Origin of the sequence: Microcoleus sp. FACHB-831, from assembly GCF_014695585.1 — a bacterium.
Classification (GTDB): domain Bacteria; phylum Cyanobacteriota; class Cyanobacteriia; order Cyanobacteriales; family FACHB-T130; genus FACHB-831.
In genome coordinates this window covers 1-376,594 of the sequence record NZ_JACJON010000068.1, presented here as the reverse complement: position 1 = coordinate 376,594, position 376,594 = coordinate 1, and the positions used below count along the sequence as shown (strand labels likewise).

General features: G+C 45.0%; 300 protein-coding genes and 3 pseudogenes. 171 read left to right on the top strand and 132 right to left on the bottom strand.

Going from position 1 to position 376,594, the window contains the following annotated elements:
* From H6F77_RS21945 to H6F77_RS21930, 4 genes are all read right to left on the bottom strand, one after another.
* Positions 1 to 473 (bottom strand): two-partner secretion domain-containing protein (locus H6F77_RS21945; RefSeq protein ID WP_190491031.1); only part of this gene is annotated, 473 nt, incomplete at its 3' end.
* Positions 474 to 1,413: 940 nt separating this feature from the next.
* Positions 1,414 to 1,878: a regulatory protein RecX gene (locus H6F77_RS21940; RefSeq protein WP_190491030.1), complete on the bottom strand. Its 465-nt coding sequence runs from the start codon at positions 1,876 to 1,878 to the stop codon at positions 1,414 to 1,416.
* Positions 1,879 to 2,281: 403 nt separating this feature from the next.
* Positions 2,282 to 5,635, bottom strand: a complete 3,354-nt coding sequence (locus H6F77_RS21935) for a WD40 domain-containing protein (RefSeq protein ID WP_190491029.1) — start codon at positions 5,633 to 5,635, stop codon at positions 2,282 to 2,284.
* Positions 5,636 to 5,717: 82 nt separating this feature from the next.
* The gene (locus tag H6F77_RS21930; protein ID WP_190491028.1) at positions 5,718 to 7,052 is read right to left on the bottom strand and encodes an AAA-like domain-containing protein; all 1,335 of its coding nucleotides are present in this window, start codon (positions 7,050 to 7,052) and stop codon (positions 5,718 to 5,720) included.
* A gap of 311 nt (positions 7,053 to 7,363) precedes the next feature.
* Here H6F77_RS21930 and H6F77_RS21925 point away from each other — a divergent pair, with 311 nt between their 5' ends.
* Positions 7,364 to 7,774, top strand: coding sequence for a hypothetical protein (locus H6F77_RS21925; RefSeq protein WP_242022385.1), 411 nt, complete (start codon positions 7,364 to 7,366; stop codon positions 7,772 to 7,774).
* A 162-nt stretch (positions 7,775 to 7,936) separates the two neighbouring features.
* Here H6F77_RS21925 and H6F77_RS21920 read toward each other — a convergent pair whose 3' ends face one another.
* Entirely contained in the window at positions 7,937 to 8,185 is a 249-nt protein-coding gene (locus H6F77_RS21920) for a hypothetical protein (RefSeq protein ID WP_190491027.1), read from the bottom strand.
* 229 nt (positions 8,186 to 8,414) lie between these two features.
* Here H6F77_RS21920 and H6F77_RS21915 point away from each other — a divergent pair, with 229 nt between their 5' ends.
* Positions 8,415 to 10,229, top strand: a complete 1,815-nt coding sequence (locus H6F77_RS21915; protein ID WP_190491026.1) for an AAA-like domain-containing protein — start codon at positions 8,415 to 8,417, stop codon at positions 10,227 to 10,229.
* Between the two features lie 60 nt (positions 10,230 to 10,289).
* Positions 10,290 to 11,774, top strand: coding sequence for an AAA-like domain-containing protein (locus H6F77_RS21910; RefSeq protein ID WP_190491025.1), 1,485 nt, complete (start codon positions 10,290 to 10,292; stop codon positions 11,772 to 11,774).
* Positions 11,775 to 11,855: 81 nt separating this feature from the next.
* On the opposite strand, the gene H6F77_RS21905 is transcribed toward H6F77_RS21910, so the two are convergent.
* The gene (locus H6F77_RS21905; protein ID WP_190491024.1) at positions 11,856 to 13,493 is read right to left on the bottom strand and encodes a lipoxygenase family protein; all 1,638 of its coding nucleotides are present in this window, start codon (positions 13,491 to 13,493) and stop codon (positions 11,856 to 11,858) included.
* Between the two features lie 215 nt (positions 13,494 to 13,708).
* Between H6F77_RS21905 and H6F77_RS28520 the strand changes: the two genes are divergently transcribed.
* Both H6F77_RS28520 and H6F77_RS21900 read left to right on the top strand, forming a co-directional pair.
* On the top strand, positions 13,709 to 13,837 hold the full coding sequence (locus H6F77_RS28520) for a hypothetical protein (protein WP_255515831.1): 129 nt from the start codon (positions 13,709 to 13,711) through the stop codon (positions 13,835 to 13,837).
* Positions 13,838 to 14,352: 515 nt separating this feature from the next.
* Entirely contained in the window at positions 14,353 to 15,360 is a 1,008-nt protein-coding gene (locus tag H6F77_RS21900) for a quinone oxidoreductase family protein (protein WP_190491023.1), read from the top strand.
* An 82-nt stretch (positions 15,361 to 15,442) separates the two neighbouring features.
* Here H6F77_RS21900 and H6F77_RS21895 read toward each other — a convergent pair whose 3' ends face one another.
* Positions 15,443 to 15,856 (bottom strand): ArsR/SmtB family transcription factor, encoded by a 414-nt coding sequence (locus H6F77_RS21895; protein WP_242022384.1) that lies wholly within the window; start codon positions 15,854 to 15,856, stop codon positions 15,443 to 15,445.
* Between the two features lie 295 nt (positions 15,857 to 16,151).
* Between H6F77_RS21895 and trxA the strand changes: the two genes are divergently transcribed.
* Together trxA and H6F77_RS21885 are read left to right on the top strand one after the other, a co-directional pair.
* Positions 16,152 to 16,481, top strand: a complete 330-nt coding sequence (trxA, locus tag H6F77_RS21890) for a thioredoxin (protein WP_190491022.1) — start codon at positions 16,152 to 16,154, stop codon at positions 16,479 to 16,481.
* Positions 16,482 to 16,668: 187 nt separating this feature from the next.
* On the top strand, positions 16,669 to 17,775 hold the full coding sequence (locus H6F77_RS21885; RefSeq protein ID WP_190491021.1) for an alkene reductase: 1,107 nt from the start codon (positions 16,669 to 16,671) through the stop codon (positions 17,773 to 17,775).
* Between the two features lie 318 nt (positions 17,776 to 18,093).
* Here the strand turns inward: H6F77_RS21885 and H6F77_RS28515 are convergent, their stop codons facing one another.
* A complete protein-coding gene (locus H6F77_RS28515; RefSeq protein WP_255515830.1) occupies positions 18,094 to 18,225 on the bottom strand; it encodes a hypothetical protein in 132 nt (43 codons plus the stop codon).
* On the opposite strand from H6F77_RS28515, the gene H6F77_RS21880 reads away from it, so the two are divergent.
* The 8 genes from H6F77_RS21880 (at position 18,206) to H6F77_RS21845 (ending at position 29,780) form a co-directional block, all read left to right on the top strand.
* The gene (locus H6F77_RS21880; protein ID WP_190491020.1) at positions 18,206 to 18,763 is read left to right on the top strand and encodes a DUF4126 domain-containing protein; all 558 of its coding nucleotides are present in this window, start codon (positions 18,206 to 18,208) and stop codon (positions 18,761 to 18,763) included. The genes H6F77_RS28515 and H6F77_RS21880 overlap by 20 nt on opposite strands.
* Positions 18,760 to 19,548 (top strand): TspO-related membrane protein, encoded by a 789-nt coding sequence (locus tag H6F77_RS21875; RefSeq protein ID WP_190491019.1) that lies wholly within the window; start codon positions 18,760 to 18,762, stop codon positions 19,546 to 19,548. Before H6F77_RS21880 ends, H6F77_RS21875 begins: the two co-directional genes overlap by 4 nt.
* Entirely contained in the window at positions 19,545 to 20,582 is a 1,038-nt protein-coding gene (locus H6F77_RS21870; protein WP_242022381.1) for an alpha/beta hydrolase, read from the top strand. Before H6F77_RS21875 ends, H6F77_RS21870 begins: the two co-directional genes overlap by 4 nt.
* 613 nt (positions 20,583 to 21,195) lie before the next feature.
* Positions 21,196 to 24,933: an MHYT domain-containing protein gene (locus H6F77_RS21865; protein WP_190491018.1), complete on the top strand. Its 3,738-nt coding sequence runs from the start codon at positions 21,196 to 21,198 to the stop codon at positions 24,931 to 24,933.
* Between the two features lie 35 nt (positions 24,934 to 24,968).
* Positions 24,969 to 26,855: a two-component system response regulator gene (locus H6F77_RS21860; RefSeq protein WP_190491017.1), complete on the top strand. Its 1,887-nt coding sequence runs from the start codon at positions 24,969 to 24,971 to the stop codon at positions 26,853 to 26,855.
* Positions 26,856 to 27,321: 466 nt separating this feature from the next.
* Positions 27,322 to 27,876, top strand: coding sequence for a general stress protein (locus H6F77_RS21855; protein WP_190491016.1), 555 nt, complete (start codon positions 27,322 to 27,324; stop codon positions 27,874 to 27,876).
* A gap of 364 nt (positions 27,877 to 28,240) precedes the next feature.
* The gene (locus tag H6F77_RS21850) at positions 28,241 to 28,732 is read left to right on the top strand and encodes a DUF4383 domain-containing protein (protein WP_190491015.1); all 492 of its coding nucleotides are present in this window, start codon (positions 28,241 to 28,243) and stop codon (positions 28,730 to 28,732) included.
* A 415-nt stretch (positions 28,733 to 29,147) separates the two neighbouring features.
* Complete coding sequence (locus H6F77_RS21845) at positions 29,148 to 29,780, top strand: hypothetical protein (protein WP_190491014.1); 633 nt, start codon at positions 29,148 to 29,150, stop codon at positions 29,778 to 29,780.
* Between the two features lie 74 nt (positions 29,781 to 29,854).
* On the opposite strand, the gene H6F77_RS21840 is transcribed toward H6F77_RS21845, so the two are convergent.
* On the bottom strand, positions 29,855 to 30,631 hold the full coding sequence (locus H6F77_RS21840; RefSeq protein ID WP_190491013.1) for an HAD family hydrolase: 777 nt from the start codon (positions 30,629 to 30,631) through the stop codon (positions 29,855 to 29,857).
* 32 nt (positions 30,632 to 30,663) lie between these two features.
* On the opposite strand from H6F77_RS21840, the gene H6F77_RS21835 reads away from it, so the two are divergent.
* Together H6F77_RS21835 and H6F77_RS21830 are read left to right on the top strand one after the other, a co-directional pair.
* Positions 30,664 to 31,329 carry a D-Ala-D-Ala carboxypeptidase family metallohydrolase gene (locus H6F77_RS21835; protein WP_190491012.1) on the top strand — a complete coding sequence of 222 codons (666 nt, stop codon included), beginning with the start codon at positions 30,664 to 30,666 and terminating at the stop codon, positions 31,327 to 31,329.
* Positions 31,330 to 31,333: 4 nt separating this feature from the next.
* Positions 31,334 to 32,203 carry a hypothetical protein gene (locus H6F77_RS21830; protein WP_375335959.1) on the top strand — a complete coding sequence of 290 codons (870 nt, stop codon included), beginning with the start codon at positions 31,334 to 31,336 and terminating at the stop codon, positions 32,201 to 32,203.
* Between the two features lie 69 nt (positions 32,204 to 32,272).
* Here H6F77_RS21830 and H6F77_RS21825 read toward each other — a convergent pair whose 3' ends face one another.
* The 4 genes from H6F77_RS21825 to H6F77_RS21810 all read right to left on the bottom strand — a co-directional run bounded on the left by H6F77_RS21825 (position 32,273) and on the right by H6F77_RS21810 (position 36,923).
* Positions 32,273 to 32,983 carry a DevA family ABC transporter ATP-binding protein gene (locus H6F77_RS21825; protein WP_190491011.1) on the bottom strand — a complete coding sequence of 237 codons (711 nt, stop codon included), beginning with the start codon at positions 32,981 to 32,983 and terminating at the stop codon, positions 32,273 to 32,275.
* Positions 32,984 to 33,011: 28 nt separating this feature from the next.
* Complete coding sequence (gene devC, locus H6F77_RS21820; protein ID WP_190491010.1) at positions 33,012 to 34,163, bottom strand: ABC transporter permease DevC; 1,152 nt, start codon at positions 34,161 to 34,163, stop codon at positions 33,012 to 33,014.
* A gap of 103 nt (positions 34,164 to 34,266) precedes the next feature.
* Complete coding sequence (locus H6F77_RS21815) at positions 34,267 to 35,910, bottom strand: HlyD family efflux transporter periplasmic adaptor subunit (RefSeq protein ID WP_190491009.1); 1,644 nt, start codon at positions 35,908 to 35,910, stop codon at positions 34,267 to 34,269.
* A 278-nt stretch (positions 35,911 to 36,188) separates the two neighbouring features.
* On the bottom strand, positions 36,189 to 36,923 hold the full coding sequence (locus tag H6F77_RS21810) for a phycocyanobilin:ferredoxin oxidoreductase (protein ID WP_190491008.1): 735 nt from the start codon (positions 36,921 to 36,923) through the stop codon (positions 36,189 to 36,191).
* A gap of 107 nt (positions 36,924 to 37,030) precedes the next feature.
* On the opposite strand from H6F77_RS21810, the pseudogene H6F77_RS21805 reads away from it, so the two are divergent.
* Both H6F77_RS21805 and H6F77_RS21800 read left to right on the top strand, forming a co-directional pair.
* Positions 37,031 to 38,434, top strand: a pseudogene (locus tag H6F77_RS21805) (serine/threonine protein kinase).
* 70 nt (positions 38,435 to 38,504) lie between these two features.
* Positions 38,505 to 38,681: a twin-arginine translocase TatA/TatE family subunit gene (locus H6F77_RS21800; protein ID WP_190491007.1), complete on the top strand. Its 177-nt coding sequence runs from the start codon at positions 38,505 to 38,507 to the stop codon at positions 38,679 to 38,681.
* A gap of 72 nt (positions 38,682 to 38,753) precedes the next feature.
* Here H6F77_RS21800 and cphA read toward each other — a convergent pair whose 3' ends face one another.
* Together cphA and H6F77_RS21790 are read right to left on the bottom strand one after the other, a co-directional pair.
* The gene (cphA, locus tag H6F77_RS21795; protein WP_190491006.1) at positions 38,754 to 41,441 is read right to left on the bottom strand and encodes a cyanophycin synthetase; all 2,688 of its coding nucleotides are present in this window, start codon (positions 41,439 to 41,441) and stop codon (positions 38,754 to 38,756) included.
* A 129-nt stretch (positions 41,442 to 41,570) separates the two neighbouring features.
* Positions 41,571 to 42,419 (bottom strand): cyanophycinase, encoded by an 849-nt coding sequence (locus tag H6F77_RS21790; RefSeq protein WP_190491005.1) that lies wholly within the window; start codon positions 42,417 to 42,419, stop codon positions 41,571 to 41,573.
* A gap of 102 nt (positions 42,420 to 42,521) precedes the next feature.
* Here H6F77_RS21790 and H6F77_RS27615 point away from each other — a divergent pair, with 102 nt between their 5' ends.
* The 11 genes and pseudogenes from H6F77_RS27615 to H6F77_RS21740 all read left to right on the top strand — a co-directional run bounded on the left by H6F77_RS27615 (position 42,522) and on the right by H6F77_RS21740 (position 53,458).
* The gene (locus H6F77_RS27615; RefSeq protein WP_206753487.1) at positions 42,522 to 42,689 is read left to right on the top strand and encodes a hypothetical protein; all 168 of its coding nucleotides are present in this window, start codon (positions 42,522 to 42,524) and stop codon (positions 42,687 to 42,689) included.
* Positions 42,690 to 42,779: 90 nt separating this feature from the next.
* Positions 42,780 to 43,484, top strand: coding sequence for a tRNA (guanosine(37)-N1)-methyltransferase TrmD (trmD, locus tag H6F77_RS21785; protein ID WP_190491056.1), 705 nt, complete (start codon positions 42,780 to 42,782; stop codon positions 43,482 to 43,484).
* Positions 43,485 to 43,561: 77 nt separating this feature from the next.
* Positions 43,562 to 44,599, top strand: coding sequence for a DUF1517 domain-containing protein (locus H6F77_RS21780; protein WP_199321466.1), 1,038 nt, complete (start codon positions 43,562 to 43,564; stop codon positions 44,597 to 44,599).
* A gap of 78 nt (positions 44,600 to 44,677) precedes the next feature.
* Positions 44,678 to 45,145 (top strand): annotated as a pseudogene (ispF, locus tag H6F77_RS21775) (2-C-methyl-D-erythritol 2,4-cyclodiphosphate synthase); the annotation flags it as partial.
* Positions 45,146 to 45,954: 809 nt separating this feature from the next.
* On the top strand, positions 45,955 to 47,733 hold the full coding sequence (locus tag H6F77_RS21770; RefSeq protein WP_190491054.1) for an ABC transporter substrate-binding protein: 1,779 nt from the start codon (positions 45,955 to 45,957) through the stop codon (positions 47,731 to 47,733).
* A gap of 72 nt (positions 47,734 to 47,805) precedes the next feature.
* Positions 47,806 to 48,600 (top strand): nickel pincer cofactor biosynthesis protein LarB, encoded by a 795-nt coding sequence (larB, locus tag H6F77_RS21765; RefSeq protein ID WP_190491004.1) that lies wholly within the window; start codon positions 47,806 to 47,808, stop codon positions 48,598 to 48,600.
* A 278-nt stretch (positions 48,601 to 48,878) separates the two neighbouring features.
* Entirely contained in the window at positions 48,879 to 49,646 is a 768-nt protein-coding gene (locus H6F77_RS21760; RefSeq protein WP_190491003.1) for a hypothetical protein, read from the top strand.
* 90 nt (positions 49,647 to 49,736) lie between these two features.
* Entirely contained in the window at positions 49,737 to 50,534 is a 798-nt protein-coding gene (locus H6F77_RS21755) for a hypothetical protein (RefSeq protein WP_190491002.1), read from the top strand.
* 90 nt (positions 50,535 to 50,624) lie between these two features.
* Positions 50,625 to 51,419 (top strand): hypothetical protein, encoded by a 795-nt coding sequence (locus H6F77_RS21750; RefSeq protein WP_190491001.1) that lies wholly within the window; start codon positions 50,625 to 50,627, stop codon positions 51,417 to 51,419.
* Positions 51,420 to 51,509: 90 nt separating this feature from the next.
* Positions 51,510 to 52,253, top strand: coding sequence for a hypothetical protein (locus H6F77_RS21745; protein WP_190491000.1), 744 nt, complete (start codon positions 51,510 to 51,512; stop codon positions 52,251 to 52,253).
* A 113-nt stretch (positions 52,254 to 52,366) separates the two neighbouring features.
* Positions 52,367 to 53,458: a sensor histidine kinase gene (locus tag H6F77_RS21740; RefSeq protein ID WP_309228900.1), complete on the top strand. Its 1,092-nt coding sequence runs from the start codon at positions 52,367 to 52,369 to the stop codon at positions 53,456 to 53,458.
* A gap of 376 nt (positions 53,459 to 53,834) precedes the next feature.
* Here the strand turns inward: H6F77_RS21740 and H6F77_RS21735 are convergent, their stop codons facing one another.
* On the bottom strand, positions 53,835 to 55,061 hold the full coding sequence (locus tag H6F77_RS21735; RefSeq protein WP_190490999.1) for an HhoA/HhoB/HtrA family serine endopeptidase: 1,227 nt from the start codon (positions 55,059 to 55,061) through the stop codon (positions 53,835 to 53,837).
* Positions 55,062 to 55,740: 679 nt separating this feature from the next.
* Positions 55,741 to 56,640, bottom strand: a complete 900-nt coding sequence (locus H6F77_RS21730) for a prephenate/arogenate dehydrogenase (protein WP_514131597.1) — start codon at positions 56,638 to 56,640, stop codon at positions 55,741 to 55,743.
* A 623-nt stretch (positions 56,641 to 57,263) separates the two neighbouring features.
* On the opposite strand from H6F77_RS21730, the gene H6F77_RS21725 reads away from it, so the two are divergent.
* The 5 genes from H6F77_RS21725 (at position 57,264) to H6F77_RS21705 (ending at position 62,829) form a co-directional block, all read left to right on the top strand.
* Positions 57,264 to 58,838, top strand: a complete 1,575-nt coding sequence (locus H6F77_RS21725) for a pentapeptide repeat-containing protein (protein WP_190490997.1) — start codon at positions 57,264 to 57,266, stop codon at positions 58,836 to 58,838.
* A 129-nt stretch (positions 58,839 to 58,967) separates the two neighbouring features.
* Positions 58,968 to 60,611, top strand: a complete 1,644-nt coding sequence (locus tag H6F77_RS21720; protein WP_309228899.1) for an ATP-dependent DNA helicase — start codon at positions 58,968 to 58,970, stop codon at positions 60,609 to 60,611.
* 184 nt (positions 60,612 to 60,795) lie between these two features.
* Positions 60,796 to 61,008: a DUF2839 domain-containing protein gene (locus tag H6F77_RS21715; RefSeq protein ID WP_190490996.1), complete on the top strand. Its 213-nt coding sequence runs from the start codon at positions 60,796 to 60,798 to the stop codon at positions 61,006 to 61,008.
* A 451-nt stretch (positions 61,009 to 61,459) separates the two neighbouring features.
* Complete coding sequence (locus tag H6F77_RS21710) at positions 61,460 to 61,804, top strand: DUF1815 family protein (protein WP_190490995.1); 345 nt, start codon at positions 61,460 to 61,462, stop codon at positions 61,802 to 61,804.
* 146 nt (positions 61,805 to 61,950) lie between these two features.
* On the top strand, positions 61,951 to 62,829 hold the full coding sequence (locus H6F77_RS21705; protein WP_190490994.1) for an alpha/beta fold hydrolase: 879 nt from the start codon (positions 61,951 to 61,953) through the stop codon (positions 62,827 to 62,829).
* A gap of 808 nt (positions 62,830 to 63,637) precedes the next feature.
* Here the strand turns inward: H6F77_RS21705 and H6F77_RS21700 are convergent.
* Positions 63,638 to 64,708, bottom strand: a complete 1,071-nt coding sequence (locus H6F77_RS21700) for a DUF1565 domain-containing protein (RefSeq protein ID WP_190490993.1) — start codon at positions 64,706 to 64,708, stop codon at positions 63,638 to 63,640.
* 297 nt (positions 64,709 to 65,005) lie between these two features.
* Between H6F77_RS21700 and H6F77_RS21695 the strand changes: the two genes are divergently transcribed.
* Entirely contained in the window at positions 65,006 to 65,533 is a 528-nt protein-coding gene (locus tag H6F77_RS21695; RefSeq protein ID WP_190490992.1) for an alpha/beta hydrolase, read from the top strand.
* Positions 65,534 to 65,595: 62 nt separating this feature from the next.
* On the opposite strand, the gene H6F77_RS21690 is transcribed toward H6F77_RS21695, so the two are convergent.
* The 7 genes from H6F77_RS21690 to H6F77_RS21655 all read right to left on the bottom strand — a co-directional run bounded on the left by H6F77_RS21690 (position 65,596) and on the right by H6F77_RS21655 (position 74,463).
* On the bottom strand, positions 65,596 to 65,799 hold the full coding sequence (locus tag H6F77_RS21690; protein ID WP_190490991.1) for a hypothetical protein: 204 nt from the start codon (positions 65,797 to 65,799) through the stop codon (positions 65,596 to 65,598).
* Positions 65,800 to 65,991: 192 nt separating this feature from the next.
* Positions 65,992 to 66,588: a low-complexity tail membrane protein gene (locus H6F77_RS21685; RefSeq protein WP_190490990.1), complete on the bottom strand. Its 597-nt coding sequence runs from the start codon at positions 66,586 to 66,588 to the stop codon at positions 65,992 to 65,994.
* 96 nt (positions 66,589 to 66,684) lie between these two features.
* Positions 66,685 to 69,834, bottom strand: a complete 3,150-nt coding sequence (infB, locus tag H6F77_RS21680) for a translation initiation factor IF-2 (protein ID WP_190490989.1) — start codon at positions 69,832 to 69,834, stop codon at positions 66,685 to 66,687.
* A gap of 332 nt (positions 69,835 to 70,166) precedes the next feature.
* Positions 70,167 to 70,502, bottom strand: coding sequence for a YlxR family protein (locus H6F77_RS21675; protein WP_190490988.1), 336 nt, complete (start codon positions 70,500 to 70,502; stop codon positions 70,167 to 70,169).
* 101 nt (positions 70,503 to 70,603) lie between these two features.
* Entirely contained in the window at positions 70,604 to 71,878 is a 1,275-nt protein-coding gene (gene nusA / locus H6F77_RS21670) for a transcription termination factor NusA (protein ID WP_190490987.1), read from the bottom strand.
* A gap of 83 nt (positions 71,879 to 71,961) precedes the next feature.
* Positions 71,962 to 72,423 (bottom strand): ribosome maturation factor RimP, encoded by a 462-nt coding sequence (rimP, locus tag H6F77_RS21665; protein WP_190490986.1) that lies wholly within the window; start codon positions 72,421 to 72,423, stop codon positions 71,962 to 71,964.
* Between the two features lie 594 nt (positions 72,424 to 73,017).
* Entirely contained in the window at positions 73,018 to 74,463 is a 1,446-nt protein-coding gene (locus H6F77_RS21655) for a hypothetical protein (RefSeq protein WP_309228898.1), read from the bottom strand.
* A 534-nt stretch (positions 74,464 to 74,997) separates the two neighbouring features.
* On the opposite strand from H6F77_RS21655, the gene H6F77_RS21650 reads away from it, so the two are divergent.
* Positions 74,998 to 75,645: a peptidoglycan-binding domain-containing protein gene (locus H6F77_RS21650; RefSeq protein ID WP_190490984.1), complete on the top strand. Its 648-nt coding sequence runs from the start codon at positions 74,998 to 75,000 to the stop codon at positions 75,643 to 75,645.
* Positions 75,646 to 75,665: 20 nt separating this feature from the next.
* Here H6F77_RS21650 and H6F77_RS21645 read toward each other — a convergent pair whose 3' ends face one another.
* Together H6F77_RS21645 and H6F77_RS21640 are read right to left on the bottom strand one after the other, a co-directional pair.
* The gene (locus tag H6F77_RS21645) at positions 75,666 to 76,553 is read right to left on the bottom strand and encodes an SDH family Clp fold serine proteinase (protein ID WP_190490983.1); all 888 of its coding nucleotides are present in this window, start codon (positions 76,551 to 76,553) and stop codon (positions 75,666 to 75,668) included.
* Between the two features lie 237 nt (positions 76,554 to 76,790).
* Positions 76,791 to 78,182, bottom strand: a complete 1,392-nt coding sequence (locus H6F77_RS21640) for a malic enzyme-like NAD(P)-binding protein (RefSeq protein ID WP_190490982.1) — start codon at positions 78,180 to 78,182, stop codon at positions 76,791 to 76,793.
* A 140-nt stretch (positions 78,183 to 78,322) separates the two neighbouring features.
* On the opposite strand from H6F77_RS21640, the gene H6F77_RS21635 reads away from it, so the two are divergent.
* Both H6F77_RS21635 and H6F77_RS21630 read left to right on the top strand, forming a co-directional pair.
* Positions 78,323 to 78,760, top strand: a complete 438-nt coding sequence (locus H6F77_RS21635; RefSeq protein ID WP_190490981.1) for an SRPBCC domain-containing protein — start codon at positions 78,323 to 78,325, stop codon at positions 78,758 to 78,760.
* 250 nt (positions 78,761 to 79,010) lie between these two features.
* Positions 79,011 to 79,643, top strand: a complete 633-nt coding sequence (locus H6F77_RS21630) for a hypothetical protein (protein ID WP_190490980.1) — start codon at positions 79,011 to 79,013, stop codon at positions 79,641 to 79,643.
* Positions 79,644 to 79,706: 63 nt separating this feature from the next.
* Here the strand turns inward: H6F77_RS21630 and H6F77_RS21625 are convergent, their stop codons facing one another.
* The 3 genes and pseudogenes from H6F77_RS21625 to H6F77_RS21615 form a co-directional block, all read right to left on the bottom strand.
* Positions 79,707 to 80,492 (bottom strand): DUF6816 family protein, encoded by a 786-nt coding sequence (locus H6F77_RS21625; protein WP_190490979.1) that lies wholly within the window; start codon positions 80,490 to 80,492, stop codon positions 79,707 to 79,709.
* A 79-nt stretch (positions 80,493 to 80,571) separates the two neighbouring features.
* Positions 80,572 to 80,973, bottom strand: coding sequence for a ChuX/HutX family heme-like substrate-binding protein (locus H6F77_RS21620; RefSeq protein WP_190490978.1), 402 nt, complete (start codon positions 80,971 to 80,973; stop codon positions 80,572 to 80,574).
* A gap of 294 nt (positions 80,974 to 81,267) precedes the next feature.
* Positions 81,268 to 81,714: pseudogene (locus tag H6F77_RS21615) on the bottom strand (methyltransferase domain-containing protein); the annotation flags it as partial.
* Between the two features lie 234 nt (positions 81,715 to 81,948).
* Here H6F77_RS21615 and H6F77_RS21610 point away from each other — a divergent pair.
* From H6F77_RS21610 to H6F77_RS21600, 3 genes are all read left to right on the top strand, one after another.
* Positions 81,949 to 87,195 (top strand): CHAT domain-containing protein, encoded by a 5,247-nt coding sequence (locus H6F77_RS21610; RefSeq protein ID WP_190490977.1) that lies wholly within the window; start codon positions 81,949 to 81,951, stop codon positions 87,193 to 87,195.
* Positions 87,196 to 88,046: 851 nt separating this feature from the next.
* Positions 88,047 to 93,470, top strand: coding sequence for a CHAT domain-containing protein (locus tag H6F77_RS21605; protein ID WP_190490976.1), 5,424 nt, complete (start codon positions 88,047 to 88,049; stop codon positions 93,468 to 93,470).
* 343 nt (positions 93,471 to 93,813) lie between these two features.
* Complete coding sequence (locus tag H6F77_RS21600) at positions 93,814 to 97,791, top strand: CHAT domain-containing protein (RefSeq protein ID WP_309228897.1); 3,978 nt, start codon at positions 93,814 to 93,816, stop codon at positions 97,789 to 97,791.
* Between the two features lie 397 nt (positions 97,792 to 98,188).
* Here H6F77_RS21600 and H6F77_RS21595 read toward each other — a convergent pair whose 3' ends face one another.
* The 4 genes from H6F77_RS21595 to ffh all read right to left on the bottom strand — a co-directional run bounded on the left by H6F77_RS21595 (position 98,189) and on the right by ffh (position 101,748).
* Positions 98,189 to 99,145: a PhoH family protein gene (locus tag H6F77_RS21595; protein ID WP_190490975.1), complete on the bottom strand. Its 957-nt coding sequence runs from the start codon at positions 99,143 to 99,145 to the stop codon at positions 98,189 to 98,191.
* Positions 99,146 to 99,489: 344 nt separating this feature from the next.
* Positions 99,490 to 99,891, bottom strand: coding sequence for a KH domain-containing protein (locus tag H6F77_RS21590; RefSeq protein ID WP_190490974.1), 402 nt, complete (start codon positions 99,889 to 99,891; stop codon positions 99,490 to 99,492).
* Positions 99,866 to 100,114, bottom strand: coding sequence for a 30S ribosomal protein S16 (gene rpsP / locus H6F77_RS21585; RefSeq protein WP_190490973.1), 249 nt, complete (start codon positions 100,112 to 100,114; stop codon positions 99,866 to 99,868). The genes H6F77_RS21590 and rpsP overlap by 26 nt, the downstream gene beginning before the upstream one ends.
* 173 nt (positions 100,115 to 100,287) lie before the next feature.
* Entirely contained in the window at positions 100,288 to 101,748 is a 1,461-nt protein-coding gene (gene ffh / locus H6F77_RS21580; RefSeq protein ID WP_190490972.1) for a signal recognition particle protein, read from the bottom strand.
* A 451-nt stretch (positions 101,749 to 102,199) separates the two neighbouring features.
* Here ffh and H6F77_RS21575 point away from each other — a divergent pair, with 451 nt between their 5' ends.
* Positions 102,200 to 102,337, top strand: a complete 138-nt coding sequence (locus H6F77_RS21575) for a hypothetical protein (protein ID WP_190490971.1) — start codon at positions 102,200 to 102,202, stop codon at positions 102,335 to 102,337.
* A gap of 154 nt (positions 102,338 to 102,491) precedes the next feature.
* Here the strand turns inward: H6F77_RS21575 and H6F77_RS21570 are convergent, their stop codons facing one another.
* Positions 102,492 to 102,869 carry a histidine kinase gene (locus tag H6F77_RS21570; protein ID WP_190490970.1) on the bottom strand — a complete coding sequence of 126 codons (378 nt, stop codon included), beginning with the start codon at positions 102,867 to 102,869 and terminating at the stop codon, positions 102,492 to 102,494.
* A 293-nt stretch (positions 102,870 to 103,162) separates the two neighbouring features.
* On the opposite strand from H6F77_RS21570, the gene gifA reads away from it, so the two are divergent.
* Positions 103,163 to 103,363 (top strand): glutamine synthetase inactivation factor IF7A, encoded by a 201-nt coding sequence (gene gifA / locus H6F77_RS21565; RefSeq protein WP_190490969.1) that lies wholly within the window; start codon positions 103,163 to 103,165, stop codon positions 103,361 to 103,363.
* 158 nt (positions 103,364 to 103,521) lie between these two features.
* On the opposite strand, the gene H6F77_RS21560 is transcribed toward gifA, so the two are convergent.
* The 8 genes from H6F77_RS21560 to H6F77_RS21525 form a co-directional block, all read right to left on the bottom strand.
* The gene (locus H6F77_RS21560; RefSeq protein ID WP_190490968.1) at positions 103,522 to 104,577 is read right to left on the bottom strand and encodes a WD40 repeat domain-containing protein; all 1,056 of its coding nucleotides are present in this window, start codon (positions 104,575 to 104,577) and stop codon (positions 103,522 to 103,524) included.
* Positions 104,565 to 105,536 carry a CobW family GTP-binding protein gene (locus H6F77_RS21555; protein WP_190490967.1) on the bottom strand — a complete coding sequence of 324 codons (972 nt, stop codon included), beginning with the start codon at positions 105,534 to 105,536 and terminating at the stop codon, positions 104,565 to 104,567. Before H6F77_RS21555 ends, H6F77_RS21560 begins: the two co-directional genes overlap by 13 nt.
* 115 nt (positions 105,537 to 105,651) lie before the next feature.
* Positions 105,652 to 106,566, bottom strand: a complete 915-nt coding sequence (locus tag H6F77_RS21550) for an alpha/beta fold hydrolase (RefSeq protein WP_190490966.1) — start codon at positions 106,564 to 106,566, stop codon at positions 105,652 to 105,654.
* 134 nt (positions 106,567 to 106,700) lie between these two features.
* Positions 106,701 to 107,063, bottom strand: a complete 363-nt coding sequence (locus H6F77_RS21545; protein WP_190490965.1) for a hypothetical protein — start codon at positions 107,061 to 107,063, stop codon at positions 106,701 to 106,703.
* Positions 107,064 to 107,230: 167 nt separating this feature from the next.
* Positions 107,231 to 107,932 (bottom strand): SAM-dependent methyltransferase, encoded by a 702-nt coding sequence (locus tag H6F77_RS21540; RefSeq protein WP_190490964.1) that lies wholly within the window; start codon positions 107,930 to 107,932, stop codon positions 107,231 to 107,233.
* Positions 107,922 to 108,341, bottom strand: a complete 420-nt coding sequence (locus tag H6F77_RS21535) for a hypothetical protein (protein WP_190490963.1) — start codon at positions 108,339 to 108,341, stop codon at positions 107,922 to 107,924. Before H6F77_RS21535 ends, H6F77_RS21540 begins: the two co-directional genes overlap by 11 nt.
* A gap of 4 nt (positions 108,342 to 108,345) precedes the next feature.
* Positions 108,346 to 108,591, bottom strand: coding sequence for a hypothetical protein (locus H6F77_RS21530; protein WP_190490962.1), 246 nt, complete (start codon positions 108,589 to 108,591; stop codon positions 108,346 to 108,348).
* Between the two features lie 241 nt (positions 108,592 to 108,832).
* A complete protein-coding gene (locus H6F77_RS21525; RefSeq protein WP_190490961.1) occupies positions 108,833 to 109,093 on the bottom strand; it encodes a hypothetical protein in 261 nt (86 codons plus the stop codon).
* Positions 109,094 to 109,743: 650 nt separating this feature from the next.
* Between H6F77_RS21525 and H6F77_RS21520 the strand changes: the two genes are divergently transcribed.
* The gene (locus H6F77_RS21520; protein WP_190490960.1) at positions 109,744 to 110,106 is read left to right on the top strand and encodes a DUF4864 domain-containing protein; all 363 of its coding nucleotides are present in this window, start codon (positions 109,744 to 109,746) and stop codon (positions 110,104 to 110,106) included.
* Between the two features lie 102 nt (positions 110,107 to 110,208).
* Here H6F77_RS21520 and larE read toward each other — a convergent pair whose 3' ends face one another.
* The 4 genes from larE to H6F77_RS21500 all read right to left on the bottom strand — a co-directional run bounded on the left by larE (position 110,209) and on the right by H6F77_RS21500 (position 114,251).
* Entirely contained in the window at positions 110,209 to 111,027 is an 819-nt protein-coding gene (gene larE / locus H6F77_RS21515) for an ATP-dependent sacrificial sulfur transferase LarE (protein WP_190490959.1), read from the bottom strand.
* A gap of 47 nt (positions 111,028 to 111,074) precedes the next feature.
* Positions 111,075 to 112,895 carry a sensor histidine kinase gene (locus tag H6F77_RS21510; protein WP_190490958.1) on the bottom strand — a complete coding sequence of 607 codons (1,821 nt, stop codon included), beginning with the start codon at positions 112,893 to 112,895 and terminating at the stop codon, positions 111,075 to 111,077.
* 15 nt (positions 112,896 to 112,910) lie between these two features.
* Entirely contained in the window at positions 112,911 to 113,684 is a 774-nt protein-coding gene (locus tag H6F77_RS21505; RefSeq protein ID WP_190490957.1) for an ABC transporter permease, read from the bottom strand.
* 72 nt (positions 113,685 to 113,756) lie between these two features.
* Positions 113,757 to 114,251 carry a DUF427 domain-containing protein gene (locus tag H6F77_RS21500; RefSeq protein ID WP_190490956.1) on the bottom strand — a complete coding sequence of 165 codons (495 nt, stop codon included), beginning with the start codon at positions 114,249 to 114,251 and terminating at the stop codon, positions 113,757 to 113,759.
* Between the two features lie 113 nt (positions 114,252 to 114,364).
* On the opposite strand from H6F77_RS21500, the gene H6F77_RS21495 reads away from it, so the two are divergent.
* The 7 genes from H6F77_RS21495 to H6F77_RS21465 all read left to right on the top strand — a co-directional run bounded on the left by H6F77_RS21495 (position 114,365) and on the right by H6F77_RS21465 (position 120,098).
* On the top strand, positions 114,365 to 115,159 hold the full coding sequence (locus H6F77_RS21495) for an ion transporter (protein ID WP_190490955.1): 795 nt from the start codon (positions 114,365 to 114,367) through the stop codon (positions 115,157 to 115,159).
* A 172-nt stretch (positions 115,160 to 115,331) separates the two neighbouring features.
* Entirely contained in the window at positions 115,332 to 116,324 is a 993-nt protein-coding gene (locus tag H6F77_RS21490) for a TIGR04222 domain-containing membrane protein (RefSeq protein WP_190490954.1), read from the top strand.
* The gene (locus H6F77_RS21485) at positions 116,227 to 116,454 is read left to right on the top strand and encodes a hypothetical protein (RefSeq protein ID WP_190491061.1); all 228 of its coding nucleotides are present in this window, start codon (positions 116,227 to 116,229) and stop codon (positions 116,452 to 116,454) included. The genes H6F77_RS21490 and H6F77_RS21485 overlap by 98 nt, the downstream gene beginning before the upstream one ends.
* A 76-nt stretch (positions 116,455 to 116,530) precedes the next feature.
* Positions 116,531 to 117,568 (top strand): TIGR04222 domain-containing membrane protein, encoded by a 1,038-nt coding sequence (locus H6F77_RS21480; RefSeq protein ID WP_190490953.1) that lies wholly within the window; start codon positions 116,531 to 116,533, stop codon positions 117,566 to 117,568.
* 10 nt (positions 117,569 to 117,578) lie between these two features.
* Positions 117,579 to 118,412, top strand: a complete 834-nt coding sequence (locus H6F77_RS21475; protein ID WP_190491049.1) for an MbnB/TglH/ChrH family RiPP precursor modification enzyme — start codon at positions 117,579 to 117,581, stop codon at positions 118,410 to 118,412.
* Positions 118,403 to 119,005 (top strand): SCO6045 C-terminal-like domain-containing protein, encoded by a 603-nt coding sequence (locus tag H6F77_RS21470; RefSeq protein ID WP_190490952.1) that lies wholly within the window; start codon positions 118,403 to 118,405, stop codon positions 119,003 to 119,005. Before H6F77_RS21475 ends, H6F77_RS21470 begins: the two co-directional genes overlap by 10 nt.
* A gap of 223 nt (positions 119,006 to 119,228) precedes the next feature.
* The gene (locus H6F77_RS21465; protein ID WP_190490951.1) at positions 119,229 to 120,098 is read left to right on the top strand and encodes a type IV pilin-like G/H family protein; all 870 of its coding nucleotides are present in this window, start codon (positions 119,229 to 119,231) and stop codon (positions 120,096 to 120,098) included.
* Between the two features lie 146 nt (positions 120,099 to 120,244).
* On the opposite strand, the gene H6F77_RS21460 is transcribed toward H6F77_RS21465, so the two are convergent.
* From H6F77_RS21460 to H6F77_RS21435, 6 genes are all read right to left on the bottom strand, one after another.
* Entirely contained in the window at positions 120,245 to 120,424 is a 180-nt protein-coding gene (locus H6F77_RS21460; RefSeq protein ID WP_190490950.1) for a hypothetical protein, read from the bottom strand.
* A gap of 111 nt (positions 120,425 to 120,535) precedes the next feature.
* Entirely contained in the window at positions 120,536 to 124,477 is a 3,942-nt protein-coding gene (locus tag H6F77_RS21455) for an adenylate/guanylate cyclase domain-containing protein (RefSeq protein WP_190490949.1), read from the bottom strand.
* A 380-nt stretch (positions 124,478 to 124,857) separates the two neighbouring features.
* Entirely contained in the window at positions 124,858 to 126,870 is a 2,013-nt protein-coding gene (gene tkt / locus H6F77_RS21450) for a transketolase (protein WP_190490948.1), read from the bottom strand.
* A 200-nt stretch (positions 126,871 to 127,070) separates the two neighbouring features.
* Positions 127,071 to 128,321: a beta-ketoacyl-ACP synthase II gene (gene fabF, locus H6F77_RS21445; protein WP_190490947.1), complete on the bottom strand. Its 1,251-nt coding sequence runs from the start codon at positions 128,319 to 128,321 to the stop codon at positions 127,071 to 127,073.
* Positions 128,322 to 128,495: 174 nt separating this feature from the next.
* Positions 128,496 to 128,744 carry an acyl carrier protein gene (acpP, locus tag H6F77_RS21440; RefSeq protein ID WP_190490946.1) on the bottom strand — a complete coding sequence of 83 codons (249 nt, stop codon included), beginning with the start codon at positions 128,742 to 128,744 and terminating at the stop codon, positions 128,496 to 128,498.
* A gap of 69 nt (positions 128,745 to 128,813) precedes the next feature.
* Positions 128,814 to 129,005: a hypothetical protein gene (locus H6F77_RS21435; protein ID WP_190490945.1), complete on the bottom strand. Its 192-nt coding sequence runs from the start codon at positions 129,003 to 129,005 to the stop codon at positions 128,814 to 128,816.
* Here H6F77_RS21435 and H6F77_RS21430 point away from each other — a divergent pair.
* Both H6F77_RS21430 and H6F77_RS21425 read left to right on the top strand, forming a co-directional pair.
* A complete protein-coding gene (locus H6F77_RS21430) occupies positions 128,999 to 129,904 on the top strand; it encodes a CoB--CoM heterodisulfide reductase iron-sulfur subunit B family protein (protein WP_190490944.1) in 906 nt (301 codons plus the stop codon). The genes H6F77_RS21435 and H6F77_RS21430 overlap by 7 nt on opposite strands.
* Before the next feature lie 28 nt (positions 129,905 to 129,932).
* Positions 129,933 to 130,415 (top strand): SH3 domain-containing protein, encoded by a 483-nt coding sequence (locus H6F77_RS21425; protein ID WP_190490943.1) that lies wholly within the window; start codon positions 129,933 to 129,935, stop codon positions 130,413 to 130,415.
* Positions 130,416 to 130,609: 194 nt separating this feature from the next.
* Here H6F77_RS21425 and H6F77_RS21420 read toward each other — a convergent pair whose 3' ends face one another.
* Positions 130,610 to 131,212 (bottom strand): HD domain-containing protein, encoded by a 603-nt coding sequence (locus tag H6F77_RS21420; protein WP_190490942.1) that lies wholly within the window; start codon positions 131,210 to 131,212, stop codon positions 130,610 to 130,612.
* Between the two features lie 352 nt (positions 131,213 to 131,564).
* On the opposite strand from H6F77_RS21420, the gene H6F77_RS21415 reads away from it, so the two are divergent.
* Both H6F77_RS21415 and H6F77_RS21410 read left to right on the top strand, forming a co-directional pair.
* Complete coding sequence (locus H6F77_RS21415) at positions 131,565 to 132,074, top strand: hypothetical protein (protein ID WP_190490941.1); 510 nt, start codon at positions 131,565 to 131,567, stop codon at positions 132,072 to 132,074.
* Positions 132,075 to 132,142: 68 nt separating this feature from the next.
* On the top strand, positions 132,143 to 132,850 hold the full coding sequence (locus tag H6F77_RS21410) for a response regulator (protein WP_190490940.1): 708 nt from the start codon (positions 132,143 to 132,145) through the stop codon (positions 132,848 to 132,850).
* Positions 132,851 to 132,901: 51 nt separating this feature from the next.
* Here the strand turns inward: H6F77_RS21410 and H6F77_RS21405 are convergent, their stop codons facing one another.
* The gene (locus H6F77_RS21405) at positions 132,902 to 133,477 is read right to left on the bottom strand and encodes a hypothetical protein (RefSeq protein ID WP_190490939.1); all 576 of its coding nucleotides are present in this window, start codon (positions 133,475 to 133,477) and stop codon (positions 132,902 to 132,904) included.
* A gap of 90 nt (positions 133,478 to 133,567) precedes the next feature.
* Between H6F77_RS21405 and H6F77_RS21400 the strand changes: the two genes are divergently transcribed.
* The gene (locus H6F77_RS21400; RefSeq protein WP_190490938.1) at positions 133,568 to 134,368 is read left to right on the top strand and encodes an MOSC domain-containing protein; all 801 of its coding nucleotides are present in this window, start codon (positions 133,568 to 133,570) and stop codon (positions 134,366 to 134,368) included.
* A gap of 49 nt (positions 134,369 to 134,417) precedes the next feature.
* Here H6F77_RS21400 and H6F77_RS21395 read toward each other — a convergent pair whose 3' ends face one another.
* Positions 134,418 to 135,413, bottom strand: coding sequence for an IS701 family transposase (locus H6F77_RS21395; RefSeq protein ID WP_190490937.1), 996 nt, complete (start codon positions 135,411 to 135,413; stop codon positions 134,418 to 134,420).
* Between the two features lie 46 nt (positions 135,414 to 135,459).
* On the opposite strand from H6F77_RS21395, the gene H6F77_RS21390 reads away from it, so the two are divergent.
* Positions 135,460 to 135,756 (top strand): DUF3288 family protein, encoded by a 297-nt coding sequence (locus tag H6F77_RS21390; protein ID WP_190490936.1) that lies wholly within the window; start codon positions 135,460 to 135,462, stop codon positions 135,754 to 135,756.
* Between the two features lie 521 nt (positions 135,757 to 136,277).
* Here H6F77_RS21390 and H6F77_RS21385 read toward each other — a convergent pair.
* The 6 genes from H6F77_RS21385 to recN form a co-directional block, all read right to left on the bottom strand.
* Positions 136,278 to 137,999, bottom strand: coding sequence for an MlaD family protein (locus tag H6F77_RS21385; RefSeq protein ID WP_190490935.1), 1,722 nt, complete (start codon positions 137,997 to 137,999; stop codon positions 136,278 to 136,280).
* 68 nt (positions 138,000 to 138,067) lie between these two features.
* Complete coding sequence (locus H6F77_RS21380; RefSeq protein WP_190490934.1) at positions 138,068 to 138,895, bottom strand: ABC transporter ATP-binding protein; 828 nt, start codon at positions 138,893 to 138,895, stop codon at positions 138,068 to 138,070.
* Positions 138,896 to 139,292: 397 nt separating this feature from the next.
* Positions 139,293 to 140,414 (bottom strand): magnesium chelatase ATPase subunit I, encoded by a 1,122-nt coding sequence (gene bchI, locus H6F77_RS21375; RefSeq protein ID WP_190490933.1) that lies wholly within the window; start codon positions 140,412 to 140,414, stop codon positions 139,293 to 139,295.
* A 126-nt stretch (positions 140,415 to 140,540) separates the two neighbouring features.
* On the bottom strand, positions 140,541 to 142,940 hold the full coding sequence (locus tag H6F77_RS21370) for a CHASE2 domain-containing protein (RefSeq protein ID WP_190490932.1): 2,400 nt from the start codon (positions 142,938 to 142,940) through the stop codon (positions 140,541 to 140,543).
* 675 nt (positions 142,941 to 143,615) lie between these two features.
* Positions 143,616 to 146,225 carry a GAF domain-containing protein gene (locus H6F77_RS21365; RefSeq protein WP_190490931.1) on the bottom strand — a complete coding sequence of 870 codons (2,610 nt, stop codon included), beginning with the start codon at positions 146,223 to 146,225 and terminating at the stop codon, positions 143,616 to 143,618.
* A 214-nt stretch (positions 146,226 to 146,439) separates the two neighbouring features.
* The gene (gene recN, locus H6F77_RS21360; RefSeq protein WP_190490930.1) at positions 146,440 to 148,218 is read right to left on the bottom strand and encodes a DNA repair protein RecN; all 1,779 of its coding nucleotides are present in this window, start codon (positions 148,216 to 148,218) and stop codon (positions 146,440 to 146,442) included.
* A 397-nt stretch (positions 148,219 to 148,615) separates the two neighbouring features.
* On the opposite strand from recN, the gene H6F77_RS21355 reads away from it, so the two are divergent.
* The gene (locus H6F77_RS21355) at positions 148,616 to 150,649 is read left to right on the top strand and encodes an ABC1 kinase family protein (RefSeq protein ID WP_190490929.1); all 2,034 of its coding nucleotides are present in this window, start codon (positions 148,616 to 148,618) and stop codon (positions 150,647 to 150,649) included.
* A gap of 107 nt (positions 150,650 to 150,756) precedes the next feature.
* Here H6F77_RS21355 and H6F77_RS21350 read toward each other — a convergent pair whose 3' ends face one another.
* From H6F77_RS21350 to H6F77_RS21340, 3 genes are read right to left on the bottom strand one after another with little or no spacing between them, the layout of a single operon-like run.
* A complete protein-coding gene (locus tag H6F77_RS21350) occupies positions 150,757 to 151,281 on the bottom strand; it encodes a hypothetical protein (protein ID WP_190490928.1) in 525 nt (174 codons plus the stop codon).
* On the bottom strand, positions 151,278 to 151,574 hold the full coding sequence (locus H6F77_RS21345) for a hypothetical protein (protein WP_190490927.1): 297 nt from the start codon (positions 151,572 to 151,574) through the stop codon (positions 151,278 to 151,280). Before H6F77_RS21345 ends, H6F77_RS21350 begins: the two co-directional genes overlap by 4 nt.
* Positions 151,574 to 152,311: a TIGR04255 family protein gene (locus H6F77_RS21340; protein ID WP_190490926.1), complete on the bottom strand. Its 738-nt coding sequence runs from the start codon at positions 152,309 to 152,311 to the stop codon at positions 151,574 to 151,576. The genes H6F77_RS21345 and H6F77_RS21340 overlap by 1 nt, the downstream gene beginning before the upstream one ends.
* Before the next feature lie 39 nt (positions 152,312 to 152,350).
* Between H6F77_RS21340 and H6F77_RS27610 the strand changes: the two genes are divergently transcribed.
* Positions 152,351 to 152,497 carry a hypothetical protein gene (locus H6F77_RS27610; RefSeq protein WP_206753486.1) on the top strand — a complete coding sequence of 49 codons (147 nt, stop codon included), beginning with the start codon at positions 152,351 to 152,353 and terminating at the stop codon, positions 152,495 to 152,497.
* Positions 152,498 to 152,524: 27 nt separating this feature from the next.
* Here the strand turns inward: H6F77_RS27610 and H6F77_RS21335 are convergent, their stop codons facing one another.
* The gene (locus H6F77_RS21335) at positions 152,525 to 153,658 is read right to left on the bottom strand and encodes a cob(I)yrinic acid a,c-diamide adenosyltransferase (RefSeq protein ID WP_190490925.1); all 1,134 of its coding nucleotides are present in this window, start codon (positions 153,656 to 153,658) and stop codon (positions 152,525 to 152,527) included.
* Positions 153,659 to 153,781: 123 nt separating this feature from the next.
* Here H6F77_RS21335 and fraC point away from each other — a divergent pair, with 123 nt between their 5' ends.
* The 6 genes from fraC (at position 153,782) to H6F77_RS21305 (ending at position 162,093) form a co-directional block, all read left to right on the top strand.
* Positions 153,782 to 154,342: a filament integrity protein FraC gene (fraC, locus tag H6F77_RS21330; RefSeq protein WP_190490924.1), complete on the top strand. Its 561-nt coding sequence runs from the start codon at positions 153,782 to 153,784 to the stop codon at positions 154,340 to 154,342.
* Between the two features lie 188 nt (positions 154,343 to 154,530).
* Positions 154,531 to 155,514: a DUF5357 family protein gene (locus H6F77_RS21325; protein WP_190490923.1), complete on the top strand. Its 984-nt coding sequence runs from the start codon at positions 154,531 to 154,533 to the stop codon at positions 155,512 to 155,514.
* Between the two features lie 384 nt (positions 155,515 to 155,898).
* A complete protein-coding gene (locus H6F77_RS21320; RefSeq protein ID WP_190490922.1) occupies positions 155,899 to 156,780 on the top strand; it encodes a Tab2/Atab2 family RNA-binding protein in 882 nt (293 codons plus the stop codon).
* Between the two features lie 82 nt (positions 156,781 to 156,862).
* Positions 156,863 to 158,167: a TldD/PmbA family protein gene (locus H6F77_RS21315; RefSeq protein WP_190490921.1), complete on the top strand. Its 1,305-nt coding sequence runs from the start codon at positions 156,863 to 156,865 to the stop codon at positions 158,165 to 158,167.
* A gap of 200 nt (positions 158,168 to 158,367) precedes the next feature.
* The gene (locus H6F77_RS21310; protein ID WP_190490920.1) at positions 158,368 to 161,211 is read left to right on the top strand and encodes a chloride channel protein; all 2,844 of its coding nucleotides are present in this window, start codon (positions 158,368 to 158,370) and stop codon (positions 161,209 to 161,211) included.
* Positions 161,212 to 161,334: 123 nt separating this feature from the next.
* Entirely contained in the window at positions 161,335 to 162,093 is a 759-nt protein-coding gene (locus tag H6F77_RS21305) for a DUF3747 domain-containing protein (protein WP_190490919.1), read from the top strand.
* A 175-nt stretch (positions 162,094 to 162,268) separates the two neighbouring features.
* Here the strand turns inward: H6F77_RS21305 and H6F77_RS21300 are convergent, their stop codons facing one another.
* The 5 genes from H6F77_RS21300 to H6F77_RS21280 all read right to left on the bottom strand — a co-directional run bounded on the left by H6F77_RS21300 (position 162,269) and on the right by H6F77_RS21280 (position 168,276).
* Positions 162,269 to 163,291, bottom strand: coding sequence for an IS4 family transposase (locus tag H6F77_RS21300; protein WP_190491048.1), 1,023 nt, complete (start codon positions 163,289 to 163,291; stop codon positions 162,269 to 162,271).
* A 217-nt stretch (positions 163,292 to 163,508) separates the two neighbouring features.
* Positions 163,509 to 163,991, bottom strand: a complete 483-nt coding sequence (locus H6F77_RS21295; RefSeq protein WP_190490918.1) for a hypothetical protein — start codon at positions 163,989 to 163,991, stop codon at positions 163,509 to 163,511.
* 299 nt (positions 163,992 to 164,290) lie between these two features.
* Positions 164,291 to 164,509, bottom strand: a complete 219-nt coding sequence (locus tag H6F77_RS21290; protein WP_190490917.1) for a hypothetical protein — start codon at positions 164,507 to 164,509, stop codon at positions 164,291 to 164,293.
* Positions 164,510 to 164,955: 446 nt separating this feature from the next.
* Positions 164,956 to 166,530 carry a B12-binding domain-containing radical SAM protein gene (locus tag H6F77_RS21285; protein ID WP_190490916.1) on the bottom strand — a complete coding sequence of 525 codons (1,575 nt, stop codon included), beginning with the start codon at positions 166,528 to 166,530 and terminating at the stop codon, positions 164,956 to 164,958.
* Positions 166,531 to 166,695: 165 nt separating this feature from the next.
* Complete coding sequence (locus H6F77_RS21280) at positions 166,696 to 168,276, bottom strand: B12-binding domain-containing radical SAM protein (RefSeq protein WP_190490915.1); 1,581 nt, start codon at positions 168,274 to 168,276, stop codon at positions 166,696 to 166,698.
* A 349-nt stretch (positions 168,277 to 168,625) separates the two neighbouring features.
* On the opposite strand from H6F77_RS21280, the gene H6F77_RS21275 reads away from it, so the two are divergent.
* Genes H6F77_RS21275 through H6F77_RS21255 form a run of 5 tightly spaced genes read left to right on the top strand, consistent with a single transcriptional unit; the run spans position 168,626 to position 174,267 of the window.
* Positions 168,626 to 169,687: a fatty acid desaturase family protein gene (locus H6F77_RS21275; RefSeq protein WP_190490913.1), complete on the top strand. Its 1,062-nt coding sequence runs from the start codon at positions 168,626 to 168,628 to the stop codon at positions 169,685 to 169,687.
* 15 nt (positions 169,688 to 169,702) lie between these two features.
* On the top strand, positions 169,703 to 170,656 hold the full coding sequence (locus tag H6F77_RS21270; protein ID WP_190490911.1) for a class I SAM-dependent methyltransferase: 954 nt from the start codon (positions 169,703 to 169,705) through the stop codon (positions 170,654 to 170,656).
* Positions 170,656 to 171,801 (top strand): glycosyltransferase family 2 protein, encoded by a 1,146-nt coding sequence (locus tag H6F77_RS21265; RefSeq protein ID WP_190490909.1) that lies wholly within the window; start codon positions 170,656 to 170,658, stop codon positions 171,799 to 171,801. The genes H6F77_RS21270 and H6F77_RS21265 overlap by 1 nt, the downstream gene beginning before the upstream one ends.
* A gap of 37 nt (positions 171,802 to 171,838) precedes the next feature.
* Entirely contained in the window at positions 171,839 to 172,540 is a 702-nt protein-coding gene (locus H6F77_RS21260) for a class I SAM-dependent methyltransferase (RefSeq protein WP_190490907.1), read from the top strand.
* Entirely contained in the window at positions 172,537 to 174,267 is a 1,731-nt protein-coding gene (locus H6F77_RS21255) for a hypothetical protein (protein WP_190490904.1), read from the top strand. The genes H6F77_RS21260 and H6F77_RS21255 overlap by 4 nt, the downstream gene beginning before the upstream one ends.
* A 219-nt stretch (positions 174,268 to 174,486) precedes the next feature.
* Here the strand turns inward: H6F77_RS21255 and H6F77_RS21250 are convergent, their stop codons facing one another.
* Together H6F77_RS21250 and H6F77_RS21245 are read right to left on the bottom strand one after the other, a co-directional pair.
* Positions 174,487 to 176,370 (bottom strand): two-component system response regulator, encoded by a 1,884-nt coding sequence (locus H6F77_RS21250; RefSeq protein WP_190490902.1) that lies wholly within the window; start codon positions 176,368 to 176,370, stop codon positions 174,487 to 174,489.
* A 266-nt stretch (positions 176,371 to 176,636) separates the two neighbouring features.
* Positions 176,637 to 177,008, bottom strand: a complete 372-nt coding sequence (locus tag H6F77_RS21245; protein ID WP_190490900.1) for a response regulator transcription factor — start codon at positions 177,006 to 177,008, stop codon at positions 176,637 to 176,639.
* A 237-nt stretch (positions 177,009 to 177,245) separates the two neighbouring features.
* On the opposite strand from H6F77_RS21245, the gene H6F77_RS21240 reads away from it, so the two are divergent.
* From H6F77_RS21240 to H6F77_RS21225, 4 genes are all read left to right on the top strand, one after another.
* Positions 177,246 to 180,911, top strand: coding sequence for a WD40 domain-containing protein (locus H6F77_RS21240; RefSeq protein ID WP_190490898.1), 3,666 nt, complete (start codon positions 177,246 to 177,248; stop codon positions 180,909 to 180,911).
* A gap of 153 nt (positions 180,912 to 181,064) precedes the next feature.
* Complete coding sequence (locus H6F77_RS21235) at positions 181,065 to 183,728, top strand: PAS domain-containing sensor histidine kinase (RefSeq protein ID WP_190490897.1); 2,664 nt, start codon at positions 181,065 to 181,067, stop codon at positions 183,726 to 183,728.
* 22 nt (positions 183,729 to 183,750) lie between these two features.
* On the top strand, positions 183,751 to 188,820 hold the full coding sequence (locus H6F77_RS21230) for a PAS domain S-box protein (RefSeq protein ID WP_190490895.1): 5,070 nt from the start codon (positions 183,751 to 183,753) through the stop codon (positions 188,818 to 188,820).
* A gap of 25 nt (positions 188,821 to 188,845) precedes the next feature.
* Positions 188,846 to 189,304: a response regulator gene (locus H6F77_RS21225; RefSeq protein WP_190490893.1), complete on the top strand. Its 459-nt coding sequence runs from the start codon at positions 188,846 to 188,848 to the stop codon at positions 189,302 to 189,304.
* 55 nt (positions 189,305 to 189,359) lie between these two features.
* On the opposite strand, the gene metH is transcribed toward H6F77_RS21225, so the two are convergent.
* Positions 189,360 to 192,911, bottom strand: coding sequence for a methionine synthase (metH, locus tag H6F77_RS21220; RefSeq protein ID WP_190490891.1), 3,552 nt, complete (start codon positions 192,909 to 192,911; stop codon positions 189,360 to 189,362).
* A gap of 990 nt (positions 192,912 to 193,901) precedes the next feature.
* On the opposite strand from metH, the gene H6F77_RS21215 reads away from it, so the two are divergent.
* Positions 193,902 to 196,727: a diguanylate cyclase domain-containing protein gene (locus H6F77_RS21215; RefSeq protein WP_190490889.1), complete on the top strand. Its 2,826-nt coding sequence runs from the start codon at positions 193,902 to 193,904 to the stop codon at positions 196,725 to 196,727.
* A 263-nt stretch (positions 196,728 to 196,990) separates the two neighbouring features.
* On the opposite strand, the gene H6F77_RS21210 is transcribed toward H6F77_RS21215, so the two are convergent.
* The 8 genes from H6F77_RS21210 to H6F77_RS21175 form a co-directional block, all read right to left on the bottom strand.
* Complete coding sequence (locus H6F77_RS21210; RefSeq protein ID WP_190490887.1) at positions 196,991 to 197,974, bottom strand: hypothetical protein; 984 nt, start codon at positions 197,972 to 197,974, stop codon at positions 196,991 to 196,993.
* 115 nt (positions 197,975 to 198,089) lie between these two features.
* The gene (locus H6F77_RS21205; RefSeq protein ID WP_190490885.1) at positions 198,090 to 199,601 is read right to left on the bottom strand and encodes a hydroxysqualene dehydroxylase; all 1,512 of its coding nucleotides are present in this window, start codon (positions 199,599 to 199,601) and stop codon (positions 198,090 to 198,092) included.
* A gap of 196 nt (positions 199,602 to 199,797) precedes the next feature.
* Positions 199,798 to 200,370 carry a DUF1499 domain-containing protein gene (locus H6F77_RS21200; RefSeq protein WP_242022378.1) on the bottom strand — a complete coding sequence of 191 codons (573 nt, stop codon included), beginning with the start codon at positions 200,368 to 200,370 and terminating at the stop codon, positions 199,798 to 199,800.
* A gap of 31 nt (positions 200,371 to 200,401) precedes the next feature.
* Positions 200,402 to 201,346 carry an aldo/keto reductase gene (locus tag H6F77_RS21195; protein WP_190490884.1) on the bottom strand — a complete coding sequence of 315 codons (945 nt, stop codon included), beginning with the start codon at positions 201,344 to 201,346 and terminating at the stop codon, positions 200,402 to 200,404.
* 82 nt (positions 201,347 to 201,428) lie between these two features.
* A complete protein-coding gene (locus tag H6F77_RS21190; RefSeq protein WP_190490883.1) occupies positions 201,429 to 202,598 on the bottom strand; it encodes a pyridoxal phosphate-dependent aminotransferase in 1,170 nt (389 codons plus the stop codon).
* 53 nt (positions 202,599 to 202,651) lie between these two features.
* Positions 202,652 to 203,473, bottom strand: a complete 822-nt coding sequence (locus tag H6F77_RS21185) for an SDR family oxidoreductase (RefSeq protein WP_190490882.1) — start codon at positions 203,471 to 203,473, stop codon at positions 202,652 to 202,654.
* 2 nt (positions 203,474 to 203,475) lie between these two features.
* A complete protein-coding gene (locus H6F77_RS21180; protein ID WP_190490881.1) occupies positions 203,476 to 203,892 on the bottom strand; it encodes a DUF1824 family protein in 417 nt (138 codons plus the stop codon).
* Positions 203,893 to 204,022: 130 nt separating this feature from the next.
* Complete coding sequence (locus tag H6F77_RS21175; protein WP_190490880.1) at positions 204,023 to 204,508, bottom strand: glutathione peroxidase; 486 nt, start codon at positions 204,506 to 204,508, stop codon at positions 204,023 to 204,025.
* 148 nt (positions 204,509 to 204,656) lie between these two features.
* Between H6F77_RS21175 and H6F77_RS21170 the strand changes: the two genes are divergently transcribed.
* From H6F77_RS21170 to H6F77_RS21155, 4 genes are all read left to right on the top strand, one after another.
* Positions 204,657 to 206,357: a Ycf46 family AAA ATPase gene (locus tag H6F77_RS21170; protein WP_375335958.1), complete on the top strand. Its 1,701-nt coding sequence runs from the start codon at positions 204,657 to 204,659 to the stop codon at positions 206,355 to 206,357.
* Positions 206,358 to 206,474: 117 nt separating this feature from the next.
* On the top strand, positions 206,475 to 206,885 hold the full coding sequence (locus tag H6F77_RS21165) for a DUF1257 domain-containing protein (RefSeq protein WP_190490878.1): 411 nt from the start codon (positions 206,475 to 206,477) through the stop codon (positions 206,883 to 206,885).
* A 107-nt stretch (positions 206,886 to 206,992) separates the two neighbouring features.
* Complete coding sequence (locus H6F77_RS21160; RefSeq protein ID WP_190490876.1) at positions 206,993 to 207,361, top strand: DUF1257 domain-containing protein; 369 nt, start codon at positions 206,993 to 206,995, stop codon at positions 207,359 to 207,361.
* A gap of 125 nt (positions 207,362 to 207,486) precedes the next feature.
* The gene (locus H6F77_RS21155; protein ID WP_190490874.1) at positions 207,487 to 207,861 is read left to right on the top strand and encodes a DUF1257 domain-containing protein; all 375 of its coding nucleotides are present in this window, start codon (positions 207,487 to 207,489) and stop codon (positions 207,859 to 207,861) included.
* Positions 207,862 to 208,177: 316 nt separating this feature from the next.
* Here the strand turns inward: H6F77_RS21155 and H6F77_RS21150 are convergent, their stop codons facing one another.
* The gene (locus tag H6F77_RS21150; RefSeq protein WP_190490872.1) at positions 208,178 to 209,083 is read right to left on the bottom strand and encodes a DUF2382 domain-containing protein; all 906 of its coding nucleotides are present in this window, start codon (positions 209,081 to 209,083) and stop codon (positions 208,178 to 208,180) included.
* A gap of 498 nt (positions 209,084 to 209,581) precedes the next feature.
* Complete coding sequence (locus H6F77_RS21145) at positions 209,582 to 210,181, bottom strand: hypothetical protein (protein ID WP_190490870.1); 600 nt, start codon at positions 210,179 to 210,181, stop codon at positions 209,582 to 209,584.
* Positions 210,182 to 210,203: 22 nt separating this feature from the next.
* On the opposite strand from H6F77_RS21145, the gene H6F77_RS21140 reads away from it, so the two are divergent.
* From H6F77_RS21140 to H6F77_RS21115, 6 genes are all read left to right on the top strand, one after another.
* Entirely contained in the window at positions 210,204 to 210,485 is a 282-nt protein-coding gene (locus H6F77_RS21140; protein ID WP_190490868.1) for a hypothetical protein, read from the top strand.
* 392 nt (positions 210,486 to 210,877) lie between these two features.
* On the top strand, positions 210,878 to 211,762 hold the full coding sequence (locus tag H6F77_RS21135; RefSeq protein WP_375335957.1) for a mechanosensitive ion channel family protein: 885 nt from the start codon (positions 210,878 to 210,880) through the stop codon (positions 211,760 to 211,762).
* 147 nt (positions 211,763 to 211,909) lie between these two features.
* Entirely contained in the window at positions 211,910 to 213,241 is a 1,332-nt protein-coding gene (locus H6F77_RS21130; RefSeq protein WP_190490865.1) for a DUF2254 domain-containing protein, read from the top strand.
* A gap of 5 nt (positions 213,242 to 213,246) precedes the next feature.
* Positions 213,247 to 214,044: an ion transporter gene (locus H6F77_RS21125; RefSeq protein ID WP_190490863.1), complete on the top strand. Its 798-nt coding sequence runs from the start codon at positions 213,247 to 213,249 to the stop codon at positions 214,042 to 214,044.
* Positions 214,045 to 214,251: 207 nt separating this feature from the next.
* On the top strand, positions 214,252 to 214,842 hold the full coding sequence (locus H6F77_RS21120) for a DUF2238 domain-containing protein (RefSeq protein ID WP_190490861.1): 591 nt from the start codon (positions 214,252 to 214,254) through the stop codon (positions 214,840 to 214,842).
* Between the two features lie 217 nt (positions 214,843 to 215,059).
* Complete coding sequence (locus H6F77_RS21115) at positions 215,060 to 215,833, top strand: hypothetical protein (protein WP_190491045.1); 774 nt, start codon at positions 215,060 to 215,062, stop codon at positions 215,831 to 215,833.
* 231 nt (positions 215,834 to 216,064) lie between these two features.
* Here H6F77_RS21115 and H6F77_RS21110 read toward each other — a convergent pair whose 3' ends face one another.
* Complete coding sequence (locus H6F77_RS21110; protein ID WP_190490859.1) at positions 216,065 to 217,117, bottom strand: glycoside hydrolase family 10-like protein; 1,053 nt, start codon at positions 217,115 to 217,117, stop codon at positions 216,065 to 216,067.
* 98 nt (positions 217,118 to 217,215) lie between these two features.
* Here H6F77_RS21110 and H6F77_RS21105 point away from each other — a divergent pair, with 98 nt between their 5' ends.
* From H6F77_RS21105 to petJ, 3 genes are all read left to right on the top strand, one after another.
* Entirely contained in the window at positions 217,216 to 217,764 is a 549-nt protein-coding gene (locus tag H6F77_RS21105) for a sll1618 family protein (protein WP_190490857.1), read from the top strand.
* A 138-nt stretch (positions 217,765 to 217,902) separates the two neighbouring features.
* The gene (locus tag H6F77_RS21100) at positions 217,903 to 218,169 is read left to right on the top strand and encodes a hypothetical protein (protein WP_190490855.1); all 267 of its coding nucleotides are present in this window, start codon (positions 217,903 to 217,905) and stop codon (positions 218,167 to 218,169) included.
* Complete coding sequence (petJ, locus tag H6F77_RS21095; protein ID WP_190490853.1) at positions 218,166 to 218,522, top strand: cytochrome c6 PetJ; 357 nt, start codon at positions 218,166 to 218,168, stop codon at positions 218,520 to 218,522. Before H6F77_RS21100 ends, petJ begins: the two co-directional genes overlap by 4 nt.
* 84 nt (positions 218,523 to 218,606) lie before the next feature.
* On the opposite strand, the gene H6F77_RS21090 is transcribed toward petJ, so the two are convergent.
* The 3 genes from H6F77_RS21090 to H6F77_RS21080 form a co-directional block, all read right to left on the bottom strand.
* Positions 218,607 to 219,074: a VOC family protein gene (locus tag H6F77_RS21090; RefSeq protein ID WP_190490850.1), complete on the bottom strand. Its 468-nt coding sequence runs from the start codon at positions 219,072 to 219,074 to the stop codon at positions 218,607 to 218,609.
* A gap of 82 nt (positions 219,075 to 219,156) precedes the next feature.
* On the bottom strand, positions 219,157 to 220,941 hold the full coding sequence (locus H6F77_RS21085; RefSeq protein ID WP_190490849.1) for an ABC transporter ATP-binding protein: 1,785 nt from the start codon (positions 220,939 to 220,941) through the stop codon (positions 219,157 to 219,159).
* Between the two features lie 10 nt (positions 220,942 to 220,951).
* Entirely contained in the window at positions 220,952 to 222,694 is a 1,743-nt protein-coding gene (locus H6F77_RS21080; RefSeq protein ID WP_190490847.1) for an ABC transporter ATP-binding protein, read from the bottom strand.
* 83 nt (positions 222,695 to 222,777) lie between these two features.
* On the opposite strand from H6F77_RS21080, the gene H6F77_RS21075 reads away from it, so the two are divergent.
* The 4 genes from H6F77_RS21075 to H6F77_RS21060 all read left to right on the top strand — a co-directional run bounded on the left by H6F77_RS21075 (position 222,778) and on the right by H6F77_RS21060 (position 227,302).
* Positions 222,778 to 223,602, top strand: a complete 825-nt coding sequence (locus H6F77_RS21075) for an ADP-ribosylglycohydrolase family protein (protein ID WP_242022377.1) — start codon at positions 222,778 to 222,780, stop codon at positions 223,600 to 223,602.
* Positions 223,603 to 223,974: 372 nt separating this feature from the next.
* Positions 223,975 to 225,600 carry a HEAT repeat domain-containing protein gene (locus H6F77_RS21070; RefSeq protein WP_190490844.1) on the top strand — a complete coding sequence of 542 codons (1,626 nt, stop codon included), beginning with the start codon at positions 223,975 to 223,977 and terminating at the stop codon, positions 225,598 to 225,600.
* Positions 225,601 to 225,857: 257 nt separating this feature from the next.
* Positions 225,858 to 226,700, top strand: a complete 843-nt coding sequence (locus tag H6F77_RS21065) for a TIM44-like domain-containing protein (RefSeq protein WP_190490842.1) — start codon at positions 225,858 to 225,860, stop codon at positions 226,698 to 226,700.
* A gap of 77 nt (positions 226,701 to 226,777) precedes the next feature.
* Entirely contained in the window at positions 226,778 to 227,302 is a 525-nt protein-coding gene (locus tag H6F77_RS21060; RefSeq protein WP_190490839.1) for an opioid growth factor receptor-related protein, read from the top strand.
* Between the two features lie 91 nt (positions 227,303 to 227,393).
* Here H6F77_RS21060 and H6F77_RS21055 read toward each other — a convergent pair whose 3' ends face one another.
* Complete coding sequence (locus tag H6F77_RS21055) at positions 227,394 to 228,968, bottom strand: metallophosphoesterase family protein (RefSeq protein WP_190490837.1); 1,575 nt, start codon at positions 228,966 to 228,968, stop codon at positions 227,394 to 227,396.
* A gap of 412 nt (positions 228,969 to 229,380) precedes the next feature.
* On the opposite strand from H6F77_RS21055, the gene H6F77_RS21050 reads away from it, so the two are divergent.
* The 3 genes from H6F77_RS21050 (at position 229,381) to H6F77_RS21040 (ending at position 233,599) form a co-directional block, all read left to right on the top strand.
* Positions 229,381 to 231,204, top strand: a complete 1,824-nt coding sequence (locus tag H6F77_RS21050) for an HSP90 family protein (protein ID WP_190490835.1) — start codon at positions 229,381 to 229,383, stop codon at positions 231,202 to 231,204.
* Positions 231,194 to 232,327 (top strand): hypothetical protein, encoded by a 1,134-nt coding sequence (locus tag H6F77_RS21045; protein ID WP_190490833.1) that lies wholly within the window; start codon positions 231,194 to 231,196, stop codon positions 232,325 to 232,327. The genes H6F77_RS21050 and H6F77_RS21045 overlap by 11 nt, the downstream gene beginning before the upstream one ends.
* Before the next feature lie 339 nt (positions 232,328 to 232,666).
* Complete coding sequence (locus H6F77_RS21040; protein ID WP_242022376.1) at positions 232,667 to 233,599, top strand: leucine-rich repeat domain-containing protein; 933 nt, start codon at positions 232,667 to 232,669, stop codon at positions 233,597 to 233,599.
* 24 nt (positions 233,600 to 233,623) lie between these two features.
* On the opposite strand, the gene H6F77_RS21035 is transcribed toward H6F77_RS21040, so the two are convergent.
* From H6F77_RS21035 to H6F77_RS27605, 3 genes are all read right to left on the bottom strand, one after another.
* A complete protein-coding gene (locus tag H6F77_RS21035; protein WP_190490832.1) occupies positions 233,624 to 233,959 on the bottom strand; it encodes a hypothetical protein in 336 nt (111 codons plus the stop codon).
* A 199-nt stretch (positions 233,960 to 234,158) separates the two neighbouring features.
* Positions 234,159 to 234,632 carry a TspO/MBR family protein gene (locus H6F77_RS21030; protein ID WP_190490830.1) on the bottom strand — a complete coding sequence of 158 codons (474 nt, stop codon included), beginning with the start codon at positions 234,630 to 234,632 and terminating at the stop codon, positions 234,159 to 234,161.
* Positions 234,633 to 234,817: 185 nt separating this feature from the next.
* Positions 234,818 to 235,111, bottom strand: a complete 294-nt coding sequence (locus tag H6F77_RS27605; RefSeq protein ID WP_375335956.1) for a DUF6464 family protein — start codon at positions 235,109 to 235,111, stop codon at positions 234,818 to 234,820.
* A gap of 141 nt (positions 235,112 to 235,252) precedes the next feature.
* Here H6F77_RS27605 and H6F77_RS21025 point away from each other — a divergent pair, with 141 nt between their 5' ends.
* Both H6F77_RS21025 and H6F77_RS21020 read left to right on the top strand, forming a co-directional pair.
* A complete protein-coding gene (locus tag H6F77_RS21025) occupies positions 235,253 to 237,331 on the top strand; it encodes a S9 family peptidase (protein ID WP_190490828.1) in 2,079 nt (692 codons plus the stop codon).
* A gap of 89 nt (positions 237,332 to 237,420) precedes the next feature.
* Positions 237,421 to 237,633 (top strand): hypothetical protein, encoded by a 213-nt coding sequence (locus tag H6F77_RS21020; protein WP_190490826.1) that lies wholly within the window; start codon positions 237,421 to 237,423, stop codon positions 237,631 to 237,633.
* 78 nt (positions 237,634 to 237,711) lie between these two features.
* On the opposite strand, the gene H6F77_RS21015 is transcribed toward H6F77_RS21020, so the two are convergent.
* From H6F77_RS21015 to H6F77_RS20985, 7 genes are all read right to left on the bottom strand, one after another.
* Positions 237,712 to 238,893: a phosphodiester glycosidase family protein gene (locus H6F77_RS21015; protein ID WP_190490823.1), complete on the bottom strand. Its 1,182-nt coding sequence runs from the start codon at positions 238,891 to 238,893 to the stop codon at positions 237,712 to 237,714.
* Between the two features lie 231 nt (positions 238,894 to 239,124).
* Positions 239,125 to 239,667 carry a retropepsin-like aspartic protease family protein gene (locus H6F77_RS21010; protein ID WP_190490821.1) on the bottom strand — a complete coding sequence of 181 codons (543 nt, stop codon included), beginning with the start codon at positions 239,665 to 239,667 and terminating at the stop codon, positions 239,125 to 239,127.
* Between the two features lie 132 nt (positions 239,668 to 239,799).
* Positions 239,800 to 242,019, bottom strand: a complete 2,220-nt coding sequence (locus tag H6F77_RS21005; RefSeq protein WP_190490818.1) for a caspase family protein — start codon at positions 242,017 to 242,019, stop codon at positions 239,800 to 239,802.
* A 19-nt stretch (positions 242,020 to 242,038) separates the two neighbouring features.
* Positions 242,039 to 242,446 carry a hypothetical protein gene (locus tag H6F77_RS21000; protein ID WP_190490816.1) on the bottom strand — a complete coding sequence of 136 codons (408 nt, stop codon included), beginning with the start codon at positions 242,444 to 242,446 and terminating at the stop codon, positions 242,039 to 242,041.
* A gap of 128 nt (positions 242,447 to 242,574) precedes the next feature.
* Complete coding sequence (locus H6F77_RS20995) at positions 242,575 to 243,822, bottom strand: retropepsin-like aspartic protease family protein (protein ID WP_190490814.1); 1,248 nt, start codon at positions 243,820 to 243,822, stop codon at positions 242,575 to 242,577.
* 223 nt (positions 243,823 to 244,045) lie between these two features.
* The gene (locus H6F77_RS20990) at positions 244,046 to 247,186 is read right to left on the bottom strand and encodes a CHAT domain-containing tetratricopeptide repeat protein (RefSeq protein ID WP_190490813.1); all 3,141 of its coding nucleotides are present in this window, start codon (positions 247,184 to 247,186) and stop codon (positions 244,046 to 244,048) included.
* A gap of 205 nt (positions 247,187 to 247,391) precedes the next feature.
* Entirely contained in the window at positions 247,392 to 247,697 is a 306-nt protein-coding gene (locus H6F77_RS20985; protein ID WP_190490811.1) for a hypothetical protein, read from the bottom strand.
* Positions 247,698 to 248,144: 447 nt separating this feature from the next.
* Between H6F77_RS20985 and H6F77_RS20980 the strand changes: the two genes are divergently transcribed.
* The 4 genes from H6F77_RS20980 to H6F77_RS20965 are packed head-to-tail and all read left to right on the top strand — an operon-like array spanning position 248,145 to position 253,900.
* Positions 248,145 to 249,521, top strand: coding sequence for a hypothetical protein (locus H6F77_RS20980; RefSeq protein ID WP_190490809.1), 1,377 nt, complete (start codon positions 248,145 to 248,147; stop codon positions 249,519 to 249,521).
* A gap of 20 nt (positions 249,522 to 249,541) precedes the next feature.
* On the top strand, positions 249,542 to 250,738 hold the full coding sequence (locus H6F77_RS20975) for a DUF1822 family protein (protein WP_242022374.1): 1,197 nt from the start codon (positions 249,542 to 249,544) through the stop codon (positions 250,736 to 250,738).
* Positions 250,735 to 253,212 carry a CHASE2 domain-containing protein gene (locus tag H6F77_RS20970; RefSeq protein WP_190490807.1) on the top strand — a complete coding sequence of 826 codons (2,478 nt, stop codon included), beginning with the start codon at positions 250,735 to 250,737 and terminating at the stop codon, positions 253,210 to 253,212. The genes H6F77_RS20975 and H6F77_RS20970 overlap by 4 nt, the downstream gene beginning before the upstream one ends.
* Positions 253,205 to 253,900, top strand: a complete 696-nt coding sequence (locus H6F77_RS20965; RefSeq protein ID WP_190490805.1) for a hypothetical protein — start codon at positions 253,205 to 253,207, stop codon at positions 253,898 to 253,900. The genes H6F77_RS20970 and H6F77_RS20965 overlap by 8 nt, the downstream gene beginning before the upstream one ends.
* A gap of 112 nt (positions 253,901 to 254,012) precedes the next feature.
* Here H6F77_RS20965 and H6F77_RS20960 read toward each other — a convergent pair whose 3' ends face one another.
* Positions 254,013 to 254,258: a DUF8620 family protein gene (locus tag H6F77_RS20960; RefSeq protein ID WP_190491041.1), complete on the bottom strand. Its 246-nt coding sequence runs from the start codon at positions 254,256 to 254,258 to the stop codon at positions 254,013 to 254,015.
* 308 nt (positions 254,259 to 254,566) lie between these two features.
* On the opposite strand from H6F77_RS20960, the gene H6F77_RS20955 reads away from it, so the two are divergent.
* The 4 genes from H6F77_RS20955 to H6F77_RS20940 all read left to right on the top strand — a co-directional run bounded on the left by H6F77_RS20955 (position 254,567) and on the right by H6F77_RS20940 (position 257,202).
* Positions 254,567 to 255,070: a GNAT family N-acetyltransferase gene (locus H6F77_RS20955; protein ID WP_190490803.1), complete on the top strand. Its 504-nt coding sequence runs from the start codon at positions 254,567 to 254,569 to the stop codon at positions 255,068 to 255,070.
* A 24-nt stretch (positions 255,071 to 255,094) separates the two neighbouring features.
* The gene (locus H6F77_RS20950) at positions 255,095 to 255,940 is read left to right on the top strand and encodes a sulfurtransferase (RefSeq protein WP_190490801.1); all 846 of its coding nucleotides are present in this window, start codon (positions 255,095 to 255,097) and stop codon (positions 255,938 to 255,940) included.
* A 30-nt stretch (positions 255,941 to 255,970) separates the two neighbouring features.
* Positions 255,971 to 256,435, top strand: coding sequence for an ABA4-like family protein (locus H6F77_RS20945; protein ID WP_190490799.1), 465 nt, complete (start codon positions 255,971 to 255,973; stop codon positions 256,433 to 256,435).
* Positions 256,436 to 256,626: 191 nt separating this feature from the next.
* Positions 256,627 to 257,202, top strand: a complete 576-nt coding sequence (locus H6F77_RS20940) for a DUF924 family protein (RefSeq protein ID WP_190490797.1) — start codon at positions 256,627 to 256,629, stop codon at positions 257,200 to 257,202.
* Positions 257,203 to 257,300: 98 nt separating this feature from the next.
* Here H6F77_RS20940 and H6F77_RS20935 read toward each other — a convergent pair whose 3' ends face one another.
* The 4 genes from H6F77_RS20935 to H6F77_RS20920 all read right to left on the bottom strand — a co-directional run bounded on the left by H6F77_RS20935 (position 257,301) and on the right by H6F77_RS20920 (position 261,801).
* A complete protein-coding gene (locus H6F77_RS20935) occupies positions 257,301 to 258,203 on the bottom strand; it encodes a DUF1338 domain-containing protein (protein ID WP_190490795.1) in 903 nt (300 codons plus the stop codon).
* A gap of 57 nt (positions 258,204 to 258,260) precedes the next feature.
* Entirely contained in the window at positions 258,261 to 259,565 is a 1,305-nt protein-coding gene (locus H6F77_RS20930) for an acetyl ornithine aminotransferase family protein (RefSeq protein WP_190490793.1), read from the bottom strand.
* A gap of 128 nt (positions 259,566 to 259,693) precedes the next feature.
* Positions 259,694 to 260,098, bottom strand: a complete 405-nt coding sequence (locus H6F77_RS20925; protein ID WP_190490791.1) for a hypothetical protein — start codon at positions 260,096 to 260,098, stop codon at positions 259,694 to 259,696.
* 206 nt (positions 260,099 to 260,304) lie between these two features.
* Positions 260,305 to 261,801, bottom strand: coding sequence for an aldehyde dehydrogenase family protein (locus tag H6F77_RS20920; RefSeq protein ID WP_199321464.1), 1,497 nt, complete (start codon positions 261,799 to 261,801; stop codon positions 260,305 to 260,307).
* 53 nt (positions 261,802 to 261,854) lie between these two features.
* On the opposite strand from H6F77_RS20920, the gene H6F77_RS20915 reads away from it, so the two are divergent.
* The 21 genes from H6F77_RS20915 (at position 261,855) to H6F77_RS20820 (ending at position 285,301) form a co-directional block, all read left to right on the top strand.
* Positions 261,855 to 262,409: a DUF6939 family protein gene (locus tag H6F77_RS20915; protein ID WP_190490789.1), complete on the top strand. Its 555-nt coding sequence runs from the start codon at positions 261,855 to 261,857 to the stop codon at positions 262,407 to 262,409.
* Between the two features lie 328 nt (positions 262,410 to 262,737).
* Positions 262,738 to 263,301, top strand: coding sequence for a D-alanyl-D-alanine dipeptidase (gene ddpX, locus H6F77_RS20910; RefSeq protein ID WP_309228896.1), 564 nt, complete (start codon positions 262,738 to 262,740; stop codon positions 263,299 to 263,301).
* 237 nt (positions 263,302 to 263,538) lie between these two features.
* Positions 263,539 to 263,751, top strand: a complete 213-nt coding sequence (locus H6F77_RS20905; protein WP_190490785.1) for a DUF2997 domain-containing protein — start codon at positions 263,539 to 263,541, stop codon at positions 263,749 to 263,751.
* A gap of 145 nt (positions 263,752 to 263,896) precedes the next feature.
* A complete protein-coding gene (locus H6F77_RS20900) occupies positions 263,897 to 264,661 on the top strand; it encodes a helix-turn-helix domain-containing protein (protein ID WP_242022372.1) in 765 nt (254 codons plus the stop codon).
* Between the two features lie 123 nt (positions 264,662 to 264,784).
* The gene (locus tag H6F77_RS20895) at positions 264,785 to 266,347 is read left to right on the top strand and encodes an Hsp70 family protein (protein ID WP_190490784.1); all 1,563 of its coding nucleotides are present in this window, start codon (positions 264,785 to 264,787) and stop codon (positions 266,345 to 266,347) included.
* A gap of 26 nt (positions 266,348 to 266,373) precedes the next feature.
* On the top strand, positions 266,374 to 266,502 hold the full coding sequence (locus H6F77_RS28510; RefSeq protein WP_255515823.1) for a hypothetical protein: 129 nt from the start codon (positions 266,374 to 266,376) through the stop codon (positions 266,500 to 266,502).
* A 7-nt stretch (positions 266,503 to 266,509) separates the two neighbouring features.
* Positions 266,510 to 268,492, top strand: a complete 1,983-nt coding sequence (locus H6F77_RS20890; protein WP_190490782.1) for a WD40 repeat domain-containing protein — start codon at positions 266,510 to 266,512, stop codon at positions 268,490 to 268,492.
* A 147-nt stretch (positions 268,493 to 268,639) separates the two neighbouring features.
* Positions 268,640 to 269,884: a WD40 repeat domain-containing protein gene (locus H6F77_RS20885; RefSeq protein ID WP_190490780.1), complete on the top strand. Its 1,245-nt coding sequence runs from the start codon at positions 268,640 to 268,642 to the stop codon at positions 269,882 to 269,884.
* A 118-nt stretch (positions 269,885 to 270,002) separates the two neighbouring features.
* Complete coding sequence (locus tag H6F77_RS20880; RefSeq protein ID WP_309228895.1) at positions 270,003 to 271,262, top strand: WD40 repeat domain-containing protein; 1,260 nt, start codon at positions 270,003 to 270,005, stop codon at positions 271,260 to 271,262.
* 139 nt (positions 271,263 to 271,401) lie between these two features.
* Positions 271,402 to 272,589, top strand: coding sequence for a WD40 repeat domain-containing protein (locus H6F77_RS20875; protein WP_190490778.1), 1,188 nt, complete (start codon positions 271,402 to 271,404; stop codon positions 272,587 to 272,589).
* A gap of 159 nt (positions 272,590 to 272,748) precedes the next feature.
* Entirely contained in the window at positions 272,749 to 273,549 is an 801-nt protein-coding gene (locus H6F77_RS20870; protein ID WP_190490775.1) for a pentapeptide repeat-containing protein, read from the top strand.
* 201 nt (positions 273,550 to 273,750) lie between these two features.
* Complete coding sequence (locus tag H6F77_RS20865; protein WP_190490773.1) at positions 273,751 to 274,674, top strand: pentapeptide repeat-containing protein; 924 nt, start codon at positions 273,751 to 273,753, stop codon at positions 274,672 to 274,674.
* A gap of 194 nt (positions 274,675 to 274,868) precedes the next feature.
* Complete coding sequence (locus tag H6F77_RS20860; RefSeq protein ID WP_190490771.1) at positions 274,869 to 276,617, top strand: WD40 repeat domain-containing protein; 1,749 nt, start codon at positions 274,869 to 274,871, stop codon at positions 276,615 to 276,617.
* 62 nt (positions 276,618 to 276,679) lie between these two features.
* Positions 276,680 to 277,771 (top strand): pentapeptide repeat-containing protein, encoded by a 1,092-nt coding sequence (locus H6F77_RS20855; RefSeq protein ID WP_190490769.1) that lies wholly within the window; start codon positions 276,680 to 276,682, stop codon positions 277,769 to 277,771.
* 185 nt (positions 277,772 to 277,956) lie between these two features.
* On the top strand, positions 277,957 to 279,624 hold the full coding sequence (locus H6F77_RS20850) for a WD40 domain-containing protein (protein WP_190490767.1): 1,668 nt from the start codon (positions 277,957 to 277,959) through the stop codon (positions 279,622 to 279,624).
* Between the two features lie 97 nt (positions 279,625 to 279,721).
* Positions 279,722 to 280,705, top strand: coding sequence for a response regulator (locus tag H6F77_RS28750; protein ID WP_309228894.1), 984 nt, complete (start codon positions 279,722 to 279,724; stop codon positions 280,703 to 280,705).
* 179 nt (positions 280,706 to 280,884) lie between these two features.
* Entirely contained in the window at positions 280,885 to 282,102 is a 1,218-nt protein-coding gene (locus H6F77_RS20840) for a WD40 repeat domain-containing protein (RefSeq protein WP_190490763.1), read from the top strand.
* A 119-nt stretch (positions 282,103 to 282,221) separates the two neighbouring features.
* Positions 282,222 to 283,436: a WD40 repeat domain-containing protein gene (locus H6F77_RS20835; RefSeq protein ID WP_190490761.1), complete on the top strand. Its 1,215-nt coding sequence runs from the start codon at positions 282,222 to 282,224 to the stop codon at positions 283,434 to 283,436.
* Between the two features lie 81 nt (positions 283,437 to 283,517).
* Positions 283,518 to 283,658, top strand: coding sequence for a hypothetical protein (locus H6F77_RS20830; protein WP_190490759.1), 141 nt, complete (start codon positions 283,518 to 283,520; stop codon positions 283,656 to 283,658).
* Between the two features lie 129 nt (positions 283,659 to 283,787).
* A complete protein-coding gene (locus tag H6F77_RS20825; RefSeq protein ID WP_190490757.1) occupies positions 283,788 to 284,588 on the top strand; it encodes a GUN4 domain-containing protein in 801 nt (266 codons plus the stop codon).
* A 110-nt stretch (positions 284,589 to 284,698) separates the two neighbouring features.
* Positions 284,699 to 285,301 carry a hypothetical protein gene (locus H6F77_RS20820; protein WP_190490755.1) on the top strand — a complete coding sequence of 201 codons (603 nt, stop codon included), beginning with the start codon at positions 284,699 to 284,701 and terminating at the stop codon, positions 285,299 to 285,301.
* Between the two features lie 201 nt (positions 285,302 to 285,502).
* Here the strand turns inward: H6F77_RS20820 and H6F77_RS27480 are convergent, their stop codons facing one another.
* Positions 285,503 to 288,004, bottom strand: coding sequence for a WG repeat-containing protein (locus H6F77_RS27480; protein ID WP_199321463.1), 2,502 nt, complete (start codon positions 288,002 to 288,004; stop codon positions 285,503 to 285,505).
* A gap of 28 nt (positions 288,005 to 288,032) precedes the next feature.
* On the opposite strand from H6F77_RS27480, the gene menH reads away from it, so the two are divergent.
* The 5 genes from menH (at position 288,033) to H6F77_RS20775 (ending at position 295,165) form a co-directional block, all read left to right on the top strand.
* Entirely contained in the window at positions 288,033 to 288,821 is a 789-nt protein-coding gene (menH, locus tag H6F77_RS20795; RefSeq protein WP_190490753.1) for a 2-succinyl-6-hydroxy-2,4-cyclohexadiene-1-carboxylate synthase, read from the top strand.
* A gap of 263 nt (positions 288,822 to 289,084) precedes the next feature.
* The gene (locus tag H6F77_RS20790) at positions 289,085 to 290,212 is read left to right on the top strand and encodes a hypothetical protein (RefSeq protein ID WP_190490751.1); all 1,128 of its coding nucleotides are present in this window, start codon (positions 289,085 to 289,087) and stop codon (positions 290,210 to 290,212) included.
* Between the two features lie 224 nt (positions 290,213 to 290,436).
* A complete protein-coding gene (locus tag H6F77_RS20785; protein WP_199321462.1) occupies positions 290,437 to 291,123 on the top strand; it encodes an ROK family protein in 687 nt (228 codons plus the stop codon).
* Positions 291,124 to 291,328: 205 nt separating this feature from the next.
* Positions 291,329 to 293,980, top strand: coding sequence for an MBL fold metallo-hydrolase (locus tag H6F77_RS20780; protein WP_190490749.1), 2,652 nt, complete (start codon positions 291,329 to 291,331; stop codon positions 293,978 to 293,980).
* A gap of 618 nt (positions 293,981 to 294,598) precedes the next feature.
* On the top strand, positions 294,599 to 295,165 hold the full coding sequence (locus H6F77_RS20775) for a SanA/YdcF family protein (protein ID WP_242022369.1): 567 nt from the start codon (positions 294,599 to 294,601) through the stop codon (positions 295,163 to 295,165).
* A gap of 120 nt (positions 295,166 to 295,285) precedes the next feature.
* Here the strand turns inward: H6F77_RS20775 and H6F77_RS20770 are convergent, their stop codons facing one another.
* Positions 295,286 to 296,767: a CIA30 family protein gene (locus H6F77_RS20770; protein WP_190490744.1), complete on the bottom strand. Its 1,482-nt coding sequence runs from the start codon at positions 296,765 to 296,767 to the stop codon at positions 295,286 to 295,288.
* 64 nt (positions 296,768 to 296,831) lie between these two features.
* Here H6F77_RS20770 and H6F77_RS20765 point away from each other — a divergent pair, with 64 nt between their 5' ends.
* The 3 genes from H6F77_RS20765 to H6F77_RS20755 all read left to right on the top strand — a co-directional run bounded on the left by H6F77_RS20765 (position 296,832) and on the right by H6F77_RS20755 (position 299,226).
* Positions 296,832 to 297,377, top strand: a complete 546-nt coding sequence (locus H6F77_RS20765; RefSeq protein ID WP_190490742.1) for an HAD-IIIA family hydrolase — start codon at positions 296,832 to 296,834, stop codon at positions 297,375 to 297,377.
* Between the two features lie 355 nt (positions 297,378 to 297,732).
* The gene (locus H6F77_RS20760) at positions 297,733 to 298,614 is read left to right on the top strand and encodes an ion channel (protein WP_190490739.1); all 882 of its coding nucleotides are present in this window, start codon (positions 297,733 to 297,735) and stop codon (positions 298,612 to 298,614) included.
* Between the two features lie 27 nt (positions 298,615 to 298,641).
* Positions 298,642 to 299,226, top strand: a complete 585-nt coding sequence (locus tag H6F77_RS20755) for a hypothetical protein (protein WP_190490737.1) — start codon at positions 298,642 to 298,644, stop codon at positions 299,224 to 299,226.
* Between the two features lie 45 nt (positions 299,227 to 299,271).
* On the opposite strand, the gene H6F77_RS20750 is transcribed toward H6F77_RS20755, so the two are convergent.
* Both H6F77_RS20750 and H6F77_RS20745 read right to left on the bottom strand, forming a co-directional pair.
* On the bottom strand, positions 299,272 to 300,084 hold the full coding sequence (locus H6F77_RS20750; protein ID WP_190490736.1) for an Rpn family recombination-promoting nuclease/putative transposase: 813 nt from the start codon (positions 300,082 to 300,084) through the stop codon (positions 299,272 to 299,274).
* Between the two features lie 54 nt (positions 300,085 to 300,138).
* On the bottom strand, positions 300,139 to 303,201 hold the full coding sequence (locus H6F77_RS20745) for a DNA phosphorothioation-associated putative methyltransferase (protein WP_190490734.1): 3,063 nt from the start codon (positions 303,199 to 303,201) through the stop codon (positions 300,139 to 300,141).
* 27 nt (positions 303,202 to 303,228) lie between these two features.
* Between H6F77_RS20745 and H6F77_RS20740 the strand changes: the two genes are divergently transcribed.
* The 3 genes from H6F77_RS20740 to H6F77_RS20730 are packed head-to-tail and all read left to right on the top strand — an operon-like array spanning position 303,229 to position 304,705.
* A complete protein-coding gene (locus tag H6F77_RS20740; RefSeq protein ID WP_190490732.1) occupies positions 303,229 to 304,221 on the top strand; it encodes a threo-3-hydroxy-L-aspartate ammonia-lyase in 993 nt (330 codons plus the stop codon).
* A 47-nt stretch (positions 304,222 to 304,268) separates the two neighbouring features.
* Positions 304,269 to 304,484 carry a type II toxin-antitoxin system HicB family antitoxin gene (locus H6F77_RS20735; protein WP_190490730.1) on the top strand — a complete coding sequence of 72 codons (216 nt, stop codon included), beginning with the start codon at positions 304,269 to 304,271 and terminating at the stop codon, positions 304,482 to 304,484.
* Entirely contained in the window at positions 304,481 to 304,705 is a 225-nt protein-coding gene (locus tag H6F77_RS20730; protein ID WP_190490728.1) for a type II toxin-antitoxin system HicA family toxin, read from the top strand. Before H6F77_RS20735 ends, H6F77_RS20730 begins: the two co-directional genes overlap by 4 nt.
* Before the next feature lie 334 nt (positions 304,706 to 305,039).
* On the opposite strand, the gene H6F77_RS20725 is transcribed toward H6F77_RS20730, so the two are convergent.
* Complete coding sequence (locus H6F77_RS20725; protein WP_190490726.1) at positions 305,040 to 306,572, bottom strand: ABC transporter permease subunit; 1,533 nt, start codon at positions 306,570 to 306,572, stop codon at positions 305,040 to 305,042.
* Between the two features lie 165 nt (positions 306,573 to 306,737).
* Between H6F77_RS20725 and H6F77_RS20720 the strand changes: the two genes are divergently transcribed.
* Positions 306,738 to 307,508 (top strand): amino acid ABC transporter ATP-binding protein, encoded by a 771-nt coding sequence (locus H6F77_RS20720; RefSeq protein ID WP_190490724.1) that lies wholly within the window; start codon positions 306,738 to 306,740, stop codon positions 307,506 to 307,508.
* Here H6F77_RS20720 and H6F77_RS20715 read toward each other — a convergent pair.
* Positions 307,500 to 308,399 carry an alpha/beta fold hydrolase gene (locus tag H6F77_RS20715; protein ID WP_190490721.1) on the bottom strand — a complete coding sequence of 300 codons (900 nt, stop codon included), beginning with the start codon at positions 308,397 to 308,399 and terminating at the stop codon, positions 307,500 to 307,502. The two genes, H6F77_RS20720 and H6F77_RS20715, sit on opposite strands and share 9 nt — an antisense overlap.
* Positions 308,400 to 308,558: 159 nt before the next feature.
* On the opposite strand from H6F77_RS20715, the gene H6F77_RS20710 reads away from it, so the two are divergent.
* Positions 308,559 to 309,386 carry an Rpn family recombination-promoting nuclease/putative transposase gene (locus H6F77_RS20710; protein WP_190490719.1) on the top strand — a complete coding sequence of 276 codons (828 nt, stop codon included), beginning with the start codon at positions 308,559 to 308,561 and terminating at the stop codon, positions 309,384 to 309,386.
* On the opposite strand, the gene H6F77_RS20705 is transcribed toward H6F77_RS20710, so the two are convergent.
* The 3 genes from H6F77_RS20705 to H6F77_RS20695 form a co-directional block, all read right to left on the bottom strand.
* Positions 309,379 to 309,543, bottom strand: coding sequence for a hypothetical protein (locus H6F77_RS20705; protein WP_190490717.1), 165 nt, complete (start codon positions 309,541 to 309,543; stop codon positions 309,379 to 309,381). The genes H6F77_RS20710 and H6F77_RS20705 overlap by 8 nt on opposite strands.
* A gap of 244 nt (positions 309,544 to 309,787) precedes the next feature.
* Positions 309,788 to 311,044, bottom strand: coding sequence for an MFS transporter (locus H6F77_RS20700; RefSeq protein ID WP_190490715.1), 1,257 nt, complete (start codon positions 311,042 to 311,044; stop codon positions 309,788 to 309,790).
* Positions 311,045 to 311,172: 128 nt separating this feature from the next.
* Positions 311,173 to 311,727 (bottom strand): hypothetical protein, encoded by a 555-nt coding sequence (locus H6F77_RS20695; RefSeq protein ID WP_190490713.1) that lies wholly within the window; start codon positions 311,725 to 311,727, stop codon positions 311,173 to 311,175.
* Positions 311,728 to 312,035: 308 nt separating this feature from the next.
* Between H6F77_RS20695 and H6F77_RS20690 the strand changes: the two genes are divergently transcribed.
* From H6F77_RS20690 to H6F77_RS20680, 3 genes are all read left to right on the top strand, one after another.
* Positions 312,036 to 312,257: a hypothetical protein gene (locus H6F77_RS20690; protein WP_190490711.1), complete on the top strand. Its 222-nt coding sequence runs from the start codon at positions 312,036 to 312,038 to the stop codon at positions 312,255 to 312,257.
* 395 nt (positions 312,258 to 312,652) lie between these two features.
* Complete coding sequence (locus H6F77_RS20685) at positions 312,653 to 315,733, top strand: PAS domain S-box protein (protein ID WP_514131596.1); 3,081 nt, start codon at positions 312,653 to 312,655, stop codon at positions 315,731 to 315,733.
* 230 nt (positions 315,734 to 315,963) lie between these two features.
* Positions 315,964 to 317,154 carry a ferrochelatase gene (locus H6F77_RS20680; RefSeq protein ID WP_190491035.1) on the top strand — a complete coding sequence of 397 codons (1,191 nt, stop codon included), beginning with the start codon at positions 315,964 to 315,966 and terminating at the stop codon, positions 317,152 to 317,154.
* Positions 317,155 to 317,192: 38 nt separating this feature from the next.
* Here the strand turns inward: H6F77_RS20680 and H6F77_RS20675 are convergent, their stop codons facing one another.
* Positions 317,193 to 317,738 carry an NADPH-dependent FMN reductase gene (locus H6F77_RS20675; RefSeq protein ID WP_190490706.1) on the bottom strand — a complete coding sequence of 182 codons (546 nt, stop codon included), beginning with the start codon at positions 317,736 to 317,738 and terminating at the stop codon, positions 317,193 to 317,195.
* A 322-nt stretch (positions 317,739 to 318,060) separates the two neighbouring features.
* On the opposite strand from H6F77_RS20675, the gene ftsH reads away from it, so the two are divergent.
* Positions 318,061 to 320,007: an ATP-dependent zinc metalloprotease FtsH gene (gene ftsH / locus H6F77_RS20670; protein WP_190490704.1), complete on the top strand. Its 1,947-nt coding sequence runs from the start codon at positions 318,061 to 318,063 to the stop codon at positions 320,005 to 320,007.
* Between the two features lie 8 nt (positions 320,008 to 320,015).
* On the opposite strand, the gene H6F77_RS20665 is transcribed toward ftsH, so the two are convergent.
* Positions 320,016 to 320,633: a M23 family metallopeptidase gene (locus tag H6F77_RS20665; protein WP_190490702.1), complete on the bottom strand. Its 618-nt coding sequence runs from the start codon at positions 320,631 to 320,633 to the stop codon at positions 320,016 to 320,018.
* Between the two features lie 193 nt (positions 320,634 to 320,826).
* Between H6F77_RS20665 and H6F77_RS20660 the strand changes: the two genes are divergently transcribed.
* Positions 320,827 to 321,210, top strand: a complete 384-nt coding sequence (locus tag H6F77_RS20660; RefSeq protein WP_190490699.1) for a hypothetical protein — start codon at positions 320,827 to 320,829, stop codon at positions 321,208 to 321,210.
* A 797-nt stretch (positions 321,211 to 322,007) separates the two neighbouring features.
* Here the strand turns inward: H6F77_RS20660 and H6F77_RS20655 are convergent.
* A complete protein-coding gene (locus H6F77_RS20655) occupies positions 322,008 to 323,318 on the bottom strand; it encodes a glycosyltransferase family protein (protein ID WP_190490697.1) in 1,311 nt (436 codons plus the stop codon).
* Between the two features lie 459 nt (positions 323,319 to 323,777).
* On the opposite strand from H6F77_RS20655, the gene H6F77_RS20650 reads away from it, so the two are divergent.
* The 4 genes from H6F77_RS20650 to H6F77_RS20635 all read left to right on the top strand — a co-directional run bounded on the left by H6F77_RS20650 (position 323,778) and on the right by H6F77_RS20635 (position 330,000).
* Positions 323,778 to 324,098, top strand: coding sequence for a slr1957 family protein (locus H6F77_RS20650; RefSeq protein ID WP_190490695.1), 321 nt, complete (start codon positions 323,778 to 323,780; stop codon positions 324,096 to 324,098).
* 549 nt (positions 324,099 to 324,647) lie between these two features.
* Complete coding sequence (locus tag H6F77_RS20645) at positions 324,648 to 328,619, top strand: magnesium chelatase subunit H (protein ID WP_190490693.1); 3,972 nt, start codon at positions 324,648 to 324,650, stop codon at positions 328,617 to 328,619.
* Positions 328,620 to 328,705: 86 nt separating this feature from the next.
* Entirely contained in the window at positions 328,706 to 329,386 is a 681-nt protein-coding gene (locus tag H6F77_RS20640; RefSeq protein WP_190490690.1) for a Uma2 family endonuclease, read from the top strand.
* A 38-nt stretch (positions 329,387 to 329,424) separates the two neighbouring features.
* Positions 329,425 to 330,000: a Uma2 family endonuclease gene (locus tag H6F77_RS20635; RefSeq protein WP_190490688.1), complete on the top strand. Its 576-nt coding sequence runs from the start codon at positions 329,425 to 329,427 to the stop codon at positions 329,998 to 330,000.
* A 9-nt stretch (positions 330,001 to 330,009) separates the two neighbouring features.
* Here H6F77_RS20635 and H6F77_RS20630 read toward each other — a convergent pair whose 3' ends face one another.
* On the bottom strand, positions 330,010 to 331,380 hold the full coding sequence (locus H6F77_RS20630; RefSeq protein WP_190490686.1) for a helix-turn-helix domain-containing protein: 1,371 nt from the start codon (positions 331,378 to 331,380) through the stop codon (positions 330,010 to 330,012).
* 332 nt (positions 331,381 to 331,712) lie between these two features.
* Here H6F77_RS20630 and H6F77_RS20625 point away from each other — a divergent pair, with 332 nt between their 5' ends.
* The 4 genes from H6F77_RS20625 (at position 331,713) to H6F77_RS20610 (ending at position 336,782) form a co-directional block, all read left to right on the top strand.
* Positions 331,713 to 332,150, top strand: a complete 438-nt coding sequence (locus H6F77_RS20625; RefSeq protein WP_190490684.1) for a hypothetical protein — start codon at positions 331,713 to 331,715, stop codon at positions 332,148 to 332,150.
* Positions 332,151 to 332,369: 219 nt separating this feature from the next.
* Positions 332,370 to 333,182, top strand: a complete 813-nt coding sequence (locus H6F77_RS20620; protein ID WP_190490683.1) for an SDR family NAD(P)-dependent oxidoreductase — start codon at positions 332,370 to 332,372, stop codon at positions 333,180 to 333,182.
* Between the two features lie 108 nt (positions 333,183 to 333,290).
* Positions 333,291 to 335,264 (top strand): acetate--CoA ligase, encoded by a 1,974-nt coding sequence (gene acs / locus H6F77_RS20615; protein WP_190490680.1) that lies wholly within the window; start codon positions 333,291 to 333,293, stop codon positions 335,262 to 335,264.
* A gap of 129 nt (positions 335,265 to 335,393) precedes the next feature.
* Positions 335,394 to 336,782 carry an ArnT family glycosyltransferase gene (locus H6F77_RS20610; RefSeq protein ID WP_190490678.1) on the top strand — a complete coding sequence of 463 codons (1,389 nt, stop codon included), beginning with the start codon at positions 335,394 to 335,396 and terminating at the stop codon, positions 336,780 to 336,782.
* A gap of 97 nt (positions 336,783 to 336,879) precedes the next feature.
* On the opposite strand, the gene H6F77_RS20605 is transcribed toward H6F77_RS20610, so the two are convergent.
* Complete coding sequence (locus H6F77_RS20605) at positions 336,880 to 338,304, bottom strand: glycosyltransferase (RefSeq protein ID WP_190490676.1); 1,425 nt, start codon at positions 338,302 to 338,304, stop codon at positions 336,880 to 336,882.
* Positions 338,305 to 338,902: 598 nt separating this feature from the next.
* Between H6F77_RS20605 and H6F77_RS20600 the strand changes: the two genes are divergently transcribed.
* Positions 338,903 to 340,615, top strand: a complete 1,713-nt coding sequence (locus H6F77_RS20600; RefSeq protein ID WP_190490674.1) for a glycosyltransferase family protein — start codon at positions 338,903 to 338,905, stop codon at positions 340,613 to 340,615.
* A gap of 374 nt (positions 340,616 to 340,989) precedes the next feature.
* Here H6F77_RS20600 and H6F77_RS20595 read toward each other — a convergent pair whose 3' ends face one another.
* The 3 genes from H6F77_RS20595 to H6F77_RS20585 form a co-directional block, all read right to left on the bottom strand.
* Complete coding sequence (locus tag H6F77_RS20595; protein ID WP_190490672.1) at positions 340,990 to 342,894, bottom strand: S9 family peptidase; 1,905 nt, start codon at positions 342,892 to 342,894, stop codon at positions 340,990 to 340,992.
* A 39-nt stretch (positions 342,895 to 342,933) separates the two neighbouring features.
* Entirely contained in the window at positions 342,934 to 343,146 is a 213-nt protein-coding gene (locus tag H6F77_RS20590; RefSeq protein ID WP_190490670.1) for a hypothetical protein, read from the bottom strand.
* 104 nt (positions 343,147 to 343,250) lie between these two features.
* On the bottom strand, positions 343,251 to 348,008 hold the full coding sequence (locus tag H6F77_RS20585; RefSeq protein ID WP_190490668.1) for an nSTAND1 domain-containing NTPase: 4,758 nt from the start codon (positions 348,006 to 348,008) through the stop codon (positions 343,251 to 343,253).
* A 111-nt stretch (positions 348,009 to 348,119) separates the two neighbouring features.
* Here H6F77_RS20585 and H6F77_RS20580 point away from each other — a divergent pair, with 111 nt between their 5' ends.
* Both H6F77_RS20580 and H6F77_RS20575 read left to right on the top strand, forming a co-directional pair.
* Positions 348,120 to 348,440, top strand: a complete 321-nt coding sequence (locus H6F77_RS20580) for a ribbon-helix-helix domain-containing protein (protein ID WP_309228893.1) — start codon at positions 348,120 to 348,122, stop codon at positions 348,438 to 348,440.
* A gap of 111 nt (positions 348,441 to 348,551) precedes the next feature.
* Complete coding sequence (locus H6F77_RS20575; protein WP_255515821.1) at positions 348,552 to 348,764, top strand: type II toxin-antitoxin system PemK/MazF family toxin; 213 nt, start codon at positions 348,552 to 348,554, stop codon at positions 348,762 to 348,764.
* Positions 348,765 to 348,910: 146 nt separating this feature from the next.
* On the opposite strand, the gene H6F77_RS20570 is transcribed toward H6F77_RS20575, so the two are convergent.
* From H6F77_RS20570 to H6F77_RS20555, 4 genes are all read right to left on the bottom strand, one after another.
* Positions 348,911 to 350,272, bottom strand: a complete 1,362-nt coding sequence (locus tag H6F77_RS20570; protein ID WP_199321461.1) for a deoxyguanosinetriphosphate triphosphohydrolase — start codon at positions 350,270 to 350,272, stop codon at positions 348,911 to 348,913.
* Between the two features lie 93 nt (positions 350,273 to 350,365).
* A complete protein-coding gene (locus tag H6F77_RS20565) occupies positions 350,366 to 350,959 on the bottom strand; it encodes a Uma2 family endonuclease (RefSeq protein ID WP_190490667.1) in 594 nt (197 codons plus the stop codon).
* Positions 350,960 to 351,173: 214 nt separating this feature from the next.
* Complete coding sequence (locus tag H6F77_RS20560; protein ID WP_190490665.1) at positions 351,174 to 352,121, bottom strand: DUF1822 family protein; 948 nt, start codon at positions 352,119 to 352,121, stop codon at positions 351,174 to 351,176.
* On the bottom strand, positions 352,118 to 352,942 hold the full coding sequence (locus tag H6F77_RS20555; RefSeq protein ID WP_190490664.1) for a hypothetical protein: 825 nt from the start codon (positions 352,940 to 352,942) through the stop codon (positions 352,118 to 352,120). The genes H6F77_RS20560 and H6F77_RS20555 overlap by 4 nt, the downstream gene beginning before the upstream one ends.
* Before the next feature lie 107 nt (positions 352,943 to 353,049).
* On the opposite strand from H6F77_RS20555, the gene H6F77_RS20550 reads away from it, so the two are divergent.
* The 3 genes from H6F77_RS20550 to H6F77_RS20540 all read left to right on the top strand — a co-directional run bounded on the left by H6F77_RS20550 (position 353,050) and on the right by H6F77_RS20540 (position 355,366).
* Positions 353,050 to 353,730 carry an actin-binding WH2 domain-containing protein gene (locus H6F77_RS20550; RefSeq protein ID WP_190490662.1) on the top strand — a complete coding sequence of 227 codons (681 nt, stop codon included), beginning with the start codon at positions 353,050 to 353,052 and terminating at the stop codon, positions 353,728 to 353,730.
* Positions 353,731 to 353,753: 23 nt separating this feature from the next.
* Positions 353,754 to 354,470, top strand: a complete 717-nt coding sequence (locus H6F77_RS20545; RefSeq protein WP_190490661.1) for a hypothetical protein — start codon at positions 353,754 to 353,756, stop codon at positions 354,468 to 354,470.
* A gap of 161 nt (positions 354,471 to 354,631) precedes the next feature.
* Complete coding sequence (locus H6F77_RS20540; protein ID WP_190490658.1) at positions 354,632 to 355,366, top strand: tetratricopeptide repeat protein; 735 nt, start codon at positions 354,632 to 354,634, stop codon at positions 355,364 to 355,366.
* 282 nt (positions 355,367 to 355,648) lie between these two features.
* Here H6F77_RS20540 and H6F77_RS27600 read toward each other — a convergent pair whose 3' ends face one another.
* The 3 genes from H6F77_RS27600 to H6F77_RS20530 form a co-directional block, all read right to left on the bottom strand.
* Positions 355,649 to 355,996 carry a hypothetical protein gene (locus H6F77_RS27600; RefSeq protein WP_206753484.1) on the bottom strand — a complete coding sequence of 116 codons (348 nt, stop codon included), beginning with the start codon at positions 355,994 to 355,996 and terminating at the stop codon, positions 355,649 to 355,651.
* Between the two features lie 95 nt (positions 355,997 to 356,091).
* Positions 356,092 to 356,226: a hypothetical protein gene (locus H6F77_RS20535; protein ID WP_199321460.1), complete on the bottom strand. Its 135-nt coding sequence runs from the start codon at positions 356,224 to 356,226 to the stop codon at positions 356,092 to 356,094.
* Between the two features lie 12 nt (positions 356,227 to 356,238).
* The gene (locus H6F77_RS20530) at positions 356,239 to 357,294 is read right to left on the bottom strand and encodes an IS701 family transposase (protein WP_190491032.1); all 1,056 of its coding nucleotides are present in this window, start codon (positions 357,292 to 357,294) and stop codon (positions 356,239 to 356,241) included.
* Between the two features lie 246 nt (positions 357,295 to 357,540).
* Between H6F77_RS20530 and H6F77_RS20525 the strand changes: the two genes are divergently transcribed.
* On the top strand, positions 357,541 to 358,275 hold the full coding sequence (locus H6F77_RS20525; protein WP_190490653.1) for a glutathione peroxidase: 735 nt from the start codon (positions 357,541 to 357,543) through the stop codon (positions 358,273 to 358,275).
* 418 nt (positions 358,276 to 358,693) lie between these two features.
* On the opposite strand, the gene H6F77_RS20520 is transcribed toward H6F77_RS20525, so the two are convergent.
* Entirely contained in the window at positions 358,694 to 359,602 is a 909-nt protein-coding gene (locus tag H6F77_RS20520) for a LysR family transcriptional regulator (RefSeq protein ID WP_190490651.1), read from the bottom strand.
* Between the two features lie 283 nt (positions 359,603 to 359,885).
* On the opposite strand from H6F77_RS20520, the gene H6F77_RS20515 reads away from it, so the two are divergent.
* Positions 359,886 to 360,773 (top strand): aspartoacylase, encoded by an 888-nt coding sequence (locus H6F77_RS20515; protein ID WP_190490649.1) that lies wholly within the window; start codon positions 359,886 to 359,888, stop codon positions 360,771 to 360,773.
* 292 nt (positions 360,774 to 361,065) lie between these two features.
* On the opposite strand, the gene H6F77_RS20510 is transcribed toward H6F77_RS20515, so the two are convergent.
* Complete coding sequence (locus H6F77_RS20510; RefSeq protein ID WP_206753483.1) at positions 361,066 to 361,290, bottom strand: hypothetical protein; 225 nt, start codon at positions 361,288 to 361,290, stop codon at positions 361,066 to 361,068.
* Positions 361,291 to 361,667: 377 nt separating this feature from the next.
* On the opposite strand from H6F77_RS20510, the gene H6F77_RS20505 reads away from it, so the two are divergent.
* Both H6F77_RS20505 and H6F77_RS20500 read left to right on the top strand, forming a co-directional pair.
* On the top strand, positions 361,668 to 361,805 hold the full coding sequence (locus tag H6F77_RS20505) for a hypothetical protein (protein ID WP_190490645.1): 138 nt from the start codon (positions 361,668 to 361,670) through the stop codon (positions 361,803 to 361,805).
* A 269-nt stretch (positions 361,806 to 362,074) separates the two neighbouring features.
* Positions 362,075 to 363,253, top strand: coding sequence for a DUF4336 domain-containing protein (locus H6F77_RS20500; RefSeq protein ID WP_309228901.1), 1,179 nt, complete (start codon positions 362,075 to 362,077; stop codon positions 363,251 to 363,253).
* Positions 363,254 to 363,405: 152 nt separating this feature from the next.
* On the opposite strand, the gene H6F77_RS20495 is transcribed toward H6F77_RS20500, so the two are convergent.
* Complete coding sequence (locus tag H6F77_RS20495; RefSeq protein WP_190490641.1) at positions 363,406 to 364,815, bottom strand: cytochrome P450; 1,410 nt, start codon at positions 364,813 to 364,815, stop codon at positions 363,406 to 363,408.
* A 390-nt stretch (positions 364,816 to 365,205) separates the two neighbouring features.
* On the opposite strand from H6F77_RS20495, the gene H6F77_RS20490 reads away from it, so the two are divergent.
* From H6F77_RS20490 to H6F77_RS20475, 4 genes are all read left to right on the top strand, one after another.
* A complete protein-coding gene (locus tag H6F77_RS20490; RefSeq protein WP_190490639.1) occupies positions 365,206 to 366,993 on the top strand; it encodes an ABC transporter ATP-binding protein in 1,788 nt (595 codons plus the stop codon).
* A gap of 187 nt (positions 366,994 to 367,180) precedes the next feature.
* A complete protein-coding gene (locus H6F77_RS20485; RefSeq protein WP_190490637.1) occupies positions 367,181 to 367,744 on the top strand; it encodes a Uma2 family endonuclease in 564 nt (187 codons plus the stop codon).
* A 140-nt stretch (positions 367,745 to 367,884) separates the two neighbouring features.
* Positions 367,885 to 368,160, top strand: a complete 276-nt coding sequence (locus H6F77_RS20480; protein ID WP_190490635.1) for a type II toxin-antitoxin system HicA family toxin — start codon at positions 367,885 to 367,887, stop codon at positions 368,158 to 368,160.
* The gene (locus H6F77_RS20475) at positions 368,126 to 368,503 is read left to right on the top strand and encodes a type II toxin-antitoxin system HicB family antitoxin (protein WP_190490633.1); all 378 of its coding nucleotides are present in this window, start codon (positions 368,126 to 368,128) and stop codon (positions 368,501 to 368,503) included. Before H6F77_RS20480 ends, H6F77_RS20475 begins: the two co-directional genes overlap by 35 nt.
* Before the next feature lie 145 nt (positions 368,504 to 368,648).
* On the opposite strand, the gene H6F77_RS20470 is transcribed toward H6F77_RS20475, so the two are convergent.
* A complete protein-coding gene (locus H6F77_RS20470; RefSeq protein WP_190490631.1) occupies positions 368,649 to 371,342 on the bottom strand; it encodes a pentapeptide repeat-containing protein in 2,694 nt (897 codons plus the stop codon).
* Positions 371,343 to 371,697: 355 nt separating this feature from the next.
* On the opposite strand from H6F77_RS20470, the gene H6F77_RS20465 reads away from it, so the two are divergent.
* The 4 genes from H6F77_RS20465 (at position 371,698) to H6F77_RS20450 (ending at position 376,250) form a co-directional block, all read left to right on the top strand.
* Positions 371,698 to 372,972, top strand: a complete 1,275-nt coding sequence (locus tag H6F77_RS20465) for an NAD(P)/FAD-dependent oxidoreductase (protein ID WP_190490629.1) — start codon at positions 371,698 to 371,700, stop codon at positions 372,970 to 372,972.
* A gap of 97 nt (positions 372,973 to 373,069) precedes the next feature.
* A complete protein-coding gene (locus H6F77_RS20460; RefSeq protein ID WP_190490627.1) occupies positions 373,070 to 373,618 on the top strand; it encodes a DoxX family protein in 549 nt (182 codons plus the stop codon).
* A gap of 279 nt (positions 373,619 to 373,897) precedes the next feature.
* Positions 373,898 to 375,121 carry a chromate efflux transporter gene (gene chrA / locus H6F77_RS20455; protein ID WP_190490625.1) on the top strand — a complete coding sequence of 408 codons (1,224 nt, stop codon included), beginning with the start codon at positions 373,898 to 373,900 and terminating at the stop codon, positions 375,119 to 375,121.
* A gap of 574 nt (positions 375,122 to 375,695) precedes the next feature.
* Positions 375,696 to 376,250: a pentapeptide repeat-containing protein gene (locus H6F77_RS20450; protein ID WP_190490623.1), complete on the top strand. Its 555-nt coding sequence runs from the start codon at positions 375,696 to 375,698 to the stop codon at positions 376,248 to 376,250.
* Positions 376,251 to 376,594: the final 344 nt, after the last annotated feature.

Genomic DNA, 376,594 nt, shown 5'->3' with positions numbered 1-376,594 from the left:
GCGGGGTTCATTAAGTATAAGTTGGAGTTGCCACCGCTAACCTGAATCAGACCATTTATTATGGATGGGTCGCCGCCTGTAACTCTCCCCAAGATGTTGCGTATGGATGGGTTGGACAGAAAGTTGGCTATTTGATTTTGGTCTAAATTAAATTTTTGGAAGCTGTGGAAGAGGTTTGCTTTATCTGGAGAAAGCGTACCGCCGTTGATATCTATGCGTTGTCCATCCGGTGTGACGATTGTACCCGTTCCGTCTGCTGCTGGGGTGATGGTTTGAGCCATCAGGGGGTTTTGGCTGATGAACCCAGTTAAGCTTAGGGTTGCTAGGAGTAAATTCAGCTTTTTGAAGGGTATTGTAGTGCTAAAGAAGGCGCTATTTTTTTGTGATAAAGCTTTAATATTAACGGGTAGGGTTGCTAAAACCTGGGGAATACTTTGGCTTGTTTTATTAGTAGTTTGGTTGTGCTTAGGCATAATGGAATTCCTACGGTTAAATAGTTCCGTTTAGCTTCCATTGCCTCAAAACCTCACCCTTTAGTAGTTATCTCCCTGAATCCGCACAAATTGGTTTGCAACGCCGTGAAGTCAATACGCTATTAATCGCATTTCTACTTATAGGGCGAGGTAGCTTTACACCCACTTTTAACTTCTGTGAGATTACTGAAGCAGTGGAAGTTGTTATCTGTATTAATACTGACACATTAGATACAATTTGCTCGCAATGACTGCTGAACCTTTACAAAACCCTTACATTTCTGGGTGAAATTCGGCGATCGCTACCAGCTACCAACAGATTAGACACAAATAATGCCAGCAAAGAATAAAGAATTAGGTCTTTCGCAACCTTCGCCTGTCATGCTCTAAATGTACCGTTCCAGCTGAGATAAAATTGGCTCCTATAATCGCTGAACTTTTACAAAAAACTAACATTTCTGGGGACAAAATAACCACATACAGCTCCGCTATATGCTAGCAAGAAATGATCCGAGCGAAGAATAATTAAATCCTACGCTGTGATGCTCTAGATGTAGTCTTAGCCTATAGGAAAGCCTGGGGAGAAGCAGGGTGAAGATTCCAAGGCGCTAGTCTCATAAATGGCATTTTACGGGAAATTTGCATAATTTCTGAATAACATCGATATACCAATACCTCCGCGTAGTCTCACGAACTTGGGGAGGCGGCGATAGCGTCAGCGGAGCGTTAGCCGTTAGGCGAAGCGAAGCGTTAGCCGTTAGCCGTTAGCGCTGCTGCGTCAGCTAAGCGAAGCCCTTGGCGTTAGCGCAGATCGCGGCTGTAGTAAAAAAGCTCTATAACTGCTATTTATGCATTTTTCATATATATTTACAAATTATAAATAAAGTAGTTCGTCATAGAAAAATCAGGAATTAGCAATCCAAGATATTGCCAATTCCAGCTACTCCTCTTCTTCTTCTTGTTGCATTCGCCATTGGTTCATAACTGCAAAGCCATTAAATCCTCTATATTGCAAGTAATTTAACAACTTAGCTTTAGTTTTTTGGTCAATACTTTGAAAATCTTCAATTTTGTATTTACGCATTACTTTTGCCTTTAGATCGGCCAAACCATCTATTTCATCACTTTCATCTTGTGACAGCCATACTTCTTCAAATACATCAGCAGGAATTCCTTTTTCCATGCATTTTCGCTTCAGCACAGATTTACCGTATTTGCCTTGAGAAGATGCGATCAGGTTGGCAACTAATCGAGTGTCAGACTGATAGTCTTTGAGTTGAAGATCGTTGATGGCTTCAGTAATTTCGCTCTCTGAATAACCATGTTCGTTCCCTTTTTTCTTTAATTCGCTAGCGCTGTATTCTCGGCGGCTTAAAAGCCGATAAAAGTACTGGAGGCAATTCATATTTTGAATTTAAATCTACTCTTCTAGTATTACATATTTAAGTTTAAGTATAAGATTTAATATTAGTACAAATTAATTGTTTTTAGGATTGTTAGAGCGCGATAGCTATCCATTAAGGCATTTTTAAAATTGGGTTTCGTACCTTGCCGCAACCTACAATAGTGCATGATTTAATTCATATATAGTATTAATTTTGGTTTAAATAAAAACGTTAACATTACCTAATATTTAAGGTTTTGTTCTTACAGGATAAATAATAGATAGATTGTCTTTTATTGGTTGATAAGCACTATCGCAGCCAGAAATAAGGGGAAAGTGATGTAAATTTACTTGCCTAACAAAAGGCGCGATCGCTATCGTTTTTATTGGTGTAAATTTTCAAGATTGCGTTATTGTCCGCTGCTTATTTGGGGAATATACCATCACCAATAGATTCGTTGAATTTAGGCATTAAATAGTCGTGCAGATGTTCGCAAGCCCGCGTCACGAATTGCTCTAGATCAAGAGAGCGATCGCTACTCTCCTCTATAAGTTCGGGGAGATCGTCAATACGCCAGAGTTTAACAGTTCCATCCCAACTGGCGGACGCCAACATTTTTCTATCCGGGCTGAAACTTACTCCCGAAACTCTACCGTTATGCTCGTCTAAAGTTTTTAACAACTCACCGTTACGGCTCCAAAGTTTCACAGTTTTGTCAAAACTTGCTGATGCTAGCATCTTGCCATTTGCACTAAAACTCACGCCTAAAACTTTATTTTCATGCCCTTCCAAAGTTGCGATTAACATACCATCGCTTCGCCATAATTTTACAGTAGTGTCATCGCTAGCCGAAGCGAAAATCTCACCATCCGGGCTAAAAATAACGTTATTTACTTCATCTTTATGGCTTTCTAAAGTTGCGAGCAAAGTTCCATCATCGCAACTCCAGAGTTTAATACTTTTGTCCTTGCTAGCGGTAGCGATCGCCCGTCCGTCAGGGCTGAAACTTACACCATAAACCCAATCATTATGCCCCTCCAAAGTTCTGAGCAAGGAACCGTCTTGGCTCCATAGTTTGACAGTTCTATCGCGACTTGCCGATGCAATAGTTAGTCCATCGCGACTAAAAGCTACGCTATTGACTTCATCTTTATGCCCAATTAAGGTTTTTAGGATGCGACCGTTACGCCTCCAAAGTTTCACGGTTTTATCACCAGAAGCACTAGCTAAAATCTGCCCATCAGGGCTGAAATTAACAGCATAAACCCAACCTTTATGACCCTCTAAGGTTTTCAGATTCTCGCCATTACTACTCCAGAGTTTCACAGTTTTGTCGCGACTTGCTGAAGCAATAGTTAATCCATCAGGGCTAAAACTTACGCAATTCACAAAATAGTCATGGCCCTTTAAAACTTTCAGCAATCGGATGTCTGGATACCAAATTCTCACCGTGTTATCCGCACTAGCAGTTGCGATCGCTTGTCCGTTTGGGCTGAAACTCACGCCATAAACCCAACTACTATGACCCTTCAAAGTTTTTAGCAGACAACCGTCGCTACAACGCCAAAATTTTACAGTTTTATCTTCGCTGGCGCTGGCAACTATATTACCATCCGGGCTAAAAGTCACCATCCAAACTTTATCATCATGGTCTTTTAAAGTGTGAATTTCTGCACCGTCAATGCTCCACAATTTAACAGTTTTATCTTCACTTGCACTAGCAATAATTTGTCCTTTAGGGCAGAAACTTACACTTGTAACAATGCTTTTATGGCCTTTTAGAGTGTGAAGGAGTTTTACTTCTATCCCCTCACTGTTATCAATACTCCAAATTTTCACAGTTTTGTCTTCGCTGGCTGATGTTAGCATCTTACCGTCGGGGCTGAAACTAACGCTTTTAACACCGCCTTTATGTCCTTTTAAAGTTTTTATGGGTTTTGAAGATCCGCTGAGGCTCCAAAGTTTAATAGTGTTGTCCATGCTAGCAGTAGCCATTATCTGACCATCAGGGCTAAAACTGATACTATGGACGCTTTTTTTATGGTCTTGAAAACTTTGGAGTAACTGACCGTCAAGGCTCCATATTCTGACAATTTTATCTATACTAGCTGTAGCAATTGTTCGTCCGTCTGGACTGAAACATAGATTATAAACGCGATCGCTGTGCTGGAGAATATTTAACAACTTACCTTCACGGCTCCACAACATCGCAGTTCCGTCAGCAGAACCGCTCGCAATTGTTTCACCATCGGGGCTAAAACTAACAGCCCATACCCAACTATTATGCTCCTCTAAACGGTTGCGTTCTTGCACTGATGAAAGCAACCGTTGTAAGTTCAAAATTATCTTTTTCTGAAGATTTTTTAGTTCCGGATCGGCGGAAACAGACTGCAATTTTCTCGCTGCTCTGACACCATCTAATAATGCTCCAAGCTGATCGTTTGAGCGCAGACGAGCTTGAGAAGCTGAATTAAGCGCCTCGATTTCAGCGATTAATGCGTTTGTTAAGCTTAATTCTTGGCTGGCATATAAAAATTGGTAATCGCTATGGCTCAAGTTTTTGCCCTTTGCCCAGCTTATAGCATCTTGCAATACTTGCCCGCGTAATAGTCGAGATTTATCCTGATAGTTTGAATTTGACCAAGCGGTTATCGCTTCCGAGTATGGTCGCAGATTTGCTAACGCTTTAGCAACCCAATTTTGGTTAAAGACAGCTTGGTAAATGCGGTTATAAACTCTTAAAGTGCTATCTTGTTTGACGACTAAACCCGAAAGCCGCAATTGTGTTTGTTGGGTGCTGTCATCAGCGGTAATTTCTCCTTTTTGCAATATTTGCTGATAAATTCCCAGTAGAGCGATCGCTAGTTGCTCGTTTCTCAGCAAGCGATCGCGTACCGTCCTCAGATGCTTGGGATCGTCTTGGGATTCCCAATTAGAAATTACCTGCGATCGCACTAATTTATTAACCCACTCTGCTTCATCCTCGTCAGCCATCGTTGCGGGCGATTTTACAATCAAATCGCACAATTTTTGCGTGAGGAATGGTTGTCCCCCCGTCCAATCTAACACCTGTTTCAGAACAACTTGAGGATGTCTAACTTTGATAGACAATCCTTCAGCTAATGGCTGTGCTTCAGATAAATTAAACCCATGTAATTGTATCGCTCGACCTATATTAAAAGGCGTGCGATTTTTGTCGGCAATTAAATCTGAAGGCGTTGTTACTCCCAATAATGCGAAGCAGAGACGTTTATATTCTGGCTTGTCAGCGCGTTGGTTATAACAAGCTCTAATAATGGCAAAAAAATCATCTTTGAATTTTATGTTGAGGAGGCTATCAATTTCATCGAGAAAGATAACAATATTTTGAGAAAGTTCGTCTAGCAGAACCGACTCGATAAATTCATTCAACCACTGAACTGGCGATAACAACTCGCGCTCGCGCAACCATTTAAGCCAGTTGAATTTTCCTGATAAATCAAAACTATCGGTGAGACTTCTAATCAAGCCTCCATACCATTGTTCTGGAGTAATTTGCTGAGTTCCCAAGAGGGTAATATCAATGGCAGCACAGGCAATGTTATCTGCCAAAAGCCGTTGCATAGTTTGCACTCGCAAGCTAGACTTTCCCATCTGCCGGGAGTTCAGCACATAGCAAAACTCCCCCGCTTTTAAACCGGAGTAAAGCTCTTCATCAGCTTGGCGCACCACATAAGTAGTAGCATCAGGCGGTAGACTTCCCCCAACTTGATAAATCGAGTTTTGTTCTGCGTTCATGGGGTAAGTAGGTGGGTGTAGATAAAAAAAAACTAACGCCTTTACTCGCAGGATTTGGCTCTCTAGCGTTTAATTGTACCCCTTACTTAATTCCCGAGCGATCGCGGAAATATTGACGATACAAATCGCATCTTGGATTGCAATCGTTTCCTTGCAACTGCACTAACCCCATGCCGTTTAATTTATACGCTTCCTCCGATTCCAGACGCACGCTGGTAGTTGATGCAACGACCTTTTTCAGCGCTTCTAGCAGTTCCGGATGTTCTTCTAAACGCGCCCAAAGTCGCCGCAGGTGGTTTCCATAAATTCCCGCTTCTGTAGGAGCATTTTTCAAAAATTGCTCGAATGTGATGTCTTTATAACTTTTGAGATAAGAAATAGCTTGCTGCACTAAATCGGGATGCCCTCCCACCATAGCCATAAGTTGCTTTACTTCTTTAACTGACCAATTTAGCCCGTGAAGTCGTGCTAATTTTTGTACCTGTTGTTCGTTAAATTCTGGCAACTCTATGGGCAGTCCAACATTAAAAGGCGATTGATTAATATCTAAATCTATGTACACTTTTGTGGAGTGTACTAATATCAATCTTAGTTTTTTCCAAATATTACTAATTTTTCCTTTTTCATGCCAAACTCGCAATAAGCTCAAAAAACTTTCGGCAATTTCTTCATGCGGAAAAACCAGATCGATTTCATCTAAACATAAAGCTAGTGGGGTATTAGCATTAGCCAATAAATAATGCTCGAAATATGCCGTACAGTTGGCTTTGCTGCTAGAGTATCGATCATCCCAATAATCATCTAACTTATTGGGCAAGCGCAGTTCTCTAGCAACACTTACACAAAACCAGCGCAAAATATTATCGAGGTTATTGAAATCTGACTTATCGGCTAGATTAAGGTTTAAATAAACTGTTCGATAGCCCTGAAAAGTTGCTTGCTCCAGAATTTTTCCGCTAAGTAATGTTTTGCCCATTCGCTCTGGTGCTTTGATACAAATCAAGCATCCAGGCTGTTTTATTACCTCATAACAGCGTTGTTCAATTGGAGGGCGTTCGACGTAATAAAAGGGTGAATCTTCCGCTGCTGTTGATTCTTTAAATTCTAGCTTTGGCGCTTTGGTGTTAGCAGGTGCGCGATCGCGCCATCTTCTCTCTAATGCTGTCCTAAAATTCGTTTTACTAACTTCTTCTCCTAATGCTTTGGAAAGTAGCTTCCAAAACTTGTGTCCCACCGTTCGCTGTAGGTAATTAGCAGCATATTCAGTAGTCGATGCCATCTCTTCATAGGTCTGATTTTGCCAAGAACCCCGAAGAATAGTTATTTCGACATCGCTTAGGTGCTTTTTTTCACTTGCAAAAACTGCCTCATCCGCAACTTTGAGGGCTTCTTCAAAATTTATGGTTGTATCTTGCATACCTCATAATACTTTTTTAATATAAAATATAGATTATAGGTCAATAAGTAGTAATTAGTATTATACCAAAGCAGTAAGAGCTACCCTTGGATGAGAGATCGCCCCCATCCAGCCCAAAAATGGCGATAAAGCTGAAACGCTTGCAGGACAAGGCTTAGAGGCGATTTTTGTAAAATTGAAAAATTTTTTTGTTTTTCTTCCGGACGGGATAAGTCGCTAAAAGTAGTAAAAGGTTATGAGCGATCGCCGACAAGGATGAAAAAGTTCTTTTTCCTTCCGGACGGGATAAGTCGCTAAAAGTAGAACAGATAATGGGCGATCGCCCCATGCCATTTACAGTTCACCACTTGGAGGGTGCCATGTACTACCTAATCCTCAACAACCAGAACCCGGAACTCAAAGACGTGTTTCCGCAAGGGGTTCCGACCTTTGGTTCTACTCCTGATGACTTCATTGAGATTTACGACGAGTACGGCTGCGAACTTGATATCCAACGGGCTTTTCGAGTCAACATTGCAGGATTGACGACAGAACAGGAGTTAAACCTCTTCAACCTATACGCCTCAACTGGCGATGACCCCCAGTTGGTAGTCTGCGACTTTCAACTGCTGGAACAGGGATGGGTGACAATTCCTGAAGACCAGGTGGAGTCAGTAGTCTGGCGTGAAGGAGAGAAAGTCTTTTGCTTTGGGTATGACAAAACCGCAGCGATCGCTAATTAATAAGTATCAACCCTGAATTGCTCCAGTCAGGATATAAACCCTAACTTTTATTGATTAGTGCGTGCCCACAAAATCGCCCTGATTCAATCAAATTTTTGGTAAAAATGGTATGGATCGGTAATGTGTAAAAAAGCTGCCTTTCTCTGTTATTTGACCATCGGGCTATCGACTTCCCCCGCGTGAGGATGGCCCTGGTGGCGGTGGATCTTTTTTATTTTGGTAAATCAATAAAATATCGGTATTGCGTTGTGGCAAGCGGCTGTCAACAAGCAACAATTGAGATATCATCCGAGCGTTTTCTTGATTGGTCGCAGCACTTGCAGCTATCGGCTTGTTAATTGCGATCGCTGCTAACGTGGTAAACAAACACAAGCTGCTTAGAGAATTTATAGTGGAAAAACTTAATTTCATTTCAAACACCCATTAGTAGAAAGCTGTATATTTCTGACTATTCCATGCTGAAATAGCTAACAGGTTGTATGTGTATCGAGGACTCACGGCGATCGCGACAAGCATGCAGATAGCTACACATCTGTGAAAGTGCTTGCACGAACGCTACGCTGTAACCCCCGATGTAGTAAAAATAGAAAGGTTACGGGTACACCTGATTTTCGCTACCTGTGTACTTAGGCAAGAAAACATGAATCAAGTAGAGTTCACAAAGGCATTTGCAGCGCTGACTCAAAGACAGCATGAAGTGTTGCTAAAAGTTTTAGCGGGTGAAAAAGATGCTGCGATCGCCAGCTCTCTGCATATCACTAAAGAAACTGTCAGGAAACACATCGAAAATATCTGCAAAGCCTTTGCTCTTAGCAATCTGCAAGATCCAGGATTTTCGCATCGTTCTGATTTAATTTCGTTATTTGCTAAGTACAGACCGGAGTTATTCAACGGGGCAAATCAAAGCATTGCGAATCGCACTTCTGTTTTACTTAGCTACCATCGCAATGCTGACCCAGACATTAGCTTGATGACGCAGCTAGACGCAGCTTTAAAAGCAAATGGTTACGAAGTTTTTTTGGCTAGCAGCAGTCTGAGAATGGCAAAAAATGGGTTACAACAAATTTACTCTGAATTAAATAAATGCGATTGCTTGTTGCTGCTCTTATCGCCGATGTCAGCTTGTAGCGAAATGGTGACAGAAGAAGTACGAATGGCTAAAACATTGCGGGAAAATAGAACTGACCGCAAGCCTGCGATCGTACCAATACGCATTAATTGTGCTTTTAGCTTGCTAAACCACGATTTGCGCGGTTATCTTCAGGGAATAGAGGGGCAAGAGTGGCATACAGAAGACGATACAAAATCGGTTATTCAAACAGTATTAAATTTATTGGCATCAAGCCAGGAAATTGCAGTAAAACCACCTGTTAAAAGCTCACCTTTCCCAACTTTATATGCTGTTACTCCAAATTACCCACCCCAACCTGTAGCAGAACCAGAATTACCAAGGGGACAAGTAGAGTTAGCGTCGGCATTTTATGTAGAACGGTCTGGTATAGACGAGCGATGTTATGAAGCGATCGCTAAACCTGGTGCATTAATCAGAATTAAAGCACCCCGACAGATGGGAAAAACTTCCCTAATGGCGCGAATTCTTCACCGCGCATCCCAACAAAATTATTCAACAGTGCCTTTAAGCTTTCAGTTAGCAGATAGCAAAGTATTTGCAGACTTGGAGCAGTTCTTAAAGTGGTTTTGCGCCAATGTTGCTTTACAGCTAGAATTACCAGATCGTTTAGATGAATATTGGAATGTAATTTTTGGCAGTAAAGTTGCCTGTAAATCTTACTTTGAGCGGTATTTATTAGCGAATATTTCTACTCCCCTAGCCTTGGGTTTAGATGAAGTAGATGTGGTGTTTAAATATCCAGAACTGGCTGCTGATTTTTTTGGTTTGTTGCGGGCATGGCATGAGGAAGCAAAGAATCGGGATATTTGGAAAAAACTACGGTTGGTGGTGGTACACTCCACAGAAGTTTATGTGCCAATGGATGTTAATCAATCGCCGTTTAATGTGGGGCTACCGATTGAGTTACCTGAATTTAACTTAAATCAGACGCAAGAACTAGCTTTTAGACATGGATTGTCTTGGGGGGAAAAAGAAGTTAAACAATTGATGGATATGGTGGGGGGACATCCCTATTTGGTGCGGCTTGCTCTCTATAATATTGCCAGAAATGAGATGACATTGCAGGAACTTATAAAAATTGCTCCCACCGATGCAGGATTATATAGCGACCATTTGAGGCGACATTTGTGGAATTTAGAACAGCATCCCTTATTAGCAGCAGCTATTAAAAAGGTAGTGGATGCGGATAGCCCCGTACAGCTAGAGTCGATGCAGGGATTTAAGTTACATAGTATGGGTTTAGTAAACTTGCAAGGAAATCAGGTAACGCCAAGATGCAATTTATATCGTCAGTATTTCCGAGAGAGGTTATCATCTGCTTAAAAGGCGCATATTAGTTTAAGCGATCGCCACTTTTGGGCGAAGGAAAATATAGAAACATCTATGAGATCGGAACCGAGATCGTCCTATGATTATCAAGTTGGCGGTAGTCTGCCACTGGATGCCCCTACCTACGTGACAAGACAGGCGGATTCTGATTTGTATGAAGGGGCGATCGCGGGAGAGTTCTGCTACGTTCTCAACTCGCGACAGATGGGCAAGTCAAGCTTGCGCGTGCAAACAATGCGACGCTTAGAAGCTTCAGGCGTTGCTTGTGCTGTTGTTGATTTGACAGCAATTGGTAGCCGAGATATTACGCCAAATCAGTGGTATGCAGGTATTACCTACACGTTGGCTAGTAGGTTTAATTTATTAGATAAATTTGATATAAGAATTTGGTGGCGCGATCGCGCTTTTCTTTCCCCAGTGCAGTGCTTGGGTGAATTTATCCGCGAGGTGTTGTTACCCTCCGTGCCGCAAAATATAGTTATTTTTATTGACGAAATTGATAGCACCCTCAGCCTTAATTTTAAAGTAGACGATTTTTTTGCCTTAATTCGCTGCTGCTACAACAATCGTGCTGACTATTCTGAATACAATCGCCTCACTTTTGCTTTATTGGGGGTAGCAACACCAGCAGATCTGATTACAGAGACTAATTACAGCACGCCTTTTAATATTGGTAGGGCGATTGAGTTGCACGGCTTTCAATTGTCTGAAGCGCAACCGCTAGCGCTAGGATTGTCAAGAGTTGCTAGCAATCCGGAAATTGTACTTGCTTCTGTTTTGGTATGGACAGGCGGACAGCCATTTCTTACTCAAAAAGTTTGTAAATTGATTGTGACAGAGGAATATTTTATTCCGGCGGGGATAGAAGGGGAATTAGTAGAAAAATTAGTGCGATCGCGCCTTATCGAAAACTGGGAAGCAACAGATGAGCCAGAGCATCTGAGGACAATACGCGATCGCCTTAAAAGAAGCGGACAACGCACAGCCAGATTGCTAGGACTCTATCAACAAATTTTACTAAACGGAGAAATTGCTGCGGCTGACAGCCAAGAAGAAATGGAGCTAAGGCTATCGGGGTTAGTAGTTAAGCAGCAGGCTAAGTTAAAAATTTATAACCGCATATACCACGCAGTTTTTAATATTAATTGGGTTAATCAGGAATTAGCCAACTTACGCCCCTACTCTGAGGCGCTATCAGCTTGGGAAGCTTCCACCAGACAAGATCGATCTCATTTATTGCGCGGACAGGAATTACATGATGCTTTATCCTGGGCGGCGGATAAAAGTCTAAGCGCTCAAGATTTTCAATTTTTGACAGCCAGCCTGGAAGCGGAAAAACAAGAAACACAACTTAATTTAGAAGTAGTCAAAGGAGAAATGAGAATTGCTGTGCAGATGGCAGATCCAAAGTTTAATCAAATAACCTTACCACAGCAACCAACCGAACAAAACAGCCCATTGTTAGAGCCAGGTACAAGAGAGGTGTCCCAAAACAGTTTTGACTGTATTGAAAAAAGCGACAATAACAAAAGGAAATAGCTGTTAATGGGTAATTGTAGCTACCAATTTAACCCACTACCAGCGTTCCAGATGGAGATAAAAAGTTGTGGCGAAGGCTTCTTAAATGCTAATGCTGTTAGGGATAAGCCTTGGCTTGAGGTAGTTGTACTCGACTAAACGATGTCTGTTGTTTAACGAAATTTTAAGCTCGACGGCGTTTAAATCTTGGTGAAATTTCTCCACTGCCCCTTGCGCTTCTTCATCGTCAAACTGCTCGTCATAGTAACCCAGCCTGTCATAACGATAGGCTGTCAGTATGTATATGAGCGAAAGTTGATCGGCAATCCGCTTCGGGGGTGGAAGAAAAGATAGCAGGCTCTTTCGGTCGGCGATCGCTCCTTCTTCTGTAATCTGTTTATAAGCAGCTAGCGGCATATTCGGAACAAAAGCCATGTACTCGTATTGGGGGTAGTTCACAGCAGCGTGCTGGGGGCCACAAGTAAAGATAATTGTGGTGGCAATATCAACTAATTGCTGGACAGTTCCGATACGATCGGGCATACCCTTGATCCGCCCGCCTTCGTTAGAAACTAATTCCTGCGCCCACGCTTGCAACTCTGTATCGCTGCTTATATCCTCTGGGGTTTTGTAGTAAATATTTAAGTAATTTGAAACAAAACTTTTGATGGCATTCCACACCAACATCCCATCGTCTCGATATGGGTAATGAGGCAAACTTGCTACATCATCCATGCCACGATTTTTAATTTCTGTAGGCATAGCAAATTGATCGAAACTCCATTCTTTATAGGATGAAGTAACAATTTCCAGAGACTCTTGTAGGGTTCCAGCAAATAACTGATCGACATAATCGCCCCGCCCAATCAGACGCTTGCGAGCTAGATCTCCGTTAGCTAATAAGAATCGAAAGTGGGGTCTAAGCAATAAGCCAAGGGGATGGTTTTGAGCCAGTTGCCTAGCAGTAACAATCGCAAAAGGTTCCATAACTAAATGGGTTCGGCACAGATGGCTGCTTATCTCATGGTGGTTGCCATCAGCAATCTGAACGCAAATCTTGGCATAAAACCAGTCTAGAGGATTATCAAAAGGCGTGCGAATGGGGCTGTTTTTACCCGGATTGATTTGGATCGCTATAGGTACGAGTTCACCGCGATCGCTAAAACCAGAACTTCGCCAGCAGAAAAATGCCAATGGCGTAGGCAGGTACTTTCTTCCCCTTTCGTAAGTCCCCCCTTGAACAAACGAAAGCTTAGTATAATCAGCTAGATACAAATTTCCATTATCTAGTTCTTGCTGCAAATTTACAGAAGAACCAAATTTATTTTGCAGGTCTTCAATGGTAAATGCGAAGTTTTGCGGCATCTCCTTTATCTTTTGCAAAACCAGCGGATTCACCCCGCATAGCCGTTGTTCGGCGAAAGAATCGTCAGTTTCATAGGTCTTTATTACCCCAGGTCTAGGAAGGATGGGAAAATAATCTTCATAGTCTTGGAATTCATCCAATGGATCCCAAAAAGAATTAAATTTTGCCGCCAGCAAGTTAACCTGAAGATCTGCTGTAGCTGCTAGGCGCTCGGCAATATATTTAGCCGAGAAGCTCTCTTGCTGGGGTAAGTTTTTGAGCAGCGGCATAGGAGGCAAAAAGCTATGGTCAAACTCGTAGTCTTTACGGTTGCGCTGTAGCCAATTTTCGCGGGTTTGGGGGGATGGATCGTTTTGTGGAAGGCTAGGTTTCATAATTTGTGATTTACCCTTGTAAAAGATTGTTTAGTAGCAGTATCTTGGCTGCTAATTCCTTATTCAGTTGCAAAAGAAATATTCAGGAATTTTCCGCTTAATATCGTTTATTTATCTCGATTCAACATAAATAAACTTCACATTCAACACACAGCAGTTCCTCTCTAAATCCAGATGTCTTTTAAGAGGCAAGACGGGGTTATTGGGGACACGATTTGTTACAAAAATTTAAAGATGCGATCGCCAACCTGGGAACGGTTTCGTCGAGGTACAACCCCCGCCACAATATACATATAGAAATAGGGCAAGTTAGTCTCGTTATCGCTAAATTGGGAATTAGCTAGCCAGTCAGCGTGCTATCTCTGCCAACCGTCTAAAATCCAGGAGGCTGCTGTTCTACAAGAGCCGTAGAAATGTGAGTTGATTCCATGAGAAAAAGTTTTAACTTACTGATAACGCATCAGTTCATCTCTTCATCTCTATAATCGGTCTTGCTTTAGCTTGTGACCAGTCGCTTTTTTGAGTGACACCATTTTTAAAAATTTTGTGGTAATTGGGTAGAACTGCAACTAAACATAGCTCGGTATTTCCCAGGCAAATTTCTGTCACCTAGATACAGACTTAATTGTGGGCGTTGCCGACACTACAACTTTTTGTTTTAAGAAACATCAACCCCATTAGCAAAGCGTTAGACGTTAGCGCGAGGCGGGTTAGACCCACCAGCAAACTGTTAGGCGTTAGAGCGCGGAGGCAAGAGAGAAGAAGAGAGTTGAGAAATAATGTTGCTAATAACTCAAACTTGCGATCGCACGATAATTTAATCAACAATAATTTTTAATAAATTGAAGGTAAGGTAAATATGAAAGCTGTCTTTCTAGAAAAAGTAGGTGGAGTAGAAGTTTTAAACGTCTCCTCAGTCCCAACACCAACAGTGGCGGCCAAAGAAGTATTAGTAAGAATCAAATATGCTGGCGTAAACTATGCAGATATATTATCGCGTCAAGGTCTTTATAATTGGGCAGGAAAGTTGCCTTATATTTTAGGGCTAGAAAGCAGTGGAATAGTTGAAACTGTAGGTTCGGAAGTCGAAAAATTTAAGGTGGGCGATAGAGTAGTTGTAGCATCCAAAATCGGTAATTATGCAGAGTTTATTTCATGCCATGAAAACTCGTTGTTACCTGCTCCTGAAGAATTTAGTTTTGAAGAAGCGGCTTGTTTGTGCGGTAGTTGGGCTACCGCTTGGACTGCATTATTTGAAATGGCTCGCGTCAGACCTGGTGAAGTTGCTTTAATTCAATCTGGGGCTGGTAGCGTTGGCACTGCGGCGATACAACTTGCAGTATCTTTTGGTATGCAGGTATATGCAACAACTAGCACGCCCAGTAAAATGGAGCATATCAAGTCCTTTGGGGCGACTCCGCTTAGTTATCAGGACTTTGATAAAATCCTAGAAAAATCTAACAAACCAGATTTCATATTAGAAAGCGTAGGCGGCGATGTTCACGCTCGCAGCTTGAAAATATTAGCTCCACTAGGTCGGCTTGTTTTGATAGGTGCATCAAGTATAAAGGTTAATAAAGTCAATCCCTTTTCTTGGTATAACGCTTGGAGAAATCTGCCCAGGATTAAAGTCAGCGATTTGCATTCGCAAGGGTATATGACTTTACATATGGGCTTTTTATTGGAAGATCATCGCGAAAAAATAATACCTATTTGGACGCGAATGACCGACTATATGAGACAACACAACCTCAAACCAATTGTCCGCCCAGAGTGTATTTTCCCTATGTCAGAAGTCAGAAAAGCACACGAGATTATTGACAAAAGGAAAAATATTGGCAAAGTGATTTTAGATCCTTCAAGATAAAGCTTGGTTTATGGCGATCGCTCAAATGCCAGATAGCGCAAAGATTGCTAACAATCGCACCACTAAAATACATCTTTGAGAATTAGGCGCTATCAGATCTTGTTGTTATCAACTCTTTGCATATCAAACTGGCAAAGCAATCAACCAATAACTCGCGATTCAGCGAGTTGTACTTAGTTTGACCTTCTTTGCGCGTCTGGAGTAATCCCGCCTCGCACAGCGTTTTAGAATGGTGGCAAAACAAAGCTAGACTAATCCCCAACCGATTGGCGATTTCTGAACCGCTTATCTCTCCACTTTCAGCCAACAATTCCACAACCCGCAAGCGCGTTGGGTCGGACAGCGCCGCAAAGATTTTAGCTCGAAGTTCTGTGTCTGGCTGGGCAATTTTAGATACAGAGGCCAATTGTATGTTGTCGTTGATATCCATGATGTTTAGATTTTCGATGGGAATAAATGCCATAGCGCGATCGCATCCTGACTGGGTAAGTCGCAATTGATTTTAAGTTTTGAATTGGGTTAACGCTTAAAACATAAGCTATAGCGGAGTGCCTAACCCCCCTAACCCCCTTCCCTTGCCAGAAATGGGGACTTGTTCTCCCCTCTCCTTGCAGGAGAGGGGTTGGGGGTGAGGTTCGCCTTACTTCTATCTTACGGCTTGCAGCTGGTTAGTGAAATAGTTAAATAACCACTTGACAATCCCTAGTAGGCTGGTTAGTATTAACTCAAATGGTTGTTTAACTACTTAACGTCTTGCATGGGTTGCAATCAGCCTAAAGGAGGCTCAAACCATGTCGAACAACTCCACGTACATCAAACTGACCGAAGACAACTTTGAAAGCGAAGTCCTTGCCAGTTCAGCTCCGGTTCTCGTAGATTTTTGGGCGGCTTGGTGTGGTCCTTGTCGAATAGTCAACCCATTAATTGAAGCACTAGCGGCTGACTTTGAAGGGATTGCCAAGGTTGGCAAGTTGAACATTGACGACTATGGACAACTTGCTTTGCACTACAACGTCCAAGCCATTCCCACGCTTCTATTTTTCAAAGATGGTCAAGTAGTGGATCGAGTAGTTGGCGTAGTTACTAAAGAAGTGCTTGCTGACAAACTTAATACACTATAAGCCAGACCTAAACCCCCAAACTCTTTCCCTGCAAGAGAAGCGGGGGAATCATACTATCCTCTGCTGTTAGAGAGGGGTTGGGGGAGAGGTTAAGCAAATAATATTGTGGGCTTGAACTAGCGACTCGGCTTGATGATAGAGCTACATCAGCAGTGCAGACTAATTATCTTAAATGGAGATTAATCCAATGAGTACCAATGTGAATCTATTCTCACCTGTAAAGCTCGGTTCGTTAGAACTTCCCAATCGAATTGTGATGGCTCCGTTAACTCGAAACCGTGCTGCTGCGGGGAATGTCCCAACAGAGATGAATGCGACTTACTATACACAACGAGCATCAGCGGGTTTGATTATCTCTGAAGCAACTCAAGTGTCGCCTCAAGGACAGGGATATCCGAATACACCAGGGATTCATTCGCAAGAACAGGTTGCTGGATGGCGGCTGGTGACAGATGCAGTGCATGCACATGGGGGGCGGATTTTCCTGCAACTGTGGCACGTTGGGCGAATCTCTCACCCATCATTGCAACCAGGGGGAGAGTTGCCAGTTGCACCAAGCGCGATCGCTCCTGAAGGTGACGCTAGCACCCTAGAGGGGCCAAAACCCTACGTCACTCCTCGCGCCTTAGAGACAGCAGAGATTCCAGGGATTGTAGAAGATTATCGCAAAGGCGCTGAAAATGCACTGGCGGCTGGCTTTGATGGCGTTGAAATTCACAGCGCCAACGGTTATCTGCTTGACCAATTTCTTCAAAATGGCACGAACAAACGCACTGACGAATATGGCGGTTCAATTGAAAATCGCGCCCGATTGTTGATGGAAGTAACAGAAGCAGTTGTTGGAGTTTGGGGTGGAGAACGAGTAGGCGTGCGCCTTTCTCCCAGCGGTACATTTAACAGTATGTCCGACTCAAATCCTGGTGCTTTGTTCAGCTACGTGGCTGCTGCTCTCAACCGTTTTAATTTGGCTTACCTCCACTTGGTTGACCCTAGAACCGATAACCATAATACGGTAGAAAATCATACACAAGGCTTCCCTGTAGGTTACTTTCGTCCTATCTTCAACGGGACGCTGATTACAGCAGGTGGCTACGATCTCGAATTAGGAAATGCGGTTTTGGCTTCAGGCGATGCTGATTTAGTGGCTTATGGACGGCTATATATCGCTAATCCTGATTTGCCAGAGCGTTTTGCAGCAAATGCTGCATTAAACAAGCCGGATCGCGATACCTTTTATGGAGGAGATGAGAAAGGGTATATCGACTATCCAAGCCTTGAACTACAGACAGCTTGAGTTGAGAATTTGTAGCTTACAGCAACTCCGAATAAATTTTTCATCCTAGTTCTTAACGCAAAGCAGAGACGCGACAAATCCGCGTCTCTGCTTTGTGTTAAGAATAACGGGAGTTGATATAAAACTTTTAGATTTTATATTTTAGATTAGCTGACATCTTGCACCAGTCTCAACAAGAGGCTGAGCCTCTTGTTCTGGTTCCCAGGCTAAGCCTGGGAACGAGGGTATCAAAAAGTAAATAATAATGATGCAAGATTTTAGATTACGAAACTTTGAGTAAGAGCCAGCTTTGACATTTCATATATTGCAAGCATAAGGTTATTGGGGTGGGGCGATATAACCCTGCGATCGCATAGTAGCAACTTCCTGCCCTAAATCTGACTTGGAGCGGATGGCATCGAGGGCGACGCAAGCCAGAATAAAAAATAAAATGGATACTGTAATAAGCATTGCAATTGGCATCGGCTTGAGCGCGGCTTGCGGCTTTAGGATTTTTGTCCCGCCCCTCGTGATGAGTATGGCTGCGCTAATTGGACATCTGCCACTTTCACAGGATTTTCAGTGGGTTGGGACTTATCCGGCATTAATCGCGTTTAGCGTAGCAACTTTTATTGAGATTGCTGCTTACTACATTCCTTGGGTGGATAATTTACTGGATACAGTTTCCACACCGCTAGCGATCGCAGTCGGAACTTCTCTTACCGCTGCTTTATTTCCCCATAACGATCCTTTGATCCAGTGGACGGTAGCAGTAATTGCTGGTGGAGGTTCTGCGGGTATCGTTCAAGCATTAACAAGCATGGTTCGCTTGTCTTCAACAGCGTTCACCGCAGGAATCGGAAATGCTCTTGTTTCTACACTTGAATCCGCAACTTCAATTATCTTATCCCTGCTATCACTTTGGGTTCCCCTCTTGACTGTAGGATTAATCGCCACTGGTATAGTCTTGCTCTTAAACAAACAATTAAGGAAGCAAGAATTAACATGAAAACGGATAGAAAATCTTTAGGCTCAAATCTTCTTAGGCAATGGTTAACTTTAGGTGCTATCGTTGCCGCTTTTGGTGTCAACGTGTATGCAAATATTGCCCCGCCTAATGGCCTGACAATTGGCGATATTTCTAATAAATTGTTCGGTGAAGTTCAGATTATTCCAGCTAACTATGCATTTGCCATTTGGGGAATCATTTATCTGGGTTTGATCGGCTTAGGAATCTACCAAGTAATGCCCGCTCAAAGGCAAAATCCCCAATTGGAGCGCGTTGGCTATCTTTTAGTAGTGGCAAGTCTGGCTCAAATTGTTTGGGTATTTTTGTTTGAATACCAATTATTTGGGCTTTCTGTAGTGGCAATGCTGGGGATTTTGCTGCCTCTGATTGGGATTTATCTCAGGCTAGGAATTGGTAAGGAAAGAGTTTCGAGGAAAGACAAGTGGTTTGTGCATATTCCGTTAAGTATCTACTTAGCGTGGATTAGCGTAGCGACAATTGTTAATATAGCCAGTACGCTGTACTATTGGCGTTGGAATGGTTGGGGGATTAGTCCTCAAGTATGGACAATAATTATGCTGATTGTGGCGGCGGCGATCGCAGCCACGATTGTTAGAAACGGGGTTGACATTGCCTACCCCCTTGTAGTTATCTGGGCGTTTGTAGCGATCGCAGTCCGTCAAGCCAATCAACCCGCGATCGCTGGGTGGGCGATCGCATTAGCTTTAGCTCTGGGGATTTTGCTCTTAGTTAACATATGGCGCGGACAAACACAAAAGTTATGACGACAAAAATGTTCGACTATTCTGCCTTTACAGCAGCAATGATAAGAGACATCAAAGCATATGAAGATGCGCTGCCAGTAATGCATGAAAAATGTCGCTCTCAGTTTTTCCTTCACCAAGAGCCAACAAGCAAGGTTTGCCTATTTTTTCACGGATTTACTGCTACCCCAGAACAATTTGTACCTATAGGAAAAGCCTTTTTTAAAGCAGGCTATAACGTCTTAATTCCTTTATTGCCCGGACATGGTATTGCAGGCAATTGGAATGCAGATAACCCCCCTCCACTCCCCGAAAACCCAGAAGTTTATCAACAATTTGGCATTCACTGGTTGCAAAAGGCTCAAGCTTTGGGAAGAGACGCGATCGTAGGAGGACTTTCTGGTGGAAGTACGCTGGCAGGGTGGTTGGCAGTAGAACGTGCGGTACAAATTAACCGAGCGTTGTTGTTTGCCCCTTATTTAAGTGGCACCAACAAGCTAGTAGATTTGGTCGTACAAATATTTAATATCTACTTTGAGTGGAAGACAAAACCAGGGGTGACATCATTTGGCTACGATGGCTTTCTGATGCCATCATTGCGACTTTTCTTAGATATGGGGGAAGATATTATCCAACAGGTGAAAAAAAGGGAAGCAGCACCCATGTTTATTGTGTCCAGCGACAAGGATCTCGCTGTAGGCAAGGAGGAACATGAAGATTTATTTAAAGCTGCGATCGCGCATCAGCCGCAGTGTTGGTATCACTGTTTTGACCGCTCTCTAGATATTGGTCACAATATGATGACCGAAGCAGAAGGTAACGACGATGTAGACTTGGTTATCGCCATAGCTAAAGCCTATGTTGAAAGCGATTTAACTTGGGCTGAAGTTGAAAAAATTGGCGATCGCATCAAGCAGGGCTACTCTTTCAACGCTGCGGTTAATGAACTCAATCTCACTCCTCGCGTTTCTGTTGATATGCCCACAATGATGGCGCTTTTTACAAATTTTGCAAACGTCAGGGAAAGACAGGAAGTTTATAATATTGATTTGTAAGTAACTAGGCACAATTAAACATAAAACTTCTCCCCCATTACCACTGTTATTTTTTACATTCAGGAAGTGTTAAGACAAGAAACAACATCAGAACACAGCCCTCACTTGGGAAACAGAATTCATAGAAGAAATCGCGTGTCAGTCCAAGAGGGCAATTTATACCATAGCGCCTCCCTATGGAGCAGTTATAGCTCGGTTAATTTAACCTTCAGCCGCAGGAGAAAGTAATAATATAGTGCAGAATCTGGCAATGGCTCCGACGTTAGCCACGCCTTGGTTGCATCATCCGTGAAATCACCATCGCCAGCGGACAAATTTAGCCGTAAAGTGGATGATGGAGCGCTCGCGGGCGCTTACCAGAGTAATGCAAAGGATACGCCAAACTTTAAGTTACTCTCACCGAAGACGGCATCCCTATCCTTGCCATAAACCGTAAAACTTGCCTTTTATTTCCCTAATTTGAATTAGCAGGGTTATAAGACTTGCAAGCCATTAACCAGGCAAATATAAAGGATGTTGGCCGAGACTATTATCAAGTATCTTCATCTCCTAAAAAATTTACAGCGAGCGACTTTTAGCACTAGACAAAGTTACAAAAAAATATGGATAGGGAATGACTGGCACTTACAATTTAGGCTTGGTAGCACTTTCCTTTGCGATCGCCCTCATAGCCTCTTACACAGCTCTAGACTTAGCGGGGCGAGTGCAACTGGCTGTGGGATTGCGGCGCTGGCTTTGGCTCTTGGGTGGTGCGATCGCAATGGGAACAGGGATTTGGTCAATGCACTTTATTGCCATGTTGGCTTTCAAGCTGCCTCAGCCAGCCCACTATAATATGTCGAGCGCTGTGCTTTCGCTCTTGTATGGAGTGCTTACTTCGGGTATTGCTTTATACCTTCTGAGTCGAGAAGTTTCCATACAACTTTTACTCTGCGGTGGCGTTTGCATGGGAATTGCCATTGCTGGGATGCATTACACGGGCATGGCAGCCATGCAACTAATGGCAACAATAGAGTATGACTGGTGGTTAGTTAGCCTCTCAGTTGCGATCGCCATTAGTGCTTCTTTTGCTGCCCTTTGGCTTGCTTTTGGGCTAAGAGATCGATCCTTAAAAGAGCAGATTGCCCAGAAACTGGGCAGCGCCTTTATCATGGCAATTGCCATCAGCGGGATGCATTACACCGGGATGTGGGCAAGTCACTTTATTCCCCACAACGGCTTGCCCGTAGAGCCGTCTCCCACTATCTCTCGCTCCTGGCTAGCTGGTGCTATTGGGATGGCTACCCTATTCATTTTGAGTTTAGCGCTGTTGACATCCCTATTTGATAAACATCTAACTGCTCAGTTAGTGCGCGAGCAGGCTTTAGAGGAAAGCGAGAAACGCTTTCGGATGCTAATCCGCGAGATGCAGGTGGGTGTATTGTTGCTCAATGCCAATGCGGAAATTCTGATTTGGAATCAAGCGGCTATTCATCTGCTCAATCTTAAATCAGAGGAATTACTACATCAGGTGTTTGGTGCAAATTGGCTGTTGCTGCACGAAGACGGTACGCCGTTCCCAACAAAAGAGCTACCAGTGCAACAGGCGATCGCCAACCGCCAATCCATTCATAATATAGTCATAGGAATCGCTCGTTCTGAGAATGAAGAAACTGGGGAAAAATCCCCAATCCAACATCGAAAATCTAAAATCCAAAACCTAAAACGATACTGGCTGCTAGCGAATGCCGAGCCGCAAATAGCAAAAGATGGTAGCGTAGAGCGGGTCGTTTGCACCTTTAGCGACATAACTAACCAAAAGCAAGCAGAAGCCGCATTACAGGCAAGCCAAGATTTTTTGGAGCGGGTGATCGACGCAGTACCTGACCCTATTTTTGTTAAAGACAGACAACATCGTTGGACAATCGTCAACAATGCCTTTTGTCAGATGACCGGGTATCCCCGTGAAGAGTTGATTGGCAAATCTGACTATGACTTTTTCTCAAAAGCTGAAGCTGAGGTTTTCTGTAAATATAACGATCTAGTATTTACTACAGGCATTGAATACGAAAACGAAGAAACATTCACTAATGGGTTTGCCAAAAACTATACCCTATCAACAAAAAAAGTAGCCTTTAAAGATGGCGCTGGCAATCAAGTTTTAGTTGGTGTCGCCCGGAATATAACCGATCGCAAACTAGCTGAAGCCGCATTGCAAGAAAGTGCGGAACGAGAAAGAGCGATCGCCTTCGCCATCCAACGGATGCGCCAGACGTTAGAGATTGACAAAATTTTTAGTGCGACGACCGAAGAACTGCGACAAGCCATCAAGTGCGATCGCGTCCTTGTCTATCGCTTTAACCCTGACTGGAGTGGAGAGCTTGTCTCTGAGTCGGTAGCAACGGGTTGGAAGAAACTTGTGCAGCAACAAACCCATCAACCCGATCTGAAAAAGGTAGCTGTTGGCAACGCCGATTGTGCTGTCAAAACCTTGGGTCCTACTAATGACCCAATAATAATAGATACTTATTTGCAAAAAACTCAAGGCGGTGGTTATCGCGGGTCAACAAATTACCGCTGCGTTCCCGATATCTACCAGGCAGGATTTGACGATTGTTACATTGAATTTTTAGAGCAATTTCAGGCACGAGCATACATTATTGTCCCCATATTCTGTGGCAATCAACTATGGGGTCTATTGGCGACTTACCAAAATTCGGAACCCCGCCATTGGAAAGAAGCAGAAATTAGAATGTTACTTCAGATTGGGGCACACTTAGGAGTTGCCATTCAACAAGCCGAGTTATTAGCGCAAACGCAAAACCAGTCCGCCGAACTGCAAAAAGCCAAGGAAGCCGCAGATGCCGCCAATCGCGCCAAAACTGAATTCCTTGCCCATATGAGCCACGAACTGCGATCGCCACTCAACGCCATTCTCGGTTTTACCCAAGTGATGAACCGTGATAACTCCTTATCTGCTGAACATCAGCAATTTGTAGGCATCATTAGTCGTAGCGGCGAGCATTTGCTGGAATTGATTAACGACATTCTGGAAATGTCAAAAATCGAGGCGGGGCGAATCACCTTGTACGAAAATGACGTTGACCTATATCATCTGCTCGATAGTATCGAAGAGATGCTACAACTCAAAGCAACATCCAAGCGTCTTACACTTACCTTCGAGCGCGCCCCTAATGTACCCCAATATATAAAAACCGACGCAACTAAACTGCGTCAAATTTTGATTAACCTCCTCGGCAATGCCATTAAATTTACAGAAAAAGGGAGCGTTACATTGCGAGTAAGGGGGGAACAGGGAACAGAGGGCAGGGAACTGGTGGCTGGTGAAGGGATAATGTGGACTCCCGACTCCCAATCTTCATTGCCCCTAATTTCCAGTACCGAACCCGATTTCCTCAATCGCCAATGCCTAATGTTTGAAGTTGAAGATACAGGCTGCGGCATTGACATTAGGGAGTTTGATAATTTATTTGAAGCCTTCGGACAAACTGCAACAGGTTTGAAATCCGGTCAAGGAACAGGTTTAGGTTTACCCATTAGTCGCAAGTTTGTGGAATTGATGGGGGGAGCGATCGCTGTCAGTAGTAAGTTGGGTTTGGGAACTCGCTTTGTATTTAATATCTTGGTGAGTGCGGTTGACGGTACTCCGATTAAAACAAGCGCTCCTATTAGTAAAAAAATTATTGGTTTAGCACCTGACCAACCTACTTATCGCATTCTAGTCGCGGAAGATAAGCCGACTAACCGCTTCCTCTTAGTCAGGCTACTCAGCTCATTAGGCTTTGACGTGCGCGAGGCTGAGAACGGTCAAGAAGCCTTAGCCGTGTGGCAAATTTGGCAGCCGCACCTGATTTGGATGGATATGCGGATGCCCGTTATGGACGGATATGAAAGTACCAAACAGATTAGAGCTTCAGTTAATGGTGAGGCAACGGTAATTATTGCCTTGACTGCCAGCGCCTTTGAAGATGAGCGACAACTTATTTTATCAGCCGGATGTGATGACTTCATGCGTAAACCCTTTCGAGAAGAGGAGTTGCTCGCAAAAATGAGCGAATATGTAGGAGTGCGATATCTCTACGAAGAGGAAGCATTACACACAGAAAACGGGAGGGAAAACCCAGAAGACGTTACAAATAATGCCGACCTCGCGCTTCAAATTTCCCGCATGCCGAGTCAGTGGATAGAACAGCTATACCATGCAGCTGCTCAAGGCAGCGATATGCTGATTTTCGATCTAATTGAGCAAATACCCGCAGAGAATTCTTCTTTGGGTATTACTTTGAGGAACTTAGTGGATAGCTTTCAGTTTGATGAAGTCATCAACTTAGCTGAGGCATTTGTCGATTAAAAATTGGATAATTAACAAAAGGGCAATTATTCATTATGAGTGATATAAACGAACATATTGGCACGAGCGATCGCCCCAAAAGCGAGAGTGATTCTCATCATTTTGACGCCACCCAAGAAGACATTCTTATTGTTGACGATATACCAGAAAATTTGCGCCTCCTATCTACGATGCTGGTAAAACAGGGGTATAACGTCCGCAAGGCTTTAAGCGGGCATATGGCGCTAAAGGCTGTGCAAACTGTTATTCCGGATCTGATTTTGCTGGATATTATGATGCCCAGCATGACTGGGTATGAAGTTTGTGAAAAACTGAAATCCGATCCAAAAACTGCCTCTATTCCCGTAATTTTTTTGAGCGCTCTTAGCGAAAGTCTAGACAAAGTAAAAGCGTTTGGTGTCGGTGGAGCAGACTATATTACTAAGCCATTTCAACTTGAAGAAGTTTTATTGCGCGTGCAAAATCAACTGGCACTTAGAGCTGCGAAAATAAAAAACAAACAACTTAATTCCGAACTCGAAAGGCGAGTTCAAGAGCGCACTCGCGAGCTAGAAGTAGCTAATGAAGACCTGACGCGGGAGATCGGCGAACGTCGTCTTCTGGAAGACAAACTGCTGAAAATGGCATTTTCTGATGCTCTGACAGGCTTGCCAAATCGAGTTTTATTCACCCAGCGTCTAGAGGAAGTTCTCAACCGTGCCAATAAAGATTCCACCTATCAGTTTGCCGTGTTGTTTCTCGACTGCGATCGCTTTAAAATCGTCAATGATTCTCTTGGCCATTTTGTTGGCGACGAACTGCTGGTTGCCCTTGCTGGTCGTTTAGAAGCAACCCTACTCGAAGGCGATACTCTAGCGCGGATGGGGGGTGATGAATTCGCCATTCTCCTAAATAATATTGAAAATATCAACACTGCAACCCAAGTAGCCGAGCAAATACTTAAAGCACTCTCTTTTCCTTTTGAGCTTAAAAGGCAAAAAGTTTTTATAAATGCCAGCATTGGCATAACTTTGGGCAATCTTAATTACGAGCGCCCAGAACATTTATTGCGTGATGCGGATACGGCTATGTATCGCGCAAAAACTTTAGGAAAAGGTCAGTATCGCATTTTTGACCCTGCAATGCACGATGCTGCTCTCCAGGTTTTACATCTAGAGACTGACTTGCGTAAAGCCGTCAATCAGCAAGAATTTACCGTCCACTATCAGCCTATTGTTGCTCTGGACAGCGGTAGCATTGTTGGGTTTGAGGCACTGGTGCGCTGGTATCATCCCCAAAGAGGAATGGTTTCTCCAGTGTTGTTTATTCCTATAGCAGAAGAAACGGGTTTAATTAACCCTATCGGTAACTTTGTTTTACGGGAAGCTTGCCATCAACTTCGTCTATGGCATCAAGAAAAACTCACAGATTATCCTCTGACTATGAGCGTGAATATTTCTGCACGGCAGTTTGCTCAACCCAATTTAATTGAGCAAATTGACCAAATTTTAGGAGAGACTCAACTTGCTCCCCAAAGCTTAAAGTTAGAAATTACAGAAAGTGCAATTATGGATAACGCTACATCAGCTACTGCTATTCTCCAACAACTGAGAGAACGGCAAGTTCAGTTGAGTATCGATGACTTCGGGACGGGTTATTCTTCCCTAAGTTACCTACATTCTTTTCCTGTTGATAACATCAAAATTGACCGTTCGTTTGTTCAGCGCTTGGACGTAAATCCCGACAATGTGGGGCTTGTTCCAGCAATTATTAGCATTGCTAGGGCACTGGGAATGAGCGCGATCGCAGAAGGAATTGAAACAACCGAACAGTTAGGTCAACTGAGAACTTTAAACTGCGATTTTGGTCAGGGATATCTGTTTTCTAAACCTTTGCCCGCGAAACAGGCTACAGACCTAATTGCATCGGCTCCCCAGTGGTGAGATATCAAACGAGCCTCCAATTATCTTAGATTTGTTATCGGCTATGCTAACGCCATAAGCCCCTCGGGTTCGCAAGGCTGAAACGGATGAATGGTAATTAAGCCCCCAGTATATCAATTCTCTGTTGAATGCAATACATCCTTGTGAGTTTTTATTATAACCAGATAGAGCCATTTAATACTGTTTAAGCTTGTGGTGTTGAAGTTCTGCAACTACTTACGGGCAAAGCTTCCAAAACCCAAAATATAAAATGCTATAAATTGTTACTTCTCAAGATATTTTTACGTTCAAACACTGCGAAGGATGTATTGTATTCAAATGAAAAATAAGATTATGCTTGATTTGCATATAGGCTACATCTTTAGATCGATGAATATGGTAACTAAAGATACAAAAATATCAATATAAATTACAAATTAATTCTGCAATGCAATCCATTAGTCATAGATTGCATAAGGAGGAAGATATGACTGTAAGCCATCAAAAACACGCTGTTGGCGTATTTTCGATCAGGGATGAAGCGGAGCAAGCACTCATTCTATTGAAAGAGTCGGGCTTTCCAATGGACCAAGTTTCCATTATTGTCAGGGATGCAGACAAAGAACCTCAAATTGCTGGTGCCCAAGTAAGCGATCGCGTTGGCGAGCAAAATGTACAGACTGCGACAGGAGTGGTGGCAAACACTCTCGCAGGTAGTGCCTTGGGCAGCGTGTTAATTGGCTTGGGAAGTCTGGCAATTCCTGGCGTGGGAGTTGTGATAGCAGCAGGTAGCGTTGGTTTGGCATTAGCCGCTACCACTGCAAGTACTGGTATTGAGGCAGCAGCAATTGGCGGTTTGGTGAAGGCAATGTCCGATCTAGGCATTCCCGAAGAACAAGCGAGAGCTTATAGCGATCGCCTCCATCGCGATCATTATTTGGTCATAGTAGATGGTACAGACGATGAAATTGGCCGTGCTGAAGCCATATTTACCAAGCGCGGTATTGAAGATTGGGGTCTTTTTAATTCCCCTTCCGCCTAACTACACATCAGCATCTTAAGTAGCCTTGGTAGCTAGCGCGTGGGTAAGAAGCTACCAAAGCTACATACTAGATGCGATGCGATCGCGCCAAAATGATATTTGCTATTAGCAATGTTTTGTATTCTTAGTTACAAAACACTTTTATAAAGTCTTCCTAATTATATAGCTAAGCAAGCGTAACCATTACGCTTACTGATGCCTTTTGGTAGATTTAAATTGATATAGATTTAGTTGAATAGGAAGTAGGTTACTTGCAGAAAGTTTAACCGCCAGCGGCAGTGAGTACCAAAACGGTAACTCAGTTAACCAAACTTCCCGCCAAGGCCAATTATTCAGTGAATTTTTCTGGAAAGGAGGTAAGAAAATGCAAGAAAGTTATACTGTGCGAGTTTCGCGTATTATCGACAAAGAGAGAATCTTTGCCCTAGCCGTCGGTATCTTCTTCTTGTTTATAGGCATCGTGGGATTTATACCGGGCTTTATTTCAGTGCCTGCGGTTGCCTCCGATGCGCCACTTAATGTACCGAATTTAACATTTAGTGATGGATACGGCAACGTCCTGGGTTTGTTCCCAACCAATTATTTGCATAACGCCGTACATATTGTAGTGGGTGTTTTAGGAATTACTGCTGCTACCAGCTTTAGTGGTTCGCTTGTATTTAATCGCGGTTTAGCGATTGTCTATGCCGCGATCGCTATCATGGGTTTGCTGCCCTTTACAAACACAACATTTGGCTTAATGCCAATATTTGGAAACAATGTTTGGCTCAATGCCCTCACAGCAGCAGCAGCAGGTTACTATGGCTTCTTTAAATCGGCAGAATTAAAAAATATTGGTGCATCTTCCAGCGTTTAGAGAAGCACTACCGAAGAGGTTTTCTCTAGCGTTAGGGTTAACGCTCAACCTCTCTAAGCATTAAGTAGTTTAACATAATTAGCTATAGTAGCTTTATTAGCGACGTGTAGTTATGTTAGTCTACTTAATTTTTACCTCTCTATATTTATGTAGTAGCGATAACCCAAAAAATATGTTTAACTTATATATTAATTTGTAGAGTTTATTAGTCGTAGTTTTTTGCTATGATAATTTTGTTTTAAATTGGCAAAATCCAACTACGTTTTATTAAAAAAAGACGTTGTAAAATACATCGGAACTGTGGAGCGCATTGTATCGAGGTGCGTAAAAATCGCATTAAAAATATAGGCGCCTTTGAAACCTCGGTAAGTATTGTTCGATAGATATTGCTTAAAAAAAGGCGGCAGATAAGACAATGACTAAATGGACTGATATTCACTGGTACACAATATTGATACTCGCGGTGGGAATTGTCATCAGCGCTGCAATAGGAGCAATTATTCAGGCAGCTATTTCTGCTGCTCGTAATAAAAAACCAGCGATTGGCCGACGAGTGGATTTGTCTCCAACATTTGAAGACACTGTGGGTGCATCTCGCGAAAGTAATCCCCTCACCATTTCTGATGGAAACACGCAGTATAAATACAACCAACTACACATTGCCCAAATTGAATTAGCTAATCAAGGAACTCAAGACTTTGATAAATTTGAGTTGGGAATCGCTTTAGATAAGGATGATGTTGCAGTATACATAGAAGCCCAACTACCATCCCGCCACCATCACTTAGAACAGCTCACATCGCCAACATTTGACGATCCTAAATCTAATCTGGATTTTATTCTGCATCCTCTTAATAGAGGAGATGCCTATGCGTTGCGAGTGTTAATTCTGACTCCTGAAGGGAAACAAAAACCAGGAAAAATTAATTTTAGCTCGCCACTACCAGTTCGGTTCACAGATTTATCAAAGGTGGGAGAAATTGTAGAAGAAGCAGCAAGTCGTGCATCTCTAGCACTGGGGCCATTGAGTATTTCTTTTAATAAGTGAGGTTGAGCGATCGCACTTCTTAAAATTCTTTTTTTCTAAAATTAGTAGGGTGGGCAGTGCCCACCCTACTAATTTTAAGTTGCAACTGATATTAACAGCGATCGCGCTACTTCTTCAAACCCTTTACCCTCAGCAGCAGTTGTCACGTAAGCAGGCTTATGATTCAACTGATTTGCATACTCCAATACATTTGCCACGCCTACAGAAACGGGAAAATATCTGGCATCAAATAAACTCTCATCATTAGGACTATCCCCAACTGTAATAACTTCCTCTGGCGTCACATGGGGAAAATATTCAGCCAAAACTTTAAGCAAACCATTGGCCTTATCCTGTTGCTGGGGTTTGATATGGCACTGCACCGAACTGTAAGTAAAACCCCAACCCATCTCATTGCATAATTCACCCATTATTTGTAACTCAGATATCGTGATGTTGCGATTATCAAAAGTCCAATCAGTGAGGCGAAAACGATTATCGGCAGACTCTTGAATTTGAGGAAATTTAGCCTTTAGTTGGTCAAAAACATCAGCTAGTTGGTGTCGATGGACAATAAAATCGGGAATCGGCGTCAAAGCAACGGGTTCCTCGCGGTAGTAAAATAAGCCGCCATTTTCCGCGATCGCGCCCTTCACGGGCAAGTAACTCGCCAAACCGCTGACCCAACCAGCCGATCGCCCGGTAACAATCAACACAGAAAACCCATTTTCAGCTAAATCCTCCAAAGCATGGAGCAAACTTGCTGTAAACTTACCTTCAGAAGTCAGAGTGCCATCCATATCCGTCGCCACAAGACGAATATTTTTAAAGGAATTGTTTGTTAGAGCCTGATTAACGGGTACAAAAAGCATAAAGTCGTGTGTAGGGGATTCTGACATTTTCCATGCCAACACTGACACCAGACCAGCGGAACTACTACTATCTCCAAGAAGCCGAAAAATCTGCCATTCATAAGGCAATTTTGCCAGTTCTTTATCAGGCTCGCTCTTCACCTTCCCTTGCAGATGGTGAAACAGGGTTGGCCATTGTCGCCGCCAATAGCATCAACGACTTGGAAACCGAATTTACAAAACTGCCACAGCCAAATCTAGCTTATCTAGAGCGATCGCCAGCAGCGATCGCTGGTGACATCGTGGAAGACTACTCTGGTTTACCGCACCAAAGAGATGCCCTACTTGAAAAGCTGGTGATCTGGCGCTTGTTGGATACGCGAGAAGCCGCGTTAGCCAAGCTTTCCGAACAACTCGCATCCTTATTCTCTTGCGCCAATATCCCAAACATCGTGGATGCTATCGTGCGTATTGTCACAAGCTGGTATCGTCCCCCAAACGTCAATCACGCCGTCATTGGTGCCCCATATAGCCGTCATATCGTTGGGGATGCGCTAGATTTTACATGCGCGGGTCTTTCTGGCAATCGACTTTGCTGGTTCCTTGACCCTTCGTGGCTTCGGTTGCACTGGCAAATATTATTAACCTCTGCCACATTTATGCTCGTAGCTACGGAGCGCGATCGCGACACTAAAATATTTAGCACCTATAAAGTATAAAATCTTGCCTTTTGCCTTTGACTGCGTGCCTGATTTGGGCATTCTTAAATTAGATGTCGAGTTAGCCTTAGCTACTATGTCCACACCTATCATCTTTGTGAACCCTATCCTCGCTCAAGCTGGTGCCAAGAAAACTCCAGCCCCTAAGAAGACGCAAACCACCCAAAAAGCTGCTGCTTCAAAAGATGCTTCTTCAGGGCAAATCTGGATGTTTACTACGGGCGGCTTATTTTTACTCTTGGTTGGGTTAGCTGTGTATGGCTACCTCGAATTAGAGAAGCAGAAGAAAAAAGTCAAGTTTGAGCAATACAAAAGTAAAGATATCCAGAAAAAGTTAAAGCTGGCACTCGATACCATCGGCAAGATGGAAACCAATCCAGATTTAATTAACTCTCGCGAGTTTAACCTGGACTATCTAAGAATGCGAATGGATGAGGAGGTGTTTCACTTCGCCATCGTCAATCAAATTAAAGTCAAGGTGAAACAACTGATCAGCGTGGCGCTGCGTCCCAATCAAGCTGAAGCGGGAGCGGTTGGTATTGCCAGTACATCAGGGCGCCAAGTGGATGAAACGTTCGATTTAATTTATGAGACGGGAGAGGGATCTAAACGCTCTAAGCGCGTGCTTTTCCGCATTCAAGTTAAGTTAATGAAATTACCCACTCAGGCAACCAGCGTCACCATTACCCAAATTATCGACTGTATTGAAACTTTCCTCAGTCCAGCTGAAGATCACGATACCTGGCAACCTACTATTCAAGGTCGCCTTGTGAAACTCAACTGGGATCAAAAGGCGAAGCCTACGCCTTTGCTGGTGCTAGAGCAAATGAATGAAGGAGGAAACGTGACGCTCAAAACCAAGCGTACTCCTTAGCTTTAAAAAAGTTGTGAGTTGTGAGTTCTTAGCTTCAGGTTCTAAGTTTTGAGTTGAGAATTATTTCTCCTAAAGTGGCGCATCTACAGCCAAAGCTGCATTGCGGGTGAGATGACCGTCTTCCATGTGTATAATGCGATCCGCAATATCCAAGATGCGATTATCGTGAGTCACCATCAAGATGGTACACCCCTGCTCTTTTGCCAGACGTTGCATTATCTCGACTACATCGCGACCTGATTTGCTATCTAAGGCGGCAGTTGGTTCGTCTGCTAATACTAACTTAGGATGACTGACGAGGGCGCGAGCGATCGCTACCCTTTGTTTTTGTCCCCCAGATAGATTATCAGGGTAGTAATTTACTCGTTCGCCTAGTCCCACCGCTTCTAGCATGGCAATGGATCTTTTGCGGACTTCTTCATTACTTATGCCTTGGTGCAGTTCGATAGACATCTGCACGTTTTGGACTGCTGTTAAACACTTGAGTAAATTGTGAGCTTGGAAAATATAGCCAATATTGCGCCGCACCTTTACTAGCTGATTTTTTCCGCCTCCACGCAGCTCTTGGCCTAATACTTTCAGACTTCCTTCTTGAGGCGATCGCAATCCCCCCATCATCGTCAGTAATGTAGTTTTTCCTGACCCCGATGGCCCCGTCATAATCACAATTTCTCCTGGTTGGATTTCCAGGCTTACATCGAATAAAACCTGCTTTTTTAGTCCACCTTTACCAAAGTAGTGATTGAGATTATTAATTGCAACAACAGGTTCTCTATGCATATTATTAGCCTTTTTTAACAACTCAAGACTAGAATATATCTGCTGGATCTGCCGCCCGTAGTTTACGGACAGCGATCGCGCCCGAAATCATGCACATAATAATAGTCATACATAAAATCATTATCGATCTAGCCACAGTCATCGCAATTGGTAAATTCGTACCGCTTTGGATAAAAATATAAAGTCCCGATGCAATTCCCGCTCCCGGCATAAACCCTAAAAATGCCAAAATCAAAGCTTCTTGAAACACTATACCCAATAAATACATATCGGTGTAACCCATTGCTTTGAGCGTAGCGTATTCAGCCAAGTGGTCGGCTACATCCGTATAAAGTATTTGATAAACAATTACCGTACCCACTACAAACCCCATCGCCGTTCCCAATCCGAAAATAAAGCCAATTGACGTACCACTTTGCCAATAACTTTTTTCGTGGGCTATAAATTCTTCATGGGAAAAAACTGTTACATCGCTGGGCAATTGCTCTCGCATATTTTTGACAACTGCCTCTACATTTGCCCCTGCTTCTAAATTAATAATACCAATATCGATTAAACCTTTCTGCCGTCTACCTCCAAACATCCGCAAAAAGTTTAAATCGCTGGTAATAATATTACCATCGGCTCCAAAAGATGCCCCCAGAGTGAATAATCCTTCAACTCTTACCTTGCGGCTTTCTACTTCTGTTTCAACAATTTTACCTTCTTTAAAATCCTTAGCCACCGAGCCAAATTCCGCTCTAGAAGCATCATCAAATAACACAACATCGGGAAATTTAATCTTCTCTAAATTCTGCTCAACTGAAGGAAAAGTCAGAATATTATCGGCAGGATTAAACCCCAATACTAGAATTTGCCTCGTATTCTTTGTTTCAGGATTTTTCCACAAGGCAAAACCAACATACACCGGGCTAGTCGATTTAACACCCTCAAAGCTTCGCGCCTGATACAACCGCCGTTCGGGAAAGCTTTTCAGAGCAATCAACGCCGTTGACTGCGGGCTAATTATAAAAATATCCCCGTTTAAATTTTTATGCAGATTCACCGAACTGTCAAATAGGGCATCCCGGAAACCCAACTGTATAAACATTAAAATGTCAGCGAAGCCAATCCCAGCAAGCGCCACTAGCAAGCGCATTTTCTCGCGGGTAAGTTGTAACCAAGCTAAGGGGATTTTCATACCACTTTTGTATTTTGGATTGAGGCTAAATTGCCTAAAGCCACTTATAATTTTTGACTAATTGAAGTTAACAGCTCGTCATCTATGAAAAAACTACTAGCTTCTAGCTCTTGCCAAGAGAGATTTTTGCTACCACTTTTGAGTTTGTTAAACCCGTAACTATGCGGTTAGCGTCTGCATCTAGGCGGATCTTTACTTCCACAACTCTGGAATCTACATCTGCTGCTGGGTCAGTCGCCAAGATATCTTTTTTACCAATTTGCAATCCAATTTGGCTGACAGTTCCCTTGAGTTCGCCAGCAAAAGCATTAGTTTCGCTGGTAATAGTAGCTGGCTGACCTATTCGCACTTTGCCAATATCGCTTTCATAGACTTCTGCCACAACAAACATTTGGTCAGTTTGCCCTACTTCAGCAATTCCCTTGCTGCCTATAGTTTCTCCAGGACGAGTATGAATTTTCAAAATTTGCCCTGCAACGGGAGCGCGAACATAAGCCAATTCCAAGTCTGCTTGCGCTTGTTTGACTGCGGATTGAGCATTGGCTATTTCGGCATTAGCTGCTTGCACATCTACAGGACGGATTTCAGCAATCTGGTTCAGAGTTTCTTGGGCAGAGTTGATTTGCTGCCGCAAGGTGTCCACTGTTTTAGTTCTGGTTGCTGCGGCTTCTTTGATTTGCTCTTGCAGGGTGCTTATGGTTTGGTTGCGGGTAGCTATGGCTTCTTTGATTTGCTCTTGTAAAGTACCTATAGTCTGGTTGCGAGTAGCTCTGGTCTCGTTGATTTCCTGTTGTACGGTGTCTATGGTTTGGTTGCGGGTAGCTATGGCTTCGTTGATTTGTTCTTCGGTAGTAGCAACAGTCTGTATAAGGATTGATTGTGCTTCTTTCAATCTCTCTGTAGCTGTTTCCAAATCTAGACGCTTGGTGTCAAATCTAGAGGCTTCAATAGCACCTTGACTGTATAGTTGCTGATAGCGCTCGAACTCTGTTTGGGCATTACGCAAGGGGGCTTGTAAACGAGCGATTGTTGATTCTTGAGTTTTCCTTTCGCCTTGTAGTTGAGCCTTGAGTCGAGCAATCTTTGCTTGTTGAGCTTTCTTTTCGCCTATTAATTGAGCTTGTAGGCGATCTAGCTTTGCTTGTTGAGCTTTCTTTTCACCTATTAGTTGAGCTTGTAGGCGGTCGAGCTTTGCTTGTTGAGCTTTAGTTTCGCCTTCTAGTTGAGCTTGCAGACGGGCAATTGTCGCCTGTTGGGTGTTAATTTCCCCTTGCAATTGGGCTTGCAGGCGGGCGATATCGGCTCTCTGAGCGGCAATTTCTCCAGCTTTTGCACCAGCTTGGACTTTGGCTAGATCTGCTTGGGCGACTTTGACTTGTTGTTTGGCTTTTTCCAAGGCAGCTTGCAAGCGATCGCGGTTGTCTAAAACAGCTACAATTTGACCTGCCTTGACTTTATCCCCCTCGACGCTCCGCAGTTCTACTACTCTGGAAGATCCCTGAAGCGAACTTGCGCCAGCAGACAGTTGAACCACTTCTCCTTGCGGTTCTAAACGCCCCAAGGCGGTTACAGCAAGTATTGGCGGCGCTGTTGGTGCTGGTGCAGGCGGTGGAGCTGGCTTTGTTGCTACATAGATGTTGTAGCCTAATATACCAGTGCTGCCTAGTGCGGCAGCAACTGCCAGGGCGATCGCCACCCGCCCAAATGGTGTTGAAAATGGTTTTCCCTTTGACGCTTCTGCTCCCATGACCTACCAGGAATTTTTCCTTTTAGTGGATTGTGACCGATCGTTATTAATAGAACATTAAGCCGCTCGTCGGTAACAACGGCAGCCTCCGAAATTACTATAGGTTTGAGCGACTTCTTTTAGCGATCGCTGTCCGGGCCAGCAACGTCACTCACACCTTTGCCCTTAGCAATACAAACCCACAGCCAAAGGCAAAGCACAACACACAAAGGTTAGAATGCAAATTAAACGCATTCTAACTTAAATTTGGAGTGTTGCAAATTGTTTAGGGCGATGAGCTATACGAAGTCAAATAGCACTGTCGTCATATAATTTTCTGCCCATTCCGCGCCAAAAGCTTTTTCTAGCACGCGGCGGGTTTTGTCGTTTTGCTGCTGTTTGGTGCAATAGTAGCGTTGACCCTCTAGATTGCGCTCCTGTTGTTCTGGAGATAAGGGTTGAGCTGCGATCGCTCTTTGACAATGAATATCCAAAAATCCCTCAACGCGGGAGAGAAATTGGCTTTCTTCCTCTGAATTACCAGGTCGAACAAAGATACAAAATTCGGAAAATATATCTCCCCATTCAGGTAATTCGCGAGGTTGCGAAAAATTGGGGGCTGGTAGTGCTTTGAGAGCAGAGGTATAGTCTGCTGGCAAAGTGCGATCGCTGCTAACAGGAGAAAGGTCTGCGATCGCAGCGCTAATCTGTCCCCGTCCGCCGATTATATCGCAGCCAAACATTGGCAGTCCGTATTCTGGACGGGGAAACATCACGCAATGCAGAATATCCAGCATCGTCCCTACTTTCGCCAGTTCCATGTGCATTTTGCGGAATTGTGGCGTTTGGTAGCAGCGATTTTCAATAGTAAGTTTTTCTCCTTCCAGTCGTCCTTCAACATAGCCCAAATCAGCCGGGAGTTCGTATGGTGAAAGTTCCAGATGTCGGTGCCAAACGGCTTCTATACAATCAGCCAGTTGGTGAATTAGGGGGTGTTGCTGTTCGCGTAGAGAAGGCTTGGAAGTTTCTAACATTTTCTAAAATTTGCTTATTTTAAGGAGCTGCGTAGGATTAGGATATCAGCTTACCGATGCAAAAAATAAGTTATAACAGCTTGTAAAGTCGGGACAGCACAAACAGAATGAACGATCATATACTACGCGATCGCTACCAAATCCAGCAACAGCTAGGTAAAAACACTGGACGACGCACATTCTTAGCCCGTGACCTCGAAACTCAACAATTTGTGGTCGTTAAACTACTACTGTTCGGCGCTGATTTTGAATGGGAGCATCTCAAACTTTTCGGGCGAGAAGCACAAACCTTAAAAGCCTTATCCCATCCTGCAATTCCTGGCTACTTAGATTATTTTGATATAGATTTACCCAAGGGTAAAGGATTTGCTCTTATACAAACTTATGTAGAAGGAAAATCTTTGGAGAACCATCTCAAAGCTGGACGAACCTTCAGTGAAAGTGAGGTAAAACAGCTAGCCAAAGACATTTTATAAATTCTTATTTACTTGCATGGGCGTCAACCTCAAGTAATTCATCGCGATATCAAGCCCAGTAATATTTTATTAACAAATCGTTCTGGAAATAGCATTGGTCAAGTTTACTTAGTAGATTTTGGCTCTGTGCAAACTCTTGGTGCTAAACAAGGTGGAACGATTACCGTAGTGGGAACTTATGGATATATGCCACCTGAGCAATTTGGCGGACGTGCAGTTCCTGCATCGGATCTTTATAGCTTAGGAGCAACTTTAATTTACTTGACAACTGGTCTGCATCCAGCCGATTTACCCCAAAAGGATTTCCGAATTCAATTTGAACAAGCAGCTAATCTTAGTCCTGCTTTTGCCAGTTGGCTCAAGTGGATGACACAACCCAGTTTAGAGCGAAGATTGGCATCTCCCCAAGAAGCCAAGCAAGCCTTGGAAAAGCCGCAGCAAGCGCCAAAAGACAATGTGTCTCCAATCGTTGTTCGCAAACCAAATGGTAGTAAAGTTTTTCTAAAGAAGGATGCAGATTCGATAGAAATTATTATTCCTCCAAGAGGATTTAGACCTAGTGTCGTAGGTTGGGCTGGGTTGTTGTACTTGTTTGGTTCAATGTTGGTGCAGGGGACTTTATATGCTTTTTCTTATGGTATGAGTCCCGACTGGTTTGGCTTCTTTTTTTGCTTATGTGTGGTAATTTTTATAATTCACAAGATTATTTTTACTTTGTTTGGACAAATCCGGCTACGGATCGATCCGCAGCAAATGACAATAGCCTACGCTATGTTTGGATTAGAATTTAAGTTTGGTTCAGCACCCCAACATAATATCTGTAAACTTGTCCATACTAATAAATTCTATAGACTAACAAGAGGGGCGAAATCCACAAGTTCGAGCTATGTCCAAGAGGTGCCGAAACTGGTTATTTGGGCAGGTACGAAGAAGTATGAATTGTGTAGTGAGAAAGTTTTGACTACTCCAGAACTTGACTGGTTAGCTTATGAACTGAGCGATTGGTTAAACTTGCCGATTTCAAGAGAAGTGTAGCAAAGTCTCAAGCTAGACTCGCGCCTTGTGTCTATAGTTGATAAGAGAGATAATTAGCAGGTGAGCGAGTATGTTTGGTTTAGGATGGCCAGAAGTGGGGATAATAGCGATCGCTGCCCTCGTGATTTTCGGCCCCAAGAAAATTCCTGAGATGGGCAGTGCGCTGGGCAAGACTTTACGCGGCTTTAAGGAAGAATTGGGTAAGCCAAGCGAAGACGCCAATGATGAAAATCAACATGACAAGTAAACAGATTTAAACGTAAAAAACCCGTTTTCTAGGAGAAAACGGGTTTCTAAATTTATAGCAAGTTAGCTTCGATTAGAGCGTCTGCGCTACAGAAGACTTGACGCTATCTGGGTTTTTTACAGACTGTGGTTCGGTTTTTTCTTGCACTGGGCGGCGTGACTCAATTAGAGCGATCGCCCGAGTGACACTTTCAGGCAAAATCACCACCAAACTACCTTCAGGCGCTTGGTCAAGAGCAGTATTCACAGCCTCAGTCTCATTGAGTATCGCTTCATACCGACAATCGGGCTTTTCTTGATTAATTCCCTCGATGATGAACTTAGCAGCATCGCCGCTAGGACGCCCCCGCTTATCCTCATCTTCTTTGACAATAATGCGGTCGAACATAGTAGCCGAGAGTTTGCCCAAAGTGACAAAATCTTCATCGCGGCGATCGCCAGGGCCACCCACAACACCAATTTTCTCACCAGGCCAATTGCGGATAAAACCGCCCAAAGCCTCGTAACTGTGGGCATTGTGAGCATAATCAACTAAAGCGTGATATCGGCCCAAATTAAACAAATTCATCCGTCCTGGCGTCTGACTCGCTGAAGCCCGGAACGTATCCAACCCGGCGCGAATCTCCTCAATCTTCACATTTTGGCAAAACGCCGTCAGACTCGCAGCTAAGGCATTGGCAATCTGGAACGGTGCGCGACCCTCCATTGTCAGGGGCACGTTGACCGCTTGTTCGATCCGCAGCGTCCAATCACCCTTCAAGATCGATAGGTAGCCATTCTCATACACCGCAGCCAAACCACCCTTGCGAGTATGGGTTCGCACCAACTCATTTTCCGGGTTCATCGTGAAATAAGCGATCTGCGCCTTCACCGACTTAGCCATAGCCGCCACCAAAGGATCGTCAGCATTGAGGACGGCATAGCCACTCGGCATCACCGCTTCCGCTACAACACTCTTAAGACGAGCCATTTGTTCAACCGTATCGATGTCGCCAATTCCCAGGTGATCCGCAGCGACATTTAAGACAACACCGACATCAGAAGCATCAAAAGCCAAGCCAGAACGCAAAATTCCGCCCCGCGCCGTTTCCAAAACTGCCACTTCTACAGTTGGGTCTGAAAGAATCAGGTTCGCACTTTGCGGGCCAGTGTTATCCCCTGGTTCTGCCATGTAATCGCCGATGTAAGTGCCATCGGTTGTAGTGTAGCCAATGGTTTTGCCCGTTTGTTTAAAGATGTGGGCAATCAGTCGCGTTGTTGTGGTTTTGCCGTTGGTTCCGGTTATGGAAATGATGGGAACGCGGCTGGGTGTCCCTGGCGGGAATAGCATCTCCATTACTGGTGCTGCTACATTTCTTGCCAAGCCTTGGCTGGGGGCAACGTGCATCCGGAATCCGGGGGCGGCGTTTACTTCAACAATTACGCCATCTACTTCTCGCACGGGTTTGCTGATATCGAGCGTTACCACATCAATTCCAGCGATATCCAGGCCAATAATTTTGGCTACTCGTTCAAAAAGCCAGACATTTTCTGGATGCACATCATCAGTGCGATCGACGGCACTACCCCCGGTGCTGAGATTGGCAGTTGCCCGCAGATAACAAATTTGACCCAGTGGTAGAACTGTTTCGAGGGTGTATCCTAACTTTTCCAAAAGCTGCCAGGAGGTGCGGTCTAGTGCTATTTTTGTGAGGACATTGGTGTGTCCTTCGCCGCGATTTGGGTCGCTATTGGTTTGTTCGATGAGTTGAGCAATCGTAGACTTGCCATCTCCCACTACATGGGCTGGAACTCTTTCGGCAACTGCCACTAGCTTGCCATTGATGACCAGTACCCGGTGGTCGCGACCGACATAGTAGCGTTCCACGATCACAGATCGCGTTTTTGCGGCTGCACTGGCTGCATCGTAAGCCGCTTCAGCTTCTTGTAAGCTGTTTATATCAATGGTGATGCCCCTTCCGTGATTGCCGTCGAGGGGTTTAATCACTATTGGGAATCCGCCAACATCTGCTATGGCTTCTTCGAGTTGATCTAAATACTGGATGACAGTACCGCGAGGAACGGGTACTCCAGCGGCGCGAAGGATTTTTTTTGTGCCTTCTTTGTCGCAGGCTAACTCGACGCCTAAGATGCCGGAGTTGCTGGTAAGAGTGGCTTGAACCCGCTTTTGGTAAACACCATACCCTAGTTGAATCATGGCTCTTGCAGGCAAAGCCATCCAGGGTATTCCTCGTGCTTCTGCTTCTTTGACAAGAGTTTCTGTACTGGGGCCGAGGGATGCTGCTGCCCAGTATTGTTTCAAGTCTTCTAAATCTTGATCTAGGTCGGATTTGGGATAAGTGCCAGTATTGACAATGCTCTGGCACAGCCGCACCGCTGCCCTTGCTGCATAACGCCCTGCTTGTTCGTCCAGGTACTCGATGACTACTTGGTAGATACCTGGGGTAGCGGTTTCCCTCGTGCGACCGAAGCCGACGTTCATTCCCGCTAGTTCTTGCAGTTCTAGGGCTACGTGTTCGATAATGTGCCCCATCATGGTTCCTTCCTGCACCCTGCTTAAGAAACCACCCCGGCAGCCAGGGGAACAGAAGTGTTCTTCCAGACTCGGCAGGACTGAAACCAGTCCTTGGTAGAAGCCTGGTATGACGTTCGATGGTTTATCGGCCAGGTCTTCTAAATCTAGACGCATGACTACCAGTTTTTGGCGTCGAATGCTCCAGTAATTAGCACCGCGTAATGTCTGGATTTTTAAAATTTTCATGGCTTTTTTTGGGGGTGATTCAGAGGATGTAGGAAGAAGCATTTGAAGCAATTTTCTAGTTTCCAGCTTCAAAAAGCTTCAAAACTGTTCGTCACGAACAGTTTTTACCTTCATTAATTACGCTCTTCTTCAATCCGGTGGCAAGATGACCCTTTGGTGGAAATGATAGCGATCGCCATGACTGAGAAGATGCACTCGTAAATTGTAAATACTGATTGGGTCGGTGGCTCCTACAGATGCCTGGTTGGTGTAGGACATTTCTCCTGCATCAATGATAGTCACCAGTCCTTTTCCCATCACCTTTAGTTGGCCATCTTTTTCAAACATTGCACAGGTATCTTCGTCTATGCCAATGCCCAGCCTATCTGGATGAGCCGCGATCGCGCTCATTAAACGCCCCATGCGATTGCGGTTGTGAAAGTGTTGATCGACAATCACTTCTGGTATTATCCCTAGCCCCGTTGCCATATCCACTAGGGAACGATTGGGTGACTCCCCGCTACCCCCACCAGCAATCATGTGATGACCCATGACCGCCGCACCAGCACTTGTGCCTGCCAGAGTAATCTCACCAGTCTGCGCCCGCATCCTTAATTTTTCCATCAAAGGCGTATCGGCTAGCAGCCCGCACAGTCGCAGTTGATCGCCTCCTGTCAGGAATACCCCAGTGCATCCTTTAATGTAATCCTGCATTTCTGGGTCGGAACTCTGCTCTCGTTCGCGGATGTCTAGCACCTTGGCTTCAACGCATCCCATTTCTTGAAAAATACTGCGGTAACGTTCGCCCAAGACGGCTGGCTCGCGCGACGCAGATGGGATAATAGCAATACGAGACTCAAGCGAACCAGCACGACCAAAAAACGTGTGCAGGATCTCGCGTCCGTGAACTTTGTCTTCGGCTCCGCCAATAACCAGGATGGCGGTTTTTGTAGATTGGGGCATCCTCTGTACTAAGGATTGAGATTCTAACTGCATCATATTGTCATCTCTGGCATAAGGTGATCTGATAGGAATGCCAATTTATCCTGATTTTGATTTTCACTCAAGATATGGGCGTTCTTTCTCACAAGTTGTTGAGTTTTGGGCATCGGGCATGGCGATCGCATGAAAATCTCACCGATACTGCCCCAAACCCGCCCCCAACGCCCAACCCTTTACTTTTCCCTAATGATTGAGAAATCGTTCTGGGAAGCTGGCTGGTTCTTGCTCTGGGTAGTCACCACCTATGCATCATGCCAGATTATGTAAACAAATTTTATAAAATATTTAACATTATTTGACTATTTATGCTGTCTTGCCAGGAATTTTCCAGTGTTGTATTCCGAAGTTAGATCTACCGTGCAATTTGATGTCATCACGCTATTTCCAGATTTTTTTACTTCTCCTTTGAGTTCAGGGCTGTTGGGTAAGGCGCTAGCGCGTCAGATTGCCTCTGTGAATCTGGTTAATCCCCGCGACTTTACAACCGATAAACACCATAAAGTAGATGATGAACCCTATGGTGGCGGGGTGGGGATGCTGATGAAGCCAGAGCCGATTTTTGCGGCTGTGGAATCCCTCCCAGTTTTAAAGCGGCGAGAGGTTATTTTAATGACGCCGCAGGGTGAAACTATGAATCAGCCACTCTTTCGAGAATTGGCGACAAGTTTCGATCAGTTGGTAATTATCTGCGGTCATTACGAAGGCGTAGATGAGCGAGTGTTAAATTTAGTTACCCGCGAGGTATCTTTAGGAGATTTTGTTCTCACCTGTGGAGAAATTCCGGCGCTGGCGCTGATTAATGGTGTTGTGCGGTTAATTCCGGGGACGGTGGGAAAGGAAGAATCGCTCAAAGCAGAGAGTTTTGAGGCGGGGTTGTTGGACTATCCGCAGTACACCCGTCCGCCCAGCTTTAGGGGATGGAAAGTGCCTGATGTGTTGCTGTCGGGTAATCATGGAGCGATCGCGCAATGGCGGCGGGAACAACAAATACAGAGAACGCGCGATCGCCGTCTCGATCTGTATGAAGATTGGTTGAAAAATTCTGACTCCCCATCTGAATAGCTCCTTTGGAATCGGGAATACTAAGCATGAAGTATGAATAGGCAGGCTGACAGTCTATACGCGAGAGCTAAACTCAAATGCTGGGAAAATTAAACTTGAAATTCTTCTGGGCGTTTTTTATTTTTTGCTTAGTTAACCAAGTCAATATTCAACTGCCAAATAGTAACTTAGAGCAAGCATCGCTCACCACCAGCGATGCTGCCTACGCTAAGGGAAGAAGTAGCGGCGGGCGTAGCGGTGGCGGCTCGTTTAGTAGTGGTGGTTCTAAGTCGTCCGGTTCTAGTTCTGGCAGCAGTAGTGGTTCTAGGTCATCAGGTTCTAGTTCTGGCAGCAGCAGTGGTTCTAGATCAACCCCTACCTATATTTATAATTCTGGTTCTAATTCGACAACAACAATTTCCACCACAAACAATGAAGGTTCTGATTTGATTATGTGGATAATTGTTGGTTTGGTTGTAGGGTTGATATTGTGTTTTCTAATCAGCGCTACAGTTGTCGAAATGCAGGCAGATAATAGTTCGAGTGAAAGTAGCAATCGAGAAATAGAAAACGACATTGTTACTGTTAGCAAGCTGCAAGTAGCTCTGCTAGCACAAGCCAGGGAAATTCAAGCGAAGCTGACTGAAATTAGCCTCAGCGCTGATACCGACACATCGGAGGGGCTGTTTCTGCTGATGCAAGAATCGATACTAGCACTGCTGCGATCGCCTGAAAACTGGACTCATGTTTTAGCAAGCTCACAAATAGTTAAAAGTAAACATGAAGCCCAGACAATTTTTAACCAACTGTCTGTAGAAGAACGCAGCAAATTTAGTGCCGAAACCCTGGTTAATGTTAAGGGGATGGTAAGAAAAGAGCAACCAGTTATTGCCGCTCCCGATACAGATCCGGCTGCTTACATTGTGGTGACGCTGCTAGTGGGCACTGCTAACGACGATCCACTTTTTGAGGAAGTTCGCACATCATCGCAATTAAAACAAGCACTGGAGAAAATTGCTGCCATTCCAGCCAACTATCTGCTAGTTTTTGAGCTATTGTGGAGTCCCCAAGCAGAAACAGACAGCCTCACCTACGATCAGCTCCTGACTGAGTATACTGACATGGTGCAGATTTAAATGCACTAATTGGTCAAATGTCATTGGTCATTGGACAAAGGACAAAGGGACGGAAGTTGGACAAAGGACAAAAGACAGATGAACATTAGAATTGGCAACGGCTACGATATCCACCGACTGGTTGAGGGTCGTCCGTTGATTTTGGGAGGGGTGAACATTCCTCATGAACTTGGGTTGCTGGGGCATAGCGATGCTGATGTGCTGACTCACGCGATTATGGATGCTATGCTGGGCGCTCTTAGTTTAGGGGATATCGGGCATTATTTTCCGCCTACAGATCCGCAGTGGGCGGGCGCTGATAGTCTGGTGTTACTGGAGCAGGTAGACAGGCTGATTTTCGAGAAGGGTTGGCAAATTGGAAATATTGACTCGGTAGTAGTGGCGGAGCGTCCGAAGCTGAAACCGCATATAGAGAAAATGCGCGATCGCCTCGCTGATGTTCTAAAGTTAAAACCCGACCAAATCGGCATTAAAGCCACCACAAACGAAAAATTAGGCCCCGTCGGGCGCGAAGAAGGAATTGCCTCTCATGCCGTTGTTTTGCTGGTTCCTGCTTCTAAAGCAGCGTCTCAACCAGTTGAAACCCCCCAATTGGCAAACGCTCAAACAGTTGAAATTAAGGCTGCGATCGTTCCTGATATTGCAGCCTTAGACAAGGATGACCGATTGGTTATGTTAGTTAAAGTCCAAGAGAAAGCAGTAGGACAAACAGATATCTCTGATGTAATTTGCTGGCTTAAAGCTCTAAGCATAGTAGTTCCCTTCGCTATGACTGTTGACCCGGAAGGTATTCAAATATTTGAATGGGATGGTGATGCTTTGTCACCAGTTTGTTCTCTTAAAACTGCCGACGCAATCGGCCATTATTCTCCTGAATTCGGTAGCGGTCGGGTAGTTTGGCACTACCTCTGTCGCATGGTTGAGGCGTGGTTGGATGACTTAGCTTATCACTGGAAGTCGGAAGTACCGCCAGCATCAGAACAGATAGGAGAGATAGGTTTATTGCAGCGCCTCCAAGGTGGGACGACACAGGCTCAAATGGAGCTGCGCGGCGATATTGTACGTCGAGACTAACTTTTCACTGATTATTGCCAAAAATTAGCTCTATTTAGGCGAAAGAAGGTAATTTTGGCTCATAATGTAGTCGTATGGTAGCTTCTGACTAACCTGCACTAACCCCAAGCTGAAAATGTCTAGGATAGGGATGAACGAGAAACAGATAAGACAAAGACTCTCAAGTTGTTGGGAGAGGTAGTGCAATGGAAGCTAGTTGCAAGTATTTGCTGCATTGAATCGCTTCTTTCTCGGTTGGTTATAGACACAGTAAGCTTGGCGATCGCACGTTAACTCAAATGATGAAAATATTTTCTATTGTTACCTCTAATTATCGTCGGTGTTTGGCTGTGTTACTGGCTTTCACAAGCGCGATCGCTCTCACATCCTGCAACCCCACCCAATTAAAAAGCAAGGCAGCAAGTGTCTCACAAATAGTTGTTAGCATTCTGAGCGACCCCAAGACCTTTAACTATCCCCTCAATCAGGAATCTCCCAACATTTTTGGTCTTACATACGAAGGTCTAATTACAGAAAATGGGCGCGGTGAGATTGAGCCTGCACTAGCGCAATCCTGGAAAATTTCTCCTGATAAAAAAAGCATTGTTTTTACCCTTAGAGAAGGGCTTAAATGGTCAGATGGCGAACCGCTAACAGTGGACGATGTGGTTTTTACCTATAACGATATCTACCTCAACGAAGAAATTCCTACTGATGCCAGAGACATCCTTCGTATTGGGAAGAGTCGCGCCTTGCCTGGTGTGCGTAAACTCGACGAGCTGCGAGTAGAATTTACCATACCCGAGCCTTTTGCCCCCTTCCTACGCACCTCTGGTCTGCCAATATTACCTGCTCATGCACTGCAAAAAGCAGTCAAGACAAAAAATAAAGATGGTAAGCCCATATTTCTAACAACTTGGGGCATCGATACACCCCCCGAAAAAATTATCTTTAATGGCTCCTATGTATTAGAAAACTACACCACTAGCGAGCGCGTGAGCTTCCGGCGCAATCCTAATTACTGGCGCAAAGATAGCAACGGAAACCCGCAGCCTTACATCGAGCGCCTGGTTTGGCAAATTGTTGAATCTACTGATACCTCTTTCCTACAATTTCGCTCCGGGGGGCTAGATTCTCTGGGGGTTTCTCCTGACTTTTTTAGCCTGCTGAAACGCGAAGAAAAGCGGGGTAAGTTTACTGTTTACAACGGTGGCCCTGCTTCAGGCACGACGTTTATTTCCTTTAATCAAAATAAAGGCCAAAGGAACGGAAAACCCCTGGTAGACCCTATTAAATCGCGCTGGTTCAATACACCAGCATTTAGGCAAGCAGTTGCTTATGCACTTGACCGCCAGCGAATGATTAATAATATCTTTAGAGGTCTGGGCGAATTGCAAAATTCACCTCTTTCGGTGCAAAGTCCCTATTACATTTCACCCAAAGAGGGTTTAAAAGTTTATGACTACAACCCTGAAAAAGCTAAGGAATTACTCTTAGGGGCGGGATTTAAATACAATGACCAAGGACAGTTGTTCGATGACCAAGGCAACCGCGTCAGTTTTAGCCTAATCACAAATGCTGGTAACAAAATCCGCGAAGCGATGGGTTCGCAGGTTATGCAAGATTTGGGCAAAATCGGCATACAAGTGGATTTCAACCCCATTGCTTTTGGCGTTCTAGTAGATAAGCTTTCTAACTCTTTGGATTGGGAATGTTATCTGTTAGGATTTACTGGCGGCGTAGAACCGAATGATGGTGCTAATGCCTGGTCGCCTGAAGGTGGGTTGCACAGCTTCAATCAGAAGCCACAAAAAGGACAGCAACCTATAACTGGTCGAGAGGTAGCAGACTGGGAGCAGAAAATTGGGGATCTTTATATTCAAGCTGCGGGGGAGTTGGACGAAGCGAAGCGTAAGGCTATTTATGCCCAGACGCAGCAGATTACGCAAGAGTATTTACCTGCGATCTATCTGGTTAATCCACTTGCGATGTCAGCGGTGCGCGATCGCATTCAAGGCATTGAATACTCGGCACTTAACGGTGCATTATGGAACATTCACGAATTGAAATTAACTGAGTAGTCTATTGGTTATGGTTCATTGTTTATTGCTATTAACTATGAACCACGAACCATGAACAAGCAACCATAAACCATGACCGATAACCAATCTTTGCAGTCGTTACTTGAAGGTGTTGCCGCTGGTAGTATTAGCGCAGATGTAGCGTTAGAAAAGCTTAAGCATTTTGCTTATGAGCCAGTGGAAGATTTTGCTAAAATTGACCACCATCGCCGCCTGCGTACTGGATTCCCAGAGGTGATTTGGGGGCCAGGAAAGACGCCAGATCAAATTGCCCAGATTATGGAAGTGATGCGATCGCGCAACTCTGTTGTTATGGCTACGCGCATTACTCCTGATGTCTATGCCCAGCTAGAACAAAAAGTCCCTGGCATCCAATATTACTCCTCGGCTCGTATATGCGCGATCGCCCCAGGTGAAATTACACCGCAATATCCCGGAACGATTGGCATCCTTTCGGCTGGTACTGCCGATTTGCCAGTTGCAGAGGAGGCTGCTTTAGTAGCAGAACTATCCGGCTTCCGGGTACAGCGTCTGTGGGATGTTGGCGTTGCTGGTATCCACCGCTTGCTGAGTAACCGCCACGTTATAGACTCGGCTGATGTGCTGATTGTCGTCGCCGGGATGGAAGGCGCTTTACCCAGCGTTGTGGCTGGATTAGCCGATTGTCCAGTTATCGCCGTTCCCACCAGTGTCGGCTATGGCGCGAGTTTTGGTGGCCTTGCTCCTCTATTAACAATGCTTAATTCTTGCGCGGCGGGTGTCGGCGTGGTGAATATCGACAATGGTTTTGGTGCGGCGATTTTAGCTGGACAAATCTTGAGGACTGCGTACAAGCTGAATTCCTCGTTTGAGAATAAGTCAGAATAAAGGTCAAATTACTGTAAACTTTACACTAATTTTCTGACAAGATTTAGAATGCTTTAACTCATAGCTGAATAAACTGGCTACAGTAGAGGCAAAGTTAAAGTCAAATAATGCTGTGGATTGCGTTTCCGCAGCTGTACCTGCACTAGCAGATTTATATGCATCTCTAGGACAGGTGACTTTTTCTAAACTTTCTCTAGATTATTGCTTTCCTGGGTTCCGATACTAAAGCGTATCGGTTAATTCGCTGTTTTCCTAGTTTATCAGAAGGACATAAAATTATGAACAACGCCAATCAAACCAAAGAGAACCCCAGATTATTCAAGTTATTAGTGAGAATATATTTTGTAGCCATAGTACTCAGAGTATTCTTATTCTGTCTTGGGGTAAGATCGGGATTGCTTGGGTTAACCTACTGGTTGACACTATATTTTCTAGTAAATCGACAAGACATAATAAAAAATCTTGTTTTATTAATTTTAGCTTTCTTCTTATTTACTTCTCTAGTTGTTATTTGGTCATCTCTATATTTTTTAAATAAGCATCGACGGCATTTATCAAAAGCTATTCCGATATTAACGATAAATTTATTAACTCTAGGAATTATCTTGTCTATTAACGATTTTATTGTCCTACCTGATTTCTTTTTAAATCTAAAAGACCGCCAAGCAGCTGTGGAATTGCTGCTAACAAATTATTCACGAGACAATGAAGTAAGTGGAATAAAAATGGGATATTTTCCTTATTTTCGTGGGGTAGAAATAGAATTACCGCCCCAGTATAGCCATCTGTCCCAAGGATTTAATATTAACGGAGGAGTTGCTGTAAATCTTGATGAATCGGGAAAGGCGAAAATGATTATTTTTACTAATTATATTGGAAGAAGGAAGTATAGCGCTTTTATTTATACAACAGAGGCTGTTAATGAAATATGGGGACCGGAGCTTCGTGGATTGGCTGATATTTCAGAGCCCTATGTATGGATATTAGAAACAAAAAAGCTTACAAATCATTGGTTTTGGGTAGATGTAGTAAAATCTCCTATATAGCTAAATTATAAAAGCTGGTCTGCGATAAACCTACAATAATTTATCGGTGCATTTTGATGGTTTCCTAGTTTATATGAAAGGTATCAAATTATGAGCAAGGTAAATCAAACCAAAGAAAAAGCCAGATTATTCAAGTTATTACTGAGAATATATTTTGTAGCCATAGTACTCAGAGTATTCTTATTCTATCTTGGTATAAGATCGGGATTGCTTGGGTTAACCGAGCGGTTGAAAGTATATTTATTACTAAATCCAGACTACATAAAAACTCTTGTTTTATTATTCCCTAGTGTAATTTTAGCTTTCTTCTTCTTTACTTGTATAGCTAGTATTTGGTCATCTCTATATTTTTTAAATAAGCATCGCCGACATTTATCAAAAGCTATTCCGATATTAGCTATAAATTTATTAACTCTAGGAATTATCCTGTCTATTAACGATTTTATTGTCCTACCTGATTTCTTTTTAAATCTAAAAGACCGCCAAGCAGCTGTGGAATTGCTGCTAACCAATTATGCACGAGACAATGAAGTAAGTGGAAGAGGAATGGGATATGTACCATATGTAGAAATAGAATTACCACCCCAGTACAGGCATCTCTCCCAAGGATTTAATATTAAGGGAGCAATTCTTATAAATCTTGATAACCCGAGAAATACGCCAATAAGTCTTGATGGGTCGGAAAATGCGAAAGCAATTATTTTTACTAATTATATTGATATTAAAGGAAAGAAGTTTAGCGCTTTTATTTATAGAACAGACACTGTTGATAAAATACCGGAATGGCAGCTTCAGACATTGGCGGATATTGCATATGTATGGATACTAGAAACAAAAAAACTTACAAATCATTGGTTTTGGGTAGAGGTAGTAAAATCTCCTTGGTAGCAAAATTATAAAAACTATTTTTGGATAAACCTACAATAGGTTATCGGTGCATATCGATGTTTTCCTAGTTTATCAGAAGGGCATAAAATTATGAGTAACGCAAATCAAACCAAAGAGAAAGCAAGATTATTCAAGTTATTACTGAGAATATATTTTGTAGCCATAGTACTTAGAGTACTATTATTCTGTCTTGGTGTAAGATCGGGATTGCTTGGGTTAACTTGGCGGTTAATACTATATTTCATAATCAATATCAATTCACAAAATTTAATAAAAAATACTGGTTTATTATTACCTAGTATAATTCTAGCTTTCTTCTTCTTTACTTCTTTAGCTGTTATTTGGTCATCTCTATATTTTTTAAATAAGCATCGCCGACATTTATCAAAAGCTATCCCGATATTAGCTATAAATCTATTAACTCTGTGGATTATTTTGTCTCCTAACGATTTTATTGTCCTACCTGATTTCTTTTTAAATTTAAAAGACCGCCAAGCAGCTGTGGAATTGGTGCTAACAAAATATTCACGAGACAATAAAGTAAGTGGAATAAGAATGGGATATGTCCCATATGTAGAAATAGAATTACCACCCCAGTACAGTCATCTCTCCCAAGGATTTAATATTAACGGAGGAATTCTTATAAATCTTGATGAGCCAATATATTCTGATGGATCGGAAAATGCGAAAATAATTATTTTTACTAATTATATTGATATTGAAGGAAAGAAGTTTAGCGCTTTTATTTATAGAACAGACACTGTTGATAGAATACCGGAATGGCAGCTTGAGACATTGGCCGATATTACATATGTGTGGATACTAGAAACAAAAAAACTTACAAATCATTGGTTTTGGGTAGAGGTAATAAAATCTCCTATGTAGCTAAATTATAAAAGCTGTTCCGGGATAAAACTACAATAGCTTCTCGGTGCATTTTGATGTTTTCCTAGTTTATCTGAAAGGCATTAAATTATGATCAATGTAAATTCAAGCAAGGACGAATCCCGGGTATTTAAATTGCTAATGAGCATATATTTTGCAGCCATAGCGATGAGGATATTGTTTTCGTATTGGTTTGGAATGCATGGATTTCTTGCTTCAATCACAATTGTTTTATATTTCCACGCAAAAAATGGTACATATTCATTATTTTTTATTATCGCAATAGGTTTTATAGGTTTAACTTCACTAGCTGTTATTGTGTCATCTATAAGTTTGTTAGACAAGCATCACCGCAATCTAGCCAAAGCAATGCCGCTTTTGGTTATAAATTTGTTTACCCTGATAATTCTTGTGTCTCCTCATGAACTTATTGTGCTACCTGATTTTTATTTCAATCTGAAAGACCGCCAAGCAGTAATTTCAAATCGCGAACTCTGGGAAGTTAAGGGAGTAACAAAATTAGACTATAATCCTAATCATTCAACTTTACTTAGAATAAAATTGCCAGCCCACTATAGCCATCTTTCCCAAGGCTTTGATAATGATGGCTCAGTTGGATTAATAACTGATAGTTCTGGCGAATCTAAAATGTTTATTTTCACTACCAGCACGATAGGAAGAGGGTATACAGCTTTTATTTATAACATAGATGAATCTGAAGAAGTAGCCATGCACGAGCTTATTGGAGTTGATAATATTACATATGTGTCTATCTTAGAATCTAAGAAGTTTAGCAATCATTGGTTTTGGGTAGATGTAATAAAAGACATATAGCCAAGTTATAAAAGCTAATATGTGATAAAGCTAAAAGGGGTTATTCGTTATATTCGTTGAGTTCATAACAAAAAAATATCCCCGTTAGCTGGGCATAAGGAGTTGGGATTTAGGTGACTAAGGTAGGCTTGCGATCGCGGTTGTTTTTTTCCCACTTACTCGTCATGATCGTGGGAGTAGGCAGCTTTGCCATCATTAGCAAAGTCTATTCCCCCCGCTTTTTTGTACAGCACCTCGAACAACTAGAAGGAACTGGCTTCAGAATCCTCTATGCCCGCACCTACCTAGTTCGCGGGTTTGAAACAGCCTGGAATCGCAGCACTTTCTGGTCTGTCGTCGTCGGTGGAACAACAGCAACCCTATTGAGTTACTGGGTGTCTAAGCGGATTATGCAGCCCTTGACCCAGATGGAACGCAGTACCCGTAGATTGGCGGCTGGTAAACTAGATGAGCGACTACCTGCGAGTGAAATTCCAGAAATCAATCGGCTGGCAAATAGTTTCAACCGCATGGCTGCTAGTCTCGAAGGCGTAGAACAGCGGCGCAGAGAATTAATTAGCGACCTCACCCACGAACTGCGGACGCCTTTAACTATAGTTCGCGGTTACTTAGAAGAAATGGCAGATGGAAGTATCGATCCGTCTCCAGAAATTTATCAGCAATTGACGAAAGAAACAAAGCGGCTAGAGCGATTAGTCAACGATTTGCAAGAACTTTCTAAGGCTGAAGCTGGATATTTGCCCATTAATCTCCAGCCAGCAAATTTACGACCTTTGTTAGAATCCTTGGTGGAAAAATTTGCCGATCAGTTGCTCGAAGATGGCCCTGTTATAAGATTAGATTGTCCGCCACAGTTGCCTTTAGTATTAGCCGATATCGATCGGGTAGAGCAGGTTATTGTGAATCTGCTGGGGAATGCGGTGCGATATACGGCAAATGGTTCAATTATCGTGCGAGTTTGGAGCGAAGCTAATAGATTGTGGATTGCTGTCGCTGACACGGGTGGGGGAATTGCACCGGAGGATTTGCCCCATGTATTTGAGCGGTTTTTTAGAGCTGATAAATCGCGATCGCGCAATTCTGGAGGAACTGGAATCGGGTTAGCAATCTCGCGTCGATTAGTTGAACTGCAAGGCGGTAAAATTGAGGTGGAAAGTCAGCTAGGTAAGGGCAGCACTTTTCGTTTTTACCTTCCTTTAGCTTAAATTATGTTTTCCAAATAACAAAAATTTTCGTATTGGCCAGTATAGTTTTGCCGCAGCCGGGGCAGGTATCGCTGCCCAACAAAACTCAACATTGCCACAGGCTAGTCACATCGGTGTCATAAACAGCAATTACTCTAAACACAGCTGCATATAGTTTTTGTTGTCATCATGCTTTCTAGTTTTTTTGGGCTGTTTTTGGTTATGCTGCTGATGGTGTTTGGGGTTAGCGCGATCGCCTACCTATTCCCTGACAAATAAGTGTCAGTTGACCAATTAAATTTCATATTTCCTGGGATTAAAACTATTGATTCCCCTGCAATTACCCCAAAACTAAAGAAGGGTGGGCAGCGCCCACCCTTCTGAACTAACTACTGAACTAACGCACTTCAGTAGGAAAAACACCCGGACGCACTGCTAAGTTAATAGTCTGCCCGTTGCGGCGCAATTCCATCTGTAGTTCGCTGCCCACCTGGCTCTTTTCTACCATCTGTTGAACCGTGTTATTGTCGGGGACAGTTTGACCGTTAATTTTTTGGATAACGTCGCCCGCACGTACCCCTGCTCTAGCTGCTGGGGAATCTCTTACGACTTTGACGATTAATACACCTCGATCTTCATTGACACTCACACCGAGATTAGGATCGCTGTTGAGTTCTTTTCTCAGATCGGGCGTCAGCGTCACCATCTGAATCCCTAAGAAAGCATGATCCACCTTGCCTTTACTTATTAGCTGAGTGGCAATGCGTTGGGCAGTATTGATGGGAATAGAAAAGCCTAATCCTTGTGCGCCTCGAATGATGGCTGTATTGACACCAATCACTTCGCCGCGTTGATTTAGCAGCGGCCCGCCAGAGTTACCGGGATTAATCGCAGCATCAGTTTGAATAAACTGGACTCGCTTATCAGGGACGCCAACTTGATTGCTAGAACGACCTGTTGCGCTAATGATTCCGGCTGTTACTGTATTATCAAGCCCTAAAGGGTTGCCGATAGCGATCGCCCATTCTCCCGGCTTAATTTGATCCGAATTTCCTATAGCAACAACTGGTAGATTGCTAGCCTCAATTTTGACGACAGCAACATCCGTAACCGGATCGGTTCCCATCACTTTACCCTGAAAGCTGCGACCATCTTTCAGCACTACGGTTACTGTATCCGCGCCATCGACTACATGGGCATTTGTGATAATTTGACCGCTGGCGTTGATAATGAAGCCGGAACCGCTACCCCGTTCCACTCGATTTTCTGGCATCTGGGGCATTTCCGAACCAAAGAAGCGGCGGAAGGAGGGGTCATTAAACGCATCTGGGATCTCGGTTTTTACGGTTCGCGACGAGTTAATCCGCACGACCGCTGGCCCCACATTATCAACCACAGCGGTGACAAAACTGGTTTCTGCCGTTATCGGCAGTTTGGATTGAACAGATGGCTGATTAACAGGCGTCTGCGCGGTTACTTGCTGTTGTGACGCTATATAGCCACCTGCAAAGTTAGCACCTGCCCCCAGGAAGAGGAGGGATAGATAGGTGGCTGGTTTTTGCCACGAAAAACCTTGCTTGGAAGTTTTTAAGGTATTGTCTTTGTCGCGCTGTTGATTTTCCATTTGGAACACCTTTAGTAAAGAAGTTATAACCAAACGCTATGAGGGTTTAAAACTGGCTTGGACATCTCTTTATCTAATCTAGACGCCAGATATGACGCCTGTGTTGCAGGGTTGTCGCAGAGGAGTGAACATCTCCCGTCTTCTCCTCCAGAGGAAATTAAATCGTCCCTTTGGCATACTATCTGCCGACTTTCTTGCTGGTGTTTGCTATTTAAATTAGCCGCCTTCTTTTAATAAAATGTACTATAAAATTTAGGTTTTTGAGTCATCTTACCAACCTTATTTCTATATTCGTCGCCCCTGCCTCACTCTCAGCGCCTGTTTAACGTAGGAAAAAGAGCTGGATTTCTTTTTCGATGCCCCTCTATAATTCCTGACCGATATTGCCCTTTTGGACACAGAGGTTATTTTTTTTCTAAAATAGTTAAACGCAATTAGTATAAAAATAACAACTTTTATAAATCAAAATAAACGCTTTAATAGTAAACGCTGTTTATAAAGCTTTTATTGCCTACCTATTTGCTGTAATGGATGTTACGTTATTCTTAATTTTAAATAATTCCAATAATTTCGCTTTTTTGCGAATTTATATGCTACAAACGAAGGTGTTTTTGTTAAATTATATGTTTGGAATTAATAGTTTATAACTATTCACTTCAAATTTATTGGCACCTGCAAATCACCCTTTACAACTAGAGAAGTGCGATCGCGCTTCGCGGTTATTTTGCAACTGTTGTTCTAGGGCATTCCAATCTTCTTGCTCAATTTGGGCAATCAGTTCATCGAGTTGATAGCGATATCTGTGAAGCGATCGCAGCAGTTCTTGGCGATTGTACCGCGCCATCATCACGCCCAGCTCTGGATTACCACCTCCAACGCGACTGGTATCCCTAAAGCCTGAACTAGCGAGGTTTTGCGCTAACTCTAGCACGGCGGGATCTCCCTCACTCGTGCAGGCAGCAATTAACCCAGCGCTGACCATAACTGGCAGATGCGAAATCAAAGAGACGGCGCGATCGTGGTCGAGGGGGCGGCAATGATAAATTTTTGCTTGTAGCGATCGCGCGATTTGCTCAACCTGTTCGACTGCTTTTAACGGCGTTGTCTCTATCGGTGTCAGCACGTAAGGATTGCCAGCAAACAAGTTACGTTGGGCGGCTGATAATCCACTTTCGGCAGTACCAGACATTGGGTGTCCCCCGACAAAGTTATGCCATAAAGGGGCAACAGACTCCACAATCGGCGTTTTAACCGATCCCACATCGGTTATGATGGCGTCAGGAGAAAGATGAGGAATTAATTGCTTGATTGTGGGAGCGATCGCGGCAATTGGGGTGCAAATAAATACCACATCAGCAACAGCTAGAAGCTTCAGCTCAGAACTGGCATCATCTACGACGCCAGTCTCAATCGCCATATGACAAGTATCCTCTCTACGGCTGACTCCTAAGACTTGGTAGCCCTGCGATCGCAAGTCCAATCCTAGCGAACCGCCAATCAGTCCCAACCCTACAATACCTATATTCATAGTTTTAAATTTCCCACCTTTGGTTTCGCTTGTCGCAGTTGCTCGGCTCAACAGTAACCTGCCAAGTCTGCCTATAGCATACAGCCAGATTTTATTGCTAATTAGGCGCAGCGAGGCTTGATTACCAATGCTGAACCAGCATTAATAATTTTTTATATCCAAGTTCATTATTTATAGTTTGTTGCTTAAGAGGTTATTTTTCATGAGATGGGGGGACATCGGAAGATTGCAATTAGGAATGGGAAGTGGCTAATGAGTAATGGCTAGCTGGTAAAATCTACCAACTGTTTGCTTACCACCTACTGCCTACTACTCAATTTTATTCTGATAGCAACGCTCCTCGACCGCATATGCGCCACTTGGCCTAACAGCGCTAGACTAATCAACCGGATGCGATCGCACTCATCGTTCATCCTTCCTCCTAGACCCACTCCACTTAAACTCTTCCCTAACATTTACGGTGCGGCACGTTAGATTATTGCTTATATGTCTAAATGTCCCCCGAAACCGCACTTGGGAAGCTAAGAGCCTCTTTCATACATTATGCAGCGGGCGGGGGAGCTGTTTTTAGTCGCAGGCTCTTGCTTCCCCGTGTACGACCAATAACACATTAGGTTTGGCTTAATCGCCCTCGCCCCCACCATAAAATTAGAATGCTTGCCAGGGAGCTTCAAATGAACGTCGAGGAACTCTTATCAAAATATGCACTTGGAGCCAGAAACTTTGCCGCCGTCGAACTCAGCGAGGCTAACTTGAGTGGCGTCAACCTAAGTGGCATCAATTTGAGTGGAGCTAACTTAAGTGTGGCTAACCTCAGCGGTGTCAATTTGAGTGGAGCTAATTTGACTGGCGCGAAACTTAATGTCGCCAGACTCAGTGGCTCCAATCTCACCAAAGCCATCTTAAATGGAGCCAACTTAAATGTCGCCAACTTAATTCGGGCGGATATGGGGAAAGCACAACTTGTTCAGGCAGCACTAATTCGTGCAGAGCTAATTCGTGCCGAACTGAGCGGTGCTAATCTTAAGGGCGCTAACCTTAGCGGTTCTGATTTGAGAGAGGCTACCCTCCGGCAAGCCAATCTCAGCCGCGCTAGCTTGAATGAAGCTAACCTGCGGGGAGCATTCCTGACTGGGGCAAATTTAGAGCAAGCTAATTTAAATGGTACAGATCTCAGCAGAACAGATTTAACTGGTGCCAACCTTAGAGAATGCGAACTCAGGCAAGCAAATCTCAGTCGTGCCAATCTTAGCGGTGCAGACTTGAGCGGGGCAAATTTGCGTTGGGCGGACTTGAGCGGGGCAAATTTGCGCTGGGCAGACTTAAGCGAGGCGAAATTAAGTGGAGCTAATTTAATAGGAGCAGACTTAAGCAACGCTAATTTACTTAATGCGAGTTTGGTTCACGCCGATCTTACACAGGCGCGATTGATTAAGGCCGATTGGATTGGCGCTGATTTGACTGGCGCGGTTTTGACGGGTGCCAAACTTTATGCAGTGTCGCGGTTTGGTTTGAAAACCGAAGGCATGACCTGCGAGTGGATTGACCTGAGTCCGGATGGCGATCGCAGCCAGATTTATCGCCTCAGTACCGAAGACTCCCGTAAGTTTTTTAATGGTTCGCTACCCACTGTCAAGATTCTCGTTGACGCGCCGTTGGATCTAGAGGCTAATTTGGCTTTAATTGCCACTTATCATGAGATTGCCAAACAATATCCACCAATCACCCACCCACCAAGTATCGAAGTAGGCGTTAGAAGAACTGTTATTACCTTTCCGATTGGCAGCAACGATCAATTGTTTACAATTGCTTACGTGGCTATTCTTCCTTTTAGCGATGCCCTTGCCACGCACCGAAATATCATCGGTCTGGTACATACTCTACAATCGCAAAGTATAGAAGAATTGGGTCTTAAAGATCCAAAGCGGATCAAGCAATTAACAGCGGCGCTGAATCAAACAATTACTCTGGCTGGCACTCTTGACCTAAAGAAGCTTATTCCTGGACTGAAAGAAACAGCAAATTTCTTTCAATCTCCCACTCAAACAGTATTAACAAATTCCAACGATCAAAGCTTGAATGTATATCATCATGCCTCTTTTGGCAAGAGGTTGATGAATCAAGCTAATTTACTTGCTGGGCCTGCAAACATTTCACCTAAAGCACCAGAATCACCCTTACCTCCTGTAGGTATAGTCGTTGATTTCATCAAAGAATTCGATCCTGTGGATAAAGCCAGCAGCGATTAGCGATGTCTATAGTTAATAGTTGGTAGTGGTTAGTTAGTCTGGGTGTCGGTTCTTATTCTCAGTTCGCGGCATTCCAGGGTTGCTAGCCTGTAATGGCAGAAACCAACAACCAAAAACCAACAACTAGCTGTGATTGAAGTAGAAGTCCATTCGGCGCTGCTTGCCTACTTGCGATTTGTTAAGAACAATAAAGACTTAACGACCCCTAGCTCTGAAAAAGCCGTTGAGCTAGGATGCGCCGAAGAGCCAACTCTAAGGCGATCGCTGCTCAATGTCCCCATTTGGCCACATCATCTCACGATGGCGCGGCTGGTGGCGAGAGCTTTTCGGCTGGGTCGGAGTGCCCTGATACAGACTGGCATTCCCCTTGGTGATGTCCAAAGTGGGTATCGCCTCAGTTACCTACTACCAGCACTTATTTGGCCGGGGCCGATAATTTTGGTGGTATCGGAAGCCGTGCAGCAGCACTTGCAGAAAGTAGAAATTCCCCCGCTGCTACAGTGGCTGCAAAAGTATAAGGATGTCCAGACTGGCGATCGCTGGCCTAATGAAGATTTCCAGGGAGTGCTGCTGATGTCTCCTGATGTTTGGATAGCAAACAAACTGCACGGGCAAGATGGCATACCTACGAACGTCCCTACTATCATTGACGGTGCCGATGACTTAGAAGGCTTGGCGCGTGAAACGCTGACTGCCCGTTTGTCTGCGAGTGACTGGGAGGAACTGATGCGCTGTCGCTCAGACCAAGCCGACGCTATTAGAGATGCCCGCGTACAGTTGACGCACTTAGTCTTTCAGCATCCTGCTAATCCTTACGAGTGCTATTTGATCGAACCGTCAGAGCAAGACATTTTGCGTCGTCTCTACAAAGAACTAACTCTCAAAGGGTTAGAGCCAAATCTCTCCTCTGATGTGTTAGCGGATCTACCACCTGCGTGGAGAAATTTTTGGCAGCGCTGGCAAACTGATGGCAAAAGTATAATTTGGGCATCAATTGACCGCAGCGGCGGTACATTTTCGCTCTGCTGTTCTCCCGTTGAGGTGGCGACAGCTTTAAGTAAGATCTGGACGCAGCAGCCGATAGTGTTAATCGGTGGCGCACTCGATATGGAGGGTTCGGCGTCTGTTTACCAAACTGAGTTGGGATTGGCAGATTCTACTCTAATTAAGTTTTCTCCAGATCGCCGGAGCGAATTGATTCAATTGTATGTGCCCGATAAGCTGGCGATGCCGAATACACCTGAATTTCAGGAGGTGTTGATTAAACAAATCCTCACTCTGCTGAGTTTTAGCGATGACCTGAAACGCCCGGTTGTTCTGCTGATTGGGGATACGCCGCTAAAGGCTCAGGTGGGGGCGGTTTTGGCTGCCAGCTTTGGCTCTAGGGTTCAGGTCGAGAAGACAAGTTTGAGCCAGAGGGGTATTTTGGTTACTGGGTGGGAGTTTTGGCGGCAGCATCTTCTTACGATCCCGCCTCCGCAACTGTTGGCGATCGCTACTTTGCCGATTCCTTCGCTGGAAAATCCCCTGGTTGCTGCACGGGTGGCTTACTACAAGCAACGGCGTTTAGATTGGTTTCGTTTGTATCTGTTGCCTGTCGCTTTGCGGGAATTGCAGCGAGCGATCGCTCCGGTGCGAGAGTCCCAAGGTGTAGTTGCCCTTTTTGACGGACGGGTGAACCACCGCAGCTATGGTACTCTCGTACTTTCAGCTCTCAGTCCCCTAGCGCGTATTAACTATTTAGACCCCAACTGGTTGAGAGATAGAAGTTAGCTTTTTGTTCGCCATCTGGGGGTTAGGAGCGGATAGAGGAAGGCTATCATGCAAATGCAGCAATATTCTTTTTTTACTTTTTATTTGCCTAACCCCAACTTTTTTGTAATTTGATAAACAATCCGCCTGCGGTTCCACGGCAGCGCTATTATTAACCAAGTATTTACAGCCATTTGCAGAAGTTATGGGAGAATCCAAGCGTCGTAAAGAAGCTCTCAAAGAAAAATATGGACAAGATGCTTACATCTTGCCCTGGCTGCCGATTACCAAAAAGCAGGGGGAGCAGTTTGTAAAATGGAGTAACCAAGGGGCTTGGATTGGCATCGGCCTCCTAGCTGCTTGCTGGGTGACTGTACGCTTCATCGGGCCTGCGTTCGGTTGGTGGCAAGTCAATTAGAGTGGGGACAATCGCTGTTGTCAAGTCCCACCCATTATTAAATGTGGGACTCAACAGCGAGGCAAACCTCAAGTGCGACATAGTACGGGGGAAGCATAGCGATCGCAATTCATCGTTGCATCCCCATTTTTCGTAATAACGCATTATTTATAAAAGCTATTCTTATCACTCTGATTTATTATTTTTATCTTTGCTTATTCGCGCCCGGACGCCAAGTACTTCTCTAGAGAGAGCCTAACTTTCAGGGCTTATGGCTACGATTCAGGAATATAAAGCGTACTGTTGTTGTTAATACTGTACTTGCTTTAATAGTTCAGTTAATGTGGGTTAAGCAAGGATACCAAATCTTTTAGTATTCCCAATACCTAAATATAACTGGGGCTTTGCTCAAGATCAAATTCTTAAGAAATAATTAAAGGCTAAAATTAGGTGTGGTGGTTGGAGTAAAAACGTGTTTATACGACTTGCAGAGCAACACCGTCAATTTGTCCAGGATCTGGTAATGAATCTTCAAGCTCTGGCGCTCGTGCTAGAGCAGAGGGGCTACCTAGCTTCCTGTTATACCTGCGGCGGTCAAATGAACAGTGCGTCTTTTATGGTCAGCTTGGGGGACGACCATTTGATCCGGTTCTTAGTCTCTGATTACGGGATCACTTGGACGGAAATGCGAGACGATCGCGAACTTATGAAGCTAGAGGGTGCTGAAGCCATCAGCCAGTTACAAGATCTAGCGAATCTTGTCAAGTACAAAATAAAACCCTCTGAATCCCGTCTTGCGGTCACACAACCGTTATAAACCGAATAAACATGATGATGTTGCCAAGAAAAAGCTGTTTGGCTGATGCCGAACACCTTTAACACTCGGATTTAAGGCCGCAGAATGTTAACCTTAAGGTAGAAGACCGGCGTACAAACTCCGGGTATATCAACCTGCAAGCGTTTATGAACTTTCTGGATTCTGAGTGGCAACACCATTTTGTTGAGACTAATAACATTCGCTTACACTGCGTTACCCAAGGAGAGGGAGAGCTGGTTATACTCCTGCATGGGTTTCCAGAGTTTTGGTATTCCTGGCGCTATCAGATACCAGCATTGGCGAGGCATTTTAAGGTGGTAGTTCCGGATCTGCGGGGCTATAACGATTCTGATAAGCCAGCGAGTGGCTATGACCTTGATACGCTCAGTGCTGATATTCGGGGTTTGATTACAAGTCTAGGATATGTGCGGGCACATATTGTGGGTCACGACTGGGGAGGGGCGATCGCGTGGCATTTGGCGCAGAAGTTTCCTCAAGTTCTAAACCGTCTAGCAATTTTAAACGCGCCGCACCCGCAGCAGTTTTTGCAAGAAATCGCCAGTAATATGGATCAACTGCGCCGCAGTTGGTACGTGTTTGCTTTTCAGATCCCTGGACTCCCAGAGTGGCTGATACAACAGAACTTAAAAGATTTTGTCCAAAACGTGTTTCGCGGACAAGCGATTCGCAAAGGAGCGTTTACCGCCGAGGACACCGAGATGTATCAGATGGCGCTATCAAAGCCTGGGGTACTTTCGGCGGCGATTAACTATTATCGCCAATGGCTGGCTCCGGCTAATTGGATGCACAATTTGGGGCGAGCGCCTTCTCCTGTAACTGTGCCCACTTTAATACTGTGGGGTGAAGAAGATTCCCTTCTCAGTCACAAACTTACAGAAGGAATGGAACGGTTAATCTCGGCTCCGTTCAAACTAAAATTGGTACCTCACTGCGGTCACTGGATACAGCAAGAAGCGCCCCAAACTGTTAATCGAGAACTGTTGAACTTTTTACGACCCGCATAGGTAAGGCTATATAGATTGGGGCACAGGCTCCGCGTGGGAAGATTGCTCTCCCGTCGCTGCTTTGTCGTGACCTTGCTTTCGCCTACGCACGGTTGCGCGATCGCTCCTAGTTTCCCTGCTTTGCCACTGTTACTTATTGACGGTTGCCTGTAACGCTTATGTAACAAACATTCATCAATCGGAAGAAAGAACAATATAAAGAAAAAATTACGAAATTAATCTTTGATTGGAATAGGTGTCAATATTAAATTGTGGTTCAAATGGGGTCAGCCAATATAAAGACCCTAAATATACAAAACCTGAATAAATATCTCTATAGCGCCAGTCTTCACCTAGATGAGTACTGGCGCATCTTTTTTTAGCGAAAAATGTATTATGGTTGGTTCGTTGATTGCCCTAAGCAATTATCCGCTGAGATCGCCAGCACAATCGCCTTGTAGGCAAGAGCGGCGCTAGCAGCCGTTGGTATAAATACTTATAAAGGGTGTTATAAATAAAAATAAAGAAATTATTACGAAATTAACGTTTTCTGGAGATAGATGTAACAATAATGATGGTTCAAATGGGGTCAGCCAATATAAAGACCCTAAATATATAAAAAGCCGATGAATACCTGTATAGCGCCAGTCTCCCCCTAGAGGAGGCTGGCACATCTTTTTTTAGGGGCAAGCGTCTTATTTCAATCCGTGATACGGATTTGGGAACTAGCTCAAATTCAAGATATAGAGGTTCTCAAAAAAATTGCCCATCGTAGCGCGATCGCCTGGTATCTGAGGGCGACAGCTAGGTAATCCGGGTGGGTTCGCCATTATGAGCCAGTGGCGGGAGTATTTACAAAATCCACACGACCTGAAATTCGTTTGAGATCGATGTCGTTGCCAACAGCAAATATAGTATTGTTGCGGGTCACGTTGTAGATATCGTATTGACCGTTGTTACGGATGCGATTTTGTCCAGGACTTGCTTTGGTGCCCAAATTTGGCCCAGCATTTCCCGTCGCTACGACACCATTTTCGCGGTTGTTCTCAATGATGTTGTTACGCAGCAAAGGGGTTGCGTCACCTCCGACATCAACACCCTGGCGGTTTTTGAGAATGCGGTTTTGCGCGATCGCTGGAGATGCTGACTCGCTAACTACAATGCCAATACCTGTGTTGTCAATTACATTGTTGCGGATCTCTCCGGCTGACATTTTTGCAATAGAAATGCCGTTACCCAAGTTTTTGGTGAAGATGTTGTCTTCAATTTTAGGATTTGCCGTACCGCTGAGAAAAACACCCTCGCGGTTGCTGTTGGAGAAGGTGTTATTTTTGACGGTGGGGTTGCTGGATTCAATCCAGAGGGCAGTACCGCGAGTATTGGGGTTAGTAATGCTCACGCCGCTAATTTCGCTGTCTTTTTCTGCTCGAACTGTAACGTTTTGAGCGGATAAGGTGGGGCTGATGTAGTAGCCGCCACCAATAATATTTATTGTCTGGCCTTTGGTGGATGCATCCCCGCGCAGAATAACACCTTGTTTTACAACAATTGGGAATATTTCGCCGTTTTTGTTAGTGTAGGAACCTGATGCAAGTTGGATCGCCGTTCCCGATGAAGCTTGCTGCATTGCATAGGCGATGGTGCGGTAGGGAGCGGATTGAGAGTTATCAGCGACGGTATCTGTGCCGATATTGGGGTTGACGTAGATGACTTCGGTGATGATTTTTTGAGGAGCTTGCTTGGCAATACCAGCAAGTGCGTAGTTTTGCGGGTGCGCCAGAAGTATCGCCGCGCCGCCAGACAAAAGCAGCAGGTTTGTTAGTAACGATGCGCGGACGGGTAGGGGAAAAGGGATGGTGAGCGAGCGGTTTGAGTGAGGACTCCAACCTTTATGTGTCATGGGGTTGAAAGCTTTTATGGTTTTAAGTAATCTACGGGCGAGCAATTCGACATCCGGATAAGGTTGGAGCTTTGAAGCAGTACGCGATCGCGCATTTAAATTTAGCAGTTAGTATGAGCCAAGTACCTTATTGGCAAGACTTTACCATATCTGCAAATCTTAGATAATTATTAGCTTATAAGCTGTTTGAATAGCTTATAAGAGCATCGCGCATAATTGTTACTTGAGCCAGAGGCGGCAACTTATCTTGCTAAATTATCGTCATATGAGAACATCAATATTTTTACACTTTCTACTATGAACTTCAATTTATTATTACGGCGTTTAATCTTAGGTTCTACTGCTAGTGCTGTGATTTTGCTATTTAGCCAAAACGCTCAAGCTGCCGACTCTGTCGTACTGAAATACCGCATTCTTCGGGAATCTGTATCTGTTACAGAACTCTCTACTTTTGCCAAAACTGGTGAACTCTCCCCGTCGCTGCGAGCTTATTTGGCTATGGCAAAGAGAGATCCTTCGGAGCTTCGACGCGCTCTAACTAATGAAGTCAAAGTCAATCCGGTTCTTTTATATGCAATGCTGACTAGCCCTATCGGAGAATCGATACTCGATCGCGTTTCTCAGGTGGTTCATACTCCCGGCAATGCGGCTAACCGGGAGTCTTTACGCTCTGCCATAGTTGGCTCTGCTCTTAAAGACGGCAAAATTTCCTTGATTGAAGCGTTGGAAAATTACCCCACCCCAGAAGTTCAGGTGGAGGGCGATCGCCTTGCTGAGGTTTTTGGTCAACTCCGTAAGCTGGCAGAGCGTTTACCCAAGTTTTGAGTAATAAATTCCCTCAAAACTGGAGCCGGAGCATCTCCGGCTCCGCTCATAACTAATAAATATCAATAAGCCAGCGTCTCTAAAGTTTCCCGCAAATAGCGGCGAACTCGATAATCTAGGCTGCACTCTTTGTCTGCGTCATCAACAGCATGTTCGAGATCCCAGCGCTGGAATCCTGAACTAGAGGCGATCGCTTGTTTTAGACTGTCCCAAATTTGGGTGTCTTCAAAAACTCCGCCTTTAGATGAAGCTGTAGAACTAACCATATGCACCTGCCACTAAGCAATAGTAAATTTACTGGTCTGTTACCACTTTTTCTGTCTATTTTTAGCATAGCCCAGTAATTTGTTAGTGGTTGTGCGGAAAACAACATTTTATAGACAATTTTAATATAAAATTCCAACTTTACAGGTTTACACTTCCCTACCTTGAAATGCCTTTACAGAGCTGATTTTTAATTATTCTTCTACCATAGGTGGCAATATTTTATTAACCCGCCAGCCCGGTATAGTAAAATCCTGCGATATGCGTTCTACTTCATAGGGTTCTGTCGCAGCCAACTTTGCTTCATCAGTTAGCACTACGAGAGCCACGCTAACGGGTATTTGCAAAAACAAATTGCCTAAAAGAAACGCCACACAAGCCAACATCAGCCCTAAGTTGTGGGATTGGGGTAGAAAAGGTGCAAAAGATGCCACCGCAGGTGTAGCATCGTATATTTGTATCAATACCAACAGCATGAAAACAGCTGCTAGAACTGCCACCACTCGGTTTACTTTAGTTTTAAACTGTGACAAAAGGCGTCGTTGCTGTTCGTTCAGCTGCTCTGGCTTTATAGCGAGTGCCAGGATACTGAATATATAAAAAGGGCGGAGTATTTGCATCCCTAGCACCGGTGTAATACCTACAACCGCTACTAAAAAAATTTCTAACCAAATCGGCAATATTGGCTCGCCCGCAGTAAGACCCAGGAAGCATATCCCCAGAAAAATTGGAACCGCTGTCAAGCCAGCAAGATGAATCCACAAAAAAGGTTCAGACCAAAACGAACGCATAAATTGGGGCTGGGTACTGTATGTTGCTGAGTATAGAGTAGGGAGTGGTTACTAATTTCTTAATCCCCACTCCCTACTACCTAGTCTCCCTAATTCTTAAGTAGGGGATAGGGTACGGCGCTTGCTCACCATCTGATAAGTTTCGATGATGTCGCCTTCTTCCCACGCATTGAATTTATCCAGGCCAATGCCGCATTCAAATCCAGCGTTGACTTCCTTGCTATCCTCCTTCATCCGCTTGAGAGAATCAAGGACTCCTTCATGGAGTACCTTGCCACCGCGTCGCACGCGCACTCGGCAATTACGAATAGCCTTGCCCGACAGCACGTAGCAACCAGCGACGGCTCCTTTGCCCACTGGGAATACAGCCCGCACCTCTACTTGACCCAGCGGTTCTTCCACCATCTCTGGTTCCAGCAGACCTTCCATTGCGCCTTGAATATCATCTAGAAGTTTGTAGATGATATTGTATTCGCGCACATCGACAGCCGCTTGGTCAGCCGCTTGTCTAGCACCAGTGGCTAGAGTCGTGTTGAAGCCCACAATTACAGCACCGGAAGCTGCGGCTAAGTCAACGTCAGTTTCGGTGATTTCACCTGGAGCAGACAACAAAACTCGGATTTGCACTTCATTTTGAGGTAGCTGTTTGAGCGCTCCGAGAAGAGCCTCTAGCGAGCCTTGAACATCTGCCTTGAGAATTAAGTTGAGTTCCTTAAGTTCTCCTTCTTTAGCCTGTTGAGAAAGGGTATTAAGGGTGACGCGGCGGGACGCCATTACTTGTTGCAGGCGAGACTGGCGTTGCTGATCGGATCTGTCCGAAGCGATTGAGCGTGCTTCTTTCTCGCTCTCGTACACCTCAAACTCATCTCCCGCAGCAGGCACATCGCTTAGGCCCAGCACTTCTACTGGCCATGATGGCCCAGCAACTTCGACCCGTTTGCCCCGGTCATCTACCATCGCTCGTACCTTGCCAAAGACAGAGCCAGCGACCAGGGTATCGCCCACCCTTAAAGTGCCATTTTGTACCAACAGAGTAGCAACTGGACCTTTAGCCTTATCAAGATGGGCTTCAATCACCGTGCCTTTAGCTTCCCGGTCTGGGTTAGCCCCAAGTTCAGCCACTTCGGCGACTAGCAGAATCATCTCTAGGAGCGTATCCAAATTTTCCTTTTGAAGGGCACTCACAGGCACCATGATTGTGTCGCCGCCCCACTCTTCCGCAACAAGACCATATTCGGTCAATTCCTGTTTAACGCGGTCTGGTTGCGCGTCCGCTTTATCGATTTTGTTAATTGCCACAACAATGGGCACTTCGGCTGCTTTGGCATGGCTGATAGCTTCTACCGTTTGAGGTTGGACTCCATCATCAGCCGCCACTACTAGGATGGCAATGTCGGTCACTTTTGCGCCCCGTGCCCGCATAGCGGTGAAGGCTTCGTGACCAGGTGTATCCAGGAAGACTATTTGTTCTTTTTTGCCTTCATGCTCGACATCCACATGATAAGCACCGATATGTTGAGTAATACCACCTGCTTCTCCCTGTGCCACCTTGGTTTCCCGGATAGCATCAAGTAGGCTAGTTTTACCATGATCGACGTGCCCCATTATCGTCACCACTGGCGGTCGGCGCTGGAGGCTTTCCAGGTCTTCCTCAGTTACCCATACGGTCTGTATAGCTTGTGATTGTTCTTGGGCGATTTCGACTTCAACATCCAGTTCTTCGGCCACCATTTTGGCAGTCTCGACATCCAGGGTTTGGGTAATGTTGACAGCCATGCCTTTAAAGAAGAGCTTCTTGATAATCTCTGTTTCTGGCACAGCCAAAGCTTCAGCCAGTTCCCGGAGACTCATGCTGCCTGTCAGTACAACTTTTTCCGGACGTTCGACCACGTTATTCTTTTGGCCGCCGCGTCGCGTATCTCGCGAATTGCTTGTATCGCCAGCGGTCTTATGCCCTGGTTTTCTAGCCCTGCTTGCTCCCGGTGCCTGTATTGCCGCAGGCGCTATTGGTTGTCCTGGGCGTCCTTTGGGTTTTGGAGGACGGGCAACGGAGAGGCTTACCACAACTGTTTCTGGCAGATCCTCTAGGTCGCTGGCAAAATCATCATCGTCCTCATCAACTATGGCAGGACGACGCTTGACTTTACTAGCCGCCTTATTCTTGTTAGCAATATCCGGATCTTCTTCCTCTTCCTCCCAAGCTTTTTTAGTTTTTGCTGGGCGAGGTGGGTTAGGACGCTTTAGCTCTAGCTCTAGTAACTCAGGCTCGTTTGTACCTTTGTCGTTTTCATCAATCTCAACACTCGATCTATCTAGTCTTGAATCATCCTGAAGCCGAACTGGTCTAGGCGATATCTTGACTACATCTGGTTTTTGTGAATCCCTTACAGGTGGAGTAACCCCTCCTACAGCACGTACCTTTTTCTGAGGTCTTTGCAGGTCTGAGACTGGTTGCGGAGATTCAGAAACTTTGGTATCAACCCCCGGCTCTGGTTTAGGAGTCGGTTTTTTGGCAACAACAGGTCTTGTTTCTAGAGGTTTTGTTTCTGGTTGGCTTACCTTCGGCTCTCCGGCCGATGGGCTAGGAGCGCGGCTGCTAGGCGCTGCCTGTGCATTAGCTCGTTTCAGAACCGGACGCTCAAATATAGCTGGCGCAGATGATTCTGCTACAGGCCTAACGGGAGGTTCAGCTAGGGGCTTGGCGGCAATTTCCGGTTGGCTAGGACTTTCTTCAACAAAAGCCTCCATTTCTGGAATTTCCTGTGATTCTTCCAATTCTTCTACAGGTGCACTTGTCGGGTTAGCATCCTGATTGCTGCTACGCACTGGGCGAGTAAGTGTCGTCTGCTTCATAGGTGAAGGTGAGGCGGTGTGCTGTTTGCTTGGCGGTGATGGTGGGCTAGCAAGTTTAGCAGCCCCCGGCTGTTTGGAGTTAGAACCGGAACCGGACCCAGACTTATGCTTTATTTGCAGAATTTGCTGCTTATGTTGATTGCTGTTCCCGGATGATGGCCCAGATTTTTTGTCCGCTCCGCCAGCAGTCCCAACCCGTTTTGCGGCAGCCGCCTGACGCTCTGATTGTTTTTCTGCTGCTAGGCTGCGAATACGCTCCGCCTCTGATTCTGTAATTGTACTGCTGTGGCTTTTGACCGCAATGTTGAGCTGATCGCAAATTCCCAAGATGTCTTTATTGTCCAAGTTCAATTCTTTTGATAACTCGTAAATTCTCACTTTGCCGTTGTTCATGCACTCTTTCCCCGTCGTACCTACCAGTTGTCACGCTATGACTAGATGCTTGAACGACCCTTTGCTCCTCTGCCTACTGCCTAATGGGTTTAACCCCTTAGCCGAAAACGGCGTATTTAAATAATGGATAAGAAACCGATCAAAGCGGGCCTATTCACAGCAAGCCAGCTGGCTGCCCCTAGAAGCGCAAAACACTTCTTCTCTAATCTGGCACAAATCTTTAAAAAACTGGGGCGGTTTTCCCGACTCTCTGCCTGACGTTGCTTTAACAATGGCTTGATTTCTATTTTGACACTGACTAGCCTCCATGAGAACAATTTAAATTTACATCTTTATTTTGATTTTAACGATTGTTTGACGTGGGTGGCGTCTGACGCAAGGCGGAAGGTTTCCCCTCCGCTTTCACATCCACCGTCTTGCTTCTCGGCTAGACGCTGCCATAAGCTTTGATACAGTTCTTCTGGAACCGGGGCTTTTAGCGTGTTTCCCAACCGATTCTTTTTCCTAGCCGCTCCTAAACAGTTCGCCTGGGGACAAAGGTAAGCAGAGCGCCCCATCCCTTGGTCTAATTGTAGCTGTCTAGATGGATAGACTCTGACAATACGCCAAAAAGACTGTTTTGGTGCCACTTTGCGGCAACTTACACATCGCCGATAGTTAGGTTGCATAGAAAATCGGAAGGATATCCTCAACTGTCAAAGTTATGCCGACCGCCGCTGTGACTTTTTAAGAATTCTTAATTTTATATATAAAATTAAGAATTCTTGCTTCATACTTCAGCCTCTTCCTCCTCATACTCTGCCTCAAAATCCTCCATTACTGGTAATGAGTTTTCCAAAGCGTCCTCATCCTCATTTTCGTCTGCTATGGCAGCTTGTTGTACCTCTTGGATTTTGGCGCTTTCGGCGGCGTAGTCGTACTTGGCAATATCTTTGATGTCGATTTTCCAACCAGTCAGGCGGGCTGCCAGACGCACGTTCTGCCCTTCTTTACCGATCGCCAAACTCAACTGGTCTTCTGCAACTAATACATGAGCTTGACGCCCTTCGGGATTAATTAGACGAACTTCATCCACGCGGGCGGGGCTGAGGGCGTTAGCGATGTAGGTAGCTGGGTCAGGCGACCAGCGAATAACGTCTATTTTTTCACCCCGCAATTCATTAACAACTACTTGAATGCGGGAGCCGCGAGCGCCGATACAAGCGCCAACTGGATCTACATCTCGCTCCAGTGTATCAACAGCTATTTTCGTCCGGGGGCCAACATGACGAGAGGGGGGATTGGCTTCCCGCGCTACAGCCACAATCCTAACTACTTCGTCCTCAATTTCTGGTACTTCGTTGGCAAATAGATAAACTACCAAACCTGCGGCGCCTCTGGAAACGACTAGCTGGGGGCCGCGATGGGGGCCTTCGCGCACTTTTTTGAGAAAGACTTTAAATGTAGCGCTGATGCGATAGTTGTCATTGGGGAGCTGTTCGCGCTTAGGAAGTTCGGCTTCTACCTCTGGCTGACCGAAGTTACTACTAACAGCAACGATCGCTGATTGTCTCTCAAACCGCAGCACCCGTGCTTGTAGCACTGTTCCTTCTAAGTCCTGAAATTCCTCTTGCACAAGTTTGCGCTGCTGGTCTCGCAATTTTTGCGCTAGCACCTGCTTGGTCTGAATTGCTGCCATACGACCAAATTCTCCTTGGTCTGGCGTTACATCCAGTACAACCGAGTCGCCCAGTTGAGCCTCATCGGTAACTTTTTGGACATCTTCAAGTGAAATTTGATGGTCGGTATCCCCGACTTCTTCGACAATAATTTTGGTGGCCAAGATGCGGAACCCTTCTTCTTCGACATCAAGATCGACTTCAAAGTTGTCGAAGTATTCTTCTTCAAAATGGAAGCGGTCGAGACGTTGAGCGCGGCGATAGCGCTCGTATCCTTTCAAAAGCGCTTCTTTGAGGGCGGATTGTACTGCGTGGCGCGGTAAGTTGCGCTCTCGGCTGATATTGTCGATCAGGTCTTTAAGCCCAGGCAACTTAACTATTGACATAAGCAAAACTCCGTGAATTTTAGATTTTAGATTTTAGATAATGGACTTGAATCTAAAATCCAAATCCCTGCATCCAAAATTTACTAGCGGCGGTCGTCCAGTTGTACCCTGGCAATCAGAGTTCGGGGAATTGCGATCGCTCTTCCCTTTTGATTTAGGTAAACGGCTTGCTCATCCCGGCCCACGAGCTGACCGCTCCACTCTTGCTTGCCCTCAAAGGGTTGTGATGTGCTAACTATCGCGGGAAATCCCTTGAAGGATATAAACTCCCTATCTGTCGTCAACTGCCTCGATATACCAGGACTTGAAATCTCCAACACGTAAGCATCGGGTATGATATCTGACGCATCTAACGCTGCCTCCATTGCCCGACTCATCCGTTCGCAGTCATTCAGACCAGTGTCTGAGTTGAGGTTGCGGATGTCTACGCGCAGCACTGGCGGGCGTTGGTTAGTGTGAAATACTGCCCCGACCACTTCCAATCCCAGTTCTTCTGCCACTGGTGTCGCTAAATCAATTATTTGTGGAATTAGGGGGTGAGTCATTCAATATTCCCAACAAAACAGAACTCCAAAAAAAAAGTGGGCAGTAACCCACCAAAGCTTTACTGTACTGTCTCAGTAATTTTGCAGCTTTCCTCGCTAACTTTTACCGGAGGCAGTGCCGATGCCATTTGGTTGAGCGTAGGAACGTGCGCTCCTGCACTCTTTGCTTGTTACCAAGCTGCTCTATAAGACTTATGAACTATCTGGCAGTTAGTGGAACTTTCTCCCTAGATATTTCTGCTTACTTCCTGCTTCAATAGAAATCTTCAGCAGACATTTCTCTGCACAAGCTCTACCGGGTCTAGCCAAACGCTGTTTGAAAAAGCGCCTATTGGCTTGGTTTTCAGACATTTTTGCTCAAAACCCAGTATAGCTAGTTGTCCTGGAAATGCAAACCAGATGCTTGTAAAACTCAGCGAACGCGCCTTACAATTAAGCCGCGCCCGTTTTTACTTTTACCGCAAATACCCGAGCTTAAAGAAGCTCCCTGCAAAATTTTTTACAAGAAGCTCTGTGACGAATCTGGGTTGATTCGTCTCTGTTTTGAGTTTAACGCAATCGGTACCTTAGTGGCGAGTCCCTACCCAATTGGGTTTAACGCTTGACAATTTGGCGGATACTTCTTGTTTGTTCTAATATTTGCTCTAAATCTTCTTCAGACAAGCGCTCGACGTAATTTATTTTAATTTCCTCCAGAAAATCAGTAAGTAAAGACTGGAGTTTTGGCAGTGTATGCTGTCTCTGCACTTCAGATCCGACGGCTTCGCTGAAGTGTTGCACCAACCGCCTGAATATTTCGTCGCCAACGGGATCGTCTTCTAGGGCGGCAATTAGAGTGTTGTAGGCTCCTTGGGAAATTTCTGCCACAAGTCGCTCTGTCATCTGAGTGGGTAAGTGTCCCAATCCTGGAACGTTCTGGAGTCCTTGGTAGACGGGAGACTGGTTGAGAATTTTCTCAATGTTGTGTCGCAGGAGAGCTTCCACGTCGGGCATTATTTTAGGCATGACTTGGTGGACTGTCAGGTTCATCATCAACTTGGCGATCGCTTCGACTTCGTTGATATTGTTGATGTCAACGTAGTCTTTTTGATCCCGTTGTGTCAGCCACCGGACAAATTCTCCTCTCTGAATCGATCCCTGTACCTGGTTAATCACCCGGATAACCACTATTTCCGCTAATTCTCCAGCAAAATTGGCTACGAACCCCCTGTTAAATTGGGTTCTTACTGTGTCGAGGTTTAAGAATTCTGCTTGATGGAGGCGTATAACAACCGGGATCGCACGCAGCCACCGGAAGATAGGTAATAGCAGTAAAATGTCATACCACCGCCACAGCATAGCTTCTAGCCAGCTAATACCACCGTGACGCCTGTGGAGGATGTAAGTACGCAGCAGAAATTCGACGGCAAATAGGCTGAAAAACCAAATGTCAATCTGCCAGAAAAAATAATCGATAGGCTCGCCGTTTTCCCAAATTGGGCGGAAATAATTAGCTGCTATCAAAGGCTGAATTTTACTATCGTAAAATTTAATTTCTTTTTGCCAGCCTTGTTGGGCTAAATAGGGCTGACTCCAGAAGGTTGTGAAAGATTGTTTGGCAGATTCGTTGCGCATCCGATAGCGCATCCGATTTTTGATTTTTTCCAACGTCCCTGTCTTATTCGCTTGTGCAAACGGATTGGTTTCAACCATTTCCACGCTCAAGCCTTGCAATTCCTTCAGTAAAGCTTCCACCTCTGGTGACTGCAAACCCGTCTGCTGCACCTGAGCTTTAAGTTGCTCTACCGTTTTCAAATATCTTTGTGTATCTCTATGCTCTTCAATACCCTTAACCGGGTCATACACTTCTGTTAGAACGCGAGCCTCCCGGAAGTATAAATCCCTCCAAGCTATATAGCTCAAGTCAAATAGCACCACCCCCAAGTTTGTCAGTGCTAGAAGCGCCATCACTCTTTCAAACCACAACTGACGGCGGGATGGTTTGTTTTTAGCAAGCTTTCCAGTTGACACGACCGAGTTGCGAGCGTTTGTTTCTGGCATATAATCTATGTCCGGTATTTTCGCGCCTATTTTATTGTATAATTTTTAACATTATTATTTTTACACTTTTTTTCTTAAGTGTTAGCTTGCATTCAAAAACAGCTTCGAGTTATGACTTTGCAAGGCGTAAATATAGTGACAGTTAGTATAGAAAATAACAAAAAAATAGCGATCGCAGTTTAAGTATAGATTAATTTAAAACACTTTGATAGCGACGCCATATGTGCAAACGTATCCCCTTAGACAGACGCAAATTAGCCAATACTTCCATAATTAACGGTTGTTGATTTTCCCTCACCCGATGCAATCAAAGGGGTACTGAATCTTAAGCCAACAAAAATAAGTTTTTTGTTGCTTGACAACCATATGAGGGAGGATGAAAGCAGGGCAAGTGGGGGTTCCTTTCTGTAATTAGGCTAAATACAGCCTAAAAAAAAGAATAATGTCCTAGAAACACCCCAAGAACCCTTGCGCCATCCTAAAATGTAGCTGTTTCGACTATTTTGCTAAATAGTCCAGTGAGGAGTTTGAATTATGTGGTCTAGATTTGGAAAAACGACAATCGCTGTTGTTACGTTGGGTTTAACAGCAAGCGTAGTTAGCTACCAAGTTGCTTTAGCCGTGCGCAACCGGGATTACACCCCAAGCGAGTTTCGCGGCTTCTTACGCGGCTTTGGGTATAACGTCACCCCCGGAGATACTCTCACGGATGCTTCATCTAAACAGGCTGTCCGCCAGTTTCAGCAGGGCTACAAACTACCAACTGATGGCACAGCTAATGCCCAAACCCAAAATTTAGCAGCAGATTTGACAAAAAATCTTCAGGGCAGCTTGAACGTCGTGGTTAAGCCGAATCCTCGCTTACCCCGCAACCAGTTTTATGGCCCGCGAACTGAATCAGCCGTCAGGCAGTTCCAGAAGCAATACAACCTGCAAGAAACGGGCGTTGCCACCTTGCCAGTCCGTCAGAGACTGGATGTAGAGGCAAAAAGAGCGTTGGGAATTAATACGAACGCGGCTCCCTCAACTTCAACCCCACCAGCTCAACAGCGTCTTAATACTCCTACACCAGACACCAGCCCATCGCCGGAGCCAAGTCCAGAGATGACACCCGAAGCAACTCCAAGTCCATCGCCTGAAATGAGTCCCAGCCCATCACCTACAACAAGTCCCAACCCATAGGTTAAACCAGGTTCAAATTTTTACAACCGAGCTTGTTCGGGCAGGGGTCTTCCCTTGGGTTCGGGTAAAGCGGGGCGGGGTTCGTAGGGCATGGGAATGTACTGTACGCTCGGACGCCCGCCCTGGGGCTGTGGGTACAACTCCATCAGATCGTAGATGGAGTTGGGCAAGCCCACAGTAACGGGCAGACCCAATTCCGTCGCTTCTTCCACCATGATGGGATAGTCGTGGGTGACGCGCCCGGTCGTGATGGCTTCGACAATTCGCTCGATATTTTCTGGAGCGATTTTTTGTTTGGGGATACTGTCTTTCAGGAGAGTCCGCACAAACCGCTGCACTTGGTCAATGGCTTTGCGCGACAGGTCTGCCATAATTAGCGTTTGGTCGTCAATTTCACTAATAGGCTTTTGTTCGACGACTTTGAGGATGCTGGCTGCTGCCATATTTCCCAGTTGGGGATCGACGGGGCCTAAAACGGCGTTGGCATCCATGACAATTTCATCGGCTGCGAGTGCTAACATTGTGCCGCCGCTCATGGCATAGTGGGGCACAAAAACGGTGACTTTAGCGGGGTGGCGAATTAGCGCCCTGCCAATCTGCTCGGTTGCTAAAACCAAGCCGCCGGGGGTATGGAGAATTAAGTCAATGGGTACATCGGGCGGTGTGAGGCGAATTGCACGTAGTACCTGTTCTGAGTCTTCGATGCTGATGTAGCGGGATATGGGAATTCCGAGAAAGTTGATTGATTCTTGGCGGTGGATGAGCAAAATTGCGCGACTATTGCGCGATCGCTCAAATTCTCTTAAAGCTTGAACTCTTCTAGATGCTACCTGGCGTTGTTGCAATCCAGGCAAGAACGAAGACAGCAAGAGAAGAACCCAGAATATGTCAAAAAAACTAAAAGTCATTATTTATTGGTAAAAAACGCACTAATGCCCTTTATTGTTCCTATTCTTGTGACGTAAAGGGTCTATCTTTAGCAGTAAGGTGGGCAGGCGTGGACAATCTATAAAAATTATGATTTTTCGGACAAATGTTCAAAATTTGCACAAATCTGGGCGATCAACAGTAATAAACAGCCTAAAAAAAGGGCTAGGGTAATGCTTTGGTGGGCAGTGCCCACCCTACAAAACTTTTAACTACCGTTAGCGTTGGGCGATGCCTTCTTGACGGGCGGCGGCTTGTACGGCTCCGGCGACTGCTGTCACTACGCGGGGATCGAATACAGATGGGACGATATACTCGCGGTGCAAATCGGAGGGTTTGATCAGGGAAGCGATCGCGTTTGCGGCTTCTAAATACATTGTGGTAGTAATCGTAGAGGCTCGACAGTCCAAAGCACCGCGAAATACACCAGGGAAGGCGAGAACGTTGTTGATTTGATTAGGGTAGTCGCTGCGTCCGGTTGCCATAACAGCAACATATTCTGTGACTAACTCCGGCTGAATTTCAGGAATGGGATTAGCCATAGCCATCACAATCGGAGCTTTTGCCATAGAACGCACCATTTCCGGCGTGACGACTCCAGGTGCGCTAACGCCTAAAAATACATCTGCTCCCTGCATAGCGTCTGCTAAGTTGCCGCTGGCTTCTACAGCAAATTCGCGCTTTTCTTCGTTTAAGTCAGAGCGACTGATGGCGAGAATGCCTTTAGAGTCGCACATAGAGATGTGTTTTGCGCCAGCTTTACGCAACAGGCGAGCGATCGCTACTCCGGCTGCACCCGCACCGTTAATTACAATGCGGATATCCTCCATTGATTTTTTCACCAACTTGAGCGAGTTGATCAAAGCCGCTAGGCTGACTATGGCTGTGCCGTGTTGGTCGTCGTGAAAGACTGGGATATCTAATTCTTTTCGCAGCCGCGCTTCTATCTCGAAACAGCGGGGGGCTGCTATATCTTCCAGGTTGACGCCGCCAAAGACTGGGGCGATGTTCTTCACTGTCTGGATAATTGCTTCTGTGTCTTGGGTGTCCAGACAAATGGGGAAGGCGTCAATCCCGGCAAATTCTTTGAATAACATAGCTTTGCCTTCCATAACTGGCAGCGAGGCGGCTGCACCCAAGTTGCCCAGTCCCAGGACGGCGCTGCCATCTGTGACAATGGCGACGGTGTTTTGTTTGATGGTAAGGCTGTAGACTTGTTCTGGATCTTCAGCGATCGCCCTACAGATGCGACCAACGCCGGGGGTATAGGCCATTGCCAAATCCGCCTGATTTTTCAGGGGAATTTTACTTGTAATGGCAATTTTGCCGCTGCGGTGCAGGTTGAAAGTGCGATCGTAGACATTGATAATATTGACATCTGGTAGCGACCTGACCACTTGGACAATTTTCTCGGCGTGTTCGCTACTGGCAGCGTCTACAGTGATGTCGCGGAGGGAAATTTGACGAGTTTGCTCGATCAGGCTGATTTGACCGAGATTGCCACCAAGGGCAGCGATCGCCTGCGTGACGTTTGCCAACATCCCGGCGCGGTTGGGGACTTGCAAGCGAATCGTTAAACTGAAGCTAGAGTTGGGTGTAAGTTCTACCATGCTGTCTCGATTTTGGATTTTAGATTTTAGATCTTAGATTGAATTTAAAATGCCAAATCTAAAATTTAAACTTACACCTAGCCTAAAGGAGCCACAACTTAGCAATTGTACTCAGTTACACCAGTTTGAGCAGCCCCACGATGGCGAGTTTGTATGCAGAAATTGAAATAAATGCTTCTAAACAAAGGGTTTGGCAGGTTTTGTTCCAAAAAGAACACTGGAAGCACTGGAATACATTTTTATATGACCGAGATCCCTCTGCGCCTTTTAAGCAGGGGCAAGAAGTTGTACTTTCTCTAAGGCGTCTTCCTGGTGAGGAGGAGACAGAATTTCAGCCTTTGGTAACTTTGGTACAGCCTGGGGTGTGTCTTAGTTGGGTTGCGGCTATTTCTGGATATCGCAATGAGTATGTATTTGAGCTGCAAGAAATTGGCGTTAATCGGACTAAGTATATTCACAAGGACAATTATTCAGGATTACTCAGCCGCGTTTTCCTCCCTTGGATTCGGCAAGATGAGCAGCAGGGAATAAGGCGAATGGCGCGTGAGTTGAAGCGCTATGTTGAATTTCATGCTTGATCGCACTTTAGACTTTTGGGGGTGAGTTTTAGGCTGCTTAGGGGTTTGTCTAGTTACAAAAACTGTTACCAGCATCTTTATAAGATCAACTGCGTTTAGGATGATGTTTAAGATAAGACTCCTTAGACCAGAAACCGTGCAACCCTCATTTGCACGGTTTTTCGTATTGTTGGATACAGACTTTTCAAAATCTAAGAACTAGGGCTACATTAAGCAAGCAACCTTCTAATTTGTTTGTGAGGCGGTATATATGCACCTGCGTCTGAAGTTACTCAGCCTTATTGCTACAACACTGATGCTGTCGCTTAGTTCTGTCTTCCAGATGCCGCTTGCTAACCTAAAAATCTCAGGTGCTTTAGCATCTGAGGCAGGGATATGGAAGGAATTCTCTCCCAAGGAGGGGGGGTTTAGTGTCTTGTTGCCCGGTACACCTGTTGCACGGAAAGAAGCTGCGATCGCGGAGAAAAATTTAGGTGATTCTCAGCTGTACGTTTTGGTACTAGAAGACGAATCAGGGGTATATGGGATTAACTATGAGGAGTTTCCGAATTTACCACCCCAGTTAACTCCCGCTCAAATTAATACGCTTTTAAATGCTTGGCGCGATGACTTTGTGAAGAACAGCAAATTAAGGGGCGATCGCCCTATTACCCTAAATGGCTATTTGGGCAAAGAAGTCGAAATCGAAGGTGCTGATGGAGTCATCAAAGCTAGGATTTATTGGGTGAATGAACGCCTGTATAGAGTATTCGTGGTGGCAGATTCGGAGGAAGGTTTTGCTGATGGTGGTGACAAGTTTCTAAATTCGTTTAAACTAATCGCAGGTAGTGCTAGGCAACTGTCAGGTAGCCCAGCCGCAACAAACAACAAAAAACCCAAGTGACAATCGATTTTTGCGAGACGGCGGGGCGATCGCTATTAGTGTGAAAGATGCATGCGATCGCTTCTATTGCGCTGGAACTAATTCCAATTTATAGCGATAGAGTGCGACTGGTCGCTCAACAGCTTTAAAATAATCAGGCTCTTGAGGCGATAAATAAACTGCTGTCACTTGATCGGCCTCAATAGAAGAATCAAGCCGTTGATAATCTGTTGTCGTTTCTACTGTATTGAAATAAATTTGAGGCGGCTGGCGAAAAACTTGTTGTGCGACTTCTGTGGCAACAAAATTATCTGGGGCTGGTGTCTCACTTGCCCTACCAGTAATGACAGAAACTAACTGGCGAGCGCTTGTTAATGAGGTAATCTGCCGATTAGGAGAATTAGGATCTACTTTGACAGATTTAATAGCGCGATCGCCTAAATATGCCCTCGCTATATTCAACCCATTAAACACCCGATCTGCCACTACTTTTCCAGCACTTTTAGATTTTTCATTTTGTATTGTGGGTTGAAAATGCCAAATTGAGTAGTGAGAATTATTTGGGCTAGCTGCTTCAAATCTTACCTGGAAGCTAACAGGCTGATTTAGATGTCGTCTATTGCTTTCAAACCCAGGCGTCACCACTTCTGGTGCTAGCGGCGCAACCAAATCAACCAACGTGCTAGTAACATTCCAAGTGCCTTCCATCCAGTCTGGATAAATTAAATCCCCCTCAGCCACCTGCACTGGCGGCTTACCTTCCCAAGCGGAAAACTGCGTCAAACGGTTAGCCAGTTGCCCCGCTTGCGCCTCACCAGCCAACAGCAGCAACGCCAAACACAAACTTAAAATTGCTCTCACAATAACCATTACCAATCAATCAATAGCAGTAGGGTGGGCAATGCCCACCGCATAGGCAATTGGTGGGCATTGCCCGCCCTACTAAAATTCATAATTCAACTGTTTCTGGTTCCCAAACTTCACCGTATTTTTCTCTTAGCGCCTCCCAAGCTTCCACTTGACCCGGTTCGTATTCACCAGGCTTACCCCACTGCAAAAATGCACTTAATGCTGGTTCCTCTTTCTCATCCAGAAAGCGAATCGCATATGTGGTGAAATTGCCTCGTTTCGCTTCACCCGTTTCAAACTTCACCCGCGAAATTGCATCCATATTTAGGTGAAATTCAAAAACGTCTGCGTGCATATTAGCGTACTTGCCCTTGGGCAACTCTGCATAAAACAGCTTTGTTACTCTTCCGCGCACTTCTAGAACTGCTGCACTGCTTGTCACAATTAGACGCAGCGTTCCCAGGTTCTCGCAAGCTTCCAAAAATTCTTTTAAAGTAGCCATCAGCTTCGGTTGAAAGGTTGAAAAAGTTAAAATTACGCTCGGTCTGCTTTACACAGGATATACCATAAGGCACATATAATAGTCGTAAATTTCGTGAAGGCGACATCCCCGACTTCTCCAAGAAGTCGGGGATGTGAACTCCTGGCATCTGACAACTCAAATAGGATTGCTATATCAGTTTATATTTGTGTTAAAAAATACCCAGCGATCTCTATCTGTCGTAGCGATACGCAGCGCCAAATAATTCAATTTTTTTTAGTATAGCTAGCTAATGAAGATAAATTGAGGGTTGTTTTATAGGGAATTTATTTCAATGCGCGGCTCAATTATTAATTCTTTTTTGCGGTATTTTATAGGGTTTATTGCTTTAAGCTCAACAAGCATTTCTATAACTATATTTCTGTATGTATTAACCTCAAACATAATTTGCTCGGCTGTTTTACCTTGGTGTATATTAGCGTCTACTAGCAAAATAATTTTTTCAGTTAACCAATCGCCTCTATAGCCATAGTCGGCTTTAAAGTAGAAAGGTTGTGAAAAAAATCCAAATGATTTTAAAAAATATTGCTTAACATGGGTGGGATCTTCAAAGGCATCGTCGCTGGAACCATAGGGAAGTCTAAATACAGCCTTGGCATTGGGTTTGGCAATTCTATGAATTTCTTCCATAAAAGGAAGAGGTTTATGTAAATGTTCAATAACATGACTTGCCAAAAATTCATCAATGCCATTATCTTCAAAAGGTAAGCTAGTCTTTTGATAATCATCTAAATCGGAATAATATCTACGCCATCACGAGCAACTATATCTAGATTAATCCAGCCTTGCAAAATATTTTTACCGCAGCACAAGTGCAGGTTTGTAATATTTGTTGCCATTTTCTTTCTAAACTTTAATATTTAAAATGGGGTCGCGATCGCTTAAAAAGTTGAGAAAGGAAAGTAGTAAATTATACTAACACGCAGAGAGAAGGTCATGGCAGCAACAATTTCTATAGTCATAACCACTTATAACCGAGAGCGTTACTTGGGCGACGCGATCGCCAGCGTTTTATCACAAACTAGAGGCGACTTTGAGCTGTTAGTTTGGGATGACGGTTCTACAGATGACTCGCTGGCGATCGCTAACTCCTACGCAAAAAGCGATCGCCGCGTGCGAGTAGTAGCAGCAAAGCATCAAGGGCGTGTTGGTGCATTGAAAGCAGCGATCGCACAAACAACCGGGAAATACCTTGGCTGGGTAGACAGCGACGATTTGTTAGCACCAGCAGCCCTTAAAGAAACAGCAGCCATTTTAGATACCCAGCCAGAAGTCGGTTTAGTTTATACCGACTACTTGGATATGGAAGAAACAGGCAAGATTAAAGGCTACGGCAAACGCTGTCACATTCCCTATTCCAAAGATAGGTTGCTCTTGGACTTAATTACTTTTCATTTCCGGCTGATCCGCCGCGATGTGTTCGACCAAGTGGGAGGAATTGACGAGGAAATCGCCTACGCTGAAGACTACGATATATGCTTGCGGCTTTCTGAAGTCACATCAGTGGGGCACGTCAAAAAACCACTTTATTACTACCGCCAACACGCACAAACTTCCTCCCGACAAAACACCCAAAAACAGGCTGAAGACTCTGCTAAAGCCATTGCGAGGGCAATCCAGCGCCGAGGATTGAGCGATCGCTTCCAAGTAGAACTGCAAATTTTTAGCTATTCTCCCTTCCAGTACATAGTCAAAATAACTCCTATAAGTCAGGCAAAAGCTTTTAGTAATTCTGTCTTCGCATTTCTAAAAAAAGCCTGTAAAAAGTGCATCACTCAAAAGTTTTTCTTACCACCCCTTGCCTCTTGCTTCTTGCCTATCGCCGTTTGCTTTTCTCCAAACTTTGCCTTAGCACAAAATATTATTCGAGCAGATGACGGCACAAACACCGTTATTAATGAGAATGGCAACCAGTTGAATATCACTGGCGGCAGCCTTTCGAGCGATAAAACCAATCTCTTCCACAGCTTTACCAAATTTGGCTTAGACCAAAATCAGATAGCCAACTTTCTTTCTAACCCTGACATCAAAAATATCCTGGGGCGGATCAACGGCGGCGATGCCTCGATTATTAACGGCTTAATTCAGGTTACGGGCGGCAATTCTAATTTGTATTTGATGAACCCAGCGGGCTTAATATTTGGCACTAATGCCCGCCTCAACGTACCCGCTGATTTTACAGCTAGCACAAGCGATCGCATTGGTTTTGGTAACAATAATTGGTTTAACGCCTTTGGGCAAAATAACTTCGCCGCCTTAAACGGAACGCCCAGCATCTTCACCTTCAACTCAATCCAGCCTGGAGCTATTATCAACTCTGGTAACTTAGTTGTGAAAGAGGGATATAACGCAAATCTCCTGGGCGGCACTGTTATTAATACCGGAACTTTGACAGCGCCCGGAGGTAATATCACCGTAGCAGCCTTACAGGGCGGCAAGTGGTTACGCATCACCAAACCCGGACACCTGCTAAGTTTGGAAGTCCCCCAGAGTCAAATCTCCCACGATCGGTCCCAAGTTCCCAATTCTAAATCAGTAGCAGAATTGCTGACGGGAACAGGTGGAAGCAGTGCGGGAGGATTGAGCGTCAACGGCAAAGGTGGAGTGGTTCTGGCTGCTTCTGGAATTGCAGTGCCAACAGACGCAGGGACTAATATTTTGTCTGGCAACTTGAATGTATCGAGTCAGACAGGCGGCAAAGTAAATGTCTTAGGCTATAAGGTCGGTTTATTTGGTGCTAATATCAACGCTTCCGGCACAAATGGCGGCGGGACGGTGCTGATTGGCGGCGATTATCAGGGCAAGGGGACAGTACCGAATGCGATTCGCACCTTCGTAAGTAAGGATTCTATTATTTCTGTCGATAGTCTGCTTAACGGTAATGGCGGTCGTATTATTGTCTGGGCTGATAAATTTACAGGATTTTTTGGCAACATCAGCGCCAAAGGCGGCAGCAATTCCGGCGACGGTGGTTTTGTTGAGGTTTCGGGTAAGGAAAATTTAAATTTTAACGGTAAGGTCGATACTAGCGCTGCCAAGGGGAAGTTTGGCACCTTACTGTTAGATCCAACCGATATCACAATAATAGATGGTGCTGGACCGGGAACAGGCGATAGCGCACTTCCAGATATATTAACTACTGACTTCCCCGGTACTGCGATCACGATTTCGGAACAAGCACTAGAAAGCGCAATTTTCTCTGGTGATGTTATCCTCCAAGCGACTAACAATATCACCATCAATAAGCTCACTGACGCCACATTGAACTTTAGTGCTAGCGGTTCAACTAGATCGGTTACTTTTATTGCTGACTTTGATGGCGATAAGGTTGGAGCTTTTTCTATGGATTCATCAGATACAATCCGGAGTAATGGCAATAATGTAACGATTTCCGGAGCAAGTATATCTGCTGGGATTATTAATACCAGCCGTGCTGGTGACAATGGGGGGAAAATTAGCCTCACAAGCACGGCAGGAGCTATTATTACTAACGATTTAATAGGCTCTGGTTACAGCGGCGGCGATATCGTGCTTGACTCTAAAGCAAGCATCACCACCCAAATAGTTGATGCTAATGCTAATACTTTTGATTTTACTAATTTTACTAATGGAGGCAATATTTTATTCACTGCTGTTGGTGACATTACTACAGACGGAATCAATTCGTCTGCTAACGGAAATCAATCTTTTAACACAACAGGTGGTGAAGTTAATCTAACTGCTGGGGGTAGTATCAAAGTACAAGGAGAAATTTCTTCTAGGGCATCAGGATCAGGTTCTTCTGATGGTCTTATCTCAGCTACGGGTGGCAACGTAACCCTAAAAACCTTAAATAATGGCGGTAACATTAACTTTATTGCCATTGATGCTGGAAGCACAGCTCAGTCGTTTACCGCCGGATCCCAGGCTACAGGCGGCAATGTATTAATTAGCGCCAAAGGAACAGTTCAAGGCACAGGTTCGGGAAATACAATTGATATCCAACCAATAGCAACTGCTACAGATGCAACTACAACTGTCATACTTGGAACAGTTACGATTGAGCATGATGGTGGGCCAAACAACGCTCCATTTATTGTGGGTGATGCAAGTATTAATGGCCTAGCAGGAGCTATTAATATTAATGGCACTACGTTTTCATCCGGAACATTTGCAGTACTTCCAAATGACGGAACTGCTAGCGGTACTCCTGCTGGAATTACCATAAATTCATTTAATACTCCAGCAACACTACCAGCTAGTTCGTCACTAGCAGGCGCTCAACAAGATCAGCCATTTAGCTTTACTTATACAGATTTAAATCCTAGTGCTTCAGATACAAACGCTGATAATACAATTATAGTTATTGATGCGATCGCGCCTGGAGGAACGCTGACAATAAATGGGGTTCCAGTAACGGCGGGAACAACTATATCTCCTGGTGATAATTTAGTTTATACTCCGCCAGCAGGGGTGAGTGGTGCAATTAATGCTTTCACGCTCAAAGCGAGCGATCGCGCTTCATTTTCAGCGTCGCAACAGGTGACATTGATTGTCACCGCATCACCTAGCCCATCACCTAGTCCATCACCTAGCCCATCACCTAGTCCATCACCCAGCCCATCAACCAGTCCATCACCCAGTCCATCACCCAGTCCATCACCCAGCCCATCACCCAGTCCATCACCCAGTCCATCACCCAGTCCATCACCCAGTCCATCACCAACACCAACTGTAATACCAACGCCAACACCAACTCCATCATTGCGGGATAAGCCACCGCAAGAGACAGGCGCACAAAAACTATCAATTGATACCGTACCTTTTGCTGAAATTGACTCTGTTAGCGCCACGTTTGATGAGCCATTCACGCGCCAGTTTGAACTATATTTTGGGCAGCCGGCGGATACTCCGATTAAATCTCTAGCAGAAACCCGCGAGATTCTCAGCCAAATTGAGAAGGCAACTGGTGTTAAACCCGCGCTTATCTATGTAGCTTTTGTACCTTCAACAGTTCCACCAGCAGCGGCAGTTAAGGAGAATACTGTTAGCGCGGGACGAGATATACTTTGGAGCTTTAATTCTCAAGGATCTGCGTTAACACAACTGGCTGAAAATTCGGGTAAACCTTCAGAAAATCCCAAATCTCAAATCCCTATTCCCAAATCGGATACAGACCAGCTGGAACTGATAATGGTGACAGCAAAGGGGCAACCAGTGCGTAAGCGCCTAAGTGGTGCGACGCGCGAGCAAGTCATCAAAAGCGCCCAGCAATTCCGCTCACAAATTACTAACTCCACCAGAACGAATCGCTACCTAACTAGCAGCAAACAACTTTATCAATGGTTGCTCGCACCTCTAGAAACAGATTTACAAGCGCGAAGCATAAACAATCTGGTGTTTATCATGGACTCTGGCCTACGCAGTCTCCCTATTGCTGCTCTTCATGATGGCAAACAGTTTGTAATAGAAAAATACAGCGTTGGTCTAATGCCCAGTCTCAGCCTTACCGATACTCGTTTTGTTGATATCAAAAAAGCTCAAGTTTTGGGTATGGGAGCCTCGCAATTTGCTAACCAGAACCCCTTACCCGCCGTCCCTGTAGAGTTATCTATTATCACAGAGCAGTTGTGGCCTGGTAAGTCTTTCCTCAACCAAGGCTTTACGCTAGATAACCTTAAAGCACAACGCGCAAAGCAGCCTTTTGGAATCATTCACTTAGCAACTCACGGTGAATTTAAGCCTGGAAAACCCAACAATTCCTATATTCAACTGTCAGATACGCAGTTAAAACTAGACCAGTTACGACAACTAGGTTGGAACGACCCGCTAGTCGAGTTATTGGTGCTAAGTGCCTGTCGTTCAGCACTGGGCGATGAAGAGGCAGAGTTAGGCTTTGCGGGGTTGTCGATTGCTGCAGGGGTGAAAACAGCCTTGGCTAGTCTTTGGTACGTCAGCGATGAGGGAACGTTGGGACTAATGTCAGACTTCTATCAACAATTGAAAAAAGCCCCTATTAAAGCAGAAGCTTTGCGACGGACGCAAGTAGCAATGCTTAAGGGACAAGTACGTTTAGAGGGAGGTCAACTGCGTACTTCTGAGGCGTCTATGCCCCTCCCGCCGTCTTTAGCAAAGCAGGGAACCCAACAGCTAACACACCCCTATTTTTGGGCGGCGTTTACTACAATTGGCAGCCCCTGGTAGAATAGCATTCGATGCTGCTATCTAAGGCTTTTTAACAAATAAATTATATATTATTAAAATAATAATATATGCCTATTTCTAAAAAAGTTTCTAACTCTAGAAAGACGAATCCTCTCGTAGGTTTTATCAAAATTAATTATTAATAACTTGTGAGTAGCTTTCCGATGTCACTTGGTTCCGAGAGGCGAAGCGCAGTATCATCTAGATAGCGGGCATCGGCATATTGAGGCACAAGCTAGGTTGCCAATGCCAGACAATGGGTTTTAAAGACGAGATCGTATAACAAGGGCTTTGCCTAAGAGTTGAGTTTTAGACTTGTATTCATAGTTTCTGTTTCCGGTTTCATCGCCATGAACAATGAACAATAAACCATGAACAACAGTCTACTAGGGAGTAGCTCCTATCTAACCAACCCGTAGTGCATCTCTAAATTCTGGTTGTGTATTATAAAACAGACAAATTGGCGTTGATATTACTTTTGGGGAAAATAAGTTTTTTTTCTATCAAGGAAGCAAAAAACAGGAGGTAAGTGTAAATACTCAAATTTTATGTATATATGGTGCCTGTTGAGGGATGCGCTCGCTCCAGTCTTTGGGAAAATTAAACAAAGAACGATAAAAGCGCCCGAAGTCTGTAAGGCCTTAATCGAGACAAATACGGCGATCGCGTGTTAAACACTAATTGGTATGTTCTCATTTTTCAGTTGTTATTCGGAGACCCGGCTCTTCCCCGTATCTAATATATAGGGGTATGGCTGTGTAGATGCTTTGATGAAAGGCGCTGGATATAGAATCAGCTTATGGTTCGCGGCCAACTCTTTGTGTGGTGGAAACCTACCCGCACATAGCGGTTTGGCATCTCAACAATCAAAAATTAAAAGTAACAATAAATACAAAAAAGCGGCAACCTTTTTTGCCCTTGTTCCCAGCCTCACGGTGGGAATGGTTTGTCCTGGTTTGGTGCAGGCACAAACAATAGTACCAGCAGCCGACGGCACCAACACTATTGTCACTCCCAGCGGAAACAGCATTGACATCAGCGGAGGGCAAAGTTCCGGGGATGGAGCCAACCTGTTCCATAGCTTCACTAAATTTGGCCTCGACTCTGGTCAAGTCGCCAACTTTCTGTCGAACCCAGCTATCCGAAACATACTTGGGCGCATAAATGGCGGTGACGCTTCCATTATTAATGGCCTTATTCAAGTCAGCAATGGCACCTCCAACTTATTTTTAATCAACCCATCTGGAATTGTATTTGGCAACAATGCCAGCCTGAACGTACCAGCAAGCTTCAGCGCTAGCACTGCTACAGGCATCGGGTTTGGGAATAATAATTGGTTTAGTGCCACTGGCTCTAATAATTACGCTGCCCTTGCAGGAACGCCTAATACCTTTGCCTTCAACGCATCCCAGCCGGGAGCTATTATCAACGCGGCACCGCTAGCGGTGGGAAGTGGGGGAAATTTAAGTTTAGTAGGTGGAACAGTTGTTAGTACAGGACAGCTATCTGCGCCAGGAGGGAAAGTTACTGTCGCAACCGTACCAGGCTTAACTCTAGTGCGGCTTACCCCAGCAGGATCTTTGTTAGGTGTGGAAATTCAACCCCTGACAACAGATAGCAGCCAGCCAAACAACTCGACGCTGCCAATTGCATCCCTCCCTTCTTTGCTGACGGGTGGAAATGCCAGCAGCGCTACACAAATAACCAAAAACAACGACGGTAGCCTGCAACTATCTGGCTCAGGTATAGCTATCCAAACCGGAGATGTAGTAGTAGCGGGGGGAAATGTCACAGGAGCAGGGGCAAGTTTATCAGCGAACCGTAATCTAACGTTAGTAGAAACTAAACTTCAAACAGCAGGAGACTTGAATCTCTTTGCACAAGATACAGTGCGAATACGGGATAGCGTCGCAAATCCCTTTCTTGCTAAAACAGGGGGCAACCTCTACGTTGAGGGCAAGCAATCAATTGATATTCTGGCGCTAAACCATACCAAGACTGAAATGCCGTTCCAGAGTGGCGGCAACACCAGTGTGGTTACAGATGGAATTGCTTCTTTGGATGCTCACTTTTCCAGCGGTGGAAATTTTTACCTGCTCAACTTATCAGGTGGCTTAGGTAAATCAATCAGTCTCTACGACCCAATTTACAAAGTAGATGGAGACTATAATTTTGGCGATTACACTGGTGCTGCACTGAAGGTAGAAGCTGGCGGCAATATCACGTTTGGAAATATTAAAATTACCCAACCAGATACCGCCGCTAGTATTTCTGAGAACGATACAGATTTCAAGACTTTAACTACCACTCCCGCACTGATATTGAAATCAGCAACTGGGAGCATTACCGCAGGCGATATAAATACTTCTGGCGAAGTTAAAGGCGATGGCGGGCCAGTTATCATGTCCGCCCAAGGCAATATTACTGCTGGAACTATAACTTCGAGCGTAAAGGGTGGAAACAATGGCGGTTCTGTCAGTTTGTCCAGCAAGGCTGGAAACATTATCACTGACAAGATAAATACAACCGCTGTTGGTCAAGGCAATTCTGGTAATGTAACGTTGCGCGTCGATGCAGGCAGCATTAAGTACGGCACTATAAATGCGACTCATTCTGGTAATCCAGGTAAGGGCAACCAAGGTTATCCAGGCAACATTACATTAGCAAGCAAGGGAAGTTCTCAATCGGTTACGGGGGGAGCTGTTCTATCTCCCATCCCCAGCCCAATTCCTACACCAAACGACGGAAATAGCACTAACAACCCGCCGTCCGGTACTGGCGACACTACTCCACCTACGGGAGATAGCACAAGCAACCCGCAGCCTAATACTGGTGACACTAACCCGGCTACGGGAACAGGCACTAGCAACCCAACTACGGGAGATACCACTAGCAACCCACAGCCTAATACTTCTGACACTAACCCACCCACGGGGACAAACACCAGCAACCCAACTACGGGAGATAACGCCAGCAACCCAATTCCAGGAACGGGTAATAGCACCAGCAACCCGACTACGGGAACTGGCAATAGCACCAGCAACCCGACTCCCGGTAATAGCACCAGCAACCCGACTACGGGAACTGGCAATAGCGCCAGCAATCCGACTACGGGAAATAGCGCCAGCAACCCGACTCCCGGAACTGGCAATAGCACCAGCAACCCGACTATCGGTAATAGTGCTAGCAACCCGACTCCCGGAACTGGCAATAGCACCAGCAACCCGACTATCGGTAATAGTGCTAGCAACCCGACTCCCGGTAATAACACCAGCAACCCGACTATGGGAACTGGTAATAACACCAGCAACCCGACTATGGGAACTGGTAATAACACCAGCAACCCGACTACGGGAACTGGCACCAGCAACCCGACTACGGGAACTGGCAATAGCCCCAGCAATCCGACTACGGGTAATAGTGCTAGCAACCCGACTCCAGGTAATAGCGTTAGTAACCCGACTACGGGAAATAGCGTTAGTAACCCGACTACGGGTAATAGTGCTAGCAACCCGACTACGGGAACTGGCAATAGCGCCAGCAATCCGACTACGGGAAATAGCGCTAGCAACCCGACTACGGGAAATAGCGCTAGCAACCCGACTACGGGAAATAGCGCTAGCAACCCGACTACGGGAAATAGTGCCAGCAATCCGACTCCAGGAAATAGTGCCAGCAATCCGACTACGGGAAATAGCGCTAGCAACCCGACTACGGGAAATAGCGCTAGCAACCCGACTACGGGAAATAGTGCCAGCAACCCGACTACGGGAAATAGTGCCAGCAATCCGACTCCAGGAAATAGTGCCAGCAATCCGACTCCAGGAAATAGTGCCAGCAATCCGACTACGGATAATAGCGCCAGCAATCCGACTACGGATAATAGCGCTAGCAACCCAATAACAGGAATAAACACAAACTCGCAGCCAGGAAATAGCGACACAAATCCAACTACGGGAAATAACACAAACCCAACTACGAGCAATAACGCCAGCAATCCACAGCCGAATAATGGCGACAGCAACCCACAGCCAGGAAATAACGCTAGCAACCCGCAGCCAGAAAATAATGCTGGCAACACCCAGCCGAAAAATGGCAATGGCAACTCGAACCCGTCTGGCAATGGCAACTCGAACCCGTCTGGCAACAGCGACAAAAAGAACCAATCTGACAACAGCGACAAAAAGAACCAATCTGACAACAGCGACAAAAAGAACCAATCTGACAACAGCGACAAAAAGAACCAATCTGACAACAGCGACAAAAAGAACCAATCTGACAACAGCGACAAAAAGAACCAATCTGACAACAGCGACAAAAAGAACCAATCTGACAACAGCGACAAAAAGAACCAATCTGACAACAGCGACAAAAAGAACCAATCTGACAACAGCGGCAAAACTAATCCCCCGGGTGTCAGCACTAAACCTAAGAAGCAGGGAGATTGCCCGGGCAAACAGCAGGGAGATTGCACAGGCAGCGGGCCTGCTAGAAATGGTATGGGCTATGGGCGCGATAGAAATGGTAAGGATAACTCGGTTAGAAAGGACACCGACAACGTGCCAGGAAACGGTGTGAGTAACTCGCTTGCAAATGGTGTGGGTAGCTCGCCTGGAATGGACTCAAACAACATTGGTGGTAATAAACCACTAGGAAACACTAACAATAGGGATGCGCTAACTACCCCAGTACAACAGTCTCAACCCAGCATGGGAATAGGTCAGGAGAGTAACGATGTTAGGTCTTTACCGCAGGCGGCTGGCGATTCTGCACCTAGTAGACAGGTAAGTGGCGAATCTCAATCTTCTGAGCAGGGGAGTGGCGAGGCTACGTCTTCCGATCAGGGGAGCGGCGATTCTTCTGCACCTGTAGCGAAAAAGACTGGCTCGGCACGCCCGCAGTTTGTAATCTCCAATGCAATCAGTTCACCAGATGTTGCCCATGTTGCGGCGCTGGATAAACAGTTCAGTACTGAATGGCAGGAATATTTTGGGTCGTCCGCTAACATTCAGGCTGCTAACTCGGTGGATGCAACGCAGATTTTGGACAGCGTACAGGAAGCAACGAACATAAGATCGGCGCTGATATATGTAGCTTTTGTGCCTCCAAATGGTATATCCCAAGACGCAAGGGCAGGCAAAAATAGCTTGCTTTCGGGGACGAATAACGCACAGAACACCCCACAAGTCAAAACCAACACTGGGGGAAATCAGATGGATGCCCCCAACCGCATGGATCAGAAGCTCGACGAACTGGATGTGACCGTGGTGATGGGTCATGGCCAAGTGATTCGCAAGCGCATAGTTGGAGCTACGCGATCGCAGGTTCTCCGAGTCGCTGCTAAATTCCGCTCGGAAGTGACTAATGCCCGACGACCGCTTAGCTATCAAGCTCCAGCCCAACAACTCTATAACTGGCTGGTATCACCTATAGAAGGCGATCTACAAGCCGCTGACATCAATAATCTAGTCTTCATCATGGATGAGGGTCTGCGTAGCCTTCCGGTCGCAGCTTTACACGATGGTAAAGGATTTCTGGTGGAGCGCTACAGCGCGGGCTTAATGCCCAGTCTCAATCTCACTGATACCAAATACCGCGATATTAGGAACTCGCAAGTCATGGCGATGGGAGCGGCGAATTTACCTAATCAAAGACCCTTACCTGCGGTACCCGTCGAAATTGAGAATATCACCCAGCACTTGTGGTCGGGTAAATCTTACCTAAATTCAGCCTTCACATTTGATAACTTGAAGTCGGCACGCAGCCAGCGTCCCTTTGGAATTGTCCACCTAGCAACTCACGCCGAATTCCAGGTAGACGATCCCAAGCAATCCTATATTCAACTTTGGGATAGCAAACTGCGATTGGAACAATTGAGCCAGTTGGGTTGGAACGATCCACCAGTTGATTTATTGGTGCTAAGTGCATGCCAAACAGCGCTGGGCGATCGCAAGGCAGAATTGGGCTTTGCTGGCTTGGCTCTCCAGAGCGGAGTAAAATCGGCACTCGCTAGTTTATGGTACGTCAGCGATGAAGGCACTTTGGGGCTGATGACTAACTTTTACGAGCAATTGAGAAAAGCCCCCATCAAAGCCGAGGCGCTGCGACAGGCGCAGTTGGCGATGATCAAGGGAGACGTTCGTCTAGAAAATGGGTATCTGCTCACTCCGGGTGGCAAGGTGCAACTCCCCCCGGAAATGGCAAATCTGAAAACTACAAAGCTGACGCATCCATACTACTGGGCGGCTTTTACCATGATTGGCAATCCTTGGTGATTACTAGGTGTAATTGCTAATTCTTAATAGGTCAATCGGTAAGTTAAACGTGGATAACTACCTTTTGACCTAGTTAACTAATGACTTCTATATAAAAAATATGTAACCCTAGATAGAAGAGGCTCTCAACCAATTTTTCTAGAAGTAAGGGTTATGCTTAATAAGTTTTAAGCGATCGCTTACCCGCGTTCGGATAGGTGCCGAGCGAAGGGGCACTCAGGTATTGATTTGCGGAATACCTGCCACTCCCCGCACAAATTAGGCTGAGAGTGCCAGATGTTGAAAAGTTCAGGGTGCAAATTTTCCGTATTTATTTCTAAAAATCAGCCAGAGGAAAGTTCCTGTGTGCCTACTTAGTTGGTTAATACCAGCAAAATATACTGTAAGTCAAAATTTAAAATTAAAAACTCAAAATAACCAGAAAAAGGTTAAAAATTTCTTAATTTTACCTTTTGCTGCTGTTCCCTGGCTCGGCGTTGGTATGCTTTGCCCTATAGTAGCGCAGGCACAACAAATTGACCCAGAGAAGGGCGCTAACGGAACAAATACTCAGGTAAGCGCTCCTATTTTTACTCCTGCTGGCGATCGCTTTGATATTACTGGCGGCAAAAACGCTGGAAGCAACCTGTTCCAAAGCTTTCAGCGGTTTAACCTCGACGCTGGCCAAATTGCCAATTTTATATCTAACCCGAATATCCAAAACATCCTGGCTCGCGTTAGAGGTAACAACCCTTCAATTATTAACGGCCTTATCCAAGTCAGTGGCGGCAATTCCAACTTATTCTTAATGAACCCAGCGGGGATTGTATTTGGCCAGAATGCGAGTCTGAACGTACCAGGAGACTTCACCGCCACGACCGCAACAGGAATTGGAGTTGGAAACCAATGGTTTAATGCCAGAGGTGACAATAACTACGCAGCTTTAGTAGGAACGCCAAGTGCGTTTGCTTTCAACACTACTGGAAACAATGGCAAGGTGCGATCGCCTGGAGCAATTATTAACGCGGGAACGCTGGAAGTAAGTCCAGGAAAGAGTTTAACATTGCTGGGCGGCACGGTAGCTAGCACTGGCAACCTGAATGCACCCGGAGGGCAAATACTCATCCAGTCTGTACCTGGCGAGAGTTGGTTGCGATTGAGCCAACGAGGGCATTTGCTGAGTTTGGACATTCCGCAGTCAGCTTTACTAGACAATTCAAACCAGATTAATATTCGCACTCTGCCTCAACTACTGACTGGCAATGATGTTGCGGATAAGGTTCCCAGTCTTTTTGGTAACACTCAGCAGAAGGTGAAATTAACAGATTCTGGTCTGTTGGTGGAGGATGGGGACGTTGTGGTGCGCGGGGTGAACGCCAATTCAGCAACAGTACAGGCATCGGGTAATCTCATCTTAGATTCGAGCAAAGTGTTGGCTGCTGGAGATATAAACCTGGCGGCGGGGGATACTCTGCGTCTGCAAAACAGCCTGTTGAACGCCAAGACAATAAGGCTAGAAGCAGGGCGCGATATCAGGTTGGTCGAAAGCCAGTTGTTCACGACGGGGAATGTAGATCTGCTAGCTGGTGATACAGTGCAGCTGCAAAACAGCATACAGTATCCCGCGATCGCTCAAGCTGGACAAAACCTTAACATCATTGGTAATAGAGGGATTGATATCCAGGCAGTACCTTTATCAGGAAATCCCTTCAAAGATAGCGGCAATTTTAATTTGGTGAGTAATGGTATTATCTCTGGAGTTCCTTACCAATTAGCCAGTAATAATAGGATTATCCCCGGAGCTTTTCCTCAAGTACCGAGTGGTATTAATGCTGATATTTTCAACCGCTTAGAAGGCATAGGCGGTACTATTGTCCTAGCAACTAATTCATCTATATCGCCTACGCCTAATGGTGCTTTGCGACCACAGCGATCGCTTGCGGATAGTCTGTTACCTCCTAGCGGCGAGGATCGGCCAGTTCTGGCGAGCCATCGCATAGAAGGAAATGGGAATAATCCCACTCCCACAGGTAACTCAGGTGGCGGTAGCCCAATAGAAGGAAATGGAAATAATCCTAGTCCAATTGATAACTCAGGTGGCGGTAGCCCAATAGAAGGAAGTGGGAATAATCCTAGTCCAATTGGTAACTCAGGTGGCGGTAGTCCAATAGAAGGAAATGGGAATAATCCCACTCCCACAGGTAACTCAGGTGGCGGTAGTCCAATAGAAGGAAGTGGGAATAATCCTAGTTCAATTGGTAACTCAGGTGGAGATAATCCTAGTCCAATTGGTAACTCAGGTGGCGGTAGTCCAATAGAAGGAAGTGGGAATAATCCTAGTCCAATTGGTAACTCAGGTGGCGGTAGTCCAATAGAAGGAAATGGGAATAATCCTAGTCCAATTGATAACTCAGGTGGCATTACTCCAATCGAAGGGAATGGAAGTAAACCCGGTGGCCCTGGGAACTCAGGTGGCGGTAGTCCAATAGAAGGAAGTGAGAATAATCCAAGCCCCATTGATAACTCAGGTGGCATTACTCCAATCGAAGGGAATGGAAGTAAACCCAGTGGCGCAGGGAACTCAGGTGGCGGTAGTCCAATAGAAGGAAGTGGGAATAATCCCAGCCCCATTGATAACTCAGGTGGCGGTAGTCCAATAGAAGGAAGTGGGAATAATCGTAGCCCCATTGATAACTCAGGTAGCGGTAGTCCAATTGAGGGGAATGGAAGTAAACCCAGTGGCGCTGGCAATTCAGCTAGCGTTAGTCAAATAGAGGGAAATGGCAATAATCCTAGTCCAATTGGTAACTCAGCTGGTGTTAGTCAAATAGAGGGAAATGGCAATAATCCTAGTCCCGCCTCAAACTCTGGGGGAAATGCGATCGCCTCAACGGGAAGTGATAGCGAAAATCGCAGCCAGAGTGTCTCTCCTACAGTTGTAAGCACTACCAGTCCGGTTGCAACAGCAGAGGAAACTGTTACTCTCCTTGAGGACAACTACAAACAAGAGTTTGAGGATTACTTTCAACGACCTTTTAAGACACAAATGAAAACCTTGCCGGATATTCGCAATGCGACAAGGGATTTTGATGAAGAAAGTGGGGTTAGAAGTGCGGTTATTTATGTGACTTTTACACCCAGCGCCATAGAACGCAACCTCGCTCAACGTACTGCACAGAACACAACTAAATGCCAGACTAAGGTCGCGCCAGCACAAACACAGCAGTTAGATTCTGCGGATCTTTCCAATCGACACAACGTTAACAATCAGAAGCAGATAAATTGCCTAACTCCTGGTAGCGACCAGCTCGAAGTATTGCTAATTACCGCAGAAGGTAAGCCCATACGAGCGCGAGTTCCTCTAGCTCATCGCTCTAAAGTGCTAGCAGTTGCAAGAAACTTTCAAGCTGAAGTAACCGCAGGGCCAAGGCGAACGCGGCTAACTAGCTATCTACCCTCGGCGCAGCAACTCTATCAGTGGATAGTCGCACCTCTGGAAAATGATTTACAAGCACGAGGCATCAAAAATCTTGTGTTTGTAATGGATGCTGGTCTCCGTTCCATACCCATTTCGGCAATGCACGATGGTAAAGGGTTCCTAGTAGAACGCTACAGCATCGGTCTGATGCCCAGTCTCAGCTTGACCGATATCCGTCCCCACAGCATCAAAAACGCTCAAGTTCTGGCGATGGGAGCAGCGACATTTAATAACCAAAAACCTTTGCCTGCCGTACCAAGCGAACTTAGTGCAATTGTTCCTTCTCTGTGGCCAGGTAAATCTTTTCTGAATTCCGCCTTCACGCTGCAAAATTTGCGATCGCAGCGCCGTATTCAGCCCTTCGGCATCCTCCACTTAGCCACTCATGCGGAATTTCAGTCGGGTGCCCCCAAAAACTCTTATATCCAGTTGTGGGATACTCAGCTGCGACTAGACCAACTGTCGCAAATGGGCTGGAACGATCCCCCATTAGATTTATTAGTGCTTAGTGCTTGTCGTACAGCGCTGGGGGACGAACAGGCGGAGTTGGGTTTTGCTGGAATGTCCATCCAAGCGGGGGTGAAGTCCGTGTTGGCAAGCCTTTGGTATATCAGCGATGAGGGCACGTTGGGACTGATGACCGATTTTTACGAGCAATTAAAAACAGCCCCAATGAAAGCAGAGGCGTTGCGACGCACGCAGGTAGCCATGATCCAAGGCAAGGTGCGTATTCACAAGGGTGGGTTAACTACTTCTGTAGGTAAATCGCTGCTTTTGCCCGCAGCAATGGGGCGGATACAAGACAAGCAATTAAATCATCCTTATTATTGGGCGGCTTTTACCCTAGTTGGCTCACCTTGGTAATAATTAATGCTTTGGTTGCCTGTTTATAACTAATGGTCGTGAAGAATTTAAGTTTTCCTGCGTACTTTGTTGCCCTTTAGCTTTTCCTGGGAAGCTGCACAATTTTAGAAGGAATAAAATTTGCCCGACTTTAATAGCGGGCCAATTTTAATACTTATAGAATCAACTTGATACCTGTTTTTTTGATGGGAAATTATTGGATATTGAGTCCCCTTCCCCTTCTAGTTTCTCGGCGATCGCTTGCTTTAACCACTGGCTGAGATTATTTCCTGCCTTTTGCAGAACCAAATAATCTCTAGATTCAGAAAGCCGAAAGGGAAGTATTTTTAACTCAATGACTCAGAGCCTACTACCTGAAAATATCCCGAACTTGATAACTTGAATTGCGGAAGACCTACTAACTTTCGTACCGTTCGTAGGCGGCTACAATCCGCCCAACTAAAGGATGACGCACCACATCCGAAGACGTAAGATTGCAGAAAGCAATGCCCTCAACCCTTTGCAGAATCTTTTGAGCTACAGCTAAACCCGATGTTTGGTTAGCAGGTAGATCGGTCTGAGTAATGTCGCCAGTTACAACCATGCGCGAACGGAAACCAAGGCGAGTCAGCAGCATTTTCATCTGCGCTGGTGTCGTGTTCTGGGCTTCATCGACAATTACAAAAGCATTGCTCAACGTGCGACCCCGCATATAAGCCAAGGGAGCAACTTCAATTACTCCCCTTTCCATTAAATTATTAATTTTTTCTTGATCGATAAATTCATACAAGGCGTCATAGAGGGGTCGCAGAAACGGGCTAATCTTAGCCTGCAAATCCCCTGGCAAAAAACCCAGTTTTTCACCAGCTTCTACAGCTGGTCTTGTCATTATTAATCGTTCGTACTGATTGTTCAAGAGCGCCTGCACTGCAAGAACTGCTGCTAGATAGGTTTTACCCGTACCAGCGGGGCCAATGCAGAACGTGAGGTCGTGAGTGCGTACTGCCTGGATATATTTCCACTGCGGGAGCGTTTTGGCGCGGATTTCTTCACCACGCCGAGTTTGCGCCAGTAAATTCTCCTGCATTGCTTGGAGATCTTCCACGTGGTCTGTATCTAGGGCATAAGCAGCAGTGCAGATATCTACATTAGCGATGCGCTTGCCGTATTTCCAAAAAGGCTTTAGCGCCCTCACAAGTTCATAAGTGCGGTCAACTTGTTTTTCAGTCCCAGAAATCAGCAACTCTTGCCCCCGCAGCACTAGCTGGGCACCAGTTAGCTGAGTGATAGTTTTCAAATTTTCTTCACGAGCGCCGCACAGAGCGATCGCGCTCTCATTGCTCGGTAGCTGAATTGTCTTTAGTTCCTCTGTCATTCCGGCATTCTCTCGCTCCTTTAAACTCTTTACTACATATGCCAAGAATCGCCTGAATAGTACTAATTATTTAGATCTATTCTCAGGCGTCACCTTCTGGGGCAGTTGTAATGCGGTTTATTCTTAGCAATGCATATAGATCACGCGATTCCCCACTATCTAGCTGCTATGCAAGATATCTGGTTAACCTCGTCTAGTAGCAATATTGCAAAATTAACTTCATATGGTATGAATGCCTGTATCTGCCAGGTTGATTCCCCCAGCATATTTTGCAGACATAAATGCACAGATGTGAGGGGCTTATCCTCCCAAGCCAGAGTTGCCTGGTTTTAGCCCCTACACTGTCACTGGGAACGGAGTCTAGAAGACGGTTTAGGAGCAGACGACCGACGGGGTGCTCCACCTGTACCAGTAGGCGCGCTCTCTCGACTCTGCCCTGAACTACCATAGATGTCCAGGTAAACAGATTGACCAGCCGCTGCTGCTGTTGCTTCAATCACCGTGCGAATCGCCTGAATGTTGCGCCCACCCCGGCCAAACACTCGCCCCTTATCCTCACCTTCAAAAGCCAGCCGAATCCAGATCCGCGTATTACCGTTCGATATCTCGCAGTCTATACTCAACGACTCGGGTGACTCTAAAAACGGTTGCACTAGGAATCGCACCAAGCTAGCGTAATCTGGGCTGGCAGGTTGAGTTTTACTTACTCGTGTCAGTTGCTCAGGCGCGGAGTTGTTCAAAGACATTGTTTTTTTCAAAAATGCGGCGCACGGTGTCAGTCGGCTGCGCTCCCTCTTTGAGGCGCTTAACAATTCCTGGAACGTCTAGTCTAACTTCGTCACTTCTAGGATTGTAGAAGCCTAATTCTTCCAAAGGACGACCATCCCGGCGGGCGGAGCTGTTTATCGCTACAATCCGGTAGCTTGCTTCCCGCTTTTTGCCGTATCGCTTTAATCGCAGTTTGACCATGTTGATGTAGGATTCTCCTGTTTGGGTTGTAAGCTTTTAGCTTGCAGCTTTTAAACGTTGTTAGATGCTGAATAAATAATTGTACCATTTCTAGGCATCCAACTCTAGGGTAGTGTCCGGAGTCCGGAGTCCGGAGTCCGGAGCCAAAAGTCTAAAAAGCAAGATGAGAGAGGCTAAAGTTGCCCGAAGCCTTTCTTCTTTTTGGCTTTTTTCTGTTGTTTCTTAGCCCCTACGCCGCCCGGATAGCCCCGGAAGCCTGGACGGGCAGGCATATTGCCACCACCCATACCACCAAACATTCCTGGCATTCCCGGCATTCCCGGCATTCCCGGCATACCACCCTGACCCATTTGCTGCATGAGGCTACGCATCTTCTTGAAATCAGTCACAAGCTTAGCTACATCTGACTCCTGATATCCAGAACCACGCGCTATCCGCCGCCGCCGCGAAGGAGTACTAGACAGCAAATCGGGATTTTTCCGTTCCTCTGAAGTCATTGAGTTAATCATCGCCTCTGTCCGCTTCAGGCCGATTTCACCCTGGCGCAGCTGGTCGTCTGATAGCTTGCCCATTCCCGGAATCAGCTTCATCAGACCGCCCAGCGACCCCATGTTCTTCAGCAGACGCATCTGCTTAAGGAAGTCACTAAAGTCAAACTTCGCCGAGAGGATTTTCTCCTCCATCTTCTGGGCATCAGCGAGGTCAATTTCCTCCTGGGCTTTCTCTACTAGAGTCAGGACATCTCCCATACCCAGAATCCGCGATGCCATGCGGTCTGGATAAAAGGGTTGCAGTGCTTCAACCTTTTCGCCCACCCCTACAAACTTAATGGGCTGACCGGAAATCTGCCGCACCGAAAGCGCCGCACCTCCCCTCGTATCTCCATCTAGCTTGGTCAGGATGGCTCCTGTTATCCCAATCTCTTGATGGAATGTACGGGTGAGATTTGCCGCTTCCTGACCAGTCATAGCGTCCACCACCAGAAGCGTTTCGTGGGGCTGGACGGTTTCTTTGATGCGGGCTAATTCCCCCATCATATCCCGGTCAATTTGCAGGCGGCCTGCGGTATCAATTATCACCATATCCACGCCAGTGGCTTTAGCTTGAGCCACACCTTGACGGGCGATTTCCACGGGGTCGGCGTCTGTACCCAACTGAAATACGGGTACTTCAATCTGTTGGCCAAGCGTCAAGAGTTGGTCAATAGCTGCTGGGCGATAAATATCAGTAGCTACCAAAAGAGTACTGATATTCTGCTTGCGTAGGTGCAAGGCTAACTTAGCTGTAGCTGTGGTTTTGCCAGTTCCTTGCAAACCAGCCATCAGCACAATTGTAGGAGAATTATCAGCTTGGGCTAGAGGGACGTTAGTTTCCCCCATCACAGCCACCAGCTCATCGTAGACAATTTTGATGAACTGCTGATCGGGACGAACGCCAGAAACTACATCGGCTCCCAGCGCGCGGGTTTCGACGCCAGTTATAAAATCTTTGACTACCTGGAGATTAACGTCGGCTTCCAATAAGGCGCGACGAACCTCCCGCAGGGCGTCTTCGATGTTGGATTTAGATATTTTGTCCTGGCCCCGCAGTTTCTTCCAGGCGCCCTCTAATCGTTCGGCTAGCGCGTCAAACATAAATTGATTTTTTTTGAATGATAACCCTTAACTACCAATAGTCTTGTCAGAAAACTTCGTTTTACCACACACTATTGTTAAGTACATATATCATAAGCAATTCGCGGCAGCGTTCATCACGCAGGCAGGCGCAAAAGGAAGTAAGGGCAAGATTTAGGTAATTTTAACTATTAGCCTGAAAATAGCCGCCAAATTAGAGAAATATCTCTGTGAAGTGCATTGTGTCGAATTCACTCCCAGAAAATTGCTTAATTAGGTTGTACATCCTTTCAGGGTTGCCATCATACAAAACTTTTGGTTCGAGAGCGCGGCTTTTTAATAGATGCCTTATTGGTGGAAATTTTAAACAGCATAGAGGACAACTGATTTGGGGTGAACTCTATCCTCCGCTAAATGCTTCTTTTTTCTTAAGCAGGACTACCCACTGCCTTAAAAAGGCGCAAAACCCTGTATGTCAAAGCCAACTAACCATCGCCAGAAAAACCAGCGATCGCGCTCCCAATCACCACTAGCAACGCTCAAAGACTATGCCGCAAGGTCTGCTAAACAAAACGGGCCAAACAAAAATACACACAAAGGCTGCGTTTAGATAACTACTTATTGACAAGGCTGCTGCTAGTCGGCGGGATAGAAGTATAGATCGCCGGAATTTGAGCTTAATAGGTGATTGGTTGGCGTCCTTAGTACGTTGATGACAGATTGCTGATGGCTTACGACTAGACTAATTACCCATTACCAATTAGCTATTTAGGTACTTCACTGAGTTGACGACAGCCCTTGAGTCCCAAACTCGGATTGCTGCGATAGGCTGCTTCTGCTGCCCAAACGCTGACGCTGCGATCTAATCCCACCCAGTATAGATATTCCACGTCTGGGGCGTAATTTACCCCCACTCGCAGATTAGAGAAATCATCCTCACAAATTTCGTAGCCAAAGCGGACAATAATCTGAGCCACTAAGCATTCTGGGGTGTCGCGATTTTCTCCGGAAATTTCTCTTTCTTGCCAAAACTTGTGTAGAAATCGGTTAAGGATGGGGAGCAGCTGCTTGGGGTCGCCTTTCCGGCTGGCGTAGATAACAACAGGGTTGCCTTCTACAAGGATGTGACAAGGTGTAGCCATTTTTTTTACTCTCTATGCTGTTTTTTATGGTTTGGGCACTGAACACGACGTTGTACCCAGCTTGGACTATTAGATACGCACTTGGCGAGGATTGACTGTAACCAGGCTATCCCTATCAGTCTACAGACTGGTTCAGGGCTGGTCTGTGCGAATCTAATTCTAAAAGGTTCTGTAAATTTTTGTTTCTACAGGCATTTTGTAAATTTAGATACAGAATTTTCTGTTATATTAATTATGTAAGGACAAAGAACTGAATTAAAACATTGCACTGAAGCAATACGGAGGACTAAGGTATGTCTACACAAGATCAAGCTCGTTCCCTGATGATGCGCCATCACCACATCATTAAGAATCGTCAGCAATCAATGCTGAACCGTACAGCGGCTGAAGTTGGTATGGACGTTGAGACGACTGGCTACTGGAACCACATTCAAGGCGAACCACATCCCAGCTTCCGCGCCAGCTATGACCGCAGCAATAGCTCGCTCAGCTAGTATTTATTAATTAATTGGCGAGAAATAATTGTTTGCGTTATGTCGTTTGGATAGTCGTGGAGTTCGCGATCGCCACGTATCCTGTAAGTCTGCTGAAGCAATCATCAATAAATATCAGGGCGTTCTTTCTCAAAAAGGACGCCTTGATATTTTTTTAGCTACCAAATAAGCAATTCACCATTAATTCCGCCAGCCGCGAGTTGATAACCTTGGGGATGCCATGCCAGACAGGAGAAACCTTTAGGGGCGCCATCGACTGCCTGGCCTAATTCCTGGGCGTTGTCCCACAAACACAACCAGCCATCAAGCGCAGCTGAAGCTAGTAGGGTGGCGTTGGGTTGAAAAGCGATCGCGCTGACAACACCCTCGTGACTCTCCAATACTCGCCCTTGCCAACCCACTGACTCCGACTCGTGCTTTTCCCAAACTACAACGCCTTCAGCGCTAGATAAAGCCAAGAGGGGCGCACCAACAGAACTAACGGGTTGCGACCAATCGAGAGAACGAATTTTACCGGGGAAACCGCGCATTACCCAAGGAAGGGGATTGTTCCACTCTAAAACTGTGAGGGTGCGGTCGAAATTGCCGCTGGCGAGGTACTTACCATCGTGCGACCATGCGATCGCCAGACTCGCTGTGGGAACTTCTAGCAAATAAGGCTTAGCGTTCCAGTCCCCACTATTCCAAGCTTTTACCCCCTGATAGCCGGCGACTGTTAATATTTTTCCGTCTGGATGCCAAACAATATCAAATACAGATGATGCCTCGAAATTTAGCGTCGCGGCAATATTGCCTGTATCGCCATCCCACACTTGGACATAGCGCCCCAGACTGAACGCTAGTTGGTTTAAGAGGGGATTCCAAGCTAGCTTATCAACCCAAGCTGGCGCATTTTTCAAAGTAGCTACTAATTCAAAATTTGGCGATCGCCAAATTTGCACTCGTCCATCTTGTCCGCCAGCAGCTAAAAATTGTCCATCGTGAGAAAAAGCAAGACAGTCTATTGACGTGGCGGCTGGCGGAAGCAACGTTAATAAATCTTCCATTCCGCGCCACAGCACGACCTCACCCGCAGCAGAACTTGCGGCTAAAATTGTGCCATCCGGCGACCAGGCAATGCAAGTCACATAATCAGATAGCGCCCCGCGCCAATATACTTCCAGGTTCGGTTTCTCCTCATCCCCATCTGTACTAGCGCACTCTAAGCCATACATGCTAAGAAATCCTCTCGTAACTTCGCCGCGTCTAAATTCCGACCGATAAACACCAATTCATTCTTACGGGTTTCAGCGGATTTCCAGGGGCGGTCGGCTGTAGCCTCAAAAATCATGTGGACGCCTTGGAAAACAAAGCGGCGGTCTTCTCCAGCAATATTCAGAATTCCCTTCATTCTGAAAATATCTGGCCCTTGAGTTTGCAACAACCCGGAGAGCCAATTTTGCAATTTGGCGTTATCAAGTTCGCCTTGTTCTACTAAGGCAATAGAACCGACAGTTTCATCATGTTCGTGGGCTTCTTCATTTAAGAATTGCGGGTCAATCTCTAACGCACGCTTTAAATCAAACGCTCTCACTCCTAAAAGCGCATCCATCTGTAACTCTGAGTTGTGGGTGCGGTAGACTTTAGCCATAGCGTTCATCGCCCGAATCCGCTGTTCTAACTCGTTTAACTGTTCTGGCGTTACTAAGTCAGTTTTATTGAGCAAAATCACATCGGCAAAAGCAATTTGCTCTTGGGCTTCGCTGCTTTCCCAGTGTTGCCAAATATGTTTGGCGTCAACTACGGTGACAACTGCATCTAGTTGCAGTTGGTCTTTCATATCCTCGTCTACAAAGAAAGTCTGAATTACAGGCGCGGGGTCTGCTAAACCAGTGGTTTCAATTACTAGATGGTCAAATTTATCGCGCCGCCGCATCAAGTTGCCGATAATCCGAATTAAATCGCCTCGCACGGTGCAGCATATGCAGCCGTTATTCATCTCGAATATTTCTTCATCTGTATTGACAACCAATTGGTTATCAATGCCTATCTCCCCGAACTCATTGACAATCACGGCTACTTTCTTGCCGTGTTCGTGGGTGAGGATGCGGTTGAGGAGGGTTGTTTTACCCGCTCCCAGATAGCCTGTGAGGACGGTAACGGGAACTAAATCTGCCGTCAAAGCTTGTACCATGACAAATACCTGGTTTGTTAAAATGATAATCAATATCAAGTCATACTAGATAATTCTAACCGCAGATGCACGCAGATAGAAGCAGATGGGACGATTATCTGCGTGCATCAGGGGGTTATAAAAAATCTGCGATCGCATTAACAAGGGCATTGGGATATTCTTCATGCATCCCTAGCGAACCTGGAAGCACCTGCGATCGCACTCCTGGCAAAGCGGCTAATAAATCCATTTCTGCCCTTGATTTGGGCGGGGATTGTTCGCCAATAACTACCATCACTGGTACGGGTAAAGGTTGAAACCAAGAGAGAAAATCATCTCGATTTTGCACTGGGTCAATAGCGCCAGTAACGAAGGCGGCTGGTGCAAATCGCGCACCAGGCTTTTGGGTGATTTGCCACTTCTGCTCGATGAAGTCCGGTTGTACTTTGTCGGGATTGGAGTAGACGTGGCGGCGATACATTAACGCCAGGAAAGATGGCGTGGTGTTTAGTTTATAAAGCCCTTGACCTACGATAGGCGATCGCACGATCTCTCTTAATATTCCATACATCGGGCGATGGTCGCCCATTGTCGGGAACGGCCCGCGCCAAGTGGGAGCAGCCAATACTATCTTTGACCAAAGTTGGGGTTGTTGTTTGGCTAGCCGCATCACGTAGCCTGCGGCGTGACCAGCCGCGATCGCTGCTACTGGAGTATTAAAAACAGCTTTGACAAAATCCTCTAAAAATTGGTGATACAACCCTGACTGATAATCTACTCTGGGGCGGTCTGACTCACCAAATCCCGGCCAATCGACTGCCACAACCTGGAAATTGGGAGCCAATAATTCTGCTATTCCCCGCATTTCTCCCCGCGTGGAAACAGTGCTGAACGCGGGTAGCAGCAATACTGGATTTCCTTCACCTAGAGTTTCATAAACTACCGATAACTGATGCCCTTGCCAATTCCAGAGATACTCGTGGCGTTTACCGCCAATACCAAAATCAGCGGTGGTGGAGGATGTCTTGGTAGATTCAAAAGTTGTAGTCATTATCAGTGGTTGCCTTCTAGACCTGGTTTCTGGCAAAAATTGCTTGTTTTATCCACCAGATTTATAGCAAGAAACCAGGTTCCTGATAAAAGTTGTAATCATTAGCCGCAGTCAGAAAGTTAAGCGATCGCTCTTTAGTTGATAAGCGGTAGACCGCGCATGGCACGTATACCATTGATACAAGCCGGACAATCGCAGCCATACTTGGCGACCGCAGCATCACTTTCTTCCTCGGTGAATTCTAGTACGTCAGGATTGTCCTGTTGCTGAGTATCCCCGACAGCGGGGGGAGCCGCTTGGCTAGTAGTGGTATCGGCTTGTGCAACGCGCACGCAGGTAAACTGGGCTGCGCGGGGGGAGCCAACGCATGAGACTGAATTTGCAGGCTGGGTTACTAATTCGGCGGCGTTGACTCTATTGGCCATTGCCATCATAGACACCATAGATGCCAACACGGTAGGGCTGGCTAGCAAACTTAGCAAAAATCTTTTGTTCATTACTTCACTCCTGTTAACGGCCTTACTGGAAGATAGTATCTGAAGAAGCTGATATATTGTACAAAGTTCCAGCATCCTATCTAGGAATAAAAGAATTTAAAGGCAGGATTCAGCAAGCAAAGCGCGATCGCGAACTGTTCCCCTCCCCGGTAGATGGATGGCTGGGACTAGACTAGAGCTGGAGGGACGGGGCAGACAATCCGCAACATGCGATCGCCGCCTTTTTGAAATTCGTATGGCACTTGCTTGATTTCCAAGCTGTAGCCTTGTGCTTCTAATTTTTTCCTTACTGGTTGCAGCAATATTGATGGTTCCCCTGAGAGGTTCAAGAGGGGAAAAATCCTTACTTCTTTAGCAACGCGACACAGTTCGAGAATTGAAGCAATGTGAAAATCTTCCGGAAAGAAATCAGAATAAAGGAATAAAAAGTGACTGCACAATGCTAAATCAAATTCTTTATCTTTAAAGGGCAAAATAGGTAACTCGCTGGTGACATAACGCCCTTGTTGAATTCCTAGCGGCAAATCTTCTAGAAATTGCTGCATTGCTGACATCCGGATTTGCCCCAGTTCCTCTGGAGACTTGATGTTCTGCCAAACATAGTTGTCTATGTTGGCCTTGACTTGATCGATGAGGGGTTGGTAAGTTTCTTGCAGGCGAGTGGAGATCGCGCTAGCGGTAAACTCATATATTGGATCGCATGATATAACGTTGTACCCTTGGCGCGTCATTTCAACATTAAAGCTAGCAGGGCCACCAGCACAATCAAGAATTCTCAAACAAAGTTCAGCGGCTTTCAGGTCAAACATCCTGATATATTCTTCTAGCGATCGCCCCCAAGGTATGACGCTTTCTAGCTTAATTCCCACCTGTTTTTTCCTCAGCAGGTATATCTATAGTGTCGAGTGATGAATGCCTTTGCGTCTCTGCTAGTTGTGGCTGAATACTCTCGGCAACCAATGACTGTTTTTTCGATCGCGTTGGTTGTAAAGAAATTACTGATGCCAGCATAGCAGGCAATTTTATTATACTTGCCATTAGCAATGATTCCAGCAGCGGGTTAGTGGCATTAACGGGTTGGTGTTCTCGGTTTTCCGGGGATGTAATTTCTGTTTCTGTTAGGTTTAAGTTAGGTACGGTGAAAATTAGCTTACCTACCGTTACCAGCAGCATTAGTGGCAGCGAAAGTACTGCTATCGGCAATATCAACAGCCAAATAAATAACGCGGAAATTAACCAAAATAAACTGGCATATAAAGTTTCTGAAGGTTTCTGCATTGCCCTAGCCGTCCCCTACATTAGTTGCCACCAAGTCCGCCTGACGATGCGCGAAGCTAGCGCGATCGCAACCAACGCACAACCCTGCTATTAGGAGCCGTTGTTTGGCTTGGATTGCTTTATAGCTATCGCCTGTAATCTTATAGTTTTGCCGTTGCCGCACTCCGCCTCGTTCTTTAATTGTAAGGGCAAGGCAAGCCAACGCCTCTACCAATAGGACAACTATCTGCTGGTTATGCCTTATCTTCAAAATGCGATCGACCTCTTTAGTTGCGATCGCGGGTTGCCCGCATCACTTTATGCCGCGCAGCAGTGCCGCATTGCCCTACTTTACATGAGTGCTAGCCCATCTTGAATTAAGACAAATTTCTTAATTTACTCTTACCGTAATTTAAAGTTATAAATTGGCCATCGGGAAGGGAGGGTATCGCTTTACTTATATTTTTAGGCTTAGGCTACCAACGCAAGGTAAGAGAAAGCACCGAATTAAGTTAATCGTCTCCATTCTTAGTAAGTTCTATTAAACTATTTAATGTTTTATCAAAATCTGCGTCTAGGTGTTCTTTTATAGGGTTTAGTTCATTGGCAAACGATTGATTAGTAATTTGTTCGTCAAAAACTTTTAAAATATTTTTTAGAGCTTGCAATCTAAGAGCAAGTATTTTAATTTGTTGCCACTTTTCATTAGAAAAGTCATTCATAGGTTCTTTGCAGCAGGCTATATAAAAGAGATGTGGAACTGTTCCAAGCATGAAAAGCTCCCGTTTATAAACGGGAGCTTATAATACTCTTAAAGGCAAAGTACAGCTAGAACGGTTTCTAAAAGCGTAAGCTTTTAGTTATTTAAAGTGTGAGAACCGCTAAACATTACGATTATGCTTGACAGAGGTTATGTCGGATTTATGCTGCGGTTAAATTTGGCAAACTTTACTTGGCTAAAACAGGCGCTCGAATAAAGCCCAGGCTGAATAATATTGCTATAATAAACATTAGAAAAGGCTTTGTTTAATTATTGCCACATAATACTGTTGAAGGCTTAGTAATAGCTGAATTTTAAAATTGCTTTGTAAAAAAAATATTTTATGATAAGTTACGCAGCAAGTTTATATATAATAGGGGCGCTTCTACAGAGTACGATAAAATTTGCTTAAATCTTTTTTATGCGAAAAATTATCCTATTTTTAAGCGGTGTTTTATATGCTTATAAGATTGAAATGTTGAATTAAAGGGACGCAAAAAAATTAGCTACAAGCTTCAAGCCACCGCGCTTATCGGTTAGTTTTAGCTTAGCTATAATTTCAGGAAAGAATTTAAGAAGTCGAAACCTGCTATCCTAATTAGTTGGTTATTCCAAATGTGTATTGCTTTGTCACTGCTAGCACTACCCGCAAAGGCTCAACAGATGAAAATTAACAATAGCGATCGCAATGCAATCCGTTCTGTAATCGAACGCCAACTCGAAGCATTTCAAAAAGACGATGCTGGAGGTGCTTTTGCTTTTGCAACTCCGGGAATTCAGATGCAATTTAAAACCGCTGAAAATTTTATGCGAATGGTGAAAACTGCTTACCAAGCAATTTACCGTCCCCGTTCTGTAATGTTTGAGGAGCTAAAAATAGTCGATGGAGCGCTAACTCAAACAGTGCTGCTACTTGCTCCGAATGGGACTTTGATGAGGGCACTTTATTTAATGGAAAAACAATCTGGCTATATTTGGAAGATTAATGGATGTTATCTGGTTCCTATAGAAGAGCAAACCATGTAATAAATTTTAGATTTTAGATTTTGGGTGGGTAAAGTTAACGATCGCACTAGAAAGAAAAAGCCTGCGATCGCAGGCTTTTTTTGTATACCAACAACTCATTCGTTAAACTTTAACTATCTGCGGCAAAACTTGGTTTAGCTTACCACTGCGATAGCCTTCTAAATCTAACGTCACGTAGATAAAGCCAAACTCTTGAAATGCTGAAACTAAAGTTGCTAAATCTGTAGTTAAGACAAACTCTTTTATCTGTTCTGGCGATAACTCAATTCTGGCAGTGTCACCTTCAGAACGCACGCGGAGATTTTTCAAACCCAACTTACGCAGATAAATTTCTGCTCTACCTACTCGTTGCAATTTAGCTACTGTAATTTCTTCGCCGTAGGGGAAGCGAGAACTAAGACAGGGTTGCGCGGGTTTATCCCACCAAGGTAAATCTAGCTGCTGAGAAAGTTGGCGCACTTCAGCTTTAGTAATGCCTAATTCTGCGAGAGGCGATCGCGCACCTCTTTCTTTTGCGGCTTGAATTCCCGGTCGATAATCTTTTAAATCATCAGCATTTACCCCATCCACGACATAAGGATAACCGAATTGAACAGCCAAAGGTTTGAGAGTGTCGTGCAGTTCGCTTTTGCAGAAATAGCAGCGATTCACGGGGTTAGAAGTGTAATTAGGGTTATCCATTTCGTTAGTTTGGACAACCTTATGAGCAATACCAATTTGAGCTGCTTGGATGCGTGCGTCTTCCAGTTCTTCTGGCAAAAGAGAGGGAGAAATAGCAGTTACAGCTAAAGCGCGATCGCCTAGTACATCGTAAGCAATCTTAGCGACTAAAGTGCTATCGACGCCTCCAGAGTAAGCAATCAAAGCTTGCTCCATTTCTGCAAATAAGGTTTTTAGTTGTTCGAGTTTACGATTTATCATGGTTTTTAAAAAAATTCAATTTCAATGCGATCGCAAGCTAGCCTTTATTAGGTTAGCGAATTTAAAGACATTTCTGATTCCGTTGGAGGCTGTATCGGCAAATGCAAAGTAAAGCAACTACCGCGCCCTAATTCTGACTCTACCGTAATATTGCCCCCATGTAGCTTTGCTAGTTTGCACGATAGAGCCAACCCCAGACCACTTCCCTCGTATTTTCGATTCAGACCGCTATCAAGCTGTCGAAACGGTTGAAAGAGGTTGGCTAAATCTGCCTCTGCAATGCCAATTCCCGTATCAATTACAGAAAAGTGAACTGTGTCTTCTGTTTGGTTTACTTTTAGCGTTACAGAACCTATGGGGGTAAATTTAACCGCGTTAGATAAGAGGTTGACCAAAATCTGCTTCAAACGCCGTTGGTCAGCTACGCAGACAGTTACGTTTGGGGCAATCTCCATTGATAATTGCAAACCACCTTCATAAGCTCGCTCTGCGACTACTTGGAGGGCTGCGGAACTTATATCCTCAACTGATAATATTTCGAGGAATAATTCTTCTCGACCTGCTTCAATTTTAGACAAATCTAGCAAATCGTTTATCAATGCCAGCAGATGTTCTCCACAGGAATTGATATTAGCCATGTATTGTAATTGTTTTTCATTGAGAGGTCCAAAAATTTGTTCCAAAAGCAGGCGAGAAAACCCCAAAATACCAGTCAAAGGAGTGCGAAGTTCGTGGCTCATCGTGGTTAAAAATTCGCTTTTTGCCCGATTAGCGCTTTCGGAGATAATTTTTTCCTGTTCTAGTTCCCTAGTTCGCTCTCTCACCAGTTGTTCTAGGAGTTCGTAGCTCTGGGCATTGTAGAGGGCGATCGCTGCTTGGTCGGCTATTCTTTCTAAGAATTGAATCTCGTCTTGTGTGAAAGTCCGATAAGTGGTTGTAGTTTGCAACGATATACCACCGAATAACTCACCGCGAATAAAAATCGGCACTCTTAGCATTGAAAGCATTTGCGCCTGCTGAACCTGCATCTGTCGCTCCGCAGTATAAGCCATTAAGCTGGTTTTAGGAGCATGGACAACTCGATGAAAAGAATAATTAGAGGTGGGATCTAATAGATCTCGGTGTTCTATTAAAGGAACTCGGTAGCCTACCACAGAAATAACTTGTTCGTTGGCTCTCCATTCCTTTACAATCTCGGTATGCTCTGCTTTTATGGCAAATATAGTTACCCGATCGACCCCAAAGCATTCCCCTGCGAGCTTGACAATTTCCTGCAAGATAGAGTCTGGATCGAGGCTCGAATTTAGCGAACGACCGATCTGATTGAGCAATCGCTCTCGCGTTGCTTGTTGTTGAACTTGGTTAAACAATTGTGCTTGATGAATGGCGATCGCGCACTGAGTAGCGATCGCTCTAACGAGTGTTATTTCAGTGTCTGTCCACTCGCGCTCGCGATCGCACTGATTGAGGCTAATTCCACCTAGATAAGACTCGTGATACAACAAGGGCATAATCAACAGCGAACGAATCTCACAAGACCTAGCCAGTTCTTGCAGTTCGCGTGGAATATTGGCGTCTATTCGGGCGATTACCACTGGTTCAGCCTGCATTAGCATCTGATGGTAGTACTCATAGAAGTCGCAATAAATACCCATCAGACTGCGCCCTTTCTCTGTAGCTTCCGATACGTGGCGCACCCTCATTTGATTGTTTGGATCGGGCTGGAAAATCAGACACCGACTTACTTGCAAAGTTTCGTGTAGTAGATTTACAGTCGTTTGTAACACGTCATCCAATACTAAAGTTTCTCGCATTGCCTGAACGATGCGGTTAATGAGACTATCCTGTTTGTAGCTTTGTTGCTGCATTACCGCATCGCTATTTTAAAATTCACGCCTGGAAAAGATAACGATAGCGATCGCTATGAGTAAGACTGTGTAGATTAAGCCATACCCCGCATGAGCGAATAGCGTCATCGGCGGTGGTAAAACGCCATAAACCGCTTGATTTTTTAAATCTAGTCTAGATAAGTCTGGTAAGACTAAATAAAGACTTTGAGTTATGTTTTGAATTGTCTCATTTTTACTTACTTCGCCCAACTTAACAATATCAGGACTTAGATGCCCTGCCAAATAAATTGCCAAGGTGAGCAACGTCGCTAGTAAGGAACTGGTAAAAACTCCAAAAAGTAGCGCTACCCCTGTCAGCAAAGACAGCTCGATGAATAGGTAAAGTATAGAAATCAGAATGCTTCCCGTTGGGTAAGTAATCTTCGCTAAACTCAGGCCAATAAAATAAATTATCGTCATGGCGGCAAGCAGGACGCCTAAGACTGCTGATAATCCTAGATGCTTGCCGATGATAAATTCAGAGCGAGAGAGCGGTTTAGGAATTAAGACTAATACCGTGCGCTTTTCTATTTCTTTGTTAATTAGTCCTGTACCAACAAACACTGCAACGAGAACGCTGAGAATGGTGATGCAAGCTAGACCGAAATCAACAAACATTTTGTTTTCTGTAGCAGCAGCTACTTCTCGCAGCAATGGCATTGCTGCAAGCTGCAAAATGGCAAAAAAGCCGATTATGTAGAGAATGCGATCGCGAATTACTTCCCGAAACACATTTAGTGCGATCGCCCAAATTCTAGGCAGACTCACAAAGAATTGCTCCTAGCGATACATCAATATAAGTTGTGCTTTAATTTACTACGATTTTAACTTTTGACTTGCTTACCAGCCCCAAGTCCCAGGCCCACCCTTAAACGGCCCCACAATATCCTTGGTAATCCAGCCGCCGTAGAAACCCCCAGGCTGCGGTTCCACTTGTTCCCCATCGACATAGCACGCATCCATCATCTGGGGATAAAAGGCTATGCAGTCTTTTATTAACTCGAAGGCTGGTGTGGGGTTGGGATAAGACCAAGCAACGTTGGGCGCTTGTTTGTCCCCTGCGACGACGCTGTAGTAAATAGCGCTACCTTTCCACTCGCAAAACGACCCACCGCTTGTATGCACCAAATATTCCATCTTGATATCGCTCTGAGGAATATAGTAAACGGGCGGGTGACTGGTTTCTAGGACTCGCCGTGCGTTGCGAGTATCTACAATTGTGATGCCATTGAAGACGATCTGGATGTGCTTGGGCGATTCCTCCACGCGGGGCGGACGCGGATAATCCCATACTGACTCCTGACCTGGGCCTGGGGCAATGCGGCTGCTATTCATGGTTATACCTTCTCCTGGAATATAAGCGATCGCGATCCTAATTGTAAATAATTGTAAAATGTCCTGCGAGGCGCGATCGCCGATCGACGCTGATATTTTTAGTTTTTTGATTTATGTTGCTGCGACAAAAGATTGCTTTTTATCTAGAAGACATGGAAACGCCAGTAGGCAGAACTATTAATTTAGTAATTACTGCCCTGGTGCTTGTATCTTCAGCAATATTTGTTGCAGAAACATACCCTCTACCAGATTACGTTCGTATTAATCTCGATATTATAGATTTTGCCCTGGTGCTACTTTTTGCTTACGAGTATTTATTGCGTCTTTGGTGTGCGCCTGATAAAGTAAAATATTTATTTAGTTTATATTCAGTAATCGATTTGCTGGCAATAGTACCAGTTTTTTTAGGAATTGTAGATATAAGTTTTATTCGGATATTCCGCTGGTTTCGGATTTTGCGGCTAATCCGTTTTATCGAGGGAAGAACTTTACTGGGTCGCATCATTTTGGAAGATAGCGTAATTTCAGCCAGAATATTATTTACTTTATTTGCAATTATCTTTGTTTATTCAGGCTTAATTTATCAAGTCGAGCATCCGGTAAACCCTAAAGGATTTCGTACTTTTTTAGACGCCTTTTATTTCTCTGTAGTAACGATGACTACAGTAGGATTTGGCGACGTAACGCCGACTTCAGAATTGGGGAGGCTGCTGACAGTATTAATGATTTTAACGGGAATTGCTCTTATACCCTGGCAGTTGGGTAATTTAATTAAGAGATTGGTGAAGAACAGCGATCGCGTAGAAACGCTTTGTTCTACTTGTGGGTTGTCATCCCACGATGCAGATGCTAGGTTTTGCAAAATCTGCGGCAATAAATTGGAAAAATTAGCTGTTGTTAGGGAATAGCGCGATCGCTCAACGCTTCACGCACTGGGGTGTTATCGTTCCGGCGTTGCATCACTTCTGAGGATGGACGCTCCTTTGTTTAGGTTGTGCCTTCCGCATTTCTGTAAAAACATTACCTAATACTGTAGAAATATGCTATGAAAAAATCAAAACTTACAAAGGGGGCTAGGCAATGGATAAATTGCTAATATGCATCTTGGCTTTCTTGGCGGTCGTGGTAATAAGCAACCCCATAGCAAATCCAATTGCCAATATGTATGGGCCGGACTTTCTGCTGTTTTATGCTTTTGTTATTGGGATAACGCTGGTAATATGCTGGTGTAATGTGCGTTATCTCGATGCACCAACAAACTTAGCTCTGCCATTGATTCCTACTAAACCCGATCCCTACGAAATTGCTTATTTGCGGGGTGGAGAGAATGAAGTGACGCGGCTGGCTATTTTTGATTTAATTCAGCGCGGGTATTTGCAAATTGCGGGCGATTATATAGAGAAAGCGCCCGACCAGCCGCACCCGTCGAATCTGACTGCAATCGAGCGCGATGTGTTTAGCTGGTTCTCTTCTCCGCGCAAAGCTAGAGACATTTTCCAATTATCGCTACCGCTATCTGTGAAACAACATTGCACAATCTATGAACAGCGACTGCACAACGAGAAACTGCTTTTGCCAGATGAACTAAAACGCATAGCAGAGCGCGTTCATTGGATAGGGATACTAATCATCCTTGGTTTAGGCGGCTATAAACTTTTAATAGCGCTGGTAAACGGGCGCTTCAATGTCGTATTTCTGATAATCATGGGCTTCATATCGCTGGTTTTGCTGGGAATTATCAGCAACCCACCGCGCTTGAGCCATCGAGGACGAGCTTATCTAGAGCGGCTTCAGCAAACATTTGCAGGACTGAAGGGGCAAGTTTCTAGCGTCACTACTAATAATCCTAATAGTACAGATTTGAGCTTGGTGCTACCTGTAGCCGTCTTTGGCGTAGGGATGCTAGCGGGTACACCCTATGGTGACTTTGAGCAAATGTTTCATAGGTCCACAACTACTAGCAGCGGTACTGGCTGTGGTGGAAGTTGTGGCGGCGGTGATGGCGGTGGCGATGGCGGCGGCGGTGGTTGTGGTGGTGGCTGTGGCGGGTGTGGTGGAGGGTGTGGCGGTTAAGTTTGATGCGATCGCTGTCAACTTTTCCCTTCTACTATCTTGGTTAAAACCCTGGTTCCCCCGTAAGCCTGAACTTACTTGTAGTAACAGTGTGTTATCAATGAAGTATGCAAATTACAGGAGCGATTAGGACAAGATTGCAAACACTAAACCATTAAACGCTAAATCGATTCGCTGACTGGCAACCCAAAAAAGGAGGTTTCCTGATGGATATGTTGCTGCATAATCCAATTGCAGATATGTATGGGCCGCAGTTTCTGCTGTTTTACAGCGTTATTATTGTATCGACGCTTGTAGTATGCTGGCGATTCATACAAGACCCAACAAAAAAACAGCCTTTGCCGTTAATTCCTACTAACCCCGACCCCTACGAAATTGCTTACTTGCGAGGCGGCGAAACCGAATTAACTAAGCTAGCAGTCTTTAACTTAATTCAGCGCGGTTATTTGCAAGTCAAGGAAAAATCCATCCAGCAAGCGCCAAATTACCCAGATCTGGGTGGCTTGAAGCTAATAGAAAGCGAGTTCTTTAAGTGTTTTTATTCCTCGCATCAGGCAGATGAGATGAAATTCTCATCGTTCTTACCCGTCATCGTCCGGGAAAAATATGCAGTTTACGAACAGTCGTTGAAAAATGAGCAATTGCTGTATGCGGATGAGTGGAAAGCATGGAACGTGAAAGTCGGCTTAGTAGGCGCAGCGATCGTTTTCACCCTCGGTAGCTACAAGCTCTTGGTAGCCTTGGCTAAAGGACGCTATAACGTGGGTTTGTTGATCGTGATGGGCGTTGTCTCGCTCGTTATGCTGCTTTGGTTGATTAAGCAGCCGCCACGCTTGAGCGATCGCGGACAAAATTATCTCAAGCGACTTCAAGGAACATTCGCGCAGCTCCAAGAGAAGGCAAAATCGAGCATTCCTGATGCACTTGACTACAAATTGCTGGTAGCGCTGTTTGGCGTGGAAGCACTTGCTGGAACTTCCTACGACTACTACCGAAAAGCCTTTCTTCCACCACCTTCGCCTAATCGATTATCGCGTCGAGGATCTAATAGCAGGCAAAGAAGCTCGTCCGATAGCTCGTGCAGTAGTAGTTCCTGCGGTAGCTCGTGTAGTAGCTCGTTCGATAGCTCGTGCAGTAGTAGTAGTTCCTGCGGTAGCTCGTGTAGTAGCTCGTCCGATAGCTCGTGCAGCGGCAGTAGTTGCGGCAGTAGTTGCGGTGGTGGCTGTGGCGGCTGTGGAGGATGATAGTTTAGATATGCTGTCTCATCTACCGACATTAGGTGTAGGTCTAGGTTTTAGGGAACCGTTCCGCAGCGACTTGTTTCTGAATCGGGGGGGGGTTGATTTTCTAGAAATCGTCGCCGAACATTACCTAGATGCACCACCCCAAAAGGAGCAAGAGTTAGAACTGCTAGCTGCCCACTTCCCACTTATCCCGCATGCGATTAATCTTTCGCTAGGCAGTGCAGAAGGTTTGGACGCGGATTATTTAGGCAAACTGGCAGCACTAATTAAGCAACTGAATCCACCTTGGTGGAGCGAACATATCTGTTTTACAAGAGCGGGTGGTGTAGATATCGGGCATCTTTCACCGCTACCTTATACACGCGAGGCGGTGGAAGTGGTTTGCCGCAATATTGAGCAAGCGCGTCGCTTGATAGACGTGCCGCTGATTCTGGAGAACATCACCTATATGCTGACTGTTCCAGGTGGCGAGATGACAGAAGCCCAGTTTCTCGCGGAAGTGGTGGAGCGTTCTGATTGCGGGTTGCTGCTGGATGTCACGAATCTCCATATTAATGGAGTTAACCACAACTATGACGTTCATACTTTCTTATCGCAATTGCCATTAGAGCGCGTCGTCCAGTTGCATTTTGTCGGCGGACATTGGCATGATGGCGTACTTATCGACAGTCATTCACACTCGACGCCTGTAGAGGTGTGGAAACTTATGGATGAAGTATTAGCCAGCGTTCCAGTTAAAGGCATAGTGCTAGAACGTGATGAAAACTTGCCACCTTTTGCAGAAATTTCAGCGGAAGTGGAACGCGCACGCAAGATTGGGAGGTGTCATGGAAGATGGGTTTAGAAAAAACGCAGCAAGTTTTAGCCCAGCTTTACACTAATACTGTTTTAAGAGAGCGGTTTTTTGCTAATCCGCAAGTAGTTTGTGAAGAGTTTGGGCTGAGTTTTGATGAAGCCAAGCAACTTGCTCAATTATCTGCACAACAAGTTAATTTGTTTGCCAGTTCGCTGAAGCGCAAGCGGTTGGGTGAAGTGCGAGAACTTTTACCGTTAACGCATCGCGTGTTGGGTAAGGATTTTTCTAAGTTGTTTTGGCAATATGCCGAAACTTATATTCCCAAGGGGATTAAGAAACATTTGGAAGATGCGATCGCTTTCGCAAATTTTATCGAAAAAGTTACTGATAGCGATCGCATAGAGCCATCCCCGGTTGTGGAGTTGGTGCGTTATGAAAAAGCATGGCTGGAAGCCGCAGAACCAACTCGTAGATTGACTGCATACAAGTTTCGCTATGCTATCAAGCAGCTAGCGCGAAGTTTAGCACAACAGGATAAAGAGCCGTTGTTGTTATTGCAACCCAGTCTTATTTTGTGGTTTCGCCTATCGCCGCGATCGCATTTGCGACATATTGCGATCGCGTTGCCTAAGTTAGGGTAATTCAGAGAGCGATCGCGCGGGGTTTCGATTTTACTAATTTATTTTTTCCCGTCTGATATTTTAAGGCAGCTTGCTTAAATGGTGGAATAAAAGCGCGTAGCATAGCGGCGGAAGAACGGGGCATCGCTCTTTAATGACTCGCAGCTAACTTAAGTGAAATTGCTGAGGTCTGCGGATAGCCTTGCGTGTAGATTAGTCGTTAAGTTATCTAGGAGACAAGGGGATGAGAAAATTCAAGTTTACAGGTGTTTTACTGGTAATAGGAGCGATGGTGTGCAGTTGTCAGGCTGATGCAAAAAGATTGGAGAATAGTAAGCGATCGCTCCTAACAGAAGAAGAATCAGATTCTCAATCACTAAGCGCACAAAATTATGCCTACTATTCAACAATTGCTAAACAAATATTAGGTCAATGGCGTTCCACAGGAGCAAGCGATTACATGACGCTAATTTTTACGCCAGAGGGTAAATTATTTGTGTTGAATTCCTCAAATACAGCAGGAGGAACCAGCTATAAGATTCACCCAACTGGTCAACCACGATATCTAGATCTATCAGATAATGGTTTAACTGAGAGGTTAAATTTTCAATTCACGGATAAGGGTCAGTTACGCATAGAATTCCCGCGCAACGAGGTAAAATTGTTCGACAAGATATCTGATGAAGCAAGGCTACCTCCTAATACCAGCGTGTTTGGGCTTCTGGAAAACTCTAGGAGAATGGGTAAAGAGTCAGAACCCAGAACTTATGTTGGTGTAATGGCCAAAGGGCAACAAGCTGCTTTTACGGAATACTCTCGTTTTGTGTACACAAACTCCGAAATGGGAGTAGGTATAAATTCTGAAACAGCGAACTATTCATATAAAATCGTTGTGATTGACCCTAGACGTGTAGTTCAATTAGTAGGGGTGTCTAAACAAGATGATTTGAGAAGCTATACAAGTATAGTGTATGTAGTCAAGACATCTTCTGGTGAAAACACCACAGAGGTTATATCTTGTCGAAGCAATCAACCCTCAAAAAAGCTTCCATCTAGACCGCAGATTGTTAATGATACAACTGTAGAATGTCCTTCTGGTTATTCGCGTTGGTAATTTCGCCAAAGCCTCCGAATTAATACACCGGAATCGCCAGCTATAAATCATTCGTCACACGACCCTTCTTGGTAAGCTTAAAAGAAACTGGAGACTATTGCTCGATCAATCCCTCCGTGTATCCATGTTTAAAATACGTGTGGTGTTCAAGCGGTTCGATCCTCTAAGGTAAGCAGCATCCACTCTACTAATAGCGCGATCGCTCTCAGGGTGATCTTACATCTGTCTGAACAACAAGCGATCGCTCTTCCCAAACCTGCAATAGAATAGGAGCGATCGCTCTTCCAAGACTGCAAAAAAATAGGAGCGATCGCTCCTATTCTCATGTTGATTCTGTTAACCAGTTTGAGTCATATAATTGTTCTCCTAGAGTTGTAGAAGTATCAGTAGCTCGGCAATGCCCACCGATAAATCTCTTGGTGGGCGTTGCCGAGCTACTAATAGTAATCAGTGCTGTTAAGAAAGTTGAGCAGTCCTTTGGCAGCTTTTAAGTCTGGGGTATTGAATCCTTCAGTAAACCAGGTGTAAATTTCAGTTAGATGCTGTCGGGCTGCGCCGATCTTGCCTTGTTGCTGCCAGAGGCTACATAAAGCGATCGCACTTCGCAATTCTAAGGATTTCGCTTGCTGGCGACGAGCAACTTCTATTGCTTTAAAAAAACGCTGTTCCGCATTTTCTTGTTGTCCCAGCTTTAACAGTAACTCTCCCTCAAGTCGGTAAACTTCTGCTTCCCAGAAACACTCGCCAGTCCGTTCTATCTCTTTACGTGCATCTGCTAATAAAGAAAGCGCCCTATCAAATTGCCCCACTTCAGCATAAGCCTCTGCCAGCATAGCTAAGTGACTGTGCCTTGCTAATACTGCACCGCCTGCGATAAATATCTCTAAGCCTTGCTCGATCTGAGTTATGCCTTCTACAGAACCATTTTGAGCGATCGCCCAACCCCGCAGCATATTCCCCAGTGCGGTGAAGAAGGGAAACCCGTTTTCGGTAGTTTGGGAAATTAAGACTTCTGCTTGCTCTTGGGTGGCTTGAACTTCCCGCCCATAAAAAGGCAACCAGGCGGCGCAGTTAAGAGCAAAAGCTATGCTGAACGGGTGACTTAATTCTCCAGCAAGTGTTTTTATTTGCTCCAGGTATTTTATAGCTCGATCGGGATAGCCCAAAAACCATTTAGCAAGACAAGCCCAGAATAAGCAACCAACACCCGGATCGCAGCCGAAAGTGGCAATTAGGGGATGATGCGAGGCGCGATCGTAGATGGCAACTCCTTGTTCGGCGTAGGTTTGCGTAAGTGCAAATTCTCCTAAGTGGAGTAAGTTACTGGCTAAGTTGTAGTTAGCCTGCAATAACATTCCTGAGTCTTGACTACTTTCGGCTAAATCCCTGATTTGCTCTACTAATGGTCTAGAGCTATTTAATTCTGCTCTAGTAAAGTAAGATGCCCACAGCCCAGTCATTGCAGAGAATAACTGCGATGCCTGCCCGACTTGCTGACATAATTCTATGGCTCTGTCGTAAGTTTGTTTTACTTCTGGAGAGGCGTAACCTTTTACTGTCATCAAGGGCGCACCTAGAGCAATTTGTAGCTGGAGTTCGCGTTCCGCCCTTGCCTTACTATCTGGGAGAGTTTGTAACTTAGCGATCGCCTCGCTAAAAAATAGCACCGCCTCTCGGTTGGCGTAATTGGTAACGGCTTGCTGTCCGGCTTTTTCTAAATAGTCAATTGCTTTGTGTGTCACCTCTGCTCTTCCCCAATGATGGGCTAACAAAGAGTAGAAGGAAGATAAATCTGATGCATAGGTTTGTTCGTACCACTCGGCAAGCGCCAGATGCAGCCGTCGCCTCTGGGCGAACAGCATCAGGTTGTAGGCGACTTCCTGAGTAATGATGTGTTTGAAGACGTAGCTGAGGTCTGGTTCTGGCGTTTCTAGGGGGGTAAGCTCGAATTTTTCCAGAACGTGGAGATAGTCAGCTAATTTAGCTTTATCGGCATTAATGGGGTAAATATCGTGCAGGATGTGGAAGGGAAACACTCGTCCGACGACGCTAGCAACTTTTAAGGCAAGCTGTTGCTGTGCTTCCAATCGGTCAATGCGGCTGGTAACTATACCTTGAACGGTATCGGGAACGGAAAGTTGGCTGAGGTCTTGCACTTTAGGCGATAGACTGCAAACACCATCGGATATGACGATCGCTCCGGCTTCGCGCAAGGAGTATGCTAGTTCTTCGCTAAAGAAAGGATTGCCCTGCGATCGCTTGCTAATTAGTTCAGCTACTTGCGGCGGTAATGATGACACCCCCAAGGCTTGGCAGGCTACAGCGACAGCATCGCCTCTTCCTAGCGCTTCTAATTGCAAATGCTCTGTTGTCGGCATTTGCAACAGTTGAGTACATTCAGGAGCGGGAATATCTGTTAGAGGTCGCGTGGAGATAACCAGAAGTAGGGGTATTTCCTGCTGGCTAATAGCCAGAGTTAGCGCCCAGGATGCTGAGTCCAGCCAGTGAGCGTCTTCAATAATTAAAACTTTGGGCGATGCAACAGCAGAAATCTGTATTAATTGCACCAATAACTCGCGAGTTTGTTCTGCTCGCTCTTTCCCTGTTAGCGGCTGAGTCCACTCGTTATCGGGTAAATCTAAAGACAGCACTGGATTGAGCAAGGGGTAAAGTCGCTGCACTGGTTCTGGCAGAAACTCTAAAAGTCCAAGTAAGTGCTGTTGCCTCACTTGGGGATGAGATAGGTAGTCTAGAGTTAGTATCTGGCTGAAGACAGAACGCCATGCATGATAAGGTTTGGCTTTTTCAATCGCATCCCCCATCCCGAATAGGCGACCTACTCCTGCTGCTTGTGCTTGATGCACCAAATCTTCGATCAGTCGGGATTTGCCAATGCCCGCCTCTCCTGAAATTATTACTACAGAACCGTTCCTGCTGCCTAAAGCTTGCAACTTTGAGGTAAGGAGATGGCGCTGCGTTGTCCGCCCGATCATCGAAGTATGCGATCGCGCACTTATTGTCGCGTCAGGGCGATCGCTAGTTTCTCTAGGACGATAGATAACAATCGGTTCTACCTTGCCTTTGACGTAAATGGCTGACCCAGCATCAAACGAAAAGCGGGAACCTGCTGCCTCATAAGTCGGGCGATCGCATAATATCTCGTCTTTTGCTGCTTGCATTAGCCGCGCTGCCGCGTTCACCACATCTCCAAGCATCGTATACTCGCGTCGGCTCTCGCTGCCTACCGCGCCACAATAAACTCTACCCGTAGTAATGCCAATATTGGGGCGCAATCCCAATTCCCGCAAGGCTGCTTGTATCTTCAAGGCCGCCTGGATACCCCGCACGGCATCATCTTCGTGGGAATAAGGCGGCAAGCCAAACGCTGCCACTAAAATGCTGCCTTTGTCATCTACCAAAAATTTATTGAAACTGCCTTCATACTGGTACAAATTGGTCTGCACTACCCACACGATCTGATTAAGCAAATCAAGTATTTCAGGGGCGTAATAATCTAGGTCTGGCAGATTTACAAAACAAACTGTCACCCGCCTCAATTCTCCCGCCCAAGCTCCTTGTCCTGCCTCCAGACGCATCCGAATTGCTCTGGGAATATAGGCCAACAAAGATTTTTGAGCATCAGCACTCAGCTCCGGAGATGCCGTCGGGCACAAAGGCAGCAAGTAAGGAAGGGATGACAAACGCACGCACCCGGACTGGGTGGGTGTCCCAATTAATTGAGGAGCAGTTGCTAATTCTAGGCTCGATTCATTTCCTCTAGTAGCGGTAAACAGTTTTACGAAAGTCCAAGCTATTGACGATAGCACTACCTCACCCGGTTGCGCCTGTGCTTCCGCTGCTCCCATCTGCATCAAGGGTTCTCCAGCAACCAGAAATTCCCAACGCCCATTCTGACCCCCGACGATGGCGGTTAAAACTTCACCCGCACCAACTCCCACTCGCAGGTTCAGCAGTACCCCTGGAATCACTTCATATTGGTTGAGATTGGCAGTCATTGCCAGAGCGCACTGAGCCGCACGATAAGTTACTTCGCTTAAGCTTTCATTTGTTGTTGACCAGAGTACTAAAAGCGCATCTCCGGCAAACTTGACCACATCCCCACCGTGAGCTGAAACCAAGGCAATCAATTCCCCAAAGTAGGTATTGAGAGCTTGGGTAAGTTCTTCTACTCCTGTTGCACCCCGTTCTTGCAGCTTTTCGGTTAAGCGTGTAAAGCCGGATACATCAGCAAACAATACTGCTGCCGAAAAACGTTCCATCTCTGGCGCAGCGAGGGGTAGAGGATTTTTCCTAGTGCGTTGCACTAGGAGGGAAGGTACATAGCTAATCAGAGAGTCAATCAATGTAGGTGTGGCCATAAGGTTGCTGTAAGCAAGTACACGATTGAAGCGGATTACAAGTATGCTTGCATACCCAAACTTTAATCTCTTTTATATTTTTGGCGGCGTTTGGTATAAGGAAAGTCCGCTCATCAATATAGTGCCCAAGGTTACACCCATATCTTACTTTTTACATATAGTTATTATTAGTTCTGCGTGATAAATCCGCTTCAATTGCATTGAGGTCGAGTTAATGTTTGTGCGATCGCCCTACTTGGAACTTTTTTCTACAGTTAGGGTTTAGTAAATTCCACAAACTAGCCCTGATAGAGACAAAAGCGCGATCGCACAAAAAATGAAAAAGGGCGGGCTTTTCAGCCCACCCCAAGAGAAATTATTCTAAAATGTTGCGGATCGGATTAACCCAACAAAGCCTTAGCCTTAGCTAACACATTCTCAACTGTGAAGCCAAACTTCTCCAGACAAACACCACCTGGAGCCGAAGCACCAAAGCGATCGATACTAACAGTATCGCCTTCCATACCCACAAACTTATGCCAGCCGAAGCTGCTAGCAGCTTCTACAGCTACGCGCTTGGTGACAGCTTTAGGCAGAACGGACTCTTTATAAGCCGCATCCTGTCCATCAAACACTTCTGTTGAAGGCATCGAGACGACACGGACTTTTTTACCTTCAGCGGTGAGTTTCTCAGCTGCGGTTACGCAGAGACTCAGTTCTGAACCAGTGCCAATCAGGATAATATCTGGCGTACCATCAGAATCCACCACGGTGTATGCACCCTTAGCCACGCCCTCAATCGATGTACCTGCTAAGTTCGGTACGTTTTGACGAGTGAACGCTAACAAGGTGGGATGATTTTGCTTGGCTTTTTCGATGGCTAATTTATAAGCGCCAGAACATTCGTTTCCGTCTGCGGGGCGAATTACGGTGAGGTTAGGAATAGCACGCAGGGAAGCCAGAGTTTCAATAGGTTGGTGTGTCGGGCCATCTTCACCTTGTCCGATGGAGTCGTGGGTCATCACCCAAATCACCCCAGCCTGGGACAGGGCAGATAAGCGGATGGCAGCACGCATATAGTCTGTGAAGATCAAGAAGGTAGCGCCGTAGGGAATTAATCCAGATTGATGCAGCGCTATCCCATTACAGATTGCGCCCATAGCGTGTTCCCGCACGCCAAAATGGATGTTGGGGTTTTGGTATTGCCCTTTCTGGAAGTCGCCAGTCCCCTTGATTTCGGTAAGGTTAGAGTGGGTTAAGTCAGCAGAACCACCAATTAGCTCAGGTAAAACTGATGCCAGTTTGTTGAGGCAGTTTTCCGAGTGCTTACGGGTAGGCAGTGCTTTGTCTTCGGCGGTGTAGGTGGGTAGTACCTTATCCCAACCATCGGCCAATTTGCCGCTAATGTAACGTTCAAATTCAGAGGCTTCTTGGGGATACTTAGCTTGGTAGTCGGCAAATGTCTTGTTCCAGTCAGCTTCGTAGCCTGCGCCGCGTTCCACTGCTTTGCGTGTATGGTTGAGAACATCTTGCGGGATGACGAAAGGCTCGTGTTGCCAACCCAAGTTTTGGCGAGTCAATGCTATTTCGTCTCCACCCAAAGCAGCGCCGTGAACGCCAGCGGTGTTTTGTTTGTTGGGCGAACCGTAACCGATGGTGGTTGTCACCTTAATCATCGTCGGCTTATCAGTAACAGATTTAGCTTCTGCGATCGCTTCTTCAATCGCTGCTAAATCGGTATTACCATCTTTGACGTGGAGGACGTGCCAGCCGTATGCTTCAAAGCGCTTGGAAACATCTTCGGTGAATGCCACATCTGTAGAACCGTCGATCGAGATGTGGTTGTCGTCGTACAAAGCGATGAGTTTACCTAATCCCAGGTGTCCGGCGAAAGAACAAGCTTCACCAGAAATGCCTTCCATGTTGCAACCATCACCCAAAATCACATAAGTGTAGTGGTCTACGATTGTGGAGTCGGGTTTGTTAAACTTAGCGGCTAGGTGAGCTTCTGCCATTGCCAGACCGACAGCGTTGGCAATTCCTTGGCCCAGAGGCCCGGTTGTTACTTCCACACCCGGAGTCATAAAGTTTTCGGGGTGTCCGGGGGTTTTTGATTCCCACTGACGGAACTGCTTAATATCTTCTATTGTTACGCTGTCGAAGCCAGCCAGGTAGAGCAGGGCGTACTGTAGCATTGAGCCGTGCCCAGCAGAGAGGACGAAGCGATCGCGGTTAAACCACTTGGGATTTTTGGGGTTATACCGCATAAACTTATCCCACAGCACAAACGCCATCGGAGCAGCGCCCATTGGCAGCCCTGGATGGCCTGACTTTGCCTTTTCTACGGCGTCAATGGCCAAAAAGCGGATGGAGTTAATGCAAAGCTCTTCGAGTGATTGGGTTGCAACGGCCATAATCTGTTCTATTTAACGACGGTTTTGCACTGGATTGGCGCGGGGAGTTTGGGGACTCTGGATCGCCCAAGTTTACATCCCATGATCCCATTAGCGGTATCTATGGGCAAGTGGTGAGGAGCAAACAAAAGACTAAAGGATGAAGTATGAATATCAATTTTTTCATACTCCATCCTTCACGCTTTTTTACTTTTATCGCACTAGACGTATTTTTTAAAGGCTAGCGTGACGTTGTGACCGCCAAACCCGAAAGAGTTGGACAATGCTATATCCACTTTTTGGGCGCGGCTGTTTTTGGGTACATAATCTAGGTCGCAGCCTGGATCGGGGTTTTCCAGGTTAATTGTGGGTGGAATTTGGTCTGAGGCGATCGCCATTGCTGTGGCTACTGCTTCAATTCCACCAGATCCGCCCAACAGGTGTCCTGTCATGGACTTGGTTGAGCTAATTGCCACTTTATAGGCACTCTCACCCAGAGCTGTTTTTATCGCGGCTGTTTCTGTTACATCGTTGGCTGGGGTGCTGGTACCGTGAGCGTTGATGTAACTTACCTGTTCGGGAGTAATTTCAGCGTCTTTCATCGCCAGTTGCATTGCTCTTGCAGCACCATTACCACCCGGAACTGGGGAAGTCATGTGATATGCGTCGCAGGTCATGCCGTAGCCGATGATTTCGGCATAGATTTTAGCACCGCGACTGAGAGCGTGTTCCAGTTCTTCGAGGATGAGGATACCAGAGCCTTCGCCGACAACAAAGCCATCGCGATCGCGATCGAACGGACGACAAGCATGAGCCGGATCGTCATTGCGGGTTGAAAGCGCCCGCGCCGATGCAAATCCAGCTACCGACAAGTGGGTGACGGCAGCTTCAGCGCCACCACAGATCATCGCTTGGGCATATCCCCGCTGAATTATGCGAAATGCATCGCCCACAGCATTTGACCCAGCAGCACAGGCGGTTACAGGGCATGAATTTGGCCCTTTAGCTCCCGTGTGGATAGCAGTTAAACCTGCCGCCATGTTGCTGATCATCATGGGAATCATAAATGGGCTACAGCGATCCGGGCCTTTCGTCAGATAAATTTCTTCCTGCTCTTCAAGAACCTTCAGACCACCGATGCCGCTGCCAATGATGACGCCCACCTGTTCTGCGTTCAAGTCATTAATAACAAACTGCGCGTCAGCTATAGCTTGCTTGCTGGCTGCAACTGCAAACTGGGCAAAGCGATCCATCCGCTTTGCCTCCTTTCGATCCATGTATTCGTAGGGGTCAAATCCCTTTACCTCCCCGGCGAAGCGGCAAGCGTGCCGGGAGGCGTCAAACAAGGTGATCGGGGCAATGCCATTTTTGCCGCTCAATAACCCTTCCCAGTATTGAGTCAGGGTGTTGCCAATCGGTGTAACCGCGCCGAGACCCGTTACGACAACGCGCTTACTTTCAACATTTGTCATGATGCCAGTAAAAGATGGGTTTTTAACCCAGAACGCAGAACAATATGAGGGACTGGGTACAGACGTTGCGTGCAACGTCTCTACGGACTGGCTAAGGAGTATAAATTGAGAATTCGGGATTCACTCTTGCGAGCTATAACTCCTCTCCAGGATAGGTTCTAGCCTCTATAGGGGCTAGATCGAGGCTTTAACTTTATCGCTGATGTAATCTACAACAGCTTGAACAGTAGTAATTTGCTCGGCAGCTTCGTCAGGAATTTCGATATCAAACTCTTCTTCTAGAGCCATTACCAGTTCAACGGTATCTAGGGAATCGGCTCCCAGGTCGTTGGCAAAGTTGGCTTGTGGTGTGACGGTACTGGGTTCAACTTCCAGTTGTTCTGTCACAATTTTCTTAACTCTCTCAAAAATGTCTTGGCTCATATGATTCCTTTTCCCAGCCGCTAAAACTTACTCACCGGGCTTATATGCAACTTTTCGGATTTCTTAATCTTACACGACGAGCGCGATCGCTCTATCAACTACATATTCGGTTATCCAACTGTCACTTTTGAGGGATGGGCATGAGCCATCGGGCATTGCGCCAGTGGAAAAATGCAATAGAAGGGAGAGGCTAGAATTCTTGTATAGACTGCGATTTATCGCGTCTCCCCGATCCCCAATCGCCTGTCCCCAATATGCCATCCCAGACCCTTAGATATGCTTATTTTCCCGGTTGCGTCGCTCAAGGAGCCTGCCGGGAGCTTTACCAGTCTACTGCTGCTCTCACCAAGGCTTTAGGAATCGATCTCGTCGAGCTAAAAAAAGCCTCCTGTTGCGGTTCCGGCACTTTTAAAGAAGATTCCCAACTGCTGGAAGATACCGTCAACGCCCGGAATATCGCCCTGGCTGAAGAACTTAATTTGCCTCTCCTCACCCATTGCAGTACCTGTCAAGGCGTTATTGGTCATGTGGATGAGCGCCTGAAAGAATCTCAGGAGAACAATCCAGCTTACCTCGAACAAGTTAATGGCTTATTGAAAAAAGAAGGCTGTTCGCCTTATCGCGGCAGTACCGAAGTCAAACACCTGCTTTGGGCGTTGGTAGGAGATTACGGATTAGAAGAGTTACAAAACCGCGTCACCCGTAAGCTTTCTGGGTTGAAGTGTGCGGCGTTTTATGGCTGCTATCTCCTGCGTGCCCAAACGTCTATCCCTTTTGACGACCCCTACAACCCAGAATCGATGGAAAATGTGTTCCGGACAATTGGGGCAGCGCCAATTTATTATCGAGGGCGGACTCAGTGTTGTGGTTGGCCTCTTTCTAGTTATGCGCCAGACCAGTCTTTTAAGATGGCGGGGGCACATATTCAGGAAGCCATTGACGCGGGTGCTGATTGTATGATTACGCCCTGCCCGTTGTGCCATCTGAATTTGGATTCCCGTCAGCCAGAGGTAGAGAAAGTAATCGGGCGCAAGTTGGGTTTGCCCGTGCTGCATCTACCGCAGCTAGTTGCTCTAGCATTGGGAATTAGTCCAAAAGAATTGGGGTTAGACAAGCATATTGTCTCAACCAAACCTGTTTTGGAAAAATTGGGCTTGTAAAACCATTTGTATAATTTAGGCTCTGGAAATGAAGCAATTTATAAAGCTAACAACACTTACTGGTGGTTTTATAGTTGTTAACCTAACTTTTTTATCGCCAGTAAAGGCAGAGGTCTGTAACAATTACACGGTTCGAGATTTACAAGATAATTCCGTAAATCTTCGTGCTAACCCTAATGGGCGTATTGTTAGGGCGCTTCGCAACGGAAGTCAGGTAACGTCTACCGGAGCGGAGAGTAATGGATGGCTTCCGGTTAAAGTAGGAACATCGGGAAGCAGAGGTTGGATGGATAGCTCTCGACTGACTCAAAATGTAGATTACGTCGTTTTCGATCCAGACGACAGCTTTGTAAATGTTCTCGAAAAACCCAATGGAAAAATCATCGTTCGCGTACCAAATGGTACAACAATACCAGAACCGATGAATTATATCCGCGATTGGGCTGTTGTACCCCAGCTCAATGGTGTCATCCAAGGTCGCTCGATCCGGCAACCCGATTGTTTGCAGTAATAAAAATAGGACGCTGCCTATCAATTAATTTTATGGCGGGCAGCGTCCAACGTATTCATAAATATGGCTTAAATTGTACTTGGGTTAGTAGCGCGATCGCTCCCATAATTTCTGCTATAAAAGCTATCCCCAAATATGATTAAACAAGTTTAAAGTTAATAACTTATACTTTTTAATTACCGCAGCTACGCTCTTTAAGTTTCTGTATTAGCTCTAAGGTAGCCAGCTTCAACACAATCCTCCATTACCTTTTGCACAAAAGGCCAAATGAGGGGCGCACCTTCCTCAATTGGTTGCATGCGACGCTGCACTTGCTCGCGAGTAATGCCGTGAATTTGCCAAGTTCCACCTTTTGTGTGCTGGTTGTGTAAAAATGGCTGCAAGCGATCTAGTGCTGTTGCAAATCTCGCTTCCCCAGTCTCTTGAGCCTCAAATTCTTCCCAGAGATTTCTTAATTCAACTCCTTGATCTTCTGGTAGCAATCCAAATAGCCTGTTAGCAGCTTCTGCTTCGCGCATTGCTTTATTTTCGTTGCTCTGCACGTCATAGCAGAAAGTGTCACCCGCATCAATTTCTACTAAATCGTGAACCAATAACATTTTGATTACCCGCAACACATCAATCTGCGTAGGTGCATACTCGGCTAGTAAAATAGCCATCATTGCTAAATGCCAAGAATGTTCGGCACTATTTTCCCGACGCGAGCCATCTGTTAGCAGAGTTTGGCGCAAAATCAACTTAAGTTTATCGATTTCAAGAATAAATTGTAATTGTCGCTCAAGTCTGTTATTTTGCATCTAAAATCTCTTAATACTTTATCCCAATCCGATAGCCTGGGTAGGGCTAACTGGCCTGAGTTGAGTTTGCTATAGGTAGTCAGTATATCAATATGCCAGCGCCTTTGTATTGATCGACAACACGCTTGAACTATGGGAAGTATCAACGACAAAATTTGGCATAATAGACCCCTTTGATGAGTTACAAGCAAATTAAGATGGAGGAGGGTGTTTTTAAAATAGGATTGGCGCTGGCGATCGCGCGACTCTAGTTGTTTCACCCCACTGGGCGATTTTTGACGCGAAGAAGTCTAAAGTATGCACTCTACGTGGGTTATCTTAAGGATTAAGTACTGGAATCTCAAACTAAACTATGGATTTGGAACCAGAAGTCAACTCTAACCCGATACCCGAAGCAAGTGAATTTGCCTCACCAGCAGAGCGTTCTCCCTTAAAATTACTCCGGGATACTGAAGCATTGCTGCGACGCCAAACTGTAGAAATTATAGCGCCAATTTTACCGCCAATTGTGGCTAACAACTTGGAAAATGCCTCAGATGTAGCGGAAGAATCTCTCAACGAATTGGCAGAGATTGACTTAGATGAAATTGGCGATCGCGAACTGCAACCCGCCCGAATTTTAGTAGGTCTATCTTTTGTCGGTTTCGGCGCGTTGTTGATTGTTTTGTTATTACTTTACCTTTCTACGCTGCACCCAGAACTAAGTTTAAACAACCAAATGCGGCACTATTGGCATGAATACATCTGGTTTGTTTGCTTGGGTGTTACTGGGATGATGATTTTGGGTAGAGAAGCTATGCGACCAAAAGAAGAAGACAAAAGTAAAAAGCGCGAAGCGTCAGCCGTTAGACGAAGGCTCTAAAGGCAAAAATTATTTTTTTCTTTTTTTGCAGCTTTGGCTGCCCTTTAATCTAATGAATACTTTTTAAGATGGATATTTTGATTGTTGAAGATGAACCTGAAATTGCCCGACTCATCCAGCTTGCTTTAGAAAAAGAAGGATTTTACTGTCGCATTTGCTCGGATGGTTTAAGCGCGTTGCAGGTTTTCCGGGAACAACAACCAGATTTGATTGTTCTCGACTTGATGCTACCTGGACTTGATGGATTGGAAGTGTGCGCCCGGATAAGACAAAAACCAGGTACGAAAGATCCGTATATTTTGATGCTAACTGCTAGAGGCGAGGAAATAGATCGCGTTATCGGTTTATCAACTGGCGCGGATGATTATTTAGTTAAACCTTTTAGTCCCAGAGAATTGGTGGCTAGAGTTCGAGCCTTATTGCGCCGCAGTATGCGTCAAACAGGGCAACAAAACGTCTACCGCACCCATCATTTTACAGTTGATGTGGAGCGGCATACTGCTTCTCGCTATATGGATGCAAAGGATGAAGAAACTCTAGACTTGACGACGTTAGAATTTAATTTGTTAACGACATTTGTGAGTTATCCGGGTCGCGTTTGGAATCGGACTCAATTGATTGATAAACTTTGGGGTGACGACTTTTTTGGCGATGAGCGGGTTGTAGATACTCATGTTGCTCGCTTGCGGAAAAAAATTGAACCAGATCCGGCTAATCCTACGTTTATTAAGACAGTTATCGGTGTTGGATATAAGTTTGAAGATGAAGGTAGTTAATATTGCTGTAAATCAGGGTAAGTATTGGACTGGCGATCGCTATGATTAATCCTAATTCTCCCCGACGGTTAAAGAGAGCCACTTAGGATAACCAAAAGAATCATGAATTTGTAACGCCATACCTGGATAATTCTTGAATATCTCTGAGGCGATCGCCTGAAGATTATTCATTTCTTGGGCTTCTTCACCAGAGGCTTCAAATGCCAAACTCCACCAAGCTTCGTTCTGTACGATTAGCTTTGTTAGTTCCATCGTACAGCCTTCATACTTACGCTGGCTTCGCTCTTTTCTAACGCCAATCCATAACGCCTTTCCCCCAACATTTGCTGGTATTATTTTGTTGTTTTTGGGCTTTTCACTAATCCACTTCAACCATTTCTCTGTTTTACCCTCCAACCCGTCGCCAAAACGCTGTACGCCTAATTCTGCCAGCCGCCACTTAATTTCGAGATTTCCCCCGCGCATTTTGATGCCCAGGCGATCGCACCAAGGCGAGTATAAATACCAGTCTTCCCTTTCTTCTGGTGGCGATGGATGTTTGCCAAGAATATCTTGCCCGAACCAGTTTTTAACCTCTTTTGGTATTGTGCCGCGATAAAACCAGCGCACTTCTATAGTTGTTAGCATTGCTTGTCCTCCTCGGCACTATCTCGTGCGTCTCATAGGTTGGCGGATTCGGTGATATATTTAAGACTGAATTTTCTCCAGTTATCGGTCGTGCCTTTCTTACAAAACATCGTTATTTATCCGATTAAATCTCTGAATGGTGTTGCCGTATCTAGGGCAACAATTCTCAAAAGTGGTGCTTTACAGCACGATCGGCAGTATGCCATTTTTGACGAACAAGACCGATTGGTTAATGGTAAGGGCAACCCTAAAGTTCACTTGCTGAAGACATCTTATGATGCTAGTTTAAAAACGGTTTTTTTACAGGTAAAGGGAAGCGATGAAATACAAGGTTTTGCCATAGATGAGGAACGTGGTGGGGTAGAAGCTTGGCTGAGTAACTATTTTGGCTTTGCGGTGAAATTGCGGGAAAACCCAGTTGTTGGTTTTCCGGACGACACCGACTCTTCTGGCCCAACTATTATCGGAGTTGAGACAGTGGAAACGGTTGCTTCATGGTTTTCTAATATTAGCGGCGACGAGATGCGAGCGCGCTTGCGAACTAATCTTGAAATTGCTGATAGCCCCCCTTTTTGGGAAGATCAATTATTTGCCCAATCAGATGAAATCGTTGATTTTAAAATAGGAGATGTGCTATTTTGCGGCATTAATCCTTGTCAGCGTTGTATTGTACCGACGCGAGACTCTGTAACCGGAGATGTTTACCCCCAATTCCAAAAAATCTTTGCAACCTCGCGCCAGCAAAATTTACCTGCGTGGGCGCCTGTCTCTCGCTTCAATCACTTTTTTAGGGTAAGTGTTAACACGCGAATACCCGAATCTGAAGCAGGTAAAATTTTACAGGTAGAAGATGAAGTGAAGATTTTGAGCGTTAGCAAGTTAGGTTACTAATTCCCGCCTTACTATCCTTATTTGCAGCTAATATTTTAGTTATCAGGAGTTACGCAGTTGGGGAGAAGGACAACCAGGGAGCAGCCAAGTACGAGCGCACCGCCTCACGAACAATGCTGAGTTTAGACTCGTAACAACTGATGCCAGTATTAAACCAGTGGATCTCTAGGCGCAAGAAGGCGCGAATGGCTAAACCAATATGGTTTCGTTGAGAACGAGAGGAGCGCACTTGGGCTTTTTCCACTCCGCAGCACTGCTTTAAGCCGCGATGGTATTCCTCAATTGACCACTCAAACTCAGCCCATTGCAAGCGTTGTAACTCATTCAGCTTCAAGTCATTGGTTGCCCAGTAGTCAATGTTACCGTCTGGGGCAACGATCTTGAATACCTGGATAAAGCCGTAGCCTTTGAGATGAATGATGGTTCCACTGGCGGCAATAGCCACTTGGCAGATAGGTCGATTACCTGTCCGGTCTGAGTTCACTAACCGATTTCGCTTAAGTCGAGTCAGCCACGTCCAACCATAGCTGGCAATCAACTTGAGATTGGCTAAAGCACTGAACCAGCTATCGAAGGCAACACACTTGGGCTGGAAACCTCGCTCTTTCGCCGTGGTGAGCATGGCACGAAAGTGGTCATTCTTAGTTGCTCCATCTACTCCCTTCTCGTAGATTCGGTAGTCGCAAGGTATGTGTTTATCCCCGTCTGACCACAATAGACTCGTTAAGTTGATCCCTTGGACAACTCGCTTATGCTTGCCTGACCATTGCCGACTGACTAACTCCATATGTTTGGCATACCACTTATCGAGCATCGTATCGTCAAGCACCAAAATGCCTTGCTCTAATCCCACATAGGCTTGCGCCTCTTGCCAAAGCTCGTTCGGGTCTGGTTCAAGTCGATGCAGCAAACGGTTGATGGCATCGTGCGCTGTCGCAGACCCCGTTGTCGGTTGAACCCGCTCTGCTTCGCTACAGCTATATGCCTTTTGCGTCCCAATCAAAAAGTTAATGTATTCAATAGCGGTATATTTTGGTGGATTCATTTCTTCCTTTTACCGCATTTTCACTTCAACTGCGTAACTCCTGGTTATGTCACCATCAGAACACAAAGACCAACAGCATCCCCAAGAAAAGAGCGATCGCGCTACTGTTAATAACCTCTTACTAGCAGAACCCACGAACTTCAACTTGGCGGAACTGGCTAGACTCAAGGTTCGCTATCGCGGTTTCCCTGGTGCTAGAGATATCCAAACAGATTTGGATAAAGTTCTCCAGCGCTGGAAGTTAACGGAAGAAGAACTCTATGTAAAAACCCGCCAACTCCATGCAGAACGTCTAGCCTATAAACCAAAAGGCAATCGACAAGATGAAGAAGACTGGAGTTAAAACTAATTTTGAGTTTGTAGCGGCGGCGCGATAATTTTCTCTCGTCTTAAAATCGCCTTTAATAAGCCGATTTTTTCAAAATAATTATATCAATTTTTGTAAAACTACTTGTGTTATGCAAAGGAACATCATAATATAGTAATTGTATTTGTCTAACCAAATACGTCGCTTCAAAAGTATGTGGTTAGACGCGCAACGGACAATGCTCCGTTGCGCGACTTTCAAAACTTTGGGCGTCTTATAGAACAATAAAATAAAGTTTTAACTGGCAAAACCGGGCAGTTACCAATCAATATTGCTACCAACAAACGGCGATCGCGCTTAGACAAAATACCTGGCGATTAAAAATTGCATTGCTGCAAACAAAGCCTGATTCGCAGGCTGATTTAGTTCCCATAGCCGCTTACCGTCTGGCGGCAATTTACCTTCGCAGGAATGTTTCCGCTAGACCTAGTGTAAAGCCAGTTTAAAAATTAGAAAGTTGTGCCCATCCAATGCCAGCGAGTTTGCTTCTACAAAAACTATTTATTACTTTCAGAATCTTCTTTTGGCTGAGTCGATTCCTGAGACGCAGGCTTCTCATTTACTGCGGTCGATTCCTCAGATAAAGACTGTTCGCCTGCTTCGCTCAACTTTTCATCAGTTGGCGCTTGGAAAGGCTGAGGCAACTTTTCATCAGTTGGCGCTTGGAAAGGCTGAGGTGAGGGTATCGACTGCTTTTGCGTTTCGCTTAATAAAGGCAAAGATTCGCTTGCAGGAACGGCTTTTTTATTTGCCTCTACAGGCTTTAGCAACTTGATGTTAGTAGGATTAGTAGGAAATTGCGTGATAATGACGTTGCGTGCTGGCTCTAGAGCTGAAGCAGTATAAACATCCTGCTCTAGCTGCTGTGTAGAAGATACCAATTTACCCAATCCGTTGACTAGGCTCTTGAGATTGTCTCGGAAAGCAGGATCGCCAGTTAGTTCGTCCAAGTCGGATGTAATTTTCTGGGCATTTTCAAAAGTTGCCCGCGCTGAGTCAAGGGTTGCTTGCAAACTTACAACAGTAGAGCGATCGCTCAAAGCTGTCGAGAGGTCCCGCAGATTAGCAGACGCCTGCGACGCATTAGCCGAGAGTGTTTCTAAATTACGCAGCAGTTGTCCTGAATTAACCCGATTGAGTGCAGGTGTCAGGCTTGTTACTGTAGAACGCAGTACGTCGCTAGTTTCGCTAAGACTTCTCAAAGTACCTACCAAACTCGATCTGTTCTCTACCACCAAACCATTGACGCTGGTAAGGAGTTGGTTAAGTTGCTGCGCTGATAACCTATATTGTCTTGCAGTAAGACTAACTTCATTTCCTATCGCGCCGAATCCAGCGGCGGTGTTGCTGATTTGAGCCGCTGTTTGACCGAATTTATTGGCGGCTAGATTGATCTGGTTCGATGTTTGGCCGAATCGTCTTGCAGTATTAGAAATTTGATCTCCTGCACTGCCAAATCGATTAGCTGTGGTACTAAGTTGATCTGCCGCCACGCCGAAGCGATTAGCTGTTTTACTGATTTGATCTGCCGCCACGCCGACTTGATTCGAGGTCTGAGTAGCAGCCTCGGTCACTGAATTTGCTGCTACCGAGATTGAGGCTACATTTTGTTGCACCGAACGACTTAAACCAGAGAGGTCGCGGGTGAGTTGCGATACGTTAGCGGCGGCGTCTGCACCATTTTTTGCTAAGGCGTTGATGTTTGCATAAAACGTAGGGTCGCTGTAGAGATTAACTACGCGGACGGTGCTGCGAACCAGTTCATCAAAACTGACTCCTACTTGACCTTGTACGCGCCCGTTGTTACATACGATCAGGTTGGGGTTGCATTGGGGGTCTAGGGGTTTGGCGATCGCCACCCCAGGCGGGAGAGGATTTTGCGGTCTGATGTCGATATAGGGTGCGCCAATCAGACCTTGCTGATTGGCTTCAACTATGACATCGCGGGGAATTAATAGCTCTGTGGATGCAATTTCAATTCCTACATCGACACCATTAGCACTAGGAACGATTGTGGTAATTTTACCAACGTCTACGCCGCGATATCGAACTACGGCGCCGGCTTGCATGCCTCCACCATTAGCAAATTCCGCTACTATTTTGTAGCTGCGCTTGCCGACACTAACGCCGCGCAGCCACATAACTAGGCCACCGAACATGGCCAGTCCTAGTAAGATTAATAACCCAACGGAGCCTTCTCGAATTGTTCGCGATCGCATACTTTTTCCTCTTTACAGGGAAGGCGTAAATAAAAAGGCAAAAGCTTTTTACTTTTTACTTCCTTAGATTAACCAACAACATGAATTGGCCCATCGATACTGGCACTAAAAAATTGTCTCACCAGAGGGTTATCTGTTGTATCTACATCGCTGACTGCACCCTCCCACTGCACCTTGCCTTGATATAGAAACATAACAAAGTCTGCCGTGCGACGAATAGTGCTATCTTGGTGCGTCACCATAACGTAAGTGCTACAGCCGCCTTGGGCACGCTGCAAGTCGCGAACTAAATCCTCGATCACGGTTGAGGCGATGGGATCTAGTCCGGCTGTAGGTTCATCGTACAGTAAAACTTCTGGAGTGTCTCTGGGGTTGTCTGGGTTGGACATAATGGCGCGGGCAAAACTGACTCGCTTACGCATACCCCCAGAAAGTTGGGCTGGGTAGCGATCGCCCACTCCCGACAAGCCTACCATTTGTAGCTTTTCATTCACCATTTCGCGGATGCGCGATCGCGACAGTTTAGAATGCTGATACAACAAAAAGCCGACATTTTCTTCTACTGTCAGCGAGTCAAATAACGCCGCCTGCTGAAACACCATTCCAATTCCAATCGGATCTTCAGCATCTTCAATTAATCCTTTTCGCAGTTTCCCTGCGACGTAAACCTCGCCCTCATCCGGTGCTAATAACCCAGCAATAATCCTTAAAATAGTTGATTTTCCCGTTCCCGAAGGGCCAATAATCGCCAGCGACTCCCCTCGATAAATTGTTAGATCGACTTTATTCAGAATTACACTGCTACCAAAGGATTTACTAATTCCCTTGAGTTCAATCAAAGGCTCGCCCCAAGCAGAGTTTTTAGCTTCTTTGTCTGACTTTTTAGTTACTTCCAATTGTTTAACGTAGTGCTATAAATCGCCTAATTGTATATTAATATTTGAGGAGTCTAGTCGTTGGCACTTGATAAATTCCTATCAGAGATTGAAATTTAGGCATGGAAATCACAATTTTTATCGCCAGTGCCTTACTTATACTATTTTGAATTTTAGATTTTGCCCTAGTGAGTTTGGAGTAGGGATGATTTTGTAAGCTTAGCGGGTAATTTCAGAACTTCAACCCCACAAGCCTAAAGCAAAATCGTAATAGCTTTATGGTAGTCAATCCCCAGCGTAATTATTAACGAGCGTCTGGAGGCTGTGTTACTACGCCCAAATGTTAACACCGTGAATATTTCAACCTTCGCCCTTAGCTTTGTGTAGGGTGGGAAATGTCCACCCTACTTAGCGCTAATTATCGAACGCCTTGACGGACTCCGTTAGCTTGAGACGTCGAATTATCTTCAGAAGACAATTCCAACCCAAACACGCGGCTAAAAACTTTTTCTACCTTATACCCAGAATCAATAGACTCCAAGGGGTCTTTACGCAATCTGTGTCGCAGACAGAGGGTAATGACGCGGCGGATATCATCTAAAGTTACTTCCGTTCGTCCTTCTAAAGCAGCGATCGCTTTAGCCGCACGATTTGTTACGATGTCCCCCCGCAAGCCATCTACATCCAACTCCGAGCAAACTTGGGAGATTTTCACCCGCAGTTCATAGTCAATCGTTACAGACGGTAGCAGTTCTTGGGCGCTTACCAGCTTTTGTTGCCATGCTTCTTGCTGCGAACTGTATTTTTCTAGAAACGGGTGAGGATTTTGGTCAAATGCGGTTCGTTGTTCCACAATTTCCACCCGCAAAGCTGGTTCTTTCACCGTTCTGATTTCTGCGTGCATCCCAAAGCGGTCAAGCAACTGGGGTCGCAGTTCTCCTTCCTCTGGGTTCCCCGAACCAACTAACACAAACCTCGCTGGGTGACGGATGGAAATTCCTTCTCTTTCTACCGTGTTCCAGCCGCTTGCTGCTGAATCTAGCAACACATCAACTAAGTGATCGTCCAGCAGGTTGACTTCATCCACGTAGAGGATGCCGCGATTGGCTTTGGCCAAAAGTCCGGGTTCAAAGGCTTTGACTCCTTCAGATAGGGCTTTTTCGATGTCGATGGTGCCGCAAACTCGGTCTTCTGTTGCGCCGAGTGGCAGATCGACCATTGTGACTTTTTTCTTAGCAGTAGGGAACGATCCCTGCTGTTGCGCTTGCTGTCTGACTTCATCGCTCATCAAGTCGGGGTCGCTGGGATGGCTGTTGAAAGGATCGCCAGCAACAACATCAATTTCTGGCAACAGGTCAGCTAGTGCGCGGATGGTGGTGGATTTGCCCGTTCCGCGATCGCCCATAATCATCACGCCGCCGATTAATGGGTCTATCACATTCAGCAACAAGGCCAGTTTCATCTCTTCCTGACCAACAATGGCAGTAAAAGGAAAAACCACGCGGCGAGTAGTAGCGGGCGCAACGTCTGTCGGACTCATATCAATTTTGGATTTTGGATTTCGGTTTTTGGATCGCAGACTCTCATTTTAGTTGTTAGTTGTGCATTGAGAGTCCGCAGCCCCCAGTCTTGTAGAGACGACGATTTATCGCGTCTCCCTATTCCCTCATAATGCTTTTAAATCTTTCAGCACCGCTGTTGCCGTTTGGTATCGATCTACGAAGTGGTAGCGCACCATCTTCTCCAAAATCTCGCCCACTTCTTCCCTGATTAATGAATCCCCATTCGGCCCCACAGTCAGATGACGCCAAGTCACGTTGCCAGTGTTTGGGTCTTGCGGCAGTTGATACGGTTGTATGCCCGTGAGAGCTTGAATTCCAATCATTCCCACCGCAAAAATATCGCTGCTTAACGTTGGTTGACCTGCATATTGCTCGGCTGGTGCATAACCTTTAGTGCCTATCGCTACTGTGCGGCCTTCCGCATCATCATTTTCTTGGGGTCGAATCTGTTTGACTGCACCAAAATCAATTAACACCAATTTACCGTCTTGTTCCCGCCGAATAATATTCCCAGGCTTAATATCCCGGTGGATTACGCGATGCTCGTGGATAAAAGCCAGGACTTCCAAAATACCTTTAATTAAATCCAGCACATAGCTTTCCGAGAGACGCTTATCAACAGGCAGTTCGTCGCTGAGGGGATGTCCGGCAACAAATTCTTCAGCTAGATAAAACTCTTGATTTTCTTCAAAATAAGCCAGCAGTTGGGGGATCTGAGGATGCCTGCCTAGCTGTTCTAGAATTTCAGCTTCCGTATCGAATAGCCGTCTAGCCACGCGCATGAATTTCTCATCGCTCCTTGCGGGCTTCAAATGCTTGATCACGCATTCTGGGTTGCCAGGACGGTTTGTATCTGCTGCCATATACGTGCGACCAAAACCACCTTGAGCTAAGACTCTAAGAATTTTGTAGCGTCCGCCCAGCAAGGGGCGAAGGCTGGAGGCGACGGCTGGCTTAGGTTTGTCTGCCGAAGGTTTGCTTGCTTCTTGCTGGGGAAGCAGCGCCGTAGCATCATCGGTGGGCGTTTCGGTCGTGTTTTGTGCAGGCCAAGGTTGCGTTGCATCTTCAGCCCAAGGTTGCGTCCCATCTTCAGACCAAGGTTGGGTCTCCTCTTCAGGCCAAGGTTGCGTTGCATCTTCAACCCAAGGTTGCGTCACTGAGGCGGTTGCCCCAGTTCTCTCGGTTAAGAGTGCTTGCAACTGTACAATAAGCTGTTCCTGTTTTTGGGCTTGGAGGGCAAATTTTTTCTGTTCTTGCTGGTGTTCGTATGCGCTGTAAGCCATAACCCCAAGGCAGGTGGCAACTAAAGAGAAGGCTGGCGCAACGATGGGTATCCATCCAGCTTGCAGAAACAGCACCCAAGATGTGCCCAACAATACTACCAGCGCCCCACCCTCTGCCAGCAGCACGCGCTCTGGAGACCGCAAGCGCCATGCTAGAACGCCGCCGCACAGCGACCAACCCCAAATCCATAATGTTTCGCCCCACTCTGGCCAGAACCAAAACAGCGATCGCCCGTCCAAAACTGAAGCGAGAATTTGACTAATTAGCTGGGCATGGATGACGACTCCCGGCATTTTCTGGTTGCGCCGCATCCCAGCGCTGAAGGGAGTATAGAAGGCGTCATCAATACTGCTGGCGGTAACGCCAATCAGAACAATACGGTCTTTTACCCATTCTGGTTTCAGCTTATCCTGTAGCACATCGGTGAGAGTTATTTCCTGAGCGACACTGGTGGGGGAACGGTAATTGAGCAACACCTGATTGCCACCGTTGTCCATCGCGTTGTAACCACCAGCGTCCCCCGGCAGGCGTTTGATAATTGTTGAACCCAGTTGGAGTTCATTGTCGTTAACTGTTTTGGGGTTAATTCCTTTTTTTTCCAGGTACTTTAGTGCTAGCTGGAAGCTAATGGATAGTTTGCTGGTACAGCGAGAGTCTGCGGGCGGGTCGAGCCACAACAGACCGCGCCGCAGGGGGCCACCCGGGTCAATTGGGATGTCGCTGAAGCCAACCCTGTTGCTTGGTGCAGATGGGGGGGGCGGAGTACCTGGAATTTCGCAAACAGCAAAGATGCGATCGCTATTTTTCATCAAGGTGGCGAACGCTTCATGGCCTGGTTGAACTGGTAGATCTCGAAAAATATCCAGACCTATAGCTGCTGGCTCATACTGTTCCAGTTTTGTCAATACCTGATGTACAACCGCGTCCGAAAGAGGATATTGCTTCTGCGCCTGGATATCCTCTTCGGTGACTGTCACCAGCAGCAGGCGCGGGTCTGGTTCTTCCTTAGTGTTTGTTACTTCTTTGAAAGCGGCACGCCACCGCAAACTTTGGTCATATGTACCCAGTTCCCAAGTTTCTAGCACATCAAGATGACGCAATCCCAGCACCAAGGCTGTTACAGCCGCACTTGCTACCAGTGCTGGTCGTCCCAAGCGGTCGAGGGCTGGGTGCAAGCGGCTCAAGCCAGACATTACGGAACGGAGGGATAAAGAAAACACTTTTGTTTGTACTAAAAATTAAATACTTTGCTATTTTTGACGGTTCTAAAGGCAAATGCCCAAGCCCTGATGAAGAAGCATAATCGCTATTTTTTTCCAGCCTGCCGTTGCGTAAAAAATAGAAAATAGTATTTATTTTTGATGCATATCCACAGACTGGTTTTGCCAACGCTGTCAATCATACTTGACCCGTTGACTTGTTGACTAATTATCTATTGCTGCAAAATCTCAGGTGGTCGGGAATTTAATAAGTGGTGTCACCTCCTGCGATAGATGAGTGTCTTGAGAGGGAATAAATTTTTTTACTGATGTATAAATTGCGATCGCCTGCATGGTGTTTTCCTGCTTAAAATCCCACTATCCGGCATTTATAACTTTTATAGCAGTTTAACCTAAGTTTCTTGAAGTAGAAGGGCGTCTGTATTCTCCAAAACTCCCAGACGCAACCTTATGCTATCTCTACAAGCGATGTCGCTATCCCCCGCCCCTATTTACACTACAGGTATGACGTAACTGGTAATTGGCAATTGTTAATGGGCGATCGCGACCATTTTCCTCAACTTCAGAGTCTCACTAAGAAGAAAATCCGCGTCTGGAAATAAAGGCGCGATCGCATTTATGAATTAACCACAACAGCGATCGCGCCCAGCGCAACAATATGCGGGCATTCTGAGACTATTTTTCAGTCATCGTCCACACACCATCCCAATTTTCGGCTGGGGGGTTAGTGAGAAAATGCTGACAGCGCTCTAAGTGCAACGCCGCTGCTTTATCGTTTTTGTCAATATCCTCCAGAATTGCACCAAACTCACCCATAGCCCGGGTAAACTTCCGGTTAAGGAAATACTCCCGCCCTTTCTGGTAAAGCTCTATCGCCTGTTCCTTCTGGGAGGAAATTGGTTCATCGCGCAGCCCCACCAGCTCATAAATTGACACGGGGTTACTTTTGCCTTTAACGCGAATGCAGTCAAGCTCTCTTGCCCAGACGCGATCGACGCAAGGTAGATAGGTACTTTCGCTAATCACAATATCGCAACCATATTGCTTACTGGCACTTTCCAAGCGAGATCCCAGATTCACGCCGTCGCCAATGGCTGTAAATTCCATGCGTTTGCTAGAACCGATATTGCCGCTAATAACGCTATCAGAGTTAATGCCAATACCAATTCTAATAATTGGGTTGCTAGTTAGACTGCGACGAGCATTGAACTCGGTCAAGCGATAACGCATTTCAACTGCCGTTTGTACCGCCATCCAAGCATGATCTTCTAATGGCAAAGGCGAACCAAACACAGCCATAATGGCATCGCCGATATATTTATCTAGCGTGCCCTTATGTTTAAAGACGGCATCTACCATCGACTCAAAATAGTCATTAAGCATCTGCACCACTTCTTCAGCGTTCATGTTTTCCGTCAAAGTGGTGTAGCCGCGAATATCTGAGAATAAGACAGAAACTTCCTTGCGATCGCCCCCTAATTTTGCCTCGCCGCTACTGAGTAATTGCTCTGCTAATTCCTGCGTCATGTAGCGATACATCGTACTCTTGAGGCGCTTCTCATCGCTAATGTCGTCCATCACCACCAGAGCGCCCCTCGCTCGGCTATACTCATTCGCGTCGGCAATCGTGTTAATCGATAAATTAACGCTGTGTTGGTTTTCGGTTGTAGACTCTAATATTTGATCCGGGTAGTATTGCTGGCGTCCTTTTTCGTCTTTTGCAGCGATCGCACTTGCGAACCATTTGCCAAAGTTGCCTTCTTTTATCCGAATCAGATCGCCAATCTCTTTGCCTTCGAGCCGTTCCTCATCTTTGTAGCCCAACAGACGTTTTGCACTTTCATTTGCAGCGATAACTTTTCCGTTCTTATCTGTTGATATCACTCCATTCGACAAGCTTCGGAGAATATCCCGCTGCATTTGTTCCTGCTGTTTAACCGTCGCAAACAGCTTGGCATTTTGCAGCGCCACCCCCGCTTGAATGTTAAATATCTCCATGAATTCTTGATCGGTGCGATTAAAACTCGCCTTCCACCGATCGGGTGCCGAAGGCCAGTCATCGCCATTGTAGGCGGGGAAATCACCTGGCTTTGTCTTATTAAGTAATTGCGTCACCCCAATCAACTTGCCATCGGTATTAAACACTGGCATGCACAATAAGCTACAAGTGCGATAACCCGTTCTCTCATCCGATTTTTTTGAATTCTCTGAATTAGGATGGTCGTATAGGTCAAACGGAATTAACAGCGCTTCGCCAGATTCAGCAACCATTCCTGCAAATCCAACGCCTATAGGACATCTCAGCTCCCCCACATCGGGGATTTTTGTCCACAAATCTCCGCGATCGTCATCCAGCAACCACAGCGTACTGCGATCTGCGTTCATCAATTTCTTGGCTTCATCCATCACCCGCGTCAGCGTGTCTTCCAAGTCCAAATTGCTTTGAGAAAGCGATTGCGTGGCTTTCATCAGCGCATCTGCTGCTCGCTGTCTCTGGGTGGCCATGTAAAAAGACCGCGAGCTTTCCAGGATCAGGCGAATCGACGGGGCAAACTCATTAAAAACTCTTTCGTCTTCTGCCGTAAAGCCTTCTGTATCAATGCGTTCTGCTAACGGCTTTGTTGGATCGTCGGTTAATTTTAACTTGTTGAGCAATTGCACGACTGCAACTAAATCTCCCCCTGCACTCAACAAGGGCAGCGTCAGCATCGTGTAGGTGCGGTATCCCGTTGTCTTATATAGCTTTTTTGATGCCTCGGAACGCGGGTCGTCGAAGAAATCGTAACCATTGTTGACAACATGCTTTCTTGTGGCGACATCGCCCGCAATCCCTTTATCCGCTGGAATTCTCAGCTCTAATGGGCGTCCGTCCTTCCCCTCGGCAAGAATCGACCAGAGTTCATTTTTTTCTTCATCTAGCAAAAATATTGTTGTGCGGTCTGCGGCTAGCAACTCCCCAGTTTTTAGAGTAATCGCATTCAACATATCTTGCAGAATGGCTTCAAACCCCTGGCTATCCGTCAGCATGGATAGGGTTTGATTGACCACTTCAAGTTTTTGTTCGACGCCTGTGACTACCTCTTTGAAAGTTTCCTGGTTGAGGGGCGCGAGAAAGGCAGAGAAAGTGGGGCTGCTTGTGGCTAACGCACCCTTGTTTCCAGATTCGACAGTATTATTTTGAGGTATTTGACCTACGGGCTGGTCTTCAACAACCTCGACGGAATTAATATCAATAACCCTGGTTGAGTCTTCCCAGCCGTGTAGTGACGTAGATGAAGTTTTCATATATCTCAAGGCCTAGAGCAAGGTATGAGGCTGTGTAAGTATCTTACAAATTTAACGGAAAGATTTTCTGTGTCTAGTGAGCAAAGGCAACACTACCCATAGTTTACTCTTTGATTCCAGATTAAACACGGCGGGAAGTTTTTTGTACGGAGTTGGTTCGTGGTTGGTCGTTAGTGACCATAAACAGCCTTGCAATAATGAGTACCTGTGAGTGCTAGCTGCTAACGGCTGACTGCTTCATTTGACGCCGATTAGCAGCTTGAGCAAGTAGGGATTCTGCCCAGGCGATCGCTTCGTATGCAGATTGTCCGCCAGCTAGTTGCGCCAGTTCTTCGCGACGTTGGGACTTGTCAAGTCCGCTGACCCTCACAACTGTGCGAACTTCTTCTGGATTTTGGATTTTGGATTTTGGATTTTCTATTAACGAATTTCCCTCGTGACTTCCGATTACTTGTTTGTCAACGCGATAGTGATGGTCAGCCATTGCTGCTACTAGGGGTTGGTGAGTGACGCACAAAACTTGATGGCCTTGGCTGAGTTGGTGGAGTTTTTCCGCGATCGCTTGTGCTACTCTGCCCGAAACACCGACATCAATTTCATCAAATACTAGGGTTCCGCCTGTTTCTGCTTGCGAAAAACAAGCTTTCAACGCCAGCAAAAATCTGCTCATTTCCCCCCCGCTGGCGATCGCGGCTAGCGGTTGCAGCGGTTCTCCTGGGTTGGGACTAAAGTAAAAAGCAACCAAATCTGCACCCGCCGCTGTTGGCGCACAAGCAACGATTTTGACCCCAAATTGTACTTTTTCCATTGCTAATGGTTTCAGCTCTGAAATCAGCCTTGCTTCCAGCTCTCCTGCGGCGATGCGGCGCAGGCTTGTCATTTGTTCGCAGACTTTTGTCAATTTTTCTTGACATAACTTATAGGTTTTTTCCAGTTCTTCAAGAGACTGGCCGCCGCCATTAAGTTCTGCAAGTTCTGTGTTGATGCGCTGGCTGTAGGCGATCGCTTCCCCTAAAGTCGGGCCATACTTGCGACAAATCTGTTTAAGCGCCCTAATTCGCTCCTCTACTTCACTCAGCCGCTGGGGATCGGCTTCGAGTCCTTCACCATAAGCGTTAATCTGACGCCCAGCTTCTACAACCTGCGCCAAAGCCCCACTCACCATATCGAGAATTGGCTGTAAGCTGGCATCGTACTCCACCATGTCCATCAGAGTTGTTTCGGCTTGGCCTAACAAGTCGGCACCATCTGGCTCACCAGCGTCATTTTGGTAAAGCGCTTGATAAACTTGGTAGCTGAGTTGTTGCAGATCTACCACGTGGCTCAGCCGCTGGCGTTCTTGTTCAAGCTGTTCTTGTTCGTCTGCTTCGCTGAGATTGGCAGCATCTAATTCTTTGGCTTGATATTCTAGCAAATCTAGCCTGAGCAAGCGTTGCTGCTCTGACTGGCGGCGTTTATCTAGGGCTTGCTGCGCTTCTTGGCAGCGGGAAAAGGCATCTGCCACAAGCGATCGCTGTTTGCTTAAGGCAGCACCACCGTAAAGATCGAGCAATTCCCGCTGGATTGCTGGTGTTGTAAGTTGTACGGTTTGCCCTTGGGCGGTAATTTCTACAAGGCGATCGCGCAGGCGATCCAGCATCTGCCGATTAACCAAAACTCCATTAACACGGGAACGGCTGCGAAGGCTGCCATTCCCCGCAGCAAGTTCGCGACAACAAACTATACAGTTATCGTCGAGCAAATCTATCTCCTGCTCGTGCAGCCATGAAGCCAAAACTGGATCGACCTTGAATGTAGCTTCCACAACGGCGCGTTCTGCACCAGTACGAATCGACCATCTGCTGACTTTACCGCCCAAAGAGACATCCAGGGCATCTAGGATAATTGACTTGCCTGCGCCAGTCTCGCCAGTCAAGACATTCAACCCAGCGCCAAATTCAAGTTCCATCTGGTCGATCAAAGCAAAGTTTTCAATCCGCAGGGAAAGAAGCATGGTTATCCAAGAGTGGGAGATTATGTGACAGGTTCGAGTTGTAGAAACGCGATGAATCGCGTCTGAGTTTTGTTAGCTGCGCCAAGTAGCACGTTTTAAATTAATAACTCATATGAGTAAGTCTATGCTCCAGTTCCCATTACCCATCGATAATTAAGAATTCCCCTTGAAGGAAGAGGCAAGGCGATCGCATTGGCTAGACACTGGCAATAGAACAGCATGCAAGTACGGCTTAAACTCACCCCAATCGGTGCTGGGGGATACCACCCTTAAGTTTAGAACTTTCCCCTCCAGAGTGAAGAGTTTAGAGTGCCCCAGCTTACTTGTCACCTTTCCGCCTAACCGCATAGATTGTTACAATACTTAATAGAGTCGCTCCCAGCCTGTCATCAAGCTTATGAACCTAAAAACAGTCTCCTCTGCCTCAGCTCGGTTGGACGCAACAGCCGTGACGGAAAAGCCTGCGGCGCTGATTACGGTAGAACCTGTAACAGTTGAGTCCAGCTTGATGGAAACCCCAGAAGAATGGGAGACAACGCCCAGCGTGCAACAGTTACGTTACGACCCAGTTGCCATTAATGAGTTATACAGGGGGCGATCGCTACAGGTGTGGGGTCGAATTTTGGGTATTGTATTACCCTTCCTCCGCTTTGGCTTGGGCTTGTGGTGGGATAAGCGAACTGGACGCGGGGAAAAAACTCAGCGCAAAAGAGCAATCCAGTTGCGGGAAATGATAACCAAACTGGGACCCGCTTATATAAAAGTGGGACAGGCGCTATCGACGCGACCGGATTTAGTTCCCATTACATATTTAGATGAATTGACGAGACTGCAAGATCAGCTGCCACCGTTTCCCAATGAGGTAGCTTATCAGTTTATAGAGGAAGAATTAGGCGATCTCCCTCAAGAAATTTACGCCGAATTGAGTCCCCAACCAGTAGCAGCAGCTTCCTTGGGACAAGTTTATAAAGGCAAGCTCAAAACTGGCGAAACTGTTGCTGTCAAAGTGCAGCGCCCCGGCTTGCGCGAAAGTATTACTCTCGATGTCTACATTTTGCGACGTCTGGCTGAATTTGCCCAAAAGAACCTCAAACAGGTGCGTAGCGATTTAGTCGCCATCATGGATGAATTTGGCGCTCGTATCTTTGAAGAGATGGACTACGCCCAAGAAGGACGCAACGCCGAACGCTTTGCCTCTTTGTACGGTCATTTGGAAGATATTTATATTCCCAAGATTTATTGGGAATACACGGGCAAGCGCGTTTTGACGATGGAGTGGATTAATGGGACTAAGTTGACTAAGCCCCAGGAACTTAGCGCCCAAGGAATTGATGCGGTGCATTTAATTGAAGTGGGCGTACAGTGTTCTTTGCGGCAATTGCTAGAACATGGATTTTTCCACGCCGATCCGCATCCTGGAAATTTGTTAGCGACTACAGACGGCAAGTTAGCTTATCTAGATTTTGGCATGATGAGCGAGGTGAAGCCTTATCAGCGATATGGCTTGATTGAGGCTGTAGTTCACATGGTCAATCGCGATTTTGAAGGGCTTGCCCGCGACTATGTGAAGTTAGAGTTTTTGACGCCGGATACCGATTTAACACCAATTATTCCAGCACTTGCCCAGGTGTTTAGCAATGCTTTGGGGGCGAGTGTTGCGGAGATGAACTTTAAGAGCATTACCGATGATATGTCGTCGTTAATGTATGAGTATCCTTTCCGGGTTCCGGCCTATTATGCGCTAATTATTCGCTCTTTGGTGACGCTAGAAGGGATTGCAATTAATGTAGATCCCAACTTTAAGGTGTTGAGTAAGGCTTATCCTTACATTTCAAAACGGTTGTTGACAGATCCATCACCAGAATTACGCGCATCTTTGCGGGATTTGCTGTTTAAAGATGGTCGTTTCCGCTGGAATCGTTTGGAGAATTTGTTGAACAATGCGCGTAACAGTCCAGATTACGATCTCAACAATGCACTGAATCAGACGTTAGAATTTCTGTTTTCAGAGCGTGGTGCTTTTATCCGCGATAATTTGGCGGATGAAATTGTTAAGGGTTTAGATTCGCTAGGGCGAAATGCCTTCCAGAACGTGACTTATGCGCTGCGGGAACGAGTGGGTTTGGCAGTTAATGAAGCCCCAGCGACGACAGATGCATCGCAAACTTTGGAACATATTCAACGGATTTGGGGTATTTTGCAGGAAACGGAGGGTTTCGATCCGCTGAAATTGTTGCCAGAAATTCCAAAGTTGTTGGTGAAGCCGGAGACGCAGCAATTAGGGCAAAAGATTGCGGGTGGTTTGGCGCAACGGCTGGCGGCGCGGCTAATTCGCGAGGTTTTGCTCAAGGATGCGCCGGAGGCTGAGAAGAATGCTTACAAGCCACAACCAGCGCAAAGGTTAGCTTTACCTGCTGCGGCTGTGAGATAGGTTTTTTGGGTGTGGAAGTAAAAACCCGGTTTTTTAGAGAAAACCGGGTTTTTTTGATTATGTATTAATGGTATGTTGTGCCCACCCCTGCCTACCGATTGTCTTTCTCATTTGAATTCTGGAATCGTAGATGGCAAACCAACCCGCATGAAGAAACGGGCGAATGTTTGTGAAAAGTGTTCGAGGAAGGGCGATCGCAGTCGCCACCTTGAGCCTAGTTCAGTAGAATGTTTCACGAGATAGTCATAGGGCAAGCTGTAGATCTCGCGAAAATCTACAACGAGTGCTTCTCGATTGTTGGCTGGGTTCGTTGGTGATGCCAGCATATGGAGTCCCTCGACTCTACCTTTTAGTACGTCATTCCATCTACCTTTTTTGGCAAATGCGGGGTTAATTTTCTCAAATTCCGATATTGGGTAAATCGGAATCATCGCCACTAAACGCGCCTTTTTGTTTTCAAGGTCGCAACTCTGGGTGACAATAATCAGATCGAACTCGTTTACTTGTACATCTTGGATATCGGTGTCTCCATCAAAGTTCGGGCCAAACACTGGGACAAGACATTGGGGTAGATAGTCACCCTGCCTAAGCGTTGGCTCATTCACGTTGACCCAGAAAGGCTGTATTGTCATTCGTCGTCTAGGGGATAGGGCAGCGGTTCTCCACGCCCCTGTAAGTGGTAGCGGACGCGCACGGTGAAGGAGCGTTTCGGTGGCATAGGGCGGTAAGAAATTTCCTCCGTATCTGGAAGAATTATGCGAAGAAGCTGAGTGCGATCGCTCAAATGTTGCCAGACAGTCTCAGTAATATCGGCAAGTTGCCGCCCTTCATTACTCTGTAGTTGGGGTGTAATTTTTGATTCTCGCACCAGCAATTCAGGCGAGATTGCCATTTTCTCAGGAGGTGAGGCAAAAATTGTAGCCATCAGTTTATCAACTCCCTAGTACGGTCAGTAATACAAGCTTCAAACACTTGGTCTGTACGGATGTGCAATTGTTCCAGAATCTCCCAGAGCGCTTTTTCTTCGCTAGGAAAATCGCTGTCTCGAAATAAGTCTATGTCTAAGAGGACAGAAACCACATTTGGGTTTTGAGGTGGAATGATAGCTTGATTTAGAAGGAGCATTGCTGTTAAATCCACTTGGGGGATTTGTAACTGCATAAAGTAGCCACTTAGCCCTTGCGGTAAGTCTGCTGAAACTTCAGGGACTGTGCGTAGGTAGTCCTTGAGATCGTCTAGAGGCAGAGGGAAATCCAGTCGGTTTATGTATCGTAATGCTAACCGGGAAATGCTTTTGGGGTTGGCGACTGACCGATAAATATTCCACAGCCGTTGTGCTTCATCTCGGAATGTTTCCCAGCGTTCGTAGGGGGCAAGCCTACTAAATGTGAAACCATCCAGACGAGCCTGAAAGCTATGCTTCTGGTCGCTGCTCAAAAAGTTGTAGCCTATTTGGGTTTGACTAGCTGTAGCCCCAACACTAGCACCTGCCAGCATTTGACCCTGAAAAGCCAAGATATCTTGACTCATCGGGTAAGCCGCCTTTATAGCTAAATGCACGTCCGTCAAGGTGGCAAGTGTCACATCGTCAGGAAGCTCAAGGCGCAGGGAGATCGCCGCTTCGGTGATTGGTGCTTGTGAATAGTGTTTAGGTGCGTGCATAGCAACGATCCTATCTTTCTCTGCCTCAAGAGGCAACCTGTGATTTTAACACCATTAGCATATAGTCTTACAGCTAAGCGTTTAAGGAATAGCCATTGCACTCTCCCCCATCCCACACCAAATAAAGAGCGATCGCGCTTTCTCCATCCCTTACTAGAGAAGCACGCTCGCACCTTCTCCACCTAACGCTAGAACAGCGCGATCGCTCGTTACCTAAAAATCAACCCCGCGCTTTAAATCAACGCCTTTGTCTGCATAATGCTTGTGACAAATCATCTCAGAATGCACGCTGGCGAGATTAAAATAAGCTGGTGGATGCAGACACCTACCCGTAATAATCACTTCAGTATCGCGGGGTTTACGCAATAGCGCTTGCACTATCGGTTCAACTGGTAATAGTTCTAAATCAACTGTGGGATTTAATTCATCCAAAATGATAGTTTTGTAGAGTCCAGAAGCGATCGCGCTCCTAGCAATTTCCCATCCCCTCTCTGCTTCCACATAGTCTAACTCTTGCTGTTGTCCGCGCCACACGATCGCATCCCTACCGCAACGCTGATGATCGACTAAATGAGGGTAACTTTGATGTAAAGCAGCGATCGCCGCATCCTCTGTATACCCAGTCCCCCCCTTCAACCACTGCATAATCAAGACGCGGTGCGACAAATCCTGACTAATCCCCCAACCAATAGCCTGCAACGCTTTACCCAGCGCACTTGTAGACTTGCCTTTCCCAGCACCCGTATAAATCTCAATCCCGGAAATCCCTTTTTCTCTAGACTCTGGGTGATCGTGGGGTTTCATTTCAGAGTGCAAATCCGCAATATCTAACAGCGCTTGCGGCGTCGCCCTACCTGTGACTATGATTTCTAGATGTTCGGGTTTATGTTTCAGCGTCCGAATCACTTCATCGAGAGGCAATAATCCCAAATCCAATACGGGGTTAAGTTCATCCAGCACAACAACCGAATATAAACCAGAAGCGATCGCGCCTTTCGCTACATCCCATCCGCGTTGCGCTTCCATCGTGTCAAAGCGAGTAATTTCGTCACGACCAAAAAACTCAGCGCGACCAGTCCTAACTTGGTCGATAAGGTGAGGAAAACCCCGCTGCAACGCTTCAATCGCCGCATCTTCCTCATAAGACCTTTCTGGGCCTTTGAGAAACCGCAGCAGCAGCACTCTGGTGGCTTCTTGGGTATTAATCCCCAGCCCAATCGAGCGCAAAACAACTCCCAGCGCCGCCTGAGACTTCCCCTTGCCAGCTCCATCATATACGTGGATCTGACCTACAAGACGCTCTTGACGCACTTGAGCCGTGCGAATGCCAATTCCAGTTCTGGTCATAGTGAACCAATAAAACGTTTTAGACTTTAGACTTTAGACTTTAGACTGTCTATAGTCCATAGGGCAATTCACAGTTTACGGTCGATGCCCTCTCCATCCACAGGGAACAATTAACAATCTAATATGAACAATGTTTTACCCTTACAGGCGATTCTCTGGCAGTTGTTTTTTTTGCTGATTGCGATCGCTCTTGAAGGATACATCTTGCAGTTGAAGCTAAACTTAAGTCGCAAAGCCAGCATTGACTACGCTATGGCTATTAATTTAATTACCACAATCTTGGGCTGGTTTTCTTTTTTTTATTTGCTACCTATATTACCAAATTATATAAAATATCAGGCAATTGGTTATATTTTTTTAGATCGTTTTACCCCTCCCCAAACAGCAACTTTGACTTTAGAGGTTATACTGACCCTCAGCATAATTTTTATGAGTGCATTTATCGTTAAACTTCAATCGCTAAAATTATTGCAAAGGTTTTTAGAACCCCCTAAAGAGAATGAATCGGCAGAGGATCAGAAAAATAAACTTAATCGCGGTAATCGTCTTAGCAGTCTCAAATCAACTTTTTCGCTTAGTAATCCCAGCAAAGCTACGGTTATACTGGTAGCAAATGCCTTGAGTAGTAGCGTAATTGTACTAATTTTGTTAGTGCGATCGCTGCGAGTACATAACAATGGATAATAGCAATTCCTTATTTTGGTAACATTGCAATTAGGTATCGTAATAAATTTCAAACCACCCACAAACATAAACTAAAATAGTATAAATAAAAATGTCAAATCGAAATGGCAATGACCAATTTCTTTTCTGTATCAGCCTACCACAGTCTAGCCCAAGCGTAACTTTTTAATAACTAATAAACAGTTAAAGTGGAAGTTATTATTAATGTTTTTAAAGAAATACAAAAGCTACTAACGCCACCCAGAGCTTTTTCTTGGCAAACCCTAATTTGGTTGTCTATATTTTCCTGGATAATGTCATCTTTATCCACAGAGCCAGTCCAAAACATTCTAGCGTTTATGGGCTGGATATTTTTAATAACAGGGGTAAACTGGGCGACAATCGTAAACCCTCCAAAAATTGCGGGATTCTCTGTTGGGCCTTGGTTTACAGGTGCATTAGTATGTATTTTTATATTTGGTAACTGGACAGAAGGAAGAAGCTCCATAGCTTTGATTTTTTGGCCACCGATTTCGGCAATTATTGCCTGCATTCCTGACTTTTTTGCTCCTGGATTAAAATTTAGATTTCCGCCACTATCAGTTAGGCCAAGAATAGTAATTTTACTGGCAAGCAATCTTTTGATAAGTTGCTGGTTGCAATTTTATTTTGTGCTGCAAAGCTGGGTAGAACAATATCCCACATTACTACTACTAGATAATTTACAAAAAAGTGCTTTTTTAGTAAGAATAGGAACGCCATCCGAGTTAGAACCCAGAGGAAAATTAATACTCAATTCTTTAGAGCCTAAGTTGAGAGACCAACTTAATAATCGAGCTTGGCCAGATGTGGAGCGATGGTTGATAAATAAAAAAATTACACTTGAAGTTATTAGGAAGCAAGCACAAAAAGAACTTAAACCGCAAGAAGAAGATTTTTGGTGGGTATTGAAATATGAAGTATCATCCGCAGGTTCTGGATATAACTTAAAACTACGTTCAGTTTGGCAAGGGCCTCGCCCCAAGCAAGGAGAGTATTATCTAGAAAAAGTCTGTCAAATTAGGCAAGTTCCGCGACGAGCTAACACAAAGTCATCTGGGGAAACAACCGAAGCGGGAGAGCTTTATGTGGGGCAAGTAAAGTGCAATCCGGTGAGTGACTTGTTGTTTATTTCAACCCGTAATAGAGCTTAATATAGAACGTTCAGATACCCGACTTCTTTAAGAAGTCGGGTATCTCGCCTTCGCGAATTACTTAGGACTGCTATAAAGACTTAGAGAGCCGCACGTCAAAATTTAAACCCTGATAGGGATTATTTAGCGGGGCTTGGCAATTTGAGGCATAATACCACATTCCGTTACCAACCAAGTGAAGGGATTCCCAGTAGGGAAAAATTTGGGTAGTTTTAAGGAGAGCAAGGGGACATAGTTTTGGACAGCGAATAGAGACGATAGGCGATCGCCTATGCAACCCCCTTCGCCCGTATGATGGAAATGGCACTACGACTATAAATTTAGAACCTTCTAAAGCCAAGGTCGAAGCCTAAAGTTTTAAAATAGCCAGATTCTATCAGCCGCATGGGAACAGTTTGGGAATTAGATTTTTACTCTCGCCCAATTGTGGACGAGGACAACAAAAAAATTTGGGAAGTTTTGGTGTGCGAGAGTCCGTTGCGAACTATGGCGCAACCAGAGTCCCTATTGCGGTACGCAAAGTTCTGTCCCAGTACGGAAGTAAACTCGGTTTGGTTGCGGAAGGCAATAGAGGAAGCGATCGCGCAATCCGGCTATGCTCCCACAAAAATCCGCTTCTTCCGTCGGCAGATGACTAACATGATTGCCAAAGCCTGCGAAGACTTGGGCATTCCAGCAATTCCCAGCCGCAGGGTTTATGCCTTGCGCGGGTGGCTGCAAGAGCGGATGCAGCAGATATATCCTAAACATCCCAATTATCAACCGGGCAACATGCCATCCGTCCAATTAGAAAAAACCGCACCAGCCCGCCTGCCAGATGCCTTAATCGGCCAGCAGTGGGCGTTTGTTAGCTTGGAAGCAGCGGCATTAGCAGAAATGGACGAGTGGGAAGTTGCCTTTGGCGAAGCTTTCCCGTTGCAGCTAGCTTATGACGCACAAGGAGAACCTTTACCGCCTGACGCCATAATTCCAGGCGTGATAATTTTCTCCCCCAGAGCGCTGGCTCTGGCTGGTTGGATGTCAGGAATCGAACCAGCTTCCCTAAAATTTGATAGTGGCTCAAACTCTAGATTGTTGTTAGAAACAGGGGCATTTGACAGCTGGATTTTAGCAAACATCAAAGATCCAAAAATTATTATGGAAGCAAAGAACTTTGAGGAGGCGAAGAAGAAAGCCAACACGGTACATTTTATAGCTGTACAGTCCGACCCGCAGGCGGAATCCTTTGCTGGGTTCTGGCTAATGCAAGAGTTGAATTTGGCATAAGTTAATTGTTCATTGTTTATTGCTCCTTGCTCATTGCGATGAAGCATGAATTATGAACTATGAACCATGAACCTAAGAACCCATGAACAATTCGCCAGAAGAATCATTAGCAGAACAGTTGTTGGATCTAGCCGCTAAGTCAGGCGCACAAGCAGCGGATGTTTACCAATCGCGATCGCTTTCTTATCCTGTGTTCTTTGAAGCCAACCGCCTCAAACAACTCGAAAGCGCCCAATCTGAAGGTACTACCTTGCGTCTTTGGGTTGACGGGCGTCCGGGTTTGGCTGTAGCTTACGGGCCAGTTGAACCTCAAGCTTTAGTAGATAAAGCGATCGCGCTCTCGACACTCAACGAACCCGAACAAGTACAACTAATTACCAATCGCGACTGTGTTTATCCAGACTTAGGAGAAACAATACCAGTTGGGAGCATGGTAAAACAGGGCAAAGAAGCGATCGCGATGGTTCGCGAAGTTTACCCAGAAGTACTTTGCACCGCCCAATGGGAATGCGAAATAGAAACTACGCGGCTGCTCAACTCCGAAGGACTAGATTGCCGCTATACGGACACTACTGCTAGTTGTTATCTCTCGGCAGAATGGGTGCGAGGAGAAGACTTTCTCAGCGTCTCCGATGGTCAACAAGCGCGGGATAAACTGGATGTTGCCACGCTAACCCAGCGCATCTTGCAGCGCTTGTCGTGGGCATTAGAAAACGTCGCCCCTCCTACGGGACGCATACCCATCTTGTTCACAGACAAAGCAGCAGATATGCTCTGGGAAACCGTGCAAGCCGCCGTGAATGGCAAACGAGTACTCGAAGGCGCTTCTCCTTGGAGCGATCGCCAAGGCAAGCAAGTCACCAGCACCAGCCTCACGATATCCCAGCAACCACAAGTTGGCCCTTTTAGCTGTCCCTTTGATGACGAAGGCAGTCCCACTCAGCACTTGGTTTTCATCAAAGAAGGCGTATTGCAGATGTTTTACACCGACTTGATGACAGGACGTGCCTTGGGAACCAGCAGTACGGGAAACGGCTTTCGCCCCGGTTTGGGCAGCTATCCCACCCCCGGTTTAGTTAACTTGCTGATACATCCGGGTAAAGGTTCGCTAATCGATTTGATTTCGCAAATGGATGAGGGACTGATAGTAGACCAGATGCTAGGCGGCGCTACTGGTATTTCTGGGGACTTTTCCATCAACGTTGACCTCGGCTACCGGGTGCAAAAGGGTGAGATTGTGGGGCGCGTCAAGGATACGATGGTTGCAGGAAACATCTACACGGCGCTGAAACAGTTGGTAGCGCTGGGAGACGACGCCGATTGGAACGGGCCAGTGCTAACGCCGTCTGTGATTGTAGAGGGATTGTCTGTCACCGGAAAGACTTAGTAAATTGGTAATTGGTAATTGATATTGCCTAATAGGACATCGTTATAGCAATTCTAAATTCGGTTCTATACATCTGTATGGGTACAAAGCTTTGCCCTCCTACAGAGCGAGTGTATGAATGGGAGCGATAAACGCTATAGCAGCGATTAATTATTAGCAATTCTTCGGATCAATTACCTATTACCTATTAGCTAGTTATTATGAATTATTTGAGATTGGCGAGGTTGAGGCTAAAGTCTTTAAACTCAAAGCTCAAAATTAAAGACACCATAAATGGGCGTCTTTACAACGTATTGTTAGGGATATGGGGCGGCTTGGTCAGTTGGTTTAAAACAGTCATTTTGGGACTGTTGATTAAAGCCGACCGTACAAATAAATTGGGTTATATAAACTCAAAATTCAGAAATCAAAATAATCTAAGAACGCTGTTGCTCCCAAGGCAACAACTGGCGATCGCAGAAGCCTGTCTAATTGGGGTAATCTCCGGGCTAGCAGCAGTATTGCTCAAAACTGGAGTCGGCGCTTTAGGACAGTGGCGAGTCTATACCTCATACCACATCACAGCTTGGGTTTCATTACCCCTCATCGGCATCGGATTCGGGCTAATGGCTGGCTGGCTGGTCGAGCGCTTTGCCCCTGAAACATCTGGTGGCGGCATTCCTCAACTCAAAGCCGCCCTCTCGCTTAGTGCCCAAGCTCTGCCTGCCCGTTTCATCGCGCTCGATTTGCGCGTAGCTGTCGTTAAAATGGCGGGCGCGATTTTAACCCTTGGGTCAGGACTTACCTTGGGAATACAAGGCCCAATCGTACAAATAGGAGCGGCGATCGCCGCTCAACTCAGTCGCTGGGTTCCCACTTCCCCCGATCACCGCCGCCAAATGATTGCCGCTGGTGCGGGTGCTGGGCTAGCCGCAGGTTTCAATGCCCCCCTGGCTGGCGTGCTGTTTGTTATCGAAGAACTGCTCCAGGATTTATCTAACCTTACTTTGGGTGCGGCAATTCTTGCTTCGTTCATTGGTGCTTCCATCTCCCGGTTATTGGGCGGTCGCAGCCTGGAACTCAACCTGAACCAAATCCAGTATCAAACAACTTTTTCACTTCAGGAAATTCCTTTTTACCTCTTGCTGGGTCTCCTGGCTGGATTATTTGGTTCGCTATTTAATAATGGCGTTTTGACTAGCCTGAGTTTATATCGCCGTCTCTCGCTAAGTTTACCCCTGCGAGTTGCACTTGCTGGCCTGATGTCTGGAATCATCATCGCCCTACTACCCGATGCCTTCCGCGACAACAGCGGTTTGAGAGAATACCTGATAACTGGCGAAGCTAGCTGGAAACTAACCGCCCTTGCCTTTGTTGCCCACTTTATCCTTACGCTTATTGCGGCTGGATCGGGCGCACCGGGAGGACTATTTGCGCCTAGCCTGATTCTTGGTTCCTCTCTGGGTTATCTTGTCGGCGTGTTGCAACACCATCTGCTAGGAATTGGGACACCGCTTACCTACGGTCTGGCTGGAATGGGGGCATTTTTTTGTGCTGTCACCAAGGCTCCGATTACGGCTATTGTCATCGTGTTTGAGATGACAACAGAATTTAACTTAGTTTTGCCGCTAATGATAACTTGTGTGGTTTCTTACCTGATAGCGGAAAAAGTTGCCAAAGGGTCGCTATACACCCGCTTGCTAGCGGTGAATGGAATCGATCTACAAAAAGAGCCAACTATCGATGGCTCTCTGCGCGAACTGAAGGCGACAGATGTCATGCAACGGCGGGTGGAAACTCTAAGCAGCCAGATGACGATGGATGAAGCAGTGCAGGCATTCTCGCGATCGCATCACCGGGGTTTTCCTGTCGTGGATGCCAACGGGAGGCTGGTGGGAATCGTTACGCAAACCGACCTGGCACTTTACACCGAACGTCAGCTACCTGGAAACATACCCCTGGCACGAGTTATGACGCCGAAGCCAGTGACGGTTATCCCGGAGGCATCTTTGGCAGATGTGCTTTATTTGCTTAACCGCTATCAACTTAGCAGGTTGCCTGTTACGGATGGGCGGAAGTTGGTGGGAATTATTACTCGCAGCGACTTGATTAGAGCGGAAGCTGATAAGTTGAACGGTGCCAAGACTGAGATCGGCCCCCGGCCAGAGCCTTCTTATGTAGTGTATCAAACGCGATCGCCTGCGGTAGGCAAAGGAAGATTGCTGGTTCCTCTTAGCAATCCACAAACCGCTGAAGCATTATTACAAATAGCAGGAGCGATCGCTCTAGAACGTAATTTTGAATTAGTCTGCATCCAAATAGTTCTAGTTCCACGCCACAGCAATCCCGCTGCTACTGCCGTGAGGACTGCTAAAAGCCGCCGTTTGCTGCGGCTGGCAGAAAATTTGGGACGGCGGTTGCAAGTGTCAGTTCACACCCAAGTGCGCGTAGCCCACGATGTAGCAAATTCTATTTTGGAAAGCATTAACGATCAGCATATCGATATGCTGCTTATGGGCTGGAATGCCGAACCGCCCGGTGGAGGTAGAATTTTTGGCAATGTTGTAGACACTATTATTCGACAGGCAGCTTGTGACGTGATTTTGGTCAAAATAGGCGCGTCGCATACCGCAGGTCAAGTTAATCCATCTTTCTGCTTCCTCCCTTCAGCCTTTAAAAAGTGGCTCGTACCAATTGCAGGTGGGCCAAACTCCGAGCATGCTTTGCAACTCCTACCCGCCCTAGTTTTTTTGAACGATTCACCTTTAATCAAACTGTGTCAAGTTTTCCATCACTCTAGACTGCTGCCTGACACGACGATACTGGAACGATCTGCACACTTTCTCAGTCGCGAGTTGAATGCGAGCGTGATGGCGGTTCCTGTCCGCGCTGGTTCTGTCTCCGATGCGGTAATTAATCTTGCACAGACAGAAAAATCTGATGTGGTGGTTTTGGGAGCCAGCCGCGAGGGTTTGCTAGAGCAGGCGATTAAAGGAAATATTCCAGAAGCGATCGCGCGGGGTGTTACCAGTACCGTCATCCTCGTCCGCAGTGCTGCTAAATAATTGGCTATCTTTACATTTATCAATTAACAATCCATGTTTAATTTATAAATTTTCTATGAAGTTCTCCTACTCCGGATATCTCTTGTTACTTTGGTAAAATTAATTAACTTACTGCCAAGCTTTATGCGAACAAAACATCGGCTACTATTCGCCACTACGGCTATTGCTTCATTGTTGGCTTTTGGTACTTTTACCCCCGCAAAAGCTGACGTTTTTGACTCAACCGAAGTAAATGCAGATAACTTTATAGCTATAGCTGTTCCCTATGGTAGCGGTAATTACCAACTGCTCGTACTCGAACAGTTATCATCAAGGCGAGCGTGCTGGAGAGAAAACGGTTCGGCCCCCGTTAGAGTTGAACCATTGCTACTAAACTTTGACTTTACAAACATTTGCGGACGCAGTACTGATAGCAACGGCTATTCTATCCGTATGGGAAATACCGATATGGGTCAGAAGTTCGACTTCAACATTGTGAAGGGCGATGGTGAAGTTGTACTCGTAGGATCAAACTTGCGCGATCGCAGTATTCCTCCTATTAGAATTGGTAGCACCAAAGGCATGACCAGTGGCTTTATGAAATTTATTCTCGAACCTGGTTGGCGCTTTGCCAAAAGAACCTATCAAGGTAGAATGCTAGGTCACATTTATCTTACAAATGATGCCGTAGCAAGCAGTTCCGGCAGCCGCCCCACTCGTTTGCTACCCTTGCCACAGGTTCCAATAGAGCCGCCCCAAGAGCCTCCAGTCAGGGAAGTGATTTTTACCAAACCAGGAGCTGCACCACCTGCAACGCGGGGAACTGTTCCTACTGCCAGACCTGAAACAAGACCCCTACCCCAAAAGCCAACATCTCGTCCCAGAGTGGTGCCCACATTTTAAAATTTCTTAAAAAGGATAAATACATTCAATAGTAAAGAGCAAAAAGGTAAATCTGAAAATATTTCCGGTTTACCTTTTTGCTATTTACTATTTATTGGTACAAAATCAGAAATGTTGAATGCTGATACAAAACTTTACATAGATAGTTACACTAACTCTAAAAAGCCTAAATTAGTCAACATAACATCATCTCCTCAAACCAATGAACATAACTGATTTTCTGACACATACAAGATTGAAGATAGCGGAATTTATCTAATAGTGTATGTCCCCATTGTGTGGGAATAGATAAAAGCTGTAAAATCAGATAAGCTATCAAACTAACGTAAATTTGTATGGTGATACAATTGACGTTTTTGGTAATTAATTTGTCAAGTTTCAAGTGCATCTTTAAAAACTTCCATAAGAGTTCAACTCCCCAACGTAATCGATAAATATCCCTAATTTCATCATCACTAACAGCTGCATCTCCCGCTGAAGGTAAATTAGTTACTAAACGGAATTCAGTTTTAGTTTCTAAATCACAAAAATTAATGACTCTATAGGCTTGAGCATCATCAGATGCACCTACTTTGACTAATCCACTTGCATCCTCAAATTCTAGTTTCCAATTGTTTTTAATTCGCAAAACAAAGTATTTGTTTTCTTGCACTAATTCTTGGATAAATTTCAATCCAGCAAACCCTCTATCCATTACTCCGACAGCATTTATTGGTAGATTAGACATCATTTTTGAGCCAAATTTATAATCATGGTCGTGACCAAAATTGATGAAGTTATCTGATGGGCTTCCTGTGGAGAGATTTAAGGAACTGAACAGCTTGACTTGATGATGACCTAGTACCCATAACAACCTACTTGTCAGACTAATAATTGTTGAATCTATTGGACAAATTGCATATTTATCGTGTAACTTTTTTTGAACTTTTTTCTGTACTAATTCGTTTAATTTTTGGTAAATTTCTTGAAATTGTTTTTGGCTTCGATATAAATTTGCTTTAGAGAAAGTAGAAATATCTACCTCAAATCCTGTGTTATTTAATCTTTTAAATAAATTTCGCATACTTGTTAAACTGTTATCCAGGGCATAGGATAGCCAGCACTCAAAAAATAGACGACTGTTCAATACTGGATAATCGTTTTTTGGCAGTTTTCTCAGTATATCTTTGACAATTTTTGGAAATGAATTTATAATCACAATCAAACTAATATATTTTAAGTCTTCGCCCAAAATTACCATATGTTGGGCTATTTCTATCGGATTTTTATTAACATTCAACACTTCTGGTACAAAATAAGTGACAAGTATTAGAGTAACTAGCCCTGCAAGGCGCGATCGCGGGTCAATTGGTTAGTTAATTTTGCCCTAAAAAAGTAATTTAATTACTTTTTTAGGGCAGGCAATTTTACTCTAATTACTTTATCCCAACTTGTAGCTTGTAGCTTGCGTTTCCTCTGGTTCCACCAACAACAATTTTATATTGACCTGTTGCAGGCAATGCGCCACTCCAGCTAGTTGCTTCTTGCCGTAGCGTTTTTCCATTGGGACTGGTAATGTCAAAAACAGCATTTTTCTCAAGGGAAGTGATGCTGACTGTCATTTTTTGTCGTGCTTTGGCATTTAGCAAGTAAACATCTCTTTCTCCCCGCACTACTGCGTTTTCTACAACTGCTGAACTGCGACCCCGTGCAAAATTAATGCGCCGCGTGCGAACGTTTTGAGCGAGTAAAAGGGGTGGTTGAGTGGAAGTCGCTGTTGTGAGGTGAGATGTATCAGGCTGGTTGGCGGCGATCGCATTATACTCATCTAACGCTAGTGTCTGGTTAGGCGCGATCGCCAGAGAAATCAGTGGTAGCGAGAATAAAGGTAGAAGTCGAATTCGCGAGTAAGCGCTCATAAGTTTTGTTAGTAAATCTTAACGATTTTACTTGTAAAATTTGTGGGTTTCTAGGTTTAGATCTTCCCACACTTGCATCCAGGCCAAGCGATATTTAATTATTAATTAAAGTAATAGTTAAAACCTGCGATCGCCCTTGCATTAGACAAATAGCAGCGTCTCAAAGCAGAAGCAAATGCCTAGCGTAAAGATACGTTTTTGGAGCATAATGCAAAAATTTGCGTTTTCTTGCTCGCTACTTTAGCTGATTGATGCGTAGGAGCCAGAAAACGCAAATTATATAATAATGGAATCCTTTATTATGACAGCTTCTTGAGTTGTTCAAGTAACTCAGCAGGAAGGTGACTTAAGGCACTACCCTGCCACCCTCTTATAGGTTGGTATTGCAGATTTCCGCAATAAATATTGCCTTTATGGAGATGCCAGCCCGCAGTGGTTTTACGGAACTGATATCCAGCTTGCTCAAGCATTGAGGTAAGTTTTGAGGTAAGTTTTTTGAGGTTGTGTCGAACTTTCATGATGGTATATAAAATCAAGTTTTATTCAGAGCAAACCATGTCACTCATACCTTTATAGTGCCTAAAATTTTCGCGATTGCTAACCATCTCTAGAATTATTTTAAGATTTGTTTAAGATGAGTTTCTGCACATCGAAAGGAAGAGTAGAGGCGGCTTTGTATCTCAGAATGCATATATCTAGAGTAATTTGAGGCGCTTTTGGAGGTAGGTAGTAGCGATCGCGCTTGGTTTAAGTTCTATTGCCGCTAGGCGGGGCTATGCTAGCCAAAAGAGGGCGATCGCGCGGGAGGAGGTTTCAAACTTTAGCACGAACCCCTGGCGGGCTTTTTACTGTTACTAGAGGTCTAATAAAGGCAAAAAGCAAAAGAAAGAATCTTTTATCTTTCTTTTGCTTTTTACTTTTATATCCTTTGTTTCACTCAGGACGCTTCGCGTCTTTTACTTCTTCAGGCTACTGAAACAGCACTCTCCTCGCGGACTACCTGCTGATTCTGATGCGCTAAGAACTCAGTCAATTGCCCTTCAATTTCGTCGCGCACAATCTGACGATACTCCAAGAAATGCTCGTTGTGGGCGCAGACAGTCAAGTAATGATCCCAAACGGCAGGATTGCGCTTGATAATGCTAAACAAGTGATGCCAGAACTTCCAGCGAGTATTGCGTTTAATACCCTGACGCCACACAACGATCGCCAAAGCTTTCAAATCCACCAAGCTAGGAAATTTACCCGGAACCTTGCACTTGGGCGCACCCAACATTAAGAAATGGCGATAGGTGCGATCCAAGAAATTCTCAGCATCGTACAACTGCCAGAAAGCTTCGATGTATTCCCTGACAATCTCTTCTAAAGGCCGAGTTGGAACAAAGTTCATCAAGTTAAACTGGTTTCCAGTTGCTTGATCCAGCAATCGTCCCTCTTTCTCTAGCCGGAACCAAAGGGCAGTGTGGGGCAAAGCTTGCAGCATCCCGAAGATAGTAGTAGGAATCGCAGTTTGTTCAGCAAAACGGACAATGCGATCGCCTGCCCCTTTTTTCTCCCCATCAAACCCAATAATAAACCCTGCCATCACCCGCAACCCCGCCTTAGTGATGGTTTGCACAGAATCCATCAGCGAAGTGCGGTTATTTTGAAACTTCTTAGTCATTTGCAAGCTTTCTTCATCCGGGGTTTCAATCCCTAAGAACACCGCATTAAAATTGCACTCAACCATCAAATCCATCAATTCTTGGTCTTCTGCTAGATCGACAGACGCCTCAGTATTAAAACTAAAAGGATACTGATGTTCCGCTTGCCAAACTTTTAACTCTTTTAGGAATAACTTCACATTGCGCTTATTCCCAATAAAGTTGTCATCCACCATAAAGATGCCGCGACGCCACCCCAATTCATAGAGGCAATCTAGCTCTTTTAACAGTTGCTCTGGTGCCTTAGTTCGCGGTTTGCGACCATACAAAACAATAATGTCGCAAAATTCGCACTGAAACGGACAACCCCGCGAAAACTGCACCGACATTGCATCGTAAGCATCAAATTCCAGCAAGTCAAAGCGAGGAACGGGTGTTGTCGTCACATCTGGTTTTTCACCGCCAGAACGTAAAATTCCACCAGTATCCCCCCGTTGAATTGCCTCGACAAACATCGGCAGGGTAATTTCACCTTCATCCAAAATCAAATAATCTGCACCAGCTTCGGTTGCTTCATAAGGTACAGAAGTAGGATAAGGGCCACCACAAGCGACTTTTTTGCCGCGCCGTTTAGCTTCGCGGATTTGGTCAAGCAAATCCTCTCTCTGGACAATCATCGCCGACAAAATAACGAGTTCCGCCCACTCCCACTCTTCTTCTGTCACGTCGCGAACGTTCCGGTCTACCAGCTTGAATTCCCACTCTTGGGGGAGAATTGCCGCCACTGTCGCCAACCCCAAAGGCGGCAGCAAAACTTTGCGATTGACTAATTGCAGGACTTTTTCAAAAGACCAAAACGTTTTAGGAAATAGGGGATAAAGCAGTAATACGCGCATTTAATTTCCAACCTCACACTTTCTATTTTGGATTTGCATTTTATATTTGGATTATTGACTCAAGTTATAATCCCAAATCTAAAATTGCCCCGCTAATTGATAATTGAATACTAACTAAATAGCTAGTAGGGTGGGCACTGCCCACCCTACTTTAATTTGCCAGCACTAGCTAACGCTGACTGCCACAGGGCTTTTAGCTTCTACAACTTTTGCCTGTTTTGCCAAAAACTCTGCCAACTGCCCTTCAATTTCATCCCGCACAATTTGGCGATACTCCAAAAAATGCTCGTTGTGAGCGCAAACAGTAATGTAATGCTCCCACACAGCTGGATTACGCACGATCATGCTAAACAGATGATGCCAGAATTTCCAGCGGGTTTTGCGCTTTACGCCCTGTCGCCAAATTACAATCGCCAACGCCCGCAAATCTACCCAACTAGGCAGTTTAGAGGGGGCTTTTACTTTAGGCGCACCCATCATCAAGAAACAGCGATAAGTGCGGTCTAAATAACTTTCGGCATCGTAGAGTTCCCAAAATGCCTTGACATATTCCCTGGCAATGTCTTCTAAAGGTCTAGTTGGGATAAAATTCATCAACGTCGTTTGATTGATATTGCCATCTTTGTCTTGCAGCCTTCCCTCTTTTTCTAACCGATGCCAGAGGGCAGTGTTAGGCAAAGCTTGCAACATTGCAAAAGTGGTAGTCGGAATGGCCGTTTGTTCTGCAAAGCGGACAATGCGCGAACCTGCACCCGCTTTTTCCCCATCAAAGCCAATAATAAATCCTGCCATCGGGCGCAATCCAGCCCGAGTAATTGCCTCTACTGATTCACTCAGGGAACTGCGCGTATTTTGGAACTTCTTGGTCAATTCCAGGCTATCTTCATCTGGCGTTTCAATTCCCAGAAATACGGCATCAAAATAGCACTCTACCATCAAATCCATCAATTCTTGGTCTTGTGCCAAGTCAATAGAGGCTTCAGTATTAAATTTGAAAGGATACTGATGTTCCGCTTGCCAAACTTTTAACTCTTTTAGGAATAACTTCACATTGCGCTTATTCCCAATAAAGTTGTCATCCACCATGAAGACGCCACGACGCCATCCCAATGCGTAGAGGTAATCTAGCTCTTTTAACAGTTGCTCTGGTGTTTTAGTTCGCGGTTTACGACCATACAAAACAATAATGTCGCAAAATTCGCACTGGAAGGGACAACCCCGCGAAAACTGCACCGACATGGAATCGTAAGCATCAAATTCCAGCAAGTCAAAGCGAGGGACGGGTGTTGTCGTCACGTCTGGTTTGTCACCGCCAGAACGGAAAATTCCCTCTGTGTCGCCTCGCTGCACTGCCTCGACAAACATCGGCAGGGTAATTTCCCCTTCGTCCAGAATTAGATAATCGATTCCCGCTTTCTGGGCTTCTTCGGGTACTGAGGTGGGGTAGGGGCCACCGCAGGCGACTTTTTTGCCGCGCCGTTTAGCTTCCCGGATTTGGTCGAGTAAATCATCTTTTTGGACAATCATTGCCGAGAGAATGACAATATCTGCCCACTCCCACTCGGCGTCTGTAACAGCGCGGATGTTGCGGTCTACCAGCTTGAATTCCCACTCTTGGGGGAGAATTGCCGCCACTGTCACCAAGCCCAAGGGGGGCAGCAAAACTTTGCGATTGACTAATTCCAGAATTTTTTCGTAAGACCAAAAGGTTTTGGGGAAGACTGGATAAACTAATAAAATTCGCATCAACCTAAACCCTCACACCTATATTGAATATTCAGCTGTGTATTGAAAAATTTGACCAGTGCTGAGATATTGTCCTTTGCTTTTTACAGACAATCTTACCTAATTCCGGTAGATGGCGGGCTTCTGGTAAATCCTGTAAGTACAATAATATTTTATCCTTCGCGTCTGCGAATGGGAGTCTAGAGCTAGGGGGCTGTTGCCTCGTCTCACTTGAAGGCAAAAAAAGAGCGCGATCGCCAGCCCGTATCCGGAAATCCACAGCCCGGCTTGAATAACTCAAGCATACTTGACTTTGACAGTGTTGTTGTGGTTCCTTTAGCACTGATGGATCGTGTCGAGCGAGCAAATCATGAATACAAACAAATCAGACCCTATATCTATGGTAGATGCGCGATCGCCTGTAACAACCGCTAGCAACCTTACTAACCAAGGCAAGTCAATAGTAGCCAAAGATGAGTTAAAGCGATGGATGACACCTCAACCAATTCGCCCTATTCGTGACCTATTTTTAGACTGGCTGGGCATCGTACTAGCTTTGCTTGCAGTTACCTGGATGCCAACTTGGTGGATGTACAGCATAGCCTTTATAGTTGTGGGCTGCTGTCAATATGCGCTGTTCATTCTGGGGCATGATGCCATACATTCGTCGCTACATCCAAACCGCTTATTAAACGATAGGTTAGCAAAATGGGCTATTCACGGGCCGATGTTTATGGCCTTAGAGGATGGGAGACGCAGCCACTTGGAACATCACCGAACATTAGGGACTGCTTCCGATCCCGATCGCTATCTACATACCTTAAGTAATAAAAATTCGCGGATAAAGTTTTTACTATTTTGTTCTGGCTTAGCGACGTTTGGGAAGACCGTATTAAAAGTTACCCCTTTTGGTAAGTTACTCAATTCTAGTCGCCCAATTGCAACAGAAGCTTATCAATCTAAGAATTTATTAACTCCGGTAGCACCGATGCTGCTAGATTACACAAAGCAGCGAGTACCTGTATTGGTTACGCAAACCTTACTCATATCTATATTTGCCTTTTCTACTCTACCTTTATGGTCTTACCTAGTTTTGTGGGTAGCACCTATCTATTTCTGCGTATTTCTGCCAGATGAAATTCGGGCTTTTTGCGATCATGCTGTACCTGTATTACCAGATTCCAAAGCAGATAGTTCTAGGTTGGTCACGTTTCGTCCTTCATGGATAGAAGGAATATTATTCTCACCTCATAACATGAACTACCATGCAGAACATCACTTATATCCTGGTGTGCCTTACTACAACTTACCCATAGTTCATCAAGTCCTTAAAGATAGAGCTGAAGTAACCGTAAGGGGAAGCTATCTAATTTTTTTATTCCATGTCATTCGTTTATTACCTTTACAAGATAGTGCTGAGGCAGCAAGCTAAATACAAAGAAATAGAATGATGATTGACAAACTAAAACTTGAATCAGTTTCCTGTGGTGTGTGTGGAACTGATAACTGGCGTAAGTATGCGTCTGGCAAAGATTATGAATATCATACATCTGAAGACGAGTTTCAGATGGTAGAATGCCAGAATTGTGGAAACATATATCTCAACCCCCGCCCTGTAAAAGAAGAGTTACCCACAATTTATCCTGCCAATTACTACGCCTACAATTACGACCAAGCTATTAACCCTGTGGCAATCCGAGCTAAGGACTGGCTGGATAGTATCAAAGTCAAAAGCTGGCTCAAATACCTGAAAAGTTCAGAGCCACGTTTTCTAGATGTGGGATGTGGTAATGGACGTTATCTAAAAATGCTGCATCGCCTGGGTGTTCCTAAAGAGCAGCTTTATGGTGTGGAAATGAGTCAAGAGCAGATTGCACAACTTAACGCAGAAGGATTTCAGGGTTACTATGGCCGGATAGAAGATGTAGAGGCAGAATTACCTAGTAAGTCTTTTGATTTAATCGTATTATTACAAGTGCTAGAGCATGTAGAACAACCACGTTTAGTAATTAAATCTTTAGCGTGTTTACTCAAAAAAGACGGAATTTTGATTATTGAAACCCCTAACACTAAAAGTTTGGATGTTAAACTGTTCCACAAAAGTTACTGGGGAGGATATCACTTCCCTCGCCACTGGAATTTATTCAATTTAGAGACGTTAAAACGCCTATTCAGTGAAGAAAATATCAACATTAAAGCTGTTAATTTCTTGCCAGCTCATTCTTTTTGGATATTTTCTTTTCATCATTTTATAGAACATAAATGGTGCTTGCCCTGGTTAGCTCGATTTTTCAATCCCTTGCAAAACATATTTTTATTGAGTTTATTCACTGCGCTAGATATGGTACGAGCTAAATTAGGTTTTAATACATCGAATATTCAAATTATAGCTGTTAAATAATGATAGAAGATAAGATTGAGTTATCAATTGTGATGCCTTGCTTGAATGAGGCAGAAACTATAGGAGTTTGTCTGAAAAAAGCACAGCTTTACTTGCGAAATAATAATATTTATGGCGAAATAATTGTGGCTGATAATGGCAGCACAGATGGTTCGCAAGCTATAGCCTCGCTAATGGGAGCTAAAGTTGTACACATTAAAGAAAAAGGTTATGGTAGTGCCCTTAGAGTTGGCATTGCTGCTGCACGCGGTAAGTATGTCATCATGGGTGATGCTGATGACAGCTACGACTTCAGTAATCTAAGCCCTTTTATAGAAAAACTGCGAGAGGGCTGCGATCTAGTGATGGGAAACCGCTTCAAGGGAGGTATTGAACTAGGTGCTATGCCAGCCCTACACAGGTATTTGGGAAACCCTGTTCTGACAGGTATTGGGCGGCTATTATTTAAAAGTCCGTGTGAAGATTTTCATTGTGGTCTGCGAGGTTTCTCAAAGTCGGCGATCGCAAAACTGGACTTACGAACAAAGGGAATGGAATTTGCTAGTGAAATGGTTGTCAAAGCAACTTTGTACAAACTAAAAATTAGTGAAGTTCCAACTACTCTCTCTGCGGATGGTCGCAGCCGCCCTCCTCATCTGCGTAGTTGGAGAGATGGCTGGCGGCATCTGCGGTTTATGCTACTGTACAGCCCACGCTGGCTTTTTTTTTATCCTGGGATACTACTAATACTTATTGGTTTGGGAATTGGACTGTGGCTGTTACCTGGTTCCCAGCTAATTTTTGATATCCACACCCTATTGTATGCAGCGACGTCTGTTATTATTGGCTTTCAGGCAATTACTTTCGCTGTAATTGCAAAAATATTTGCAATTAGCGAGGGATTGCTACCTGAAGATCAAAAATTAAATTATGTATTTAGTTATATTAACTTAGAGGTAGGGTTGATTGTAGGAACTATACTCCTGGTAATCGGATTGGCTGGATCTGTTTATGCTTTGGGTGTTTGGGGTATGCATCTTTTTGGCCCACTAGACACATCTAAGACTATGAGAATTGTGATTCCATCAGCTACCTCTCTTGCTCTTGGATTCCAGATTATTTTGTCGAGCTTCTTTTTAAGTATATTAGGTCTTAAGCGAAGCTGAGTTTGATTGGTAATTTATGAGGTCGCTACTGAAATTTATGAGTAAAATAGTTAATTTATCTTCAAGCAAAAATGGTAGCAGTCCTTATATTGCACCAAACGTCTTTGGTTTAATTAGTAATGTTTCTTTGTATGCTCGCCAGCAAATGTTTGCTTCTTTAATGCAAATTGCACAGCCCACTGCTGAGACAACACTTTTAGATGTGGGAGTTACTTCAGATCGGCGTGAAGATAGTAATTTTTTTGAGAAGCTGTATCCATATCCCCACAAGATTACAGCCGTTGGCTTAGAAGATGCTTCTTTTTTAGAGCAAGATTATCCAGGCCTAAAATTTGTTAAAGCGGATGGATTAAGTCTACCTTTTCCAGACAATAGTTTTGATTTAGTTGTAAGTTTTGCCGTAGTTGAACACGTTGGCGATCGCGATCGCCAACGTGCTTTTGTTCGTGAACTTTGCCGAGTCGGTCGCACTTGTTGCATCACAACCCCGAATCGCTGGTATCCCGTAGAGTTCCACACCGTTCTACCCCTTATTCACTGGCTTCCCCCCTCTTGGTTTCGAGCTATCCTCAGATTGATTGGTCAAGATTTCTTTTCTAGGGAGGAGAACTTAAACCTTCTCAGCTCAAAGGAACTAATAGCTATGTTTCCGAGTAACTGTAAAATTGCTCAAGCCCACCACAAGTTGATTGGTATTATTTCTAACTTAGTTTTTTATGTGCAGCGTGCTGAAAAATGATGAAGAAAGCACAAGCTTTTATTTACTACCTCAGCTATGGCAACCCAAAAATATTTGGAGTAATGCTTATATCAGCAATTTTTATTGTCATAGTAAGGATTTTAGGCCCGTTTGAACTTGGTTGGGACCAAGCAATACAGCTAGAAGCTGCTCACCGTTTAATTCACGGATTAGGACTTACCAGCACCTATTTTGCTACTCCCTTTGCTAATATAAATCAGACTCCACAACCTCAATATCTAACGTGGTTTCCACCAGCATTTTCCCTTATAGTTGCCTCTTTGCTTTCCCTTAAAGTGTCCCTTGCTTTATCTCTCAAGATTATCTATAGTTTAACAACTATAATTGGCTGGCTTGGGTGGGCAAGCATAGCAAGTAATTTCCTCTCCAAACCAATGCAGTTAAGGTGGGGATATTTCTCCGCCCAATTTGCTATTGCTGCTCTGCTTCCAGTTTTCTACACACCTTTGTGGGAAGGGACAGACATATTTTTGTGGGCTGGTCTTCCTTTCATAATCATTTTATTTGTTACCTCAGCAATTAAGAAGTCATGGAGTATGCCTCTTATTGCTACGTCTGGCGTGATATTTGGTCTGTTGTATTCTTTTCGCTATGCCAGCCTTTTTGTTGCTGTTGCTGCATTTTTTATCTTGTTTCAGGTTAACTTCCCCCACATCCGATTTTTTTTTAAAAGTTACATAATTTTTATATCTTACTCTCTGCTTATTATTTTTCCTGTTTATATTTATAACAAACTTGTTTCAATAAGTGCTGGCTTACCGCAATACATCACTGAATATGGATTTTCTAACATTGCCGATACTCTCCGTAGAATTATAAGTAATTGGTCTAATCTTTCCATTTTATCGGGAATGCCGCTTATTCAAACAGTAGCAACATATATTAAGCCTTATACTGCGATTAATTATATATATGGCGTTTTATGTTTTATATTTATTTGTGGACTTACAATAGTAATTAGCCGAGCTAATAACCTGGAAGTAAGCCAATTTAAAAGACATATTAATATATCTATATCTTTACTTCCAATATCTATAACTATATTTTTAATGTTTTGTATGTTTTTCAACCCTTATAACTTTTTGGAAAACCCAAGATACTACATTCCAGCGATGTTTTCTATTATTTTTATATCCTACGACCTGGCGACAAGGCGAACTAATCATAAATTTATAAAAATGGCTTGTTCTACATTTATTGTTATTTTTTTGATGTATAACATTGCCTGCGTACCCTTAAGCGTGGCGTTACAAAAACCTGATACCCAATTGCAAAGAATTTTGAGCTATATCCCTAAACCTAGCTTACAGTATCCAAGCAATAAGGTAGTTTCAAGAACTGAAGATTCACTATCTAAGTTAAAAGACCTACAAAAAATAAATCCAGAAGCAGTCTTTTTTATACAATATCAAGCTAATTATATATATGATGGCAGTGCGGGATTTAGACTGATACCTGGAGGAAAACCAGGGGGTGATTTTTGGAGAACAACGCATGGTGATATTTGGGAAAAAGCTTATGTAGATAAGGCAGTAAAAATATTTTGGGTGGTTGATAAAGCTTGTCCTGGAATCTGTAATGCTGAAGAACCCTATAATCCCATGCCACAGCTTTCAGCTCTCCCTAATACTAAAACAATTTTTACATACCCTGATGAGGGTACAAAAATATTAGTTTCAGATTTGCCAAGCGGGTATAAATTCTAATTTTTTAAAAAGAGTACAAGCATCTGCTATGGCTGGTAAGAATTAAGGTGTTTGCTGTAGTGTTATTAGATACAAGCTTAGAATTATTGGAAAAGTCAATTAGCCCTCCTTACAAAACTAGAAAAAATACTGTAAAAAAATGGCTGGAAAGGGGTAACTCAAGGGCTTTTGGAGGAATTATATTGTCTCCAAGTAAAAATTGAGTAATAATCGCGATCGCTATACAACATTGCTCAATAGTTGCCTCGCCCTTTGGCAATTTAAAGGCTTAGAAAAAAGATACCCTTGCCCAAGTTCGTAGCCTAACTCTTGTAGTTTTTGCAACTGCTCAGGTGTTTCTATCCCCTCTGCGACTAAATCTAGCCCCAAATTGTGAGCTAAGTTGACAATCGTTTGTACAATTTCTGTCTCCCCCGAACCCGTCCCCAGTCGGTTCACAAAAGAGCGGTCAACTTTTATCGTATTTACGGGAAAATTATGCAAGCGGCTTAGAGAAGAATAGCCTGTGCCAAAGTCATCAATACACAAGCCAATTCCCTTTTGTCTAAGCTGGTGCAACATATTGATTTCCTCGCTAGATGTTTTGAGAAAACTGCTTTCAGTAATCTCTAATTTTAGGCAATTTGGTGGTAGCCCCAATTCTGAAAAAAGGCTGTCAATTTGTTTGAGTAGTTTGATTTGCTTGAGCTGCTTTGCGGAAAGATTGACATTCATTACTAGAAGAGAATGATGGGGAAACTCGTGTTGCCATTTACTCAATTGACGAGTTGCCTCTTGCAAAACCCAGAAACCTAAGCGGTCTATCAACCCAATTTCTTCGACTGTCGGAATAAACTCAGCTGGAGCAACCCGTCCCCTGGAAGGGTGATTCCAGCGCACCAAGGCTTCAAAACCCTGTAGCTGACCTGTAGAGAGTGAGTAAATGGGTTGGTATTCTAAATAAAATTCTTCTCGTTCGATCGCCTGCCGCAGGTCATTTTCAAGTTGCAAACGCGCGATCGCCCTTGTCTTGTTTTGAGGGGTCAATACTTCGTAGCGTCCTTTTCCTGCCTGCTTTGCCAGAGACATCGCTATTCCTGCATCCCTCAGCACATCAATGGGAGAGTTATATTCCATCAATGTGCTGAGGGTGATGCCAATGCTAACTCCTACGAAAACTTCATACCCAGCGAGTTTAAAAGGCAACTTCAATTGCTCTTGAATATCTTCAGCTAAAAAGATTGCGTCATCGGTTGATTTAATATCCTCCAACACAATCATAAATTCATCGCCTCCAAAACGAGCTATTTTACCTGCATGACTTAAACAAGCTTGTAATCGCAGAGCAACCTTTTGGAGTAATTCGTCGCCGACTAAATGCCCTAAGCTATCATTAACAACTTTAAAACGGTCTAAGCCAATTGATAAGACTGCATACTGTAAGTTTGTATTTTTATTTGCGGATTTGATGATAGTTTGCAACTGCTCCATCAACCAACTTCTGTTAGGTAAACCAGTGAGATCATCATGTAAAGCATCGTGCTGAAATTTTGCTTCACGCGCTAATAATTCTTTTTGTGTTTTTTGTAGTTCGTGTAGTGCTAGAGAAAGTTGATTTACTCGTTCTTCTACCCGTTCTTCTAATTTTTGAGTAATTTTAACTAAGTTAGATTCCTTAATATGACGAGCTTCGATATCCTCAATTAAAAACTTATTTTGTTGTTGGAGTTTTAGCGTCAGTGAATGCAGCCGCAGATGTAGCTGAATGCGACTCAATACCTCTTCTTGCTTAAAGGGCTTAGTCAGGTAGTCAACTGCACCTAGATTTATAGCTTTTACAATATTTCTGCTGTCATTATAATTAGCCGTAAAAATTACAGGAATGTCTTTAGTTATTGGCGATTTATTCAAACAGCAATATGTCTGGAAGCCATCTATATCAGGCATAAGACTAGCCAGTAAAATTAAATCCGGGCAAATTTGGTGCGACAATTTAAGCGCACTTAGCCCATCTGAGGCAATTGCAATTTGGAAACCATTATTTTCTAAAAAAGTAGAAAGTATTTTGAGTTCGTTAAAATTATCGTCAACTACTAAAATCAGATTTTGATTGGCTAAACTCATAATCAATTCTCCCTACAATGAAGAGTGTTTAAATCAGCTGACGCGGTAATCTGCCTAATATTGTGCTTGGCGGTTAATTAGCCTGCATATCCCGACTTACTTTTTCATTAATCGACTACTTTCAGTTTGCAGGAAGGAAATGATTTGTTGGTAGACATTAGAGACTTTTAGGAGAACTTAAGCGAAAATATTTCTGCCTAATCTTCAACTAGCTATCCGCAGGATTGGCAAGCAGTAAGTCAAGCCTTTTGATACTCGTTATTTTTCTAGTGGGGAGCGAGTAATTGAGCGGCGATCGCATCCAGCAACGTACTAATCTCTACGGGTTTTGTTATATACGCATTAGCCCCTAATTGCATAGCACGCTTGTAACTACTTATAGTTATGTCAGCGGTAAGAAAAATCAGAGGAATATTAAACGTGGCTAAATTTGCACGTAACTGTTCTAAAACCATAAAACCGTCAATATCTTCAAGCCTTAAACCGCAAATTATTAAGTCAGGTTGCAGCTCTTTTGCTAACTTTAAGCCACTAAAACCATTGACAGCATCAGTAACATTAAAATTTTCTAATGTTAAAAAGTCACAAAGGGGCAACCGAAAATTTTCTTCATCTTCAATTATTAGAATATTTCTCACAGTTTTATCCCCGCTCCCACGTTACCTTAATTCAGTTTGCAAAAGTTAAATGGCTTTGTGGGAGAAGATCGAGACTTTAAGGAGAACTTAAGCAAAAAGGGATAGCGAACATCCGTATCGGCGATAAGGGATCTGCCCATTTACTTAAGCTTGATATAAGTTAACTTAAAACTAAACTCTGGTTAAATAGGTTGCTACAATCAACAGCAAACCTAATCAGATGGATTATTGACCTCAATGACAGCTAAAAACCCTTCTAAGTCTAAGCGTCATCGTGGCTACATCCTAACGCCTGCCGGAGCGGCGAAACTCAAAAACCGCATCAGCGAGTTAGAGGCGCAAGCAGGTATCAAATACAACCCGCCTAAAATTGCCGAACAAGCGCAACTGATTAGTTCCCAAGGTCTGCACCCAACGACCATTCGTAAAATTTTGCGGGGTGCAAGTGGGGGAGATGAAAGTTCGCTGCGGCTGATTTTCCAAGTGCTGGGGCTGGAAATGGAAGAGCCGGACTATACTCTGCCAGGAATAGAGGAACTTGTCAGCGTCAATGCTTATCAAGATTGGGGCGAGGCGGTTGATGTTTCAGTCTTCTACGGTCGTTCGCCAGAACTAGAGGGTTTAAGCCAGTGGATACTTGATGAACATTGCCGACTGGTGACGCTATTAGGAATGGGGGGTATCGGGAAAACAACTCTATCGGTAAAGTTAGCCCAACAACTTCAAGATCGGTTTGAATTTGTAATATGGCGATCGCTCCGCAATGCCCCCCCTATACAAGAATTGCTCCCTCAACTGCTGCAATTTATTTCTCAGCAGCAGGAAACAGAAGCTAATATACCCAAAACAACAAACAGCCAAATTTCCCGGCTGATCGATTATTTACGCCAGCAACGTTGTTTTTTGGTTTTAGATAATGTTGAGACAATTTTAAAACACGGCAGCCCTGCTGGAAGGTATCTAGAAGGTTATGAAGATTATGGCGAACTATTTCGACGAATTGCAGAAACCGCTCACCAAAGTTGCCTGCTGTTAACCAGTCGAGAAAAACCTCAAGGTATTGCTGCTTTTGAAGGAGAGTTTTTGCGCGTGCGCTCTTGGCAATTGAGCGGTTTAGCTCTGGAGGAAGGAGCAAAGATTTTTAGCGATAAAGGGTTGATCATCTCGGCTGAAGAGAGCGAGCAGCTAACGCAACTTTATCAAGGAAATCCTCTAGCCTTAAAAATTGTCGCCACCTCAATTCAAAATTTATTTGGGGGGAATGTTTCGGAATTTATTGCCCAAGGAGTAGCAGTTTTTAATGGCCTTCGCAATCTTTTAGCAGCGCAATTTGAACGCCTGTCTTCCTTAGAACAACAGATTCTCTATTGGTTGGCAATTAATAGAGAACCTTTAACGCTTAACCAATTGCGCGAAGATATTGTGCCTCTAGCCTCAACAGGCAGAATTTTAGAAGCTTTGGAATATATAGGTTGGCGATCGCTTATCGAGAAGGTTACGCCTACACTCACCCGAAATGCTACAAATATAACAACAGGAAGGCAACAATTTACTCTGCAACCTGTAGTGATGGAGTATGTAAGCGATCGCCTGATCGAGCAAGTTTGTGAAGAAATCCCCAAAAGCGCTGAGTCCCGAACTCTGGCTCCCCTCAATCTATTCAAGTACGTTGCTTTGCTAAAGGCAGAATGTCCAGATTACGTGCGATCTTACCAAGTTAACCTAATTATCCAGCCTATTGCTCAGAAGCTATCAACAACGTTCGGCAGCAAAGAAAATTTCATATTAGTATTGACAGAAATTATCTCACTTCTGCGATCTAATCCTCCCGCCCCTCCCGGTTATATTGCTGGCAATGTATTGAATTTACTCGTGCATTTACAAACTGATTTGAATAGCTATGATTTTTCCCAGTTAACAATTTTGCAAGCTTATTTGCCCGCCGTAAGTTTATGTCAAGTTAACTTTACTGGGGCAAATTTAGCCAAGTCAGTTTTTAGCGAAACTTTTGGCAATATTTACGACATCGCTTTAAATTCAGACGGGACAATTTTAGCAACAGGACACGCAGATGGTGAGGTGCGTCTGTGGCGAGTAGCAGATGGCAAGTTGTTGTTTAGGAAAGCAGCACATATTAGCACAGTTTGGTCTGTGAATTTTAGTCCAGATGGGAAGATGGTTGCGAGTGGTAGTTTTGACGCTTCGATTGGGCTGTGGAATACGAGCATGCAACAACCGTGTCAAACATTATACGAGCATGGCGATCGCGTCTGGGCTGTTACATTTAGTCCTAATGGGAAATTTATTGCGAGTTGCAGTAGCGATCGCACTATTAAACTTTGGGATATTGAAGCAGTAAATTGCATTCAAACTTTTCAAGGACACGCTGACATCGTGCATTCTGTAGCTTTCAGCCCAGATGGTTCTATGTTAGCTAGCGGTAGTGCTGACCAAACAGTTAGATTGTGGGAAATTGAGACGGGAAAGTGCTGCAAAATCCTGCGAGGACATAGAAATCAAATTTCCTCTGTCGTCTTTAGCCCCGATGGTTTAACTATAGCAAGCTGTGAAGCGCAAGCAATAAAATTATGGAACGTGGCAACTGGAGAATGTCGTAGAACTATACAACAAAAGCTTAGTTTTGTTTGGTCTATAGCTTTTACCTCTGATGGGAAAACTTTAATATGTGGCGATGGCAAAGTAATAAAACTTTGGGATATAGAAACTGAAGAATGTTATCAAATATTGCTGGGATACAGCAGCCAGGTTTGGTCTGTCGCGCTTAGTCAAAATGGGAAGGTAGTCGCAGGCAGCGACAAACAAATTTTAAAGCTTTGGCAAGTTGAAAAACACAATAACTATCAATTACTCCAGACAATACAAGGCTACACTAACTCAGTTTGGTCGGTGGCATTCAGTCCAGATGGTAAAACATTTGCCAGCGGGGGTAGCGATAAAACTGTAAATCTTTGGAATATGCCAACTAAGTTAGAGAGTACCAGCGCTATATCTTTATCGCAACAGCATCAAAAATCTATTCGCGCGATCGCATTTAGTCCAGATGGCACATTTCTAGCCAGCGGTAGCGAAGATAAAATTATTAGGCTGTGGGAGCGAGAAACAGGTAAGTGTCGTATCCCACTGATGGGGCACACAGATTGTGTTTGGTCAGTTACATTTAGCCCAAATGGGCAGATTTTAGCCAGTGGGAGTGCCGATCAAACTATCCGACTTTGGGATATTATCTGCGATCGCTCTAGCGCATTGTTTTACAAAGTTAGTCGTTGCCGAATCCTCTCAGGACATGAAAGCTGGGTTTTGTCCGTTACTTTTAGTCCAGATGGCAAGTTCCTCGCTACTAGCAGCGCCGATCAAACTATTCGGCTTTGGGATGTTAGCACGGGCGAATGTTTGAAAACCTTCTTAGGACATAAAGGTTTAATTTGGTCGGTTGCCTTTAGTTTGGATGGTAAAACTCTAGCCAGCGCCTGTGAAGATCAAACTGTACGCTGTTGGAATATTGACACCGGGGAATGCTATCAAACTCTGCAAGGGCATAATAGCTTAGTTTGGTCAGTCGCGTTTAATCCCCAAAATCAACTTTTAGCAAGTGCAAGCGTCGATCAAACTATTCGACTTTGGGATATGATAACGGGTCAGTGCATCAACGTACTACAGGGGCATAAAAGCTCTGTCTGGTCAGTTGCGTTTAGTCCAGATGGTAAAACCCTAGTGAGTGGGAGTAACGATGAGACTATTAAGCTTTGGAATGTCAATTCAGGCGAGTGCTTATCTACTCTCAAACCACAAAGGATTTACGAAGGAATGAATATTACTGGAGTGACAGGGTTAACAGAAGCGCAGAAGGTGACGTTGAAAGCATTGGGTGCAGTTGAGTATTGAAAACTCTTTGAGAGAAATGACCGAGTGAATTTCAGCAATTGTGCTTAACTTCTCGCTAAAGTCACTATCTTCTCCCTAAAAGTTTTTTACTTAGTAAACAATATTATTGGGCTGGCGGAAAGTTCCCGCACAGGTATTTCATAAGCATTAGATATGGCAGAAAATTTCGTAACCTTGGACGCAAAAACCTACGAATCTCTCCAGCAACAAATAGTCGCACTGCGTCAGCAAGTTGCTGATTTGCAGCAGGCTAGGTTATCTGAACAGGCGCAGATTGCTCGACAACAAGCAGCAGAACTTAGGCAATTGCCTCAAAAAGGAGATCGAAAGGTTCAAGACCAAACGGGTGGAATTGTCAAAAGCGATGTGCGATCGCCAACAGACATTAGCGATCGCCTGTCTTTGCTAATCGAACAATCGCCACTAGGCGTCATTGAGTGGAACGCCCATTTTGAAGTTACCGCTTGGAATCCAGCCGCAGCAGCAATTTTTGGGTACAGTCCCCAAGAAGCAATCGGTCGCCATGCCTGTGAGTTACTTATTCCCGATAGGGGTAAAGAACAGCTTTGTACTGTTATGACGCAACTGCTGTCGGCATCTGGGGGAACTCACAACATTAACGATAACGTGACTAAAGATGGCCGACTCATCACCTGCGAATGGCATAACAGACCTTTGGTGAATATAAACGGTGAGGTAATTGGGGTCGTTTCTCTAGCACAGGATATTAGCGAACGCAAGCGAGTCCAAGAAGCCCTCCGTAAAAGTGAGGAACGATATCGTTCGCTGATTGAGGCGACTGCCCAAATTATCTGGGACACCAAAGCCGAGGGAGAATTTGTAACTCCTCAGCCGGGGTGGATTGCGTTCACCGGGCAAACTTACGATGAACTCAAAGGCTGGGGATGGCTCAATGCTATTCACCCAGAAGATCGACCCCACACAGCCCAAGTGTGGTCAACAGCAGTGGAAACCCGTACTCTGTATCAAGTCGAGCATCGGCTGCGGCGTTATGACGGTGAGTATCGCTACATGAGCGTGCGTGCAGTGCCCGTTTTGGAAGCGGACGGCAGCATTCGCGAGTGGATTGGGATTCATAGCGATATGAGCGATGCCGTGGCGGCGGCTACGCAACGCAAAGCAGCAGAACAGCAAATTCTTGAAACTAAAAATCTGTATCAGCAGATTCTCGATGCCATCCCTGATATGGTTTTGTGCAAAGGTGCCCAATCGCGGATTATTTATGCAAACAAGGCATTTCGAGACTACTATGGGATGACCTTAGAGCAATTACAAGATATTATCGATGCCCCCTTTGCTAACCCGGACTACACCCAACAGTACGTTAAGGATGATGCCTATGTGTTTAACACGGGAGAAACCCTAAAAGTTGAAGAAAACGTCGTTCGCTACGATGGCGAAGAACGCTTGTTTGGCACAATCAAGACTCCCATTTTTGATAGCGAAAACAGGATAATTCAAACTGTAGGCGTGTCTCGCGACATCACCATTTACAAAGAGGCAGAAGCAGTATTGCGGCAGCAAGCGCAAATTATATATCAAGTACATGAAGCCGTTACTACCACTGATTTGAATGGATATGTAACCAGTTGGAATAAAAGTGCGGAACATTTGTACGGCTATACATCTAAAGAAGCAATTGGAAAACACATTTCCTTTATTTATGCGCCGGATAAGTATGATTTTCTGGAAAATCAAATTATTAAGCCGCTGCTAGAAAAAGGTACTTTCGATATTGAAGCAAAAAATCTTCATAAATCAGGAAAAGAATTCTATGCTTTACTAGGACTCTCCCTGCTAAGAAACAGCGAAGGGGAGGAAATTGGCATGATTTGTTCTGCTATGGACATTAGCGATGCCGTGGCGGCGGCTACGCAACGCAAAGAAGCAGAAATTTTGTTAAAACAGCAGGCAGAGGATTTAGAAAACACCCTGCGCGATCTCCAACGAACTCAAGCGCAACTGGTACAGAGCGAAAAAATGTCCAGTTTGGGTCAGTTGGTGGCAGGAGTTGCCCATGAAATTAACAACCCCGTTAACTTTATATATGGCAATCTGATTCATGCCAAAGAGTATACCGAAAGCCTTATTGCTGCCATCCACACTTATCAACAATGCTACCCAAATCCTATTTTTGAAGTGCAGGAAGCAATTGAAGAATTAGATTTGGATTTTCTGATTGAAGATTTGCCCAAATTACTCAATTCCATGCAAGTCGGGGCTGAACGAATTAGAGAAATTATTGCTTCTTTGCGGAACTTCTCTCGCCTTGATGAAGCCGAATGCAAACCAGCCGATATTCATCAAGGCATTGATAGTACTCTCATGATCTTGCAGAACCGAATTAAACCCAAATCTGACTCTCCTGGCATTCAGGTAATTAAAAACTATGGCAACTTGCCACAAGTAGAGTGTTATCCAGGGCAGTTGAATCAGGTATTTATGAATATTCTGGTCAATGCGCTTGATGCCATTGAAGAACGCGACAAAGATCGAATGTTTTCAGACATTAAGAAAAATCCTAGTTTTATTCGCATCACTACAGAGGTAGTTGAATCAGAACAAAAAGTTAGAATTAAAATTAGCGATAACGGGCCTGGAATTCCAGAAAAAGTCAAGAAATGCATTTTCGATCCTTTCTTTACAACCAAAGGAGTGGGTAAAGGCACTGGGTTAGGAATGACAATTAGCTATGAGATTGTTACTGAGAAACATAACGGCACGTTGGAGTGCTTCTCTTTGCCAGGAGAAGGCACCGAATTTGTTATCCAATTGCCTGTTTCACTTATAAAATAATGAAATAGCGTTGGGCATAACAATGGAGAACCAAACCCACAAAATTGCCGCAAACCCTCGTAAAATACCGCTTTGTTTTGTCATTGTCGTGCCATTTGTGCTGCAAATCGTGGGTGCGGTTGGGTTGGTTGGGTATTTATCGTTTAAAAATGGACAGCAGGCAGTTGAAGACTTAGCAAACCAGGTGATGAGGAAGGTCGGCGATCGCATTGAAGAACGTCTCAATTCTTATTTAGCAACTCCTCACCTGATTAATTCAGTTAATGAAAATTCTATCAATATCGGAAAACTTAATCTAAAAGATTTTAATGAATTAGAATTTACATTTTTGCAACAGCAAAAATTATTTGCTGTAGTGAAATCAATATGTTTTACTAACGATGAAGGAGAAATAATTTGGACTCAGCGCCAAGAAGATGGCTCCTTTGTATTGGGAATTTTAAAAAAATCTGATAAAGGAAATTTACACACATATAAGTTAGATCCCCAAACAAATAAATTTAAGCTAGAGAAAGTTTTTCCCAACTACGATCCTTTACAACGCCCTTGGTACAAGACTGCACAAGCTGCGGGGAAACAAACATGGAGTTCTATATATACTTGGGTTGTTGAAGCTAATGTGGGCATAGCTGCTGTGACGCCTATCTATGAAGCACCAGGCAAGCTCAAGGGCGTTTTATCGGTGGATTTTCTTCTGTCAGACATCAGCAAGTTCTTAAGTAGTTTTAAAATTTCTCCTTCAGGACAAACTTTCATTATGGAACGTTCAGGAGAAATTGTTGCTACTTCGACAGGCGAAAATCCTTTCAATATAAGTTCTAAGGGAAAGACGATCGCTAGGCTAAAGGCAGTAGATAGTAGGGAACCCTTAACTCGCTCTACTGCCCAATATTTGCAAAAAGAATTTACAAATCTTACAAATATAAAAACACCTCAAAAATTTGAATTTACAGAAAAAGGTAAACGTCAGTTTATTCAAGTTACACCTTTTAGAGATAAGTTTGGCCTTGACTGGCTGATTGTGGTCGTCGTTCCCGAACATGATTTCATGGCAAAAATATACGCCAACACGCGCACAACATTTTTGCTATGTTTGGGGGCGTTAGGGGTGTCGATATTATTGGGAATTGTCACTGCTCGCTCGATTACATTGCCGCTATTACGCTTGAGCAAGGCAAGTCAGGCAATTGCCAACGGGGAGTTAGACCAAAATGTAGAAATAACGGGTATTGATGAAGTGGCAATGATGGCTCAATCTTTTAATCAGATGAGCCAGCAGTTGCAGCAGTCGCAACAGCAATTAGAAAATTATTCGCGATCGCTCGAATTTCAAGTAAGCCAAAGAACCCAAGAACTGCAACAGGAAATTAGCGATCGCCAGCTACTTGCCGAGAAGCTGCGTACTTCGGAAGCTGAAGTCCGTGCATTTTTTGAAGCAATGACTGACATCGTGCTGATGATTAATGCCGAAAATAACGATATTAAAGTCGCACCGACCAACCCTTCACGGTTGTACTCTCCTGATATTGACATCCTTAATCAAACGATAGAACAATTTTTTTTGGATGAAAACGCAGAGATTTTTAAAAGCAACATTAGGAGTGCTTTAGATACACAACAAATAGTGAATTTCGAGTATAGCTTGCCCGTTGGTGAGAGCAAAATTTGGTTTGCTGCTAGCATTTCGCCAACAACAGAAAATTCAGTGGCTTGGGTTGCGCGTGATATCAGCGATCGCAAGCAGCGTGAAGAAGCTTTGCAATTAATTGTTGAAGGAACAGCTTCCAAAACGGGCAGCGAATTTTTCCACTACTGCGTCCGCTATCTCGCTGAAGTATTGCAAGTTCGTTATGCGCTCGTTACCGAGTTAGTAGATTCTGCTCCTACAAAACTTCGCCGTTTGGCGTTTTGGACTGGTGAAAGCTGGAACTATAAAAGCGAGTATGACCTCAAAGATACCCCTTGTGAAAATGTCATAGCTCAGAAGAAAATCTGCTACTATCCCGACGGCGTTCAAGAATACTTCCCCGAAAATCGAGATTTAATTAATTGGGGTATTGTCAGCTATTTGGGCATCCCTCTAGTTGACTCAGGAGGCAAAGTTTTAGGCCATCTGGCCGTTCTGGATGTCAAGCCAATGAGCAGCGAACTAGGTAATCAGTTAATTTTGCGAATCTTTGCGGCGAGAGCAGGAGCAGAACTGGAGCGTAAACAAGCAGAGGAAAAACTGAGAGCCTCACAACAGAGACTTTCTTTTTTAGTCCAGCAAACACCTTTAGGGGTAATTGAATGGAATAATAACTGGCAAATTACCGACTGGAATCAGGCAGCCGAAGAAATATTTGGATATAGCAAAGCGGGGGTGCTGGGAAATAACGGTTGGAAACTCCTCGTACCTCGTATTAGACGTTCTCATGTGCGAAAAATACTTGATGCTTTAAAAAATAATCGAGGTGGAACTTATAGCATAAATGAAAATCTAACTAAGGATGGCAAAATTATCGTTTGCGAGTGGTATAACACGCGATTGATTGATGATAGCAGCAACATAATTGGCTATGCATCTATGGTGGTGGATATCACCGAACGCCAACAGGCAGAAGTTGCATTAAGAGAAAACGAACAGTTTTTACGCAGTATCTACGAGGGGGCTGAAGCAGCAATCTTTATCATTGATGTCCTCGAAGAAGGCGGATTTCGTTTTGTTGCAACCAACCCAGCTCACGAGCGAATGTCTGGCATGACATCAGCAGAATTCTGCGGCAAAACCCTCGAACGGGCGTTGCCCCCAGAAGTAGCATTGGCTGCGTCTGAGCGGTATCGCGCCTGTGTTGAAACAGGAGAGCGCATCACCTACGAAGAGTGCATGCAACTCAAAGGTAAAGAAATTTGGTGGCTGACAACTATGACACCGTTACGAGACAATTCCGAGGAGCGCATTTACCGTCTGATTGGCACAGGGATAAACATCACCGCCCGCAAGCAAGCTGAGGAAACACTCCAGCGTCGAGCGATAACTGACAGCATGCTTAGTAGTATTTCCCGTGCTTTTCTTGACCAAGATATAGATACTGCTATCAACTTTACCCTGCAAGTAATTAGCGAATTTACAGACAGCGATCGCAGCTATATTTTTCGATATACAGACAACCAAACCAAACTCTACAATACTCACGAGTGGTGCGCCCCAGGCATCCAACCCTCAATCGACCAGCTCCAAGGATTGCCCGTCGCCGATTACTACTGGCTGCACTCACAACTCTTAAGCGCCAACATCCTGCAAATCCCCTGCGTCGCCGATTTGCCCCCCGAAGCTTCGCTAGGCAAAGCAGAGTTAGAACGCAGCTCCATCCAGTCACTCCTCGCCGTACCCATAATGTATGGAGGCGTTGTCGTTGGCTCTATGGGTTTGGATGCCGTCCGCTCGTCTCAGATATGGACTGAAGAAGACATCAACCTGCTCAAGCTAGTCAGCGAAATTGTTGCTATTGGCCTTGCTCGACACGAAGCAGAAGTAGCACAACAACACGCAACAGAAGTAGCTATTGCCGCCAATCGTGCTAAGAGCGAATTTCTCGCCAACATGAGCCACGAACTCCGCACTCCTCTAACTGCAATTCTTGGTCTTTCTGAAGTATTGCAAGATGAAGTTTTTGGCCCCTTGACCGCCAAGCAGCACCAAAAGTTAGCGACTATCGAGCAAAGCGGCAAACATTTATTAGAACTAATTAATGATGTCCTCGACCTCGCCAAAATTGAATCGGGGAAAATGGAATTGCAACTTGCTCCCACCGATATTCAGGGGCTATGCGATGCGAGTCTCGCGTTTGTTAGACAGCAGGCTCATCAAAAACAAATTAAGCTCACCTCCCAAGTTCCGCCCCGGATTGGCAAAGTTGTCGTCGATGAACGGCGGATAAGACAAGTATTAATTAATTTATTGAGTAATGCGGTTAAATTTACACCCGAAGGTGGCGCAGTCTGGATCGAAGTTAAAGCTGACTCGGAAAATGAGGTTTTGCAGTTCAGCATAGTCGATACAGGCATTGGTATTGCTATAGAAAATATTGGCAAACTTTTCCAACCGTTCGTGCAGTTGGAAAGTTCTTTTTCCCGTCGGTATACAGGTACGGGTTTGGGGCTTGCTTTAGTGCGGCAAGTGATTGAGTTGCACGGTGGAAGCGTAAAGCTGGAAAGCGAGGTAGATCAAGGAAGTCGCTTCACGGTTTCCCTGCCTTGGATACAAGGAAATATCCAGAGTGTAAGCAAATCTCCAATTGCAAATTCCCAAGTTCTATTTCCCAGTTCCCCATTGCTTAATCTGCACAAAGTTTTAATTGTTGAAGATTCTGCACCTGCGGCGGAGCAAGTTGCTCGTTACCTTGCAGAGTTAGGAGTTACAAATTCAGTAATTCACTCTTTGGGGACGGGAAGTGTGGAAGAAGCGCTGCGGATTAACCCGGATGCTATTATCCTCGATTTGCAGTTGCCAGATTGCTCTGGCTGGGATGTTTTAGCACAACTTAAGGCTAATCCTGAAACGCAAAATATTCCTGTTTTGATTATGTCAGTGGTAGATGAGCCAACCCTACCAAAGGAATTAGAAGTCTGCGAGTATCTGGTTAAACCTTTTTCGCGCAGTCAGTTTCAGATTGCTTGGCGTAAAGTGCTTTTAGCCCAGCAACGTTCTGCATCAAGTATCGCGCCTGTCGCGCCCTCACCTTTGGTGCTATTGACAGAGGATAATGAGGCAAATATATCTACAATAATGGAATACCTGGAAGTGCGGGGCTACCGAGTAGCGATCGCGTTGAACGGACGAGAAGCAGTCCAATTGACTAAAGAGTTAAACCCCGACTTGATTCTGATGGACGTTCAGATGCCGGAAATGGATGGATTAGAAGCCACCCGTGAAATTCGGGCAGATATGACAAAGACTCACATTCCGATTATTGCCCTCACATCTTTAGCCATGCCAGGAGATCGAGAGAAATGCTTAGAAGCAGGTATGAATGAGTATCTGACTAAGCCTGTAAGCCTAAAGAAGCTAGTGGAAGCGATCGCCAGTCACCTGGGGCAAGTTAACTCTTAATCCTAATAACTAAATATTGCAGTTTATGACTGATAACAATAATAAAAAACACTCTATATTGCTTATCGATGACGAGGAAAGCATATTTGAGGTAATAGAAGGGTTACTGTATCGAGAGGGTTACAATTTAACCTATATTGATAGTGGCAAAGAAGCCTTGAATCGTATAGATGAGATTCAACCCGATGTCATTTTGCTAGATTTAATGATGCCAGAAATGGATGGTATTGAAACTTGTAAGCTAATTAAATCTAACGAAGGGTGGCGTCACATCCCCATCATTATGGTTACAGCTTTGAGTTCTAAAGAAGATTTAGCGCGATCGCTAAATGCTGGTGCTGATGATTTTGTGTCAAAACCCATTAATAGTATAGAATTGCGTGCCCGCGTTCGTTCTATGTTACGCATAAAGCTACAGTATGATGCTCTATCAGCAACTCAACGGCTGCGGACGCTAAATCTTTTCAATGCTTTCTTAACTTAAAGCTTTAAGTAAGCTTACATTAAAAAAGTAGGGTGGGCAATGCCCACCCTACTAATTAAGCGCTGAAATATTTAGCCGCTGGGTGATGGGTAATAATCGCCGTCGTAGACTGTTCGGGATACAGTTGTTCGCTTTCATCCATGTAGAGATTGATGCTACCGCTCCCCAACAAATCTAGCAACTTATACTGATCTTGAATATTCGGACAAGCCGGATATCCAAAACTGTAACGCGAACCGCGATAACGCTGCGCTAAAATATCCCGAATATTATTCGGTTCCTCTGCACCAAAACCCAACTCGCGACGAATTCGCCCATGAAGCCATTCCGCCAAAGCTTCAGCAGTTTGCACCGCCAAGCCGTGAAAATAGAGGTAATCAGTATACTGATTCCCCTCAAATAACTTCTTCGCGAACTCAGTTGCAATTTCTCCCACAGTCACCGCCTGCATTGGAAACACATCAATTTGCCCAGATTCCACAGGTGCAAAGAAATCAGCAATGCACAGACGCCGCATTGATTTCTGGCGAGGAAATTTGAACGTTGCAACTGTTTTTATTTGCCCGTCTTTCATCAGTTCCGGATCGTACAAATGAAGGGAATTTCCTTCAGACTGACAGGGGAAATACCCGTATATCGCCTGCGGATGCAACAGATTTTCGGTAATAATTCGCTGCTTCCACTGTTCCAGAACTGGATACACCTTAGAGGCCAAAAATTCATCGTATTCTTCGCGCGATCGCTCTTTTGGTTTGCGGAATTGCCACTGTCCAGCAATCAAGGCTTGCAAATCCAGATATCCAAATAATTCCTCTAGCGAAAGATCGGATGGTTGCAGCAATTTTGTACCCCAGAACGGCGGTGTCGGACGCTCAATATCTACCTCCACAGCCTCAGAACGGCGGGTATCTTCTTCGACAATTTGAGCTTCGATCTGACCGTTTTCTAACTTACTGGGAGAAGGCGTGAGGCTGGTTTCTTCAACTGCAACACGACTATTTTTCTCAACCTCATCTAAAAATCCTTGCAAATTATCCCAATTACCTTGCGCTTTCGCTGGCATCAACTTATCCATGAAATGCAAGTCAGAAAATGCATCTTTGCCATAAATCACCTTACCTTTATAAGTGTTTTGGCAATCTTCATACACAAACTTTGGAGTAAGCGCCGCACCGCCTAAAATTACCGGAACTGTTATTCCTCGTTCGTTGAATACCTCCAAATTTTCTTTCATAAAAGCAGTAGATTTTACCAGCAACCCGCTCATAGCGATGCAATCAGCTTTGTGCTGTTCGTAGGCTTCAACGATATTATCCACTGGCTGCTTAATGCCGATGTTAATTACTTTGTAGCCATTATTGGAAAGAATGATATCGACAAGATTCTTACCAATATCATGTACATCGCCTTTAACTGTGGCAATTACTACGGTTCCTTTGGCATTGTTGCCAGAGTCTTCTTTTTCCATGAATGGCTCTAAATATGCCACTGCTGCTTTCATGGTTTCGGCTGATTGCAACACGAATGGTAGTTGCATTTGTCCTGAACCGAACAACTCTCCCACAACTTTCATTCCGTCGAGGAGGAAGGTGTTGATAATTTCTAGAGGTGGATATTTCTCTAAAGCTTTTACCAGTTGTTCGTCTAAGCCGATGCGTTCGCCGTCGATGATGTGGCGCTTGAGGCGTTCTTCTACTGGTAAGTTGTCGTCACCGCTGCGATCGCGCTTTGTTGTTGCTCCTTCAAACAGTGTTGTCAGTTCTCCCAAGGGGTCATAAACGCACACATCACCCTCAAATTTGCGCTCGTCAAATATCAACTTGCGGCAAACTTCTTGATGTTCTGGCTCAATTTTTGCCAAAGGTAAAATCTTACTAGCGCTGACAATTGCCGCATCCATTCCCGCTTCCATTGCATAGTGCAAGAACATGGAATTAAGCACTATCCGCGCCGCTGGATTTAGTCCAAATGAAACGTTAGAAACGCCTAAAATAACGTGACATCCTGGCAATTCTTGCCGAATGCGACGGATGGCTTCAATTGTGGCTTTACCGTTGGCGCGGTCTTCTTCAATACCAGTGGAGATGGGTAAGGCTAGGGTGTCAAAAAAGATTTCGTAGGGTGGGATGCCATATTCTACAGCTTGGCGATAGGCACGTTGCGCGATCGCAAACTTTTTCTCTGCCGTCCGCGCCATCCCGTCTTCATCAATTGTGCCAATTACTACACCCGCTCCATACTGTTTCGCTAATTCCAACACCTTCAAGAAGCGCGGCTCTCCATCTTCATAGTTGGTAGAATTCAGCAAGCACTTACCACCCGCCACCTTTAACCCCGCCTCCATCTTCTCCCACTCGGTAGAATCCAGCATCAGAGGCAAGGTAGCATTAGTCACTACACGAGATATTAATTCCCGCATATCCCGCACGCCGTCGCGTCCCACATAATCCACGTTGACATCAAGGACGTGCGCTCCTTCGCGCACCTGTTCCTTCGCCATCGATACGAGTCCATCCCAGTCTTCCGCATTCAGCAAATCGCGGCACTTCTTGGAACCACTGGCGTTGAGGCGTTCGCCGACAATCAGGAATGAGTTATCTTGCTCGTATGGTTGAGCGCCGTAAATCGATGCTGCTGATGGCTCGTAGTTCGGTTTGCGCTCTTTTGGCTTCAAAATTGCGCCAATTTCTGCTAATTGTTGAATATGCTCCGGGCGAGTACCGCAACAGCCGCCAATCACTTGCACGCCCAAATCTTCTACAAAATGCATCAGCGCCATCCGCAATTCCATCGGTGTCAGCTTGTAGTGTGCGTGACCCCCGACGTTTTCTGGTAAGCCAGCATTGGGAATGCAGGAAACTACGAACGGCGAATGTGCTGCAAGATACTTAATATGCTCTGCCATCCGGTCTGGGCCAGTGGCGCAGTTAAGCCCCAAAATATCGATTGGGTATGGTTCTAGAATTGTTAGAACGGCGCTGATATCCGACCCTACGAGCATTGTGCCCGTAGTCTCCATTGTCACCGATACCATGAGGGGGCGTCTTTCCCCTTTTTGCTGGAATACTTCTTCAATTGCATTCAGCGCCGCCTTGATTTGCAGGACATCCTGACAAGTCTCAACTAGGAATAAATCAACGCCACCGTCGTAGAGTCCAGATGCTTGCTCTGCAAAAGACGCCTTCATCGTGTCAAAATCAATATGCCCCAATGTTGGCAGCTTGGTAGTTGGCCCCATTGAACCTGCGACGAAACGGGGTTTCTCTGGTGTCGAGAATTCACTTGCAACGCGCTTTGCAAGGAGGGCGGCGGTTTTGTTGAGATAGTAAGCCTGGTCTTGCAAATCATACTCGACCAGCACGATTGATGCAGCGCCAAAAGTATCCGTCTCAATTACATCTGCACCTGCTGCTAGAAAATCGCGATGCACCTTCTCGACTGCTTCTGGCTTGGTGTGGATGAGATATTCGTTGCATCCCTCGTAGTGCGCCCCACCGAAGTCCTCAGCAGTGAGGTTTTGGGTTTGCAGGTTGGTTCCCATTGCACCATCAAATACGATGACGGGACGCGAGGGGTGATGCAGGCGATTGAGAAAGGGATGAGTCATAAGAGCAAAAGGGTTTAAATAGGTATTCGGGTTAGGGTTGGGATGATTAGCTTAATCTATTGTGCAAAATTTCGAGAACCACTCGCGATCGCATTCAGAGAGTCGCGGTAATTTATCCGTTTAATGACCAAAGAAGCGCGGGATAACGCGGGCGATCGCATTCACAGGAGCCATCTTGGAAGGCGGTAGCGAAGGGGGTTACTCTTAGCAAATCTCATCGTATCGCAGCAAGCAGGGAAGAGGTTGCAGCAATAATCCCAATTAGGGAGTTTGAGTTGCTAGAGCAAAGGAAGTTCACGATTAAGCCTGTTTCCCCCCACCAAATATTATGGCCACTAACGGGTATCCATTGCATAGACAATCTATAAAGTTGAAAAAAATTGATTACATACTCGCCAAAGTAAAGTTTGATGGAAAAATCTTTAGTTAAGTGCTAACTAAGTTCATATTACAAGCGTTAATTTTAACATTCAGCCTATAGCTTTGATTTAGTTAATGTCAATAATAATTTAAATAAGGGTTGATATTAATCGGGTGCGATCGCATTTAATTATTTATTTTTTTACCATAATAAGAATACTCACCGCGATCGCGTAGCCCAATTGTCATTTCCATGACTGTGCTGGTTGTTGGGCAGTTTGGTGTCACATTTCTTAACTAACCTAGTTCTACCAAGTAGCCCAGCGATCGCACTTAAATAGCCTTGTTACAATTAGTGCTACGTTGTACTTACCACTTCCCTCTCCTCCTCGTGCAACTTAGCTTTGAAAATAACATCTGTATAAATATTGATTGTTGCACCAACTTTATAACAAGTTTAATAACTATATCCGCGAATACTTTGTAGATTAATAGCGTTTTTTGTTGTACAAATAATATAATTTGCAATTCAAGATTGGTAGAACCGTATTTTCTGCCAGTGTTGCTTTTTTATTAATATGAATTAATAAAAAGTTATACTTTGATTAATAATCTCATGTTTTGGCATCTATGCTGAACCATTTAGCCTCCCCTATCACTCAAGGAATCGATCGCCACCCGCTAACAGTTGAGCCAGACACGCTAGCGGAAGAGGCGATCGCGCTGATGACTCTAGCGGGGGTAAGCAGCATTGTTGTAGTAGAGCCACAGCAAATAGAAACGATAGCTTGCAAGCGCGATCGCTTTTTACAAGGGACGGCGGCTGAAAATACAGAAGCGACAAAAAACACCAGTCAAGGGGAAGTATGGGGTTCGCCTTTAGCGGCGGCAAGACTGCGCCCCTATGGAATTTTTACTTTATCGGACGTGATTAGATTAAGGGCAGCAGGTATTAGCCTAGAAAAAGTAGCGATCTCGGCAGTGATGACCAAGCCAGCGATCGCCCTGCAAGAATCCCAGGCACAAAATCTTCCTAACGTGCTAAACCTATATCAGCAGTATGGAATTAACCATCTGCCTATTGTAGATGATGCTGGCTACTTGACAGGAATCATCACGCCTACGAGTCTACTGCAAGTGCTTAATACAATGGAAATTTATACGGCGTTAGAAGCCTTGCAACTAATGATAGAGAAGGGCACAGTTGAACTCAGCAAGGGCAGCCAAAAATTACAAACAGAAGTATGCGATCGCCAATGGGAAGTCGCGATCGCGGAATCTCTTAGCCGTCTTGACATCGTTATCAATAGTGCTGAAGATGCCATAATTTCGGTAGACACCACGCAACATATTCAATACTTCAATAAAGTAGCTGAAAAAATATTTGGTTACACAGCAGAATATGTTTTAGGCAAGCAAATTGATTTGCTACTGCCACAGAGTATAAATGAAAACTGTAAACTAAAAATACATAAACATACTCCGGGTAAAAACGAAATTTGGGTGCGACGGAAAGATGGAACAGAATTTACGAGGATTGCTTCAACTTATCAATTGCAAGTAGAAAATAAAGAAATATTTACTATAATTTTGCGCGAAAGCATCCCCCCTAAGCAAAGCCAAAAACTACAGTCAAAATTAATAGCCTCTCTAAAAAAGAGTGAAGAACTCCACCGCGCCCTAGTTAAAAATTTCCCTAACGGAGCCTTATTCTTGTTTGACCTAGACCTGCGCTACACCCTTGCAGATGGTGTTGGGTTGGGGTCGCTAGGTCTTTCCAAAGAAATGTTGGAAGGTAAGACAATTTGGGAGGTATTTCCACCCGAAAAAATAGCCACAGTTGAATCACAATTTCGGGCAGCACTCGCTGGGGAAACCAGCGTTTCTCAAGAGCAGCACGGCGATCGCTTTTACCTTATGCATACACTGCCCCTAAGAAACGAGGGTGGCGAAATATTCGCTGGAATGGTCGTTACACAAGACATTACACCCCGCCAACAGGAAGCGGCAAAACTAGAGAAATCCCTTTCTCTGCTTCGAGCCATACTCGAATCAACTGCTGATGGCATCATCGCCGTTACTCTCCAGGGAGATATCGTCAGCTATAACCAAAAATTTGTCGAGATGTGGCAGGTTCCAGATGCAATTATGGCATCACCCGATCCGGAGGAACGGCTAGCCTTTCTTATGACTCAGCTTAAAGATCCAGAAACCTTCAAAAAACGTATTTTGGATATATGCAACCAACCGGATGAAAAAGCAGTAGACATTCTGGAATTGAAGAATGGGAAAATATTTGAGCGTTACTCGCTGCCTCACAATTTCGGCGAACAAATCATTAGAGTGTGGAGTTTTCGGGATATTACCTACCGCGTGCAAACAGAGCTGGCACTGCGGCAGCAATGCTTGAGGGAGCGGCTGCTGGGCACGATTACTCAACGCATCCGCCAGTCTTTGCAGCTCAATGAAATTCTCAAGACAGCGGTTGCCGAAGTACGCAGTTTTATGCAAGTAAAACGAGTCGCCATCTATCAATTTGGTGGTGACACTGATGCCCAGTTTGTGGTGGAATCGGTAGACCCCAATTGTTCATTTGTTGTGGGTATCTCTAGGGATAAATGTTGTTTTGAAGCAGCATATTTTGACAATTACCAGATGAATTATGGGTCTACTATTGATGATAATAACTGTGCTGTTCAGCCTCCTTGTTACATTGATGTACTTGCTGGAGTCGGAACTCAAGCTAATTTGCTAGTGCCATTAGTGGTAAGGGAAAAACTGTGGGGTATGCTCTGCGTACACCAATACTCTGAGCCACGTTACTGGGAGGAGTTTGAAATCGAATTGTTACAACAGCTGGCAACTCAGCTAGCGATCGCTATTCAGCAAGCCCAACTCTATCAAGCAGCTCAAAAAGCTAACTTTGAGTTAGAACGCCTTGCCAGTGTTGATGGCTTAACGCAGGTAGCTAACCGTCGTCGGTTTGACGACTATCTCAACGCTGAGTGGCGGCGGTTAACGGGGGGACAAGCTCCACTATCGCTGATTCTGTGCGATATCGACTGTTTCAAAATCTACAACGACACATACGGCCATCTAGCAGGGGACTTCTGTTTGCAGCAGGTCGCCGGAGCTATTCGTTTGGCGGTAAGTCGTCCAACGGATTTAGTAGCGCGTTACGGCGGAGAAGAATTTGCCTTAATTCTACCCAACACCCAAGCGGATGGGGCGCTTTACGTCGCCGAGTCAATACGTTCGCTGGTGAAGGATTTGGAGATTATCCACGTCCACTCATCAGTTGCCCCTTACGTCACCCTCAGTTTAGGTGTAGCCACCATTGTTCCTAGCGCAGGAGCAACGCCTGCAACTTTGATTGCGGCAGCTGACGAAGCGCTGTATCGGGCAAAAAAGCAGGGGCGCGATCGCGTGAATAGTTTTGTTAGCGTACCCCACTAGCACGTTTTGAGAAACTCTATACAATTTCAGATAGGAAATTATTTGTCGTTATTAACAGATTGAGTGTCTTTGATACAAAAAGCTTTCACCTTTTTTACCATAGGCGCTTTGGGTGAAATAACACTTTTGTGGTAATTCCGCTGTGATGCAATAAATTGCGTTAACTCCAGCTATTTTTCATCCAATAGATCCAGTGTTTGGTATCGATGTTCTGGCTCAACGACATTAAGACAGTTAACGACAAATAATTTATTATTCGACAGCTACTGGTTAGATTCGAGGGCTAGATCCATCGTTAATTTTGTGTCTATTGCCGTGACTTCCTGCGTGCGCTCGTTGGTAGTGCTGGTTTGACTATTGGAACGCAAGGACAGTTTTGAGCGAATCGGTATCAATCGATCGAGTCGCATTGTTATTTGTCCCTGACGCTGAGAATTATACGATTGTAGGGTTACAGTAGCTCCTTTGGGCGCTCCCGATTGGTTCACTTGTTGGGCTGCTGCCTGCTGTTGTATGTTCACATCGAAGACAGCAAAACCATCTTGTAGAGCCAGCAATTGATATGTTGCTATCTGCATCATGTTTATGCCGTTTATATTTATAGGTGAAGCAACGCGCCACTTAGCGCCAACTCCAACGGCTTGTTCTGGTAGTGGCAAAGATAGTTGATTTAGCGATTGGGATATTTGCTCGATTATTTGCTTTGCATCCGCATCTATTTTTCTAGGCAAGCTAACATTAAATGCTTTGGTTTGTCGTCGGTTATCAACAATAAATGAGCCTTTCATGCCCACCATTTTTTTTATTATTCGACGCATCGCAGCCAGAGCTTCTTCGGGAGTATCGGTAGTAGATACAACATCTGCATCAGCGTATTTAAACTGGGCTTGAATATCCCCGTTGGCATCAATTTTGGTGGCCATCGCCTCTATCGTCATGAGGCTTCCGGGGAGTTTGAATTTGGACGCGGGCTGCCCTGTTACAGACATTTCCATGTCTGTAGTCACCGTCATAAGTGCCATTTCCTTAGCGTTAATCGCAGGCTGAAAACGCAGTGTTTGCCTGGCTGCGTTTCCGGCGTTTAAAAGTTCTACTTGGGGTTGGACGACGGTAGTAGTGTTAGGAGATTGATTGGAAACTTGCGCGATCGCGGGCGGTGTTTTAGCAAAAGCGGATGTAACTAAAGGCTTTAGTCCCCATCCGGCAACAATCAAAAAAAGCGAGCTAATCAACAATTTTTTTTTCATTTATTCATACCGGATTTATGCCATCTCATTTTAACGCCTGTTATCTTCAGAGCCGAACAAGTTATTAGTTATCTAGGGTGGACAATGCCTACCTAGCAAATCAGCGAAATTACTCTTAGGGCAACCAAAAATCGGGCAATAAAGCCTTGCCAAAACCGCGCACCGTTTTGTTGAGCGATCGCCCTAGCTGGATGTGCGGTTCATCTGCCTCTACAGGCAAAATTGTCGCCTTGCTACCGCGTCCAAAGCGCGAAATTACCAAATTTGCCGCCTCTAAACCAGTCACATATGCCTTTTCCTGCGACCACGAACCGTGACGGGTAACAACCCAATCGCCGCTCATAAAAACATTTTCTAAACTTGTTTTTGCAGGCAGTAAATACTGATAGCTACCAGGCGCAAAGTGAGTCACCGCACGCGGCAAACGAATTGCACTGCTATCGATTACCTTTGCTTCCCTAAAAGCTGGAATGCAAGTTGCCAAGTCGCGCTGCACAAGCGGTACAATTTCCTCATTCCTCAGAGGAATAAATTGATTCGCATGATAGAAATCTGCTTCGATAACTGTCCCCGGCTCATTGCGGAACTCATCATGCAACGCATTTAAATCAAAAAACGTCCATCCCGTTGTTGTATTAAATCCAAAGCAAGCATTAGAAGGACGGGGAATATTAATTTTGCGGTCAAACCACAGCCTAGTTGCTAACACATCAACCGCCCCCAGGTTCATCACATCCCGGAATTCCTTACGGCTTTGTAAAGTAGGGCTGCTACTGATAATCTTCTGCATACCAGTTACCCCAACAGCAAAGATAACCGCATCTGCATCAAAGACTTCATCACCGCAGACAACAGCGATCGTTCGATTATTACTATCAACAACTAAATCGCTAACCCGGCGATTAGTAACGACCTTTCCCCCAGCTTCCTCAATGCGTTCTACCCAAGGACGAAATATCATTTCCCCGACTGTTCCGCGACACCAAACTACATCAAAATCGGGTTGGTGAGCAAGGATAAAATAATAAAGCATTCCCAAAGCCGCCGCCGCCGAACACTGTTCGCCCGGTGCAAATAAACCCACCAACAACATAGGGTTAAATGAATCTTCGTACAGCCTTGCAGAAACTCCAAAATCTTTAAATAGTTCCCGTGCTGTCACCGAATCATAGCGTCGCCAAGCTTCATCGGAATTGTCAAAATCTATAAGTGCATAAAGCAGCGGTAAGGCAGAAAGTCGGTCGATGAGGGGCAAGCGCTTAAATTGAGTATAAATAAAAGTCCCAAGTGGCGTAGGTAGTCGCGGTTCGTCTTGAAAAATTGGCGATTCTACTTCCAATCCGGCGGGTGAATACTGTGAGGAACGAGTCCAATTAGTGAAAGGATTAAGCCCTAATTCCTTCACTAGGGAAAAGATATTTTTGTAGGGATACCAGAAGCCATGAATGCCAGCTTCTACAGAACGCCCCCCGGCTGTCTTCCATCCTGCAACAAGACCACCTGGATAGGGGCCAGCTTCTAAAAGCGTTACGTCGTAGCCTTGCCTTGCTAGGTGGTAACTGGCTCCTAACCCTGCCCAACCTGCACCGACTACGACTACTCGTTGAGTTTGTGATTCCGCTGACATCGCACACCTCTAAATTCTTTTTTTAGCGTTACACGATTTGCGCGATCGCGGGATACTTTCACTTCTAATATAATTCGGTTAACAGTTTGAATTCAGAAATCTTATCTCCCGTATCCCCTTATAAACGGGGATAGCATTTGTTTTCTAAGCCCCCCTTACTAAGGGGGGTTGCGGGAATATCAAAGGATTGTTAGTGCTAACCAGCCTGGGTTTTCAGTTCTTGAAGTTTCGCTCTAATTGTCTCTATTCTCTTACGATTCACTCCCAAATCTGACTCCCCTAAACGCGAAGCAGAACGCACGTGAATCGTTTTTGAGCTTTCATCTAAATAAAACTCTACATCATCGACAAAACCCATCAGCTTACTGGTAAATTCTGCATACAGGTAATTATCTGTTTCTGAGATAATCTTAGTTCTCTCTAAACTTTGGATAACTTTTTTGAGGTCAGCGATCGCCTGATTTTGCGTAGAAGTATAAGTAAAAGGCTCAATTTTATGCCCAGCATCCCCGCTTTGGCTGCTGACACAGTTTGGCGTACCAGGACACGCCGCTAATTGACCTGACTGCACGCCTAAATTAGTGGGCCTTTTTCCAGCAAACATCGACATTCCTCCTGATAATGACAACCATATCCCTATGGAAAATATGGCTGCTAAACATAAGGATATAAATGTTAGCGGCCACCGCGATTTAATGGATTGTTGTCCATCAGCTGACAACTTCTGATCTTGGTTTGAGTTTTCTAGTAACGGATTCGATTTGTTCATAAATGGACACCTTGTTAAAAGATAGTTTTCTTTATCGTTCGTAAGAGTAAATATCACCTGCTTGCTTAAATAGACTTGCAGAACGGTCAGAGAGCAATTGTAAATCTGCCTCGTCTAAACTCAAACTTAAGGCTTCTACATTCTTTTGAATCTGCTGACGATTGAGGGTTAAACCAGAAATTACCGCTGCAACACCAGGCTGTTGTTTAACCCAGTTTAGAGCAATCTGAGAAATAGTTTTATCATATTTCTGTGCTACTTCTGCCAAAGCTTCCAACATATTTTGTACTGGTTGCCAGCCGCCATGTGCGCGGAGCATACTGTTGTAGTAAAAGCCCCTAGCGTGAGATGATTCGCTTGGAGGCGAGGCAACTTTCCAGAACTTTTCTGATAGGAAACCGCCTGCTAGAGGGCCATATGGCAACAGGGCAATGTTATGCTTTAGACAAAGCGCCTGCATTGAGTTCTCTACTCGTCTATCAATTAAACTGTATTGTATTTGGTTAGTGCTAATTGGAGCATATTGCACTGCTTTTTCCAACATTGGCGTGTTGAAGTTAGTAACGCCAAGCCTGCGGATTTTACCCTCTTGCATAAAATCTTTTAGCGTTGCAAAGGTAGAGGCAAAATCTAGCTGTGGGTTGTGCCAGTGTACTTGTACGCAATCGAGCGCATCTCGCTGCAAATTGCGGAGAGAGTTCTCAATTTTGCTGCGGATTTGTGTGGGTGTGGGAATATTGCCGAAGAAAACAGCTTTAGTAAAAATTGTGGCATCGCTTCCTTTTAGCAATCGTCCCAGCATGCTCTCGCTGCGCCCGTAGATGTCTGCTGTATCAAATGTGTTGATACCCAAAGCTTGGTAAATATCTATAGCACGGGCAATTTCGGTTTCAGATATTGATTTCCAACTGCGATCGTCTAGTTGCCAGCAGCCGATAATTAAAGAGTTGGGTAAGGTATTTTGTTGTGTTGTCATGCTTTGAGTTGATTGGATTTAAAAGGGAGAAAGGAGTGATGAATCTAAGTCGAGAGACGCGATAAATCGCCGTCTCTACAAGTCAGGATTTTAAAATAGTTTGCAAACCCCGCACTAATCGTCCGATGCCTTCTGCTGCTGTATCTTTCTCTAAAGCACCATAAGCAACGCGCAGATAGCAACCGTCTTCCATACCAAAAGTTGTGCCGGGAATGACGGCGACGCCATGTTCGCGGATTAATCGTTCTACTAATTCCATTGCATCTAATTTTGAATTAATTTTTAGCAGAAAATAGAAGGCTCCATCTGCTGGTGGAATTGTGCATAAATCGGGGATGCGGTTGAGTTCGTTTAGCACGGTTTCTCGGACGGAGGCGATCGCGCTCATTTTTTCCCGGCAATATCCTACTCCCGCCTGCAATGCTCCTAATGCTGCATACTGCGAAATTACCGGAGGGCAAATTAAAATTGTATCCTGAATTTTATTTACTGAAACTCGCAGGTGTTCTGGAATTACCATATAACCAATGCGCCAACTCGCAAAACCATAAGCTTTGGAGAGGGTGTAGAGAGAAATTGTGTGTCCGCTGCTAGAAGCGATCGCGCCCGGTGAAAAGTGCTTTACGTTATTGTAGGTAAAATATTCATAGGCTTCATCATTTATATGATATATTCCCTTACTTCGGCAAATTTCATTGACTTCGCGCAATGCTTCTTCAGGATAAACCACGCCGCTGGGGTTGTTAGGTGAAATCGTGACAACAGCCCGCGTTTTATCAGTAATTGCTTCGCGGATAGCGTCGGGACGCAGTTGATAATTTTCGTCCGTAGCGACGATAACTGGACGGCAACTAGCCATAGCGATCGCCATTTCGTGGTTGAAGTAGTAAGGCGTTTGCAGGATAATCTCGTCGCCTGGATTAGTAATAGCTAACACCGCATTCATAAACGCCATATTGCTGCCAGCGGTGACAACAATGCAGTTTTTGGTGTTGATGTCAATGCTATTTTCGGCTTTTAATTTAGCTGCGATCGCATCAACTAACGGCGCTATACCAAGTACGGGTTTGTACTTGTGATTTTCACAATCGGATAAGAATTTGGGGAGTTGCGCGATCGCTTCTTGCGGCGGGCCATAATAAACAACACCCTGACCCAGCGAAATCGTTCCCGGACATTGGCGAATTAACTCCGCAACAACAGGAATAATTGGCGACTGCACCGCCTGCATTCGATAAGATTCAGTTTGCATAAAAAAAATAGTTTATGGTTCATCGTTCATAGTTCAATTCCCCATTCCCCAACTTATATCGTTTCCGGGTGAATTAATTGGAAACCTGCTGCTTTCAACTTTTGATTGGAAACCAGCGCATTGTAAGGTCTTACTTTAGGTAGCGATGCATCCCATGAAACTTTAGGTAAATTATGCTGTTCGCACACGCGATCGAGCAATTCTCGGCTTGTCAAATGGGCATCATCCACAAGATTATAAATGCCTTGCAATCGGTGCAAACGGGCAAACTCGACAGCAGCAACAATATCATCGAGGTGAATCCAATTTGTTGGCTCGTCCCCATTACCAGGACGAGTTGTGCCAGCAACTCTACCAAATATTTTAACCAGTTCTCTACCAGGGCCGTGAATTCCGCCCAAGCGTAAGATACAAACGCGGAGGTTTTCCCCCGATGCTGATAGCAACACTTGCTCTGTATCGCAGAGAATTTGGCCATTTGCATTAGCAGGTGCAACTGGCGTATCTTCATCCACCCACGCGCCATCTCTGTCGCCGTAGACAGCATAACTACCTGTGTAGATTACCTGTCGCACAGAGGGAGTTTGCTTTAAAACTTCGACTAGGGTTTTAGCAGTTTGCAGGTAAGTTTCTTCGTAGACATTGGCATTAGCAGCGCCAACACTTAAAACGACAGTATCCTGATTTTTTATAACAGATTCTAAACCTGTTGTGTCATTGCCTTTAACTACAACTACTCGTTGCGCGATCGCTTCCATTTCTGCAACACGCGCCGGAGTAGTTGTAGTTACAGTAACGACTAAACCTAACTCTTCACGCCAATAGCGGGCAACTGTTTTACCCACATAACCACAACCAACAATTGCAACGTTCATGCTTAAGCTTCAGCCAAAAATAAATCTAGTGGTAAATGACCGTACATTTCGTTGATTCCCCCATCATAGGCAGATTGGCAGGATACAAGCACGCCGCGATGATTTCCTTGATAGGAATCGATATAACACAAGTTGGTTTTGGGGTTGAATTTGATATAAACTGGCCCTGCGATCGCTCCTATATTCAAATTTGGTTCATAGCCCAAAGCATCTGCATAACTTTTTAGGGCCAAGATACCCTGCTCTGCTGTATCAGCGCAAATTCCTAATATTTCGTAATCGGAAAAATCGGTTGTAAGAAGTAGAGCTTCGCGAATTAAGGCTTTATTTGGTGTTGATGCAGTATTGTTGTTTATGCAGTCGAAAGCCTTAAGAATCTTGTGTGCCTCTTGAACTGTGAGATTAGTTTTGTTTTGCATAAATATTGGGGATATTCTCGTTACCAGGCTCCAGCCTAATAACGAACATCGAGAGGGCTGCTGCCTCTGCAATACTGGAGGCTGGAGCCTGCCGAAATCATTCCCTAGCATAGCTAGGGAACTAGAAGTATTATTTAGCTAATTCCTTCTCAATTGCTGCAATCAATTCTGGTGAATCTGGCTTGACGCCGCTCTTGAATCGCGCTACAACTTCGCCTTGTTTGTTGACTAAGAATTTTTCAAAGTTCCAGCCTACATCGCCTTTTGGATCGACTGCATTGGTGAGGCGATTATAAAGCGGGTGCTGTCCCGAACCTTTGGCCTTAACTTTGTCGAACATATCGAATTTAACGCCAAAATTGGTAGTGCAGAAATTCATAATTTCTTCAGGGCTACCTGGTTCCTGCGCGCCGAAATCGTTGCAGGGGAAACCGAGGACGCGCAATCCTTGGCTACCGTACTTCTCGTTTAATTTTTCCAGCCCCGTGTATTGAGGCGTATAGCCGCACTGCGACGCGACGTTGACAATCAGCAAAACATTCCCGGCGTACTCCCCAAGCTGCTTTTCTTCACCGTTGATGGTTTTTACTGCGATGTCTGCGACTGTGGTACTCATTTGAAAATTTATTCCTCTTTAAGTAATCGGGCGGCGTTCTGTAGCTGGACAGTCCGCGATCGCTCATTGTCTCACAGCTAGCCGCTTCACTCCGCGATCGCTTCTGGTCGGCTTGCTGGTGACACCCCTGTTCTACTTGCTAAATTAGATGGATATCAATGCAACAGCCCCCGGCGTCCTCGCCAAAATTCGGGATAGAATTCCAATGAGCAATACTCCAAAGCAGCCCGGAACCTCTGATGCCATCCTGGGCGGTAACACCAGCCCCCATGCCGCGCTGGTGAATAAGCTGGATTTAATGATCCGCGCCCATTACCCCCTGCTTTACATCGTTAGCGTAGAAGAAGAACCCGTAGAGGACGTTTTGCTCGATGTGGCTGGACGGATCGGCGCAGAGCGCAAAATATTAATGTGGGATATCGTGCGCGGCTGGGATGACAACGGTGCCGATAAAGGCTCGATCATGGGCGCATTGTTGCGGATTCGCAGCGATACCAAAGACCCCACTATCTTTGTGCTGCGCGATTTGCACCCTATTTTAAAAATGCACTATCCCTACAGCGATAAGCATTCCCCAGTGGTGCGAGAGTTGAGAACTCTAGCGCGAGAACTGAAACGCAGTCGCAAAACGTTAATAATCCTCAGTCACGCCCTAGAACTGCCAGCAGATTTGATGGAAGAAGTGACCGTAGTTGATTTCCCCTTGCCCAACGTGGAAGAAATTAATTACCTAATTTCCCAACTGGTAGTCCCTGAAAAATTAAAGATAACTGGATTAGCACGGGAACAGCTAATAAAAGCTTGCCAAGGATTAAGTCGAGCCAGAATTCAGCGCGTCTTAGCGAAGGCTTTGGCAGCTAAACAACATATCAATGAAACGGATATTGACGGAGTGTTGGAGGAGAAAAAGCAAACAATTCGCCAGACAGGGATTTTAGAGTTTTACACTTCCAAAGAATCCCTGAAAAATGTGGGTGGATTGGAGAATTTGAAACAGTGGGTGCGGATGCGCCAAGATGCATTTAGTGAAGAAGCTAGACGCTATGGAATTCCTAACCCCAAAGGTGTATTGCTGGTGGGAATTCAAGGTACTGGTAAATCGCTTTCAGCTAAGACTATCGCTCATGAATGGCGATTGCCTTTATTGCGCTTAGATTCGGGACGCTTGTTTGCTGGAATTGTCGGCGAAAGCGAAAACCAAGTGCGGAAGATGATTCAGGTAGCTGAAGCAATGGCTCCCTGCGTGCTGTGGATTGATGAAATTGATAAGGCGTTTGGCAGCCTGACAATGGGCGCCGATGGAGATTCTGGAACTTCGCGGCGTGTATTTGGCAGTTTGATTACCTGGATGCAGGAGAAAACTAGCCCGGTGTTTATTGTGGCGACTGCGAATAACGTGCGAATTTTGCCTGCGGAGTTGTTGAGAAAGGGGCGATTTGATGAGATTTTCTTTTTGAATTTGCCGACAGAAACAGAACGTAAGGAAATTTTCAAAGTGCATTTGCAGCGCTTGCGTCCTAGTCGCTTGCGCGAGTTTGATTTAGGGTTGTTGTCTCGTCAAGCGAAAAATTTCAGCGGTGCTGAGATTGAGCAGGTGATTATTGATGCGATGCACAGGGCGTTTGGACGAGGAACCAATGGCCAAAGGCAGGATTTTACAACAGAGGATATACTGCGTTCAACAGAAGAGACGGTACCCTTAGCTGCGATCGCTCGCGCCCAAATCTTAGACTTGAAACAATGGGCGGCTGAAGCTGGTGCTAGAACTGCTTCTAATGATAGCCACCTGGTTGAGGAATTGAAAAAATATACAATCCAGCGCGGAATTGACCCCCTAGAAGTTGATTAATTATTTTGTCCAGCTTTCATGGCTAGTGGTAATCGGGTATTGCGAATAGAACATAAATAATGTTTATTCTTCTGCATTACCCATTACCCATTTTTCATTACTCATTAACCATTACTTATGTCACACTTTACTTCCATCAAGACGCAAATTAAAAATCAAGAGGCCCTCGTGAAAGCACTGGAAGATGTGGGCTTCAAGAATGTTGAAGTTCATAATGACGCTCAACACCTTTATGGCTTTGTAGGGGATGTACGGGAGCAGACAGCAGAGGTAATTATCCGTCGTCAACATCTAGGTTCAGCAAGCAACGATATTGGTTTCAAGCGACAAGAAGATGGGCAGTTTGAAGCCATTATTTCTGAGTACGACCGCGCCTACCAGTATTCGCAGCAATGGCTAAACCAACTCACTCAACGCTATGGCTATCACACCTTAATGGAGACAGCACCAGCGCAAGGATTTACAGTTGAGGAGGAAGAAGTTTTAGCCGATGGAACTATTCGGGTAGTAGTAGGACGCTGGGCTTAAAAAGTAAAAAGGCAAAACAAACAGTATGGAATTTGCCTTTTTGCTTTTGAATTTTAATTTTGACTTGTGACTGCGATCGCCCACTCATTAACGAGGTTAAAATTATTATGTCCCATTTAACCAAGATTAAAGTCCAAATCAAAAACGGCGAGATTCTGCATCAGGCGTTGCAGGAGCTAGGGTATAAAATTGAGTACAATGCCCTGGTTGCAGATCCATTCGGCAATACCAAAGAAGCTGAGTATGTAATCCGGCGTCCGCACGGGTATGACTGGGGCTTTCGCCGCGACGGGGAAACCTATGAGATTTTGATGCGCGGTGGTGGGTTGATGCCACAGAATGTTATGAATGAGATTAACCACAAGTATGCTCACAAAACTCTGATGGCGACAGCAAAAGAGCAGGGCTTCACGGTTGAGGAGGAAGAAATAATGGTAGATGGAACCCTGCGAGTGGTAGTGGGACGGTGGGTATAATCAACAAAGAAGGCAAAAAGCTGTGATGCAAAAGAAAGAAAAAATATTTACTTTTGCCTTTTGACTTTTACTTCTAAGCCCGCGCGATCGCTCTTGATAAAATATATAACTGAGGTTAAATTTCCATGTCTCATTTCACAACAATTAAAGTCCAAATCAAAAATGGTGAAGTCTTGCATGAGGTATTGCAGGAACTAGGCTATCAGGTGAAGTGCAACACAGCCGTCAGGGGATATCAAGGCGATACCACCCAGGCTGATTATGTAATTCGCCAAGACAATGGCTATGACTTGGGCTTTCGCCGCAGTGGGGAAAACTATGAGTTAGTTGCAGATTTTTGGGGCGCGAGAATTAACCAACAACAGTTTGTTAATTCAATCACCCAAAAATATGCCCACAAAACCCTGATGGCGACGGTACAAAACCAAGGTTTTAATGTTGAAGAAGAAGAAACTTTGGTAGATGGAACCGTCCGCTTAGTAGTCGGGCGTTGGGTGTAGTTATTCACCTCTCCAGTGGGAGAGGCTCAATCTCGCCACCCACATTTAACTGGAAAGATTGGGATTTGGGGGTTTCCCCAAATCCCCCCATTGGGGTAGGGCGAATTCATCGTAGTAAAAAGATGAAAATTTGGTGTCAGTCATGGGCGACTATTGGCAGGGTTTTGACAATAGAGGAAAAACCATGACGACGAAACACATTAATGATTTTCCGATGATATTTGCCTTAAAAATAAATCCCCACTGGTGACAGTGGGGATTTATTTTTAACTCACTCAAGAGTATATCGAAGCGCTAAATCGTACTCTTGGAAAACCTATACATTGGGTGTGTTAATACCAGGGCGATCGCCTGCATTAGTATTCACATCTAACTCTTCCCGACGAAGCTGTTCTTCGGCGTTAACAGTGTCGCGATCTACTACTTTCTTGACTCTGACTTCCTCACGCACAAAAGCTTCCTTATGGATGTCAGGTGTTTCTTCGTAGATTTCTACGTGTGCGACTTCCCCTTGGTTAAACACATTTGCGCCAGGAGAAACTGCTGTTCCTGCATCAGTTGGAGTAACACGTTCGATCACAACTCGCTCTCTTTCAACTGGTACTGAAACCCGTGTAGTTTCGGTTTCAATATGCTTTCCAACCGATACTTCTCCTGTCTTAACGCGCTGTTTATTTGCAACCAGACGTTCTTGGTACAGTTTGAGAGTTTGATGATCGTTATCGTTCATAGCGTACAAAGACGGCTCTCGGTCGTAATCGTAGCTATCCGTCCGATCGGCGACAGTACCTGTCAGAGGATTTACAGAGGGTGTAGATGCTGTAGATGCTAAAGTTGGCGATACGTCCGCAGATGGCTCTACTGTTGAGTTGCGGTAAACTCCCCTCACCTGCTCTTCATGATCGTCATCAATCTTCAGGTCGTCGTTGAGTTCGGGTAACTGTTCCGCTTGCTCTTTGGTAAATCCTACAGCGTAAACGCGGCGGTTGCTAGCATCGATGCGAGAACGGCCAATTGGTAGTAATACTTGCTTTCCAAAAACCCAGAATCCTGTATCAACTACTAAATAACGAAAATTGCCTGCGTCATCAACCATGATATCTTTGACGGTGCCAATTTTCTCATCATTTATGCTTGCGTAGACATCATATCCCTTGATGTCATCACCGCCAAAACTGTCTTGGTAATCTGCATCAAAATCTGCCAGTTTGTAAAGAGCCATGTTATTTCCCTCCATTTTTTATATCGCTCATTAACTAGCCTAAAAATTTCTCAGATTACTCCATCTTGCTAGGGTATGAGTTAAAATGATTTTATATTTGATACCTAAGACAGTGGCAGTATAGCGAATTATTTGCATAGTTAAATAATAGGCTGATGATATAGAGTGGTATTTAGTAATTATCTGCACGGGAAATTACATTAAACCACTGGCGATCGCGCTTTACTATTAAATATTTTGCCTAATTCCAAATAACCCTCTTACCTTCCCTCGGTTGATGGGGGAAGTAATAATCATTATTCTCCCTCCCCCTTAACAAAGAGGGCTGGGCGCGGATTTTGGCAATAAATCTGTTGCGGCGATCGCCCCTTTTTATCGCCCGCGCAATTCAACCACAATTACTACAGCAAATATTTATTCCACGCCGTTGAGTTGGTCAGCGTGTTCGGCGAGCCGCAATTAGCAGCAAATAAGCTTTAATATAAGCTTAAAACTCCATTATAGCGCGTTTTCGTACATTACCACATCGACACTGTTCGGTATTCCATTAGAGGGAAGCGCGATCGCTCTAAAACTCTCTAAGGTAAGCCTATCAAGGTCTATCCAAAATATCAAAAAATGTCCCTGCGGCTCTAGTAAAACAAGAAAGGCATGGTGACAAAGAGGGTTAAAAACAATGAAAAAGAATAATAATTTTGTTACTGTACGGGCATGGATTAGCAGGGTAACAATGCTGGCACTTGTAGCAGGTGCGATCGCCGCTTGTGGCGACCAATCATCAAACAATCCTGATGTTGTCGTCGTCAGTCCCAGCCCATCACCAGTTGCCGTCAGTCCCAGCCCATCACCAGTTGCCGTCAGTCCCAGCCCGTCACCATCGCCTGCTTCAACTACGGTAGTCGTCGTCCCTACAACATCACCATCGCCCGCTTCAACTACGGTAGTCGTCGTCCCTACAACGTCACCATCGCCCGCTTCAACTACTGGTGCTACGGCTAGCCCGTCCCCGTCGCCTGCTGCCACTACTGTCGTTATTACTGAACCAATCACCGATGTAGTAGTTATTACCACCGCACCAGATCCCCAGTCTCTTGCCAACAGGCGGGTGCAATTTACAGAGGTGAAAGTTCAAAGTGTAATTGGCGATCGCCCCTTCTGGGTTGGCCGAAGCAATAACGAACAACTGGCAGTTGTTCTCGACCCGGCATTGGACAAAGGCAGCGCTGAAAATAAAGTTGTTGTCAAGTCAGGACAGACGCTCAATTTAACGGGTGTGCTAAAGCCGATGCCCCCCGCCGATCTAGCCCAGAAACAATGGGGTTTGAGCGCCACAGAAGCCCAACAGCTACAGAGCCAAGCGGTCTACCTGCAAGCAGACAAAATCACGTTTAAGAAGTCATAAACAAGTAACAAGGCAAAAGAAATAAGTTTCTTCTCTTTTGCCTTTTGCTTTTTATTTCTAACTTACTCTCCCCCCATCACTTCAAGCCTTCTTTCGCAAGTCAGGCGTTAGGGGAATAAACTACAACGCGACGCATGAAAATTTCCTAGCGCGTGACTTTGCACGCTCCAAAGATAAGTATTTTAAAGCAATAAAATACGCTACATATTTTTTCCGCTCTAGAGGATAGCAAGGGTTCTGAATTGCGCTAACAGGGATAAGTTTGACATGACTTACTAATAGCGTGGCTCGACAATAAACTTTCAATATAGAAACTTTACGCCCTTCTTGCTGCAACCATTACAAAAAATTCGCATTTAATTAGAATTGACATTGTTTAGCACGGAGGTGTTATGAATCCCCAAGCATCTGTATCAATAGCATGGGATAAGATTCAGGGAATGATCGACAGCCTGATTATCCTGCTGCCAAATATGGTGTTGGCATTAATCGTATTTGCGGTATTTTTTTACGCCGCGAGAACGCTAAAATCCCTCGTCAAAAAGGTTACTCGACATTATCGCCATGCTCGGAATCTAGGGATGGTACTCGGACGCTTGGCGCAAGGAATTACAATTTTAGTCGGTCTATTTGTCGCGTTATCTATTCTCATCCCGTCATTCAAGGCAGGCGATTTGGTTCAATTGCTGGGGATTAGCGGTGTTGCGATTGGTTTTGCGTTTCGAGATATTCTCCAAAACTTCCTAGCTGGTATTCTGATTCTGTTGACCGAACCGTTTCGGATTAATGACCAGATTGTTTTCAAAGATTTCGAGGGAACGGTCGAAAGCATCGAAACGCGAGCCACGACCATCAAAACTTATGATGGTCGTCGCATCGTGATTCCGAATTCTGAACTTTTTACTAATTCGGTGACAGTTAATACTGCCTTCGATAATCGGAGGCTGGAGTATGACATTGGCATCGGCTACGGCGACGACATCGACATTGCAAAGGAGTTGATTTTAGAAGCGATCGCCAGCGTGGATGGCGTGTTAAAAGATCCTCACCCAGATGCGCTTGTAGTAGATTTAGCTGAGAGTACCGTCAATATCCGCGCTAGATGGTGGGTTCACCCCCCGCGACGCGCAGATGTTCTTTATTCACAGGATAAGGTTCTGACTGCAATCAAGAAGAAACTAACTGCAAACGGCATCGATATGCCATACCCAACGCAGCAGATCCTATTCCACGACCAAACCGAAGAGACAGACGGCGTTAGCGAAGCGTGCGCGTAAGCGCATTCGCTCTCGTCAGCGCGAAGGATGGCCTGCTGGTAATAAAGAAGTACCAAAACCGCGCAGCATCGGCGGTTCGCTGAGAAAATTGGCGGAAATGCGTGCCCAAAGAGATGGTAACGGCGCTCAAACTGCTAACAATGGCAGATGAACAAAATTAAGTTGAGCAAACTTTGGGACTCGCTGCACTCCAGCTATTGGTTTGTGCCGACACTGATGGCAACTATAGCGATCGCCCTAGCATTTGCAATGCTGAACCTCGATCGGGCAGGCACGTCGGGGTCGAGGGAGAATTTGGGCTGGATCTACACTGGCGGCGCAGACGGGGCACGCACGCTGCTTTCCACCGTCGCTGGTTCCATGATTACCGTAGCTGGTACCGCCTTCTCGATCGTGCTGGTTGCCCTCAGTTTAGCTTCCTCGCAGTTCGGCCCCAGACTGCTGCGTAACTTTATGCAAGATACGGGGAATCAAGTAGTGCTGGGCACATTCATCGCCACTTTTATCTACTGCTTGCTGATACTGCGAACCATCCGGGGAGAGGAGTACAACGCATTTGTGCCGCAAATTTCGGTGACAGTGGGCGTTGTGCTGGCGATCGCCAGTATTGGCGTGTTGATTTACTTTATTCATCACGCCTCCATTTCAATTCAGTTGTGGCACGTCATCGGGGAAGTTGGCAGCGATTTGGATCGGACGATCGATCACCTATTCCCAGAGAAAATCGGGCATGGTATGCGGGGTCACAAGCAACGGTGGGTGGAAGAAATTCCCACAAATTTCGACCAAGAAGCCTCGCCTATCCTGGCAACTAGCAGCGGTTATATCCAGGCAATTGATGACGAGCGGTTGATGAAAATCGCCAAGTCGCATGACCTGTTGTTGCGTGTCAAAAATCGCCCCGGCAAGTTTGTCGTCGAAGGATGCGAACTGGTAATGGTTTGGCCTGGGGAACGAGTGAATCGGAAGCTCACCAAGCAGATCGACGATGCGTTCATTCTAGGCAAGCAACGCACCGAGCAGCAAGATGTAGAGTTTTGTGTCAACCAGCTAGTTGAAGTCGCCCTTCGAGCCATCTCCCCTGGAATCAACGATCCGTTCACCGCGATTCGCTGTATTGACCAACTGAGTGCCGCACTCTGCCGCTTAGCCGAAAAAGATTTTCCCTCCCCCTACCGCTACGACGAAGACAACAACCTGCGGGTAATTGCCTCTACGGTGACATTTGCTGAGTTAACCGACGATGCTTTTAACCAGATTCGCCACTACGGAAGCTCAGACGCAGCGGTAACGATGCGGTTGCTAGAAGCGATCGCGCTAATTGCAACGCGCACCAGCAACAAGAAAGACCGCGCCGCACTTTTGCGTCATGCTCAAAAAATCGAGCGCGGTAGCCGCGAGGGAATAACCGAGGAGTGCGATCGCCAGGATGTTGAGGAGCGATATTTGGAGGCAATTAAGGCACTAGACCAGCGATAAAGAATATGAGTACATCTGAAAAAAGGCAGCTAAACAAAGAACGCAACGAGGTTCTAGAACAGTTAGAAGATTTACTGGAAACACCCATGCTGTTGCTTGGCTTTGGGTGGTTGGCGTTGTTGATCGTGGAACTAATTTGGGGATTAAATCCCCTGCTTGAAGTTATCAGCAACGCGATCTGGATCGCCTTTGTGCTTGACTTTGCGCTGCGATTCTTTCTGGCTCCTCACAAAATCGCCTATTTGAAGCAAAACTGGCTAGCAGCTCTGTCCCTGCTATTGCCAGCATTGCGCGTCTTCCGAATTTCGCGAGTTCTCCGCGTACTCAGAGCCACGCGGGGACTGCGGCTGGTGCGTGTCATCAGTTCTTTGAATCGCGGCATGAGTGCGCTCAGAGCTAGCATGAATCGTCGCGGCTTCGGCTACGTTGTCGCGCTAACGCTAGTGGTGACGCTGGTTGGAGCCGCAGGGATGTATGCATTTGAAAGCAACACCCCCGAAGGAGGCGGACTGAATAACTACGGTGCTGCACTGTGGTGGACGGCGATGCTGATGACAACGATGGGATCTGAATACTGGCCGCAAACTCCAGAGGGTCGGGTACTTTGCTTAATCCTATCGCTGTATGCGTTTGCCGTATTTGGCTACGTGACGGCTACGCTTGCCACATTCTTTGTAGGTCGCGATGCAGAGAATGAAGAGGCAGAGGTAGCAGGTGCGAAGTCTATTGCAGCACTGCACGAAGAGATCGCCGCATTGCGGGCTGATATTCAGGCGCTTAACCGTCAAAATCCAGAAGCTTAATAGTTATGAATTTTGAGTTATGAGCGGAGCAAAAGAAGCTCCGCCTCTTGTTTTGAGTTAAACTCCCTAAACTTAAAAACACGCGATATAAGTGAAGTTTTTCCTTCTTTCCACTTTTAAAACTTAACACTCAAAAATATTCGCTGAAGGCTTATTTATGCAAGGCTAAGAATATTATTGCCATTAAATATTTAAAAGGAAAAAGCAATGCCGAGTACCAATTGGCGGGGTTATCGAATAGCAGCTTGGGTAGGACAATTTTTGCTTGGCCTAGCCGTCATATTTGCCATATATCAGGGCAAAGTGCTAGGTGTGGTTACGCTAGTCGGCTTTTTGGCTGCTTCGTTGGCTTTCGTTATTATGGACGATCGCCTGCCAACTCTGTTCGATTTCCTGTTTGTAATAGCAGCGTTGGTGAATGCGGCTGGCTGGGTTTGGGGTTTATTTTACCAACCTGGGCCATACGACGAAATTACCCACGCATTTACAACTTTTTCCATCACGCTGGCGTTGAGTTTTCTGGTCTATAGCCCGATGCTGAGTATTTTCCGCAGCCACCCCATACTCTATCTTTTGACTATTGCCAGCTTTGGAATTGCTATCGGTGCCATTTGGGAGATATTTGAGTGGGCGATCGCAGTTATTAATGATATTGATGACACGATTGTTGACTTAATTATGGATAGCATCGGGGCTGCACTAGCCGCACTGGTCAGCCTGTGGGGATTGCAAGATCGAATTCGCCCCGAATCTGGCGATCGCGCTGACGAGGAGACTAAGCGATCGCGCCATACCTGAAACGAGCGAAATTGTAAGAGAAAAATCGGCTAATAGGAGGACACGCTTGTGTCCAAACCCTATCATGCTGAAGATAGAAGCTAATTATTTTCATTAATATATCAGTCGTTGAAATAGTGTTAGAGCGGGTTTCATTCGGGTCTAACAAACATAACGAGCTGAAGGTCGTATTGTCTCTATGGTGGCTTGGATCGGGCGGTCTGAATCCTTATCAGCAATGGAAATAGCAGTTGCAGAAACGTCATTATCTAGCCCTGAGTTACTGATACTTTCTGGACTCCTTGCAGTCGGTTTGGCTCTGGTGCATCTCTTCTCCGGCAAACTGCGCTTTCTCGACGCTACTCCTCGCAGCTTGTGGCTTTCTATAAGCAGTGGCGTATCGGTTGCCTATGTTTTTGTCCATATCCTCCCCGAACTGAGTGCGGCGCAGGCGACAATTAAGCAGGCGGTAGGCGAGGGCCTTTCCTTTCTGGAACACCACGTTTATTTAGTGACACTTTTTGGCGTAGCTGTGTTTTACGGACTGGAACGAACTGCTAAGGTATCGCGCCAACGCAACCAAGAAGCGGGAAACGGAGATGTGACAGAGGCGGGAATTTTCTGGCTGCACATTGCCTCATTTGCTGTTTACAACGCCCTCATTGGCTACCTGCTGCTGCACCGGGAGGAACCGGGGGTGCAAAGTCTGTTTCTATTTTTCTTTGCAATGGCTTTGCATTTTATAGTCAACGACAAGGGGCTGCGCGACAATCATAAAAGTTACTACGATCGCGTGGGTCGGTGGATATTAGCCGCAGCTATTATCGTGGGATGGGCGATCGGGCGGGGGAGCGAAATTCACGAAGCGGCGATCGCTGTCCTCTTCGCTTTCTTAGCAGGAGGTATCGTCCTTAACGTCCTTAAAGAAGAACTCCCTGAAGACCGCGAAAGCCGCTTTTGGGGTTTTGCCCTTGGTGCAGCCATTTATGCATCGCTGCTGGTAGCGGTGTAATAACATTTTGAATTCAAACGCTTTACCAGCAGGAAATTAAAATGTAGCCAGATTAAGCCCTAATGATATAAAGTGTTAATTTTTTAATGCATCTTGGGTGAATTTTGCACGCGACTTCGTTGTTTACCTAAGATTTACTCAATCTAAAATCTAAAATCCAAAATTTTAAGATGTTCCACATTTAATTTGCCTATATTCACTCGCCAAAACTTTGGGTAGCTTTTCACTTGGTTATGAAGCGGGCTTGGCATAAGGGCCATATCGCAGCACCTTTGCTAAGGCGTCATTGTCATCTCGCAAACCTTCATAAAAGAAGAAAACTTCCCCTTGGATACCGCAAGAACGGTTATACTCAATAACCTGTAAAAGATGTTCCGGCGTGATGCGATAAGACGAGCCTAGTTTTATCAGAATACCTGGTGCTAACTGGGGCAACTGTTGGGCGGTAAATTGTTGAGTAATTAGCCTATCTACCAGGATTCTATAGCTGCGGAAGTCGCGACGATATAGCTGCGGATGGATCATATCAGCTAGACCTCTGTCTATCCAACATTTAGCATCTTGGAGATATTCCCTAAGTCCCCAATCGTAAACACTGGGAGCCAATGATACCAATATATCTGGATTGATAGCTTTGACTTCTTGATAGAGGCGAACCAAAAAGTCGGTGAGAATATCAGCACGCCACTGTAGCCATTGTTGCTCTTTTGGGTTAGATGGGGGGTTTTGATTAAATTGCTGTTTATAACGTTGGACGGTTTTGGTGTCGTAGCCACCTTCGCTAGGGAGCGCGGGCATTCGGTCATCCCCTTGGATGCCGTCAATATCGTAGTTTCTAGCAACTTCTAGAACTAAGCTCAACAGGAAATCTTGCACTTCAGGATCGAGGGCATTCAGCCACTCGAAGTTATTCTTTTTTAACAGGTTTCCCCCACTATCACGAGCCGCCCATTCTGGTTTTTTAGCTAACAAATGTCCGCCATTTTGGTTGTAAGAACTGGCGAAGCCATATTCAAACCAAGGAATGACTGCAAGGCCAACTCGTTTTGCCTCTACAACGAGTTCGGCTAAGGGGTCGCGACCTTTGTAAAGAGGGTCAATTTCTACGCCGAAGCGATCGCGCATGACTTGACTGGGATAGAGTGTAAATGCCTTATTCCAGACGACGGGAAAGACGACATTAAATCCCGTTTGGGCTAGGAATTCCATCGCTTCAGTAATGCTTTGTTTTGAACGAAGCACTCTGCTATCTGTGTTTGTAAGCCAAACGCCGCGTATTTCCATAAATTTATAACGTTAAGTATTTCATAGTATTTTCTTGCGATTGTTATCCTGCGCTAGAAAAGATATATCATCACATACAGAGATGGTCGTCCACGATTATGGTTCAGACTAATTTTACAGTTCCAGAGAAAGTAACGTTTGAACAAGCGATCGCCCTTAGTCAGTCTTTGCTTGACAAGATGCAAGCGGGTATTCTATCACCAGTGGAACTAGAAGGAGCGATCGCCGCTTTAGTTCAAACTGTAAACGGTGCTAGAGGGTTTTTTGTCACTTATCTCACATCTGACAAAACTTTAGCAGACAATCCATCTGTAGAAGTCGTGGAGGCATTGCGCCAGTATCCCGACACTGTTGCAGAACTTTTGGTGAAAAACCTGGCAATGTCATCAGCACAAGCAGTTTTCCACCGTCGCAATGATAACGAAGAAATGGCGCAGGGTTCAGACCAAGTGCGATCGCGTACAGCAAATCTGATCGAACTACTCGATATGCCCGCCGTGCGCGAAATATCTCAACTGTTAATAGAAAGTGCCACGACAGGCGAAGGCAGTTATAAAACTTTTTTAGACCGTTGGGGCTATGATGTTGAGCAACGGCAAGTAATTTGCGAGGCATTGAAAAGCGCGATCGCCGATAAACCTGAATAAATTTATCTGGTTTTTAGCAAAGCCAACTCACTGGTAAACGTAGAGGATTGGAGTTTTAATGCTGGGCGATCGCAACATAGCGTTAGGGTCAATTATGTGGGTGGTAACTATCATCCGTGCGGGCGAAGATAGATAACTATGTTTAAAGTAATAACGCGGGGATTTTCTCAAGAGTTTGAAAGATGGACGGACGCTTTGAATGCGGCTAAGTCTCTGCAACCTAAATGTAAAAGTTTGTTTGAAGATATCCGCATCTTTGACGGTGAAGACCTTGTATGGGTGTACAGCAGATCGCATACCTACCCGCAATACATTGGCCCCGGCACTTATAACAGATTAGCAATTCTATTTCTTCAGGAAGCTATAGATAACGGCGAAGAATGGGCTGTTGGTGAAGAAAAATGAGAAGGAAGAGTATTATTTTGAAGAAGTTACTAACAATAGTGCTGCTAACTCTGGCAACGCTGAATATTGCCTTCAGCAATCCAGTTTTAGCGGCAGATATCGCCAACGGTGCAAAAGTTTTTAGCGTCCAATGTGCTGGCTGTCATATCAACGGCGGCAATATTATCAGGCGAGGAAAGACACTAAAACAAAAAGCCTTAAAAAAATATGGCATGGATTCGATAGAAGCAGTAACGTCTATCGTCACAAACGGAAAAAATAATATGTCAGCCTACAAAGATCGCTTAACTACACAAGAGATAGAAGATGTATCTGCTTACGTGCTAGAGCAAGCTGAAAAAGACTGGCGCTAACCTTATATAGTAATTGAACGTAGCAATGCCCACTAAAATTTATGTTAGCTATACTACTCGCCAAGGGTGGGCTTTGCTTTCATCTTAATCAGCCGTCGGATCGCAGCGAATTTCTATAAGGAAACCATCAGGATCGTAGAAGTAAACTCCTCGCCCTGTAGGGCGGCTGACTGGGCCATGAGCGATTTGTAATTGATGCGATCGCACTACTTCTACGGCTTGGTCAAACAACTGCGGATCGATATCAAAAGCTAAGTGATTCGCCCTCGTAAAAGCCCGTTTGGGATCTGGATCTGGTGGTGCGAGATCCGGTTCCCAAAATAAATCGACAACTGTACCATCTGGGGTAACGAAGTTAGCAACTTTTCCCGCTGCTACCAACTCGATCAGCGTTTCAGGAACCTCGTCGCCAGTAAGTTCGTGTAAACCCAATATTTCTCCATAAAAGTGGCGGGAAGCGTTCATGTCGCGCACGTTTAAAGCAATGTGGTGAACTCTACGCAGGCTTCCGGTTGCAAGCGCAGTGCGAGTCGTGGAAGGGCTAGATACCATATATCAATTTTGGATTTTGGATTTTAGATTGTAGGTAAAACGCAGCAATCAAACTGATTTGCATAACTGGTTTTAGTTTAACTTATACTGTTGCGGCAGCGCCTAATTGCAGCGCATAAAGTTTGGCATAAATCTCTTGTTTTTCGATTAACTCGTTGTGCGTACCTTGTTCTACAATTTGGCCTTGCTGAATCACTAACACTTGATCTGCTTGAGTAACAGTGCTGAGGCGGTGAGCAATTACAAAGCTAGTGCGATTTTCTAGCAATCGAGCGATCGCAGCTTGTACTAACGCCTCAGTGCGCGTATCAATACTGCTAGTCGCTTCATCCAAAATCAAAATCCTTGGATTAACTAAAACCGCCCTAGCAATACTAATTAACTGTCGCTGTCCCTGGCTGAGATTAGCGCCCCGTTCGCCGACAAGAGTGGAATAACCTTGAGGTAAAGTTGTGATAAATTCATGGACGTTAGCAACTTGGGCTGCGGCTTCAATATCGACTTGCGTAGCGTGCGGGCGACCAAAAGCAATATTTTCAGCAACGGTACCGCTAAACAAAATATTGTCTTGCAACACAATACCAATTTGACGCCGCAGACTCGCCTGAGTCACGCTGCGAACATCAATTCCATCTACCTTAACCGCGCCGCCAGTTACATCATAAAAGCGCAAAATTAAGTTAATAATTGTGCTTTTGCCAGCCCCAGTTTGCCCCACTAAAGCAATCATTTGCCCTGGTTTAGCGTGAAGATTTACGCCTTTTAGAACCAGTTGATCCGGGTTATAGCCAAAAGTGACATTTTCAAAACTAACTTCGCCTTGAATAGGAGGCATTTCAACAGCATCAGGAGCATCATTGAGTTGCGATCGCTCATCTAATAACAAAAATATCCGCTCTACTCCAGCCAAAGCTGACTGTGCTTGAGTGTAAAATTGACTGAGGATTTGAATCGGTCGAAAAAACTGCTGCACGTAAAGCAAAAATGCCGTCACAGTTCCCACCGTAGCTTGACCAGTAACAGCTAAATAACCCCCATAAGCCAACACTCCCGCTGTGGCGAGGGTATTCAGAAAATCAATTGAAGGTAAAAATGCCGAAGTAATTGCAACAGCCTGTACGTTAGCATCGCGGTTCGCAGCATTCAAAGTATCGAACTCTTCAATATTCAGTTGAACTCTATTAAACGCTTGCGCTTCTCTAACGCTGCCAATATCTTCTTCTAACTTAGTAGAAAGATCGCCAATTGTTTGACGGGTGACGCGAAATTTGGTCCGCGCCCAACGCGCAAATAAACCAGTAGTAAAAATCATCAACGGCACGACTAGGTTACTCAATAAACCCAGACGCGGGTTAATCAATACCATCGCCACAACGATTCCAAACAAACTGAACAAGTTGCCCAACATTTGAGCAATTGTCTGACCAAAAGCCTGATTTACTGTACTTACATCATTAAGCAAGCGGCTCATCAAATCGCCAGCTTCGCTGCGGTCAAAAAAGCTAATCGGGAGGCTTTGAATTTTGATGAAAATATCTTGTCTCAGTTGGGCGAGTACTCGCTGCACGATCCAGCCTACACGGTGAATTTGACCGCGAATCGCTTGGACTCCTGCTAAGTAAATAGCTGCCAGAAAACCCAACATCAGCAGCAACCCTTGCAAATCGTCTTGGCCGATAAGATTGTCAACCGACCAGCCAATCAAAAAAGGGCCAATTGCCTGAGTAGCTGCACCGATTGCAACTAATCCCAACGCAATTGGAACTTCTTGGCGATAAGGTTTTAGGTATCCCAAAAAGCGTCGCAGCGTCGGGAGTTGCTTGCTAGCTTTTTGCTCTGGTGCAACAATAGGGCCAGGACCTCTCATGTAATGCTCCTCAAACAGTTGTAGGTTTCTTAACTTGCGACTCTAGTATCGCGCCGTAAAGTGGGCTATTTTGCATCAGTTCATCGTGAGTTCCTTGTGCTACTAAATGCCCTTTATCCATTAGCAAAATTCTGTCAGCATTGCGGACTGTACTAATGCGTTGGGCAATTACAAAAGCAGTACAAGTTTTATTACGCATTAAGTCATCTAGTGCATCTTGAATCTGTGCAGCGGTTTTAGCATCGACGGCACTGGTGCTGTCATCTAAGATTAAAATGCGGTAATCGGTGAGTAGAGTTCGCGCGATCGCTATCCTCTGTTTTTGCCCTCCCGACAATCCAACTCCCCGTTCCCCCACTATGGTGTTATAGCCTTCTGGCAAGCTGCTAATAAAGTCGTGCATTTGAGCAGTTTTCGCAACTTCCATCACTTCTTCTATAGGTGCATTTGGTGCAGCATAGGCAATGTTGTCGCGAATTGTGCCAGAAAAAAGCGTTGTTTCTTGGAATACAATACCGATGTGCGATCGCAAACTTTCTAATGTCAAATCTCGCACATCTCGCCCATCAATCCGAATCGATCCCTCGGTAACATCATAGAAGCGCGGGATGAGGTTCATAATTGTGCTTTTCCCCGATCCAGTCATCCCCAAAATGGCGATTAATTCTTTTGGTTTTGTTTCAAAGGAAATCCCTTTTAAAGCCTCTGTAGAAGCTCCTGGATAGCGAAAATGGACGTTTTCAAAAGTTATACGACCCCCGCATTTTTCAAAAGGTACGGCATTGGGGCGATCGCGTATTTCAATTTCTGCATCAACTACTTCATAAACTCTTTCAGCCGAAGCCGCCGCCTGCGCGATCGCTGGAGCCGCAAACCCTATCAGCAAAATCGGCTGGAGAATAAATAGCAAATACGAGTTAAATGCCACCAACTCCCCAATCGTAAACTTATCCTCGATTACCTCTGCACCACCATAACCCACTACTGCCAAGGTAATTAAATTACTTAGCAAAAATATCAGCGGAAACGTGTTGCGAATCGCTAATATTGTCTTCATATTCGCCGCCACCAATTCATTATTTAGACTGGTGTAGCGAGACATTTCTGCCTCTTGACGGGCAAACGCTTTTACAACACGAACGCCAAACAAATTCTCTTGCAAAACGGCATTAAGATTACCAAGTTGCTCTTGAACCTGACCGAACACTGTCATATTTTTGGTAAAAAATTGAAATAGCAAAAATGCCGCTATAGGAACAACTGTCAGGGTAATCAGCGCCAGTTGCCAATTCATCAGTAGCAGAATTGTAGAGATAGTCACCAATGTCACTACTGACCCGACAACTTGAATTAAGTTAGTGCCGATAAAGGTACGAATTTGTTCTACATCGCTGGTGATGCGAGTTAGTAGCTGTGAAGTTTGGGATTTATCGTGATAGCTGAAACTGAGATTTTGGATTTTTGTGAATATTTTGTTACGCAGATCGTAAGCTACGCCTTGAGAGGCTTGTTCTGCCCAAAAACTCTGACCAAAATTGAATAACCCGCGCCCGACAGCGAGTAAAACCATCAATCCAGCGCTTTGGAGAACAACTTGTAAATCTTTTTGGGCGATGCCTCGATCGATACCCCAGCGAAACAGTTGCGGGGTAATGGCATTGGCAGCCGTCAGCAGCAGTAAGCTAATAAAAGCAGCGATCGCGATTAAGCGGTAAGAGTTCAGGGCTTTGAAAACGCGCTGGAGAGATTGCATAAGCGGCTGCCTGCTGGATATCTTAAGCTATTGTGCATTAATAAAGGCAATTTTAACCATAGTAAAATAAGTAACTAACAAATTTGCCGCAAGTAATTTATAAGTACTCAGCCACAACTGCAAAGGAGACTATTATGCTGGGAGCGATCGCGGGTGACATCATTGGATCAATTTACGAGGCAAATAACATCAAAACTAAGGAATTTCCACTTTTTAGCCCTAAATGCCGCTTTACTGATGACACGGTACTCACAGTTGCAGTTGCGGATGTCGTGCTTAATGGTGGCGACTATGCCGATGTAATTAAAGCTTATTACCGTCGCTATCCCTATAAAGGTTATGGGGGTAACTTTATGGAATGGGGGAACTCTGACACCAGGGAACCCTACAACAGTTGGGGCAATGGTTCAGCAATGCGAGTCAGTTCTATAGGATTTGCTTTCAATGACATAAATTCTGTGTTAGAGGAAGCGAAACGCAGCGCAGAAGTTACTCACAATCATCCTGAAGGTATTAAAGGCGCTGGGGCTACTGCTACTGCTATTTTTCTGGCTCGTACTGGCGAAACTAAGAGTTCTATAAAGGATTTCATTGAAAGAGATTTTGGCTATAATTTGAATCAAACGTTGGAAGAAATTAGACCGAAATATCGCTTCGATGTGTCCTGCCAGGGTTCGGTACCCCAGGCTATAATTGCTTTTTTGAAATCTACAGATTTCGAGGATGCTATCCGTAATGCTATATCAATTGGCGGTGATAGCGACACTATCGCTTGCATTACTGGAGGTATTGCCCAGGCGTTTTATGGTGGCGTGCCAGAACAAATTGCCTCAAGTGCCTTAGCTTGTCTTGATGAAGATCTACGCAAGGTTACGTCTCAATTCATGTCTGAATACAAGTTATTGTAAATTCTTGAGCTAAGACAGAGATATAACAATTTTATGCAGGATTGTGAGATATCAGATGTGCAGATACCCGATTTTTATAAGAAGTAGGGTATCTCGCCTTCACCAATTATTTAGGACGGCTATATAAGTACGCTTTTTACAGCACAGTTGAATAATGTAGGTTAGAAAAACGATATTATCAGGAGATATAGAGTTATAGCGATTATCAATTTTGGGCGATACATCAGTAGGGGCGCAAAGCTTTGTACCTCTACCACTGAAAAACATGAATACGAGTGATAATCGCTATATATCGCCGACTAAAATTAGAAATCTACGCCTGAACAAGAAGCGAAAATTTTAACACCAAATTTGATAGATAATTAAGTATTGATGGCAAACCAGCAAGACATCGAAAAGCTCCTTCAGCGGCTCCCTCATCTAGAAGATGAGAGGCTCAAACGAGAGTATCTAAATAGCTGGGAATGGAGAAAGGCGATCGCTCCCATGCTGGCGCGGGTGGAATCAGAGTCGCAAGCACTGCGCGTCGTTCGTTTAGCCCTAGAAGCAGATTTAAGAAAGGGGGCAACTTTGGCGGGGAGTGTCAAACCGGAATTTAGGGCAAAAGCACTCTCTATAGTAACTAAACTAAAAGTTTCTTTACCGCTGAAAATTCGGCTTTTGGCTAGGACTCGATCGCCGTTGCCGATCGGGCTTCTGACAGATCTCCTGAACCATCAAGACGACACCGTTCGCGCTTGGAGTGCTTGGGCGCTGGTGCAAATTGGTACTGCGTCGGTTGTTAGCAAATTGCTACCAGCACTGGAGCATCAAGCGCCCCACGTGCGGATGTGGGCAACTTGGGTATTAGGGCAAATTGGCGGCGATGCAGCGATCGCAGGGTTGATATCAGCACTCAACGATAAGGACTCCGAAATTCGCTGGCGGGCGGCTGCTGCTCTCGGTAGATTAGGTAGCTCTCAAGCCATTGCCAAACTGTTGCAAATTGTAGGAGAAGATCCAGAACCCCGCGTGCGGGGAAAAGCCGCTACTGCATTGGGAAAAATTGGCGGCGATTCGGTTTTGGAGGGGTTGCAACAAGCCCTCAATGACGAACAATTATATGTTTGTGCCAATGCCGTGTATGCGTTGGGAACTGTTAGCACTCCGGGGGCGGTGAATGTACTTTTGCAAGCATTGAACCACTCGAATTCTGATGTTCGCGGTAGTGCTGTTTCCGTATTAGGCGACATTGGAACTGAGGGGGCGATCGCTGCAATTATGCGAGCGCTAGACGATAGAGACTTGTTGGTGCGCGGAAGAGCGGTTGAAGCATTAGAACGACTCAGCGCCCAAGCCACAGCAGGGTTAAAACAAGCCCTTAACGATCGAGACGATTACGTGCGCGATCGCGCTGCTGCTGCCTTAGAAAGACTTAGTTTTTCTGTTGGCGATCGCCACTTAGAAAAAACTGACTTAATTACCAAACAAACACCTACTGTATCCTCCCAAGGTATTGCTTTACCCAAACTCTGGATTACCTCTTTTGAACAAGCCAGCGAATACATCTTCTCTAAAACTCCAGGCGCTTCAATTCAATATCTAATCTCCATTGGTAGCCCTGGCGATCCTCCTTTGCCCGGTTATAACCGCATACCCCACAGGCTTAGGCTGGAGTTCGATGATATTGATATCCCCTCTAACGATCCTGAAGGTGTATTGCCCACCCTAGAACATATCCTGAAAGTAATTGATTTCGCTTCTGTCATTGCCAAAGGTAAAGGAAATTTACTCATTCATTGTCAGGCTGGAATTAGCCGTTCGGCTGCTGTAGCTTTAACAGTATGCGCTCGTTTATTGGGTTCTGGTCGAGAGGAACAAGCTCTAGCTTATGTGTTAACAGCTAAACCCGAAGCTCTACCAAATCGCTGGATTGTAGAATTAGCAGATGAAGCGTTGGGTAGAGGAGGAAAATTAATTAAAGTCGCTCAAATGCATCGCGAATCGCAACACTGGTGAGTGGTTCAGATCCCCGACTTCTCTAAGAATTCGGGGATCTTGCAGTGCGAAATTAAATAAAAATAACTAGCCTCCAATGATGTCCATGCTCCCATATTTACCACCCTTAGAAAGGGGATATTACGATTTATTCTTGGTGGTTGTCATAGTCTAAGCCATATAACTTGACATACGGTTGACACTGCTCGCTCGTGCAGGTTACAACAAAGAAAAAATGTTTTTCTTATTAAGCCATGTTGAGACGTAAAATACGGCTTATGCTCAATTCATTCGTGCGATCGCGTGCATCTGCTAGCCAGCAAACTAAAGGCAAACGTAGCTCTATACTCTATCGCTATCGCTTCCTAATTTTAGGCGCGGTCGCTTTTATATTCTTTGGCCTTATTCATCCGCAAGTTGCTTTCGCTGCACCCGGAGGAAAAATTGCAGTGAAAATGTTTTCCGGGTTGTTTAAAGGCGTTTTTGGAAAAATCCTACTTGCTATTGTTCTAATCGTTTGTTTGCCTTTAATTCCTTATCTAATTTACGTTTACCTCAAAGAATCACTAGCTTCTCGGCGTACTTTCAAAGATCTTCAACGACTCTCCCAGGTAAGCGATAAATTCGACTGGCTGCAAGTAAAAGAGCGCGTAACTGAGTGCTTCCATAAAGTTCATTCAGCATGGCGTAAGGAAGATATGCAAGAAGCAGCCGGGTGGATGACCAATTGGTATTGGCAAAATCAACAACTTGCTTATCTAGATCAATGGGAAAAAGATGGCCTTGTTAACCATTGCCGCGTTAAAAGCATACTCAACATCAAACCTCTCTTCTTAAGATATAGAAATAACGGCGGGGTATTTGATGGCTCTAGGCTCGTTGTATCCATTACGGCTAATATGGAAGACTACTTGGCAGAGCGCAATACGGGGAATATCGTACAAGGAGAAAAAGGATACAACAATGTTGAAGCAATTTGGACATTTATTATCGAGGATGGGAATTGGATAGTAGCCAATATTGAAGAAAGCCATATGGCTTTGGCATATGCTAAATTGGCTAATGAAGTCCCGGCGATTTTGCAAGGTGGGGACGCTACAGAAATGAAAAATAACTACTGAAATTGAAGGCGAGATACCCGACTTCTTATAGAAGTCGGGTATATTAACCGTGAGGAAGTGATTTTGGGAGGAATCAAATGACATCTGATGAAGTTATCGTCGCGTTTTATCTTGGCGATCGCTCCGATTCAGAAGGGCGAATGATAGAAGATATGTGGCTATGGGATTACCGCAGGCTTGAATACACGCACGACTACATTCAGTGGTTATTTCCCCTAAAACAAAAAAGCGGCTTTAACAGAAATGCGCCAGTACTGAACGAGCAAATAATTCAAGCTTTCAACACAAACGAACAACTGAAAATGCGATTATTAAAATCGCTCAAACTCATGCTGGGTTTTTACGGGCTGCAATGCAACGAAGCTGGTAGCGCTGATATCGAAATAACTAAATCTGACGAATATCCAGAAAGAAAAACTAACTGGATTAATCTAAGAAATCACAATTACCTCCGACTGACCAGAATCTTAACGAGTTTGAAGCTTCTGGGATTAGGAAAATACGCTCTGGCTCTTTATAAATGTTTAGAGCAAATCTACTCGGAAGAAAGCAAAAGCATAGGTAGCGAGACTTACTCTTACTGGAAAAAAGCTGTTGCATGAAGAAACCCAGGTCTAGTTCCTCCTTTTTAAGGAGGAACTAGAAAAACCCTGCTTTTCAAGGGGGATGTCTCGCCTGTGGCTTAATCCTTCTTCAAATGGCAAACGGTTCAAGGGCGATCTCACTCCACTGTCGCCCAATTCGTTCGCTAATAAACGGGCGGACGATAAACTTAGCAGGATTACCGTCTTTGACATCGATCCGCAAAAAGGAATAGGGGCGGCGCTTTTGCGGCCCTTGACCGTTGCGACCGACAAAAAGCAGCGATCGCGCCACCTTGCGATCGCCAGCGCCTTGCTCGTCCCATATAGCCTCCGTCAATTCCGGCCCCTCCTTCCGCTGGCGGCGGAGGCTGAAACCGCTGCCCCCGCAAACGATCCAGTTCAGGTTAGAGTCGGCATGACCAGTGTCCCCAGTACGCAAATATTCTAGACAGTGAGCGTGACCGTTTAAAATCAGATCCACTAACGGACGCCCCTCTGCCTGACGACCAACCACGCCAGCCACCTCATCCAGTAGCAGACGGAGGCGGCGACGAATCGCCAAAGTTTGCGCCTGTTGCCACTTCGTAGCCTCGGTGACGTAGGGGGGATGGTGGAAATAAACCACACGTCCGCGCACCGCAGAATTATTCCAAGATTCGATCAGCCTTTCCTTGAGCCAATTGAGTTGTTCGTAGTCAGTAACAGTTGTTGCATCGGCTGCCAGTTGTTTGTCGATGTCCATCTTCATCTCATCAATCTGCGTCACCTTGGTACGCAGATCTTCCAGGCGTTCGTTTTCCTCAAACTTTTCGCCGTTTTTGGTGGCGGAAGCTTCGAGGATCTCCATTTTTTTCTGCTCTAACCGATCCCGGCGCTTTTCTAGCTCTCTGCGGTAAGCATCCCCCTCTTTTGTGTGCGGGAGGGGCGCTGGTTCGTTAAAAGTATTCGAGTCAACGGCAAAGAAGTCGATCCCGCCGCTGCGAAACGTGTAATATCGGTTGGGTAAGCGGGTGAAGCGTCCGGGTTGGTAACGCAGGCAGCGACCAGTGTCAGTTTGAGCAGTGTAATGACGGTCTAGATGATGCCCCAACTGCTCAAAGGAATTTATACCCTTGAGGTAGTCAAGAAATGCTTTTGCATACGCTTTGCCTTGATAGGAACCGTGCCAGCCCACATCTATATCCAATTTCGATTGCAGCAGGCGGCGCAGAGGCAAGGCGCTCTGTGCCATCAGACCGAAGAAAAACGGCAGATCGTAGTAATCGTGGTTCCCTGGCACGGGCAGGAATGGCAGGTTGAAGACCATCTTATCGTAGGCAATGCGTTCTGGTCGTTCGCCACCTACTATCATCTCGCGGTAGGGCGAGATGAAGTTTTTCAGGTAATATTCGCTCGATCCAACCAGATAAATCACGTCGCCCGTGTGCAAGACGAAACGGCTGGTGTCGCGCTGGGAAAGCATTTGTTCTGCTATTTGTCGTTGGGGGTTGTACCCCCGATAAGAACCCGCTCCACTATCACCCACGACCAAAAATGAGAATTCTGGATTGTCTTGTGAGCCATCATCTAAAACCATCCGGGTTTGATCTATCCCGCGCTCGACAATCAGCCGATCTTGCCACCGCACCCGTTCCTTCATTTTGCTGATTTTGACGGATATGGGCGGATCGGATACAAAGAGCATAGCGAGAAACTCCCTTGAACATTCTTAAATCGCCACCTGTGCCAATGCATAACGATTGTACCTGTCTGCTTTAAGAAAAAAAGGCATCCCAGGCTTGAGATTTGTGTGGGGTGTATTAGATTGGGATAGAGGGGAGAGTTTGAATACTGCCCCCGGCGATCGCGGCTAGTCATTGAGTTCCCAACCTGCGCCGACCGCCCGTGATGATGTAGAGAGCGATCGCTAGTGGAGATGCGCGTTTGCGCTCTTCCCTTCTTGCAGTCCTGTGCGCCCTCCTCTACCATCGTGATGAAAATTTGCGCTAATTTATCTAACTAATTCCTGCTGAAGGGAGTTTTTGCTTATTTGGCGCAACCCAATCGGAAAATCTCTTTATTCAAGTTGTGTCCTATTTAGTAAATGGGGAAACGAAATGGACTATAACTTTCAAATCAATCTGCGGGGCCTTATTGACCTGCTCTCCAATCACCTCTACAGTGGGCCGCAGGTGTTCCTGCGAGAATTGCTGCAAAACGCTGTCGATGCCATTACAGCCAGAACTCAGCTAGAACCCGACCATCAAGGAAGAATCAGCCTTGAAGTCATCTCTTCACCAGAACGCAACGAAGCAACATTAGTTTTTGAAGATAATGGCATCGGTCTAACTGAAGCAGAAATTCATCAATTTTTAGCTACTATCGGTCAATCTTCCAAACGGGAAGAACTGGCAGATCGACGCAACGATTATATCGGTCAATTTGGAATTGGTTTGCTTTCCTGCTTTGTCGTCAGCGATGAAATTGTGGTGTTAACCCGTTCTATAAAAAATGACGCGGCGACAATCGAGTGGCGCGGTCGTCCCGACGGCACTTACTCAATCCGCACCCTTGAAAAGGATCTATCGCCAGGAACGCGCGTTTACTTACGCAACAAAAACGGCTGCGAAGACTACTTCAAAACAGAACGCATCTGCGAACTAGCTTCTCATTTTGGCAGCTTGCTTACTTATCCCATCACTGTTACGCAAGGCAACAAAACTAAGGTAATTAACGAACAAAGACCACCTTGGCAGCAAATTTTTTATAGCCGCCGGGACCAACGTGCTGCACTGCTAGCTTACGGAAGGCAAATCTTTGATATCGATTTTTTTGACGCCATTCCCTTGCATTCTACAATTGGCGCTGTGGAAGGAGTCGCATTCGTGCTGCCGTATTCTCCCAGTCTTGCCACAAAAAACACGCATCGCGTTTATTTAAAGCATATGTTGCTATGCGAAAATGCTAAAGATGTTTTGCCAGATTGGGCATTTTTTGTTAAGTGCGTTATTAACGCCAATGACCTCAGACCAACCGCATCGCGGGAGTTTTTCTATGAAGATGCCATGCTTATGGCTGCACGGGAAATGCTGGGCCAGTGCTTGCGGCAATACTTAATTGAACTTGCCCAACAAGACGAGGAACGCCTGCAACAATTGATTAATTTGCATTACCTTGCTATCAAGGCGCTGGCTGTTCATGATGACGAATTTTATAAGTTGTTCATCGACTGGTTGCCGTTTGAAACTTCTCTCGGTAGGATGACGCTGGGTGAGTATCGTTCTGCAAACTTGATAATTCGATATGTCCCTACTCGCGACCAATTCCGGCAAATTGCTGGAGTTGCTGCATCGCAATCAATGTGTGTAATTAACGGTGGCTATGCTTACGACACCGATTTGTTAGAAAAACTGCCTTACCTGTTTCCAGAAATTCAAGTGGAACGGGTGGATGCGTCGGATCTTGCTCAAAGTTTTGAAGACTTAAACTGGAAAGAGCGCGAACGTGTTTTCAATTTGATCAAATTTGCAGATATGGTGTTGCAGCCGTTCCGATGCGAGGTGGAAATTAAGAAATTTTGGCCCCAAGAGCTACCAGCACTTTATAGCACTAATGCAGATGCAGAATTTCAGCGATCGCTCTTGCAGTCCAAATCAGTTTCCAATTCAGTTTGGTCATCTGTTCTGGATAATTTAGCAACTACTCCTCAGCAACCTTACGCTCAATTATGCTTTAATTTTCACAACCCGCTAATTCAGAAGTTGGTCAATCTGGAAGATAAAAATTTGCTACAGTTATCGCTACAAATGTTATACGTTCAAGCGTTGCTGCTGGGACACCAACCCCTAAATGCTCAAGAAATGGGTTTGCTGAATTCCGGTTTGCTTGGTTTAATTGAATGGGGCGTGAACGCGCAATTAGGAGAAAACTATGAACCATAATTATGAAGATCGAGTTTTCGCGCTAGTCGAGCAAGCTGACGCTCTAGATTATGGTACTACAAAGGTCAGCTTGCTAGAAGAAGCAGTTAAGATTGCGGACATTCATAACGATCTAGATTTGGGATTTTGGACGCGAGACAAGCTGCTCGATGCTGCTACCTTCTCCGGCTACCCAGAGAAAGAATTAGTTACTTTTTCCTGGTGCTTGGCGCAGTCAGATCGCCACCCAGAAAAATTTTCCTCAGAGCGACTGCTTTGGCAATATAAATGGGTGGGTGAAAAGCTGCCAAAATTTCCTCAAATTTCCAAGCAACAAATTGATGACACGTTTGAGGATATGGCGCGGCGATACCAGCGGGCGAGTCTGAGCATGCGCTCTGTGTATAAGCTTCAGTGTCTAGCAGCAATGGTGATGGGCGATAAAAAAACTGCATCCGCCTATCAGCAAAAGTGGGAACAAACGCCGCGCGACTGTTCGAGCGATTGTCCAGCTTGCGAACTGCACGAACAAGTTAATTTCCTAATTTATATGGGGGAGTACGAGCGGGCGATCGCTTGTGCTTACCCCATTTTAAGTGGCAAACAAACTTGTTCGGAAATCCCTCATTTGAGTTTTGGCAAAATTCTGGTGCCTTTGCTGCGTTTAGGCCGAATAGAAGAGGCGATGCATTATCATGTACGTGGATATCGGTTGATTTCCTCAAACCGAGATTTTTTGGAAACAATCGCCGAACACTTGAAATTTTTAGTGCTTACCAATAATCTTGTTAAGGCGGTGGAATTGTTTGAAAAGCACTTAATCTGGGCATTGGAGACAGCGAACGTTTACGATAGCTTCTGCTTCTACCTTGCTGCCAATTTCCTAATGACAGAGTTGCAAGAGAATGGCAAAAATCGCGTTTCGCTGATCCTGCCCAAGTCATTTTCTGAATATCAACAAAGCGGCACCTATGAAGTTGATAAGTTAAGAATGGCTTTGTTTAAAAAGGTTCAGCACTTGGCAGCTAAATTTAACGAACGCAATGGCAACGATTATTTTAACAGGTTGATTGTAGACACCAATGAGCTTAAAAAGGTGATGGCTCCTTTTACAATCAAATCAGAACAAAAGTTAAATGGTTAGATTGCTTTGTTTGGCGCTGCACGCAACAAATTTAATAAATTGTGGGGTGAATTGCGTAAATCTAAAATTAAATAAATTACGCAACCATTAGGTGTCATGTTGAGTTAAGCAGCTTGTAACAATACCTTTGGGTTAAAGCGTCGCTCTTCCCTAGCTACCCTGCATTCCCCTTGCCAGACAGGGAACGAGGGGGGAAATAACAATCTATGCGATCGCGAGGGAGTAATGTTTATACCCGATGGCTGACAGCCGTCGGGTATAATTTTTTACGATTAAGGAACAGCCCCCAGCATCTCTCAATCACTAAAGTAGTAGGCAACAAGTAGAACAAATTCTTAAATGTTACGAAAAGTTTTAGACAGAAATTACTTTGCTTGTGCAAAAACTTATAAAAGAGCGATCGCCGGATGTATGGTAGCGATCGCTCTTGGAGGATACGGTTGTACAGGTTCCGTTCAGACAAACAACTTCAAGAGTTTTACGGATTGGTGTTTGCACAAAGCAAAACTTTCTCCCGATGCTAAATATACTGTTGACCTGCTGTTAGTACAGGCGGGCACTAATGATTGCAATCAAGCAAACGTCCAGCTTTCAAACCTTACAACACTTTACCTCAATGGCAATACGATTGGCCGTCCCGGTCGCGTAAAATCGCTGATAAACCTAGATTCTCACGGCTTCAGTGGCAAGCGAATTTCTGACATCAGACCGCTAAAATATTTTACTAACCTTACTAAACTAGACCTCGGCGCTAATGAAATTTCCGACATCAGCCCGCTAAAATCTCTCACCAACCTGAGTGAACTAAACCTCGCTGCAAATCAAATTTCTGATATTAAGCCGCTGCAATCTCTGACTAATCTAACTAACCTTGAACTCAGCGGTAATAAAATTGCTAACATTAGTTCCCTGCAATTTTTAACTAACCTAACTGTTCTTTCTCTCAGCAGCAATCAAATCTCCGATATCATTCCGCTGAAATCGCTGAAGGGGATAACTCTGCTCATCCTCGACGACAACAAAATCTCTGATATCACCCCGCTGAAATCGTTACCCAAACTAACTAAACTTGGACTGGGCAGAAATAAAATTTCCGACATCAGCCCGCTAAAAAAATTGACAAATTTGATTTTTGTCACCCTCGACAGCAATCAAATATCCAATATCAGTTCATTGAAATTTATGCCCAATTTAGTTTTTATCGGTCTGCAAGCAAATCCAATCGATAACAAAAGTTGCCCGGTAAATCGCCAGACGGCGTGTACTTTTTGAATTTTACAAAACACCGCTGGTGTATTAGAAATTCCGCTGTTTGGGAACTGCTAAGAAACTAGGACTGGTAACTGGTGATATGTTTTCGCCTTTCAGGTTTTCATCTACTTTAAGAAGAGGAGTTGAAGAAGAAAAACGCTGCTGGTTCAAAATTTGAATTTCTCTTTCCAGCCTTTCTCGTCCTTGGTTAAAAAAGTCTTGCGAGTCGGAGCGAATTAAGTCACGGGAGAATTGGTGCGCTTGTGCAGGAGTTATAAAAGTACGTTCGCCACGAGTCGAAGCAAGTGCCTGTCCAGTTTGCAAGCAACCTGCTGAAACCATCACGCTAGCTATAGTCAGTCGGTAGAGTATCTTGTTCACGATGCTTGTCCCTTGAGAGTTGAAGAGTCTCCTGCTTTTAGCTTGCCTGACTAGCAAACGTCTTAGCATCCTGCTTTTGGGTAAGTTTTAGGTCAGTGGTTACTTAGCCGCATCCACAAGAGGGCAAGTTGATAATTATTTGTTTGTAGGAAAATATAATATATAAGGAGCGAATCTAGCGATCGCTCCCTCACTTGAATTATGCTGCATCAGGATTAAGGTCAATCATTTCCTTGGTAGTAACTGTTCCTACCGGACTCCAGATCGCATAAGGCAGTAATAGCAGCGCCGCCGTCCCCGAAATCGGCCAGACAAACAGCGTTAGTATTACACCTAAAACCACACCAATTCCCCCTAAAAGCGTACCGACTTTAAGGCTCTTTAGTCTTAAAGTTGCCGGGATGTAGGCTACCGTAACAATTTCTAAAATTAGATACCATCCCATCAGCAACCAAGTTTTTAAACTACCTGGGTCTTTTTCCCAAATGATAGCAGCCGATACTGCTCCGCAAGTAAAAGCTATCGTCCAAATCAGCGGAATTGCTGGCTCAAATACTAGCCACTTGGGTCTGCGAAGATGTATGCTCCAACGAATATCTCGCGGCTTGATTAAGAAACTACCTAGCGCGACTAAAAAAGTGACAATTAAAATAACCACCAAAGAAGAAATCATCTTTAACCTTTGTATTAGCGACATTTGCCCTCGCTCACCGAGGGGAAAATCATCTATAAGCAATATTGTCAAGTTAATCTTTAACTTTAATCACCCAGAGGTATGAGAGAATTCAAGCAATTTTTAGGACTATTACTCCCGAAGTAATCCTAATGAGAGAGTGCATTCAACTGACTCTTAACCCCTTAAGCTTGGTAATGGCTGCATTCCTCGCAGGGGCCACTGGGATTTACTGCACAAAGGAGAAAAGCCGAGCTAGCGTTGTATTTACAGGTGGCCTGTTTATCAATCGTTTTTGACAGCAGGCGATAACGTTGCTCGTGGTAGTTAATAAGGCGTTTGATTTGAGCGTGGGACTGCAATCGCATCCTTTCCATAGCTAAATTAGTCATCGCTCGCCTCGAAGTAAGTTTCAACTTTGGGAAGATGTTTTTGTTAAGACTAACAACAATTAATTGACAACTTGGACTTTCATCCACAGCAACCCTGAAACTTTTACCGTCACCGCTATCTAAACAAACGGTTCGTATTGCTATAACAATGAAATATGTGACATCATAATTTTACCACAATAGACTGTAAGTGTTTTTTACGGCACTTTGTATGAGGAGCAATTTAGGATGAATCAAAATAATCAATATGCGGCAAAAATGTCTCCACCGATAGTAGAGAAATATCCGCATGAATTTATATGTCATGGAGATTTGCGGATTGACAACTACTTTTGGATGCGCGATCGCAGCAACCCTAAAGTCATCGCCTACTTGGAAGCAGAAAATGCCCATACACAAGCGATGATGCAGCATACAGCGCTAGAGCAAACAACCCTCTATGAAGAGATGCTGTCGCGCATCCAAGAAACTGACCTTTCAGTACCTTACCGTAAGGGTGACTTCTACTACTATTCGCGCACGGAAGAGGGAAAAGCTTACTCAATACATTGCCGTAAAAAAGGTAGCATCGACGCCGCAGAAGAAGTACTGCTAAATGAAAATGAACTCGCTCAAGGCCAGGAATATTTCCGTTTGGGCGTATTTCAAATAAGCCCAAATAATCAAATTTTAGCTTATGCAGTCGATACCAACGGTTCTGAGCAATATACCCTTTTCTTCCTCGATCTTAACAGTCGTAAATTGTATTCAGAAAGTATAGCCGACACATACTACTCGCTAGCTTGGGGAAACGATAGTAAAACAGTTTTTTATACTAAAGTTGACTCGCTCAACCGCCCTTTTCAACTATTTCGTCACGCTCTAGGAACTGACTCGGAAAGCGACGTACTCATCCATCACGAACAAGATGAAGCCTATTTTCTGGGTGTGAGCAAAACGAGGAGCGAAGCTTACATCTTGATGAGCTTGGGTAGCAAAGTAACATCGGAAGTCCACTATTTAGATGCTAACAATCCCACTGGTTCTTTTCAGGTAATCCACTCACGCACTAAGGGGCTGGAATACGAAGTTGAGCATCACGGTAGCGATTTCTACATAGTTACCAACGATGAAGCTATCAATTTTAAATTGATGAAAACTCCGGTTGAATCGCCCTCCAAGGAGAATTGGCAGCCTGTAATTCCCCATCGAGAGGATGTAATGATTTCGAGTGTCAGCGCTTTCTTAGATCATTTGGTAATTTATGAAAGAGAAGCGGGACTACCGATGGTGCGGGTTCGCAAACTCTCTACCAATGATGAACATCGCATAACATTTCCCGAACCAACCTACAGCGTTTCCCCAGGAAAGAATCCAGAATTTAACACTACAAATTTGCGATTTAACTATACGTCTTTTGTGACTCCCGAATCAGTTTTTGATTACGACATGGAAACAAAAAAGCGCGAGTTAAAAAAAGAAACTGAAGTCAAAGGCGGCTACGATAGAACCCAATACACAAGCGATCGCATTATGGCTACCGCCGCCGATGGCGTGGAAATTCCGATTTCTATAGTTTATAAAAACGGGATAGAAAAAAATGGCTCTAACCCACTTTTGCTAACTGGTTATGGTTCATACGGTGTTAACTATCCTCCTTACTTCTCTCCCAACAGACTATCGCTACTCGATCGGGGAGTAGTAATTGCGATCGCTCATATTCGCGGCGGTGGAGAAATGGGGCGTAAATGGTATGAAGATGGCAAATTCTTGAATAAGAAAAACACTTTTACCGACTTCATCGCCTGCGCTGAACATTTGATAAACCAGAAATGGACATCAAGCGATCGCTTAGCTATTTCTGGAGGAAGTGCAGGTGGATTATTGATTGGCGCAGTAATCAATATGCGTCCCGATCTCTTCAAAGCAGCTATCGCTCACGTACCCTTCGTAGACGTAGTAACTACCATATTAGACACCTCAATACCGCTTACGGTTTTAGAGTGGGAAGAGTGGGGAAATCCCAACGACAAAATCTATTATGACTACATGAAGTCATACTCCCCATACGATAACGTCGAGGCGAAAGATTATCCAAATCTATTGGTAACTGCTGGCTTAAACGATCCGCGTGTTAAATATTGGGAACCAGCAAAGTGGACAGCTAAACTGCGCGAACTGAAAACAGACGACAACATTTTACTGCTCAAAACCAACATGGGTGCAGGACATGGAGGCGCATCGGGACGCTATGAAAAACTTAAAGAGGTTGCATTTGAGTATGCGTTTCTTTTAGATCGCTGGGGGTTAATGGAGCCGCGATCTTAAATGCGGTTGTAGAATTTTTGTAAGGGAGATGCATCCGTCTTCCTTACGTTGATATCTGGCAAAAACATAAGTACTAAAGGTAATTTTTGATGTCTTCTGAAAAACGCCTCGACGCATTTCGCAAACTACCGCTGCGGGCACAATTAGCTTTAATTGCTTCGACTCGCAACAACCCAATTTTAAGCAAAAACCAAGAGTATATCGAGAATTTAGAGCGCATTCATGCAGAGTGTCTGAGCGAGTCAACCCCCGAACAAAAGGCAGCTTACAACAAATCTAAAGGAGACTTGACATCTTCCTAAAACACTATTTTTAACAGGATTCTTTTCAACCAATTAAACCGTCGCGCAATAATATTGGAAGTTGGCGACAAACCAAATTTATCCAGGATATTGGGGGCGATCGCCATCTTGAAAACTTTGCCAAGACTTTTTCAAATCTGCTGGAGCTGGATAGTTAGTATCGTAAACCACAATTACATTTGTGAGGTTGCGTCCGGGTGGAAGCAAAATTCTTCCATTATGAGCTAAACCAACAGAAGCACCCCCATCCAAATTCATCGCCTCAATACAGCCGATATCCTTCATAATTTGGGCTTCTTGTTGCAAAGTGAGACTAGCAAGAAAAGTAATTAAATATAACTGTTGTCTATTAGCAGGAAATCCAATAGCAGTGCGATATCCTGCATTGAGAACGTGGGAATCTTTAAATCCTTCTGATAATGGTGAAAGCCAGATTTTTCCCTGTTTGAGCAGTCTCGGCCCGCAAGTAAGAGAAAACCAGTGCTGATTCCATTCTGGTTTACCTTCTGCGCGTGCTGTAATCATTTCTAGTTTATTTCCAGCAGATATACCCAAAGTAGTGCCATAGTTTTCCCAACGGCTGTATTTGAGAAATTTGCCACCAGCAACAATGTTACCTAGAACCGCTTTCTTGTCATCTTTGCCAAAAAAAGTGCCGTTGGCTACTACAGCGGCGGGATTACGAGCAACAAACTTGGCAAAAGGTTCATCGCCGTTACTCATAGTTTGAGTATTGGCAAAAGCTGAGTTATTTGCTAACCCGATGGTGATGAAAGTTTCAGGGTCAGCTAGATCAATTGTGGTTTGATAAAAAGCAACTCCATTAACAGTTTTTTGGCTAACTTGTACGGGTTTACCTTTTTTTCGGGGAGCGATCGCCACTTTGGGTGTAGCAGAAGGCTTAGGCTTCGGCGTGACGCTAGCCTGCGGTAGAGGCGCGGTGGGTAAAGGCTGTGGAGTAACGGTAGCACTGGGTAGAGGCGCGGTGGGTAAAGGCTCTGGAGTAATGCTAGCACTGGGTAAAGGCGCTGGGGTGACGCTACCTTGCGGTAAAGGGTTTTGAGCTACGCCATCTTGGGATGCTTGCCAACGCGCGATCGCTTTTTCCCATAATTGACGGACGAGAGTGAAAAAATTGCTGCGGTTTTGTGCAATTGAGAAGTACTCGGCTAAAAAGTTAGCAAGCGCTATACCTATTAAGAATAAAAATGTGCGCCGCAGCATTTTACGGCAACCACTTGATTGTTTTTTCTTTGACATACTCTGCTTTTTATTGCAACGAGCTAATAAAACTAAGTTTTGGTTGAAACAAACGCCTTGGCTTGGCTTAGTCTTAGATACAATGGCGAGCGCATCATTTCCAAGACCAATTGGTGCAATGCCTTAAGATTTAATATCTCTAGCAGTTGAGCAGGTATGCAATACCAATACAATATGCAGTTGCGTAGGGGTAGGAAAAGCGCACTTCTAAACTACTCCTACCCAACAGCATCAGCGCAGTTCAAACTGTACGACATCGCGTTTAATCGTGACATCGTAATTGCCAAAAAAGTCATGCCCCAACAGTCCAATGTCTTGCTCTGGGCCAGCGATCGCCACCAGCACTTTGTTGGCTACGACACCATTCACGCCAATCGATTGCACGTAGCCTACGGGAAATTCTACTCCCACCGCACTCGCCGTATCTGCTTTAATAGTCCTTACCGGAACTACTTGCAAAGCTGATGCCATCCTGCGGGTAATTACGGTGCCGCTAGCGCCTGTGTCTACAATCATCTCGAAAGTGCGACCGCCATTAAACGTAACATCAATTACAGGAGTACCGCCCGCCCGACGTTTAATTTTGGCTTGAAACACTCGTTTGTTGGTAGCAGCGTCGCCGCTGCACATACTGCCTAAATCTATAGTTTTGCCCCCTGGCCCGACCATGTAGCAAACGCCATTCTGAGCGATCGCGCTAGAGGGCACATGCGCTACTCCCACAATGGAAACAAGCCCGGTGACTGAAATTAGCACTCTTAAAAATCGTTTCATCTTGCTTTCTTCTTGATTAATTGAGCAATTCGTCAGATCGATCGCCCAATTACTAATATGTCTCAGGTAACTTGACTTCTGCAAAAATTTTGGCCTTATTTGGTGCGGCAGACATATTATCGGCAATTCCCCTCAAATTACCTCAAAAGTCATCGACATCGCCGCCATCTGAGTCGTATCTACACGCCGCACGGTGCGGCGCTTATTAACAGGTTTTGCCGCACTGCTACCGCTACGGCGATCGCCATCTGAGATAAGAGAGCGATCGCCATCTGCCAAGTCATCGAGCAAACTATCCATTACCTCAATCGGGTCATTTAGCGCCACTGGCCCGATCTCCTGACTCCCCCGCAAAGCAAGCGCCTGCAAAGTCTTCAGCGCCTTTCGTTGCGGCGTGGCGCTGGCAATAATCAAAACTTCTGTCACCCCCTTGGGTTCTTGCGTCCTCAACTCAAAACTCGCTTCACTAGAATTGGGAATAATTACCGTCTGTCCTGCGCCTACCCGCGCCGCTTCCTCTGCTGATGTCCATTGATATGGAAAGATAATCGTCATTTCTCCAGAAGGATCGATTACCACAACGCTAATATATAAATCCCGCGTTTCGTTGTTCGCAATTTGCAACTGAACTGGCGTATTGAGCGGTAACTTTTGGGAATTGGGCGAACTAACAGAAGTAAACTTAACACTTTTAACCTTTGCCGATTCTTGATTTGAACCTCTGGTTGGTAAAACCGCAGCAATTAAATCATTTTCTTGGCCGCTTCGACTTAGAGAAGCTGTAACATTCAACTGCGACGAACCAGTATTAAGAGTCATTTTAACAATTCTAGCTGCTAGCAATAACCTCAATTTTGACTGCAACCGCTTAATAGCATCAGTTACAGTTTCTTTAGCTGCACCAAACGAACCAGCGATCGTTTCAAGCCCAGGAGAAAAAAAACCCAAACTTCCCTCAGCATTGCGACCGAAGATGTAATGCAATTCTCCCTGCTGTAGCGGTAAAACTTCGATTCGCTTGAGCGCTGTTAAAGCAGTTTTGGCTTGTTCGGCGTCCTTACCTAGCGACCGATCGAGGCCAATTTTTAAGTTAAGATTATTGGGAATTCCGCGCACTTGCTCGGTGCATAGCGCTCCTGGTTGTAGCGCGGCGATTTGAGTAGAATATAGTAATTTTCCTTTACCTATTAATCCTTCTCGCGATTCTAGTTGCACCTGTGCGCTAGGGCGATTTGGAGAATAATCAAGTGCAAAAATCGCTTCTTTATCAAAAGCTGCCAAACTTGCAGAATCAACGCCACCCAACCATAACTCTACTGAGTTTCCTGCTATTTTTGTAATTACCGCCTCGGCTGGAGGATTCGGTTGCTTAACCCAGTATATAGATTGCTTTTCGTTATTGCTATTTGGTTTAACTTCAAACTCTGGTATTTGGGCAGTAAAAGAGACTCTCGTCGTACTCCGGGCAATATTTGGCATTGCTCGCACGATAGATTCGTTACCTGGTTGCTGCCATAAATACTGCGTCATTAGATAAGTAAAAGCGCCAGCCGAAAAGCCATTAAAAGGAAAATCTGCTGCACGTTGCTCGCGATTTGTTGCAGTAATTACTATTCCCTTGGCTATTCCCGCACGTCGTTGCTGAATAAACTCAGCAGGCGTTAAATTCAACCTAGATAGCCATTTTTGCTGATAAGCTATTTCTTCAGGGCTAGGTTGAAATTGAGAGCCTCCCCTTACCGAACGCACCAATAAATTCCCCCGTTTTCCACCTCCAGAATGGCAACAATCCAGAATAACTGTGAGGTTTTCTGTGTTAATAGCTGACATGAGCAAAAACAGGGTATGTCCCATGATATCTTGCACAATGCCACCCTGAGTTTGCTTTGATGGGCGCGAACTATCAAAAGGAACTAAGGTACTATTGAGGCCATCAGGATGATCTTTGTCTGGATCGGCTACTTGAGAACCATGTCCAGAAAAGTGAAATACTACGACATCTTCTGGCTTTGCTTGGTTTATCAGGTGTTCTTCAAATGCTTGTAAAATGCCTTGTCGCGAGGCTTGGGAGTCAGTTAAAGTTAGGATATCCCCTGGATTAAAACCAAAGCGGTAGATTAGCAGATTTCGCTGTAATTCGACATCGGTAAGACACCCATACAACGGCGGAAGTTGGCTGGTTTTTGGATAATCGTTGATGCCCACAAGCAGCGCTAATTTGCGAGGGGAAATACCGCGAGAACCAGCGGGTATTCTGCGAGTTTGCGAGGAGCGATCGCAAGAACTCATCCCCCAAGTTGCTATGGCAGAACCAGCAAATTGCAAAAAGTGACGCCGTTTAATTTGGGGCATATACTAAACCAATTCAACATTATTCTACTTCATTAAATGTAGAATTTGTTGGTAATAATTTACAGCTGGCTTCTGCCTCCCCTTTATTTAGAATGTTGCAAGGGCTGAGTAATAAATTATTAGAAATAGGAATAATTATATCAAATTCTTGTGTCCAAACGGCGATGTCTTTACCTGGCTGTCTTGCGTAAATTTTGACACTTTGGATAAATCCAATTTCTAATTGGAGCATCCTCTTACGGATGAAGTTAACGGTAGCTTGCTGATTTGGCACTTGAGAAGATTCTAGTAGAAGGTGCAAGCAACTACCTTGGAGATTGGTTTTTGCAATAATACCTAGAGGTTCAAACGAGCGATTAATTAACAGCGCGATCGCTTTGATAGCGGCAAATTTTGTTATCTCCAAGATATTTTCTTGTGTTAGCATATATCGTCCCTGAATTTATCAACAAAAAAGTGGGGCGATCGCGAGCGAAAGAAGTAGGCGAGCGCCCGCGATCAAAGAAAATGCCTTTTTAACGATTACGATGCAAGAAATTGCCCTGATTTGACGCATTACTGGCGGCGAAACTCGATGACGTTTTCTTTAATCGTGATGTTGTAGCCTTCATAGAAATCTTGCCCCAGCAATCCAACATCCATTCCCGCAGGTGCAACGGACACTAACACATCTCTTTTTATGCGGTTAGCAATTTTGTTCGACTTAACAAGAGCAACATCAAATTTAGCGACCGAACCATCAGCGATCGTCGCTTCAGTTGTCCCCAAACGCTGCAATTTTAATTTAGCTGCCATAGGCTGAGTAATCAAAGTTTTAGTAGCCCCAGTATCAAAGATCATGGGAAATTTCTGTTTATCGTTGAAAGTTACTTCAACTACAGGAATGCCCATTTTTCGGGTTTTGATGGGAGCAGAGAAAAACTGTGGAGTTGTGTCAACCAAGCAGGGTTTTGGCTTTACTGCTTTCTTGTTAGCAGCCGAATTCTGGCGGTGAAATTCGATGATATTTTCTTTGATGATGACATCATACCCTTTGTAGAAATCTTGTCCCAGCAATCCAATTTGCATGGCTGGTGGTGCTACAGCTACGGGTATATCTCTCTTAACTCGGCCATCAATTTCATTGGACTTAACAAGAGCAATGGGTAATACCACGACTGACCCATTAGCAATCCTAATTTTAGCGCTGCCTACAGGTGGCAAGCCTAATGTAGCTGCTATCGAACGGGTGATCAAAGTGTGGGAAGCACCCGTATCAAAAATCATTTCAAATTTTTGTTGGTCGTTGAAATTGACTTCAACAACGGGGGTTCCGCCTACTCGTCCTTTGATGGGAACGGAGAAAAACTGAGGATTTGTGTCACCGGAGCAAACTTTTGCAGGCGGTGGAGCGGCTTTTAATTTAGCATCTGCTAGATAAGACTGGTATTGACTCAGCTTCTTTTGGGCATTTGCGCGATCGCGACTCCAACCAGGAACGGTTTTTAATAACCCGATTGCTTCTTGCCAGCGGTTAACAGCTAAATTCCAATCTTGCCGAGAGACAGCAGAATTACTGATAAGAGTTGCACCTGCGGCGATATCAAGCGCTCGTTCGTAGGAACTGATGGTTTTAGAGGTTGGTTCCACAGCCTTTGTAGAGACGCGCTTAACTGCGACTTTCGCAGACGGCGCAGCTGGGGCGGCTTCAGCCGATTTATCAGCAACGATCTGGGTATTGTTCGCACAGCTAGAAACACCGCCTAAAGCCAAAATGCTGGATAAAGCGATGGGGATATAGGTTTTGAGAGGAGGCGTCCGCATGGTAAATAGCCCTTTGGTTGCTTAGAGTTTTGCTTGACCTGTCAATACATATCTCTGGAGGATGAGGGGGGTATGCAAAAATTGGGGCGAGCGCGGGAAATTTTTTTTTAAAACTTGCGTATATCTCCCGAAGGGGGGTTAACCTCACCCCAACCCCTCTCCTTGGAGGAGAGGGGCTTTTAGGTTTAGCCGATTTTCTGGTAGGAAGGGGAACCTTAAGCGCTCAGTGGCTCTCGCCAATCAAAGTAAAAGCCGCCCAATCTCTAGGATTGGGATGTTGCTTCATCGTCGTCAGCATTGCACCTCGCAACGCAGCCGCCTTATCAGAATTTTGTTGAAAATTGCGATAAAACTCACTCATCAAATCCGCCGTAGGTGCATCCGGTACCGACCACAGCGATACAACTACACTAGGTACGCCTGCTGAAATTAAAGAACGAGATAGTCCCACCACGCCATCACCAGTAATTTTTCCCCTACCAGTATCGCAAGCGCTCAATACAACTAATTCTGCATTTAAATTCAAATCTAATATCTGTTCAGCCGTCAGCAAGCCATTATCACGACCGGAAGGAGCAAGAGCGATCGCGCTATCTAATCCCCGGATATCGTCGAATAACCCATGTGTCGCCAGATGGATAATCCGCGCCTTATTCATCTTCTCTAAAATTGCTGGCTTAGTAGCTACTGAACCAGTAATAGCTTGAGTTTTTAGCATTGACGCGATCGCTCTTGCTTCTGCTTCAGCACCGGGTAAGCTGGGTAACTGTTGCTCCGGTTGTCCAATAACAGGAGCAACTTTAGGCATAGTAGGATTACCCACTATCAGCGCCTCTTTCCCTTGTAAAGGCGATTTATGAATTTTTCCCACCCTTTGTTTTTGCTGGCGGGTTAACTGCAACACTTGAATCGACGGTGCAGTAAGGATAGTGTGTTTTTCAATCAGGTATTTGCCTGTTTTATCTTGTAATGCTGGAAAGGGAACCAGGAATAAAGATGATTGAGGGATAAAGATGACATGAGCGTTAGGATCTTTGGGGAGTAAGTCGTCAATGGGTTGAATTAGAATTTCATGCAGTTGTTTTAAGCGATCGCTACCTTTAGCCTTCTGTCCTTTAAAGACAAATCCCAAACCGCGATCGCTCGTCTCGATAGATTCCCTAGTGTCGTCAACTAATTGTGCAAACAACGAGCCATCCCTAGAATTGGGGCTTTGCGCGATCGCAGTTGTTCGCGTCATCAAGAAAAATAAACCACCAGTGCTGGTAGTTGCACAGACAAGTAAAAGGGAAGGAAATAACCAGCGATGTTTAGTAGATAAACGCGATCGCTTGTAGCAAATAGCGATCGCGATTAGACAACCCAGGGAAAGGAAGATGAGAGCGATCGCGTAAAAATTGCGATTAGGTATAATAACTTCTTGCCCAACAACAGGAGCAGATTGGGCAATTTCTGGCAAATTAGGTACAACTGGTGCAACAGATGGAGAGTTGGGAGCTAAGTTTTTAAGAGAAGTATTTTGTTTTTGCCAGAGGGGTTTAAGATTAACTCGACGGAATGCAACTTCACCTGTAGGTTTAACTACCCAAATAAACAATTCTGATTCGCGTCCTTGCTCTTTACCCTGGATTTTAAAAAAATCGTAGATGATCGAATATTGAACTAATGTGGCGTTTTGAAGTTTGGCAATTTGTTGGATTTGCCCGATATTCGGTGGTTTTATAGATATTTGATTGTTGGAATTATTGGTGGATAGGCGTGAAGCCAATAGCTCTATAAAGGCTCTAGCTCTACCCCGTTCCGATATTTCTAGAGCAGCATTGGTTTTATTCTGGGCAACTAGACTTTGTTGCAGAAACCTGTAGGTATTAGCTTGCGTGTCAAAGAATGAGATTTTATCAGCATCACGCAGTCCGCTTCGTAGAGGTTCCTGAACTGAAATTGCAGCGAATAGCCTTTTTTCCGCATTGTCATACTGTCCCAGATGGTAGTAAACATGCCCCAGGTTGTGGAGAGTTAACCCTTCCCCCGCTTTATTGCCCACTTGTTTGGTAATGACTAATGTATGCTCGAAGAACTTCAAAGCTTGGGAATACTGTCCCAGCCTGCTGTAAACTCCCCCAATGTTGCTCAGAGTTGTCCCTTCCCCAGCTTTATTGCCCACTTGTTTTTTAATGGCCAAGGCTTGCGAGAAGAACTTCAAAGCTTGGGAATACTGTCCCAGCTCGGAGTAAACATCCCCAATGTTGCTCAGAGTTGTCCCTTCCTCCGCCTTATTGCCCACTTGTTTGGTAATGACTAATGCATGCTCGTAGAACTTCAAGGCTTGGGGATACTGTCCCAACTGGGAGTAAACATTCCCAATGTTGCTCAGAGTTATCCCTTCCCCCGCTTTATCACCCACTTGTTTGTAAATGGCTAAGGCTTGTTCGTAGAACTTCAAGGCTTGGGGGTACTGTCCTAGTTTGTAGTAAACTTTCCCAATTATGTTGATAATTGGCCCTTCCTCCGCTTTATTACCCATTTTCTTGGTAATGACTAGGGCTTGCGAGAGGAACTTCAAGGCTTGGGGATACTGTCCTAGCTCGGAGTAAATATTCCCAATATTGGCCAGAGTTGTGCTATCCCCCGCTTTATTGCCCACTTGTTTGCTAATGGCTAAGGCTTGCTCCAAGAACTTCAACGCTTGGGGATACTGTCCTAGGTTGGAGTAAACTAACCCAATATTGTTGAGGATTGTCCCTTCTTGTGCCTTCTTGCCCATTTGTTTGTGAATGGCTAAGGCTTGTTTGTACAGCTTCAAAGCTTGGGAATACTGTCCCAGACTCTCGTAAACTCCCCCAATGTTGTTCAGAGTTGTCCCTTCTTGCGCTTTATCGCCCACTTGTTTGGTAATGGCTAAGGCTTGTTTGTACAGCTTCAAAGCTTGGGAATACTGTCCCAGCCTGTTGTAAACTCCCCCAATGTTGCTCAGAGCTGTCCCTTCTTGCGCTTTATCGCCCACTTGTTTGTGAATGACTAAGGCTTGTTCGTAGAATTCCAAAGCTTGGGGATACTGTTCCAGCCTGCGGTAAACTTGCCCAATGGCATGGAGAGTTGTGCCTTCGTCTTGACGATTGCCGAGCGCTCTGACAATGACTAAGACCTGCTGAAACGTCTCTAACGCTTCTCTATACTGACGTTGATTATACTGCTCTTCACCTACTCGGAACAGCCGCTGTGCCTCAGCTATTTGGTCAAAAATAGTTTGCGCGATCGCCATTCCACCAGAATTTAAACCTGTTCGAGGTAGTTGTAAGGTCGAAGTTACAGACAAAAACAGAGTCGCTGTTACCAAGCTGATGCGAAAAAAATGGCGATGCATAGAGAAATTTCCTCCTACCACGAAGCGCTGCAACGGCAGTCCCAGTGCTTATTTATATCTCTGAGAGTGTAGAAGGTATGCAATTAATAGTGGTCATAGGCAAGTAATACTTAACCCCCCAACCCCTTAAGTGCAAGATAATGAGACAGATTGTGCTTTCGTCTCGGTGTCGTAGAGGGGTTGGGGGTGAGGTTCGCCGATGTCCTCAGCGTCGCCGCTTGCAGTCATAGAGAACTTTTTCCAGATACCAACGTTCTGGTTTACCGGGATTTTTCCTTTTTTCCAGCGCAATCAGCCGATTGGCTGTATCCCCGCGATCGCCTAACACTCTCAGCAGTTCCCGCCGCAGTTTAGCGCATTTCCCTCCGTCGGATATGCGTCCAAATACATCGCCTATATTCATGGCGATCGCTTTTTTCTTCCCCCATTTCCTGCTTTTTGGCATGGGTGTCGAGGAAATAACCAAAATCAGTAGTGCCAAACCAGCGAATACCATCAACCAGTACAGCATGGCGATACTCTTGGGTAACTATAAGAGATTGAGCAAACGTAGAATTGTGTTTGCCAGACTTATTACAACAGCGATAAGTCTTCTAATTCCGTGTTAGAGGTGTATCCCTCTACCCGCTTGCGCTATTTATCTATATCTCTGAAGCCTGCGAGGGTATGCGATCGCTATCTTGAAACCTCTCTCAGATGATAACTCCTGCCAAAACTGCATAACCTAAACTCGTCCAGAGCTAAGTAATAGTAGAGCAAGATCTTTTATCTCACACACATCTTGCACCAAACCCTCAGAATGTAATTCTGGGGCTACACAAACCAAGTCCGCCTGCGCGGACTAACCGAAAATCAAGGGTTTTGTAACCTGCGTAGGCAGGTTTCGTTTGTGTAGCTGCGGTTTCAACCGCCAGGTGCAAGGTTGGAGTTTACACAACGTTCAGGGATAAACGCCTTTATGGGTGCTGCATCGATATATTGGAGATTTCTAAGCATAGATGCCGCAGGAAGACGCAAAAGCGAGCAAATCCCTACGGCTAAAGCATTTTTCCAGCAGCAATTTCCCCAATTTATCGCTCAACCCGACGTACCAGATGCCAGCATTCAACGCCAACTGCTGCAAATTTCCTCCAACCCCGATGCAACCAACCGCCTAGACGCACAGATGTGTCTGCGCTGCTTTATCTCTAGCCAAATTGAGCAAACTTGCATTCAACTAGAATCTCAGTTTGGCGAAAATCATGGCTTTACCCGCTACGATTTGTTTCCCTTTGTCCTCGATGACGTTATCGTTGCATCTCCACGCAGTTCTTACCAATGTCTTGCTAACGAAATCTTGCAGACTTTTAATCCAGAACGAGGCAATCTGTCTACCTGGACTAATCGCTTAGTAAAACACCATCGCGAACTCAATTCTTTCCTCTTAGAACATGGCGTTTATTTAGTCAGCGATTGGGCTATTTTAAATGACACCAATCCGAAACAATTGCAGCGAATTTTTTTAGAATTTCATCATCTCACACCAGCAGAAATTCAGCAGGCTAGCACTCTCCTAGAAAGTTATCACGCAGTTTATCGCCGCGATCGCCTAGCTTCCCGCATGGCCAAAGTTAGGGGACAATGCCCCCTCCCCACCGCCGAGCAATTGCAACGTATCGCCCAAATTTTTCACCTCAAAGCTAATGAAAGTCTAGCAGCCGAAAACGTTATGAATTTACTACAAGATATTGCAGAACTGCTGAGACAATATCGCATTCATGTTAGAGGTGGAGCGCCGCCTACAGAATCTTTCGATAATCCAGATACTCGCGTAACAGATGCAATTAATCGCGTCTCTACTAGCATAGACGCTGAAGACGATAATACAGATTTCTTAAGATTTTATCGACGGCAATTCGTTGATTGTTTAGACCAAGCTTTAGAAAAAGTAATCGGCGATCGCGTCACCAAGCTCACTCGCAAAAACGATGAAATGGCGCAACAATTCACGGATGCTTTGCATCTATTTCATTGCCAGGGACAATCTATGGGCGCGATCGCTCCCCTCGTTGGGTTGCAAGCTCAATATCAAGTCACGCGGCTGTTGAAACTTAAAGAATTCCGCGCTGATGTCAGACAATATATGCTGAATTCCCTGTTGCGGTCTATCTTGGATAAAGCAACATCTTATACTAATCCAGAACGCCTCAAAACTCTGGAAAAACAAGTTGAAGCTGCTCTAGACGAACAAATTAGCGCAGCAATTCAAGAAGTAGAAAACGAAAGCGCTCAGGCAAAAAATCGCCCTTTAAGCAGTTTATTTGCCCAACGACTTTGCCGCCAATTAAAGACTTAATTTATTCCGGAAAAATCATAATGAATCCCACAATCGCTAATTTAATGGAAATTATGTTTGACTTTGAAGCCTTGCTCCCAGACACAATCGTCCTCCAGCCCAATGACATCGAACGGGCTATACAACTTAGCTTGCAGATAGACAATGAATTGCGACAATGGCAGACTTATCTCAACGCACTGGCGATGTTTGCTTTCGAGCAATGGGTGAAACATCGCGCACCAGATATACCGATAGATCGTGATAAATGTTCGATCTTTGCTCCGCCTAATGCTAATATAATAGATGCTGTTTGTAATTTAAATGTAGGAAATTTCAAAATTTGCTTAACCGCAGTTGGTAGCGTCATAGAAGAAGCGATCGCGCTGCCCAAAGCAATATTCGATTTGCCAGAATATACAGCTCAGTTTTATGTTTTAGTAGAAGTACGCGAAGAACTCGAAGAAGCTAGAATATACGGTTTCATGAGTTATGAAAAAATTGGAGAAGCACGAGCGATCGCGTCTTTACAAGAAGCAGATAAACAGGAAAATTACAGCCTGCCCCTAGATTTATTTGATACCGATTCCGATAATCTGATGCTCTACTTGCGCTGTTTGGAACCATCGGCTATTTTGTTACCAACTGAAGCGACAGATTCAACTAGAGATGAAATTAATCGCGTTTCTTTAGCAGATAGACTAAATGCAACAACGCAACAAATGCTAAATGTGGGGCTGTGGTTGCGCGATGAAATGGATGAAGTGGCGCAGGGATTATCTTGGGTACTGCTTCCGGCATTTTCCCCAGAGGCCGTACCGCTGCGATCGCCTACTCAAGAACTGGAAGTTATTTTAACAGAACTAGAGCGCGGGGGAACGTTAATTCCTCAGAACGCGAGGGGCGGTTATCAAGATTTGCAACTAGCTCAAAGTTGGGTGAGACTTTATGCAGTTACTTGGCCTATACTATCTGTTGATAATATTCCAGAATGGACATTATTATTAGTGTTAGGCTCGCAGCCAGGATACAACTTGCCAGATAATTTAATACTGCGAGTTAGCGACGAAACGGGTGTATTGGTGGAACGGGCACTAAACAGAGAAACTGGCGATAGTTATATTTATGCGAGGGTAGCGGGAACGTGGAATGAAACGTTTCTTGTTACTATTGCTTTAAGAAATAGTGCAACCCTAACTTTGCCTCCCTTTGCCTTTCGTCCCAACCAAACTTTATGACAGATAATTCTAGTTTCCGACTGAAGGTACAGCGGATAGATAAAACTTGTCTGTTTGAATTGTCCTGGGGTAGAGGACAACAACTTTGTACAACACTAAATTATCCAGAGACGCTGACAGGATTTTATCAAGAGTGGCAGCGAGTATATCTAAGTTTTTATAAATCGGCGCTGCGTGGGCGGGTAGAAGGCAGCGGGAGTATCGCATCACCCCCAATTGACTGGCACGCAAGGCTGGTGCAAGCCGAAGCCAGACTGTTGTATGAATTTCATCACTGGCTGCGGAGTGCTGAGTTATACGAAATTAGGGCGGCGATCGCTAAAGGGACTGGCGATCGCGCTAATCCACAATTACTTCCAAGCGGCGAAAAAGGGGAGAATGTCTTTCTTACTTGCAACTCCATTGAGTTAGCGCGTCTGCCTTGGGAAGCTTGGGAAATTGGCGCTGAATTTGCTACATCTAGGGCAATTCGTATTGTTCGCGCCCCTCTGAATATTAAGGAAGAAACACTTAAAGCCAAAAACAAAAAACATGGTAAAAAAGCCAGAGTTTTGGTGATTTTGGGAGACGATACGGGGCTGAATTTTCAAAAAGATAGGGAGGCAGTGCGATCGCTATCACGCATCGCAGAAATTAAATTTGTTGGCTGGCAACCAGGGCAGGATATTGCCCAACTAAAAGACGATATATGTCAGGCTTTAACAGACGAACGCGGCTGGGATGTGTTGTTATTTGCGGGACACAGTAATGAAAGCGCGATTATAGGAGGAGAACTAGCGATCGCGCCTAACACTTCTCTATCTATTAGCGAGATTGAACTGCAATTACAAATAGCAAAATCGCGAGGATTGCAATTTGCGTTATTCAACTCTTGCAGCGGTATTAATATCGCCGAATCATTAATTAACTTAGGTTTTAGTCAAGTCGCCATAATGCGCGAACCAATTCACAATGAGGTAGCGCAGAAATTTATAAAGCGGTTTATGCAAACCTTGGCAGAACGCAAGGACGTACAAGAGTCAATGCTTGCGGCGTGTCAGTATCTCAAACTAGAAGAAAATTTTACTTGTCCATCTGCATCTTTAATTCCGTCGCTTTTTTGTCATCCGGATGCAGATTTATTTCGCATTCCCCCATCGGGAATAAAGCAGATTATAGATGATATTGTACCGACGATGGGGGAAGCGATCGCGCTTTCGGCCTTGCTATTAATAAGTTTATCCCTCTCCGCCCAAAATTTTTTAGTAGACCAGCGCGTGTTAACGCAAGCTATCTACCGCCACCTTACAAATCAGCTTCCCAACGATAAGCCCCCAGTTCTGTTAGTGCAAATTAATGAAAAGTCGATCCAAGAGGCAAAAATACGCAACCCTAAGCCGATGGATCGTAAGTATCTTGCTAGTTTGGTCGATAAACTTTCGGCAATGGATGCCAGAGTTGTTGGCATTGATTATTTATTAGATCGCAAGCATGGAGATCGGCAGGGAGAAATCGAGGATGCGCGCCTTGCAAGATCTCTGCAAGCCGCCGTTAAAAACCCAACCCACCCCACTTGGTTTGTGTTCGCAATGACATGGGGCGACACCAAAGAACCCTTAAGCGTCCATCCGTCTCTTGCTAGCAATAATTGGAGTTTGCAAGGTAACATCAACGTCCTGCTTGGGAACATGAAATTAATACCTGCAAAAGATACTTCTAAAGCGAGTTTGTCTTTTTCTTATATGCTGGCATTAGCTTATAAATTAAATTGCGAAGATGCTACTCATTCCCACCAACATAAACCGCAACCGCAACTGCAAAACAAAACAGATTTTTTCTCAGAAGTAACAAGCTATCTTAGAGAAAAAGGGCAGCATTATAAAACTTTATTTCCGCCTGCTGCGCGTCTCCAGCCGATTACCAGCTTTTCCTATAAACTGCGTCAAAAGTGGTTGCACCCCATTATAGATTTTTCTATTCCCCCCGACCGCGTATATAACAGCATCCCTGCATGGAAATTATTACAAATTAAGGGCCATAGCTATCAATCTTTAAAGCAGCAGGTAGCGATTGTTGTGCCTTGGGGATATGGGGAGGCTGGCGTCTCAAAGGATGGCGAAGACAATTGGAATATGCCGCCTGCACTAAGTTTTTGGCTAACTCAAGGTGATTCGCGCAATTCGCGGATGGTGTCGCCGGGAGGAGAATCTCACGCCTATATGGTTCATCATTTGCTAAAAAATAGATTGGTGGTTCCTATTCCCGATTTGTGGGCGATCGCGGTAGCGTTGATATTGGGTAAAGGGACAGCATTAATAATTGGCAAGCGTCAGCATTATAGGCAATTACGGGTAATATTACCAGTTATAACACCCCCAGTTTATGGAATAGTCTGCTTGCAAATTTATATTTCTTCTGCGATTTTATTACCCTGGTTTTTACCCTCAGTTGCGTTTGGTTTACCAATGCTTTTAAGGAAAAGAAATTATGCATAAACTCAAGCGGGCACTGTCTGCCCTAGTGTTAACAACTGCCGCGATCGCTGTTTTGGGAGGCGACGCAATATGGGTGCAGGCGCAGCAGCTTCGCCCTGGACGAACTAACCAGCAGCAGTTACCTTGGAAAAATTTATTTGAGGAGGAAGATCCTACACCTCCAGGGCAAGAAAAGCGCGGTACTTCGCGTGGTGATGAAAATGTCTGCGCGATCGCTCCTGGCGTGCCGGGACAAACAATCCAGATTTGGAGCGATCGCCCCTTGTTCCTCTGGACGGGAACTATAAAGCGAATTGAGGTGCGCCTGCATGACACCGGAGAGCTTTTGTGGGATAAGACGTTGAAGGAAACTGACACCAGCCTTATTTATGACGGCGAAGCACTCGAACCTGGCGAAACTTACGAATGGGTGATATTTGAGCCGCCTTCTGCGCCTATCTACAAAATGACATTTCAAGTGATGGACGGAACAGAGCGCGATCGCATTACCGCCGATCTAACACGCTTAGAAAATCGCATGAAGCAATACAATGCTACTCCTGAAATGATTGCCTATACTAAAGCAAAATACTTTGCCAAAAATAATCTTTGGGCAAATGTATTCCAAGAAGCTTATGCAGTCAAAAATCCTTCTTCGGCTCTAACCAAATTTATCCAAACAATTCCCGAACAATTCTGCAAAACGTAGCGAATTAATTCGCGGTTCATAGTTCATTGCACGAACAACCAACTATGAACCGCTAACAGGTAGCGGACAACTTTATGGGTATTTAAATCCGCTTAGAGACTAAAAATGCCTCTCACTTGGCAGAGTCCAGGCGCTTGGAAATTTGACTAATTATCCCGCTAAGAATTGCGCCTGCCATCAGAATGCCAATAGCTGGCGTAAACACGGGTTGCCAAAGTTTGTACCACAGATCGAGTCCGAGAGGAAGGCCGACAGACTTACCAAATACAGCGATCGCCAACCACAGGAAGCTAAACAATACCAAAAATACGTCCGCTACTAAAACCAGATTTAGCCAATCGAGCAGTTTATCTTTCATCATCACAGGTTTGAATGCCATTCACATTTTCTATCAACCTGTTATTTTATTGATTTTTCTGGCATAAGATGTCAATTCCACAAAAATAACAACTTTTCTTGTAGAACAAGCGTGACGCCTGCTGCGAGGACGAACGCCCCCCTGGTTCCCTAACTCACTGGCAATACAAGCTTTTGAGCAGATCTACTTAAGCCTTGGGAAATAAATTTTTATCTACCTGGCGACAGATGAATCGCACTATATAAACAGTCAAAGATTCCAGTCAAGTAGCCCGGCATTGCCCACCAATTACCTTACCAAAAACTTGCATGATTGTAGCTGAAACCCCCTCTTTAATTCTCCGATATATAACTTTAGATGACGTAGATGAATTGGCTAAAATATACGCCGATCCTGTTGTGATGAAATATTTTCCCAGCACGCGGACTTATGAAGAAACCAAGCTGCAAGTTGAGTGGTTTATTACGTGGTACGAAAAATACGGCTTCGGTTTGTGGGCAACAATTCACAAAGCTGATAATAAATTTATTGGGCGGTGCGGATTAATACCCCAGATAGTCGATGGTAAAAAAGAGCTAGAAATTGGCTACTTGCTGGCTAAAGAATATTGGAATAGGGGTTTAGCAACAGAAGCCGCGATCGCCAGTAGAGATTATGCCTTCGAGCAACTAGGCTACAGCCGCCTTATTTCGCTAATTCACCGCGATAACATACCATCTCAAAAAGTTGCCTTGAAAGTAGGTTTAACCTACGAAAAAGATTCTTGGATTTCGTGGGAAATGATGGTTCGCGTCTATGCAATTCACAAATAATCAAATTTTTCAAATTAAGTTACAATGTCTAACGCTATTTCTGATACTCAGTGGGTAGTTAGCGCCACACAAGCCAAACAACTAATCGAACGCGGCGCTACTATTTTGGATACTCGCAATATAATTTTATCGTTACTTGGGCATATTCCTGGCGCCGTGCGCGTAGCTTGGCAGGATTTTTCACAGCAAGAACCACACTATAAAGGTAAACTAATTGATAACCCTAATATTCTTCAAGAAAAAATTCGGGCTATCGGTATTTGCAACACCAAACCTGTAATTGTAGTTGGCAATCCACCCCACAATTTTGGTGAAGAAGGGCGCATTGTTTGGATGTTACGCACTTTAGGACACCAGCAAGCCGCCTTTGTTGATGGCGGACACAATGCTCTTGTTAAAACTGGCATTCCAATTGTTTGGGAATCAACTCAACCCAAACCTGGCGACTTTGTTATAAAGCTAACGCCATCATATTCCATCGATTTTGATGAACTTAAAGCTAATATCCAAAATTTAACTATCATTGATACCCGCGAACCTAGAGAATATGCAGGCGCTACTCCTTACGGCGAAAAAAAAGGAGGACATATCCCTGGTGCAAAGCATTTTTACTTTAAAGATTTGATGGATACAAACGGTTATTTGCTTCCCAGCAACGAACTTATTGCTAAATTGAATGAATTAGCAATTAAGCAGCATACTCCAATTACTGCTTATTGCACTGGCGGTATCCGTTCTGCATTTTTTGTCAGTGTCCTTACTAACTTAGGCTTTAATAATATCAAAAATTATGCTGGCTCAATGTGGGAATGGAGCGCCTCCAACTATCCTTTAGAAAAATCACCGCCTACAGGGATAATCTATACTTAATAAAAGTTTACACTATTTTTCACCACCAAAATGCTCAGTCAATTATTCAATGGTGCTAATCTGTTTGTGTTGCCCTTCTGGGCGCTGATGGTGCTGCTTCCCAACTGGAAAGTCACTCGCCGGGTGATGGAATCTTATCTGCCGTTTGTGGCTTTAGCCAGCGCCTACGTGTATTTGTTTATTATCAGCGTCACGCCAGAAAATGCCGCAGCTTTATCAAACCCTCAGTTAGCAGATATTGCGCGATTTTTTGCAGATGAAAAAGCTGCTGCAACCGGATGGATTCATTTTCTGGTGATGGATTTATTTGTGGGACGCTGGATTTATTGGGAGGGACAGCGCACTGGTATTTGGACCGCACACTCTATCTTACTCTGTTTGTTTGCAGGGCCGTTGGGACTGTTGTCGCACATTTTGACAACTTGGGTGAAACAGTTATTTTTCTCACCAAAAGAATCCGAATCGGCGACTCCCTCACCCACCACTTCTGCTTAAAATACCCTAAAATAGAAGTAATCCCCTGTATCTACAGGGGATTATTTAGCCCCGTTCATTTCGGCGCAGGAGCGCATTTTAGCTAGTTCATTAACAGGCTCATTATCTCTACAACAGAGCCTGTTAATGATTTTCTTGCGTTGAGGGATATAGCAAAATAGAGAAAAATATCAAGTATGCAGGATAGCTGAATGTCGCGAGTTGATGAAATTTTAGAATTTTGGTTTAATAGCCCAGAGCATGATAATTATGGTAAACAACGTAAGGAGTGGTTTACTAAAAAAACGCAGTTTGATGAACAAGTGCGATCGCGCTTTTTATCAGATTACGAATTAGCTGCGGCTGGCAAGCTTGACGACTGGAAATTATCACCCCCTAGCTGTCTGGCATTAATTATATTGTTGGATCAATTTCCTCGCAATATGTTTCGCGGTGAAGCGAGAAGCTTTGCCACAGACGCGCAAGCACTCGCAGCAGCACAACACGCAGTACAAATGCAATTCGATCGCCAATTGCCGATAGTGCAACGCTGGTTTATATATTTACCATTTGAACACAGCGAAGATATTAATATGCAGCGCCAATCGGTAGCGTTGTGGCAACAATTGAGCAACTATCCAGAGTGCGCCGACACTATTTCTTACGCCATCCGCCACTTAGAAGTAATCGAAAGATTTGGGCGTTTTCCACATCGCAACAAGATACTCGGTAGGAAAACCACTCCCGAAGAGGAAGAATTTCTCAAGCAACCAGGTTCCTCATTTTAATTAGGATTTCCTCGTTACCAGGCTGGAGCCTGGTAACGCAAGAATGGAGGCTCTGCCTTCATTCTAATTCAACCAGAAGCATCCACAATTAATATAATCTAAACTTTGCGGGTCATCTCAAACAAATTTGTCGCTTGCGAACCAAGAAAACCTTCAAAAAGTGCTTTCTTTCCAGGCGCGATTTCAACTTCATTGCGTTCGGCAATCTCATAATAAGCGTAAGTCCAGGGAATACTTATTTTCTCGCCGCTAATATCATCTATCACAGTCACATTTTCTGTCACCGCCTGCGTCGCTGTCTGACGCAAACCGCTTCCCCGACTCCCTTCAATTTCAGCTTTCATCGGTACACCCCGCTGAGATAATTCACGCGCCGTGCTTTCGATATCTGGATAGATAGGGGTGTTTTGGCGGTTGATGTAGCCAGTGAAGTGATTAACAGCGTAACCGTGCAGCAACACCCACGCACCATACTGAGTTACTTTATTAACTTGTTCGATAACAGACTTAAAGGGAGTTCCCCAAGGACGAGTGAAGATGTTTTGGAGCTGATCTACTTGGGTTAATGATTCTATGTTGCTAAGATATGTAGCAGAATTTAGATCAAAATTAGAGTTAACTGTGCGATAAATTAATTGCGCGATCGCATCCGGCAATTCCTCTACAATTAACTCGCTAATAAACAGTTTTGGCAGATCAAATTCCTCTTGTTGAGGATGCCGATAGTGACGCGCATAGAGATGCTTATCGGCAAAAATATATTCCCCCGCCGCTGAGTAGCCTAAAGCTTCAGCAATCTGCGCTAAATAGTCAATTCCCAAGTTAATTTTTCCCCGTTCTGTATCTACACCCAGACGCAAAGAACGGAAGGCGATATGGTCGTTGGCGACACTACCACCCGCTTCAGTTATCATCTGTTGATAAACTTGAGCATAACTTACTCTGGCGCTGTATTTTTCCCAGAGATTATTCCACAGGTTACAAGCAATTTGTGTTTTCATATTCGTACTGTTTAAGTATAATTAGGTGGGCAATTCCCACCATACGAAATCTGATTTCTATGCAATTGATTCCAATAATTCTGCAATAATTTTCAAGGCAATTTGAATTTGCTCGCTGTCGATAACTAGAGGCGGGCAAAAACGTATCGCCGCCTTACCGCAACCTAGCAGCAACAAGCCTTTGTAGAAAGCATCATCTACAATTTTATCGCGCAATTCAGCATCAAGATTACCTGCATCGTCGAGTAAGTCAATCGCCACCATTAAACCCTTACCTCGTGGCGGAGAAACCCGATTAAATTTATGCCCCAATTGAGTTAAACTAGCCTGCAATAACTCTCCCATTTTATGGGCATTTTCCATAAGTCCGGTTTCCAACAATCGCAGCGTTACGTTAGCAGCAGCGCAGGCAACTGGATTGCCACCGAACGTGGTAGCGTGGGAACCGGGAGGCCATGTCATCAGCTCGGATCGAGCTAGAATTGCACCTAAAGGTAAGCCGCTGGCGATGCCTTTGGCTAGGCTAATAATATCGGGCATAACACCCCAATGTTGGATGGCAAATAGTTTTCCAGTGCGACCCATTCCCGATTGCACTTCATCAATTACCATGAGGATATTGTAGCGCTCGCATATCCTTCTAATTCTTTCTAAAAAGCCATCTTCGGGAACAATATAGCCCCCTTCCCCTTGTATTGGTTCGACAACAATAGCAGCGACTTCTGTAGGGGGAATGATGGTATTAAAAAGCTTTTGCTCCAGGTAATCCAGACTTTCGTGAGTACCGTATGGAATATGAGTTACGCCTGGTAATAAAGGGCCAAATTGTTTTCTCTGAACAACCTTGGAACCTGTTAAAGACATCGCCCCATAAGTGCGTCCGTGAAATGCGCCCAAAAAAGCTATTATTAGAGAACGTCCGGTATAGTAACGAGCTAATTTAATCGCCGCTTCATTTGACTCAGCACCAGAGTTAGTAAAAAATACTTTAGCACCGTTAGGAAAAGGCGCACGGTTGGCTAATTGTTCAGCCAATTCTACCATCGGCTCGTAGTAAAAATCAGTCCCCGACATATGCAGAAGAAGCGCAGATTGATCCTGAATTGCGCGGACAACTTCCGGATGAGCGTGACCAGTATTAGTTACTGCAATTCCTGCCGTTAAATCTAGAAAAACATTACCATCAACGTCTTCTAGCATGCAGCCTTCACCCCTTGCAGCTACTAACGGATAGCCGCGAGTATAGGATGGGGAAGTAACAGCGCGATCGCGTTCAATTAAAGCACGAGCGCGAGAACCAGGCAAAGAAGTTACCAAGCGAGGCGCACGGGGTAATAGGCGATTATTTGGAATACTCAGCATTGTTGATTTTAGATTAAAGATTTTAGATTAAACCATTACTCCCTTTCTTCCAGTAGCCTGTGATTCCATCTGAATAAGTTTCCTCGCCTGCACTACACGGGTGTAAACCGTGCAGTGCTTGCATATTCCTACTGGAGGGGTTGAGTAGAACGAACTTGAATATCATCCAGAGTTTGCATTAATAGCCGCTTCGCTTCTAATTTCCAACCCAATTTCTGTATTCTAAAAGCCGCTATTGTACCAGCAACACTTGCTATCCAGCCCAAAGGTTGTTCAAAAGAAATCCCCGCTAACAAACCCAATCCAGCAATTCCCCAGAATGGTAAAGCTACTGTTTGACGCTGTGATAAAATCAAATTTTGGATCGGGCCTTGTGGCATCAAAGGCAATAATTCTTCGCGCACCTTTCGCTGTTCTGCCGCCGGAACAGATAGCCCAATTTTCCGCCGCAGTTTCTCTATTTTCCGGGCATCGGTACTGTACTCAGTTAACTCGTCCTCTGCCATTTGAATCAGTCTTTCTAGTTGTGACATTGTTTATTCTCACGTTCTAGATATTAGTTTAATCTTGTAGGGGTGATAAGTAGTAGATAAACTAAACAATATTTTTAGACCGACATTGACCACCCTTATCTTGTTGTCAAGATTGTACGGTTTTAGCGATCTACGTTTAATAGCAACTCTACCTAATTATCAACACCCGCCCAATCCAAAATCTAAAATCAAAAATCTAAAATTCTTCAGTGGTTATCAATCTGGGCGCGTTGCAAACGACCGGAGAAATCCACATAAACACTCTTCCATTCAGTAAATACATCCAAAGCCGCGCTACCAGCTTCGCGGTGTCCGTTACCAGTCTGTTTAACACCTCCAAATGGTAAATGAACTTCTGCGCCAATAGTGGGGCCATTTATATAAGTAATCCCCGCTTCGATGTCGCGCATGGCGATAAAAGCGCGGTTGATATCGCGGGTATAGACTGACGAAGAAAGGCCATAGGGAGTATCGTTAAGGATAGCGATCGCTTCCTCAAATTCTCCTACCTCTATCAACGCTACAACAGGGCCAAAAATCTCCTCCCTCGCCACGCGCATCTGCGGGCTAACATTATTTAAAATAGTCGGTTTAAAAAAGTAACCGTGTTGCAATTCCCCATCCTTCGCTACTTCCCCACCGATTAACACCTCCGCACCCTCGCTGCGAGCAATTTCCAGATAATTACTAACGCGCTTGAGTTGATTTGAGTTCACCAAAGGGCCAATATCAGTATCGAGTTCAATCCCAGCACCAAGACGCAATTTACTGGTACGCTCTAGCAACATCGCCGTAAATTTATCTTTAATATCGCGATGCAAAATTAAGCGGCTCGTCGCCGTGCAACGCTGACCAGTTGTGCCAAATGCTCCCCAGATAGCACCTTCTAAAGCTAATTCTAAATCAGCATCTTCCATCACAATCTGGGCATTTTTCCCGCCCAACTCCAGACAAACTCGTTTGTGAGTTTGTCCGCAAATAGCCCCAACTTCTGCACCAACTTGCGAAGAACCTGTAAAAGATACTAAATCGATGCCGCGATGTTCTACTAAGGCTTTACCAACTTCTGCACCAACACCATGTATTAAGTTAACAACTCCTGGGGGCAACCCTGCCTTATCAAAAATTTCAATAAGGAAAGTTGCACAGGCAGGCGTATCTTCGGCGGGTTTAAGAATAATAGTATTACCGCAGACTAAAGCAGGTAAAGCCTTCCAACAAGGGATAGCAACAGGAAAATTCCAAGGAGTAATTAAAGCGCAAACACCTATCGGCATCCGCACGCTCATGGCAAATTTGTTGGGCATCTCGGAGGTAGTTGTTTGCCCAAACAATCTGCGACCTTCTCCTGCATAATAGAAAGCGCAATCAACTCCTTCTTGCACATCTCCACGGGCTTCCGCTATGGGTTTGCCCATCTCCTGGCTCATTAGCTGGGCGAGTTCTTCTTTATACTGGAGTAACAGTTCGCCAACTCGATAGATGAATTCCGCACGAGCTGGCGCTGGAACGAGACGCCAGGTGCGGTAGGCACGGCGGGCGGCTTCAACGGCTGCATCGACATCAGCAGGCGCGGAACGAGGGAAAGTGGCGACAAGTTTTCGCGTGTCGGCAGGATTGCGGCTTTCCAGTTCGTCTCCAGATTTGGCTGGTAGCCAGCAACCGTCAATGTAATTAAGAGAATTTATCCAGTTTGTCATCATACTTAAGTGGTATATCAGCTAGTCTGAGAAGATGACTAAAGCAAGGTTAAAAGATGTCACTTATAGTCGCAAGTCGGAGTAAGTCTCGTGAGAGTTTGCAAAAACGCTATGGCGAAGACACTGTGATACTCGACCTTACCTCTCGCGGCCAGCCGCCTTGGTTGCGTTTCAGTCCTTTTTATCCTCATGGTGATATCCCGGTTCCCTTTTCGCCTGGACAGTTCAGCATGACAGTGGAAGGTATCTGGCAGGGATTGAAGGTGTTCGAGTCTGCGGACGTAGACAAGTCCAAACTGACGATAACCAGCATGAAAGGCATTAAGCGCACGTCTCAGACTTACGGAAAGGTGCTGGGCCACCGGGCTGGGTTGACAGGCAATGAACTATTGTCTTATGCACAAGCGCGTCGTCTTATCTATCTACCATCTTATCGCTGGGTGCTGGATAACCGCGTTCAAGACTTACTTGATGAATTGAAGCGTCAGGTTGCGGAGAATACAGTGGTTTTGTTGGACTATCAGACTAATTGCGATTTGGATGATTTGTCTAGCCCTCTCTCACACGCAGGTCTTGTTAAGCGGTATTTAGAGGGTGATTGGCCGCAATAATATTTAATAAGTTATTGGTTGTTACTATAACTTATGTCTCATTTAATGAAGAGCGATCGCCTAGAAAGTTTGAAGCTAATAACTCTATAATAAATGCCGCCTTAAAAATCTTGTGTCGAACTATTGCAGGAAGGTAAATCATCCTTATCCTGGCTTCCTTTAAAATTACCAACACTAATTAACTGCCCTCGTTGTAATATCAAATATCCCCATACATTTAGGTGACAAGATGCATCGCTTTGGTCAATGGTTTCCCAAAATTACGCTATTATTTTTTACGCTGATTTTTTTGAATTCAATATCGGCTAGTTTCGCACAGGAAACCATAGTGACATCTCCCGATAAGGTTAATCTGGTAGACATTACCTCTGTCAATCGCAAGATTCGTCTGGATATTCGCTACGCAACAACCAACAATTTTCTGAAAAAAAAAGTATACCCAGTAGAAAGATGCTTGCTGCGTGCTTCAGTTGCCAAACAACTGTTACGAGTGCAAGCAGATTTGCAAAAAAAAGGACTGGGTTTAAAAGTTTATGATTGCTACCGACCGTTATCGGTACAGAAGCAGATGTGGGCAATTATGCCTGATTCTAACTATGTAGCTAATCCTGCTAATGGTTCAAGACACAATCGCGGCGCTGCTGTGGATTTGACACTTGTTGACAGCGCGGGGAATGAATTGGAAATGCCAACGGAGTTTGATGATTTTAGCGATCGCGCACATCGAGACTACCAGGGTGCGAGTCCCAAAGCTCTTCAAAATCGCCAGCTACTTGAAGATGCAATGAAAAATCGCGGCTTTATACCTCTAAAAAGCGAATGGTGGCACTTTGATGCGCCGGGATGGGAAAAATTTCCCCTCCTCGATGTACCTTTGGAGTCGATCAAGTGATACCCAGCCGGATGCGATCGCATGTCATAGGGTGGATTGTTGATTGTTTATAAGCTTAAACCTAACCCCGCCGCCCCCTTCACGGCATCGCAAGGGGAGGCGTTGGGGGTGAGATTAACCAAAAGCCTTGGTTGGCGAGACATCCTAGATTAGGAAAGTTAAACTGCTAATAGCGAGCTAAAAACCGCGAAGCCGATAATATCGGAGACACCCAGAATAATCACCAGAGGAATTGTTATGGCGCAATATCAGAAGATTGAGTATCGCATCGGCAAAGATGGCAAGATCACTGAGGCGGTGCTGAACGGCACTGGAGAGAGTTGCACTTCGACCACTTCAGGAATTGAGCAAGCGCTGGGCAAAGTCGAATCGCAAGATCTGTTGCCTGAATATTACCAAGGGGACGAAAATCAAACAATAACAGGTACGCAATCTGTGAACCAGAGCTAGTAGTCTTTAGTCCTGAGTCATTTGTTTCTAGCAGGGTTGGAACGTTGGAACGAAAGAAAGTTTTAAATAAACCAAGTTTAAGGTTCCAAAGTTCCAACATTGTCAGACCAATGACATGAGACAAATGACCAATGACCAATGACAAATGACGAATAATTATTTTATGTTTGATAGCCTGAGTACGCAACTGCCGACAATCAGCAGCCTCCTATTTGTAGGAGGCATATTTTTTGTAATGGTTTATTTTCGTGGTGGAACTTCCAGAGAAACAAAGTTCCTAAAATATGATGAAATGCTGCGCGATCGCATGGCGTCTCTCGGCATTGCCAGCTTCACTCGTTTGCAGGAAAAAGCTGGTTTAACTAGCTTGCGCTTGCGTCAAGTGCGCCGGGGTAACATAGCAGAATTGAGGCTAAACCAGCTAAACAAACTGGCTTTTGCTTTAAATTGGAATGCGGCAGAATTGTTGCAAAACTTAGGTGTAGTACCTCCACCTTCAAGGCAAGAAATAGAATCATTGCGTCTGGAATGCCTGCGGCTGCGCGATGAGTTAGAACAACAGAAAACTCAACTAACGGCTGAGGTAATAAATTCAACATTCCAAACTTTGCAAACATTACTGACAAACTATCCCAGCATCCGAGAAATGGTGCAAGTTAAGCCAGAATTGCCTGCTAAAAATTTGCTTTCATTATTTACACCCCTGGACAACCTGATATCAAGTTGGGGTTATGAAACAATTGGAGAAGCTTGGAAACAAGTCGAATATAACCCGCAGTTGCATCAGCCTGATGCTGGCGATATTGCCCCAGGAGAATTAGTTTATGTGCGTTTTATTGGATATAAAGAAGGAGAGCGAATTCTCATTCCAGCCAAAGTCAGTCGCACATTACCTGGAGGCGGGAAATAGTTTTGACTTTTGTAGAGACGCGATAAATCGGAGTTTTGAGTGTTTATCAAGGGTAATGCACGCCATCAAGGCAATTGGTGGGCAATGCCCGTCCTACTAACTACTAACAACTAACAAATATTTATGACAGTAATCGCTATTGATTTCGGTACTAGCAACACAATTGTTGCTGATTTAGATCCCGTGACGCAAAACCCGCGCACGCTGAAATTTAACCAAATATCGCGGACTTATGAGACAGTTGGGGGTAAAGTAAGCGTCGTACCAACTCTTGTATTTGTGCAAGGGGAGAATAGATTAGCATTTGGAGAACAAGTGCGATCGCAGCGTCTTGGTTTTGCCCAGCCAGAACGTTTGTTCAAAGCTTTTAAGCGCGATTTAGCCGCAGATTATCAACCGCCAGCCCGCTTTTTTGATGGCAATAGTTACAGCGCTGAATTAGTTTCAGAACTGTTTATTAAAGAAATTTGGCAACAGTTATCCGAACAACGAATAGAACCCAGCAGCGTTATTTTTACCGTTCCAGTCGGAGCATTTGAACGTTATCTTGATTGGTTTCGCGAGCTTGCTGAGAAATTAGGTGTTGATGATGTACAGGTAGTAGATGAATCTACCGCCGCCGCGTTGGGTTACGCTGTCAAACGCCCCGGTTCTGTTGTCTTGGTTGTAGACTTTGGCGGCGGTACTTTGGATCTGAGTATTGTTCGCACGGTTGCTGCTAGCGGCGGACAGAAAGTGTTGCGTGCAGAAGTGCTGGCGAAGTCAGATGCTTATGTGGGCGGTGTCGATATTGATACCTGGATTGTAGAAGATTATTTGCAAAAAATTGGTTCTTCGCGGGAAGAGGTAAAAGAAATCGGCTGGCAGAATTTATTGGAACTAGCGGAAGTTATGAAAATCAAACTTTCGACAGCGCCAGAAGCGAAGGAAAGTTGGTTTGATGATGAAAATTTTATTTCGCACGAATTGCAACTAAATCGCGATGGTTTAGAGGAGATTTTAGAAAATAGACAGTTGTTAGAACAAGTACGACAAGCTTTGGATGAAGTGCTAGCAATTGCTTATAACAAAGGTATTAGCAAAACAGAAATTGAACTGGTGGCGCTGGTGGGAGGGACTGGCCAGATTCCAGCAGTGCAGCAGTTAATGATTTCTTATTTTGGCAAGCAGAAAGTTAAATTAGGCAAGCCATTTGAAGCGATCGCGCACGGTGCATTAGCGTTAACTCAGTTGGGTATAGTGGACGATTATCTGCGTCACGGCTATGCTATCCGTCTGTGGGAACCTTATGCCAGAAGTTATTCTTATTTCCCTTTATTTGACAAGGGAATAAAATATCCTTGCAAACGCGAGGAACAATTGACTCTACAAGCAGCAACAGAAGGACAGAAAGAGATTAGGTTAGATATTGGGGAAGTCGCAGATATGTCTAGTGCGGAAGTGACATTTGATGCTCAAGGGAGGATGACGAGTACGCACCTAAATCAACATACAGAATTTAGATCTTTGGAAAGTCACCACGAGCAAGTTTGTGTAGCGCATCTCAATCCGCCGGGACAAACTGGAATAGATAGGATTGCTGTTGAGTTTGAGGTAAACGAACAGCGGATATTGTTGGCGACAGTGAGGGATTTATTAACTGAAAACGTGTTGGTGCAGAGGGAAGCGATCGCTAAACTACAGTAATAAACTGGAGTTATTATAGAAACGCGATGCCTTCGGCGGGCTTCGCCTACGCAAGTTGGGGAATAAGGGTGCAAGAAGCCGCGCAGCCAGCGGAATGGCGATCGCGATCCCATATCCCTGGCGAATTAGCAATATTCAGACCTTATCAAGAGTAAAAGTGCAATGCCACAAAATCCCAATCAACCGAGAGATGACGATGCTGTATTGGGAGGCGATTCCCAGCCTCCAATTAATGCTGTTGTCTTAGGCGGGTTAGAAGGTGTGAAGAGACGCTTGGCTAGTACAGTAGAAGCGCAAAGGATTCTCGCGCTACAAGATGCCCTCAATTATGGCGAATCAGGCTTAGATTTGGTAATTCAAGCCTTGCACGATAAATCGGGGGAGGTAAAGCACGCAGCATATTCGCTACTGCTGACGAAGACAGAAACGAAAGCCAAAACTGCTTTAGAAAAATACAATCCTTATCAATTTTTTGAGTGTCTCCGCACCTTCGAGGCGCATTCAGGCATTGTTAATTCCGTAGCAATAGCCCCGGATGGGAAAACTATTGTCAGTGGCAGTAATGACAACACCATCAAAGTGTGGGATTTCGTGACGGGCGAGTGTTTGCGCACCCTAAAGGGGCACTATACAGGCATTGTTAATTCCGTAGCAATAGCCCCGGATGGGAAAACTATTGTCAGTGGCAGTCGGGACAACACCATCAAAGTGTGGGATTTCGTGACGGGCGAGTGTTTGCGCACGCTAGAGGGGCATTCAGACGATGTTCATTCCGTAGCAATAGCCCCGGATGGGAAAACTATTGTCAGTGGCAGTTACGACAACACCATCAAAGTGTGGGATTTCGTGACGGGCGAGTGTTTGCGCACGCTAGAGGGGCATTCAAGCTATGTTTATTCCGTAGCAATAGCTCCGGATGGGAAAACTATTGTCAGTGGCAGCTACGACAACACCATCAAAGTGTGGGATTTCGTGACGGGCAAGTGTTTGCGCACCCTAGCTGGGCATTCATACTATGTTAATTCCATAGCAATAGCTCCGGATGGGAAAACTATTGTCAGTGGCAGTCAAGACAAGACCATCAAAGTGTGGGATATCTCCACAGGCAAATGCAAGCGCACGCTACAGGCGCATTCATACAATGTTAAATCCATAGCAATAGCGCCGGATGGGAAAACTATTGTTAGTGGCACTGAAGACAATACTATCAAAAGGGATAATACTATCAAAGTGTGGGATATCTCGACAGGCGAGTATCTGCGCACGCTACAGGGGCATTCAGGCGGAGTTTTTTGCGTAGCAATATCTCCAGATGGTAAAACTATTGTCACAGGCGGTTCGGACAAGACTATTAAAGTGTGGGATCTCGTGACGGGCGAGTATTTACGCACGCTACATGGGCATTCATCCCCTATTTATTCCCTAGCAATAGCCTCGGATGGTAAAACTCTTGTTAGTGGCTGTGAGTACAAAATTATCAAAGTGTGGGATCTCGTAACGGGCGAGTCTTTGCACACGCTAGAGGGGCATTCAAGCATTGTTGAATCCCTAGCAATATCCCCGGATGGTAAAACTCTTGTTAGTTGCGGTGGGGGGGATAGGAGCATCAAACTTTGGGATCTGGTGACGGGTGAGTCTTTGCGCACGCTACAGGGGCATTTAACTTCCGTAGCAATATGCCCGGATGGTAAAACTATTGTTAGTGGCAGTGCGGATAAGACCATCAAACTTTGGGATCTGGTGACGGGCGAGTCTTTGCGCACGCTACAGGGGCATTCATACTCTGTTAGTTCCGTAGCAATAACGCCGGATGGTAAAACTATTGTCAGCGGTAGTTTAGACAACACCATCAAAGTGTGGGATATTCTGACGGGCGAGTGTTTGCGCACGCTACATGGGTATTCATCCGCTGTTTATTCCGTAGCAATAGCCTCGGATGGTAAAACTATTGTCAGTAGCAGTGAGGGCAACATTATCAAAGTGTGGAATATTCTGACAGGCGAGTGCCTTCGCAGCTTCGAGGGGCATCCACACAGGGCTCGTTCCCTAGCAATAGCGCCGGATGGGAAAACTATTGTCAGTAGCAGTGAGGTGTGGGGAATAGGCATCGCGAAGTTTGAAGTATTCACTCGCGAGAATGATTAGGGCGATCATCGCATCCTTGCAACGATCGCCAGATTCGCCGTCCGCACGTTGGGGAAGAAGGGTGCAATAAGCCGCGCAGCCAGGGATATATGCGATCGCGATCGCCAGACTCAAAACGCTTAACTGTAGGTTAGGAGCAAAGGTGCAATGCCAGAAAATCCCAATCAACCGAGAGATGATGATGCTGTATTGGGGGGCGATTCCCAGCCTCCCACTTATGCTGTTGTCTTAGGCGGGTTAGAAGGTGTGAAGAGACGCTTTGCTAGTACAGTTGAATCGCAAAGAATTCTCGCACTAAACGATGCCTTCAATTATGGTGAATCAGGGTTAGATTTTGTGATTCAAGCCTTGCAGGATGAATCAACGGGGGTAAAGCGGGCAGCATACTCGCTATTGCTGACAAAGACAGAAACGAAAGCCTACACCGCCTTAGAAAAATTCAATCATTATCAATTTTTTGAGTGTCTCCGCACCTTAAAAGAGCATTCAAACTTTATTAGTTCCGTAGCAATAGCCCCGACTGGTAAAATTATTGTCAGTGGCAGCGGCGACATGACTATCAGAGTTTGGTATGTCGAGAGGAATTGGTGCCTGCGCACGCTATTTGGGCATAGATCCTATGTTACTTCCGTAGCAATAACCCCGGATTGTAAAACTATTGTCAGTGGCAGTTGCGACCACACGATCAAAGTGTGGGAGCGCGTGACGGGTGACTGCCTCCACACGCTACAGGGGCATTCAGGCTCTGTTGATTCCGTAGCAATAACCCCGGATGGTAAAACTATTGTTAGTGGCAGCAGCGACAACACCATCAAAGTGTGGGATATCTCGACGGGCGAGTCTTTGGCCACTTTCAGCGGGCATTCAGACCGTGTTGATTCCCTAGCAATAGCACCAGATGGTAAAACTATTGTCAGTGGCAGTTACGACAAGACTATCAAAGTGTGGGATATTCTCACGGGCGAGTCTTTGGCCACTTTCAGCGGGCATTCAGACCGTGTTGATTCACTAGCAATAGCCCAGGAGCGCACGCTAGAGACTGATTTAGGCGCTGTTAAGTCCGTAGCAATAGCCCCAGATGGTAAAACTATTGTCAGTGCCAGTTACGACAATACTATCAAAGTGTGGGATATCATGACAGGCGAGTGCCTACGCACGCTAAAGGGGCATTCAAACTTTGTTCTTTGCGTAGCAATAGCCCCCGATGGTAAGACTATTGTTAGTAGCAGTTCGGATAAGACTATCAAAGTGTGGGATATTCTGACGGGCGAGTGCAAGGGCACTTTCAGCGGGCATTCAATCACTGTTATTTCCGTAGCAATAACCCCTGATGGAAGGACTATTGTTAGTGGCGGTGGGGACAATACTATGAAAGTGTGGGGAATGCGCTAAGGGAAGTCTGAAGTATAACCTCGCGAGGATAATTTGGGTGAGTGTTGCGGGGATGCGATCGCTCGTTGTAATTAGCCTACGCACCTTGGGGAATAAGCGATCGATAAGCCATGCTTGAGTGGGATATGCAACGCGATCGCGCATACTCGAAAAATTAGCCATATTCCAACAACGCAACCATAAAACCACAATGCCAGAAAATCCCAATCAACCAAAAGAATACGATGCTGTATTGGGAGGCGATTCTCAGCCTCCAAGTAATGCTGTCGTCTTAGGCGGGTTAGAAGGTGTGAAGAGACGCTTTGCCAGTACAGTGGAATCACAAAGAATTCTCGCACTAAACGATGCTCTCAATTATGGCGAATCAGGCTTAGATTTGGTGATTCAAGCCTTGCAGGATGAATCAGGGGGGGTAAAGTGGGCAGCATACTCGCTACTGTTGACGAAGACAGAAACTAAAGTCTCCATTGCCTTAGAAAAATTCAATCCTTATCAATTTTTTGAGTGTCTCCGCACCTTCAAGGGGCATTCATCCGATATTTATTGCGTAGCAATAGCCCCCGATGGTAAAACTATTGTCAGCGGTAGTTTAGACCGCACCATCAAAGTGCGGGATCTCGTGACGGGCGAGTCTTTGCACACGCTACATGGCCATTCATCCGATATTTATTCCGTAGTAATAGCCCCCGATGGTAAAACTATTGTCAGTTGCAGTTACGACAGCACCATCAAAGTGTGGGATCTCGTGACGGGCGAGTCTTTGCGCACGCTAGCGGGGCATTCACTCTCTGTTTATTCCGTAGCAATAGCCCCCGATGGTAAAACTATTGTCAGTGGCAGTGCGGATTACACCATCAAAGTGTGGGATCTCGTGACGGGCGAGTCTTTGCGCACGCTAGCTGGGCATTCATCGTATGTTGTTTCTGTAGCAATAGCCCTCGATGGTAAAACTATTGTCAGTGGTAGTTACGACAAGACTATCAAAGTGTGGAATATCGTGACGGGCGAGTGTTTGTGCACGCTAGCTGGGCATTCAGACGATGTTCGTTCCGTAGCAATAGCCCCCGATGGTAAAACTATTATCAGTGGCAGTAGCGACAAGACTATCAAAGTACGGGATATACACAGGGGCAAGCTGCGTACCATTCAGGGGCATTCAGACGATGTTCGTTCCGTAGCAATAGCCCCCGATAGTAAAACTATTGTTAGTGGCAGTAGGGACAACACCATCAAAGTGTGGGATATCGTGACGGGCGAGTGCAAGTGCACGTTACAAGGGCATTCAGGGGCGGTTCATTCCGTAGCAATAACCCCGGATGGTAAAACTATTGTCAGTGGCAGTTGGGACACGGCCATCAAAGTGTGGGGAATAAGATAAGGGAAGTTTGAAGTATTCCTCGCGAGGATGATTTGGGCGATCGCATCCTTGCAAAATTCTCCTATGCACGTTGGATTAGATGCGATCGCGCATACTCCAAAAATTAGCCATATTCAAACAACGCAACTATAAAACCACAATGCCAGAAAATCCCAATCAACCGAGAGAATACGATGCTGTATTGGGAGGCGATCGCCCGCCTCCAATTAATGCTGTTGTCTTAGGCGGGTTAGAAGGTGTGAAGAGACGCTTGGCTAGTACACAAGAAGCGCAAAGAATTCTCGCACTAAACGATGCCCTCAAATATGGTGAATCAGGCTTGGATTTGGTGATTCAAGCCTTGCAGGATAAATCGGGGGGGGTAAGGCGGGCAGCAAATTCGCTACTGCGGACAAAAACAGAAACTAAAGTCAAAATTGCTTTAGAAAAATACAATCCTTATCAATTTTTTGAGTGTCTTCACACCTTCGAGGGGCATTCATTGGGTGTTAATTCCGTAGCAATAGCCCCGAATGGTAAAACTGTTGTCAGTGGCAGTGGCGACGAGACTATTAAAGTCTGGGATATAGAGACAGGCGAGTGTCAGCGCACGCTATATGGGCATTCAGAGGATATTGTTTCCCTAGCAATAGCCCCCAATAGTAAAACTATTGTCAGTGGCAGTATGCACTACACCATCAAAGTGTGGGATATTATGACGGGCAACTGCCAGCGCACGCTAGAGATGGATTCAGATCTTTTTTCTGTAGCAATAGCCCCGAATGGTAAAACTATTGTCAGTGGCAGTTACGACAACGCCATCAAAGTTTGGGATATAGAAACAGGCGAGTGCCAGCGAACGCTACATGGGCATTCATCCTATGTTAGTTCCGTAGCCATATCCCCGGATGGTAAAACTATTGTCAGTGGCAGTAGGGACAAGACTATCAAAGTGTGGGATATTCTGACGAGCAAGTCTTTGGGCACGCTACATGGGCATTCAGACGTTGTTCGTTCTGTAGCAATAGACCCGAATGCTAAAACTATTATCAGTGCTAGTGATGACAAGACTATCAAAGTGTGGGATATTCTGACGGGCAAGTCTTTGGGCACGCTACATGGGCATTCAGAGGATGTTGTTTCCGTAGCAATAGCCCCGGATGCTAAAACTATTGTTAGTGGCAGTAAAGACAACACCATCTTCGTGTGGGGTCTGGTGACAGGCGAGTCACTTCGCACGCTAGAGGGGCATTTAGACGCTGTTACTTCCGTAGCAATAGCGCCGGATGGAAGGACTATTGTTAGTGGCAGTTACGACAAGACTATCAAAGTGTGGGGAATGAGATAAGGGAAGTTTGAACTATTACCTCGCGAGGATGATTTGGGCGAGTGTCGGGATGCGATCGCGCTTTGGGGAATAAGCGATAGACAAGCTGCGCTTGAGTGGGATATGCATCGCGATCGCCAAACTGAAAACGCTCTACTGTAGGTTAGGAGTAAAGGTGCAATGCCAGAAAATCCCAATCAACCGAGAGATGACGATGCTGTTCTTGGGGGTAAAAACCCTGCGCCTATTGGCAGCGTCGTCTTGGGGGGGCTGGAAGGAGTTAAAATGCGGTTGGCGATCGCACCTACTGTCGAGCAAAAAGTTGCAGCACTTTCTGAAGCGCTAAAATATGGACTCGCTGGCTTAGATTTGGTAATTCAAGCCTTGCAAGATTCTTCACAACAAGTGTGCGATACTGCATCTTCCTTACTCCAGAAGCAGCGACATCCAAAAGCCGACCTAGCATTACGCGCCTACCGCGTGCAGCAACTACCCAAGCGTTATGCAGCAGGAGAGCGCGATTTTAAAAAATTAGACCTTTATGGCGCAAAACTCAGCGAAACTAACCTCAGTCAGGCTAACCTCAGCGAAGCTAACCTGAGAGGGGCAGATCTCAGACAAGCTGACTTGAGTCGCGCGTTGGTGAGAGAGACAGACTTGAGTAGAGCAGATCTAAATAGAGCAGACTTGAGTAGGGCAGACCTTTATGGGGCAAACCTGAGTCGGGCTAAATTGAACGATGCGAACCTGAGTCGGGCTAATTTGAGTTGGGCTAATTTAAGCGACGCCAACTTAATGGGGGCTAACTTAAGCGATGTCAACTTAAGCAATGCCAATTTGAGCGACGCCAACCTGTGCGGGGCTAACTTGAGTAGTGCTAAACTGAGCGGGGCAGATTTGAGCGGGGCTATTTACAACGCAGAAACCAGATTTACCAAAGGTTTTAGCCCCAAAAATAGCGGTGCAGTTTATTCAAATTAATGAAGAGGGCGACGAGCGATCGCCATAATAGTAAATAGAAACTCATGCAAATTTAAGAATAATTGTAGGTTGCGTTGAACGAAGTGAAACCCAAAATTTGCCAGTATTTGTTGGGTTTAGTGCCGCAACCCAACCTACACCTTATTTATACGCGCACGCGATCGCTAAACTGCAACTATTAGCAACATCTAAAATACTGCGATGGCAGAAAATCCCAATCAGCCAACAGAATACGATGCCATCCTTGGCGGCGCATATCCAGCCCCTCCTGGCGCAGCTATCTTGGGGGGACTTGAAGGTGTCAAGCACCGCTTGGCTTCTGAAGCTGTATCGCTGCGGAGTAACGCCTTTAAAGAAGCCCTTAAATACGGTCAAACAGGCTTAGACCTGGTAATTCAAACCTTAAACGCAGACCGCAAGGGCAACTCTACCAAAGAACTCGCGCCTAGAGCCAACCTCAGCGGCGCAAATTTAAGCGGAGTAGATTTCAGTGGGGTAAACCTCAGCCGCGTAAACCTCAACGGCGCAAATCTCAGCGGCGCCAACCTCAGCAAAGCATACCTAAGCGGCGCCACCTTAAGCGGTGCAATTTTAAGCGGCGCTAACCTCAGCGGTGCAATCCTCAATAGCTTAGATCTCAGTAAATTAGACCTTAGCGGTTTAGATCTCAGTGGTGCAAACCTCAGCGGCGCATACCTGCGAGAAGCTAACCTGAGTTGTGCTAACTTAACTGGGGCATACTTGCGAGAAGCTAACCTAAGTTGGGCTGACTTGACTAAAACTAACCTGAGTCGGGCTATATTAAGCGGGGCAATCTTGCGAGAGGCGAACCTGAACGGGGCAAATTTGAGCGGGGCATACTTGAGTTGGGCGCACCTGCATGGGTTAGACTTGCGCGAGGCAGATTTAAGCGAGGCAGATTTAAGCGGTGCAAACCTGAGCGGGTTAGATTTAAGCAGGGCAAGCTTGAGTAGGGCAAATCTCTGTTGGGCAAACCTGCGCGAGGCAGACTTAAGCGGTGCAAATCTGAGTAAGGCAAATCTAACTAAAGCTACTTACAATATGGCAACTAGATTTCCTAAAGGCTTTAGTCCCAATAGAGCCAAAGCGATGCTATCGAAATAAATTATATCGCATTTTTAGGGAATTAAAATAGCGATCGCTGTTTTATAGTTACAATCAATAATTATCGCAATCGTCAATGATTTGGGGAACTTACAGATGGGGTTTGTTGAACCGCGAAGACGCAAAGTACGCGAAGGAAGAGAAAAAAAAGCTGGTTTCCAATAATTAATAATTAACGCCTTTGTAATTTATTCATGTTCAACATCATTACTTTTTCAGACTCAATATTTAACGACTCAGATTGGGAACTGGTTCCCTGGATGAGCGGTAATGGTGGAACAACGGCGGCAAAACAAGAAGTTTCTGGGGGAAATCCCGGCACTTTTCGCAGCATTGTTAATCATGTCAACACGGCAGCGGTTGACAATTCCAACATTTTTGGTTTTAATTTCCGTCGCGGCGCTAGTTATAACCCCTCGAAGCAAGGAGCGATCGCGTCTATTAATTACTCTGAAGATTCTATCCTCATCGAAGGTTTTGGAGAAGGTCAAGCAACTGGGCCAGCTTTAAAGCAAAATGGTAAATTATTTTTTACTGCTCCTCCCAATAGTTTAATTATTCCTAATAATATCTGGGCTACTCAAGAAAAGCTGAACTTACAAGCAGAGGATTTTAGAACGCCAGAGAGTCCGGACGAACATCCGGATTTTTCAATTTATGGCTCGATTATTGAATTCGGATTTTTTCGTGCCAATACTGCAACATTAAATGGATATGCGATCGCTGCTGGTATCGATAACTGGTATATCTCCATTATCCCCACTATTCAAGCCAGACCATACGATGCTGTCAAGGGCGGCGAAACTCCACCCCCTACAAACGCTGTAGTATTGGGAGGACTCGATAGAGTCAAAAAACTCCTAGCAAGTAATATTCTCGAACAACAAATTACAGCCCTAAACGAAGCGCTGAAATATGGGCAACCAGGGTTAGATTTAGCCTTTAAAGTTCTTAAAGAAGAATCGCAACCGCTGCACAAAGAAGCTTATCGCGTATTGCTGAAGAAGATAGAATATCCAAACGTAATGCAGGCATTACGCGAGTATAATTGTTATCGCTTTTTTGATTGCCTGCAAACTTTGGGCGGACATCCGCATAGTGGAATTGCTTCTGTTGCTATTAGCGCCGACGGCCAGACTATAGTTAGTGGCGGTGCTTATCCCGACAACACAATTAAGGTGTGGGATTTGTCAACAAAACGAGAAGTTCGCACTATAAAGGCACATTCCCATATTGTTAGTTCGCTTCTACTTAGTCCGGATGGAAAGACTTTGGTTAGTTGCAGCCACGACACTACAATAAAAGTTTGGAACGTGCGGACGGGGCGAGAAATTCGCACCTTTAAAGCAGCGAGTGCAGTTGATGCGATCGCTATCAGTCGCGATTGGCAAATTTTGGCGGCTGGTAGTTATGACTGCACTGTTAAAATCTGGAATTTGCAAACTGGGGAAGAACTCGGCATCCTCAAAGGACACGCAGGCACTATTACTTCTGTTGCCCTCAGCGCTGATGGCAATACTCTGTTTAGTGGTAGTGGCGACTCGACAATTAAGGTGTGGGATGTGAAGTCAGGAAGGGAAATTTACACTCTTAAAGGCCATGCAAGTTCTGTTTCTTGTATTGCCCTCAGTAGCGATAACAATACCCTGTTTAGTGGCAGCCATAGAACGATCAAAATTTGGGATGTGAAGAAGAAACGAGAAATAGGCACTCTCAACGGACATACAGGCTATGTTTTGGGGCTTGCTTGTAGCGCTGATGGACAAACGCTATTTAGCGGGGGTAACTATGACGACAAGAAAATTAAAATTTGGAATTGGCAAACAAGACAGCATATCCGCACTTTAGAGGGGCATCCATCAGGTGTTTGCTTTGCCCTAAGTGGTGATGGTCAAACCTTGGTAAGTGGGAGTTATAACGTAGAAGTTTGGGGTATGGGGTAAAGGCGCGATCGCTGCTCTGCATTGCTTGGGAAGACTATTAGTAGTGCAAGAGGAAAGGTGCAATGGCAGAAAATCCCGATCTACCCAGAGACTACGATGCTGTCAAAGGCGGTGAAAACCCAGCACCATTGAGCGGTGTAGTCTTGGGAGGGCTGCAAGGAGTCCAGATGCGTTTGGCCAGTTCAATTGTCGAGCATCGAGTCGCAGCGCTAACAGAGGCATTGAAATATGGGGAAGTTGGCTTGGATTTGCTTATTCAGGCTTTGCAGGATGAATCGCTGCAAGTATGCGCTCAAGCATATTCGCTACTCCGAAATCAGCCAGCATTAGCGGAATACAGCACCAAGCTAGGCAAGGAACTACTCAGCCGTTATGCAGCAGGAGAAAGGAATTTTGCCAGGGTAGACCTGAGATGGGCAAATCTGAGAAAGGCACTGCTGAGAGGGGCAGACCTAAGTGGGGCAGATCTACGTGGGTCAGACCTAAGCGGGACAAACCTAAGCTTGGCAGACCTAAGCGGGACAAACCTAAGCTTGGCAGATCTGAGAGGGGCAAGCTTGAGAGAAGCTTCCCTGAATAGGGCAAACTTGAGTAGGGCAAACCTGAGTGGCCTAAACCTGATTTGGGCTTCCCTGAGAGGGGCAAACTTGAGAGAGGCTTCCCTAAATAAGGCTTCCCTGAATAGGGCAGACTTGAGAGAGGTAGACCTGAGTAGCGCAGACTTGAGAGAGGTAGACCTCAGAGAGGCAAACCTCAGAGGGGCAAACCTGAGTATGGCAAACCTCAGAGGGGCAGACCTGAATATTGCAAACCTCAGAGAGGCAATCTTGAGAGAGGCAGACTTGAGTAAGGCTTGCTTGAGAGAAGCAAAGTTGATTGGGGCAGACTTCGGTGGAGTAGACTTGAGTGGAGCCGACTTGAGTAGAACAAAGTTGATTGGGGCAGACTTCGGTGGAGTAGACTTGAGTGGAGCAAAGTTGATTGGGGCAGACTTGAGTGGAGCCGACTTGAGGAGAGCAAAGTTGATTGGGGCAGACTTGAGTGGGGCAATCTTGAGAGACGCAGACTTCTATGGAGCCGACTTGAGCGGAACAAAGTTGAGTAGGACAGACCTGAGAAAGGCTTTCTACGACGACGAAACTATTTTCCCCTGACGTTTTACCCACATCTAACCTTAATCCCCCGCAAAGTGAACGAGTAGCGAAGTAGCGATCGCTCGTCTGGCTGCTATTGCAACGCGATCGCATATATCGAGTGGACTATCAAGTAGTGGCGCATCTGTCTACTAAATTAGTAACCTCGATATAGAATTCCGCCGCTACGCACCAAGGGGATAGTTATGGCTAGTAACAAAGTTCTCGTTATCGATGACGCCAAAAGCGTTCGGATGGCAATCCCAAGGATGTTAGCTCTACTTAACTGTGAAATCCTTGAAGCCAAAAACGGCGTTGAAGGACTCGATTTAATTCGCCATCAACACCCAAACTTGATATTACTGGATTTTTTGTTGCCTAAACTCAGCGGTTGGGAAGTATATCAACATCTTCAGGCAGATCCCAAACTCCAAAAAATACCGTTGGTAGTGATGGCAGGCAATCGGGAAGATGTGACAGAAAAAATTCCCCAACCATTCGATTATTTTGAATTTCTAGAAAAGCCCTTTCAGCCACAGCAGTTGATTAATGCAATCCAATCAGCTATTAATAAATCCACTCTGTCTCGGATGTCAGCCAAGCAAGCGATCGCCACCAATCCCAACCAACCGAGGTCATACGATGCCGTCATGGGCGGTAATACCCCAAGCCCCTTCGCCAGCGCAGTTTTGGGAGGCTTGGAAGGCGTCAAAAGACGGTTGGCAAGTCCTGTTTTTGAACAAAGAAATGCTGCGTTAACAGACGCTTTAAATTATGGCCAACCAGGTTTAGATTTAATACTTGAAACATTTAATAACTCTAACGATAGATTAAAGTTAAAAGCATATTGGTTACTTGAAAAAAGGACAGAACCAGAGATATTAAACGCCATAGATTCATTCAATCCTTATAAATATTTCCAGTGCATAGACACCCTACCTGGCGAGGGGGGCGGAGTGTGGTCGGTTGCCATTAGCCCCAACAGTCAGATTTTAGCTACTGACAGTTTTGATAAAACTATCAAGCTGTGGAATTTGCCACCTGGCGATCGCGATGAAGTCGCCACTCTACAACGCTCCTTGGATGGGCACAATGGCTGGGTTTCTTCTGTTGCCTTTAGTTCCAATGGTGAAATTTTAGCTAGTGGCAGTTCTGACGGAACGATTAATATTTGGAATTTGCAAAATGGCGAACAGATACGCACTCTTAAAGGGCATATTGCCTGGGTTTCTTCTATCGCCTTTAGCCCCGACGGTACAACTCTCATCAGCGGTAGTAAGGACGCTACTATTAAACTTTGGAATCCCTACACAGGCGAACTGAGAAAAACCCTCAAGGAACATTCAAGCTGGGTTAATTCTGTAGCTATAAGCCCCGATGGTACAACTTTAGTCAGTGGTAGTAATGACGAAACCATTCGTATCTGGAATCTGGACACAAAAACAGGCACAGCGATCGCATCCGATGCATTTACCCTCCAGAGTAAGTCAGGCTGGGTTAATTCCGTCGCCATCAGCCCCGATGGGCAAATTTTAGCTAGTGGTAGTAATTACAGCGCTATTCATCTATGGAATCTTGACACAAAACAAGGCACAGAAGCGCCCTCTTTACAGCGCACGCTTAAGAGGCATTCAACCAGTGTTAGATGTCTGGTTTTTAGCCCAAATAGTCAGATTTTAGCCAGTGGCAGTAATGACGGTATTATTAATATCTGGGATCTCCAATCCAAAAGCGGTGAGGAAGCGATCGCGTCTTTAGAGCACAACCTCACGGGGAATTTAAAATATGTTAGATCCCTCGCCTTTAGCCCCAATGGTGACATTTTAGCCAGTGGCGGTAATGACGGCACTATCAAAGTGTGGGGAGTGCGCTAGAAAGGCTTCTATTCCCCACCATCAAATACTGCGATCGCACTAATTTTAATCATTACCCTCAATAACCTCGATAATATAGTTCTACCGCTAGGCACAAGTGGGGGGATGCGTGGCTAATAACAAAATTATAGTAATCGATGACAGCAGGGCGATGCGGAGGGCTATCCGAGATATGTTACATATGAGTAACTTTGAAATTCTGGAAGCCCCAGACGGCATGGTAGGGCGCAATTTACTCGATCGCGAACGCCACAATTTGCACTTGATAATTCTCGATTATTTATTGCCTCTCGTTAGCGGTTGGGAACTATATCAGTATATCCAAGCAGATCCTCTACTCCAGAAAATTCCCTTAGTGTTAATGTCAGGATATATAAAGGGGGTGATAGAAGAAATTCCGCAACCTTGGGAGAATTTTGAATTTATTGAAAAGTACTTCGATAAGACGGCACTAATTGCAGCGATAAATTCCGCGATCGCCAAATCTAGGGCGCGGGAACTATCAATTTCTCAATTTCCCCCCATGAACAATAACCCCAATCAACCTAGAGAATTTGATGCTGTTCTAGGCGGTCAAAACTCATTACGCAACGATGCTGCTGTTTTGGGAGGGCTAGAAGGTGTTAAAAAGCGGTTGAACAATCCAGCAACCAAGGAAAGGATTGCTGCCTTACCTATCGCTTTAAATTACGGTGAAGAAGGCTTAAAGTTGATAATTAAAGCCTTAAATGATAAATCTTGGCAAGTAGAACAGGCAGCGTATTTACTACTTCGAGATAGGGCAGAACCAAACGTACTGCAAGCGGTAAGAGAATATATTCAGTCTCCATCCAGACAGTTAAATAGCCAAATATTTGCTAAAGTACAGCGCGTTCTTAGCGCTAGTCTCAAAATTGAAGCAAACCGCATCAATGTAAATACCGATATTATTAAAAATTTACACGCGAATGATTTAGATATAGTTGCGGTGGTATTAGCATTGGAGTCAGAGTTCCATATTGAAATTGACGATTCAGATATCGAGCAAATTACAACCGTTCAAAAAATTGTTGATTGCGTTATCCAAAAGTTGCATAAGTAACCGTAAACAGTAGCGACGATATCATCAATATGTGGGAATTACTGCAAAAATAGGGAATTAAGTAATTGGCAATTGGGTAAAGAGCATTAGTGTTGGTGAATCGACACGAAAATAGACGGCGCGATCGCGCAATTTGCTATTTTACACTACAATTGTAGTATAAAAATACTGAAGGAGCAATGGCACACAATATCAATCAGCCAAGATCTTATGATGTTGTCTTAGGCGGTCAAATCCCAGCGCCAGTTAATGGTGCCGTTTTGGGGGGGGTGCTAGGAGTCAAGCAACGTTTTAAAAGTGCAATTGAGCATCAACGCATCAATGCTGTAAAGCAGGCACTAAATTATGGACAAGAAGGCTTAGACTTAGTAATTGAGGCATTAACAGACTCTTCTTTGCAGGTGCAGCGAACTGCATATGCGATACTCCAAAACTGTGAAGAAAATAAAGCCAAAATTGCTTTACAGGAATACAATCCTTATCAACTATTCCAGTGTCTCTACAGACATTCGACAGGACAGGGGACTGATTATTCAATAGCAATTAGTCCCGATGGAAATACCCTTGTTAGTGGCGGTAGCGACCGAACAATCAAAGTGCGATCGCTGCAAACTGGCAAAATAGTTCGCAATTTCACCGGACATTCCCATTCAGTTTATGCTATTGCCATTAGTCGGAATGGGGAAACTCTTGTCAGCGCTAGTAAAGACAATACAATTAAAGTATGGGATTTACACGGCAGCCTACAAGAGACTCGCATCATAGGTTCTGGTTTGCTGTGTTCGCTGATAGGGCATGACGGCGAGGTAAACTGCATAGCGATCGCCCCAAATGGTAATACTATTGTCAGTGGTAGCGAAGACTCTACTATCAAATTGTGGAGTTTACGCACAAGAAAAGCAATTCGCACTCTGAGTGGACATTCCGCTGGAATTAAGTCCATTGCTATCAGTCCCAACGGCAATATTTTAGCCAGTGGTAGTGCTGACGGAACGATAAAACTGTGGGATTTAACCACTGGAGAACTGTTGCAAACCGTTGATGGACATTCCCAATGGGTAAAATGCCTTGCCATTAATGCTGATGGAAAAATCCTTATTAGTTGCGGTGGGGATAAATTAATTAAGCTGTGGGATTTACCAACAGGAGAATTACGGCGCACCCTTACAGGACATTGGGGCGAAGTTAACTGTGTTAGAGTTAACCCGGATGGACAGACTCTCGTCAGTTGCGGTTGGGATGAGAGGATTCTACTGTGGCATTTGGGTACTGGGGCGTTGCTGCACACCCTTGAAGAACATCAGGGCGGAGTTGTTTCTCTTGCTGTCAGTCCAGATGGTATGACCCTTGTCAGTAGCAGCCACGATAAGACGATGAGAGTGTGGGGCGTGCGGTAAAAGGGCTATGGGAAATTGGGAATTGGGCATTAAATTAGGGTCGGAATTTTGCCCAGTCGCCCGATTAACCATTACTTATTACGCATTAAGATTGCTATTAGTGTAAGGGTAAAAGTGTAATGGCAAATGCTAATCAACCGAAAGAATATGATGCCGTCAAAGGTGGGGAAGCCCCAGCACCATCCGGCGGTATGGTTTTGGGAGGAATTGAAGGTGTCAAGAAACGCTGGGCGAGTGGAGTTGCCGAACAACAAGTTGCAGCCATTAAAGATGCTGTAAAGTACGGCAATGCAGGCTTAGAATTAGTAATAAAAGCTTTAAATCAGCCCTTAGATGAAGTACAAAAAGCTGCTTATTTGGTATTGCGATCGAGGAAAGAAGCCGAAGTTCGTAAAGCATTAACATCATTTAATCAGTATCAATTTTTTGATTGCATCCGCACGATTATAGGGGGTACAAATATTGCCCTTAGTGGGGATGGAAAGGCGATCGCGTATCTTCGCGGTAAGGCAATTAAAGTTTGTAACCTGAAAAATGAATTACTCTATAGTATTCCTAAATATCCCAGAGCTAAAGAATCTTTCGCTATCAGTTCCGATGGAGAAACGCTGGTTAAAGCTATCAATACTTCTAGCTACTTACTCGAAATTTGGCAGGAGGGGGAAAAGCAGCACGCCCTCTACGGACATGAATTAGAAATTAGCGCGATCGCTATGCTTCCTGATGGTGAATCGGGCACGGAAACACCTCCCCTAGTTGCTACTGGCAGCCACGATACAACTATCAAAATTTGGAATTTAGATACTGGTAAGCTCGTATTTAATATTAGTCGTTCGCTAATTTGGGGTACGCATACATCTGGAATTTCTTGTCTTGCTTTCACCCCTGACGGAAAAACTTTAGTTAGCGGTAGCGCCGATTCAACAATTAAATTGTGGAACCTACGAACTAGAGATAAACCACGCACTCTTAAAGGCCATACAGGTAGCATTTTAGCAATTGCGATCGGCCCCGATGGACAAACTATGGTAAGTTCCAGTAACGGTTGGCCTAAGCCTAAAATTAAACTGTGGCATCTCGGTACTGGGGAATTAATACCCACTTTTGAAGAACAGTCGCCCTTGATTGGTTGCTTCGCTTTCAGCCCCGATGGACGTATTTTAGCTGGAGGTAGTTACAATACAATCGTACTTTGGAAGGTAAAGACGGGCGAGGTACTTCACATTCTTGAAGGACATGAAAGCTCAGTTACTTGTCTTGCTTTCAGTCGCAATGGTCATACTCTCATTAGTGGTAGCGAAGATAAAACAATCAAGGTGTGGGGAGTGCAATAAAGTTTTGAGGTTAAAAATAAAATTTTGAATCTTGTAGAGACGCGATTCATCGCGTCTGAGTTTTGATTAATCAAGGGTAGGGTGGGGGATGCCCACCAAAAACTGCTTTATAGGTTAGACGGACATAACGAGTCAGTTCTATCTGTTGGCTTCAGTCTAGATGGAGAAAACCTGTGCAGCGGCAGTGCAGATGGGACAATTAAGATGTGGGGCGTGCGGTAGATACATTATTTAGCGTGTAGCTAAATAGACGATAGACACCCAGGCGGTGGATGCCACCTACTTTACGGGGTAAGGCAATGCTTCGCCTACGTCTAATGCGGCTTTTAGATTGGGGATAATGGAGAGAAGATGGGAGAACTTAGAAGCCCTAGAGATGACGATGCTGTACTTGGCGGTCAAAATCCGCCCCCTGTAGCTGGCGCAGTATTGGGGGGACTCCAAGGAGCCAAAATTAGATTAGCCCGTGCAGGTGTAGAGCAAAGGATTGCTGCCCTAAAAGATGCCATAAAATATGGTCAAGACGGCTTGGAAGTAGTGATTCAAGCCTTGAAGGATGAATCGGGGCAAGTACAGAGAGCCGCTTTTTTGCTACTCCAACAGCAGAAACCACAACCGAGAATAACAGAAATTTTACAGGAATATCCCCCTTTGATATCTGCCGCAGGTGTAGACTACACGCGACTGCAAAAGCTACTAGCAGCAGCTAACTGGGAAGAAGCCGACGCAGAAACTGGAGCTATTATGCTATCGGTGTGCGATCGCCAAACAGAAGGCTGGCTGAGAATATCCGACATTGAAAATTTTCCCTGCCAAGACTTAACCACCATCGACAACCTCTGGGGAAAATACAGCCAAGGGCAATTTGGCTTTAGCGCCCAAAAGCACATATGGCACAGCCTTGGAGGAAAACCGGGCATCTTTGATTGGGAAGCCTGGGGACTATTTGGCGAACGAGTCGGATGGAGGAAAGACGGCTACTGGATTTACCACAACCACCTTAACTTCACTTTAAATGCTCCTAGCGGGCACCTACCTGGATGGATTTTGGGCAAGCAGGGAATGGTCGATGGCGATTTTTTGTTATTTGGCGGTGCAGTAGCAATCTTTTTTAAAGGGTGGGGTTCTCTGCTATCACGTCGAGACTGGTAAGCAAGGCAAACGCATTCCCAGGCAGAGCCAGGGAACAAGGGCAAACGGAAATATAATTGTGGGCAATACCCCATGCCCTATTAACCATTACCAATTACCCAAACAGTGCGATGACAAATAATCTTGAACAACCAAGAGAATATGATGCCGTCCTGGGTGGTCAAACTCCAGCTCCGATGGGCAGCCTTATTTTAGGAGGACTAGAAGGTGTTAAGTGGCGATTAACAAGTCCAATTGTCGAGCAAAGAATTTCTGCCCTTCACGAATCTCTAAAGTACGGTGAAGCTGGCTTAAACTTGGTTATTCAGGCTTTAGGTAATAATTTTTGGAAAGTACGCCAAGCCGCTTATTCGCTACTTGAAACACGAAAAGATCCTTTAATAGAAAAGGTTCTGGAGGAATACAATGCTAAAAACAACAGATATACTCTTTTCGTCAATATGGCGCGTTCTGGAAAAGCCCATAATATTGATAAGCTAATGGATGCTTTAGAGAATAACCAAAACTGTGCCACTTACAAGTTAGTTGACTACGCTCTTAGCTTAGTGGAGACAACCGAAGGAAAAGAGCGAATTAAACACTATTTGTTTAACGGCACTCAAATGCAGAGAAATTACGCCGCACTTTTCTTTAAACGGCTAGGAATGAAAGAAATTTTAACCCTTGCTGTAAATCAAGGTTGCATTGACAGAGTGCAAGCCTTTTCCAAGTAGCCGATAGCATTACATGATTGGCTAAACATAGGCAGCAACGCACCTACTTTACTTCCTACCCAAAGACCTTACCATTACCCACATATCCCCTCAACACCCTCACCATAAAATTTGCATTTTTCAGTAAATATTTTGAGGGATATAAATCCTAAGCCTTTTAGAGTGTAGGCTTTTTACAAAAGTGAGATGTATTCAATATCATCACTCGATGGGATTCCGAATATAGCCCCACTTACCGCCTATCCTTACCCGCGCCTGTCCTTCGGTAAAGTTATCAGCCCCCTCAAATTGCGGCTGAATTGCGAATTTTCCAGTTTTGGAAATGTAGCCCCATTTTTTGCCGATTTTTACCCGCGCTAGATCTTCAGAAAAAGACCCAGCCCGGTCGAATTGGGCCTGTATTGCAAGTTTTCCAGTTTTGTCGATGTAGCCATATTTAGAAGCAATTCTGACTCGCGCCATTTCTTGATAAAAATAATCAAGCTCGTCAAATTGTGGCTGAATGACCAATTGACCTGTTTTATTGATGCAACCATATTTATTACCAATTTTTACTATAGCCAAATCTCCATAAAAATCATCAACTCCATCAAATTGTGGCTGAATTATAAATTGCCCCATCTTGTTAATGTAACCCCATTTCTCACCGCTTCTTACCCGCGCTATTCCTGCTTGAAAAGGTTCGGCATAATCAAATTGTGGCTGGAGCATTTTGAAATTATCACTCGCTGGCGGTTCCAATTGCGCTAAATCTCCCAGCGCCTCCCCATTAGCGGGAGAGGGGGGCAGTTCTGCATTCAAGGGAAGTATAGATAACTTGCCAGTCTTGTCTATATAGCCCCACTTTTCGCCAACTTTTATACGTGCAATTCCTTCTTTAAATGAATCGGCGTAATCAAATTGTGGCTGGATTGTAAGTCTACCCGTTTTGTCTATATAGCCTAATTTTTCGCCAACCCATACCCGCGCCATTCCTTCAAAAAAATCATCAGCGCCATCAAATTGCGGTTGAATTATAAGCTTTCCAGTATTATCGATGTAGCCATACTTTTCCCGGATTAATACCCGTGCTAGCCCTTCAGATAAGTCATCAACTAAATCAAATTGTAGCTGGATAACAAATTTACCTGTTTTGTCTATATAACCCCACTTGTCAGCAACTTCTACCGCCAACAGCCCTTCAGAGAAAGAAGAACCAGTTGCATCAAATTGTGGCTGAATTAGGAAATTTCCTCTATAGTCGATATAACCATATTTGTTAGCCGTCCTTACCCACGCAAGCCCTTCAGTAAAGGAATCAGCCCCCATAAATTGCGCGTTAATCGTGAGTTTTCCATTCTTGTTAATGTAACCTGACTTACTGTTAATTTCTACTTGTGCTAGTCCTTCATAAAAGTTGTCAAGTCGAGTAAATAGCGGCAAAATTGTAAAGTCTACAGTGAAATAGTTGTTTTCTGCTAAAGCGTCAACTACTGCCGCGAAATATTCTTGAGAATCTCTACCTTTATACGCCTGACGCACTTGTTGCCAGCCTTCGTGCCCTTCATCTAGTAAGTATCTGTCTGCTAAATAAGCTGCTAAAATAGACTTTGTTTGTTGCTGGCGACGCTGACGGTTTAGATACTCTTGCCATAGTAGCTCGGCATGGGCGCGAATTTGCTCTTTGTACAAGCGCGTCGCATCAATAAAGGTTCCCTGTTGGTATCTCCAAATAGCCAGAGGTAAGGCAGAATCAAGAGGATTTTGAGAAAATCGATCGTAAGCGCGATCGCCGCTAACAAATTCCAAAACACCTTCTTTATCTATATCCTCAAGTCGATAGCTGACAGTCGCCCATTTATGCTCGATATAAGCATACTGGTTTTGTTGCGGTTGATAGTAATAAATTAAGGAAACAAAGCCTTTATCAAAGCCATCCACCAACACTTCTGGTTCTCCATCTTTGTCTAAATCCACACAAAAAACACCAGCAGATTTAAGCGCCAAATTAGGTAGAAAATTATCTTGCAATGTTTGCCCGTTGCGAGTGATTTTTAGACGCGGTTTGTTAGGTTGCTCTTTAGTGTAATAAACTTCAGCGACAACAGAACCAGACTGCGATCGCTTACCTCTTGAAATCGGCGTTCCGGCAACATATTGCGGAACAGCAGAAACTTGCCAAGTTTGCGTTATCGCTTGACAAATGAACGCCGCTAACTCTCCTCGCGTGGCGTTTTGATTTGGCTTTAGCTGTCTGACATCGGGATAATTGACGATGAGTTGGCGTTGGATTGCAGCAGCGATCGCGCCCTTAGCATAGCCAGGAATTTGTGCCGCATCGTCAAAGTATTGCTGCAAAGTTTCATCAGCATTTGCCGTCGTCGCGTACTTCAAACCCGATGCTAAAGCTACTATTGCTTGCACTCGCGGAATCTGCTGATTTGGTTTAAAGGTACGATCGGGATACCCGGACACAAAACCCGCCCGGTATACTGCTTGAATCGCCTTGTACGCCCAGTGGTTGGCGGGAACATCGCTAAAAGTAATGGCATCGCGCACCGACGGCGCCTCGGGGAACACCTTATATAAAAGCGCGGCAAATTCAGCCCTTGTTACCGATGTGTCTGGACGAAAGGTATTATCTGGGTAGCCACTAATTAGCTTTCTTTCAGCTAGTTGGGAGATACACGCTTGCGCCCAATGTTTTTGAGTGTCAGAAAACATGCTCTTACTCTGTTATTAAGGATAGTAGATGAGTATTAAATTTAACTATTCTTTAAGCGGTAGTCGAGATCGGCAAATAATTTTATTCTTGCATGGATTTTTAGGCGATCGCGCTGACTTTGCTCAAGTTATATCATTATTATCTGAACAATTTTATTGTCTTGCAGTTGACCTTCCCGGACATGGAAAAACCAGGGTTGTAGGTGGCGATGAATCTTATACTATGCCCAACACTGCCCGTGCCTTAGTTGATTTGCTAGATAGTTTAAACATTGAACGATGTTTTTTAGTTGGTTATTCGATGGGCGGACGATTGGCTTTGTATCTAGCCCTAAATTTTCCCGAACGTTTCCCTAAAATTGTGCTTGAATCGGCTTCCCCCGGCTTGAAAACCCAACAGGAACGCGATGCACGAATTCAACACGATTTTAAACTAGCAAGTCAACTAGAAACAAGCGATTTATCATCATTTTTAGCCAATTGGTATAATCAACCACTTTTCGCTTCTCTAAAGAAGCATCCAGAATTTAACCGCATAATAGAGTCTAAATTACAAAACAATCCATTTGAGTTGGCTAGAGCGCTCCGCAATCTTAGCACGGGTTGTCAGCCTTGTCTGTGGGATAAGTTGAAGCAGAATGGGAATCCTCTACTTTTGCTAGCTGGTGAATATGATAATAAATTTATATCAATTAATACCGAAATGGCTAGCCTTTGCGAAGCTGCACGCTTAGAGATAATTAGTAGTTGCGGTCATAATATCCACTTTGAAGATGTAAATGCTTTTGTTAAGCAAATTAGACAATTTTTTAGTTAATTTCTTGCCAATTTGACCTCGTTCCCTGGCTCGCCTGGGAACTGTTTTCGGTGAGGATATGTCTCCCCCTCTTCAAGTTGACACTCGTTTGAGGCAGAGCCTCAAACGTAGCATTCCCAGGTTCTACCTGGGAACGAGAAAACGAGAAATCCGCCTCTTGTAGAGACGCCGATTTATCGCATCTCTTCCAACCAGCAAATTTCTCCGGATAATCGATCGTGTCTCAGGAAAAGTATAATTTAATCTCTACTAAATTCGCTGCTATGAACGCATTTATACAACCTCCAACCCAATCTTCGGATAAGCTGCGACAGTTCTTCGATGGATATGCTGCTCAACTACTCAACTTGCAGCAACAGCAAGTAGACGAAGCTTTAAAGCGGAGACAAGTCGCCCCCCAAGAAAGTACCCGGCTCGAAGAAATTTACAAAATATCCTTAAAATTAGGTAAGGATATACCCTTAGATAAAATTAAACATAAAATTCTCCAACAACTTGACGCCGCTGCTGATTTTATCCGCGATTTTCATATAGGCGTTTTAGGGCAGAAAACAGCTTATTTCCAATTGCACGAAATTGAAATATACATTGATTATAAAATTAAGTCGCTGTTTAGATTTTCTTCAGGTAAGCTTCTAATTCACATTCCTTATTCCGCATGGTGGTTCGACTTTTATACTCTCACAAGCCAGGAAATTGCAATTCGCTGGGAGAATGGCGATCAACTGCACAAACTTTCTCCTATACATAGATATTGGTGGTTGCTTAATCCAATTGGTGAATTTCGAGCCAGCCTTAGATCCATGTTAAAGCAAGCTGGGCAAAACCAAATTTTAAAGATTGATAACCTCTTAGATAAATTTGGATTAAATAGGTTGGGAAGTAAATATAACAGTGCGGAAGAGGGGCGTTTCAAAGATGAAGCGATCGCATTACTCACAGATACCGCTTCCTCAGATAAACTGGGACGCGATTTGACTCTAATTCTGAAAAATCAGTCAGAGTCAATGTTATTGCAGTTGTTATCAAAATACAAACATAACTTGATTGACCCCAGGCACAGAGAAGCAATGGTTGAAGTAGGAGCCTTAACTATGCAAGAGGCTCAACAGCAGGAAGATTCTCACGTTAATATCAAGATGTTTGGAATGGTAAACGTGGGCAATTACCATCGCATTGATGTCGCGATTAATCTTAATTCTGGCGATTTGAAGAAATACGTGCAACCAATTACTAGACAAATAGATATCAACGTTGTACTGTGGGGAATGGTAAATGTCTACACGATTGATGACGTTACCGTAAAGCCTTCCGTGCATTGGTCGTTGGCTGTTGATTGGGAAACTGCGGCTCTAGAAAAGTCCCTCAAAGAATTGCACCTGCTACAATAAGCATAAGTTGTGGCATGAATTTACCAGAAAAACTCGTTTATTATAAAACAAAGGCTTTATAAACTGTCTTGTTTTGTCCGCCATATTAATAACATTTTTGAATGTAACAACAGATATAGAATGTTACGATTCGGTAATTTAAAGTGGAGTAGGGCGAGCAGTGCTTTACCCTCATTCATGGAAGCGATCGCGCAAATACCATAATAGTTAAAGGAGAGAAATCTATGCACACCTTAGCCGTTGACATTGGCGGTAGTGGCGTCAAGGTGATGGTCTTGGACGAAGCTGGTAAGCCGTTGACCGAAAGAAGCCGCGTAGAGACACCGCAACCAGCATTACCAGAGCCAGTGATTGGCGCGATCGCCTCCTTAGCCGCCGGAACGGGAGAGTTTGACCGCGTATCGGTTGGGTTTCCTGGCGTAGTGACTAATGGCGTCATAAAAACCGCAGTAAATTTAACTCCAGAATGGGTAGACTTCGATCTGGCGACCGCACTATCTGAAAAATTGGGTAAGCCTGTGCGAGTTATCAACGATGCAGATATGCAAGGCTTGGGAGCAATTTCAGGTAAGGGTGTTGAGTTAACAATTACTTTGGGAACAGGCTTTGGTTCCGGTTTGTTTGTGGATGGCAAACTCGTGCCAAATTTGGAAGCCGGACACCATCCATTTCGCAAAGGGGAAACCTATGAAGAACAACTCGGACGCGCCGCCTTGGACAAAATAGGCCAAAAAAGATGGAACAGCCGTTTAGGAAAAGCGATCGCGCAACTTCAAAAACTGTTTAACTGCGAGTATCTTTACATCGGCGGTGGCAATACCAAAAAGGTGACAATAGACCTACCACCTAATGTTAAAATCGTGCCCAACGTCAGTGGCTTATTAGGTGGAATTGCCTTGTGGCGAGATTAGCATCTTGTCATTACCAAGATTGTATAAACGCAGATAATTACAGAGAAATATCGCTATTATCTGCGCCTTGATAATCCTAAACTTTCAAGCTTTACTAATTACCCACGTAGAAAAAACCACAATAGAAATTTTTTGATAGGCTAAAAACACACCTCTCCTCCTTCACAGGCAAATAGTCTGTGCCATAAGGCAAAAAACTTTCAGCATGAACCCCGATCGCACAACAGCAACCGCGTCTATTGAATTTGATCCAGCAACGGCTTTTGAGTTCACTGTCACCGGACTCATTGAAAAAGACAGCGAAGCGCTGTATCTTGTGTGCCGGGATGAAACGCGCTTGCGGATTTCTAAACTCGCCGAACAATATCCCACAGGACAAGTAGGGCTGTGGTATCTCATCCCCAATACTGACTCTACAGGGCAAATAGCGACGGTAAATGTCGTTAATTGCAACTCAAATCCCGCCGATAGGGAAGTTGAGGATAAATGTAATTTTGTGGGAAGAGTTGTGCAACTAGGCAAGCGCAACACCAGCGCTATGTTTAAAATAAATAGATTGGGCGAGAAACCTCTCAAAATTACCCTTCTAAGTCCAGGAATTAGCGCAAAAGTAGGAGATTTGGTATCAGTTACAGCAATTAGACTAGGAGATACGTTGCAAATTCAGCGTATTTCTAAGGTGGAGGAAATTGATAAAAATAAATCGAATATTGATGTAGGAAATTTGCCCGCAACGTCTCTAAAAAATGACGCGATCGCGGGCGCTGCTGCAAAGCACGACGCCGAACAAAAAATACTGCCAAATCCTGTTGCACCAAAGCTAATAGCGCAGCAGGCACTAACCGCAGAAACGGGCTATGATGACTGGGAACTCTCACAGCCAGAAAAGCGTTGGTACGGTTGGGAATGGGAAGCTTTACGCCGATCCACTGGCGATCGCGCTAGAGTTCAAATAGGATGGCAAGCTCGACAAGCTACTGTATATAAATATCCAATTGCATCGCTTACTACAGAAGATTTGGAATTGCAAGAAACTGACGATTCAGACAATAATGCAACATCCCAAATTCAAAACACAAGATTAATAGTTAAACCGTTGGGAGCCGCTAGAGGAATCGGCGCTTCTTGCTTTCAAATTTTAATCGGCCCTTATGAAATAGTATTGGATTGCGGTACTCGTCCCAAAGGCTACGATCCTTTACCAGCACTCGACCACCTAAACCGTCCTAATCTGTTGCTGATCTCTCACGCTCACCAAGATCATTTAGGCGCAGTTCCAGTATTTCACAGTCGTTATCCCCACGTGCGGATGATTTGTACTCCGGGGACTAGGGAAATTGCTCACGTCATGTTGCAAGACTGTTTGAAAGTGCAGCAACGCAACGAAGATTCGCCGGAATTGTTTGATGAAGATGATTTGTCCAGCACCTTGTTTCGCTTGGAAACACAACCAGTGGGAAAGGACTTTGAACCGCTTCCCGGTTTACAAGTTAGATTTATTAATGCTGGTCATATTGTTGGTGCGGCGTGCATATATTTAAGATATGGAGAGCGATCGCTCCTCTATACTGGCGACTACAACACCGCTTCCTCGCGCACTACTGAAGGATTGCGACTGGCAGATCTTCCAGAAGCCGATATGTTGATTACCGAGTCTACCTATGGTTCGGATACGCATCCAGCGCGGAAGAATCAAGAAACAGCATTGATGAACGCGATCGCCGAAGTTATTGGCAAAGGCGGTAACGTTTTAATTCCAGCTTTTGCACTCGGTCGCGCTCAAGAAATCTTACTCGCAATTCGCACTAGCGCCATCTTCCACAAATTAAAAATTCCCGTATTTGTCGATGGCTTAGTTAGAGCAGTTACAGATGTATTTTCCGATAATTTAGAACTGTTACCTAGCAGCGTCCGCAACTTTGTCCAACAAAGCGATCGCGAACCATTCTTTGATGAAAAATCCACAACACCAGTCACCCCCATAGGCTCACCCAGAGAACGCCCTCTGGCGATGGCAAAACCCAGCGTAATTATCGCCAGTTCCGGAATGCTCACCGGAGGGCCATCTGTATATTATGCTAGTGCGTTGCTAGGACGAGAAAACGCCGCCATCTTCATTTCTGGCTATACAGATGAAGAAAGTCCCGGTAGATTGCTGCAAAATCTCAAAACTGGCGACACTGTTGAATTAGATGGCAAAGAGATAAGTGTCCGCGCTCAAGTACGGCGATTTAATCTTAGCGCTCATGCAGATAAAGTTGGTTTAACACAAGTCATTCATCGAGTTAATCCCAAACACCTGATATTAATTCACGGCTCAACAGACGCCTTGCACGAACTGGCGCGTTCGGGTGACTTGCAAAAGAAATACTACGTCCACATCCCCTCGGTTGGGGAGGCAATTGACTTCGGGAATGTGCCAGAACACATTAGCAAAACAAGAGTTGCCGAAATTTCTCTGCCTGCTGAGTTCGAGGTGGGTATAGAAGCTGAAGTAGAGGGAGCATGGTTGAGAATTCCGGCTGAGGTGGTGGAATCAGATCCGCGATGGGAGTTATTGGCTAGCAACGGCATACTCAGAGCCAAGTGGGACGGATTTCATCTCAAGCTGAGTCCCTTCTCGCAAAAGTATATAGCGATAGAAGAGGCGATCGCTTCCGGTGCAGATTGTTGCGCCGCCTGCGAGTATTTTGTTTACGGCAAGTGTCAAGGCGAAGAAAGTCCGTTGTACGAGCTAAAAGTAGATCCGCACGGATTGTGTCCGGAATTTGAGCGCAAAGAAATTTATGCCAACACGCAAAAAATTAGCGAATTAATTTCAGACTTTCCGGATGAGGATATATATCTGCTGGAATAAAAGGATTAGTAGATGCACCCTGGAACGCCTCCCGCCAACAAGCTGGGGGGCTTTTTGTTTTTTAATTAAATCTTTTCCGGATAAGGATATATATCTGCTGGAATAAAAGGATTAGTAGATGCACCCTGGAACGCCTCCCGCCAACAAGCTGGGGGGCTTTTTGTTTTTTAATTAAATCTTTTCCGGATGAGGATATGTATCTGCTGGAATAAAAGGATTAGTAGATGCACCCTGGAACGCCTCCCGCCAACAAGCTGGGGGGCTTTTTGTTTTTTAATTAAATATTCTCCGGATGAGGATATGTATCTGCTGGAATAAAAGGATTAGTAGATGCACCCTGGAACGCCTCCCGCCAACAAGCTGGGGGGCTTTTTTTTTACCGCAGATGAACGCCGCGAGGAGCAGATGAGTCTAATAATTATCTGCGTTTATCTGCGGTTAATATCTGACATTAATCCGTAGGGTGGACGCTTGCCAGCGTAGTTAACTACAACATAATTATTACCAAGGGAGGATAGTGAATTGCTCGTGAGGAGATGGATTTTATCTAACTGGCGTATCACTTTGCTATTGCTGCTGTTGGGGACTGCGCTAACGCCACTGGCGGCCAATTACTATATGAGTGCAGCGACTTCGCGCGATCGCTATACTAACCCGGAAAATGTCCCAACTGAGCGCGTTGCTATTGTCTTTGGCGCGGGGATATTGCCAGACGGTAGACCTACACCAATGTTAGCCGACCGCGTGCAAGGAGCAGTCGATTTATACAACCAAGGTCGCGTCAGTAAACTTTTGATGACTGGCGACAACAGCCGCATCGACTATAACGAAGTTGCTGTGATGCAAAAGTATGCGAGCGATCGCGGCGTTCCTGTTCAAGATATTACCCTCGACTACGCTGGTTTCAGCACCTACGAAAGTTGCTATCGCGCTAAAGAAATTTTTGGCGTAGGTCAAGCGGTTTTAATTACCCAGAAATTTCATTTGCCACGCGCTGTTTATACTTGCAATCAGTTAGGTGTAAACTCAGTTGGCTTGGGTACACCCGATTGGGAGTGGTATGGAGAAGAGGTGATGCGAAAATATACAATGCGCGAAATGCTAGCAACTGTAAAAGCGCTGTGGGAGGTTAAAATTGCCCGTCCCAAACCAACTTTTTTAGGGCCATTTGAGGGTATTTTGTAATCTTTATTTTCTCGTTCCCAGGTAGAACCTGGGAACGCAGATCTAGAGGCTCCGCCTCTTTTTTGACTGGAGGCGGGAACCTCCAGAAGGCATTCCCAGGTTCTACCTGGGAACGAGATATTAGGCGCGATCGCGTTGCAAACCTAGCAACAAATTCTCCAAATCTGCACCAGCACCGTCGCCTTCTTTCACCTCAAAAGTTAAATTACAAGCCTTGGGTTGTTCCAACACTTGCACGCACAACTCGGCAATATCTTCCCTACTTACTTTTCCTCGTATATTATCACCTTGCTCGAATATTAACGCCTTCCCGCCAGCTTCCTCAGTCAGCGCACAAGGTCTAATAATCGTGTAATGCAGTCCACTTTCGCGCACAGCATCCTCACCCCGCAACTTCCAAGTTAAAATTCCCCCCAATTGGTCGTTCATTCTTACTGCTGGCGGTTCTTCTTCTAAATTAATTCCAGGACGACCGGGACGAGTTACACCCGCAGAACTTATAGTTACAAACTGCGGTAAACTTGCACCGCCATAAGCCTTAATCGATTCTATTTGCAAAGCGAACCCACCAGGCGAAAAATGCGGATTCAAGCCACCGTCGTATTCAAATTTACTCAACATAAACTGAAACGAGCGAATTTGGCTGGTATTTATAGGTTCGCCATCTTGCAAAGTTTTGGCGCGGAATACGGGTATTAAATCAGCGAACGGAACGTGAACATTAATCCAGGTGTTTGGCTGAGTATCGAAGGAATAAGAGTAAGCAACTCCATCCCATTGCGTTTGGGTGCGGATAAAGAATTTGTATCGCTTTCCGTCTCCTCTGACGCGCAATTCCACACCTTCATAACCAGTTAAATTAATAGGAGTGTCAAAGTTTTTTGTGCGAATTGAAGCAAAGCCGCCTGAGTTTTGGATTGATACGTTCCCAGCAAATAGCGCAGTTTCTTCCACCAATTGAATGCCACTTTGACTCACTCCACCCATGACTACATCATCGACAGCACCCCAAGTTTCTTTGATGTCAGTAGATGGGTTAGTAAAATCAAATACAACCTTCTCATCAGCTTTGCTTAGATATTTGGCGGCAGCTTGTACGAGATTTTTAATGCCTTGATATTCCACTACCTCTGGAACGTCCACAACTTCAGGCATATAAAATTTGATACCTTGATAATATTTAGCCCGGTCTGCTGTATCTCCCTCGACAGGCTGTACTCGCGTACCCGTGCAGCATACAACGGCTGAGACATCTTTAAATACTTGCTCGGTAAGAGTCTCTGGGATGGTAATATCACCTTCGACTAATTCAGTATTTTCACCCAGCATTTCTTTTGCTCTCTGGGAATCTCGGACGAGAGATCGCACCTTGTAACCGCCCTCTACAAGTCGCCGCACGACGCGCTTACCGACTCCGCCTGTCGCACCCGCTACCAGTATCGTTCCCACTTTTTTATCTCCTAATGGTCTATGTTTATTATCCTTGGCGCGACCTTGGAATAACCTCTGCAAACAGTTGAAAAAGGGGATAACCTCGAAATAGGCAAGGGTTTGGATAAATCTGCCGAAATCCCATTGAGTGCGATTGTTTTGATTGGTCATCCTAATTTCTCAACTACATCTAACTTTTCGCTACTATCTTTTTGATAGCAGATAGAATTGGACAATGGAGCAAGAAACTCAAGAAACTACCGGATCTGTCAACTTACTAATATTGGATTTGGATGGTACTGTGAGGGCACCCCTCTCAGGGAATAAATTTATCCAGCGTCCCCACGATCAAAAGATGATAGAAGGTGCTGAGGGGGCGATCGCATACTTTGCAGCTAATGGCTGGAAAATTGTCGGCGTGACGAATCAAGCTGGTGTCGCTAGTGGCAAAAAGTCTCTGCAAAGTTGCATAAAAGAACAGCAATACACTCTCGACTTAGTTCCAGAAATGGAAGAAATTTACTTTTGCCCTGATTTTGAAGGAGGGAAGTGCTTCTGCGTAACTAGCAATGAAGTTAATAATTACAGCAACCATCAAGAGTCGGGAAAGTTCCGCAAGCCTAATGCAGGAATGCTGAAATTAGCGATAGAAATACACAAGCCAGATAAGGTTTTAATGATTGGCGATCGCCCTGAAGATAGGCAAGCCGCTTCCGCAGCAGGCGCCAAATTTCAGCACGCAGAAAACTGGCGGCAAACTTATGGCGATACTGATTTTTGACCTAGTGGCGCAACCCAAAGGTTTGTTTAGAGCCATATCATCTCTGAAGTTTTATTACAAAATCGCCGGGGTGAGGGGTATCACCCCTCATTAGGCTATAGTAAGAGTAGTAGATGCACCCTGATGATCGACGCCTCAACAAATGTTGGGCGTTTTTTATTTTCGGCTCCTCCAGAAGTAACGGTGGAGTTTTTGCATATTTGGGCACGCAAGTATTGGAATTTTAGACGCTCGTCTGTGTCGCCGCGTTGACAAAAGGGTTGGGGCGATACGTGCTAACCTACCGTAAGGTTTTGCAGATTGCGATCGCTCGCCTTATGGGTAATCGTCAGTAAACTTACTTTGTAGCGGGGCTATGGCCAAAAGGCATCGTCACAAATCACAGACGCGCCTTGTGCGGCGGAATGCGGTGGTTACTATCGTGCGAAAAGGGCGATCGCACTATTGGGGCGACCTGTACCATTTGCTACTCACCCTTCCCTGGCCTGGGCTGTTGGCACTGATCGTTCTATTGTATGTCAGCAGCAACGCCATATTTGCGCTCCTCTATCTCGCAGGAGGGGATTGCATCCAGAATGCCCGCCCCGGCTCGTTTTGGGACGCCTTCTTCTTCAGCGTCCAGACTCTCGCCACTATCGGCTACGGTGCCATGTATCCGCGCACATTCTACGCCAACATAGTGGTGACGATAGAAGCGCTGGGAGGTCTGCTGGGGGTGGCTATGGTGACGGGGCTGGCTTTTGCGCGGTTCTCGCGACCGACGGCGAGAGTGCTTTTTAGCAAAGTGGCGGTGATACCTCCCTACGATGGCGTACCGACCTTAATGTTCCGGACAGCCAACCAGCGTGGTAACCAGATTGTAGAAGCGCAAATGCGGGTGACTCTGGTTCGCAATGAAGTGACTCAAGAGGGAGAATTCATGCGGCGACTCCACGATCTCACGCTGGTTCGCAGTCAGACATCGATTTTTGAGGAGACGTGGACGGTAATGCATCGCATTGACGATAGAAGCCCGCTTTATGGAGCCACACCAGCTTCTTTGGCCGAGTCGGAAGCCGTCATCGTTGTAGCGCTGACAGGACTCGACAAAACTGTGTCGCAGACAATCCACGCCCGTCACAGCTTTTTTGCACAGGAAATCCTATTTAATATGCGTTTCGTGGATATTTTCTCTAAGACGCCTGACGGCGATCGCTGCATCGACTATACCCGCTTCCACGATGTCACGCCAGTCTAGTTAATTTTAAATTTTGGATTAAAGGTGATGACGAGCCAACAAGTACAACTAGGAAAATACCTCACGCTTGAGGAGTTTTGTACCTGTAGCAAAACTTATAATAAGTATGCTGGCCAAATTAATCCCTTTCCCCAAAATCTAGAAGATACGATTCTAGCAATTCAAGATTTAAATCAATTTATTTTAAATGCGATAGTTGAATATTTCGGCCTTGATAAGTTTAAGCTAACTTATGGATTTTGTTCTAAGGATTTAAAGAAATATTTAGACAAGAAAGATCCGGAGACGGGCAATAAAAATGGCCGCGTTGCGCCTGAACTGGATCAGCATATGGCGCATGAAATGAATAAAAATGGTAATTATTACTGCAAGAGACTAGGCGCAGCCTGCGATTTTATTATTATCGGGGAAGACAGCGATCGCGTAGTCGATTGGATATTAGCAGAAAAATTACCATTTGATTCGATATATTATTATGGTGCAGATAGGCCAATCCATATCAGTTATGGCCCCCAACATAAGAGAGATATAAGGACATTTACAGCGACGGGACAACCGACCCAAAAAGGGATACAACATTGGGTGGAATTAGCAGAGCGATCGCGGCTGTAAATAACTTTGTCACCAAATAACCTGCCAATTTCGGCACAAATCTTATTACCCATTAGACTGTTGTGCTGCTTGCTGAACTGTTTCCAAGGGCAAGTCTAACACCTGGGCGATCGCCTCCAAACTCAAGCCAACCTGTATCATGCGCGGTATGGCTTCCACCTTTGCTTTCATTTCACCTCTTTCCTCACCTATGCGCTCACCTTCTTCTAAAGCTTCTTGATAAACTTTCGTTTGTTTTAACTCGCTTAAACCCAACATAGCTTCAATCTCCTCGCGTGTTTTTTGTGGTAACTTGTAGACGATAATTGTCTCAATTAAGTCGATAATGTCGCGCTTGACAGCTTCATCGCTCAATTGTTGCTTCGCTTGCTCGATCAAACGCTTTGCCAGTTCCGTCGCTGTGTCCTGCGCCTCAACTACAAGTTTAACAACTCCAACCCCAAGAGAGTTCTCTGCTAGTTCTCCTAACTCATCCAAGTAAATTCGCGTGACTCGATTTAGAGCTAAAATTTCGCCAAACTGAAAACTCTGTTCTCTTTCTACACTGCGCCTGGGATAAATTACCACAACCCGCCAAGCATGGGGTGGTTTGTATTGGCTCAAGTAGAGGAAAAGTTCGCCAAATAAGCGGTAGTACAATTCTTCCTCTGGCTGAAATTGCACTTCCAGAACATAGAAAGGTAGGCTCGGATCGCCAGTAGTCGGTAAGAATAAACCATCCATGCGGAAGGCAAGTTGTTTGACTTCGCGGGAGGTGAATTCATAAGCGATCGCTTCTTCTGGAGAACGCCCAATTAGTTCAAAGAAGATGCTGGGGAATTCCTGAAAAATGCTATAGAAAATTGTATCTGTTTTCACTTATTTTTTGCTTTCTTGTTGCTGCACCGCTGCCCTAATTTGAGGCGATCGCTGCTAAATATTTTCTCCTTCTGCCACCTCTAAGCTTGACTTTGCTGCTGCCTCTTCAGAGCATAATTCATCATTTATCATAATGACATCTGCGTTATTTTTTATTTCTCCAACTGCGGCTTGAGATTGCTTTTCCCTCTTTTTCCGTGCCGCACGGGCAGATTTTAATAACTTAATGCGATAGGGATCTGCATCTTTACGCCAACGGAGATTATAACCATATAATTCTGCACAATGTTCTTGCAAACATCGTTGCCAACCCTTCAAAGTTGAAATCGCACGTTCATCATCAAGAAGTCCCCATTCTTCTTCATAGCGAGTCAGTTTCACCAACTTATCATAATTATGATAGTCGGGAGTAACTACTGTTTCCTTGCGGTGTAAAATTGGTGGGTCATCGGAGGTATCATAATCTCGATAAGTGACACGCAAATTACCCAAATTAATTTGCATACTCGTATGCAAAACTGGATGCGGATTAATGTCAAAATCGGGATAAAACAAATAGGATATTTTTGGTCGGTCAGTGTGGAACTTAATCAGCGTTGCTTCATCCAATCTGCCTATCGCACGGCTAGCGCAACCTTCGTAAAGGCGCAGCAGAGGGTGGAGAGAAGAAAGGTCTGAAACATGGATGTAAAAACCGTTATAGCGCTGACTACCTATTAAACTTTCCGCGCAGCATTGGGTAATAATATTATAGTCGCGCAGGCTAAATAGCATATCCTCCGCCGCTTCGCAGGCTTGGGTGTAGCTGCTGCATAAAGCTTTAATATCATGTTGGACAACTGGCGCTAATTCGCTGAATTTGGGACGACTATCAAATTGAGTAAGGGCGATATAGACTAGCAAATCTTGACGGCGTTGTAGGGCTATCGCATCCCATTCTTGTTGGTCTGTAGCCTGTAAAATTCCCTTAAATGCACGTTTAATATTGCCGAATTCTTCGGTTATTTGAGCTTCTTCAGAAATTTCGCCTTTGACGGGCAATCTACCGCGTTCAGTCACAAATTCCATCAGCGGTGCAAGTAGTTCTTGATAATCTTCAAAGCGCTTAATTTGAGTGTGAACTTTCGGCATCTTCGTGCGCGAACGAAACCGAGAAGCGCGATAAGCCTGCGCTTGAGATTCATCCCGAAACACAAAATAAATTCCCAGTGCAACTGGAACCGCATCGACATTCAGAACTTGGTCAATATAAGTTTTAAGTTCTTCCTGTTCGTAGTATTTCTGGAAAGTATTGCGTTTGGTGATAATTCCATCGCCGTAAGCTACTTGTCCAGTTTCTCGGTGATCTATCAATACAAGCGAAGCAACAATTAAGACTTTTTTGCTAAGTTCCCACGCTTTTAGCAAAGCTTCTCGACGTTCATCTTTGCATTCAATAACATTAATTATGTAGCCAAGATTAACGATATCAGCAGAGTTGTGGGGATTATCTGGGAAATAATAGGGGTCCCACCCAGCACTAATATAACCTTGTTCTGTCATGCGGGCTACATCGCCGCCGTGTCCGCAGCCATAGTCAAAGAAAGTTGTATCTTTAGTAAATAAGTTAGCTTCCAAAGCTAAACGTAGCGGGCGAGAAATGCTTTTGCGAACGATTGCAGCGCGGTGACGCTCTATTTTAGGTATGGGAGATTGATGAATAGTTCCAGAACGCGATCGCGCTACAACGCGATGATCTTCTATTTCTACACCGCGCTCTTTTAAACATTTTTGCCAACCCCTTTTAGTCCCAATATCGCGCGTGCGATCTAAAAGTCCCCATGCTTCTTCTTCTCGCGTCAATCTGGCGAATTCTTGATAGTTGGGATAGTCGGGAGTTACGAAAGTTTCCTTGCGATGAAGTACCGGGGGATTGTCGCTACTACTGTAATTGCGGTGACAATAAATGCCGCTTTTGGTGTCAATCCATATGCTAGCTTGTAAAGCTGGATGCGGGTCAATATCGAATTCTGGGTAAAATAAGTAAGAGATTCTAGGCTGATCAATACTTATTTTTATCAGCGTTGCACCATCTATGCGCCCAAAGTTTCGACTTGCATTTGCTTCATAGAGTCTCAGCAAAGAATCGAGTTCGGAAATAGCTGATACGTGAATGTAAAGCGCAGTTGGTAGCAGTTTGCCCAGCTGCGTTTTTTGGCAATAATTAGCGATGATATTGGGTTCGGTGAGATTGGCAGATAACTCGTTGGCGGCTTCGCAGGCTTGCTGGTAGCTACCAAATAAAGCTTGAATATCTTTGTTGATTTCCGGCGCTACGGGAGACGAAATATCTGTACCCCTATAAGCTAAATAAATGAGAATATCAGAACGGCGTTTTTGGGCGATCGCATCCCAATATCCTTGATTTGTCGCCTGTAAAATTACTTCAAAAGCTTGAGCGATACTACCGAATTCTTTTATAATTTCTGTTTCTGATGGTAACTCGCCTTCAACTGGTAAACGTCCGTGCTGAGTCACGAAAGCGATTAGAGGTGCAAGCAGTTCTGGGAGATTATAATGAAGTTTTGGTGCAGGTGTTTTAGATATAAAGCAGGAAAATAAGAAGTTTTCAGCAGCGGTTTGGTAGCGAAAAATAAAGTAAATACCCAAAGATACTGCAATCGCTTCAACATTGAGAACTTGCTCAATATAAGTTTTCAGCTCTTCCTGCTCGTAATACTTTGGAGAGTAGTTTAAATTGCTAGTAAAACCAGGTTCGTAGGGTATTTTGTTGTCACCCGCGTCAGTAATTAAAATGGGAGCAGTAACTATCAATATTTCGCGAGTTATTTGCCAAGCTTCGCGCAAAATTCCCTGGCGTTGCTCCGGACATTCAATAAAATTAATTACATAGCCGAGATTGACAATATCAGCGCTAGGGAGAGAACCTGGATAGGGATAAACATCGCAACCAGTCGAGGCGTAGCCTAAATTCGCGATCGCTTTAACATCGCCACCCTGTCCGCCGCCGTAGTCAAAGAAAGTTGTATCTTTACTAAAGAGTCCAGCTTCTAGCGCTAGACGCACCGGAGAAGAGAGATCGTTGCGGATAATAGCTGAAATTGTAGGTTCTGCCATTAGCCTAACTCGCAAAGTGATATTGTTATGACGCCAGATTACAACATATTTTCTGCAAAAAACACAGTAAGTTATACAGATTTGCAAGCTGCGGCGCTGCGTTTGTCAGGTACAGCTAACCGCACTCCGGTTCTCACCTCAAGAAGTGTCAATCAGCGCACCAACAGTCAAGTTTTTTTTAAGTGCGAGAATTTCCAGCGCACGGGTTCGTTTAAGTTTCGCGGAGCTTACAATGCATTAGCGCAACTGTCTGATGAGCAGAAGCAATGCGGCGTAATAACTTATTCATCGGGGAATCACGCACAAGCGATCGCTCTTTCTGGACAACTGCTAAACATTCCCACCACGATTGTAATGCCTGATGATGCCCCAAGTGTTAAACAAGCTGCTACGAGGGGCTATGGTGCTGAGGTAATTTTATATAATCGCCTTGAAACAAATAGAGAAGAATTTGCTAATAATATAGCAAGCGATCGCTATCTTACTCTAATTCCACCTTACGATCATCCTCATGTTGTGGCGGGACAAGGTACAGCCGCAAAAGAGCTAATTGAAGAAGTCGGAGCGTTAGATTTACTGCTAGTTTGCTGTGGCGGAGGCGGGTTGCTATCGGGAAGCGCGATCGCAGCTAAAGCACTTTCACCTAACTGCAAAGTTATTGGAGTGGAACCACAACTCGCGGATGATGCAACCCGCTCGTTCCACACCAAAACTCTGCAAACCGTCCGCAATCCTAACACAATTGCAGATGGCGCTCGTACTCCGTATTTGGGAAAAATTACCTTTCCCTTAGTCTTGCATTATGTTGATGACATGGTGACGGTATCGGAAGACGCAATTTTACGCACGATGTTTTATTTGTGGGAACGTCTAAAAATTGTTGTCGAACCCACAGGCGCACTAGCAGCAGCAGCTCTTTTGGAAGGAATTATTAGCGTTTCAGATGCTAATATTGGCGTTATTATTAGCGGTGGCAACGTTGATATTAAAGAAGTTGGAAAGTTATTTGAGCGCCTATAGATTATACCGGAATATGTTGCTAGATTATATAATAATTGAGGCTGAAGATGAGCAGACAATTCAATGTAATTATCGAGCGCGATCGCGAAGGCTACTTTGTTGCTTCTGTGCCTAGCCTGCGTGGATGTCATACGCAAGCTAAGTCCCTAGACGAACTGATGGAGCGCATTCGAGAAGCCATCGAACTCTGCGTAGAATTCGAGGAAGAGCAAGCAGAGTCACTCGAATTTGTTGGTGTTCAAAGAATTTCCGTTGAGTTATGAGCCAACTGCCTAGTATAACGGGAGGCGAAGTAATTGCCGCGCTTGCTAGAGCAGGTTTTGCCGTTGCCAGAGTTCGTGGCAGTCACCACATTTTAATACATAGCGACGGGCGTCGAACGGTTGTCCCTGTACATTCAGGTGAAACAATTGGTAGTGGCTTGTTGGCACAAATTCTGCGCGATTGCGAACTGACACGGGATGAGTTCAGGACACTTTTGTGAAATAGAAGCGATCGCACCTTGCCTTCTTGCAGCTAGATTACGCAAAATGTAGGGTGGGCATTGCCCACCATAAACCAGTCAGCCATCAGCTATTAGCTATCACCTAGAAATCGTAATTTTTATCCAGCAATTTTCTGGCTAACCATTCAATTCTTGGATTGGACGCAGCACATTATTTTCATATATAGCTTCACCCAAATGTATGGTGTGCAATGCCCACGTGGAAGCCGTCAACCATCATCGTTAAAGAAGTGGGAAAGTTGCCTACTACGAATTTTCAGGCGAAAGCATAGTACCTCTAACACAAGTTTAAATTAGAGAAAATTTAAACTTACTACTTTGAATCTATTTCTAAATCAGCTTCACGAGACTTATTAACCGGGTTCATCCAACGCTCTAACCAACTAAAAATTCGTGAGGATAATACTGTTAACACCAGGTAAATTAAGGCAACAGCGGCGTATATTTCAAAAGCGCGATAGTTGTTTGCCACAATAAGTCTACCCTGTTGAAATAATTCTTCAAATCCAATTACGGCTACCAAGCTGGTGTCTTTAAGAAGAGTGATAAATTCATTGCCCAAAGGTGGCAGCATCCGCCGCAAAGCTTGAGGAAATATAACATAGCGCATTGTTTCCACTGTTCCCAAACCTAACGATTGCGCTGCTTCCGCTTGTCCTGTTTCAATAGACTGAATACCAGCGCGGACAATTTCCGCAATATAGGCGGCGCTATTAAGACTCAACGCTATCACCGAAGCAGCCAGACGCCCTAAATTAAAGTTGATGCCAAAACCTTGCATTAACGCTGGTAAGCCAAAGTAAATCATAAAAATTTGTACCAGCAATGGCGTCCCCCGGAAGAAGTCTATATATGCCCTAGTTGCCCATCGCAATAGCGGTATGCGTGAAAGGCGGGCAATGCCAATTAGGGAACCACCAATCATTCCCAAAATTACTGAAAATGCTGTTAAATATAGCGTTACTAGCACTCCCTGCAACAAGTTAGGCATTGCCTTGAAAATGATGCTGCTGGTAGAGTTAACCGAGCTATTTGATTTGGCAAAATTTACTGTTTCTGGCAGTTGTGGGGCTTTGGCATTAAACCACTTTTGGTAAAGTCGATCGTAAGTGCCATCGCTGAGAATAACCGTCAGCCCCTTATTGATAGCATCTAGACTTGGAGAGTTTTTAGGAGTGGGGATGCCATAGTATTCTTCTGTAAGTAATTGGTCGATTATTTTGATTTTATCAAGATTATTTTGCTTAATTGCATAGAGAGTGACGGCGGCATCATTGAGGGCAGCATCTACATTGCCATTGAGCAATTCCTGAAGAACGAGGGGCGCAGCATCGAAGGTACGAATTTTTGCACCAGGTATTTTTGCAGCCTCAGCCGCACCTGTCGTACCTATTTGTACAGCTATACTTTTGTTTTCGAGACTAGCTAAAGAAGTGATATTTTTGTTATTAGCTGGAATAGCGATCGCTAACCCAGATTTAAAATAAGGACGGGAAAAATCTACTACTTTCTGACGTTCCGCGGTAATAGTCATAGCAGCGATCGCAGCATCTACTGTCTTAGCTTGCAAAGCTGGAATCATTCCATCAAACTGCATAGTCTGAAATTTGAGATCGAAATCGGCAGCTTTAGCGATCGCTTTAAACAAATCAACATCAAATCCGTCTAGTTCGCCATTTTTTCCTAATAACTCAAACGGCGGGAAAGTAGGTTCTATAGCAACATTCAGCGTGGTTTTTGCTTTCGTGGGGCTGGTAGGGAAAACGGATAGGCACAAAATCAGCAGACTACTCAAGCAAAACATCAGGCTGCGGCGTAGCCTACGAGACGGAATTAATCTGTGCATATGCGTTACCTGCGAGTGCAATTTTCACCAACACCGAAGAGCTAATTGCATAAATTTTACAACTCAACGTGCAGTTTCTTGAAGTTAATTGCTGTAATAATAACTATAAATGACATAATTGTAGCTAAAATAATCGAAGTAATTACAAAAATAGTGGACTGAATTATGCATGATTCCACCCCAGCTATCTCTTTTGAGGGCATTGAAAAAAGCTTTGGTTCTTTAAAAGTATTACAAGGAATTAGCGGCGAAATCAACCGGGGGGAAGTTGTTGCGGTAATTGGTTCCTCTGGTTGTGGTAAGAGTACGCTGTTGCGCTGCTTCAACCGTTTAGAGACGATTAGCAAAGGGCGTTTGGTAGTTAATGGTATAGATTTGTCGCGCCCAAATCTCAACCAGAAGCAATTGCGTCAACTGCGATCGCAAGTTGGGATGGTTTTTCAGCAGTTCAATCTTTTCCCTCATTTGAGCGTGCTAGAAAATTTGATGCTGGCTCCCCGTCAAGTATTAGGTAAATCAAAAAATGAAAGTGAAGAACAAGCAAGATTTTATCTAGAAAAAGTCGGGTTGTCTCAGAAAGCGCTTGCTTATCCAGAACAACTATCCGGAGGACAAAAACAACGAGTAGCGATCGCTCGCAGTTTGTGCATGAATCCTCAAGTAATGTTATTTGATGAACCCACAAGCGCACTCGATCCAGAATTAGTCGGAGAAGTGCTGCGCGTGATGCAGCAACTAGCTCAAGAAGGTATGACGATGGTGGTAGTAACCCACGAGATGCAATTTGCCCGTGAAGTCGCGCATCGAGTGTTATTTATGGATAAAGGCTGTGTTGCAGAAGCAGGAAGAGCGCGAGAAGTTTTAACTGAACCAAAGAGCGATCGCCTGCGTGCTTTTTTAAGTCGGATGAACGTTGCAGAAAGTTTGTCAACTTAAGCTTAAATAACGCTGCAAAAGCCCAATAAACACCTCTGGTATTTCCAAATGCGGCAACACTCCAGCCCCTTCTATCGGCTGAAACGCCCGAATTGATTGCGGATTCATAGCCGCTAACCGCCGCCCCAAATTAACCCCCGTAAATTGCGCCTGTTCGCCCCAAAATATAACAGCAGGCACGGTTAATTGCGGAATATAAAGAGACAAATCAAAATAAAGATCCCCCCGCAAAAATGCTAGGGCGGAATACTCTGCATTTGGTTGTTGTGCTGATGCTAAATAAGCCTGCACCATCTCTTCAGAAACTCGCTCTGGTTTGGCAAATAAAAATCGCTCCAAGAAGTTTCTCACCGATACTTCAGTAGTCGCCCCAAGAGTATAAATCAGCTTGTCTAAAATCGGCGTATTAATTACTTGCAGCGGCAATCTACGCCCTGCATCTTGTCCGAAGTCGGCAAATCCTGATGGACAGACTAGATACAGCGACTTGAATAATTCTGGCTTTTGAATTGCTAAACGTATAGTTATAGCAGCCGTCAAAGAAGATGCTACAACCGTTACTGGAGAGTCAGCGACTTGTTCAATAAACTCTGCCAGGGTCGTGAGATAGTCTGCAATTTGATATTCTTTAACTGGATGTTCTGACTTTCCCCAGCCAATCAAATCGGGAGCTATAATTTGATAATTTGTAGCAAAAGCTGGATAAACTTTAGACCATTCGTAAGCAGAAGCACCACCGCCAAAATTATGCAAAAAAATTAACGGTGACAGCTTTTCATCTGAAGTATCCAAGTGCAACCAAGGTTCAAATACTTGAGTGTAGTAAAGCATTGAACCCAGCGAGGTTTCGATAAACCGCTGTCCAAAGCCAGGAGGTTGAAACTGAAGCATAGTTTATGGTGACTAATTTTAAACTGATATCTTGCTCCCGCCAGATATGGTAACACTGGTTATAAGTAGTTGGAGTAGTTAAAAAACCTGTTTTGAAATAGCAGCGATCGCGGCAATGTTAAACTACAACAACGAGGGATATTTATTACAAAATCAGCCGTGCGAACTGACAAAATATTTTATAGCCTGTTCCAAGAGTTTCCCAGCATCTTCTTTGAACTAATTGGCGCTACCTTTGTCGATGCCAACGCCTATGAATTTGCCTCCGTAGAACTGAAAGAAACAGCTTTTCGGATTGATGGAGTGTTCGTTCCTCGTCCCGCTCCCTCTGCTCAACCAGTTTACTTCCTAGAAGTCCAGTTTCAACAAGATGCTGAGTTCTACAGACGCTTTTTTGCAGAAATCTTCATTTACCTGCATCAAAACCCATCGGTTAAGTCTTGGCGTGCAGCTGTCATCTATCCTACGCGAAGTATAGAGACAGACGATGTAGAGCCTTATGAGTTGCTACTGGCGAGTACGCAAGTGCAGCGCATCTATTTAGATGAGTTAGGAGAAGCAGCAGAAAGCTCTCTGGGAGTTGCAATTGTGCAATTAGTTGTAGAGAGTGAAGCGACAGCCGTTCAACGAGGTAGAGAATTGATTTTGCAAGCGCGACAGGAACTTGCGGATGAGATAAACAGGCAGAAAATTCTAGATATTATAGAAACTATCCTCTTGTACAAATTTACACGCTTAAGCCGCGAGGAGTTAGCAAAAATGTTGGGAATAGACGACGAGTTCAGACAGACGAGGATGTATCAATCCATCAAGCAGGAAGGCTTGGAAGAAGGTAGACAGGAAGGCTTGGAAGAAGGCGAGATGAGAGCAAAGTTACAAGCCGTACCCCCGTTTTTGGCGTTGGGTTTGAGTGTGGAGCAAATAGCAGGCGCGTTGGGTTTGACGGTTGAGCAAGTTAGGGAAGCTGCTCAGAATCAGCCTAGCTGATGGCTCTAGCTCCTTTTTCTTCTAGACTCCTAAGAGCGATCGCCCCTGTCAGCCCAGCTCCTACCACATTATTTAAGGAAAAGCCGAAAATAAAAAACGCCCAACAATTGAGGGCGTCGATCATCAGGGTGCATCTACTACTCTTAGTATAGCCCATTGAGGGGTCATACCCCCCACCCCATTATTATTTTTAGAAAACTTCATAATTTAGCCTTAAGCTTTGGCGCAAAACACCCGAAAATAAAAAAACGCCCAACAATTGAGGGCGTCGATCATCAGGGTGCATCTACTACTCTTAATATAGCCTAGTGAGGGGTCATACCCCTCACCCCCACCTTAATTAATTTATAAAAATTTATAATTAGGGGAAGCATTGGTTGCACGTAGAAGACATAAGCCGACTAGATGACATCCTGCAATACGCCGCGAGTGCTGCGCCAAGCCCAGACGCCACCTATACTCACAACAATGCTCATGCCCAAAAGCACGGGTCGCAAGCCATATTTGTCAGTAAGGGGGCCAGCGATCGCCAAGGGTAAACTCAGAGCAATATTGACCACATTATTCTGAAAACCAAAGACTTTACCGCGCATCGACTCTGATGTTTGCTGGTGAATTAAGGTTTGCATCGGTACGCCAATTAGAGATGCGCCCAATCCCAACACACCGCTGAGAACTAAACCCAGCCAGTATTGTTCGGTAAAGGTAAAGACGGCCAAAACAAAAGCCATACTTAAAAACCCAAGCAAAGGCAAAGGCTTATGGTGGAAGCGATCGCCCCAGTGTCCCAACGCCCCAGCACCCAAGACTAAACCAACCCCAGCTGCCGACAACAAAGAGCCAAACTCCGAGTCCTCTAGACCAAACTCTTTCACAAGAGGAATTGCCAACACTGTTAAAGCCGCAAAGACTGAATACAAAATAGTTAGTTGGACCATAGCCGTCCTAACCAGGCGGTTTTTCCACAGATAATTTAAGCCCTCCTTCAAGTCTTGCCAGGGATGAACAGCCGCTGGCTGATTGGTAACGCCAGTTTCTTTAATCTTAATCAACATACCCAATACAGCCCCTATCAGGTACAACCCCGCAACAAAAAATTCTTGACTATACTCTCCTCCCCCCAACTGTTTAGCCAGCCTCAACACAGGCTTACCCACAGCGAAACCAACAATCAACGAACCCATCATCGTTGTAGTGGAGAGAGCATTAGCCGTCATCAAATTTTCGCGCCGCACCAGTAGTGGGATAACCGCCTGCTCTGCTGGTGCAAAAACTTGCGTCACAGTTGAAATCAAAAAGGTAATTACCAACAAAATCACAAACTGCTTTGGCAACAGGGGAATAGCCAACGTAAGTAAGGCGCGAATTATATCAGAAGCAACCATAATTTGCTTCTTAGGAAACAGATCCACAAAAATGCCCGCAGCCGAGCCAAATAGAATGGCTGGAAGCGTGAAAGCTATCATTAGCGTGGAGCGCATGGAATTTTCAAAAGCAGGTGGAGACTTATAAGTTTCCAGCAGTGCTATCAACAAAATGAAAAATACCTTATCCGCCACTTGGGATATCACTTGACCACCCCAAAACATCAGAAAGGGGCGGTTTTTCAGCAGGGCATGAAATCCGCTACCAGATGGGGGAGGACTTGTTGGCAACATAAAAATTGTTCAGGCGCAACTTGATTTCCTACCTTAGTTTGCGCTTGATTTGGTCAATCCTGCCACTGTACTAGCCATTTTTTTGTAAAACTCTGTATTGGCACATCCCGCATGCGGATTTTACCTAGCTATTCGAGTGCGCCACTGTAACGCTGCAACAGGTGGTTTAAAAACACCGCCGCAGTAGTGGGCGATCGCGTTTCGGATGTCCCCTCAGAGTGCTGTACCCACCAGCCGCGTGCAGTTTGGGGATTGCGCCAGAGTTCTAAATGCTCTATCGGCGGATCGGCATAGAAACTATCCAACCCCGATCCTAGTAACGCCGAACTCCAGTGAGTAAAGTAATCGTGGCTGATGCGGTGGATAGGAAAGTTGCCTGTTAGCGGCACCCCCCAGCCATCTACAGCAATAAACGCTTTCACCTTACCCCCTTGCAGCTGCCACGCCAAAGCTGCGGCGATCGCACCGACGACACCAGCACTAAAGCTGATAAATATCAACTCAGACGCCGCAGGGACGCGATCGCGATCGCCCAAAAACTGCAATATGTGAACCCCTGAGTAAGCTGGGTAGTCTTGAGCTGGAAAAATCAACAAGTTCGGGCATCCCCACCCAGATCCCAAAATAAAGTCTTCAGTTAGTTTTGGCTCGTGGATTCCCGGGCAAATGACGATCTGGGTCATAGCAATTTTAGATTGTAAATTTTGCACCGTCGGAGTTCCACCAAGGGGGAACGTTTTAGATTAGTTGCAAAAATTAATGACGGCATTTGAGAGGCGACGATGCCTAGCCGACGCCAGCATCGAAATGTTATTATGCTTTTTATTAAGAAATTTAGTAAAACAGAACACCATAGCTTGGTGGAAGAAAAGTTATTATCAAGGGTTATCCAGTTTGGGAGGATGCGAAACCTATATTTTGAGGCTAAACCCAGGCAAAGTTTTCGTGTAGTATCGATAACCTTAAGCCGCGAGAAGATGGACAACCAGGGTTGCAGTTAGAGGAAGTCCAAGCGGTAAAGCGAGCGCTACCTAGTCTTGGAAAACCAGGGTTGCAGTTAGAGGAAGTCCAAGCGGTAAAGCGATCGCTACCTAGTCTTGTGGAAGGCGGCGTTTTAACGCTGACAATATTAGTATCGCAGGCACTGGCTGCACAAAAGCGCGATCGCATTTACCGAAAAACTGAATTAGTTGCAGTAACTGTAAAAGTCTAACTCTGGACAGATGCAACATAGAGTCTTGGCTTTAGCTCGCATAGCTCATCGCCGGGAAAATTGGGGCGAGGCTAACAAGCAGCAGTACAAAGCTAATGCGACACTGTATTGTGCCAAAAAGCCTTCAACAACTTTGATTATGCGTATGCGTGTTTAGCGGCTGTTTGCATCATTAATAAATCTTCAACAAATTTGGCCTATGTGACTGCGATCGCATCAATAGGCGATTTTGCAACATCTGTGGCTGTGAGGTGGAGTATATAAATAAATATTCAGACTTCGTACTATGAATTAGTCAGCATAATCGCACTTGCTACAAAACTATTGTGTATGGTAAAAGCACTTCGCCAATAGTTCCTCCCATAAATATCGGGCAAATTCTTTAAGGGGATTTTATGCAGAAATTTTTCTACGATCTTTTTGTCTCAGGAAAGTTAATCCCTTATAGTATTTGCTCTCAATGGCCGCCACAGTTAGCGTGGGTGCATATCATATCTGCATCTTTAATTGCACTTGCTTATTATTTAATAGCCTTAACTATAGTTTATTTTCTTCGCAAGCGCGGGGATTTCCCATACAGAGGGATATTGTTGCTACTTAGCACCTTGAGCGTCGCTTGTGGCACTATTCACATACTGGAAGTTTCGACGCTGTGGCATCCTAGCTACTGGCTGTCGGGTATCTGCCTGGCGATCGCCGCCATAATCTTAGCCTGCACAGCCGTGCAGTTAATATTATTGCTGCCCAAAGCACTAGCCTTTCCGAGTCTGGCAGTTGAAACGCGAAAACTGGAAAGTGAAATAATACACCGACAGCCAGCAGAAGCAGAACTTCGCAAAAGTACAGAACAATACCGCACCCTAGTCAAAAATTTTCCTAACGGCGCAGTCTTATTATTCGATCTAGATCTGCGTTGCACTAGGGCTGGCGGTAAAGGATTAACAGAAGTTGGTCTTTCAAAAGAGCAATTGGAAGGGAAAACGATTTGGGAAACATTCCCCCCCGAAACCTGTGCGGCGCTTGAGCCAAATTATCGAGCAGCATTAGCCGGAGAGGCAACCATATTAGAACTAGCCTACGCTGACTGTATTTACCAAATACATACACTTCCGGTAAAAAACGAACAGGGAGAAATTTATGCCGGAATAGTCATAGCCCAAGATATTACTACTCGCAAGAGAATGGAGGAAACGCTGCAAGAAAGCGGGCAAATATTCCGCGCCACATTCAACCAAGCCACTGTAGGTATGGCACATATGTCGTTAGATGGTAAGTGGATGTTGGCTAATCCAAAACTTTGCGAAATACTTGGTTACACTGCTGCCGAAATATTACAGCTAAAATTTCAAAATATTACCCATCCTGACGACATCGATATCATCCTTGAGGGCATTCGTCAGATATTAGCTGGCAAGGCTTGCAATTACTTAATAGAAACCCGCTACATCCGCAAAGACGATTCCCACGCTTGGGTTAATCTCAACCTATCGTTAATACGCACGGCGACAGGCGAGCCAAAGTATTTTGTTGTAATTATAGAAGACATATCAAGTCGGAAGCAGGCTTTTGCAGGAATGCAAAAAGCTAAAGATGATTTAGAAAATAGAGTTGTGCAACGTACCAAAGAATTAAAGCACGCTAATGAAAAGCTAGAATACCAACTATTCGAGCGCGATCGCGCTGATAAGAAATTACAAGACCAGGCCGAACTGCTAGATCTTGCTCACGATGCGATCGTCACTCTCGACTTAAAAAATATAATTACTTTTTGGAATCGCGGTGCAGAGGAAATGTATGGATGGACGAAAGCCGAGGCTTTGGGAAAAGAAATCAATACATTACTGCGAACGCAATTTCCGAAACCACAAGCAAAAATAAACGAATTTCTTTTGCAGCATGGATATTGGCAAGGCGAACTAATCGACAGTAAAAAAGACGGTTCCTCGATTGCGATCGCTAGTCGTTGGACAGTGAAACGAGACTTGCGCGGCAGGCCTATAGAAGTTCTCAAAATCAATACAGACATCACAGAACGAAAGAAAGTACAAGAAGCTCTAATTGCTTCGAGTATCCGTCTGGCTGCGATTCTCGATATTGCCTCAGATGCGATTATTTCCATCAATCAAACCCAACAGATCACGCTATTCAATCAAGGGGCAGAAAGGATTTTTGGGTACAATGCTCTAGAAGTTTTAAATCAACCACTGAGCTTGCTGTTGCCAGAGCGTTGTGCTTCTGCTCATTATCAGCATATTGCTGAATATTCCAAATCTAGCGGGCTAGCGAGGAAGATGGGCGAACGGGGCAAGATTTTTGGTCGTCGTAAAAATGGTACTGAGTTCCCCGCTGAAGCATCGATTTCGCAACTTGAATTGGAAGACGAAAAAATATTTACCGTCATTCTGCGCGATATTACCGAGCAAGTGCAGACTGAGGAGGCGTTGCGTGCTGCTAATGAAAAACTCACAAGTTGGGTGAACGAACTGGAACAACGCAACAGCGAAATTGTGCTGTTGGCTGAAATGAGCGATATTCTGCAAGCTTGTTTGACGATTGAAGAAGCTCATAGCGCGATCGCTCGATTGGTACAGCCTCTATTCCCAGATGTATCTGGTGCGGTGTTTGTTATTAGTTCCTCACAAACCCTAGTTGAGGCTGTTGCTACCTGGGGTGACGAGACGCTCGATACCCACAAATTGTTTACACCTAATGAATGTTGGGCGCTGCGACGCGGACACTCGCATTTTGTTTCATCCGATCGCGGTAGTTTGCCATGCAAGCACATCCACCCGGACTCATCAAGCAGTGACTTTCTCTGCGTCCCCATGATGGCACAGGGGGAAGCGTTGGGCGTGCTGTATTTATGTTCGCAACACCAGGGACTATTTACAGAAGCAAAACAACAGCTAGCTGTAACGGTTGCCGAACATATTGCTTTGGCGCTGGCAAACTTAAAATTGCACGAAGCTCTCAAGCAGCAGAGCATCCGCGATTCGCTCACGGGTTTATTTAATCGTCGTTACCTCGAAGAATCTCTAGAACGGGAGATACATCGAGCAGCCCGCCAGAACCAAAGTGTAGGCGTGATCATGCTAGACGTTGACCACTTTAAACGATTTAATGACACCTTTGGTCACGAGGCAGGCGATTCCGTGCTGCGGGAATTAGGGATGTTTATCAACAAACACGTCCGGGGTTCAGATATTGCCTGTCGCTACGGGGGAGAGGAGTTTACGCTGATTTTGCCAGAAGCTTCTCTAGAAATAACCTCTCAAAGAGCCGAGCAAATCCGGGAAGGGGTTAAGCACCTGAATTTGCTTCATCGCCGTCAGAGTCTCGGTTGCATTACCCTCTCGCTGGGGGTGGCAGTCTTTCCAGATCATGGCACGACGGGTGGGGCGGTGATCGAGGCGGCTGATGCGGCGCTTTATCGTGCTAAACAGGAGGGGCGCGATCGCGTTAACGTATCCCGCTAAACGCGGCTGTCCGCTCCTGTTAATGTTTAAATCTTCTGGAGGATGAATTTTATAAGAAAAACGAATGTAATAGTAGTGATTCCTGGGCAAGGTTGACAAGCATATCCCTACTGGGGGGATGTTACCCTATAAAAGCAGGAGTGGCGCTTCAAGGGACTGAAGCCAAACAACAATGCTATGACCCGGCTCTCCACTCTGCTTTAGAAATTACTCAAGTTGAGGAATGCGACGTGGTTGCCACCCCGGAAAAAGTACAACAAACATTCAACGCTAGCTCTGGTAACGACAGGGTAGCAGTTTTGCTGATGGGCTACGGCGAAGTAGAAAGTTACGAAGACTTCGCCAACTACAACGAACAAGCTTTAAATCTACTCACGGCTAAGTTTGCGCCCGTACCAACCTGGCTGTATCCACCTCTGGCGAAGCTGCTGGCAATTTTTGACTTACACGAGTGGAGCCACCAGCACGGTAATTTTATTTCACCGCACAACGCCATTTTTGAACAGCAGCGGGCTGGTATTGAAAAGAATTTACAAGAAAAGTGGGGCGATCGCGTCAAAGTCTTCAAAGCTTTCAACTTCTGCGCCCCCTTCCTCCCCTCACAAGTCCTCGCCGAAATCAAAGCTGAAGGCTTCGACAAACTGCTGATTTATCCCCTCTTGGTGGTAGATTCCATCTTCACCAGCGGCATTGCTGTAGAGCAAGTCAACAACGCTTTAGCCCAACTGGTTGATGGTAGCGAACACTGGGTTAAAGGGCAGCGTTACATCCCCTCCTTCTACAACGAACCAGCTTACATCGATCTGCTGGCTCAAATGGTCGAGGAGAAAATTGCCCGCGATTTGACAGTGGCGCACTTGCCTTCCCAAACTGGTATCGTGCTGATGAATCACGGTTGTCCCCACAAGGCAAAAGGCTTTACCTCTGGCATCACCGAAAGCCAAGCGCTCTACGACAAAGTAAGGGATAAGCTGATTAACAAGTATCCTCTAATTTCCGTTGGTTGGCTTAACCACGACACGCCGCTGATTGAATGGACTCAACCAGATGCCAATCAAGCTTCGGAAAACCTAATTCAATTGGGTGCGACAGCGCTTGTCTACATGCCGATTGGCTTTGCTACAGAAAATCACGAAACTTTGTTGGATGTTGACCACATAATTCATGGTTTGCGCCGCCGTCATCCTGAAGTGACCTACGTGCAAATGAAGTGCGTCAACGACAATCCAGAATTTCTGAAAATGGCGGCTGAGTGGGCTAATCCTCAAATTGAGGCGCTGTTCTCAGAGCAAGCCCTAGTTGTTAATCCCCAACTGGCTGCGGCTCAAGCCCATCATCACGACCACGACCACGATCATCACCACGACCACGGTCATCACCACGACCATGGTCATCACCACGACCACGGTCATCATCATTAATTAATAAATAGGGTGGGCATTGCCCACCCTATTTTCTATTAGGAAACACCTCGAATTTTGCGGGTATTTTCTACTAAGCTTTGAGTAAACTGATCGAACCGCTCGGAGAGTTTTTCATCAAGCAGTTTTCCATCTGGGCCAAAGGCTTGCCAAGCTTGACCTATGGCAATTTGCTCTGGAATTACCCACCCATGTACCCAGCGCAGAATCACCCGCAGATCGTTGAGGGCGTTGCTGTTGGACTGACCGCCTAATATGCTAATTAGGCCGCTAACTTTGTTACTTAGTTGGTCAAAACTCATTAGGTCTAGTGCGTTTTTCATGACACCACTGAGGCTGCCGTGATATTCTGGCGTTGCCAAAATTAAACCATCGGCGCGGTTTACTACATCGCGCAACCGCTCGACATCAGGGTAATCTGGATATTCTTTTTCCCCGGTGCAAAAGGGTAGCTGCATTTGTCGCAAATCTAAAATCTCCACTTCAGCACCTAGAGCTTGCGATCGCGCTGCTGCCAAACTCAAAGCTTTGTAGCTATACGAATCTGGCCTTAAACTACCGCTTATTCCCACAATTCTGACCATATATCTCTCTTAGGGTTAATGCAATCTGGACTATAAGCAAAAATATTTGGTTGCAAAATATAAATTCTTTTTCGTTTTGCGCGTACTATCAATACCATTTACCAAACAAAATGAAGTCGTTATGAGTACAATAAATATAGCAATAAGCGGCAGAATGCGTCAATGAGGATTTGTGGAAACACAAGCCGCATCGGTGGGCAGATGCGGCTTTGAGTGAGAAAGTTAAACTAGAACAAAGTAAGCTCAACTCGTGCCCAAAGTATCCAACGTGGAACTTTAGCACTTAAAAGTTGAGTCAAGGCAGCAGGCTAGGGGAATTCGTATGAATAATAGTTCCTGGATTAAAACATTGATGGGGCAAGAATCGGCAAAAAATCAATTAAAGAATGGCAAGATGCCGTCATCACAAACTAAAGCCGCCGCGCCGCGACTGCTTTGGCGTCTTGCCGCCAGTATGATGATTTTCCAGGGAGTGCTGCTGGGGACTGGGGAAGTAGCGTTTGGACAGCAGAAAAACCTCACCTATGGGGATTTGCTCAAAAAAATCGATGCTGGTCAAGTCAGCAATGTGGAAATCGATACAGCAACCCAGATTGCCAAAGTCACTTTGAAAGGGCAAAAGGACACCGCTTCCAAGGAAGTGGTTCTGCTGGAGCAAAACCCAGAGCTAATTGAGAAAATCCGTAGCAAGGGCATTGCGCTAGAGGTTCGACGCTCTGCGGATCGCAGTAACGCGGTGAGTTTGGCAGCAAACTTATTATTAGTGTTGTTACTACTTGTAGGATTGGGTACGATCCTGCGGCGAAGCGGCAACGCTTCTGGTCAGGCGCTGAACTTCGGCAAATCCAAGGCGCGATTCCAAATGGAAGCGAAAACCGGGGTGATGTTCAGCGATGTGGCTGGCATCGAAGAAGCGAAAGAAGAACTACAAGAAGTGGTAAGCTTCCTCAAACAACAGGAACGATTCACGGTTGTTGGTGCAAAAATTCCTAAAGGCGTGTTGTTAGTAGGCCCTCCGGGAACTGGTAAAACACTACTAGCTAAAGCGATCGCTGGTGAAGCTGGCGTGCCTTTCTTCAGCATCTCTGGCAGCGAATTCGTCGAGATGTTCGTAGGCGTAGGTGCTTCCCGCGTGCGCGACCTATTCAGAAAAGCTAAAGAAAACGCCCCCTGCATCATCTTCATCGACGAAATCGATGCAGTTGGACGCCAACGCGGGACGGGGATAGGGGGGGGTAACGACGAGCGCGAACAGACCCTCAACCAGTTACTAACCGAAATGGACGGCTTCGAGGGTAACACGGGCATTATCATAATTGCGGCCACTAACCGTCCCGACGTGCTGGATGCAGCCTTGCTACGTCCGGGGCGTTTTGACCGTCAGGTAATGGTCGATCTGCCCAGCTATCAGGGTCGCGTGGGAATTTTGCAGGTTCACGCTCGCAACAAGAAGATGTCTGAGGAAGTATCCCTCGAAGCCGTCGCGCGGCGCACCCCTGGGTTTTCCGGTGCAGATTTAGCGAATCTGCTCAACGAAGCAGCAATCTTGACAGCACGCCGACGCAAAGAAGCGATAACGCCTTTGGAGATTGCCGATGCCATCGACCGCATCACCATTGGTCTGTCTCTGACTCCCCTCTTAGATGGTAAGAAAAAGCGGTTGCTTGCTTACCATGAAATCGGCCACGCTCTCCTGATTACGCTTCTGAAAAACTCAGACCCGCTGAACAAAGTCACTATTATTCCGCGTTCTGGCGGTATCGGCGGCTTTGCCCAATCTGTACCTGATGAGGACATAATTGATAGCGGTTTGTATACTAAGGGTTGGCTGCGCGATCGCCTGACTGTTGCTTTAGGTGGCAGGGCTGCGGAAGCCGAGGTATTCGGGGATGCAGAAGTTACCAATGGAGCCAGCGCCGATATCAGAATGGTAGCTAACCTAGCTCGCGAGATGGTGACACGCTACGGTATGTCTGAATTGGGGCCAATCGCCTTGGAAAGCCCGAATACCGAAGTGTTTCTAGGTCGAGATTGGATGGATCGCTCGGAGTACTCCGAAGAAGTGGCGGTCAAAATCGATCGACAAGTGCGCGAGATGGCAGTTAGTTGCTATGAGGAAGCCCGTCGCATTCTTCGCGAGAACCGCGTCGTAGTAGACCGCCTGGTGGATTTGCTACTGGATCAGGAAACCATCGAGGGCGATGAATTCCGCCGCTTGGTTGCTGAATATACCGAGCTGCCTGCTAAACAGTTGGCGGTTTCCAATTAAGCAGCCCGTTACTCTTGACGGCCAGTGCCTTGCTTAACTTTGACCGCTTGGCCGTACATCTGCCGCAGCACTTCGGCAGGGTCTACATAGTTGTTGGCGTACTTTAAACCCCAGTGCAGGTGGGGGCCAGTGGTTCTGCCTGTCATTCCTACGCGGCCAATCCTAGCGCCAGTTGCGATTTGCCCGCCTTGCCAGATTTGGATACCGCCTTCGCGGTCAATTAGATATTGACCTGCGGAGGCTTTTTCTACGTGCCCTTTCATGTGGCAGTAGATGTGTCGCCATTGGCCAGATTGGATGGTGATTGATGTACCGCAGAGGGTATTATCGGAGACTTCGACTACTTTGCCCATCCACCAGTTGCGGATGTAGCTGCCTTCTGGCGCAGCGATGTCTAAGCCGCGATGAAATTCCCACCCGGAGGCGTCGGTTGGAGATGGACGATAGCCGAATAGAGATGTGTAGGCTCGAAAATTTTCTACTGGGAAGGAAGCACCCCTCCAACTGCTTGCTGCTTTCACCGCCTGTTGCTCGAATCCTCCGAGTGCTACTAAACTGGCCGCAACTGCGATCGCCACTAATATAAGGCGCTTTATTTTCTTCTGAGGCAATAACATTGTCAGCATTACTTGGGGGTTCAAATTGCAGGCTTTATATTCTAACCCTGCTTTTGGCCGATTCTCAGTAATCCATATTCCTACATTTGAACTGCTGTTGCCAGCGAATAATGATTATTATGGTTATTAAAATACTCCTCTAGGCTTGAATACCTATTAGGAATTGAAATAAAATTTCTTAATAGTCAATAAGCTGCTGCCCATGTTCTTTGAGATTTTCCCGTTTAACTTTGCCATAGATGCAACTGCGATCGCTGGTACTGCTTTATGGTCGCTAGCTTTATACTTAGGCTTCTCGCCGATTAGTGATTGGGTGACTGAAAAACTCAACCACTGGTTTAATTTTGCAGAGCGATCGCTTTATACTTCCACTGCGGAGTTTGAACGCACTCGCAAGGCTAGAGAATCCCAAAACGCCTTCTATGCTTCATTGCTCAGCATTGTGCCCTTTTTCTTCGCCGGGATATTGTTCAACTATGGTGTAGAGCTTGGCTTAGGCCGCAGTTGGGCAATCAGCGTTGGTATTATTGCCTGTATGAGCGGTGGTATTTACGAACTAGGTCGCCGCGATGGTAAATCGGAGTAAATTTCATTGTTGATTGTTCGTTCGGGAACGGCGATAAACCCTGCATTCATTACCAATCGGAATTTTGTATTATTCTGCTTCTATTCCCCAGATGTCTGCCTTTACTCGACCTGCACCCACTTATTTTTTAGCTGAGTTTACTCTTATGTGGGGCACTATGGGGTATTATTAAATAATGGAAATATTGCTCAAATAAATATTACTCGATAGTTCTTCCTCATCGATTTAATTATATCATTTTTTTAGTTTGAGTCAAGTACTTTTAACTAAAAAATTTTTTATTTGAGCCTGTTTTAAATATTAAAAAAATTATTTAAATGTTTGATTTTTGGTTATAAATACTACAAAATATTTCTTCCTTATCGATTCAATGATATCAGAAATTTTGGGATACGTCTACGGGTCAATAGTTGGTGAAGGTAAGGTTTTAGGGTTAGATACCGATAATCGGATAGACAGGGATAATAAAATTAAAAGTTGAGATTTATCCTTGCTAGCTATAAGTAAACTCCTGGGGGGCAAAGAAATAGATCGCTTGGCATGCTCTTAGGATAAGGGATGCACTTATAGCCATTAGTCGCTATATTTTTATGGGGATGGCTGATAGTTGGGAGGAGGCAAAATTATGCAATTATATTTTTCTGGTTATAGAGGGTTTGGAGATTTTTTTGAATTAAAATTATTTACGCGATCGCAATTACTTTCAGGCTAAAACATTAACAAGGCTGGAGGATGATAAAACGAGTTATTATTGCTGCGGTAATGACAGCTTTATTGAATTGCGGCTGGACTTTGCTCTACTTGGCAAGTATGCGGGGGTAAGATTGAGAAAGTTCTTCGCAGACGATTTTAGCTAATTTTTGTGCTGCACCTGGTTCACCGCGCACGCTGCGGAGGCGATCGCGCATCTCTTGTAACTTCTCAGGATTTTTCAAAAAGTCGATAGCAATTTCCGCAACAGCATCAGGTTGCAATTCACCTACTAATTCCGGTACAATTTGCTCCTGCGCCCAGATATTAGGCCATGCGAATAACTTTCCTTGGCGCAACACCAACCAGTTAATTAACTTGGCAAAGTTAGTACCAACTAGAGGCAAGTTAGCTAACAACCCAGGCAAACCATCCCAGCTTCGCATCGCATCCAATTGTTGAGTGGGAATCAAGACAAGCATCGGTACTGCTAAAGCGCCCAATTCGGCTGTATTGGCACCAACTGTAGTTACACAAAGACGACATTGAGATAACTTTTCGTAGGCGGGGAAGCGAGTAAATAATTCCACCTCTAAACCGCTAGGTGTTTTCAAATAAGGTGTTTCCCCGGTAACTAATTCTGCTGTTGTTCCTTGTACTAATTTAAGGACTGGATTTTGTTCAGCGTCGGCAAAACGCGCTAATGTTTCTAAATCTAAAGTCGGCGCGACGGGAATTATAAAACGAGTTTGGGGACGTGCGGCGTAAATGCGTTCTGCGATCGCTAAACACAAAGGTAATCCCTGTGCTAGTTTGGCAGGTTTCGATCCGGGCAGCAAGCCAAACAGTTCTATTTTAGATTTTGCTCGTTCCCAGGCAGAGCCTGGGAATGGGATTTTCGATTGTTGTTCGCTTTCCCCGTCTCCTTGTGCTTCTGCCATTAAGTCGCCGACGACGGTAAATTTATGAGCATATTTCGGCGAAACATTAGCGGCAATCTCCGGTTTCATCGTGCCAAATCTATCAATCCACCCGTGCCAACGCGCATCCCATTCAGCATAAATAACAGTGCGATAACCCAGTCGCTTACCAATAACAACTGGAAAGAATTGATCGCCTCCTAAAAACACTACAACACCGCGATCGCGCCAATCCCAATTCTCTGCTGTCTTCCCCCACAGCAAAAATCCAAAAAAATCTTTTGCCGCCTGAAATCTATCGATTTCTGGATAACTCCTGGCAATTTCTATCTCTTTGCCAGTGGCGTTAGGACATGGCGACAGCGCAACTGAAATGCGTACATCTTCCCGATTATTTCCTAGCTGTTGGCGAAGCGATCGCACAACCGGACGCACCCAAGTCGCTAGCTCTCCAGGCCCATTAGACAATATTAAAATATCAACTGGTGTCACGCTCATACTTTTGATTATATAAACTTGTTCTTAGCCTATCAGTTTAGGTTGACTACCTTAGTTAGTACAAGGTTTCGCATATTAAAGAAGACAACACAGCAATACCCATCTCTTGGCTTGGATAACATGAGGCTGAAAGTTATTTGTATAACCGGGTTTAGTTTTGGAAACGGTGCGTGTAGACTGTAGCTTACTCTTTCAAAAGAGCGATCGCAGCTTATGTGAATGCACAACCAGAGGTAGATCGTTCCACCTTACCTTTGCAGTTTGACTGCAATCCGAGTAAGCGCTGTTAACTGTCTTTATCAGCTTCCGTTAACTTTATTATCAAATTTGGTTATAGGCAACTAGGTTTTGGTAGCCTTTTTAAGTAGAGAAAAACTCGATTGCGAGTGCTAAATCTCTTAAAGAAGGCAAAATCCAACTTTAAAAACAACTTTAAGTCAAGTCATTGTTAGCTTAGATATGAATCATTTCTGTGATGAATGGATAAAAGACTGGTGCCAAGAAAATGGCTGGACTGATTTATTTATGGAGCGTCGTAACAATTATTGGGCTTTCCCTCCCGGCGCTGTAATGCCTGAACCAATCCCTAGTAAAGTCCTGAGAACTATTAAGACAGAAAAAGGTCTGAGCTATGGCGAAAAAGTCTTGTCTATCTCAGCAGTTAGCATAGCGATCGCAGCCGCATTTTTTAGCTATTTCCTCAAGTGTCCCCTTCCACTGGTTTTTGCTTTTGTTTTTTGTGCTGTTACGGTCGGTCTACTTGAAGTTGAGGATATTTAGACAGATTTTATAGCTTGTGGGGTTGGTTTTTCCTGACGAGGGCTAATTTCTTTTCGTCTGTTCAGCCCCCCTTCGATCGGGGAATGCTAGGGATTTTTCCCGACCCTCTTAAGCATATTAAATGCACAACAGCTTAACCGTGCGTGGTAGGTAATAGCTGATGGTTAAGCAGTAATTTGAAATATTATAGCTGTATTTTGGCCTATAGAGATTGCTAATTCAGCTAATATTCACATATCGAAGCGATTGAAGCTGTATTATACTACGTTTCGTTTAAAGAGTCTATAATCAAACTTGAATAATTCTCCTTGATCGCTATTGCGTGAGCAAATACTCGCTTATTTATAAATAAATGTAAATAAAAGTTGCCGTATTTTTGTAAAATTGTGTCAGATATAGGCCAATTCCGTGAGACAGTAGACGTTTTCTGGTACAAGGAATCTGTGCCACTTATAGCGATCTGCAATAAGCTACGTGCTAGTAAGCTAATTGCTAAAAGCTTCTGGATTTCCCCTAGAGAAGAGAACACGCACGAAGGAGTTTAAACGAATGTTCACCCACGTCAAGCCCACCATTCGCCACATTGCCCCTGAAAACTTAAAGGGGAGGACATTACTCAAGGTGGTCTATGTCGTGCTAGAGTCGCAATATCAGAGTGCCCTCTCAGCCGCAGTCCACTCGATTAATCAGAACAACCCCAACCTCGCAATTGAAATTAGCGGTTATTTAATTGAAGAACTCCGCGACTCTGAAAACTATAAGGATTTCGAGAGGGATGTGGCTAATGCTAATGTCTTTATAGCTTCGCTAATATTTATTGAAGACTTAGCCGATAAAGTTGTAGCCGCTGTAGAACCGCACCGCGACAACTTAGATGTGGCCGTAGTATTTCCATCAATGCCGCAAGTGATGCGCCTAAATAAAATGGGCAGCTTCTCTATGGCGCAACTAGGACAGTCGAAGAGTGCGATCGCGCAATTCATGCGAAAGCGCAAAGAAAAATCAGGCAGTGGCTTCCAAGATGGAATGCTAAAGTTACTGCAAACCCTGCCTAAAGTCCTGAAATATCTGCCAATGGACAAAGCGCAGGATGCCAGAAACTTCATGCTGAGTTTCCAATATTGGCTAGGCGGTTCCTCGGAAAACTTGACAAACTTCCTGCTAATGTTGGCAGAAAAATACGTCCTCAAAGGACAGAAATTAAGCTTCCAAGAACCAGTAACATATCCCGATATGGGGGTTTGGCATCCATTAGCACCGCAGATGTTTGAGGATGTCAAAGAATATTTGAACTGGTACAACAGCCGGGGAGATATCTCAGCAGATCTTAAAGATCCCTTGGCACCATGCATTGGTTTAGTGCTGCAACGCACCCACTTAGTAACAGGCGACGATGCCCATTATGTCGCTATGGTGCAGGAATTAGAAGCAATGGGCGCGAGGGTAATTCCCGTATTTGCTGGGGGATTAGATTTCTCTAAACCAGTTGATGCTTATTTCTACGATACATCGGTCAAGGTAAACCATGCGATAGTTGATACCGTAGTATCGCTAACAGGATTTGCCTTAGTTGGAGGCCCCGCAAGGCAAGATCATCCCAAAGCGATTGAATCTTTAAAACGGTTGAATCGTCCTTACATGGTAGCGCTGCCACTGGTGTTTCAAACAACAGAAGAATGGCAGGATAGCGATTTGGGATTGCACCCAATTCAAGTAGCATTGCAGATAGCTATTCCTGAGTTAGATGGTGCAATAGAACCGATTATACTATCAGGACGAGATGGAGCGACGGGGAAAGCGATCGCACTCCAAGACCGTATCGAAGCAATAGCACAACGCGCCCTCAAATGGGCAAATCTCCGCCGCCAGCCAAAATTAGAAAAAAAAGTTGCCATAACAGTTTTCAGCTTCCCACCCGATAAAGGCAATGTAGGAACCGCCGCTTATCTAGATGTATTCGGTTCCATATATGAGGTAATGAAAGCCCTCAAACAAAACGGCTACGACCTTCCAGAATTGCCGGGTTCAGCGATGGAACTGATGCAAGAAGTCATCCACGACGCCCAAGCACAGTACAACAGCCCGGAACTGAATATCGCCTACAAGATGTCAGTAGAACAATACGAACGACTAACACCTTACTATCAGCGATTAGAAGAAAATTGGGGTGCAGCGCCGGGACATTTAAACACCGACGGACAGAATCTATTAATTTACGGCAAACAATTTGGAAATGTTTTCATAGGTGTCCAGCCAACATTTGGTTATGAAGGCGATCCGATGCGGTTGCTGTTCTCGCGTTCTGCTAGTCCCCATCATGGTTTTGCTGCTTACTACACCTATCTGGAACATATTTGGAAAGCGGATGCAGTGCTGCACTTTGGCACTCACGGTTCCTTGGAATTCATGCCAGGAAAACAAATGGGAATGTCTGGGGATTGTTATCCAGACTCGTTGATTGGCAAGATACCCAATCTCTACTACTATGCAGCGAACAACCCCAGCGAAGCGACTATCGCCAAGCGTCGGAGTTACGCTGAAACTATCAGCTACTTAACACCACCTGCTGAGAATGCTGGGTTGTACAAAGGTTTGAAGGAACTAAGCGAATTAATCGGTTCCTATCAAACTTTAAAAGATACCGGACGAGGCATCCAAATTGTTAACACCATTATGGACAAGTGCCGATTGGTGAACTTGGATAAAGACATCGCCCTCCCAGAAATTGATGCCAAAGATATGTCAGCCGAGGAACGGGATACCCTCGTCGGTTCGGTATATCGCAGGCTGATGGAAATTGAATCGCGGTTGTTGCCTTGCGGGTTGCACGTTATCGGCAAACCGCCTAGTGCAGAAGAAGCGATCGCCACCCTGGTCAACATCGCCAGTCTCGACCGCAACGAAGAAGAACTTCTTAGTCTTCCTCGGATTATCGCTAACAGCATCAATCGCGACATTGACCACATCTACAAAAATAACGACAAAGGCATCTTAGAAGATGTCCAACTGTTGCAAGACATCACCCTAGCAACCCGCGCTGCTGTAGCTGCATTAGTTAAAGAACAAACAGATGCAGATGGTCGCGTATCCCTCGTTTCCAAACTCAACTTCTTCAACATGGGCAAGAAGGAACCTTGGATTGAGGCACTACATCAAGCGGGTTATTCAAAAGTAGATCCAGAAGCAATCAAGCCACTTTTTGAGTATCTAGAATTCTGCCTCAAACAAGTTTGTGCAGACAACGAACTCGGTGCATTACTAAAGGGATTGGAAGGCGAATATGTCCTCCCCGGCCCCGGTGGCGACCCCATCCGCAACCCGGATGTACTGCCAACTGGTAAGAACATTCACGCCCTCGATCCGCAATCAATTCCCACAGCAGCAGCCGTTAAATCTGCCAAGATTGTAGTTGACCGACTGCTAGCACGGCAACGCGCAGAAAGTGGAAATTGGCCTGAAACTATCGCCTGCGTACTGTGGGGAACCGACAACATCAAAACATACGGCGAATCCCTCGCCCAAATTATGTGGATGGTGGGTGTAAAACCAGTGCCTGATGCTTTGGGACGAGTTAATAAGTTGGAATTAATTCCATTGGAAGAGTTAGGTCGTCCTCGCGTTGATGTTGTCATCAACTGTTCTGGCGTGTTCCGCGACTTGTTCATCAACCAAATGAACTTGTTAGACAAAGCGGTGAAGATGGCAGCAGAAGCGGACGAACCTTTAGAGATGAACTTTATCCGCAAGCACGCTTTGGAACAAGCGCAGGAAATGGGAATCAACTTGCGGCAAGCTGCAACTCGCGTCTTCTCTAACGCTTCTGGTTCTTATTCTTCTAATATCAACCTGGCAGTAGAAAACAGCACTTGGGAAAGCGAATCCGAGTTGCAGGATATGTACCTAGCGCGGAAATCCTTTGCTTTCACTTCTGATAATCCAGGCACGATGGAACAGTCGCGGAAGATTTTTGAAACTGCACTCAAAACCGCCGAAGTCACTTTCCAAAATCTCGATTCTTCCGAAATTAGCTTGACGGATGTTTCCCACTATTTCGACTCTGACCCGACGAAGGTTGTAGCCAGTCTGCGCGGCGATGGCAAAACGCCAGCATCGTTTATTGCTGATACAACAACGGCTAACGCACAGGTTCGCACGCTATCAGAAACCGTGCGTCTAGATGCGCGTACTAAACTACTTAATCCCAAGTGGTATGAGGGTATGCTTTCGCACGGTTACGAGGGAGTGCGCGAACTCTCCAAGCGCCTTGTGAATACGATGGGTTGGAGTGCGACTGCTGGTGCTGTTGATAACTGGATTTACGAGGATACTAACACCACGTTTATCCAAGATGAAGAGATGCGTCAGCGATTGATGAACCTAAACCCTCATTCTTTCCGCAAGGTTGTTTCCACCTTGTTGGAAGTGAACGGTCGCGGTTATTGGGAGACAAGCGAAAGCAATTTAGAATTGCTGCGCGAACTCTATCAAGAAGTTGAAGACCGGATTGAAGGGATAGAATAGTCGGTAGCCTATAGCTTGGTGCGATCGCCTGATTCACGCGATCGCACTAGCTTAAATCCTTGGCAGAGGAATGCCTAGATTCCATTATGACTCAGACCCTAAGCGCCGCCACACCGCCAGTTAGCAGTTCCCATATTGTTCTATATGGCATCAGTTGGGAAATGTACGAACAGCTTTTGCAAGTGTTTGCAGAACAGCCAACACCACGCATGACTTACTACAAGGGAACCCTAGAACTGATGACACCCTTACCAGAACATGAAACGTATGCCTGGACTCTGGGACGGCTAGTGGTGGCACTATCTGAGGAACTCGATCTGGAAATTCGGGGTTTGAAATCTACAACTTGGCGTTCAAAACCCAAGGCTGTTGGCAAAGAAGCAGATGAATGTTTCTACATTCAAAATGAAGCCGCCGTTCGCGGTAAATTAAAATTTGACCTTACACTCGATCCACCCCCTGACTTGGCGATTGAAATCGATCAAAGCCATTCATCAATCGATAAAATGAAGGTTTATATAGAACTTCAAGTGCCGGAAGTTTGGCGGTGGCAGAAGGGAAAACTTACTATTAATATTCTAACAGATGCAGGTTATGTGGAGTCTGAAACCAGTCTAGCATTTGGCTTGTTTCCAGTAAAAGAACTCGCAAGATTTATGCAGCTAGACGCGCAGAAAGGTGAGAATGCTAGAATGCGCGAGTTTAGGGAATGGGTGCGTAGACGCGAAGCGGCTTCTCGTAAGAGATCGCAGCTAGAGAATGTGTAGCAAAAATAGACAATATAATCCTAATTTAAAATACCCAGATGAATACCCTAACCCTCAACCTCAACCCCGTTATTGAACTGACAGATGAGCAATTTTATCACCTATGTCAGATCAACCGCGATCTGAGATTTGAACGCACCGCGAAAGGAGAATTAATTATCATGCCACCCACAGGGGGAGAGACAAGTAACCGCAATGCTGGACTAAATGCTCAAGTTTGGATCTGGAATGACCAAAATAAACTAGGTGTAGTTTTCGAGTCATCCGGTGGTTTTAAACTGCCAAATGGTGCAGATCGTTCTCCTGATGCTGCGTGGGTTAAACAGGAACGCTGGGATGCTTTAACAAGCGAACAAAAAGAGAAATTTATTCCCCTTTGTCCTGATTTTGTGGTTGAGTTGCGTTCTCCGAGCGATCGCTTGAAAGTAATTCAGGAGAAAATGATTGAATACAGAGACAATGGCACTCGTTTGGGTTGGTTAATTAACCGCAAATCCAGAAAAGTAGAAATTTATCGTCCCAATCAAGAAGTAGAATTGATTGAATCTCCTGCTACCCTATCAGGAGAAGATGTTTTACCTGGATTTGTCCTAAATTTTGAATCAATCTGGTAACGCAATAAATTACTGAGAATATCGATTTTTAACATACTGTTTTAACACAGGATTGAGAGTAAAAAAGGTTGCATTGCCTTCCTCTTTTGCATCCACTAATAATCGCATTACGAGCGATCGCATGATATTTAATAACTCGGAAGGAGCTAATTCTATTTTGTTAAAAATTTGCGGCAAAGAAAGTTCATTTTCATCTACAAGCTGAATCATTACCGCCTGTTCTTGCTGCGTTAGACGCTGAAAGTGTTGGTCTAGTTGTGCTTGCAAAGATTCCTCTAAGATTGGCGCGTCATATTGCAAAAACTCAGAAACTCTACTTCCAAATAACTCTTGAATCAAAGTTGCAGTAAGTTCTAACCAGAGAGGATTTCCTTGATAGGTATTAATTAGAGTTTCCCAGCTTTCTTCATCTGATAACTTTTGATATCTCAAAATATCTTTAGCTGCAACACCTAAACTTCCTAAAACTAGCGATCGCACTGGGGTATGTTCTCTTTCTAATTTGCAAACTTCTCTAGGTTTCTCCCAACTATTCAACATCAAACAACTGTTGTGAGAAACTTCTGCGATTCGTTTGAAAAATAGTTGATAATTTTCATAGCCAGATTTATATTGACCTGCAAGTTGTCCGCTGCTAAAAAGCATTTGTACGTCATCCAGGACAATCAGACATCGATACTTGCGTAGGTATTTGAGGAGTTGGGAAAGTTGCGTTTCGATGTTATGGGTAATTTCGGCTTTATCCGAGAATATTTGCAGCAGGTTGGTGAGGGTTGCATCTAGGGTTGGAGAAAAGCAGAGACTGCGATAGATGACGTAATCGAAGTGGATTTTGGTTTGTTCTATCAGCCGCATTGCAAGGGTAGTTTTGCCAATTCCACTGATTCCCAGAAGTCCGACAAGGCGACAGCGATCGCGTATTATCCAGCCTTCCAGGGTGGAGAGTTCCTCGGTGCGTCCGTAGAAGTTGAATATTTCCGGTGCGTCGCCTAAGTCTAGATGCAGTTGAGTTGGGTTTTGCTGGGGTTGTTGCGTGACTTTTGAAGATTGCGAATTTTCTGGACAAATGTTGACATTATTAACTGTTACATGATCTCTCCCGATAGCTGATGCAGAATTGTAAAATTTTGCCCTCTCCAATATTGATTTAACATTGGTTTTACTGATATCTTCACCTAATACCTCTGAAAGTATTTTCCATAGGTCAGAAGCACTACTCCTAACGTAACCTTCACTGCAACTACGGTCTTGTGCGATTTTTGCATATTTCTGACCTTGGAATGTTTCCCTTAAGATAGCCTGTTGCAGGTCGTCTAAGTGGTTTCCTGTCTTGGCAAACACTAGCTCGTCGGCAAATCTTAAGATTTCCTGAAGCTCCATAAGTCCTGGTTGTCTTGTTTTTGCCTATTTTATCTGATTTTTTAGGACAGTGTATTACATTTTACATGACAGAATCAGGCTTTTTATGATATATGCAATTAAATTATTACGCGATAATGGTGACTATATAGTGTTTTAGTATAAAAACCAACTTGTTATGGCAAGAGCCTAAGTTGCAAAACAAAAAAGCTATCAGCCTTTTTGTTAGTTGATGGTATTAACTCGGGAGCAAAACTACAACTGAACCGCCCCCTTGTTTGTCTGTGAACAGGTTGTACCAAATATGACACGCTATTAATTACCCATACATCCTAGTTAGATTCGACAAAACAATGCGTAGAAAGTCTTTGTTAGTTTTAACTTGTCTGGTTTTAGGTTTTTTAGTAACTGCACCTGTATCTCTAGCTAGAGATCCTTGGGCGTTATCCGGGAATCAAAAGATAGGATACTGCGCCTTTAATGAAGGTAACGATGAATGTGGTTTTGGACAATATGCTGAAAGAGACAAAGGAAATGCCAGACAAATAGGCGGGTTTTATATAGACCCTTTGAACAATTTTCGATCAACCGACTCAATAATGTTTTTTTACCTGGTGCAATATTGCGGGAGAAACGATTGGTCAGATCTTCATTTTCATCAACTTTCCACTCGAGGAAACAATTGGATAGATTTTGGAGAAAATGTATGTAAATTTAAGTACGGTATTGGGAGACGGCAGGGAGAAAAGTTCACTCTCAAATTTGAAATGAACTATTCTTTGGACTACTAATAATATATTCCTCACTTTGATTTGGGATTGCCCTCATTTTGCCTGTGGAGCGCTCGCATCTATCTTTCCCAGAAAGCGATCGCGTTTATCTTCTCCATGCGTGCGATCGCATCCCCATTTCCCATACGTGCGATCGCACCCTATTAAATCTAACCCTCGTTATACGCTTAACGGGGGAGTTTAATACACAATATTTAGAAATATTGTGTATTAAACAGCATGGCTCCCACTGCACTAATTACTGGCGCTTCCCAAGGAATAGGCAAAGCAACAGCACTTCTATTTGCTCAAAAAGGTTACGATTTAGTCCTCGCAGCACGACAACCAGAACGCTTAGAAGAAGTGGCGATCGCAGTGCGAAAGAGCGATCGCCAAGTCCTTGCAATTCCCACAGATATCACCGACGTGCAACAAGTAAACGCACTCGCGGAAAAAGCATTAGACTTCTACGGCGCTATCGACGTACTAATTAATAATGCCGGAATCTGCCTGACAGGGCCACTAGAAAACACCTCAATTAGCGACTGGCAGAACATTATAAATACCAATGTGTGGGGATACATCCACACCATTCAAGCCTTGCTACCGCACTTCCTAAAACGCGCTGAAGGCACAATTGTCAACGTCGGCTCTTTTGGGGGCAAAGTACCCCTTCCCAACATGACAGCTTATTGCACTAGCAAATATGCCATCACCGGACTAACCGAAACCATGCGCCTAGAACTAGAACCAAAAGGCATTCATGTAGGTATCGTCCAACCCAGTGCAACTAACAGTAACTTCCTCGAACGAGCGCAATTTCGGGGGAAGGATGAACAAGAAGCATCAACCCGCCGCCAGCAGATGAGCGATTTGCTGCAAACCCCATTTGCGAGTAAGTCGGAAGACGTGGCGCAGGCAATTTGGGATACCGTCAAGCACAAGCGGTCTGAAGTGGTAGTCGGTTCAGCAACGACTCTCGCTACAGCTTACCGATTCTTCCCTGGCTTAATGCAGTGGGTGATGCAACGTTCTGTTCAAAACATGAAGTGAGAAAATAGTCGTCTTGAAAAGACTACTGCTTAACGAAACTCAAAATTATTTTGTGCAAATCTGGGTCAAGAATGTTTAAAATGAGCAACCCAGGCAGAAGCAAGAGTTATGTCACAACCCACCATAGAATCAATCCTGAAAGAAGATCGCCTATTCCATCCACCAGAGCAATTTTCCCAAAAAGCCCACATCAAAAGCCTGGAGGAGTATCAGCAACTTTATGACCGCGCCAAGGCTGACCCCCAGAAATTTTGGGCAGAACTAGCAGAACAAGAATTGCACTGGTTTGAGAAGTGGCATACCGTGCTGGATTGGGAACCGCCCTTCGCTAAGTGGTTCGTTGGCGGCAAAATTAATATTTCCTACAACTGTCTAGATAGACACTTAACCACCTGGCGCAAGGATAAACCCGCTTTGATTTGGGAAGGCGAACCGGGAGACTCGCGAACTTTGACTTATGCACAGTTGCACGGGGAAGTTTGCCAGATGGCAAACGCGCTGAAACAACTGGGAGTGGAAAAAGGCGATCGCGTGGGTATCTATATGCCTATGATTCCAGAAGCCGCGATCGCCATGTTAGCTTGCGCCCGCATCGGTGCAGCCCACACTGTCATTTTTGGTGGCTTCAGCGCCGAAGCAGTGCGCGATCGCTTGAACGACGGACAAGCTAAAGCAGTAATCACCGCTGATGGTGGCTGGCGCAAAGATGCAATCGTTCCCCTCAAAGAACAAGTAGATAAAGCCCTCGCCGATGGTGGTGTCCCCAGCGTGAAAAACGTCCTCGTTGTCAAACGCACCGGACAAGAAGTTTATATGCAGCTAGGCGGTCGCGACCATTGGTGGCATGAAATGCAACAAAGCGTCTCAACCGATTGTCCAGCCGAACCTATGGATAGCGAAGATCTCCTGTTCATCCTCTATACCAGCGGTAGCACTGGGAAACCCAAAGGCGTCGTCCACACCACTGGCGGCTATAACCTCTATACCCACATGACGGGTAAATGGGCATTTGACCTCCAGGATACTGATGTTTATTGGTGTACCGCAGACGTAGGCTGGATTACCGGACACAGCTACATAGTTTATGGCCCCCTGTCCAACGGCGCGACTACGCTAATGTACGAAGGTGCGCCTCGTGCGTCGAATCCCGGTTGTTTCTGGGATGTGATTGAAAAACACGGTGTCACTATCTTCTACACCGCGCCTACAGCAATTCGTTCTTTCATCAAAATGGGAGAAGACCTGCCCAAAGCGCGAAATCTGTCTTCGCTGCGATTGCTGGGAACTGTGGGCGAACCGATTAACCCGGAAGCGTGGATGTGGTATCACCGAGTTATTGGCGGGGAACGTTGTCCGATTGTGGATACTTGGTGGCAAACTGAGACTGGTGGCTTTATGGTGACGCCGCTTCCGGGCGCGATCGCTACAAAACCCGGTTCTGCTACCCTTCCCTTTCCGGGAATTATGGCTGATGTTGTGGATTTGGAAGGCGAATCAGTTCCCGACAATGAAGGCGGATATTTAGTAATTAAGTACCCCTGGCCGGGAATGATGCGGACTGTCTACGGCGATCCAGATCGGTTCCGTAGCACTTATTGGGAACACGTCCCCCCCAAAGATGGGCAATATTTCTATTTTGCTGGAGATGGGGCGCGTCGCGATGAAAATGGCTACTTCTGGGTGATGGGTCGAGTGGATGATGTGATTAATGTTGCTGGCCACCGATTAGGGACGATGGAGGTTGAGTCGGCGCTGGTGTCTCATCCTGCGGTTGCTGAAGCGGCTGTGGTGAGCAAGCCTGATGAGGTGAAGGGTGAGGATATTGTTGCTTTTGTTACTTTAGAGGGCAGCCACCAGCCGAGTGAGGAACTGAGTAAGGAACTAAAGCAACACGTAGTTAAAGAGATAGGCGCGATCGCGCGTCCGGGTGAAATTCGCTTTACCGATTCTTTGCCGAAAACTCGTTCGGGTAAGATTATGCGGCGGTTGCTGCGATCGCTTGCTTCTGGTCAAGAAGTCTCCGGCGACACCTCTACATTAGAGGATCGTGGCGTACTCGACAAACTGCGGGAAGGCACATAAGCCAATAGGGCGTAGCGAAGCTTCTGCGCTACGCCCTTAATTAATTTTTCTGCTATGCTGTTCGCAAGATGTGTAGCATCTATATTTCAATACTACTCACTGTCTTTGTAGTAACTGCCGCGAAGCAATATGAAAAGACTAATTCTGCCCATACTGTTAGGCGCTTTTTTAATTAGATTTTTACTTCCGCTTTTTGCCTTTATTTATACCAACAACCCATTAGTATTCCATTCAGCCGATACAGGCTTATACATAGAACCAGCCACTCAACTACTAGCAACTGGTCGCTTTCTAAACAAAGATGGTGTAACGCCAGATATTGAATATCCGCCTGGGTATCCATTATTATTACTTCCCGGTCTTTTGTTAAACAACCCCGAAGGAGTTACTATTGGCCTACAAATCCTTTTAAGTTGTTTAACAGTTTACCTAGTTTACCAAGTTGCATTGCTTTTATCTGGAGGTAAAGTTAAACTTTCAGCTTTATGTGCTGGGTTATATGCAGTTGAACCACTTTCAATTTTGTATACGACAAAACTAATGTCGGAGACATTATATACCACTATATTAATGGTGTTTTTATATTGTTTTTGTAAGTATATAGAATGCAGACGCTTCAAATATTTACTCTTCTCTGCAATTGCTTTAGGGGTCTCCACTTATGTTAGACCCATCAGCTATTACTTGCCGTTTCTAATAACTATTTTTCTATTAATCTGGATTTTTACCAAAATACAGAAGAAAAAAATATTCCTCGTTCACGCCTGTTTGTTTTTTGTAATTTCCATGGGAATCATTGGCGTTTGGGAAGTTAGGAACAGGGTTGTGGCTGGATATCCTGGATTTGCGGCTGGTGTTGATGTTAATCTCTATTTTTATAAAGCTGCGTCCGTCCTGGCTGTGAAAGAGAACATCCCCTTCGTTGATATGCAAAAGAAGCTGGGATTTCTAGATCGACAAATTTATTATAGTTTGCACCCAGAACTACGCAACGGAACCCAAACGGAGAGATATTTGTCCATGCGCGAAGATGGCAAAAAGATTCTCGCCGAAAATCGCTTGGTTTATCTAATTCTGCACTTAAAGGGCATTGTACAAGTTCTCAGCGGGCCTGGTGCTGGCGAGTACATAAGTTTATTTGGGCGCAATGTTAACGAACTAGGAAAAACTCAAGGAGCATTTCAAGATAGCAGAACAGAAACCGCCAAAAGCATTATGCAAAAAGATCCTGTAATTTTCGGAACTTACGCACTTATGGGCGTGCTTTTATTTGCCTACATTTTACTGGCGGCGGTAGGGTTGATTTCTTATAGAAATTGGCTCAACAATATACCATTTATGGCGCTTCTGAGTTTGGGTTTTTACTTACTTGCCGCTGCTGGAGGGCAAAGCGGTTACAGCCGTTTTCGCCATCCAATTATGCCGCTTATCTGCATTCTTGCCGGATATGGCTTGTCTGTAATTTTTGATAAGTTCAGCAAGAAGAATTCTCTAGAAGAACAAAGCGTTGCCGAGTAGGAGAATTATCTCCTCTATCGGCAACGCTTGGCTGAGGTTAAAACAGGAGGAAAGCGGGAATAGCGATCGCCCTCCTCTTTTAACTCCAATTTCTCAACTAAATGAACTTGATTTTCTTGGCTGCATACATACACATCTTAAAAAGGGTAAGTCCTTCTTTAACGTGTTGAATGTTTGAACTTCCATAAGTTCTAGGGACGTATCTAACTGGGATATCTTTAATATGCAGGCCAAGTTTAGCAGCACCAAATAGAAGATCGAAATCTCCAAATGGGTCGAAATCTCCAAAATACGAGCGATTATCTGCTATCTTCTGATAGTTTTCCTTAGTAAGCGCCTTAGTTCCACAAAGCGAATCTTTGATCTTGGTACTTAACAAGTAAGACAGGAACCAGGCAAAAAATCTATTCGCCATCTGGTTAAGCCAAGGCATAGCTTCTTTATTTACTGGATAGATTAATCTACAGCCATTGGCAAATTCACAGAATCCAGAAGCCACCGCCTCGTAGAAATAAATTAGCTCTTCTGGCTTAACTGTCAAATCTGAGTCGAGAATGATCAGTACGTCACCAGTCGCCATGTCAAAGCCTTGACGAACTGCGTCTCCCTTACCTTTGCCACTTTGCTGGGCTATCTTAATATCCCAGCGATCGCCATATTCAGCTTGGACGCGCTGAATTTCACTCCAAGTATCATCCTTAGAGTGCCCCTCTATAAAAATAATTTCAGTGTGCTTGCCCATTTTTGGCAGCCGCGTAACGCAACCCTCTATATTCTTGGATTCGTTTCGCGCTGGAACAATAACTGAACAAGTCATTTGATCGATTCTTTTCTGTTTCTCATCCTCGCTTGGGCGGATTCTTGCTATAGCGTATTCTGTTAAACACAAGCTATTGAATCCTGGTAGATGAGCTAAAAAGCTATTAAAAAACCAAGAAATTAGAGGAATTCGCTTGGGAAATAGCATCCGCTTGCCGCGATAAACTACCTCAAATCCATTGAGACTTAGCAAATTCTCAATATCCTGATAACTTAGCCAATTTAAGGACAAGAAAGGCATCCTCTGCTTAAGTAAGGTAGCCAATCTCAAAATTATTTCCCAGGCTGGATTATGATAAGTTAAAACTACCCGAGTAGATGGCGTACAGGCTTTGTGTATGTTTCTCAATGCCTTCTGAATATCGCCAATGTAGCTAATTGTATTCGCCAGTAATATATAGTCAAATGATTGGTTAGGAGCAAATTCCTCTATATCTTCGACAGCAAACTCTAAATCAGGGAAGTTTGTGCGCGAATTCTCAACCGTTTGCTCGCTTCTGTCAATTCCCAAACCATGTTTAGGTTCTACAGCGTTCAGCAATTCTCCCAATCCTATGCCAACTTCTAGAACATCGGCTCTTGGTTGAACTACAGAACAGTAAAATTTTTCTAAATCTTTATAGTAATAAAGATTGCGGTTTCTCCACTTTTGTACGGGTTCGTTATAAGTTTCCAACTTTTGTACAGGGGCGATCTGAGTCATGTGAGGAAATTTCCCAAAAGCTATACAAAGAAATATTATTATACACCTATTAAGCAAAAATCGCAGTAGTGGTTAATACTAAATTAGGTATTTATTTGCAGCCATTTGATAATAAGAACCAACCTTCAAGAACCTTGCTGAGTACAGTGCAAATAAGCTCTGAAAACTTCCCAGTGTAGTAGTAGGAGATTACTGTACTGTTAATGATTTACATTTGTAAGGGGTAAGTCCATAGTGTCACCTTGACGAAGATCGTCGTGCAGCACGCGCTACCTAATGAACATAGCCACGTCTTGTTTTGCCCTCCAGCATACTCATATTTGCTGGTGTATAAAAGCTAAATCGTTGACGAATGGCTATTTAACACCGCCTATCTGGCAATTTGTAAAGCAGAACTAAAACTTTTGATAGATATCTTAATAAAGATATCACTCTACTATGCGAGTGGCAAACATTAGGGACTCTACTTGCAATGTTTGGAATACAGACTGTTTCCTCTCCCTCTAAGAAAGAATCCCATTGGCGTGCAAGCACTTTGCAGAAGCATGTCAAAAAAAGATATTCCCTAAGAGCTATCTTTTGGCTCGTAGCTATAGTTATGGGTGCTGTTCAAGGCTGGGCTTACCGTTACACCATGTGGTCAGATGGTATTTCTTACTTAGACATGGGTGATGCCTACTTCCGAGGAGACTGGAACTTAGCTCTGAATGGTCACTGGAGTCCGCTTTATTCTTGGGTGCTAGGCTTGAGTTTTTTTATTTTAAAGCCTTCTCCTTACTGGGAATTTCCCCTCGTACATTTGGTTAATTTTATTCTTTATATAGTCGCTTTAGTCTGCTTTGAATTTTTCTTAGGCGAACTGCTTTTTTATTATCAAAATAAAGTGGCGATCGCAGATGGTAAAAATAATTATTTTAAAATACCAGAATGGGTGTGGATAGTACTAGGTTATACTATATTTCTCTGGTCTTCTCTCAAATGGATACGGGTTCCTGTTGAAGATACAGCGGCAGTAACACCAGATATGTGCGCTACTGCACTTGTATACATAGCTTCGGGGCTATTGTTGCGGATATATGCAAAGTCTGACTCTTGGTACAACTTCATTATCCTGGGATTCGTTCTTGGATTAAGTTATCTATCCAAGACAGCGATGTTTCCCCTAGCTTTTGTATTTTTAGGAGTTAGCTTATTTTCAGTAGGCAATCTGCGACGAGCATTTCCACGAGTATTAGTTGCACTACTGGTTTTTGCTATTACCGTAGCTCCTTTCATTACTGCCTTTTCCCTAGCGAAAGGTCGCCTGACGTCTGGTGATACGGGCAAGACAACTTATGCATGGTTTGTTAGCGGCGTTCAGCCTGGTTATCGACATTGGCAGGGAAATCCGCCCGATCATGGTAAGCCCAAGCATCCGACTAGACAAATATTTGATAATCCTCCAGTTTACGAATTCGCCTCGCCTTTTAATGTTAGCTATGCTCCTTGGTACGACCCCTCATACTGGTATGAAGGCGTTAAAACAAAATTTAATCTAGGCAAACAGCTAGCAACAATAGCAAAAATTGCCAGCAGTTACTATAAAATGTTTTTCGCCCAATTAGCATTCGGATATTTAATAGTTGCTTGTATGGGGGATAGACTTAAATTTGCTGGAAAAGACTTAGCACAAAATTGGCGGATACTGATTCCAGCGATCGCGGGCTTAGGGGTTTATATGCTAGTGTACCTAGAGGAAAGATACGTGGCTTCCTTTGTCGTACTTTTGTTTGCCGGAGTTTTGGCAAGCGTGCGCCTGCCCGATTCGCAAAAATCTAAAAAATTAATAACTGCTATGACTCTGGCTGCTTTAATCGTAAGCGGTGGTTATCTGGCTAAAGACTCGATAAACGACGTAGGAAAAAGATTAATAGCAGCAGAACATATTGACTGGCAGGTGGCGGACGGCTTAAACAATCAGATGGGAATTAAACCTGGAGATAAAGTCGGATACATTGCATATTTTTCCAAACGTCGCCAAACAATTGTTGATGGTGCATTCGCGGGTCACTGGGCTAGATTGGCGCGAGTGAGGATTGTTTCTGAGGTGGATGCCAAAGATGCTGATAGCTTTTGGTCAGCAGAACCATCAGTTCAGGCAGAAGTTATAAAAGCGATCGCAACAACAGGAGTAAAAGCTATTGTTAGCGGAAATATACCACCTTTAAACACTTTCAAGGATTGGAAAAAGCTTGGCAATACTGAATCTTACGCTTATCTTATAAAAGAGCAGTCAAATCAAGCGGCTGAAGTGGGCGATCGCGTTCCATAGCTGTTGAACGTGGCGCTAGGGAAAAGATTGCCATAAATCTCATAGCCGAGCCATACCGAGACATTTTCTTCGCAGCTTACGGTATGAAGAATTAGGTAATGATTATGCACGAATGCTGGCGTAATTTCTAAAACCTAAACTGGTACTTTGCGTACACATTCACAAACGATACCGCAACGCAGTTTCATTTTCCCCTACTCTGGCGACAAATATTTGCTACGCAGGCAGAAGATGCAATTGCTATTTTCCACCTCACTTCAGAAGGAATTGTAGAAGTCAGCTTGCAAAGGGGACAGGTGGGCAATGCCCACCCTACTTTAGATTAAAGTTTCCTTGCCTCTGTCAAAGAAAGTTATTAATTTGTCACAGTTTCCCTATGACTTCACTACACCGGAATGGCCTTGGATGTCTCCTATGGGTTCGCACCGACCGCCTAAGTATTTGGCTAAGAAATCCTCGGTTATGGCGAAGAAGTGCAGTCGATTTTCTGGACGTGCGAAGCCGTGTCCTTCATCGGTGTAGAGGGCGTATTCAACAGGCTTACCTGCTTTTTGCATCGCCTCTACAATTTGTTCGCTTTCTGCTTGCTTAACTCGCGGATCGTTTGCACCTTGGCCGATTAGTAAAGGTTTTTGGATGCGGTCAACATAAAATAGGGGCGATCGCTCTTTCAAAAACTCCTCTTCTGTCTCCAAATCTCCCAGGCGATGGGAAAACATTGCCTTCATCGGTGCCCAATATGGGGGGATACTTTGCATTAGCGTTATCAAATTGCTGGGGCCAACGATATCCACGCCGCAGGCGAACGCATCGGGAGTGAAAGTCAATCCCACTAAGGTTGCATAACCGCCATAAGAACCGCCCATGATGGCAATCTTATTACGGTCAGAAATGCCTTTTTCCACCAGCCAATTAACGGCATCAATCAAGTCGTCGTGCATCTTAGCCGCCCACTCGCGATTGCCAGCGTTGACGAATGCTTTGCCGTAGCCAACGGAACCCCGAAAGTTTACTTGCAGTACGGCATAACCTCGATTGGCTAGCCACTGCGCTTCTGGGTCGTAACCCCAAGTATCGCGTGCCCAGGGGCCACCATGAACGAGAAGCACTGTTGGTAAATTGTTTGCAGGTATCCCTACAGGCGTTGTCAGGTAGCCGTGAATTGTTAAGCCGTCCCGTGCCTCGTAGGAAATTGGTTGCATGGATGCAAGCTGCAAGCCTTCGAGTTTGGGTTGGTTGCTAAAAAGCAAGCTACTGGTTTTCGAGTCTCGGTTGTAGGCGTAGTAATAGACAGGGCCATTGTCAGCCATGTAAGATACTAGCCAGTTTTTGTCGGCCAGGTCGCGGCTGCCAACTGCAAAATCTCCTGGACTTACTTGAGCGATCGCCTCAAAATCAGCAGCTATGCTTTCATCAAGTACCTGCCACTCTTGTTTGTCTTTATAGAAGGAAACCGCCTGGATGACTCGCGTAACTGGGTGGACGAGTATCCCGCCGATGTCGTATTGAGGATCTTCGGCAATAACTGTTTCCTTACGGGTGGCTAAATCTAGGGCAATCAAACGGCTGGCGTTAGCATCGTGACTGCCGCTGATGTAGAGTGTTTTACCATCAGCCGAGAAACTAACCGCGCCGCCTTCATCATCTGGCCCCCAGTGGCGGAGAGTTTCCCAAGGCTTATCTATCGTTTCCCGGAACAATAGATCGTAACCACCATCTGGCGTTGCGGCTGTGGCTGCGCGTACTTGGAACTGGGCGTCAGCCGTCCAGCCAACGATATTGCCTGGGTTTTCGGTATCTAACTCAGCTGCACCGTTTTTCAGGTTGATGCGGTAGACATCGTGTTTGCTGGGGTCGTTCAGGTTCATCCCCACTAGCGCTTCTGAAGGGAAATTCGGGTCGAGTTCGATGGGTTGAGCTTGAATTCCTTGGAACGGCGTTATGTCACGGACGATGTTGGACTGTATGTTGACTAAGTAGAGGTGAAAGTTCTCGTCGCCTTCCGAGTCTTGCATATATAGCAATTGGTCGGTGTTATAAGTCCAGAAGAATATGCGAATGCCGCGCTTTTTGTCGGCGGTTAGCTGGCGGTCGTCTTCTTGTCCGACGGTACGCAGCCATACTTGCAAGACATTTTTATCGTCGGGGGCGATGTAGGCTAGGTACTTGCCATCGGGTGAAAGTTGCGGGCTGGTGCGTTCTGGGTTGCCGAAGAGAATATCGCGGGGAATCAGCGGCGGTAGTTGGCTTGGCTTCTGTTCGACTGTTGCCGATTGCATAATTTCTTCCTAAAGTTGATTTACCTATTCTTACTTTGCTCATAGAGATAGGAAATCACCCAGTCCGGTTAACCGAAATGAGGAAAGCGCGATCGCCTGGGCCAGGGACGTGAAATCAGTTTTGGTAAAATTATGCACAAGCGCACCCGTTAGCTTCCCACCAAAGCGCGATCTCCACAGCCTGGTTATCTCACTTTCACCAGCTACATCTAAATTTAAAAAGCGCGATCGCTTTCCTGATGAGGTCCTCAATCAGCATTAATCGCAAAATAAATAAATTCAATTTGAGTTGCAGGTACTTACAGTTATGGCGAATTTTATTTAGGGGAATATATACTCTCCAAAAAAGATGGCTTCTACTTATCGCAAAGATGGCGATCGCTTGCAAGTATGGAGCGCGATCGCAGGTAGTCGCGCATCCAAGCACAATCTAAAACCAGTAGAGCATCAAGATCAAAATTCCACAAAACAATAGTGCGATCGCTACTAGCTGAAGCGATAGTTTGACCATCCGGGCTAAAACTTACGCTCAAAACGCTAGAACTATGCCCCTTAAGAGTTTTAAGTAATTTGCCGCTAACATTCCAAAGTTTTACAGTTCCGTCAGCACTCGCAGAAGCTATAATTTCACCATTGGGGCTGAAGCTGATGCTATTAACGCGATTTGTATGCCCTGTTAAAGTTTTAAGCAACTGACCGCCGAGGCTCCAAATTTTTACACTTCCATCAGCGCTAGCAGAAGCTAACACGCTACCTTGAGGGCTAAAACTCACGCTCAAAACATCAGCACTATGCTCCTCCAACGTTGTTATTAAACTCCCATCAAGTCGCCAAAGCTTAATAGTTTCGTCAGCACTGGCAGAGGCCAACATCTGACCATCGGGACTAAAGCTGACGCTTGTAACCCCTCTTTTATGCCCTATCAACGTAGCGATCGCCCTCCCATCCCGATGCCAAAGTTTCACGGTTTTGTCAGCACTAGCTGAGGCTAAAGTCTGGCCATCGGGGCTAAAATTCACACCAAAGACATCGCCACTATGCCCATTAAAAGTTTTCAAAAGCGTGCCATCTCGATGCCAAAGTTTAACCGTTTTATCAGCACCAGCGGAAGCAAAACTTAGCCCGTCAGGGCTGAAATTAATGCTGTAAATCGCAGCAGCGTGTCCTTTGAGATTAGCGATCGCGCTGCCATTTGGATGCCAAAGCTTGATAGTTTTATCCCCGCTGGCGGAAACCAAAGCCTGGCCATCTGGACTAAAACTTACACCCCAAACATCAGAATTATGGTTCTGCAAAGTAGGAAGCTTTTGCAGATTAGGATGCCAGAGTTTAACCGTAGCATCTGCACTGGCTGAGGCTATGCTTTGACCATCGGGACTGAAGCTAACGGTGTAAATAGAAGCAGTGTGACCTTTAAGAGTAGCGATCGCCCTTCCATCCATTTGCCAAAGCTTCACCGTCTTATCCGCACTAGCAGAAGCAAAAGTTAAACCGTCGGGACTAAAACTCACAGACCAAACTTTATCGTTGTGTTCTGTCAAAGTTTTTATTAGCTTTCCATCCCGTTGCCAGAGTTTTACCGTTTTGTCCCCGCTGGCAGAAGCCAACATCTTACCATTGGGGCTGAAACTGACGCTGTTGATAGAAGCCTTATGCCCATTTAAAGTACTTAGCAACTTACCATCCCGGCTCCAGAGTCTAATTGTTTTGTCTGTACCAGCCGTAGCTAAAGTTTGGCCGTCTGGACTGAAACTAACACTCGTCACCCAAGAGCGATGACCTTTCAAAGTTGCGATGGGGGTTCCGCTCGTTCGCCAGAGTTTTACGGTTTTGTCGGCACTGGCAGAGGCTAGAATCTCACCATCGGGGCTAAAAGTAACGCTATTAACTTTGTTAGAGTGGCCGATGAGAATAGCGATCGCCTTCCCGTCTTGTCGCCAAAGTCTCACAGTATTGTCATAACTCGCAGAAGCCAGCATTTGACCGTCAGGACTGAAGCTGACACTCCTGACATTGGCGGTATGACCCCCAAGGGTCTTTAACAGCGTGCCATCTTTGCGCCAAAGTTTAACCGTCCCGTCATCGCTTGCAGAGGCTATGGTCTTTCCATCCGGGCTAAAACTGACGCCAATTACAGTTCTGCGATGTACCAGACGGTTATACTCTCTCACACCGTAGACTGCTTGCTGCAATACAGTTAAAACTCGAATGCGAGTATCGGGATTTACCTTACTGGCGCGTTGCAGTTGTCTACCTGCTTTTAAACTTTCCAGCAGCGCTTCTAGTTCTTTATTCGAGGCTAAAAGTTCTGCTGAAGAGGCACTTAAATCATTGAGTTGGGCATCGACTGCGTTAGATTCGGCTCGCTGCCATTGCCAGGTGGCGATCGCAACTAGCAATACTGTTCCTAGCAAAGCGGTCGTCAGTCCCCCGATAACTTGTTGGCGGCGGCGATCGCGTATCCTCAGCTCTCGTGCTTGCAGTGCCAAACTCGCCTGTATAAAATTCTGCTCTTTTAAACTCAGATCCGCCGAACGTTCCGCGTACCAATGTTGCGCTTCCAACAACGGCGCACCCCGCCACAGTATTCCCTCGTCTTGGTTGCTGGTTTCCCACTGGCGCATGGTTGTACGCAATCGCTCCTGCCAAGTACGGAAGCTGCGGTTTTCTTCTAGCCACTGACGCAACCGTTGCCATTCCCGGATGAGTGCTTCATGGACGATTTCGACAGTTTCAACGCTCGTTGCTTCATCTTGTCTGGTGACAACTAAACGAGCATCAGCTAGGCGCGTGACTAAGTTCCAATTGTCTTGTCCTACCTCAGTACAAGTGGCGATGCGACGAGTATCCGCCGTACCTTCACCGGGATGTACAAGTTGCAGAAATATTTGCTTTGCCTGTTGCTGTTCTGCCGACTTGAGTGCGGTGTAGACCTTTTCCGCATAACTTGCGAGTGCTTGTTCGACACCCCCAATGGCATCATAGGCAGCATGGGTAAGGATACCGTTGCATTGTTGTTCCCATAGCAAGGTAAGGGCAAACTGTAGCAATGGCAGTTGACCGGGTTCGCAACTAACGGCATCTAAAATGCGCGATCGCAGTCCTTCTTCTATCTGTACCCCTAGCTGTGCGGCTGGTTTTTCTATGGCGGCTTGCAGTTCCTCGCTGCTCATTGGCGCCAAAAATTCTGGTGGGAAGCGCTGCAATGCAGAGGCAAATGGATGATAAGAGAGCGCGTATTCGCAGAAATCCGCTCTTAAAGTCAGAATTAGGGTAAAGTTTGGCGCTTGGTTGACAGTTGCTAACAATTCATCTAAAAAGCGCTGACGGGTTTCTACTCCGGGGCAAAGGGTATACAATTCCTCAAACTGATCGGCGACTAAAAGCAGACGGGTAGGGTCTGTTTTCAAACTCGCAGATCCCCCTAAATCCCCCTTAAAAAGGGGGACTTTGACTGAATTCTCCCCCCTTCTTAAGGGGGGCTGGGGGGGATCTGAATCTGGCGGCGAAGTTTGAAAACACGCCCTAGCGATCGCTGTTTTGTGCAAAATCCGCTCGACTACATCCGCCAATGCCAAGTCCCGCTGCTGAACTGCTGTTGCTAGTTTGTTGATTTCAACCAGGCGGTCGGTTTCGCTTAAGTCTGGTTCTAAGAGCAAAATTAGCTGTTCTGCCAATTTCAAAAAGGGACGGTTTCCAGGACGAAAGCTAACAATTAGCCAGTCTTGTGTCAGACGCAGGCGAGGAATTAAACCAGCAAAGACAACTGATGATTTACCGCTACCAGAAGGGCCAATTGTGGTTACAAGCGATCGCTCGTATACGGCTTGCAACAGTTTTTCTGTATAAGCTTCTCTTCCAAAGAAGAACTGTGCATCTGCTTCTTGAAATGCAGACAAACCCTGGTAAGGACATTTTGGATTTTGGACTACCCTACGCGCCGCTATGGTAGTAGATTTTGGATTATCGGCTGGAGTGTTGGGTTCTAAAACCTCGTGCCGTTCATCCTCAGAACCCAATCCAAAATCTAAAATCCAAAATCTAAAATTGGATGTGGGATTCTGGCAGATGACTGGCAACCAACTGGCACATGGGCATCGATCTTCTAAAGCTTGCAACTGTTCCCGCGCTTCTCGGACAGCCGTATAAAAAGATTCACCGCTAGCAAAAGCCGTGAGAAAATATTTAAGAAATTCTTGGGCAACCAAGTCGGGTACTGGTTCCCGCATGACGATGATTTGGGGAATGTGGAGGCTTTCTAAGGATCTTGCCAAACCTAGTCCATCGCAGGAGTTGAAAATTGCTAACTGTAAGCCGCGTGCAATCGCTTTTTTTAGAGCATAAGTTAACTCAGTTATAGTGAGGCGATCGCTACTATTAATCTCAATCTCACCCGTTTCCCCAGTCGCTTGGCTGGAACTATGTCCGGCAAAAAACAGAATATCCCAGCCTGCTGAGTCCCAGAGTTGTTGATATAGTTGTTGGCGTTGCGGCTCCACGAGAAAAACAATTTCTGCATCGCAGAGCAAACTCGAAAGTAACCGTCGGTCTGCTTCAATATCAATACCGTTACCGTTGCCCAAAATTGCTAATATTCTAGGCTTTTCCCGAAATTGCCCTAAATTTTCCACCCTTTCGTAAGCTGTTGCCCCCAGCGCTACTTCTGCCTTGGGGTAACGCTCGAAAAAATCCCATAAATGCCAGGGGAGTCGTCGCAGTTGGTTGTCTTCTATTTGCAGAATCAACCGCACCGTATCTGATGGCGACAGTTTTTCGAGTAATTTTTCTCGAATCGGGCGAAATGACTCTGCTTTGAGCCAAGTTGTCAAACTATCTGCTAAGGTCTCAGCAGACTGGCGGCAAGAATCGAGTATATCTTTTGTGGAACCTTGGGCGATTTGTCCGCCACGTTCTTCCAGGCGAAACAAAAACGATAGATTGCGATAGAGAGACTGCCAGCGATCGCACTGTTCGATCAATTCTGGCGCTGGAGGCAATTTTCCTTTAGCACGGGTTTGGGTTACAGCACGCTTGCCATCTTCGCGAATTTCCAGCGTTGCTATTGCTCCCTGATGCAAGTCACCATCGATATCCAGGATGACTAACTTTTCCATTGCTGCCTGCTTTCGGGACTCTCAGGGATCAAACTGCTACAGCACTAATATAGTCTTAAACCTCGCCCAGATGAGACCAGGGGAGAGCGATCCGATCGCTCGTTGGTGTCAGTGGACTTCAAGAAGTGGTGGGAGATGCGATCGCCTACAATAGAGCCAAAACTCCTCTGTGCCAACATCATGCAAATCGTCCTACCACCTGAAGTTGAAGCCCTTGTGCAGCGCCAACTCATCAGTGGCAAATACAATAGTGCGATCGACGTCATCCTTGCAGGTGTCAAACTCCTTGAACAACAGCAAGACATATACCAAGAACGATTACAAGAACTCCAACAGGACGCACTTGAGGAGGCTTACCGACAAGCATCACAAGAAATTGAGCCAACTTGGGATGTAACAATTGCAGATGGATTGACTAATGAAACGTGGTGAAATTTATTATGCTAATCTCAGTCTTGCGGTTGGTTCTGAGATGGATAAACGTCGTCCGGTTCAATAGTCAGCAATGATATTAATAACCGCGCCGCCACCACAGTAACAATTTTGCCAATTACATCTAATGTTAGCCGTGCCTATCCTTTTGAAGTTTTACTTAATCCAGAGGATAGCGGTCTACCCAAAACTTCTAAAGTGCAGGCGCAGCAAGTAAGGACAATTTCTAAGCAGCGAATTGAGGGCGAACCTCTGGGAACTTTGAGTAAGGAACTGATGCAATTGGTAGATGCTGCACTTAACTTACATTTGGGTTTGAATTAAAAATAAATGTGCCAACGCTGACAAAACTCAGGAATCGCTTTTTGCGAAACTCCTACCCGTCTCTCAACAAAAGTTTGTATATCCACATCATTGCCTTGAGTTGAGCGATGGATTAGTCATCAATGGTTAGCTTGATTAAATTATCCTTATCCCAAGGAAATACCGCTAAATTGTTGGAATAAACTGGTAGCGTAAGAATCAGTCATGCCAGAGATATAGTCTGTAATCTTGAGAATTTTATTATAGGTATCTTCATCAGGCTCGTGGCCCTCCTTTTCGGGCAGCATATGACGGATCAATTTGCCCTTTTCACTTTCATGCAGGACTGCATTAACAAATTCACCAAACAATTTTCCTAAAACTTCGTATCCAGCAATCTGAATACCAACAACATCAGGGTGTTGGAAGACAGCCTTACGGGTTTTCGTTTTAATCTCGTCGTCAAGATGTTTTTGGTACTTGCTTTTAGATAACAAATCTTTGTCAAAGTTACCAGAGAGTATGTCTGGTTCATTATCTAGAAAAATCTTGACAACTTCCTGAATCAATTCGTTTATAGCTTTAGCACGCAGACGCTTTACCTTTTCTGCACCGCTATCAGCAGCATTAAAATCAGTTTTTGGGATTTCTGCGATTTCGTTCAGCAAATCTTTAGCTTTCTTAAAAGAAATATAGCCCATGCGATAGCCGTCTTCTACATCAACAATTGAGTAACAAATGTCATCTGCGGCTTCAACCAGAAAAGCAAGTGGGTGTCTAGACCACCAGGCTGTCTTATCATCACGGCGGATTAATCCAACCGTTTCTGCTACCTCAGTGAATAACTCTTTTTCTGCTTGGAAGAAACCATATTTTTTAACACTTCTACCTGGATAACAGTTCAAGATAGATTCTGGGATAAAAGACTCTCTAGGGTATTTTGTGAAAGCGGCTAAAGTTGGACAGGTGAGTTGCATTCCTCCTTTTTCACGGTACATTTCTAGCTTCGTAAGAATACGAAAGCCTTGTGCATTGCCCTCAAATGAATCAAAGTCAGCTTTTTGAGTCTGGCTGAGAAGTTCCTCACCTACATGGTTAACAGTGCTGTACCAGAGTTTAAATCCTGTACGGATAGCATCCTCTCCAGCATGACCAAAGGGAGGATTACCAATATCATGAGCTAAACAAGCAGCAGAAACAATGTCACCAAAGTCTGAAGCACTGAAATTATCAAGCTTGTGTCTTTTTATAATTTCACCCCCAACAATCCTGCCAAGGGAACGACCGACACAGGAAACCTCAAGGCTGTGAATTAGACGAGTGCGAATGTAATCATTTGTGGGCAGAGAGAAAACCTGGGTCTTATCTTTGAGGCGACGAAAAGGTGAGGAAAACACCAGGCGATCGTAGTCTCTCTGAAAGGGAGGGCGATCGTAGTCTCTCTCAGAGGGAGTACGATCAAGCTTGCGATCTTCTGGTTCTGTCTTGCGGAGTCTTTTAGCTGTCAGGAGCTTATTCCAATCCATCATTGCTGTTTTATTTAAAATAATGGTAGGCTGTTCCACCCAATTTATCAGAATTAAAGCGAGAAGTGTTAGCCGAGGAGCTAGCTATACCGAAGGCTATTCCTCCTCCGAATTAATTACCTCAAACTTTACCTTGTTGTACAAATCTAGCAGTGAAATCTCAAAAGAAACTGAACTAAGGGCGATCGCTTCATCTTCCTCGTCATATTCACACAGCGTCCATCGCTTCTTTCCCGTTTTAGAAAACTGCTCTACATGAATTCGGGTTTGGTCGATTAACAAATACTCTTGAAGTGTTGCTAGCGTCCGGTAAGCTTCAAATTTACCTTCGCGGTCGTAACCTTTAGTAGATTGTGACAAGACTTCTACAATGACTTGGGGATTAGTAATCGTATCTGTGCGATTGTCAAAATATTCTGGTTCTCCCTCGACAACCATCACATCTGGATAAGTATAGATACGCTTGTTGGGTATCCACAAACGTACATCCCCAATGAAAACCTCGTAATCCTGTTGTTTAAGCGCAAAGTTTAACGCAGCATAGAAATTACCTGCTATCCGATTGTGATTTGTCGATGCACCTGCCATTGGAATGATTTGACCATCAATGTATTCGCTTTTGTACTCAGCTGAGTCCTCTAGTTCCAGGTATTCCTCTGGAGTGTAGTATCGCTGTTCTGTGACTTGCATAGTTCCGTAGGGAAGCGATCGCTCTAAAAGGATTCCACCAATACTTACTAAAACAGTTTAACGCGATGGAATGGATTGCAAAGCACCTATAGCAGTCCTAAATGATTCGTGAATCCCTGTCCGAGACGAGATATATCGCGTCTGGAACAGGACTATAGGATTTTGAATTATCAATCTAAACCCACTCATACAAGACTTTTATTATCTGTAAATCCTAGATGACAAATGCTTCTGTGATGCTAATATCTCCTAACGCTACTTTGATACTAAATTGTTCCCCCACTTGGCCGCTGAATTCATATTGCATGAAGGTGTCAGTACCGCTGGCGATAATTTCTCTGAATACTTCCCCAGATCCTGTAAGTACCAGTAATCTAAGCTGAGTTGGCAATGCTATTTGTGGATTGACAGAAGAAACTTGCAGATGGATGCCCAATCTTTCGCGATTTTCTGGGTGGATGGTGACAATTAAAACAACTGTATTTGTTTGCAACTCAATTGGCTTTGCCCGTCTTACAGTCGATCTGCGTAATGCTAAAAGCGGCGTTTGCGGCGTCAACACTTGCTCAACTGTCTGCCAACCTGACTCGAATAGATTTTGTAACCAGTTGTTTAGCTGCGATCGCGTCTTGTTTGGTGCAGGGGACAGCGCCGATTCGAGTTGCTCTAAATAGTCAATCATTGCATCGAGGGATTGCAAGCTACTAAGTTGCAGTTCCTCTGGCGGATCGTCAGTAGCGATCGCGGGGGCAAATCCAATTAGCTGTGCTTCCTGTAAATAAACTGGTTCCCCTAGATTGTCACCCGATCCAAACTGAACTGCCACATAGCCAACTCGGTCTTGCATCGCTTCTGGCGGTAGCATAACAGATTTCTCCCCTGGCAAAACGGGACGGCACTCTAACTTACCTAAGTTGGGCACCACCAGATCCGCCACATCAAACATTGCTCGCATACCAGGATGCCAACTGTCGCTTGAGGCAAGATCCGTGTCGTATCTCAGCCATTTTAGATAGCGGTGAACTGCCCAGACAGCTAGGGTATTGAGATATACGCGCACCCCCTTTTCGGGAGTTGCTTGTTCAGATGCAAACTCTCGCGCTAGCTGGTGGGCGGTGTCTGGGAGGGGAACGATAAGAGGAGGGGGTGCAATACTGTTCATAAGTCTTCTCGATTTTGTTGATAGCCCAAAGTTCTGGCGATCGCTTGAAGAAGTGGAAGCCCCTTGTTTTTCCAATGCCAGTTCAGGGTGTTGTAATTAATGTTGAGATCCCTTGCCACAACAGCAAGTTGGTCGGGTGGATATTTTAATAGCAATCGCTGGCTGAGAATTTGACAGTTACACTCAGGATGAGACTGGGGATGACAGCGTTGAAGTTTGCCTTCTGGGTCTTTTTCTATATATTGCTTTAGCTGAACCCCAATTCTGCGATTTTTCCCCTCTTCCTGTTCTCGCTTAGTCTGGGCTTCTATTTCAAATAGCGTACAGGGAACTGAAGCCGCCAAGCGATCGCCAAAAGTTTCACTCGCCCCATCCCCCAAGGGAACATCCAGCGAGAGGGGCGGTTTCCTCACTTGTTCTTGAAATTCCTCCTGAGAACTCTTGGGATTTTTGGCACGAGTCTGCTGCGAGGAATGCAAGTCCCGCACTTGATATTTCAAACGCAATTTGAGGTTAATCCAAGCCACCAAACTCTTCTCTAGAGAGGGTTGCCTGGGTTCAAATTCGTGTATCTCATCACCCAATTTCAGCAATGTATCATCCAAAGCTTCTAAGTAATCCGGGTGAGCGGATCTTGCCAATCCTGGAAGTTGCTGAATTTCCATCAACAGTTGATTCATCGCTTTTCGCCAGCTGAGGCTCCCCGCTGGATGCTGACGTACTGCCTCAATTAGCGTGCCTAGCCGCTCATCCCGTTCGTTCATAACAGGGGATTGGCTAACGCTTCTCTCCGACTCCTTTGCTCCTCGGTCAGTCCACACATTTTGTAAAGGTTTGTAACAATTTCCTGGTGTATTCCCACAAGTTTGAGGCGGGAGCCTGAGAGATCTGTAAAGCGATATCTAAATGTCTGATAGGAGGAGATGCCATGAACCACTTCACAATCTTAATGCACTTATTACGCGATCGCCAGAATTTTTTGGAAGAGGTTAGTAAGGGGATAAGACTTGAAAAAAAGATTGTTTCTCTACTAATTATTAGCTCGCTATTTTTTGCACTTTATGGTGCAATTATCGGTTCCACAACCGTCCCGATGCAAATATTTGCTTCCGCCTTTAAACTACCAGCCTTGTACTTAATTACAATGGCTATCTGTTTACCTACTTTATATTTTTCCGAGGCAATTTCCGGCTCTAAGCGCACTTTTGGACAATACCTAGCTTTGCTGTTAGCCTCAATGGCACTCATTGGCGTGATGCTGTTCAGTTTTGCGCCAATTACGCTATTCTTTCGTTTGTCGATTGACGATTATCAATTTTTTAAGCTTTTGAACGTAGCAGTTTTTACGATTACTGGATTGATTGGAGTAAACAACTTTTACCAAAGCGCGAAATTTCTCAATGACAAAGATTCTGAAATTACGAAAAATCGCACCAATCTTATCCAATATTGGTTGGTGCTATATGGCTTTGTCGGAAGTCAGCTGGGATGGATACTCAGACCTTTTTTTGGAAGTCCTGAGAGACCTTTCGAGCTATTCCGCAAACTTGAAAGTAACTTTTACGTTCATATTTGGCAAGTAATTACTGGCGCACTAGGTTTGAGTTAAGCAGGTAGCAGGAACAAACTGATATGCAGCCCGATCTAGAAAATTTACTGCTGACAACAAAGGAGCTAGAAAATTTAGTCGATCTAGATACTAGCACTGCCTTGGCGATTGATGTCTATAGAGGATTTATCCTCAAAAACTCGAAGCAGATGCTATCAGCTCTTCTGACGGAAGTGTTTATCTTCATCTTGATAGTTATTTTCGTCATGCCAGTGAGTTTGATTGTACTTCGCAATACTGAAAATTTAGTTGAGAATACAGCTATTGCCGCCAAGTTATTAAGGCTAATTTTAGGCATTTCTGTGTTGGGTGTCTTGATGTGGAATATCTATCTTTGGCAACAACTTGAGCAAGTAAAATCTTTAGCTAAATTACTGGAGAAAGTGGATAAATACAATCGCGTAATTCACGCGATCGCTCTCATCGACAATCTAGAATCAGCGAGTCACACACATTCTAGATCTACTAACCTCAGCACAAGAAAAGAAGTCGTTCAAGCCCTAAGTCTGACTAAAGAAACCCTGATGGGTGCTTTGCAAGTTGAAAAGCTTATGAGAAAACATCATAAGTTTCTTAGCAGCTATCAAGAATTATTTACCGACCTGGAAGACAATCTTAGTAATTTGATGTCAGTCAATTTGAGCGAGCAAGTCAATGAATATAGCCATCTACTCAACGAATCATTGCAGATTGGCCTCAGCGTACATAAGGAAGTGAAGAAGCTAAACAAGCAGATTTAAGTAGATTCATGTCGGGGATACTGGCGAAGGCGAGATCCCCGACTTCTTAGAGAAGTCGGGGATCTGAACTTCTGGAACAATCAAGCGCGATCGCGGCTTTAAGTTGTATCTCTTCCATAGCTAAACTATTCTTGGATTAGGTTACTAATCTGTACGCTCTAATGAAACTAAACAGCAAAGTTTTTCCATACATTACCCCATTCATATATGTTGTTTTTGGTATGTCGCCTCTGCTACTAATTCAACCTAATTTTGCTATTAACCTTGAGGAATGCTTAATTAGAGGCAATTCTCAAAGCGATGTGGCAGAAAGGTTTATCGGCTCAAAACCGCTGGATGATGTTGAGCGCAGGGAATGCGAAGAATTGGGCAAACAGCAACCAGAAAAACCCGAACCACAGCAAAAAGATTTATCAGAGCGATCGCGCTTGCTTGACGAAGCAAATAACCTCTACAATGCTGAAGATTTTGCAGGTGCAGAATCAATCTTCCGCAACCTGGTCGCACTCTACCGCAATGACGACTTAATTCACTACAAGTTGGGTAATGCTCTTTACCGTCAAAACAAAATAGCAGCAGCAGTTAGAGAATATCAGCAAACTATTCGCCTAAATTCTAAATCTGCCGTTGCTTACAATGCCATAGGGATTATTAGACTCAAGCAAGGTAAGTTTAATGAGGCAGTTGCCTCGTTTAGAAAAGCGCTTGAGATCGATGTTAACTATGCCGAAGCGCATCAAAATTTGGGACAAGCGCTGTGGCAGCAAGGTAAGAAAGAAGAAGCGATCGCTTCCCTGGAAAAAGCCAGAAATCTATTGACCCAAAAAAGTACAATATCGCCACCTAATCAAGGCGATTTACAGTTGCTACAGTGTTGCTCCAGCCCAAATAAATAACCCTTTAGATTTTGGATTTTTAATTGACGAGCAATCCAAAAACTAAAATCTAAAATCCATTAATCAGCACCAGCACCACCGCCAGCCTTAACCTTTTTAGTGAAAAGTAGGGCAATACCCCACGTGACGCATCTAGGACTTACGCACTCAGCCAAATTTTCAACGAGGTAATGAGCTTTTCAGCCTCATAACCGATGCCCAGACCAACGAGATTTCTTTTCAATGCGTAAGTCCTAAATATAAGTAAGGGGAGAGTTAGGGTGGCTCTCCCTCTAAGTTTATTTAGAAAGTCGCATAACCCGCATGACTTAAAATTACCAAAAAACCAGAGAAGCCAATACCCATCCAGAGAAAAACTCCAATTATAGTTACGATAGCCGCCCAACGGCGCATTTTTATTGGATGAGCGACCATCATTGCTATTAACAAACCTGTTAGGATAAGTGTAACACAAATCGAAGTAGGATTGAACCAGAAATAAATTAGTGTGAGAGAACCAAACAAAGATCCTGCTATTAAAACTGGAACTAAAAGTATGTGCTTAATAGAGGAAAAAACTGCGACATACAAACATATTGGTACGCAGCATACTAAGAATGTTGGTAGAAGAACAGATAAACGTCTTGGCATAAGTTATGGGGAATTTAAGAACGACTAATTTTGTTTACAAAAAAAGCGATCGCTAATTGCACAAAAGTCAAAGCACCAGATAATGCCAGTTAGTCTTAACTTGCTGGGAAGTTAGCGATCGCGTCTACTCCGGTAGCAGAGCTGAGAATAAACAAATCATTACCTGCACCTCCGATGATAATATTATTGCCCTGACCGCCAACTATCGTGTCATTACTTAGATCTTGCACCAAGGCTAGGACTTACTCATTGACAGAAAACGAAGTATCTGTATGACTGTTGACTTTCTCGGATAAGTGTGAAACAATAAAGTCACGAGCTACTTTTAAGTAAAGATTTCTTTGGATTTCATACCAATTTTCTATTAAGTCTTCAGCTCGCATTAGTTCCAACTGAGTAAAGGCTCTAATTGCACAGAAAATATGAGTGCAAATTGCCTCAGTTGTTCTGACCATAAACCGTCCAATACCACACACCTGTTTGACGGCTCTATGATACGTCTCTATGCCCCAGTGGATTGAGTGGAGTTCCTTGAAGTCCTGTTGAGTCAATTGGGATAATTCATCAAGCTCTGGCCGGAATATAATATAATATCTCTCCCCCGTTTTTTTGAAGGATTTTTTATACAACTTTACCAAACCAAATTGCTTGAGTTCAACGACTAACCCATCAGGAGGAATTGCAAGTTTACTGACTTTAACCCATTGGCTGGACTGGCTGCGGACTTTTCTATTCTTAGCCACTCCCATCAAGAACCCCAGTTTTTTGTTTCTTAAAAACTGGAGATTCTCTCGACTTGAGTACCAGCTATCTCCTGTAACCAATTTGGGGATTAAGCCCCACGATTCCACCTCGGCTATCATTTCTCTTAAATATTGATTTTTAGTTTTTCCCTCCCGTTTATCATAAAGGCGATAATTAATAGGGACTGACAGACCAGTCGGCTCGGTATAGAACAGTGTAATGAGGTTGATCCCTTTTATAGGTCTGTGATGCACTCCCGACCAAAAATATCCAATTAAATCAGTTTTCGTCACTTCTGAGTAAGGTTTTTCTATGACCATATCGTCACAACTTAATATCCCTCCTACAAGTTGAATTTCTGTTTTTACCATCTCGAATAAATCTTTAGGATCGTATCGTTCTCGTAAAAGGAAACGATTGATACTGTCGTGGGAGACATTGGCCAAGATTTGGGCCAAGCGGCAGCAACCACCGTACTTGGGCTCGGCCAGTAGAAACAAAGTATAGATGTCGAGGTTGCAGGCGGCAATTGAAGGTTTCGTCAGTTTTCGGATAGTTTTGTACCTTTCTTCATACATCTCTCAATCAGACTATGCATACTTTATTATCTTTGTCAAGGCGTAAGTCCTAGCATCATTAGATGGTCGCTATTCTTGGTTGCGATCGCTGACGAACCCTATGTCCTGTGCCAATTGTGCGCCAACGTCCTCTCTTGCTTGACAATTTGTAATCATAACGACTACGCTTAAGATATATTCACAATGATTACAATTTAATTACTCAAGCAAGGAGCCAAACTAATGCTGTCCAATCGAGAAGGGCAAAAAGTCCCCAATGTCACCTTCCGTACTCGTCAGAACAACGAGTGGAAGGATGTAACGACGGCTGACCTGTTTGCTGGTAAGACCGTTGTTGTCTTCTCTTTGCCTGGTGCTTTTACTCCAACTTGTTCATCAACCCACCTACCTGGTTACAACGAGTTGGCTAAAGTCTTTAGAGAAAACGGCGTTGATGACATTATCTGTATGTCCGTCAATGATGCCTTTGTGATGAATGAATGGGCCAAATCCCAAGAAGTAGCAAATCTAACTCTGATTCCCGATGGCAATGGTGAATTCACTGAAGGCATGGGAATGCTGGTTGATAAAGCAGACCTGGGTTTTGGTAAGCGGTCGTGGCGCTATTCCATGCTGGTGAAGGATGGCGTAGTTGAAAAGATGTTCATCGAGCCAGAAGAACCAGGAGACCCATTTAAGGTTTCTGATGCTCAAACCATGCTGCACTACATCAACCCCCAAGCAGTCAAGCCGACATTAATTTCGCTGTTTACCAAGGTTGGTTGTCCGTTCTGCGCCCGTGCTAAGACGATGTTGCAAGAGCGTGGTTTGGATTACGAAGAAATTGTCTTGGGTAAAGAGATTACCACTCGCTCTTTACGAGCTGTCACAGGTGGAACAACGGTTCCCCAAGTGTTTATGGATGGTAAATTAATTGGCGGTTCCGAGGAGCTAGCTGCTTACCTTGGTGCTGGCTAGATAGAATGTTGGGGAAAAAGTTGGTCAATCGCTAAAGGTACTTTTGGTTACTTAGTCAACCTGTTGTAATTAACCTTAGAAGTACCTGCGAAACGCGGTCTTATAACCACAACTTCTCACCCTTATTTTCGCTGCTTTATGCAGCCTATAACAGGCAGGCACTTGGGTGCAGTAAGCGTTGAGTACGCAGGCTGCACCCCAGTGCCTTTAGTTTATGCAAAGGAAAATAACTATATCTTTTAGGCTTTTTCAGATTGTAAAGGGTCGCGTAAGTTCCTGAATTTAAGCTGACAAGTAATTAGATAATAAGGTTTCTCGCTGGCGATCGCGCTCAATTTTTACTCGTTGAGGCTTCGAGCGATAAATTTGTGTTTGAAGTTGTTGGTTCGGTAGAGCAAAGTGTGATGTATAGCTAAGTTTATTCGTGTTTTGAGTGAGTTTGCGCGATCGCTTGTGTAACTTCCAAAAATTCCCGCAAAATAGCTGATGAATCGCCCTGTCGCCATACAGCCGCCATCGGGACAGTTGGCGTTGATTCAACGATATGTTTATATACGACACCCTTACGTTGAATATTTTGGACATTTGCAGGTAGCAACGCAACTCCAACGCCGCCAGCTACCAAACTGAGGATCGTCAGCATCATTGTTCCTTCATGGACGACAACTGGTGAAAATCCAGATTGTTGGCACAAATGTTCAATTTCTTTAGATAAACCTGGAGCAAAGTGACGAGAAGGGAGGATAAAAGATTCTTTTTCAAGTGCTTTTAAAGAAACTTGAGTATGGTTAGCTAAGGGATGAGTTTCTGGTAATGCCACAATTAACGGTTCATGCCAAATCGTCATCGAGCATAGATCGGATTCCTGAAGCATCCACGACGTTAAATGGAAAAACCCAATATCAAGCTGGCGATCGCGCAGCGCTTGCAATTGTACGGAAGTTGCTAACTCCCGCCAGACGAGTTCCACCAGAGGAAAGCGATCGCGGTAGGCGCGCACGATGTCTGGCAAAAAGATATTTGTCATTGAGCTAGTAAAGCCAATTACCAAACGTCCGATTTCTCCACGACTGGCACTTTGAGCCATTTTGACCGCATTATCTACCAGTGCGATCGCGTCTTGAACTTCTTTCAAAAACACCCGTCCAGCTAAGGTTAACTGTAGCGGTCGCTGGGTGCGGTCGAACAATTGCACCCCAATTTCTTGTTCTAGGTCGTGAATTTGCTTGCTGAGTGGAGGTTGCGCGATATGCAGGCGTGCAGCCGCACGAGTGAAGTTCAATTCCTCTGCCACTGCTATAAAGTAATGCAAATGTCGAAGTTCCATAAGTGACTCATTACTCAATACTCAGGACAAAATTTCGATATGAGGCACTGGCTAGCGAAAGCATGGGTGATATAGGCTTCCAGCAGTAAAGAGAACTCAATGTTTCCCGCCTCCAAATTAACACTGTCCGCAGTTATTACTTACTATATCTTTTGAATATAGTTTATGCCTGTAGAAAGTATTTGACATATATTATGGCTTTACTTAAGGTGATGTAATAAATAAATTCATGCTCAGTACCGCCACCTCAAGGCATCGATTGGTACTGATAAGAGGCATCATTATGACCGTAAATTCTATTAAAAGAGTAGCAATTGTAGGCGGAACTCACGGTAACGAACTCACAGGAGTTTACCTGGTGAAGAAATTCGAGCGATCGCCCGACTTAATTAAGCGATCGCGTTTTGAAAGCGTCGCGTTTTTGGCAAATCCCAAAGCATACCAAATCGGAACGCGGTACGTTGATACCGACCTCAATCGCTGTTTTCACCGACAGGATTTAGAAAATCCCGCGCTTTCCAGCTATGAAGCAATTCGCGCTAAAGAGATTTACCAGATTTTGGCCTCTGGAGACAAACAGCAAAGCAATTTGATCGTCGATTTGCACAGCACCACATCTAACATGGGGCTGACGATTATTCCAAGTAGCAAACATCCCTTTAACCTACAGTTAGCAGCTTATTTACAATCTGTAAATCCCAGCGTAAAGGTGTATAGATGGGCGCAAGCCGAACAAGATAGCCCATTTCTGCGTTCCATATATGAATTAGGGTGTGCTATTGAAGTTGGTTCTATTGCTCAAGGAGTCTTAGATGCACATTTATTTCAACAAACAGAAGCGCTCATCTACGCAATTCTAGACTTTGTAGAAGCCTATAACCAGGGAACGCCATTTCTTACAAAAGAGCCGTTAGTTATTTATCAAAGCATACAAACAATTGATTATCCCAGAAATGAAAATGGGGAAATTCAGGCGATGATTCACCCCCAGCTTCAATTTAGGGATTATGAAGCGCTTCATCCAGGCGAACCCATGTTTTTGACATTCGATGGTGAGGCGATCGCTTATCAAGGAACATCAACAGTCTATCCAGTTTTCATCAACGAAGCGGCTTACTACGAAAAAGGCATTGCCATGTGCATAACCCAAAAAGAAATGGTTGTAGTTTGAGGCGAGTTATTCTTTCCCTGTTCGGCGATCGCGGTAATAAAACTGCTGATAATAATAAGAGCCAGGCTACGCTATGTGATGATACACAGCCACCTAAATGTTTTGCTGTAAATTTTGGTATCAGTATACAAATCCAAACAGAACTTAAGGCATTTTAAGCCGCCTCAGCTTCTATACTCAAATAAATTTGGCAGCGTCTTTATATTTTGACAAATCAAAGACACTGCCATGCATTTTTATGATCGTGATATTATCGTAAAATCAGCAAATTGCTTTCATCAAACAAACAGTATTAACGAGCAACTCCGTAATAAGCAAATGCAGCCAAAGCGATAATGGTTACAACGCCCAGGATTGTGCTAACCCCAAATTGGAAAGCTGGGTTTTTAGGAGAAGCTAGCTCATCTCCAACTTCCTGATTTTGAACTGTCGAAATATTTGTAGGTGTGTTGGGAGCGTAATTCTTTATTTCGCTAGGCTTCATTTCGCTCGTTTCGTTAGTTTTCATGGCATTCATGGTTATGTTTACTTATCTTCTAATTTACTTCTACTTCCAAAATCTGCATCTAACTTGAGGACTATCAACAAAGGTGTATAAAAGGTCTAAAGCATAAGCAGCGTGGGTCTTTTGCGCTATTTTTTTAGATCTCTTATCTCTTAGCGGGATCGTTTCAATGGCGAACATTTAAAATTAACTTCGCTCCCCCGCGAATGGGGCTAAGTAGGATTATTTCATCCTCATCCTTATGGCTTGTCTTAACGTTAACTTAAGAAATAATTTTGTATTAAGTCAGTTGGTTATCATCAACACAAAAGCTCGTAGTCATTTAATCTAAAAATCCCACAAAGGAAACTCTAGCTTGGTTTGAGCTATAGTGAAACCCCACAGTTCGTATGGTTTTCTGGGTTTCGTTCCTCAAACGCCACGTCGGTCAACGGGGGGAACCCCCGTTGACCGACGTGGCTCCCCAGCCTACGCAGTTTTATGTAAGTCAGCGTTATTCCTTGTATGTCACTCTAGGAGGAGGATAATAGTGAAAAAATGCACGACCATGCATATTTAGAATAGCTTCCCAAAAAAATCCCTCAAAGCAATTAAATGAGGAAAACCTATATTTAAGTAGGTTATATTCTCTAATTGAGCGACTTGGGGAATCAGGCATAGCTCCTGATAATGTTTTTGAAAGGTTAGTGGAATTAGGGAGAAAGTCGTGGAGTGGATAGAACCACTACGGAAATCACAGCAGACGCATGTGTTGAAGGCACAGTCGCTTGAGCAGGAGCGGCAGAGTGGTTCGAGTATCCCTCCTGGTGACTTGTCATGGCGTTTCTGGCCTGCTGTGCCTCTTTACCCTTACGGTAGGCGGCGGACGCTCCGCAAAGAAGTAGTTAAGGACACGATCTGGACGTTCGACCAAGTGCAGGGCATCCTCTACGCGGTCGTGCCCATTCGCATGACTGTCGTTAGGCTAGACAAAGGCGGTCTCTTGGTTTATGCGCCAGTCGCGCCTACAAAAGAGTGTATTCGGCTCGTTCAGGAGTTGGTGGACAAGCACGGCGAAGTTAAGTACATCATCCTGCCAACGGCTTCTGGGCTGGAACATAAGGTTTTTGTTGGCCCCTTCGCCAGACGCTTTCCCTACTCGCAGGTGTTCGTGACGCCGAACCAGTGGAGCTTTCCGGTGAATCTGCCGCTTAGTTGGCTTGGCTTCCCTACTAAACGCACTCATGTAATACCAGAAAATAGTGCTGATGCGCCGTTTGCTGATGAGTTTGATTATGAGGTGTTGAGCATCAATCTCGGACGGGGGTCGTTTGAAGAAATTGCTTTATTGCATAAGCGATCGCGCACGCTTTTGGTGACGGATTCTGTTCTTGTGGTTCCAGAAGATCCCCCCGCGATCGCCCAAGTTGACCCCTACCCCTTATTGTTCCACGCTAGAGAAAGTGGGTTAGAAGTTGTCGAAGATACTGAGGCGATGCGCCGCAAAGGTTGGCAGCGCATTTCCCTATTTGCTATTTACTTCCGTCCCAGTGCGTTGGAAAAGGTCGGGATGGGAGAGGCATTGCGAAACGCCCTTAAAGCGCCGGAGCGCTCAAGAAAAGCTTATTTTGGCTTTTTTCCCTTCAAATGGAACCCAGACTGGAAGCGGTCGTTCGATGCGTTGCGCGGAGGCGGTCGCTTATTTGTTGCGCCGATTTTGCAGACTTTCATTTTTAATCAAACGCCGAGGAAAGTACTTGAATGGGCAAACAAGGTGGCGAGATGGAATTTCGAGCGAATTATTCCCTGCCACTTTGACGCACCTATCAAAGCAAGTCCCTCTGAGTTCCGACAGGCGTTCGCCTTCCTTGAGAAGAATCCACCCCAATTATTTGGAAGTGGAAGTCAACCTTTACCCAAAAAGGACTGCGAATTCTTAAGCGAACTTGAAGAGAATTTGACTAAGCGCGGCATCACGTCGCCACCAAAGGAATAAATTGTAAGGCGGTAATTGGAGGCGCGATCGCTTCTCTTGTTACTTCGCCATTTCCTTTGGTTTAGGTTACTAGATTAAGCTTTACTCATAGCTTTTGAGGTGCTGTATCTAGGTATTTACAGCTTATGCCCTGAGAGCTTTTCAAACATTCTCTAGGGCAAGCGTGCTATATCGATTTGGTAATCATCCTTAATCTTCTTGAGAGGAAATTGCACAAATTTTGCATCGCCCGTCAGCTTCCAGTCAAAATCGTACACCACGTAAGAGGCAAATATTTTAGTGATGAGCATCGTCAACTGCGCCCCTAAACAAGCGTGTACGCCGCCGCCAAAAGGTATGAACTCGTACATCTTACCCTCGCTGCGAGGAGGTAGGAATCGCTCAGGAGCAAATACCTCCGGTTCGTGAAAGTATTCTGGCATGATATGTGCAATTCGCGGTTCTGCCATCACAGAGCAGCCCTGTTTATACAGCACGCCATCAAGTACCACAGACTTAGTTAGTCGGCGGTTAGCAGTAGAACTAGGAGGCTGGGTGCGTAGAGTTTCTTTGATGGTTGCCTCTAGAAATACCATCTGCTTTAGATTTTCGGGTAAGAACGTGCTGATATTGTTCCGTGCGCCCATCACTTCCGTTTGTTCCTCACGCAGCCGCTGTAGTACTTGGGGGTGGCATCCAAGCTGGTAGATTAGCGAAGAGACAAGAGACGAAAGTTGGTAGTGTGCCGCCCATAACTCTAGCAGGCACTGGTTCTCGATTAAGGTATCGCTAAAAACTCCATCTGGGTTTTCTTGCTGGCTGGCTAGCATCATAGCGAGGAAGTCTACTGTGGGGTCAAGGACTCCGCCCTGTGTCCGCCGTCGCTTTATAACTGCACGCATGAAGTCAATTAGCCTTGCGCGTGCTTTCAATCCCCTGCCGTACACTGTGAAACCAGACTTCCACTTTAACAAGCCATAGAAACCATCAAAAAAGGTCTTGTACAACTCCTTTAGTTCGGCTTTGGAGGATACAGGTAATCCCTCAAAAGTGGTTGGGTCGGCGTCATTCAAGCTGACTCCCAACAGTAGCGGGACGAGTACATCAAAGCAGATCTTCTCAACTGCTGGGTAAAGTGCCAGTCTGCTGGGGGTGGGCCACTCGGAAATGCCTAGCGCGATCGCCCGCGAAATCTCAGGTGCATATGCCTCAAGTACCTGACCCGTCAACCCCGGACGCAGTGCGCTTTTGCGCTGGCGATGCAAATCAGGACGCTGAAATAGACTGTACTCGCCAAACATATCCATCGTAGTGGGTGGCAAGGCAATTTCTGTATATTTCAAGTCGCCATTAAATGTCATTTGAATGGCTTTAGCTGAACCCACAAAGATGGTGGTGCCACCAAACACGCTGGTAGTGAAGATGGAACCATACTTTTCTAGATTTTGCCGACAGAAGCGATCGGGATTGGCAATGTAATTTAATGTGTCTGACCACTTTGGCTTTCGCGGTGGCGCGATCGCGTCTTTTGGTGGTTCTTGTCCGTCATCTATTACAATTAACTCGTCGATTTGTTGATTCATAAACCTGCAATAACCCTACTTTGTGCGTCAATATGTGTCTAATTAAATCAAGATTTTTTAATATTTTGTTCTATGCACTTTTGCATAATTTCTTAAATAAGTTACTCATTTAATCAGTCTAATGTCTATAACTAGGCAAGCCACAAATTAATAAATAATTGATTATTTACGACATTATAATCATTTTATGCTAGGTAGGTCATTAGATCTTTGACAAGCTTCGGGAATAAAAGTATTATAGAAAATAATAATGTTAATTGATTTTTAGCCCGACAAATATCATGGTTTTGGGCTAATTTTTATGAGCTTTTATTACAATTCAATATTTTTGAGCCAAACGCTAAGACTTGGGCATTAATGTAACCTGGCGCAATATTTGAGGTGAGCCACATGCAGATCGTCCTTCGGTCGATCTCCTACTTCCGCAAGGACTTAAGGCTGATCGTCACGCTCTTATTTTTGATTGGGGCTTCGGTGCTTTTGAACCTTCTCAACGCTTGGCCTATGGCGATTCTAGTTGATACGGTTCTCTCACCAACCCCGAAACCAACTTGGATTCACAGGCTATTTCTAGCTCCTTTCGGCGAAAGCAGGGTGAGCCAGGTTATCGGGATGGCGCTCGTCGGGATGCTCGTCAAGATCCTGAGCGATACCGTAATCATGCTGCGGACAATGTTGAACTTCCGCATCAAGTACAACGGAACGTTGCGGGTTCGCACCGAACTATACGACAAACTACAGGCGCTGAGTTTAGGCTGGCACGGTTCGCGATCGCAGGGCGATGCAATCTATCGGTTGAGCTACGACAGCCTTGGCCCCTGGGGGGTAATCGATACGCTCATCGGCTCTACCGCCGCATCTGTCACGCTTACGGCGATGATCTGGATCATGCTGTCGCGCCACGTCCTTCTCACCGTGTTCGCACTGTCGATTACGCCGCTTTTGATACTGGCGAATTGGTATTTCGGGGAAAGGATTAGGCGTCGAGCCTTCGAGTCTAAGCGTATCGACGCGCTGATGACCTCGACCATGCAGCAAGCGATAGAGTTGATCGGGCTGATCCAGTCTTTTGGTCGAGAAGCAACGGAGTCGCGGCGCTTCACGCGGATGGTCGAGCAGAGCGTCTCTGCATCCATGCGGCTCAATTGGCAAGAAACTCTCTTTCCACTCGCAGTTCAGGTAATCTTCGCTCTGGGAGGGGCGGTAATTTTCGGCTACGGAGGGTATCTGGTCTATCGCGACCAATTTTTGCGTCCCGTCCCGGACGGCGTGACTGCTGGGGATTTGATCGTATTTATGGCGTATCTGGGGCAGCTATGGGACCCGTTGGGTTGGGTGTTGGGGTTTACAACGAAGATCCAGACATTCGTAGCTTCATGCGATCGCGTGTTTGTAGTAATTGACGAGCCGCCTGCTATAAGCGATGAGCCTGACGCGCGATCGCTTCTTGTCCATCCCCGGACGCTAACCCTTGCCAAGGTGAGCTTTGAATACCTCCCCGGGCGGCCTGTCTTGCGCGAGATTGATGCTACTATCGAACCTGGTCAGATGGTGGCGTTTTTGGGGCCTAGCGGCACGGGAAAAAGCACGCTGCTCAACCTCTTGCCGCGCTTCTACGACCCGACAGAGGGGAGCGTCCAACTTGACGGCTTCGACCTCCGCACCCTGAAGGTTGCCGATGTCCGCAAACACATGGCGCTGGTTACGCAAGGCAGTCCGCTTTTCCCCGGAACGATTGCGGAGAATATCGCCTACGGCAGCGCGGACGCCACTTTCTACGAAATTAAGGAGGCGGCGATTGAATCTGGGGCGGCTGAGTTCATCGAAACTTTGCCCAGCCAGTACGATACCATGCTCAGCGAGGGCGGCCAGAACCTATCGGGCGGACAGCGACAGCGCCTAGCGATCGCGCGTGCGCTAGCTACTAAGGCTCCTATACTTATCCTCGACGAACCCACGAGTTCGCTAGATTTGAAGCACGAGCAGTGGGTGATAGAGACTCTCCAGCGTCTGCGCCGCAAAAGAACAATTATCTTGGTGACGCACCGACTTGAGACAGCGGTAGACTGCGATCGCATTTTTGTGATGCACGAAGGCAAAATCGTTGAGGAGGGCACTCATGATGAACTGCTTTCCCAACGGGGGAGCTACTCCCGAATGTTGGGCTATCATTCTTGATAACTGATATTTTGCTCTTAAGGGTATCAATCACTAATAGGCGAATAATTGGTGTAAGAAAGTGATACCCAAAGAGCGATCGCAAAACTGAGAGCTTTTATCAAGAACTACGGCTTTAAACTTAGGGGAGAAGGGCGCGATCGCTCTGGGCAAATAACTATAGAATTGAGTCAATTCTGCGAGAAAGATGAGCGATGTTGCGATGAAAACGCTAGCCAAATGGTCTGTGGATGACTATCACCGCATGATCGAAGCGGGGATTTTGCGCGATCGCCGTGTGGAATTATTGAAGGGGGAAATTGTAGAGATGTCGCCCGAAGGGGAACCGCACGCCTATTTCAGCAGTGAAGCAGGGGAATATCTGGCTCGATTGTTGGGCGATCGCGCTATGATTCGCCAAAGTAAGCCGATTACACTTCCGAATGACTCTGAGCCTGAGCCTGATATTGCTATTGTGCAACGGTTGGGGCGCGAGTACCTAGAGCATCACCCTTATCCTGAAAATATTTTCTGGTTGATTGAATACTCAGATTCAACCTTGGACAAAGATTTGCAGACAAAAAGTAAAGTCTATGCTGAAGTGAAAATCGCTGAATACTGGGTGGTTAATCTCAAGAAAAGACAGCTTATAGTATTTCGCGATCCCCAAGATGGGGAGTATGCTTCCAAGTACACACTATCTGGGGGGACAATTTACCCATTAGCGTTTCCAGAGCTAGGTATATCGGTAAATTCAATTGTCAGCATTTAGGCAAGTAGAGTATTTCGAGAATCAGAATAGTTAGTAAGTTAGGCAATAACGCGATCGCTTCTCGTACTGCTTCGACTTTGGGGGAGTAGAGTTAAGGGGAGGATGGTACGCTTAGAATCTTGCTATGATACTATTGCCCGATGGGCAAATTAAAGAAATTAGTAGAACAATTCCTTAACCAACCACCGGAAGTGCGGTTTGAGGATGTGTGCTACCTGTTGGAAGCTTTTGGCTTTGAAGAAAAAAGGTCTAAGGGTAGCCACCATAGTTTTCGAGATTCGCAAGGTAAAAAAATCACGGTACCAAAAAAAGGCGGACAGAAAGTTAAGGGAATTTATGTCCAGCAAATTGTTCAACTATTGAACTTGGAAGAATGGAGCGATGACAACACTGAATCAGAAGAACAAGCAGAGTGAGAAGCCGCCACTGGAATATTATTTGAATCTTCAGTATCCACTAACACTTTATCCCGCTCCCGAAGGGGGATATGTGGCTCAGATTAAAGACTTGCCTGGATGTCTAACTCAAGGTGAAACAGTAGATGAGACGATCGCAAATATAAATGAGGCGCGGGAGTTGTGGATTGAGACAGCTTACGAAGCTGAAGATGATATTCCTTTACCCAGCACTGACGATCCCTACAGAGGTAAGCGAATCTTGCAGGTGTCTAAATCTCTGCATAGTCTTTTGGCTGAGAAGGCTGGCAGGGAAAATGTGAGTGTCAATCAGTATATTGAGTCTCTGTTAAGTAGGGAATGATAGGGTTAGTGGTGCGATCGCTTCTAGTACTGCTTCAACTTTGGGGGAGTGGAGTTAAGAGGGAAAGGGGCGATCGCTTTAGACAAATAGGCCATTGTTTGTCAAGCCAAAGCCAAGAGCGATCGCGTTGCTGAAGGATTGAGGGCTAAGATTCCTCTGAGTCTTCATTTGAGCTTTCAGTCAGGCTTGCTATGTCTTTACCTTCAAGAATCGTTCCTTCAAGATTCGCCTGTTCAAGAATGGCTCCTTCAAGCTTTACCTCGTAAAGATCCGCCCCTTGAAGGTTCGCGTTGTACAGATTCGCACCTTGAAGATTTGCACCTTGAAGATTTGCACCTTGAAGATTCGCACTTACAAGATTCGCACTTACAAGATTCGCACTTACAAGATTCGCACCTACAAGATTTGCTCTTAGAAGATTTGCAAAAATAAGTTCTGCATTCTCAAGGTTAGTAAAAGCAAGATTTGCACTAATAAAGTCTCTAATATGCAGAATGCAGCCTTGCAAATCGAGAAAGCTAAGACATTCAAGGGCAAGTGCATTTTCTGTTCCTACCCTCTGTCCTTGCAGCCTTGAAATCCATGCACCAAAAGTATTACGATACGGCCATTTAATTTCTGAAGTTGCCTTTGTCACTCTCGCACAGGCATTTAATACAGCCAATAAAGCTTCTTCCGTATCCCGTGCCTGCAAAAGTTCTATGTGAAAGTCATTTCTGGGTCTTAGACTTTCCAGGGGTAATCCATTAACTAGCATAAACTCAATCAGGCGACACAAGCTCTTTTGCCAATTTTGAACATCCGATGCATTTTGCAAACGCATTTCATCACATATGAATTTAAATAAGTATTCATCCATTTCTGAAAGATTGCATAGAGTTACCCACCTGACAAGGGCATCTCGTTCATCACATCCTTTGCGCCGGTTTTTCTTACGCTCCTCTAATTCTTCATGAATAAGCCGAACTTCCTCTACAATGCGTTTTGCCGTTAGATACTCACCAAAGCTTTTGTGGGTAAATTCAAACGTTTTTTCGCTTCCCTGTAACCTGCCACTTTCCCGAAAGTAAAAGGCAGTGAGCAGACGAATAACGCTGGATTTTGAGTCTTCTTGAAAGCGGTTCAAAATATCCCTGAATCCGCTATTGCCACAGTGTTTTTCAATTTCACTGACCGTGGTTGTCCTACCAACTCCATGCCAGCAAGCCAGCGCAATTTCCTCAAGAATGCCGATAAACTCGTGTTTCTCAATTCCCTCAATCACCCGATGCCCTTGCTTTTCATACCCTCGCTCGTAAACTGCCTCTAGCAAATCCCCATAGATTTCATTGAGGTTAGTCTCTTCCGAAAATTGCAACTTACCTCCCTCAAGGCTTAGTGCAACCAGATAATTCAGCAACGGTTGAGCTGTAATCTCAACCAAATTTGGGTTGTCCAATTCTGGAGGTAAGCCTGTGTACTCTTTGCCTTTAGCTTCGCCATAGGACTGCCACCAAATTTGCCGTTGATCTTGCTCCAGCAACGTTTGCTCATCAACATAGTTGTTACTTGCGTCTTCTCTCTCTTCTTTTGTTACAAAATAGGGAATAATATGCAAAGTTTGATGCAGTTCCCGAAATTTGCTGCGATTCGCCTGTACTGACACTTCTCGTCCACTTAGCAAAACCTGCAATCGGGTTTTATGGTGATTAAATTGCGAAACTCTAGACCTTACTTCTTCCACAAACTGTTTAGCAATTTCTTCGGCAATTTTGCCCTGCTTCGATAGCTCATCCAAGCCATCAAAGATAATCAGCAATCGTTCTTCGCCGTCACTTCGATCCATAGGATTGTGGCGCAAGAAACCCTCAACTTGCACAAATTCCCCCACGGCTTTAACCAAGTCATCCGAGGGTGTAAATAAGTGTAGGGGAATCAACAGAACTGGAATTTCCCCTTTTTCTGCCTGTTTAGCGGCAAAGATTTTGGCAAACGAAGACTTGCCACTACCTGGATCTCCACTAATTAAGCGGATGGCATCATCAGGCTTCGCTTCCTGCAACCACTTTTCCAGTTCAGTATTGAGGTCAACGGCAACTCGCTCATGGCCTTTCCCTTCATTAATGCCTAGTTCTAGTTTCTTCTCCGGCTGAAGCTTCGGCTGACGCTCATAGTAGGCTCGTAAAGGCACGTAGACCTGTTTCAGGCTGAAGGCTTCTAAGAACATCGGTTCTTCAACCCGCTTTTGCAGCCATGCCCGATATCGTAACCATCCCTGCTCTCGTTCAGTAGCTTGAGTGAAAGGTGTATCCAGTACCTCTTTTAAGGCAGCATAGTCTTGTGAACGAGTCCGCCACTGCTCATTCAGGGCAAAGACAAAGTAAGCAGGAAGACGACTGCTAATATTGTCTGCCTCAACCTTCTTCTCAACAAACTCCTCTAACCACTTGGCAAATCCAGTCTTAGCGGCTTGAACAATAGGCAAATTTCCGGGACGCTGAAAAAAGTCTTTGTCAATTACCAATTCCCCATTTTCTAAAGACGAATCTAGCTCTTTGTACAAAGTCTTAGGATTGTCTGCCTTCTTGAGTAGCAGTTCTTTATTTTCGTCTAACAAATTCCGTATTGCCTGGATGAGAGAGCGTAAAATCAGCAAACTAGCAATTTCTCCAGGCTTTGCCTCTAGTCCAAGGGATGCCAAAACCTCAACCCCATTTTCAGCAAGGTCATCCCACTTCAAGAAAAAACCATTGATCGTTGCCTTACCCAGTGACGTAAGTAGCTCCTTGGGTTTTACCTTAATATCCTTGTGAAAGGGTGAACGATGCTTCTCGACTTTAATTCCAGGTTCCCCAGCCATAGAGCTTCTTAGTTCTGCTTCTAAAAATTAGTTGCTCCCATCCTAACCTCCTCCCGATAGACGACGCTTTTCCCGTCCCTCTATAATTGCTGCTGGAGCTATATAGGTGAGTTGTAACCCAGCTTCAACACAGCATTGCGAAACTTAGTTTTGGATACTTTCGGCACAACTAGAGAGCGATCGCCATAAAAAAGCAGCTACTCGTTATTAATTGCGCCATTGCTTAATTTACTTATAGTTTGCTATCTTCCCTTTGCCAAATAGCGCCCCTGGAACTTTTTCGGGCGATAGTGCTATCGTTACTATTTACGGGGATATCCGCGAAATTGTTGCGTAAATCTATCAGTAATATACAATGCACAAAAATTGCCGCGTCGTTATTATTGGGGCTGGATTTGGCGGATTGCAAGCAGCGCAATCTTTAGCTAATTCTGGTGCAGATGTAGTGTTAATCGATCGCAACAACTATCATACTTTTGTACCGCTACTGTATCAGGTCGCAACAGCTCAATTGCCACCAGAGCATATAGCTTACCCGGCGCGTACAATTTCGCGACGAGTTCCCTCCAGCAAAATTAAACAAACTTCCAACGATCGGTTCCTGATGGCTGAAGTTCAGCGCATTGATTTTTCAGAACAGATAGTTGAGACAGATAGTTCTACGATTCCCTATGACTTTCTAGTGCTGGCTACTGGAAGCCGAACGCAGTTTTTAGGTATTCCTGGTGCGTCAGAATATGCATTTTCAATGAGAACGTTGGAAGAATCAGTCGCACTAAGAAATCATATTTTCTCTTGCTTTGAAAAAGCTACCCAGGAACTCGATCCATTACGACGCGAACAACTGCTTACATTTGCAATTGTAGGCGGCGGGCCAACTGGTGTCGAGATGGCAGGAGCCTTAATTGAAATGCTTCGAGGTCGCTTGCGCGGGGATTATCCCACACTGGATTTACGGCAAGTGAGACTAATTCTCGTGCAATCGAGCGATCGCTTGTTAGCCGATCTCCCGCCAAAGCTGGGAACTTACACCTACAAGCGCTTGCGTAAGCTTGGAGTAGAAGTTTATCTGCAAACGAAAGTCACCCAAGTCACGCCAGACACCGTGCATCTTCAAGGCGATCGCGCGATTCCAACCGCAACCGTTATTTGGACAGCAGGCTTAGAAGCTAACTCTCCCGCAACATCAGAAGATTTATCCACAGCCAACAAAGGAAAATTGCGCGTTCTTCCCACCCTGCAATTGCTAGATAGATCCAATGTTTATGCTATTGGAGATCTAGCTTATGTAGAGAAGAACGGTTATTCTTTGACTGGCGTTGCACCAGAAGCACTCCAGCAAGGTGTCGCTGTAGCGCGAAATATTAAGCGACAGCTTAGAGGTAAAGATCCAAAGCCTTTTAGCTATTTGAATAAGGGGAGATTAGCGATTATTGGCTGCTATTCAGGCGTGGGAAAAATTGGCCCAATTGCATTTACAGGCTTTTTACCTTGGCTGATGTGGCTAGGAGTCCACTTAGTATATCTTCCCGGCTACCGCAGTCGGTTGTTAGTATTGCTGACTTGGTTTCACACCTATTTATTGGGCGATCGCGCCGTTCGCTTGATTCTACCTTTTCAAAGACGTTAGCATTAAAAATCTCTAAGTATTTCCAAACCCGCAGGCGCATTTCCTCCCACACCCATAAATCTATTACAGTTGACATAACACAGTTGGAGTTAAAACAATGAGCGACAGCCAAAACAACATTGCTTTGAAAGCAAAGGATATTGCGATCGCCTATTTGTTGTTGCGAATTCTCATCGGTGTAAATTACTTTAATCACGGATTTACTCGTATCTTCAACATCCCAGGATTCGCTGAAGATACCGTCAAGCAACTCGCCAATTCTTATTTCCCCGAATTTCTAGTAAGAATCAATTCTTACTTAGTACCTCCTGTAGAATTAATTGTCGGCGTATTAATTACAATTGGCTTGGCAACGCGGAGCGCTCTAATAGCAACATTTATCTTGATGATTATCTTGATGATGGGCGTTACATCAGTACAAAACTGGGGTGCAGCTACTTCACAGCTAACTTATGGAATTATCTTGTTTATTTTACTTGCTGGCAGCAACTTCAATATTTTCTCCCTCGATCGTTGGATGCAAAATAAACGAAGCGGTGCCAATTCGTCAGAGCATCGCGGACAAAGTACAGCCAACTTTATGAACAATTTTTGGACGCGACGCAAACGACACAAGCGCTCATCCGCCCATACCAATTTTAGGTAGAAGAATTTTCCTATGGTGGTTATAAAATTTTATATTTTGCCCGGCGGAGTTTCTCCGCCGCTGATTTTGGATTGTTAAAAACTTGCCTATAGGCAGTTTCAATAATTAAAATCTTGCATCGATAAACCAAAATAGTGTAATTTAAAATACTTCTACATTGAGCGCTACGCTACATACGCAACTAACAAATAAGTAGATTGTTGCGTAACTACTACATACCAGTAGTAGTATGGCACTGGTAGTTACCATTGCTGCTAAAAGCAGTGTCGCTCAAAACTTATGAATAACTCCCTAACAAATCGCCTGGGGGAACTAGCCAAACTCTTTTTCAAAATGGGAGTCATCAGCTTCGGGGGACCCGCCGCCCATATCGCGATGATGGAAGATGAAGTGGTCAAGCGGCGTCAATGGCTGACAAGCGAACATTTTCTGGATTTAATTGGCGCAACTAACCTGATTCCTGGCCCTAGTTCCACAGAAATGGCTATTCATGTGGGATACATCTATGCAGGATGGGTGGGGCTGATTGTGGCGGGTGCTAGTTTTATATTGCCTGCGGCTTTAATTACAGGTGGGTTTGCTTGGGTTTATGTCACCTATGGCACTTTGCCACAAGTTGCGCCTCTACTGTATGGTATTAAGCCTGCTGTTTTAGCGGTTATTTTGAATGCCCTTTGGCGCTTAGGGAAAAAGGCGGTTAAGACTAGCAAACTATTAGTAATTGCATTGGGCGTTGCGGCGTTGGTATTGCTCTTAAATGTCAATGAAGCGATCGCTCTTTTAATTGGTGGTTTACTAGGAATGTTTTGGTTGCATTTTCCTGCTAAACGCAACTCGCCAGAAGATAATACAAACCTCCTCATCGCTGGCTTAACTACAGGTGCGACTTTAAAAGCGACAGCCGCAGTTGGTGCATCGGCGGCTACTGCATCAGCGGCAAATGTTAGTTTGTGGCAGTTAGGTTTATTTTTCCTAAAAATCGGTAGCATTTTGTTTGGCGGCGGCTACGTCTTAGTGGCCTTTCTCCAAGGGGGATTAGTTGAGGAGTACGGCTGGCTGACACAACAGCAATTGCTAGATGCGATCGCTATAGGTCAATTTACTCCTGGCCCCGTCCTTTCTACTGCTACTTTCATCGGCTATATTATTGCAGGCGTTCCTGGTGCAATTGTGGCAACGGTGGGTATTTTCCTCCCATCTTTTTTCTTCGTTGCTGCTCTAAATCCCCTAGTGCCTCGCTTGCGTGCCTCAAAATGGACAGCGGCTTTTCTAGATGCTGTTAATGTTAGCTCTGTAGCGCTGATGGCTGTCGTCACTTTGCAACTAGGAGCAGCCACTTTATTAGTAGCAAAAGCACCTTATGTAGATTTTGTAGCCCTAGCGATCGCTCTCCTCTCAGCCGTTCTAGCAATTCGCTTCAATATCAACGCCGCATGGCTAGTTTTAGGCGGTGCTTTAATTGGATGGCTGTTTTTTACTCTTGGGCTGTACCCGATAAAATAGTTTCAATGTCAGATAAAATTATTTTTTGTCTTTCCTTGACTTATCTAAGAGTCAATCTAGCTAAGCTCTAGAGGCTTTTCTCTCTTTATCGCTAAGAATTGTTAAGCAAACAAAACATTCAGTTTTCGACAAAATTTGTTCATTTTCTTAAGGATTTATTAACAAATTCACCTATATAAAAAATATATCTTTTGTCAAGGGCAGTTATACTGAAAATATAAATTAACTTCGGTTTTTTAAAATGAAAACTTTGTTAAATAGGCTGTATCAATCGCCATCTTACCGGGCGCCAACTTCCACTCAATGGTATACAGCGGAAACTATCGAGCAATCTCTAACAAGTACCCATACTTGCCCTTGTTGCTCATATACTTTACTCCGTCATATCCGCTTGGGAGGACTTTGCTGGCGTTGTAGCCACTGTCACCAAGAAATGCCAGTTTAGCCATGAATTAAACTAAACTCCACGTTTGCTTGCGAGCAAAAAAAGTGCGTGTATATATTCACCTGGAGTCCGGCTAAGACGAGAGTTGATAACTAAAGTTAACTAACAACATATAAGAGGCTACAAGATATGGATGCTCAAGAGCTTTTAAGTCGATACGAGGCAGGAGAACGCCAGTTTAGTCGGGTAAATCTGATTAAGGTATGTCTAACTGAAGCTAAGCTCATTGGAATAAATCTAATGGGGGCAGAATTAATTGGAGCAGATTTAAGGGGAGTAGATCTGACGGAAGCCCATCTCAATCAGGCCAAACTTAATCAAGCGTCTTTAGCTGATGCAGACATGATTGAAGCGTGTCTGATTGGGGCAGAAATGGTTGGGGTAGATCTAACAGGTTCGGACTTGACTGAAGCCGATTTAAGTGGAGCCGACCTGCGGGGGGCAAAGCTAGGTGGAGCGGACTTGAAGAGGGCTAACTTGGGTAAGACAGACCTGACGGGCGCAGACCTTAGAGGAGCTGATTTGAGTGGAGCTAATCTGAAGCTAGCCAATCTCAGTGGAGCTGATTTAGATGGTGCATATTTAGGTAAGGCTGACCTGACAGGAGCAGTTATCCAGGGTGCAAATATTAGAAACGCAGGAATGAGCGGTGCTTTAATGCCCGACGGAACAGTACACAACTAATGCCAAATAGCGGTTAAGTTGTGGGTTTAATAAATTATTGTGGTCGAGTGTATGCGGAGCCAATAAAGCTTAACTTGCGTCGATTTAGGTATCTGAATGCAAGATAATTTATTGAATCATAAATTAGCGATCGCGTACTTGTCATTTGAGTTAAAAATCCTACGGTTTAATTTCTCAAATTCGTATGCACCAATATTAATTTGTCAATAACGACGAGTAAGTTGTTATCTAATACCATTTCACTAAATTCCTGATACAGATAAAGCTTCCAGAATAAAATCCCATCCCGTCACCGAAGCAATTACTGTTTGGCTAAGTTGGGCAAGAATTTCTTCCACAGCAAC

What these genes read in the sequence shown, in the direction of transcription:
- H6F77_RS21940 (WP_190491030.1), bottom strand. Translation starts at nt 1,878, where the DNA reads ATGAATTGCCTCCAGTACTTTTATCGGCTTTTAAGCCGCCGAGAATAC.
- H6F77_RS21935 (WP_190491029.1), bottom strand. Translation starts at nt 5,635, where the DNA reads ATGAACGCAGAACAAAACTCGATTTATCAAGTTGGGGGAAGTCTACCG.
- H6F77_RS21930 (WP_190491028.1), bottom strand. Translation starts at nt 7,052, where the DNA reads ATGCAAGATACAACCATAAATTTTGAAGAAGCCCTCAAAGTTGCGGAT.
- H6F77_RS21925 (WP_242022385.1), top strand. Translation starts at nt 7,364, where the DNA reads ATGGGCGATCGCCCCATGCCATTTACAGTTCACCACTTGGAGGGTGCC.
- H6F77_RS21920 (WP_190491027.1), bottom strand. Translation starts at nt 8,185, where the DNA reads ATGAAATTAAGTTTTTCCACTATAAATTCTCTAAGCAGCTTGTGTTTG.
- H6F77_RS21915 (WP_190491026.1), top strand. Translation starts at nt 8,415, where the DNA reads ATGAATCAAGTAGAGTTCACAAAGGCATTTGCAGCGCTGACTCAAAGA.
- H6F77_RS21910 (WP_190491025.1), top strand. Translation starts at nt 10,290, where the DNA reads ATGAGATCGGAACCGAGATCGTCCTATGATTATCAAGTTGGCGGTAGT.
- H6F77_RS21905 (WP_190491024.1), bottom strand. Translation starts at nt 13,493, where the DNA reads ATGAAACCTAGCCTTCCACAAAACGATCCATCCCCCCAAACCCGCGAA.
- H6F77_RS21900 (WP_190491023.1), top strand. Translation starts at nt 14,353, where the DNA reads ATGAAAGCTGTCTTTCTAGAAAAAGTAGGTGGAGTAGAAGTTTTAAAC.
- trxA (WP_190491022.1), top strand. Translation starts at nt 16,152, where the DNA reads ATGTCGAACAACTCCACGTACATCAAACTGACCGAAGACAACTTTGAA.
- H6F77_RS21885 (WP_190491021.1), top strand. Translation starts at nt 16,669, where the DNA reads ATGAGTACCAATGTGAATCTATTCTCACCTGTAAAGCTCGGTTCGTTA.
- H6F77_RS21880 (WP_190491020.1), top strand. Translation starts at nt 18,206, where the DNA reads ATGGATACTGTAATAAGCATTGCAATTGGCATCGGCTTGAGCGCGGCT.
- H6F77_RS28515 (WP_255515830.1), bottom strand. Translation starts at nt 18,225, where the DNA reads ATGCTTATTACAGTATCCATTTTATTTTTTATTCTGGCTTGCGTCGCC.
- H6F77_RS21875 (WP_190491019.1), top strand. Translation starts at nt 18,760, where the DNA reads ATGAAAACGGATAGAAAATCTTTAGGCTCAAATCTTCTTAGGCAATGG.
- H6F77_RS21870 (WP_242022381.1), top strand. Translation starts at nt 19,545, where the DNA reads ATGACGACAAAAATGTTCGACTATTCTGCCTTTACAGCAGCAATGATA.
- H6F77_RS21865 (WP_190491018.1), top strand. Translation starts at nt 21,196, where the DNA reads ATGACTGGCACTTACAATTTAGGCTTGGTAGCACTTTCCTTTGCGATC.
- H6F77_RS21860 (WP_190491017.1), top strand. Translation starts at nt 24,969, where the DNA reads ATGAGTGATATAAACGAACATATTGGCACGAGCGATCGCCCCAAAAGC.
- H6F77_RS21855 (WP_190491016.1), top strand. Translation starts at nt 27,322, where the DNA reads ATGACTGTAAGCCATCAAAAACACGCTGTTGGCGTATTTTCGATCAGG.
- H6F77_RS21850 (WP_190491015.1), top strand. Translation starts at nt 28,241, where the DNA reads ATGCAAGAAAGTTATACTGTGCGAGTTTCGCGTATTATCGACAAAGAG.
- H6F77_RS21845 (WP_190491014.1), top strand. Translation starts at nt 29,148, where the DNA reads ATGACTAAATGGACTGATATTCACTGGTACACAATATTGATACTCGCG.
- H6F77_RS21840 (WP_190491013.1), bottom strand. Translation starts at nt 30,631, where the DNA reads ATGCTTTTTGTACCCGTTAATCAGGCTCTAACAAACAATTCCTTTAAA.
- H6F77_RS21835 (WP_190491012.1), top strand. Translation starts at nt 30,664, where the DNA reads ATGCCAACACTGACACCAGACCAGCGGAACTACTACTATCTCCAAGAA.
- H6F77_RS21825 (WP_190491011.1), bottom strand. Translation starts at nt 32,983, where the DNA reads ATGCATAGAGAACCTGTTGTTGCAATTAATAATCTCAATCACTACTTT.
- devC (WP_190491010.1), bottom strand. Translation starts at nt 34,163, where the DNA reads ATGAAAATCCCCTTAGCTTGGTTACAACTTACCCGCGAGAAAATGCGC.
- H6F77_RS21815 (WP_190491009.1), bottom strand. Translation starts at nt 35,910, where the DNA reads ATGGGAGCAGAAGCGTCAAAGGGAAAACCATTTTCAACACCATTTGGG.
- H6F77_RS21810 (WP_190491008.1), bottom strand. Translation starts at nt 36,923, where the DNA reads ATGTTAGAAACTTCCAAGCCTTCTCTACGCGAACAGCAACACCCCCTA.
- H6F77_RS21800 (WP_190491007.1), top strand. Translation starts at nt 38,505, where the DNA reads ATGTTTGGTTTAGGATGGCCAGAAGTGGGGATAATAGCGATCGCTGCC.
- cphA (WP_190491006.1), bottom strand. Translation starts at nt 41,441, where the DNA reads ATGAAAATTTTAAAAATCCAGACATTACGCGGTGCTAATTACTGGAGC.
- H6F77_RS21790 (WP_190491005.1), bottom strand. Translation starts at nt 42,419, where the DNA reads ATGATGCAGTTAGAATCTCAATCCTTAGTACAGAGGATGCCCCAATCT.
- H6F77_RS21780 (WP_199321466.1), top strand. Translation starts at nt 43,562, where the DNA reads ATGCTGGGAAAATTAAACTTGAAATTCTTCTGGGCGTTTTTTATTTTT.
- H6F77_RS21770 (WP_190491054.1), top strand. Translation starts at nt 45,955, where the DNA reads ATGAAAATATTTTCTATTGTTACCTCTAATTATCGTCGGTGTTTGGCT.
- larB (WP_190491004.1), top strand. Translation starts at nt 47,806, where the DNA reads ATGACCGATAACCAATCTTTGCAGTCGTTACTTGAAGGTGTTGCCGCT.
- H6F77_RS21760 (WP_190491003.1), top strand. Translation starts at nt 48,879, where the DNA reads ATGAACAACGCCAATCAAACCAAAGAGAACCCCAGATTATTCAAGTTA.
- H6F77_RS21755 (WP_190491002.1), top strand. Translation starts at nt 49,737, where the DNA reads ATGAGCAAGGTAAATCAAACCAAAGAAAAAGCCAGATTATTCAAGTTA.
- H6F77_RS21750 (WP_190491001.1), top strand. Translation starts at nt 50,625, where the DNA reads ATGAGTAACGCAAATCAAACCAAAGAGAAAGCAAGATTATTCAAGTTA.
- H6F77_RS21745 (WP_190491000.1), top strand. Translation starts at nt 51,510, where the DNA reads ATGATCAATGTAAATTCAAGCAAGGACGAATCCCGGGTATTTAAATTG.
- H6F77_RS21735 (WP_190490999.1), bottom strand. Translation starts at nt 55,061, where the DNA reads ATGGAAAATCAACAGCGCGACAAAGACAATACCTTAAAAACTTCCAAG.
- H6F77_RS21725 (WP_190490997.1), top strand. Translation starts at nt 57,264, where the DNA reads ATGAACGTCGAGGAACTCTTATCAAAATATGCACTTGGAGCCAGAAAC.
- H6F77_RS21715 (WP_190490996.1), top strand. Translation starts at nt 60,796, where the DNA reads ATGGGAGAATCCAAGCGTCGTAAAGAAGCTCTCAAAGAAAAATATGGA.
- H6F77_RS21705 (WP_190490994.1), top strand. Translation starts at nt 61,951, where the DNA reads ATGAACTTTCTGGATTCTGAGTGGCAACACCATTTTGTTGAGACTAAT.
- H6F77_RS21700 (WP_190490993.1), bottom strand. Translation starts at nt 64,708, where the DNA reads ATGACACATAAAGGTTGGAGTCCTCACTCAAACCGCTCGCTCACCATC.
- H6F77_RS21695 (WP_190490992.1), top strand. Translation starts at nt 65,006, where the DNA reads ATGAACTTCAATTTATTATTACGGCGTTTAATCTTAGGTTCTACTGCT.
- H6F77_RS21690 (WP_190490991.1), bottom strand. Translation starts at nt 65,799, where the DNA reads ATGGTTAGTTCTACAGCTTCATCTAAAGGCGGAGTTTTTGAAGACACC.
- H6F77_RS21685 (WP_190490990.1), bottom strand. Translation starts at nt 66,588, where the DNA reads ATGCGTTCGTTTTGGTCTGAACCTTTTTTGTGGATTCATCTTGCTGGC.
- infB (WP_190490989.1), bottom strand. Translation starts at nt 69,834, where the DNA reads ATGAACAACGGCAAAGTGAGAATTTACGAGTTATCAAAAGAATTGAAC.
- H6F77_RS21675 (WP_190490988.1), bottom strand. Translation starts at nt 70,502, where the DNA reads ATGCAACCTAACTATCGGCGATGTGTAAGTTGCCGCAAAGTGGCACCA.
- nusA (WP_190490987.1), bottom strand. Translation starts at nt 71,878, where the DNA reads ATGTCAATAGTTAAGTTGCCTGGGCTTAAAGACCTGATCGACAATATC.
- rimP (WP_190490986.1), bottom strand. Translation starts at nt 72,423, where the DNA reads ATGACTCACCCCCTAATTCCACAAATAATTGATTTAGCGACACCAGTG.
- H6F77_RS21655 (WP_309228898.1), bottom strand. Translation starts at nt 74,463, where the DNA reads ATGCCAGAAACAAACGCTCGCAACTCGGTCGTGTCAACTGGAAAGCTT.
- H6F77_RS21650 (WP_190490984.1), top strand. Translation starts at nt 74,998, where the DNA reads ATGTGGTCTAGATTTGGAAAAACGACAATCGCTGTTGTTACGTTGGGT.
- H6F77_RS21645 (WP_190490983.1), bottom strand. Translation starts at nt 76,553, where the DNA reads ATGACTTTTAGTTTTTTTGACATATTCTGGGTTCTTCTCTTGCTGTCT.
- H6F77_RS21640 (WP_190490982.1), bottom strand. Translation starts at nt 78,182, where the DNA reads ATGGTAGAACTTACACCCAACTCTAGCTTCAGTTTAACGATTCGCTTG.
- H6F77_RS21635 (WP_190490981.1), top strand. Translation starts at nt 78,323, where the DNA reads ATGGCGAGTTTGTATGCAGAAATTGAAATAAATGCTTCTAAACAAAGG.
- H6F77_RS21630 (WP_190490980.1), top strand. Translation starts at nt 79,011, where the DNA reads ATGCACCTGCGTCTGAAGTTACTCAGCCTTATTGCTACAACACTGATG.
- H6F77_RS21625 (WP_190490979.1), bottom strand. Translation starts at nt 80,492, where the DNA reads ATGGTTATTGTGAGAGCAATTTTAAGTTTGTGTTTGGCGTTGCTGCTG.
- H6F77_RS21620 (WP_190490978.1), bottom strand. Translation starts at nt 80,973, where the DNA reads ATGGCTACTTTAAAAGAATTTTTGGAAGCTTGCGAGAACCTGGGAACG.
- H6F77_RS21610 (WP_190490977.1), top strand. Translation starts at nt 81,949, where the DNA reads ATGGCAGCAACAATTTCTATAGTCATAACCACTTATAACCGAGAGCGT.
- H6F77_RS21595 (WP_190490975.1), bottom strand. Translation starts at nt 99,145, where the DNA reads ATGACAGAGGAACTAAAGACAATTCAGCTACCGAGCAATGAGAGCGCG.
- H6F77_RS21590 (WP_190490974.1), bottom strand. Translation starts at nt 99,891, where the DNA reads ATGTCTTTGAACAACTCCGCGCCTGAGCAACTGACACGAGTAAGTAAA.
- rpsP (WP_190490973.1), bottom strand. Translation starts at nt 100,114, where the DNA reads ATGGTCAAACTGCGATTAAAGCGATACGGCAAAAAGCGGGAAGCAAGC.
- ffh (WP_190490972.1), bottom strand. Translation starts at nt 101,748, where the DNA reads ATGTTTGACGCGCTAGCCGAACGATTAGAGGGCGCCTGGAAGAAACTG.
- H6F77_RS21575 (WP_190490971.1), top strand. Translation starts at nt 102,200, where the DNA reads ATGTCAAAGCCAACTAACCATCGCCAGAAAAACCAGCGATCGCGCTCC.
- H6F77_RS21570 (WP_190490970.1), bottom strand. Translation starts at nt 102,869, where the DNA reads ATGGCTACACCTTGTCACATCCTTGTAGAAGGCAACCCTGTTGTTATC.
- gifA (WP_190490969.1), top strand. Translation starts at nt 103,163, where the DNA reads ATGTCTACACAAGATCAAGCTCGTTCCCTGATGATGCGCCATCACCAC.
- H6F77_RS21560 (WP_190490968.1), bottom strand. Translation starts at nt 104,577, where the DNA reads ATGTATGGCTTAGAGTGCGCTAGTACAGATGGGGATGAGGAGAAACCG.
- H6F77_RS21555 (WP_190490967.1), bottom strand. Translation starts at nt 105,536, where the DNA reads ATGGTACAAGCTTTGACGGCAGATTTAGTTCCCGTTACCGTCCTCACA.
- H6F77_RS21550 (WP_190490966.1), bottom strand. Translation starts at nt 106,566, where the DNA reads ATGACTACAACTTTTGAATCTACCAAGACATCCTCCACCACCGCTGAT.
- H6F77_RS21545 (WP_190490965.1), bottom strand. Translation starts at nt 107,063, where the DNA reads ATGAACAAAAGATTTTTGCTAAGTTTGCTAGCCAGCCCTACCGTGTTG.
- H6F77_RS21535 (WP_190490963.1), bottom strand. Translation starts at nt 108,341, where the DNA reads ATGCAGAAACCTTCAGAAACTTTATATGCCAGTTTATTTTGGTTAATT.
- H6F77_RS21525 (WP_190490961.1), bottom strand. Translation starts at nt 109,093, where the DNA reads ATGCTTGGAACAGTTCCACATCTCTTTTATATAGCCTGCTGCAAAGAA.
- H6F77_RS21520 (WP_190490960.1), top strand. Translation starts at nt 109,744, where the DNA reads ATGAAAATTAACAATAGCGATCGCAATGCAATCCGTTCTGTAATCGAA.
- larE (WP_190490959.1), bottom strand. Translation starts at nt 111,027, where the DNA reads ATGATAAATCGTAAACTCGAACAACTAAAAACCTTATTTGCAGAAATG.
- H6F77_RS21510 (WP_190490958.1), bottom strand. Translation starts at nt 112,895, where the DNA reads ATGCAGCAACAAAGCTACAAACAGGATAGTCTCATTAACCGCATCGTT.
- H6F77_RS21500 (WP_190490956.1), bottom strand. Translation starts at nt 114,251, where the DNA reads ATGAATAGCAGCCGCATTGCCCCAGGCCCAGGTCAGGAGTCAGTATGG.
- H6F77_RS21495 (WP_190490955.1), top strand. Translation starts at nt 114,365, where the DNA reads ATGTTGCTGCGACAAAAGATTGCTTTTTATCTAGAAGACATGGAAACG.
- H6F77_RS21490 (WP_190490954.1), top strand. Translation starts at nt 115,332, where the DNA reads ATGGATAAATTGCTAATATGCATCTTGGCTTTCTTGGCGGTCGTGGTA.
- H6F77_RS21480 (WP_190490953.1), top strand. Translation starts at nt 116,531, where the DNA reads ATGGATATGTTGCTGCATAATCCAATTGCAGATATGTATGGGCCGCAG.
- H6F77_RS21475 (WP_190491049.1), top strand. Translation starts at nt 117,579, where the DNA reads ATGCTGTCTCATCTACCGACATTAGGTGTAGGTCTAGGTTTTAGGGAA.
- H6F77_RS21470 (WP_190490952.1), top strand. Translation starts at nt 118,403, where the DNA reads ATGGGTTTAGAAAAAACGCAGCAAGTTTTAGCCCAGCTTTACACTAAT.
- H6F77_RS21465 (WP_190490951.1), top strand. Translation starts at nt 119,229, where the DNA reads ATGAGAAAATTCAAGTTTACAGGTGTTTTACTGGTAATAGGAGCGATG.
- H6F77_RS21460 (WP_190490950.1), bottom strand. Translation starts at nt 120,424, where the DNA reads ATGAGAATAGGAGCGATCGCTCCTATTTTTTTGCAGTCTTGGAAGAGC.
- H6F77_RS21455 (WP_190490949.1), bottom strand. Translation starts at nt 124,477, where the DNA reads ATGGCCACACCTACATTGATTGACTCTCTGATTAGCTATGTACCTTCC.
- tkt (WP_190490948.1), bottom strand. Translation starts at nt 126,870, where the DNA reads ATGGCCGTTGCAACCCAATCACTCGAAGAGCTTTGCATTAACTCCATC.
- fabF (WP_190490947.1), bottom strand. Translation starts at nt 128,321, where the DNA reads ATGACAAATGTTGAAAGTAAGCGCGTTGTCGTAACGGGTCTCGGCGCG.
- acpP (WP_190490946.1), bottom strand. Translation starts at nt 128,744, where the DNA reads ATGAGCCAAGACATTTTTGAGAGAGTTAAGAAAATTGTGACAGAACAA.
- H6F77_RS21430 (WP_190490944.1), top strand. Translation starts at nt 128,999, where the DNA reads ATGCCATCCCAGACCCTTAGATATGCTTATTTTCCCGGTTGCGTCGCT.
- H6F77_RS21435 (WP_190490945.1), bottom strand. Translation starts at nt 129,005, where the DNA reads ATGGCATATTGGGGACAGGCGATTGGGGATCGGGGAGACGCGATAAAT.
- H6F77_RS21425 (WP_190490943.1), top strand. Translation starts at nt 129,933, where the DNA reads ATGAAGCAATTTATAAAGCTAACAACACTTACTGGTGGTTTTATAGTT.
- H6F77_RS21420 (WP_190490942.1), bottom strand. Translation starts at nt 131,212, where the DNA reads ATGCAAAATAACAGACTTGAGCGACAATTACAATTTATTCTTGAAATC.
- H6F77_RS21415 (WP_190490941.1), top strand. Translation starts at nt 131,565, where the DNA reads ATGGATTTGGAACCAGAAGTCAACTCTAACCCGATACCCGAAGCAAGT.
- H6F77_RS21410 (WP_190490940.1), top strand. Translation starts at nt 132,143, where the DNA reads ATGGATATTTTGATTGTTGAAGATGAACCTGAAATTGCCCGACTCATC.
- H6F77_RS21405 (WP_190490939.1), bottom strand. Translation starts at nt 133,477, where the DNA reads ATGCTAACAACTATAGAAGTGCGCTGGTTTTATCGCGGCACAATACCA.
- H6F77_RS21395 (WP_190490937.1), bottom strand. Translation starts at nt 135,413, where the DNA reads ATGAATCCACCAAAATATACCGCTATTGAATACATTAACTTTTTGATT.
- H6F77_RS21390 (WP_190490936.1), top strand. Translation starts at nt 135,460, where the DNA reads ATGTCACCATCAGAACACAAAGACCAACAGCATCCCCAAGAAAAGAGC.
- H6F77_RS21385 (WP_190490935.1), bottom strand. Translation starts at nt 137,999, where the DNA reads ATGCGATCGCGAACAATTCGAGAAGGCTCCGTTGGGTTATTAATCTTA.
- bchI (WP_190490933.1), bottom strand. Translation starts at nt 140,414, where the DNA reads ATGAGTCCGACAGACGTTGCGCCCGCTACTACTCGCCGCGTGGTTTTT.
- H6F77_RS21365 (WP_190490931.1), bottom strand. Translation starts at nt 146,225, where the DNA reads ATGAAAACTTCATCTACGTCACTACACGGCTGGGAAGACTCAACCAGG.
- recN (WP_190490930.1), bottom strand. Translation starts at nt 148,218, where the DNA reads ATGCTTCTTTCCCTGCGGATTGAAAACTTTGCTTTGATCGACCAGATG.
- H6F77_RS21355 (WP_190490929.1), top strand. Translation starts at nt 148,616, where the DNA reads ATGAACCTAAAAACAGTCTCCTCTGCCTCAGCTCGGTTGGACGCAACA.
- H6F77_RS21350 (WP_190490928.1), bottom strand. Translation starts at nt 151,281, where the DNA reads ATGACAATACAGCCTTTCTGGGTCAACGTGAATGAGCCAACGCTTAGG.
- H6F77_RS21345 (WP_190490927.1), bottom strand. Translation starts at nt 151,574, where the DNA reads ATGGCTACAATTTTTGCCTCACCTCCTGAGAAAATGGCAATCTCGCCT.
- H6F77_RS21340 (WP_190490926.1), bottom strand. Translation starts at nt 152,311, where the DNA reads ATGCACGCACCTAAACACTATTCACAAGCACCAATCACCGAAGCGGCG.
- H6F77_RS21335 (WP_190490925.1), bottom strand. Translation starts at nt 153,658, where the DNA reads ATGACCAGAACTGGAATTGGCATTCGCACGGCTCAAGTGCGTCAAGAG.
- fraC (WP_190490924.1), top strand. Translation starts at nt 153,782, where the DNA reads ATGAACAATGTTTTACCCTTACAGGCGATTCTCTGGCAGTTGTTTTTT.
- H6F77_RS21320 (WP_190490922.1), top strand. Translation starts at nt 155,899, where the DNA reads ATGGGAACAGTTTGGGAATTAGATTTTTACTCTCGCCCAATTGTGGAC.
- H6F77_RS21315 (WP_190490921.1), top strand. Translation starts at nt 156,863, where the DNA reads ATGAACAATTCGCCAGAAGAATCATTAGCAGAACAGTTGTTGGATCTA.
- H6F77_RS21310 (WP_190490920.1), top strand. Translation starts at nt 158,368, where the DNA reads ATGAATTATTTGAGATTGGCGAGGTTGAGGCTAAAGTCTTTAAACTCA.
- H6F77_RS21305 (WP_190490919.1), top strand. Translation starts at nt 161,335, where the DNA reads ATGCGAACAAAACATCGGCTACTATTCGCCACTACGGCTATTGCTTCA.
- H6F77_RS21295 (WP_190490918.1), bottom strand. Translation starts at nt 163,991, where the DNA reads ATGAGCGCTTACTCGCGAATTCGACTTCTACCTTTATTCTCGCTACCA.
- H6F77_RS21290 (WP_190490917.1), bottom strand. Translation starts at nt 164,509, where the DNA reads ATGAAAGTTCGACACAACCTCAAAAAACTTACCTCAAAACTTACCTCA.
- H6F77_RS21285 (WP_190490916.1), bottom strand. Translation starts at nt 166,530, where the DNA reads ATGCGCGTATTACTGCTTTATCCCCTATTTCCTAAAACGTTTTGGTCT.
- H6F77_RS21280 (WP_190490915.1), bottom strand. Translation starts at nt 168,276, where the DNA reads ATGCGAATTTTATTAGTTTATCCAGTCTTCCCCAAAACCTTTTGGTCT.
- H6F77_RS21275 (WP_190490913.1), top strand. Translation starts at nt 168,626, where the DNA reads ATGAATACAAACAAATCAGACCCTATATCTATGGTAGATGCGCGATCG.
- H6F77_RS21270 (WP_190490911.1), top strand. Translation starts at nt 169,703, where the DNA reads ATGATGATTGACAAACTAAAACTTGAATCAGTTTCCTGTGGTGTGTGT.
- H6F77_RS21265 (WP_190490909.1), top strand. Translation starts at nt 170,656, where the DNA reads ATGATAGAAGATAAGATTGAGTTATCAATTGTGATGCCTTGCTTGAAT.
- H6F77_RS21260 (WP_190490907.1), top strand. Translation starts at nt 171,839, where the DNA reads ATGAGTAAAATAGTTAATTTATCTTCAAGCAAAAATGGTAGCAGTCCT.
- H6F77_RS21255 (WP_190490904.1), top strand. Translation starts at nt 172,537, where the DNA reads ATGATGAAGAAAGCACAAGCTTTTATTTACTACCTCAGCTATGGCAAC.
- H6F77_RS21250 (WP_190490902.1), bottom strand. Translation starts at nt 176,370, where the DNA reads ATGAGTTTAGCCAATCAAAATCTGATTTTAGTAGTTGACGATAATTTT.
- H6F77_RS21240 (WP_190490898.1), top strand. Translation starts at nt 177,246, where the DNA reads ATGACAGCTAAAAACCCTTCTAAGTCTAAGCGTCATCGTGGCTACATC.
- H6F77_RS21235 (WP_190490897.1), top strand. Translation starts at nt 181,065, where the DNA reads ATGGCAGAAAATTTCGTAACCTTGGACGCAAAAACCTACGAATCTCTC.
- H6F77_RS21230 (WP_190490895.1), top strand. Translation starts at nt 183,751, where the DNA reads ATGGAGAACCAAACCCACAAAATTGCCGCAAACCCTCGTAAAATACCG.
- H6F77_RS21225 (WP_190490893.1), top strand. Translation starts at nt 188,846, where the DNA reads ATGACTGATAACAATAATAAAAAACACTCTATATTGCTTATCGATGAC.
- metH (WP_190490891.1), bottom strand. Translation starts at nt 192,911, where the DNA reads ATGACTCATCCCTTTCTCAATCGCCTGCATCACCCCTCGCGTCCCGTC.
- H6F77_RS21215 (WP_190490889.1), top strand. Translation starts at nt 193,902, where the DNA reads ATGCTGAACCATTTAGCCTCCCCTATCACTCAAGGAATCGATCGCCAC.
- H6F77_RS21210 (WP_190490887.1), bottom strand. Translation starts at nt 197,974, where the DNA reads ATGAAAAAAAAATTGTTGATTAGCTCGCTTTTTTTGATTGTTGCCGGA.
- H6F77_RS21205 (WP_190490885.1), bottom strand. Translation starts at nt 199,601, where the DNA reads ATGTCAGCGGAATCACAAACTCAACGAGTAGTCGTAGTCGGTGCAGGT.
- H6F77_RS21200 (WP_242022378.1), bottom strand. Translation starts at nt 200,370, where the DNA reads ATGAACAAATCGAATCCGTTACTAGAAAACTCAAACCAAGATCAGAAG.
- H6F77_RS21195 (WP_190490884.1), bottom strand. Translation starts at nt 201,346, where the DNA reads ATGACAACACAACAAAATACCTTACCCAACTCTTTAATTATCGGCTGC.
- H6F77_RS21190 (WP_190490883.1), bottom strand. Translation starts at nt 202,598, where the DNA reads ATGCAAACTGAATCTTATCGAATGCAGGCGGTGCAGTCGCCAATTATT.
- H6F77_RS21185 (WP_190490882.1), bottom strand. Translation starts at nt 203,473, where the DNA reads ATGAACGTTGCAATTGTTGGTTGTGGTTATGTGGGTAAAACAGTTGCC.
- H6F77_RS21180 (WP_190490881.1), bottom strand. Translation starts at nt 203,892, where the DNA reads ATGCAAAACAAAACTAATCTCACAGTTCAAGAGGCACACAAGATTCTT.
- H6F77_RS21175 (WP_190490880.1), bottom strand. Translation starts at nt 204,508, where the DNA reads ATGAGTACCACAGTCGCAGACATCGCAGTAAAAACCATCAACGGTGAA.
- H6F77_RS21170 (WP_375335958.1), top strand. Translation starts at nt 204,657, where the DNA reads ATGGATATCAATGCAACAGCCCCCGGCGTCCTCGCCAAAATTCGGGAT.
- H6F77_RS21165 (WP_190490878.1), top strand. Translation starts at nt 206,475, where the DNA reads ATGTCACACTTTACTTCCATCAAGACGCAAATTAAAAATCAAGAGGCC.
- H6F77_RS21160 (WP_190490876.1), top strand. Translation starts at nt 206,993, where the DNA reads ATGTCCCATTTAACCAAGATTAAAGTCCAAATCAAAAACGGCGAGATT.
- H6F77_RS21155 (WP_190490874.1), top strand. Translation starts at nt 207,487, where the DNA reads ATGTCTCATTTCACAACAATTAAAGTCCAAATCAAAAATGGTGAAGTC.
- H6F77_RS21150 (WP_190490872.1), bottom strand. Translation starts at nt 209,083, where the DNA reads ATGGCTCTTTACAAACTGGCAGATTTTGATGCAGATTACCAAGACAGT.
- H6F77_RS21135 (WP_375335957.1), top strand. Translation starts at nt 210,878, where the DNA reads ATGAATCCCCAAGCATCTGTATCAATAGCATGGGATAAGATTCAGGGA.
- H6F77_RS21130 (WP_190490865.1), top strand. Translation starts at nt 211,910, where the DNA reads ATGAACAAAATTAAGTTGAGCAAACTTTGGGACTCGCTGCACTCCAGC.
- H6F77_RS21125 (WP_190490863.1), top strand. Translation starts at nt 213,247, where the DNA reads ATGAGTACATCTGAAAAAAGGCAGCTAAACAAAGAACGCAACGAGGTT.
- H6F77_RS21120 (WP_190490861.1), top strand. Translation starts at nt 214,252, where the DNA reads ATGCCGAGTACCAATTGGCGGGGTTATCGAATAGCAGCTTGGGTAGGA.
- H6F77_RS21115 (WP_190491045.1), top strand. Translation starts at nt 215,060, where the DNA reads ATGGAAATAGCAGTTGCAGAAACGTCATTATCTAGCCCTGAGTTACTG.
- H6F77_RS21110 (WP_190490859.1), bottom strand. Translation starts at nt 217,117, where the DNA reads ATGGAAATACGCGGCGTTTGGCTTACAAACACAGATAGCAGAGTGCTT.
- H6F77_RS21105 (WP_190490857.1), top strand. Translation starts at nt 217,216, where the DNA reads ATGGTTCAGACTAATTTTACAGTTCCAGAGAAAGTAACGTTTGAACAA.
- H6F77_RS21100 (WP_190490855.1), top strand. Translation starts at nt 217,903, where the DNA reads ATGTTTAAAGTAATAACGCGGGGATTTTCTCAAGAGTTTGAAAGATGG.
- petJ (WP_190490853.1), top strand. Translation starts at nt 218,166, where the DNA reads ATGAGAAGGAAGAGTATTATTTTGAAGAAGTTACTAACAATAGTGCTG.
- H6F77_RS21090 (WP_190490850.1), bottom strand. Translation starts at nt 219,074, where the DNA reads ATGGTATCTAGCCCTTCCACGACTCGCACTGCGCTTGCAACCGGAAGC.
- H6F77_RS21085 (WP_190490849.1), bottom strand. Translation starts at nt 220,941, where the DNA reads ATGAGAGGTCCTGGCCCTATTGTTGCACCAGAGCAAAAAGCTAGCAAG.
- H6F77_RS21080 (WP_190490847.1), bottom strand. Translation starts at nt 222,694, where the DNA reads ATGCAATCTCTCCAGCGCGTTTTCAAAGCCCTGAACTCTTACCGCTTA.
- H6F77_RS21070 (WP_190490844.1), top strand. Translation starts at nt 223,975, where the DNA reads ATGGCAAACCAGCAAGACATCGAAAAGCTCCTTCAGCGGCTCCCTCAT.
- H6F77_RS21065 (WP_190490842.1), top strand. Translation starts at nt 225,858, where the DNA reads ATGCTCAATTCATTCGTGCGATCGCGTGCATCTGCTAGCCAGCAAACT.
- H6F77_RS21060 (WP_190490839.1), top strand. Translation starts at nt 226,778, where the DNA reads ATGACATCTGATGAAGTTATCGTCGCGTTTTATCTTGGCGATCGCTCC.
- H6F77_RS21055 (WP_190490837.1), bottom strand. Translation starts at nt 228,968, where the DNA reads ATGCTCTTTGTATCCGATCCGCCCATATCCGTCAAAATCAGCAAAATG.
- H6F77_RS21050 (WP_190490835.1), top strand. Translation starts at nt 229,381, where the DNA reads ATGGACTATAACTTTCAAATCAATCTGCGGGGCCTTATTGACCTGCTC.
- H6F77_RS21045 (WP_190490833.1), top strand. Translation starts at nt 231,194, where the DNA reads ATGAACCATAATTATGAAGATCGAGTTTTCGCGCTAGTCGAGCAAGCT.
- H6F77_RS21040 (WP_242022376.1), top strand. Translation starts at nt 232,667, where the DNA reads ATGTTACGAAAAGTTTTAGACAGAAATTACTTTGCTTGTGCAAAAACT.
- H6F77_RS21030 (WP_190490830.1), bottom strand. Translation starts at nt 234,632, where the DNA reads ATGATTTCTTCTTTGGTGGTTATTTTAATTGTCACTTTTTTAGTCGCG.
- H6F77_RS21025 (WP_190490828.1), top strand. Translation starts at nt 235,253, where the DNA reads ATGAATCAAAATAATCAATATGCGGCAAAAATGTCTCCACCGATAGTA.
- H6F77_RS21020 (WP_190490826.1), top strand. Translation starts at nt 237,421, where the DNA reads ATGTCTTCTGAAAAACGCCTCGACGCATTTCGCAAACTACCGCTGCGG.
- H6F77_RS21015 (WP_190490823.1), bottom strand. Translation starts at nt 238,893, where the DNA reads ATGTCAAAGAAAAAACAATCAAGTGGTTGCCGTAAAATGCTGCGGCGC.
- H6F77_RS21010 (WP_190490821.1), bottom strand. Translation starts at nt 239,667, where the DNA reads ATGAAACGATTTTTAAGAGTGCTAATTTCAGTCACCGGGCTTGTTTCC.
- H6F77_RS21005 (WP_190490818.1), bottom strand. Translation starts at nt 242,019, where the DNA reads ATGCCCCAAATTAAACGGCGTCACTTTTTGCAATTTGCTGGTTCTGCC.
- H6F77_RS21000 (WP_190490816.1), bottom strand. Translation starts at nt 242,446, where the DNA reads ATGCTAACACAAGAAAATATCTTGGAGATAACAAAATTTGCCGCTATC.
- H6F77_RS20995 (WP_190490814.1), bottom strand. Translation starts at nt 243,822, where the DNA reads ATGCGGACGCCTCCTCTCAAAACCTATATCCCCATCGCTTTATCCAGC.
- H6F77_RS20990 (WP_190490813.1), bottom strand. Translation starts at nt 247,186, where the DNA reads ATGCATCGCCATTTTTTTCGCATCAGCTTGGTAACAGCGACTCTGTTT.
- H6F77_RS20985 (WP_190490811.1), bottom strand. Translation starts at nt 247,697, where the DNA reads ATGCTGTACTGGTTGATGGTATTCGCTGGTTTGGCACTACTGATTTTG.
- H6F77_RS20980 (WP_190490809.1), top strand. Translation starts at nt 248,145, where the DNA reads ATGGGTGCTGCATCGATATATTGGAGATTTCTAAGCATAGATGCCGCA.
- H6F77_RS20975 (WP_242022374.1), top strand. Translation starts at nt 249,542, where the DNA reads ATGAATCCCACAATCGCTAATTTAATGGAAATTATGTTTGACTTTGAA.
- H6F77_RS20970 (WP_190490807.1), top strand. Translation starts at nt 250,735, where the DNA reads ATGACAGATAATTCTAGTTTCCGACTGAAGGTACAGCGGATAGATAAA.
- H6F77_RS20965 (WP_190490805.1), top strand. Translation starts at nt 253,205, where the DNA reads ATGCATAAACTCAAGCGGGCACTGTCTGCCCTAGTGTTAACAACTGCC.
- H6F77_RS20960 (WP_190491041.1), bottom strand. Translation starts at nt 254,258, where the DNA reads ATGAAAGATAAACTGCTCGATTGGCTAAATCTGGTTTTAGTAGCGGAC.
- H6F77_RS20955 (WP_190490803.1), top strand. Translation starts at nt 254,567, where the DNA reads ATGATTGTAGCTGAAACCCCCTCTTTAATTCTCCGATATATAACTTTA.
- H6F77_RS20950 (WP_190490801.1), top strand. Translation starts at nt 255,095, where the DNA reads ATGTCTAACGCTATTTCTGATACTCAGTGGGTAGTTAGCGCCACACAA.
- H6F77_RS20945 (WP_190490799.1), top strand. Translation starts at nt 255,971, where the DNA reads ATGCTCAGTCAATTATTCAATGGTGCTAATCTGTTTGTGTTGCCCTTC.
- H6F77_RS20940 (WP_190490797.1), top strand. Translation starts at nt 256,627, where the DNA reads ATGTCGCGAGTTGATGAAATTTTAGAATTTTGGTTTAATAGCCCAGAG.
- H6F77_RS20935 (WP_190490795.1), bottom strand. Translation starts at nt 258,203, where the DNA reads ATGAAAACACAAATTGCTTGTAACCTGTGGAATAATCTCTGGGAAAAA.
- H6F77_RS20930 (WP_190490793.1), bottom strand. Translation starts at nt 259,565, where the DNA reads ATGCTGAGTATTCCAAATAATCGCCTATTACCCCGTGCGCCTCGCTTG.
- H6F77_RS20925 (WP_190490791.1), bottom strand. Translation starts at nt 260,098, where the DNA reads ATGTCACAACTAGAAAGACTGATTCAAATGGCAGAGGACGAGTTAACT.
- H6F77_RS20920 (WP_199321464.1), bottom strand. Translation starts at nt 261,801, where the DNA reads ATGATGACAAACTGGATAAATTCTCTTAATTACATTGACGGTTGCTGG.
- H6F77_RS20915 (WP_190490789.1), top strand. Translation starts at nt 261,855, where the DNA reads ATGTCACTTATAGTCGCAAGTCGGAGTAAGTCTCGTGAGAGTTTGCAA.
- H6F77_RS20905 (WP_190490785.1), top strand. Translation starts at nt 263,539, where the DNA reads ATGGCGCAATATCAGAAGATTGAGTATCGCATCGGCAAAGATGGCAAG.
- H6F77_RS20900 (WP_242022372.1), top strand. Translation starts at nt 263,897, where the DNA reads ATGACGAATAATTATTTTATGTTTGATAGCCTGAGTACGCAACTGCCG.
- H6F77_RS20895 (WP_190490784.1), top strand. Translation starts at nt 264,785, where the DNA reads ATGACAGTAATCGCTATTGATTTCGGTACTAGCAACACAATTGTTGCT.
- H6F77_RS28510 (WP_255515823.1), top strand. Translation starts at nt 266,374, where the DNA reads ATGCCTTCGGCGGGCTTCGCCTACGCAAGTTGGGGAATAAGGGTGCAA.
- H6F77_RS20890 (WP_190490782.1), top strand. Translation starts at nt 266,510, where the DNA reads ATGCCACAAAATCCCAATCAACCGAGAGATGACGATGCTGTATTGGGA.
- H6F77_RS20885 (WP_190490780.1), top strand. Translation starts at nt 268,640, where the DNA reads ATGCCAGAAAATCCCAATCAACCGAGAGATGATGATGCTGTATTGGGG.
- H6F77_RS20875 (WP_190490778.1), top strand. Translation starts at nt 271,402, where the DNA reads ATGCCAGAAAATCCCAATCAACCGAGAGAATACGATGCTGTATTGGGA.
- H6F77_RS20870 (WP_190490775.1), top strand. Translation starts at nt 272,749, where the DNA reads ATGCCAGAAAATCCCAATCAACCGAGAGATGACGATGCTGTTCTTGGG.
- H6F77_RS20865 (WP_190490773.1), top strand. Translation starts at nt 273,751, where the DNA reads ATGGCAGAAAATCCCAATCAGCCAACAGAATACGATGCCATCCTTGGC.
- H6F77_RS20860 (WP_190490771.1), top strand. Translation starts at nt 274,869, where the DNA reads ATGTTCAACATCATTACTTTTTCAGACTCAATATTTAACGACTCAGAT.
- H6F77_RS20855 (WP_190490769.1), top strand. Translation starts at nt 276,680, where the DNA reads ATGGCAGAAAATCCCGATCTACCCAGAGACTACGATGCTGTCAAAGGC.
- H6F77_RS20850 (WP_190490767.1), top strand. Translation starts at nt 277,957, where the DNA reads ATGGCTAGTAACAAAGTTCTCGTTATCGATGACGCCAAAAGCGTTCGG.
- H6F77_RS20840 (WP_190490763.1), top strand. Translation starts at nt 280,885, where the DNA reads ATGGCACACAATATCAATCAGCCAAGATCTTATGATGTTGTCTTAGGC.
- H6F77_RS20835 (WP_190490761.1), top strand. Translation starts at nt 282,222, where the DNA reads ATGGCAAATGCTAATCAACCGAAAGAATATGATGCCGTCAAAGGTGGG.
- H6F77_RS20825 (WP_190490757.1), top strand. Translation starts at nt 283,788, where the DNA reads ATGGGAGAACTTAGAAGCCCTAGAGATGACGATGCTGTACTTGGCGGT.
- H6F77_RS20820 (WP_190490755.1), top strand. Translation starts at nt 284,699, where the DNA reads ATGACAAATAATCTTGAACAACCAAGAGAATATGATGCCGTCCTGGGT.
- H6F77_RS27480 (WP_199321463.1), bottom strand. Translation starts at nt 288,004, where the DNA reads ATGTTTTCTGACACTCAAAAACATTGGGCGCAAGCGTGTATCTCCCAA.
- menH (WP_190490753.1), top strand. Translation starts at nt 288,033, where the DNA reads ATGAGTATTAAATTTAACTATTCTTTAAGCGGTAGTCGAGATCGGCAA.
- H6F77_RS20790 (WP_190490751.1), top strand. Translation starts at nt 289,085, where the DNA reads ATGAACGCATTTATACAACCTCCAACCCAATCTTCGGATAAGCTGCGA.
- H6F77_RS20785 (WP_199321462.1), top strand. Translation starts at nt 290,437, where the DNA reads ATGCACACCTTAGCCGTTGACATTGGCGGTAGTGGCGTCAAGGTGATG.
- H6F77_RS20780 (WP_190490749.1), top strand. Translation starts at nt 291,329, where the DNA reads ATGAACCCCGATCGCACAACAGCAACCGCGTCTATTGAATTTGATCCA.
- H6F77_RS20775 (WP_242022369.1), top strand. Translation starts at nt 294,599, where the DNA reads ATGAGTGCAGCGACTTCGCGCGATCGCTATACTAACCCGGAAAATGTC.
- H6F77_RS20770 (WP_190490744.1), bottom strand. Translation starts at nt 296,767, where the DNA reads ATGACCAATCAAAACAATCGCACTCAATGGGATTTCGGCAGATTTATC.
- H6F77_RS20765 (WP_190490742.1), top strand. Translation starts at nt 296,832, where the DNA reads ATGGAGCAAGAAACTCAAGAAACTACCGGATCTGTCAACTTACTAATA.
- H6F77_RS20760 (WP_190490739.1), top strand. Translation starts at nt 297,733, where the DNA reads ATGGCCAAAAGGCATCGTCACAAATCACAGACGCGCCTTGTGCGGCGG.
- H6F77_RS20755 (WP_190490737.1), top strand. Translation starts at nt 298,642, where the DNA reads ATGACGAGCCAACAAGTACAACTAGGAAAATACCTCACGCTTGAGGAG.
- H6F77_RS20745 (WP_190490734.1), bottom strand. Translation starts at nt 303,201, where the DNA reads ATGGCAGAACCTACAATTTCAGCTATTATCCGCAACGATCTCTCTTCT.
- H6F77_RS20740 (WP_190490732.1), top strand. Translation starts at nt 303,229, where the DNA reads ATGACGCCAGATTACAACATATTTTCTGCAAAAAACACAGTAAGTTAT.
- H6F77_RS20735 (WP_190490730.1), top strand. Translation starts at nt 304,269, where the DNA reads ATGAGCAGACAATTCAATGTAATTATCGAGCGCGATCGCGAAGGCTAC.
- H6F77_RS20730 (WP_190490728.1), top strand. Translation starts at nt 304,481, where the DNA reads ATGAGCCAACTGCCTAGTATAACGGGAGGCGAAGTAATTGCCGCGCTT.
- H6F77_RS20725 (WP_190490726.1), bottom strand. Translation starts at nt 306,572, where the DNA reads ATGCACAGATTAATTCCGTCTCGTAGGCTACGCCGCAGCCTGATGTTT.
- H6F77_RS20720 (WP_190490724.1), top strand. Translation starts at nt 306,738, where the DNA reads ATGCATGATTCCACCCCAGCTATCTCTTTTGAGGGCATTGAAAAAAGC.
- H6F77_RS20715 (WP_190490721.1), bottom strand. Translation starts at nt 308,399, where the DNA reads ATGCTTCAGTTTCAACCTCCTGGCTTTGGACAGCGGTTTATCGAAACC.
- H6F77_RS20705 (WP_190490717.1), bottom strand. Translation starts at nt 309,543, where the DNA reads ATGGGCTATACTAAGAGTAGTAGATGCACCCTGATGATCGACGCCCTC.
- H6F77_RS20700 (WP_190490715.1), bottom strand. Translation starts at nt 311,044, where the DNA reads ATGTTGCCAACAAGTCCTCCCCCATCTGGTAGCGGATTTCATGCCCTG.
- H6F77_RS20695 (WP_190490713.1), bottom strand. Translation starts at nt 311,727, where the DNA reads ATGACCCAGATCGTCATTTGCCCGGGAATCCACGAGCCAAAACTAACT.
- H6F77_RS20685 (WP_514131596.1), top strand. Translation starts at nt 312,653, where the DNA reads ATGCAGAAATTTTTCTACGATCTTTTTGTCTCAGGAAAGTTAATCCCT.
- H6F77_RS20675 (WP_190490706.1), bottom strand. Translation starts at nt 317,738, where the DNA reads ATGGTCAGAATTGTGGGAATAAGCGGTAGTTTAAGGCCAGATTCGTAT.
- ftsH (WP_190490704.1), top strand. Translation starts at nt 318,061, where the DNA reads ATGAATAATAGTTCCTGGATTAAAACATTGATGGGGCAAGAATCGGCA.
- H6F77_RS20665 (WP_190490702.1), bottom strand. Translation starts at nt 320,633, where the DNA reads ATGCTGACAATGTTATTGCCTCAGAAGAAAATAAAGCGCCTTATATTA.
- H6F77_RS20660 (WP_190490699.1), top strand. Translation starts at nt 320,827, where the DNA reads ATGTTCTTTGAGATTTTCCCGTTTAACTTTGCCATAGATGCAACTGCG.
- H6F77_RS20655 (WP_190490697.1), bottom strand. Translation starts at nt 323,318, where the DNA reads ATGAGCGTGACACCAGTTGATATTTTAATATTGTCTAATGGGCCTGGA.
- H6F77_RS20650 (WP_190490695.1), top strand. Translation starts at nt 323,778, where the DNA reads ATGAATCATTTCTGTGATGAATGGATAAAAGACTGGTGCCAAGAAAAT.
- H6F77_RS20645 (WP_190490693.1), top strand. Translation starts at nt 324,648, where the DNA reads ATGTTCACCCACGTCAAGCCCACCATTCGCCACATTGCCCCTGAAAAC.
- H6F77_RS20640 (WP_190490690.1), top strand. Translation starts at nt 328,706, where the DNA reads ATGACTCAGACCCTAAGCGCCGCCACACCGCCAGTTAGCAGTTCCCAT.
- H6F77_RS20635 (WP_190490688.1), top strand. Translation starts at nt 329,425, where the DNA reads ATGAATACCCTAACCCTCAACCTCAACCCCGTTATTGAACTGACAGAT.
- H6F77_RS20630 (WP_190490686.1), bottom strand. Translation starts at nt 331,380, where the DNA reads ATGGAGCTTCAGGAAATCTTAAGATTTGCCGACGAGCTAGTGTTTGCC.
- H6F77_RS20625 (WP_190490684.1), top strand. Translation starts at nt 331,713, where the DNA reads ATGCGTAGAAAGTCTTTGTTAGTTTTAACTTGTCTGGTTTTAGGTTTT.
- H6F77_RS20620 (WP_190490683.1), top strand. Translation starts at nt 332,370, where the DNA reads ATGGCTCCCACTGCACTAATTACTGGCGCTTCCCAAGGAATAGGCAAA.
- acs (WP_190490680.1), top strand. Translation starts at nt 333,291, where the DNA reads ATGTCACAACCCACCATAGAATCAATCCTGAAAGAAGATCGCCTATTC.
- H6F77_RS20610 (WP_190490678.1), top strand. Translation starts at nt 335,394, where the DNA reads ATGAAAAGACTAATTCTGCCCATACTGTTAGGCGCTTTTTTAATTAGA.
- H6F77_RS20605 (WP_190490676.1), bottom strand. Translation starts at nt 338,304, where the DNA reads ATGACTCAGATCGCCCCTGTACAAAAGTTGGAAACTTATAACGAACCC.
- H6F77_RS20600 (WP_190490674.1), top strand. Translation starts at nt 338,903, where the DNA reads ATGGGTGCTGTTCAAGGCTGGGCTTACCGTTACACCATGTGGTCAGAT.
- H6F77_RS20595 (WP_190490672.1), bottom strand. Translation starts at nt 342,894, where the DNA reads ATGCAATCGGCAACAGTCGAACAGAAGCCAAGCCAACTACCGCCGCTG.
- H6F77_RS20585 (WP_190490668.1), bottom strand. Translation starts at nt 348,008, where the DNA reads ATGGAAAAGTTAGTCATCCTGGATATCGATGGTGACTTGCATCAGGGA.
- H6F77_RS20570 (WP_199321461.1), bottom strand. Translation starts at nt 350,272, where the DNA reads ATGATGGATTGGAATAAGCTCCTGACAGCTAAAAGACTCCGCAAGACA.
- H6F77_RS20565 (WP_190490667.1), bottom strand. Translation starts at nt 350,959, where the DNA reads ATGCAAGTCACAGAACAGCGATACTACACTCCAGAGGAATACCTGGAA.
- H6F77_RS20560 (WP_190490665.1), bottom strand. Translation starts at nt 352,121, where the DNA reads ATGAACAGTATTGCACCCCCTCCTCTTATCGTTCCCCTCCCAGACACC.
- H6F77_RS20550 (WP_190490662.1), top strand. Translation starts at nt 353,050, where the DNA reads ATGAACCACTTCACAATCTTAATGCACTTATTACGCGATCGCCAGAAT.
- H6F77_RS20545 (WP_190490661.1), top strand. Translation starts at nt 353,754, where the DNA reads ATGCAGCCCGATCTAGAAAATTTACTGCTGACAACAAAGGAGCTAGAA.
- H6F77_RS20540 (WP_190490658.1), top strand. Translation starts at nt 354,632, where the DNA reads ATGAAACTAAACAGCAAAGTTTTTCCATACATTACCCCATTCATATAT.
- H6F77_RS27600 (WP_206753484.1), bottom strand. Translation starts at nt 355,996, where the DNA reads ATGCCAAGACGTTTATCTGTTCTTCTACCAACATTCTTAGTATGCTGC.
- H6F77_RS20525 (WP_190490653.1), top strand. Translation starts at nt 357,541, where the DNA reads ATGCTGTCCAATCGAGAAGGGCAAAAAGTCCCCAATGTCACCTTCCGT.
- H6F77_RS20520 (WP_190490651.1), bottom strand. Translation starts at nt 359,602, where the DNA reads ATGGAACTTCGACATTTGCATTACTTTATAGCAGTGGCAGAGGAATTG.
- H6F77_RS20515 (WP_190490649.1), top strand. Translation starts at nt 359,886, where the DNA reads ATGACCGTAAATTCTATTAAAAGAGTAGCAATTGTAGGCGGAACTCAC.
- H6F77_RS20510 (WP_206753483.1), bottom strand. Translation starts at nt 361,290, where the DNA reads ATGAATGCCATGAAAACTAACGAAACGAGCGAAATGAAGCCTAGCGAA.
- H6F77_RS20505 (WP_190490645.1), top strand. Translation starts at nt 361,668, where the DNA reads ATGGTTTTCTGGGTTTCGTTCCTCAAACGCCACGTCGGTCAACGGGGG.
- H6F77_RS20495 (WP_190490641.1), bottom strand. Translation starts at nt 364,815, where the DNA reads ATGAATCAACAAATCGACGAGTTAATTGTAATAGATGACGGACAAGAA.
- H6F77_RS20490 (WP_190490639.1), top strand. Translation starts at nt 365,206, where the DNA reads ATGCAGATCGTCCTTCGGTCGATCTCCTACTTCCGCAAGGACTTAAGG.
- H6F77_RS20485 (WP_190490637.1), top strand. Translation starts at nt 367,181, where the DNA reads ATGAGCGATGTTGCGATGAAAACGCTAGCCAAATGGTCTGTGGATGAC.
- H6F77_RS20480 (WP_190490635.1), top strand. Translation starts at nt 367,885, where the DNA reads ATGGGCAAATTAAAGAAATTAGTAGAACAATTCCTTAACCAACCACCG.
- H6F77_RS20475 (WP_190490633.1), top strand. Translation starts at nt 368,126, where the DNA reads ATGACAACACTGAATCAGAAGAACAAGCAGAGTGAGAAGCCGCCACTG.
- H6F77_RS20470 (WP_190490631.1), bottom strand. Translation starts at nt 371,342, where the DNA reads ATGGCTGGGGAACCTGGAATTAAAGTCGAGAAGCATCGTTCACCCTTT.
- H6F77_RS20465 (WP_190490629.1), top strand. Translation starts at nt 371,698, where the DNA reads ATGCACAAAAATTGCCGCGTCGTTATTATTGGGGCTGGATTTGGCGGA.
- H6F77_RS20460 (WP_190490627.1), top strand. Translation starts at nt 373,070, where the DNA reads ATGAGCGACAGCCAAAACAACATTGCTTTGAAAGCAAAGGATATTGCG.
- chrA (WP_190490625.1), top strand. Translation starts at nt 373,898, where the DNA reads ATGAATAACTCCCTAACAAATCGCCTGGGGGAACTAGCCAAACTCTTT.
- H6F77_RS20450 (WP_190490623.1), top strand. Translation starts at nt 375,696, where the DNA reads ATGGATGCTCAAGAGCTTTTAAGTCGATACGAGGCAGGAGAACGCCAG.